The organism is Actinomadura sp. GTD37 (assembly GCF_041951365.1).
Classification (GTDB): Bacteria; Actinomycetota; Actinomycetes; order Streptosporangiales; family Streptosporangiaceae; genus Spirillospora.
Genome location: NZ_JBGNUS010000002.1, coordinates 531,444 through 930,719 on the forward strand (window position 1 = coordinate 531,444; position 399,276 = coordinate 930,719).

The window sequence follows — 399,276 nt, forward strand, 5'->3', positions numbered from 1 at the left end:
TTCTTTCATTGTCTTCCGTCCCTGCCGTCACGTCCGTCACCGTCCACCGCGCGCCGCACCAGCGCGGCGGGACGGACGGCGCCGCGGCCGAACCGGTGCGCGACCTGGTCCATGGCACGTTCGGCCTCACGCCAGCCGTGTTCCGGCTCGTCGAAGGCGAGCTGACGGGGGGCCTCGCCGGCGGGGCACAGGTTCTCGACCCGTACTCCGACCAGTCTGAGTCGTACCCGTTCCAGCCCGGCTGCCTCGTACAGCTCGCAGGCTGTGACATAGATCACACGGGCGAGGTCGGTCGGCTCGCTCAGCGTGCGCGCCCGGGTGATCGTCTTGAAGTTCGCCATCCGCAGTTTGACGCTCACCGTCCGACCGGCGTTCCCGCCGGCGCGCAGCCGCTCGCCGGTCTTCTCCGCCAGCCCCAGCAGGGACCGGCGGATGGCCTCCGGGTCGTCGACGTCGGTGTCGAACGTCTCCTCGGCGCCGATGCTCTTGTCGGGCGTGTGCGGGACGACCTCGCGCGGGTCGCGTCCCCAGGCCAGCTCGTGCAGGTGCGCGCCCATCGCGTTGCCCAGCTCGCGCTGGAGCGTGGCCAGCGGCACCTGGGCGAGCTGGCCGACCGTCCGGAGGCCGAGCCTGGTGAGATGCTCCTCCGTCCGCTCCCCGACGCCCCACAGGGACGCGACGGGGAGCGGGTGCAGGAAGTCGACGGCGCCGCCGGCGGGCACCACGAGCAGCCCGTCGGGCTTGCACAGGGTGGAGGCCAGCTTGGCGATGAACTTGGTGCTCGCGACGCCGACCGAGCAGGTGATGCCCTGCTGGTCGCGGACCTGCTCGCGGATCATCCGGGCGATTTCGGCGGGGCGGCCGAGCCGCCGCCGGGCGCCCGCCACGTCGAGGAACGCCTCGTCCAGGGAGAGGCCCTCCACCAGCGGGGTGACCGAGCGGAAGATCTCGAACACGGCGGCGGAGACGCGGGAGTACTTGCCGTGGCTGACCGGGAGCACGACCGCCTGCGGGCACAGCCGCCGCGCCCGCGTCATCGGCATCGCCGAGTGCACGCCGAACGTCCGGGCCTCGTAGGACGCCGCGGACACCACCCCGCGCGGCCCGGCGCCGCCCACGACGACGGGACGGCCCCGCAGCTCGGGGCGTTCGAGCAGTTCGACGCTGACGAAGAACGCGTCCATGTCGACGTGCAGGACGGCGCATCCGGTGTCGTCGGCGGGCGGCCCGGGCTGCGGCCCCGGCCGGTGCAGCTGCTGCTTGCGGCTCACGGGTGCTACTCGGCCGGCTTGTCGGCCACCAGGTGCAGCTGGGCGGCCAGGTCCCGCAGGACGGGGTGGACGGCGGCGACCGCCTCCAGCGCGATCAGCGCGTCGGCCGAGTCGGCGTCGCCGTCGAGCAGGCCGCTCGGCACCAGGTCGGCGAAGATGCGGACGCCGTGCAGCTCGGCGACCCGCAGGCCCGCGCCGCGGACCAGCGCCGACAGCGTCTCCCGGGTGAAGCGGCGGGGCATCCGGTCGCCCTCGCCCCAGCGTCCGGACGGGTCGGTCAGCACCCGCCGCGCGTCGTCGAAGTGCCCGGCCGCGGCGCGGTGCAGCGCGGCGGCGACCTGCCCGGCGGCCAGCACGCTGACCGATCCGCCCGGCCGGACCACGCCGGTCAGCGCGGCCATCGCCGCGCCGGGCTCGTCGACGAACTCCAGGACGTTGTGGCACAGCACGAGGTCGGCGGCGTCGCGGCCGAGCAGGTCGGGCAGGTCGACGGCGTCGCCCTGCACGGCCCGGACCCGCACGCCGGACTCGGCGGCGCGGCGCTCCAGCGCGGCGAGGGCGTCCGGATTGGCGTCGACCACGGTGACCCGGTGCCCCAGCTCGGCGAGCGGGACCGCGAACCCGCCGGTGCCGCCGCCGACGTCCACGACGTCGCGCGGGCCGGCCTCGGGGGTGATGCGGCCGAGCACGGTGCGCAGGGCGTCCCACAGGACGGCGCTGCGCACCCGGCCGCTGCCGCGCGCACGCTTCTGTCGCCGGCCGGTCACGGCCGCTCCCCTAACGTCGCTCATCCCGGCCCAGCCTAGCCGCCCCCCGCCCCGGGGAACGCCGGACACCGAACCCCGGCGCTCCGACCTTGGCCGCCGATCAAGGGCGGGCAGGCGAAGCAGCCCCGCACGCCCGCACAAAGCAATCCCCCCCCCCCCGCAGCCGCCGCGACACCCACCACCGCAGGCGACCCCGTTCAACCTTCACGAACCCAGCGAGCCCCGACAGCGACGCGCCGGCCCCCTATATCGCGGGACGGGTCGCAATGTCCTCTCTTGGACCAGGCGTGAACGTCGCACAGACCTGAGCGGCCCCACGGGCAGGCACGCGGAGCGAGCTCTGCGAGCGCAGCGGGCATGCCCGCCGAGCCGGGCGACCGCACGACACGAACCCGCACGGTCACAGCCCCCGAAAACCGTGGTGCGAGGATCGACCGGCTCGTGGCGGGGGTTCCAGGGGGGTCGCCCCCCAGGGGCTAGAGACTCAGCGACGGCTTCAGCTGCTGGAGGCGGGCGAGGAGGCCGTTGACGAAGCGGGGGGACTCGTCGGTGGACAGTTCGGTCGCCAGCCCGACGGCCTCGCTGACGGCGACGCCGTCCGGGACGTCGTCGACCCACAGCAGCTCGTAGGTGCCCATCCGGAGGATGTTGCGGTCGACGACCGGCATCCGCTCCAGCGTCCAGCCGGTCGCGTACGTGGAGAGCAGCTCGTCGATGCGCTCCCGGTGCGCCTGGACGCCCTCGATCAGCCGGACGGCGTGCGGGAACTCGGCCAGCTCGTCCTGGTTCGGGCGGCCCCGCGCCGCGAGCACCGCGGTCGGCTCCTCCTCCCGCAGTTCGGCGGCGAACAGGATGTCCAGCGCGAGTTTGCGTGCCTTGGTGCGCGCCGCCATCTCAGGCGCGGCCGAGGTACTCGCCGGAGCGGGTGTCGACCTTGATCTTCTCGCCGGTGGTGATGAACAGCGGCACCTGGACCTGCGCGCCGGTCTCGACGGTGGCGGGCTTGCTGCCGCCGGTGGAGCGGTCGCCCTGCAGGCCGGGCTCGGTCTCGGTGATCTCCAGCACGACGGCGGCGGGCAGCTCGACGTACAGCGGGTTCTCGTCGTTGAAGGCGATCACGGCGTTCTGCTCGGGGAGCAGGTAGTTCGAGGCGTCGCCGACCACGGTCGCCGGGATGTGCGGCTGGTCGTAGGTCTCGGTGTCCATGAAGACGAAGTCCTCGCCCTCGCGGTAGAGGTACTGCATCTCGCGCTTGTCGACGCTCGCCACCTCGACCTTGGTGCCGGCGTTGAAGGTCCTGTCGACGACCTTCCCCGACAGGATGTTCTTGAGCTTGGTGCGGACGAACGCGCCGCCCTTGCCTGGCTTGACGTGCTGGAACTCCAGGACGGTCCACAGCTGGCCGTCGATGTTCAGCGTCATGCCGTTCTTCAGGTCGTTCGTCGTCGCCACTGGCAGTTCTCCCGGTCGCGGACCCGCGCGTCTACAGGACGAGCAGGTCCTTGGTAGTCGTGGTGAGGAGCTCCGGGCCGTCCGCGCGGACCACGAACGTGTCCTCGATGCGGACGCCGCCCCGGCCGGTGAGGTAGACCCCAGGCTCCGCTGTGATCGGAACTCGAACCATGAGTTTACCGGTCTTGTCGTACCCCATGAGCGGCGCTTCGTGGATCTCCAGGCCGACGCCGTGCCCGAGGCCGTGCGGGAACGCCCCGCCGTGCCCGGCCGCGGCGATGATCTCGCGGGCGGCGGCGTCGACCTCCTTGGTCTCGGCGCCGGGGACGGCGGCGTCCAGTCCGGCGCGCTGCGCCAGGTGGACGAGGTCGTAGAGGTCGCGCTGCCAGCCGGCGGGCTCGCCGATGGCCACGGTGCGGGTCATGTCGGCGTGGTAGCCGCCGTACAGGGCGCCGAAGTCCATGGTGACGAGGTCGCCGCGCTCCAGTTCGCGGCCGCCGGGGTGGTGGTGCGGGACGGCGCCGTTCGGGCCGGACGCGATGATCGACTCGAAGGCGGGGCGTTCGGCGCCGGAGTCGACCATGGCCCGTTCGAGCGCGACCGCGACGGCCCGCTCGGTGACCCCGGCGCGGATCTCGGGGAGGACGGCCTCGAACGCGCGGTCGGTGATCGCGCACGCCTCGCGCAGGAGGGCGATCTCCTCCTCGTCCTTGACCATGCGGAGTTCTTCGACGAGGCGGCCGAGCGGCACCGGCTCGATCGCCGTGTCGAGCCTCTCCGCCTCGTCGAGGAGGGCGGCGTGGTGCTCGACGGTCAGGTCGTGGGCCTCGAAGCCGATCCGGGACCGGCCGTCCGCGGCGGCCCGCGCCAGCAGCGCCTCCGCGACCTGCCGGTCGACGACGACGGGCAGCTCCGGGCAGACCTCGGCGGCCATGCCGGCGTACCGGCCGTCGGTCGCGAGGACGGCCGGGCCGTCGGCCGGGACGAGCAGCGCCGCCCGGGAGCTGTCGAGGCCGGTCAGGTACCGGACGTTGACGAGCCGGGTCACCAGCAGGGCGCCGGCGTCCCGCTCGGCGACGAGCGCGGCCAGCCGGCGGCGTCGCGCGATGTGCGTCTCCCCCATGGTCAGGACTCTAGAGGATCGCCCGGGGGGCGCGGTGAGGGCCGTCTCGACGCGGTCACGAAACATGAAGAACCCTCGACTTTGCCGTGAGGGCTGGCCTAGCGTGACCGACCGTGTGAATCTTCCGTCCCCCCGCACGGTCTTCCCCCCAGGAGGGATTCCCCTTGACCCGAGTCAGCCGCCGCAGACTGCTCGGCACGGGCGCGCTCACCGCCGCCGGTGCGGTCGCCTCCGCCGCCGCGGCGCCGTCCGCCGCCGCCCGCACCGCCCCCCTCGGCGCCGACGTGGTGATCGTCGGGGCCGGCCTGTCCGGCCTCACCGCCGCCCGCGACCTCGTCGCGGCCGGCCGGTCCGTGATCGTGCTGGAGGCCCGGGAGCGGCCCGGCGGGCGCGTGTACGGGCTGCCGCTCGGCGACGGCACCACCAGCGAGGGCGGCGCCGAGTTCATCGGCCCGACGCAGGACCGCATCGCCGCGCTCGCCCGGGACATGGGCGTCGCGACGTTCAAGACCAACAACGAGGGCAAGAACGTCTACTACCGCAACGGCAAGCGGTCCCTGTACGCCACCGACGGCCTCCTCGGCGCGGTCCCGCCGGACTGGGGAGTGATCGACCTGGAGCTGGCGCTGCTCAAGCTCGGCGGCATGATCGCGGAGGTGCCGGTCGGCGAGCCGTGGAAGGCGGCGAAGGCCGAGGAGTGGGACGCCCAGACGTTCCACACCTGGTCGCGGTCCAACTCGCTGAGCAGCGGCGCGCGGTTCCTGATGGACGCGTTCGCCTCCTCGACGCTGTCGATGCGCTCGCAGGAGATCTCGCTGCTGTACCTGCTGCACTACGCGGCCGCGGCGGGCAACGAGAGCACCCCCGGGACGATCGACCGGCTGATCAACACCAAGGACGGCGCGCAGGAGTCCCGGTTCGTCGGCGGCTCGCAGGAGGTGCCCGTCCGGCTGGCGGCGCGGCTCGGCGACATCATCCGCTACAACGCGCCGGTGCGGTCCATCGCGGCCGGCGCGGGCGGCGTCACCGTCACCGCGGACGGGGTCACGGTGTCGGCGAAGCGGGTCGTCGTCGCGATGTCCCCGGCGATCGCCGGGCGGATCGACTACTCGCCGGGGCTGCCGGCGGGCCGGGCGCAGCTCATGCAGCGGTACCCGATGGGCTCGATCGCCAAGTTCGTCGGCGTCTACGACACGCCGTTCTGGCGGGCGGACGGGCTGACCGGGCAGGCGGTCGCCGACAGCGGCGCGATCGACGCGACGTTCGACAACAGCCCGCCGGACGGGTCGCGCGGCATCCTGATGGGCTTCATGAACCAGGCGAACATCCGCAGGCTGGACGGCGCGTCCGCGGACGACGTCCGGGCCGCGGGCCTCGACTCGTTCACCAAGCTGTTCGGCGACAAGGCCGCCGCCCCGAGGATCACGGCGTTCCAGCGGTGGGACAACGAGATGTGGAGCGGCGGCGGGCCGGTCGGCGTCGCCCCGCCCGGCGCGCTCACCGCGTTCGGCCCGGCGCTGCGCGCCCCCTGCGGGCCGATCCACTGGGCGGGCACCGAGACGTCCGACTACTGGACGGGCTACATGGACGGCGCGGTCCGCTCCGGCGAGCGCGTCGCCGGGGAAGTGCACGCGGCGCTCTGAGGCGCGCGACGGGCGGCGTGCCCGGCACGCCGCCCGTTCGCCCACCCGTCCTCGTGCGCACCGCTCACACGTGCGCACCGCTCACACTTCGGCGGCCATCTCCTTGACCTTCTCGATCAGGGCGAGCCGGCCCTTGTGGTCGCCCGCGATCGGGGACACGTTCAGCGTCGTGATCCCCGACTCCTTCATCGCGGCGAGCCGCTCGCGGACGTGGCCCTCGGCCCCGATCAGCGACATCTTCTCCAGCAGCTCCTGCGGGACCTTCGCGGCGGCCTCGTCCTTCTTGCCGTCCAGGTACAGGTCCTGGATCTCCTCGGCCTCCTTCTCGAAGCCGTAGCGGCGGGCGAGGTCGTTGTAGAAGTTCTTGCCCTTGGCGCCCATGCCGCCGATGTAGAGCGCGGCCATCGGGCGCCCGAACTCCAGGTAGCCCTGCACGTCGTCGCCGATGGCGAGCGCGGCCTGGCCGACGACGTCCAGCTCGCCGAGCGCCGGGTCGCGCTTGGCCTTGCCGGCGGCGAGGGAGGCGCCCCACACGTCCGCGGCCTTCTCCGGCATGTAGAAGATCGGCTCCCAGCCGTTGGCGATCTCGGCGGTCTGCTCGACGTTCTTCGGGCCGATCGCGGCGACCAGGATCGGGATGTCGGCGCGGACCGGGTGGTTGATGAGCTTCAGCGGCTTGCCGAGGCCGGTGCCCTGGCCCTCGGGCAGCGGCAGCTTGTAGTGCCTGCCGTCGTGCTGGAGCCGCTCCCGCCGCCACACCTTGCGGCAGATCTCGATGACCTCGCGGGTGCGGCCGAGGGGCGCCGTGTAGGGGACGCCGTGGAAGCCCTCGATGACCTGCGGGCCGGACGCGCCGATGCCGAGCGTGAACCGCCCGTCCGACACGTAGTCCAGGCCGGCGGCGGTCTGCGCCATCGCGGTGGGCGTGCGGGAGTAGATGTTCAGGATGCCGGAGGCGATCTCCAGCCGCCGGGTCTTGGCCGCGATGTAGCCCATCTGGCTCACCGCGTCGAAGCTGTAGGCCTCCGCGACGTAGACGATGTCGAGGCCGGCCTTCTCGTAGTCGGACAGCTCCTCGACGGTCTCCTTGAAACCGCCCGAGTAGCTGAGCGCCATCCCGATGCGCATCGAGCATCCTCTCCCTAACCGAATCCGATTCCAGTCGAACGTGACCCTACTCCGCCGCCGGGCCGTCAGCCCAGGGCGGGACCGTGCAGCGCGTCCAGCACCGGCCGGTACAGGTCGCCGCGGATCTTGGCGACGGTCGTGCCGTTCCTGCCCGCCGACGCCGCGGCGAGTCCGACGGCGGCCGGCAGGACCTCGTCCTCGGCGGCGAGATGCTGGACGATCCCGGCGTCCCGCGCCTGCTCGGCGGTGTACCGGCGGCCGGTGAGCATGGCCTCGTGCGCGGTCGCCCCCGGCAGCCGCCCCTTGATGAGCGCGTTCATGCCGGGGGTGAAGCTCATGCCGAGGTCGACCTCGGGCAGGCAGAAGTAGCCGCGGTCCGTCCGCATGACGGCGAAGTCGTGGCAGAGGGCGAGCATCCCGCCGCCGGCGAAGGCGTGCCCGTTCAGCGCCGCGACCGTGGGCATCGGCAGTTCCAGGACGCGCGCGTACAGCGCGTGGACGCGGCCCAGGTACTCCGCGAACTTGTCCTGGTTCGCGCCGAGCCAGTCCAGGTCGAGGCCGTTGGAGTAGAACTTGCCGGTGCCGACGGTGACCAGCGCGGCGGGCCCGTCGCTCTTCGCCACGGTGTCGAGCGCGCCCTCGACCGCACCGAGGAAGTCGGGGCCGAACCGGTTCTCGCCGGCGTCGAAGCGCAGGACGAACACGTCCCCGTCGCGCTGCAGGTCGATCATCGAGCTCTCCTTCATCCGTGCCCTGGGCGAACCCTACGCGCCGGTATCGGGCGGGAGGTCCTCCAGGTCCGGCGTACCGTGCGCCCCCTGCCAGTAGCCGCCGTCGGTAGGACGTCCGTCATAGGCAGAATTCTGTATGACGATCGTCATGGTCAATGCGAGCACCCTATGATGAATGTCATAATCGAGGCATGGGGACCGACAGCCGGGAACGCATGGTGCGCAGCGCCGCCTACCTCTTCCGCGAGCGCGGCTACAGCGGCACCGGGTTCCGCGACGTCATCGCGCACAGCGGCGCCCCGCGCGGGTCGATCTACCACCACTTCCCGGACGGCAAGGCGCAGCTCGCCGAGGAGGCCGTCCGCTACGCCGGGGAGTTCCTCAACGCGGGCATCCTCGCCGCCACCGAGGGCGGCGACGCGGCCTCCGCCGTGGACGCCTTCGTCGGCTGGTGGCGGCAGGTGCTGGTCAAGAGCGAGTTCCGGGCGGGCTGCCCCGTCGTCGCGGTCACCGTGGAGTCCCACGACGAGGCCCCGCGGCTCGCCGCGGCCGCCGCGGCCGTGTTCGGCCGCTGGCAGGACACCCTCGCCACCGGCCTCGGCAACGCCGGCGTCCCCGACGACCGCGCCGCGCGCCTCGCCCGCCTCATCGTCTCCGCCGTCGAGGGCGCCACCATCCTCTGCCGCGCCCACCGCGACGTGGCCCCCTTGGACGACGTGGTCGCCGAACTGAAGGACCTCACCCGGAACGCCGTCCAGGAAGGCTGACGGCGCGCGTGCCGGGCGGTGGGGGCCGCGCGGGCTAGGCGGTGGGGTTCTCGGCGAGCAGTTCGGCGACGGCCTGCAAGGCGAGGACGTAGGACATCGCGCCGAAACCCGCGATGGTGCCGGTCGCCACGCCGGCGACCACGGAGGTGTGGCGGAACTCCTCGCGGGCGGCCGGGTTGGTGATGTGGACCTCGATGAGCGGGGCGGTGCGCTGGGCGAGGGCGTCGCGCAGCGAGTAGGAGTAGTGCGTGAACGCGGCCGGGTTCAGCACGACCGGGATGCGCTCGTCGGCGGCCTGGTGGACCCAGTGGACCATCTCCGCCTCGTCGTCGGTCTGCCGGACCTCGACGCTCAGGTCGAGGCGGCGGCCGGTGTCGCGGCACAGGGCGACGAGCTCCTCGAAGCTGGTCGTGCCGTACTTGTCCGGCTCGCGGACGCCGAGCCGCCGCAGGTTGGGACCGTTCAGGACGAGCACGCGGCTCATGGGGTGATCTCCCGGTAGGCGGCGGCCAGCAGGGCCTCGTCGGGGCCTTCGAGGCGGCCCGGCTCGGCGATGCCGTCGAGGACGACGAAGCGGAGCGTCGCGCCGCGCGACTTCTTGTCGATGGCCATGGTGGCGCGCAGGCCGGCCCAGTCGGCGGCGTAGGAGACCGGCAGGCCGACCGAGGCGAGGACGTCGCGGTGCCGCCGGACGGTCCCGGCGGGCAGCCGCCCGGCGAGGCGGGCCAGCTCGGCGGCGTAGACCATGCCGATCGCGACGGCGTGGCCGTGCCGGAACCGGTAGTCCTCGGCCTTCTCGATCGCGTGGGCGAGGGTGTGGCCGTAGTTGAGGATCTCGCGGAGGCCGCTCTCCCTGAGGTCGGCGGAGACCACCTCCGCCTTGACCCGGATCGCGCGCTCGACCAGCTCGCGGGTGTGCGGGCCGTCCGGGGACGCGGCGCCCTTCGGGTCGTCCTCGACCAGCTCCAGGATCGCGGGGTCGGCGATGAAGCCGGCCTTGATGATCTCGGCGAGGCCGCTGATGTAGTCCTCGTGCGGCATCGTCATCAGCGTGGCCAGGTCGCACAGGACGCCGGCGGGCGGGTGGAAGGCGCCGACGAGGTTCTTGCCCTCGGGGACGTTGATGCCGGTCTTGCCGCCGACCGCCGCGTCCACCATGCCGAGCAGCGTGGTGGGGACGAGGACCGCCCGCACCCCGCGCAGCCACGACGCCGCCGCGAACCCGGCCAGGTCGGTGGTGGCGCCGCCGCCGACGCCGACGACGACGTCCGTGCGGGTCATCCCGGACCGGGCGAAGGACGACCAGAGCCCGGCGAGCACGCCGACCTCCTTGGCCGCCTCCCCGTCGGGGACGGGCAGCGCGTGCACCGCGTAGCCGGCCCGTTCGAGGGCCCCGGCGACGGGGCGCGCGATCTCCGGCAGGCCCTCGGCGTGGACGACGGCGACGGTGCGGGCGCGGTCGCCGACCATCGCGGGCAGCTCGCCGAGGACGCCCGTCCCGATGACGACGTCGTACGGGTCGGCCCCGCCGACGTGCACCCGCGCCCGCGTCACGCGTCCTCCCCGCGAGCCCCGGCGGGGGCCGCGGTCGCGCGCCCGCTCCGCCCGGTCATGCCGCCCCCAGGGCCTTGGCGATCTCCTCGACGATGTCGTCGGCGTCGCGGCCGTCGGTGTCGACGCTCACCGTGCCGAGCCGCTCGTAGACGGGGAGGCGCTCCTCCAGGAGCTTGCGCATCTGGCTGCGCGGGTTCAGCACGAGCAGCGGCCGCGCGGAGGCGAGCCCCACCCGCTTGATCGCCTCCGAGAGGCCGACCTTCAGGTAAACGACGGTGTGCCCGCCGAGGAGCTCCTGGGTCTCGGCGGCGAGCACGGCGCCGCCGCCGAGCGCGACGACGCCCTCGTGCCCGGCGAGCGCCGCGCGGACCGCGGCGCGCTCCAGCTCGCGGAAGCGCTCCTCGCCGTCGTCGATGAAGATCTCGCCGACCGGCTTGCCCGCGGCGGCCTCGACGTCGGCGTCGGTGTCGCGCAGCGCGACGCCGAGGCGCGCGGCGAGCGCGCCGCCGATCGTGGTCTTGCCCGAGCCGGGCGGCCCGATGATGACTGCCTTCGGTCGCATGGTCCCGCTCACTTGATCGTCAGGGAGGACAGGTATCCGCGCAGGTTGCGCGCGGTCTCCTCGGCGGAGTCGCCGCCGAACTTCTCCACCGCCGCGTCCGCGAGGACGAGCGCGGCCATCGCCTCGGCGACGACCCCGGCGGCGGGCACGGCGGTGACGTCGCTGCGCTGGTTGATCGCCTTGGCGGGCCCGCCGGTCTTCACGTCGATGGTGTCGAGCCGCCGCGGGACGGTCGAGATCGGCTTCATCGCGGCCCGCACCCGCAGCACCTCGCCGGTCGTCATGCCGCCCTCGACGCCGCCGGCCCGGTTCGTCCGGCGGCGGACGCCCTCGGGCGTCCCGTCGATCTCGTCGTGCGCCCGCGAGCCGGGCCGCCGGGCGGTGGCGAACCCGTCGCCGAGCTCCACGCCCTTGATCGCCTGGATGCCCATGAGGACGCCGGCAAGCCGCGAGTCGAGCCGCCGGTCCCAGTGGACGTGGCTGCCGAGGCCGGGCGGGAGCCCGTAGGCGAGGACCTCCACGACGCCGCCGAGCGTGTCGCCGGCCTTCTTCGTCTCGTCGATGTGCGCGACCATCGCGGCGGACGCGCCGGCGTCGAAGCAGCGCACCGGGCTCTCGTCCACCCGCGCGAGGTCGCCGGGGCCGGGCAGGACGCCGTCGGGCGCCTCGACCTCGCCGAGGGCGATCACGTGGCTGAGGACGTCCACGCCGAGGGCCTGCTTCAGGAACGCCCTGGCGACCGTGCCCAGCGCGACCCGCGCCGCGGTCTCCCGCGCGCTCGCCCGCTCCAGCACCGGCCGGGCGTCGTCGAAGCCGTACTTCTGCATGCCGACGAGGTCGGCGTGCCCGGGGCGCGGCTGCGACAGCGGCGCGTTGCGCGCCTGGGCGGCGAGGACGTCGGCGTCGACGGGGTCGGCCGACATGACCGTCTCCCACTTCGGCCACTCGGTGTTGCCGATCTCGATCGCGACCGGCCCGCCGAGCGTCACCCCGTGCCGGACGCCGCCGAGGATCGCCACCTCGTCCTGCTCGAACTTCATCCGGGCGCCCCGCCCGTGCCCGAGCCGCCGGCGGCGCAGATCCTCGGCGATGTCCCCCGAGGTCACGCGCACGCCGGCCGGCAGCCCCTCCACGATCGCGGTGAGGGCCGGGCCGTGGGACTCCCCAGCGGTCAACCAGCGCAGCATGCCCACGATCCTATTGACTCCGCGCCACCGCCCGTGACGGCGTCCACCATCTGAGAGGCTCGCCGCGGCTCCCCTGATGCGCGGCCCGCGTTCCGGGGCGTCCGGCCCGCCGCACGGCCTGCCGACGACGTGGTTCTAGCGCGGGTCCGTCCAGGTCTCGTGGTGGACGAGGTCGCCGAGGGGTTTCCGCATCGAGCGCAGGCGGGCGGTGTCGGACGGCGCCGCGGCGTCCTCGCGGGGACGGCCGATCGTGACGACGCCCACCACGGCGACGTCGCCGGGGATGCCGAGCAGGGCCTTGAGCTCGTCCTTGCGGCGGACGGTCGCGAACCCGGCCGCGAGGCCCGCGTCGATCGCGGCGAGCTGGATCAGCATGAGGAACGCCCCCGAGTCGACCCACCAGTAGGGGGCGGGCCAATCCAGCTCCTCGCCGTCGATGAGCTTGTCGGGCCGGGTGTAGCGGTCGTGGTAGTCGTCCTCGCGGACGCCGAGCACCATGAGCACGGGCGCGACCGACAGCCACTTCTCCGGGTAGCGGGACTCCTCGGCGAGCCCGGCGACGCGCTCGCGCGTCGCGCGGTCGGTGACGACGACGAGGCGGTGGCCCTGGCTGAACCCGGCGCTCGGCGCCCGGCGGATCGTCCCGGCGATCTTGTCGACGGTCTCGGCGGGGACGGGGTCGGGCCGGTAGCGGCGGACCATCCGCCGCGCGGCGAGCACGTCGTCGAACTCCACTGCGCCTCCTTCTCGGCGGCCCGCTCAGATGCCCTGGCTGAGGCCGCCGTCCACCAGCAGGGTCGTTCCGGTGATGAAGCCGGCCCGCTCGCTCGCGAGGAACGCGGCGGCCGCGCCGAAGTCGGCGGGCGAGCCGAGCCGGCCGAGCGGGATGCCCGCGGCGATCCCGGCGAGGCCGGCCTCGCGGTCGGGTCCGAGGAGCGCGTCCACGGCCGGGGTGCGGTGGTAGCCGGGCGCGAGGACGTTGACCGTGATCCCGGCGGGGCCCAGTTCGCGGACGAGCGACTTGGCGAACCCGGCGAGGGCGGGCCGCACGGTGCTGGACAGCGCGAGCTCCGGCGCCGGCTGCCGCATCGTCTCCGACGCGATCATGAGGATGCGGCCCCAGCCCGCGTCCCGCATGTGCGGCACGGCCGCCTGGACGAGCGCGATGTGCGAGAGCACGCACAGCTCGACCGCGTCGCGGTAGGCGTCGACGCCGAACCCGAGGGCGGGGCCGGACGGCGGGCCGCCCGCGTTCGTGACCAGGACGTGGAGCCCGCCGAGGGCGGCCGCGGTCTCGCGCGCCCAGGCGGCGGTGGCGGCGTGGTCGCGGACGTCGAGCCGAGCGGGGACGGCGTGTCCCGGCCCGGCCGCGTCGATCTCCTTGGCCGCGGCGTCCAGCCGCGCCCGGTCGCGGCCGCAGAACGCGACGTCCGCGCCGGCGGCGGCGAGCTCGCGGGCGGTGGCCAGGCCGAGGCCGCTGGTCGCGGCGGCGACCAGCGCGACCCGGCCGCGCAGTCCGAGATCCATCAGAGCTCCTCGGGGGTCCGGGCGGGGGCGGGACGCAGCGGGTAGCCGTAGCGGGCCAGCAGCGGCGCGGCGAGGACGGTGGCGACGGCGCGGGCGGACGCGGGCTGGGCGCGCACCCACGCGTCGTCGTCCCGGATCCGGACCGGGCCCCGCCGCAGCCGGTCGGGGTTGCCGGTCACGGTGTGGTTGACGCCGAGCCGGGCCGTGCCCGCGGCGTCGACGGGCGGGTCGCCGGCGAGGCCCGCGTGCCGCATGACCCGTGCCAGCTCGGCGCGGGGGCGGGCGGCGAAGTCCTCGTAGCGGAGCCGCAGGCACCGGCCGGGGAACGCGCGGGCGACGCGTTCGGACGCCGCGTTGAACCCCGTCCAGTAGGCGGTGCTGCGGGCGGGGCCCATCGCCGGGATGTACTCCTTCGCCCGCCGCCACGACTCGGCGGTGGCGCGCGGGTCCCGGACGACGTGCAGGACGCGGGCGTCCACGCCGGGCGCTCCGCACAGCGCGGCGGCCTCGGCGGGGAACTTGCCGGTGTCGACGATCAGCCCGGCGCCGGTCTCGTCCGCGATCGCCGCGTACAGGGCGGCGAGGTCGCGGACGGCCGGGTGCGGGGCGCGGAGGCGGCGGGCCTCGGCGAGCCGGCGGCCGGTGTGCCGGGTCCGCAGCGCGGCCCGCTGGCGCCGGACGGCGCGTTCGGCGTGCCAGGCCGGGTCGTCGCCGGCGAGCCGCCCGACGACGGCCTTCCACAGCGGGCACGACGGGATGTCCTGCCCGCATCCGCACAGCGTGTTGGTGCCCTCGCCGAGGACGCCGTTCGTCCACAGGTAGCGCAGCTCGCCGACGTGGACGGCGCCGGGCACCTCGCCGAGGAGGTTGCCGAGCAGGGTCGTCCCGCTGCGGCACCAGCCCGTCACGTACAGGACGCGGACCATCAGCGGCGCCCGGCGCCGGAGCCGACGACCTTGCGGACGGCCGCGACCACGTGGTCGCGGTCCCGCTCGGTGAGGTTCGCCGACAGCGGGATGTCGATCGCCTCGTCGAGCCGCGCGGCCGTGGCCGGGAACTCGGCGCGGGCGCGCGCCGCGTCCGGGAACAGGAACCGCCAGTTCCAGAAGGCGCGGACGTTGGTGTCGCCGGGGTCGCCGAGGGCGCGGGCGGCGATGCCCTCGGCGCGCAGCGCGGCGGCGGTCCACGCGGCGCCGCGGGCGCCGGCGCCGGGCAGCCGGAACACGAGCGCCTCGCCGAGGTAGGCGCCGTCGGCGACCGGCCGGCGCGGCGCGACGCCGGGCACGCCGGCGAGCCGGGCCGCGACGTCGTCGTGGTTGCGGCGGTGCGCGGCGAGCCGGTCGGGCAGGCGGCGCAGCATCGGGCGGGCGAGCGCGGCCCTGATCTCGTCCATCCGCATGCTGAAGATCGGCAGGGCCAGGTCGTCGACGGGCGGCGGCGGGCCGTCGAAGTGCCGCGCCATCCGGCCCTCGTAGGCGCCGGAGTAGACGACGGCGCGGGCGTGCACGGCCGGGTCGCGGGCCAGCAGGAACCCGCCCTCGCCGGTGTTGAGCGACTTGTCGGACTGGGTGCTGAACGCGCCCGCGTCGCCGAAGGTGCCGAGGAGGCGGCCGTTCAGCCGGGCGCCGAGCGCGGGCACCGCGTCCTCGACCACGGGGACGCCGTGCTCGCGGGCGAGCGCGCAGATCGCGTCCATGTCGGAGGCGAACCCGCGCATGTGCACGACGACGATCGCGCGGACGCCGGGGGTGAGCCGGCGGCGCAGGTCGGCCACGTCCATGTGCAGGTCGTCGTCGCACTCGACGAGGACGGGGCGGTGCCCGGCGAGCAGGATCGCGCTGGGCGTCGCGGCGAAGGTGAAGGCGGGGCAGGCGACGAGGGAGCCGGGCGGCAGGTCCAGGGCGAGCAGCGCGAGCGCGATCGCGGCGGTGCCGCTGGCGCAGGCCAGGGCGTGCGGGACGCCGAAGTACGCGCACAGGTCCCGCTCGAACCGGCCGGTCTGCGTCTCGGCGTGCGGGCGGTGGTCGTAGCGGAAGTAGAGCCGGTCCCGGATCGCGCCGAGCGCGTCGTCCAGGTCGTCCTCGCCGATGAAGACGTCGCCCTTGTCGTAGGTCGGCCAGGGTTCGGTGCGCACCGGCGCGGCGCCGTCGATGGCGAGCAGGCCGGGCTGAACGTCCACGGTCATGTCGTCTCCTCCGGGGGGAACGGGAGCATGGCTCAGGGGTGCGGGGGCGCCAGCGTGAGCACCGGGGGCACGTCGGCGGGGAACGCGCGGCGCAGCAGCCCGTAGCCGATCCCGGACAGGCCGGCGAGGAGTCCGGGCGCGGGCGCGGGCAGGGCGGTGCGCCGTTCGCCGGACGGGCGGGGGGCGGGTTCGCCGAGGGCCGCGCGCAGTTCCGCGAGCCCGGACGCGCCGTGGCAGAGCGCGTCGTCCGGCGCCGGGCCGGACTCGCGGACGGTCCGCGCGGCAGCGTCGAGGGACCGCTCCAGGCCGGGCACGGCGGCGGAGAGCTCCAGCAGGGCGAGGCCGGTGCCCGCGGCGCCCTGGCACCAGCCGGGCTCGGCCGCCGGGCCGGGGTCGGCGAGCTCCCGCGCGCGGGCCGCGTGGCGGGGGTCGCCGAGCAGGCCGTGCAGGCGGTCGAGGGCGACCGCCGCGCCGGGCGCGCCGTAGCCGAAGCCGGGGCCGGCGGGCTCCATGGCGAGGAGCCGGTCGCCGGCGGCCCGCGCCGCGTCCGCCACCGGTGCGCAGGGCAGGACGGCGTGCAGGGCGAGCGCGGACAGCAGCGCGCCGGCCTCGCCGTCCAGCACGCAGGGCCCGGACGGCGCGGACGGCGGCGCGTCCCGGGCGGCCTCGGCCAGGTCCGCGCGGCGGTGCACGGCGGCGGCGTGGGCGAGGTGATAGCGGGGGCCGAGGGCGGGCACGGACGCGGACGCGCGGCAGCGCAGCACGACCTCGTCGGCGACCCGCTCGGCCAGCCCCGCGACCCACCGCTCGCCGGTCACGGCGGACAGGTAGGACAGGAACAGGCCGATGCCCGGCAGGCCGCCGTAGAGGCCGAGACCGGCGGGCGCGACCCGGCGGGACGCGGCGTCGACGACCTCGACGGTGAGCCAGCCGATCCGGTCGCCGTCGCGGACGGCCGTCGCGTCGAGCCGCCGGGCGATGTCCAGGGCGTCCCGCACCGGATCGCCGCCGGACGGCCCGTGCGCGGGCAGGCGGGCGGGGTGGCCGGCGCGCGGCCGGGTGTCCAGCGCGGCCAGGCTCGCGTCGACGACCTCCAGCTGGGCGGCGAGGTCGTCCTCCCCCAGCGCGGCCAGGCGGGCGGCGGTCTCCTCCAGCGGCGCGGCCGGCAGGACGCCGGGCAGGCGCGTCCCGTCCTCCAGCCACACGTCGCGGTGCCCGGGGCGGATCTCGAAGACCGGCACCTCGCCGCGCCGCAGCGCGGCCTTCTCCGCCTCGATCAGGGCCGCCCGGTGCGGGACGCCGGGCCAGCCGGCGGCGAGCCGGTCGAGGCCGCGCTCGCGGACGGCGGGGTCGCGCACCGCCTCCGGCCGCCAGCCGTCCAGCAGCAGCCGGACGTAGAGGAACGTCGACAGCTGGATCAGCCGGACCGGGACGTCCGCGCAGCCGTGCAGCGGCCCGCCCGGCGCGAGGAGGCCGGTCCCGGCGGCGGCGAGCAGGCGGTGCGCGAAGGCGTGGCCCGCGGCGAGGGAGTCCCGGTGCGGGCGCGGGTCGGCGGCCGCCCCGTCCGGCAGGCGCAGCCGCCCCGCGGGCGCGGGGACGGTCCGGTAGCCGAGCCTGATCCGCATCCGGTCGGTGCCCGGGTGCTCGGTGATCGGCGTCGGGATGAGGGAGCGGCGGCCCGGGGCGATGCCGAGCGGGCTGATGTCGACGCCGAAGGGCAGTCCGGTGTCCGCGTCCGGCATGACGAGCGGGCCGGGCAGCAGGCCGGTGCGCAGCACGGACTCGGCCAGCCGCGCGGCGGCCGGGTCGCCGAGCCGCGCGCGGCGCGCCATCGGCTGCGTCCCCTCGGTGTGGAACAGGGCCTCCAGGTCGACCACCACGGGATCGGCGCCGGCGGCGATGACGTTGTCGGCGTGCAGGTCGTAGCCGTGCACCACGTGGGTCAGCGCGAGCAGCGCCCCCATCCGCCAGAAGAACGCGGGCAGCGCCTCCCGGTCGCACGGGGCGGGCTCGACGTACTCGCTCCACCCCCGGTCGCCGCGGTCGAGGAGGCGGGGGCGGCGCAGCGGGTGCGGCACGCCGTCCGCGGCGTTGAACCAGCCGAGGAGGCGGTCGAAGCACCGGTCGACGGCGAGGCTCCGCGGCTTGTAGACGACGGTCGCGCGCTCGAACCGGACGATCGCGACCGTCCGGCCGCCCCGGTGCGTCTCGGCGGCCCCGAAGGCGGCGCCGCGCAGGGCCCCGGGGTCGCCGAAGGCGCCGCGGAGCGCGGGCAGGTCGGCGGCGAGGTCGCGGGCGAAGGCGGCGCGGGCGGCGACCCAGGCGTCCAGGAGACCGGCGGCCTGCCCGGCGAGGACCGGGTACTCCGCCCGGATCCGCTCCGCCGTCCCGGGGTCGCGCAGGCTCCGCACGAACGCCTCGTAGCGCTCCCGGGACGTCGCCCCGTCCAGGCCCCGCCGCCGCGCCGCGCCGAGCTCCCGGGCCAGCGCCGGCCGGACGGCCATCGCGAGCCAGCCGAGCGGGGGCTCGCGGACGAGGAGGCCGGCCGCGCCGCCGGGCAGTCCGGGCACGGAGCGCAGCTCGGCGCACAGGGCGTCCCGCGCGCGGTCGATCAGCGGGCGGGCGATCTCCAGCAGGCCGAGGCCCGCGTCCCGCCGGGCGGCCGGCGCGCCGGCGCGGGCCGCCGTCGCGGCGCTCATCCGGCATCACCGGGATCGTCCGGATCCGCCGCCTCGGCGCCCTTCCCGCCGGCCGCGGATAGGGCGCGCAGGGGGCAGCCGGGGGCGGGCCTGGCGGCCGGACGCGGGCCCGTTCCGCGAATGGGGTCGATCACCGGGTCGGTGAATCCCGTGGCCTGCCCGGCCGCATTATCCGGCGTCGACATGTCACCGTCCCTTCCAATCCGCTACGAAGTTCTATCATGGCCGATTTTTCTGAACAAGATCGAAGGGGACCCTTTTCATTTCCCCGGTGCTGTGCTTACCCTCTGGGTCGGCACGGTGCAAGACCGGCGCCGTGCATTTGTCGGCCGGACCGAGATCCGGGCGGCCGGGCAAAGCACGTCTGACGGGAGTTCCGCGTGCTGGACTACCTCATCGATGACCCCGGGCTCCGCGAGCGCGGCCCCGGCGAGGAACTGGCGATCGCGGTCGCCAGGGCGGCCGGCGGCGACGCCGCGGTCCGGCTGCGGGCGCCGCTGACGACGCTGTTCCCGCTCGCCTCCACCCGGCCCCGGCCGACCGTCCGCGAGCAGACCAAGGGCGGCACGGTCACCGACCGGACCCTGCGCTATGTGCGCGAGCACCGGGACACCGGGCGCGACGGCGAGCGCGGCACGCGCTACGGCGCGACGCCCGAGGCGGTGTTCCGCCCGGCGGTCGCCAAGGCGGAGCTGACCGAGATCTCCGTCGCCGTGCCGGTGCCCGCCGAGCTGTGCCAGGACCCGGCGCTGCTCGCCCGCTTCGTCGACCACCGCGTGATCGTCCGGCTGTGCACGGTGGAGAACGAGGTGCTCCTGCGCGGCAGCGGCGACGGCGCGATCCCCGGCCTGCTGCGGCTGGACGGGCTGCGCCGCCTCGCCGCCCCGCCGGGGGGCGCGGTGCTGGACGCGCTGATGGGCGGCTGCGCCGAGGTGGAGGAGATGGGCGGCTCGTGCGACGGGCTCGTCATGCACCCGGCCCTGTACTGGCGGCTCGTGGGCGACGGCGCGCTGCCCGCGCTGGACGCGGCGGGGCTGCGCATCACCCGCACCCGCATGATCGAGCGGGACCGGGTCCTCCTCGGCGACTTCCGCGCCGGCGTCACCCTGCTGGACGGCGAGGAGTCGACGCTCGCGCTGCGCCGGCCGCCCGGCGACGGCGAGGCGACGATCACCGCCGCGATGCGCCTCGGCCTGGCCGTCCACCTGCCCCAGCACTTCGTCCTGCTGGACCGCTGACCCGCCCTCCGATCCGCCTGACGCTCCCCCGGGCCCGGAACAGCCGGGCCCGCGCACGCGAGAAATGGAGGTGAAGGACATGCGCACGCCCCCGTGGTGACCTTCCGCGCCGACGATCCGTGCCGATGAGCCGTCCGGCGAGTGCAGGAGGTGAATCGCATGCGCACGACTCCGTGGTGATTTCCGCCGACGCCCCGACGGTTCTCCGACCCCCGAGGGAGGGCAAATGCGCACGACTCCGTGGTAGACATTTCGACAATGGCCGCCTAATGGCGCGACCGATATTCCGAAACGATGGAATTCGGTCGCACTGAATGATGGCGGCGGGCGCCGGATCACCGATGACGGCGTTGCGGCGCCCGCGGCGCCCTCCGGGGCCGCGGGCGCCCCCGTCCCTCGGCGGGGCACGCCGGGCCGGGGGGCCGGGCGGCGACGGCCGCGAGCGCCGTCGCCAGCATCCCGGCCGCCAGCCCCGCCCACGCGACGGCGAACGCCGTCCCGTCCGGCTCGTGCAGCACGGCCGCGAGGCCGCCGATCCCGGCCGCCGCGCCGGCCGACCGGGCCAGCATGATCAGCGCGCTCCCGCTGCCGAACCGGGCGGGCGGGACGGCCGCCATCGCGATCGTCTCGATCGCCACGGCGGCCGCCGCCATCCCGGCCGTCCCGGCGACGAGCGCGGGCAGCAGCACCGCGGGGTAGCTCCGCCCGGCGCCGAGCGCGTCCGCCGCGAGGGGCCAGCACCAGCCCGCCGCGCCGAGCACGCCGCCGCCGACCGCGACCGCCCGCGGGCCGGCCCGGCGCACCAGCGGCCCGCTCCGCCAGGAGACGACGGCGGAGGTCAGCGGTCCGGGCGTGAGCGCGATCGCGGCGGCGAGCACCGAGTAGCCCCAGCGCTCGGTCAGGAACAGCGCCACGCACAGCGCGACCGCGAACTGGGTGACGCTCAGCAGCGCCATCGCCGCGTTGCCCGCCGCCGTGGACCGGGCGCGCAGCAGCGTGAAGTCGGCCGCCGGGCGGGGGTGGCGGAGCGAGCGGCGCACCCCGAGGCAGGCCAGCGCGGCGCCGGCGGCGAGCGCGACCGCCGTCCGGCCGGCCGTCCAGCCCCAGTCCGGGCCCTGCACGACGCCGAGCACCAGTGCCGCGACGCCGCCCGCGAGCAGCACCGTGCCGACCAGGTCGGGCAGCCCCCGCTGCTCCGCCGGCCCGTGCTCCGCCGCGCGCCGCGCGGGGACGCCGGCCGCCGCGCAGGCCAGCGCGAGCGCGCCGAGCGGCAGGTTGATCAGGAAGATCCAGCGCCAGCCGCCGAGGGCGAGCAGCGCCGCGCCGAGCGCGGGCCCGCTCGCGCCCGCGACGCCCGCCGCGGCGCCGAGCAGCCCGAACGCGTGCCCGGCCCGGCCGGGGAACTCGCTCAGCCCGACCGAGATCGACAGCGCGACGACCGCGCCGCCGCCGGTGGCCTGCAGCATCCGCGCCAGCACGAGCCCCAGCGGGCCGCTCGCGAGCGCGCAGGCGGCCGAGCCGAGGGTGAACACCGCGAGGCCGCCGAGGAAGATCCGCTTGGGCCCGAGCCGGTCCGCCATCCCGCCCGCGGGCAGCAGCACGGCGGCGAACACCACCGTGTAGGCGGTGATCGTCCAGGACAGCCCGGCGAGGGTGCTGCCCGGGAAGGCGCGGAGCAGCTGCGGGATCGCGATGCTGACGATGTTGTAGTCGACCACCGCCATGACGTTGGCGACGACGACCGAGGTGAGCGCCAGCGCCCGCCGCCGGGACGCGCTCGCGGGCGGCGCGAGCAGGCCCGCGAGCGGCCCCGCGCTCACTGCGCCGCGGCGGTGCGGGCCCTCCGGGCGAACTCCTCCTCGAGGACGCGTTTGCGGACCTTCCCCGTCGGGGTCTTCGGCAGCTCGGCGACGACCTCCAGCCGGTCGGGCGCGTAGCCGGGGGTCAGCTCCGCGTCCGCGACCCGCTGCCGCAGCTCCTCCAGCGTCGGCGGCTCCGCGCCCGGCGCCGGGACGACGACGGCGACGACGGTCTCGCCGAGCAGCGGCTCCGGCTCCCCGACGACCGCGACCTCCGCGACGCGCGGGTCGGCGCGCAGGACGCCCTCCACCGCGACGCCGGGCACGTGCAGCCCGCCCTTGTTGATCATGTCCTTGGTGCGGCCGATGACCTTGATGCCGCCGCGCCCGTCCGGCCGGGCCAGGTCGCCGGTGGCGAACCACCCGTCGTGCAGCGCGGCGGCGAACGCCTCGTCGGCTCCCTCGTAGCCCAGGCACATGTTCGCGCCGCGGACCTCCAGGCGCCCCGGCCCGTCCGCGACGACCGCGCCGTCCTCGTCCACGAGCCGCGCCGACATCCACTCGACGGGGCGGCCGTCGCTGCGGGACGCCCAGTCCGGCGGGTCGTCCGCGCGGCTGATCGTGACGCCGCCGTTCTCGGTCATCCCCCACAGCGACCGGACGGGGAACCCGAACGTGTCGCGGAAGCGTCCGGGCAGGTCCGGCGGGATCGGCGTGGACCCGGTGACCATGTGCCGCAGCGCGACCGGCCGCGGGCGCGCCCGCTGCTCCGCCACCAGCTCGTCCAGGATGAACGGGGTGAAGTACGCGGCGGTGATCCCGTACTCCGCAGCGAGGTCGAGGAAGTCGCCGGGCCGGAACGCGTCCGCCCACACGGCGGTCGCGCCGGCGACGAGCGGCGCCAGCATCCCGTAGAGCCAGCCGCCCTGCCCGCCGACGATGCACGGCGTGGACAGCACGTCGTCCTCGCCGAGGCCGAGCGGGACGGTGTAGGAGCGCGCCATCGCGTACAGCGTGTTGTGCGAGTGCCGGACGCCCTTCGGCCGCCCCGTCGTCCCCGATGTGTACATGATCTGCAGGACGTCGTCGCCGGACGGACGGTGCCGGGGTGCGGCGCCGGCCCCCGCGAGCAGGCCCGTCTCGAAGCCGATCGCGCCCCCGGGGACCTTCTCCCCCACCACGATCTGGTGCCGCAGCGCGGGCAGCCGGTCCCGCATGCCCGCGATGGCCGCCGCGACCTCCAGGCCGCGCACCTCGTCCAGCGACACGACGGCGCGGGCGCGGGACTCGCGCAGGATCCACTCGGTGTCGGCGGCGCCCGACGCGATGTAGTACGGCACGGCGACCGCGCCCGCGCGCCCGCAGCCGAGCGCGAGGACGGTGGCCTGCCACTGGTTGACGAGCTGCATCGCGACCCGGTCGCCGGGGCCTACGCCGAGGCCGGCGAGGCCCGCCGCGCACCGGTCCACCTGCTCGGCGAGCTGCGCGTAGGTGAGGACGACGTCGGGTCCGTCCCCGGTCTCCCAGACGTGCCCGACCACCGCCGGGCGGTCCGGGGCGGCGTCCGCCCACCGGTCGAGGTCGTCCAGGAACGTCCCGTCCCGCCACCAGCCGCGCCGCCGGAACTCCTGTGCGTCGTGAAGGTTCGCCATCGTCGGGCCCTTCCATGCGGGGTCACTTGATCATGACCGCGGCGCGGCGGCGGCGGCAACGGCCAGTGTTGACGAAGAGCGCCCGGCGGCCCGCGGGTCAGGCGATCTCGCGCCAGTCGAGGACGGGGGCGGCCAGGTCCCGGACGGCGGCGAGGAGGCCGAGCCGGTTGGCGCGGACGCCGGGGTCCTCGGCCATGACCAGCACGTCGTCGAAGTAGGCGTCGATGGGCGCGACGAGGGCGGACGCGGCCGCCGCGAACTCCGGCAGGGACGGCCGGGCGGTCAGCTCGGCCCTGACGCGGGTGAACGCCTCGTGCAGGTCCCGCTCGGCGGGCTCGGTGAACAGGGACGGGTCGTAGCGGGCGCCGGCCGTGTCGGGCACGATGCGCAGGACGCGCTGCAGCGCCGTCGTGAGCCGCTCGAACCGGGACGACCGGAGCAGCCGCGCCAGGTCGCCTGCGGTCCGGACGGCGTGCGCGGGGGCGCCCGCGAGGGGCAGCACGGCCCGGACGACGCGCACCGGGCGGCCCTCGTCCAGGAGGTTCTGCTCCAGGCGGCGCGCGACGAACCGCTCGGCGTCCGCGAGGGCGCCCGGGGAGACGGCGACGGGCTGGTGCCGGGCGGCGAGGGCGAGGCCGTCCCCGACGGTGACGGGCGCGAGGCGCGGGACGTCCCGCAGGACGGCGGTCAGCGCGAGCGCCGCGCGGCGCAGCCCGAACGGGTCGGAGCTGCCGGTCGGCGCGGACCCGACGGCGAACAGCCCGGCCAGGAGGTCGAGCCGGTCGGCGGCGGCGAGGACGGCCCCGGCGATCGTGGCGGGCGGCGCGTCCCCGGCCGAGCGGGGCAGCTCCATCTCGTAGAGGGCCGCCGCGACGGCGGGGTCCTCGCCGGCGCGGCGGGCGTACTCGCGGGCCATCGTCCCGGCGAGCCCCGGCAGCTCGATGACCATGGACGAGGCGAGGTCGAACTTCGCCAGCGCGGCGGCGCGGCCCAGCGCGGCCCGCTCCGCGCCGGTGAGGTCGAGGCGGCCGGCGAGGTCAGCGGCGAGCGCGGCGATGCGGGACGACCGGTCGGCCATCGACCCGAGCCGTTCGGTGAACGTGAGCCTGCCGAGCCCCTCCTTGATCTGCTCGGGCGTGCCGCGGAGGTCCTGCCGGAAGAAGAACGACGCGTCCTCGTAGCGCGCGCGGAGGACGGCCTCGTTCCCGGCCCGGACGGCGTCGCGGTCGCATTCGCCGTTGGCGACCGTCACGAAGTGCGGCAGGAGCCGGTTCGAGGGGCCGCGCACCGGCAGGTAGCGCTGGTGCTTGCGCATGACCGTGGTGAGGATCTCCTCGGGCAGCTCCAGGTACTTCCCGTCGAACGAGCCGAGGATGGCGACCGGCTCCTCCACCAGGTCGACGATCTCCTCGACGAGGGCGTGCTCGGCGGCGAGGTCGACCGTCCCGCCCCGGCCCCGCGCGAGGGCCGCGGCCTCCTCGGCGATGCGGGACCGGCGGCGGGGCGCGGCGGGCTCGATCCCGTGCGCGCGCAGGACGGCGAGCAGCGACGCGGCGTCCGGCACGTCGACGCGCGGCGTGCCGGACGTCCGGTGGACGCGGGTGGAGCGTCCGGCGGTGAGGCCCGCGACCGCGAACGGGACCTCCCGGTCGTCCAGCAGGGCGAGCAGCCAGCGGATCGGGCGGGCGAACGACAGGCCGGGCGCGTTCCACCGCATGTTCTTCCCGGCGCGGAGCCCGGTCACGATGTCCGGGAGCAGCCCGGCGAGGACCTCGGCGGCGGAGCGCCCCGCGACCTTCCGGACGTACCCGGCGTACTCCCCGCCGCCGACGGCGACCTTCCGGACGTCGGAGACGTCGATGCCGTGCCCGCGCGCGAAGCCGAGCAGCGCCCGCGTCGGCTCCCCGGCCGCGTCGTAGGCGGCGGCGAGCCGCGGCCCCTTCACGACCTGCTCGGTGTCGGGTTCGCGGGCCTCCAGGTCGCGGGCGAGCACGATGATCCGGCGGGGCGTCGCGCACGTGTCGTACGAGGACGCGTCCGTGGCCAGCCCGGCCTCCTCCAGCCCGTCCCGGAGCCGCTCCGCGACGTGGCCGGCCGTCCGGGCGACCTCGTGCGGCGGCAGCTCCTCGACCCCGATCTCCAGCGCGAACGTCCCGGCCGGGGCCGCGTCCGGCAGCGGTCCCGGCTCGGCGGCGGCGGGCCGGGCCGCGGCGTCGCCGAGCGGATGCCCCAGCTCCGCGCGGCGCTCCACCCACAGGGCGGCGACCTCGTGGGCGAGCCCGCGCATCCGGGCGAACGCGCGCGCCCGCTCGGTCGTGCCGACCGCCCCGCGCGCGTCGAGCACGTTGAACGCGTGCGAGCACTTCAGCACGTACGAGTGGGCCGGGACGGGCAGCCGCGCGTCCAGCATCCGCCGCGCCTCGGCCGCGTACGCCTCGAACAGCCCCCGGTTCGTCGCGATGTCGGCGTCGTCGAGGTAGTAGCGGCTCATCTCGTACTCGGCCTGCCCGAACACCTCGCCGTACGTGATGCCGACGGAGTCGGCCCCGGGGGCGTGGGGGGCCGTCCCCCCTCCGGCGGCGCCGATGCCGGACGCGTACCGGATGTCCTTGAAATGGGAGACGCCCTGGAGCGCCATCAGGATGCGTTCCATCCCGTAGGTGATCTCGACCGACACGGGGTCGAGGGTCAGCCCGCCCGACTGCTGGAAGTACGTGAACTGGGTGATCTCCAGGCCGTCCAGCCACACCTCCCAGCCGAGCCCCCACGCGCCGAGCGCGGGCGACGCCCAGTCGTCCTCGACGAACCGGACGTCGTGCGCGCGCAGGTCGACGCCGAGCGCGGCGAGGCTGCCGAGGTACTGCTCCTGCGCGTCGCCCGGCTCCGGCTTGAGGACCACCTGGAACTGGGTGTGGGTCTGCAGCCGGTTCGGGTTGTCGCCGTACCGCGCGTCGTCCGGGCGGACGCTCGGCTCGGTGTAGGCGACGCGCCACGGCTCCGGTCCGAGGACGCGCAGCGCGGTGGCCGGGTTGAGCGTGCCCGCCCCCACCTCGGTGTTCATCGGCTGCGCGACGAGGCAGCCGCGGCCCGCCCAGTAGCCGGTGAGCCGGATCAGGGCGTCCTGCATGGTCAGCACGGGAGTCTCCAAAGGGCGCGGAAGGGACAAGCCTAGAAGCGCCCGAGACCTCGCTCTATCGCGACGCGCACGGGAGACGTCTCCGGGAGGGGCCCGGAGGGGGCCAGCGGCGGCTGCGCCATGAACCGGGGGCGCGTCCCGCGGTGCTCCTGCGCGGCGTGGACGAGGAACGGGTGGCACAGGTACACGTCGCCGGCGCGGCCCGTCGCGTACGCGAGCGGCCGGTGCCCGGTCGCGGGCACGGCCCTGTCCGCGAGGTCCATGAACGCGAGGCCCGCGTCGCCGGCGGGCGCCAGGATCGGCGGGACGTCCAGGTGGGAGCCCACGCGGACGCGGGTGGGGCCGTCGTCCTCCGCGACGTCCGAGAACAGGAACAGCATGAGCAGCGCGCGGCCCTTCGACGCGGCGTTGACCCGGTACGACATGAAGTCGGCGGGGTCGTCGCCGGGGAAGGACGCGTCGATGTGCCAGCCGTCGTCGCCGGGCGGGTCGTCGCTGGGGAACCGCACCGGGAACGTTCCGAGGCTGCCGCGCGGCAGCCAGGCTCCCTCGCCCGCGACCGCGTCGAACGCGGCGTGCAGGCGGGGCGTGTTCGCGGCGGCCCGGAACGGCTCCTGGGCGTAGTCGCCGAGGCGGACCACCGGCCGGGTCCAGGTCGCGGGGTCGTCCGGGTCGCAGCCGGTGTCGCCCCACAGGATCGCCCGGCACTCGTCGGCCAGGTCGCGGGGGAACGCCTCCTCCACCCGCACGAACCCGTCGGCGACGAAGGCGTCAACGTCGATCATGACGCCATGCTCGCAGCGCGGCCGCGGGCGGCGCGAACGCTTTTACCGGCGCGCCGTCATCTGCGGAGGACGTTCAGTTCGACGCCGCCGACGATGCGGCCGCGCAGCACCTCGGCGAGCCGGTCGGACACCCGCTGGACGGTGCCGCGCTCGTCGTGGCCCGGCACGACGGCGAACCGCACCGCGACCTCGGCGGACGTCCCCTCGATCACCCGGACGCCGGTGACGGACGGGTCGGAGCCGAACGCGGCCTCGACGGCGGCGAGGACGTCCGGGTCCTCGTGCGGCGGCGGGACGGGGCGGCCCTCGGCGAGCAGGTGCAGGCGCAGGCCGTCGACCGCGAACGGGACGGGGCCCGCCACGTCCACGACCAGGGCGTCGGCGCCCTCGTCGAGGGCGGCGCGGCAGGCGTCGCCGCCGCGCACCGTCACCGGGCGGGCGTCGGCGCGCCACGCCTTCATCGTCTCGGTGCAGGTGAAGCCGAGGACGCCGCGCCGCCCGTCGTCGCCGATCAGCGTGGGCAGCGCCATGTCGCTCGACTTCTCCCGGCGCGGCTCGCCGGGGGCGACGTCCTCCTCCTCGGTGAGGACGGCGACGACCGGCACGAGCAGCCGGGCGCCCTGCAGCCGCCGCAGCACCACGTGCGCGCCGACGCGCCCGGCCGCGTACCCGGCGAGCGCTTCGCACAGCCGGGGGTCGGCGCTTCCGTCGTCCCCGGGGAACTGTGGTTCGGGAATGGTCAGTCCGGACACGGCAGGAAGGCTATAACCTCCGGCGACCGCCGTGCGCGCCTATTCGGATACTGTCCGCACCCGAACGGTCACTCGATCGCCGCGATGGCCGCGACGGTGCCGCCGCCGGACGGCCCCTGGTGGACGGCCGCGACCGACACGAACACCGCCGGGTCGCCGGTGACGGACGCGGCGACGCCGCCGACGCACGCCTTGATCTGCCGGTGCCAGTGCACGTCCGAGTCGTCCAGCATGATGTTGCGGCGGCCCCGGACCGAGCCGCCCGGGTCGGCCTCGCACTTGATGAACACGTTGACGAGCCGGTCGCCGAGGTCGGACGCGCGGGGCCGGTCGGGCAGGTCGAGGCCGGTCGCCGCGATCGCGTCCCAGATGCCGTCGGCGTCGAGTGCGTCCTTCATCACACCGTGCCCCGCCCGGTACCGGCCGCCGATGCCGCGCACGTTCCCGACGACGACGATCTGCGCCCGGTCGAGTTCCACGCCGGACGAGCACGACGCGACCGACGAGTACAGCGACAGGTCCCGGTGGATCCGCTCCGCGGCCGGCGGCTCGATCTCGCCGAGCGCGACGGCGATGCCGAGCGCGGTGGTCGAGTTGGAGACGTCCATCGACGCGAGCGTGTCCTCGGTGACGACGCCGCGGCCGCGCGACTTGGCGTCGTTGATGGTGTCGAGGGTGAGCAGCGGCGTCTTCGTCTGCACGTAGTGGACGTCGGCCGGGTCGTCGATCCCCGCGGTCTTCATCGCCTCGCGGACGCCGGCGGCGACGGTCTCGACCATCGCGGGCCGCCCGATGTCCTCGGGCAGGATGACGTCGCTCATCGCGACGCCGACCGACAGGCGCGGCTCGTCCGACGCGGGCGCCTTCGCCGGGTCGACGGTGGCGAACACGGTGGCGTGCGGGCTGAGGACGCCGTCGGTGCCGCCCGACCAGACGAGCGGGACGCGCGCGACCTCGTCCGCCGTCCGGTCGCCCCTGGCGAGGAGCACCTCGCGGAACGCCCGGTCGGCGAGCAGCCGCGTGTAGTCGTTCACGCCGCCGTTGCCCTCGGTCTTGCCGACGACGGCGAGCACCCGGTCGGCGTCCAGGACGCCGTCGTCGATCAGCCGGGCCAGCCCGGACGCGTCGGTCACGCTCTCGATGGGGATCTTGCGGACTTCGATCGGATCGGGCACGTCATCGCTCCTCGGCTGCTCTGGTCGATGTGATCCCTACCCCGGGCGCGGCCTCCACGACCGTCCCGGCGCGGCCGTGCGCGGCGTCGCCGAGCCGGGCCAGGGACGCGATCGCGGCGCGGCGCCCGCCGGAGGCGACGAACCGCCGCACCGCCTCCACCTTCGGGCCCATGCTGCCGCCGGCGAAGTGCCCGGCGGCGGCCAGCTCCGCGAGTTCGGCGGGGGTCGTGCGGTGCAGCGGACGGGCCCGGGGCGTCCCGAACCCGGTCATCGCGCCCGCCACGTCCGTGGCGATCACCAGGGTGGACGCGCCCAGCCGGCGGGCCAGCAGCTGCGCCGCCAGGTCCTTGTCGACGACGGCCTCGACGCCGCGGAGCGTCCCGCCCGCGCGGACGACGGGCGCTCCCCCGCCGCCCGCCGCGACGACGACGTGCCCGGCGTCCAGCAGCGCCGCCGCCGCGCCCGCGTCGAGGATCTCCAGCGGCTCCGGCGAGGCGACGACGCGCCGCCAGCCCCGCTCCCCGAACGGCCGCCACGTCTCGCCGAGCGCCATGGACCGGCGCGCCTGCTCCTCGGGGAAGTAGCGGCCGATCGGCTTGGCGGGCGCGCCGAACCCGGGGTCGGACGCGTCCACGAGCGTGCGCGTCACCACCGTGGACACCGGGCGGGCGGCGCCCCGCGCGGCCAGCGCCCGCTCCAGCGCGTTCATGATCATCACGCCGACGGTGGCCTGGGTCTGCGCGCCGCACCAGTCCAGCGGGACGGGCGGGACCACGCCCGCCGCCAGCCGGTTCTTGATCAGCAGGTTGCCGACCTGCGGCCCGTTGCCGTGCGTGAGCACGACCCGCGCGCCCGCCGCGACGAGGTCGGCCACGGGCGCCATCGCGGCCTCGATCGCCGCCGCCTGCGCGTCCGGCTCGGCGCTGCCGTCCGATGCGGTCATGGCGTTGCCGCCGAGCGCGATCAGGACCCGCTCGCCGTCGAGCGTCCCGCCGTCCGAGTTCACGGGACGGACGCTAGCCCGCGCGAAGGGCGGCGCTCACGGGCGAAATCCGCCCAACGAGCGCCGCTTCTTCGGCACTTTCTAGGGACGCGAGCCGAGCGAGCCGACCCAGCCCATCGCCTCGTAGGTGGTGGTGACCGTGCCCTCGCCGGCCTCGGCCGACCGGAATTCGAGCAGGGCGGCGGTCTGCTGCGAGATGACCAGCCGGGACTCGGCGGTCGCCGCGCCGCCGTCCGGCGCCGTCTTGAGAACCACGGCCACGCCGGTGCGGCCGGCCCGGTCCGTCACCTTCCCGGCGCTGCGGATGCCGGGCTCACCGGCGAGGATCTTGAACAGCGCCGCCTTGGTGCCCGGCGTGATCGGCCCGGCGAGCATGTCGTGGGCGATCTCCCACACGTAGGCGGTGAAGGCGCCCTTGAACGGGTCGCCGGTGTCCTTCAGGTCGCGCGCGTACCGTTCGCGGAGTTCGGCCCGCAGGCCGGCGGCGTCCGCCGGCAGGGCCGCGAGTTCCTTGACGGTCACCTGCCCGCTGCCGAGGGTGAGCCGCGTCGGCCCCTCCCAGGTCCGCTCCCCGATGGAGCCGGCGAGGAGGCGCGGCGAGCCGTCCTTCTTCCACTGGGCCTTGTCGCGGTCGCGCTCGGGCAGCGCGGCGACCGCCGCGAGCGCGGTCTCGCGCCCCACCACGTGCTCGGCCACGTCCCAGGCCGCGAGGTCGGCGGGCGTCGTCAGCGCCCGTATCCGGTCGGCGAGGGCGTGCCCGCGGCGGCGCCGGTCGCGCTGCTCGTGCAGCAGGTTGCGGGCGACGGCGAGCAGCCACGGCAGCGGCGGGTCGCCGACGTCGTCCAGCCGCCGCCAGGCGATCAGGAACGTCTCCCCGGCGATGTCCTCGGCAGTATGGGGCTCGGCGCGGGTGAGCGCGTAGGCGAGGACGCGCCGGTGGTTCTCGTCGTACAGGCGGGTGAACCGTGATTCGGGATCATCCACGAGTACCTCCCGTCGGGGTCGGTTGTCGTGGCGTAATCCCGGGCGGGCGGCCCCGTTTACAGGCGCGGCGCGGTTTTCTCAGCGGAGGCGGGCGAGGCGCTCCACGGCCTCGTCGATGACCTCGTCCTTCTTGCAGAACGCGAACCGGACGAAGTGAGCGCCGGCCTCGGCGTGGTCGTAGAACACCTGCGTCGGGATCGCGACGACGCCCGCCTTCTCCGGCAGGGCGCGGGCCAGCGCCATTCCGTCGGTGAACCCGAGCGGCCGGATGTCGGCCTGCACGAAGTACGTGCCCTGCGGCCGGTAGGTCGCGAACCCGGCGGCCTCAAGCCCGGTGATGAGGCGGTCGCGCTTGGCCTGGAGCGACTTGCGCAGCTCCTCGACCCACGGGATCTCGTTGCGCAGCGCGTACGCGGCGGCCCGCTGGTAGGGGGCGCTGACCGCGTAGGTGAGGAACTGCTTCACGGTCTGGACGGCCCGGACGTACGGGGCGGGCGCGGTCACCCAGCCGGTCTTCCACCCGGTGACGGAGAACGACTTGCCGGCCGACGACACCGACACCGTCCGCTCCCGCATCCCGTCGAGGGCGGCGAGGGGGATGTGCTCGGCGTCGTCGAACGTGAGGTACTCGTACACCTCGTCGGTGATGGCGGTGAGGTCGTGCTCGCGGCACACGCCGGCGATGGTCTCCAGCTCGTCCCGGGTGAACACGGTGCCCGCCGGGTTGTGCGGCGAGTTCACGAGGATCGCGCGCGTGCGTGGGCCGACGGCCGCCCGCAGCTCATCGGGGTCGAACGTGAAGCGCCCTTCCACCGGACGCAGCAGGACGGGCTTGCGGACGGCCCCGGCGAGCGCGATCACGGCCGCGTAGGAGTCGTAGTAGGGCTCGAAGACGATGACCTCGTCGCCGGGCCCCGCCAGCGCGAGCACGGACGCGGCGATGCCCTCGGTGGCGCCCACGGTCACGTACACCTCGGTCGCCGGGTCGTACTCCAGCCCGTACCGGCCGAGCCGCTGCGCCGCCACCGCCTCGCGCAGCTCCGGCACGCCCGGCCCCGGGGGATACTGGTTCCCGCCCGAACGGATGGCCTCGACCGCCGCGTCCAGGACGCCGGCGGGACCGTCCTCGTCCGGAAAGCCCTGCCCGAGATTGACGGCCCCGGTCCGGACCGCCAGAGCCGACATCTCGGCGAAGATCGTCTCGCCGAATCCCTGCATGCGCGCTACGAGAGGCTCACCCACGCCGACCAGGGTAACGGGGTCAGATCCAGCCCATCTCCTTCGCGGTGCGGGCGGCGGCGGCGCGCGTGGGCTCGTTGAGCTTGCTCATGGCGGTGGAGAGGTAGTTGCGGACGGTGCCCTCGGACAGGTGGAGGAGGGCGGCGATGCGGGCGGTCCCGGTGCCGGTGCCGGTGAGGCGGAGGATCTCGCGCTCGCGTTCGGTGAGCGGGTTGTCGCCGGCGGCCATGGCGCCTGCGGCGAGTTCGGCGTCCAGGTAGCGGCCGCCGCCGTGGATCTTGCGGATGGCGGCGGCGAGCTCCTGCGTCGGGGCGTCCTTGGCGACGAAGCCGCGGACCCCGGCGGCCATGGCGCGGCGCAGGTAGCCGGGGCGTCCGAAGCTCGTGAGGATGCACACCGCGCAGCGGGCGCCGGAGGCGTTCAGCTCCTCGGCGGCGGTGAGCCCGTCCAGGCCCGGCATCTCGATGTCGAGGACGGCCACGTCCGGGTCGTGCTCGGCGACGGCGGCGGTGACCTCGTCGCCGCGGCCGACCTCGGCGACGACGTCCAGGTCGGCCTCCAGGCCGAGCAGCGCGGCGACGGCGCCCCGGATGAGGTGCTCGTCGTCGGCCAGCAGGATCCGGATCACGCGCTGCTCCCCGCGGTCGCGGGGGCGCCGTCCTCCACCGCGCCGGGCAGCGGAACGGCGGCGCGCAGCAGGAATTCGTCGCGTCCGTGCCGCCCGGAGGTGATCTCCCCGCCGAGCACGCCGACGCGCTCGGCGAGCCCGGTCAGGCCCGCCCCCCGCGGCCCGCCGGCCGCGCGGACGCCGTCGTTGACCATCTCCAGCACCACGGACCCGCCGTAGGACGTGATCGAGATCGTGCAGCGGCGCGCCTCGCTGTGCTTGATCACGTTGGTGGCGCCCTCGCGGATCACCCAGGCGAGCACGGAGCGGACCTCGGGCGGCAGCCCGTCCCGCGGGGCGCCGGCCTCGCACCGGACCCCGGCGGCCTCCAGCACCGCCCGCACCCCGGCCAGCTCGGCGTCCATCTCGACCGCGCGGTAGCCGCTGACGGCGGCCCGCACCTCGCGCAGCGCGTCCCGGGCGGCGCGGCGGACGTCGGCCATCTCGGCGCCCGCCCGTCCGGGGTCGGTGCCGGCCATCCGCATCGCCAGCTCGCTCTTCACCGCGATGAGCGACAGGCTGTGACCGAGCAGGTCGTGCAGGTCGCGGGAGAAGCGGAGCCGCTCCTCGGTGACGGCGAGCCGGGCGAGGGCGTCGCGGGCCGCGTGGGTCTCCCGGTGCATGTCCCACATGCGGCGCTGGTAGAGATTGACGAACGCGACGATCCCGCAGACCGCGGTGTAGAGGGCGAACATCATCGGGAAGATCGCGTACCAGGGCAGATGCCCGGCCGTGTCGAGGCGGTCCGCGGCCGCCGTGGAGACCGCCGCGCAGTACGCGCCGGTGGCCGCGCACAGGGCGGCGACGCGTCCGCGGCGCAGGGGCGTCAGCACCACGGCGGAGAGCCAGAAGGCCGGGACGATGGCGAACCAGGGGCTGACGAGCAGCATGAGCGTCAGCGCCCCGGCGACGGCGGCGCTGACCGCGATGTCGCGGCGGGACGCGCCGCCCTCCAGGCCCTTCCGGACGAGCCGCTGGTAGTACCAGACGAGCAGGCCGAACCCGGTGAGCACGGCGGCGGCGACGGGCACGCCGACGTCGCCGTCGGCGTAGGCGGCGCCGAGCCCGGCGACGAGCGGCGCCGCGAAGCCGACGCCGGCGAACATGAACGAGCGGTAGGTGACCCGCCGGTACCGCTCCAGCCTGCGGGTGTCCTGTTCTTCGAGATCCGCCGTCGTGGCGACCGTCATGTGCCGTTCCTCCTCTCCACGCAGGGTAGTGCCGGTGGTCAGGCGCGCCGCGGCTCCCAGCGGAAACAGCGGGCGGCCATGGCGCGGCCGAGCGCGCCCCAGAAGGCGAGGAGGAGGAACGGCCGGACGCAGGCGAGCCACCCCTCGCCGATCCCGACGGACGGGTGCGGGGCGCCGTGGTGGACGAAGTCCTGGCCGAAGTAGGCGGTCCGGGCGATCTCCACGACCGGGGTGAGCGGGACGGCCCGGCACACCTGCTGGAGCCAGCCGGGCAGCTCGTCCAGCGGGAACATCACGCCGCCGCCGAGCATGCAGCCGAACATGATCGGCAGGACGGTGAGCTGCGCCAGCTCCGCGTTCGGGGTGATGCCGGAGACCGCGAACGCCAGGAGCGCGAAGACGGCGGCGCCGCCCGCCAGGCCGGCGAGCATCAGCACCGGGTCGGCGGGGAACCGTCCGCCGAGCGCGGCGCCGAGGACGATCAGCAGCGCCAGCGCCTGGACGGCGTACATCCCGGTCGCGGTGAGGACGCTGCCGCCGGTGATCTCGGCGTCCGACAGCGCGGTGCCGCGCAGCCGCTTGAGCGTGCGGTCCTCGCGGCGGGCGGTGAACACGTTGACGAGGTTCATGAACACGGCGAAGACCAGGAAGAAGCCGAGGTGGCCGGTGCCCTGGAGGAGCGCGCCGTCCACGCCGCCGATGTCCTGGCCCTTCATGGGGACGAGCATCCCCGCGAACAGGATCGGCAGGCCGAACACGGTGAACAGGGCCGTCCGGTTGCGCCACAGCAGGGCGAGGTCGAGCCGGGCGACGCGGAGCACGGCGGAGAGGTTCATCGGGCCGCTCCTTCGGCGGTGCGGAGGAAGACGTCTTCGAGGGACGCGCTGCGCGCCTGCAGTCCGTCCAGCCGGATCCGTTCCTCGTCGGCCCAGCGCAGCAGTTCGTAGAGGCCCTCCTGGAGGCCGGCGCCGTCGACGGTGTAGGACGCGACGGCCCGGCCGCCGTCCACGGCGATGCCGGCTCGGGCGCCGCGCAGGGCGGGCAGCTCGGTGATCTGGAGGTGCCCGGGCATCCGGAAGCTGATGCGGTCGCCGTGCCCGGCGACGACCTCGCCGACCGTCCCGGCCGTCTCGATCCGGCCGCGGTGCAGGATCGCGAGCCGGTCGGCGAGGTGCTCGGCCTCCTCCAGGTAGTGGGTGGTCAGCAGGACGGTCGTGCCGGCGGCCACCACGTCCCGGACGATCTTCCAGGTGGCGTGCCTGGCCTCGGGGTCCATGCCGCTGGTCGGCTCGTCCAGGAACAGGACGGCGGGCCGGCCGAGCAGCGCGAGCGCGAGGTCGAGGCGGCGCTTCTGCCCGCCGGACAGCTGCCGCACCCGGACGCCGGCCTTGTCGGTGAGGCCGGCGAGGGCGACCGCCTCGTCGCGGTCGCGCGCCGCCGGGGTGAAGCCGCGCCAGTGGTCGACGGTCTCGGCGACGGTGAGGTCGGCGAAGAAGCCGCCCTCCTGCAGCATGATGCCGATGCGCGGGCGGACCGCGCGGCGTTCCCGGTGCGGGTCGTGCCCGAGGACCCGGACCGTGCCGGCGTGGGCGGCCCGGTGCCCCTCCAGCGTTTCGAGCGTGGTCGTCTTCCCGGCCCCGTTGGTGCCGAGGAGCGCGAACAGCTCCCCCGCGCCGACGTCGAACGAGATGCCGGCGACGGCCTCGAAGTCCCCGTAGCGCTGGCGGAGGCCGTCGACGCGGATGGCTGGGTTTTCCATGCCTCCAGCGTCGCGATCACGCGTGCCCGCCGGTAGGGGCGCGTGTCACCGGTTCGGGCGGCGCCTGTCACGCGATCGGCGTGACAGGTGTCATGCCCTCAGCCCGAGACGCTGACGACGTGGCCGATGGAGGACGGGTCGGCCGCCTGGTCGAGGAGGGCGGCGGCGAGGTCGGCGCGGGCGATCGAGGCGCCGCCGAGGACGTTGCGGTCGACGGCCTTGCGGTAGCGGCCGTTGCCTGGCCCGCCGGTGAGGCGCGGCGGGCGGACGATCGTCCAGCCGAGCCCGGAGCGGCGGGTGATGTCCTCGGCGGCGAGCATGTCGGCGAACGCGTGCCGGAGGAGGCGCGCCAGGACGAGCGGCTTGACCACGAAGCGGGTGAGCGGGTCGTCGCCCGGCCCCGGGTGCGGGCCGGACGCGCTGACCAGGACGAACCGCTCGGTCCCGGCCGACGTCATGGCCTCGACGATGCTGCGCGTGCTGTCGGCGCAGACGGTCGTCGGCGCGCGGCCCTCGCGGGTGCCGACGGCGGTGAGGACGGCGTCGCGTCCCTTGACCGCCGCCTCGATCGCGGCCGGGTCCATGATGTCGGCCTGGACGACCTCGGCGCAGGCGCGCAGGTCGGACGGGAGGCGGGCCGGGTCGCGCACGACGGCGGTCACCTCGTGCCCGGCGTCCAGCGCCCGCCGGACGGTCGGCACGCCGGTCCCGCCGGTCGCCCCGAAGATCGTGAGCTTCATCGGATTCCCCCCTGGGTGAGTGAACACTAACCCCTATCCTGGTTAGTGTTCACTCACCTGTCAAGGAGGCCCCCTTTGAGCGCGCGGGAACGGATCCTGGACGCCGCGGCGGACATCATGCGGCGGCACGGGGTCGCCCGCGCCACCACCAAGGAGATCGCGAAGGCCGCGGGCTACTCCGAGGCGCTGCTCTACAAGCACTTCCGCGACAAGGAGGAGCTGATGCTGAACGTGCTGAAGGAGCGGATGCCGCCGTTCACCGCGATGTGCGTCCCGGGCGAGGGCACGGTGGAGTCCAACCTCGTCGCGGTCGTCCACGGCGGGCTGCGCTTCTACCGGCGGGCGTTCCCGATGATGGGCTCGATGCTGGCGCAGCGGCGGCTTCTGGAGGCGTCCCGCGAGTCGCTGCGCAAGTACGGCGCGGGCCCGCAGGAGCCGGTGCGGGCGCTCGCCCGCTACCTCGCCGCCGAGCGCGACCTCGGCCGGGTCGCCGCGGACGCCGGCACCGAGGCGGCGGCGGCGCTGCTGATGGGCGCCTGCTTCCAGCAGGCGTTCCTGCTGTACTTCGCGGAGGGCGACGAGGGCCCCGACCTGCCCGAGTCGTTCGCCCGCGACCTGGTCCGGCCCGTCCTGGCCGGCCTGCTCCCTGAGGCCGGCCCGCTCCCCTGAGGCCGGCCCGCTCCCCTACAGCTCGCCCAGGCGGGTCTTGACGACCTTGCCCATCGCGTTGCGCGGCAGCGCGCCGACCAGGTGCACGACGCGGGGCCGCTTGTGCGCCGAGAGGCGCTCGGCGACGAAGTCGATGAGCTGGCCCTCCGCGACGCCGTCGGCGACGACGTAGGCGGTGACCTGCTCGCCGAGGTCGTCGTGCGGGGTGCCGACCACGGCGGCCTCGCGGACGCCGGGATGCGCGAGCAGCGCGTTCTCGATCTCGCCGGCGCCGATCCGGTAGCCGCCGCTCTTGATCAGGTCGGTGGACGCGCGGCCGACGATGCGGTGCCAGCCGTCCGGGCCGATGACGGCGATGTCGCCGGTGCGGAACCAGCCGTCCGGCGCGAACGACTCCGCGGTGGCCTCGGGGCGGTTGAGGTAGCCCTTGAACAGCAGCGGGGCGCGGACGTGCAGCTCGCCGGGCGTCTCCCCGTCCGGCGGGACGGGCGCGCCGTCCTCGGCCGCCAGCCGGGTCTCGACGCCGGCCAGCGGGGTGCCGACGTAGCCGGGCCGCCTGTCGCCGTCGGCGCGCGCGCTGAGCGTGATGAGGGTCTCGGTCATGCCGTAGCGCTCGACGAGCCGGTGGCCGGTGAGCCCGGCCAGCCGCTCGAAGACGGGCACGGGCAGGGCGGCGCTGCCGGAGACGAGCAGGCGCGCGCCGCGGAGGGCCTGCGCCGCGGCGGGGTCCGCCGCCGTCCTCGACCAGACCGTGGGGACGCCGAAGAACAGGCTCCCGCCGTCGCTCCGCGCGGCCGCCGCGTACAGCTCGGGCTTGGGCCGTCCCGTGTGGACGAGCGGCGACCCGACCCGCAGGGCCCCGAGCACGCCGAGGACGAGCCCGTGCACGTGGAACAGGGGCAGCCCGTGGACGAGGACGTCCTCGGGCGTCCACGCCCACGCCTCGGCGAGCGCGTCGAGCCCGGCGGCGATCGCGCTCCGCGAGACGAGCACGCCCTTGGGCGCGCCGGTCGTCCCGCTCGTGTAGAGGACGAGCGCGGTCGCTTCGGCGGGCGCGCCGCCGGGGCCGGCCCCGCCGCCTCCGTCGCGGGGCAGCCGGTCGACCGGGAGGAGGGGCGGCTCCCGGTCCTGCACCCGTGTGCTCCCGGCGGCGAGGATCATGCTCGCGCCCGAGTCGCCGAGGATGTGGGCGCGCTCGGCCGGGCCCGAGTCGGGCGGCAGCGGCACCACGGGCACTCCCGCGAGGAGGCCGCCGACGACCGCCGCGACCGTCTCCGGCGACGCCGTGGCGTGGACGGCCACGGCGTCCGCGCCGCGGATCTCCGCGGCGACGGCGGACGCCCAGCCGAGCAGCTCGTCGCGCGGCAGCTCCCGGCCGGCGATCCGCACCGGGCCGCCGGTCTCGCCGAACAGGTCCATCACTCGCCCCTCTCCTTCTCGTCCAGCCAGGCCAGGACCGCGCCGGTGTGCTCGCCGAGCAGCGGCGGCGCGGTGTGCTCGCGCGGGGGCGCGCCGTCGAAGCGCAGCGGCGGCCCCGGCAGCTCGATCCGGCCGAGCCGCGGGTGGTCGACCTCGATCACGAGGCCCTGCGAGCGCGTCTGCTCCCACTCGTACACCTCGTCGATCGACCGGATCGCGCCGGCGGGGACGCCCGCCTCGTCCAGCCGCGCGAGCCAGGCGTCGCGCGTGCCGCCCGCGAGGACCCGCTCGATGTCGGCGGTCAGCTCCGGCCGCCGCGCCGCGCGATCGGGGATCGTCGCGTAGCGCGGGTCGGCGGGGTCGAGGCCGACGAGCGGCGCGAACCGGCGCCACAGGCCCTGGTTGGCGACGCCGATCTGGAGCTGCCCGTCCTTGCAGCGGAACGTCCCGTACGGGGCGATGGACGGGTGGTCGTTGCCGACCGACTCGGGGACGTCGCGGGCGACCGTCCAGCGCGTCCCCTGGAACATGTGGGCGCCGACGACCGACGCCAGCAGCGAGGTGCGGACGACCGTCCCGCGGCCGGTGCGGCTCCGCTCGTACAGCGCCGCGAGGACCCCGGCGACGCCGTTGCCCGCCGCGAGGATGTCGGCGATCGAGAGCCCGACCTTGCTCGGCGTGCCGGGCGGCCCGGTCACGCTCATGATCCCGCCCTCGCCCTGCACGATCGCGTCGTATCCCGGCCGCCCGCCCTCCGGCCCGTCGTGCCCGAACCCGGTGATGGACAGCACGACCAGCGCCGGGTTCAGCTCGTGCAGGCGCTCCACCGGGAAGCCGAGCCGGTCCAGGACGCCCGGCCGGAAGTTCTCCACGAGCACGTCGGCGTGCCGGACGAGCCGCGCCAGCGTCCCCGCGCCCTCGTCCGACTTCAGGTCGAGTGTGATCGACTCCTTGTTCCGGTTGATCGACAGGTAGTAGGTGCTGACCTGGTCGTCGCCCGCGAACGGCGGCCCCCAGCCGCGGGTCTCGTCCCCGCCGCCCGGGTGCTCGACCTTGATGACCCTGGCGCCGAGGTCGGCGAGGGTCATGGTCGCCTGCGGGCCCGCGACCACGCGGCTGAGGTCGACGATCACGACGTCTTCGAGCGGTCCGGGCAAGGACGTCCTCCTTCGCGGGCGGGGCACCTGGAAGTATGCCGTCCGTGCCGGAATCCGCCATGACCTACCCCGCGCTCGCCGCGCGCCTGCTCGCGCTGCCGCCGTCCTGCGGCCCCGCGCGCCTGGTGGCGGTGGACGGCCCGAGCGGCGCCGGCAAGTCGACGTTCGCCGACCGCCTCGCGGAGGTCCTGGTGGGCGCGCCCGTCGTCCGCTCGGACGACTTCCGGGTCCCCTGGGACGCCGACCCGCTCACCTGGTGGGAGCCGCTGCGCGCGTCCGTCCTCGATCCCCTCTGCGGCGGACGGCCGGCCGTCCTGCGCCGCTACGACTGGCGCCACGACCGGTACGGCCCCGAGGAGGAGATCCCGCCCCCGCCCGTCCTGGTCGTGGAGGGCGTCGGCTCGGCCTGGGCGGGGTCGCCCGCCGCCTTCCGCGTCTGGCTGGACGCCCCGTACGGCCTGCGCCGCGCCCGCGCCCTGGACCGCGACGGCCCGGAGTACGCGGACGCCTGGGAGCACTGGGCCGCGCGCGAGCGGGCCCACTTCGCCGCCGACGCCACCCGCGCCCGCTGCGACCTCCACGTGGACGGCGCCGGCCTCACCGGGGGCCGCTTCACGGCCGGCTGAGCCCGCGGGCTGTTCTACGCTCACGTCCATGACGGACGCCGACTACCTGACGACCAACAAGGCCCTCTGGGACGAGCGGGTCCCGATCCACCTCGCCAGCGACTTCTACGACGTCGCGGGGTTCAAGGCGGGCGGCCAGACGCTGCGGGAGTTCGAGACGGCCGAGGTCGGGGACGTCACCGGCCGCCGGCTCGTCCACCTGCAGTGCCATTTCGGCCTCGACACCCTCTCCTGGGCGCGGCGGGGCGCGCACGTGACCGGGCTCGACTTCTCCGAGAAGGCCGTCGAGGCCGCCCGCGCGGTGGCGGACGAGGCGGGGCTCCCGTCCAGCACACCCGGTCGATCGAGTTCAGTCACGGCCTGGGCGACGTGGTGACGGCCCTCAGCAGGGCGGGCCTGCGCATCGATTTCCTGCACGAGCACGACTACACGCTCTGGCAGCGCTTCTCCGTCCTGGAACGGCACGAGACCGCCTACCGCCTCCCGGAGGGCCGCCCCCGCGTCCCCCTGATGTACTCCCTACGCGCCACCCTCGCCTGATCGGACGGGCACCCGGAACACCGCCCCACTCCGGCCCTGCGGACCCCTGCGCGGTGGTCGGTAGCATCGGCGGAGGGAGGGGGAGGACGCGGGATGCCGATCGAGAGCGACCACCGTGCGTCCGATTCGCCGTACATCGCGCGGGTCTGGCACGGGCGGTCCAGCGGAGTGGAGAGCCTGACGTCGGTCGCGACGTCGAACTGGGAACTCGTCTTCTGGGAGTTCGAGGGCGCCATGCACGCCGCCGTCCGCGGCCCGGAGACGTCCGCGTCGACCGTGACCGCCGCAGGCGACTCGGAGTCGTTCGGCATCACGTTCGCGCACGGCGCGTCGATGCCGCATCTGCCGGTCCCCCGGCTCGTCGACGCCGAGCTGGAGAGCCCGTACGCCGACGAGAGCGTCTTCGTCCTGCGGGGCGAGAAATGGGCGATCCCCGGCCCCGACTGCGCGGAGGACTTCGTCCGCGGGCTCGTGCACGCGGGCGTGGTCACGCGCGACCCGCTCGTCGACGAGGTCGTGCGGGGAGGCGGCGCCGAGGTCGGGTCCCGGTCGGTGCAGCGGCGCGTCGCCGCCGCGACGGGCCTCACGCAGGGCGCGATCCGGCAGATCGACCGCGCCCGCCACGCCGCGGTGCTGCTCCGGGAGGGCGTGCCGTCCCTGGAGGTCGTGCACCGGCTCGGCTACTACGACCAGCCGCACATGGCGAGGTCGCTGCGGCGGTTCGTCGGCCGTACCGCGACGGGGCTGCGGCGGGACGCCGGGGAGCCGCTGTCGCTTCTGTACAAGATCGAGGACGACGAGCGTTTCTAGGGTTGGGTCGCCGCGACGGACGCGGCCCGACACTGGAAAGGTGCGACCTGATGTTCCAGGGCACTGCGACCTCGGCCGACGGCACCGTCCTCGCCTACAGCGCGTGGGGCGAGGGCGAGCCGATCATCATCATCGACGGCGCGACCGCCCATCGCGCCGCGACACCGGAGAACGCCGCGACGGCGGAGCTGCTCGCCGGCGAGTTCCACGTGGTCAACTACGACCGGCGCGGACGCGGGGAGAGCGGGGACACCGCCCCATACGCGGTCGAACGCGAGATCGAGGACCTCACCGCGGTCATCGAGCAGGCGGGCGGGGGCGGCCCGGCGACGGTGTTCGGCTGGTCGTCCGGAGGGCACCTGGCCCTCAACGCGGCGCAGGCCGGCGCGCCGGTCGCGCGCCTGGCGCTGTTCGAGCCGCCGGTCATCGCGGACGGCTCCCACCCCCCGCTCCCGCCCGACTACGTCGAGCGGCTCGACGCGGCCGTCGCCGCCGGCCGGCCCGGGGACGCCGTGGAGCTGTTCCTGACCGCCGTCGCCGGCCTGCCCGGGGACGCCGTCCGCGAGATGCGCGGCAGTGACTTCTGGCCCGCCCTCGAAGCCGTCGCCCCGACCATCGCCTACGACGGACGGAACGTCGGCGACACCATGTCCGGCAGGCCGCTCCGCGGCGACCTGTGGGACAAGGTCGGGGTGCCCGTCCTCGTCCTGCACGGACAGGACACCTGGCCGCACCTCGCCGCGGGCGCGAAGGCGCTGGCGGAGCATCTGCCGACCGCCGGGCTCAAGGCGGTCCCGGGCGAGAACCACAGCACCACCCCCGCCGTCCTCGCGCCCGTGCTGGGCGCCTTCGCCAAGGGAGCCTGACATGGGGAAGATCGTCGTGACCGAGTTCATCTCCCTGGACGGCGTCGTCGAGGCGCCCGGCGGCGAGGACTTCAAGTACCAGGACTGGAGCTTCCAGTTCGACCGCGGGCCGGACGGCGAGCAGTTCAAGACCGACGAGGCGCTCGGGTCCGCCGCGCTGCTGCTGGGCCGCACCACCTACGAGGGCTTCGCCTCCGCGTGGCCGGAGTACGAGGGCGAACTCGCCGACAAGTACAACAGCATGCCGAAGTACGTCGTCTCCAGCACGCTCGAAGACCCCGGCTGGAACAACACGTCGGTGCTCTCGGGCGACCTCGCCGAGGAGGTGGCGCGGCTCAGGCGGGACGTCGACGGCGAGATCTCCGTGCCGGGCAGCATCAGGCTCGCCCAGGGCCTGCTCGCGCACGACCTGGTCGACGAGATCCGGCTCATGTGGTTCCCGGTGATCCTCGGCCACGGCCGGACGCTCTGGACGGCGACGCCCGACAAGAGCGCGTGGACGCTGACCGAGGCGACGAGGTACGGCAAGGACTCCCTGGTCACCATCCACCAGCGCACCCGCTGACAGGCCGCCCGGCTCTCCCCGCCGCGTCACGGCCCCGCGGGACCGCCTTCGAGGGCGTCGACGTCGGCGGACGCGGCGCCGCCGGAGAGGCGGGGGTAGCCGGGGCCCCGGTCGAAGAAGGCGGCGGGGCCCCGCTCGGCGCGGAGGCGCGCGCGCAGGGCGCCGGTCGCGTCCTCGTCCACCGCGCCGTCCCGGAGGAGCACGCCGTAGTCGTCGCGGGCGCCGTCCGGGGAGACCTTGCCGTCGCGGACGTCGGCGGCCACGCGGGACGGGTCGCGGTTCAGCGGGTCGCCCCAGCCTCCGCCGCCGGTGGTGCGGATGCGGATCACCTGGCCTTCGCGGACGGGCTGGTCGTCCACCAGGCCGTCCATCTCCTCGCCGTCGATGTCGACGCGGAAGGGGCGGCCGGCGCGGCCCCCGTTGACGCCCCAGCACGACAGGATCGAGCGGTCGGCGACCGACATGTAGCAGGCGTCGCGGAGCATCCGGATGTGCTTGTCGTAGCCGAGGCCGCCCCGGTACTCCCCCGGGCCGCCGGAGTCGACGGCGAGGCCGAGGCGTTCCACGACGAACGGCCAGCGGGCCTCGGCGAACTCGGCGGGGATGTTGCGGGAGTCGGGGACGACGTGGACGGTGTCCTCGCCGTCGGCGTGGTAGCGGCCCCCCGAGCCGCCGCCGAGCACCTCGCGCATCAGGTACGGGCCCCGGTCGTCCTCGCCGTGGACGCCGGTGTAGCGGATCGTCTCCTGGTCGGCGGGCATCCGCCCGTTCGTGGCCTTGGCCAGGACGCCCGCGAGGACGCCCAGGAGCCGCAGGATGACGAACGTGCGGGCGTTGGTCGGCGCCGGGAAGACGGGCGTGAGGAGGGTGCCCTTCTCCGGGAAGCGCAGCTCCATGAGCGGGACGACGCCCTCGTTGACGTCGAGTTCGGCGGCCCGCTCGGGCGTGTCGGCCAGGTTCCGCAGGACGGGCGCGAGCCACTTCTTCAGGAAGACGCCGTCCGCGTAGTCGCCCGCGTGGTTGATGGGGCCCTTGGCCTGGGGCGACGTGCCGGTGAAGTCGATGACCAGGGGGACGGCCGCCGCCTTGTCGACGGTCAGCGTGATGCGCTGGGCGTGCAGGCGGGGCGGGTCCACGCCGTCGTGCTCGGCGTAGTCCTCCCAGGTGAAGACGCCGTCGGGGATCTTGGCGAGCAGTTCGCGGCGGAACGTCTCGGTGGTCCGGTCGATGATCGCGTCGAAGCACGCCGTCACGTCGGCGCGGCCGTAGCGGGCGAACAGCTCGCCGAGGCGGCGGGCGCCCATCAGGCACGCCGAGCATTCGGCGTCGAGGTCGCCGGCGAGGGAGTCGGGCATCCGCGAGTTGCGGGTCATGATGGCCAGCGCCGCCTCGTTCGGGACGCCCCGGTCCCGCAGTCTGATCGGCGGGACCATCAGGCCCTCCTCGAACGCGCTGCGGGCGCGGCTCGGCATCGAGCCGGGGACGGCGCCGCCGATGTCGTCGTGGTGGCCGAACGCCTGCACGAACGCGACGACCTCGCCGGAATGGAACACCGGGACGGTCACGCACAGGTCGGGCAGGTGTCCGATGCCGCCCTCCGACAGGTACACGTCGTTGTGGAAGAACACGTCGCCGGGGCGCATCGTCTCCACGGGGAAGTCGCGGACGATCGGCTGGACGAGCGCGGAGTACGAGCGCCCGGTCAGCTTGCGGAGCCGGCCGTCGTGGATGCCGGCGCGGAAGTCGTGCGCGTCCCTGATCATCGGGGACCGGGCCGTCCGGGCGATGGCCGTCTCGACCTCGCGCTCGACCGACGCCAGCGTCCCCTCGACGATCTCCAGCAGGATCGGGTCGGTCATCGGGTCGGTCATCGCGTCACCACCAGGTTCCCGTAGCCGTCGAGGGTCGCGGTGAAGCCGGGGTGGAGGGGCAGCGTGGAGCCGAACTCCTCGATGACGGCCGGGCCCGCGACCGTGTCGCCGGGGACGAGTCTCTCGCGCCGGTAGACCGCCGTCTCCGCCCAGGCGTCGAAGTACACGGGGCGCGTGCCCGTGCGTGCGCGGGACCCGTCGCCGTCGCCGTCGCCGGGCGGACGCTCGGCGAGGCGCGGGCGGTCGATCGGGCCGATGCCGGAGACGCGCAGGTTCACCCATTCGACCGGATGGCGCGGGTCGTCCCGGTAGCAGTAGCCGTAGAGGGCCTCGTGGGCGTCGTGGAACCGGCGGACGACCTCCGCGCGGAACGCCGCGTCCGGCCGACCGGCGGGCGCGGGCACCCGCACCTCGAACGCCTGCCCGCAGTAGCGGAGGTCGGCCGAGCGGGCGAAGCGGCGCCGGTCCGCCGGGAACCCCTCGCGGGCGAGGGCCGCCGCGGCCTCGCCCTCCAGATCGGCGTAGACCGCGCCGAGGAGCGCCGGGTCGAGTTCGGCGTCGCGGACGACCCGCGTCCGGACGCGGTCGCTCTTCACGTCCACCGTGAGCAGCCCGAACGCCGACAGGCTGCCGGGGTTCTCCGGGACGACGGCGGCGGGCAGGCCGAGGACGTCGAGCAGCCGGCACGCGAGCAGCGGCCCCGAGCCGCCGAACGCGACGAGCGGGTAGTCGCGGACGTCCAGGCCCCGCTTCACCGTGATCCGCCGGATCGCGTTGGCCTGGTTCCACGCCGAGATCTCCAGGATCCCGGCGGCGGCCCGCTCGACCGCCAGCCCGAGCTCCCCGGCCAGCGCCCGCAGGCCGCGCCGGGCGGCGTCCACGTCCAGCGGGACCTCGCCGCCGAGCAGGTGCGGCGGGATGCGGCCGAGGACGGCGTGCGCGTCGGTCACCGTGACGCCGGTACCGCCGCGCCCGTAGCAGAGCGGCCCCGGGTCGGCGCCCGCGCTGCGCGGCCCGACCTTCAGCGCGCCGTCGGGCGACCGCCAGGCGACCGAGCCGCCGCCCGCGCCGACCGTCACGATGTCGATCATCGGGATCTTCACGGGGTGCCGGCCGACCGAGCCCTCGGTCGTCAGGGTCGGCTCGCCGTCCAGGACGACGGCGACGTCGGTGGACGTCCCGCCGCCGTCCAGCGTCACGACGGAGCGGCGGCCGCTGCGCGAGACGACGAACGCCGCGCCGAGGGCCCCCGCCGCCGGGCCCGACAGCACCGTCGTGACGGGCTGCCGGGCGACCTCGTCCGCCGACAGGACGCCGCCGTTGCTCTGCATCACCAGCAGCCGGGCCGCGACGCGCCCGGCGATCCGGGCGAGGTAGCCGTTCACGGCGGGCTTGACGGCGGCGTCCACGAGCGTCGTCACCGACCGCTCGTACTCGCGGTACTCGCGCAGCACCTCGCACGACAGCGACACGACCGCGTCCGGGTGCTCGCGGCGCAGCACGTCCCGCATCGCCAGCTCGTGCGACGGGTCGGCGTAGGAGTGCAGGAGGCAGACCCCGATCGCGCGGACGCCCCGGTCGCGGAACCAGCGGGCCGCCGCGACCGCCGACGCCTCGTCGAACGGGCGGATCTCGGCGCCGGTGTGGTCGAGCCGCCCGCCGACCCCCCGCACCCGGTGCAGCGGGACGATCCGCGGCGGCTTCACCCAGAAGTAGCTGTTGCCGTAGCCGTCCGGGACGCTCTGCCGCGCGATCTCCAGGATCGGCTCGAACCCCTCGGTCGTGACGAACCCGAGGTCGTCGATCCGGTCCTCGAGGAGCCGGTTCGTCGCGACCGTGGTGCCGTGCGACAGCGCCGCGACGTCCCCCGGTTCGGCGCCGAGCAGGCCGAGCACCTTGCCGACGCCGTCCGCGAACCCCTCCGCCGGGTCGCCGGGCGTCGACGGCGTCTTGGTGGTGACGAGCCGCCCGTCCCCGTCCAGCGCCACGACGTCGGTGAACGTCCCGCCCGTGTCGATCCCGATCCGCAGCCGCCTCGCCATACGCAAGGGTCTACCGGACGGCGCCCACCTGCGGAACCGTCGCAATCTGCCAACGGGCGCGCCGTTCTTTCGTGGGAGCGGCTAGGACTAGGCTGAGCCCTTCCGTTGCACGACCCATCTCGACGACACCGCTGGAGCCCCTTCATGGCGCTTGAACGCCCCGAGGTCGACTTCCCCGAGGGACAGCCGCCCGAGTACCTCGACATCACCGACATCACCGAGGGCGACGGCCCGGAGGCCGCCAAGGGCTCGAACGTGTCGATGCACTACGTGGGCGTGTCGTGGTCCACGGGCGAGGAGTTCGACGCGTCCTGGAACCGGGGTTCGACGCTCGACTTCCAGCTCGGCGCGGGCCGCGTCATCAAGGGCTGGGACATGGGCATCGCCGGCATGAAGGTCGGCGGGCGGCGCAAGCTCGTCATCCCGCCGCACCTCGCCTACGGCGACCGCAGCCCGAGCCCGGCGATCAAGCCCGGCGAGACGCTCATCTTCATCGTCGACCTGGTGTCGGTCGGCTGACACCGCCGCGACGGCGGGCGTTCCGGGGGGAGAACCCCTTCCGGGCGCCCGCCGCTGCCGTTCCCGGGCCCGCGGGAGGCGCGGACGCGGGTCAGCGGCCGCGGGAGCGGCGGCCGAGCAGGTAGCCGAGGGCGACGCCGGCGAGGGCGACCGCGCCCCCGGAGGCGAACGCCGCGGCCATCGGCCACGCCGCCGCCGTGCGCTCCGGCGCCGCCCGTCCCGCGTAGACGGCCCCCGCGCCCGCTGCTGGAGCCCCGGCCGCCGGCGCGGCCCCGGACGGCGCCGCCGCGGCGGGCGCGGCCGCCGGGGCGGGCGCGCAGAGGTCGCGTTCGACGGCGGCGAAGAACTCGCCGGCGGTGCGCTTGGCGACGCTGCCCAGCATCCGCTGCCCGACCCCGCCGACCATCCCGCCGACGACCGCGTCCGCGTCGTAGTCGATGCGGGTCGCGCCGCCGCCGTCCGACAGCCGGACGCGGACGGTCGCGTCCACCGTGCCCGGCGCGCCCTGGCCGCGCGCCCGCAGCACGAACGAGCGCGGCGGGTCGGGCTCGGAGAGCTCCACCCGGCCCACGTAGGTGCCCTGGATGGAGGCGACGCCCGCGGTGACGGTCATGCGGTAGGCGCCCGGTCCCGTCTCCTCCAGGGAGCGGCACCCGGGGATCGTCCTGGCGAGGACGGCCGGGTCCTGGAGCGCGTCCCACACGCGGTCGAGCGGGGCGGCGACGCCGGCACTGCCGTTCAGCTGCATGACCCGACTGTAGAGAACGCGGCCGCCCCTCCGAACGGCAAAATCTGCCGAGTACACGCCGAGGTTTGGGCAGATGCGCCCCGGCGACCCTGGGAAATGGTCAGATATGTCCGGCAGGTTCCGGACGGACGCGAACCGCGGCCGCCACCGGCGCGTCAACCGATGCGAACCTCTGACAGATTCCACCCCCCAGTGAACGGAGTACGCGGCCGATGCGAGGGAAGACGCCCGTGATCGCCATGGTTGCCGCCGGAGTGCTCGGCGTGGCCGCGGGCGGCTGGCCCGTCGCGGCCGCCCAGGCCGGCGACTCGGGACCGTCCATGCGGACGCAGCTCGCCTCGGTGCTCGGCGACCAGACCTGGGCGACGCCCAAGCCCGGGTCCTGGACGATGCCGAAACCCGCCGCGAACGGCCTGCCGCTCGTCATCAGCCGCATCGAGACCCAGGAGCGCGTCGTCTTCCTCACCATCGACGACGGCTACACCTACGACTCGGAGTTCGTGAACCTCGTCCGCAAGGAGAAGGTTCCGCTCATGACGTTCCTGACCTCGACCTACATCAAGGGCCAGGGGCAGTACTTCTGGGCGATGCGCAACGCGGGGTCGCCGATGGAGAACCACACCATCAGCCACCCCAACATGGCGACGCTCAGCGCCGAGGCGCAGAAGAAGGAGATCTGCGGGGCGTCGGACGCCATCCAGGCGCAGTACGCCCGCAGGCCCCAGATCTTCCGCCCGCCGTTCGGCAGCTACAACCAGACGACCCTGCGGGTCGCCAAGGAATGCGGCGTCAAGTCGGTGCTGCTGTGGTCGGCGGAGTTCTACAACGGCACGTCCGGGCCCGGCGTCGGCTACAACGGCTTCGCGCGCGGCGACGGCGGCAAGGGGTTCAAGCCCGGCGACATCATCCTCATGCACTACCGCAAGGGCCTCGCGCAGGAACTCCAGATGATCCTCGGCTGGATCCGGCAGGCCGGGTTCCGGCCCGCCGCCGTGGAGAACTACCTGCCGCGATCGCTCGGCGGGACCGTCCCCGACACCCCCGCACACGGGTGATTTCCGACCTTCCCGGAGGAATCCCGGTTACTCCGAAGGCCACGGCGGTCCTTCACTAAGGTCAACACGCTGGCGGGACCGAGGTCCCCCGCTTCCCGAGCCGGTCCCGCCAGCATCAGCACAGCGGCGCCGGCAGGGGAGGGCGTCAGCCGGCCGGCACGCCCTCCCGGACGCGCAGCGACGGATCGGCCGCGGCCCGCAACCGGAGCGTGTAGAGGCCGTCCGGGGAGAGCGGCATCGCGTCCACGCGGACGCCCTCCGCGTCCTCGACCGCCGACGCGATCACGGCCGACACCGGGATGACGCCCGCCTCCCCCGCGCCCTTGATGCCGAGCGGGTTCAGCGGCGACGGCGTCTCCAGGTGGTCGGTCTCGATGTGCGGGATCTCCGTCGCGTACGGCATGAGGAAGTCCATGAAGGACGCGTTGAGCAGCTGCCCCGACTCGTCGTAGACCATCCGCTCGTACAGCGCGCCGCCGACGCCCTGCGCGACGCCGCCGTGGATCTGCCCCTCGACCACCATCGGGTTGATGAGCCGCCCGCAGTCGTGGACGACCGCGTACCGCAGGATCGCGATCTCGGCCGTGTCGGGGTCGACCTCCACGATCGCGGCGTGCGCCCCGGCCGCGAACGTGGACCGGACGGGCGAGTAGTAGTCGCGCCCCTCCAGGCCCGGCTCCTCCCCCGCCGCGACCGGCGGCTCGGTCACCGGCCGGCCCACCGCGAACTGCGTCGCCGCCGCGGCCTCCTCGTCGAACGCGTACCGCAGCGGGTTCGACAGCACCGCGACCGTCCGCAGCGGCACGGACGCCGACCGGTCGCCGCGCACGTGCACGACGCCGTCGGTGATGTCCAGGTCGTCCGGGTCGGCCTCCAGGGCCTCCCCCGCGATGCGCAGCGCCTTGCCGCGCGCCTTCCGGCACGCCAGCGCGATCGCGTTGCCGCTCATCACCGCCGCGCGGGACGCGAACGTCCCGACCGCGTACCCGAAGCGCCGCGTGTCGCCGGTCGTGACGTGCACGTCCCCGATCGGGACGCCCAGCTCGGCGGCGGCGATCTGCGCGAACACCGTCTCGTGGCCCTGGCCCTGCGAGGTCAGCCCGGTCGACACGTGCACCCGCCCGGCGGTGTCGATCTCGACGTGCCCGCCCTCGTACGGGCCGACGCCCGTCCCCTCCACGTACACGCCGAGGCCGACGCCGATGCGGCGGCCGCGGGCCGCGGCGGCGGCGCGCTCGGCCTCGAACCCGTCCCAGCCGATCAGCTCCCGCGCCCTGCGGAGCAGCTCCGGGTAGTCGCCCGAGTCGTAGATCAGCGGACGGCCGTCCTGGAACGTGAGGCCCTGGTCGTAGGGGAACTCGTCGGGCTGGATGAGGTTCGCGGCGCGCACCTCGGCGCGGTCGAGGCCGAGGTGGCGGGCGATGCGGTCCATCGTCCGCTCCATGCAGAACACGCCCTGCGGGCGGCCCGCGCCCCGGTACGGGGTGACGATGAGCGTGTTGGTGTAGAGGCTGACGACCTCCGCCCGGTACGCGCCGATCTTGTACGGGCCGAGGAGCTGGGTGGACGTGACGATCGGGATGATGATCCCGTACGGGGTGTAGGCGCCGTGGTCGTGCCGGATCCGCACGTCCAGGCCGAGGACGCGGCCCGCGCCGTCGAAGCCGACCCGCACGTCCTGGAGCTGCCCGCGCTCGTGGGCGGCGGACACGAAGTGCTCGCGGCGGTCCTCGGTCCACTTGATCTCGCGGTCCAGCAGCCGCGCCGCCCACGGGACGAGGACCTCCTCCGGCCACGGGTGGACGATCTTGACGCCGAACCCGCCGCCGACGTCCGGGGCGACCACCTCGACCTTGCCGTTCGGCAGCCCGAGCCGCGCGGCGATCGCGGCCCGCACGCTGGTGGACGCCTGCGTGGACGAGTACACGCGCAGCGACCCGTCGTCGGCGTCCCACCGCGCGTAGACGCCGCGCCCCTCCAGCGGCATGGACGCGCTGCGCTCGATGGACAGGCCGAACTCCAGCACGTGCGGCGCCGCGTCGATCGCCGCCGGCGCGTCCCCGTTCTCCTGGACGAGGACGGCCGCCACGTTGCCGGGCACGTCGTCGTGGACGAGGCGCTCCGCGCGCGTCGCCGCGTCGATGCCGACGACGGCGGGCAGCGGCTCGTACTCGACGCGGATGCGCTCGGCGGCGTCCTCGGCCAGGTAGCGGTCGCGGGCGACGACCATCGCGACGGGCTCGCCGACGTGCCGGACGACGTCGCGGGCGAGCGGGTGGCCGGTGCGGCCGTGCGTCAGCGCGGGGTGCGGGATGAGCAGCGGCAGCGGCTCCCCGACCCGGCCGGGCAGGTCCTCGCTGGTGTAGACGGCGACCAGGCCGTCGACGTCGAGCGCGCCGGACACGTCGATGTCGGCGATCCGGGCGTGCGCGTGCGGGGACCGGACGAACGCCGCCGCGAGCGCGTCCCGCCCGAGGTCGTCGAGGTAGCGGCCGCGGCCGGTGAGGAGCCGTCCGTCCTCGCGCCGCTCGACCCGCTCCCCGAACACGCGCGTGCCCATCGATCACTCCCCATCTTCGGCGGACGGTTCCGCCGCGGAGGGGGCGAGCAGCTCCGCGGCGCGGTGCACCGACTTGACGATGTTCTGGTAGCCGGTGCAGCGGCACAGGTTCCCGGAGATCCCTTCGAGGACCTCGTCCTCGGTCGGGCGCGGCGTCTCCCTCAGCAGCGCCGTGACCGTGCACAGGAATCCTGGCGTGCAGAAGCCGCACTGCAGGCCGTGGCATTCGCGGAACGCGCGCTGCACCGGCGACGGCGTCCCGTCCGGCTCCGCGAGGCCCTCCACGGTGGTGATGTCGCGGCCGGCGGCGGTGACGGCGAACATCAGGCACGACCGCACCGGCTCGCCGTCCAGCAGGACGGTGCAGCAGCCGCAGACGCCGTGCTCGCAGCCGACGTGCGTGCCGGTGAGCCCGAGGTCGTGCCGGAGCAGGTCCGACAGCAGCCGCCGGGCCGGGACGCGGGCCGTGCGGTGCGTCCCGTTGACGGTCAGCGCGACGTCGAAGCCCTCCTCCATCAGCCCTCCGCCTTCCGCAGTGCTGCGGCCGTGGCCGCGCGCAGGGCGCGCTCGGTGAGCACGCCGGTCAGGTGCCGCCGGTACTCGGCGCCTGCGTGGATGTCGGGTTCCGGGTCGATCCGCTCGCGGACGTGCGCGGCGGCGGCCGCCCAGTCGCCCGCCGGGCCCGCCGCGCCGGTCAGGTCGAGGACGAGCGGCGTCGCGGCGATGCCGAGGTATCCGGCGCGGGCCGCCGACACGCGCAGGTCCTCGCCGAGGGTGACGACGGCGGCGACCCCGGAGAGCGCGTAGTCGCCGTGCCGCCGCGCCGTCTCGGTGAACGCGGTGCCGGTGCGGGGCGGCGCCGCCGGGAAGAACGCGGAGACGGCCAGCTCGCCGGGCTCCAGCGCCGGCTCCAGCGGCCCCCGGAAGAACTCGGCGGCCGGGATGGTGCGGCGCCCCCGCGCCGACGCCGCCTCGACCGTCCCGCCGAGGACGGCCAGCACGGCGGGCAGTTCGGCGGCGGGGTCGGCGTGCGCGAGGCTGCCGACGACCGTCCCCCGGTTGCGGATGACGGGGTGCGCGACGTGCCGGAGCGCCTGCCGGAGCAGCGGCTGCACGGCGGCCGCCTCCGCCGAGCGCTCCACCCGCGCGTGCCGGGCGAGGGCGCCGACCCGCACGCCGCCCTCCCCGGCCTCCAGGGTGTCCAGTTCGCCGACCCGGTTGATGTCGACGAGGTCGGACGGCGCGGCGAGCCGCATGTTCAGCAGCGGGATGAGGCTCTGGCCGCCCGCGAGGACCTTGCCGCCCGGCGCGGCGGCGAGCGCGTCGAGCGCCTCGCCGACCGTGCCGGGCGCGTGGTAGCCGAACGGCGGCGGCTTCACCCGTCAGCCCGCATCGGTGTTCGGGGCGGGGCGGACGGGGCCGCCGATCTCCTTCTCCGACGGCGCGATGACGCCGCCGCCCGAGTCGTCCGGCCCGCGCAGCACGTTCAGGACGTGGTAGCCGAGCAGGACGGCGATGGTGCCGAGCGCGATGCCCTGCAGCGGGAAGTCGTCGGTGATCTGGAGCGTCACGTTCCCGATGGCGAGGATCACCGCCGCCGCCACCGGGACGAGGTTGACCGGGTCGGCGAAGTCCACCCGGTTCTCGATCCAGATCTTCGCGCCGAGCAGGCCGATCATCCCGTACAGCACGACGGTGATGCCGCCGAGCACGCCGCCCGGCGTCGCGGCGACGAGCGCGCCGAACTTCGGGCACAGCCCGAACAGGATCGCGACGACCGCGGCGACGTAGTAGGCGGCGGTCGAGTAGATCCGGGTCGCGGCCATGACGCCGATGTTCTCGGCGTAGGTGGTGGTGGGCGAGCCGCCGACCGCGCTGGCGAGGGTGGTGCCGATGCCGTCCGCGGTGATGGCGCGGCCGAGGACGGGGTCGAGGTCGTCGCCGGTCATCGCGGACACCGCCTTGACGTGCCCGGTGTTCTCCGCGATCAGCGCGATGACCGCCGGCAGCGCCAGCAGGATCGCCGAGGTCTTGAAGTCGGGCCCGTGCAGGCTCGGGAACCCGAACCAGTCGGCGCCCTGCACGCTCGCGAAGTCGACCCGGTCGTGCGGGAACGCGGTGGCGACGCAGTACGGGCCCTCCGCCGTGCACGCCCTGCCCGCGCCGTCCAGCAGGTTCTGGCCCGGCAGGACCGACGTGATCGCGCCCGCGGTCTTGTCCAGAATCCACGAGAGGGCGTATCCGAACACCAGCGCCAGCAGGATCGTGATGCGCCCCCAGAAGCCGCGCAGCAGCACCGCGCAGAGGACGGCGAACGCCAGCGTCGCGAGCGCCACCCACTGGTCCTGCGGCCAGTACACGGTGGCGACCACCGGCGCGAGGTTGAACCCGATGAGCATGACCACCGCGCCGGTCACCACGGGCGGGAACACCCGGTGGATGACCTCGCCGCCCGCGAAGTGGATGAGCACGCCGATCAGCGCGAGCACGGCGCCCGCCACGAGGATCGCGCCGGTCACGGTCGCGCTGTCGCCGCCCGCCGCGCGGATCGCCGCCACCGCGCCGACGAAGGACGCGCTGGTGCCGAGGTAGCTCGGCACCCGGCCGCCGACGATCAGCAGGAACAGGACCGTCGCGACCCCGGACATCATGATCGCGAGGTTGGGGTCGAGGCCCATCACCACGGGGAAGACGAACGTCGCCCCGAACATCGCCACCACGTGCTGGGCGCCGATGCCCGCGGTGCGCGGCCACGACAGCCGCTCGTCCGGCCGGACGACCTCGCCGGGCGGCGGCGTCCGGCCGTCGCCGTGCAGCTTCCAGCCGATCACCATCGGGGTTCTCCTCCTGCTCGGCCGACCGCGCTCGCGCGGGCTGCTTCTTGCGGGCTGTCTCAATGCGGGCTGCTTCAATGCGGGCAAGGTAGATCTACCCCGATGGCCGGGCATCGGCGACATCTGCCAAAGCCCGCACCACCGATTGGGAGCACCGGCCGGTGCGGGACCGGTTGCGCTACTCTCAGATACCACGCATGCGCAGTACGTGCAGAGCGAGGGTGAGGTTGAGTCGCAGATGCGCGTCCTCGGTGAACGCCCCGAGCATCCTTTCGAGCTTGCCGATGCGGTACCGCAGCGTGTTGTAGTGGAAGTGGAGCCGGCGGGCCGTCTCGGCGACGTTGAGGTTGGTCTCCAGCAGCACCTGGAGGGTGCGGCGCAGGTCGACCAGCTCCGGCTCGTCGTCGGCCGCGAGGTCGCCGAGCGTCTCGCGGACGAACGCGTGCAGTTCCTCCGGGTCCGACACCAGGCTGAGCAGCCGGTACACGCCGAGCTGGTCGAAGTGCGCCCGCGCGCCCGCGCCGTTGAGCTGGCGCCCGACCCGGACGGCCTTCACCGCCTGCTCGTACGCCTCGGGCAGCGCCGCCGGGGACGCCACCGTCCGGCTGATGCCGGTGGAGAACGTCCGCCGCACCGGCAGATGCTCGGCGAAGATCGACGACGCCTCCTTGACCATCGCCTGCACCGGCCCGGCCGCCCACTCGGCGGGGTCGTCCCCGTCCGCGCCGACGACCGCGACGACCTCGTGCGCGAAGCTCGCGACGGCCGCGCCCCTGTCGTGCCGGCGGACGGCGGTCGTCCACGCGGCGGCGAGCCGCTCCTGCGCCGACCGCTCCTCGGCGCCGCGGCCCTTCCCGTCGGCGTCGGCGCCCTTCGCGCGGCCCTTCCCCTCGGGGTCGGCGCCGCGCGGGCGGCCGTCCAGCTCGGCGACGAGCACCATCATCGGGCGGTCCAGGTCCCAGCCGAACCCGCCGCAGTGCGCGACGACGCGGCCGTCGTCGCCGGCCCGCCCGGCGAGGATGTCGCGCAGGAAGTCGGCGCGGTACTTGCTCTCCACCGCCGCGACGGCCTGCTGCTTGGTCACCACGAGCGCCGCGACGGTCGCGGCGCGCTCCAGGATGCCGAGGTCGGTGCCGCGCAGCGTCCCGGCGGGGCTGAACGCGACGATCCGGCCGTGGTCGAAGCCGCCCGCCAGCACGGGCACGACCAGGTGGTCGCCGGTGCCGTGCGCGCCGATGATGCCGCAGCCGCCGCGCCCGCACGCCGCGTGCCGGCCCGCGTCGAACGCGCGCATCGCCTGGACGTGCTCGTCCGGCCCGGCGCCGGCGAGCACGCGCTGCTCGCCGTCCAGCGCCACGACCGCGACGTCCAGCAAGGTCGCGACCTCGTCCACGACCTCCTGGAGGCCGCCGCCGCACAGCACGATCTGCACGAGCGCGCGGTGCACCTCCTCGGTGCGGGCGAGGACGGCGGCCTGCCGGTTCAGGATGTCGGTCAGGACCTGGTTCAGGATGTCGTCGAAGCCGACGTCGTTGGGGAGCAGGATCAGCGGGAAGCCGCGCCGGTCGGCCTGCGCGATCATCTCGGCGGGGAGGGAGTCCAGGTAGCGGCCCAGCTTGATGGCCAGTGCCGCGAGGCCGCGCTCGTCCAGGTCGGCGACCAGGTTGCCGAGCGACTGGGGGGTGTTGCGGAGGGGGTAGCCGGTGGTGAGGAGCAGCTCGTTCGGTTTGACCCACGACAGGATGTCGGGGACCTCCATCACGTTGAGCCGCTGGACGACGCGCTCGAGTCCGGCCCGGCCGGCGATGAGGCGGGCGCCGTTCAGGGTGCTGACGCCGAGGACCTCGCCGACCGACAGGCCGTAGGTCAGTGTTCCGGTACTCGCGAGCCGGAGGGCCGGTGGGCCCGGGTCCGCAGTGGTGTAGCTCATGCCAGGGGTCACCTCGCTCTTGGTGCGTACATCGTCCGTGACGGTGTGATCGCTACCGGTTCCTGATCAAAAATGACAACAAAGACGAACGATGACAACCATCCTTGGCAGCTTTCTCCATACGTCCGGTGCGGGGGCCGTTCTAACGTCGTCGCGGAGGCCGGGCCGCCCGCGTGCGGGGCGGCCGCCGACACCGGCTTCGGGAGGATCCGTGACTGCGCTCGTCCGCGACCCGATCCCGCTCCCGGCCAGGCCGCGGCGGCGGCCGCCCGTCGCCGGCGCGGCGAGCCTCGCGCTGCGGCCGCTGCTCGACCCGCCGTGCCGCGCGGCCCGGGTCATCGCCGTGTTCCCGTCGGCGGTGTACCTGGAGATGCGGGGCGGCCCCGAGCCGCGGGTGCTCGCCGTCGTCACCTCCGACGCGGGCCGGCTGCCGAACGCGGTGGTGGTCGTCGCGACGCGCCGTGAGCATCCGTTCCGGGCCGTCCGCGAGGGCGGGGACGCCCTCGTCGGCGAGGGCCGGGTGGAGGCGGAGGGGCTTGCCGTGCGCGTCCGCCGCTGGTGGGATCCGTCGCCCGCGCTCGGCGGGTCGCAGCCGGCCGCGCTCGCCCGCGGCGTCCGCGCCCTGGAGGACGAGCTGGCCGCGGCCGGCGCGCTCACCGCCGCGGGTCCGGCGGGCGGCGGCCTCGCCGGGCATCCCGATCCGGCGGCGCTCGCCGCCGCGTGCGCGGCCGGCGACCTCGCGGGCGCCGTGGAGGCGGCGGAGCGGATCGTGGGCCTCGGCCCGGGGCTGACGCCGTCCGGCGACGACATCCTGTGCGGCCTGCTGGTGTCGCTGCGGCTGCTCGGCGGCGCCGTCCGGCACGGCGAGGCGGCGGTGTGGCTGGCGGACTGGCTGGGCGCCGCCGTCACCGCCGACGCCGGCACCCGCACGACGGCGCTGGCGGCGACGCTGCTGCACTGCGCGGCGGCGGGCGGCGCGGGCGCCGAGGTCGCGGGCGTGCTGCGCTTCGCGGCGGGCCATGAACCTCCGGCCGGTGCGGGGCAGGGCGCCGTCCGGCGGCTGCTCTCGGTGGGGCACACCTCCGGCGCCGACCTGGCGCAGGGCGTCCTCGCCGGCTGCCGCGCCGCCCTGGCCCTGACCGCACCGGGTGTGCGCCGCGCTCCGAGGGCCACTGCATGAGCGCAGCGAACCGGGGGGCGTGGGGGGTCGCCCCCTCACAACAGACACGCATGAGCGCAGCGAACCGGGGAGCGTGGGGGGTCGCCCCCTCACAACAGACACGCATGAGCGCAGCGAACCGGGGAGCGTGGGGGGTCGCCCCTCGCAGGAGGCACGCATGAGGGATTGGGTCGAGGTCCGGCGGGGGGGATACCGCGATTCGGTCACGCTCATGCGGGTCAGCCGGCAGTTGTCGGAGCGGCCCGGCGTCGCGGCGGCGATGGTGGCGATGGGCACCGAGCCGAACCGCGGGTTGCTCGGGCGGATGGGGTTCGACGTGCCCGGCGAGGCGGGTCCGGACGACCTCGTGGTGGCGGTCCGCGTGGACGACGGCGGGCTCGGCGAGGTGCGCGACGAGCTGGAGCGGCTGCTGCGGGAGGCGTCCCGTCCGCCGGCCGGGGGCGGGGTGCTGGGCGAACCGGCGCCGCCGCGCACGACCCGGTCGGCGGCCGCGCGGGCGGACGCGACCGTGGCGCTGCTGTCGGTGCCGGGCCCGCACGTGTTCCCCGAGGCGATGGACGCGCTGGACGCCGGCCTCAACGTGATGATCTTCAGTGACAACGTGCCGCTGGCCCAGGAGATCGCGCTGAAGGAGGCGGCGGCGCGGCGCGGCCTGATCGTGATGGGCCCCGACTGCGGCACGGCGGTGGTCGGCGGCGCGGGCCTCGGGTTCGCGAACGCGGTGCGGCCGGGGCCGGTCGGCATCGTGGCGGCGTCCGGGACGGGCGCGCAGCAGCTCATGTGCCTGCTGGACGCGGCGGGCACGGGAGTGAGCCATGTGCTCGGCGTCGGCGGCCGGGACCTGTCGCCGGAGGTGAGCGGCCGGTCGGCGCTGTCCGCGCTGGCGGCGCTGGACGCCGACCCGGCCACGGAGCTGATCGTGCTGGTCTCCAAGCCGCCCGCGCCGCAGGTGCTGGACCTGATCCGGGAGGCGGCGCGGCGGCTGGACACGCCGGTCGTGTTCGCGCTGCCGATGCCCGGCGAGACCGATCTGACGGAGGCCGCGGAGAAGGCGCTGACGGCGCTCGGGCGCGACGTCCCGCGGTGGCGGCGGTGGACGGCGGCGCGGCGCGCGGCCCCCGCCGGCGACGGGGCCGGCGGGCGGGAGCTGCACGGCCTGTTCGTCGGCGGGACGCTGCGCGACGAGGCCGAGATGATCCTGCGGGACGCCCTGGGCTGGGACTTCGAGGCCCGCGGCCACCGGCTCACCGACTTCGGCGACGACGCCTGCACGCGGGGCCGCGCGCACCCGATGATCGACCCGGCGCTGCGGCTGGAGGCGCTGCGGGCCGCGGCCGCCGACCCCGGGTGCGGCGTCCTGCTCCTGGACGTGGTGCTCGGGCACGGCGCGGAGCCCGATCCGGCCGCCGCGCTCGCCCCGGCCGTCGCCGGCGCGGTGCGCGACCGTCCCGGCCTCGCGGTCGTCGTCTCGCTGTGCGGGACGCCGGCGGATCCGCAGGGCCGCGACCGGCAGGCGGCGGCGCTGTGCGAGGCGGGCGCCGACGTGTTCGCCTCCAACGCCCACGCGGCCCGGCACGCGCTGCGGCTGGTGGAAGGGGGGCCGGCATGACCGAGCAGCGGCTGGGCGGGCTGCTGTCCCGCGAGCCCCGGGTGGTCGCCGCGGGCGTCGAGGTGCTGGCCGAGGCCCTCGCCGAGCAGGCCGTCCCGGTGGAGGCGGTCGACTGGCGGCCCCCGCCGGCGGGGACGGAGGCGGCGCTCGCGGCGGTGCTCGGCGATCCCCGGCACGCGGACGCCAACGCCCGCGCGGTGCGGCGCATGGTGACGGCCCGCCCGCACCTGGTCGACGTGCGGCCCGCGCGGGACGTCCTCGGCCTGGAGCCGGGGACGTTCCTGCACGCGGGCCCGCCGCTGGAGTGGGAGCGCGCGTCCGGCCCGATGCGGGGCGCGCTCATCGGCGCGATGCTCCTCGAAGGGCTCGCCGAGACGCCGCTCGGCGCCCGGCACGCGCTGGAGCGCGGCGCGGCGGTGCTCGAACCGTGCCACCGGCACGCGGCCGTGGGGCCGATGGCGGGCGTCGTCAGCCCGTCGATGTGGATGTTCGTCGTGGAGGACGCCGAGCACGGCGGAACCGCGTACTGCTCCCTCAACGAGGGCCTCGGGAAGGTGCTGCGGTACGGGGCGTACGGGCCGGAGGTGATCGAGCGGCTGACGTGGATGGGCGAGGTCCTCGGCCCGGCGCTGCGGGCGGCCGTCCGGCGGCACGGGCCGCTCGACCTGATGTCGGTCATCGCGCAGGCGCTGCAGATGGGCGACGAGCTGCACAACCGGAACCGGGCCGCGACGTCGCTGCTGCTGCGGGAGCTGGCGCCCGACCTCGCCGCCGCCGAGGAGGTCCCCCGCGACCGGGCCGCGGCGGCGCTGCGGTTCGCGGCGGGCAACGACCACTTCTTCCTGAACGCGGGGATGGCGGCGGCGAAGGCGTGCGCGGACGCCGCCCGGGACGTCCCGGGGTCCAGCCTGGTCGTGGCGATGGCCCGCAACGGCACCGACTTCGGCATCCAGGTGTCGGGGACGGGCGACCGCTGGTTCACCGGCCCCGCCGGCGTCCCGGACGGCCTCTACCTCGGGGACTACGGCCCGGACGACGCCAACCCCGACATCGGCGACTCGGCGATCACCGAGACGGCGGGGACGGGCGGGTTCGCGCTCGCCGCGGCGCCCGCCATCGTCCGGTTCGTCGGCGGCGAGGTCCCGGACGCGGTCGCCGCCACGCAGCGGATGTACGAGATCACCCTCGCCGAGCACCCGGTGCTGCAGATCCCGCTGCTGTCGTTCCGCGGCACCCCGGTGGGCGTCGACGTCGCGCGCGTCGTCCGCACCGGGATCCTGCCCGTCATCGACACCGGGATCGCGGGCCGGGAGGCCGGCACGGGCCAGGTCGGCGCGGGGCTCGTCGAACCGCCGCCGAACGTGTTCGCGGACGCCCTGCACGCCCTCGCGGAGATCGCGTAGGCGCTCCGGCAGGGGGTAGCGTCCCGGACATGAGCGAGTCGATCACCGGGGAGCAGTACGCCCTCAGCGCCGGGCCGTACCAGGCCGTCATCACCGAGTCGGGCGCGAGCCTGCGCGAGCTGAGCCGCGAGGGGCGGCCGCTGGTGCTGTCGCACGGCGCGGACGAGCCGGCCCCGGCCGCGTTCGGGCACCTGCTGATCCCGTGGCCGAACCGCGTCGACCGCGGCCGCTACTCCTACGGCGGCGCCGAGCACCAGCTGGACGTGTCCGAGCCCGACCGCGACTGCGCGATCCACGGGCTCGTCCGCTGGGCGCCGTGGCGGGCCGCCGAGCACGAGCCCGACCGGGTGCGGCTGACCCACCGGCTCCTCGCGACCGGCGGCTACCCGTTCCGCCTCGACCTGGAGGCCGAGTACTCGCTCGACGCCGCCGACGGCCTCCGCGTGCGGATGAGCGTCCGCAACCCCGGGACGAGGACCGCCCCGTACGGGCACGGCGCGCACCCCTACCTGACGGTCGGGGAGCCCATCGACCGCTGCACCGTCCACCTGCTCGCCGACCGCTACCTCCCGGTGGACGACCGGATGATCCCGTCCGGGCCGTCCGAGGACGTCACGGGCACCAGGTACGACCTGCGCACGGGACCGCTGCTCGGCGACCGGCGGATCGACAACGCGTTCGCCGACCTGAACCGCGACGGCGACGGGCGCACGTGGGTAATCCTCTCCGGCGGCGGCCGGACGGTCCGCCTCTGGGCCGACGAGGCGCACCCGTGGATGGAGATCTACACCGCCGACAACGCGCCGAGGCCGCGCGAGGGCCTCGGCGTCGAGCCCATGACGTGCCCGCCGAACGCGCTGGCGTCCGGCGAGGGCCTCGTCCACCTCGACCCGGGCGCCGAGTTCCACGCGGCCTGGGGCATCGCGGCCGACTCCTGATCCGGCCCGTTGCGCGCCGACCGGTTCCCCATCGGGCGGCGGTGCGGGATCATGGCGGGGTGAACCTCAGCGTGTCCTCGTTCGACGACCTGTCCGCGCGCATCGCCGCCGCCCGTGACGCGCACGGCGAGCGCTTCCCCGGCGGCGCGGAGGGCCGGCAGCCGGTGCACACGGTGTACGTGCCGGCCGACCGGTTCTCCCGCTCGACGCCCGCCGACTTCGGCGCGGAGGCGCTGCGGCTGCTGAACACCCACACGCCGGGCGCCGGGTCGTTCGGCGCCGCGTTCGGCCTGGATCCGGAGCTTGCGGGGCCGGTGCGGGAGCGGGTCGCGGCGAAGCTCGCCGCCGAGCCGGTCGAGGACGTCCGGATCGACTTCGAGGACGGCTACGGCGTCCGCGGCGACGCCGAGGAGGACGCGCACGTCGAGCAGGTCGTCGAGGCCGTCGCCACCGCGTACCAGGTCAAGAGCCTCCCCCACTACTGGGGCGTGCGGGTGAAGTCGTTCGCCGACGGCGGGCACGAGCGGGCGATGCGGACCCTCGACGGGTTCCTGACGGCGCTGCGCGACCGGCTCGGCCGGCTGCCCGGCGGGTTCACGATCACCTTCCCGAAGGTGGTGACGGCCGAGCACGTCCGGCTGTTCACCGAGTTCCTGGACCGGCTGGAGACCTCGCTCGGGCTGCCGCAGGGCATCCTGCGGTTCGAGATCCAGGTCGAGACGCCGCAGTCGCTCATCGACCACGTGGAGGACCGGGTGGGGCTCGGCCCGCTCGTGGCCGCGGCCGAGGGCCGCATCACCGCCGCGCACTTCGGCGTGTTCGACTACACCGCCGCGCTCGGCCTGCCGCCGCACGAGCAGCGGCTCGACCATCCCGCGTGCGACTTCGCCCGGCACGTCATGCAGGTGTCGCTCGCGGGCACCGGCGTGCGGCTGTCGGACGGCTCCACCAACGTGATCCCCCGCAACGACGGCCCCGACGAGGTCAACGCGGCGTGGGCGACGCACGCGGCGCACGTCCGGCATTCGCTGGCGCACGGCTTCTACCAGGGCTGGGACCTGCACCCCGCGCATCTGCCGAGCCGGTACGCGGCCGTGTACGCGTTCCATCTGGACGGCGTCGACGACGTCATCGGACGGGTCCGCGCGTGGCACGAGCAGGCGGCGGGCGACGCGGGCGGCGTCCTGGACGAGCCCGCCACGATCCGGGCGCTCACGGCCCGGCTCCGCCGCGCGGTCGACTGCGGCGCCCTGGACGAGAGCGTCCTCCCGGCGTCCTAGCGCCCTACCCGACCCGCCTCCAGAGCGGGCGGGCCGTTCATCGACACGCCGCTCGCCTACGAGCGCGCGGTCACCGGGGCTCGCGGCGGTCGAAGGCGGCCAGGTCGCCCGGGGTGTCGATGTCGTCCGGCGCGGCGACGCCGTCGCACGGGACGGACGTGACCAGGCCGGGGTTGGCGCGCAGGTACCCGCGCGCCCCCTGGTCGCCGACCGCCGCCTCCGCGACGCCCGCGAAGTGCCCGGCCCGCAGCAGGACGGGGTTGCGCCGCGCTCCCCCGTAGGTGGCGACGGCGATCTCGGCGCCCGCCTCGTACGCCTCGATCAGCCGTCCGACGGCGGCCGGGGTGACGAGCGGCTGGTCGACGAGCGCGACCACGGCGGCGGGGCAGGCGGGCGGCAGCGCGGCCAGCCCGGCGCGCAGCGAGGAGCCCATGCCGTCCCGCCAGTCCGGGTTGGGGACGACGACGGCGCCGATCACCTCGATCTGCGCCGCGCCCGCCACCACCAGGACCGGGGAGCAGCCCCCGTCCCGCAGCGTCCGGACGCCGCGGTCGACGAGGCGCTCGCCGTCCAGCTCCAGGGTCGCCTTCGGCCGCCCGAGCCGGCTGCCCTCCCCCGCGGCGAGCAGCAGACCTGCCGGGGACACCGCACGGTGCAACGTCATCCAGCGAGGGTAGTGCCGTCAGGGCGCGTCGGCGTGGATCCGGCCGCTGGTGTCGGTGAGCGGCCGCCCCGAGCCGCCCCAGCGGAGCTGGACGAGTTCCGCCGCGATCGACACCGCCGTCTCCTCCGGCGTCCGGGCGCCGAGGTCGAGGCCGATCGGCGAGCGCAGGCGCCCCAGCTCGGCGTCGGACAGGCCCGCCTCGCGGAGCCGCGCGAGCCGGTCGTCGTGGGTGCGGCGCGAGCCCATCGCGCCGACGTAGCCGGCGTCCGTGCGGAGCGCCACCTCCAGGAGCGGGACGTCGAACTTGGGGTCGTGGGTCAGCACGCAGACGGCGGTGCGCTCGTCGATGCCGTCGCGCGCCTCCTCCAGGAACTTGTGCGGCCACTTCACCACGACCTGGTCGGCCTCGGGGAACCGCTTCGGCGTCGCGAACACCGGCCGGGCGTCGCACACCGTCACGTGGTAGCCGAGGAACTTGCCGACCCGGGCGACGGCCGCCGCGAAGTCGATCGCGCCGAACACCAGCAGCTTCGGCGGCGGGGCGAACGAGTGCACGAAGACGGACAGGTCGTCCAGCCGCCGCTCCCCCTCCGGCCCGTAGTGCCGCTGCCCGGTGATGCCCTGCGCGAGCATGCCGCGCGCGTCGTCGTCCACCGCCGCGTCGAGGCGGGCCGCGTGCGGCTCGCCCGGGGCGAGGGAGCCGGACGCGCGGTCCGCCCAGACCACCCGGCGGGCGCCGATCCGGCCCGGACCGGCGACGACGGTGGCGACCGCGACCGGCTCGTGCCCCTCGATCGCCGCCGCGACCTCGGCGAACTCCGGGAACGTCGCGGGGCCGACCGGCTCCACCAGCACGTCCAGGATCCCGCCGCAGGTCAGCCCGACGGCGAACGCGTCGTCGTCGGTCACCCCGTACCGCTGGACGACCGGCTCGCCCGTCGCCAGCACCGACTGCGCCAGCTCGTAGACGGCGCCCTCCACGCAGCCGCCGGACACGCTGCCCGCCACCTCCCCGCCGGGCGACACCGCCATCGCCGCGCCCGGCGGGCGCGGCGCGCTGCGGAAGGTGTGCACGACGGTCGCGAGCCCGAACGTCCGCCCGGCCGCGTACCAGGCGGTGATGTCGCCGAGGACGTCACGCATGAACCCTCCCCTTTCCGGTGGCGCCGGCGCCCGCGACGACGCGGGCCAGTTCCTCCAGCGCCGCGAGGCTGTGCCCCGAGGTGAAGTCGTCGACGTGCGGCAGCGCCGCCGCCATCCCCGCCGTCAGCGGCTCGTACCCGGGCCGCGCCTTGTGCGGGTTCGCCCACACGACGCGGTGCGCGAGCCGGCGCAGCCGCGCCATCTGCTCGCCGAGCAGCGTCGCGTCGCCGCGCTCCCAGCCGTCCGAGGCGATCACCACGATCGCGCCGCGGGCCAGGCCGCGCTGCCCGAACCGGTCGAGGAACTCCTTCAGCTCCTCGCCGAGCCGGGTGCCGCCGCTCCAGTCCGGGATGGCGGCCGACGCCGCGGCCATCGCCGCGTCCGGGTCGCGGTGCCGCAGCTCCCGGGTGAGCCGGGTGAGGCGCGTCCCGGCGCTGAAGACCTCCACGTCCCGGCCGCCGGAGCGGACGGCGGCGTGCGCGAACCGGAGCAGCGCGTCGGCGTACGGGTTCATCGACCCGCTGACGTCCACGATCAGGACGGCCCGGCGCGGGCGGGTGCGGTGCGCGCGGTGCCGCAGCAGGGACGTCTCGCCGCCGCGCCGCAGCGTCTCGCGGACCGTCCGGGCGGGGTCGAGCCGCCCCGCGGGCGCGGGCGCGAACCGGCGCGACCTGCGCCGCTCGGCCCCCGCGTCCAGCAGGGCGATGAGCCGGGCGACCTCGGCGCGCTCGGCGGCGCTCAGCCGCGCCAGGTCGCGGTCGCGGAGCACCTCCGCCTCGCTGGCGGTGGCCGTCTTCAGGTCCCCGGCCTCGTCGCCGCCGGACCGCGCGCCCGGGTCGGGCAGCGTCATCCGGCGGACGACGACGGGCGGGGGCCTGCGCCCCGGCCGCGCGGTAGCGCCGGAGAAGTACGCGGCGAAGCACCGGTCGTAGCGGGCGAGGTCGTCGGGGTCGGCGCACAGCGTCAGCCGCCCGGCCCAGTACACGTCGCCCGGGTCGAGGACGTCGAGGTGGTCGAGCGCCGCCAGCATCGCCTGGACGCGTTCGGGATCGGCGGCGCCGCCGGCCGCGCGGAGCGTCCGGGCGAACCCGACCATGGTCTCGGTGACGTCGCGCCGCACGGCTCATCCCCCGTTGAGCAGGGCTTCCAGCCCGCCGCCGAGCACGCGCTGCTGGTCTTCGCGGTACTTGAGCACGGCGCCGAGCGTCACCGCCGCCGTGCCGGGGTCCAGTTCGCGGACGCCGAGGGCGACCAGGGCCTCGGTCCAGTCGAGGCTCTCGGCGACGCCGGGCGGCTTCAGCAGGTCGGTCTCGCGCATCCGCTGCGCGGCGCGGGCGACCTGCCCGGCGAGCCGGCCGGCCGCGCCGGGCAGCCGCCGCCTGATGATCGCCACCTCGCGGTCGAACGACGGGTGCTCCAGCCAGTGGTAGAGGCAGCGCCGCTTCAGCGCGTCGTGGACCTCGCGGGTGCGGTTGGACGTGACCACGACGACCGGCGGGCGCTCCGCCCGGATCGTCCCGAGTTCCGGGACGGTGATGGTGAAGTCGCTGAGGACCTCCAGCAGGAACGCCTCGAACTCGTCGTCGGCGCGGTCGAGCTCGTCGACCAGCAGGACGCTCGGCGTGGTCTCCAGCGCCTGGAGCAGCGGCCTGGCCAGCAGGAACCGCCGGTCGTAGAGCTCTCCCTCCAGCCGCGAGACGTCGTGCACGCCCGCCGCCTCGGCGGCCCGCAGGTGCAGCAGCTGGCGGGGGAAGTCCCAGTCGTAGAGGGCCTGGGACGCGTCCAGCCCCTCGTAGCACTGCAGCCGGATCAGCGGCGCGCCGAGCGCGCGCGCGAGCGTCTTGGCCAGCTCGGTCTTGCCGACGCCGGCCTCGCCCTCCAGGAACAGCGGCCTGCCCATCCGCAGCGCGAGGAAGCACGCCGTCGCGAGCCCGTCGTCGCACAGGTAGGCGTGCCGGTCGAGCAGGCCCGCGAGTTCCGCGGGCGATCCGACCTGGTCCGCGGTCGTCGGCGCCGTCTCCCCCACGGGACCGAGGCTACTCGGCGGGAGACCCGAGTCACACGGCCGGGGGGCTTGCGTTTTCACGGGACCTTCCCCGCGCGGACAATTTATGTCAAACCGGTAGGGAAAGTTGACATTTAGCCGGTCACTGAGCAGCATCGGATCATGCGATCCGGTTACCGGAAGGACCCCGACCTGACCGACGAGGCGACCTACGAGGGCGTCCGCTCGCTCTCCCGGCGCGGCCTGCTGCGCCTGACGGCGGGCGCCGGCGCGGGCCTCGCCGCGGGAGCGGGCGGCGCGCTCGCCGCCGCCCCGGCCGAGGCCGCCGCGGGCATCGTGAAGCCCCTGCCGCCCGAGCTGTTCATCGAGCACGGCACGAACGCCGAGATGCGGTGGGAGGCCATGCGCGGGCAGGGCCTCCTCACCCCCGCGGACCGGTTCTTCGTCCGCAACCACGTCGCTACGCCGCTCATCGACGCGCGCACCTGGCGGCTCAAGCTCTGGGGCAGCGGGCTGCGCGGCGCCCCCACCGAGGAGCGTCCCGTCGAGTTCTCCTACGCGGACCTGCTCCGGCTGCGCGCCGAGACGATCACGGCGTTCATCGAATGCACCGGCAACGGGCGCGGCTTCTACACCGCCCAGCAGGGGCAGGCGGTCTCCGGCACCCCCTGGCGGCTGGGCGGGGTGGGCGTCGCGCGGTGGCGCGGGGTCCGGCTGTCGACCGTGCTGAGGCTCGCAGGTCTTACCCGCGAGGCCGTGGACATCCTGCCGCGCGGGCTGGACGCTGAGTACGTGGACAAGGGCGAGAACCTCGGCCGCGTGCGGCGTCCCCTCCCCGTCGCCAAGGCGATGAAGGACGTGCTGCTCGCCTACGAGATGAACGGCGCTCCCCTGCCGCCCGACCACGGCCATCCCGTCCGGCTGGTCGTGCCGTCGTGGACGGGCATCGCGTCCATCAAATGGCTCGGGGACGTCCAGGTCGCCGCCGAACCGCTGTTCTCGCCGTGGAACACGCGCTTCTACCGGCTCTTCGGCCCCGGCCACCCGGAGGAGGGGTCGGCGCCGCTGACCCGCACGAACGTCAAGTCCGCCTTCGAACTGCCCTGGGACGCGCCCCTGCCGGCCCGCGCGCACGTCCTGCGCGGACGGTCCTGGTCGGGCAGCGGCCGGATCCGGCGGACCGAGGTCAGCGTGGACGGCGGCGCGACCTGGCGTCCCGCCCGCATCCTGGACCGGCACCCGAACCCGCGCGGATGGGTCCGCTGGGAGTTCCCGTGGACGCCGCGCACGGCGGGCCGGTACGAGCTGCTGGCGCGGTCGACCGACGAGACCGGCGCGTCCCAGCCCGCCACCGCCCCCTACAACACCCTCGGCTACCTGTTCGGAGCCGTGGTGCGCCACCCCGTCACCATCGCCTGAGAGGACCCCCATGGCCCTGTGGAAGCCGGACCCGACCTTCTACGCCTCGCCCCGCGACGCGGCCGCCGCACCGCCGGAGAAGCTCGCGTACGTGGCCGCGTTCGACCGCGCCGCCGAGAAGCCGGACGCGATCGCGGTCCTCGACGTGGACCCGGGTTCCGGCTCCTACGGCTCCGTGGTCGGCTGGACCGAGCTGCCCTACCTCGGCGACGAGCTGCACCACTTCGGCTGGAACGCGTGCAGCAGCGCGCTGTGCCCCGGCTCGCCGCACCCGCACGTCGAGCGCCGGTACCTGATCGTCCCCGGGCTGCGGTCGTCGCGGGTGTACGTCATCGACACCAAGGACGACCCCGCCGCGCCCCGGATCGTGAAGATCCTGGAGCCGGACGAGCTGGCCAAGCGCGCCGGGTACTCGCGCCCGCACACCGTCCACTGCGGGCCCGAGGGGCTCTACCTGACGGCGCTCGGCGGCGCGAACGGCGAGGACGGGCCGGGCGGCATCGCGCTGCTCGACCACACCTCGTTCGACGTCCTCGGACGCTGGGAGGTCGACCGCGGTCCGCAGTACTTCGCCTACGACGCGTGGTGGCACATCGCCCACGACGTCCTCATCACGTCCGAGTGGGGCACGCCGTCCATGGTGGAGGACGGCGTCGTCGCCGAACTGCTGCTGGGCCGCAAGTACGGGCACTCGCTCAACTTCTTCGACCTGCGCAAACGCAAGCACGTCCAGACCGTGGACCTCGGCGACGAGCACCAGATGGTGCTGGAGCTGCGTCCCGCGCACGACCCGACCAGGCTGTACGGGTTCGCCGGCGTGGTCGTCAGCGTCGAGGACCTGTCGGCGTCCGTCTGGGTGTGGCACCGCGACGGCGACGCGTGGGCGGCGAAGAAGGTCATCACCATTCCCGCCGAACCGGCCGACGCCGACTCGCTCCCCCCGGTCATCCAGCCGTTCGGGGCGGTGCCGCCGCTCGTCACCGACATCGACCTGTCCGTGGACGACCAGTGGCTGTACGTCTCCTGCTGGGGCACCGGCGAGCTGAAGCGCTACGACGTCAGCGACCCGTTCCACCCGGTCGAGGCCGGCTCGGTGCGCATCGGCGGCATCGTCCGCCGCACGCCGCACCCCGCCGCGCCGGACCGCCCCCTCGCGGGCGGCCCGCAGATGGTCGAGGTCAGCCGCGACGGGAAGCGCGTCTACGTCACCAACTCGCTCTACGGCTCCTGGGACGACCAGTTCTTCCCGGACGGCGTCGGCGCCTGGATGGCCAAGCTCGACTCCACCCCCGGCGGCCTCGCCTTCGACGAGCGCTTCTTCCCGAACGGCGACGACTTCCGGGGCCGCCGCCCCCACCAGACCCGGCTGCAGGGCGGCGACGCCTCCTCGGACTCCTACTGCTACCCGTGAACGACGGCTCGCTCGCGGCGCTCGTGGCGCTCGGGGCGTTTCACGGCCTCAACCCCGCGATGGGGTGGCTGTTCGCGGTGGCCCGCGGCCTCCAGGAGCGCAGCAGGCAACTCGTGCTGCAGTCGCTCCCGGCGATCGCCGCGGGCCATGCCGCGTCCGTCGGCGCCGTCGCGGTCCTCATCGCGCTCACCCGCTCCGTCGTCGCGACCCAGGCGGTCGCGATCGGCGGCGGAGCCGTGCTCGTCGGGTTCGGGCTGTGGCGGCTGCTGTCCCGGCGGCACTTCCGCTGGGTCGGCATGCGGATCTCGCTGTGGCAGCTCGCCGGCTGGTCGTTCCTGATGTCGTCGATGCACGGGGCGGGCCTGATGCTGCTGCCCGTGCTCACCTCGTCCGGGACGGCCCCGGCGCACCACGACCACGGCCTGGCGTCGTCGTCCGGCAGCGCGCTGTCCACGGGGATCTTCGTCACCGCCGTGCACACCGTCGCGATGCTCGCCGTCGCGGGCGTCATCGCCGTGCTCGTCTACGAGGTCGTCGGCCTGTCGATCCTGCGCCGCGCCTGGTTCAACCTCGACCGCGTCTGGGCCGTCGCCCTCATCGGCGCCGGCACCGTCACCCTTTTCACCGCCCTCTGACCCTTTCCGCCTCCGCGGAGGCGGGAAGGGTCAGACGGGGTCGGGGGCCTCGCCCCGGGCGTGCAGGAGGGCCTGGAACTCGGCGAGCTGGCGGGCGGCGAGGGCCTTCTCCGCGCCGTTGACGCCCATCGCGCCGATGGAGGTGCCGTCGGCCAGGTCGAGGGTGGGCCAGGGGTCGCCGACGTTCATGGTGACGTCCAGGATCTGGGCCCATTCGAGGCGGCGCGTGGTGAAGGCGTTGACGACCGTGACGCCGGACTCGTCGGCGGCGACGCGGCAGCGGGCGAGCATGTGCAGGATCCAGGCGACGAGCGCACCGAAAGCGATCATCAGGACGCGGTCGAACAGCTTGTACTGCTCCGGCACCACCACGGCGAGCGCGATCAGGCCGAGCATGATCACGCCCGCCGTGGTGTAGGCCACGATCCGGGTGGTGCGGGGACGCCACACGGTCGGCAGGGCCGGTGCGTCAGTCAACGATCTTCGCGATGGGGATTTCGAGGATGTCGTGCGCGCCCGCCGCCTTCAGCGCCGGGATCAGCGTGTTGACGCCGCGCTTGGCGACCACCGACTCGACGGCGTTCGACTCCCCGCCGGCGAGCGAGGTGACCGTCGGCGACGCCATCGCGGGCATGATGTCGAGGACGTTCCGCAGGTCGGCCTGCGCGACGTTCAGCTTGAGCAGCACCTTGCCCCGGGCGCGGATCACGCCCTGCAGGAGGAGGGCGATGTCCTCCATGGCGGCGCGCTTCTCGGCGTCCTCGTAGGCGTCGCGGTTGGCGACCAGCTCGGTGTAGCTGGTGAGGAGCGTGTCGAGGATGCGCAGGCCGTTCTTGCGCAGCGACGAGCCCGTCTCTGTGAGGTCGACGATCGCGTCCACGATGTCGGGCACCTTCGCCTCGGTCGCGCCGTAGGACGGGACGACCGTGGCCTTCACTCCGTGCTGGTCGAGGAACCGCTTGGTCATCGCCGGGAACTCGGTGGAGATCCGGACGCCCTCCGGCAGGTCGGACACCGACTGCCACGGCGCGCCGTCCGGCACCGCCATGATCACGCGGACGGGGTTGGAGGTCGCCTTGGAGTACTTCAGCTCGCCGAGGCTGACCACGTCGGAGTCGGTCTCGGTGATCCAGTCGCGGCCGGTGATGCCGAGGTCGAACAGCCCCTGCTCCAGGTAGGTCGGGATCTCCTGCGGGCGCAGGACCCGGACCCGGTCGATGCGGGGGTCGTCGATGGACGCGCGGTAGTCGCGGTCCGACGTCCGCTGGACGGTGAGGTCGGCGGCGTCGAACAGCTGCATGGTCGCCTTCTCCAGCGACCCCTTGGGCAGGACGAGTGACAGCACGGAATTGCCTTTCGGTGAGGATGCGTACGGGATACCGGGTGGTTCAGGAGCTGCGGCGCTCCGTCCTAGGAGCCCAGATGCTCCGCGCCATGCCCGGCGTGACCGTGATGCCGCAGACCTCGCAGGGTCAGTGCCGTGTCGAGTGCGGCCACAGTCGCCTCCCATCCCTTGTCCTCGGGGCTGCCCGGCAGCCCGCTGCGCTCCAGTGCCTGCTCAATGGTGTCACATGTGAGGACCCCGTTGCCCACCGGAGTCGCCTCGTCGAGCGCGACGCGGGTCACACCCGCGGTCACCGAGTCGCAGACGTAGTCGAAGTGGGCGGTGGCGCCCCGGACGACCGCGCCGAGGCAGACGACGGCGTCGAGGTCGCGCGCCAGCTGCTGGGCGACGACCGGCAGTTCGAGCGCGCCCGCCACGCGGGCGACGACGGGCTCGTCGACGCCGCACGCCTTCGCCGCGGCGAGGGCGCGGTCCAGGAGCCGGTCGGTGATCTGCCCGTGCCAGCGGGTGCAGACGACGCCGAGCGTGAGCCCGGCCGCGTCGACGGTGCCGTCCTCGGGGCGTCCCGCGCCGCTCATCAGAGTCCCTCTATCTGGTGTCCGAGACGGTCGCGCTTGACCGTCAGGTAGCGCCGGTTGTGCTCGGTGACGACGACGGGCATGGACTCGCGTCCCCGCACGTCGACGCCGAAGCCGTCCAGGCCCTTGAGCTTGTCCGGGTTGTTGGTGAGCACCCGTACCGAGCGTACGCCCAGGTCGCGCAGCATATGCGCCGCGTTGGAGTACTCCCGCGCGTCGGCGGGCAGCCCCAGCTCCAGGTTCGCGTCGACGGTGTCGGACCCGTTGTCCTGGAGCGCGTACGCCTTCAGCTTGGCGAGCAGGCCGATGCCGCGTCCCTCGTGCCCGCGCAGGTAGAGGACGACGCCGCGGCCCTCCTGCGCGATGCGTTCCATGGCGGCGTCCAGCTGGGTCCCGCAGTCGCAGCGCTCGGAGTGCAGGACGTCGCCGGTGAGGCACTCCGAGTGCGCCCGGACCAGGACGTCGCCGCCGTCGCCGATGTCGCCGAGCACGAGGGCGATGTGCTCGCCGCCGTCGATGGCGCTGGAGAACCCGACGGCGCGCCACGTCCCGAACCGGTTGGGCAGCCGGGTCTCGACGACGCGGGTGACCATCGCCTCGGTGCGGCGGCGGTGCTCGGCGAGCTGTTCGATGGAGACGAGCCTGAGCCCGTGCTCCTTCGCGAAGACCTGGAGCTCGGGCAGCCGCGCCATGGTTCCGTCCTCGTTCACCACTTCGGCGAGGACGCCCGCCGGGGGGAGGCCGGCGAGCCGGGCGAGGTCGACGGCGGCCTCGGTGTGCCCGCGCCGCCGCAGGACGCCGCCCTCCCGGTAGCGGAGCGGGAAGATGTGGCCGGGGCGGACCAGGTCGCGGGCCTCGGCCGCCGGGTCGCACAGCGTGCGGATCGTCCTGGCCCGGTCGGCGGCGGAGATGCCGGTGCTGACGCCGACCCGGGCGTCCACGCTGACGGTGTACGCGGTGCGCATCCGCTCGGTGTTCTGCGCGGTCATCAGCGGGATCTGCAGCCGGTCGAGGTCCTCGCCCTCCATCGGGACGCAGATGACGCCGCTGGTGTAGCGGATCGTGAACGTCAGCAGCTCGGGCGTCGCCTTGGACGCCGCGAAGATGATGTCGCCCTCGTTCTCGCGGTCCTCGTCGTCGACGACCACGACGGGACGTCCCGCCGCGATGTCGCCGATCGCCGCCTCGATCGGGTCGAAGATCCCGCTGCCGCCGTTGATGTCGTCGCCGCTCATGCGGTCACCGCCTTACCTGCCGTGGGGGTTTGCACGCTCCGGGACTCCCGGAGCCAGTTCCTGAACCCGGCCATCACCATCACGAAGAAGATCCCGTAGACCGCGCCGGAGACGTACAGCCCGGACTTGAGCGCCAGCGGCACCCCGACCAGGTCGACGAGCACCCACACGATCCAGAAGTCGACCAGCGCGCGGCTCTGCGCGAACGTCGCGACGGCGCTGCCGACGAAGATGTAGGCGTTCGCCCACGGCGACCAGGCGATCTGCAGCCAGTCGAGGTGGACGAACAGTTCGGCGACCACGGCCGTGCCGACGAGGAGCGCGCCGATCAGGACGACACGTTCCTTGAGGGTCGCCTGCCGGACGACGAGGCCGCCCGCGCCCCGGCGCCCGCGCGTCCACATGACCCAGCCGAAGAGGGCGAGGCCGCAGAAGAGGATCTGCTTGAGGGCGTTGCCGGGGACGTTCGCGTGCAGGGACGCGGCGAGCAGCAGCAGCGCGCCGACGAGCTGCACCGGCCACGTCCAGAGGGTCTTGCGCATGGCGAGCCAGACGACGGCGAGCGAGAGCACGTTGCCGATGAGGTCGGTCCAGAGGACGTGCTCGCCGAAGACCTCGAAACTCGCGTTGAGCCAGTTCACGACCGGTCGCCCATCATGCGCTCGACGTACTTGGCGACGATGTCCACTTCGAGGTTCACGGGGTCGCCGGGCTTCTTGTGGCCGAGCGTGGTGAGGGCGAGCGTCGTCGGGATGAGGGCGACGCTGAACCAATGGGCGACGGAGTCGCCGCGGGGGGTGCGGGGGGTCGTCCCCCCTCGCAAAGCGAGGTCAGTGCCGGCCTCCACCACCGTGAGGCTGATGCCGTCGATGGTGATCGAGCCCTTGTTCACCAGGTAGCGGCTCAGGTCGGGGGGCAGGGACACCGTGACGACGTCCCACCGCTCCCCCGGTTCACGGGAGATGATCACGCCGACGCCGTCGACGTGGCCCTGCACCAGGTGCCCGCCGAGCCGGTCCGACAGCCGGACGGGACGTTCCAGGTTGACCTTGGAGCCCGGCTCAAGGGCGCCGAGGCTCGACTTGTCGAGGGTCTCCTTGATGACGTCGGCGGTGAAGACCCCGTCCTTGACGTCCACCACGGTGAGGCAGACGCCGTTGACGGCGATCGACGCGCCGTGCACGGCGTCCTCGGTGACGAGCGGGCCGCGGATCGCGAGGGCGACCGAGTCCCCCTGGGGGTCGATCGCCACGATCTCGCCGAGCTCCTCGACGATGCCGGTGAACATCTCCCGGGCCTCCTAGATCAGGGCTCCGGGGACGTCCATACATCGGCGCACGCCCCTGGCCAGGGGCGTGCCGCGCGCTGCCTCCCATCCGGACTTTCACCGTCGGTCCCGGAATCCCACCGGGTCAACCGGCCGATGGCTTCGGCCGGGTCGCGGACTGTCACCGCCGGTTCGGAATTTCACCGACCCCGGAGCACGCGTTTCATGCTTTGCCAACCAGTGTGCCATGCCTTCCATTCCGCGCCCCATGTGACCATCGCCACTGCCGGTCGCGGGTTGAACGTTCAACGATCTTGAAACGGGGGTAGATCCTGCGCCACAAGTGACGCATGACGACTTTTTCCCCCAGGAGGCAGTCATGGACGTCGTCGCCCTCATCGCCCGCATCGCCTTCACGGCGATCTTCATCGGCGCCGGCATCGGCCACCTCACCGCGACCGAGGCCATGGCCGGTTACGCGGCCGCGAAGAAGCTGCCCATGGCCAAGCTCGCCGTGCAGGTCTCGGGCGCCTACATCCTGCTCGCGTCGGCCCTGCTCGTCCTCGGCGTCTGGCCCGACCTCGCCGCCATCGCCCTCGTCCCGTTCCTGCTCGTCACCGCGTTCGTCTTCCACGACTTCTGGACGCAGGAGTCCCCGGAGGCGCGCCAGATGGAGCAGCAGCAGTTCCTCAAGGACATCTCCCTGGCCGGCGGCGCCCTCGCCCTGTTCGCCCTGTACGCCTCGGACCACCACCCCGGCCTGAACCTGGTAGGCCCCCTCTTCTCCTGACCCCGTCGATGGCCGCGCCGCCGACCACCCCGGCGGCGCCACATCACGGCGCCCTCACGGAACGGAGGAACGTCGGACCGTCCACGCACCCCTCTTGAAGAGCCGGCGGCGATCAGGCCGCCGCACGGTCGGGCAGGGCGCCGCCCTCGCGGAACGATGCACGTCCAGGACCTCGGCGAGCGCGACCACCGCACCGGCCTCGATCCGGCTCGGTTCGGCGGCCGAGCCGTCCCGCGCGAGGACGGCGAGGGCGGCGTCCCGCGCTTGCCGGACGAGCGACTCCACCCGGTCGTGGAGGTCACCGTGGGGACGGGCCGTCATCGGGCATCACCTCCAGGGACGAGGCTGCGCTCGTGGTGGCTGACGACCTCGTCGGCGACATCGTGGAGATCCGCGAACGGCCTGCGCGCGTAGGCGTCCCGCGTCCCCGGCCGGACGCGCCAGCGGAACAGGCCGGGAGGCTCGGACCACACGGTCAGGCCCCGCGTCGTGACGACGGAGCGGTCGGACCCGTGGTGGCAGCGCGCGCCGTCCAGCCCCCTGGCGAGCAGCAGCCGACGCAGCACCACGGCCGCCTCCCACGGGAGCGGGCGTGGCGGGGGCGCGCACGTCCGGGCGGCCGGGACGCAGAACCAGGTCGCCTTGCCCGGCACCGAGAGCGGCCCCAGCCGGGACCGCGTCCGGTGCCAGCCCCACCCCGCCGAGAGGGCGTCGACGACCGCGATCCCCCGGCCGTTCTCCGCCCACGCGCCGTCCGCCCTCCCGGGACGCGTCCACTCGGGCTTCGGGTCAAAGACCTTGAACACGAGCTGGCTCTCCGGCGTGACCCGGTGGTAGGCCCACAGTTCGAGGACGCGCCGCCCCGGAGCCGCCTCCGCGCGGCCCGACGCGCCGCCGATGCCGTGCCGGAGGCCGTTCGTCACCAGCTCCGAGGCCGCGAGCGTGACGTCCTCGACGAGTTCGCCCGGCACCTTGGCCGCCGTCAGCGCCACCCGCAGATGCGCGCGGGCGACACCGGCACACGTTTCGTCGGCGGGCAACGGCCAGGCCGAACACCCGCCGAGCACCAGATCAGGGAGATGGCCGTGAGCCATTGGGGGTCTCCTCTCCGCGAGGGATCTATGTCGAAGCAGCAAGATCGATTCCGTAATCGGCTGCGAACGCTGCGTTACGGGCTAGATAATGAACTCACTCGACCATAGATCGCAAGGCTAAGCGAGATAGATAATCCAGATTCTTGCGATCATGAATCTGAACAACCACAGACAGGAAATAATGGACATGACGGACATTCATGCCAGCGGATACAGCCCGACAATCAAGAAGCGCGCCCTCAGTAGGAAGCTGGTTGACCTGCGAAAACAGTGCGGCATGACGACAGCCCAGGTATGCAGGCAGCTCACCTGGAGTCACACGAAGCTCAACTACATCGAAAAGGCCAAATGGGTCGAACCGAACAGCGACGCTGTCGCCGACCTCTGTGAGCTGTACGGCGTCGAGGGCAGCGACCGTGAGGCTCTGATCACGCTCACCCGCGAGGCCCGCCAGCGCGGCTGGTGGCGCAAGTACAACGACGTTTTCGTGAGCGAGCTCCCCGGTTTCGAGGCCGGCGCATCTTCCATCCAGACGTTCCAGAACACCGTCGTGCCCGGTCTTCTCCAGGTCCCCAGCTACGTCGAGCTGATCACCAGGGCCAACGGCTACGAGGACGAGGCAGAGATCAAGCGCCGAGTGGACGCACGGCTGGAACGGCAGAAGATCCTCACGCGCGGTAGGGGCCCATGCCGCCTCCACGCGATCATCGATGAGAACGCCATCTTGCGCATCAACAACGCGGAAGTGCGCGCTGAACAGCTGCTACACCTCATCCACGCGACAGACCGCCGCAACATCGATCTTCAGATCCTCCGCATCGCGGACGGCGTCTATCGAGAAGCTGGAGAGGTGTTCACCTACCTCACTTTCCCGGACTCGGCCGAACGCGACATCGTCTACCTGGAGACCAGCATCGACAACCGGATGCTGGAGGAGACGGACGAGCTTGAGCGCTATATGGTCAGGTTTGACCGTTTGCGCGCTGCGGCACTCGATAGCGCGCAAACACGTGTCTACCTGGCGCAACAGCTTGAGTGAGGCGGAGATGGATGCATCGCGGATGACGTGGCACAAGAGCAGCCGTTCGCAAGTCGAAGTAACGCCGCGCTGGAGGAAGAGCAGCCGTTCGCTCGGCAATAACGAAGAGTGCGTCGAAGTTGCTGCGATCTGGCGCAAGAGCAGCAAGTCCAGCGGTGGCGGCCAGAACTGCGTTGAGGTGGCGGGCACCCCTGAGGCTGTACTGATCCGGGACAGCAAGGACACGGCCAGCCCCCCACATGTGATCGCTCCGGAGACGTTCCGTGACTTGGTCGGCCGGATCAAGAGCGGCGGTCTCGACCTGTAGGACGCGGCGCGTTGATCTGCGGCGTGTCGTTGTTATGGCTTGCCGGTTAACAACAACACGCCGCAGATCAACAAAGCGGGGGCGGCGTGTTGGAAGTATTTGGCCAGGTAGTAGCGGTACATCGCGCCGGTGGCGGGCGGCGTCTCGGATGTGATCGTCAGCCTTCCGATGGCCTGGTGTGGGCCTCCGTGGCGGCGGGCCGAGTACGGCTAATCAGCGGAGCGGACGAAGGGCGCCGCCGCCGAGTACCGCTCCCAGTACCCGGGCCTGCTGAGCGCCTTTCGATTGTGCGATCCCAACGATCTCGCAGAGGTCCTCTGGCGGTGCGGCCTCCCCGCCGGCCACGAGGTGCGGTATCTCAGCCTGGCGGCGGTCCCGCGGTTCCGCGTCCACGACATGTTCCGCGCCTCCTCGGTCCCACGGGCGCCTGGTTCCGCCAACGGACGGGCGGGTCACAGTGTGAGGCCGACGCCCTTGGGGGTCGCGGTCACGGATGTCAGGTCGGCGATGATGTGGTGGGCGGCGGTGAGGACGGAGGGGTCGTGGCTGGTGGTCACTGCCAGGACGGTGGTTCCGGCGGCGCGGGCCGCGGCTATGCCGGCGGGGGCGTCCTCGATGACCACGCACGCGGACGGGTCCACGCCCAGTTGCGCGGCCGCTTGCAGGTAGCCGGACGGGTCGGGTTTGCCGTCCTGGACGTCTTCGGCTGTGACGACCACCGGTGGGACGGGGACGCCCGCCACTGTCGTGCGGAGTTTCAGTTGCCGCCTGTCCATCGAGGTGACGAAGGCGTGGAGCAGGCCGTTCATGTCGGTCAGCAGGTCCACCGCGCCTGGCAGGGCCGTGATCCCGTCCGTGCCGGTTGATTCCAGGGCGTCCAGGCGTGCGGTGGCGTCATGGACCTGGTCGGGTGGGAGGAAGTCGGCCACACGGTCGCTCGTGCGGCGGCCGTGGGAGTCGGCCAGGAACTCCTCTGCGTCGATGCCGTATTCGGCGGCCCATTGGCGGGCCGCGCGCTCGACCAGCGGGGTCGAGTCGACGAGGGTGCCGTCCACGTCGAACAGGACGGCGGCGCAGGGCAGGATCACCAGTTCGCCTTGGCCGTGGCCTCCTCGGCCTGGGCGCGGAGGTTGCGGATCGCCTGGACCGGGTCGTCGGCGCCGTAGACGGCGTTGCCCGCGACGAAGACGTCCGCGCCGGCCTCGGCGCAGCGCTCGATGGTCTCGGCGCTGACGCCGCCGTCCACCTGGAGCCACACGGGGAGGTCGCGGCCCTTGATGAGCTCGCGGGCGCGGCGGACCTTCGGCAGGACGACGTCCAGGAACTTCTGGCCGCCGAAGCCGGGCTCGACCGTCATCAGCAGGAGCATGTCGATCTCGCCGAGGATGTCCTCGAAGCCGTCCACCGGCGTGGCCGGGTTGACGCCGAGGCCCGCGCGCGCGCCGGCGGAGCGTATGGCGCGCAGGGTGCGGACGGGGGCCTTCGCCGCCTCCGCGTGGATGGTGACGCTCTTCGCGCCCGCCTCGGCGTACTCCGGCGCCCAGCGGTCGGGGTCCTCGATCATCAGATGGCAGTCGAGCGGCAGCCTGCTGTGCTTCAGCAGCGCCTGGACGACCGGCAGCCCCAGGGTGAGGTTGGGGACGAAGTGGTTGTCCATGACGTCGACGTGGACCCAGTCGGCGGAGTCGGCGATGCGCTCGACGTCCTCGGCCAGGCGGGCGAAGTCGGCGGACAGGATGCTGGGTGAGATCTGAGGAGCCATGATGCCCCGATTCTATTGGCGCAGCCCGGCCCGTTCCTCACCCGGCCGGGTGACGCCGGGGGTGGGACGGCCCGCCAGGCGGAGGCGGACGAACGACTCGGGCGCCCCGGCGGTGACCCACAGGGCGAGGACCGCCTGGGCGGCGAACGCCTCGACCGGGTTCGCGCCCGCGAACAGCCGGTCGAGCGCGGCGATGGCGGCGGCGCCGGCGAACCCCAGGGGGAGGCGCGCCAGGCGCCGCCAGGGACTTCCGCCGGGGTCGAACCAGCCGCGCGACGCGAGCACGGACAGGCCCGCGAGGGCGCCGAAGAGCCCGCCGGACGCCCTGGCCGAATCGGTCAGCGACACGGGTTCGAGCCGGCCGCCGGCCGCCGTGACGGCGTCCGCCCAGGCTTGCGGCCACTGCCAGTCCTCCAGCGGCTGCAACGCACCCCAGGCCGCGGCCAGCAGCAGCAGGGAGACCGCCAGCGAGAGGACCGCCTGCACGGCCAGGTGGCAGCGGGCCCACCACGGGACGACGATCGGTTCCAGCCCGAGGACGGCCACCAGCAGGGCCAGGCCGATCGCCCAGCCCGCGAGGACCTGGCCGGTCGAGTGGACGCCCAGATAGACGCGGGACACCCCGATCAAGGCGATGACGACGGCGGCGCCCGCCCACAGGAGCCGCCGTCTGGTCTGAGCGGCGAAGAAGCCCCACGCCGCGATGCCGTTCTGCGCGTGGCCGGACGGCATCCCGAAGGACGACAGAGACTGCCTGCTCTTGACGGCGGGGTCCGTCCAGTAGGGGCGCGGATCGTGGAAGACCAGCTTGAGGAGCGTGTTGAGGAGCCCGCCGAACAGCAGGACGACGGAGGCCCGCGCCGCCAGGCGCGGCGCGACGCACCAGAACAGCGCGACGAGCAGCGGAACGTAGAAGGCCGCGCTGCCCAGGTACGACATGAAGAGCATGAAGCCGGTCAGCACGGATCCCCCCGGAGTGCTAAGTGCGGCGCAGGAGAGCCAGGAACATCGCGTCCGTGCCGTGGCGGTGCGGCCAGAACTGGGCGTACGGGCCGTCCCCCACGCCCGTGAGGTCCGGGGAGATCGACGTCAGGACGGCGGGGGCGTCGAGCCGTTCGACGTCGTCGCGCTTGCGCAGGACGTCGTCCACCACGACAAGGGTCTCCGCCAGGTGGGGCGAGCAGGTGACGTAGGCGACCACGCCGCCGGGGCGCACGGACTCCAGCGCCGTGGCGAGGAGCCCGCGCTGGAGGGCGCCGAGCCCGGCGACCGCTTCGGGGCCGCGGCGCCATCGGGCCTCCGGGCGGCGCCGGAGCGCCCCCAGGCCGGTGCAGGGCGCGTCCACCATGACCCGGTCGAAGGCCCCGGGACGCCATGCGGGGGCCAGGCCGTCGGCCGCGATCACGCCCGCGCGGCCGTCGACCGCGCGCCGGACGAGCGCGGCGCGGTGCGGCTGGACGTCGGCGGCGAGGAGCCGGGCGTCGCGCCGGGCGGCCAGCGCCGCCAAGAGCCCCGCCTTGCCCCCGGGGCCGGCGCAGAGGTCGGCCCAGCGGGCGTCCGGGCCGTCCAGAGGCGCTTCGGCCAGCGCCAGGGCGACCATCTGGCTGGCCTCGTCCTGGACGGCGGCGCGGCCGTCGCGCACGGCGGCGATACCGGCCGGGTCCCCTTCGGGCAGTACGGCCGCGTAGGGCGAGTACAGGGCGGGTTCGGCACCGGACTCGTAAAGCTCTTGCAGAGTGGCCCGGCCGGGGCGGGCGACGAGCGTCACCCTGGGGCGTGCGTTGTCGGCGGCGAGCAGTGCGTCGATCTCGTCCCTGCCGACGGCGTCGCGCAGGGCGGACACGATCCACTTGGGGTGGCTGTAAGCGATGGACAGGCGGGTCGTCGGGTCGGCGTCGGCGGGAGCGACGATTTCCAGCCAGGCGTCCATGTCGCGGGTGGCGACCTTGCGGAGCACCGCGTTGGCGAACTTCGCCTGGCCGGGGCCTGCGACGGACCGGGCCAGCTCCACGGTGGTCCCCACCGCGGCGTGCGGCGGGATGCGGGTGCCGAGGATCTGGTGCGCGCCGAGGCGCAGGACGTCCAGGAGCGGGGCGTCGACGCGGCGCAGCTCCCGGTCGCTGCACAGCGCGAGGACCGCGTCGTAGGTGCCGCGGCCGCGCAGGGTCCCGTAGGTGAGCTCGGTGGCGAGCGCGGCGTCGCGCCCGGTGAGGCCGCGGTCGTGCAGGCGCTTGGGCAGCAGGAGGTTCGCGTACGCGTCGCGGGTCTCGACCGCGCGGATCACGTCGAACGCCGTGCGGCGGACGAGGTCCTGGGGGCGGCCCGTCTTGCGGGGGCCTCCGGGCCTGCGGTTCTGGTCGTCTCGGCGGTTGCGGGTGGGCGGCATCAGTGCAGCGCGTCCTTGCCGATGAGGTTGACGCCGCGGACCCAGTCGGCGGCGGCCATGCGCCGCTTGCCCTGGGGCTGGACCTCGCCGAGCGCGACGGGATGCGTGGCCGTTCCCACCAGTACCTCGTTCTTTCCAGGAAGGATCTCGCCGGGCGACAGCTTGTCCGAGCCGGGCGCCGGACGAACCGGGCCCAGCTTGACGCGCGTGTCGCGGAAGTTCGTCCACGCGCCGGGGGCCGGGGTGCACGCGCGGACGAGGCGGTCGATGTGCAGGGCGGGGCTCTTCCAGTCGACGTGCCCGTCCTCGGGCGTCAGCTTCGCCGCGTGGGACACGCCCTCGCTCGGCTGCTGCCGGGGCTCCAGGACGCCGGCCTCGATGCCGTTCATCGTCTCCAGCAGGAGGCTCGCGCCGGCGACGGCGAGCCGTCCCAGGAGTTCGCCGGACGTGTCGGTCGGCTGGATCGGCTCGGTGAGGACGCCGTACACGGGGCCGGTGTCGAGGCCCTCCTCGATCTGGAACGTGGCCGCTCCGGTGACGTCGTCGCCGTGCAGGATGGCGCGCTGCACGGGCGCGGCGCCGCGCCAGGCGGGCAGCAGCGAGAAGTGGAGGTTCACCCAGCCGTGCCGGGGGATGCCGAGGGCCTCGGGGGGCAGCAGCGCACCGTAGGCGACGACGGGGCAGCAGTCGGGCGCGATGTCCCGGAGCCGGTCGAGGAACTCGGGGTCGCGGGCCTTGGCGGGCCTGAGCACCTCGACGCCGGCCTCGGCGGCGAGCGCGGCGACCGGCGAGGGGCTGAGACGGCGCCCACGGCCCGCGGGCCGGTCGGGGCGGGTCACGACCGCCGCCACCTCGTGCGAGGAGCCCAGCAGCGCCGTCAGCGCCGGGAGCGCGGTGTCCGGCGTCCCCGCGAAGACCAGCCTCACCTAGATCGCCTTCCCGAAGGTCCGGTGCGGCGACTCCCTGACGACGGGGGCCGGGTCGCCGAACCACTCGGCCTCCCGGATCGCCTTCATCGCGGCCTTGCGCTGCTCGGGGTCCATCCGGTCGATGAAGATGATCCCGTCGAGGTGGTCGGTCTCGTGCTGGACGCAGCGGGCCAGCAGATGGGTGCCCTCCAGCGCGATGGGCTCGCCGTGCATGTTGAAGCCCTTCGCCACCACGCCGACCGAGCGCGGCGTGGGGAAGGCGAGGCCGGGCAGGGACAGGCAGCCCTCGTCGTCGGTCTCCTGCTCCTCCGACAGGTCGAGCGTGGGGTTGACCACGTGCCCCAGCCGGTCGTCGACGTAGTAGGCGAACACCCGCAGGCCCACGCCGAGCTGCGGCGCGGCCAGGCCCGCGCCGGGAGCGTCGATCATCGTGTCGGTGAGGTCCTTGACGAGCTGGCGCAGCTCCTTGTCGAAGTCCTTCACCGGCTCCGCGGGCGTGCGCAGCACGGGGTCGCCGAAGAGGCGGATGGGCTTGACGGCCAACGGGGGCTCCGTTTCCTGCGAATTCCTGCGGCGTTCTCTGCGTGTCCAGTCTACGGAGACAACCCGTGGTGGTTCACACGCCGCGGCGCGCCCCTTCGTGCGCGGAGCGCGCCTTGTAGGCGGCGGTACGGGCCGCCTTGGCGGTCGCCTTGTCCGGGTGGTGGGCGCCCAGGGCCTCCAGGACGTCGGCCACGGCGGGATGGTCGGTGCGCCAGAGCTCGTCCACCATGACCTTCATCTCAGCCTCCGGCGGCGCGTCGATGAGGGCGGCCTCGACCGCCTCGTCCGGTTCGGCGGTCTCCAGCATCCCGGCGACGGTGTCGACGAACACCCAGAGGTACTCCTCGCGGGCCAGCTCCCGTCCGGACGGGTCGCCGACGGCGTTCAGCCAGAGCGCGGCGTAGGGCGACACCAGCGGATGCTCCTGCGCGGCGCGCACGACGCCCGCCGCCTCCGGGCCGATGCGGTGCAGGACGGCCGCGGCGAGGTTGCGGGCGCCGGGGCCGCCGGTGCGCATGACGTCGAGCAGGTCGGCGGCGCCGTCCTTGGGGTCGTGCGCGGCCAGCCAGCCGTCGATCTCCTCGTCGGCCGCCTCCGGCCGGTACCAGGTGAGCCCCTCGATGAGCTCGGAGGCGCGCGCGCCGGCCAGCTCCCCGATAAGGGGGGCGGTGAAGCCGTCGGCCAGCAGCAGCTCCCGGACGGCCCACACGCCGAGCGGAGTCAGGGCGCGTCCGTCGCCGGACCGCTCCGCGATCCCCCAGTCCTCCAGGGTCGCCAGTTCCAGATGGAGCGCGTCCGAGACCAGGGCGGCCATGGCCTCTGCGTCGGAGAGGTCGTACGCCTCCTCGACGTGGCCCAGCAGGGCCCCGGCCAGGATCTCCGGCTCGGTCGGCTCCTCCTGCTCGTACAGGTGGATGAGGACACCGGTCAGCTCGTTCTGCACGAGTTCGATCGCGTCCAGGCCGTCCGCGTAGTCGTGCCCTGGCACGACCACCGCTTCGAACAGGCGCAGCCAAGCGGCGAGCAAGGTCTCGTCGTCGTCGGACCGGAGGTCGTCGCCGGCCGGACCGGGGGCGGCGGCTCCGTGCTCCGCCGTGATGACGTTCGCCTCTACGGCGGCCCACCACAGGCGTTCCAGGGCGCCCTCGTCCTCCATCTCGCCGTGGCGGCGGGGGGCCTCCATGCCGAGGGCGGCAGCGGCGGCGCCCGCGTCCTCCTCGGTGAGCGTCTCGTGCTCGGTGAGGGTGCGCTCGCCCGTCCAGTCGGCCAGGGCCAGGACCGCCGCGGTCAGGCGGGAGCCGCGCGCCGCCGCGGCCACCGCGGCCCGGGGCGCCGGCCGGACCGGCGGGACGACGAGGTCCCCGGTCCGCCGCAGGTACTCCTCGGTGCGGGCGTACCGCTCGGTCTCGGGGAGCTCCTCGAAGTCGCGCACCCACGCGTCGACGGCCTCCTGGTCGTCGAGGGAGACGCCGTCGGCCTGCATGAGACCGCCGATCACCTCGGCGGCGGCCTGCCGCTCCTCGCTGTCGACCGCGGCCACGACCTCCGCGAAGCCGGGGGCGGCCCGGTCGACCTCGGCCGCCAGGGCGGCGGCCGCCGGGGCGGTCACGGCGCCGGTGTCGCCCAGATACGCGACGATCTTGCGGAGCGCGTCGAGGACGGTGGGGACGTCGTCGCTCGCGGCGACCACCGTCTCGGGAAAGACCTCCAGCAGCAGCGTGCGGAGCCCCTCCGGGGTCAGTTCCTCCGGGCCCGCGAGGCCCATCTCCTCCCGCGCGAGGCCGAGCAGGATCCGTACGCCCTGCCCGTCCAGCGCCTCGCCGCGTTCGTCCGCCCACCGCCGCAGGTCGCCGGCGGTGCTCTCCACCCAGTTGTCGGCCACCCGAGAACCCTATTGGTCAGATCAGCTCCAGGGGGTCGATCTGGACGCGTACGGTCTCCGTGGCCTTCCTCGCACTGCGCACGCCCTGGGCTTCCTTGAGCGCGCGCGCGAGGGCGTTCCCCGCCGCGCGGGGCACGCGTATCAGCGCGCGCTCCCTCTCCTGGACGTCCGCTCCCGCCTGCGGCACGGGCACCGGCACGGGCACGGGCCCGAGGACCTCCGCGCCCTCGGGGAGCCGGGCGTCGGCCAGAAGCTCCCGTATCGCGGCCGGGGAGCCGGTGAGCGAGGCCATGCGCGCGGCGGGCGGGAACCCCGCCTCCCTGCGTTCGGCGAGCTCGCGCTCCGCGTAGGTGACCGGGTCCCACCGGACGAGCGCCTGGACGGCGGGGAGCGCCCCGTCGGCGGCCACGACCACCGGCCCCTGCGGGCGCACGAGCGAGGCCGCGTTCATCCAGCGGCGCAGCGTCTCCTCGCCGGCGCGCAGATCGGGACGGCCCAGCAGGACCCAGCCGTCCAGCAGCAGCGCCGCCCTGTATCCGTCTTCGGCGGGTGGCTCCGCGCCCGGCGTGGACACGACGAGAGCGCGTTCAGGGCCGACCCGTTCGAGGATCGCGTCGCGCCCGGACGTCCGTACGGGCACGCCGGGGAACGCCCTGCCGAGCTCCTCCGCCGTGCGTTTCGCACCGACCACGACCGCGCGCACTTGGAAGAAGCCGCACTCGGGGCAGTGCCAGTCGCCCGCGATGCGTCCGCACCATCGGCAGTAGGGGGCGGCGTGCGACGACGCCAGCGACAGAGGCCCCTGGCACGCCTCGCACCGTGCGGGAGTACGGCAGCGCCCGCACGCGATGCCCGGCACGTATCCGCGCCTCGGCACCTGCACGAGGACGGGGCCGTCCTCCAGGGCGTGCCGGGCCGCCTCGAACGCGACGTTGGGCAGGCGTGCCGTCCGGGCGGCGGCGTCGCGGGCGAGCTGCGCGTCCTCCCCCACGTACCGGACGCGGGGCATCGCCGTCCTGATCCGCGCCCGGTCGGCCGCGAGCATGTGCGCCCAGCCGCTCTCCACCAACTGTGTGGCGTCGGTCGTCCTGGTGAAGCCGCCGATGAGCGCCCCCGCGCCCGCTCGGTGCGCACGCAGGGCGAGGACGTCGCGGGGATGCGGGTACGGCGCGTGGGGTTCGGCATGGACGTCGTCACCGTCGTCCCACAGCACGACGAGCCCGAGCTCGGCCACGGGTGCGAACATGGCGGCACGCGTGCCGACCACCGCACGGGCCTTGCCGCGCAGGACGGCGAGCCACCTCCGGTAGCGCTCGGCTGGGCCGAGTTCCGCCGTGAGGGCGACGTGCGAGCCCTCCCCCAGCTCGGCCGTGAGCGCGGAGTTCACGCGCTCCACGTCACGTCCGTCGGCCACGACGACGAGAGCGCCGCGCCCGCCGTTCAGCACGGCGGCGACGGCCCGCGCTATGGCGGACGTCCAGTCCGGACCCGGCAGCGCGGTCCAGACCGCGCGCGGGGCCCTCCCGTCGGCGAGGGCGCTCAGGAACGACGCGCCCGCGGGGTAGTCCTCCCAGACGCCCGCGTCGACCGTGCCGGGCGTCTCGGGCGTCTCGGGCGTCTCGGGGCCGCCGGGCTCCGCTTGCGGCTCCGCTTCTACGCGGGCGTGCCGGGGCGGGACGGCCAGCCGCAGCACGTCCGCGAAGGTGCCCGCGTACCGGTCGGCCACCTCCCGCACCAGCGCGGCCGTCTCCGGCGTCAGGACGACCTCGGACGACGTGACGCGCTCCAGGAACAGCAGCTTGCCGTCGTGCCCGCTCTCGGCGGCCCGCTCCAGCAGGAACCCGTCGACGAGCTGCCCGGCGAACCGCACCCGCACCCGGCAGCCCGGCACCGCCTCGGCGTCCAGCTCGGCGGGCACCAGGTAGTCGAAGGGCCGGTCCAGGTGGGGCAGGGACATGTCGACCGCGACCCGCGCCACGGGCAGCTCCCCGGCCGGACGGCGCGCCCCCTTCTTCCCGGACTTGCCCGCCTTTCCAGACTTGCCCGCCTTGCCGGGCTTGCCGGAAGGCGCCCGCGGGAGGTCGTCCAGCCCCGGGATCAGGTCCGTTCCCCCGACGTCCTTCGTCACGCCCCCCGTCCTACCAGATCGACCCGACACCCGGACTCGCGCGCTAGGGTTGGTCCGATTGAACGGGGGCGCGCATCCACTGGCCCATCGCCCGATGCCCTCCTCGCTCCCGCCGTCCGACGAGCCCGTGCAGGCGATGTGACCTCAGCGCATACTCAAGAGCGGGCGGACGCCCCGGTCCAGCACGGACCGCCGCGCCGTCCCGCAGGCCCCCCGTCCGCGTGGAAGAAGTGGAAGAAGCGGATCCGCCACCCGGTGGTGGCGGCCACCGCCGTCGCCGCCGTCCTGCACCTGGGGTGGGCGGTCTTCCTCGCGACCGAGGGCGGCGACCTCGCGGCACAGGCCGCGTGGACCGACTTCGTCTGGAAGCACCCCGACGCGGCCTACAGCTTCGCCTGGTACGGCGGGATGCACCCGGTGTCCTACAGCGTCATGTCGCCCTACCTGATGGCGCTCTTCGGCATCCGCACCGTCGCGGTGGTGACCGGCACCCTCTCGGCCGCCTTCACCGCGTACCTGCTCAAGCAGTTCCGGGCCCCCGTGGCGCTGCCCGCGTCGCTGTGGGCCGCGTTCGCGCTGTCGTGCAACTCCGCCTCGGGCCGCGTCACCTTCGGCCTGGGCCTGACCTTCGCGCTCATGGCGACGATCGTGGCGTTCACCCCGCGCGGCACGCCCGCCCTGCGCGCCGCCGGGATGGCCGTCCTCAGCCTGCTCGCCTCGCTCGCCAGCCCCGTCGCCGGCCTGTTCCTGCTGGTGCTGGCCGCCGCGCTGTTCCTCACCGGCCGCCGCCGCGCGGGCGTCTGCGTCGCCGTCGGCCTCCCCGCCGTGGTGGGGACCACGAGCCTGCTGTTCCCGTTCAGCGGCGTGCAGCCGATCTCGCTGACCGCCATCGTGCTGCCCGCCGTCGCCGGCGTCATCGCGATCCTGCTGTGCGCGCCGAAGGGCTGGACGTTCATCCGCGTCGGCGCGGGCGTCTACCTGGCCGGGATCACCCTCACCTGGCTGGTCCCCTCCCCCGTCGGCAGCAACGTCGAGCGGCTGTCGCTGCTGTTCGGCGGGATGTTCCTGCTGTCGGCGGTCGCCCGCGCGCAGGGCCGGCTCCGGATCGCCGTGCTGTCCCTGGCGTTCATCGTCACGGCGTCCTGGCAGGTCGTGAAGCCCGTCGACGACCTGATCCACACCGAGCCCGCGGCGTCCGCGGCCGAGCACGCCCGCGGCCTCGTCGCCGAGCTGGACGCCCTCGGCGCGGACCGGGCGCGCATCGAGGTCGTGCCGCTGCGCTCCCACTGGGAGGCGTCCGGCCTCAGCCGCCACTTCGTCCTCGCGCGCGGCTGGAACCGGCAGGTCGACGCCGAACGCCACCGGCTGTTCTACGAGGACGGAGCGCTGACGCCCGCCTCCTACCGCGACTGGCTGCACCAGTGGGCCGTGCAGTACGTCGTCCTGCCCGAGCAGGAGGTCGACTGGTCGGCGCGGGACGAGGCCGCTCTCGTCGAGGGCGGCCAGCCGTACCTCACGGAGGTCTGGCAGGACGAGCACTGGCGCCTGTTCCGCGTCGCGGGCCCGACGCCGCTCGTCGACCGCCCCGCGTCCGTCCGCAAGCTGACCTCCGGGGAACTCGTCGTCGACATGCCGTCCAGCGGATCGGCCCTGGTGCGGGTCTCCTGGTCCCCCTGGCTGAGCGCGACGGGCGGGGACGCCTGCCTCGCGCGCGCGGGCGACTTCGTCCGGCTGACGGCGCACCGGCCCGGCCGCTACACGATCGCCGCCCGCTACGGCCTGCACCGCGGCAACCACTGCCCTTCCTGACCCTGCCCTCTGGCACTGCCTGCCCCCGCAGGCGCCCTTCCTGACGGCACGAAAAGGGCCCCGGGACGCCCCGGGGCCCTTCTTCGCGCGGACGGGTCAGAGACCGGCGGCGGAGGCCAGCGCCTTGGCGCGGTCGGTCGACTCCCAGGAGAAGTCGGGCTCGGACCGGCCGAAGTGGCCGTAGGCGGCCGTCTGCGAGTAGATCGGCCGGAGCAGGTCGAGGTCGCGGACGATCGCGGCCGGCCGCAGGTCGAAGACGTCGTCGACGGCCTTCTCGATCTTCTCCGGGGCGACCTTCTCGGTGCCGAACGTCTCCACGAACACGCCGACCGGGTGCGCCTTGCCGATCGCGTACGCGACCTGGACCTCGGCGCGGTCGGCGAGCTGCGCGGCGACGATGTTCTTGGCGACCCAGCGCATCGCGTACGCGGCGGACCGGTCGACCTTGGACGGGTCCTTGCCGGAGAACGCGCCGCCGCCGTGCCGGGCCATGCCGCCGTAGGTGTCGACGATGATCTTGCGGCCGGTGAGGCCGGCGTCGCCCATCGGGCCGCCGATCTCGAAGCGGCCGGTCGGGTTGACCAGCAGCCGGTAGCCGTCGATGTCGAGGTCGAACTGGGCGAGCACCGGGTCGACCACGTGCTCCTTCACGTCCGGGGCGAGGAGCTCCTTCAGGTCGATGTCGGGAGCGTGCTGGCTGGACACCACGACGGTGTCGAGGCGGACGCCGCGGTCGCCGTCGTACTCGATGGTGACCTGGGTCTTGCCGTCCGGGCGGAGGTAGGGCACGTCGCCGCTCTTGCGGACCGCCGACAGGCGCTGCGCGAGCCGGTGCGCCAGCGTGATCGGCAGCGGCATCAGCTCGGGGGTCTCGCTGGTGGCGTAGCCGAACATCAGGCCCTGGTCGCCGGCGCCCTGCCGGTCCAGGTCGTCGACGCCCTCGCCCTCGCGGGTCTCGTAGGCGTCGTCGACGCCCTGCGCGATGTCGGGCGACTGCGCGCCGATGGACACCGACACGCCGCAGGAGTGCCCGTCGAAGCCCTTCTTGGACGAGTCGTAGCCGATCTCCAGGATCTTCTCCCGGATCACGCCCGGGATGTCCACATAGGTCTCGGTGGTGACCTCACCGGCCACATGCACCTGACCGGTCGTGATCATCGTCTCGACGGCGACCCGGCTCTTCGGGTCGTCCTTGAGCATCGAGTCGAGGATCGCGTCGCTGATCTGGTCCGCGATCTTGTCCGGGTGTCCTTCGGTCACGGACTCGGAGGTGAACAGGCGGCGAGACACGTACGTGCACTCCTTGCAGCGGCTGCTGACTGACGTCGCAGGTCGGATATGTCATCGGGTTCGGCGGGAGCGTCCCCCCGCGCGGTATCCAAGAGCGGTAAGCCCGCAGTCTAGCCCGATCGTCATCAGGTACTGGTAGAGGCACGGTCGAGGCCGGCCGGCTCCCGCTCAATCCGCGGGCGGCGGGTCGAGGCGGGCGGCGACGAGGTCCCAGACGATCTCGGCGAGGGCCTCCTTGGCGCCGCGCGGCACCTCGGTGTGCGAACCGTCCGCGCCGAGGATCACGGCCTCGTTGTCGGGACGGCCGAACGTGAGGTCCTCGCCGACCTGGTTGACCACGAGGAGGTCGCTGCCCTTGCGGGCGAGCTTGGCGCGGCCGTTCGCGAGGACGTCGTCGGTCTCTGCCGCGAAGCCGACGATCACCTGCCCGGGGCGGCGGTTCGCGCCGAGCTCGGCCAGGATGTCGGCGTTCTTGACGAGCCGGATCGGCTCCGGCTCCGCGCCCTCCGCCTTCTTGATCTTCGAGCCCCGGTAGCCGGCCGGCCGGAAGTCGGCGACGGCGGCGGCCATCACCACGGCGTCGGCGCCGGCGGCGGCCGCGACGACGGCCTTGTGCATCTCCTCGGCCGACCCTGCGGCGACGACCTCGGCGCCGGCCGGGTCGGGCAGGGCGACGTTGGCGGAGACGAGCGTGACCCGGGCGCCGCGGGCCACGGCCGTGCGGGCGAGGGCGTAGCCCTGGAGGCCGGACGAGCGGTTCCCGATGAAGCGGACGGGGTCGATGGCCTCGCGGGTGCCGCCCGCCGAGACGACGATGCGCCGTCCGGCGAGGTCGCGGCCGGCGGCGCCGCGGGCCAGGACGTGCCGCGCGACCTCGAACAGCTCCGCCGGGTCGGGCAGCCGGCCGGGGCCGGTGTCCTTGCCGGTGAGCCGCCCGGAGGCCGGCTCGACCACGAGCGCGCCCCGCGCCCGCAGCGTGGCGACGTTGGCCCGGGTCGCCGGGTGCTCCCACATCTCGGTGTGCATCGCGGGCGCGAACACGACCGGACATCGCGCGGTGAGCAGCGTGTTGGTGAGCAGGTCGTCGGCCAGCCCGTGCGCGGCCCTGGCGAGCAGGTCGGCGGTGGCGGGCGCGACGAACACCAGGTCGGCGCCCTGCCCGAGCCGGACGTGCGGGACCTGCGCCACCCCGTCCCAGACGGCGGTGGACACCGGGTTGCCCGACAGCGCCGCCCAGGTCGGCTCTCCGACGAAGCGCAGCGCGTCATCGGTGGGCACGACGGTGACGTCGTGGCCGGACTCGGTGAGCCGCCGCAGCAGCTCGCACACCTTGTACGCGGCGATTCCGGCGCTCACGCCCAGCACGACGCGCGGCTTACGGGAGGTCATGCGAACACTGTCCCACTAGGTCTCGGCGCCCGGTCGCACCGGGTCGCCCGCGACCCGGCCGGCTCAGCCCTCGATGGGCTCGGCGTTCAGGAGGCCCTCGCGCGTCTCGCGGAGCGCGATCGACAGGGGCTTCTCCTGCACCTGGGTCTCGACGAGCGGGCCGACGTACTCCAGCAGGCCCTCGCCCAGCTGGGCGTAGTAGGCGTTGATCTGCCGGGCGCGCTTCGCGGCGATGCTCACGAGGCCGTACTTGGTGTCGACGACCTCCAGGAGCTCGTCGATCGACGGGTTGGTGATGCCCTCATTGCTGGCTGCCACTCGGTGGCCTTCCACTGGTAGGACTCGACTAGTGAACAGCCATCAAGACTAGCAGCTCATCGCATACGCCCTGGACGGACGTGTTGACGAGCGTGACGTCGAACTCCTTCTCGGCGGCGAGCTCCACGCGGGCCGCGTCGAGGCGGCGTTCGATCACCTCGGGCGGCTCGGTGCCGCGGCCGGTGAGCCGCCGGACGAGCTCCTCCCAGCTCGGCGGCGCGAGGAAGACGAGCCGCGCCTCCGCCATGGACCGGCGGACCTGCCGGGCGCCCTGCAGGTCGATCTCCAGGAGCACCGGCTCGCCGCGGGCGAGGCGCTCCTCGACGGGCCGCCGCGGGGTGCCGTAGCGGTTCCCCGCGAACTCGGCCCATTCGAGGAGCTCCCCCTCGTCGACGAGCCGGTCGAAACCGGCGTCGTCGACGAAGAAGTACTGCACACCATCGGTCTCACCCGGGCGGGGGGCCCGGGTGGTCACCGAGACCGACAGCCACACCTGCGGGTGTGAGCGCCGGATCTCGGCGACGACCGTGCTCTTGCCGACGCCCGACGGCCCGGACAGGACCGTCAGCCGCCGCGCGAGCGGGCCAGGCGTTCTGGAGCCCTCCGGCGCAGCGATGGGTGCGCCGGAGCCGGACGGGATGGAGGCGGCTTCGGGTCGCCCCGAGCCGGCCGCGGCGGTCTGACCGCCGCGCCCGCCCGTGAGTCGCGCGTCAGCGGTTCGCACTTCCGCCGAACTCACGCTCCAGGGATGCGCGCTGGTTGGCGCCGAGGCCCCGCACACGGCGGGACTCGGCGATGCCCAGGCGCTCCATGATCTGCTTCGCACGGACCTTGCCCACACCGGGCAGTGATTCGAGGAGGGCCGACACCTTCATCTTTCCTACGACGTCGTCGGACTGACCCTCTTTGAGAACCTCGGCAAGCGAGGTTCCCCCGTGCTTGAGCCGGTTCTTAACCTCGGCCCGCTCCTTGCGAGCCTTGGCAGCCTTTTCCAGGGCTGCGGCGCGCTGTTCGGGGGTTAGGGGCGGAAGAGCCACGCCGGGTCACCTCAGGTTTCCACTCGACGGAGTCGGACGGGTTGGGAAACTAGCGAGTTCACCACCCATAAGGCAACGTGAAGTGCCGTTTAGCCCACCACAAATTCACGAATATCACTCCCCGGAGTGTCCTGAATACAGAGTGTACCCAATCCCGGGGGGTCGGCGGCGCATCCCCTTGCCTTGCTGGGACTTTCGCATGATCGTGAAAATCCCCCCTTTCCAACCCCAAATGCGGCACTCCATGCCCATCTGTCACTGCGGTTCGCGCCCCGCGGGGCCGTCCCGCCACGCCGTCGGGAGCCCGCGCGGGACGCTCCCCGCCCCCGCTTGTGAGGTCTCCCACAAACGATCCCGACCGAGTGACACTCGTCACGCCGCACCCTTCCGCACGTCGCGGCGGCACCGTTACTGTCATCCTCGACAACACCGACCCCGCCAAGATCGTCTCCCGCTCGGAGGGCCGCGCCACCGCACCAGCTCCCCCGCCCGCCGCCAGGGCACCGACACGGACGCGGAACACCCGGCCGACCGCCGCGGCCTCCGCCGCGGCGAATCGCCGCTCCGCGTGAACGAGTTCCTCGTTCGGCACGTACCAGCAATGCGAACACTCCATCCCCGGCATTCGCATGCGACTAAAACCACAATGTGCAATTACTCCCAGGGGGGCGACCCCCTGGAACCCCCGTTGCGACGCAGGCGATCCTCGCGCCGCCGTTGCGGTTCTTGTGCCCGTTGCGGTTCATGGGGCGTCGCTGCGGTCGCCTGCGTCGTCGGGCATGCCCGCTGCGCTCGCTTGCGCTCGCTCCGCGTGCCTGCCCGTGTTCCGCCCGTTGAGGTCACTACCGGCTGTGCTCGCACCGCGCGCCTGCCCATGCTCCGGCGGCTGAGGTCACTACCGGCTTCGCTCACTCCCCGTCCCTGCCGTGCTCCACCGGCCTTGGTCAGTACCGGCTGTGCTCGCTGCGCGTGCCTGCCCCTGCTCCGGTGACTGCGCGTGCTCCCTTGCCCGGCGGCGCCTCGCTCCAGGGTGCTCCTGTGGCTTCTGTGGCTGCGGGGCGGTGCCGGGCCGGGGGCTGCGGTCGGCGCGGCGGGTCAGGGGGCGGGGGTGCGGCGGAGGGCGGCGGCTATCGCGGCCGCGGCGGCGCCGGGGTCGGGGGCGCCGGTGATGGGGCGGCCGATGACCAGGAGGTCGGCGCCGGCCGCCAGGGCGGCCTCGGGGGTGGCGACGCGGGCCTGGTCCTGGTTGGCGGCGCCCGCGGGGCGGACGCCCGGCGTGATCAGCGTGATGCCGGGGCCGACCTCGGCGCGGACGGCGGCCGCCTCCCGCGGGGAGCAGACGAGGGCGTGCGCGCCCGCCTCGACGGCGAGGACGGCGAGGCGGCGGACGGCGTCCGAGGTCGGTCCCGCGACCCCGATGCCGGTGAGGTCGGCGTCGCCGAGGGACGTCAGGACGGTCACCGCGGCGATCTTCGTGGCGGGGGCGGCCTCGACGGCGGCGCGGATCATCGCGGGGCCGCCCGCGGCGTGCACGGTCAGGTAGGACGGCTTGAGCCGCGCCACGGCGCGGGCGGCGCCGCGCACGGTCGCGGGGATGTCGTGGAGCTTCAGGTCCAGGAAGACCTGCACGCGGCTGGCGCCGCGGACGCTCGCGACGACGTCGGGCCCGTACCGCAGGTACAGCTCCAGGCCCACCTTGACGGTGGAGACGTGCGGCGTGACCAGGGTGGCCCAGCGCGCGGCCGTCTCCAGGTCGGGCGCGTCCAGCGCGACGGCGATGGGGGCGGCGGTCACAGCTTCTCCTTCTCGGGCTCTTGCGGGCGCACCTGGGGCGGGACGTACCCGGCCGGCTTGTGCGCGAGGCCGACGGCGTCGGCGAGGCGGTCGATGCGGCGGGCCGCGAGGGCCTCCTCCAGCTCGCGGAGGATGCGGGGCCCCGCCGCGGGGTCGTGGAAGACGGCGGTGCCGGCGGCGACGGCGGACGCCCCGGCGAGGACGAACTCCAGCGCGTCCAGGCCGGTGGCGATGCCGCCGACGCCGATGATGGGCGTGCTCGGCAGCGCGGCGTGCACCTGGTAGACGCAGCGGACCGCGATCGGCCGGATCGCGGGCCCCGACAGGCCGCCCGACACGCCGGTGAGGGCGGGCCGGAGCGTCCGCGGGTCGATCGCCATCGCCTCCACGGTGTTGATCAGGGTGAGGCCGTCGGCGCCCGCGTCGACGCAGGCGAGCGCGATCGTGACGATGTCGGTCACGTCGGGGGCGAGCTTGGCGAAGATCGGGACGCCGGGCCGGGCGTGGGCGCGGACGGCGCGGACGACGGACGCCGCGGCGGCCGGGTGCCAGGCGAACGCGCGGCCGCGGTCCTCGACGTTGGGGCAGGCGACGTTGACCTCGATCCCCGCGATGCCGGGGACGCCGCGGAGGCGGCGGGCCACGTCGCCGAACTCCTCGACGCTGCCGCCGGCGATGGAGACGATGGTGCGGACGTCCTGCTCGACGAGCCAGGGGAGGTCGCGTTCCAGGAACGTCTCCACGCCGGGGCCCGGGAGCCCCGTGGCGGTGAGGAGACCGCTCGGGGTCTCGGTCACGCGTGGTGTGGGACGTCCCGCGCGCGCTTGCGTCATCACGGACGCGGTGACGAACGCCCCCAGGCGGGACAGGTCGAAGAACTGGGCGAGCTCCCGTCCCGTCCCGCCGCACCCGGAGGCGGTCAGGACGGGGTTGGGCAGCTCCAGCGGCCCGAGCGCGGTCCTGACGCGGTCGCCCGCCCGGTCGCTCATCGGGAGCCCCCCTCGGAGACGCTCAGGACGCGCGGCGCGCCCAGCGCGTCGAACGGGATCGTGTCGAGGTCGCCCCAGCGGACGCGGTCGCCGCGCAGGACGGGGCCGTCCGCGCAGGCGCGGACCATGCGGGTCACGCCGTCGTCGCCGTGGACGGGCAGCACGCACGTCATGCACACGCCGGTGCCGCACGCGCCCGTCCGCTGCAGGAACTCCTCGACCGACACCTGCGAGGGCAGGCCGAAGTCGCCGGCGACCTGGGTGACCGAGCGGAGCAGGCCGGTCGGTCCGCAGCCGTAGACGACGTCGGCGCCGGTCTCCTCGATGACGCGGGGCAGCACGTCGCGGACGGTGCCGCGCTCCCCCATCGAGCCGTCCTCGGTGGCGACGGTCGAGCTGTCGCCGATGCGCTGCGCCATCCGGGAGCCGAACACCTGCCGGGCGGACGGCCCGCCGAGCACGAAGTGCACCTGGCAGCCGCGCCGCAGCAGCGTGTCGGCGAGCGCGAACACCGCCGCGCCGCCGGGCCCGCCGCCGACGAGCAGGCAGGTCACCGGGTCGCGGGGCAGCCGGAACGGGCGGCCGAGCGGCCCGAGGAGGTCGATCTGGTCGCGGGAGCGGCGGCCGGCGAGCCAGCCGGTGCCGGGCTCGGTGTCGGCGAACACCAGCTCGACGGTGCCGCCGTAGTCGGACTTGACCTCGTGCACGCCGAGGCAGCGGCGGACCAGGCGGGACGTGTGCTCGCCGCCGACGGCGAGCGCCACGAACTGGCCGGGCCGGAAGCGCTCGGCGATGGCCGGGGCCACCAGCGTCATCGCGTGGTAGTCCTGCACCTGGCGGACCGTGAGGACCGTCGCCGACGTCTGCACCGGCGTGTCGGACACCCGTCTCCCTCTCCTCGTCGTGCGCCGCGCTCGGCCGGGCGGCGGCGGAGTCCGCCCGGCCGGGCGCGGCCTGTCGTCACCCGGGCGCCACCGTGCCGTCCGGCTCTCCCGCGCGCCCGCGGGCGCCGCCGATCCGCTCGGCGTGCTCCTGGAGGGAGCGGACGCCGACCTGGCCGCCGGCGACGGCCTCGATGCCCTGCACGGCCGCCGCGAGGCCCTGCACGGTCGTCACGCACGGTACGCCCCGCAGCACGGCCGCGGTGCGGATCTCGTAACCGTCGAGCCGCGGCCCGGACTGGCCGGGGCTGCCGAAGGGCGTGTTGACGATGAGGTCGACCTCGCCGTCGAGGACGCGCCGCACGATCGTGGGCTCGCCGGACGGGCCCGGACCCTCGCTGTGCTTGCGCACGATCTTGGCACGCACGCCGTTGCGGCGCAGGACCTCCGCGGTCCCTTCCGTGGCAAGAATCTCAAAGCCGAGGTCAGCGAGCCGCTTCACCGGGAACACCATGTGCCGTTTGTCGCGGTTCGCCACGGACACGAACGCGCGTCCCTTGGTGGGCAGCGACCCGTAGGCGGCCTGCTGCGACTTGGCGAACGCGGTGCCGAACACCTCGTCGATGCCCATGACCTCGCCGGTGGAGCGCATCTCGGGGCCGAGGACGATGTCGACGCCCTGCCCGCTCTCGTTGCGGAACCGGTCGAACGGGAGGACGGCCTCCTTCACCGCGATCGGCGCGTCCAGCGGGAGCGTCCCGCCGTCGCCCGTCTCCGGGAGCATGCCCTCGGCACGCAGTTCGGCGACGGTGGCGCCCATCATGACGCGCGCCGCCGCCTTGGCGAGGGGCACGGCCGTGGCCTTGGACACGAACGGCACCGTGCGGGACGCGCGCGGGTTCGCCTCCAGCACGTACAGGACGCCCGCGGAGAGCGCGTACTGGACGTTCATGAGGCCGCGCACGCCCACACCGCGCGCGAGCGCCTCGGTCGACTCCCGGATGCGGCGGATGTCGTCGTGCCCCAGGGTGATGGGCGGCAGCGCGCACGCCGAGTCGCCGGAGTGGATGCCGGCCTCCTCGATGTGCTCCATGACGCCGCCGAGGTAGAGCTCCTCGCCGTCGAAGAGGGCGTCGACGTCGATCTCGATGGCCTCGTCCAGGAAGCGGTCGACCAGGACGGGGTGCTCGGGGCTCGCCTCCGTGGCGCGGGCCATGTACGACTCCAGCGTGACGTCGTCGTACACGATCTCCATGCCGCGCCCGCCGAGCACGTACGAGGGGCGGACGAGCACGGGGTAGCCGATCTCGTCGGCGATCTCGCGCGCCTCCTCGTAGGACGTGGCGGTGCCGTGCTTGGGCGCGAGCAGGCCGGCCCGGTGCAGGACCCGCCCGAACGCGCCGCGCTCCTCGGCGAGGTGGATGCTCTCCGGGGACGTGCCCACGATCGGCACTCCGGCGTCCTTGAGCTTCTGGGCGAGCCCCAGGGGCGTCTGGCCGCCGAGCTGCACGATGACGCCCGCGACCTCACCGGACTGCTGCTCCGCGTAGACGACCTCCAGGACGTCCTCGAGCGTCAGGGGCTCGAAGTAGAGCCGGTCGGAGGTGTCGTAGTCGGTGGAGACCGTCTCGGGGTTGCAGTTGAGCATCACGGTCTCGTAGCCCGCCTCGGCCAGCGTGAACGACGCGTGGACGCACGAGTAGTCGAACTCGACGCCCTGGCCGATGCGGTTGGGGCCGCTGCCCAGGATGAGGACCTTGGGCTTGCTTCCCGGCGGGACCTCCGTCTCCTCGTCGTAGGCCGAGTACAGGTACGGCGTCTGCGCCTCGAACTCGGCGGCGCACGTGTCGACCGTCAGGTAGACGGGGCGGATGCCGAGCGCGTGCCGCACCTCGCGCACGACCTCCTCGGAGAGGTTGCGCAGCTCGCCGATCTGCGCGTCGGAGAAGCCGTGCCGCTTGGCGCGGAGCAGCTTGTCCCTGGTGAGGGCGTCGTCGGCGGTGCGGATCTCTTCGGCGACCTCGTTGACGGCCGCGATCTGGTCGAGGAACCAGGGGTCGATGCCGGTCGCGGTGTAGAGGTCCTCGATGCTCGCCCCGGCCCAGAGCGCGCGCTGGACGTCCCTGAGCCGCCCGTCGTGCGGCCGCGCGGCCGACTCGACGAGCGCTCCGGCGTCGGCCTCTCCGGCCCAGCTGAAGGACGAGCCCTTCTGCTCCAGCGACCGCAGGGCCTTCTGCAGGGCCTCGGTGAAGCAGCGCCCGATGGCCATGGCCTCGCCCACGGACTTCATGTGCGTGGTCAGCGTGCCGTCGGCGCCGGGGAACTTCTCGAACGCGAACCGGGGCACCTTCACCACGACGTAGTCGAGCGTGGGCTCGAACGACGCGGGCGTCTCGCGGGTGATGTCGTTCGGGATCTCGTCGAGGGTGTACCCGATCGCCAGCTTCGCCGCGATCTTGGCGATGGGGAAGCCGGTGGCCTTGGACGCGAGGGCCGACGACCGCGACACCCGCGGGTTCATCTCGATGACGATCATGCGGCCGGTGCCGGGGTGCACGGCGAACTGGATGTTGCAGCCGCCGGTGTCGACGCCGACCTCGCGGATCACCGCGATCGCGACGTCCCGCATGTTCTGGTACTCGCGGTCGGTGAGCGTCAGCGCGGGCGCGACCGTGATCGAGTCGCCGGTGTGCACGCCCATGGGGTCGAGGTTCTCGATGGAGCACACGATGACCACGTTGTCGGCGCGGTCGCGCATGACCTCCAGCTCGTACTCCTTCCAGCCGAGGATCGACTCCTCCAGGAGGACCTCGCCGGTCGGGGACGCGTCGAGGCCCGCGCCGGCGATGCGGCGCAGGTCGTCCTCGCCGTGGGCGAAGCCGGAGCCCCGGCCGCCCATGGTGAACGACGGCCGGACGACGAGCGGGTAGCCGAGCCCGCCGGCCGCCGCGAGGCAGTCGTCCATCGTGTGGCAGATGACCGACCGCGCGGACTCGGCGTTCAGGCCCTGCTCGCGCGCGACCTTGGCGACGACCTCCTTGAACCGCTCGCGGTTCTCGCCGGCCTGGATCGCGTCGACGTCGGCGCCGATCAGCTCGACCCCGTACTTCTCCAGGACGCCGCTCTCGTAGAGCGCGATGGAGGTGTTCAGGGCCGTCTGGCCGCCGAGGGTGGGCAGCAGCGCGTCCGGCCGCTCCTTGGCGATGATCTTCTCGACGACCTCGGGGGTGATCGGCTCGACGTAGGTCGCGTCGGCGAACTCGGGGTCGGTCATGATCGTGGCGGGGTTGCTGTTGACCAGCGTCACCCGCAGGCCCTCGGCCCTCAGCACCCGGCACGCCTGGGTGCCGGAGTAGTCGAACTCGCACGCCTGGCCGATGACGATCGGCCCGGAGCCGATGACCAGGACGGACTTCAGGTCTTCCCTGCGCGGCATTACTTCGACGCCTCCATCAGCTCGCAGAAACGGTCGAAGAGCCCGGACGCGTCGTGCGGGCCTGCGGCGGCCTCCGGGTGGTACTGGACGCTGAACGCGGGCCGCTCCAGGAGCCGCAGCCCTTCCACGCACCCGTCGTTGAGGTTGACGTGGCTGACCTCGGCGGGGCCGTAGGGGGTGTCGAACGGGCCGTCGGCGGGGGCGTCGACGGCGAACCCGTGGTTGTGGGCCGACACGTCGACCTTGCCGGTCGCCCGGTCCTGGACGGGCTGGTTGATGCCCCGGTGGCCGAACCTCAGCTTGTACGTGCCGAGGCCCAGCGCGCGGCCGAAGATCTGGTTGCCGAAGCAGATGCCGAAGAACGGCGTGCCGGTGTCGAGGACGCCCTTGAGCGCCTCCACGGCGTAGCCGGCGGCGGCGGGGTCGCCGGGGCCGTTGGAGAAGAACACGCCGTCGGGGGCGAGGGCGAGGATCTCCGCGGCCGTGCTGGACGCCGGGAGGACGTGCACTTCGCAGCCCCGCTCCGACATCCGGTAGGGCGTCATGGACTTGATGCCCAGGTCGACCGCGGCGACGGTGTAGCGCTTCTCGCCCCTGGCCTGGACGACGTAGGGCTCGGTGGTGGAGACGTCCCGCGCGAGGTCGGCGCCCTCCATCGAGGGGGTCTGCCGCACGCGCTCGACGAGCGCGTCCTCGCCGGGGGCGACCGCGTCGGCCCCGCTGAAGATGGCGGCGCGCATGGCGCCCTTGTCGCGCAGGTGCCGCGTCAGCGCGCGGGTGCCGGGCATGGCGATGCCCACCACGCCCTGGTCGCGCAGCGCGGAGCCCAGGGAGCCGGTGGCGCGCCAGTTGGACGCCACGCGGGCGGGCTCGCGCACCACGAAGCCGGCCACCTGGATGCGGCGCGACTCGGGGTCCTCGCCGTTGACACCGGTGTTGCCGATGTGGGGGGACGTCATGGCCACGATCTGGCGGGCGTACGAGGGGTCGGTGAGGGTCTCCTGGTAGCCGGTCATGCCGGTGTTGAAGACCATCTCGCCGAAGGTCTCGCCCTCGGCTCCGTACGCCGCCCCGTGGAACACCCTGCCGTCTTCCAGAACGAGCAGAGCAGGGTTCATTGGAGCTTCCCTTCCAGAACCGTCGGCCTGCCGCGCAGGAGCGTCGCGACGACCCGTCCGGGCAGCTCCAGCCCCGCGAACGGGGTGTTGCGGCTCTTGGACGTCATCGCGGACGGGTCCACCGCGCGGCGCGGCGACGGGTCGTACAGCGTGATGTTGGCGGGCGAACCTGCCTCGAGCGGACGACCCTGTCCGGAAAGGCGGCCGATGCGGGCGGGGCGGGCGGACATGCGGTCGGCGACCCCGGCCCAGTCGAGCAGGCCGGTGTCGACCATGGCCTCCTGGACGACCGGGAGCGCCGTCTCCAGGCCGATCATGCCCATCGCGGCCACGGCCCACTCGGTCTCCTTGGCCTCGACCGGGTGCGGGGCGTGGTCGGTGGCGACGCAGTCGATCGTGCCGTCGGCGAGCGCGTGCCGCAGCGCGGTGACGTCGTCGGCGGTGCGCAGCGGCGGGTTGACCTTGAAGATCGGGTCGTAGGTGCCGGCGCGGGCGTCGTTCAGCAGCAGGTGGTGCGGGGTGACCTCGGCGGTCACCGGGCAGCCCTTGCTCTTCGCCCAGCGGATGATCTCCACCGAGCCGGCCGTGGACACGTGGCACACGTGCAGCCGCGACCCGACGTGCTGGGCGAGCAGCACGTCCCTGGCGATGATCGCCTCCTCGGCGACGGCGGGCCAGCCGCGCAGGCCGAGCGCGGCGGACATCTCGCCCTCGTTCATCTGCGCGCCCTCGGTGAGGCGCGGCTCCTGCGCGTGCTGGGCGACGACGCCGTCGAACGCCTTCACGTACTCCAGCGCGCGGCGCATGATGACCGCGTCCGACACGCAGTGGCCGTCGTCGGAGAAGACCCGGACCCGGGCGGCGGAGTCGGCCATCGCGCCCAGTTCGGCGAGCTTCTCGCCGGCGATGCCGCGCGTGACCGCCCCGACGGGCTGGACGTCGCAGTACCCGGCCTCGCGGCCCAGGCGCCACACCTGCTCGACCACGCCGGCCGTGTCGGCGACGGGGTCGGTGTTGGCCATCGCGTGGACGGCGGTGTACCCGCCCATCGCGGCGGCCTTCGTCCCGGACTCGACGGTCTCGGCGTCCTCGCGGCCGGGCTCGCGCAGATGGGTGTGGAGGTCGACCAGGCCGGGGAGGGCCACGAGCCCGCCGGCGTCGATGACCTGCGCGCCCGCCTCGTCCAGGCCGGAGCCCACCTCGGCGATGGCGCCCTCGCGGACCAGGATGTCGGCGGGCTCGCCGCCGAGGATCCGGGCGCCCCTGATGATGTACGTCGTCACTGGGCGACCTCCTGGCCGATTGCGGGCTCGGAACCGCCGAGCAGCAGGTAGAGGACCGCCATGCGGGCGCTGACGCCGTTGGCGACCTGCTCGACGATCGTGGAGCGGACCGAGTCGGCGACCTCGGCGGCGATCTCGACGCCGCGGTTCATCGGGCCGGGGTGCATGACGATGGCGTGCTCGGGGAGCTGCGCCATGCGGTCGGTGTCCAGGCCGTAGCGGCGGCTGTACTCGCGCACGGTCGGGAAGTAGGCGGCGTTCATCCGCTCCTGCTGGACGCGCAGCATCATGATGACGTCGCTCTTGGGGAGGACGGCGTCGAGGTCGTACGACACCGAGCACGGCCACGTGTCGATGGCGACCGGCATCAGCGTGGGGGGCGCGACCACGGTGACGTCGGCGCCGAGGGTGTCCAGCAGCAGGACGTTGGACCGCGCCACGCGGCTGTGGAGGACGTCGCCCACGATCGTGACCCTGCGGCCGTCCAGGTCGCCGAGGCGCTTGCGCATCGTGAACGCGTCCAGGAGGGCCTGGGTGGGGTGCTCGTGCGTGCCGTCCCCGGCGTTGACCACGCTGCCCTGCACCCAGCCCGCGAGCCGGTGCGGGGCGCCCGACGCGCCGTGCCGGATGACGACGCCGTCCGCGCCCATCGCCTCCAGGGTGAGCGCCGTGTCCTTCAGGCTCTCGCCCTTGGACACGCTCGACCCCTTGGCGGAGAAGTTGATGACGTCCGCGGACAGCCGCTTGGCCGCCGCCTCGAACGAGATCCGGGTGCGGGTGGAGTCCTCGAAGAAGAGGTTGACGACCGTCCGGCCGCGCAGCGTCGGCAGCTTCTTGATGGAGCGGCCCGCGATCTGCGCCAGCTCCTCGGCCGTGTCGAGGACGAGCAGCGCGTCGTCCCGGGACAGGTCGGCGGCGGAGATCAGATGGCGGTTCATCCGGCGCCCCCCGCCGGGGCGGGCGGCACGGGTCCGCGCAGCGCGGGGCCGAGCAGCACCGCGTCGCGCCCGTCGTTCTCGTCCAGCAGCACCTTGACGGTCTCCCGCATGGAGGTGGGCAGGTTCTTGCCCACGTAGTCGGCACGGATCGGCAGCTCCCGGTGGCCGCGGTCGACCAGCACGGCCAGCTGGACGGCGCGGGGCCGGCCGAGGTCGTTCAGCGAGTCCAGCGCGGCGCGCACCGTCCGGCCGGAGAACAGCACGTCGTCGACCAGCACGACGACCCGGTCGTCGATGCCGCCGGGCGGCAGCTCGGTGCGGCCGAGGGCGCGGGCGGGCCGCATCCGCAGGTCGTCCCGGTACATGGTCACGTCGAGCGAGCCCCAGGGCACCGGGCGGCCCTCGACCTCGCGCAGCGCGCCCGCCAGCCGCTCGGCCAGCGTCACGCCGCGGGTCTGGATGCCGAGCAGCAGGACGTCGTGGCCGCCCTTGGTCCGCTCGAGGATCTCGTGTGCGATGCGGGTGAGCGCGCGTCTGATGTCGGGACCCTCCAGAACGGCCTTGGGCCGGGGATCACCGTCCGCCACGCGCTCCTCCGCCGGCCGTTGCGGCCTGGAGGCAGCATTCACCGCCGAAACCTCCTTCCCCGCCTCACGGGACGGGCCTTAAAGGACGTCATGTCTCCCCCACGTTAGCAGTCGTCCCGGACCGCCCCGCACCCGGACCGGTCCGCGTCTTCGCAGGTGAGAGGCGTCACATTCGATCATGCGCGGGGCGGCGCGGCGGGCGGCCGCGGGCCCGCCGCGGTGCGCCCGCGGCCGTTCCGGACGATCCGGACGGCCCGCATCGAGTCCTGCGGATTCGACCGCTTTTTCGCAATCAGCTTGACCTGGGGCCGTCCCCGTTTTACCGTCACTGTCCGTAACCATCCCTGGGGACAGAGTCTTGAGGCCTCCCGGTCTTGCGATTCTGTCTCCCCCCGGTGACCAGCCGGGGTCCGACGACGATGAAAGTGAGCCTGGGGGGCCGCAGAATGCCGTCTGAATACGCTAAGGCTCTCGGCGCGCGCCTGCGCGCGATCCGTACTCAGCAGGGCCTGTCCCTGCACGGTGTGGAGGAGAAGTCACGCGGCCGCTGGAAGGCCGTCGTCGTGGGTTCGTACGAGCGGGGCGACCGCGCCGTCACCGTTCAGAAGCTGGCCGAGCTCGCCGATTTCTACGGCGTGCCGGTTTCCGAGTTGCTGCCCGGCGGAGCCGCGCCGAGCCCGCTCGGGCCTACACCCAAGCTCGTGATCGATCTAGAGCGGTTGCAGCAGCTTCCGAAAGACAAGGCCGGTCCTCTCGCCCGCTACGCCGCGACGATCCAGAGCCAGCGGGGCGACTACAACGGAAAGGTCCTGTCCATCCGCCAGGAAGACCTGCGTTCACTCGCGGTCATCTACGACAAGTCCCCGACCGAGCTGACCGAAGAGCTGATCGGCTGGGGCGTCCTGGACCCGGAGGCGCGCCGCGCCGTCGAGTCCTTCTGATTCACCGCACCACGGGCTCCACCGTGACGGGGCCCGGCGCCACGCCGGGTCCCGTTCCGCTTCCCCGTGACCGGCGGCGGCGCGGGGCCAGCAGGGCCAGGGGCAGGACGGCGGCCATGGCGGCGGCGCTCAGCGCGAAGCCGGCCGCGTAGCCGGTCTCGCCCGGGACCACCACGATGACGACCGCGCTGACCTGCGTCCCGAGGGACGCGCCGACCGTCCGGATGAGGGTGTTGATGCCGGTCGCCACGCCCGTCTCCCTCGCCGGGACGGCGGCGACCACGAGGTTCGCGACGGCCGCGTAGGCGAACCCGAGGCCGATGCCCCGCGCCAGGCCGCCGGCGTAGAGCTGCCACATGGCGGCGTGCTGGAACGCCACGAACGCGTAGCCGAGGCCGGTCATCAGGGCGCCGCCCAACAGCACCGTCCGCGAGCCGATCCGCCGGTCGAGCAGGCCCGCCGTCATGCCCGCGACGGTCATGCCGATGCTCGCGGGGAGCTGCAGGAGGGCCGCCTGGGTGGCCGTCCCGCCGAACCCGTACCCGGTGCCCTCGGGGAGCTGGACGAGCAGCGGGAACAGCAGGCCGCCCGCCATGAGCGCGTAGCCGGACAGCAGCGACGCCGCGTTCGCCGTCCACACGCCGCGCATCCGCATCAGCTTCAGGTCGACCAGGGGCTCGGCGACGCGGCTCTCGACCCGCAGCCAGGCGGCGGCGGTCGCGGCCGAGAACGCGAGCAGGCCCAGCACGCCGGGCGACGTCCAGCCCCAGTCCATGCCCTCGGTCAGCGCGGTCAGCGCGGCCACCAGCCACACGGCGAAGAGCGCGGCGCCCCACCAGTCGACCCCGGCCGCCGCCCTGGGCGCCGGCCGCGGCACGACCCGCCAGGCGAGGACGATCCCGGGCACCAGCCCGAGGACGGGCACCCAGAGCAGCCACCGCCAGCCGAGCAGGTCGATGATCGGCCCCGCCACGCACCAGGAGACCGCCCCGCCGAGCCCCAGCATGGACGACATGAGGCCGACCGCGGACGCCGTCCGGGCGGGCGGGACGACGTCCCGGATGATCGTGTACGCCAGCGGGAAGACGCCGCCGCCGACGCCGGCGACGGCGCGCCCGGCCAGCATCACCGGAACGTTCCGGGCCAGGGCGGCGACGACCATGCCGGCGGTCGCGGTCACGAGGACGGCGAGCAGGACGCGCCGCGGGCCGTAGAGGTCGCCGAGCCGTCCCACCACCGGCGTCGCGACCGCGGCGGACAGCGTCATCGCGGTGAGCGCCCACGCGGCGCCCGCGGGCGTGGTGTCCAGCCCGTCCTGGATCTGCGGCAGCGCGGGCGTGACCACGGCCATGGACAGCGAGTAGGCCATCACGCCGAGGAACGCCAGCAGCGGAACCAGCCCGCGCCCCTCCCGCGCCGCCACTGCGTCCTCCCATGCTTCGCCGCCCTAACAATCTCACATCAGGACAAAGCGGCACCGGGGCGTCCCACCGCCGCGCTCGCGCTCCCCCGCCGGACGCGCGGCGCGGCGCGCACCGTCGCGTACCGGCCGCCGCCGCGGATCAGGGGGCGACGGCGCCGGCGCTCCGCAGCGCCTCGATGCGTTCGGGGGCCAGGTCCAGGACGTCCCGCAGCACCTCGGTCGTGTGCTCGCCCAGAGTGGGCGCCGGGGCCGGGGGCGGAGACGCGTCGCCGAGGCGCAGCGGGGAGCCCGGGGCGAGGTGGGGGCCGATGCCCGGCTGGTCGAGTTCGCCCATGAGGGGCTCGCGGTGCAGGTCCGCGGCCACCTCCGCGAAGTCGCGGTAGCGGGACCACAGGACCGACGTGCCCGTCAACGCGTCCTCGACCTGCTCGCACGTCCGGGACGCGAACCAGGGCGCGAGGACGCCGCCGAGCGCCTCCCGGCAGGCGAAGCGGTCGCCGGCGCGGCGGAAGTCGGCGCCGAGGGCGCGTTCGAGCGCGGCGCCCACCTCGCCGAGGCCGGTCGCCTCCACGAGGTCGCGCCAGTGGCGGGCGGTGAGGACCGCGACCATGACGCGTCCGTCGGCGGTGGCGAAGTCGCGCCCGAAGTCGCCGAACAGGTGGTTGCCCAGGCGCCGCCTGGGCTCGCCCAGTTGCGCCTCCGCGAGGTATCCCAGGTTCCCGGCGGTGGCCAGGGCGACGTCTTGCAGCGCCACGCGGAGGCTCTGCCCCTCGCCCGTGCGCAGCCGGTGCCGCTCGGCCGCCAGGAGGCCGACGGCCATGTAGAGCCCGCATGCCACGTCCCAGGCGGGCAGGGAGTGGTTGACCGGGACGTCCCCCCCGGACGGGCCCGTGACCGACGGGAAGCCCATGGCGGCGTTCACCGTGTAGTCGACGGCGTTGCCCCCGTCCCGCGTGCCCTGGAGCTGCACGTGGATCAGGTCGGGCCTGGCCGCCTTCAGCTCGTCGTAGGTGAGGCCCTGGCGCGGCGGCGCGTTGGTCAGGACGACGCCGCTCTCCGCGACGAGGCCGGCGACGACCTCGCGGCCCTCCCGCGAGCGCAGGTCGACGGCGACCGACCGCTTGCCCTTGTTCAGCCCGGCCCAGTACAGGCTCCGGCCGGACGGGGCGAGCGGCCACCGGTCGATGTCGGGGCCGCCGCCCACCTGGTCGACCCGGACGACGTCCGCGCCGAGCTGCGCGAGCGTCATCCCGCCCAGCGGCGTCGCGACGAAGCTGGACAGCTCCACCACGCGCATCCCGTCCAGCGGAAGGGTTCCCGTCATGCAGCGATGTCTATCAGGGACCGCGCCCGGCGGCTCGGGGCGGGGGCGGGCGCAGGCCGGGCGGGACGGGGCGGGACGGGACGGGACGTGGATCGCGCCGGCGGGGCCGGCTCGGGGGGGGATGCGGCCGCCGCCGGCGCGATCGTCGGGAGGTTCGCCGTCCCCGCGGGAGGGCGGGGACGGCCTCCGGGAACGGCTAACTGGCCTCCGGGACGGGCAGGGTGGGCTGCCCGTCGATGCCGAGGGTGTCCTCGACGAGGGTGACGAAGACCTCCGCGTCGTGCACGAGCTCCTCCGCCTCGCGCGGGGTGACGGCGCGCGGGAGGCCCGCCTCGGCGGCGGCGCGCTTGTCGGCGCCCGCGGCGAAGAACGCGGCCCACTCGCGCAGCGCGGGCTCGGCCTCCGGCAGCAGCACCCACACGCTGCGCGGACGGCCGCGGCGGTGGGTCTCCAGGGGTTCCTTGGACGCCAGCACCGCGGCGGCCGCGCGCAGCGCGGCCAGGTGGGCGCAGACGTAGCGGACGGCGGGCGAGGTGGCCTCGGCCGCCTCGGCGAGGCCCATGCGGGCGGCGTGCAGCTGGCCGACGGCCGTGTGCGCCGGACGCGGCGCGGGCAGCGGGCGGGGACGTGGGCGTGGGCTCGGCGGCGGGACGGACTGGGCGGCGGAGTGGACTCCGCGTGCGGTCATCGTTCCGGACATGTGTGCCTCCTTCCGGGCTCGGGCCGGCCGGGCGGAGAGCTTCCCCTCACTCCGCCCGGCCGTCCGTCCCGCCGAAACACCGCGATCGGCGGGGACGTCGCCCTGGCGCGGGCCGCGAGTCCCGCACCAGCGTCGAACATAAGTTCGACGCATTCCCCAGTAAACAGCTCTGACGGCGATTCGTCAACGTGTTCGAATGCGTGTCGTGCCCCGCAGGTCAGCGGGCATGGCGGCAGTACAGCGGCGGTACGGCGGCAGTACGGCCGGCGGGGCGCGGCGAGGGCGCGGGCGGGTGCCAGCGGGGCCTAGCGGGGCCGCCTGACGTGCACGGGGACGTCCGTCCCGAGGAGGTCCGGGAGGTACTCGGCGATGTGCATCGGCATCCGGACGCAGCCGTGGGAGGCCGGGTACGCGGGCACGTCCAGGGCGCCGTGGAAGGCGATGCCGCCGTTGAAGTAGACGGGGTTGTAGAGCCGCCCCAGGGGCGAGGTCTCCCAGCCGTCGAAGCGCCGCCCCGTCCGGAAGTCGCCCGTGCCGGTCGAGGCGTAGCGGCAGCGCGGGACGGTCGCGCCGCGGTCCTTGGCGCAGTAGTACTCCCCCGAGCCCGACGAGATGTGCGAGATGAGGCGCGGCTCGCCGTCCTTGTAGAGGACGAGGTACTGGCGCTTCAGGTCGACGTCGACGCGGTCCTTCTCGCGCTTCTTGGCCATCGGACGCGGCTTCTCGGGGGCGTCCAGGGCCTTCCAGAACGACGTGCCGAGGGTGCTCTTCTGCCTGAGGCCGTTCACCGCCTGGAAGGCCCACACGGCCATCTGCGTGGACGGCCCGTACTTCCCGTCCGGCTTGCCCGGGTCGTAGTCCAGTTCCTTGAGACGGCGCTGGAGGGCCTCGACGTCGGCCCCCTTCGCGCCCGGCTTCAGCTTGCGGTGCGTGGGCGCCGGCGTGGGCGTGGAGGGCGGCGTCGCCGTCGCGCTCGGCGAGCCCTCCTGCGCCCGGGGTTCCGCCTGCTCCGTCCCATCGCAGCCCGCCAGGACGACGGCCGCGATCAGCAGGACCGCGGCCTTCCGCACGTCGATCCGTATCCCGCGCATGAAGGCAGCTTAAAGTGCTCTCCATGCATCCGAATGCCGAAATCGTCGCGAAGGCCCTGCTCGACCAGGGCGCGACCGGGGTCATCGTGGAGCTCCCCGACTCAGCACGGACGGCGCAGGCCGCGGCCGACCAGCTGGGCTGCGCGGTGGGCGCCATCGCCAACAGCCTGCTGTTCGACGCCGACGGGGCGCCGCTGCTGGCGCTGACCAGCGGCGCGCACCGCGTGGACACCGCGAAGGTGGCGGCGCTGGTGGGCGCGGCGAAGGTGAGGCGGGCGACGCCGGAGTTCGTCCGGGAGGCGACCGGGCAGCCGATCGGGGGCGTGGCGCCGCTCGGCCACCCGGCTCCGATCCGTACGCTCGTGGACGTCTGGCTGGACGGGTACGACGAGGTCTGGGCGGCCGGCGGGCACCCGCACACCGTCTTCCCCACGTCGTACGGGGAACTGCTGAGGATCACCGGGGGAACCCCCGCGGAGGTGGAGTGATGGAGATCTGGCACAACCCGCGCTGCTCGAAGAGCCGCGCGGCGAAGGCGGCGCTGGACGAGGCGGGCGTGGAGTACACCGAGCGCCGCTACCTGGACGAGCCGCCCACGGCGGACGAGCTGGACGCCGTCCTCACCCGGATCGGCGCCGAGCCCTGGGACGTGGCGCGGCTGAACGAGCCGGTCGCCAAGGAGCTCGGGCTCAAGGACATGGAGCGCGACCGCGCCCGGTGGATCGAGGTCATGGCCGCGAACCCGGTGCTGATCCAGCGCCCGATCGTCCTGACCGGCGAGGGCGCGGTGGTGGCGCGGGACGCCGAATCGGTGCGCGAGGCCCTCGACAGCCGGTGACACGGATGTGATTCTGGGGAGTCAGGGCACGACGATCGGTGACCTCCGGAGGTGCGATGACCGCGCAGATGCGCACGGGCCCGGCGGCGCGCGACCCCGAGTTCCGGGGCATCGACCCGCCCGCGCTCAACCAGGTCGTCAGGCAGTTGCAGGACGCGCAGAACGCGATCCAGGGCTGGCTGAACGCGCATCGTCCCCCTCCGGGGGTGTCCGCGGCCGGGTACCGGCAGGCCGACCAGGTGGCGCGGTGGGCCGCCGACCAGCTCGGGATGCTGTCGCGCCGCTACAACTACGCGGTCACCCATCCCTCCCCCGGCGGCGGGGTCGACGCCCCGCCGCCGCCCGCCCCGTCCCCGGCCCCGGCGCCGGGCAGGCCGGGCCGGGCTCCGGACGGGACGCCCCGGCCCGTCGGGCCGCCGCCGCGCAGGACGCCGCCCGGGCCGACTCCGCGCGGCGCGGGCGACATCGGCGACTTCCCCACCCGGCAGGCCGCCGTCAGGGCCGCGAAGACCGACGCCCTGACCGTGGTGGCGGCCGTGCAGGACGGCAGGCACGTCCCCGACCCGGTCTGGAAGCACCTCAAGGCCAACGCAGACGACCCCGACTACACCGAGGAGCTGTACGAGCGGCTCGGTCCGGCCTCGGCGGCCGATCTGCTCAAGGCCGCGGGCGGGGACGAGGCGAGGGTGGACGAGGCGAGGGTGAAGGCCGTCCGGGAGTCGCTGGGCATGTCCAGCCACCACATGACGATGGACGCGAAGTGGCTGCGCGCCTTCCTGGCCGAGGCCGATCGCGCGGGGGTCCGCCCCCTCGCCGTCCAGGTGCTCACGGGGGCCGGCATGAGCGAGCGGACGCGCGCCGCCGTCGCCGAACTCGGCCTGCGCGAACCCGGAGCAGCCGCCCCGCGGACAACGACTGTCGCCTGAGAGGTCGCCATGGCCGCCCCACCGCCTCCCGGGAGCCTGCCCCTGCCGCTCACCGGCGCCGCCGCCGCGAAGCTGTCGCCGGCGGAGCGGCCCAATCCGGAGTACCAGCGGCTCTACCAGGCGTACGCGGACGCCTACGGCAGCATCGACCGGCTCCGGCAGGCCCTCGACGCGCCGGTGAAGACCCTGCGGGGGACGGACGCGTGGCTCGGTCCGGAGGCGCGCGTGTGGGGCGGGCAGCTCGACGCCAACCGCGGGGCGCTGCGGAAGGCCGCCGACCGCGTCCTCTGGGACATCTACGATCGGCTTTCGGCGACGCAGCGGACCGTCCCCCGGGTCTAGTCTCTGTCGGGTGAGGGACCCGAAGCTGCGCGAGATCGACGAACGCGCCTTCCTGCGCAGGCTCAACCCGATGCTGGACGTGTACGCGGCCGCGATGGAACCGCCGGGCGAGCAGCTTCCCGGCCGGCACGCCATCATGGAGCGGCACGCCACGTATCCGGGGTTCCGCGCGTTCGTGGTCGAGCGGCGCGGCGCGCTGCCCGTCCTGACGACCCCGGTGCAGGGGTTCGCGTACGGGTTCCACGGGACGCGCGGCCAGTGGTGGCACGACGTCGTCCACCAGGCGCTGTCCGACCTGGAGGGCCCCGAGCACGCCGAGGCGTGGCTGGACGACGCGTTCGAGGTCGCCGAGCTGCACGTCCATCCGCAGGCGCAGGGCAGGGGCCTCGGCCGCACCCTGCTCAACGCGCTGTGCGAGGGCAGGCCGGAGCGGACGGTCGTCCTGTCGACGCTGTACCGGCGGCCGGACACCCCGGCCCGCAACCTCTACCGCTCGGTCGGCATGGTCGACCTGCTGAGCGACTTCGAGTTCCCGGGCGGCGGGCCGCGCTACGCGGTCATGGGCGGGATGCTGCCGCTGGCGCCGTACTCCTCGGCGCCGAGGAGCGAGTAGACCTCGCGCGTCGCCGTGGACTTGTTGAACGTGATGAAGTGGATGCCGGGCGCGTCCTGTTCGAGCAGTTCGCGGCACAGTTCGGCGGCGTGCTCGACGCCGAGCCTGCGCACCGCCTCGGGGTCGTCGGCGACGGCGTCGAACCGGGCCCTGACCTCGGGCGGGAACGGCGCGCCCGACAGCTGCTCGGACCGCTCGATCGTGCTCAGCTGCGTGACCGGCATGATGCCCGGCAGGATCGGGACGTCGCAGCCGACGGCGGCGACGCGGTCGCGGAGCCGGAAGTAGTCCTCGGCGCGGAAGAACATCTGGGTGATCGCGTAGTCGGCCCCGGCCCGGCACTTCTCCACGAAGTAGCGGACGTCGCTGCCGACGTCGGGCGAGCGCGGGTGCTTGTAGGGGAACGCGGCGACGCCGACGCAGAAGTCGCCGTAGGAGCGGATCATCCGGACGAGCTCGGCGGCGTACGCGACGCCGTCGGGGTGCTTGACCCACTCCCCCATCGGGTCGCCCGGCGGGTCGCCGCGCAGGGCGAGGACGTTGCGGACGCCGGCCGCGGCGAACCGGCCGATCAGGTTGCGCAGCTCGGCCTGGGAGTGGTTCACGGCGGTGAAGTGCGCGACCGGGGTGAGCGTGGTGTCGGTCGCGATGCGCTCGACGATGTCGACGGTCGTGTCGCGGGTGCCGCCGCCCGCGCCGTAGGTCACCGACACGAACGTGGGGTGCAGGGACTCCAGCTCGCGGATCGCGCGCCACAGGTTCCGCGCGCCCTTCTCGGTCTTGGGCGGGAAGAACTCGAACGAGAAGGACCTGCCGCCCGAGGCCAGCAGCTCTCGGACGGTCGGGGGCCGGTCGGGGCGTGCGCGTCGCATCCCCCAAGCCTACAGAAGCCCCTCGAAGGGCTCTGGAGCCGTCGTCGCGGGTGATGCTCGCCACACCGGACGGCTGTTTTATCGATATTCCCAACAATCCACCGACTTCTCATGTTCTGTCGGCGAGGTTGAATCCCCCCAGGTGGATACGATCTCGGCATGTCGACCAGCCGTATTCGCAAGGAGGTCGACGAGGCCCTCCTCGGCTTCGTCGACCGGCAGCGCCCGGCGCTGCTGGCCATCAGCGACGACCTCGGCCCGCTGCTGTCCGCCCTCGACGCCCTGCTCGGCGGCGGAAAGCGGCTGCGGCCCGCGTTCTGCTACTGGGGTTGGCGCGCCGCGGGCGGCGAGAACGTCGCCGGCATCGTGGCCGCCGCCGCGTCCCTGGAGCTGCTGCAGGCGAGCGCGCTGATCCACGACGACGTGATGGACTCCAGCGACACCCGCCGCGGCCAGCCGTCCGCGCACCGCCGGTTCGAGGCGCTGCACCGGGCGCAGGCGTGGCCGGGCGACGCGGCGGCGTTCGGCGGCGGCGCCGCCATCCTGCTCGGCGACCTGTGCCTGGCCTGGTCGAGCGAGATGTTCGAGACGTGCGGGCTGGACGCCGAGCGCCGCCTGCGCGGCCGGGCCGTCTACGACCTGATGCGCACCGAGGTCATGTGCGGGCAGTACCTCGACATGCTGGAGGGCACCCGCGGCCTGGCGACCGTCGCGACGGCGCTGCGCGTGGTCGAGTACAAGAGCGCCAAGTACACGATCGAGCGCCCGCTGCACCTCGGCGCCGCGCTGGCCGGCGCCCGCCCGGACGTGACCGGCGCGCTCACCGGCTACGGGCTGCCGCTCGGCATCGCCTTCCAGCTCCGCGACGACGTCCTCGGCGTGTTCGGCGACCCCGCCGCGACAGGGAAGCCCGCCGGCGACGACCTCCGCGAGGGCAAGCGGACCGTGCTGATCGCGCTGACCCTGGAGCGCGCGTCCGCCGCGCAGGCCGCCGCGGTGCAGCGCCGCCTCGGCGACCCCGCCCTCGACCGCCCCGGCGTGGACGAGCTGCGCACGATCATCGAGGAGACCGGCGGCCTCGCCGCCTGCGAGGCCATGATCGACCGCTACCAGCGCGAGGCGGAGAAGATCCTCGGCTCCGCCCCGATCGCCGCCGAGGCCCGGGACGCCCTCGCCGAGCTGGCGGTGGCGGCCACCACCCGCAGCACATAAGTAACCAATGACACGATCTGGCCAAATTTTCCCAGCAGGCTAGAACTTTCCCACTGATCAGTGGCAGAAATGTCGCCATGTGCGCCGACACCCCGGGGAACCGCGTACCGCGATTCGACCCGCTGCCCGAAGACCAATGGGACGACGTCCTGAAGGCCGTGGCCGCCACGACAGGGCCGCTCAACGTCTTCACCACGCTCGGCCGCCACCCGGAGCTGTTCCGCGCGTGGATCGGGTTCGGCTCGATGCTCCTGATGAAGGGGACGCTGAGCGGCCGGGACCGGGAGCTCGCGATCCTGCGGACGGCGCACCACCGCTCCTGCGACTACGAGTGGGAGCACCACCGCGGGCTCGCGCTGGACGCGGGGCTCACCGAGGCGGAGATCGCGGCGATCGGGCGCGATCTCGGCGGCCACGACTGGGGCGACGACGACCACATGGTCCTCACCGCCGCGGACGAGCTCCACGCGTCCGGCACCCTGTCCGACGCGACGTGGACGGAGCTGGCCACCCGGTTCGGGGAGCACGAGCTGATCGAGCTGGTCATGCTGATCGGCCACTACCACATGGTCGCCTTCACCCTCAACGCCCTGCGCGTCCAGAACGAGGAGGGGCACTGATGCGGACGCGACGGTGGCTCCCGGCGGCGGGCGCGCTCGCCGCCGTGCTGGCGATGACGACGCTCTCCGGCCCCGGCTCGGCGCGCGCCGAGGCGGGACGCTGCGGCGACCCGGCGCAGCGTCCGTGGTGCGACACGGCGCTGACCCCCGACCAGCGGACGGCGCTGCTGCTGCCGAAGCTGACCGCCGACGAGAAGATCGCGCTGCTGGCGTCCGACGACCCGTTCGGCGGCCCGCTCGGCGGGTTCTTCGAGGACGCGCACGCCGACACCAACCGCGGGATCGACCGGCTCGGCATCCCGCCCGTCTACATGTCGGACGGCCCGGCCGGCGTCCGGCAGGGCAAGGCGACCGCGCTGCCCGCGCCGATCGCGCTGGCGGCGGGCTTCGACCCGGACACCGCGGGGCTGTACGGCGGGACGGTCGCGTGGGAGGCCAGGCACCGCGGCAACGACCTGATCTTCGGCCCGACCGTGGACGTGCTGCGCACCCCCCGCAACGGCCGGACGTTCGAGGGCTTCGGCGAGGACCCCTACCTGTCGGCGACCCTCGGGGTGCCGTGGATCAAGGGCGCGCAGGCCCAGGGCGTGATGACGTCGGTCAAGCACATGGCCGTCTACGCGCAGGAGACCGACCGGCTGTCGCTGGGCATGAAGGTGGACCCGCGCACGCTGCGGGAGATCTACCTGCCGCCGTTCGAGGCCGCGGTCAAGGAGGGCGGCGCGGCGACCGTGATGTGCGGGTTCGGGCGGCTGAACGGCAGGTGGGCGTGCCAGGACGACGCCCTCCTCACCAAGGTCCTGCGGGCGGAGTGGGGCTTCAAGGGGTTCGTGCCGTCCGACCACACCGCCGCGCAGGACACCGCGGCGGCCGCCAACGGCGGGCTCGACATGGAGCTGCCGCTCGGCATGAAGTACAACGCGTTCCTGCTGAAGGCGGCCGTCGCGCAGAACAAGGTCGCGCAGGCGACCATCGACGGGCACGTCCGCAACATCCTCCGGACGATGTTCGCCTTCGGCGTCTTCGACCGGCAGGCGTACCCGAACGACCTGTCGCGCGTCGACCGGACGGCGAGCCAGACCGCCGCGCGCCGGATCGAGGAGTCCGGGATCACGCTGCTGAAGAACGACGGCGTCCTGCCGCTGGCCGGACCGAAGTCGATCGCGCTGATCGGGCGGGCGGCGCGGGACGCGCCGAGCGGGTTCGGGTCGGCGAAGGTCGTGCCGTTCACGACGGTCAGCGCGCAGGACGGCATCGCGCGCCGCGCCGGGGCCGGGACCCAGATCACCTACACCGACGGCGACGATCGCGGCGGCGCGGCCGACGCCGCGCGGAAAGCCGACGTCGCGATCGTGTTCGCCACCGACAGCCAGGGCGAGTTCTTCGACAAGTCGTGCCTGACGCTCCAGTGCGGCGAACCGCTGCGCGGCGACCAGGACGGGCTCATCTCCGAGGTCGCCAAGGCCAACCCCAACACGATCGTCGTGCTCAACACGGGCGGCCCCGTGCTGACGCCTTGGGCCGGCCAGGTGAAGGGCATCGTCGAAGCCTGGTATCCGGGGCAGGAGGCAGGGAACGCCCTCGCGCGCATCCTGTACGGGGACGTGGACCCGGGCGGACGCCTCCCGGTGACGTTCCCCGTGAGCGAGAACGACGCGCCCGCGTCCGGGAACCCCGCGCAGTACCCCGGTGTCGACAAGACCGCCACGTTCTCCGAGGGCGTCATGGTCGGCTACCGGCACTACGACGCGAAGGGCATCGAGCCGCAGTTCCCGTTCGGGCACGGCCTGTCCTACACGACGTTCTCCTACAGCGGGCTCAAGGCGACCACCAAGGCGGTCCAGGTGACCGTCACCAACACCGGCGCCCGCGCCGGCGTGGCCGTCCCGCAGCTCTACATCGGCATGCCCGCGGCAGGTGTGGACGTCCCGCAGCCGCCCAAGCAGCTCAAGGGCTACACCAAGGTCGCCCTCGCCCCGGGCCAGAGCACCACGGTGACGTTCCCGCTGTCCTCGCGGTCGTTCGCCTACTGGAACGAAGAGGCGAAGGCGTGGAAGGTCGCGGACGGCTGCTACCGGGTCATGGTCGGCTCCTCATCCCGGCAGATCACTCAGAAGGGGACGCTGGGGACATGCGGGTGAAAACAAAGATCTCGGTTCCCCTGCCGTGTCCAGCCGTGACGCGGTACAAATGAGGAAATCTTCGTCCGTCCCCGCCGAGTCGGAGTTCTCCTGTGCCGCACGACACCTCCCACGGGAGGACGAACCCCCGTCCCGCGCGTACCGCCGCCGCCCGCTCCGGGCGTCCCGGGCACTCCGGGCACCCTGCCCGCACCGGTAAGCCCCGGTCCGGGCAGGGCCGCCCGAACGGCGCGCCCCGCCCGGCGCACGGCCGCGACCGGCGGCGCGAGACGCCGCTCGGCCCCGACGACCCGCGCGGCCTCGGCGGCTACACGCTGCTCGGCCGGCTCGGCGAGGGCGGCCAGGGCGTCGTCTACCTCGGCCGGGACGGCGACGGCGATCTCGTCACCGTCAAGCTGCTGCGCGGCGGCGCGACGGCCGGTCAGCGGGCGCGCAGCCGCTTCGTCAAGGAGGCGGACGCGGCGCTGCGGGTGTCCGGGCGGCACACGGCGCGCGTCCTGGACGCCGACATGACCGGCGACCGGCCCTACATCGTCAGCGAGTTCGTCGAGGGGCCCTCGCTCCAGCACGTCGTCGCCGACCGCGGCCCGCTGCCCGCCCCCCAGCTGCGCAAGGTCGCGCTGCGGACGGCGGCGGCGCTGGCCGCGATCCACCGCGCCGGGATCGTGCACCGCGACTTCAAGCCCGGCAACGTGCTGCTCGGCCCGGACGGCGCCAAGGTCATCGACTTCGGCATCGCCCGCACCGCCGACGCCCTCGGCCCGGACACGCCGCTGACCACCGGCCCGGTCGGCACGCCCGCCTACATGGCGCCCGAGCAGATCGAGGACGAGCCGGTCGGGCCGCCCGCCGACGTCTTCGCCTGGGGCGCCGCGATGGTGTTCGCCGCGACCGGGCGCCCGCCGTTCGGCACCGGGCCGAGCGCCGCCGTCATGCGGCGCGTCACCGCCCGGCCGCCGGAACTCGGCGACATGCAGGGCCCGCTGCGCGACCTCGCGGCCCGCTGCCTGGACAAGAACCCCGCCGCGCGGCCGACCGCGCCGCAGCTCGTCCGGGCGCTGCGGGACGGCCAGGGCCCCGCGCCGAAGCCGCGCCCGACCCGGATCCCGCGCTACCGGTGGCGGATGATGGTCGCGCTCGGCGCCGTCGTGGCCGCCGGGTTCGCGCTCGGCATGATGTTCTGACGGCCCGTCCTACCAGTGGGGCGGGCGGTCCTCCAGCAGGCGGGCGTCGTTGTCGTCGCCGCGGCGCCACTCGCCCCATCCGACGTCGGTGTCGTCGGACGTCTGGTCGGGCAGGATCTCCAGGTCGTCGTCGAGGTCGACCGTCCGGTCGTCGTCGGGTCCGAGGCTCATGACCCCCATTGTGGGCGATCGTTCCCGCGGCCCGCACCGTGCCCCGGGTCAAACCCCGACAAGTTCAGGTCGCCAGCCGGCGCGCGAACTCCGCCGCCGCGGCGCCGGGATCGTCCGCCTCGGTGATGGCGCGCACCACGACGATGCGGCTCGCGCCCGCCGCCAGCACCTCGCCGAGGTTCCCGAGGCCGATGCCGCCGATCGCGAACCACGGCCGCGCCACCCGCCGGTCCGCCACGTACTCCAGCAGCTCCGGGCCGGGCGCGGGACGGCCCGGCTTGGTCGGCGTGGGCCACACCGGGCCCGCGCAGAGGTAGTCGGCGCCGGGCTCCGCGGCCGCCGCCGCGGCCTGCTCGCCGGAGTGCGTGGACCGGCCGATCAGCATGTCGCCGCCGACGATCGCGCGGGCGGCGGGCACCGGCAGGTCGTCCTGGCCGAGGTGCAGCACGTCCGCGCCCGCAGCGTGCGCCACGTCGGCCCGGTCGTTGACCGCGAGCAGCGCGCCGTGCCGCGCGCAGGCCGCCCGGAAGACCTCCAGGTACGCCAGCTCCTGCCGGGCCTCCAGGCCCTTCTGGCGGAGCTGGACGATGTCGACGCCGCCCGCGAGGACGGCGTCCAGGAACCGGGGCAGGTCTCCCTGCCGTTCCCGCGCGTCGGTGCAGAGGTAGAGGCGGGCCCGGCCGAGCCGGGCGCGGAGCGCGACGGCGCGTTCGGAGGGGAGATGCCTGGACACGGCCGGTCGTCGTCCTTTCACAGCGGATCGCGGGGCCACGCGCGGCGCGATGCGCCGCCGCGTGACCCCGCGATCGTGTCACGTGCGTTGTCTTCCGTGGTCGCCGGGCCCTCCGCCGGCGGTCGGGCGGCTAGAAGGCGAGCGCCTGGGCGCGGCGGCGGACCTCGGTCCCCCGGTTCTCGGTGAGCGCGTCCACCGGTGTCCCCGGCAGCGTGTCGTCGGCGGTGAACAGCCAGCGGATCGTCTCCACGTCGTCGAACCCGGCGTCCGACAGGAGGGTCAGCGTGCCGGGCAGCCCCTTGATGACCTGGCCGTCCTTGATGAAGGCCGCGGGCACCATCGGCTCGCCGCCGCGGCGGACCGCGAGGACGCGGTGCTCGTGGATGAGCTGCTTGATCCGGTTGGGCTTGATCCCGAGCCGCTCGGCGGTCTCGCGGAGGGTGAGCCATTCGCCGGCGAGGGCGTCGGTCCGGGGGTCGAGTGCGCTGTCAACGGTTGCGTGCATCTGCGTCACGCCACCTTGCTACCACGCCTTCGGAGGCCTCAAACCCGCTGGACAGCCGTTGACGTCCATCCGCGATCGCCCTCAGCGAACGGCCTGCCGGACCGGGACGTCCGGGTCGGCGATCGCCACCGGGTCCACCGGCGTCCCCGCGGCGATCACCCGCCTCGCCTGCACCAGGTCACGGGGCCTGTCGACGGTGAGGATCGCGTCGAGGCGGTCGCCGGTCAGCCACACCGCCGCCCATTTGCGGCCGGCCGGGTCGCCGCGGCGGACGAGCCGCTCGGACGCCGCGTGGCTGCCCGCGTACTGCACCATGCGCCCGAACTGCTCGGACCAGAAGTACGGGGCGGCGTCGTAGCCGCCGTCCTGCCCGAGGAGGGCGGCGGCGGCGGTCTCGGGCGCGCTGAGCGCGGTGTCCCAGTGCTCGACGAGGAGCCGCCGCCCGTACCGCGCCGACCACCAGGCGGCGCAGTCGCCGACCGCCACGATGTCGGGGCGGAGGGAGCCGGGCTCCTCCTCGCCCTGGTAGACGCGGAAGGAGCCGTCGGTGACCACGCCGCGCTGCACGAGCAGCCCCGAGCCGTCCAGCCAGGACACCTCGGGCCGCACGCCGACGCCGACCACGACCTCGTCGGCGTCGATCCGCCCGCCGCCGGCGAGCGCGAGGCCCCCGCCGTCGACCGCGGCGACCTTCACGCCGGTGCGCAGGGCGACGCCCGCCTCCGCGTACCAGGGGGCGGTCAGCGCGCCGATCTCGGGCCCGACCGCGTTGGCGAGCGGGGTGTCCGCCGCCTCCACGACGGTGACGTCGCAGCCCTTCTTCGCGGCGGTGGTCGCGACCTCGGCGCCGATCCAGCCCGCGCCGACGATCACGATCCGGGCGCCGCCGGTCAGCCGGGCCCGCAGGTCGCGGGAGTCGTCGATGGTCCGCAGGACGTGCTGGCGGCCGTCCCCGGGCAGCGTGACCGGGGTGGCGCCGGTCGCGATCACCAGCCCGTCGAACGGCAGGTCGCCCGCCGTGGACGCGAGCACGCCGCCGCGTCCCGGGTCGGCCGGCCGCAGCGCGGTCGCGCGCTCGCCGAGCAGCAGGTCGCAGCGGAGCGCGGCCCAGTCGGCGTCGACGGTCGTGTCGTCGGACTCGCCCGCGAGGACGGCCTTCGACAGCGGCGGCCGGTCGTAGGGCCGGTGCCGCTCCGCCGACACGAGCGTCAGCGCGCCCTCGTACCCCTTGCTCCGCAGGGCCTCCACGGCGCGCACGCCGGCCAGCCCGCCACCCACGACGACGACGCTCTCCATGAAGGGCAGCCTAATGCGCCGCGATTTTCGCGTGGACACCTGTCCAGGAGTTGGCGGGCTTTACCGAGGTCGTAAGGTGGGAAGCGGAAAAATCGGCACAGAGCGCGGGAGTCCGGTGCGACCGGGCTGAGAGGGCGGCTGACCGGGCCGCCGACCGCCAGACCTGATCCGGATCATGCCGGCGAAGGGAGCGCGCGTGGAGATCGTGATCGTGGGTGCGGGGGTCATCGGCCTCGCCACCGCCTGGCGCGCCGCCGCGGGCGGCGCCTCGGTCGTCCTGGCCGACCCGTCCCCCGCGAGCGGCGCCTCGTCGGTGGCGGCGGGCATGCTCACCCCGGTCAGCGAGCTGACCTACGGCGAGGAGCCGCTGCTGCGGCTCGGCCTCGCCTCCCGCGACCGGTACGGCGCGTTCGTCGCCGAACTGGAGGAGCTGACCGGCCTGGAGACGGGCTACCGCACCGACGGGCTGCTCCAGGTCGCGTCCGGCGCGGACGACCTGGGGTACCTCGACGACCTGCGCCGCTTCCAGGAGAGCCTCGGCGTCCCCGTGCAGGCGCTGACCGCCCGGGAGTGCCGGCGGGCGGAGCCGATGCTCGCGCCCGGCGTGCGCGGCGGGCTGCTCGCCCCCGAGGACGGCTCCATCGACCCGCGCCGGCTCACCGCGGCGCTGCTGGCGGCGGCCGAGCGGCTCGGCGTCCGGCTCGTCCGGCGGCGGGCCGCGCGGATCGTCGTCGAGGGCGGCGCGGCGGCCGGGGTCGCGCTGGACGACGGCACGGTGCTGCGCGCCGACCGGGTGCTGCTCGCCGCCGGCCCGTGGTCGGGCGACCTCGAAGGGCTGCCGCCCGGGACCGTTCCACCCGTCCGGCCGGTGAAGGGCCAGGTGATCCGGCTCCGCACCCGCGTCCCGTTCCTGCGGCGCACCACGCGCGGCCTGGTGAAGGGCTCCTCGGTCTACCTGGTGCCGCGCGCGGACGGCGAGATCGTCCTCGGCGCCACGCAGGAGGAGCTGGGCTTCGACACGCGGGTCACCGCCGGCGGGCTGTGGGAGCTGCTGCGGGACGCCCGGGAGCTGCTGCCCGGCATCACCGAGCTGGAGTTCGCGGAGGTCACCGCCGGGCTGCGCCCCGGCTCCCCGGACAACGCGCCGGTCATGGGCCCGACCGCGCTGCCCGGCCTGTTCGCCGGGACCGGGCACTTCCGCAACGGCGTGCTGCTCGCCCCGGTGAGCGCCGACATCCTGTCCGCGATGCTGCTGGACGGGCCCGTCCCCGAGATCGCCGGGCCGTTCTCCCCGGCCCGATTCCGCGCCGAGGTGCAGGCATGAACGTGATCGTCAACGGTGCGCCGCGCGAGCTGCCCGAGGGGGCGAGCGTGGCCGAGGCCGTCGCGTCCGTCACCCCCGCCGGGACCGGCGTGGCGGCCGCGCTGAACGAGGAGGTCGTCCGCCGGTCCGCGTGGGAGACCACGGCGCTGCGCGACGGCGACCGCCTGGAAGTGCTGACCGCCGTACAAGGGGGCTGACCGCCGCGTGGAACGGAGCGCAGCGGAGTGCAACGCGGCGGACGGCGCCCGCCCGGGGGGCGTGGGGGGTCGTCCCCCCACAGGGACATCGTACAAGGGGGCTGACCGCCGCGGTGAACGGAGCGCAGCGGCGGGCGCGCAGCGGAGCGGATCGTACAGGGAGGGTGATGTGGACACCGACAAGCTGGTCATCGCCGGGGAGGAACTGGGCTCGCGGCTGATCATGGGGACGGGCGGCGCGCCCAGCATGCACGTGCTGCGGGAGGCGCTGGCCGCGTCCGGGACGGAGCTGACGACGGTCGCGATGCGGCGCGTGGACCCGTCCGCGCGCGGCTCGGTGCTGGACGTCCTGAAGGAGTGCGGCATCCGGGTGCTGCCGAACACGGCGGGCTGCTTCACCGCCGGCGAGGCCGTGCTGACCGCCAAGCTCGCCCGCGAGGCGCTCGGCACGAACTGGGTCAAGCTGGAGGTGATCGCGGACGAGCACACGCTGCTGCCCGATCCGATCGAGCTGGTCGAGGCGGCCGAGCAGCTCGTCGGCGACGGCTTCACCGTCCTGCCGTACACCAGCGACGACCCCGTCCTCGCGCACCGCCTGGAGCGGATCGGGTGCGCCGCGGTCATGCCGCTCGGCTCCCCGATCGGGTCGGGTCTCGGCATCCGGAACCCGCACAACATCGAGCTGATCGTCGAGCGGGCGGGCGTCCCGGTGATCCTGGACGCCGGGCTCGGCACCGCGTCCGACGCCGCGCTCGCCATGGAGCTCGGCTGCGACGCCGTGCTGCTGGCGACCGCCGTGACGCGCGCGCGGCACCCGGCGCGGATGGCCGCGGCGATGCGGCACGCGGTGGAGGCCGGGCGGCTCGCGCGGCTGGCCGGGCGCATCCCGAAGCGCCGCTACGCGCAGGCGTCCTCGCCCTTCGAAGGGCTGGCGACCTCGTAGCTTCGCTAAAGGTTGCCCTGTAGGAATATTCGCTGGACCTGAAACCTGCGCGTCACCAGACTGGGCGGGTCCGCCCCCGGGCATGCCGCAACCCGGCACGTCCCTTCGGTGTTCATGGAAACGACCCATACCTAAGGTGCGTGACATGCAGCACGAGAACACGGGCCGCGTCGACAGGCGCGCGGTCGCCGCCGCCACCGTCACGGTAGTGCTGTGGGCGTCCGCCTTCGTGTCGATCCGCAGCGCCGGCGCCGAGTACGGGCCCGGCGCCCTCGCCCTCGGCCGCCTCCTGTCCGGGACGGTCGTGCTCGGCGCCCTCTGGCTCGTCCGGCGCGAGGGCCTGCCGCCCAGGGCCGCCTGGCCCGGCATCGTGTCCGCCGGCGTCCTGTGGTTCGGCGCCTACATGGTCGCGCTGAACTGGGGCGAGCAGCTCGTGGACGCGGGCACCGCCGCGCTCGTGGTCAACATCGGCCCCATCCTGATCGCGCTGCTCGGCGGCTGGCTGCTCAAGGAGGGCGTCTCGCCCCGGCTGGTGATCGGCATGGCCGTGTCGTTCGCGGGCGCCGCCGTCGTCGGGCTGTCGATGTCGGGCGAGGGCCGCGCGTCCGTCGGCGGGGTGCTGCTCTGCCTGGTCGCCGCCGTCACCTACGCGGCGGGCGTGGTGAGCCAGAAGCCCGCGCTGCGGCACGCCTCCGCGCTCCAGTTCACCACGTTCGCGTGCGCGATCGGCGCGCTCGCCTGCCTGCCGTTCTCCGGGCAGCTGGTCTCCCAGGTCGCCGACGCCCCGGCCGGCGCCACCCTCAACATGGTCTACCTGGGCGTCTTCCCGACCGCGATCGCGTTCACCACCTGGGGGTACGCGCTGGCCCGCACGACCGCAGGGAAGATGGGCGCCACGACCTACGCCGTGCCCGCCCTCGTCGTCGGCATGTCGTGGCTGTTCCTCGGCGAGGTCCCCGGCCTGGTCACCCTCGCCGGCGGCCTGCTCTGCCTGGCCGGCGTGGCCGTCTCCCGGAGCACCCGGACGTCCCGCAGGCGCGTCCCCGCCGCCACTCCGGAACCGGGCGCCGCGGGGGACTCCGCCTCACGGCTCATGGATGCTCATACTCGGGACTGATGAGTTCCACCGGGAACCGCCCGTAAACTCGCAGCGATGGACACGGACCCTCTCGTCGGGCAGGTGCTCGACGGGCGCTACCGCATAGAGTCCCGCATCGCCCGCGGCGGCATGGCCACGGTCTACCTGGCGCGGGACCTGCGCCTCGACCGCGTGATCGCGATCAAGGTGATGCACGCCGGACTCGCCTCCGACGAGGACTTCGTCGCCCGCTTCATCGGCGAGGCCAAGGCGGCGGCGGCGCTCTCGCATCCGAACGTCGTCGCGGTCTACGACCAGCGCACCGACGGCGAGCACGTCTTCCTCGTGATGGAGTACGTCGCGGGCCGCACGCTGCGCGACGCGCTGACCTCGCTCGGGCGGTTCGGGCCGCGCGCCGCGCTGGAGATCATGCAGCCGGTGCTGGCCGCGCTCGGCGCCGCGCACCGCGCCGGTCTCGTGCACCGCGACGTCAAGCCCGAGAACGTCCTCATCACCGAGGACGGGCAGGTCAAGGTCGCCGACTTCGGGCTCGCCCGGGCCGAGACGGCGAGCAAGATGACCAAGACCGGCGTGATCATCGGGACGGTCGGCTACCTCGCGCCCGAGCAGGTGCTGTCGGGCAGCGCCGACGTCCGCTCCGACGTGTACGCGGCCGGGGTCATGCTGTTCGAGCTGCTCACCGGGCGCCTCCCCCACCAGGGCGACACGCCGCTCGCGGTCGCCTACAAGCACGTGAACGAGGCCGTCCCGCCGCCGTCCCACCTGGTCCCCGGCATCCCCCGGCGGGTGGACGACCTGGTCACGGACGCGACGAGCCACGACCCGGCGCGCCGCCCGCAGGACGCGAACCAGTACCACGCCGAGGTCGCCGAGGTGCTCGGCGGCCTCCCCCGCGACCTCGACGGGCGCGTCGAGGAGGGGTCCCGGGGCGCGACCAGCGTGCTGGAGCCGCCCCGGGGGCACACCGCCGTCCTGGACCAGGGCACCCTGCCCCCCGGTGAACCCGAGCACTTCCGGCGGCGCGGCAACACCGAGCGCGCCATCGACGCGCTGACCGGCCGCTACGTCCTCGTCGCGATCGGCGCGGTCGCGGCGCTCCTGCTCGGCTGGGCCGTCTGGTACCAGACGTCCGGCCAGTACGAGCACGTCCCGTCGTCGATCATCGGCATGAAGGTCGCCGACGCCCGCGACAAGCTGGAGTCCGGCGGCCTGGAGGTCCGGACGGCGAAGGCGGTCTACGACGACCGCGTCCACAAGGGCGGCGTCGCCAAGTCCGACCCGCCCGCGGGCGCCCGCGTCGCCAAGGGCCGGCCGGTCACGCTGACGCCGTCCAAGGGCATCACGCCCCGCGAGGTGCCGGACGTCTCGGGCAAGAGCCTCGGCGACGCCGAGCAGACCCTGGAGGACAAGGGCTTCGCCGTCGGCCGGACGAGCACCGCTCCGTCCCAGACCGTGGCCAAGGACAGGGTCATCGGCACTGACCCGGACGCCGGGGAGCGGCAGTCCCCCGACGAGCCCGTCGCCATCGTCGTGTCCAGCGGCATGTCCATGCCCGGCCTCGTCGGCCAGAACGGCGACGCCGCCGCCAACCAGCTGCGCTCCATGGGCCTGAACGTCAAGGTCCAGAAGAAGCAGGTGGACGGCAAGGAGCCGAACTCCGTCATCAGCCAGGACCCGGCCGAGGGCCAGGGCGTCTCCCGCGGCGACGAGGTCACCATCGTCGTCAACAAGCGCGACTGCATCGTCGACGCGGGCCCGATCCAGTTCGGCTGCGACGACGACGGCGGCAACCAGAACATCCCGGTGCCGGACATGACGAACCGCAGCGTGAACGACGCCCGCAAGGCCCTGCAGGAATCCGGGTTCAAGGTCAACGTGACGGGCTTCGGCGGCGACCGCGTCCGCTTCCAGTCCCCGTCCAGCGGGGAGGCCCCGCGCGGCTCGACCGTCACCCTCGTCCGGGGCCCGTGACCGGTAGGCTGAACACGCCATGACCTCATCGAACAACCCCGTAGGGGCGCACGTCCCCGTGGCCGGCGGCCTCGCCACCGGCGGACTGGAATACGCCGCGCGGATCGGCGCCGAGGCGATCCAGGTGTTCGTCGCGAACCCGCGCGGCTGGGCGCTTCCCGAAGGGAAGCCCGCCGAGGACGCGAAGCTCCGCGAGCACGGCGTCCCCGTCTACGTGCACGCCCCGTACCTCGTGAACTTCGGCTCCCCCACGCCGGAGACCCTCGCCAAGTCGATCGCGACCGTCCGCCACTCGCTCACCCGGGGCCGGGCCATCGGCGCCCGGGGCGTCGTCGTCCACACGGGCTCCGCCGTGAGCCAGACCTATGACGAGGCGATGGCGCAGGTCCACGAGCACGTCCTGCCCCTTCTGGAGGAGATCCCGGAAGACGGCCCCGACCTCCTCCTGGAACCCATGGCCGGCCAGAACAACATGCTCTGCGCCAAGGTCCAGGATCTCGGCCCGTTCTTCGAGAAACTGGAGCACCACCCGAAGCTGGGCGTCTGCTTCGACACGTGCCACGCCTTCGCCGCGGGCCACGACCTGGCCGCTCCCGGCGGCGTGAAGGACACGATCGACGCCCTGGTCGCCACCGTGGGCGAGGGCCGCCTGAAGCTGATCCACGCCAACGACTCGAAGGACCCCTGCGCCTCCGGCCGGGACCGCCACGAGAACATCGGCGCCGGCCTGATCGGCGAGCAGCCTTTCGCCGACCTCTTCACCCACCCGGCCGCGAGGAACGTCCCGTTCCTCATCGAGACCCCCGGCCGAGCCCCCGAACCCCACGCGAACGACATAGAGACCCTGAAACGCCTACGCGACACCTGACCACGGGCAGGCTTCGAGCGGAGCGAGAACCCAACGCCGAGCCGCGACACCCCAATCGCACCCCGCCCAGTCAACGCGCCCCACAACCCGCGACCACCCAGACAACGCGACCGCACCCCACGCGACCCGCACCCCGCCCACCCGCGACCCGCGACCCGCGACCCGCGACCCGCGACCCGCGACGACCCCAGCCACCCACCCCGGCCACGCATCGACCCGAACCGTTGCGATTGCGTCCGAAGGCAGGTTTCGAGCCTGCGAGAAACCTGATCGCGCAGCGAGCCCCTGGGCGAGCCGGAGCGATGCAGCAATCGCACGTTTTTCCGTGGAAGGGAGGGCCCCCAGGGCCCGACCGCCGAGGAAAAACAAACAAATACGACTCGGACGCCGCTGAACAACCCCCCGACTGTTCAACGGCGCCCGAGCCACAGGCCACCGGATCCCACCCCCCCGGTACGGGATCCGGCGACTCCGATCCGGCTTGCGCCGGATCTCCGGGATTTGCTGTTGTGGGAGGTTCCGCGGCCGGGGGCCGCCCGCCCCTCCGGTGGCGGTGTGGTTTGTGGTGCCACTGAGAACACTAGACGCGCGGTGCGGCCGGGCGGCACCAGGAAAACGCGGTACGCGCCGAACGGTACGTAGTCGGAGATGTGCGTAGCGTAGTCATGCGACGAGCGGTCGGTGCGGCGGGACGAGCGGCGGGCGGGGAACCCGTCCACGTGTCGCAGGCGCCGTTCGTGGGGAAATCACGGGCGTTCAGCGCGCGAGGGCGTCCTCGGGGAGGTGCAGGCGGCGCAGGGCGCGGTCGGTGTGGCGGGGGACGCGGCGGCGGGTCAGCAGGGACACCGCGATCATGGCGGCGAACGCGGCGGGCGCGATCACGAGGGTGGGGTGGTCGAGGACGGCCGCGGGCCAGCCGGGAGGGGCGTCGTGGAACAGGCCGGCGACGCCGGCGGTGACGGCGAGGCCGCCGCCGGCGAGGAGTCCGGTGGCGGCGCCGGCGGGGGTGAGGCCGCGCCACCAGATGCCGAGGACGAGCAGCGGGCACAGCGAGCAGGCGGACACGCCGAGGGCCGTCGCGACGAGGGCGGCGGCGCCCCGGGAGCCGATGCCGGGCAGCAGGGCCAGCGGCGCGGCCAGCGCGACCACGACGCCGGCGCGGAACGCGGCCGCGCCGCCGCGGCGCGGGCACTGCGAGATCGTCCCGCCGATGGCGACGGCGAGGCCGCAGGACGTGGAGATGAACGCGGCGAAGGCGCCGGCGGTGACGAGGCCGGTGAGCAGCAGGCCGGGCGGGCCGTCGATCATCCGGCGCGGGAGCAGCAGGAGGGTCGCGTCGGTGTCGCCGGTCATGAGCAGTTCGGGGGCGTACAGGCGTCCGAGCGTCCCGTAGAGGGTGGGGAACACGTAGAACAGGGCGAGGAGGACGGGCACGAAGGCGGCGGTGCGGCGTGCGGCGCTTCCGGACGGGTTGGTGTAGAAGCGCATCAGGATGTGGGGTAACCCCATCGTGCCCAGCAGGACGCCCAGCATCGCCGAGTAGGTGCGGAAGAGCCCGTGCTCCTCGCCGCGGCCGAACGGTGTCGCCCACGTGCCGCCGTCCTGGACGGGCAGGTGCTCGGCGTGCGGCGCCTCCGTGCCGGCGGGGAACACCACGTCGGTCCCGCGGCCGATGGTGTGCCGGCCCGCGGGCAGCGGTACCGTCTCGCCGCGGCGGGCGACGCCGTCGACGCGTCCCCGCGCGGTGACGGTGACGGACGCGGGGACGGTGACGGCGACGTCGGTCCGGACGTGCACCCGCGTGGTGTGCTCGAACCGGGGGACGCCGTCCCCCGGCGGGCGGGGGGCGCCGGACATGTGCCACATCCCGAGCAGCGCGACCGCGGGCACCGCCACGGCGGCGAGCTTCACCCAGAACTGGACGGCCTGCGCGGCGGTGATGCTGCGCATGCCGCCGGACAGGGCGAGCGCGAGCGTGACGGCGACCACGACGGCCCAGCCCGCCCAGACGGGGGCGCCGGTCAGCACGCGGAGCGTCAGGCCCGCGCCCTGGTACTGCGGCAGCAGGTAGAACCAGCCGATGAAGCAGACGCAGACGGTGACGACGCGGCGGACGCCGCGCGAGCCGAGCCGCCACTCGGCGAAGTCGGAGATGGTGTACGCGCCGGAGCGGCGCAGCGGCGCCGTGACGAACGCCAGCAGCAGGACGTGTCCGGCGGTCGCGGCGATGGGCAGCCACAGCATGTCGGCGCCGTAGGCGAGCACGAGCCCCGCGCTGCCGAGGAAGGCGGCGGCGGACAGGTACTCGCCGCCGATCGCGGACGCGTTCCACCAGGGGCTGACGCCGCGCGAGGCGACGAGCAGGTCGGACGTGGTGCGGGCGGGGCGCGTCACCGGCGGCCCATCGCGCGTTCGGCCCGTTCGGCGCGTCTCAGCTGCCGCCACGAGACCGCGACCCACACGGGCTGGACGCCGAGCACGAGGACGGCCCAGCACAGCGGCACGCCGTGGACGCGCGCGTGCGCGACCGCCGGGACGAGCGCGAGCAGCGGCAGGCCCGCCAGGACGGCCAGGACGAGCGCGCAGGTGCCGAGCGCGGTCCGCAACTGGGCGCGGATCAGGGCGCGCGCCTCGGCGGCCCCCGGAGCCGGGTCGGCGCCGGGGGCGGCGGAGCGGGGCGGCCCGGTATGGAGCGGCCCGGTATGGAGCGGGTCGGCGTCCGGCGGGTCGGCGTCCGGCGGGTCGGCCCGGGACGTCTCCGCGGCGGCGGCCCGGACGCCGGCCGCCGCGGACACCGCCACCCGGCCCTCAACGACCATCGCGGGTCTCCTGCGCCTCGTCCCCGTCCAGCTGGTGGAACCTGCGGACCAGGCGGTCCCGCACCTCGCGGGTGTGCCGGCGGCTGACCTGGAGCAGCTCGTCCCCGATGCGGACGGCCGCGCGGCCGCCGTCGAACCGCACCTCGGTGATGTGCGCGCACGCGACCAGGGTGCTGCGGTGGATCCGGATGAAGCCCGCGGCCTCCCACCGCTTGGTCAGCGCCGACAGCGGCATCCGGACCAGGTACCCGCCGTCGGCCGTGTGCAGCCGGACGTAGTCGCCCTGCGCCTCCACGTGCGTGACCGTCCGGCGGGAGACGAGCCTGGTCCGGCCGCCGAGCTCGACGGGGATCAGCTCGTCGTCGAGGGCGGGGCCGTCCGCGGCGGGCGGGTCCGACCGGTGCACGGCCTCGGCCACCCGGCGGACCGACTCGGCGAGCCGCTCCGGGCGGACGGGCTTCAGCAGGTAGTCGAGCGCGCCCAGTTCGTAGGCGGTGACGGCGCAGTCGTCGTGCGCGGTCACGAACACGACGCGCGGGGGGTCGGCGAACCCGGTGAGCAGCCGGGTGAAGTCGAGCCCGTCGAGCCCCGGCATCCGGATGTCCAGGAACACGGCGTCGAGGCGCTCGCCCTCCACGAGCATGCGGCTCAGGTCGCGGAGCGCGGACGAGGCGTCGCCCGCGCCGGTGACCTGCCCGATCCGCGGATCCTGGCGGAGGAGATAGGACAGCTCCTCCAGGGCGGGGCGTTCATCGTCGACGGCGAGGACGTGGAGCATGAGGGCGACTTTGCCGCGATTACCGTCCGTCCGCAATCGATTCCAAGAAGTGAGTTCGGTGTCGCCCGGTCAGGGGTCACTCCGGAAACACCCCTGGACGGTACTTCGGCACGCGTAAACTGACCTTGGTTCCGGCGCCGAGCGCTGTCTCGACGGTGAGCCCGTATTCGTCGCCGTAGACCTGGCGCATGCGCTCGTCGACGTTGGCGAGGCCGATGCCGGGGTCGCCGCGCCCGTCCGTCCGGGCCCGGGTGGTGACGCTGCCCCAGCCGGTCGGGCCGGGCCTGCCGAGCGGGGCGGACAGGATCTCCTGGAGCCGTTCGGGGTCCATGCCGACCCCGTCGTCCTCGACGCTGATCGCGGCCTCGGCGCCCGAGTCGCGCGCCACGATCGTGATGTGGAACGGCTCGCGTCCCCCCGCCATGCCGTGCCGGACCGCGTTCTCGACGAGCGGCTGCAGGGCCAGGAAGGGGACGGCGACCGGCAGCACCTCGGGCGCGACCTCGACGGCGCACCGCAACCGCTCGCCGAACCTGGCCCGTTCCAGCAGCAGGTACCGGTCGATGGAGCGCAGCTCGTCCGCGAGGGTGGTGAAGTCGCGGGGGTTGCGGAAGGAGTAGCGGGCGAAGTCGGCGAAGTCGAGCAGCAGGGCGCGGGCGCGGTCGGGTTCGGTGCGGACGAACGAGGCGATCGTGGTCAGCGAGTTGTAGACGAAGTGCGGGGAGATCTGGGCGCGCAGCGCCCGCGTCTCGGCCTCGCCGAGCCGGATGCGGGCGAGGTCGAGCTCGGCCAGCTCCAGCTGGCCGGCGACGATCCGGGCCGCCTCGCCGACCGCGCGGACCCGGGCGGCGGACGCGCTCCGCCAGTACGCGGTCAGCGTGCCCTCCACGCGTCCTTCGACGGTGAGCGGCGCGGTCATCGCCACCTGGACGGAGCAGGCCGGGTCGGCGCAGCCGACCGGTTCCGGCGCGCCGACCCGGGGACGGCCGGACGCGAGCACGGGCAGCGCGTGCCCGACGGCCTCCGCCGCGTGCGCGCCGCCGCCCGCGCCGTCCCAGGCCAGCAGGCGGGGCGCGGCCGGGACCCGGTCGGCGCCGTGCGGGCCGTCCGGACCGGCGGGGCCGTCCGGATCGTCCGGGGGGCGCAGCGCGACGAGCGCGACCGCCTCGGCGCCGAGCAGCGGCCGCAGCCACCGGGCCGCCTTGTGCGCCGTGTCGTCGGTGAGCCCGGCGCGCAGCGGCGGCGCCCCCCGCGCGATCAGGTGCAGGGTCGCGAACGCCGCCTGCTCGGCCGGGTCGGCGGGCGCGCGGCGCGGCAGGCGCAGCCACCGGCGCAGCCCCCAGACGCCGGGGGCGGCGCCGGCGGCCGCGGCGTGGACCACGGCATCGGCGACGGACGGTAGGACCATGACGACTTACGGTAACGTCTTCCGTCCCCGCTGGTCCGGTCGTTGCCCATTTACGAGGGTCTCGGATGGGAAACGCCCGGCCCGGCGCCGCCGGCCGGGCCCGCCGCACGCCTCACAGGGGCGGCGATTCGCGCCTCACAGGGGCGGCGATTCGCCCTCGTCCTCCTGGTAGGAGTAGCGCTGCTCCCGCCACGGGTCGGCGACGTTGTGGTAGCCGCGCTCCTCCCAGAAGCCGCGGCGGTCCCCCACCAGGTACTCGACGCCGCGGACCCACTTCACGCTCTTCCACGCGTACAGGTGCGGGACGACGATGCGGACGGGGAAGCCGTGGTCGGCGGTCAGCCGCTCGCCGCCGTGGTGGGTGGCGAACACCGTCCCGTCGGCGAGGAAGTCGGCGATCCGGATGTTGGCGCTGTAGCCGTACTCGGCCCAGACCATCACGTGCGTGACGTCCGGCGCGGGCGGCGCCAGCTCCACGACCGCCGTGCCGGGGACGCCCTCCCACTCGTTGCCGGGGATCGTGAACTTGGTGACGCAGTGGAAGTCCGACACCGACCCGGCCCTCGGCAGCGCGTCGAACTCGTCCCACGTCCAGCGGTGGGGCTGCCCCGACTCGGTGGCGCCGAAGACCCGGAAGTCCCAGGACGCGGGACGGAACTTCGGCACGGGGCCGTAGTGGAGGACGGGCCAGCCCCGGGGGACGTACTGGCCCGGCGGCAGGTCCCGCGGCTGCGGTGCGGAAGGCTCGGGGTGGGTCATGACGCGGCCATCCTGCCATCCGGCGTGAGCTGAGCCATATTCGGGGGCGGTGCGAATGCGCGCCCCGGACATCGGCTACGCTTGGGCCCGTGCGCAACGTCGTCTATTTCTTTTGGTACGACCAGCCCGGGCGGCTGGTCTGCCAGGCGTTGCGCTGACAGACCGCAGAACGAGAAGCCCCGGGCCGCAGTGGCCCGGGGCTTTCGTCGTTCCAGGGGTCGGCCGCGGGACCCACCGGGGTTCCGGGTTAAACAGGAGAGGCAGCACACGCATGGTCGTCGTCATGGCCCCGGAGGCCAACGAAGCGGATATCAAGGCCGTCGTCTCACTGGTCGAGACGGCGGGGGGTGACGCATTCGTCAGCCGCGGCGTGGAGCGCACCATCGTCGGGCTCATCGGCGACGTCCAGCAGTTCGGCTCGCTGAACCTGCGCGGGATGCGCGGCGTCAGCGACGTCGTCCGCATCTCGGCGCCCTACAAGCTGGTGAGCCGCGAGAACCACGCCGAGCGCTCGGTCGTCCGGGTCGGCGGCGTGCCGATCGGACCCGGCACCATGACGCTGATCGCCGGCCCGTGCGCCGTGGAGACCCCCGAGCAGACGCTCGGCGCCGCGCAGATGGCGCAGGCCGCGGGCGCGACGCTGCTGCGCGGCGGCGCGTTCAAGCCGCGCACCTCCCCGTACGCGTTCCAGGGCCTCGGCGAGGCCGGCCTGCGCATCCTCGCGGACGTGCGGGAGGAGACGGGCATGCCGATCGTCACCGAGGTGGTGGACGCCGCCGACGTCGACCTCGTCGCCTCGTACGCGGACATGCTGCAGATCGGCACCCGCAACGCGCAGAACTTCGCCCTGCTGCAGGCCGCGGGCGAGGCCGGGAAGCCGGTCATGCTGAAGCGCGGCATGAACGGGACGATCGAGGAGTGGCTGATGGCGGCCGAGTACGTCGCCCAGCGCGGCAACCTCGACATCGTGCTGTGCGAGCGCGGCATCCGCACGTTCGAGCGGGCCACCCGCAACACCCTCGACATCTCCGCGGTCCCGGTGGCGCAGCGCCTCTCCCACCTGCCGGTCATCGTGGACCCGTCGCACTCGGGCGGCAGCCGCGACCTCGTCCTGCCGCTGACCCGCGCCGCGATCGCGGTCGGCGCCGACGGCGTGATCATCGACGTGCACCCGCACCCGGAGACCGCGCTGTGCGACGGCCCGCAGGCCCTGGTGGACGGCGACCTCCGCGAGCTGGCCAAGCTGGTGCGCGACCTGCCCCCCATCGTCGGCCGCTCACTGGCCCAGGCCCAGGACCCGGACGCCGTCCCCGCCTGAACGGGTATCGTCCCTCCGTGGCCTACTGGACCTCCGACTGCGGGCCGCCGCGCTCCTGACGGGGCGCGGCGTCCGCACTCGCAGCGAACTGCGACCGGCCCGGCGCGGCACCGCGCCCGGCCGCGTCCTCCTGCGCCCCGAATCCGGATGACTCTCTTCCGATTCGAGGTCAGGAGCCTCACGTGCCACAGCACACCTTCGTCCGGCGCGCGTCCGCGGGCTGCGCCCGGGTCCGGTCCGGCGGCGGCGCCGACGTCCTGCTGGCGGCGTCCCTGTGGGGGACGACCGGGACGGTCCGCACGTTCGCCGGCGGCGCGTCGGCGTTCTCGATCGCCGCGAGCCGCATCGTCATCGGCGGCCTGGTGCTGCTCGCGCTCGCGGCGGGCACGCGCCGCGGCGCCGGGCTGCGCCGCCTGCTCGGCGACCGCCGCAACCTGCCGCTGATCGGGCTGGGCGCGGCCGCGATCGCCGTGTACCAGACCGCGTTCTTCGTCGCGGCGGGCCGCACCGGCGTGGCGGCGGGCACCGTCGTCACGATCGGCAGCGCGCCCGCGTTCGCCGGCCTGATCGGGCTGCTGGCCCGGCGGTCGCGGCCGACCGGGCGCTGGGCGGCGGCGACCGCCGGGGCCGTCGCGGGCTGCGCGCTGCTCGTCGGCGGCGGCCGGGACGCGGGCGTCGAGCCGCTCGGCATCGCCCTCGCGCTGCTGTCCGGGCTGTCGTACGCGGGGTACGCGACGGTCGCGTCCGTCCTCATCACGCGGGGCGAGGAGGACCGGGCCGTCGCGGGGGCGCTGTTCGCGGCGGCGGCCGTCCCGCTGCTCCCGGTCCTGTGCTCGGGTTCGGGCTGGCTGCTCACCGGTTCCGGCGCGGTGATCGCGCTCTACCTCGGCGTGGTCACCACGGGCGGCGGCTACCTGCTGTTCGCGCGGGGCCTGCGCACCACCCCGGCGACGACCGCGACGACGCTGACGCTGGCGGAACCGGCGGTGGCCGCGGCGCTCGGCGTGGTCCTGCTGGACGAGCGGCTGGGCCCCGTCGCGCTGGGCGGCCTCGCGCTGGTGGCGGCGGGCCTGGTCGCGGTGATCGCGCCGGGCGGCCGGGAACGCGGCGGTAACGAATTGGTCTGAACCATTGGCCGTACCGGGCTCGGCGAGGATGATGTCCGGCATGACTACGGGCGATGGTGACGCCGGGGGGCGGCTGTTCCCGGAGGATCTGGACGGCGTCGACCCGGTCGCCGCGGTGATGCTCGCGGACGCGTGCCGCGCCCTCACCGCCTACCCGGAGCTCGCGGCCGTGGGCACGCTGTTCACGGCCGCCGAGCACGTCCCGGGCGGCTGGCAGGTCGTGTGCCCGTCCGATCCGCTGCCGCAGGGCGCCCGCGAACTGCTCGCCGGGCGGCTGGAGGACATGGCCGCGCTCGCCGGCGGCGCGCGGGAGCACGAGCTGCTCGCCGCCGCGCGCACGCTGGCGGGCGAACCGGCCGACGAGGTGGCCGCGGGCGGGCGGCGGTTCCGGATCGTGCGGATCGAGCAGCTCGTCCGCACCGGCCCGGACGGTCCCGAGCCGCCCCGCCCGACCGACCTCGACCCGCTGCCGCCGGGCGGCGCCGCCCGGCCCGTCCGCCCCTACGAGCTGCTGCCCGAGGACGGCCCGGCGTCCGACTTCGCGACCGCCGAGCTGCTGTGCCAGGTGCTGGACGCGGCGGCGGCGACGGGCAGGGAGCCGACCGGCGCGTTCCTCACCCCGGTCGCGCTGGCGCCCGCGTTCACGGTGGCCGAGCGCAGCGAGCGGCGCTGGCGGCCGGTCGGCCGGCTGCACGAGGCCCCGCAGTTGGCCCGCGACGCGCTGATCACCTACTTCCGGCACGTGGTGCCGGCGGTGGAGAGCCCGGCCGCCGCGGACGTCGCCCGGTTCGCCGAGGCGGCGGAGCTGATGGAGGACGAGACCCGCCGCAACGGCATCGCGGTCGCCGGCCGCCGGTTCCGCATCGTCCGGATCGAGCGCATCACCCTGATGGGCCCGGACGGCCCCGAGCCCCCGCGCCCGACCGACTTCGACGCCCGCTGAGCTCCCCCTCCCGGGGTCGCCCGTGGAACGCCCGGCGTCCGCGGCCGCGCGTCAGGAGGCCGGGTCGCCGTAGGCGGGGCGGTGCTCCTGGACGGAGGCGGCCAGCTGGTCGGCCAGCTCGTCCACGTCGAGGCGCCGCTCGATCCGGCGCAGGTCGTCGATCTTGGCCTTGGTCTCGGCGCGGCGGGGCGCGAGCATGGTGCAGCAGTCCTCGTCGGGCAGCTCGGAGATCGACAGGGTGCGGATGCCGCGCGCCTGGTCCATGATCTCGCTCTTGTCCATGCCGACGAGGGGCCGCAGGATCGGCAGCTCGACGGCGTCGTCCAGCGCGGTGATGTTGGTGAGCGTCTGGCTGGACACCTGGCCGAGCGCGTCCCCGGTGATCAGCGCGCCGCCGCGCAGCCGGCGGGCGAGGACCTCGCCGGTGCGCAGCATCAGCCGGCGCTGCGCGATCACCGCGAGCCGGTCGGCGCCGGACGACTTGATCTGCTGCTGCGCCTTGCCGAACGGGACGACGAACAGCCGGGACCCGCCCTGGAACTTGTCCAGCTCGCGGACCAGCGCGTACGCCTTGTAGATCGACTCGGGGCCGGTGAACGGCATGCCGGAGAAGTGCAGGTAGTCGACGCGCAGGCCGCGGCGCATCATCCGGTACGCGGCGACGGGCGAGTCGATGCCGCCGGACATCAGCACGAGGGCGCGGCCGCTCATCCCGACGGGCAGGCCGCCCTGGCCGCGCAGCCCGCCGGAGTAGACGAACACCTCGTCGCGGTCGACCTCGATGGACAGGGTGTGCGCGGGGTCCTTGAGCTTGACGGGCTGCCCGTAGCGCTCGGCGACGAGCCCGCCGATGTGCCGGTCGAGTTCGGTGGAGGTCATCGGGAACCGCTTGTCGCGGCGCCGGGACCGGACGGCGAACGTGCCGGTGCGCCCGTCCATCAGTTCCAGGGCGGCGCGCTCGACGCTGGCGAGGTCCTTGCCGACCAGCCAGGCGCGGTGCGCCCACACGATGCCCATGACGTCGGAGATCCGCTGCGCGACCCGCTCCATGGTGGCGAGATCAGCACCTTGTCGGCGGACGATGAACACGCCGTGCCGCCGGATCACGTCCACCCTGGCGATGGGCCGGACGGCCAGCCGCACGTTGTCGGCCAAGCGGCGCTCGAACTGCTCGCGGTTCTTGCCCTTGAGGACGACCTCGCCCAGTTTGAGCAGCACGCACGGCTCGCCGTCGACCGGTGAATGCTCCCGGACGTCCGCCGGCACGGTGTCGAGCGTGGTCATGCGTGATCCTCCAGGCGGGAACAGGTCGCGGGACGGGACTCCAGTGTGGCCCAGAGAGGCCAACACCGCGACCCGGACGGCCTGTTCCCGCCGGGGGACGGTCAGCCGAAGAAGACCTCCGCCTCGGAGTAGCGCTCCAGCGGGACGGTCTTCAGCTCCTTGGTCGCCTCGTCCAGCCCGACGCGGACGATGTCGGTGCCCTGGAGGGCGACCATCTTGCCGTAGTCGCCGTCCCGGACGGCGTCGATGGCCTGGAGCCCGAAGCGGGTGGCGAGGACGCGGTCGAACGCGGTCGGGGTGCCGCCGCGCTGGATGTGCCCGAGCACGGTGGCGCGGGCCTCCTTGCCGGTGCGCTTCTCGATCTCGTCGGCGAGGGCCTGGCCGATGCCGCCGAGCCGGACGTGCCCGAACGAGTCGCGCTCGCCCGTCTGCAGCGCCATCTGCCCGTCGACCGGGTGGGCGCCCTCGGACACGACGATGATCGGCGCGTACCGGGTCTTGAACCGGCTCTCCACGTACTGGCAGACCTTGTCGATGTCGAAGGGCCGCTCGGGGATGAGGATGACGTTGGCGCCGGCGGCCATGCCGACGTGCAGCGCTATCCAGCCCGCGTGCCGCCCCATGACCTCGCAGATCAGCGCGCGGTGGTGGCTCTCGGCGGTGGTGTGCAGCCGGTCGACGGCCTCCATGCCGATGTTCACGGCGGTGTCGAACCCGAACGTGTAGTCGGTCGCGTTCAGGTCGTTGTCGATCGTCTTCGGGACGCCGACGACGTTGACGCCGTTGGCGTACAGCTCGCGCGCGACGCCGAGGGTGTCCTCGCCGCCGATGGCGATGAGGGCGTCCACGCCGAGGCCGGCGAGGTTGTCCTTGATCCGCTCGATGCCGCCCTCGACCTTGACCGGGTTGGTCCTGGACGAGCCGAGGATCGTCCCGCCGCGCGGCAGGATCCCGCGCACGGCCTGCACGTCGAGGGCCACGGTGTCGCCTTCGAGGGGTCCGCGCCAGCCGGCCCGGAAGCCCACGAACTCGTAGCCGAAGACCTGCACGCCCTTGCGGACGACCGCGCGGATCACCGCGTTCAGTCCGGGGCAGTCCCCGCCGCCGGTCAGCACTCCGACGCGCATGCCGTCTCCTTCTCCCGCCACCGGGCTCCTCCCTCGATTCACAGGCCCGAACATCCGGCCGCGCACGTCCGGCGCGGTCGCCGGGCGTCCCGGCCGGGCCGCCATTGGTCTAGACCATAGCCGGTGGCGCGGGCGGTGGCACATCGTTCCCGCAACCGGCGTCCGGCGCACGGCGACCGTGCGGGGACGCGGCGCGGACCCGCCGCCATACGACCATCCGGCCTCCGCGAGCGCCAGTTCCCGCGCCGCGCCACCGCCGAGATCGTCGCGGCGGACGCGCGCGAAGTCCCACCCGTCCCGGAATGGTCCGCGGGCCGGGCGGCGGCCCGCCCGCCGACCGCGTCCCCGGCCTCCCGGGCCGTGCGGCTAGTCCTCCTGGTCGAGGCCCTTCTCGATGGCGTAGCGGACGAGTTCGACGCGATTGTGGAGCTGGAGCTTGCCGAGGGTGTTCTGCACGTGGTTCTGCACCGTGCGGTGGGACAGCACCAGGCGCCCCGCGATCTGCTTGTACGTCAGGCCCTTCGCGACGAGCCGCAGCACCTCGGTCTCGCGGTCGGTGAGGCGCGGCGCGTCGTCGTCCTCGCGGGCGGGCGCGGCGGCGAGGCGGCGGTACTCGCCGAGGACGAGGCCGGCCAGCCCCGGGGTGAAGACGGCGTCGCCCTCCCCGGTGCGGCGGACGGCGTCCAGGAACTCCTCGCGGGCGGCGGACTTCAGCAGGTAGCCGGTCGCGCCCGCCTTCACCGCCTCCAGGACGTCCTGCTGCTCGCCGCTCGCCGACAGCACCAGCACCCGGACGGGCGGGTCGGCCGCCGCCAGGTGCCGGGTCACCTCGACGCCGCTCATGTCGGGCAGCTGGAGGTCGACGACCGCGACCTGCGGGCGCGCGGCGGCGGCGACGCGGACGGCGGCGCGGCCCTCCCCGAGGGTCGCGACCACGTCGTGGCCGGCCTCGGCGAGGTCGCGGGCGACGGCCTCGCGCCACATCGGATGGTCGTCCACGACCATGACTCGCAGGCTCACGCTCACACCCTAAGGCCGGGGGCCGGGGCGGGGGTCCGGGCGGTGGGGCACGGTCATCTCGATCTCGGTGCCCTCCCCCGGCGCGGAGGCGATCGCGACCGTGCCGCCGAGGTCGGCGACGCGGCCCCGGACGGACTGGGCGACGCCGAGCCGCCCGTCCGCCGCCGCCTCGTCCAGCCGGCCCGCGGGCATGCCGGGCCCGTCGTCGCGGACGCTGACGGTGACCCCGTCGGCGCCGTCCTCCAGCAGGATCCACGCGTGCGCCGCGTCGCCGCAGTGCCGCCGCACGTTGTCCAGCGCCGCCGCCACGGCCGCCGCGACCTCGCGGGCGGCGTGCGCGGGCAGCCGCACCTCCGTCGCCGGCGTCGAGACCGTGACCGACGTGGACGCGTGCGCGGTCAGCAGCGGGCGGAGATCGGCGTCGGCGCCCGCGGCCCGCGCCGGGGCCGCGGGGGCGGTGCCGATGAGGGCGCGCAGCGCGGCCTCCTGCTCCCCCGCCAGCCGGCCCAGCTCCGCCGCCTCGCCGCCGAGCTCGCCGCCGCGCCGCTGCACCATGGCGAGGACCTGCAGCACCGAGTCGTGGATGCCGCGCGCCAGCCGGTCCCGCTCCCGGTTGGCCGACTCCAGCTCCACCGCCCGCGCCAGCCGCGCCTCGGCCTCCCGCGCCAGCCGGACGACGTGCCCGACGACGAGCCCGGCGAGGAACAGCAGCACGATGCCGTTGAACGTGGTGCTCCCGATGCCGCCGCTCGTCTCGGCGATCGCGTGCACCAGCAGGTTCGCGGCGGCCAGCACCAGCGCCGCGGTCAGGCCGAGCCGCCGGCCGCCCGCGACCGCCCACGACAGCACCGCCGCCGCCACCCACGACACCGGCAGCGTGGGCCGCCCGGCGGCGATGTTCGCGGCCGTCTCCACCCACGCGGTCGCGAGCACGCAGCCCGCGGCGACGGCGAGGTCGGCGGCCAGCAGCGGCCACCCGCGCCGCCGCGGGTCGCTGAACGCGTGCACGGCGTAGGCCGTCCACGCGGACATGGCGGCGAGGACCGCCCACCCGCCGGCCGGATGCGCGTAGCCGCCGGAGTTCATGGCGATCACGACCGCGGCGTAGACCAGCGCGAGGCCGCGGTAGACCGCCACGGCCCGCCACAGCGCGACCTCCAGGCCCATCATCGGCGCCCCCGCGGACGGACGCCCCCCGGCGCCGCCGGATCCGCCCCGCTCATCCGTGGTCGCTCAACCCGCCGTCGTCGTCCTCGGCGGAGCGCACCGGCCGGCCGGCCAGCTCGGCCTTCACGTCGGCGGCGTACCGGTCGACGTACTCCTGCCCGGACAGCTCCCGGATCGCGTTCATGATCTCGTCGGTGATCTCCCGCAGCACCTCGCGGTCGTCCTCGCGGCCGTAGAACCGGGAGAAGTCCATCGGCCTCCCGAACCGGACGCCGGGCCGGACGCCGAGGCGCGGCAGCGCCCGGCCGGGCGGCATCAGCTCGAACGTGTTGATCATCGCCATCGGGATCACCGGGACGCGGGACTTCAGCGCGAGCCGCGCCACCCCCGTCTTGCCCCGGTACAGCCGGTTGTCGGGCGCCCGGGTGCCCTCCGGGTAGATGCCGAGCAGCTTGCCCTCGCCGAGGATCCGCAGGCCGGTCTGCAGCGCCGCCTCGGCCGCGTCCCCGCCGGTCCGGTCGACCGGCACGACCCCGACCCCCGTGAAGAACCCCTTGCTGATCAGCCCTTTGATCCCTTTGCCGGTGAAGTACTCGCCCTTGCCGATGAAGAAGATGGGGCGCAGCAGCGGCAGGGGCCCGAAGAAGTGGTCGGCGAACGACAGGTGGTTGCTCACCATCAGCGCCGGGCCCCGCATCGGGACGTTGCGCCGGCCCTTGTTCCGCGGCCACCATCCGAGGTACAGGATCGGCGACAGGACGATCCTGAGCAGGATCCAGAACCACAGCATGGGGGCACCTTCCTCGGACCGGCGCCCTCCGGGCGGGCACGGCCGGTCCCTGGCCGAGCGGAGATGATGGGACATCCTCCCACTCCGCGACGCACCGATCTACCGGCCGGTACCCCTCATCGGGACCGCCTACGCGCGGGCGGCGGGGGCGGCCGGGGCGGGAATGAACGTAGGCTCTGAGCGTTGAATCTCAATCGAGTGCGCCCGGGGGCTTGTCCCGCGCGGCGCAGCGAATACCGTGGGACACACGTTTCGGGGTGTCCGGGAGTGCCGCGGCGTGACGCGGGCGCGACCGGGCATCGCACTGTCGTCAGGGGAGCGGAGGCCGCCATGCCGGTGCTGTCGGTCACGCCGGAGTCGTCGAAGGAGCCGGCCCCGTGAATCGCCGTGGCAATGGACTGTCCGCCGACACCTACGCCCCGCTGGTCGACCTCGCCCCGCATCTGGCCGACGCGATGCTGGCGGCGCTCGGCGAGGCCGGGGTGGCCGCCTACGCGACCTCGCCGGCCGGGCTGCCGGAACTCGCCGAGCCGGCCGCCGCCGAGCCCGTGTCCGGCGACGTCCTCGACCGGCTCTACGTGGACGTCGCCATGAAGCCCGCCGCCGAGGGCATCCTGCGCGTCCACCTCGCCCGGCTCCGCGACGCCTCCGCCCGCGGCTCCGACGACGGGCGCGGCGAGCCCGCCGGGCGCGCCGAGACGGCCGAGCGCGCGGAGACCGACCTCGCCGACCCCGCCGCAACCGGCGCCGCCCCCGGCCCCGGTCCCGGTCCCGGCAAGGATGCGACCGGCCCCGCCGAGCGTGACGAGGACGCCATCTGGGCCGAGATCGTCGCCGGTTTCGACGCCGTCCCCGAAGGCGACGCCCCCTGGCCGGACGAGGAGAACATCCGGGAGCCCGCCGAGCCCCCGAAGGAGGGCGACGACCGCACCGGCCGCCTCCCCCGCGCCCGCGTGATCGAACCGGCCGAGCCGGCGGAGTTCCCGGACGGCGACACCGAGGAGGACCACTACGTCCCCCCGCCCCCGCCGCCGCTGCCGGCCGCCGACCCGCTCACCAAGGGCGCCTGGATCGCGCTGATCGGCGGCCCCGTCTACCTGCTCATCACCGTCATCCTCGACTGGGAGGTCCCCGGCTGGGCGGCCTTCCTCGCCGTCGCCGCCTTCATCGGCGGCTTCGTCACCCTCGTCCTCCGCATGGGCGACGAACCGAGAGACCCCGACGACGGGGCTGTCGTCTAAGGGGGGTTGTCTATTGGGGGGCGACCCCCCAATCCCCCCGTCACGACGCAGGCGATCCTCACGCCGCCGTTGCGGTCTGTCCTGCCCGTGGGCCGTGGCTGAGGTCCGGTCCGAGGGGGCGAGTTGTGACTCGTCCAAGAGGGGCGGGTGTGGCTCATCCAGGTGCGTGTGGGACGTCCAGGTCCGCCATTAGGGGGCGGTGATCTGTCGCCAGGGGGTAGTCCTGGGTCGGGGCTTCTTCTGTGGGGACGCCGCAGGCCGTCGGGCGGATCTGGGGGTCGGTGAAGACGGCGTCTATGCGGCGGGTCGGGTTCCGGGACGAGAAGGTGAGTCCCTCGCCGGTGGGGGCCGTTTCGTAGGCGTCCTCGAAATGGCCGGTGAGGCGGCTCCATGCTTCGCCGCCCGGTTCTTCGTTGAAGTCGCCGGCCAGGATCACCGGGGCGTCGTAGCGGGTGCGGGCGCGGGCCAGGTGGGCGAGGATCTCGCCGGTGTGGCGGAGGCGCGGCTCCGGCTCCAGGTCCAGGTGGGTGCTCGCGGCGATGAGGCGCGCGCCGCGAACGTCGAGGACGGCGATCGCCAGGGCGCGGCGGTGCAGGCCGGGGTCGGGGGTGAGGAGGTGGAACTCGCGCGCCTCGCGGCGGACGTGCGGGGCCGTGAGGACGGCGAGCCCGCAGGCCCGCCGTCCAGCCGCGATCCTCATGCCGCACGCGTCCGCCAGGCGGCGGCGCCGCAGGCGCCAGGCCCGGAAGCGCGGGACCTCCTGCAGGCACAGGACGTCCGGGGCGACCGCGCGGACGACGCGGGCCGCCGCCGCCGCGTCGTCGCGCAGCGACCGGACGTTGTAGCTCAGCAGGCGGACGGCGGCCACGCCTAGACGATCACGTCCCGGTGGGGGCGGACGCGGGCGAGGTCGGCGGCGCCGACGATGCCCGCCGCGGAGCCCAGCTCGGCGATGCGGATGTCGGGCAGCGGGCGGTGGCCGCGTCCGGTCAGGGCGTCCTCGAACGCGGCGCGGATCGGGTCGAGCAGCAGGTCGCCGGCGTCCGACAGGCCGCCGCCGATGATGAACGCGCCCGGGTCGAGGATCGCGCTGAGGTCGGCGAGGCCCTGGCCCGCCCAGTGCGCGATGGCGCGGAAGCACTCCAGGGCCGCCTTGTCGCCCTCGCGGGCCGCCTGCGACACCTCGGGGCCGCTGATGCCCTCCGGCCGGCCGCCGCCGAGCTCCAGCAGGCGCCCCGCCATCGCGGGCGCCACCCGGGCCAGGTCGCGGGCCTCGTGCACGAGGGCGTTGCCGCTGGCGTACTGCTCCCAGCAGCCCCGGTTGCCGCAGCCGCAGCGCCGGCCGTCCGGGACGACCCGGAAGTGGCCCATCTCGGCGCCGATGCCGAACCGCCCCCGGTACAGCTCGCCGTTGATGATGATGCCGCCGCCGATGCCGGTGCCGAGGGCCACCAGGACGAGGAAGTTCTCGCCGCGCCCGGCGCCGAACCTGGCCTCGCCCCACGCGGTCGCGTTGCCGTCGTTCTCGACGACGACCGGCAGCCCGACCAGGCTCTCGACCTTCTCCTTGATCGGCTCGTCGCGCCAGGCGAGGTTCGGCGCGAACAGCACCGTCGCGCGGGCCTCGTCGACGAAGCCCGCGGTGCCGAGACCGACCGCCGACACCTCGTCGTACTTGCCCTTCAGCAGCTCGACGACCTCGGCGATGGTCTCGGCGGTCTCCTTGGGGTTCGTCGAGGGAGTCGGCCGGCGGACCTTCTCCAGGATCGTCCCCCGGTCGTCGACGACCCCGGCGGCCACCTTCGTGCCGCCCACATCCACGCCGATGGTCAGGGCCATGTAACGCTTCCTCCTCCTCGCGCGCCCCGGCCGGAGCCGTACCGCACAACCCGTTGTCGAGGGACCGCCGCGGGCGGCGGCCCATCCCTCCATCATCCCCCCGCCAGGGGCCGCGCCGCGAACCGCCCGTGCGCCGCTCAGCGCTCCACGTGGCGTTTGAGGCCCTTGAGGGCGGAGTCGATGATCCGCTTCTCGCCCTTGCGCTTCACCATGCCGATCATCGGGATGCGGACGTCCACGGCGAGCTCGTAGGTCACCTCGGTGCCGCCGCCCTCCTCGGCCAGCGCGTAGGTGCCGTGCAGGCCGGTGACGACCGTGCCCGGCTCCACCAGCTCCCACGTCACCCGGTCGTCGCCCTCCCAGGTGTAGGCGAGCCCGACGGTGTCGCTGAACGGGCCGCCGTCGAAGGTCAGCCGGCCGCGCAGCGCGCGCCCGTCCGCGCCGGTCTCCTGCACGGTGAACTCGCGGATGCCGCTCGCCCACTCCGGGTAGGCCTCCAGGTCGGCGATCACCGCCATGATCTCGGCCTTCCCGGCCTTGACCGTGATGGAAGAACTCGTGCGGTCCGCCATCTGCGTCTCCCTCCGGCAGTCCTCGGGCCCGCGCCCGGACCCGCTCTCGTAGAGAAGGTATCCGTCACACCGTCAGGACGTACGGAACGCCGCGTGCGCGGAAGTGCCCGACGTTCACGCATTCGGTGCGGCCGATCCGGATCCGGCCCGCGAGCGGCTGGTGGACGTGCCCGAACAGCGCGTACCTCGGCTGCGTCCGGCGGATCGCGTCCAGGATCGCCTCGCTGCCCCGCTCGAACCGGCGCGCCACCGTGTCGTAGAGCAGGTCGGGGACGGCGGGCGGGATGTGGGAGCACAGCACGTCCACCTCGCCGACGGCGTCGACCTTGGCGGCGAAGGTCTCCTCGTCCAGCTCGTAGGGGGTGCGGTACTCGGTGCGGAGCCCGCCGCCGACGAACCCGAACCGCAGGCCGCCGATCTCGGCGGTGTCCCCGTCCAGGACGCGGTGGCCGTCGCGCAGGTGCCGGCCCCACATGCGCGGGACGTCGACGTTGCCGTAGGTCAGGTACGCCGGGGACGGCATGGCGGCGAACAGCTCGGCGTACTGCCGGTCGACGGCGCGCTCGATGTGCGGCCACGCGTCGCCCTCCAGCGACGCCCACAGGCTCCGGGAGAAGGCGCGCGCCTCGTCGAAGCGCTTCGCGGTCCGCAGCCCGATGAAGCGGTCGGCGTTCTCCTGGCCGAACAGGTCGGCGAAGATGCCCTGCGCGTGGTCCTCGTAGTCGATGAAGAGGATCAGGTCGCCCAGGCAGACGAGGACGTCCGCGCCGTCCGCGGCGCTCGCCAGCGCGTCCGCGCGGCCATGGACGTCGCTCACCACGTGGATCCTCATGAACCGACTCTAATGGGGCACTCCGCCCGGGAAAACGGGCGGGTCGGCCGGTCAGCCGGTCGCCGCGGACACCAGGGAGCGCCACTCCCGCACGAGGACCGGGTCGACGGGGTCGTCCCAGGCGCCGTCCGGGCGGACGGCGGTGCCCACGTGGAAGGCCGTGACGCCCGCGGCGGCGAGGGCCGCGACGTGCTTGCGGCGCAGCCCGCCCCCGGCCATGATCATCGCGGCCGCGTCCGGGTCCTCGGCGGCGCGCCGGACGAGGACGTCCACGCCGGCGTCCACGCCGCGCGCGGACCCGGCCGTGAGGACGGTGTCGAGCCCGCCGCCGAGATGGCGGACCGTCCGCCACGCCTGGACGGGGTCGGCGGCGTGGTCGAGCGCGCGGTGGAACGTCCAGGGCCGGGGGGCGGCGACGGCGGCGAGCTTGCCGGTGGCGGCCGCGTCGACGTGGCCGGCGGAGTCGAGGAAGCCGAGGACGAACCCGTCCGCGCCCGCGGCGGCGAGGTCGGCGGCGGCGCGGCGCAGCCGGTCGAGTTCGGCGCCGGTCGTGCGGAACCCCGCGTTGGCCCGCAGCATCACCCGCATCGGCAGGGCGGTGGCCGTCCGGATCGCGGCGACGAGGTCGGGATCGGGCGTGAGCCCGTCGGCGGCCATGTCGGCGACGACCTCGATGCGGTCGGCGCCGCCCTCCTCGGCCGCCGCCGCGTCCTCGGCGGTCAGCGCGATCACTTCGAGCAGTGACATGGCGATCCCCCGAACCGCGTGCGTGTGCGACCGGGGTCAAGCGTAGGCGACGGGACGGCCGCCGCCGCGTGCGACCGGCGGTCTTTGCCCTGCCGTTAACCCGGCACTGTTCCTACTCATGGGTATCATTCGGGTGCGGAGAAGCCTCCGGAGACTTCCCGCCGACCTGGAAGACCGACTACAGGAGTTGGGCCGTGCGCGAGTTCAGCGTCCCCGCGATGGTGGAGGTCCCCGACTCCGCCAATCTGACCGACGCGCCCTTCACCCGGGCCGCCGAGGCGCCCGGCACGATCGTGGCGCGCCGCAAGAGCGGCTCGGGGCCGGGACAGGCGTGGAGCGCCGTCACCGCGGCCGAGTTCGCGGCCGAGGCCGCGGCCGTCGCCAAGGGCCTGGCGGCCGCCGGGATCGAGCCCGGCGACCGGGTGTGCCTGCTGTCGCGGACCCGCTACGAGTGGACCGTCCTCGACTACGCGATCTGGACGGCCGGCGCCGTCTCCGTGCCGATCTACGAGACGTCGTCCGCCGAGCAGGTCGAGTGGATCGTCGGCGACTCCGCCGCGAAGGCCGTGTTCGCCGAGACCGCCGAGCACGCGGCGCGCGTCGCCGAGGTCCGCGGGGCGCTGCCGGGCCTCGCGCACGTGTGGGAGATCGACGCGGGCGGCGTCGACGAGGTGGTGGGGCTCGGCGCGGACGTCGGCGACGACGTGATCGAGGAGCGCCGACGGTCCCGCGCCGCCGCCGACGTCGCCACGCTCGTCTACACCTCGGGCACGACCGGCCGGCCCAAGGGCTGCGAGCTCACCCACGGCAACCTCGTGTCGACGGCCCGCAACGCCGTGCAGGGCGCCATCGCCGAGATCGCCGTCGAGGGCAGCTCCACGCTGCTGTTCCTGCCGCTGGCGCACGTGTTCGCGCGGCTGATCCAGGTGGCGACGATCGAGGGCGGCATCGTCCTCGGGCACAGCGACGTCCCGAACCTGCTGCCCGACCTCGCCACCTTCCAGCCGACGTTCCTGCTCGCCGTCCCGCGCGTGTTCGAGAAGGTCTACAACGGCGCCGAGCAGAAGGCCGCGGCGGACGGCAAGGGCAAGGTGTTCAAGGCGGCGGCCGAGACCGCGATCGCCTACAGCCGGGCGCTGGACTCGGGCGGCCCCGGCCTCGGGCTGAGGCTCAAGCACAAGGTCTTCGACGTCCTCGTGTACGGCAAGCTGCGCGCCGCGGTCGGCGGCAGGGTGGAGTACGCGGTGTCCGGCGGGGCCGCGCTGGGCGAGCGGCTCGGGCACTTCTTCCGCGGCGTCGGGATCACGATCCTGGAGGGCTACGGCCTCACCGAGACGACGGCGCCCGCCAGCGTCAACCGGCCCACCGCCATCAAGATCGGCACGGTGGGCCGGCCGATCCCGGGCGTGGACGTCCGCATCGCGGGCGACGGCGAGGTCCTCGTCCGCGGCGTCAACGTCCTGCGCGGCTACTGGAACAACGAGGCCGCCACCAAGGAGGCCCTGGAGGACGGCTGGTTCCACACCGGCGACCTCGGCTCCCTCGACGAGGACGGCTACCTGCGGATCACCGGCCGCAAGAAGGAGATCCTGGTCACCGCCGCGGGCAAGAACGTCGCGCCCGCCCCGCTGGAGGACCGGCTCCGCGCGCACCCGCTGATCAGCCAGTGCCTCGTCGTCGGCGACGGCCGCAAGTTCATCAGCGCGCTCGTCACGCTGGACGAGGAGGCCCTCGGCCCGTGGAAGGAGCGGCACGGCAAGCCCGCCGCGATGGGCGTGGACGACCTGCGCCGCGACCCCGACCTCATCGCCGAGGTCGAGGCCGCGGTCGCCGACGCGAACAAGTCCGTCAGCCAGGCCGAGGCGATCAAGAAGTACGTCATCCTCGGCGTCGACTTCACCGAGGAGGCCGGGCACATGACGCCGAGCCTGAAGGTGAAGCGCAACGTCGTGATGAAGGACTTCGCCGACGAGATCGACGCCCTCTACACCCCGTAGGGCGGCCGGTCAGCGGAGGGAGGCGACGGCGTCCTCGATCGGGGTGCCGCCGTTGAGGAGGTCGAGCGTGCGGCGGCGGACGGCGGGAGCGTCGAGCAGCGCCATGATCACCGCCGCCACGTCGTCGCGGGTGACCGCGTCGTGCCCGATCGGCGGCTCCTCCAGCCGCACCAGGCCGGTGCCCGGGTCGTCGGTGAGCCGGCCCGGCCGCAGGATCAGCCAGTCGAGGGCGTCGCGGTCCCGCAGGTCGTCCTCGGCCTCGCCCTTGGCCCGCATGTAGGCGTCCCAGACCTCGTCGCGTCCCGGCGCGGATCTCTCGCCGGCTCCCATCGCGGAGATCTGCACGAAGCCGCGCACGCCCGCGCGCTCCGCCGCGTCCGCCACCAGCACGGACGCGCCGCGGTCGACGGTGTCCTTGCGCGCGGCGCCGCTGCCGGGGCCCGCGCCGGCGGCGAACACGACGGCGTCCGCGCCGGCCAGGTGGCCGGCGACCTCCGCCGCGTCCGCGGACTCCAGGTCGCACACGACCGGGGCGGCGCCGGTGTCCCGGACGTCGCCCGCGTGCGCGGGATTGCGGATGATGCTCCGTACGGTGTCCCCCCGCGCGGCCAGCAGCCGGGACAGCCGCAGCGCGATCTGCCCGTGCCCGCCCGCGATCACAATCTCCATGCCGGTGATCGTAGGACGGCGGGCCGCCGGGCGCACGGGACGCGGCCGGTGAGGTCCGTCCTCACCGGCCGCGTCCGCGGAACCCCTCCCCCGGCCGTCCGGACGGCCCGGACGCCGGGACCCCTCAGCGGCGCTTGCCGGTGGTGCGCGCCCCCTTGTTGATCGCGGTGACGGCCTGCCGCATCAGCGCGTCGTCCATCACGTTGATGAGGTCGCCGTGGTCGGTGACCGGGTCGTGCCCGGACTCCGGGAAGCTGTCCAGCGCGAACGCCAGCGGCTTGGCGGGCAGCTTGTAGGAGATCGTCATCCGCAGCTGCGGGACGGCCTTGGTGCCCTGCGGGCAGGCGCCCGTCCGCGCGTCGGGGAAGACGATGTGGTCGCGGTGGTTGGCGCTGTCGGTGTTCTGCCCGTCCCAGCAGCTCGGGAAGTTCAGCACGCGCTGGACCTGGCTGCCCTGGGGGCACAGCGGGTACTTGTCGGTGAACGCCCGGTTCGTGAAGCCGCTGCACGTCCACGACGCGTGCGCGTTCTTCAGCCCGTTCGTCACGGCCTTGGCGTCGCCGGTGGCGACCCGGATGAAGCGCGGCATCGCGGTCACCTTGCTGCGCGGGTTGCCGAGGTACTGGAGCTTCACGCTCGCCGGGGTGACGATGCCGCCGACGTTGCCGTCCGCCGTGCTCTGCTCGGCCCGGTCGGAGGTGTCCTGGCCGTCGCGCAGCCGGACCACCGGCCAGAAGTAGGCCGACTTGTCGCCGTTCGTGCAGGTCGTCCCCGCCGCGGCGAACGTCTCGTCGGTGGAGAAGGCGTTCGTGTCGAGGTTGCCGACGTAGTCGTGGATGTGGTGCGCGCCGTTCACGACGCCGGGCGCCGCGAGCACGTTGTCGGGGTTGCTGTGCGCCTGGCCCTCGTTCACGCCGCAGCTGGACGCGAACACGCCGGTGGACGCCTGCCGGCTGCGGCGCGGCTGCCGGACGCGGGGCGCCTTGCGGATGTCGACGAACTGGTCGGCGCGCAGCTCGGGGTTGGGCGGGGGCTGCTCGCCCTGGTCGCCGTTCCCCTGGTCGCCGTTTCCTTGGTCGCCGTTCTGGCCGCCGTCGCCCATCTGGCCGCCGCCCGCGCCATCGGTCGGGTCGGCGGTCGGCTCGGCGGTCGGGTCCGCAGTCGGCTCGGCGGTCGGGTCGGCGGTCGGGTCCGCGGTCGGCTCGGCGGTCGGGTCGGCGGTCGGGTCCGCGGTGGGCTCGGCGGTCGGGTCGGCCGCGGGGTCTGCGGGGGGCTGGGCGGTCGGCCGGCCGTAGCCCTGGGCGCCGCCGTTCTGCTGGCCGCCGCCCTGCAGGTTGGGGATGCCGGAACCGGGCCCGCCGCCGGCCGGCTGCTGGGGGTAGGCGGCCTGGTTCGCGGCCCGGCCCGGCTGCGGCCCGTTCGGCTGCGCCGCCGCGCCGGGGGTCTCCTGGCAGGCCGTCGCGACAAGGGCGAGCGCCGGGATCAGCACCGCGAGCGCCTTCTTCTTTCGTCCCATGGAAAAGTGCTCCCTTTGCGGGGTGGGATGTTTATGTCAGTGCAGCGCGCGCCGAGGAACCAGCCCGGTGCTCTCCAGCAGCGAGATGTGCGTGTTCACGAATTTCATTCCGCTCTCGATGAACGATCGCATCACGGTGTTCTCGGTCTGCGCGCGGGCCTTGGCGAGAAGCTGGAAGACCTGCCCGTGCGCGGCGCGGAGCCGCAGCACGAAGGTCTTGTCGTAATCGGCGCCGAACTTGCCCGACATCTCTCTCAGCCAGCTCTTCTGCGACCCGTTGGGCTCAACGGGGAGGAGGACGCCCAACTGCTCCGCGACAGCGCGGGTGGCGGCGTCCAGCTGCATGTGCTGAGCCGAGATGATCCCGGCGACCTCCCGCACCCTGGGCGCCGCGGCGCGCTGCTGGGCCTGCTGGCCCGCGGGCATCTCCCACAGGTTGGCCTGCCGGACCTTGACGAGCACCGTCCTGTCCTGGGCGCTCAGCGGTCCCCACTTGGTGCGCACGGTGCCGCCGAGGCCGGCCGCGCCGCTGGCGGGGACGCCGACGGGATTCATGACGACCACGAACGCGGCCGCCCCGGCGGCGAGGACCGCCAGAATCAGGAGCAGCCGCCCTCTGCCTCGGCGCGGGAGTCCCCGCATTTCGGCTATTCCGTATGCCTTCCCCATGATCACCTTCCTCCTCTCGGAATCTCTTCGACGGATACGGCGCGGGTCCGGCTGTGAATACGCACCGCATCGGCGCCAGGTTCAACGGTGTCCACAATTCACCGGCGCGACGGCTCGCCCGGCAGGCCGCCGACGACGCGCAGCGCCAATGCGGGGCACATCGCGACGGCCTTCTGCACGTCCCTCTCCATCCATGCGGGGATTTCGGTGCCGAGCACCACGGGAAAGCCGTACCGGTCGAGCTGGATCAGCTCGGGGACGAGGTAGGCGCACAGGCCGTGCCCGTCGCACCGGCTCCAGTCGATCGCCACCCGCCCCTCCGAGCCGTCCGGCACCGGCAGCGGCAGCACGCCGTAGGTCGACAGGCCGCAGCCGGCGCCCCACCGGTGCGCGTCGATGTCGGCGCCGAACGCCTCCACCGCCGACAGCACGAACCTGGCCGTCCCGTCCGGATGGGTGCAGGCGCCGCGGCCCCGGCCCACGCCGGCGGCGCGGCGGACGTCCTCCACCGTCCCGGCGCCCTCGGTGAGCGCGTTCAGCGACCGGACGACATCGGGCAGCCCGAGCCGGCACGGCCCGCACTGCCCGGCCGACTGCGCCGCGAGGTAGGAGGCGATCCGGGTGACCTCGCCGAGCGGGCAGGTGCCCTGGGTGAGCGGCAGGACGATGCCGGCGCCGACCGTCCCGCCGACGCGCCGCATCCCGGCGCGCGACAGCACGGCCCGCGACACCCCGGCGGGGCCGAGCCACATGCCGTGGTAGCCGCCGACGAGGACGCCCGGCGAGGGCGGCACGTCGCAGTGGTCGAGGACGGCCTGCAGCGGCGTGCCGTAGGGCGCCTCCACGACCTGGGTGCCGCCGACCGTGAGCAGCGTGGTGCCGGGCTCCTCGTCCGTCCCGGCCGAGGCGTACAGGTCGGGGCCGAGCGAGACCAGCACCGCGAGTTGCGCGAACGTCTCGGTGTTGGACAGCAGCGTCGGGTAGCCGTCCACCCCCGAGTCGGACGCGCGGACCTTCACCCCCGGCGGGATCGGCGTCTCCCCGTTGATCGCGCGGACCACCGCGCCGCTCTCCCCGGAGATGAACCGCTCGGTCAGCCGGACGACGCGGGCCGGCATCCGCCGCTCGCTGATCGCGGCGCGGACGGAGCGGGCGGCCTCGTCGTCCTCGACGGCCACCACGATCCGCTGCGTGCCGAGCGCGGCCGCGGCGATCTGGGCGCCGTCGAGGACGAGGTGCGGGGCCCGGCAGAGCAGCACCTTGTCCTTGGCGCTGCCGGGCTCGCCCTCGGCGGCGTTCACCACCACGACGGCGTTCTCGCTGGGGCCGCGCCCGTCGGCGCGCTCGCCGGGCAGCAGCTCGGTCTGCTCGGCGGTGGGGTGCTTGATCCGCGCCGCGACCGCCATCAGCTTGCGGGCGAAGGGGAAGCCCGCCCCGCCGCGTCCGCGCATGTCGACCTGCTCGGCCATGCGGACCAGATCGTCCAGGCCCGGCGCGCGGAGCTTGCCGTGCACCGCCAGATGGCGGTCGATGTCCAGGCGGTCGAACCGGTCGAACCCGAGCGTCAGCCGCGGGCCGCCGATGCCCGAGACGGTGACGGTCGAGCTCATCGCAGGACCTCGGTGTCACGGCCCTGCCCGGTGACCGGCATGCCGCGCGGGTCGGAGACGGTGCGGCGCGGGTCGTCGTCGTAGCCCCGCCCGTCGAGGTCGCGCCCGTCGTAGCCGAGCCCGTCGTGGCCGCCCCCGTCGTGGCCGCGGCCGTCGAGGTCGCGGGCGGCCGCGGCGGCGCGGCCCTCCGCGTGCTCGCGCGCCGCCATCTCGCGCCGGTAGCGGGCGCGCCCGGCGCCGTCCGGCAGCGCGAAGGCGTCGACCTCGTCCCCGGCGCGGTGCACCTCCCGCGGCTTGATCACCACGACCATGCGGGTGACGAGGGCGAGCACGACGAGCACCACGCTCATCACGTAGCTGAGCACCACCCAGTTCGCGGCGGCCCGGCCGGTGATGAGGCCGTGCACGATCGCCATCGGCCAGGCGACGTAGGCGAGCACGTGCGCCGACCGCCACATCCAGGTCTTGCCCCGGACGGCGAACCGCGCCCGCACCATCCCGGTGACCATGACCAGGATCATCAGCTCGGCCGCCATCGTGCCGAGCCCCACCGCGCCGCCGTCCGGGACGACGATCTGGACCGGCAGCGCGATCCCGTTCATCACCTTCACCGAGACGTGCGCGACCAGCATCGCCGTCGCCACCACGGCGGCGGCGCGGTGCACCGCCTGCGCGAGCACCCGGTGCCGGATCTTCAGGATCAGCCGCTCGGTGGCGAGCAGCCCGCACATCACCGCGGTGGTGTAGGACACGAGGGCGAAGACGCCGGCGTAGAAGTTGAGGAAGTACTGCACGTTCGCGACCGCGACCGCTCCCGGCGGGGTCGCCGCGCCGACGAGCACCAGCACAGCGCCGGCGAGCACGACGCGCAGCACCCAGGTGGGCACCGCGGGATCATCACTGCTGCGAGTTCGCACCGTTCGGACTCCTCTTCCTAGGTGTCGGCCGGCGCCGGAGCGGCGGCCGTTCCTGCGCCGCCCGCCGGCGACGGACCGGGGGACGGGGACGACGGCGGAGGGTCGTCCGCCGCGGGGACCGGGCCGAGATTGGCCATCAGCCCCCCGGGAAGCACCTGCAGCGCGCCGCGCTCGGCGAACCCGAGGAGCGGCTTGGCCCGCTCGCGGAACGTCCAGCCGCCGATCTCCGCGCCGTCCAGCGGGACCGCCCCGCCGCCGCCGCGCAGCGCGAACCCGACCTCCGCGCGGGGCGCCTCGGCGCCGCCGCAGGGCCGGCCGGTGCCGGTGCCGCCGAGCACGTCGCCCTGCTCGACGACGCTGCCGTCGCGCAGCTCGGTCGCGTTCCGCAGCCCGTAGTAGGTGGTCGCGAGGCCGCTCGGGTGGATCAGCATCACCAGCGCGTTGCCGGACGCGTTGCCGCAGAACCGGTAGAGGCGGCCGTCGCCGGCGGCCACGACGCGGCCGTCGCCGCCGGAGAACGCGAGCGAGCCGAGCGGGCGCGGGGACGTGGAGCCGTCGGAGGTCGTCATCGCCCAGACCTGGCCGATCCGCCACGGCAGCATCAGCCGGTCGCCGGCCCGCGTCCCGTTGACGAGCGCGGCGGCCTGCGCGGCGCTCACCGACCCGTACCTGCTCAGCAGCCGCACCTCCGACGCCGACATGAGGGCCGGGGGCGCGTCGCCGAGCAGGGCGGCGAACGCCCGCCCGCCGGACAGCCCGACCTGCCACCGCTCGCCGGTCCAGTGGGCGGCGTAGAACGCGACCTCCGGGTTGGCGGTGCTCGTGGCGGGGACGGGGATCGCGCTCGTGCCGAACACCCACGCGCGGTCGGCGCTCGTCCGGGTGGCGCCCACGATCGGCTCCTGCGCCGGCGCGGCGCCGTAGGCCTGCCGGGCGGCGGCGCCGCGCTCGTCGATAGTCAGCTTGCGCACCTGCGCGGCGAGCACGCGCAGGCTCGGCCCGTCCTTCTCCGCGCCCGCGCCGCCGCCGGCCGCGGGCGCCTGCGAGGGCCGCCGCGGCTGCGCGGGCGTGCCCGCCCCCGGGTCCGGCGGCTGGATCGCGCGCTGCGAGCCGACGGGGCCGCCCGTGCCGCCGAGGGGGCCGCCGTCCAGCAGCGCCCGCTCGGCGATGCCGAGCAGGGACAGGCCGACGGCGGTGGACAGCACGATCGCGCCGATGCTCAGCCGGTCGGCCGGCCGCTTGCCGCGGCGCGGCCTCGCCTTCGGCCCGGGACGCTGCGGCGCCTGCCGCCGCGACGCCGCGCGGGCGGGCTGCCGGTGCTCCGCGCGCCGCTCGGCGCGCGGCTCGGGACGGCGCGGGCGCCTGCCCCGCGGCGCGAACTCGCGGGACCTGTCCCGTCCCTCCGTCCGGGCGTCGAACTGCTCCGCGGGGGCGTCGAAGGGCGCGGTGCGAGCGCCGGACCGCGCCGTGCGCGCGTCCCCGGACCGCGGCGCACGCGCGTCGCCCCGTCTCGGGCGGGCGTCCCGCCTCGGACGGGCGTCCGATCGCGGGGCGCGGGGCTCGGACCCGGTCGTGGGGACGTCGGTCCGGGTCGCGCGCGAGTCGGACTGCGGGGGGCGGGCGCCGGACGGCGCGGCGCCGCCGCGTCCGCCGGACCGCGCGGACCCCGCGCCGGGCTGCTCCGCCCGGGAGCCGGACCCGCCGCCCCGCGAGCCGGTCTCCCGGTTCCGGGCCTCGAAGGGGTCGTCGCGGCCGGAACCCCCGTTGCGCACGCCGAAGGGGTCGGTGCGCCCGCCGCGCCGCCGGGGAGGCGGTTCCGGCCGCTCCGGCCGGTCCTCCCGCTCCCGCCGCGCGCGGGACTTGCCCTCGTGCCGCTTCATCTCCCGCCGGCTGGGCGCGCGCCGGGACGGCTTGCGCCCCCGCTCGGACCAGTCCGGCTGCTCCGACCACCAGGACCCTTCGGGCCACTGGGGCTCCTCGGACCAGCGGGCCTGTCCGGACGCCGGTCTCGATGAGGGGCGCGCGGGCGTTTCCGCCCACGATGAAACATGCGTAGTGCTCCGGGACGCATGCCCGTTATCGCGTCGCGCCATGCCCTCTCCTGTGGAGGAGACGGAGGGCTCGGCGAACGCCGGTGGCTCCGCGCCGCCGGGCTCGTCGCCCGGCGGCGGTTCCGCTGAGACATTACGGGAGCGCGGCGCGGGAGCCCGCTCGCTCCCACCGCGTTCCCCGGACGGGTTCTCGCCGAACCCGCCCGATCACTCCGGGAGCATACGCCCCAAGAGCGGTTCTGACGCGAAATGGCGTCAAAAAACCGTCCAGGCCCTATCCCGCGGCCATTCCAGTCTCCGGACGAGTACGTACGAACGACGCATCAGGTTCATTTCTTCAGGAACGTCGCGGCGAGCGGAGCCGCCACCTTCGGGCCCGACCCGCCGGCCTCGACGAAGACCGCGAACGCGACGTCGTCCCGGTACCCGATGAACCAGGCGTGCGCCCCGCCCGCGAACTCGGCCGTGCCGGTCTTGCCCGCCGTCCCGCCCGGCAGGCCCGCCCCCGCCGCCGTGCCTTCGGTGACCACGGCCCGCATCATCGTCCGCAGCGCGGCCGCACCGGGCACCGCGCGCGGGCCGGGCGCCGCTCCCCCGCCCTCGCGGATCAGCTTCGGCGGCAGCAGCCGGGGCGGGCGCCACGCGCCGTCCGCCGCCGCCGCGGCGACCGACGCCATCAGCAGCGGGCTCGCCTGGACGCGGCCCTGCCCGATCGCGGCCTCGGCCAGTTCCGCGCCGCTCCGCGGGTCGGGGAAGCCGCCGCGGGCCGCCTCCACGCCCGGCGTGATCGGGGCGCCGAACCCGAAGCGGCGCGCGCTCGCCGCCAGCTTCGCCGCGCCGAGCCGCTCCACGCCGAGCCGCGCGAAGGTGGTGTTGCAGGACGCGGCGAACGCGCCGCGCAGCGTCGTCCGGCCGAGCGCGTGCTCCTCGTCGTTGCGGATCGTGCGCTGCGCGGTGACCACCGAGGCCGGGCAGTCGGCGCCGGTCCCCGCGCCCGCGCCGTCCGCGACCAGCCCGCCGGCCGTCACCACCTTGAACGTCGAGCCGGGCGGGTAGAGCCCGGCGAACGCGCCGAGGCCGCCCAGCCCGTCCGCCACCGCGAGGACCTCCCCGGTGGACGGCCGGACGGCGACGATCGCGGCCTGCCGGGACGCCGACGCGAGCGCCTTCTCCGCCGCCGCCTGCAGCCGCCGGTCGAGCGTCGTCCGGATCTTCCGGCCCTCCTCGGCGTCGAGCAGCTTCACCCGCTGCGGCGGGCCGCCGTCGTCGCGCATCTGGATCGTCCACACGGCCTGGTCGGCGTCCATGTCGAGCCACTCGACGATCCCGGCGAGGTAGGGCGCGAGCGGACCGTCGCCCGGCAGCGCCCTCCCGTCCCGCGCCACCAGCGTCACCGCCGGGACGCGGACCTGCCGCAGCGTCCACTCCCCCGAGCCCTTCAGCCCCGGGTACAGCGTCGCGGGCGTCCACCGCACCCGCCACCGCCCGCCGGCCCGGCCCAGCCGCAGCACCGACCGGAACGACCACGTGCCGTGATCGGCCAGCATGCGGCGGACGGTGAAGTCGGCGTGCGCCTCGCCCGCCCCCGACCGGACGACGGCGCGCGGCTCCAGCGTGATCCCGATGACCGTCAGCCCGCGCGACAGCGCCCGGTGCTGCCCCGCGAAGTCGGCGGGCGGGTCGGCGACGAACTCGCGCATCGCGTCGAGGTCGCCCTTCCGCCAGGCCGCGAAGTAGCCGGCCGCGACCTCCTCCGGGCTCGTGTCCCGCTCGCGCCGCAGCGCCCAGCCGGCGGTCAGCCCCGCCGCCAGCACGACCACCAGGACCCCGGCCAGCACCACGACACCGCGAGACCGCACGCCGCCTCCTCCGCCCACCCGCCCGCAAGGAGATTGATCATCCCAGTGTCCGGTTGCGTGGTACATGCGGAGGACGGCCGTCATCGTGGCCGAAACCGGAAGCCGGCTTAGCGACGAATGATCCGCCCCTTAAGCGCGCTTTAACGGCGCCGCCGCCGGGCGCGGGCGGCCCTACCTTCGGAAATGCCAGCGACCGCGGACGGCAGCGGCAGGGAGGAGGCCCCAATGAAACGATCACCGCGACACGGGATCGGCCCGGGGGCCGCCCCCCTTCCCGCGCGTCCGGGGCCGGGCGCCGCCGCGGGGGTCGAGCCGCGCGGCGCCGCAAGCCGGGGATCGTGCCCCGCGCTCCCGTCCACGCGGACCCGATCCGGCCCCGCGGCCGGACCACGCCCACCCCACCTCGGCAGGGGCGGTCCGCATGGGAACGGTCTCCGGGGCGGGTCACGATCCCCCACCACGTCGCCGCGCGCCGGCCCGTGCCCGAGGTCGGTGCGGCGGATCCGCTGAAGCCGGGGATTCCGCCGGCGGCGTGGCGGCGGAATCCCCTTCAGCGGGTCCAGGGGAGGCGGAGGGCCTCCAGGGTGGGGTCGGTCAGCACGGCCTCTATCAGGGACGTGGGGCCCACGATCTTCGTGCCCCACAGGTCCCAGTCGCAGTAGACGGCCCAGGAGCGGTCCTCCGGCCACAGGTCGGACGGGCAGCTGCCCAGGTCCGGGTGGTCGTAGAGGGCCGCCGCGTCCCCCAGGCGGCCCGCGAGGACGGTGTCCTCGTCCCAGTCGGCGGTGACCAGCGGGCAGTAGTACGCCAGGCAGCGGGTGCTCGCGCCGGACGGGCTGTGCCGCAGCAGGACGCCGATCAGCCGGTACCAGCTCTCCCGGTCGAGGCAGCCCTCCGCGGGCGGCCGGACCGCCGCCGACCAGCTGCCCGCCGGGTGCCCCTGGCGCAGGCAGCGGCTGCCGGGCAGCGCACCGTCCGGGACGACCGGCTCACCGAAGCCGCGGGCCAGTTCCCGCCAGCGCAGCCGCCGCCAGCCCTCGCCCGGGTCGCCGCTGCGGCCGAGGTCGACGCCGGTGACGATCGCGCCCTCCAGGAGGTCGCCGACGTCGGACTGCCCCGTCAGCCCCGCCGCCGTCATCGACTGGTGGACATCGTCGTGCGTCGTGGTGACCAGCCCCTCCTCCCACACGTACATCGCGTGCAGGAGCCAGGCGGCGTCGGGCCGGCTCGGCGGTTCGAACCCCGAGTGCCGGTGGCCGGGGTCGAGCTCGCGCAGCCACCGGGCGGCCTCCCCCGGAACGCGGGCCCATGCGTCCTCGATGTCCATAGGCGCATCCTGCCATCTCAGGGTGCCAGCAGGCTCCCCAGCCGGGCGGCCTGGACCTCCCAGCGCCATTCGCGCTCGACCCACGCGCGGCCCTGCTCGCCCATCGCGCGGGCGCGGGCCGGGTCGGCCAGCAGCGCGGCGACGGCGTCCGCGATCCCGGCGACCGATCGGCCGGGGACGACGACGCCCGTCTCACCGTCCAGGACGGCGTCGGGGGCGCCGCCGGAGTCGCCCGCGACGACGGGCAGGCCGGTCGCCGACGCCTCCAGGTAGACGATGCCGAGGCCCTCCACGTCCAGGCCGCGGCGGCGGGTCCGGCACGGCATCGCGAACACGTCGCCCGCGTCGTAGTGGGCGGGCAGTTCCTCCCAGTCCACGCCCCCGGTGAAGACCACGCTCCGCCGCACGCCGAGGGAGGACGCCAAGCCCTCCAGCTCTTTCCTGTACGGGCCGCCGCCCACGAGCAGGAGGGCGGCGTCCGGCTCCTTCCGGAGGACGCGCGGCCACGCGTGGATCAGCGCGTCCTGGCCCTTGCGCGGGACGAGGCGGGACACGCAGACCGCCACCGGCCTTCCGGTCAGCCCGTGCCGGGCGCGGACCTCCTCGCCGCCCGTGTCCCGGTGGAAGACCTTCTCGTCGACGCCGGGCGCGAGCCGCGACATCCGCGCCGCGCCCCGCGGGGACAGGGCCCGCGCCATCCGGGAGCGGGTGTACTCGCCCAGGTAGGTGAGGACGTCCAGGTCGTCGCCGATGCGGCGGAGCAGGCGCCGCGCCACCGGCAGCGCCGCCCAGCCCGCCTCATGGCCGTGCGTGATCCCGACGAGGCGGCCGGCGCCGCGGGCGCGCAGCGCCGGGGCCAGCAGGCCGAGCGGCGCCGCCGCGCCGAACACGACCGAGTCGCAGCCCTCGGCGCGCAGCACGTCCGCGGCGCGGCGCAGCACGCCCGGCTCCGGCAGCATCAGCGTGCCCGGATGCCGGACGACCGGGAACGGCTGCCGCGCGTCGAACCCGGCGGCGCCCCGCCACGCCGGCGCGTACACGACCACCGACCCGGCCGGGCGGCGGGCCGCGAGGCCGTGCACGAACGCCTGGATGCCGCCGGGACGGGGCGGGAAGTCGTTGGTGACGAACAGCGTCTTGGTCATCGTCCGGCCAGAATACGGAGGGGCCCGGCGCCGCCGATGCGGTGCCGGGCCCCTGCGCGCGCGATCAGTGCCTGATCTCCCGCGAGGTACCGCTCTCGATCTCCTCGTGCTCGCCGTGCCCGTGCTCCTCGACGGGGATGTCGTCGTAGGTCCACGCGCGGTTGAGCCGCGAGCGCAGGTGACCGAGCGGGCCCTTGGCGCCGGGCGCGGGGACGCCGCTGGCGTCCCGGTCCGGCGGCTGGACCCGCGTGTTCTCCTTGGACAGCAGGACGTGCCGCTCCTCGTCGCGGGCCGGCTCGTGCCGCTCGGAGAACCCGCCCTCCGGCGACATGAGGATGACGCCGCTCTCCACGCCGTGCCCGACGATGTCGGCGTCCTTGCGCTGCAGGCCGAGGCAGATCCGCTTCGTGATGACGAACGCGATCACCGGCCCGATGAAGAACGTCACCCGGAAGAACCACGTCGTGGCGAAGAGCGAGACGTGGAACTTGTCCGCCAGGACGTCGTTCGCACCGGCCAGCCACAGCAGCCCGTAGAAGGTGACGGCGGCGACGCCCGTCGCGGTGCGGACCGGGGCGTTGCGCGGCCGGGTGTTGACGTGGTGGTGCCGCTTGTCGCCGGTCACCCACGCCTCGACCCACGGCCAGACCGCCGCGCCCGTGAAGATGACGCCGAGCGGCAGCAGCGCCGGGATCAGCACGCTCAGGCTGAGCGTGTGGCCCCAGGCGTTGATCTCCCAACCCGGCATGATGCGCAGCGAGCCCTCGAGGATGCCCATGTACCAGTCGGGCTGGGAGGCCGAGGAGATGGCGCCGGGGTCGTACGGGCCGAACAGCCAGATCGGGTTGATCTGCGCGAACGCGCCGAACAGCGCCAGCACGCCGAAGGTGAACAGGAAGTAGGCGCCCGTCTTGGCCATGAACACCGGGTAGAACGGGTAGCCGTACACCTGCTTCTCGGTCTGGTTCTTGACCGGCATCGCGGTGTGCTTCTGCACCCACATGATCATCATGTGCGCGGTGACCAGGCCCAGCAGCAGCGCCGGGATCAGCAGGATGTGCACCATGTACAGCCTGGGCACGATGTCCTGGCCGGGGAACTCTCCGCCGAACAGGAACATGTAGATGTAGGTGCCGACGACCGGGATGCCCTCGGCGACGCCCTGCGTGATGCGCAGGCCGGTGCCGGAGAGCAGGTCGTCCGGCAGCGAGTACCCGGCCAGGCCCTCCAGCATGCCGAGCGTGAACATGCCGATGCCGATCAGCCAGTTCAGCTCGCGCGGCTTGCGGTAGGCGCCGGTGAAGAACACCCGCAGCATGTGCGCCAGGATCGACGCCATGAACAGCAGCGCCGCCCAGTGGTGGATCTGCCGCATCAGCAGGCCGCCGCGGATGTCGAAGCTGATGTGCAGCGTCGAGGCGTACGCCTCCGACATCGTCACGCCCTTGAGCGGGACGTACGAGCCGTCGTAGACGACCTCGACCATGCTCGGCTTGAACCAGAGCGTGAGGAACACGCCGGTCAGCAGCAGGATGATGAAGGAGTACAGGGCGATCTCGCCCAGCATGAAGGACCAGTGGTCCGGAAAGACCTTCTTCATGTTCCGCTTGAAGAAGGTGGTGGACCCGAGGCGGTCGTCGAGGAACGTCAGCGGAGCCTCGACCGCCTTCGGCGCTGTCGCCTCGCTCATCCGCGCTCCCAGAAGCTCGGGCCGACGGGCTCGTGGTAGTCGCTCGTCGCGATGATGTAACCGTCCTCGACCGACAGGGGCAGCTGCGGGAGCGGCCGGGCCGCCGGGCCGAAGACGACCTTCGCCGCGTCGGTGGCGTCGAAGGTGGACTGGTGGCACGGGCACAGGATGTGGTGCGTCGTCTGCTCGTACAGCGCCGCCGGGCAGCCGACGTGCGTGCAGACCTTCGAGTAGGCGACGATCCCGTTGACGTGCCAGTTGTCACGTCCCTTGGCGGGCTTGAACTGCTCCGCCGGGACGTTGATGAGGATCGTCACGGCCTTGGCGACCTGGGTGAGCACCTGGTCGTGCGGAAGGTGCTCCTCCATGCCCTCCGGCAGGACGGTGATCATCGAGCCGGGGGTGGCGAAGTCGCTGACCTTGAGCGGCCTGTTGGTGCCGTCCACCACCAGGCGGACGCCCTTCTTGCCCTCCGACCGCGCCCGCTTGACCGCGTCGCCCCAGAAGGTGTGCCGGAGCTTCGTCTCCGGCAGCGGGCCGAGGTCGCGCAGCAGCACCAGCGGCGCGAGGCCGAGCGGCGCGGCGGCCAGCAGCAGCGTGCGGCGCAGCAGCGGCCGCTTGGTGATGCCGCTGTCGTGCGCGCCCTCCATGAAGTCGCGGCTGAACGCGGCCTTGGTCTCCGCGTCGGCGGCCGGCTCGTGCCGCTCCTGGATGATCGGCTTGCTGGTCATCAGCCGGCGCACCCAGATGGTGACGCCGACCGCCATCGCCAGGAAGGCCAGCGCCATCGTCCCGCCGAGCCAGAAGTTGACCTCGCGGGCGTCCCAGATGCCGTGCATGCCGCCGTCGCGGCCGCTCCAGCCGATGAAATAGGCGATGAACACCACGCTGGACAGGAAAGCCAGCAGGAAGAACGCCGCCACGACCCGCTCGGCGCGCTTGGCCGACGCCTCGTCGAGCTGCTCTCCGACGCCCGCGGGCGCCGAGATGTCGTCCTCGGCGAGGAGCGCCTTCTCCCTCGCCGGGGACGGCGTGCCGATCACGCGTTCGCGCCGGCCGCCGTCCTCGCGCGGGCCCGTCGAGCCCGCGGTCTCCTTGTTGTCGTCGCTCATGACTTCTTCAGCTTCTTCGGCTTCTTCGCGGTGATCCACATGGCCGCCATGACCATCAGGCCGATGCCGACCACCCAGGCGACGAGACCCTCGCTCACCGGGCCGATGCGGCCGAGGCCGTTACCGCCCGGGTTGGGCTCCTCGCGGGTCTGCACCAGGTAGGCGATGATCGCCTGCTTGTCCTGGGGCGTGAGCGTGGTGTCGTTGAACACCGGCATCGCCTGCGGGCCGGTCAGCATGGCCTCGTACATCTGGGTGGGCGTGACGTCGTCGTTCGAGAGCGGGGGCGCGTACTTGCCGCCGGTCAGCGCACCGCCCTGGCCGGTGAAGTTGTGGCACTGCGCGCAGTTGGTGCGGAACAGCTTCCCGCCGAGCGCGGCGTCGCCCTCGGCCGGGTCGACCGCGGAGGCCGGCGGCACGGCGGGGCCGCCGCCCAGCGAGGCGATGTAGGCCCGCAGGTCGGCCAGGTTCTTCTCGGCCTGGGCCTTCTGCTTCTCGGCCGCCTCCCGCTTCTCCTTCTCCTCGTAGTCGGTCTTGATCGAGGTGTCGAAGGCGGGGACCGGCTCCTTGCGCGGCACCTGGGCGCCGGGGTTCATCGCGGGCATGCGGCCCGTGCTGACCTGGAAGTCGACGGATGCGGCGCCCACCCCGATGAGGCTGGGGGCGATCGAGTTGCCCTCGGCGTCCTTGGTGCCCTCGGCGTTCAGCCCGTGGCAGCTCGCGCAGTTCTTGTTGAACAGCTCCTGCCCGTGCTTCAAGTCCTCCGCGGCCTGCGCGGTGCCCTGCGCCTCGGCGCGGTCGGTCTGCGGCGAGAAGCCGGCGTAGATCACGCCGATCGCCGCCAGGGCCGCCAGCACGACGGCGTAGCCCGCCCACGGGCGCCGTCGCCATGCGGTGATCCTTTTCACGGAAATCCCCGTTCGGGTCATGTCGTCGGGATGGGTCAGAGGTCGAGCAGGTAAACGACCGAGAACAGGCCGATCCACACCACGTCGACGAAGTGCCAGTAGTAGGACACGACGATCGCGCTCGTCGCCTGCTCGTGCGTCCAGCGCTTGGCGGCGTAGGTGCGCCCGAGCAGGAACAGGAACGCGATCAGGCCGCCGATGACATGGAGGCCGTGGAAGCCGGTGGCCAGGTAGAAGACCGAGCCGTAGGCGGAGGACGAGAAGGTCAGGCCGTCGTGCGTGACCAGGTTGTAGTACTCGTACGCCTGGCCCGCGACGAAGTAGGCGCCCATGAGGAACGAGAGGACGTACCACTCGCGCAGTCCCCAGCGGCGGAAGTTCAGCAGGCCGCCGTCACGCCCGACCTTGCCCGCCTCGGCCCTGAACACGCCCATCTGGCACGTCACCGAGGACAGCACCAGAACGGTCGTGTTCACCGCCGACAGCGGCAGGTCCAGCGGGGCGCCCGGCCACGCGTCTTCACCGGACTGGCCGATCGTCACGGAGCGGATCGTGAAGAACATCGCGAACAGCGCCGCGAAGAACATCAGCTCGGACGACAGCCAAACGATCGTCCCCACGCTGACCAGATTGGGACGGTTCGCCCGTGCGTGAGGTGTTGTCTCTATCGCGGATGCTGTCACGGGCAGCATTATTGCGCCCCTATCCCGTGAGTGACGCATGACCCCCCTCCTACGGTTCCCCGCGCGTGTTGCCCGCGTCCCCGACCCGGTACCCTCACGTGCATGAGCACCGCCCCGGAGACCCCGATGAAGGTCCTCGTCTACAGCGACGACGCGAACACGCGCGCCCAGATCCGGATGGCGATCGGGCGCCGTCCCGCCGCCGACCTGCCGAAGACCGAGTTCGTCGAGATCGCGACCCAGCCCGCCGTCGTCGAGCGGCTGGACCGCGGCGACATCGACGTCCTGGTCGTGGACGGCGAGGCGCAGCCCGCGGGCGGGCTCGGCGTGTGCCGGCAGGCCAAGGACGAGGTCTACGACTGCCCGCCGGTCCTCGCCCTCATCGCCCGCCGCGACGACGGCTGGCTCGCCACCTGGTCGCGCGCCGACGCCGTCGCGAGCCTGCCGATCGACCCGATGGCCCTCGCGAACGAGCTCGCCGGCCTGATGCGGCACCGCCTCGCGAACCGCCTCACCGCCCTGTGAGCCCCACCGCCCCGTGAGAACGCGGGCCCGCCCGCGGGGCCGGCCCGCCCGGAGAACGTCGACCCGCCAAGAGACCCGGTAGGGGACATGGACGCGCGCACCACCTGGCCCGCACTGCTCAACGCCCTCCTGACGGGCTCCTCCCTGTCCAGCGAGGAGACCGCCTGGGCCATGAACAGCATCATGGCCGGGGAGGCCACCGACGTGCAGATCGCGGGCTTCGCGGTCGCGCTGCGCGCCAAGGGCGAGACGGTCGAGGAGGTCACCGGCCTCGCCGAGGGCATGATGGACAACGCCACCCGCATCGAGGTGCCGGGGCCCATCGCCGACCTCGTCGGGACGGGCGGCGACCGCGCCCACACCGTCAACATCTCCACGATGGCCGCCGTGGTGGCCGCCGCGTCCGGCGTCCGGGTCGTCAAGCACGGCAACCGCGCCGCGTCGTCCTCGTGCGGCGCCGCCGACCTGCTGGAGCATCTGGGCGTCGCCATCGACCTGCCGCCGGAGGCCGCCGCGCGCGTCGCCGCGGAGCTCGGCATCACCTTCTGCTTCGCGCCGCTCTACCACCCGGCGCTGAAGCACGCGTCGCGGACGCGCGCCGAGCTCGGCACGCCGACGGTGTTCAACTTCCTCGGCCCGCTGACGAACCCGGCGCGTCCCAAGGCCCAGGCGGTCGGGGTGTTCCACCCGCGCATGGCGGGCGTCATCGCCGGGGTGTTCGCCGCGCGGGGCTGCTCGTCCCTGGTGTTCCGCGGCGACGACGGGCTCGACGAGCTGACCACCACCGGCACGTCCACGGTGTGGGTCGTCCGCGACGGGACGGCGACGGAGACGACGTTCGACCCGTCCGACCTCGGCATCCCGCCCGCGCGCCCGGAGGACCTGCGCGGCGCCGACGCCGCGTTCAACGGCCGGGTGGCGCGCGAGACGTTCGCCGGCGCCGCCGGGCCGGTCCGCGACATGGTGCTGCTGAACGCCGCGGCGCTCATCACCGCCTACGAGGGCGCCCCGCCCGCCGCGAAGCTCACCGACGCGCTCCGCGACGCCTTCGAGCGCGCCGCGCAGGCGGTCGACTCCGGCGCCACGAGCACCCTCCTCGACCGCTGGATCGACACCACCCGGGCCCTGCGCGCCTAGCCCCTGGGCGGCTACGCGACGCCCCTCGCTCCACTCGAAACGCGCTGGGCGATGTAGATGGGGACGACCGAGAGGACGATCAGGGCGGCCGCGAGGACGTTCACGACCGGGGCCTGGTTGGGCCGGAACAGGTTGTTGAAGATCCAGATCGGCAGTGTGGTGGCGCCCGGCCCGGCGGTGAACGTGGTCACGATGATCTCGTCGAAGGACAGCGCGAACGACAGCAGCCCGCCGGCGAGGAACGCCGAGCGCAGCGTCGGCAGCGTCACGTAGCGGAACGTCTGGAAGGTGTCGGCGCCGAGGTCGGCGGACGCCTCCTCCAGGCTCGTGCCCGTGCGGCGCAGCCGGGCGAGGACGTTGTTGTAGATGGTGACGACGCAGAACGTGGCGTGCCCGACGATGACGGTGAACAGGCCGAGCCCGACCCCGAGCGGCTTCAGCACGACCTGGAAGGCGTTGCTGAGGGCGATGCCGGTCACGATGCCGGGCAGCGCGATCGGCAGGATGACGACGAGTGACACCGTCTCCCGTCCGAAGAACTTGTAGCGCGACACGGCGAACGCGGCCATCGTGCCGAGGACGAGCGCGATGGCCGTCGCGCCGAGCCCCGCCTTGACGCTGGTGAGGACGGCCTGCCGCGCGCCCTCGTTGTCCAGCGCCTGCGACCACCAGCGCCCGGTGGGGCCCGACGGCGGCCAGCCGAACGTCGTGTCGGCGTTGACGGAGTTGATCAGCACCACGAGCAGCGGCACGTAGATGACGGCGAGGCCGAGGGCCATGAGGACGCGCAGCGCGATCCGCGCGGCGGGCGAGAAGGTCATCACAGCTCCCTGAGGGCGCCGGTGCGGTGGGCGGCGGCGAGGTAGCCGAGCATCACCACCACCGGGATCGTGGCGACGGCCGCGGCGAACGGCAGGTTGTTGGCGGCGCCGATGTTGTCGTAGACGACGTTGCCGAGCAGCTGGCTCCGGCCGCCGACGATCTTCACGGTGATGTAGTCGCCGAGCGACAGCGAGAACGTGAAGACCGACCCGGCCACCAGGGACGGGAACGCCAGCGGCAGCAGCACCGTGCGGAACGTGCGCAGCGGCCGGGCGCCGAGGTCGCCGGACGCGTCCAGCAGCGAGTCGGGGAGCCGCTCCAGGCCCGTGTAGACGGGCAGGATCATGTACGGCAGCCACAGGTAGGACAGGACGAGCACGGTCGCGGGCAGGCCGTACCCGGGGCTGCCGAGCCCGATCGGGCGCAGCACCTCGTCGAGCAGGCCGCCCTGCTGCAGCATCACCCGCCACGCGTACGCCTTGACGAGGTAGGCGGCCCACAGCGGCGCCAGGATCGCGATCATCAGGTACGGCCGGTACCGGGGCTTCGCGACCTTGGCCATGTAGAGCGCCATCGGGAAGCCGATGGCGGTGTCGATGAGGGTGACGGCCGCCGCGACGCCGAGGCTGCGCAGCGCGACCGTCCGGTAGACGGGCTCGTCCAGCAGGGTCTGGAAGTTGGCGAGGGTGAACCGGCGGACGACCTCGCCGGTGAAGACGTCGGTCGTCCAGAACGCGGTGAGGAAGATCGCGGCGAGGGCGCCGAGGTAGACGACGACCAGCCAGGCGAGCGGCGCCGACAGCAGCAGCGACAGCCGCAGCCGGGGCCTGCGGTGCAGCAGGGCCGCCGCCCCGCGCCGGAGTCCCGGCGCCGGGCGGCCGTCCGCACCGCCGCTGCGGGCGGGGGCGGTCATCCCTTGATCGCGGTCCACGCCTGGGTCCACTTGGAGTAGTCGACGCACTTGACGTTCGTGCGCCCGTCGAGGCACTGCGCGATCGGCGTCGTCCAGAAGTGCACCTTGGAGAAGTAGTTCTCGTCGGTGGCGTGGAAGGTGTCGCAGAAGCCCTTGTCCGCGGTCTCCCCGCACGCCTTCGCGTTGGCCGGCGCCTCACCGAACCATTCGGCGACCTGCGCGTTCGCCTTCGGCGACACGATCCAGTCGAGCCACTTGTAGGCGCAGTTCGGGTGCTCGGCCTTGGCGGCGACCATCCAGGTGTCCGACCAGCCGGTGGCGCCCTCCTTGGGCAGCGTCACCTTCACCGGCGCCTTCTCCGCCTCGGCGAGGTTCGCGATGACCTGCCACGTCGTCCCGAGGACGGAGTCGCCGCTCTTGAACGCCTGGACCTCCTTCGTGTAGTCGGACCAGTACTCGCCGATGAGCCCGTGCTGCGTCTTCAGAAGTCCGACGGCCTCGTCGAACTGCTTCTGGTCGAGCGCGTACGGGTTCTTGATGCCGAGCTCCGGCTTGGCCGACATCAGGTAGAGCGCGGCGTCGGCGATGTAGATCGGCGAGTCGTAGGCGGTGATCTTGCCCTTGTGGGGCGAGTTCGCGTCGAACACCGCGCCCCACGAGTCGGGCGGGGTCGTGACCTTGTCGGTGCGCCACATCAGCAGGTTGGCGCCGCGGCCGTGCGGGATGCCGTAGGAGACGCCGTTCACCGAGTTCCACGGCTTCGTCTTCAGGCCGGCGAAGACGTCGGCGTAGTTCGGCACGAGCCCCGTGTTGACCGGCGCGACCGTCCCGGAGGCGATCAGCCGGAGCGAGGCGTCGCCGGAGGCGGAGACGGCGTCGTACTCGCCGGTCTTCATCAGCGTGACCATCTCGTCGGACGTCCCGGCGACCTTGGTGTTGACCTTGCAGCCGGTCTGCTTCTCGAACGGGGTGACCCAGTCGACCTTCGGGTCGTTGGAGCCGTCCTCGGCGTAGCCCGCCCAGGCGACCAGGTTGACCTCGCCCTCGCCCGCGCCGAGCGACTGGAGCATCGGGACCTTCGGGACGGGGAAGCCGCCCTGCCCTGCGCCGGACGCCTTGCCGTCGCCCGAGTCGCCGCAGGCCGCGGCCGTCAGTCCGATCGCCAGCGTCGCCGCGGCGGCGAGCGCCATGCGTGTGGACCACATGGGGGAACTCCTTATTTCGGGGGTTGGGGGTGAATCAGGAGGCGGGCGCCGGCGCGGAGCCCGCGCCGGCGTCCGGGACTTGGAACTCGTGCGCTTCGTGCCAGCCGATCCGGACGCGGGCTCCGCGCCGGCCCATCACGTCCATGGACGAGGTCCGCAGGTTCTGCTGCAGCGCCACGACCCGGTCCCCCGACTCCAGGTCGATGACGAAGCGGGTCACCGCGCCCGCGTAGACGACCTCGGCGACCGTGCCGAGTGCGTGCCGGTCCCCCGCGTCCGGCACGTCGTCGCCCTCCGCCGCGACGTGGATCTTCTCCGGCCGGACGCAGACGCCGCCGATCCGGTTGGAGGTCCCGACGAACCCCGCCACGAACTCCGTCGCGGGCCGCTCGTAGATCTCGGCGGGCGTGCCGACCTGCTCGATCCGGCCGGCCGCCATGACGGCGACCCGGTCGCTCAGGGTCAGCGCCTCCTCCTGGTCGTGGGTGACGAACACGAACGTGATGCCCGCCCGGCGCTGCAGGCTCTTCAGCTCGACCTGCATCTCCTCCCGCAGCTTCAGGTCGAGCGCGCCGAGCGGCTCGTCCAGCAGCAGCACCTTCGGCTCGTTCACCAGCGCGCGGGCGAGCGCGACCCGCTGGCGCTGGCCGCCCGAGAGCTCGCCGGGGCGGCGCGCCCCCATCCCGTCGAGCCGGACGCCGCGCAGGGCCTCCAGCGCCCGCTCACGGCGTTCGGCGCGCGGCACCCGCCGCGCCTTGAGGCCGTACTCGACGTTGCGGAGCACGTCCATGTGCGGGAAGAGGGCGTAGTCCTGGAAGACGGTGTTGACGTCGCGGTCGAACGGCGGGAGCGCCGTCACGTCCTCGCCGCCGAGTTCCACCGTCCCGGACGTCGGGCGCTCGAAGCCCGCGATGAGCCGCAGCACGGTCGTCTTCCCGGAACCGGACGGGCCGAGCATCGAGAAGAACTCGCCGTCCCCGATGTCGAGGTCGACGCCCGCCACCGCCTCGACGGAACCGAAGGTCTTGCGCAGATCGCGGATCCTCACCGCTGTCACCGGCATGACCGAAAACATATGGATTCATAGGTTTCAGTTCAAGTGATGTTCCGGTATCACTGTGTGCAACACCGGGAGGGGGCCCATGAACAGCGCGCACCTCGTCGTGTTCGCTCCCGTCGACAACACCGCGCGGGTGCACGCGGTCGTGCGGCGGCTCGGCGACGCGATCGCGCTCGGCCTCCTCGGCGACGGGGAGCAGTTGCCGAGCGAGACCGACCTGGCGGCACATCTCGGTATATCGACGGTCACACTACGCGAAGCGCTGATGGCCTTGCGTCAGCAAGGACTCATCGAGACCAGGCGCGGCCGGGGCGGCGGCAGCTTCGTCCGGGCCCCCGCCAGGCCGTTCGACCTCGACGAGCGGCTCCGTTCGCTGAGCGCGGAAGAGCTCCGCGATCTCGGCGACCACTACGCCGCCATCGCCGGGGCCGCCGCGCGCCTCGCCGCGCTGCGCTCGCTCCCCGGCGACGTCCGGCGGCTGCGCCGCTCGCTGGAGGAGATGTCCGGCACCGCCGCCGGGGCCGGGATGTCCAGGCTGGACGGCCGGCTCCACCTGGAGGTCGCCGCCGCGTCCCAGTCCGGCCGGCTCACCCGGGAGGAGATCCGGCTGCAGGCCGAGATCGGCCCGCTGGTCTGGGCCGTGCACGACCTGCCGGACCGGCGCGGCCGGGTCGACGCCGAGCACGCCGCGATCGTCGGCGCCATCGAGGGGGCCGACGACGCCCGAGCGCGCGATGTAGCTGAAAGTCACGTCTTGAATGCGGTAGAACGTCTGATTGAACGACGGCTCGCACTCTGACCCCGAGGGGGACCCATGCCCGCCGAGCCACCGGCCGTCGGCGCGGCGGCGGCACACGTCCGCGCGACCCTGGACGGCGTCTTCGAGACCGTGGCCCGGGTCCGCGACGCGACGGCGCGGTGCCTGGCGGACGTCCACCGCGCCGGCCGCGCCCCCGTCAGCGCCGACCTCGCCCCCCTGCGCCCGCTGCTGCTCGCCCGGCTCGGCCCGCTCGTCTGCGGCCTCGGGTTCATCGCCGCGCCGCGGCTGCTCGCCGACGCCGCCTGGCACCTGGAGTGGTGGCAGGCGGGCCCCGCCGGCCGCCCGTCCCGGCTGCTGCGCGACCTGGACCCCGAGCGCAGCGCCCTCTACGACTACACCCGCTGGGAGTGGTTCACCGGCCCGGAGAGCGGCGCCGAGCGGACCGTCTGCGGCCCCTACGTCGACTACCTGTGCAGCGACGAGTACGTGCTGACCCTGTCGGCGCCCGTGCGCGTCGGCGGGGCCTTCGCCGGCGTCGCGGCGGCGGACGTGTTCGCCCGGACGTTCGAGAACGAGGTCGTCCCGGCGCTGCGCGAGATCCCCGCGCCCGCGTTCGTCGTCAACGCCCCCGGCCGCGTCATGGCGTCCAACACCGCGAGCTGGCCCCCCGGCGCCGTCTACCGCGAGAACCCGGGCTACGCCGCCCGGCCCTGCGGGGACCTGTCCCTGTCCCTGGTCACCGCGGGCTGACCGCGGGACAACGGCCCCGCGCCCCCCGGAAGGCGCTCAGTCGGCGTCGGGGAGCCCCAGGGCGAACGCCTGCTCCAGGTCGTGCTGGGAGTAGGTGCGGAAGGCGATGTGGGTCTCGGTGCCGACCACGCCGTCGACCTTGTTGACGCGGCCGGGGATGACGTCGTTCAGCTCCTCGTGGCGGCGCACCCGGACCATCGCCATGAGGTCGTGGTCGCCGGTGACGGAGTAGACCTCGCTGACGCCGTCCAGCGCGGCGATCGTCTCGGCCACCTCGTGGATGCGCGCGACGTCGGCCTTGACGAACACGATCGCAGTGACCACTACACCCTCCCCCTCGGATTCGGACGCTCCGACCCTACCGGGAGGGTCAGCCGCGGCTGAGCGCGGCCAGGCGGTGGGCCGGGCCGGCGCGGCGGGCGAGCAGGGCGAACACCACCCCGGCCGCGAAGCCGTAGATGTGCGCCGTGTAGGCCACGTTGCTCGCCTCGTCGCCGAGCGACAGCCACTGCAGGACGAACCAGTACCCGAGCACCACCCACACCGGCAGCCTGACCACGATGACCGGCGGCACCCAGCTGACGATGCGGCCCCGCGGGTTGAGGATCACGTAGGCGCCCATCACCCCCGCGATGGCCCCGGACGCGCCGATGAGCGGGACGGTCGAGTCCGGCGACGTCCAGGCGAAGCCGTAGACGGCGACGAGCCCGAACAGCAGGTAGCTGAGGAGGTAGCGCCATCGGCCGAGCCGGTCCTCGACGCCCATGCCGACCACGAACAGCGCCACCAGGTTGCCCAGCAGGTGCAGCGCGCCGGAGTGCAGGAACATCGAGGTGAACGCGGCCGTCCAGGGCGCCTTGCCGAAGGTCGCCGGCCCGCACTCGCGCACGATGGCGGTCGGGACGGGCTGCTGGTCGCCGGTGGTCAGCTCCTTGGGCACCGCGCCGTACTCGTAGGTGAAGTGCGCGGCCCTGCACTCGCGGACCCGGTCCTCGCCGTACCAGGTGGCGAAGTTCGACATCGGCGTCAGCAGGAAGACCACGACGTTCGTCGCGACCAGCAGGTACGTCACCCACGGGATGCGGCGCGCCGGCTGGCTGTCGTAGAGGGGCAGTGCCACACGGTCACCTTAGTGGGCGGCCGGACCTCGGAGGCGACGCCTCGTGCCGCCCGTACGGCTTCTCGTAGGCCTTGTCGATCCATTCGCGCAGGCCCTCGGCGCCGTGGACGGGGCACGTCCACGGGCCGCCGACCTCGACCAGCCGGACGCCGGGCAGGTCGAGCCAGCGCAGCACGCACTCCATCTCCTCGGCGGTGGCGCCCGCCGACGGGGGCTCGCCGAGCGCGACGCCGCCGGGCGCCTCGCCCGCGGGCGGGAACACCGTCTCGGCGGTGGCGATGAGCGCGTCCACGTAGGGGCGGGGCTGGGCGTGCGGCGGGACGGTCCCGGCGGCGGCGAGCCGGCCGTAGCGCACGACCGACAGCTCCCAGCCGCCGTCGAACGCGGGCCGGGCGGCCACCAGCTCCGGGAGCCGGGCCAGCGCGGCGAGCCGCTGCCCGCGCGCGGCGGCGCGGACGAACGCGGCGAGCCGGTCGCGCTGGGCGGCGGCCTCCTCGTAGCGCAGCTCGGACGCGAGCCGGTCGATGCGCACCTGGGCGGCGGCCACCACCGGGCGGACGTCGCCCTCCATGACCGAGCGGGCCGTCGCGGCGTGCACGTTGTAGGCGTCGGCGGACTCGCGCCCGTCGCAGGGCGCGCCGCAGCGGCCGATCTCGGCGAGCGCGCACGCGCGGGCCTTGCCGCGCTCGATCAGCCGGAGCGTCAGCCGCTGGGTGCACTGGCGCAGCGGGACGGCCTCCTGCAGCGCGGCGCGGGCCTCCTCGGCCTGGCGGCGGGACGAGATCGGCCCGAGGTAGCGGGCGCCGTCGGCGCGGCACTCCCGCACGATCGACAGCCGCGGGAACGGCTCGACGGTCAGCTTCAGCCAGATCGCCCGCTCGGGGAACTTGGAGCGCCGGTTGTAGCGCGGCTTGTGCTCGGCGATCAGCCGCAGCTCGCGGACCTCGGCCTCCAGCCCGGTGGCGCACACGATCGTCCGGACGTTCTCGGCGAGGCCGACCATCTCCCGGACGCGCCACCGCGTCTCCGAGCCGGTGAAGTAGCTGCGGACGCGCGAGCGCAGGTCGCCGCTCTTGCCGACGTACAGCACCTCGCCCGCGTGGTCCTCGAACAGGTAGACGCCGGGGGTGGACGGCACGTCGTCGGCGAGGTGGCGCTTGCGGCGCTGCTCGGGCGTGGGCGCCTTGGCGAAGCCGCGCATCTCCTCCAGCGAGGTGACGCCGAACGAGCCGAGCCGCTCGATGAGGCCGTGCAGGACCTCCACGGTGGCGCGGGCGTCGGCGAGCGCGCGGTGCGTCGGCTCGTTGGACGTCCGGAAGAAGCGGGCCAGGGTGCCGAGCTTGCAGTTGGGCACCTCGTCCTTGGACAGGACGCGCCGCGCCAGGTCGACGGTGTCGACGACGGGGAACGCGGGCCAGGCGCGGCCGTTCTGGGCGCAGGCCGTCTTCAGGAAGCCGATGTCGAACGGGGCGTTGTGCGCGACGAGCACGCAGCCGCGCGCGAACTCCAGGAACGCCGGCAGCACCGACTCGATGCGCGGCGCCGCCGTGACCATCGCGGTGGTGATGCCGGTCAGCGCGGTGATGAACGGCGGGACGGGGCCGCCGGGGTCGACGAGCGTCCCCAGCTCGCCGAGCTCCTCTCCGCCGCGGACCTTCACCGCGCCGATCTCGGTGATGGCCGAGTCGGCGGCCGAGCCGCCCGTCGTCTCCAGGTCGACCACCACGAAGGTGACCTCGGAGAGCGGGGTGCCCAGGTCGTCCAGGGTGCCCTGGACGGCCTCGGCCCGAGTACCGGCGCCCTGGACACCGTGCGCAGCCGTCATGTGCGCGACCGTAGAGGACCCCACCGACAGAAGCTCGGGCCGCTAGGGTTGGACGCGCCGGCACGTCCCGCCGGGCGGGGGCCGCGGGGGACGGCTCGGGGGAGCCCGGCGCGATTCGTCCGATCGCACGTCCGCCCTTGTCGATCGCCGATTAGACCCGGGGCGGCAGGGAAGACACAGCCCACCGGCGGCGTAGCCCGGAAGGAGCGGGATCATCGACAGCGGCCCCGAAGCGACCCCCGGCTGCGCGGAGTCCGCGGAGAGTCTGGGCAGGCCCCTTCCCGAACCCGTGCGGCAGTCGGTGGTGGAGGCCGCCGCCGACCTGATCGGGTCGCTGCCCGCCGACGAGGTCCCCGCCCCGCTGCGCCGGTTCGCGCGGTTCGAGCGCCGCAAGCGCGCCAAGCTCGCCGGGCAGCACATCGCGGCGGTGCTGGAGAAGGACCCCGGTTTCCGGGCGCGGGTCGCCGGGCCGCTGCGCGAGACGCAGGCCGGCCTCGTGGAGGCGGTCGAGGACGGGCGGGTGCCGCCGGCCGCCGACCCGGTGCGCGTCGCGGTGCTGGCCTACCTGCTGCGCCCGGCGGGCTGGACCGGGCTCGTCGAGTCCGCGCGCGCCGAGTTGGAGCGCTCCGCGACCGCGTCGGAGGAGGAGGCCGCCGAGCGCCGCGTCGCCGCGCTGAAGGACGAGCTGGCCGCCGCCCGCGGCGCGCGCTCCGCCGAGCTGGACAAGCTGCGCGCCGAGCTGCGCGAGACCAAGGCCGAGGTCGCGGAGCTGCGCCGCAAGCTGCACGACGCCCGCACCCGGTTCCGCGCCGCGGAGGAGCGGGCGGGCGAGGTCGCCGCCGGCAGCGAGCTGGAGCTGGCCGCCGCCCGCGAGTCGACGGCGGCGGCCGAGAAGGAGCTGCGCAGGCTGCGCGCCCGCGCGGCGCAGGCGGAGGCGGCCGCGGAGACCGCCAAGCGCGCCGCGCGGGAGGGCCGCAACGTCGACGACGTCCGGCTGCGGATGCTGCTCGACACGCTCGTGGACGCGGCGCAGGGCGTCCGCCGCGAGCTGGCGCTGCCCTCCACGATCGGCCGTCCCGCCGACGTGGTCGGCGGGCAGCCGCACCGGGCGCTGCCGGGCCGGGCCGTGTCCGACGGCGACCCGCAGCTGCTCGACCGGCTGCTGACGCTGCCGCAGGTGCACCTGGTGGTCGACGGCTACAACGTCACGAAGACCGGCTACGGGGAATTGCCGCTGTCGGACCAGCGCAGCCGGCTGGTGTCCGGGCTCGGCGGGCTCGCGGCGCAGACCCGCGCCGAGGTGACGTGCGTGTTCGACGGCGCGGAACTGGACGCGCCGGTGGCGATCGTCGCGCCGCGCGGGGTCCGGGTGCGGTTCAGCGCGCCGGGCCAGACGGCGGACGAGATGATCGTCGAGCTGGTGCGGGCCGAGCCGCCGGGCCGTCCCGTGGTCGTGGTGTCCTCGGACCGGGAGGTCGCCGACGCGGCCCGCCGGGCCGACGCGCGGGCCTGCCCGTCCGCGCTGCTGCTGCGCCGGCTGGCCCGGTCATAAGGAGCCCATAAGGCTTTCATAAGGGACGCGTCGCGCTCTGTGATCATGTCATCACGAATGAGCGACAATGATCGCCGATATCAATCAAAGAGTGACGAATCGGTTGTGACGGTTGTTGCCCGTCGCTAGTGTCATCGGCTGACGTCGTGGACTGAGAGGGGCGAAACGGACCGTGGCCAAAGATCTCATCGGGGCACCAGCGCAGAGGCGTGACCGGAGGGGCGGCAAGGCGGGCAGAGGCGCCTCCCGTCGCCTGGCGGCCGTCGTCTGCCTGAGCCTGACGGCCTCCCTGGCGTCTGTCCCGGTGGTGGCGCACGCCGACCCCAAGCCGACCAGGGCGCAGGCCCAGAAGAAGCTCGACAAGCTCAACGAGCTGATGGACCAAGAGGTCGAGAAGTACAACCAGAACATGGAGAAGCTCAAGGTCGCCAAGAAGAAGTACACGGCGGCGACCAGGGCCAGCAAGCAGGAGCAGACCGCCTTCGAGCAGCAGCGCTCCCGGATCGCCCAGATGGCGGCCGACGCCTACAAGAACGGCGACTCCGCGGACGTGACGGGCTTCGTGGGCAGCAGGGACCCGCAGGCCATCCTCGACCAGGCGGCCGTCTTCTCCCACCTGTCGCACGAGCGCAGCTCCCAGCTCACCCAGTTCCTCGCGACCGCGCAGCGGCTCCGCCGCGAGCAGTCGCAGGCCAAGACGGCCTACGACGAGGTGAAGCAGAAGCAGGACGAGCTCAAGAAGAAGAAGAACGAGCTCGACAAGCAGGTCAAGAAGCAGAAGACGCTGCTGCGCAGCCTCGGCGGCGGCACGTCCTCCGGCGGCGGGGCCTCGGGCGGCGGCGGCACGGGCGGCACCTACAACGGCCCGGCCAGCGGCTCGGCGCGCACGGCGCTCGACTTCGCCTACGCCCAGCTCGGCAAGCCGTACCAGTACGGCGCGGAGGGTCCGGGCTCCTACGACTGCTCCGGCCTGACGATGAAGGCGTGGGCCGCGGCGGGCGTCAGCATCACCCGCACGACCAACTCGCAGTACGCCGCCACCAAGCGGGTGGCCAAGAGCAGCCTCCAGCCCGGTGACCTGGTCTTCTTCAACAGCCTCGGCCACGTCGGGATGTACGTGGGCGGCGGCAAGATGATCCACGCTCCGAGCACCGGCAAGAACGTGCAGATCGTGAGCATCACGTCGGGCTACTACCTCAACGGCTACTACGGCGCCGGGCGTCCCTGACGCCCCGCCGCCGCCCCCCGCGCGGGGCATGACGGAGCTCTCGTCGGCAACGGACCAGGCTTGACCTGGTCCGTTGTTGATTTTGGGGGGGTTTGCCTTCTGTTGGGGCTTTGGTACCTTGTCACCACCCCGGCGCCCTCCAGACGCCGCGGACCCGCGGCGCCCACCAGGCGCTTCGGCCCCACGCGGCGCATCCAGCCGCCGCGTGCCGGCGGCGCGAGCCACGCGCCGCTCCCCCCGGGCGGCACGACCCACGCGCCGCCCCGCGGCACCCGACGGTGCCGCACCGCCAGAGCACGCGGCCTGCACGCAGGCCGCGGCCGGCCCGGCCCACCGTGCGCACGCCCGCAGCGTGCATGGCGCTGAGAGCGCTGCCACGGCGGTTTCCTCCGGACCGGGCATCCGGACGCCCCCCGGCATGGGGCAGGCGTCCGTCCACAACATCAGCGCCGCTCTTTCGCACGCGGGAGACAGGTCCCGCGCCGGGCCCCATCTCGCCCCCAGGATCGCAGCGGCAGCGCCGAATCCGCCGCAGCGCGGAACCGGGGACCCACACCGCCGGAGTCCGGGACACCTCCCGGACGGGCATTCCGGCGACCGGGGTGAATCGGCGCGTCTCTCCCGTTCCGGTGAGAGCCGCCGTAGGGCCACTTCCACGCCCGAACCCGTCAGCTAACCCGGTAGGCGTCTTGGGAGAACGAAGGAGTGAGTTCCGCAGCGTCGCCCGGGCGCGGCCGCAGACGCGGCCGCGTCCCGAGCACCCCTGCGCTCCGCGGGCGGCCCCGCCCGCCGGAGCATCCACATCCGAACCGGCGTGCCCGCAACGGGGCACGCCACCGCCGAGTCCGCGTCCGCCGCGCGCACGCGCGCCGGACGCGGAGCCGGGGACCCATCGTGTCCTTCTCGTTTCGGGGTGAATCGGCCTGCCCGCAGGCCGTAGGGCGGCTTCCACGCCCGAACCCGTCAGCTAACCCGGTAGGCGGCATGGAAGTCGAGGAGACTCCCCCGTGCCAGGCGCGCACCGCAAGAAGACCCCGGGCAGGCCCGAGAAGTCCTCGGGCAGGCACCGCAAGCAGAACTCCCTGACCGTCACCTGGTGGACGACCGGCGGCATCCTCGTCGGCGCCGCCGTCCTCGGCACCGCCGCGGCCACCGCGCAGGCGTCCGTCCTGCCGTTCGGGTCCGCCCCGGCGGCCACGGCGGCCGGCGCCGCCACCGCCCAGAAGGCGGAGCGGAAACCGTCGAAGAGCACGTCCGAAGGCGGGTCCGGCGGCACGTCCAAGGCGGCGCCGGGGAAGGCGCCGGAGGGCGAGCCGAAGGCGGCCGCCCCCAGGAGGGCCGCCCCGCGGGCCTCCGCGTCGCGGCCCACCGCGGCCGAGGCCATCGAGATCGCCAAGTCCCAGGTGGGCGTGCAGGAGGACGGCGGCGGCGAGACCAAGTTCCAGAAGTGGTACATGGGCACCGCCCGCGCCAAGGAGACGGTCGCCCGCGACGGCGGCTCCGTCGGCGGCTACAGCGACGCCCAGTGGTGCGACATGTTCGTGTCCTGGGTCGGCGAGCAGGTCGGCCTCGCCGACCAGGTCGGCAGCGACGCCTGGACGGTCGAGCACGCCAGGTGGTTCCAGGAGCACGGCCGCTGGGGCACCGAGCCGAGGCCCGGCGCGATCGTCTTCTACGCCTGGAGCGGCAGCAAGGCGGTCAAGGACATCCGGCACGTCGGCCTGGTGGTCGAGAAGGTCGACGACGGCACCATCGAGGCCGTCGAGGGCAACACCGGCAACGCCGTCAAGGTCAAGGAGCGCTCGACCGACGACGTCGTCGGCTACGGATACCCCGACTACGGGTCGTGACGGCGCACCCGGCGGCGCGGGCTGCATAGGATCACGCGCATGGAGGACGGCCCCCCGGAGCACGGCGGCCCCGAGCCCGGCGCCCCGGAGCACGGCGGCCCCGTCTCGCGGCGCAGGGCCCTCGCCTTGGGCGCGGGCGGGGCCGCCGCGCTGCTCGCGGGCGGCGCCGGCGTGCTCGGCGCCCGGTCCGGCGGCGGCGCGCCGGACGGCCGCGCGTCCCGGGACGGCGCGTCCACGGCGGCCGGGACGTTCAGCCCCGGCGCCGCCGCCGCCGTCCTCGCCAACCGGACGCGAGCCGTCCGGAGCGGCGACCGCGTCGCCTTCCTCGCCACGGTGAGCGACGCGCCGAAGGCGTTCCAGGACGTCCAGTCCCGCATGTACGACAACCTCCGCAAGCTCCCGCTGGAGGGCTGGCAGGAGCGCCTCTCCGGCACGCAGGCCGTGCACGGGGACAGCGCGGTCGTCCGCGTGGAGATGCGCTACAAGCTGCGGGGGTTCGACAAGGGCCATGTGGCCCGCACCCGGTACCTCACCCTCGCCCCCGATTTCGGCACGTGGACGATCGTCGGAGACGGGACGTCCCGCGGCCTCACCGACGACGCCGACATCTGGGACGGCGGCCCGCTCACCGTGGTCAGAGGCCGCGCCACCCTCGCCATCGGCGACACCACCGGCCTCGAAGGCATCGCCGAGCGCCTGGACGCCGCCGTGCCCGTCGTCACCGGCGTCGTCGGCCGGGGCTGGGCGCAGCGGGTCGTCGCGCTCGTCCCCGCCGACCCGCGGCTCGCGTCCGCGCTCGCGGGCCCCGGCCAGAGCCTCGACGAGATCGCCGCCCTCGCCGCCGTCGCGCCCTCGGCCGGCGGACCGGGCGGAGCGGGCCGCGGCGAGGACCGCGTCATCGTCTCCCCCGGCACCTTCGGCCGGCTCAACGAACTGGGCCGCGACGTGGTCCTCACGCACGAGCTGACCCACGTCGCCACCGGCGGCGCCCGCGACCGGCGGACCCCGCTGTGGCTCATCGAGGGCTTCGCCGACTACGTCGGCTACCGGCGGGCCGGGATCGGCGTCCGGTCGGCGGCCGGCGAGCTGCGCCGCGAGGTCGCCGCGGGACGGCTCCCGGCCGCGCTGCCGGCGGCCGCCGACTTCGCGGGCGGCTCCCCGCGCCTCTCCCAGTCCTACCAGGAGGCCTGGCTCGCCTGCCGGATGGTCGCCGACCGGTACGGTGAGGCGACGCTCGTGCGGCTCTACCGGGCCGCCGGGCGCGCCCCCGAGGCCGCCGCGCTGCGCGACGCGCTCGGCCTCAACCGCGACCGCTTCACCACCCTGTGGCGCGACTATGTGAAGAAGGAGCTCGCATGAGCGCAGCGAACCGGGTGGAGCCGGGGGCCGTCCCCCCGCCGGAGGCGGACGCGAGCGGGACGCGGCGCCCCCGCGTCGCCGCCGGCACCGCCGCCGCCGTGCTGTTCGTCGCCGTGGGCGCGGTGCTCGCGCTGACCACCCCGTGGAACCCGCTGCCCGGCCGCGTCCCCGGCGGGCACGCCGCCGCCGACCCCGCGCTCGACTTCTCCCCCGCCGAGATCGCCCGCTCCAGGGCGTTCGACTCCGCCGTCAACCCGCCCGCCTACGCGGGGCTCCTGGCCGGCCTCGCGGTGGTCCTCGTCCTCGGCCTCACTCCGCTCGGCGCCCGCCTCATCGGCCGCGTCACGGCCCGCGTCCGCCGCCGTCCGCTCCGCGTCGTCCTCGCCGTCCTCGCGCTGACGACGGTGCTGCGCCTCGCCGGGCTCCCGTTCGACGTCTGGAGCGAGTCGGTCCTGCGCCGCTACGGGCTGTCCACGCAGAGCTGGCCCGCCTGGCTCGTCGACCAGCTCAAGTCGCTCGGCGTCACCTGGGTCGTCTACACGATCGCGCTGCTGCTCCTCTACGCGCTCGTCCGCCGCTTCCCCCGCTACTGGTGGACGGGCGCCGCCGCCGGCGGGTTCGTCCTCGTCGTCCTCGTGTCGTTCATCTACCCGGTCGCCGTCGAGCCGGTCTTCAACAAGTTCCACTCGCTGGAGCGGGGGCCGCTGCGCAGCGACCTCCTCGCCATGGCGGAACGGGACGGCGTGCCCGTGCGGGACGTCCTCGTCGCGGACGCCTCCCGCCGGACGACGGCGCTGAACGCCTACGTGTCCGGTTTCGGCTCCACGCGCCGCATCGTCCTCTACGACACGCTGCTGAAGTCGCCGCGCCCGCGGATCGAGTCGATCGTCGGGCACGAGCTGGGCCACGCCAAGCGCGACGACGTCCTGTGGGGGACGCTCGTGGGCGCGCTGGGCATCGCCGGGGCGCTGTGCCTGCTGTACCTGCTGATGACCTCTCCGCGCCTCCTGCGGCGCGCGGGAGTGGACCCCGGCGGCGCCCCGCCGGAGCCGCCCGGCGGGGGCGGGGCCGCGGACCCGCGCACCATCGCGCTGCTGCTCGCGCTCGTGGCCCTCGGGACGCAGCTCGCCGCCCCCGTGCAGAACCTCGTCAGCCGGCGCGTCGAGGCCCGCGCGGACGCGCACGCCCTGCACCTCACCCGCGACCCGTCGACGTTCGTGTCGATGCAGCACGAGCTGTCCGTGCGCAACATCTCCGATCTGAGCCCCGACGCCCTCGAGTACCTCCTGTGGATGTCGCATCCGTCGGGGCCCGACCGGATCGCGATGGCCCGCGACTGGGCCCGCATGAACGGCGCCGAGGTCCCGCCGCCGCTCCGCCGGTAGGCCGGGGCGTCAGTTCCCCTCGGCACCCTGCTTCTCCCCGTCCTTGGGCTTGGCGCCGTTCCCCTGCTGCGCGGACAGCGTCGCCGCGTCCAGGTGCGGCGCGGTCGTCACCGGCCGCTTCAGCGCGCCGCCCTTCACCCAGTCGTTCCAGCCGACCTGCCAGAAGCCCCAGCCGTTGTCGGGCTCCAGCTCCCGGCTGGTGCCCGTCACCGTCACGGGGTCGCCCCGGTAGCTGAGCTTGTAGAACCACTTCGCGTTGGACGGGCTGATGTTGATGCAGCCGTGGCTGACGTTCTCTTGCCCCTGGCTGCCGACGGACCACGGCGCGCTGTGGACGTACTCGCCGCTGTTGGAGATCCGCACGGACTTGTACACGGTCAGGCTGTACCCGCCGGGACTTCCGGGGGCGACCCCCATCCAGTCCGACGTCATGACGGTGGGGTCCTCCTTGGCCATCGTCAGGTGGACCCCGTTGGTGGTGGTGTACTTGCGGGAACCGCCGCGCCCCATGCTGGTCGGGATGGTCCGGACCTTCTTGCCGTTGACCGTCACGACCATCTTGTGGTTGTCCTCGCCCGCCGTGGACACGTGCGAGTCGCCGATCTTGAAGCCGACGGCGTAGTCCTTCCCGCCGTACTCGTCCCCGCCGGTGCGCACGCCGCTGAGGTGCGCCTGGAACCGCACGTTCGTGTGCGCGGGCCAGTACTGCCTCGTCCGGAAGACGACCTGCCGGTCCCCGAACCAGTGCCACGCGCCCTCCACGGTCTTGTCGGCGGTGACCTCCAGCGCCCGCTCGACCGCCGCCCGGTCCTTCACCGGGCGCTGGAAGTTCATGATGATCGGGACGCCGACGCCGACGGTCTCCTTGTCGTACGGCGCCTCGACCGTCGCGCCGTTCGTCTTCGCGACCTCGGCGGTGGCGAAGCGGCTGGAGACCGTCCGCGTCCCGCCGTCCTTCCCGAGCGCCGTCGCGGCGACGGTGTAGGTCTCCCCCGGCGTCAGCGACCAGCGCGACCGCCACCGCGTCCGGTCCGCGCTGAGATCCCCCTCGACCGCGCCGCCCCCCGCCGACACCGTGACGTTCTCGATCGTGCCGCCGTGGGCCCGGACGTCGATCGGGCTGTCCGGCCTGAGCTTCCCTCCGCTCGTCGGCGACACCGCGAGCCGCACGGCGTTCGCGCCGTCCGACTCACCGCCGCCCGAGCACGCCGCGGCGCCGGCCACGACGCTCGCTCCGACGAGCACGGCGGCGGTGCGCCGTCCCCGCTCCCCCGGTCCTGAGACGCCCACCCGCATGTGGTCCCCCCGGTCGTCCTCCTGGGCGATAGGTCCGCCTGCCCAGCCCGGTCGCTGGAACGGCGCCCAGTATGTGAAAGGGCCGGTACCCGCAAAAAAGCGGACACCGGCCCCCGATGGGGTTCTTTTACTGATCAGTGGGCGAAATGACCCCGGTAGTACTCGAAGACCAGACCGATGGTGGTCAGGACCGCGGCGCAGACGCCGAGGATGACCAGCCACCAGCCGAACACGACGCCGAGCGCCACGGCCGTCGCCGACAGCGCGACGAACAGCGGCCACCAGCTGTGCGGGCTGAAGAAGCCCAGCTCACCGGCCGCGTCGGCGACGTTGCCCTCGGGGTCGTCCTCGAACAGCGGGCCCGCGTTCGCCCGCTCGAGGCGGCGGACCGTGAAGTGGACGTAGAACCCGATCAGCCCGGCGAGGCCGACGGCCAGCCCGAGCGCCGTCGTGCCCGTCCAGTCCTTGGACCAGAGCCAGTACACGACGTCGGTCGCGAGGAAGAAGACCGCGCACCCGTAGAACATGAACGCCTGGACGCGCATCGGCTACTCCCCCTTCGTCCCGGCGAGTTCGCCCTTCGCACCCGCGTACGGGTGGTGCAGGTCGAACGCCGGCCGCTCGGAACGGATCTTCGGGATCGAGTTGAAGTTGTGCCGCGGCGGCGGGCACGACGTCGCCCACTCCAGCGAGTTGGCGTAGCCCCACGGGTCGTCCACCTCGACCCTCTTGCCCTTCTTCCACGTGATGTAGACGTTGTAGAAGAACGGCAGCATCGAGGCGCCGAGGATGAACGAGAAGATGGTGGAGATCTCGTTCAGGCCCTGGAACTCGGAGGCGTAGTCGGCGTACCGGCGGGGCATGCCCGCGGCGCCCAGCCAGTGCTGGACGAGGAACGTGCCGTGGAAGCCGATGAACAGCATCCAGAAGTGCACGTGGCCGAGCCGGTCGTTCAGCATCTTGCCGGTCCACTTCGGCCACCAGAAGTAGAAGCCCGCGAACATCGCGAACACCACCGTGCCGAAGACGACGTAGTGGAAGTGCGCCACCACGAAATAGGAGTCGGAGAGCTGGAAGTCCATCGGCGGGGAGGCCAGGATGACGCCGGTGAGACCGCCGAACAGGAACGTCACCAGGAAGCCCAGCGACCACAGCATCGGCGACTCGAACGTCAGTTGCCCTCGCCAGATGGTTCCCACCCAGTTGAAGAACTTCACCCCCGTGGGCACGGCGATGAGGAACGACATGAAGGAGAAGAACGGCAGCAGGACCTGGCCGGTCACGAACATGTGGTGCGCCCACACGGTGATGGACAGGCCGGTGATGCTGATGGTCGCGAACACCAGGCCGATGTAGCCGAAGACGGGCTTGCGGCTGAACACCGGGAGGATCTCCGTCACGATGCCGAAGAAGGGCAAGGCGATGATGTAGACCTCCGGATGCCCGAAGAACCAGAACAGGTGCTGCCAGAGCAGCGCGCCGCCGTGCGCGGCGTCGAAGATGTGCGCGCCCAGCTTGCGGTCGGCCTCCAGGGCCAGCAGCGCGGCGGCGAGGACCGGGAACGCCAGCAGGACCAGGATGGAGGTCAGCAGGACGTTCCAGGTGAAGATCGGCATCCGGAACATCGTCATGCCCGGCGCGCGCATGCACAGGATCGTGGTGATGAAGTTGACCGCGCCCATGATGGTGCCGAAGCCCGACATCGCGAGGCCCATCACCCACATGTCGCCGCCGACGCCCGGCGAGCGGACCGCGTCCGACAGCGGGGCGTAGGCGAACCAGCCGAAGCTGGCCGCGCCGCCCGGGGTCAGGAAGCCCGCGATGACGATGAGGCTGCCGAACAGGAAGAGCCAGTACGCCAGCATGTTCAGCCGCGGGAACGCCACGTCCGGCGCGCCGATCTGCAGCGGCATGATGACGTTGGTGAAGCCCGCGAACAGCGGCGTCGCGAACATCAGCAGCATGATCGTGCCGTGCATGGTGAACAGCTGGTTGTACTGCTCGTTGCTGACGACCTGCAGCCCCGGCTCGAACAGCTCCGCGCGGATCAGCAGGGCGAGCACGCCGCCGAACAGGAACATGATGAACGAGGTGATCAGGTAGAGGTAGCCGATCACCTTGTGGTCGGTGGACGACATCCAGGAGGCGATGATGCGCCCCTTGCTCGTCCGCGGCGCGGCGATCGGCGCGCTCGGGGCGTGACTCGTCGCGGTCACTTCCCACCTCCCGCGGCCAGTGCTTGCTTCGAATCTGCGATGAACTTGTCGTACTGCTCCGGCGTCACGACCCGCATCTGGAACAGCATCTTGCTGTGGTCGACGCCGCAGAGCTCGGCGCAGCGGCCCTCATAGGTGCCGAGCTTGGTCGCCGTGAACTCGAACTCGTTGGTGTACCCCGGCATGACGTCCTTCTTGTAGATCAGCGCGGGAACCCAGAACGAGTGGATCACGTCGTTGGAGTGCAGCTTCACCCGGACGGTCTTGCCGGCGGGGATCGTCATGACCGGCTTGCCCGGAGCGGGCCCGTTGGGGGCCACCGGCACGCCGGTGACGGTGGCGACGGTCTTGCCGCCCTCCTTGTAGTCGAACTGCCAGCTCCACTGGTACGCCGTCACGTCGACGACCACCGCGGGATTGTCGGTGGTCTTCTCGACGAAGTTCTCGTCGCGTGCGGTGAAGTAGAACAGGACCGCGATGATGACGAACGGGACCGCCGTGTAGAGGATCTCGATCGGCATGTTGTAGCGGACCTGAGGCGGCAGGTCGTCGGAGCGCTTGCGGTGGAAGAGCACCGCCCAGATGATCAGGCCCCAGACGACGGCCCCGACCGCGAACGCCGCGATCCAGGAGCCCTGCCACAGGTGGAGCATGCGCTCGCCTTGGACGCTGATCGGCTCGGGCAGGCCCAGCCGGGAACCACTGCAGCCAGTGGCGGCGAGCGCCAGCAGCCCTAGTGCACCGGCGCTTTTCAATGCGCGGCGACTGCGCACAGGCGTACGCCGCTCCCCAGAGCGGGTCGGACTCACGGAATGCCTTCCCCACGGATGAAGCCCGGTCGGCCGGGCGGTGAGATCACTGTTTACACGTGTGGTGGACACCCTAGCGCGAGGGTCGCCGGAACCCCCGATCGGGTGCCCGGTTAGTGTTTCCGCGTGGCCGATCCGAGCACGCCGGGCGCCCCTTCCCGGGCCGCCTACTTCGACGCCGCGTCCACCGAGCCGCCGCACCCGGCGGGACGGGCCGCGCTCCTCGCGGCGCTGGACGCGGGCTGGGCCGATCCCGCGCGGCTCTACGGGACGGCGCGCGGCGCGCGGCTCCTGCTGGACCGGGCCCGCGCACGCGTCGCGGGCGTCGTCGGCGCGCGCGCCGACGAGGTGTCGTTCACGTCCTCGGGCACCCAGGCGGTGCACCTGGCGGTCCTCGGGGGGCTCCAGGCGCGCCGGCGGGTCGGGCGGCACCTGGTGGTGAGCGCGGTGGAGCACTCCAGCGTGCTGCACGCCGCCGAGCGGCACGAGCGCGACGGCGGCGAGGTGACCGTCGTCGGCGTCGACCGCGCGGGCCGCGCCGACCCGGAGGAGTTCGCCGCGGCGCTGCGCCCGGACACCGCGCTCGCGTGCCTGCAGTCGGCCAACCACGAGGTCGGCACCGTCCAGCCCGTCGACGAGGCGGCGGCGGCCTGCCGCGCCGCCCGCGTCCCGCTGTTCGTGGACGCCGCCCAGTCCCTCGGGCGCGCCGGCGTCCCCGGCGGCTGGTCGTTCCTCGCCGGCAGCGCCCACAAGTGGGGCGGGCCCGCGGGCGTCGGCGTCCTCGCCGTGCGCAAGGGCGCCCGGTGGCGTTCGCCGCTGCCGGACGACGAGCGGGAGGGGCGCCGCGTCCCCGGGTTCGAGAACGTTCCCGCCATCGCGGCGGCGGCGGCCGCGCTGGAGGCGTACCGTGCGGATATGGCGGCGGACGCGCCGCGCGTCTCCGCGCTGGTGGACCGCATCCGCGCGGAGGTGCCGCGGACCGTGCCCGACGTCGAGGTGGTCGGCGACCCTGTCCGGCGGCTGCCGCACCTGGTGACGTTCTCGTGCCTGTACGTCGAGGGCGAGGCGCTGCTGACCGAACTCGACCGGCTGGGTTTCGCGGTTTCCTCCGGCAGCTCGTGCACGGCGGATACGCTGCGTCCCAGTCACGTGCTTGAGGCGATGGGAGTGATTACCCATGGGAACGTCCGGGTATCGCTGCCGCGTGGCGTCGACGCGGCGGACGTCGACCGGTTCCTCTCCGTGCTCCCGGGCGCCGTCGCCCGCCTCCGCGAGACGATGAGGACGGCCGGACGATGACCCCCCGGACGATGACCCGCCGGACGGCGAGCCCCCGGACGACCCGTCCGCGGACGTCGCGCACCTTCGAGACGTCGCGCACCTTCGAGACGTCGCAGACCTTCGAGACAGGGAGGCGGTCGCGCCCATGAGGTTCCGAGGCCGCGCCAGGAACGGGACGGCGCCCGCCGGCGCGGCGCCGCCGCCGGAGGCGCCCGCGGCCGGGCCGCCGCCCGTGCTCGTCATCGACGCGCTGGGCCGCAAGTGCCCCATCCCGATCATCATGCTGGCCGAGCGGATCCGCGAGGTGCCGGTCGGGCAGGTCGTCGCCGTCCTCGCCGACGACGCCGCCGCCCGCACCGACGTCCCCGCCTGGTGCCGCATGAAGTCGCAGGACTTCGTCCGCGAGGAGACCCTCCAGCAGGGCGGCTGGGGCTTCCACATCCGCCGGACGTACTGACGCCCGGCTGACGCCCGGCCCCCTGAACGCGAAAGGGCCGCGCCTCGCGGCGCGGCCCTTCCCCACCGCCCTTCCGGTTACGGGTTCGGGCAGCTGACGTGCTCGGCGATCTCGGCGGCGGCGGCCGCGCCGTACGCGGCGCCGAACCGGTCGAGGAACGCCTGCCGGGCGAGGGCGTACTCCTGCGGCCCGGCGGCCTCGAGGGCGTACGCGGCGATGGCGCAGCCGACCTGCGCGGCGCGCTCCAGCGGCAGGTTCCACGCGGTCGCCGACAGGAAGCCGGCGCGGAAGGCGTCGCCGACGCCGGTCGGGTCGGCGACGTCCTCGACGGGGACGCAGGGGACGTGCACGCCCTCCTCGCCCTCGCGGTCGATGACGACGCCCTTGGCGCCGAGGGTGGTGACCCGGACGCCGACGCGGGACAGGATCTCCGCGCCGCTCCAGCCGGTCTTCTCCTCGCAGAGCGCCTTCTCGTACTCGTTGGTGAACAGGTACGCGGCGCCGTCGATGAGGCGGCGGACGTCGGCGCCGTCCATGCGGGCGAGCTGCTGGGACGGGTCGGCGATGAACGGGATGCCGCGCGTCCGGCACTCGGCGGTGTGCCGGAGCATCGCGTCGGGGTCGTTGGGGCTGACGACGACGAGGTCGAGCCCGCCGACGCGGTCGGCGACCGGCTTCAGCTCGATGGAGCGGGCCTCGCTCATCGCGCCGGCGTAGAACGTGGCGATCTGGTTCTGGTCCTGGTCGGTGGTGCACAGGAACCGGGCCGTGTGGTGGACGTCCGACACGTGCACGGACGCGGTGTCGACCGCGTGCCGTTCGAGCCAGGACCGGTAGTCGGCGAAGTCGTCGCCGACGGAGCCGACGAGGACCGACTCCTTGCCGAGGCTGCCCATGCCGAAGCAGATGTTGGCGGCGATGCCGCCGCGGCGGATCTCCAGCTCGTCCACCAGGAAGGACAGCGACACCCGGTCCAGCTGGTCGGGCAGGAGCTGGTCGGTGAACCTGCCGGGGAAGGTCATCAGATGGTCGGTCGCAATGGAGCCAGTCACGGCGATGCGCACGGCGTCGCTCTCCTCGTCGTGGTCGTCCGGCTGTTCACCGGCTGTTTCGAACCCGGAAAGACTACTTCGTTCCCATCGCACCGCGGATCACGACCGGAGCGCGGCCGCGGAAGCGAAAAGGGCGGGCCGGACATATCGTCCGCCCGCCCCTTCGAACGCTCCTCGAACCCGGCTTGAGCGATCTCGCACGCCCCGCCGCGGGCCCGGACTGCCGGAGTCGCCGCGGAGTGCGCCTAGTTGAAGGAGTCGCCGCAGGCGCAGGAGCCCGACGCGTTGGGGTTGTCGATCGTGAAGCCCTGCTTCTCGATCGAGTCGACGAAGTCGATGGTGGCGCCGGTCAGGTACGGCGCGCTCATCCGGTCGACGCGCACGGCCAGGCCCTCGAAGTCCTGGATCTGGTCGCCGTCCATCTCCCGCTCGTCGAAGAAGAGCTGGTAGATCAGGCCGGAGCAGCCGCCCGGCTGCACGGCGACACGCAGCGCAAGGTCGTCGCGGCCCTCCTGCTCGAGCAGGCCCCTGGCCTTCTCGGCGGCGGCGTCGGTGAGGACGACGCCCTGCTGCGTGGTCTCCTGCGTGGTCTCGCCTGAAACCGTCATGTGTTCAGCTCCCGGGTCTCGCTGCGCCGCGATGCGGCGGACTGTCGCTTGTCCTGGAGGACGTCGTACGCCTCTTCTCGTAGGACAACGTACCTCGCTACATGGCCATTCCGCTTATCGGCCGTGTTTAACGCGCGGACGCGGTGCGTTCTACGTCACATCACCGGCGCCGCCGGGATGTGCCATCATTAGTCGTCAAAGCGACGATAAGCCTCCGTCGCGAAGGGAGACCGCCGTGACCACCCCGGTAAGCGACCTTCCGCTGCTGCTGCTCGGCAGCGGCGCCGACCCCGCGAGCGAGCGCGGCGTGGACTGCCCCGGCGAGCTGCCGGCCGCCTCCGACCCCGCGCTCGTCGAACGCGCCCGCGCCGCCAAGGAGTCCCTCGGCGACCGGGTGTTCGTCCTCGGCCACCACTACCAGCGGGACGAGGTCATCCAGTTCGCCGACGTCACCGGCGACTCGTTCAAACTGGCGCAGAAGGCCGCGGCCCGGCCGGAGGCGCCCTACATCGTGTTCTGCGGCGTGCACTTCATGGCGGAGTCGGCGGACGTCCTGACCGCCGCGCACCAGCGGGTGATCCTGCCCGACCTGGGCGCCGGCTGCTCGATGGCGGACATGGCGACCTTCGACCAGGTCGAGGACTGCTGGGACGTCCTGGAGGACGCCGGAGTCGCCGACGACGTCGTCCCGGTCACGTACATGAACTCCTCCGCCGACATCAAGGCGTTCGTGGGACGGCACGGCGGCGTGGTGTGCACCTCGTCCAACGCCAAGCGCGCCCTGGACTGGGCCTACGGCAAGGGCAAGAAGGTCCTGTTCCTGCCCGACCAGCACCTCGGCCGCAACACCGCCGTCCTGGACATGGGCTTCTCGCTGGACGACTGCGTCGTCTACAGCCCGCACCGCCGCGAGGGCGGCCTGGCCCCGCAGCAGCTGCGGGACGCGAAGATGATCCTCTGGCGCGGCCACTGCTCGGTGCACGGCCGGTTCACCGTGGAGTCGGTGGCCGAGGTCCGCGAGCGCGTGCCCGGCGTGAACGTCCTCGTGCACCCCGAGTGCCGCCACGAGGTCGTCACGGCCGCCGACCGGATCGGCTCGACCGAGTACATCATCAAGGCGATCGAGGCGGCCGAGCCCGGTTCGTCCTGGGCGATCGGCACGGAGCTGAACCTCGTCCGGCGGCTGGCCGACGCCCACCCGGACAAGAACGTCATGTTCCTCGACAAGGCCGTCTGCTACTGCTCGACGATGAACCGCATCGACCTCCCGCACCTGGTCCTGTCGCTGGAGTCGCTGGCGGCGGGCGTCGTCCAGAACGTCATCGCGGTGGAGGAGGAGACCGCGCACTACGCCCGCGTCGCCCTCGACCAGATGCTCGCCCTGCCCTGACCGGCCCCCCGTGCGCGGCGCCCCCGCCCTCACAGGCCGGGGGCGTCCCACACCGGGAACCAGCGGGCCGTGTCCGGCTCCATGGGGAGCACGTCCGCGAGCGCGTCCCTGGCGCGGGTCTCGACCAGGTTGTTGCGGCGGGGGGCGTCGCCGGGGCCGTCCGGCGGGCGCGGCGCGAACGGGTAGAACACGCCCCGGCCCGGCGCGTGCACCAGGAGGAGCCGCTGCCGCGCCCCGCCCCGGCGGAACGCGGCCACCGAGCACAGCAGGTAGCGCCCGTATCCGGCGGCCGCCAGGGTCGACTCGACGAGGTGCAGGTCGGCGGCCAGGCCCGCGAAGTCGTCCGGCGGGCGCGTGACGAGCGTCCAGCCCCAGCCGTGCGGGTCGGCGGTCGTCTCCGTGCGCCGGGGACCGCCGGCCAGCAGCCGGGCGGCCTCGCGCCGCGCCCGGTCGAACGCGCCGAACGCCCCGCCCTCCACCAGGCGGTGGCAGACGCCGCCCGCGCCGGACGGGACGAAGCCCGTCGCGGCCTCCAGCGCCGGCGCGGCCGCGGGCAGCGCGAGCAGCCGCCCGGCGTCCGGCGGGGCGGGCGCGGGCCGGCCGAGGAGGCCGTCCAGGACGCCCAACGTCAGCCTCCGCTCGCGAGCCGCCAGGACAGCGCGGCCAGCCGCTCCCGGCGCCGCCGCAGCGGCGGATGGGTGGACAGCAGGCCCGCCGCGCCGCCGCCGCGCGCCGCGACCACGCAGCGGGGGGCGGCCGCGCGCAGCGCCCGCAGGTCGTCCCGGGACGCGTCGCGCAGCTCGTCGGTGATCTTGTCGAGGGCGGCGGCGAGGTCGGCCGGCCGCCCGGTCAGCAGCGCCCCGGTGGCGTCGGCGCACAGCTCCCGGTGCCGGGAGAGCGCGAGCAGCACCAGCGTGCCGGCGGCGTTCAGGACCGCCGTCACCGCGCCGAGGGGCAGCAGGACGATCCCGCAGAGCAGCCCGAGGGCGTGCCCGGCGGCGCCCCGGCCGCGGCCGGTGAACAGGCCCGCCCACCAGGTGAGGAAGAGGCCGGAGACGAGGCTCGGGAACGAGGCGACCGCGGACACGAGCACGTCCCGGTTGGCGACGTGCGCGGTCTCGTGGGCCAGGACGGCGGCGAGTTCGGCCGGGTCGAGGCGGGCGCGCAGCCCCTCGGTGACGCACACGACCGCGGAGCCGGGGCCCGAGCCCGCGGCGAAGGCGTTGGGGGCGGCCAAGGCGGAGACCGCGAGGCGCGGCCTGGGCAGCCCGGACGACATGCACAGCCGGTCCAGGACCGCGTGCAGCTCCGGCTCCTCGGCGGCGTCCACCCGGCGGGCGTCCATCGCGCGCAGGACCAGCCCGTCCGCCGCGCGCGCCGACAGGACCGCGACGGTCGCGGCGGCCGCCACCGCGACCGCGCCCCAGACCGGCCCGGCCGGGAACGCGGGCAGCGCGGCGGCCGCGTAGACCAGCGCGACCAGGGCCATCGCGGCGAGCATCCGCCACGTCAGGCTCGGCTCGTCCATGTCGCGGGAGGGCGCCATGGCCCGACGCTAGCCCGCCGCGGGTGACGGTTCAGCGTCCTGCGACGCATAAGCGTGTGACGGGACGGCTACAGGCCGGGGGCGCCCCAGACGGGGAACCAGCGGCCGAGGTCCTCCTCGAAGGGGAGGTCGGCGCCGATCGCGCCGCGCACCTGGAGTTCGAGCGCGTTGTCGCGCTTGTCGCCGGGCAGCGGCGCGAACGGGTAGAAGGTGCCGCGCTTGTACAGGTAGACGAGCGCCAGGGGCCGCCCGTCCGGACCGCGGAAGCCCGCCAGGGAGCACAGCAGGTGCGGGCCGAACCCGCCGGACTCCAGCGTCGAGTTCACCGCGTGCAGGTCGGTGACGAGGTCGGGCAGCTCCTCGGGACGGTGCGTGGCGAGCAGCCACGTGTAGCCGTAGGCGTCGTTGCTCACCTCGACCTTCGGGCCCTCGTCGTCGTCCAGCAGCTGCTGGACGTCCGCCTGCAGCCGGGCGAACGCGCCGCCCTCGGCCGCCCGGAAGCAGACCGAGCCGCGCCCCGTCGGGGTGAACCCCGTCGCCGCCTCGAGCGTGATCGCCGCCGACGACAGCCCGAAGATCTGGTCGAGATCGGGCTTGGCCGGCTTGGAGCGGCCGAGGAGGGTGTCGAGGAAACCCACGGATCAGACTCCCCTGCTGAGCTGGTCGGAGATCTTCGAGAGCTGCGCGAGGCGCTTGTCCAGCGGCGGGTGGGTCGAGAACAGCGAGGAGACGCTGAAGCCCTTGCTCAGCGCCGGGGTGAAGAAGAACGCGTTGAACGCCTGCGCGGACCGCAGGTCGTTCGTCGGGATCCGCGCGATCTCGCCGCTGACCTTCGTCAGCGCGCTGGCGAGCGCCGAGGGGCGGCCGGTCAGCAGCGCGGCGGCGCGGTCGGCGGACAGCTCGCGGTACCGGGACAGGGCCCGGGTCAGCATGAAGCTCACCGCGTAGGCGAGCGCGCTGGCCGCGACGACGGCGAGCAGGATGAGCCCGGTGTTCTGGTCGTTGCTGCGGCGGCCGAACCCGCCCCACAGGCCCCACTGGAGGCCGAACCGGGTGATGAGGCCCGCGCAGATGCCGAGGAACGAGGCGATCGTCATGACCGCGACGTCCTTGTGCGCGACGTGCGCCATCTCGTGCGCGAGCACGCCCTCCAGCTCGACCGGGTCGAGCCGGCGCAGCAGCCCGGTGGTGACGCAGACGACCGCCTTCTTCTGGTTGCGGCCGGTGGCGAACGCGTTCGGCACGTCGGTGTCGGCGATCGCGACGCGCGGCTTCGGGGCGTCCGACATCGCGCAGATGCGGTCGATGACGCCGTGCAGCTCGGGCGCCTCCTCCGGCGTGACGACGCGGCCGTGCATCGCGAACAGCGTCATCCGGTCGGAGAAGAAGTACTGGGCGAGCAGGAACGCCACCGCGACGCCGAGCGCCACGAAGGCCCACTGCGGGACGAACACGAAGAACGCCCCGACGAAGACGACGTACACCAGCCCGAGCAGGAACATCGTCACGAGCATCCGCGATGTCAGCCCCCGGTCGGAGGCATAACGCGTACTGGCCATGCGGCCACCCCCAGTCCTTGCTCTTATTCATTTGTACCAACGCGCGAGACCCGGGTTTTGTGCCTGCCCGTCCGTGGCGGGCGGCACACCCGGGACCCCGCGTCGTCACGTACGGGACGCGGCCCCCGGCCCCGATGACCGGGGGGTCAGTCCGGGATGAGGCCCTCGTCCCCGAGCATGGAGCGGACCTCGTCGATGTGGGCGTCGGCCGGCGGGAGGATCAGCTCGGACGGCTCCAGGCTGTCGGCCGGAAGCGGCCTGCCGACCTTGCGGACGTTCTCCAGGAGGGCGTGCAGCGCGGCGCGGAACGCCGTCTCGTCGCCCGACTCGATCGCCGACTCCAGCTCGGAGTCGAGGGCGTTGAGGGAGGTGAGGTCCTCGTCGGCCACGTCCAGCTGGCCCTCGCCCATCAGCCGGACGATCACTGGGCACCCCCGGGGTTGTTCGGCCACGGGGCCTGCTGGGGGGTGTCCTGCTGCTGCTGTTGCGGCTGCGCGGTCGGCGTGCCCTGGTTCAGCTCCTTGGGCGCGGGACCCTGGCCCAATTCGGCCTTCAGGCGCTCCAGCTCGAGGTCGACGCCGGGGCCGGAGCCCATCCGGTCGAGCTCGGCCTGGATGTCGTCCTTGGGACCGGAGAAGTCCTCCAGGGCGCCGGAGGCCAGCAGCTCGTCGATGGCGCCGGCGCGCGCCTTCATCGTGTCGGTCTTCTCCTCGGCGCGCTGGATCGCCAGGCCGACGTCGCCCATCTCCTCGGAGATGCCGGAGAAAGCCTCGTTGATCTTGGTCTGCGCCTCGGCGGCCGTGTAGGTCGCCTTGATGGTCTCCTTGCGCGTGCGGAAGGAGTCGACCTTGGCCTGCAGCCGCTGGGAGGCGAGCGTGAGCTTCTCCTCCTCGCCCTGCAACTGCTGGTACTGGCCGCGCAGGTCGCTCAGCTGGCCCTCCAGGCCGGACCGGCGGGTCAGCGCCTCGCGGGCGAGGTCCTCGCGGCCCACCTGCAGCGCCTTCTTGCCCTGGTCGGTCAGCTTGCTCTGCTGCTGTTCCAGCTGGTTGATCTGCAACTCGAGACGCTTGCGCGAGGTGGCGACGTCGGCGACCCCGCGACGAACCTTCTGCAGCATCTCCAGCTGACGCTGGTAGGAGTAATCGAGGGTCTCCCGAGGATCTTCCATACGGTCCAGAGCCCTGTTGGCCTTGGACTTGAAGATCATCGACATTCGCTTCATCACGCTCATCGCGCGGCGCCGGTCCCTTCGTGCTGTCGCCTCAGAGTGAACTGGGCTCAATGACCACTGCTGGGGTTCTTATCACCCTACGCGTTAACGCGCGAGGCAGCCACGATGTTCGCAGCCGGTAGGCTGATCCCGTGTTCAAGCGTCGTACCCCGGAGGCCCCGGCGAATCCTCCTCAGGTAGTAAAGCCGGGAGGCAAGGGCCGCCCCACGCCCAAGCGCAGGGATGCCGAGAAGCTCCGCCGCCAGCCGATCACCGCGCCGGCCTCCGGCAAGGAGGCCTACAAGCGGCGCAGGGCCCAGCTCGCGGAGAACCGCGTCAAGACCCGCGAGGGGATGGCGAAGGGCGACGAGAAGCACCTGCTCAAGCGGGACAAGGGCCCCGTCCGCAGGCTCGCCCGCGACTACGTCGACGCGCGGCGCACCGTCGGCTCGTACCTCATGTACGCCATGTTCGCGATCGTGCTGCTGAGCATCCTGCCGGTCCCCGCCGCCAAGCTGCTGGTGCTGTTCGCGCCGCCGGTCCTGCTCGTCCTGGTGTTCGGCGAGGGCCTGCTGCTCAGCCGCGGCATCAAGCGGCTGGCCGCCGAGCGCTTCCCGGACGAGAACGCCAAGGGCGTCGGGATGTACGCCGCCATGCGCGCCATGCAGATCCGCCGGCTGCGGGTCCCGAACCCGCAGGTGCGGGTCGGCGAGCGGGAGAAGGTCTGACCGGACGCTCCCGCCGGGCGGCGGGGTCCGGGGCGGGTCTCCGCGTCGGTCCCGCGATCATCTCCGGGCTAGGGTCGCAGGCATGGAGTTCCGAAACCTGGGCCGGAGCGGTCTGAAGATCAGCGAGATCGCGTACGGCAACTGGCTCACCCACGGCTCCCAGGTCGAGGAGGACGCGGCGCGCGCGTGCGTGCGGGCGGCCCTCGACGAGGGGATCACCACCTTCGACACCGCCGACGTCTACGCGGGCACGCGCGCCGAGGAGGTCCTCGGGCGCGCGCTCAAGGGGCAGCGCCGCGAGGGCCTGGAGATCTTCACCAAGGTCTACTGGCCCACCGGCCCCGGCAGGAACGACTCGGGCCTGTCCCGCAAGCACATCCACGAGTCGATCAACGGCTCCCTGCGCCGCCTCGGCACGGACTACGTGGACCTGTACCAGGCCCACCGGTTCGACAACGAGACGCCGCTGGAGGAGACCATGCGGGCGTTCGACGACCTCGTCCGGCAGGGCAAGGTCCTGTACGTCGGGGTCTCGGAGTGGCGGGCCGAGCAGATCGAGCGCGCCCTCCGGATCGCCGACGAGATGGGCTTCGACCGGATCGTCTCCAGCCAGCCGCAGTACTCGATGCTGTGGCGGGTCATCGAGACGGAGGTCGTCCCGCTCTGCGAGCGCGAGGGCGTCGGGCAGATCGTCTGGTCGCCGATCGCGCAGGGCGTGCTGACCGGCAAGTACAGGCCGGGGCGGCCGCTGCCGGAGGGGTCGCGCGCCACCGACGACAAGGGCGGCGCCGACATGATCAAGCGCTACCTGAACAACGACCTGCTGACCCGCGTGCAGAACCTCGGGCCGATCGCGGACGAGCTCGGGCTGTCGATGGCGCAGCTCGCCATCGCCTGGACGCTGCAGAACCCGAACGTGTCGGCGGCGATCGTGGGCGCGTCCCGTCCCGAGCAGGTGGCCGACAACGTGAAGGCCGCCGGGGTGAAGCTGGACGCCGACGTGCTGAAGCGCATCGACGACGTCCTCGGCGAGGTCGTCATCCGCGACCCGGCCAAGACCGTGAGCCCGGCCCGGCGCCCCTGAGCGGGAGCGCCCCTGACGGGAGCACCCACACGGGAGCGCCCTGAGCCGGGCGCCCGTGCGAGGGCCGCGGAGCGGAAGCCCCGCGGCCCTCTCCGGGTCTCACTCCGGGTCTTGCAGGCTCATCTCGTACACGAGCGTCTCGCCGTCCAGCAGGACGACCTTGTCGACCTCGTCGGCGCGCAGCCCCCGCCAGTTCTCCCCCAGCCAGCTCTCCGCGTCCGCCTGGGTGGAGAAGGTCTCCTCCGACATGCCGACCGTCCGCCCGTCGGCCCTCTCCAAACGCCAGCTCCACGCCATCGGTGGTCCTCCCTCGTCGCGGTGAGACTAGCGCGTACGGCTCCGAGCACAGCTAGGACGCGGCCTCGATGGCGCGGCGCAGCGCGTCTGGGGTCTCGATGTCGGACGAGGCGAGGGCGGTCCCGTTCACCCGCACGCTGGGCGTGCCCTGGACCCCGGACGATATGTAGCCCTGGCTGACGGTCTTCACGCTCGCGGCGTGGCGCTGCTCCTCCACGCAGGATGTGAAGTCGCCGCCGGTCAGCCCGAGCGGCGCCGCCCAGGCGAGCAGCTCCCGCGTGGTGTAGCCCGTGGTGTTCTCGTTCGCGGGCTGGTGGGCGTAGAGGGCGTCCTGGTAGGAGAGCCAGTGCGCGCCGTCGCCGACGCAGCGGAGCGCGGCCGCCGCCCGCAGCGAGTTGTCGTGCGCCGGCTGGACGCTCTCGCCGAAGATCAGCATCGGGTGGAACACGACCTTGGCGCGTCCCTCGACCGCCATCTGCTTCAGCATCGGATCGTGCTTGCGGTCGAACGCGCCGCAGGGCGGGCAGGCGAAGTCCTCGTAGACGTCGACGACGGGCGCGGTGACGCCCGGCCGGGCCATGGCGAGGCTCCCGTCGGCGAGCGGCGTCGCCTCCGCCCCGCCGGCGATCTGGCCGACCCGCAGCGGGGCGGTGCCGCCGCCTCCGCCGCCCTCGTCGCCGCCCTGCAGGGCGAGCACGACCACGCCGACGACGATCAGCACCGCGACGAGGCCGCCGCCGACGAGCGCGAGCACCAGGCCGCCGCCGCCCTTGCGCCTGGGCGGGGGCGGTCCGGGGTGCCAGCCGGGCCCTGGGGGCGGGCCCGGCAGGGGTCCGCCGGGCGGACCGGGAGGGGGGCCGTAGGGCGGCTGCGGGCCGCCCTGGCCCGGCCATGGCGGGTTCGGGGGGTTGCCCACCGGGTCTCCTTCTGCTGTCGGGGGCAGGGTGATCGTTCCAGGTCAGCGTAACCGTAGAGTTTCCGACCAAGATGGACATCGAGCTTCGCGGCGCCGCCGCCGCACAAGGCTGGCCCGCACCGGCATGCCGGTGCGCGTCCTGCAACCGGCTGCGCGCGGCCGGCGTCCGGTACGAGCCGTTCGACGCGGCGATCGACGGCGTCGCGCTGGACGGCCTGCCCCGGACGGACGTCCCCGGCGGCTACGAGGTGCGCGGCCCCGGCGGAGGATTCGCGCTGGTGGCGTCCGGGCCCGGGGCCGAGCCGGAGCCGCCGCCGGGCACGGAGTACGAGGCCGTGCTGCTGGACCTGGCCGGCTCCCCGGAACACCTGGGCCGCCTCCGGAGCGCCGGGGCCGTGACGGACGGGACCCAGGTCGTCGCCGTCCACGTCGACCACCGGCTGCCCTCGCCGTCCGAACTGGAGCGGCGCCTGGCGTTCTGGACCCGGCCCCGTCCCGGCCCGTTCCGGACACTGCTCCTCGGCGGCGGCCGGTCGGGGAAGTCGGCCGAGGCGGAACTGCGGCTGGCCGCGTACCCGGACGTCCTCTACGTCGCGACCGGCCCCGCCCCCGGCGACGACCCCGAGTGGGCGGAGCGGGTCGCCGCGCACCGGCTCCGCCGCCCGGCGTGGTGGCGCACCGCCGAGACGACCGACCTGCCGGGCGTGCTGGGATCGGCGACGGGCGCGGTCCTCGTGGACGGCGTCGGCACCTGGCTGGCCGCCGCGATGGACGAGACCGGCGCGTGGGACGACCCGTCCCGGGTGCTCCCCCGCCTCGACGACCTCGTCTCGGCGTGGCGCGGCACGGCGGCGCGGGTCGTCGCGGTCAGCGACGAGGTCGGGCTCTCGCTCGTGCCCGCCACGCCGTCCGGGCGGGCGTTCCGCGACCTGCTCGGCCTGGCCAACCAGCGGCTCGCCGCCGAGTCGGAGGAGGCCGCGCTGGTCGTGGCCGGACGCGTCGCGGAGCTCGGATGACCGCGGGGCTGCGGCTGGCGGTCACACTGCTGACCGTCGTCCCGCTGGGCACGGCGCGGGTCGACCGGGGCACGGCGCGGACCGCGATGCTGCTCGCCCCGGCCGCCGGGCTGATCACCGGCGGCGCCGCCGCGCTGGTCCTGCTCGCGGCCGGCCCGCTGGGGCTGTCCGGTCCGCTCGCGGCGGTGCTCGCGGTGGCCGCGACCGCCGCGGCGACCCGCGCCCTGCACCTGGACGGGCTGGCGGACCTCGCGGACGGCCTCGGCAGCGGGCGCCCCGCCGCGGAGGCCCTCGCCGTCATGAAGCGGTCCGACATCGGCCCGTTCGGCGTCGTCACGCTGCTGCTGACGCTGCTGGCCCAGGTCGCCGCGCTCGCCTCGGCCCCGCATCCCGCCGTCGCGGTGCTCGTCGCGTCGGTCGCCGCCCGGCTCGCGCTGCCCTGGGCCTGCCGCGCCGCCGTCCCGGCGGCGCGCCCCGGCGGGCTGGGGGCGCTGGTCGCGGGGACCGTCGGCACGCGCGCCGCCCTGCTGGCCACGGCGGCGGTCCTGGCCGCCGCCGCGGGCGCCGGAGCGGCTGCCGGCGGTCCCGGCGGGGCGGTCCGGGCCGCCGTCGCGGTGCTCGCCGCGCTGGCCGCCGCCCTTCTGACGCTCCGGCACGCCGTCCGCCGGCTGGGCGGCGTCACCGGCGACGTCCTGGGCGCGCTCGTCGAGGTCGCCGCCACCGCCGCGCTGGTCGCGCTCGCCGCCGGTCCGCCGTGACCGCGCCCGCGCCGGGCCGCTCCCGGGACGGGCAATGCTTGATCCAAAAGGACGAAAGCGCTCACCGGGACGACTAACATCGTGCTACGTGACGAGCATCAGCCTTGACAGCGCAGACCTGGCCGGCCTCGACGCCGACGCGATCGTGATCGGCGTCTCCCCAGCGGGTGCGGGCGCCGCGCCCGCCGCCGGCGCGGACGCCCTCGACCGCGCGATGGACGGCCGGCTCGCGGAGGCGCTGACCGCGCTCGGCGCCACCGGCAAGGCCGGGGAGATCACCAGGCTGCCGTCGCTCGGCGCCGTCACCGCCAAGGTCATCGTCGCCGCCGGGCTCGGCGAGGACCCCTCCGCCGAGGACCTGCGCCGCGCCGCGGGCGCCGCCGTCCGCGCGCTCGCCGGCACCGCCCGGGTCGCCGTGGCGCTGCCCGCGCCGGCCGGGAGCGCCGGGGACGTCGCGCTGGGCGCGCTGCTCGGCGCCTACTCCTTCGACGCCTACCGCACCGGCGACGGCCGCAAGGGGCCCGTCGAGGAGATCCGGCTGATCGCGCCCGCCGCCGAGGAGGCCGCCGTCGAGCGCGCCCGGATCCTCGCCGCGTCGGTGAAGCTCGTCCGCGACCTGGTCAACACCCCGCCCTCGCACCTGTCGCCCGAGGACCTCGCCGACGAGGCCGCGCGGGTCGCCGCCGAGTCCGGCCTCGCGATCGAGGTGCTGGACGAGAAGGCCCTCGTGGACGGCGGCTACGGCGGCATCGCGGGCGTCGGGCAGGGCTCGGTCAACCCGCCGCGGCTCGTCCGGCTCGCCTACACCCACGCCGAGGCGTCCCGGACGCTCGCGCTGGTCGGCAAGGGCATCACGTTCGACTCCGGCGGCCTTTCCCTCAAGCCGACCGACGCGATGGACTGGATGAAGTCCGACATGGGCGGCGCCGCCGCGGTGCTCGGCGCGCTCGCCGCCATCGCGAAGCTCGGCCCGAAGGTCAACGTCGTCGGCTACCTCGCCATCGCCGAGAACATGCCGAGCGGCACAGCGCAGCGCCCGTCCGACGTGCTGCGCATCTACGGCGGCAAGACCGTCGAGGTCCTCAACACCGACGCCGAGGGCCGCCTCGTCATGGCCGACGCCCTCGTCCGCTCCGGCGAGGACTCCCCCGACCTCATCGTGGACGTCGCCACGCTGACCGGCGCGCAGCTCGTCGCGCTCGGCACCCGGACCACCGGAGTCATGGCCAACGACGACGGCGTCCGTGAGAAGGTGGTGGCGGCGGCCGACCGCGCGGGCGAACCGTCCTGGGGCATGCCCCTGCCGGCCGAGCTGCGCAAGGGCCTCGACTCGGCGGTCGCCGACATCGCCAACATCAGCGGCGAGCGCTGGGGCGGCATGCTGGTCGCCGGGACGTTCCTGAAGGAGTTCGTGCCGGACGGCGTCAAGTGGGCGCACCTCGACATCGCGGGCCCGTCCTTCAACAAGGGCGAGCCCTACGGGTACACGCCGAAGGGCGGCACCGGCGCCGCGGCCCGCACGCTGGTCCAGATCGCCGAGGACGTCGCCGCGGGAATTCTGTAGCGGTCCCGCCCGCTGTGACCTGGCGGAGAGCAGAATAGGTTTCTCATGGCGGCGGGGGCCCGCTACCGGTACGCGCCGCCCCGCCCTGACTACCGGCTAGGGGGCGCCGCGATCCACGCGGCGCCGCGACAGGGGAAAGGGAGCGTCCAGTGGCCAACAACGGCCCCTTCGACATCGTCGTCCTAGGTGCCGGCAGCGGCGGTTACGCGTGCGCGCTGCGCGCCGCCGAGCTCGGCAGGTCGGTCGCGCTCATCGAGCGGGACGAGTCCCTCGGCGGGACGTGCCTCAACCGCGGGTGCATCCCCACCAAGGCGCTGCTGCACGCGGCCGAGGTGGCGGACCACGCGCGCGACGCGGCGAAGTTCGGCGTCAAGACCACGTTCGAGGGCATCGACGTCGCCGGCGTGAACGCCTACAAGGACAAGGTCGTCTCCACGACCGTCAAGGGCCTCACCGGGCTGATCAAGTCCCGGGGCATCGAGGTCGTGCACGGCGCCGGGCGGCTGGCGGGCCCGACCTCGGTCGAGGTCACCGCGCCCGACGGGCGGACCACCGTGATCGAGGGCGGGCACATCGTCCTCGGCACCGGGTCGGAGCCGAAGACGCTGCCCGGCCTGGAGATCGACGGCGAGCGCGTCATCTCCAGCGACCACGCGCTGCGGCTGGAGCACGTCCCGGGCTCGGTCGTCATCCTCGGCGGCGGCGTCATCGGCGTCGAGTTCGCCAGCGTGTGGCGCTCGTTCGGCGCCGACGTCACGATCGTGGAGGCGCTGCCGCACCTGCTGCCGCTGGAGGAGGAGTCCAGCTCCAAGCGGCTGGAGCGCGCGTTCCGCAAGCGCGGCGTCAAGTTCGAGGTCGGCACCCGGTTCGAGAGCGCCAAGACGACGCAGGGCGGCATCTCCGTCACGCTCGAAGGCGGCAAGACCGTCGACGCCGAGCTGCTGCTCGTCGCGGTGGGCCGCGGCCCCGTCTCCGACGGCATCGGCCTGGCCGAGGCCGGCGTCGAGACCGAGCGCGGGTTCGTCAAGGTCGACGAGTACTGCCGGACGAGCGTCCCCACGATCTCGGCGGTCGGCGACCTGATCCAGACGCCGCAGCTGGCGCATGTCGGCTTCGCCGAGGGCATCCTCGTCGCCGAGCGGCTGAGCGGGCTCGCCCCGCCGCCGATCGACTACGACGGCGTGCCCCGGATCACCTACTCCGACCCGGAGGTGGCCTCGGTCGGCATCACGTCCGCGACGGCCCGCGAGCGCGGGCACCAGATCAAGGAGTTCACCTACGACCTGGCGGGCAACCCCAAGAGCAAGATCCTGGGGACGCAGGGCGAGGTCAAGGTGATCGCCTCCGTGGACGGCCCCGTCCTCGGCCTCCACATGGTCGGCGCGCGCGTCGGCGAGCTCATCGCGGAGGGCCAGCTCATCTACAACTGGGAGGCCCTGCCCGGCGAGGTCGCCCAGCTGATCCATCCCCACCCGACCCAGTCCGAGGCGGTCGGCGAGGCACTTCTCGCCCTCGCCGGCAAACCACTGCACGTGCACGGCTGAACGCCGCACAAGTAATACGAAGGAGTCGCTGAGACATGCCGGTCTCCGTCACCATGCCCCAGCTCGGCGAGAGCGTCACCGAGGGCACCGTCACCCGCTGGCTCAAGAAGGAGGGCGAGCGCGTCGAGACCGACGAGCCGCTCCTCGAAGTCTCCACCGACAAGGTGGACACCGAGATCCCCTCGCCCGCCTCGGGCATCCTGACCAGCATCACCGTCGCCGAGGACGAGACCGTCGAGGTCGGCGCCGAACTGGCCGTCATCGGCGACGAGGGCGAAGGGCCGTCCGGCGGCGGCGCCCCGGCCGCGCAGGACGCGCCCGCGCCGCAGGCCGAGCAGGCCCCGCCGCAGCCGGCGGCCCCCCAGCAGGAGGCCCCGCAGCAGGCGCCGCCGCCCGCCGCGTGGCCGCCGCCCGCGCAGCAGCAGCCCCCCGCGCCGCCGACCCCCGCCCCCGCCCCGCAGCAGCCGGCCCCGCAGGCGCCCGCACCGGCCCCCGCCGGGCAGGCGCAGCCCGAGGCCCCGTCCGGCGACGGCCCGTACGTCACGCCGCTGGTGCGCAAGCTCGCCGCCGAGCACGACGTCGACCTCGGCACGGTGAAGGGCACCGGCGTCGGCGGCCGCATCCGCAAGCAGGACGTCCTGGAGGCCGCCCGCGCGGCGCAGCAGGCCGCCCAGCAGCAGGCCCAGCAGGCCCAGGCCCCGGCGCCCGCCGCGCCGCAGGCCCCGGCCGGCCGGCACGCCGCCCCGGCGCCCGCGGGCGCCCCGGCCGAGCAGCTCGCGCTGCGCGGCCGCACCGAGAAGATGTCCCGGATGCGGCAGACGATCGCGCGCCGCATGGTCGAGTCGCTGCAGGTGTCGGCGCAGCTCACCACCGTGGTCGAGGTCGACATCACCAGGATCGCGCGGCTGCGCGAGCAGGCGAGGGCCGACTTCCAGTCCCGCGAGGGCGTCAAGCTGACGTTCCTGCCGTTCTTCGCGCAGGCGGCGGTCGAGGCGCTCAAGGCGCACCCGAAGCTGAACGCGGTCATCAACAGCGAGACCAACGAGGTCACCTACCACGACGTCGAGAACCTCGGCATCGCGGTGGACGTGCAGGAGCGCGGCCTGATGGTCCCGGTCGTGCACAACGCGGGCCAGCTGAACCTCGGCGGCCTCGCGCAGCGGATCGCCGACCTCGCCGAGCGCACCCGCGGCGGCAACGTCAGCCCGGACGAGCTGGCCGGCGGCACGTTCACGCTGACCAACACCGGCAGCCGCGGCGCGCTGTTCGACACCCCGATCCTCAACCAGCCGCAGGTCGGCATGCTCGGCACCGGCGCCGTGGTGAAGCGCCCCGCCGTCATCGACGACCCGCAGCTGGGCGAGGTCATCGCGGTCCGGTCGATGGTCTACCTGGCGCTGACCTACGACCACCGGCTGATCGACGGCGCGGACGCCGCCCGCTTCCTCGCCACGATCAAGCACCGCCTGGAGGAGGGCAACTTCGAGGCCGACCTCGGGCTCTGAGCGGGGGGAGCGGGGGGGTCGTCCCCCCTCGGGGAACACTGGCTCTGACCGGGGGGAGCGGGGGGTCGTCCCCCCTCGGGGAACACTGCCTCTGAGCGGGGGGGTCGCCCCCCTCGGGAAACACTGCCTCTGAGGCTCGTCCGCCGCCGGGACCCCGCCGTGCCGCAAGGCCGGCGGGGTCCCGCGCGTCCGGGGAAACCCGGGACCGCGCTGAGAATCTCAGCGTTCGGTGGAGCCGTCCGCCTAGGGTGGGGGCATGAGGGTCACCGTCACGGGCTCGTCGGGCCTCATCGGCTCGGCGCTGGTGCAGTCGCTGCGCGCGGACGGCCACGACGTCGTCCGGCTGGTCAGGCGGGAGCCGGCACGCGAGGACGAGGCGCGCTGGTCGCCATCCGACGGATGCGTCGACAAGGACTCCCTGGAGGGCGCGGACGCCGTCGTCCACCTGGCGGGCGCGGGGATCGGCGACCGGCCGTGGACGAAGGCGTACCAGCGCAAGATCAGGGACAGCCGGGTCGTCGGCACCCGGACCCTCTCCGAGGCGATCGCGGCGGCGCACCCGCGCCCCCGCGTCCTCGTCTGCGGGTCGGCGATCGGCTACTACGGCGACACCGGCGGCCGGGAGGTGGACGAGGCGTCCCCGGCCGGGCGGGGCTTCCTCGCGGCGCTCGTGCGCGACTGGGAGGCCGCGGCCGACCCGGCGCGGGAGGCGGGCGTCCGGGTCGTCCATCCGCGCGCCGGCATCGTCCTGGCGCGCGAGGGCGGCATGCTCGGGCGCACGCTGCCGCTGTTCCGGCTCGGCCTGGGCGGCCCGCTGGGCGACGGCCGGCAGTGGACGAGCTGGATCTCCCTCGCCGACCAGGTCGCCGCGCTGCGCTTCCTCATCGGCCACGAGCTCGACGGGCCGGTCAACCTGACCGCGCCGAACCCGGTGACGAACGAGGCGTACACGCGGGCGCTCGGCCGCGCCCTGCGCCGTCCGGCGCGGCTCGCGGTGCCGCGGTTCGCGCTGCGGGCGGCGCTGCGCGGGTTCGCCGACGAGGGCCCGCTGGTCAGCCAGCGGGTCCTGCCGCGCCGGCTCGGGGACGCGGGGTTCCGGTTCGCGCACGGGCGGGTCGAGGACGCCCTCTCCGCCGTCCTGTGAGTCCCAAGATTCGTCAAAGTCCCGGCCGACCCCATTCGGTAGCCATACGGTGACATTGGGACAGCTTGGCTCACGAGGAGGATGAATGAGCACCGATGGACAGCCGCACATCCTCGCGATAGGCGGGGGCACCTTCGTGCCGGACGGCCGGGGCGGGGTCGGCCCGAGCCCGCTGCTGCGCTACGCGTTCGACCTGACCGGGCAGGACCGGCCGCGGGTCTGCTTCCTGACGACGGCGGTCGGCGACGGCGCCGAGTACGTCTCCCGCTTCTACACCGCGTTCTCCTCGATGGACGCGGAGGTCAGCCACCTGGCGCTCTTCCCGATGCCGAACGTCGCGGACGTCCGGGCGCACCTGCTCACCCAGGACCTCGTCTACGTGTCGGGCGGCAGCGTCGCGAACCTGCTGGCGCTGTGGCGGCTGCACGGGCTCGACGAGATCATGCGGGAGGCGTGGCAGGAGGGCGTCGTGCTGTCCGGGCAGAGCGCGGGCGCGCTGTGCTGGCACGTCGGCGGCAACACCGACTCGTTCGGGCCGCAGCTCACGCCGATGACCGACGGCCTCGGCCTGCTGCCGTACTCGTGCGGCGTCCACTACGACAGCGAGCCGCAGCGGCGCCCGCTGCTGCAGCAGCTCGTCGGCGAGGGGACGCTGCCGGGCGGGTACGCGGCCGACGAGTCGGTCGCGCTGCACTACGTCGGCGCCGAGTTCGTCCAGGCCGTCTCCTACCGGCAGGACGCGGGCGCCTACCGCATCGAGCCGGACGGGCCGGGCACGGCGAAGGAGTCCCGGCTGGAGCCGCGCCTGCTCGCCGCCCTGTGACCCGCGCCGCCGGGCCCGCCGGGCGGGCCCGGCCTGCTTATGCCGCGGGCGCGTTCCGCCCGCCCGCGGCATAAGCTGGCCGGGTGAGCGATGTGGACGTACGCGAGCTGGTGGTGGTGCACGCGGGGTTCGGCACGGCGGCCGTCCCCTACGAGGCGGGGTGGGAGCTGCAGAAACGCACCCACGCGCTGCGGGTGGACGACGCGATCCCCGACACCGTCCTGCTGCTGGAGCACCGGCCGGTCTACACGGCGGGCAGGCGGACGGAGGCGCTCGACCGGCCGTTCGGCGACCCGGGCGCCCCGGTCGTCGACGTCGACCGCGGCGGCAAGATCACCTGGCACGGTCCGGGGCAGCTCACCGGCTACCCGATCGTCCGGCTGCCCGACCCCGTCGACGTCGTCGGCTACGTGCGGCTGCTGGAGCGGATGATGATGGACGTCTGCGCCGAGCTGGGCCTGAAGACCGCCACCGTGGAGGGGCGCAGCGGCCTGTGGGTGCCCGGCGTCCCGGACCGCAAGATCGGCTCCATCGGGATCCGGGTGGCGCGCGGCGTGGCGATGCACGGCTTCATGCTCAACTGCGACAACGACATGGGCTGGTTCGACAAGATCGTCCCGTGCGGCATCCGGGACGTCGGGTCGACCAGCCTCAGCCGCGAACTGGGCCGCGACGTCACGGTCGCCGAGGTCGTCCCGCTGGTCGAGCGGCACCTCGCCGCGGTGCTGGGCGCGGCGGAGACGTTCCACCGCACCGCGGCGCAGCTGGGCGTCTAGCACGCCGGGCCCGGCCGGCCGGCACGGTGCAGGCGGCCGTCAGGCCATCACCTTGTAGACGGCCTGGCCCTCGGCGGCGGCGGCCTTGAAGAACTCGGTCAGCCCCTCGTAGGCGGGCTTGAAGACCCGGTCGCGGGCGGCGCCGTCGAGCCTGCCCGCGTCCTGGACGCCGGCCCTGTCCATCGCCGCCGGGTCGTACCGCCCGGCGACCCGGCCGAACGGCGTCCCGGCGAGGTGGTCGGCGGTGGGCTTGACCCGGTCCGGCGCGAGGTAGATGACGTCCATGCCCAGCTCGTCGGCGCCGTCCTCGGTGAGGAGCCGGCCGCCGCACACGACGTCGGACTCGGGCTGCCGCCCTTCCCACGGGTCGCCGGTGACGAGGTAGTGCATCGCCTGCCACGCCCAGCCGAGCTCGAACAGTCCCGGCGCGCCGCGGCGGCGCCAGTCGGCGGTGCCGAAGATGTGGCGGGCGACGCGGCCGGGATCCGGCTCGCCCTCCAGCACCGGCGGCACCCTGAGGTACGACATTGCCAGACCCACTGCGGTCCTCCTGCTTACGCTTTTGCGTGACGACAGGGAGTCACCTTAGAGAGATCCGCTGTCGAGCACGTCCGAAACACGCGAATCGGCTGCGTGATCGGGGTACTGTCACGCGTTCGAGATCGCTCCGATACTGCATCGAGGCCCCGTCGGCCGGTGTACCGGCACCGTAGATCGCGACGTAGTCTGGGACGCGTGACGACGGTGACACCTGAGGGGCGCAAGCTCCTGCGCGTCGAGGCGCGCAACAGCCAGACCCCGATCGAGCGCAAGCCCGACTGGATCAAGACGCGGCTGAAGATGGGCCCGCAGTACCGCGAGCTGAGCGGCCTGGTGAAGTCCGAGGGTCTGCACACGGTGTGCCAGGAGGCGGGCTGCCCCAACATCTACGAATGCTGGGAGGACCGCGAGGCCACCTTCCTCATCGGCGGCGACCAGTGCACCCGGCGCTGCGACTTCTGCCAGATCGACACCGGCAAGCCGCAGGCGCTCGACCGGGACGAGCCGCGCCGCGTCGCCGAGTCCGTCGCCACGATGGGCCTGAAGTACGCGACCGTCACGGGCGTCGCCCGCGACGACCTGGCGGACGGCGGGGCCTGGCTGTACGCCGAGACCGTCCGGCAGATCCACGCGGCGATCCCCGGCTGCGGCGTCGAGCTCCTCATCCCCGACTTCAACAACGTGCCGGAGCAGCTCGCCGAGGTGTTCTCGTCCCGGCCCGAGGTGCTGGCGCACAACGTGGAGACCGTCCCGCGGATCTTCAAGCGGATCCGGCCCGGGTTCCGCTACGAGCGGTCCCTGGAGGTCCTCACCCGGGCCCGCGAGGACGGCCTCGTCACCAAGTCGAACCTGATCCTCGGCATGGGCGAGACCCGCGAGGAGGTCTCGCAGGCGCTGCGCGACCTGCACGCGGCGGGCTGCGAGCTGATCACGATCACCCAGTACCTGCGGCCGAGCCCCCGGCACCACCCGGTCGAGCGGTGGGTCAAGCCGGAGGAGTTCGTGGAGCTGTCGGCGGAGGCCGAGGAGATCGGCTTCGCGGGCGTGATGTCCGGGCCGCTCGTCCGGTCCAGCTACCGCGCCGGCCGCCTCTACAAGCAGGCGATCGAGGCGCGCGCCTAGCGGGGGTTGTCGGGTCGGGCGGCCGACCCGACTATCCTTGGATTCATGTCGAAAAAGCCCACGGACGGTGCCCAGGAGCGTCCGGGCCGTCTCAAGCAGATCCGCATGGTCGCCCAGGTGCTCCGCCAGGCCGACCCGAAGGCCCTGCCGATCGTGTTCGCCTCGGCGCTGGGCGCCCTGGTCGTCGTCATCGTCATCGGGCTGATCGCCGGCCAGCTGTGGTTCTTCGTCCCCCTCGCCGTCCTGGCGGCGCTCGCCGTCGGCATGATCGTCTTCGGCCAGCTGGCGCAGCGCGCGCAGTACAAGGTGATCGCGGGGCAGCCGGGCGCGGCGGCCGCGATCCTGAAGAACATGCGCGGCAACTGGACGGTCACCGAGGCGGTCAGCGGCAACCGCAACCTCGACATGGTGCACCGCGCGGTGGGGCGTCCCGGCGTGGTCCTGGTGTCGGAGGGCCCCCGCAACCGGGTCGGCCCGCTGCTCGGCGCCGAGAAGAAGCGCATCTCCCGCGCCGCCCAGCAGGTGCCGATCTACGACGTGCAGGTCGGGGACGACGAGGGCCAGATCCCGGTGGACAAGCTGCAGCGCCACCTGATGAAGCTGCCGCGCAACCTCAACAAGGGGCAGGTGTCGGAGCTGAACGACCGGCTCCAGGCGCTCCCCCGGTCGATGCAGATGCCGAAGGGCCCGATTCCGAAGGGCGCGAAGATGCCGAAGGGCCCGAAGCCGAAGATGCGCTGAGGGAAGCCGTCGCGAAAGGCGCCCCGCGGGGCGCCTTTCCCGTCTCCGCCCCGATGCCGACGACCGCCTGGATTGACGACGCCTAGATGTCGACGACGCCTAGATGTTGACGACGATCGTGTTGGCGGCGCGGTCGTGCAGGCCGCGGTAGTCGCGGTCCCAGAACAGCGCGGGCAGGACGAAGAGGATGAGCACCGCCCTGGCCAGGCCGCGGAGGAGACCGACCGGGCCCGGCCCGTCCAGCCGCATGACGCGGATGCCGCAGAGCCGCTTGCCGATCGTCACGCCCAGGAACCCGGTCAGCACCCACGCCTGGAGCCCGAAGATGAGCAGCGTCCACATGCTGCGTGCGGACGGGTCCCAGCCGAGAGCGCGCGCCAGCAGGCTCGCGACCAGCATCGACAGGGCCCAGTCGAGGAACAGCGCGACGAGCCGCCGCCCGTAGGACGCGACGGCGCCGCTGCCGCTCTCCGGGAGCCCGAGCCGCTCGCCGGGCCGGCCGAGATCGGCCCCCGCCGCCCCCGCCCCGCTCAGCCACGTCTGCGTCCAGCGGGGCCCGGCCGCGCGCCCCTTACCACTGCTCATGGCCCTACGCTATCCCGTCCCCCGACGGCTTCCGCCGCGCCTCCCCACCGGGCCGGAGTGACGCGTAACACAGCGGAAACATATGAGACACGGCCGGGAAACGGCGCCGCCGTAGCTTTTCGAGAAGCCGAGATGTGCCCTGAGGAGGCCGGATGTTCAGCAGCGCCGAAGAGGTCCTGAGCTACATCAGGAACGAAGGTGTGCGATTCGTCGACTGCCGTTTCGTGGACCTGCCCGGCAAGATGCAGCACTTCACGTTCCCGGTGGAGAGCTTCGGCGAGAGCGTCTTCACCGAGGGGCTGATGTTCGACGGCTCGTCCGTCCGCGGCTTCCAGGAGATCCACGAGTCGGACATGCTCCTGCTGCCGGACCCGTCCACCGCCGTCGTCGACCCGTTCCGGCAGCACAAGACCCTGAACCTGAACTTCTTCGTGCACGACCCGCTGACGGGCGAGCCGTACAGCCGCGACCCGCGCAACGTGGCGAAGAAGGCGCAGGACTACCTGCGCGGCACCGGCATCGCCGACACCTGCTACTTCGGCCCCGAGGCCGAGTTCTACATCTTCGACGACGTCCGCTTCGAGACGAAGCAGAACGCCGGCTACTACTACCTCGACTCGGTCGAGGGCGCCTGGAACACCGGCCGCGAAGAGCCCGGCGGCAACCTCGGCGCCAAGCCCCCCTACAAGGGCGGCTACTTCCCCGTCCCGCCGATGGACCACTACACCGACCTCCGCTCGGAGATGGTGTCCCAGCTGCTGGACGTCGGCATCCACGTCGAGATGCAGCACCACGAGGTCGGCACCGCCGGCCAGGCCGAGATCGACTTCCGCTTCGACACCCTCCTCAAGACCGCCGACCAGCTGCAGCTCTACAAGTACATCGTCAAGAACGTCGCGCGCGCCGCCGGCAAGACCGTCACGTTCATGCCGAAGCCGATCTTCGGCGACAACGGCTCGGGCATGCACTGCCACCAGTCCCTGTGGAAGGACGGCTCGCCCCTCTTCTACGACGAGGTCGGCTACGCGGGCCTGTCCGACAACGCCCGCTACTACATCGGCGGCCTGCTGAAGCACGCCCCGTCCCTGCTGGCGTTCACGAACCCGACCGTGAACAGCTACCACCGCCTCGTGCCCGGCTACGAGGCGCCGGTCAACCTGGTCTACTCCCAGCGCAACCGGTCGGCCTGCATCCGCATCCCGATCACCGGCTCGAACCCGAAGGCCAAGCGCGTCGAGTTCCGCGTCCCGGACCCGTCCTGCAACCCCTACCTGGCCTTCTCCGCCATGCTCATGGCCGGCCTGGACGGCATCCGCAACAAGATCGAGCCCGCCGAGCCGGTCGACAAGGACCTCTACGAGCTCCCGCCCGAGGAGGCCCGCGCGATCCCGCAGGTCCCCGGCTCCCTGCCCGAGGTCCTCGCGGCCCTGGAAGCCGACCACGACTACCTCCTTGAGGGCGGCGTCTTCACCCCCGACCTCATCGAGACCTGGATCACGATGAAGAACGAGTTCGAGATCGACCCGATCCGCCTCCGCCCCCACCCCCACGAATTCGAGCTCTACTACGACATCTGAGCCTTGAACCGAGGGCCCGGCGGCGCAGCCGCCGGGCCCTCGGCTTCGACCATGGCGCGCATCCCCTTGTACGAGCGGCGATGGCCCACCTCCACCTGGTGTCGATCCATCCCTGGGCGGACGGCAACGGCCGGATGTCCCGCTCCTTGCAGACGCTGATGATCGGACGGGAAGGCGTCCTCGCCCCGGTCGGACGCACCCGGGCCCGCTACTACACGGCCGGCTCCCGCTTCCCCGAAGATGCGCTGGAGATCGCGAACACGCCGATGACCCTGTCCGATCCCTACGCCGGGTGAGAGTGCCGGGGAGCGTGGCGGACGGCCCCGCGCGGATCGTCGAGGACGAGCGGCCCGCGGTCTCCTGACCGACCGCCGGTCCGGCGGCCCGAACGACCTCATTTCGTCCCGGGCCGCTGGCATTATGTCCGCGGAGGGGCGAGATGACGGATCGCGTCAGGCGCGTCCTGCGGGACATCGAGGCGCTGCGGCATGCCGCGCGCGCACTGCTGGACGAGTACCGGCGGGTGCGCGCCGAAGTGGCGGCGGCGGCCGCGCGGCTGGAACCGCCCGCGGACGGGCCGCCCGACCCGCGGGTCGGGATCCGCCTGCGGGACGAGGCGGCGGCGCCGCTGGTGGCCGCCCTCCACCGGCTGGTCGACGGGGACCCGGACGTGACGTCCGTCCACGAGTTCGCCGAACGGGTGGACGCCATCCCCGAGGCGCTGCTTCAGGACGTGCGCCGGGCGGCGCGGTGGCGGCCGTTCCCGCGCAGAGGCCGGCGGATGCGGGGACGGGAGGCGATCGGCCGGCTGAGGTGGATCCTGGACGATCGTCGCGCCGCGCTGCTGAGGTCCCCGGGCCTGCTGGCGGATCCGGTGCCGGCGGACGAGGCCCGGTGCGACTTCGAGCGGCGCCCGGCCCACTACCATGCCGTGCTGGCGCACGTGGCGGGGGTGACGCCAGAGGGGACGGCCGCGGAGGGCTTCCTGCCGGAGGAGCTGGCGCAATGGGCCTGGCTGGAGGACCTCGACGAAACCCACCTGAAGGTCTCGCTGCGGACCTACCAGTCGTTCGGGGCGCGGTTCGCGGTCATGCAGGGCCGGGTCATCCTGGGCGACGCGCCGGGGCTCGGCAAGACGGTCCAGGCGATCGCCGCCATCGCGCACCGGCGGGCGGAGGGGGCGACGCACTTCCTGGTCGCGTGCCCGGCGACCGTGCTGCTCAACTGGGTGCGCGACATCGAGGCGCACAGCTCGATCGCCGCTCATCCGCTGCGGGGCCCGGACCGCGACGCGGCGGTGCGGCGATGGATCGCCTCCGGCGGCGTCGCGGTGGCGCCCCTGTCCGCACTGCCCCGCCTGCGCGTCCCGCCCGGCCTCCTCGGGATGTTCGTGGTGGACGAGGCCGATCACACGAAGGACCGGGGGACGCGCCACGCGGCGGCCGTCACCGGCCTGTGCCACGGGACGGAGAACGTCATGCTCCTCACCGGGATCCCGCTGGAGGGCCGGGTGGAAGAGTTCCGCAGCCTGCTCGCGCACCTGCCTCCCGAGACGGCGGAGCGGGTCCGTCCGGTCGGGGGGCTGCCCGGCGCGCGGGCGTTCCGGGCGGCGGTCGCGCCCGTCTACCTGCGGCGCGAGCAGCGGGACGTGCTCGCGGAGCTGCCCGACATCGTGCGCGTGGACGAGCTGGTGGCGCCCGGCCGCGCGGACCGGGCGATGTACCGGGAGGCCGCGGGCGACGTCACGGCGCTGCGCCGCGCCGGGTACGCGGTCCCGGGGAGGTCGGCGAAGCTCAGGCGGTTGCGGGAGCTGGTCGGGGAGGCCGCGGCGAACGACGCGAAGGTGGCGGTCCTCTCCTGCTTCCGGGAGGTGCTGTACGCCGTCGCGGAGGCGCTCGGCCCCGGCGCGCTCGGCCCGGTGACCACCGAGGCGGCGGCCGGGGGGCGGGACGCGGTGGACGCGTTCACCGCCGCGACCGGGCACGCCGTCCTGCTGGCCGGCATCCGGGCGGACGGGCCGGACCTGGGCGCCGCCTCGGTGGTGATCATCTGTGAGCCGCAGGAGGACCCCCGCCTGGAGGCCCGCGCGATCGGACGCGCGCACGGAGCCGGGCGCCCGGGGGCCGTCCGGGTGCACCGGCTGGTGGCGCCCGGCGCCGCGGACGAGCGGATCGGCGGGGGAACGGGATGACGGACGAGGCCAAGGACGTCCTGCGGGGCGGGTACGCGCTGCTCGGCGCCGCGCGCGACCTGATCGCCGACCACCGGGCGGCGCTCGCGGAGGTGCACGCGGCGCTGGCGCCGCTGCGGTCGGAGGCGGCGCGCGAGCAGCTCGGGTCGATCCCGCTCGCCCGGCTGAAGGACGTCACGGACGGCCGCCTGCGGCTCGGCCCGCTGGAGGACGCCGGGTTCGGGAGCGTCGCGGACGTCCTGGAGGCGACCCCGTACCGGCTCCAGCTGCTGCCGGGCATCGGGCCGCAGACCGCGCGGCAGCTCCACGCGGCGGCGGCCAGCCTGGCGGAGGCGGCGGAGCGGTCGGCGACCGTGCGGATCGACGTGGAGCGGCGGGACGAGGCGATGACGCCCGTCGTCGTCGCGCTGCACCGGCTGGTGAACGCGGGGCCGGAGCTGCCGAAGGCCCGGGTCGCCGCCGAGGAGGCGGACGAGCGGTTCGCGCCGCTGGTGCACGACGCGCGGCCGGCCGGGTCGTGGTGGCGGCGGCTCGTCGCGCGGCCGGCGAAGCGGGAGCGGGCCCGGGCGGCGGTCGGCGAGCTGGCGGAGGCCCTGCGGGCCGAGGAGCGGCGCGGCACCAGGCTGCTGGTCTCGCAGGCGTCGGTCGACCTGCTGCGCCCCGGCGCCTCGCCCGACGAGGCGTGGATCGACTTCGAACTGCGCGCGTCCGACTACCAGACGCTGCTGGCCGAGCTGGCGGCGCTGGACCCGGAGCGGGGGGCCGCCGAGGGGTTCCTGCCGGGCGATCTGGCGGCGCGGGTCAAGGCGCAGCCGCTCGACGACGCGTTCCGGCGGGTGTCGCTGCGCGGGTACCAGTCGTTCGGGGCGCGGTTCGCGCTCGTCCAGCGGCGGGTGATCCTGGGCGACGAGATGGGGCTGGGCAAGACGATCCAGGCGATCGCCGCGATCGCCCATCTGCGGGCCGGGGGCGCGACGCATTTCCTGGTGGCGTGCCCGGCGAGCGTGCTGATCAACTGGGTGCGGGAGATCGAGACGCGCAGCACGGTGGCCGCGCATCCGCTGCACGGCCCGGGGCGCGCGGCGGCGCTGCGGAAGTGGGCCGGGGACGGCGGCATCGCCGTGACGACGCTGTCCACGCTCCACGCCCTGGACGTCCCGCCCGATCTGGAGGTCGGGATGTTCGTGGTGGACGAGGCCCATTACGCCAAGAACCACGAGACACGCCGCGCGCAGGCCGTCGCCCGGTGGTGCCGGCGGGCCGGGCACGTCCTGTTCCTCACCGGCACCCCGATGGAGAACCGGGTCGAGGAGTTCCGCAGCCTGGTCGCGCACCTGCGGCCCGACGTGGCCGAGCGGGTCCGGCCGAGCGACGCGGCGGTCGGGGCGCGGGCGTTCCGGTCGGCGGTCGCGCCGGTCTACCTGCGGCGCAACCAGCGGGACGTGCTCGTCGAGCTGCCCGAGGTCGTGCACGTGGACGAGCTGGAGGAGTTCAGCCGCGCCGACGCGGCGGCCTACCGGCGGGCGGTGGCGGACGGCAACTTCATGGCGATGCGCCGGGCCGCGTACGCCGTCCCGAAGAAGTCGGCCAAGCTCGGCCGGTTGGCGGAGCTGGTGGACGAGGCCGCGGAGAACGACCTGAAGGTGGTGGTGTTCTCCTACTTCCGGGACGTGCTGGCCGCCGTCCGGGACGCGGTGGGCCCCGAGGCGCGGGGGCCGATCGCGGGCGGCACCCCGGTCGCGCGGCGGCAGGAGATCGTGGACGCGTTCACCGCCGAACCCGGGCATGCCGTCCTGCTGGCGCAGATCCAGGCGGGCGGCGTCGGGCTCAACCTCCAGGCCGCGTCCGTGGTGATCCTCTGCGAGCCGCAGGTGAAGCCGACCATGGAGACGCAGGCGATCGCCCGCGCCCACCGGATGGGGCAGGTGCGGACGGTCCAGGTGCACCGGCTGCTGACGCCCGGCGGCGTGGACGAGCGGATGCTGGAGATCCTCCAGGTCAAGACCATGCTGTTCGACCGGTACGCGCGGCGCAGCGATCTCGCGGAGCGGACGCCGGACGCGGTGGACGTCTCCGAGCAGGCCCTCGCCCGGCAGATCGTCGCGGAGGAGCAGGAACGGCTCGGGACCTAGCGTCCGGCCGCGGGGCGGCGGGCCGCCGCACGACTCTGGACACGCCGCCCTTCCACGCGAAACGTCCCGGACCGGCCGGGGAAGAACGCGTGGAGGCGCCGTGTTCACGTCGGCGAGACCGGACGATCAAAGGGGATGTCATGGCCGAGGTCAGGGTGGAGCGCACCGAGGACGGCTTCCGGGCCGTCAACGCGCGGGGCGCGGAGGTCGCCGTCGGCGACGGCGACGCCGAAGGCGTCTTCACGCCGGTCGAGCTGCTGCTGGCGGCGCTCGGCGGCTGCGAACTGGTCACCGTCGAGCCGCTGACCGCGCAGCGCGGGCACCGGATGGCGCGGCTCGCCGCGACCGTCCGGGCGGACAAGGTCGCGACGAGCACGCTGGGCACGATCACGCTGACCTACGACGTGGAGCTCCCCGAGGGCGACGGCAAGGCCGAGGACGTGCTGAAGGCCGTGGCCAAGCGCGTCCACGAGCGGTACTGCACGGTCGGCGAGGCCCTGCGCGAGCCGAAGAAGGTCGAGCAGATCGTCTAGCCGCAGACCGCTCCGGCCGCGGGCAGCGTGCCGCGCAGGAGGTAGGCGTCCACGGCCTTGCGGACGCAGGGGTCGCCCGAGTCGTAGGCGCCGTGCCCGTCCCCCTTGCGGGTGAGGAGCACGGCCCGGCCGCCGAGCGCCCGCGTCAGCGCGGGCGCCCACGCGTACGGGGTGGCGGGGTCGCCGGTGCTGCCGACGACGAGGATCGGCGCGGCGGACGGGGCGGACACCTCGCGGGCCGCGTCGTCGCCCGGCACCGGCCAGCCGGTGCACTGGAGCAGGCCCCACGCCGTGGACTCCCCGAAGACCGGCGAGGCCGCGCGGAACCTCGGCAGCAGCCGGCGGACGTCGGCCGGGGTGTACCGGTCGGTGGTGTCCGCGCAGGTGATGGCGGCGTTGGCGGCGGGCAGGCTGCGGTACGTCCCGTCCTCGGCGCGGCCGTTGCGCGCGTCGGCGAGCATCAGCAGCAGCGACCCGTCGCGGCGCTCCACCGCGTCCTCCAGGCCCTGCGCGAGGTACGGCCAGGCGTCCCGGGAGTACAGCGCGGCGGCGACGCCGCTGGTGCCGAGGCTCTGCGTGAGCTTCCGGCCGGACGACGTGGCGAGCGGTCTCCGGTCGAGGCCGCCGAGGAACCGGCCGATGGACGCGGCGACGGACGGGCCGTCCGGGCCGAGGGGGCACGCCTCGCGCCCCAGCCGGGCGCAGGCCGCGGCGAAGCCGCCGAGGGCGCGCTGGAACGCGGCGGACTGCTGGAGCGCGAGGTCCGCGCCGCCGATCCGGGTGTCAACCGCGCCGTCAAGGACGGCCCGTCCCACGCTGCCGGGGAACTGGTGGGCGTAGCCGCCGCCGAGCCAGGTGCCGTAGGAGACGCCGAAGTAGCGCAGCTTCTCCTCGCCGAGCGCGACGCGGATCATCTCCATGTCGCGCGCGGCGTTCACCGTGCCGACGTGGGGCAGCGCCGCGCCGGAGCGCGCCGCGCATCCGCGCACGAAGGCGGCGCGGGCGTCGATGAAGGCGGTCTCCTCGGCGGCGGTGTCGGGGGTGTCGTCCATGGCGGCGAGCCCGTCCAGTTTCCGGTCGCTCACGCACCGCACCGGGGAGCTGCGCCCGACGCCGCGGGGGTCGAAGCCGACCAGGTCGTAGCGGGTGCGGAGGGCGGCGTAGTCGCCGGCGGTCCGGGCGAGGGCGGCGACGCCCTCGCCGCCGGGCCCGCCGAAGTTGAACAGCAGCGACCCGATGCGGTGCCGGCCGGTCGCCGGCACCTTGAGGAGGGCGAGGCCGATCGCCGCGCCGGACGGCCTGGTGTAGTCGAGCGGCACGCGGAGCGTCGCGCAGCGGACGCCGGCCGGGGGTCGCGCGCCGCCCGGCGGCGGGGCCGGCAGTCCGGTGCAGCGCTTCCACCGCGGGGGCGCGGACGGGGGCAGGGCCGGGGGCGTGCCGGTCGCCCCGCGGGGCGCGGCGGCGGCCGTGCGGGCCGCGCCGGCGGCCGTGCGCCGGGGTCCGCTCATTCCGTAGAGGGAGATCAGTCCGGAAACGGCCACCGCCGCGACCGAAACCAGCACCATGCCGGGTATGCCCCGGTATCCGACCATTCGTCCCCCTGTTCGTCTCGCGGGGGGCGACCGGGACCTACCCAGGGCCTTCTATGCTGACTCCTGATCAACTCCATAGGCTCCACGCGAGGGGCGAGCGCGGCGGGATCGGCCCGGCATCCCCGAGTCCCCTCCCCCGAAAGTCCGGATGCCGCATCAGGGTCGTACTACTCAAGGCTGAGATGAAGACCATTCATTGCGGTGATCTCATTCAGGGGGCCCTGAGGCAAAGATAGGTAGCATGGCTCAATCCGCCCCCCCAGCCGCCCGAAGAGGCCAGGCCGCCGCGACGATGCGGCGGCGGGTGCTCACCGCGCCACCGGTCTGGCGTGAGCTTCTGCTGGTCGTGCTGTTCTACACCGGATATACGCTGACGCGCATCGTTCTGGTTCAGGACGGCACCGGCCCGGCCTTCGCCCACGCGGACGACATCCTGCGCATCGAGCGCTACCTGGGGCTGGACGTCGAGCTGCACCTCAACCAGACGCTGCTGGCCGTCCCGTGGCTGGCCCGCACCGCCAACATCTTCTACGCCACGATGCACTTCATCGTGACGCTCGGCGTCGTCGTCTGGCTGTACCGCTACCGGCCGCAGCACTACCGGTGGCTCCGCGCGTCCATCATGATCGCCACCGGGGTGGCGCTGATCGGCTTCTGGCTGTACCCGCTCGCCCCGCCGCGGTTCCTGCACAGCGAGGGCTTCGTCGACCCGGTGACCGCGCTGCACTCGCTCGGCCTGTACGCCAGCGACGCGTCCGGCAGCCTCACCAACCAGTACGCCGCGATGCCGTCCATGCACGCCGGCTGGGCGCTGTGGTGCGGGATCATCCTGGTCAGGCTGGCGTCGCAGCCGTGGGCCAAGGTCCTCGGCGTGCTGTACCCCGCGACGACGGTGTTCGTGATCCTGTCCACCGCCAACCACTACGTCCTGGACGCGGTGGCCGGGATGGCGCTGATCAGCGGCGCGCTCTGGGTGTCCTGGCTGCTCTACATGCGCTGCCCCGCCACGGTCCTCATCGCACGGGCCCGCGTCGCGCACCGGCTCGCGCAGCGCGCGGGCCGCGACACCGGCCGCTCCGGGGCGGGGTCCCCCGCCGGCCCGTGCCGGGCCGGCAGATCCTGACCGGCGTACTACTCCGGTAGGAGGCACTCCCCCCGCAGTAGCCGCCCGCCCTCACTCCGCGCCGTAGAACACGCGGTCGACGACGGCGCGCGCGCGGCGGGTGTGCCGGCGGTAGTCCTCCAGCAGGTCGCCCGTCCCCGGATAGCCGAGGACGCGGGTGACGGCGCTGCGCTCCCGGTGGTGGTCGGTCGGCAGCAGATCCGACGCCCGCCCCCGCACCAGCATGATCGAGCCCCGGATGCGGGTCGCCAGGCACCACGCCTCCGCGAGGACCTCGGCGTCCCCCGCGTCCAGGAGCCGGGCCGCGACCGCCGCGTCCAGCGCGTCCAGCGTGCGCGTGGTGCGCAGCCCCGGGACGTCGTGGGCGTGCTTGAGCTGGAGGAGCTGCGCGACCCACTCCACGTCGGCGAGGCCGCCCGGCCCGAGCTTGGTGTGCAGCCGCCGCTCGACGCCGCGCGGCAGCCGCTCGGACTCCATCCGCGCCTTCAGCCGCCGGATCTGCCGGACGGCGTCCTCGCCGATGCCGTCCTCCGGCCAGCGGACCGGGTCGATCAGCGCGCGGAACCGGTCGCGCAGCCCCGCGTCGCCGATCAGCGGGTCGGCGCGCAGCAGCGCCTGCGCCTCCCACGGCTCCGACCAGCGGGCGTAGTAGGCGGCATAGGACGCGAGGGTCCGCACCAGCGGCCCCTGCCGGCCCTCCGGGCGCAGGTTCGGGTCGACCTCCAGCGGCGGGTCGGGGGCCGGGAGGGCGAGCAGGCGGCGCAGCTCCTCGGCGACGGCGTGCGCCGCCCGCCCGGCCGCCGCCTCGTCCGCGCCGGGCAGCGGGTCGTGCACGAACATCACGTCGGCGTCGCTGCCGTAGCCGAGCTCGTGCCCGCCGAACCGGCCCATCGCGACGACGGCCAGCCGCGTCGGCAGCGGCCCCCGCGCCTCCAGCTCGATCTTGTTGACGGCGATCCGGAGCGCGGCCTCGATCGTGACGGCGGCGATTCCGGTGAGGGCGTCCCCGACCGCCCGCACACCGGCCAGGCCCAGCAGGTCCGCGACCGAGACGCGGAACAGCTCCCTGCGGCGCAGCCCGCGCACCACCCCGACCGCCTCCTCGGCCGGCCGGCCCCCCTCGGCGTGCCGCCGGACCGCCGCCAGCGCCTCCGCGCGGAGCGCCTCGTCCGGACGCGGCGCGAGGTCGCCCTCGCCGCCGAGCAGCGCCACCGCCTCCGGAGCGCGCAGCAGCAGATCGGTCGCGTAGCGGCTGGAGCCGAGCACCCACGCCATCCGCTCGGCGACGGTCACCTCGTCCCGCAGCAGCCGCAGGTACCACGGCGTGGTGCCGAGCGCGTCGCTGACCTGCCGGAACCCGAGCAGGCCCGCGTCCGGGTCGGGCGCGTCGGCGAACCAGCCGAGCATCACCGGCAGCAGCGTCCGCTGGATCGCCGCGCGCCGGGACACGCCCGCGGTCAGCGCCTCGATATGGCGGAGCGCACCCGCCGGGTCGGCGTAACCGAGCGCCTCCAGCCGGGTCCGGGCGGCCTCGGGGGTGAGCCGGGCCTCCTCCCCCGGCAGCCGCGCCACGGCCCGCAGCAGCGGCCGGTAGAACAGCTTCTCGTGGATGCGGCGGACCTCCCGCGCGTGCCGCCGCCACAGCGCGCTGAACTCCCCGACCGGATCGGTGCGCAGGCCGAGGGCCCGGCCGAGGCGGCGCAGGCCGTCCTCGTCGTCCGGGACGAGATGGGTGCGGCGCAGCCGGTGCAGCTGGACGAGGTGCTCCACCCGCCGCAGGAACCGGTACGCCGACGTCAGCGCCGCCGCGTCGTCGCGCCCGACGTAACCGCCCCGGGACAGCTCGGCGAGCGCGTCGAGGGTGGCCCGGCCGCGCAGCGTCTCGTCGGCGCGGCCGTGCACGAGCTGGAGCAGCTGCACCGCGAACTCGACGTCGCGCAGCCCGCCAGGCCCCAGCTTGAGCTGCCGCTCCGAGTCGGCCGTGCGCCGCCCCAGGTCGGTCTCGACGCGGCGCCGCATGGCCTGGACGTCCTCGACGAAGCTCTCGCCCTCCGCCGCCTTCCACACGATCGGGGTGACCATGCCGAGGTAGCGGGCGCCGAGACCCGCGTCCCCCGCGACGGGACGGGCCTTCAGCAGCGCCTGGAACTCCCACGTCTTCGCCCACCGCTCGTAGTAGGCGCGGTGGCTGGCGAGGGTCCGCACCAGCGGCCCGGCCTTGCCCTCGGGACGCAGCGCCGCGTCCACCTCCCACAGCGCGCCCTCCTCGGTGCTCGCCGAGCACGCCCGCATCATCGCCGACGCCAGCCGCGTCGCCGTCCGCAGCGCCGCGACCTCGTCGACCCCCTCGGCCCCCTCGCCCGGCTCCGCCGCCCCACCCGTGCGCGGCTCCGCCGCCCCACCCGTGCGCGGCTCCGCCGCCCCACCCGTGCGCGGCTCCGCCATCCCACCCGTGCGCGGCTCCGCCGCCCCACCCATGCGCGGCTCCGCCACGAAGACAACGTCCACGTCGCTGACGTAGTTCAGCTCGCGGGCCCCGCACTTGCCCATGCCGATCACGGCGAGCCGGCACGTCGCGTGCTCGGGTACGGCGGCGCGGGCGATCGCGAGCCCCGCCTCCAGCGCGGCGGCGGCGAGGTCGGCCAGCTCGGCGGCGACCTCGGCGACGTCGGCCGCGCCGATCAGGTCGCGCCCGGCGAGCGCGAGCAGCCGCCGGCGGTAGGCGACGCGCAGCGCGACGAGGGCGTCGCCCGCGGCCGCCACGGGCTCCGCCGCGGACGGGTCGGCGCCCACCGCGGCCAGCAGCTCCTCGCGGGGACCGCCGGACTCCGGCGCCCCGCCGTCGCGGAGCACCCGCCAGTGCTCCGGGTGCCGGGCCAGGTGGTCGCCCAGCGCGGCGCTCACGCCGAGGACGGCGGTCAGCCGCTCGCGCGTGCCCGGCTCGGCGGTGAGGGCCGCGCGCAGCTCGCCGCCCAGGCCCCGCTCGTCGGCGGACGCGAGGAGGCGCAGCAGCCCGTCCAGCGCGAGGTCGGGGTCGGCGGTGCCGCCGAGGGCGTCGAGCAGCTCGTCGGCGGGCCGCGACCCGGCGACCCGCTCGGCGTCCCGCAGCAGCCACTCGGCCCGCGCGGCGTCGGTGAAGCCGAGCCGCGCGAGGCGCCCGGCGAGGGAGGGTCGGCGTTCGGGCGTCCGGGACTCGGTCACAGCGTCAACCGTATTCCGATCGGGCGGAGCCCGCCCGTCAAAGGCGGCGGCCGGAGGACGGTCAGAGCACCGCCAGAAGGCGCTTGCGCTCGAACTCGGTCACCTGGCGGCGGTACTCCTCCCACTCCTGCCGCTTGTTGCGCAGGAAGAAGTCGAACACGTGCTCGCCGAGGACGTCCGCCATCAGCTCGCTGCGCTCCATCGCGTGGATCGCCTCGTCCAGGTTCTGCGGCAGCGGCTCGATGCCGAGGGCGCGCCGCTCGGCGACCGTCAGCGCCCAGACGTCGTCCTCGGCGCCCGGCGGCAGCTCGTAGCCCTCCTCGATGCCCTTCAGCCCCGCGCCGAGGATCGCCGCGAACGCCAGGTACGGGTTCGCGGCCGTGTCCAGCGACCGGAACTCGATGCGGGTCGAGTGGCCCTTGTGCGGCTTGTACATCGGGACGCGGACGAGCGCGGACCGGTTGTTGTGCCCCCAGCAGATGTAGGACGGGGCCTCGCCCCCGGCGCCGGCCGCCGACCCGACGTTGCCCCACAGCCGCTTGTAGGAGTTGACCCACTGGTTGCAGACCGCGGTGATCTCCGCGGAGTGCCGCAGCAGGCCGGCGATGAACGCCCGCCCGACCTTGGACAGCTTGAACTCCGCGCCCGGCTCGTAGAAGGCGTTGCGGTCGCCCTCGAACAGCGACATGTGGGTGTGCATGCCGGAGCCGGGGTGCTCGGTGAACGGCTTCGGCATGAAGGACGCGTTGACGCCCTGCTCCAGCGCGACCTCCTTCATCACCAGCCGGAACGTCATGATGTTGTCGGCGGTGGTGAGCGCGTCGGCGTACCGGAGGTCGATCTCCTGCTGGCCGGGGGCGCCCTCGTGGTGGCTGTACTCCACCGAGATGCCCATCGCCTCCAGCATCATGATCGCGTTGCGGCGGAAGTCGTGCGCGGCGCTGTGCGGGGTGTGGTCGAAGTAGCCGCCGGAGTCGGCGGGCTCGGGCTCGCTGCCATCCTCGGGCTTGTCGTTGAGGAGGAAGAACTCGATCTCGGGATGGGTGTAGAAGGTGAACCCGAGGTCGGCGGCCCGCGACAGCGCCCGCTTCAGCACGTAGCGGGGGTCGGCGAAGCTGGGCGTCCCGTCCGGCATGAGGATGTCGCAGAACATCCGGCCCACGCCGGGGGACTCCGAGCGCCAGGGCAGCACCTGGAAGGTGGACGGGTCCGGCTTGGCGATCATGTCGGCCTCGTAGACCCGGGCGAAGCCCTCGATCGCCGACCCGTCGAACCCGATGCCCTCGCCGAAGGCCCCCTCCAGTTCGGCGGGGGCGACGGCCACGGACTTCAGGAAGCCGAGCACGTCGGTGAACCACAGCCGGATGAAGCGGATGTCGCGCTCCTCCAGCGTGCGGAGCACGAACTCCTGCTGACGGTCCAAAGCCTTCTCCCTCGGTACTGCCCTGCCGATGTTCCTGGGCGGGCGACGCATGCCGGCCGCGCGAGAGACGGTCCGGCTACCTCGCAGTATGCCCGGTCGCTGTTACCGCGACGTTACACGCGACCATTCCCGCTGACCGGAACATATCCGACTAGTCGCCGTCCCCGATCCGCGCGGCCGCCGGATCGAGGACGCGGGACAGGAACGCCCTGGTCCGCTCGTGCGTCGGGGCGGCGATCACCTGCTGCGGCGGACCCTCCTCGACGACCACGCCGTCGTCCATGAACACCACCCGGTCGGCGACCTCCTGCGCGAAGGTCATCTCGTGGGTGACCACGAGCATGGTCATCCCGGCCTCGGCGAGGCCGCGCATGACGCCGAGGACGTCCCCGACGAGTTCGGGGTCCAGCGCGGACGTCGGCTCGTCGAACAGCATGACCTCCGGGCCCATCGCCAGCGCGCGGGCGATCGCCACGCGCTGCTGCTGGCCGCCGGACAGCTGCGCCGGGTAGGAGTCGACCTTGTCGGCCAGCCCGACCCGCTCCAGGTTCTCCCGCGCGACCCTCTCCGCCTCCGCCCGGTCCCGCCGCAGCACCTTGCGCTGCGCGATCATGACGTTGCCGAGGGCCGTCAGGTGCGGGAACAGGTTGAACGACTGGAACACCATGCCGATGCGGCGGCGGACGGCGTCGATGTCCACCTCGGGGTCGGTGACCTCGGCGCCGACCACCCGGATCGTCCCCGCCGACGGCTCCTCCAGGAGGTTGACGCACCGCAGCAGGGTCGACTTGCCCGACCCGGACGGGCCGATCACGCACACGACCTCGCCCGGCTCGACGTGGAAGTCGATGCCGCGCAGCACCTCGTTCGTCCCGAACGACTTGCGCAGGCCGCCGATCTCGATGGCCCCGCCCGCCGCCTTCTTGCCGAGGCCCGTCATCGCTGCCCCCTGCGCTGCCGCGCCTCCAGCCGCCGCGCCAGCAGGCTCAGCGGGATCGTGATGATCAGATAGCAGATGCCGGCCACGATGATCGGCGTCGTGTTGCCCACCTGGCCCGCCAGGTCGCGGCCGAACTTCGTCAGCTCCCGCTGCTCCAGGGTGATGCCGAGGAAGAGCACCAGCGAGGAGTCCTTGCAGAGCAGGACGAGCTGGTTGGTGAGCGGCGGGATGATGATCCGGAACGCCTGCGGGATGACGATCGACCGCATCGCGCGGGCGTGCGACATGCCGAGCGAGCGCGCCGCCTCCGTCTGCCCCCGGGGCACGGCCTCGATCCCGGCCCGGATCGTCTCGGCCATGTAGGCGCCCGCGGCCAGGCCGAGGGCCAGGCCGGTCTGCCCGACCGCGCCGCCGGGGACGGTGGTGCCGAAGGCCAGCGGCACGCCGACGCTGATGAAGATGAAGATCAGCAGCAGCGGGAGCCCGCGGAAGACCTCGATGAAGGCGGCGGCGAACCACCGGTAGGGCGCGACCGACGACAGCCGCATCAGCGCGATGACGAGGCCGAGCGCCAGGCCGATCCCGAAGCCGGTGAGGGTGTAGACGGCGGTGTTGCGCAGCCCGACCGTGATGACGTCGGGGAACAGGTCCTTGGCGACGTCCCAGTTGGCGAAGTTGAGCCGCAGGGTCGGCCAGTCGGCCAGCAGGACGAGCAGCAGCACCACGAGGGCGAACAGCCCGTACTGGCCGCCGAGCGAGAGCTGCCGGCGGCGCCGTCGGGACAGCCCGCCCGGCGCCGCCGCGTCGATGGGCCCGGCGGTCACGAGCCGGCGCCCGCAGGCATTGGACCGATCCACTTCTCGTAGATCCGCTTGTAGGTGCCGTCCGCCTTCGCCTGCGCGATCGCCTCGTTGGTGATCTTGACCAGCTCGGGGTTGTGGTCCTTGCGCATCCACATGCCGTACTGCTCACCGGTGTTCAGGTTCGCGACGATCTCGTAGCCGGAGTTCGCCGGGTCCTTCAGCCAGCCCTTGACGACCGGGTCGTCCTGCACGATCACGTCGACCTGGCGGGTGCGCAGCCCGTCCAGCTCGGCGTTGGAGTTGTCGAACGAGCGCGGGTCGAAGCCCTTGCCCTTGACGTAGTCCTCACCGGTCGTCCCGGCCTGGGAGCCCAGCTTCGCCTTCTTCGCCTTGACGTCCTCCAGCGAGGCGATCCCGCTGCCCTTCTTCGCCATCAGCGACTGCGTGGCGTCGAAGTAGGGGGACGAGACGTCCATGAACTTCACCCGGTCGGGCTTGATCGTCATTCCGCCCATCTGGATGTCGCACTTGCCGGCGTTCAGCGCGGCCCCCGTCTTCATCGTCTCGAAGGGGGTGTCGACGACCTTCTGCGTGACGCCGAGCTTCTTGGCGACGAGGTCGATGATGTCGACGTCGAAGCCGACGACCTTGCCGGTCTTCTTGTCCTCCGACTGGAAGGGCGGGTACGGCAGGTGGGTGCACGAGGTCAGCGCGCCCTTCTCGATGAGCTTCACGCCCTGGACGGTGGCGCCCTCGTCGCCGCCGCACGCCGATGCCGTCAGCGCCAGGGCCGCCAGGCCGGCGCCCAGCGCCCATCGCACGGTCCCTCTGGACACGTTTCCTCCTGTTTGAGCGTGTTATCGATCAACGAACTATCGCACGTCGCGGGCCCGTCCGGCAGGGTCGGCCGGCGGGACGGGCATGACCGACCCGCATGAGTCCGTTTCCCGGAAATTGACGTGGCGATCATGGTCGCTCGACGAAGTGATCATTAGCGTGGGCAGGGCCGTGGACATCTCTCTTCTTCTCTCGATGAGCGACCGGGTGCCCGCGCTGGCGACCCCGTCGGCCATGCACCCGGAGTCGTGGCGGCTGTGCGCGCAGGTGGAGGCCTGGGCCCGCGGCCGCGGCCTGGTGCTCGGAGATCCGGACACCTCGCCGCTCGGCCGGGCCCGCTGCGAGCGGCTCGCCGCCCGCGTGCTGCCGGCCGCCGACCTCGCCGGGGTGGACCTGTTCGCCCGCTGGCTGACGTGGGCGCTCGCGCTGGACGACACGATGGACCACCCGCCGCTCGCCGACAGCGGCAGCGCCGTGCACGCGCTGTACGACGACCTGCTGCGCGCCATGCGGCGCGGCCACGCCCGGCCGGGCGCGCGGCCGCTGGAGGCGGCGCTGGTGGAGCTGTGGCAGGCGACGGCCAAGGACATGAGCCGCGACTGGCGGCGCAGGTTCATGCTGCAACTGGAGTCGCACCGGGACGGGTGCGCCAAGGAGGCGGTGAACCGGCGGATCCGGCACGTCCCGACGGAGGCGGAGTTCGCGCCGCTGCGCCGCCGGGCGTGCGGGCCGTTCATGTACGACCTCGTCGAGCCCGTCCTCGGCGTCGAGCTGCCGCCGCGGCTGCTGCGCACGCCCCGCTGGAAGACCCTCGCCGACGGCGTCGCCGACGTCGTGGCCTGGTCCAACGACCTCGCCTCGCACGACCTGGAGTCGGCGCGCGGCGACGTCCACGACCTGCCCGCCGTCCTGTCCCGCACGCGCGGGCTGGACGACGCCCAGGCCGCCGCCGCGGTCGCCGAGCGGATCGCCGACCGGCTGGACGAGGCGTGGACGGCGGCCCGCAGGCTGCCGGAGATGCTCGACCGGCTGGACCTGACCGTCGCGCAGCGCGCCGCCGCCGCGCAGGTCGTCAAGGTGCTCCTGGCCACGCCGCGCGCCCACCTGGACTGGCTCGCCGAGTCCGGCCGCTACGAGCCCGCCGCGGCGCCCGGCCCGCCGCGCCTGGACGCGCTCGCCTCGCTGCGCTGACCGCCCGCGAGAGCGTCGCCGGACGGGGTGCGGACGTACAGGACGCGGCGCCCCATGCGGTGCCCGGTGACGAGCCCGCACGCGCGCAGCACGCCGAGATGCTGGCTGACCGCGCCGGCCGTCACGCCCAGCCTGCGGGCCAGGTCGGTCGTCGACGCGGGCCGCGCCAGCGCGGCGAGCAGTTCGGCGCGGCGGCGGCCGACGAGCGCGGCGAGCGCGTCCGCCCGCGGCTGGTCCGGCCGCCCGGTCTCCCACAGCGTCGCGACGCCGCGCGGCGGGTAGCTGAGCATCGGCTGGTAGGGCGGCACCATCACCGACACGTCCGGCCACACGAACGCGCTGGGGACGAGCAGCATGCCGCGCCCGGCGAGCTCGCCGCGGAACGTCCAGCGCCGGTCGACGGCCAGCGTCCCGGCGCGCCACGACACCGCCTCGTGCAGGTCGCCGAACATCCCGGCGGCACCCTCGGCGGCGAGCGCGCCCGTGCGGCGCAGGACGTCCCCTTCGAGGAGGTCGCGGACGCGCGGCCAGTACGGCTCGACGGCGACCTCCCAGTACCGTTCGAGCAGGCCGGCGAGGCGCTCCAGGGTGCGTTCCGGCTCGGCGGCCATCGCCAGCCGCGCCGGGCCCGGCGCGATCGCCCGCTCGCTCCAGCGGAGCTCGGCGGCGACGACCCCGGGCGGCGTCGCCCGGACGATCTCCAGTTCGGCGGCGAGGTCGGGCAGCGGGGTCCCCGGCGGCGGGGTGAGGAAGTCCGGGATGTAGCCGGCCGGCCCGACGACCTCGTGCAGCGGGCCGAGGCCGAGCCCGCGCAGCCGCGGCCGGACGGTGCGCACCCACGGCAGGTGCAGCGCGTGGCCGGACGGGTCGGCGAGGACCCGCAGGCTGCGCACCATCTCCCACAGCGGCGAGAAGGCGAACCGGACGCGGGCCACGTCGTCCGGCGCGAACACGAACTCGATCATTCAGTCCAGGCTAAATCATTGTCGCGGGCCGGGGCGGACCGCTGACGATCGTGCAGTGACCACTCTCGAAGACCCTCCCGCCGGTCCCGCTCCGGGCAGGGTCGCGGCGTTCCTGCGCCCCCGGGTCGGGGGCTTCCCCCGCCCGTTCTGGGTGCTGTGGGCGGGGACGCTCCTCAACCGGCTCGGCACCATGGTCGAGCCGTTCCTCGGCCTCTACCTGACCACCGTGCGGGGCCTGTCGCTGGCGCAGGCCGGCGTCGTGATGGCGGTGCTCGGCGCGGGCTCGCTCGGCGGCCAGGTCGTCGGCGGCGCGCTCGCCGACCGGCTCGGCCGGCGGCCGACGCTGACGCTCGCGACCGTCGGCACCGGCGCCGCGATGCTCGCGCTCGGCTACGCCCAGGGCATCGCCGCGATCGTCGGGGCGGCGCTGCTGCTCGGCGTCCTGCTGGACATGTACCGGCCCGCCGCGCAGGCGATGGTGGCCGACATCGTCTCCCCCGCCGAGCGCCCGCGCGCGTTCGGGCTGCTGTTCTGGGCGATCAACCTGGGCTGGGCGGTCGCGATGGTGCTCGGCGGGACGCTCGCGCAGCAGGGCTTCCTGTGGCTGTTCTGGATCGACGCGATCACCTGCGCCGGGTTCGGGGTGCTGGTGTGGCGGGCCGTCCCGGAGACGCGGTCGCGGGACGCCCGCGCCGATCCCCGCGGCGGGTTCGGGCGCGCCCTGCGCGACCGGGTCATGGTCGGCTACGTGCTGGTCACGCTCGTCTACACGTTCGTCCTGATGCAGGGGATGACGACGATGCCGCTCGCCATGAAGGAGGACGGGCTCGGGCCGCAGTCCTACGGCCTCGCCATCGGCGCGAACGGCGTGCTGATCATCATCGTGCAGCCACTGGTGAACGCCTGGCTCGCCAGACGCGACCACAGCCTGGTGATGGTCGCCGGGTTCGTCCTCGTCGGCGTCGGCTACGGGCTCACCTCGCTGGCCTCGACGGTGGCCGCCTACACCGCGACGATCCTGGTGTGGACGCTCGGGGAGATCACGGCGGCGTCCGTCCTGCAGGCGGTCGTCGCCGACCTCGCGCCCGCGGACCTGCGCGGCCGGTACGGCGGCCTGTACGGGATGGCGTGGTCGGGCGGCTTCCTGCTGGCGCCGCTCGGCGGCACCCAGCTGCTCGGCGCCGGCGGGGCGGCCGCACTGTGGCTGACCTGCGCGGCCCTGGCCCTCGTCGCGGCGGCGGCGCAGCTCGCGCTGGCCCCCGCGATCAGGCGGCGGCGCGCCGCCGCGCTCGACACGCCCTTCTCGTCAAAGTGACGAAACTCTGTCCGGCGTTCTACTCTTGGAGCGTGGCACAGCTCAGGATCGCTCTCGCGCAGGTGAACCCGACCGTCGGCGACCTCGACGGCAACGCCGACCTGATCGTGGAATGGAGCCGGCGCGCCGCCGACGCGGGCGCGCACCTGGTCGCCTTCCCCGAGATGATGCTCACCGGCTACCCGGTGGAGGACCTCGCGCTCCGCGCGTCCTTCGTCGAGGCGTGCCGGCGGGCCCTCGACCGGCTCGCCCGCCGGCTCGCCGACGAGGGCCTCGGCGGCCTGCCCGTCGTCACCGGCTACCTCGACCGGCGCTCGGTCGGGCTCGTCCGGTCCGGGCAGCCCGCCGGGGCGCCGCTCGACGCCGCCGCGTGGCTGCACGGCGGCGAGGTGCTGGTCCGCTCGGCCAAGCACCACCTGCCGAACTACGGCGTCTTCGACGAGTACCGCGTCTTCGTCCGCGGCGACCGGCTGCCGGTCGTCCGCGTCAACGGCATCGACGTCGCCACCGTCATCTGCGAGGACCTCTGGCAGGACGGCGGCCCGGTCAGCGTCACGTCCACGTCCGGCGCGGGCCTGCTCCTGTCCATCAACGCCTCCCCCTACGAGCGCAACAAGGACGACGTCCGCCTCGGCCTGTGCGCCGAACGCGCCCGCGAGGCCGGCTGCGCGCTCGCCTACGTCAACATGGTCGGCGGCCAGGACGAGCTCGTCTTCGACGGCGACTCCGTCATCGTCGGCCCTGACGGCACCCCCCTCGCCCGCGCGCCGCAGTTCACCGAGCACCTCCTCGTCGCCGACCTCGCGCTGCCCGCCGCCGACCCGTCCGCCGGACCCGGCCGCACGCCCGTCGACGCCCTCGACGGCACCACGATCACCGTCGAGCGGCACATCCTCACCCCGGACCCGCCGCCCGCCTACCCGGTGCTGCCGCAGCCGGCGGCCGAGCCGATGGACGACCTCGCCGAGATCTACGCGGCGCTCGTCCTCGGCACCCGCGACTACGTCCGCAAGAACGGCTTCCGCTCGGTCGTCCTCGGCCTGTCCGGCGGCATCGACTCCGCGCTCGTCGCCACCATCGCCTCCGACGCGATCGGCCCGGAGAACGTGCACGCCGTCCTGCTCCCGAGCCGCCACTCCTCCGAGGGGTCCGTCGTGGACGCCGAGGAGCTCGTGAAGCGCCAGGGCGTCAACTCCCGCATCGTCCCCATCGCCGACATGGTGGACGCGTTCGAGAAGCACCTCGACCTGCACGGCCTCGCGGCCGAGAACCTCCAGGCCCGCGTCCGCGCCAACGTCTGGATGGGCCTCTCCAACGAGCACGGCCACCTAGTGCTGACCGGCGGCAACAAGAGCGAACTCGCCACCGGCTACTCCACCCTCTACGGCGACTCCGCCGGAGGCTTCGCCCCCATCAAGGACGTCTTCAAGCTCACCGTCTGGGACCTCGCCCGCTGGCGCAACGCCCAGGCGGCCCCCGGCGGCGGGACGGGCCCGGACCGGCCGTTCCTGCACCCGTTCGAGCAGGAGCCCATCCCCGAGGAGATCATCGACAAGGAGCCGTCCGCCGAGCTGCGCCCCGGCCAGCGCGACCGCGACTCGCTGCCCGAGTACACCGTCCTCGACCCGGTCCTCGCCGACTACGTCGAACGCGACATGGGCCGCGAGGCCCTCGTCGCCGCCGGCCACGACCCCGGGCTCGTCGACCGCGCCATCCGCCTCGTCGACATCGCCGAGTACAAGCGCCGCCAGTACCCGCCCGGCCCCAAGATCACCCCGAAGAACTTCGGCCGCGACCGCCGCCTCCCCATCACCAACGCCTGGCGCGAGAGGTAGACCCCCTCCGGGCCTGAGCTAGCCCCTGTGGTGGTTCTCCCCCGGCCAGGCCTCTTCGGGCCAGGCGGGGACCTGCTCGGAGGCGTCGGGGTCGATGCCGGGGACGATCTGCTCGCACCAGACGACCTTGCCGGCGGCGGTGCGGCGGGTGCCCCAGCGGTGGGCGAGCTGGCTGACGACGAGGAGGCCGCGGCCGTTCTCGTCGTCGTCCTCGGCGCGGCGGAGGCGGGGCAGCGCGGCGGACCGGTCCAGCACCTCGCAGACGAGGGTGCGCTCGAAGAGGAGGCGCAGCTCGATGGGGCCCGGCGCGTAGCGGAGCGCGTTGGTGATGAGCTCCGAGGCCAGGAGCTCGGTGGTGTAGTCGAGCTCGTCCAGGCCCCACTCCGCCAGGCGGGCGCGGACGAGGCCGCGGGCGCGGCGGACGGCGGCCGGGTCGGCGGGCAGCGTCCAGGAGGTGTGCCGGTCCTCGGGGAGGCGGCGCAGCCGGGCGATGAGGACGGCGATGTCGTCGCGGTGCTGGTCGGCGTAGACGCCGGCGAGGGTGGCCTTGGCGAGGTCCTCCATCGGGCGGTCGACGGAGTCGGGGCCGAAGATGCCGCGCAGGCGGGCGAGGCCGTCGTCGATGTCGCGGCCCCGGTTCTCGACGAGGCCGTCGGTGTAGATGACGAAGAGGCTGCCGTCCTCGACGGTGAACTCGCGGCTCTCGATGGCGGCGCCGCCCGCGACGCCGAGCGGCGGGGCGGGCGGGACCTGAAGGTACTCGTTGCCGCCGCTCGGGTCGGCGAGCAGCGGCGGCAGGTGGCCGGCGGAGGCGATCTCGATCGTGCCCGTCGTCGCGTCGTACACCGCGTACACGCAGGTGGCGAAGTGCGGCTCCTGCTCGCCGAGCTCGATCATCAGCTCGTGCATGACGTGCAGCGCCTCGGCGGGCGGCAGCTCCAGGTTGGCGAGCGTGTGCAGGGCGGTGCGGAGCCGGCCCATGGTGACGGCGGCGCGGACGCCGTGCCCGGCGACGTCGCCGACGATCAGGGCGACGCGGGCGCCGGGCAGCGCGATCGACTCGTACCAGTCGCCGCCGACCTCGACGAGCTTGCTGCCGGGCAGGTAGCGGTGCCGGACCTCGACCGAGGACGGCGCCGACAGCCGCATCGGCAGCAGGCTGCGCTGCAGCGCCAGCGCGGTCGCGCGCTCCCGGCTGAACCGCCGGGCGTTGTCGATGACGATCGCGGCGCGGGCGGCGAACTCCATGCCGATCTCGACGTCGTAGGCGTCGAACTTGCGGAAACCGGGGATGCGGGTGCAGGCGATGAAGCCGAGCAGGGTGTCGCGGGCGATCAGCGGCAGCAGCACCATCGACACGCCGGACAGCAGCTCGCCCGCCGGGCCGCGCCGCCACAGCCGGCCGATCTCGGACGCCTCGTCCACCGGGATGTGCGGCAGGTGGACGGGCCGCGCCGTCTCCATGACCTTCCGGTACGGGGTGCCCTCGGGGAAGACGAGGACCTCGCCGACGGGGAACGTGGACGTCCACGCCGGGTTGCCGTCGTCGGAGGTGACCGCGATGCGGCGCAGGACGGCCGCGCCGGACTCGCTGTGCACCTCGTCGGACGCGACGAGGCTCTCCAGCACCAGCACGGACGCGGCGTTGCAGTAGTGCGGGACGACGACGTCGACGAGGCCGCGGGCGGACTGGTCGAGGTCGAGGGACGCGCCGAACCGGGTGAGCTGGTCGTCCATCAGCGCGCGGCGCATGAGGGCCGGGTCCTGGTAGCGCTCGCTCGGCGGCAGCTCGACCCGGACGAACAGCAGCGCGGCGGGCGCCGCGTCCGGTGCGCCGCCGACCATCGGCTGGACGGTGACGAGGGCGGACGCCCCCTGGTCGCCGCGCAGCACGGTCATCACGCCGTTGCGCTCCTGGTCGCCGACCTCGAGGAGGGCCTCCAGCTCGGCCTTGGCCTCCTCCCCCACCAGGTCGGTGGCGGGGCGGCCGATCAGGTCCTCGGGGCCCCGGCCGAGGACGGCACGGGCGTTCGGCCCGCTCTGGACGATCCGCCTGGCCCCGTCGATGCCCAGGACCAGGGTCCGGGACGCCGAATCGGTGGCGGGCGCATCGCCTCGCGGCGCCATGACGGATCTCACCTGACGCGCTCCAGACAGCCGGTCGTCTCAGCACTACCCAGCGACAGTATGGGGCATGACACGGCCGCTGCGGGAGGAGATCACGCCTCCCGTCCCGAAATCGGTCCGCTTCCGTCGTCCGCACGCCATTCCGCACGTCAGTGCGCACGTCACTGCGCGGCGGTTTCGATGCCTCGCAGGAGGGTGTCGACGACGGCTTCGGCGTAGCCGTCCGGGAAGGTCTCCTGGGGCCTCCGCGGGACCAGCGAGCCGAGCAGCATCGACATCGCCACCTCCACGTCGAGGTCGGCGCGCAGCTCCCCGCCGCCCACCCCGCGCCGGAGCACCCGGCGGACGATGTCGCGGCGCGGCTCGATGATGTCGCGCTTGTACCGGGCGTACAGCTCGGGGTGCTTCTCGGCGCCGCCGGCGACGTTCCAGAAGCACCTGGCGTAGCGGCGCTTGCGCTCGTCGGTGAGCGCCCGCGCCAGCTCGGTGAGGTCCTCGCGGACGGACCCGCCGGACGGCTCGGGCAGCGGCGCCTTCGCCGCGCCGAGCGCGTCCAGGATCAGCGCGTCCTTGCTGGGCCAGCGCCGGTAGATGGTCGTCTTGCCGACGCCGGCGCGGGCGGCGACGGCCTCGATCGACACGCCGGCCACCCCCGGCTCGGCGGCGAGGAGGTCGAGGGTCGCCTCGATGATGGCCTTGTCGGCGCGCTCGCTGCGGGGCCGCCCGCCGTGGCGCCGCTCGGTCCCGGTCATGACGCGGTCACGCTCTCACACCGCGGTCCGCCGCGGCGGCCTTCCCGGGCGGGCTCGGCGCGCCGGTCTCCGCGGCGGGGGCGGCCGGGGCGCGTCCCGGCATCCACTTCAGGACGACCAGGGCGCCGAGCAGGGCGATGACGGCGGCGGCGGCCGACGCGGCGTGCATGGCGTTGACGAACGCGGCGTCCGCGTGGCCGGCGAGGCGGAGCCCGGCCTCGCCCATCCGGGCGGCGACGGCGTGCGCGCCCTCGATGGACTCGCCGGCCGCCTCCCGCGCGCCGGGGGGCAGCGCGGCGAGGTCGCCGTCCAGGTCGCGGCGGTAGACGGAGGCGACGACGGAGCCGAGCACGGCCACGCCCATCGCGACGGCGACCTGCCGGGCGGTGTTGTTGATGGCCGAGCCGGCGCCCGCCCGCTCGCGCGGCAGCGCCGACATGACCGACTCGGTGGCGGGCGGCATGACGTGGGCCATCCCCGCGCCCTGCACGAAGAAGATCGCGCCGAGGATCCACATCGGGGTGTCGGTCCCCACGAACCGGTAGCTCGCCAGCGCGGCGGCGACCAGCAGCAGACCGGACGTGCAGACGGCCTTCGCGCCGAAGCGGCGGACCGTCCCGGCGCTGCGGGGCGCGAACGCCAGCTGCGCGACCGCGAACGGCAGCACCATCGCGCCGGACTGCAGCGGACTCAGCCCGCGCACCGACTGCATGTAGAAGTTGGCGAAGAAGAACACGCCGCTCGCGGCGAAGAAGCACAGCGCGATGGACGCGACGGCGGCCGACATCCGCGCGTCCTTGAACAGCCGGACGTCGAACGCCGGGGACGCGGTGCGGGCCTCGTGCGCGACGAACAGCGCGATGACGGCGGCGCCCGCGAGGATCGGGCCGAGCACGGGGAGCGCCAGCCAGTCCCCCTTCTCGCCGCCCTGGATGATCCCGTACGACAGGACGACGAGGCCGATGACCGAGAGCACGACGCCGAGCGGGTCGAGCCGTCCGGGCTCGGGGTTGCGCGACTCGGGCACGAGGAACACCATGAGCGCGATGCCGACGGCGATGACCGGCACGTTGATGAGGAAGACCGAGCCCCACCAGAAGTGGGCGAGGAGCAGCCCGCCGGTGAGCGGGCCGATCGCGATGCCGAGCCCGACCGCGCCGGCCCAGATGCCGATCGCGCGGGCGCGCTCCTCCGGCTCGAACACGTTCGTGATGATCGACAGCGTCTGCGGCATGACCGCCGCGCCGCCGAGGCCCATCAGCGCGCGGGCGTAGATGAGCTGCTCCGGCGACCGCGCGTACGCCGACACCAGCGAGGCGACGGCGAACACCGCCAGGCCGCCGATCAGCACCCGCTTGCGCCCGATCCGGTCGCCGATCACGCCGAAGGTGAACAGCAGTCCGGCGAAGACCAGCGTGTAGGAGTTGATCGACCATTCGAGCTGGCTCTGCGTGGCGCCGAGGCCCTTCTCGGGGTCGGCGATGGTCTTGAGCGCCACGTTGAGGATGGTGTTGTCGAGCACCACCACCAGCAGGCTCAGGGTCAGCACGCCGAGGACGTACCACCTGCGGCGCCGGATCGTCTGGGGGTCCATGCCGATACGCAACGGTATCGTTTCGAAATCTGTTCCCGGGCCGCGCGAATTCGGGAATCTCCGGGGGTACCCGAATCGTTTTCGAAGTGGCACGATCGGTTCCGTCTGGGTACGCCACCGTGGCGCCTCAAGACCGGAGGTTCTCGCATGTCTTCTTCTGTCGCACCCCCAGCACAGCCGACCGCACTCTACGGCGGTACGGGCGGGCGAAGGGTGACCGTACGCGACATCGCCGCCGCCAAGGAGCGGCACGAGAAGTGGCCGATGCTCACCGCGTACGACGCGCTCACCGCGCGGGTCTTCGACGAGGCCGGCATCCCCGTGCTGCTCGTCGGCGACTCCGCCGCGATGGTCGTCTACGGCTACGACTCCACCATCCCCGTCACGGTGGACGAGCTGATCCCGCTGACCGCGGCCGTCGTGCGCGGCTCCAAGCGCGCCATGGTCGTCGCCGACCTGCCGTTCGGCTCGTACCAGACGGGCGTCGGCGAGGCGCTGAGGACCGCCACCCGCTTCATGAAGGAGGCGGGCGCGCACGCGATCAAGCTGGAGGGCGGCCACCGGGTCATCCCGCAGGCCGAGGCGCTGGTGTCGGCCGGCATCCCGGTCATGGGGCACCTCGGCCTCACCCCGCAGTCGGTGAACGTCTTCGGCGGCTACCGGGTGCAGGGCCGCGGCCAGGACGGCGACGAGCTGATGGCGGACGCGAAGGCCCTGGAGGCCGCGGGGGCGTTCGCCGTCGTCCTCGAATGCGTCCCCGCGGACCTCGCCGCCCGCGTCACCTCCTCGCTGTCCATCCCGACGATCGGCATCGGCGGCGGCAGCGGCACGGACGCGCAGGTGCTCGTCTGGCAGGACATGGCGGGCCTCACCCCGCACACGGCCAAGTTCGTGAAGAAGTTCGCCGACCTGAACACGCTGCTCGGCGAGGCCGCCCGCGGCTACGCCGAGGAGGTCGCCGGCGGCGTCTTCCCCGCCCCCGAGCACTCCTACCGGTAACCCGCCCCCCGCGGAGGCCCGGTCGCGCCCTAGCTGTCGGGGTTCGACCGGGCCGTCCGCGCGTGCGGCTCCCCGAGCCCGGCCCCGCCGCCGCGGGGCGGGGGGACGCGGGGCGCGTCCGGTTCCGGGGCCGCCTCGTCGGTCATGATCTCGGCGCGGAGCGTGTCCACGGCGGAGCGCAGGACGTCCGGGCCGGCGACGTTCATCAGCAGCAGGCCGAGGTTGAGCGCCATCTGCCCGTCGGTCATCTCGCTGCCGGCGAGCGCGTCCACGGCGGTGCGCAGGTCGGCCTGGTCCTCGGCGGACACGTTCTGCAGCAGCCCCAGGCAGTACGTCGGGAGCGCCAGCCGCGACCTGGCGAACGAGACGCCCCGCATGATCTCGCCCGCCTCGTGCGCGCGGGTCTTGGCCTGCATCCGGTCGACGCCCCGGTCGGCGGCGGCGAGCAGCGAGGTCAGCAGCGTGCTCGGGCCGACCGCGACGTCCTCGTCCCCGACCCGGACGGTGAACACCGCGCTGCGGAACACCATCATCGAGCCGAGGCTCGCGACCAGCACCTGCGTCGCCGCCGCCACGTCCGGCGCCCGGACGCCGAACCGCCAGTCGAAGGTGTGCAGGAGCAGCAGCGAGCCGGCGCCCGCGCCCCCGTTGATCAGCACGTACGCCCAGGTGCTCGGCACCCGGACCAGCGTGGTGGGCCGGTCCCGGTAGCGGCTGACCAGCTCGGCGACGCCGACGAGGCAGCTCAGCGAGACGGCGACGGCGTATCCGAGCACCCGCTCACTCCCCGGTCAGCCGGACGACCTCGTCGATCTCGCGTTCCACGGCGACCAGGCCGCGCTGGCGCAGCGCGTCCACGGCGTCCGCGACCTCCAGCAGCCCGAGCCGGGTCGCGTGGTGGAGCTGCTCCAGGGACTGCGGGCCGTTCACCGCCCGCAGCCGGGCCAGCACCCGCCGGCACGCGTCGGCGTCGGCGGGCGCGGCGGCGGGGGAACGGGTCTCGGCCGCGGGCGGGCCGGGCTCGCCGGCGGGCGCCGCGCCGGGCGGCCTGCGCGCCCCGGCGCTCCGCCCGGGAGGCGCGAGGAACGCGCTCCACGGATCTGCCGACCGGATCTCTCGCATGTCCACCTGCCTGTAGCCAACCCGATGGTACGTCACTGTTCGGACGCACCGGAGGCGCCGTCCGCTCCCTCGTTCCCGGCGGAGTCGGCGCGCGGGCGCGGACGCGGCGAGGAGCGCGCCACGATCAGCCGGTCGCCGGGTTCGAGCGTCGTGCACCGGGGGTGGTCGAACGGCAGCGTGCGGCCGTCCCGGACGACCGCGAGCGCCGGCTCCCGCACCGCCGACAGCGGCCCGCCGACCTCGTCCGGGCGCACCTCGCGCGACACCAGGTCGAGGCCGCTGCCCTGGTCGAGGAGGTCCTCGATGACCTCGCTGACGCTCGGCTGGCTGGTGGACATCCCGAGCAGCCGCCCCGCCGCCTCCGACGACGTCACCACGTGGTCGGCGCCCGACTGGCGCAGCAGCGGGACGTTCTCCGACTCGCGCACCGACGCCTGGATCCCGGCGCGCGGGTTCAGCTGCCGCGCGGTGAGGGTGATCAGCACCGCGGTGTCGTCGCGGGCGCTCGCCACCACGATCTCGCGGGCCCGCTGCACCGCCGCCTGCTTCAGCACCGAGCTGCGCGTCGCGTCGCCGACGATGCTGACGAACCCGGCCTCCGCGGCCTCGGCCACGACGCGCGGGTCCGGGTCCACGACGACGATGGACTCGCGGTCGACGCCCGTGCTCAGCAGGGTCTTGATGGCGCTGCGGCCCTTCGTGCCGTAGCCGGCCACCACGATGTGGTCGTGCACGCGTGCCCTCCAGCGTGACTTGCGCCAGTCCTCGCGGGTGCGTTCCGCCAGGACCTCGAGGGTCGTGCCCACGAGGACGATGAGGAACAGCACCCGCACGGGCGTGATGAAGACGATGTTGACGAGCCGGGCCGCGTCCCCGACCGGCGTGATGTCGCCGTAGCCGGTGGTGGAGACGGTCACCGTCGCGTAGTAGAAGGCGTCCAGCAGCGACAGCTCCCCGTCGCCGGTGTCGCGGTAGCCGTCGCGGTCGAGGTAGACGGCGGCCACCACGGCGAACAGGAGCGCCAGCGCGATCCCGACCCGCGTGGCCACCGCGCGCAGCGGCCCCGTCCTGGACGAGGGCAGCAGGACGAGCGGGCGGCGCACCGCCCCGGGGTCGTTCACGCTCGGCACCACACCGAGCTTAACGATCAGACGCCCGTTCCGGTGCCGGTCGCCCGCCCCGGTCAGACGTCGGTGATGCGCAGGCCGGCGTGGGCCTTGTAGCGGCGGTTCATGGAGATGAGGTTCGCGGTGAACGCCTCGATCTGGTGGGCGTTGTGCAGCCGGCCGCCGTAGACGCCGCGCATGCCGGGGATGCGGCCGGCGAGGGCCTGGACGAGGTCGGTGGCCTCGCGGTCGTCGCCGAGGACGAGGACGTCCAGCTCCATCTCGTCCACGCCGGGGTCGAGCAGCAGCTTGGCGGAGACGTGGTGGAACGCGGCGACGACGCGGCTGTCCGGCAGGACGGCGGCGGCCTGCTGGGCGGCGCTGCCCTCCTCGACCGGCAGCGCGAACGCGCCCTTGCCCTTCTCGAAGCCGAGCGGGTTCACGCAGTCCACGACGATCTTGCCGGCCAGCTCGGCGCGCAGCGACTCCAGCGTGGCCTTGTGGCCGTCCCACGGGACCGCGACGACCACCACGTCCGACTCCCCGGCGGCGACCGGGTTCTCCGCGCCGGAGACCGGCAGCCCGCCGCCCGGCCCCCCGGACAGCTCGTCGGCGGCGGCCTGGGCGCGCTCGGCCTTGCGCGACCCGATCGTCACCGTGTGCCCGGCGAGCGCGAACCGGCGCGCGAGCCCCTTGCCCTGGTCGCCGGTGCCGCCGAGGATGCCGATCGACAGGCCGCCTGCGTCGGGGAGGTCGTAGGGAGTCTTCCGCTGCTCAGTCATGCGGCCGAGTCTGCCAAACGCCCTCCCGGCCGCCGCGCCCCGGGCTCCCGCATCGCGAAAACCGCCTGACCAGGGCGCCCGGTGCGGCACCATGGTGCCCGTGGACGCCGAGCAGATCACGATGTTGCGCGAGGTCCTGTCGACGACGGGCTGGCTCGAGCGGACCCAGGAGTTCGGCCGCGCGCTGCGGGTCACGTCCCGCACCCCCGGCGGGCTGCTGCTGGTCGGCACGCCCGGCGGCGACCCCTGGCACCTGGCGGCGCACCTGGACGACGAGAGCCGCCTCGGCGGCGTCCCCGGCCTCGCGCCGACGCTGGTGCGCTGGACGCCGCCCGCGGACGCGCCCCCGCACCTGCGGATCGGGCTGGAGCGGCTGGAGGCGGCGCGGCGCGGCGAGACGCTGTTCGTCGTCGCCGAGGACGGCGCGCCCGTCCCGCTGCTGGAACGGGTGGACGACGCGCGCCGCACCGGCGCGACCGTCCTCGCGCTGGAGGGCGGCGACCGCGAGCTGCGGGGCCTCGCCCACGAGGCGCTGACCGTCCCGCCGGACGAGGCCCTCATGTCGTTCGACGGCGCGCAGCACCTCGTCAGCGCGGCGGCCGGGCACGAGCCGGCGCGGAGCCCGCGCGGGCTCCGGCACCGGCTCGCCAGGCTCCTCGACGCGGTCTCGGGCCCGGTCGTCGACTAGCCGTCCCGGTCCTAGTCCTCGTTGCGCTCGCGCCACGTCTCGTTGCGTTCGCGGGCGAGCGTGAGCGCGTTCGCCGCCTCGCTCTCGGACGCGTACGGGCCCATCCGCTCCCTGCCGGGGCAGCCGGGCCCGTGCTCGACCTTCATGTGCTTCAGGCAGAACCACCAGTCACCGTCGTCACCGGCCATCGGCGCTCCTCTCGATCGGCCCCGCACGGGATTCGTTGCCCCGATCCCGCTGGCTACACTCCATCACTATGACGACCCAGCTTCTCCGGCCCGGCAACGTTTCACCGATGCGGAAGGTGCCGTCGAGCATCCCGCGTCCGGAGTACGTGGGGAAGAAGCGGCCGAGGACGGGCGAGCCGGACGTCAAGACGCCCGAGGTCATCGAGCGGATGCGGGTCGCGGGGAGGATCGCGGCGCAGGCGCTCCAGGAGGTGGGCCGGCACGTCCGGCCCGGCGTCACCACCGACGAGCTGGACGTCGTCGGGCACGAGTTCATGCTCGACCACGGCGCGTACCCGTCCACGCTCGGGTACCGGGGGTTCCCCAAGTCGCTGTGCACCTCGGTCAACGAGGTGATCTGCCACGGCATCCCGGACGACACGGTCCTGCGCGACGGCGACATCGTCAACGTCGACATCACGGCGTTCATCGACGGCGTGCACGGCGACACCGACGCGACGTTCCTGTGCGGCGACGTCGACGAGGAGTCGCGACTGCTGGTGGAGCGCACCCATGAGGCGACCATGCGCGGCATCCGCGCGGTCAAGCCGGGACGGGCGCTGAACGTGATCGGGCGGGTCATCGAGTCGTACGCCAAGCGGTTCGGGTACGGGGTCGTCCGCGACTTCACCGGGCACGGGATCGGCACGACGTTCCACTCGGGGCTGGTCGTGCCGCACTACGACGACCCGGGCGCGACGACGGTCATCGAGCCGGGCATGACGTTCACGGTCGAGCCGATGCTGACGCTCGGCACCCACGACTACGACATGTGGGACGACGGCTGGACGGTCGTCACCAAGGACCGCAGGCGCACGGCCCAGTTCGAGCACACGCTGCTGGTGACCGACGACGGCCATGAAATCCTCACCCTGCCGTGACACTCCTGTTGATCTAGAGTCCGATTCGCCCCCATAACCGGCCGGGAGACTCTCTAGAGATGAACGCCCCAGCGCCGTACGAGCCGCGGGTTCCGTCCGACAGCATGCCGCCGGGGCGTGCCGCGCTGAGCGTGACGTGGGCGGCGCTGCCGTTCCTCACCCTCGGCTACGCCACGCCGTTCACGTTCGCGGCGGCGGCGCTGTGGCGGCGCAGCCTGCACCTGATGGTGTCCACGGCGGCCTACCTGGGCGTGTTCGCGCTCGCGATGTTCCTGCTCCCGGACATCGGCAAGGAGGACGGCGCCGAGCGGGCGGTCGGCGTGCTGCTGTTCGTCCTCGCGGTGGTGGGCTGCGCGCACGCGTTCCTGATCCGGCGCCGGGTGTTCGACCCGCACGGGCTGTCGGGGGTCGACAACGAGGCCGTGGTGGAGCGGGTGAAGCGGCGGCGGCTGCTGCGGGAGAAGGCGCGGGAGCTGGCCGCGGCCGACCCGGGCCTCGCCAGGGAGCTGCGGATCGGGCGCCCCGACCTGCCGCGCCAGTACAACGACGGCGGGCTGATCGACGTCAACCACGCCCCGGCGGAGGCGCTGACGCTGCTGCCCGGCGTCACCCCGGAGCTCGCGGCGAGGATCGAGCGCGTCAGGGGCGAGACGGGCGGGTTCATGTCGGCCGAGGAGCTGTCGGCCGTCGCGGGGCTGCCGCCGTCCCTGACGGGCGACGTGGCCGACTACGCCGTCTTCATCCGCTGATCCCGGGTATGCACCCGGCGTGACCCGCAAGAGGCGCGAGGACGGCGACCGGCTCGCCGAGTACCGGGGCAGGCGCGACCCGGGCAGGACGCCGGAGCCCGTCCCCGAGGAGAAGGCCCTGCCGCACGGCGACGACGACACGTTCGTCGTCCAGGAGCACCACGCGACCAGCCTGCACTGGGACCTGCGGCTCGAACGCGGCGGCGTGCTCGTGTCGTGGGCCGTCCCGAAGGGGCTGCCGTGGAGCCCGCGGACGAACCACCTCGCCGTCCGCACCGAGGACCACCCCCTGGAGTACGCCGGGTTCGAGGGCGAGATCCCGCACGGCGAGTACGGCGCGGGGACGACGACGATCTGGGACCGCGGGACGTACGAGACGGAGAAGTGGTCCGAGCGCGAGGTGAAGATCGTCGTCCACGGCTCGCGGGTGTCGGGCCGGTACGTGCTGTTCAGGACGCGCGGCGCGAACTGGATGATCCACCGGATGGACCCGCCGGCCGATCCGGACGCCGAGCCGCCGCCGGAGTCCCTGCGCCCGATGCGTCCCGTGGAGAAGGCGCGGCTCCCCCGCGACCAGGGCGCCTGGGGGTTCGAGTTCGCGTGGGGCGGCAGGCGCATGGCCGCCCGCGTCGACGGCGGACGCACCCGGTTCACCGACGGCCGGGGCCGCCCCGTGGACGGTCCCGGCGGGCTCGGCTCCCGGCTCGGCGCGGAGCTGGGCATCCGGCCGGCGCTGCTGGACGGGGAGCTGGCCGTCCTCGACGGCCGCGAGACCTACATGATCTACGACCTGCTGCACCTGGACGGGCATCCGCTGCTGGACGTCCCGTACCGGGAGCGGCGGGAGCGGCTCGACGGGCTGGGCCTGTCGGGGCCGCTGTGGCAGACGGCCCCCTGGTTCCCCGGCGACGGCGGCGCCGTGCGGGACGCGGCCCGCGCGCAGGGCCTGCCGGGCGTCGTCGCCAAGCGCCTGGACTCCCCGTACGAGCCGGGCGAGGAGTCCGGCGCCTGGCGGTTCGTCCCGTCCTGACCGGCGCCCCGCGGCGATCCGGGGCCGCCCGGAACCGGGACGCGGTATCCCGCATCAAAGGGACGTAGCACCCGCTTCGGCGCGTCGCCACTGAAAACGATCAGGCGCCGGTTAGAGTCCCGCCCTGAGTACGGGCGGTGGAGGCGCTGGAAGGCGGGGATCGGCATCATGATGGGCAAGACGCATGCCCTGAGCGGCGCGCTGGCATGGCTGGCGGCCGTCCCGGTGCTCGGCTACGAGCGGCTGCTCGGCGACCACGCCGTGTCGCTGTCGGTGGAGCAGGTCGCCGCGGGCGCCGTGGTGTGCGCGGGGGCGGCGATCCTGCCGGACATCGACCACCACAACGGCCGCATCGCCAACACGTTCGGCCCCATCACCCACCACATGTGCAAGTGGATCGGGAAGCTCTCCGGCGGGCACCGGCACGCGACCCACTCGATCCTGTTCGCGGTCGGCATCGGCTGGGCGATGGACACCCTCGCCACCCACTACGTCTACGCCTGGTGGGCCTGCCTGTTCATGATCGTCGGGCTCGGGCTGCGCGGCGTCGGGCTGGACTTCGAGGGCAAGGAGCCCCAGTCGGCGCTCGCCGACTGCGCGCTCGCCCTCGTCGCCGTCTGGCTCATGCACAAGATCGACATGAGCTTCGTCGGGTTCGCGGTCACGCTCGGCTGCCTCGCGCACGTCGTCGGCGACTGCCTGACGCCGCGGGGCTGCCCGGTGTTCTGGCCGCTGCCCTGGCGGATCGACGTCCCGATCGTCCCGAGGACGGACGGCAAGGTGGAGCGCTGGGTCGTGATGCCCGTCCTCACCCTCGGCATCGCCGTCCTCGCCGTCCGCTCGGTCCTCGGCGACTTCACCGCCCACTGGCTCACCCGGAACTGATCATTCGAGCAGGTCGGCGTACCGGTCGCAGGTCACCGTCGCCCACGCGGCCCCCCGCGCGTTCGGGGCTCCCCACAGGTTGACGCGCTCGATGCCCGGGACGGTCTGCGCGGTGCAGGCGATCTGCGCCGTCGCAATCCGCGACCAGACCTTCGACCGGTACCGGGCGCCGGGCGCCCGGACGACCATCTGCGGACGCCCGCCGGCCCCGCCGGACACGTCGACGACGGAGAACGCCTCCAGCGGCGCGTCCACCTCGGTGCGCAGCCCCATGGCGCGCTCCTGCGCCGTCGGCGGAACGCTGAGCCGTTCGAGGCCCACCTGCGGCCGGCCGGACAGGCCGGGCCGTGACACGGGCCGCAGCCGGCCGCCGTGGACCAGGTACACGGTGACCGTGGCGGGGTGCGCGCCGGCGGTCGGCATCCCGCCCGCCCGGATGATCCCGGTCGGCCGGATTCCGCAGCCGGCCAGGGCGGCGCAGGCCGCCAGCGCCAGGAGCGCTCGCGGCGCCCGGTGCGTCCGTCTCACGCGGGCTCCTCCCCCTCCCCGTCCGGCAGCCACAGCGTGAATACCGCGCCGCCGTCCGGCCCGTTCGCGGCGTCCAGCGTCCCGCCGTGCAGCGCGGCGTTCTCCTTGGCGATCGACAGGCCGAGGCCGCTGCCCTCACTGCGCGAGCGCGCCGCCTCGGCCTTGGCGAACCGGTCGAAGACCACGGCGGCCAGGTCGCCGGGGAGGCCGGGGCCGCGGTCGGCGACCACGACCCGCACGCCCCCGGCCGCGTCCTCCGGCGGGCCGAAGCGCAACGTGACGGGCGGGCGCCCGTGCTTGAGGGCGTTCCCGGCGAGGTTGGCGACGATGACGTCGAAGCGCCGCGGGTCCAGCCGGACGAACAGGTCCGCGGGGCCCTCGACCGCCACCGCCTCCCGCCAGCCGCGCGCCTCCAGCGCGGCGCCGACCGCGGCCGCCACGTGCACGTCGTCGAGGACGAGCGCGGCGGCGCCCGCGTCGAACCGGCTGATCTCGATCAGGTTCTCGACCAGCGTGCCGAGCCGCCGCGTCTCCGCCGCGACGAGCCGCGCCGCGCCGCCGCCGTCCGGCGCGTCCGCCGCCTCCTCGGCCAGTACCCCGGTCATCGCGACCATCGAGGTGAGCGGGGTGCGCAGCTCGTGCGAGACGTCCGCGACGAACCGGCGGGACGCGGCCTCCATCGCGCGCAGCTCGGTGACCGTCCGCTCCAGGGCCGCCGCGGTGCCGTTGAACGTGCGGGCGAGGTCGGCGAGCTCGTCCCGGCCGTCCACCCGGACCCGGGTGCCGAGCTCCCCCGCGCCGAGCGCGCGGGCGGCGGCGCCGAGGCGGCGCACCGGAACCAGCACGCCCCGGGTCGCCAGGAGCGCGAGCCCGAGGGCCGCCGCCAGCGCGGCGGCGTCCGCGATCAGCAGGGCACGGGTGAACAGCCGCAGGTCGGCGGCCTCCCGGCCCAGGCTCGCCGAGACGAACACCATGGGCGGCGTCGTCCGCCACGGCTCCTCCATCGTGGTCGCGTAGCCGGTGACGCGGGTGCCGACGAGCAGATAGGGGCGTCCGCCGGCCGCCCGGTCCTTGACGACGACGCGCTGGAAGACCATGCCGCCCAGCGACCGCCGGGCGAACTCCCGGGTCACCGGGACGTCCAGCGCGCCGGGCGGCGGAACGCCGAGCTCCCCGCCGGTCAGCGGCACCGCCACCGCCTTGCGGCCCGGGGCCGAGGCGGCGAGCGCCTCCGCCAGGGCCGCGCCGACCAGCGGCGCCGAGTCGGGCGGCAGGCTGACCGGGACCTGCTCGGCGAGGATGCTCCGCACGTCGGACAGCACCGCCTCCTGCGCGCGCTGCAGGATCATCCGGCGCATCAGCACGTAGGAGATGCCGGACGCGAGGACCGCGGCCAGCAGCGCGACCGCCGTGAAGGCCGCGACGAGCCGCACCCGCAGCCCGGTGAACCAGCGGCGCCGCATCACGGCGCGGTGAACCGGTAGCCGAAGCCCCGGACGGTCTCGATCAGCCGGGGTTCCGCGGGCTCGTCCTCGATCTTGGCGCGGACGCGCTGCACGCAGGCGTCCACGAGCCGGGAGTCGCCGGGATAGGTGTGCTCCCACACCTCGGCGAGGAGGTGCTGGCGGGTGAGCGCCTGCCCGGGGCGGCGGGCCAGCTCCAGCAGCAGCCGCAGCTCGGTCGGGGTGAGCCGCAGGTCGGCGCCGCCCTTGGTGACCTTCAGGGAGGTCCGGTCGATGACGAGGTCGCCGTAGACGGAGCGGTCGGTGCGGGTCTGGTCGGCGCGGCGCAGGACGGCGCGAATGCGGGCGTCCAGGACGCGCGGCTCGACGGGCTTCACCACGTAGTCGTCGGCGCCCGCCTCCAGGCCGAGGACGATGTCGAGGTCGTCGCCGCGCGCGGTCAGCAGGATCACGGGCAGCGAGTCCTCCCGGCGGATGCGGCGGCACACCTCGATTCCGTCGATGCCGGGCAGCATCACGTCCAGGAGCGCGATCTCGGGGCGCCGCGCCCGCAGCGCCGCCAGCCCGTCCTCGCCGGTCGCCCGCGACGTCACGCCGTGCCCCTGGCGGGTCAGCGCCAGCTCCAGCGCCGTCCGGGCGGACGGATCGTCCTCGATGAACAGAATGCTCGCCACCCGCACATTATCGGCTCGGGTCGATCTTCCCGCGGGTTGTGTCACAAGATCCGGACATCACCGGCACAAGATCATGACACCCCGCCGGAACGGTGGGGCGCATGACGCTCACGACCGCACCGGTCCGGCCGGCGGGCCCGGCCCGGCCCGCCCGCCGGCGTCCCCGCGCGCTGCCCTGGCTGCTCGCGGCGGGCGTGCTCGCGCAGGCCGCGGTGCGGCTCTGGTTCGCCCGCGCGCGGACCGGGCCGGTCGCGAACCCCGACGAGACCGGCTATCTCGTCGCGGCCCGGTGGCTGGCCGGCGGGCCCGGCGCCGACCTGTCCGGCAACACCTTCTACCAGGGCGGGTACCCGCTGCTGCTCACGCCCGCCTACTGGCTGTCGCACGACCCGGCGACGGTCTACACGGCGGTCATGGCGATCAACGCGGTGCTCGGCGCGGCGCTGTTCCCGCTCGGGTACGCGGCGGCGCGGCGGTTCGGGCTCGCGCGCCGCCCGGCGCTGCCGCTGGCGTTCGCGGCGGCGCTGCTGCCCGCCGGGGCGTTCTTCGGCGCCTTCGCGCTCGCGGACGCCGTCCTGCCCGCGCTCGTCCTGGCCTGGCTGCTGGCACTCGACCGCTTCGCCCGCGGCGGCGGCGCGGGCGACGCGGTGCTCGCGAGCCTGGCCGCGTCCGCCATGGCGGCCGTCCACTCGCGCGGGACGGTCGTCCTGGCCGTCCACGCCCTGGCGCTGGCCGTCATCGCGATCGGCGGGCGGCGGTGGCGCGGGGCCCTGGCCGGAGGCGGCGCGGCCGCCGCCGGCCACGCGCTCGGGGCGGCGCTGAACGCGCGGCTGGAGGCGGCGCTGTACCCCGGCGGCGTCCGGGACCTGGCCGGGAACATCGAGGCGCGGCTGACCACGGCCGACGGGCAGGCGTGGGCGCTGTCGGGGGCCGCCGGGCAGGTCTGGTACCTGGTCGTGTCCACCTGGGGGCTGGCCGGGGTGGGCCTGGCCGTCGTGGCGGCGGCGCTCGTGCGGCGGCGCACCCCGGCGGCCGACCGGATCATGGCGGGCGCGCTGCTCGCCGCCACCCTCGGGATCGCCTGCGCGTCGTCGGCCGCGCTGCCGGACGAGCACCGGGTCGGCAACTTCGCCTACGGCCGGTACCTGTCGTGCGCGGCCCTGGTCTACGCGCTGGCCGGGGCGGCGGCGCTGCTGCGGTCGGGCGCCCGCCGGGCCGTCGGGCTGGCGGCGTCGTCCGTCCTCGTCGTCGCGGCGGCGGGGGCCTGGGTCGGCGCCTACGCGGGCGAGCGGCTCCGCACCCACAAGTTCATCGCGTTCGACTTCCCCGAGACCACGTTCCTCACCGGCGACCGCACCGCGCTGCATCTCCAGGAGACGTCGCTCACCGCGATCGGGCTGCTCTGCGCGCTCGCCGTCCTGTCCCGGCTGGGCCGGACGCCGCTGATGGCCGCCGCCCTGGCCGGGACGAGCCTGGCCGCGCTGGCGTTCGCGATGGGCCCCTCGCCCGCGCGCACCCGCCCCGCCCCGGCGCTCCCCGGCCCGCAGGCGGGCGGCGTCGTCGCGGACGTGTCGCTCGACTGGGCCGTCCGGACCAGGCTCGTGCACCCGGTCTGGTGGACGCGCGTCGGCCGGATCGACGTCCGCGACGGCCGCCCGCCCGCGCCCGGCGTGTGCACGGTCCTGGTCGCCCTGCCGGACGGGACGGCGCCGGAGGCGTCATGGCCGGGGCATCCGGCGGGCTGGCGGCACCACGCCCGGCGGGACTGGTCGATCGGCTGGGTGATCTGGCGCGCCCCGTCCTGCGGGACGGGTCAGTAGCGCGTCACCAGGGCGATGCGGCCGTGGTCGACGAGGAAGCCGTCGGAGACGAAGGTGACCTCTCCGCCGTACTCCAGCGCCGTCTCGATGACGTCGTCCACGGCGTCGTCGACGACGTCCGCGCCCTTGAGGACGCCGGGCATGCCGTCCACCGGGACGAGTTCGCCGGCGGCCTTCACCGCGGGCGCGTAGTAGCCGCGCTCGACGACCAGGTGCTCGCCGCGGCCCTCCTCGACCAGCGGGGTGACCTCGCACAGCCCGCCCGCGTACCGCTGGATGCTGCGCGCGGCCTCCAGTTCGGACAGCACTCCGACCTCGCGGAGGTCCTCGTAGGCGGCGAGGGCCGGACGGGCGGCCTCGGCGAGCGCGCTCGGCGAGGCGCCCTCGAAGCTGCCGTCGACGCGTCCCGCCACGGTGATGTGCGGCCCGGCGACCTCGTCGAAGAACGCCTGGTGGCGGGTGACGCCGGCGACGATCAGCGGCCGCCGGTCGCGGGCGAGGACCCGGTCGAGGGCGGCCACCGCGTCCCGCATCTGCCGGCGCTGCCGCTCCCCGTCGCCGCCCTGTGCGGCGCGCCGGGCCTGCCGGCCGGAGCCGGCCTCGTCGAGCGGCTCCGGCTCGACCGGGAAGCCGCCGCCGGTGCGCTCGGTCAGCTCCTCGCCGCGGCCGTCCCACAGCCGGGTCCGCTGGTCCGACAGCGACAGCAGCCAGAAGCGCGGGGTGCGGGTGTAGGCGGCGACGAGGTCGCGGGTCGCGAAGCCGGTGTCCACGACCACCCGCTCGTCCACGGGCTGGTCGATCGTGAACGCGTGGTGCTCGCCGTCCGGCGCGGCGAACAGGACGAGCCCGTCGGAGGCGTGCCGGAGGTCGACCTCCTCCGCGGCCGCCTCCAGCCCGCGGACGACGTGGTCGGCGGCGTCGGGCGCCACCTTCACGTCGTCGTGCAGCCGCCGCCGCACCTCGGCGAGGAGGTTGCGCAGCCGGATCGGATCCTGGCGGTTGCCCGGCACGGACCGGTGCGTCGGCATCAGCACCGACACCGCCGGGTAGGCGCGCGGCTTGCGCAGTTCGGACAGCGTAACGGCGTCCATGATCCCCCGATCGTCAGCCTTTATTCCTTCTGTCTCTTTTGTAGCCACCGGTAGGTAAACCAGGTGTAAGCGCGGGTCGATGAGCGGGCCACCGGGCCCCGCGCGCCGGGTCAGACGCGCTCGATCACCGGGCCGAGGACGTCCAAGAACGGCGCGTGCACCGTGACGTAGGAGAACCCGAACCGCTCGCGCCGCTCCCGGATCTGCGCGGCGATCTGCGCCTCCGTGCCGAGCAGGACGAACGGTGTGTCGAGGATCTCCTCCGCGGTCATGTACGGCATGCGCTCGGCGCGGATCCGCTCGGCCTCGGCGCGCCGGTCCGGCGTCACCTGGACGTGCTGGACGAGCACGTTCCACTCGATGCCGTCCGCCCGGTCGCCGGCGTGCTCGCGGACGAACCGGACCCGCTCCGCCGCCTCCGCGGCCGTGCCCAGCCGGAACGTCCCCGGCGGCTCGCCCCGCACCTGGTACGCCCCGGCGATCCCGACGGTGTCGGCGTACCGGGCCGCCGCCCGCAGCACGGTGTCGCCGGTGCCGCCGACGAGCAGCGGCGGGCCCGCCCCGCCGAACCCGCTGCGCTGCACGGGCGCCAGCTCGGCCAGCCCGAAGTACTCGGCCACCGGCCGGTGCTCGGCGTAGCCGTCCCCGCCGAACAGCGCGCCCAGCTCCTCGATCGTCCGGGTCATCCGCTCCACGCGGGCGCCGAACGGCTCCCACGGGACGCCCGCCGCGTCGAACTCCCATTTCATGTGCCCGGCGCCGATGCCGAGCTCCACCCGCCCGCCGGTGAGCCGGTCGGCGGTGGCGGCCTCGCGGGCCAGCAGGTGCGCGTTCCAGAACCCGGCGTTCAGCACGAGCGTGCCGACGCGCAGCCGCTCGGTCGCGTCCGCGGCGGCGACCATCGTCGGGAACGGCGCCGGGGCGCCGAGGTGGTCGGGGACGAGCGCCACGTCGTAGCCGTACCGCTCGCCGCGCCGGCACCGTTCCGCGAAGTCGCCGCCGGAGGCGATGTCGAAGACGTTGAACCCGAAGCGGAAGTCCCTCATGCGCTCACCCTGCCACCTCAGCCGGGCGTGATGAAGGACGTCTCGTAGGCGAGGATCACGGCCTGGGTGCGGTCGCGGGCCTGGAGCTTGGCGAGGATGTTGCCGACGTGCGTCTTCACCGTCTGCGGGCTCACGAACAGGTCCCCGGCGATCTCGGCGTTCGAGCGGCCCTTGGCCATCAGCCGCAGCACGTCCCCCTCCCGCTCGGTCAGCCGCTCGTGCCAGCGCGCGCCGGCCGCGCCGCCGGACGGCTGCCCGTGCCGCGCGGCCAGCTCCCGGATCGCCGCCGGGAACAGCAGGCTGTCGCCGTGCGCGACCATCCGGATCGCCTGCAGGATCTCCTCCGGCCGCGTCCGCTTGAGCAGGAACCCGTGCGCGCCCGCCTTCAGCGCGTCGTAGACGTACTCGTCGTTCTCGAACGTGGTGACGACGATGATCCGCGGCGGCTCCGGCACGGTCTCCAGGATGCGGCGGGTGGCCTGGATGCCGTCCAGGCGCGGCATCCGCACGTCCATCAGGATCACGTCGGGGCGCAGCCGGCCCACCTCGCCCGGCACCTCGGCGCCGTCGGCCGCCTCGCCGACCACGGTCAGGTCGTCCTCGGCCCCGATGATGGCGGCGAGGCCCGCCCGGATCAGCCGCTCGTCGTCGACCAGCAGAACCTTGATCGTCATGTCCCGGACCTTAGCGGCAGCGAGACGCGGAACCGCCACGCGTCCGCGTCGGCGCCGGCGGCCATGTCGCCGCGCAGCACGGTGACGCGCTCCCGGACGCCGGCGAGGCCGCGGCCGCCGCCGTGGCCCGCGCCGTCCCCCCGGGGCGCGCCGAGCGGATTGCTCATCTCCACCTCCAGCCGGTCCCCGGCGATGCCGAGCCGCAGCCGCACCGGGACCTTCCCGGCGTGCCGCAGCGCGTTCGTCAGCCCCTCCTGGACGATCCGGTACGCCTCCCGCGACACCGCCGCCGGGACCTGCTCCACCTCGGGGTCCACGGCCGCGTCGAGCTCCACCCCGGCGATCCGGGTCTGCTCCAGCAGCCGGCCGAGATCCTTCAGCGTGGCCTGCGGGGCCGGCCGGGACGGGTCCTCGCGCAGCAGCCCCAGCACATGGTCGAGATCCTCCAGCGCGGCGCGGGCCGACTCCTCGATCGCGCCGAGCGCCTCCCGCGCGAACGCCGGGTCGTGGTCGAGGACCCGTCCGGCCGCCCCGGCCTGCAGGGTCACCACGCTGAGCGCGTGCCCCACCGAGTCGTGCAGCTCCCGCGCGAGCCGGTTCCGCTCGGCGAGCCGGACCGCCCTGGCCTCCGCGTCGGCGAGCCGCTCCGCGGCGGACGGCCCGAGGAACCACGGCGCCAGCCGGGACATCAGCGCGCCCGCGGCGACGATCAGCGCGAGCAGCGCGGCCAGCGACGCCAGCCCGGCCGGCGGCCCGGCCCACTGGTGCCAGGCCCCCTGCCATCCCCACGCCTCCAGGAGCCGGGTGTCCCAGGTCACCACCGGCGTGAGGATCAGCACGACCGCGAACGGCGGCACCGCCAGGCTGAGCCCGCTGACCACCACGCCCGCGCCGAGATGCAGCGCGAACCACGCCGCGGCCCTGGCCCGGCTCTCCCACGAGCGCGCCGACTCGGGGACGAGCACCGCGGCGGGCCCGCCGAGCAGCTCCTTGGCGAGCGAGCCCTCCAGCAGCCGGACGGTCGGCACGAGCCCGGTCACGAACGTCGCCGCCGCCGGCAGCACGAGCAGCATGAGCAGCAGCGTCACGACGGGGCCGCCGACGGGCAGCAGCGGGGTCAGGCTCATCGCGAGGAACCAGTACGGCATCAGCAGCGCGCCGCCCACCACGAGGTGGGACCAGCGCCGCCAGGTCGTCCCCTCGATCAGCGGGCGCAGCACACGAACCACACGACGATCCTGGCAGACGCGATCCCCGGGTCCCTCCCCCGCGAGAGGGAGAGGGAACCGGGCTCAGGTCTTGCCCTGCTCCTCGGCCGCGGCCTTGTCCCGTTCGGCGAGCCTGGCGAGGCGGGCGTTGTACACGGCCAGCTCGTCGTCCTCGGGGCGGCCGCCGGGCTTCGCGGCGCGGTCGGCCTTGCGGTCCATCCGGCGCGCCTGGCGCTGGTCGTCGGCGTACCACTGGAACGCCATCACGATGAGGACGATGAACGTCGGGATCTCCCCGAACGCCCAGGCGATGGCCCCGCCGGTGTGCTGGTCGTGCAGGGTGGTCGTGCCCCACGGCGGGTCGACGGCCCCGTACCAGCCGCGCGCGAGCGCCTGGCTCATGTTCATCAGCGCGATGCCGAAGAAGGCGTGGAACGGCATCGTGACGAACAGCAGGATGAGCCGGGCGGGGTAGGGCAGCTTCTTCGGCGCCGGGTCGACGCCGAGCAGCACCCAGAAGAACAGCGACCCGGCCGCGAGGAAGTGCACCATCATCGCGATGTGGCCGAGGTGGCTGCGCATCGCCGACTCGAACAGCGGCGTGAAGTACAGCGCGAACGTGCTCACCACGAAGATCAGTGTCGCGACCGCGGGATGCGCGACGACCGCCAGGTAGCGGCTGTGCAGCAGCGCGGTCAGCCACTCGCGCGGGCCGCGGTCGCCGCGCACCCGGGCGGGCTTCAGCGCCCGCAGCGCCAGCGTCGCCGGCGCGCCCACGACCAGGAAGATCGGGGTCAGCATGTTCAGCACCATGTGCTGCGCCATGTGCACGCTGAACAGGATCGGCGCGTACCTGGCGACGCCGGTCTGCGTGACGGCGACGATGGTGACGAGCCCGATGAGCCAGGCGGCGGTGCGGCCCATCGGCCAGGAGTCGCCGCGCCGCCGCAGCCGGACGACGGCGGCGAGGTAGAGGCCGCCGAGCACGACGGCGAGGGCGGCGAAGAACAGGTCGAACCGCCCCGGCGCCAGCAGCCGCAGCGGGGTGACCTCCGGCGGCATGTCGTAGCCGAGCAGCGACTTGACCGCGGACTCCGGCTCGGCCGGCGCGGGCGGCGCGGTGCGCGCCAGCGCGACCGCGAGGCCCATGGCGGCGGCCATCACGGCCGCCTCGACGGACGCGAACCGGGCGAACGCCCCCGGCCTGCCGTCGCCGAGGGCGGGCAGCGTCCGGATCCGGTGCCACCAGCCGAACCAGCCGAGCACCCCGAACGCGATGATCTTGCCGAGGGCGAGCCGCCCGTAGTTCGTGGTGGCCAGCTCGGCCGGGTCGGGCAGCCGGGCGATCACGTTCACCAGGCCGCTGACGCCGACGGTGAGGTAGCACCAGAGGGCCATCCGGCTGAACCGGTCGGCCATCAGCGGCAGCCGGTCGCGGCGCAGCAGCGCGTGCACGCCGACGACGGCGAGCCCGCCGACCCACGGCGCGACCGCGGCGACGTGCAGCGCGACGCCGGTCGTCGCGGTGGCGTGGTTGGCGGCCGAGGCCGAGTGCCCGGTGAGCGGCGCGGGCAGCAGCGCGATCGCGGCCATGGCGAGCAGCCCGAACGCGGCGGCGGGCGTCGTGGTGGTGCGGGCGAGCAGCGCCACGACCACGGCGAGCAGCACCACGATCATGAGGGCGGTGCCCTGCGGCAGCGAGCCGACGTAGCCGCTCAGCTCGCTGCCGGTGAGGACCTCCCCGACCGGCTGGCCGAGGACGTCCGCGACGGTGAACACGAGGGTGGCCGCCGCGGCGGCGGCCCAGCCCGCGGCGAGCCAGGACGCGGCGCGAAGGTAGCCGACCGCGTCCCCGGACAGCCGGGGGGCGCCGCGCCCGCCCTCGACGGGCAGGAACGCGGCGGCGGCCAGCAGGGCGCCCACGGTCAGCGCGGACAGCAGGTCCATCGCCGCCCGGGAGGCCGGCAGCCCCCACCGGGTGAGGGCGCCGGCGTCGCCGAGGCCGGGGATGACCTTCTCGGTGACCGAGCCGCCGAGGACGAGACCGGCCACCAGGGCGGCGGCGGCCGCGGCCGCGGCGACCGCCCCGGTCCGCCAGACGCCCAGGCTGCCCCTACTCACTTCCGGTTGCCGCCTGGTGCTTGCGCTTGGCACGGAAGACGATGGCGGCGCCGATGCCGACGCCGACGAGGAGGCCGGCGATGATCAGCACCCAGAGCACCATGCCGGAGCCCGAGTCCTCTTCCTCCGCGGCCTGCTGCTGGTCGAGCTTGAGGGGCTGCTCGTCGCCGGTGGCGGCGTCGCCCGTCTGCTGCTCGGCGCCGAACCCGCCGGCGGACGGCGCGGGCGGAACGGCCGGAGCGGCCCCGCCGCCCTCCGAGGTGAACGTGAGGTCGTCGCTCTCGATCGGGTGCCCGTCCTCGCCGACGACCCGGTAGGCCACCGTGTAGGGCCCGGCGGGCAGCGGCCCCGTCAGCCGCTGCGTCACCGTTTTCGTCCCGGCGCCTTCGGCCGCGCCCGCCTGGTACGTCTTGTCGTATTGGTCCTTGACGACCACCTTCGCCATGCTGATCTTGTCGCTGAAGACCAGCGAGACCTCGACGACCCCGGGCATCGAGTCGCCCTTGGTAGGGGTGCTGCTCAGCAGCCGGGCGTGCGCGAGGGCGGGGGTCGCGGTGACGGCGCCGAGGGCGAGGGCGAGGGCGGCGACGAGACCGAGGCGGCGCAGGGGCCGACGGGGCTTGCGGATGTTCATGGATGGCCGGGTTCTCTAGTGAGTTGAAGGGCTGCGTCCACCCTACTGAGCCCGCCACGATGGCACGCCCCGGGTTCCGCAGTGCTTCAAACCCGACAAATGCCGCTGGTCGCTCGCCTCAGCAGTCGCACCCGCAGCAGTCGCAGTCACAGTCACAATCGCAGCAGTTGCAGCAGTCGCAGCAGCTGCCGTCGCACCCGTCGCAGCCCCGGCTGCACCAGCAGCGGTCCCCGCACGACTCGCCGTGGTGGTCGCTCCACTCGGGCTGGAAGACGCCGCAGGTCCCGCAGACGAGCGCCCCGGTGAAGCACGGGATCGGCCAGCCGGGACGCGGCGGCCGGGGGCCGCGCCGCGACAGGTTCTCGGGGTCGGCGAAGACCCGCTCCACGGAGCGCCCGACCTCCCGGTCCAGCAGCGCCCGGACGAGCCGCGGCCGCTCCAGCTCCAGGTCGGCGAGGGCGAGGCGAAGCCCGTGCAGGGCGTCGTCGGCGTGCCGGCGGGCCTCGTCGAGGGTGGTCCCGGTGGCGAGGAGCGGGTTGTAGGCGCCCGCCGCCCGGTCGTCCGCGAGGTCCTCGACGGCGTCGATGAGGTGCGCGAGGCGGCCGAAGAAGCGGCCGGCCTCGGCGAGCGTCTCGGCGTTGGCGTCCCTGCCCGCGAGGACGGCCGTGTGCGCGAACACGGCGGCGACGGCGGTCTCGGTGGGCTCGGTGAGGTCGAGGAGCCCGAGGCCGGGCGCCGACTCCAGGACGGGCTGGCGCGCGACGGCGTCGCGCAGCACCGCCGGGTCGAAGCCGACCGCGGCGCCCGTCCGCGCGCCCGCGGCGTCCCAGCGGCCGGCCATCCGCCCCGCCGCGGCGGCGACCGCGCGGCGCCGGTACGGGCCGTCGCCGTCCGCGACATGGTCGCGGGTCTTGCCCGCCGCGAGCAGCAGCGACGCGGCGGCGGCCAGCTGCGCCCCCCGCGCCTTCGCCGTGACGACCTCGGCGGTCTTCAGCCCGCGCAGCGCGCACGGCCCGGCCTTGCGGCGCGGCGACAGCTCCGGCGCCTGCGCCTCGGCCAGCACCGACACCAGCAGGCCGTCGTAGTTGGTGACGAGCCGCGCGGCCTGGCCGTGCTCGGCCCGCAGCGTCAGGCAGAGCCCGCAGAGATGGGCCATCCAGTCCTTGAACAGCGACCCGCACAGGACGTGCCTGCATGGCCGAACAACACCGAACACCGGAAACTCCCCCAGATCAGGAAACTCGCAGCATTATGGACGCCGCGCGGCCCGGATCGGTTCGGTCACACGCCGACGCAGGTGAGCGCGCGCCGGTAGGCGGCCATCCGGGGCTCCTCGGCGTTCCCCGCCCCCGCCAGCACCTCGGCGAGGTCGAACCACGCCTGCGCGGCCTCCCGGGAGGACTCCATCTCCTCCAGGCAGGTCGCCGCCCGGGTCAGCACCTCGACGGCCCGGTCCCGGCGGCCGAGCCGCACCGACGCCTCGCCGAGCACGGTCAGCGCCCCGGCGGTGGCCCGGCGCGGGGCGTCCCCGAGCAGGTCGAGGGCCTCCTCGGCGAGCGCCACCGCCTCGGCGGGACGGCCGAGCGCGGTCTCCGCGCGGGCCAGCTCGGTCAGGCACCAGGCGACGTCGATCTCCCCGGACGAGCTGGCGCTGATCTCGCCGCGGACCCGGGCGAGCAGCTCGCGGGCGCGGACGGCCTGGTCGGGGCGGGCGCGCAGCAGCAGCCCGGCGTAGATCACGCGGAGCCGGTTGAGGTCGCGGGGGTCCTCGCCGTCGCCGGCCAGCAGCAGCGCCCGCTCGGCGAGCGCGACGCCGTCCTCGTAGTCGCCGCGGATCTCCGCGACGTAGGCGGCCTCCCAGTAGGCGACCATCCGCGCCCGGGGGCTGCCGATCCGCTCGGCCCGCTCGACGAGCTGGACGGCGAGGTGGCGGGCCCGGACGAGGTCGCCGCGCTCGATGAACGCGGCGAGCAGCGCCGCGCCGAGGTGCACGGCGGCGTCGGTGGAGTCGGCGCCGGTCGCGATGAGGTGCCGCAGCGCGCTCTCGGCCGCCTCGACCCCGGCGCTGACGTCGCCGCGCTCGCGCAGGCAGCGGCTCAGCGCGACGTGCACCTTCGCCCAGTGGTCGAGGTCGGCCTCGGCGGACGCCTGCTCGGTGAGCGCGGTCAGCCCGGCGATCGCCTCCTCCAGCCGGCCGGCGGCCTCCAGCGCGAGGGCGTGGCCCCAGCGCGCCTGGTGCAGCATCTCCGGCAGCGCGACCGCGTCGGCGCTCGCGAGGACCTCGGCGAACCGGGCCTGCGCCTCGGCCGCCGCGCCGTTGCTCAGCGCGATCTCGGCGTAGTCGAGCGTGACGCGCAGCTCGTCCACGACGTCCTCGCTGACGCCGCTGACGAGGTACGTCGCCGAGCAGCTCAGCTTGGCCGCGAGCAGTTCGACCACGCTCGGGGCGGGCACCCGCTTGTCGCTCTCGATCAGCGAGATGTAGCTGTCGGACAGCTCCGGGAAGGCGAGCTGCGCCTGGCTCACGCCCTGCCGGATCCGCAGGGCGCGGATGCGCTGCCCCAGTGTCTCCCGATCCATCGTGTGACCACCGCCTACCAGGTGCTCGCCGCGCGCGGGCGCGGCGAGGAAGCCGACTCGATCCTCAAGTGTGCCGAGATCCCGGCCGGTCGGGCCCGCGGTTCCCGCGGTTCGGTACCGAAGCGTGTTCGAATCCGCACCAGGGCAGGCTATAGCGGACGCCCCGCCCCCGTCACCGCCCCCGTTACGCCCCGAAGCGGCACCGGCTAATCTGTGCTCGCCAATTCCGGTCCACGCCGCCGGAACCACGCTGCGGAAAGCGGAGCGCCCGTCATGCCCAAGACCAGGACCGCCGAGACCGACGAATCACCGCCGGCCGGCGGGCGCGGGCCGCTGGAGCGGCTGTTCGACCTCACCGGACGCCGGACGACCGTCGCGCGCGAGCTGCGCGGCGGCGTCACCACGTTCTTCGCGATGGCCTACATCATCCTGCTGAACCCGATCATCCTCGGCGGGGCGAAGGACGTCACCGGCGCGACGCTGTCGATGCCGCAGCTCACCACGATGACCGCGCTGTCCGCCGCGATCACCACGGTGATCATGGGCCTGGTCGGGAACGCGCCGCTGGCGCTCGCCGCGGGCCTCGGCATCAACGCGGTGGTGGCGTTCCAGGCGGCGCCGGTGATGACCTGGCCGCAGGCGATGGGCCTGGTGGTGATCGAGGGCCTGGTCATCGTCCTCCTCGCGCTCACCGGCATCCGCGAGCGGATCATGAACTCGATCCCGCTGGCGCTCAAGCACGCGATCGCGGTCGGCATCGGCGCCTTCATCGCGCTCGTCGGCCTCTACGACTCGGGGTTCGTCACCTCCAGCGCCACGAGCCCGCCGCTGTCCCTCGGGACCGGCGGCCACCTGGCGACGTGGCCGACGCTGGTGTTCGCGCTCACCCTGCTGCTGATGATCGTGCTGTACGTGCGGCGGGTGCCCGGCGCCATCCTGATCAGCATCATCGCCGGGACGATCGGCGCGGTGGCGATCCAGGAGAACGCCTCCGTCAAGGAGGGCGGCTGGGGCGTCGTCACCCCGAACATGCCGGACAAGCTGTTCGCCGCGCCCGACTTCGGGCTCTTCGGGGAGATCGACCTCTTCGGCGGGTTCGGCAGGGCCGGGGTCATCACCGCGCTCGTCGTGCTGTTCACGCTGGTGCTGTCGGGCTTCTTCGACGCGATGGGCACGATCCTCGGCGTGAGCGACGAGGCGGGCCTGCTGGACGAGAAGGGCCAGGTGCCGCGGCTCGGCCGGATCCTGTCGGTGGACGGCCTGTCCGCCGCGTTCGGCGGCGTCACCAGCTCGTCCGCCAACACGGTGTTCGTGGAGTCGGCCGCCGGCGTCGGCGAGGGCGCCCGGACGGGCCTCGCCAACATCGCCACCGGCGCGCTGTTCGCGGTGACGCTGTTCCTCACCCCGCTCGCCGCGACCGTCCCCGCGCAGGCCGCCGCGCCCGCGCTGGTCGTCGTCGGCGCGCTGATGATGACGCAGGTCGCCAAGGTGGACTGGGACGACCTGGAGATCACCATCCCGGCGTTCCTCACCATCGTGCTGATGCCGTTCACGTTCTCGATCACCATCGGGATCGGCGGCGGGATGGTGAGCTACGCGCTGATCAAGCTCGCCCGGGGCCGGATCCGCGAGGTGTCGGTCTGGCTGTGGCCCGTGGTGGTGCTCTTCCTGATCTTCTTCGCGATCAACCCGATCGAGCAGTGGCTGGACGTGCGGTAGCCGCCGCCGAACCCCGGGAGAACACGGCTCTGCTGCCATTTGAGACTCTCGGACGCCCCTGCGGGTGTCAAATAGTGCCGTCATGGCGTAAGCAGAAGGTAGGGCCTTACCCCCCGGCGTGAAAGGCGTGGCTGTGGTGTCCGCGGACTCTCCCTCCCGTCCGTCCCCGCCGGGTCACGTCCTGCTGGCGCCTGACAGGTTCCCGGGAGCGCTGACCGCGGCGCGGGCGGCACGGCACCTCGCGGCCGGGCTGCGCCGTGCCCGGCCGGACGTCCCGCTGGTGGAGCTGCCCGTGGCCGACGGCGGCGAGGGCACCGTGGAGGCCGCGGTGGCGGCCGGGTGGCGGCCGGTCGAGGTCGAGGTGTGCGGGCCGACGGGCCGCCCGGTGACCGCGCGGCTGGCGCTGAACGGCCGCAGCGCGGTGGTGGAGCTGGCCGAGGCGTCCGGGCTGCGCCGGCTGCCCGGCGGCGAGCCGCGCCCGCTCACCGCCTCCAGCGTCGGGACGGGCCAGCTGATCGCGCACGCGATGCGGCTCGGCGCCCGCCGGATCGTGCTCGGCCTCGGCGGCGGCGCGTGCACCGACGGCGGCGCGGGCCTCGTCCAGGGGCTCGGCGGGCGGCTGCTGGACGCGCTCGGCAGGGACCTGCCGCCGGGCGGGGCGGCGCTGCGCTCGCTGCACGCCCTCGACCTGCGCGGCCTGCCCGACATGTCGGGCGTCCAGGTGGTGGTGGCGGGCGACTCCGCGGGACCGCTGCTCGGCCGCTCCGGCGCCGCCGCCGTGGACGGGCCGCGCCGCGGCGCCGGCCGCGAGGAGGTGCGGCTGCTGGACTCCGGGCTGCGCCGCTGGGCCGACCTGGCGGAGGCGGCGGCCCGCCGGGCGGCGCGCGACCTGCCCGGCGCCGGGACGTCCGGCGGCGTCGGGTTCGCCGCGCTCACCTTCCTCGGCGCGACGATCGAGCCCGGCCCGGCGCTGGTCCTGGACCTGCTGGGGTTCGCCGAGCGGGCGCGCGGCGCCCGGCTGGTGGTCACCGGCGAGGGCGTGCTCGACGCGCGGTCGCTGCGCGGCAGCGCGCCGATCGGGGTGGCCCGCACCGCCGCGCGCGCGGGCGCGCCGGTCATCGCGGTCGCCGGGCGCCGCGGGCTGACCGGCGAGCAGCTGCGCAAGGCGCGGATCCAGGCGGCGTACGCGCTGGCCGACATCGAGCCCGACGAGGAGCGCCGCGTCCGGCGGGCGGGGCCGCTGCTGGAGCAGCTGACGGTCGCGATCGCCGACGAGTGGCTCCCCGCGCGCCCGTAGCGTGCATCGTTCCAGTGAACATTCGCCGCTCGCGTGACGACCGCGTGGTCATCCGTTTACGATTCGACCGGCGGCGGACTTCGAGAACTCAACAGCGGCACGAGGCGGGCACGGCATGGCCGAAGAGCAGTACGACTGGGCGTCCCTCGGGATCGACACCACGAAGCCGAGCATCGCTCGGACCTACGACGTGGTGCTTCGGGGCAAGGACAACTTCGAGGTCGACCGGGCCTTCGTGGCGGAGATCGTGAAGATCATCCCGGAGATCTACGACGTCGCCACCTACAACCGGGAGATCCTCGGGCGCGGCGTGCGGTACCTCGCCGGGCAGGCGGGCATCGACCAGTTCCTCGACCTCGGCTCCGGGCTGCCGACGGTGCAGAACACCCACCAGGTGGCGCAGGCCACGGCGCCCGGCGCCCGGGTGGTGTACGTCGACAACGACCCGATCGTCCTCGCGCACGGGCGGGCGCTGCTGGCCGAGAACGCCGACACCACGGTCATCACCGCCGACGTGCGCGAACCGGAGAAGATCCTCGCGCACGAGGACGTCCGGCGGCTGATCGACTTCGACCGGCCGGTCGGCGTCATGCTGATCGGCATCCTGCACCACCTGCACGACGACGAGAACCCGCAGGGCATCGTCGAGACCCTGATGGACGCGGTGCCGTCCGGCAGCCACCTGTTCGTCACGAGCTTCTGCGCGTCCAGCCAGGAGGCGGTCGACGCCGAGGCGCAGTACCAGGGGCTGCTCGGCACCGGGCGGTTCCGCACGCCGGACGAGATCACCCGCTACTTCGCCGGCCTCGAACTCCTCGACCCCGGCGTCGTCCCGCTGCCGCTGTGGCGGCCCGACGGGGACCTCCCGGACGAGCTGACCGTCGGCCAGCGCCTCATGTACGGGGGCGTCGCCCGCAAGCCGTGAGCGCGCCGCCGGCGCCCCGTCCCGCGACCGGGCGCCCTTTACAGGGTGTCGCCGAAGCGGTCCATGCCTTGACACACTGAGCATGGCCGCGGGCGGGCCCCGCCGCGCACGCTGGAGACGCAGGTCCCTGGTCGGTGCTGACGGAGGAGCCCCGGTGAAGATCGGTGTGCCGCGAGAGATCAAGAACCACGAGTACCGGGTGGCCGGCACGCCGGCGGGCGTGCACGAGCTGACCCGGCACGGCCACGAGGTGTTCGTCGAGCGGGGCGCCGGGCTCGGCTCGGCGATCCCCGACGACGAGTACGCCGCCGCGGGCGCCAAGATCCTCGACGGCCCGGACGAGGTCTGGGCCGAGGGCGACCTGATCCTCAAGGTCAAGGAGCCGGTCGCGCCCGAGTACCACCGGATGCGCGACGGCCAGGTCCTGTTCGCCTACCTGCACCTCGCCGCGTCCCGCGCGTGCGCGGACGCGCTGCTGGCGGCCGGCGTCACCGCGATCGCCTACGAGACCGTCCAGCTGCCGGACCGCTCGCTGCCGCTGCTCGCCCCCATGTCCGAGGTCGCCGGGCGGCTCGCCCCGCAGGTCGGGGCCTACAACCTGATGGCGTCCAACGGCGGGCGCGGCGTGCTGCCGGGCGGCGTGCCCGGCGTCGCGCCGGCCAAGGTCGTCGTCATCGGCGGCGGCGTGTCCGGCCTCAACGCCGCGCAGATCGCCGCCGGGATGGGCGCGGACGTCACGGTCATGGACGTGGACCTCGACCGCCTCCGCCGCCTCGACGCCGTCTACCGCGGCCGCCTGCGGACCCTCGTGTCCAACGCCTACACGGTCGAGCAGCAGGCCCGCGCCGCCGACCTCGTCATCGGGGCCGTGCTGATCCCCGGCGCCCGCGCGCCCAAGCTGATCTCCAACGACCTCGTCTCCGCGATGAAGACCGGCTCCGTCCTGGTGGACATCGCCGTCGACCAGGGCGGCTGCTTCGAGGACTCCCGCCCGACCACGCACGCCGACCCGACCTACAAGGTGCACCGCTCGACGTTCTACTGCGTCGCGAACATGCCGGGGTCCGTCCCGAACACCTCCACCTACGCCCTCACCGGGGTCACGCTCCCCTACGCCGTCCAGCTCGCCGACAAGGGCTGGCACCGCGCCCTGCGGGAGAACGCCTCGCTGGCCCGCGGCCTCAACACCCACGCCGGCGAACTCGTGTACGACCACGTCGCCGAGGCCCACGGCCTCCCCTACACCCCGCTCGCCTCGATCCTGGACTGACGGGGCGCGAACTCCCCCGTCCCCTCACCCGTCCCGGGGGTTCCGGGAGGCGGCTCCGCCGGGTAGACAGTCCCCATGGGTGAGCTGATCTTGGCGCGGCACGGGGAGACCGAGTGGAGCCGGGTCCGCCGGCACACGGGGCTGACGGACGTGCCGCTGACCGCGCACGGCGAGGAGCAGGCGCGGGCGCTGCGCGGCGCGCTGAAGGGGCGGCACGTCGTGCGGACGCTGGTCAGCCCGGCCGAGCGGGCGCGGCGGACGGCCGAGCTGGCCGGGCTCTCCGCGGCGGAGACCGACCCCGGCCTGTGGGAGTGGGACTACGGCGGCTACGAGGGGATCACCAGCGCCGAGATCCGGAAGGAGCGGCCAGGCTGGTTCCTGTGGGACGACGGCGTGATCCCCGGCGGCGCCGGGCACCCGGGCGAGACCGTCGAGCAGGTCGGCGAGCGGGCGGACGCGGTGCTCGCGCGGGTGGGGCCGCCGCCCGCGGACGGCGACGTCGTGCTCGTCGCGCACGGGCACTTCCTGCGGGTGCTGACGGCGCGCTGGCTGGGCCTGGAGCCCGCGCTCGGACGGCTGTTCGCGCTCGGCACCGGGACGCTGTCGGCGCTCGGCACCGAGCACGACCGGCCGGTCGTCAGCGCCTGGAACGTCCCGGCGCCCTAGTCCGGCCAGCGCATAAGGTACCTGTTGGGGGATGTCCCCCAGGGGTACCCGGGCGTGCGCCCCCGGAAGGATTGCGGAGGACGGACATGGCGACCAGCGAGACCCCCACCCGCGGGTACACCGCCACGAAGGACCAGCTGCAGACCCGGCTGGCCCGGATCGAGGGCCAGGTGCGCGGCATCGACCGCATGGTCGAGGACGACCGCTACTGCATCGACATCCTGACCCAGATCAGCGCCGTCCAGGCCGCGCTGGACAAGGTGGCGCTCGGCCTGCTGGACGGGCACGTCCGGCACTGCGTGGCCGAGGGCGCCGAGGAGGGCAAGGGGGACGCGATGTCCACCGAGCTGATGGCCGCCGTCGGCCGGCTCATGCGGCGCGGCTGATCACTCGTCCGGCGGCGGGCACGGGCGGCCCGCTCCGCCGCCCGGCCCGCCGCGCTCCATGTTCTCGGCCAGCGTGCGCCAGCCGTGCAGGAAGTGCGCCCGCTCGGCCGGGGTGAGCGACTCCAGCGTCGTCCGCAGCGGGCGCAGCCGGCGCCAGGCGAACCGCTCGACGCTCTCGCGGTGCGCCTCGGCCAGGCTGACGATCATGCGGCGGCGGTCCCGCTCGTCCGGCCGGCGCTCGACGAAGCCGCCGCGCTGCAGCTCCCCGACCAGCTGGCTGACCGTGGCGGGGCTGAGCGCCATGTGCCGGGCGAGGACGCCCACCGGCGCCGGGCCGTGCAGGACGAGCTGCATCAGCGCGGGCACGTGCCGGGGCCCGAGCCCGGCCTCCTTCACCCGGTGGATGAGCTCTTCGGCCTCGGCCTGCCCGCCCTTCATCCGGCGCATCATCCTGCCCATGAGCTGGACCAGCGCCTCAAGGTCGGCGTCGATCGACGCGTCGGAACCGGCACGATCCTGGGACATACCTTGAAGTTCAACATATTCCGTGATGCACTGCAAAGCGTTGAACTTCAAGATGTTTCACGTCTTGAGCCGCGGGGACTCGGGGCTAGCGGAACACCAGGCAAGGGGGGCGACCATGGCCGAAAGCCCGTCCACCAAGACGGCGCCGCCGGGCGGGTCCGGCGGCGAACGGCTCGACCGGCAGACCATCGTGCTCGGCCTCGTGATCGTGGCGGGCACCGTGATGGCGATCCTCGACACCACGATCGTCAACGTGGCGCTGGAGACGCTCGGCCGCGACTTCTCGACCGACCTGGCCACGATCCAGTGGGTCATCACCGGCTACCTGCTGGCCATGGGGTCCGTCATCCCCGTCACCGGCTGGGCCGTCGACCGGTTCGGCGGGCGGCGCGTGTGGCTGACCTCGATCGTGCTGTTCGTGGCCGGGTCCGTGCTGTCCGGCTCGGCCTGGAACATCGAGTCCCTGATCGTCTTCCGGGTGCTGCAGGGGCTCGGCGGCGGCATGCTGATGCCGACCGGCATGGCCATCCTGACGATGGCGGCCGGGCCGCGGCGGCTCGGCCGGATCATGAGCATCGTCGGCGTCCCGATGCTGCTCGGGCCCGTCCTCGGCCCGGTGCTCGGCGGCTGGCTGGTCGAGGACGTCGACTGGCGGTGGATCTTCTTCGTGAACGTGCCGGTCGGCGCGCTGGCCCTCGCGCTGGCCTGGTGGAAGGTCCCGCGCGGCCGGGAGGCGCACGCGGCGTCGGCGCTCGACCTGCGCGGGCTGGCCCTGCTGCCGCCCGGGTTCGCGCTGCTGATCTACGGGCTGTCCACCGCGAGCCGCAACGGCGGCTTCGGCAACGCCGCGACGATCGGCTGGCTGGTCGCGGGCGCCGTCCTGGTGGGCCTGTTCGTCCTGCACAGCCTGCGCGTGCGCGAACGCTCCCTGATCGACGTGCGGCTGTTCGCCGACCGGACGTTCGCGACCGCGGCCGTCACGGTGACCCTCGTCGGCATGGCGCTCATGGGCTCGATGCTGCTGATCCCGCTCTTCTACCAGACCGCGCACGGCGAGGGCGCGTTCGCCGCGGGCCTGCTGCTGGCCCCGCAGGGCATCGGCGCGGCGATCGCGATGCCGGTGGCGGGCGTGATCACCGACCGGTTCGGGGCCGGCCGCATCGTCCCGGTCGGCATCGTGCTGCTGGTGATCGGCACCGTCCCGTTCGCCCTGGTGGACGCCGGCACGTCCTACTGGCTGCTCGGCGGCGCGCTGCTCGTGCGGGGGCTCGGGCTCGGCTGCACGATGATGCCGACCATGTCGGCCGCGCTCACGACGCTGAGCCGGGCGGCGGTGTCGCGGGCCAGCAGCACGCTGAACATCCTCGTCCAGTTCGGCGGGTCGGTCGGCACGGCGCTGCTCGCCGTGATCCTCTCCCAGGAGATCAGCGACCGGGTCCCCCGGGCCGCGGGCGGGGGCGGCGCGGGCGGCGTCGGCTCGATCCCGGAGCAGGTCAGGCAGCAGATCGCGCCGAAGCTCGCCGAGGCGTTCGGGAGCACGTTCTGGGTCGCGCTCGTCCTCACCGCGGTGATGATCGTCCCGGCGCTGATGCTGCCGCGGCACGGCGCCGAGCACCGCGAGGAGGCGGACGCGGCCGCGCCCCTGGCCTGAGCCCGGCCCGGCCGCGGATCAGGACGCGATCGACCAGGTGGCCAGGCCGTTCTCGTGCTCGCGCGTGAGGCGCCTGGCCCGCTGGGCGTCCGGCGAGTACCGGTACCGCTCCGGGACGACGAGCGAGGTGCGGTACAGGCCCTTCAGCGTGAGCGTGGCCGCCAGGTCGGACGTGGGCAGCCCCGGCAGCCCGTACATGCGGCGGGCCCAGCGCGGCAGCGTCGCGACGGTCAGCGTCCCGACGGCGGGCGCGGCGAGCTTCAGCGGCAGCAGGTGGCGCGGGACCGCCGGGCTGAACATGCGGCGCAGCCCCTCGCGCGCCTCCCGGCACGCCCAGATCCGCCGCCGCATCCCCGCGTAGTACTCCGCCATCTCCGCGACGGTCGCGGGCACGTCCGCCGGGTCGAGCCCGACGACCTCGGCGGCGCGGCGCTGCTCGTCCACGAAGGTGTCGGCGTCCTCGGCCGTCAGCGGTACGCCGGCGCGGCGCGCCACGTCGAGGTAGGAGTCGACCTCGCCCATGTGCACCCAGAGCAGGTTCTCCGGATCGTCGACCGGGAACGTGTCGCCGGTGCGCATGTCGAGGCCGGTGAGCCTGGAGTGCAGCCGGCGGACGCGGCGGCCCACCCGCTCGACGTCCTCCTCCGTCCCGTAGGTGCGGACGCGGACGAACTCGACCGTCCGGGTCAGCCGCGCCCACGCGGCCGCCGGGTCCATGAGTTCGGAGTTCTGCGCGGTCCCCCACATGGAGCGTGGATGGAGGGCCTGCAGCAGCAGCGCCCTGATCCCGCCGACCAGCAGCACGGGCTCGCCCATGACCCGCCAGGTCACCGAACCCGGCCCGAACAGGCCGTGGTCCGCGCCCGCCTCGCTCAGCTCGCGCACATCGACCGCCTCCCTCCGCCGCGACCGGGCGGAACACGTCCGGCCAGGGTAAACAAGAACTTACCCTGCCATGACGCGCGTCACACAGGCCAGTGCCCGGCCGTCCCGGGCGGCGGTCAGGCGTCGTCCTCCGGGTCCTCGACGGCCTCGTCGCGCTCGCCGGCCTCGGTCTGCTCGGTGATCCAGGCGAGGTAGTCCATGCTGCCCGCCACCACCGGCGTCGCGATGATCTCCGGGGTGTCGTAGGAGTGCCCGTCGGTGATGAGGGACGCCAGTTCGTCGAAGCGGTCGGCGGAGGTCTTGAACAGCACCATCCACTCCTCCGCCGACTCGATCTCGCCCTCCCACCAGTAGGTGCTGGCGATCGGCCCGACGAGCTGGGCGCAGGCCGCGAGCCGCTCGGCCACCGCGGACCGCGCCAGCTCCGCGGCCTCCGCACGGGAGTCGGTCGTGGTCGTCACCTGCACGAAAGAGTGGGCCATGGCACGATTCCTTCCCGTTCGCCGTCCGCGCACGCCATCGCGGCGCGCCCCCGGGGGAGGATCACCGGATCGGACGGACGACCAGCGCGCTGCCGCCGCCCCGCCGCGCCGGCTCCGCGACCGCCTGCACGAGCCCCGGGCGGAGGAACTCCAGCCCCGTCGCGGCGCCGATCACGCCCGCCGGCGGGCCGGGGAAGAGCTCCAGCCGGTGCCCCCGCGCGGCGAGGTCGCGGCCGTACCGGTCGATGAACGGCTGCTCGGCGTACACGTACGGGGTGTTGCGCTGCGTGGCGCGCGGCGCGGCCAGCGCGGCGGGCAGGCCCATGCCGAGGTCGATCCGGTTCATCAGGATCTGCAGCACGGTCGTGATGATCGTCGATCCGCCGGGCGTGCCGACCGCGAGCTTCGGCCGCCCGTCCTCGAGCACGAGCGTCGGGGACATGCTGCTGCGCGGGCGCTTGCGCGGGCCGGGCAGGTTCGGGTCGGGCGCCTGGCCGGGCGCGGGCGGCTGGAAGGAGAAGTCGGTCAGCTCGTTGTTCAGCAGGAAGCCGCGACCGGGGACGGTGATGGCGCTGCCGCCGAACTGCTCGATCGACAGCGTGTAGGAGACGACGTTCCCCCACTTGTCGGCGACGACGAGGTGGGTGGTCTGCGGGCCCTCCAACGCCAGCGCGCGGGTCTGCGTGCCGGGCGGGACGCACGGCGCGTAGCTCCCGTCCGGCGAGCCGGGGGCGACGGGGGCGGGCGCGGCCCGGTCGGGCTTGATCAGGCAGGCGCGCTCGCGGGCGAACCCGGCCGACAGCAGCTCGTCCAGCGGCACGTCCACCTTGTCGGCGTCGCCCACGTAGCGGCCGCGGTCGGCGTAGGCGAGCTTGGACGCCTCCAGGTAGTAGTGCAGGGCCGTGGCCGGGTCGCGGGCGTCGAGGCGGAAGTTGCCCAGGATGTTGAGCGCCTCCCCCACCGTGGAGCCGCCGGAGGACGACGGCGGCATGCCGTACACGTCCGTCCCCCGGTAGGGGACGTGCGTGGGCTCGCGCATGACCGCCCGGTAGGCGGCGAGGTCGCCGCGCTCCATCAGCCCCGGCCGGACGACGCGGGCCGCCGCCGGGTCCACCGGCGGCCTGGCGACCGTCCGGGCGATCTCCGCGCCGAGCCCGCCCCCGTAGAACCAGTCCGTCCCGCGCTCGGCCAGCCGCCGGTAGGTGTCGGCGAGGTCGGGGTTGCGGAAGACCGAGCCGACCTCGGGCGCCTTCCCGCCCGGGAGGAACAGCTCGCGGGTCGGGACGATGTCGCGGAAGCGCGCCTCGTTCACGGCGGTCTGGTCGTGGAACTCCTGGTCCACGACGAAGCCCCGGTCGGCGATCCGGATCGCGGGACGCAGCAGGGCGCCGAGGTCGCGGCTGCCGAAGCGGCGCAGCGCGAGGTCCCACTGGGCGAGGGTGCCGGGCACGCCGACGCCGAGCCCGCTGGTGACGGCCTGGTCGAACGGGAGCGGCTTCCCCGTCGCGGGGTCGGTGAAGGAGTCCTGCCTCATCCGCTCCGGCGCGAACTCGCGGCCGTCGAGGGCGTAGACGCGGCGCTTCTTCGCGTCGTAGTAGGTGATGTAGCCGCCGCCCCCGATCGCGGACACGTACGGCTCGGTGACGCCGAGCGTCGCGCCGGCGGCGACGGCGGCGTCCATCGCGTTGCCGCCGTGCTTCAGGACGTCGAGGGCCGTCCGGCTGGCGTCCAGGTCGACCGTCGAGACGGCGCCGCCGTAGCCGGTCGCGACCGGCTGCTTGACCGGCGCCGCCGGACGCCCCGGTGCGGGAACGGGTGCGGGGACGGGTGCGGGGACGGGCGCGGCGGACCCGGCGGACGCGGTCGCGGGCAGGGCGGCGGGGACGGCCAGCGACGCGGCGACGGTCGCCGCGGCGGCGAGCGCCGTGCGGCGGCGGACGCGCGCCGGGCCCCGGCGGGCGGGAATGGACGGCTTCGAGGGCGATGGGGAGCGGGACACCGGACCTCCAGTCGAAACGCGGCGTCCCCACGGTGCCACCGATCTTCATCCGATGCCACCGTCCGCACCGGCCGACCCCGGTCGCGGCGAAGAAAGATCGAAAGCGCTTCCCGCATTGGAAATTGACCATATTCGATCGGAACGGTCCATTAGAAATTGGTTCGGGAGTCGATGAGCCGAGCGTGAGTGGGCCGTTGCGGCACGTCGACGACCTGCGCTTTGGCAGGATGCGACAACGACAGGACGACATCCGGCCGGGGGAAACCGTTGCGATTATGGTCATACCTGGTGAATTCTTAGGGACTTCGACCAGCCGTCACCTCGCGAACAGCGGCGCGGGTGCATCATTCCCGGCCCCCGGCCAGGGGGACGACCTATGACCTGGGACATGCGCATGCGCAACAACATGTTTCGCCGCCTGCCGGTGGAACAGGCGACCGGCCGGCTGTACGGCGGGCGGCACCGGCTCCGCGTGGTCTACCGCACCCGCGACCTCGTCGTGCTCGGCCTCGGCGTCATGATCGGCTCCGGCATCTTCAAGATCGCCGGTGAGCAGGCCAGCTCGACCGCCGGGCCCGGCGTGCTCGTCTCCTTCCTCATCGCGGGCGGCGTGTGCGTGCTGGCGGCGCTCGCGTACGCCGAGCTCTCCTCGATCATCCCGGTGGCGGGCAGCGCCTACTCCTTCAGCTACGTCGCGTTCGGCGAGGTGTGGGCGTGGGTCGTCGGCTGGGCGCTGATCATGGAGCTGCTGCTCGCCGCGTCCGTGCTCGCGCGGGTGTGGTCGCTGTACTTCACGCAGGCGCTGGGCGACTTCGGGGCGCCGGTCCCCGGCTGGCTCGGCGACCTGATCGGCCAGGTGAAGGGCCCGGACGTGCTGGCCCTCGGCATCCTGCTGCTGGTCGTGCTGATGCTCGCCACCGGCAGCCGGATGAGCCTGAAGTCGCTGTGGTTCATGGTGATGGCCAAGGTCATCGTCATCGGCCTCGTCATCGCCACCGGCCTGAAGTTCTTCGACGCCGGGAACCTCACCCCGTTCGTGCCGCCCGCGCGGCCGGCCCCGGAGGGCGACCAGACGGTGCTGGACGCCGTGCTCGGCGCGCTCGGCGGCGGGACGCCGCACGCGTTCGGCGTCTGGGGGCTGTTCGCCGCCGCGCCCGCCATCGCGTTCGCCTACATCGGGTTCGACCTCATCGCGACCGCGTCGGAGGAGACCGACGACGCGCCGCGCAAGGTGCCGCGCGGCATCCTCACCGCCCTGCTCACCGCGATCGTGCTGTACGCGGCGGTCGCGATCGCGCTGGTCGGCATGGTCGGGATGGACGGCTTCGCCGAGCTCGACCCCGACAAGCTGCTGATCGCCGCCGCGTTCGACGAGGTCGGCGCGGGCGCGATGGGCAAGATCGTCGACGTGGGCGCGGTGCTCGCGCTCACCACCGTCATCCTGGTGGTGGTGATCAGCCTGACCCGGGTGGTGTTCTCGATGGCCCGGGACGGCCTGCTGCCGCGCCCGCTCGCCGCGATGAGCCGCTACAAGGTGCCGTCCCGGGCCACGCTGCTGGCCGGCGGCGCGGCGGCGGTCATGTCGCAGACGATCGACGTGCTGACGCTGGAGCAGCTCGTCGTGATCGGCACGCTGTTCGCGTTCCTGTTCGTCGCCGCCGCGGTGCTCGCGCTGCGCCACTCCCAGCCCGACCTGCACCGGCCGTTCCGGATGCCCGCGGCGCCGCTCGTCGTGCTCGTGACGATCTTCGCGGTCGGCTGGCTGATGCTGAACCTCAAGGTCCAGACGTGGGCGTACTTCGCGGTCTGGATGGCCGTCGGCCTCGTCCTGTACCTGGTCTACGGGCGCCGGAAGAGCCAGATGAAGCTGCTGCTGGACGCGCCGCCGCCGGACCGCGCGGTCGCCGCCGCGCTGGCCGCCGCGCCGCCGCCCGGCGCGCTGCCGCCGGGCGTCGTGCCCGTGCCGTACCCGCCCGGCGCGCGCGACGGCCGGCCGGTCCCGGGACCGTACGAGCCGTGGCCGGGCGACCCGCGGCCCGGCCCGCCCGAGAGCCCCTACCCGACCGGCCGGTACTCGACCGGCCGGTACGGACGGGACCCGTACCCGCCCGAGCACCGTCCCGCCGAACACGGGCCTGCCGACCACCGTCCCGCCGACCACCGGCCTGCCGACCACCGGCCTGCCGACCACGGGCCCGCCGAACCGCACGAGCGGGACGGCCGCGGGCGGCCGCCCGGCCCGAACTCCCCGGGGCCGTCCGGGGCCGGCGGGCCGACCGATCCGTACGCGGTCGACCCCGGCGTGCCGAACCCGTTCGCGTCCGGCCCCTACCGGTCCGGGCGGTACGGCGCCGGCGAGCAGGCGTATCCCGAGCGGGACTTCGGCGGGCAGGACTACGGCGAGGAGCACGAGGAGCCGCCGGGCGGCGGCCGGCATCGCCGCTGAGGCACGAAGCCGGTGACTTGGCTTTTGTGAACTTCCGCCGAACGCAGCGGGCGCCGCTCCCCTTCCGGGGGGCGGCGCCCGTTTTCGTCATCCGGCCCCGCCCTGGACAAGCGGCCCCGCTCGGGGTATGTTCTTCTCATACCGAGATGAACTCACTGTGAGACTTACTCAGTCGGAGACCGACGGGAGGCACGGAATGACCCCGGACCCGAGCGCCGAGGCCGAGTTCCTCGCGGGCTACGACCCGCGCGACTACGACCCGGTCGCCGTGACGGTGGACGTGGTCGCGCTGACCATCCGCGACGGCGCCCTGCACGTCCTGCTCGTCCGGCGCGGGCAGGCCCCGTACGCGGGCATGTGGGCGCTGCCGGGCGGGTTCGTCCAGGCCGGCGGCCCATTGCAGGGCGCCGGCGCCGAGGACCTCCCGGACGCGGCCGTCCGGGAACTGGCCGAGGAGACCGGGCTCGCCGCCAAGGGCGGCGACCCGGGCCGTTCCCCGCTGGAGCGCGTCCATCTGGAGCAGCTCGGCACCTACGGGTCGCCCGGCCGCGACCCGCGCATGCGCGTCATCTCCGTCGCCCACCTGGCGTTCGCGCCGGAGCTGCCCGCCCCGGCGGCGGGCGGCGACGCGGCCGACGCGGCGTGGGTCCCGGTCGACGCGCTGGGCCTGACCGAGTCCGGCGACCAGCGTCCGGGCACGACCCGGCGGCTGGCGTTCGACCACGCGCGGATCCTCGCGGACGGCCTGGAGCGGGCGCGCGGGAAGCTGGAGTACACCCCGCTCGCGACGGCGTTCTGCGGCGCCGAGTTCACGATCCCGGAGCTGCGCGCGGTCTACGAGGCGGTGTGGGGCGAGGAACTGCACGCCGGAAACTTCCACCGGAAGGTCCTGTCGGTGCCCGGGCTCGTGGAGGGCACGGGCGCGACGTCGGACCGGGGCGGCCGGCGCGGCGGCCCGCGGCCCCGGCTCTACCGCGCGGGCGACGCCCGGCTCCTGCACCCGGCACTGCTGCGGCCGAGCCGGGAGGAGGAGATCCGATGAGCGGGGCGGAGCGGGTGGCGGGGCCGGACGCGCTGGACGACGCGCTGGCGCGGCTGGACCGGGCGCGCGTCCCGGCCGACCTGTTCGGCGCGGACGGGGCGGAGGCGGCGCGGCGCTACCGGCGGCTGGCCCGGCTCGTCCACCCGGACGCGACCGGCGGCCGCACCCGCGACGCGTTCGTCCGGCTGAACGCGCTCTGGCGCGCCTACCACCGCGACGACCCGGCCGTGATCACCACCCGCCGGCACGCGTACCGGCTGGACGGCGACCCGGTCGGCGGCGACCTCGCCGAGCTGTACCCGGCGCGTCCCGGGACCGGCCCGGACGTCCTGCTGAAGATGCCGCGCGACCCGCGCGACGGCGACCTGGTCGAGCGCGAGGCGGCGGCGCTCCGCCGGCTCGCCGCGGACGGCGACGCGAGGCTCCCGGCCTACGTCCCGCGCCTGGTCGAGTCGTTCCGGCACCGGGACGCGGCGTCCGGCGCGCAGCGGCGGGTCAACGCGATCGCCGCGCTGGACGGGTTCCACACCCTCGCCGCGGTCAAGGAGGCGTTCCCCGGCGGCGTCGACCCGCGCGACGCGGCCTGGATGTGGCGGCGGCTGCTGGCCGGCCTCGGGTTCGCGCACCGCGCGGGCGTCGTGCACGGCGCGGTCCTGCCCGACCACGTGATGATCCACCCGGCGGAGCACGGCCTGGTCCTCGTCGACTGGTGCTACTCGGTGCCCATCGGCCACCCGCACGACGACCCGTCCGGGCGCGTCCCGGCGATGGTCGACCGGTACGCCGGCTGGTACCCGCCCGAGGTGCCGGGGCGGCGGCCGGCGGGCCCGGCGACCGACGTCTTCATGGCCACCCGGTGCATGACCGATCTGATGGGCGGCAAGGCGCCCCCGGCGATGCGCGCGTTCGCGCGCGGCTGCACGCTGCCCGCGCAGCACCGGCGCCCGTCCGACGCCTGGCGGCTGCTGGCCGAGCTGGACGAGCTGCTGGAGCGGCTCTACGGCCCGCGGCGCTTCCGCCCCTTCCACCTGCCCGTCCCGAACTGAAGGAGACCGCCATGGGAAGCGGACACTGGTCCACCGACGTCTACGCCGCCCGCGCGAGCTACCGCGCGTCCACCGGCGCCAGCGCGTTCGCCTACTCCGACGGCGGCGCCACCGCCGTCCACCCCGACCTGGACCCGCGCGGCGTGGCCGCCCGGGAGAGCCGCGACTCCAACGACCACCCGGAGTCGCTCGCGATCGGCGTCCTGTTCGACGTGACGGGGTCGATGGGGAACGTGCCGCGGACGCTGCAGACCAAGCTCCCCGACCTGCTCGGGCTGCTGCTGCGCAAGGGGTACGCCGCGGACCCGCACATCCTGTTCGGCGCGGTCGGCGACGCGACCTGCGACCGCGCGCCGCTGCAGATCGGCCAGTTCGAGGCCGACAACCGGATGGACGACGACCTCGGCAAGATCCTGCTGGAGGGCGGGGGCGGCGGCCAGATGCGCGAGTCGTACGAGCTGGCCATGTACTTCATGGCCCGGCACACCGCGATCGACTGCTTCGAGAAGCGCGGCAGGCGCGGCTACCTGTTCATGATCGGCGACGAGCTGGCCTACCCGAAGGCCAAGCGGCGCGAGATCGCGAAGGTGATCGGGGGCGAGCCGGACGAGGACGTCCCGATCGCCGCGCTCGTCCGCGAACTGCAGCGCATGTACGACGTGTACTTCATCATCCCCGAGGGGGCCTACCACTCCGGGAGCCGCGAGCTGACGGACTTCTGGCGCGGCCTCCTCGGGCAGAACGTCCTCTACCTGGACGACCTGGACGCGGTCTGCGAGACGATCGCGCTGACCATCGGGCTCGCCGAGGACGCCATCGACCTCGGCGAGGGGCTGGAGCACCTGGCGGAGAGCGGGTCGGACGCCGGCGCGTCGGTGTCGCGGGCCCTCGCCCCGCTCGACGCGTCCCGCGCGCCGGTCGCGGTGTCGCCCGCCCCGCCCGGACTGGACGCCTCGGGTCCGTCCGCGACGACCCGCCTCTGACCGTGGACCACGTGATCGTCGTCGACCTCGGCTTCGGGGACGCGGGCAAGGGCACGGTCGTCGACCACCTCTGCTCGGCGAACCCCGTCACGGCGGTCGTCCGGTTCAACGGCGGCGCGCAGGCGGCGCACAACGTCGTCGCGGCGGACGGGCGGCACCACACGTTCGCCCAGTTCGGCTCGGGGACGTTCACGCCGGGCGTCCGCACGCACCTGTCGCGGTTCATGCTGGTCGACCCGCTGGCCCTCGCCGCCGAGGCCGGGCACCTGCGGGCGCTCGGCGCCGGCGACGCGCTCGACCGGCTCACCGTGGACCGGGACGCGCTCCTCACGACGCCGTACCACCGGGCCGCCAACCGCGCGCGGGAGTCGGCGCGCGGCGCGGCCCGGCACGGGTCGTGCGGCATGGGCGTCGGCGAGACCGCGTCCTACGCGCTCGCGCACGGCGACGCGCCCCGCGCCGGCGACTGCCGGACGCCGGCGCGGCTGCGGCGGCGGCTGGCGGCCGTCCGCGACTGGTACCGCGAGACGTTCCCCGGCGGGGAGGACGTCCCGGACGCGGACGCCTGCGCCGACGCCTTCACCGCGTTCGGCGAGCGGGTCCGGATCGTCGGCGGCGACCACCTCCGCGGGCTGCTGCGCGCCGGGACCGTCGTGTTCGAGGGGGCCCAGGGCGTCCTGCTGGACGAGTGGCACGGCTTCCACCCGTACACGACCTGGTCGACGACGACGTTCGCCAACGCGGAGGCGCTGCTGGACGAGGCGGGCGCGTCCGCGGCGCGGCTCGGCGTGCTGCGCGCGTACGCGACCCGGCACGGGCCGGGCCCGTTCGTCACCGAGGACCCCGCGCTCACCGCCGGGCTGCCCGACCGGCACAACGGCGCGGGCCGCTGGCAGGGCGCGTTCCGGGTCGGCCACCTCGACACGGTCGCGCTCCGGTACGCGGTGGACGCGGCGGGCGGCGTCGACGGCCTGGCGGTCACGCATCTGGACGTCGCGGGGGCGCGCCCGGACCTGCGCGCCTGCCGGGCCTACGACGTGGACGGGGAGCGGGTCGAGCGGCTGGCGGCGGGGCCGCCCGACCTCGCCCGCCAGGCCGCCCTCACCCGCCGCCTGCTCCGCGCGCGGCCCGTGTACGCGCCGCTCGGCGACCCCGTCGAGACGATCGGGGACGCGCTGCGGGCGCCGGTCGTCCTGCGCTCCCACGGCCCCGCCTCGGCCGACAAGCGGGGTGGCCACCTTCGGACAGCCATTGACCTCGGGCTCCGCTGAGACCAAGATCCCGCTGAACGCCGCGGATCTTCCGGAGGTGGACGTTGCGTCTCCCCCAGCGCACCCTGTCGGCCCTGGCGGCGGTCGCCGCGGCCCTCGCCCTGCTGACCGTCCCGCCGGCGCCGGCCGCGTCGGCCGGGGCGGGCGGCGGCTGCGACCCGATCGACCCCGCCGCCTGCCTGCTGCCGTTCCCGAGCGACTGGTACACGGTCGCGGACGGGAGCACGCCGACGGGCCGCCGCGTCCGCATGCAGACGACGATCGAGAACGCGCTGGGCCTGCCCGTCGCGCCCGCCGAGTGGAACCGCGCGGACGGCTTCTCCCCCGGCTCGATGCTGCTCAGCCGCGTCCCGGGCGTCGACCTGGCCCGCACGGGCGCCGCGCCGGTCACCGACATCGGCGCCTCGCTGCGCGCCGACGCCCCGATCGTGATCGTGGACACCGCGACCGGCGAGCGCTGGCCGTACTGGGCGGAACTGGACGCCAACGCGCCCGACGACCGGAAGGCGCTGATCGTCCGTCCGGCGAGGAACTTCCGTGAGGGCCACCACTACGCGGTCGCGTTCCGCGACCTGCGCGACGCGTCCGGGAAGCTGATCGGGCCGAACGCCGCGTTCGCCAAGATCCTCGGGCCGGACCTGCCGTCCGGCGACCCGCTCGCCGCGCGGCAGCGGGACGAGCGGAAGGTGCTCGCCGCGCTCCAGGCGAACGGCGTGGGCCGCGACGGCCTGTACCTCGCGTGGGACTTCACCGTCGCCAGCCGGCAGAGCCTCGCCGGCCCGGTCCTGCACATGCGCGACGAGGCGCTCCGCAAGCTCGGCGACCGGTCGCCGTCGTTCCTCGTGACGCAGGTGACCGACGGCGTGGACGACCGGATCGCGCGCGAGGTCAAGGGCGTCGTCTGGGCGCCGAGCTACCTCGACCAGTACGGCGGGCTGCCCGGATCGTCCCTCCACCGGGGCCGGGACGGGCGGCCGGCGCAGCTGTTCGGCAACTCGCAGGCCGTCCCGTTCCAGTGCGAGATCCCGAAGTCGGCGTTCACCGACCCGGCCCGTCCGGCGCTCTACGGGCACGGACTCCTCGGCGGCGAGGGCGAGGTCGACGCGGGCAACGTCAAGGCGATGGCGGCCGAGCACGGCTTCATGTTCTGCGCGACGAAGTGGATCGGCATGTCCGAGGAGGACCTCCCGAACGTGGTCTCGGCGCTCGCCGACCTGACCCGCTTCCGGACGGTCGCGGACCGCCTCCAGCAGAGCCTGCTCAACTTCACCTTCCTCGGCCGCGCGATGACCCGCGGATTCGCCGGGCACACGGCGTTCCAGGACGGCGCGGGGAAGTCCCTGATCGACACCGGGGCCGAGCTGACCTACGACGGGAACAGCCAGGGCGGGATCATGGGCGGCGCGCTCACCGCCGTGTCCCCCGACATCCGGCGCGCCGTCCTCGGCGTCCCGGCGATGAACTACAGCACGCTGCTCAACCGCAGCGCCGACTTCCCCGAGTACGCGCAGGTCCTCGACCTGTTCTACCCGGACAAGCTCGACCAGCAGATCGGCCTCGCGCTGATCCAGATGCTGTGGGACCGCGGCGAGGCCGACGGCTACGCCTGGCACATGACCGACGACCCGCTGCCGGGCACTCCGGCGCACCGGGTGCTGATGCACGTGGCGTTCGGCGACCACCAGGTCGCGCCGGTGGCCGCCGAGGTCCAGGCCCGCACGATCGGGGCCCGCGTCCACGCCCCGGCCGTCCAGCCGGGCCGCAACCCCGACAAGGTGCCGTACTGGGGCATACCGACGTTCGGGTCGTCCTACGACGGCTCGGCCATGGTCGTGTGGGACAGCGGGTCCCCGGCGCCGCCGCTGACGAACACGCCGCCGACGGAGGGCCGCGACCCGCACTCGGACCCGCGCGGCAACGCCGACGCCCGCCGCCAGAAGGCCGCGTTCCTGAAGACCGGCGCCGTCGTGGACGTGTGCGGAGGGGGACCCTGCGTGATCGCCCCCTGACCCGTTTGAGACGATCGGACCATGCTCCAGGTCTGCCCGAACGGAACCCGGACCGAGGGCGTGCCGGTCTCGCCGGCGCAGATCGCCGCCGAGGTCCGCGCCGCCGCCGACGTCGGCGCCGAGGACGTCCACGTGCACCCGAAGGACGACACCGGCGCCGACGCCCTGGACGCGTTCCACGTCGCGGAGACCCTCACGGCCGTCCGCGCGCGGACGCCGTCCCTGCGCGTCGGCGTCACCACGGGCGCCTGGACGGCCCCGGACCCGGCCGAGCGCGCCGCGCTGATCCGGTCCTGGACCGTCCTGCCCGACCACGCCTCGGTGAACTTCCACGAGACCGGCGCTGAGACGGTCGCCGAGGCGCTGTTCGAGCGGGGCGTCGCGATCGAGGCGGGCATCTTCTCCGGCACCGACGCCGCCGAGCGGTTCCTGCGCTGGCCGCACGCCCACCACGTGCTGCGGATCCTCGCCGAGGTCACCGACACCGCGCCCGAGACCGCGACCGGCACCGCCAAGGCGCTCCTGCACGCGATCGGAACCCACCACTCCCGGCCCATCCTGCTGCACGGCGAGGACGGCGGCGCGTGGCCGGTGCTGCGGCTCGCCGTCCGGCACAACCTGGACGTCCGGATCGGCCTGGAGGACACCCTCACCCTCCCGGACGGCAGCCCCGCCGGGGACAACGCGACCCTGATCCAGACGGCCCGCGCCCTCCTCGCCCCCTGATCGCCCGGGAACCGGACGGTCAGGAGCGCGGATTGTGGCCGGGGGCGTCCATGCGGGCCCAGTCGGCCTCCCACATCGCGTCGCGGTGCCGGTCGCAGCGGCGGCGGACGAGGACGTAGGCGAGCAGCACGGGCATCGCGGAGCCCAGGACGGCCGCGGCGCCCGCGTAGACCGCGTCGGTCACCGTGCGGCTGTGCGGGCGGGGACGCGCCGTCGGATCGCCGGCGGCGTCGACCCAGATCGTCCGGTGCGCGCCGACCTTGACGTCCTTCCAGCTCGGCAGCGTCCCGACGCGCGGCTGCCCGTTCCCGCCCGGCCAGGTCGCCTGGACGGTCTCGTGGATGTAGCGGTCACCGGCGGAGCCGACGCCGCCGGTCGCGGTGACCGTGGCGACGACCTGGCGCCGGTTCGCGTTCTCCGCGTTCTCCGCGGCGGTCCCCGCGCTGTAGGACCAGTTCACGGCCAGCGCCGCCAGCGGCGGGGCCGTGCCGAGCAGCAGCAGGAGCAGCCCGAGCGCGATCAGCCGCTGGACGCGGTCCACCCGGCGGCGCAGCTCGCTGTGCTCCAGTCCGAGCCGGCGGCGCAGCCGGACGAGCGGCGTGCCGCCGCGGCGGATGCCGGACCTGCGCATCTGCGTTCACCTCCCCGGGGAGCGCTACTCCCGGCAAGAGGCCCGTCAACCTTCTTTACCGAGGATATTCCCGAGTTCGTTGATCGGCACATCGCCGCTGGCCGAATCATTTCCCGGATCGCGCCCGATATGCCCGGTTGATGACCGTTTTAGGTCATCGTCCGGACCCGCGGCGTCCCGCCGCGCCCCCACGGCCAGCGCCAGCAGCGCCCCCAGCGCGCACATCCCCGCGGTGATCCAGAAGATCTCCTGGTACTCCGTCCGCAGCGCGTCCTGCAACGCCGCGTCGTACACCTTCATCTGCCGCGCGAACTCGCCCTTCGACATCAGGAACGGCAGCGGCGGCTTCAAATCCGCCGTCAGCGCGTGGAACCGGTAGAAACCCCACCCCGACAGCGCCGACACGCCGAGCAGCATCCCCATCATCCGCGCCACCACCACCGCCGCCGACGCGACACCGTGCTGCGCCGCCGGAACGAAGGCCAGCACCGCCGACGACACCGGCGCGATCACCAGCCCCAAGCCCAGCCCCGTCACCACCAGATCGACGTCCATCCGCGGCAGCGGCCCGTACGACGCGCCCGCCAGATCCGCCGGCCAGCCCGCGATCAGCAGATAACCCGCCGCCGACACCGCCATGCCCGCCGCCATCGGCCACCGCTCCCCCACCCGCCGCGCGACCAGCCCCCCGGCCACCGCCGCGACCGGCAGCGCCACCAGGAACCGCGTCAGCAGCAGCGCACCCTCCGTCGTGTCCTTGTGCAGGACGGTCTGCGCCACCAGCACCACGTCCACCAGCGTCACCATCAGCGCCGCACCCGACAGCAGGCTCACGCCCAGCGTCGCCAGCAGCGGCCCCCGCCGCACCCCCGACAGGTCCAGCAGCCGCGTCCGCGACCTGACCTCCCACAGGACGAACACCGCCAGCACCACCGCGCCCGCCGCCAGCACCGGCAGCCCCCACGGCGGCAGCGCCGACTCCTGCGGCTCCGGGTTGTACACCGCCGCCACCAGCAGACCCAGCCCCAACGCCAGCAGCAGACCCCCGACCACGTCCACGCCGGGCCTCGGCCCCTCCCGGCGCCCGCCCGGCACGGCCGCCTGCACCGCCACCATCGCCACCGCCACCAGCGGCACATTGATCCAGAAGATCGCCCGCCAGTCCGCCGCCGCCGCGACCCCCGCCCCGTACAGCGGACCCAGCACACTCCCCAGCTCCTGCGCCGCCCCCACCGCGCCCAGCACCACCGGACGCTGCCGCTCCTCCCACAGATCCCCGGCGAGCGCCATCGTCACCGGCAGCAGCGCACCGCCCGCCACCCCCTGCACCACCCGGCCCGCCGTCAGCGCCGGCACACCCTGCGCCAGCGCCGTCACCACCGACCCCACCGCGAAGAACACCAGGCACGCCTGCAGCAGCGGCCGCCGCCCGAACCGGTCCGACAACTGCCCCAGCAACGGCATCGCCGCCACATACCCCAGCAGGAACCCCGTCAGAACCGGCGTCACCCGCTCCAGCCGGTTGATCGGAACCCCGACGTCCTTCACCATCGGCACCAGGACCGTCGTCACCACATACGCGTCCAGCGCCGCCAGCAGCACCACCGCGCCGCCCGCCCCGATCGCGACCCGGCGCCGCACCCTCACCGCCGCCGCCCTACTTCGGCGCGCTGATCTTGTACGGGGCGTCGAACTCGGTGAACGAGATCACCACCGCGCCCCCCTTCGGGAACTCCCCCCGCACCTTCACCAGCCGATGATCGGCCTTACTCACCCACAACTGGCCGTCCATGTCCGCGTTGATCCCCGGGATCAGGCCCGCGATCTGCGCCTTCGGCAACTTCGCACCCACCCGGTAGACGTCCTTTCCGTCCACCTTCTCCACCGCCTGCGGCTCCGGCGCCGCCGCCGACGACAGCAGCATCGGAATCCCCCGCTGCGGATCCAGCACCGCCGACGGGTCGTACACCGACGCCGCCAGCGCCTTCGGCAGCTTCCGCCAACCCCCCGTCCCCGCGTCCAGATAGATGCTGGCCCCCGCCGCGACGACCTTCATCTCGATGTTCTGGCCCTGCTGCTCGACCGTCAGCGTCCCCTCCGCGTCCCCGCTCCGCAGCAACTTCATGTCGCCGCCCTTCACGATCACCGGCGTCTTGCCGTCCGACTCCACCGAGAACCCGACACTCTTCAACGCCCCCATCGCCTGCGCCGACTGCCGGAGCGTCCCCGCGGCATCGAACTCCGCCTTCTTCCCCGGCTCATCCGACCCGCCGCCATCACACCCCCCGGAGAAGACCAGCGCCAGCAGAACAGGAACGAGCACGAACACGCGTCTGGACATACGCGGGACCCTACCGACGGGTCACCACAGCCGTCACTCGCCTCCGGGTATGACATCGCCCCATCCAAAGGAGGACATCACCACACGCGGCAACCCCCGCCGCCGCTAAGATTGCACGCGGCAAAACCCCCGCCGGCACCCCGGCGGAACGCCCACGGGGCGGTAGCTCAGCTGGTCAGAGCAGGAGACTCATAATCTCCCGGTCGCGGGTTCGAGTCCCGCCCGCCCTACGGCGATGGGCGTGCCGTGGTCGGAGCCTTTGGCTCCTTCACGGCACGCCTCCGCCTGCCTTCCCGGGGGGCGACCCCCCGGACCCCCGATGCGGGGGCTCCGCCCCCACGCCCCCTGGTGGCTCAGGTCCGTGCGGACCTTTCGGAGCGCGGGGTGGGGGTCAGGCGGGCCAGGTGGGGTGGCGTTTTTCCAGGAAGGCCGTCATGCCCTCCTGGGCCTCCGGGGTCTGGCTGGACGCGGCCATCACCTCTACCGCGTAGGCGTAGGCGTCCTGTTCTGGGCGGTCCAGCTGGGCGTACATGGCCTGTTTCCCCAGGGCCTTGCTGCGGGGGCTGCCCTGGGTGGCGCGCTGGAGGAGGTCGCGGGTCGCCTTGTCCAGGTCCTCGTCGGGGACCGCATAGTTGATCAGGCCCCACTCCGCTGCCGTCTCGGCGTCGAAGACCTCGCCCGTCAGGGCCATCTCGGCGGCGCGCTTGCGGCCGACGTTGTGGGAGATCGCGACCAGGGGCGTGTGGCAGAACCAGCCGCCCTTGCCGCCCGGCGCCGCGAAACCCGCGCTCTCGGCGGCCACGGCCAGGTCGCAGCTCGCGACGAGCTGGCAGCCCGCCGCGGTGGCCAGGCCGTGCACCCTGGCCACCACGACCTGCGGCACCGACTGGATCGTGCGCATCAGGTCCGCGCACACCTGGAGCAGGTCGCGGACATCGGCGTGCGACGCCCCCGCCATGTCGGCGAAGTCGTGGCCCGCCGAGAAGACCGGGCCGTTCGCGGCCAGGACGACGCCGCGCGCGTCCGTGGCGCCCACCTGGCGGAACGCGTGCGCCAGTTCTTCGAGGAATGCTCTGGAGAGCGCGTTGCGGCGGCGAGGGCGGTTCATCGTGATCGTCGTGAACGGGCCGTCGCGGTCCAGCAGGACGTCGTTGTCTTCGCTCATGCTCCCGACGTTATGTCAGACCTCCGTCGTACCGTTGTCGGGTCCGAGGACCGAGGGGGTCTGGCCTTGAAGCTGCTCACCGCCACCAACGCCGGCCAGGGATTGCGCGACAACGACTTCGACTGGTGCGTCGAAGGGGAGCTGGTGCACATCGGGATGGTGTGCGCCCGCGACCGGGGAGACCCCGACGGGGGCTGCGGCTGCGGCCGGTCCTTCGCCGGGCTCAACTCGCACCGCGCCACGACGACCGCGATGGTCCGGGACGTCCCCGGATTCACCGAGGGCGACTACGTCCTGGCGATCAGGTCCAGCCTTGAGCAGCAGGGCTGCGACCCCGCGTTCGCCGAGCACGACGCGGCGCTGCTGCGGTGCCTCGTGCGCGACTGGCCGGTGGGGGTGATCGTCGAGCGGCGGCTGGATGAGATCGTGGTGAGGCAGGTCGTCCAGCCCTAGGAGGTGCTCGATGCTCGTCGCGTTCTCGGTGACCCCGCTCGGCGTGGGCGAGGAGGTCGGCGAACTCGTCGCGGAAGCCGTCCGGGTGGTGCGCGACAGCGGGCTCCCCAACCGCACCGACGCCATGTTCACCACCATCGAAGGTGAATGGAACGAGGTGATGGCCGTGGTCAAGGACGCCACCGAGGCGGTGGCCGCGCGAGCGCCCAGGGTGGGGCTCGTGTTGAAGGCCGACATCCGCCCTGGTGTCACGGGCGCCTTGGACGCCAAGGTCGAATCGGTGGAGCGTCACCTCAGCCGGTGAGCCAGTCCCTGATCTCGTCGTCCGTGCGGGGGAAGAGGCACCACAGCGCCTCCTCCGTCGAGCGGCAGAGGGGAATCAGCTCGTCCAGGCCGAGGATCCGGAACAGCCTGGCCGTGAAAGGGCTCACGCCCACCAGGGCCAGGGCCGTGCCCTCGGCCTTGCAGCCGCGCGCGCACTCGTGGACCATGCGCAACCCGTCCACGTCGATGAAGGAGACCCCGGAGAAGTCGAGGAGGAGGGGGCGGTGCGGCAGCTCCCGCAACCGCCGCTGGACGGCAGGGCATGCCGCCCGGTCCATCTCGCCGGACAGCATGACGGTGGTGTGGCGGTCGCCCTCGACGACGACCATGTCGGCGGCCATGACTCCATGATGGCCAGCGGGGCCGTCCCGCGTCAGCTGAAGCAGGCCCGCACGCCGTTCTCGCCGCCGCGCGAGAAGCTGCGCAGGCGCTGAACGGCCGAGCCGTGGTCGCCGGGTTTCGTCCAGGGGGCCTTGTCTCCGATGACCTGGAAGGCGTCCACGAGTTCCTGCTCGTCGCCGTCCTCGAACCGCAGCGCGCCGTCGTCGGACGAGCCGTAGAGGACGGCCCCCGCCAGGCAGTCGGCCTGGAGTTCGGCGGCGGACGACACCAGGCCCCGCCGGAGCCTCGCCTGGATCGCGTGCCCCCACTCGTGCGCGATCACCAGGTACACCCACGCGTCGCCGCGCGCGTAGCCGGAGCGCATCAGGTGGGCGTCCCACGCCACGTAGTCGCCGGAGGGGCAGTACGCCGCGTTGTCGCGCTCCAGCCTGTCCTTGCCGCACAACGGCGCCGACCGCGGATCGCGCCCGTTGTACAGGCCCACAACGCGGGGTGAGTCGTAGGAGCCGGTGAACAGCCCGTCCCAGTGCCGGCGCCAGAAGTCGTCCGTCGTCGTCTCGGCCGCCCGCACGTCCTCCTGGAACCCGGTCTCGTCGAACCTGCTCGGCCGGGTGGGCGAACCCGTCCCGGCGGGTGCGCCCTGCGCGGCCGGACGGGCCTCCCCGGGCACCGCCGGCCGCGGTTCGAACTGGCACGCGCCCGTCAGCGCGAGCGCCGCCGCGACGGCCGCTCCGGCCCGCCACCGTCGCTGAAGATTCCGCGCGGTCTCCCTCATGACGGGACATACGCACGCACGCCCACCGAAGGCCGAACTTCGCGGCGACTGTGCTCGCCGCACAACCCGAACGACGTTCGATTGGACCCCCGCCACGTCTTGCCCGCGGGCTGTGGACGCAGGTCGGCGGCCCGTGCTGGGCTGCCCGCCACACGAACTTCTGGAGGGGCGAATGACGAACGGGACCCTCGTGGTCCGCGATCTGTCGGTGAGCTACGGGCGCGCGGTGCGGGCCCTGCGGGGCGTCTCGCTGGACGTCCCGGCGGGCTCGGTCACGGCCGTGCTCGGCGCGAACGGGGCGGGCAAGACGACGCTGCTCCGGGCGATCTCGGGCACGCTGCCGTTCCACCGCGGGGCGGTGGACACCGGCGCGGTCCGGCTCGGCGACCGGTCCCTCATCGGGCTGCATCCGGCCACCGTCGTGGCGGCCGGGGTGGTGCAGGTCCCGGAGGGGCGGCGGGTGTTCGGCCGGCTCAGCGTGGAGGAGAACCTGCGGGCGGGCGCGCTCGGGGCGCCCGCCCGCGGCGCGGCCGCCAAGGCGCGCGGGCGGGTGCTGGAGCTGTTCCCGGTGCTCGCCGAGCGGGCCCGGCAGCGGGCCGGGCTGCTGTCCGGCGGCGAGCAGCAGATGCTCGCCATCGGGCGGGCGCTGATGGCGTGCCCGTCGGTGCTGCTGCTCGACGAGCCGACGCTCGGCCTCGCGCCGCTGATGGCCGAGCGGATCGCCGAGACCGTCCGGGAGATCAACCTGCAGGGCACCGCGATCCTGCTGATCGAGCAGAACGCCGCGCTGGCGCTGGAGCTGTCGTCGTCCGCGCACGTGCTGGAGGTCGGCGCGGTGACGCTGCACGGGCCGTCGGCGGAGCTGGCCGCGAGCGACGAGGTCCGGCGGCGGTACCTCGGCGTCGGCGGCGGGGACGACGAGGGCGGGGACGACTCGGCGCCGCCGCCGTCGCTGGAGCGGTGGGCCGGATGAGCGAGGCGAAACGGGGGGCGTCGGAGGTCGCCCGCCCACAGGAGACGGGCGAGCTGGTGGTCGACGGGCTCACGGTGCGGTTCGCGGGGCTGACCGCGCTGGACGCGGTCGGGTTCACCGTCGCGGCGGGCAGCGTCCACGCGGTCATCGGGCCGAACGGGGCGGGCAAGTCGACGTGCTTCAACGTGCTGTCCGGGGTGTACCGGGCGAGCGCGGGCAGCGTCCGGTTCGGCGGCGCGGAGCTGACCTCGCTGCCGCCGCACCGGATCGCCGGCCTCGGCGTGGCCCGGACGTTCCAGAACATCGCGCTGTCGCGGCACCTGTCCGTCGAGGACAACCTGATGCTCGGGCGGCACCGGCTCACCCGGGCCGGGTTCGCGTCGGCGGGGCTGCGGCTGCCGCGGGCGCGCCGCGAGGACGCCCGGCACCGGGCGCGGGTCCGCGACATCGCCCGGTTCGTCGGCGTCGGCGAGCACCTGGACGCGCCCGTCGGGCTGCTGTCCTACGGCGTCCAGAAGCGGGTCGAGCTGGCCCGCGCCCTCGCGATGGAACCCCGGCTGCTGCTCCTGGACGAGCCCGTGGCCGGGATGAACGGCGCGGAGCGCAAGCGGATGGCGGAGGTCATCGGGCGCGTCCGCGCCGACCTCGGCGTCTCGGTCCTGCTCGTCGAGCACGACATGGGGATGGTCATGCGGCTGGCCGACGAGGTCACCGTCCTCGACTTCGGCCGGCGCATCGCGGGCGGCGAGCCGGAGCGGGTGCAGCGGGACCCGGCCGTGATCCGCGCCTACCTCGGCGCCGCGCACGAGCCGCGGCAGCCCGCGGATTCGGAGGGAAACCCTTGAGCACGTTCATCGAGCTGGTGGTCAACGGGGTCTCGGCGGGATCGGTGTACGCGCTGATCGCCCTCGGCTTCGTGATCATCTTCAAGGCCACCGAGGTGGTCAACTTCGCGCACGCGTCGCTGCTGCTCGCCGGCGGCTACGTGACGGCGGTCCTGCACGACGACATCGGCTTCCTGCCGGCGCTCGGCGCGGGCATCGCCGCCGCCGCGGCCGCGGGCGCGCTGGTCGAACTGCTGGTGCTGCGCCGCGCCCGCGTCGAGAACCACGCGGTGCTCGCGATCGTCACGATCGGCGTCGACATCGTGCTGACGACCGCGCTGACGCGGGAGATCGGCACGCAGGTCCTGTCCATGGGCGACCCCTGGCAGGACGAGATCGTCGACGTGGCGGGCGTCGGCATCGCGCAGACCCGCATCGCCGCGTTCGTCGTCGCGTCCCTGCTGATCACGGCGTTCCTGCTGGCGTTCCGCTACACCTCGTGGGGCGTGGCGATGCGGGCGGCCGCCGAGGACGGGGAGACGGCCGCGCTGATGGGCGTCCGGCTGACCCGCGTCTCGCTGGCCGCGTGGGCGGTCGCGGGCGCCCTCGCGGCGGTCGCGGCGCTGTTCCTGACCGTGTTCCCCACGCCGGGCCTGGACCGCAGCACGTCGTTCGCGGCGATGAAGGCGTTCCCGGCCGCGATCCTCGGCGGGCTCGACTCCACGACGGGCGCGCTCGTCGGCGGCCTCGTCGTCGGGCTCACCGAGTCGCTGGTGACCGGCTACCAGGGCGACCTCGCGTTCATGGGGCGCGGCATCGGCGAGGTGGCGCCGTTCCTGGTGATGCTCGCCGTGCTGCTGGTCCGCCCGGCCGGGCTGTTCGGGACGAGGGAGCTGTCGCGTGTCTGACCGTGCGCTCCGGCTGGCCGCCGCGACCGGGGGAACCCTGGTCCTGCTCGCCATGCCCTTCTACCTGGACGCGTTCTGGCTGCAGACGGGCCTGTTCGCGATGTCGGCGGCGATCGGCGCCATCGGCCTGAACCTGCTGACCGGCGCGACCGGGCAGCTGTCGATGGGGCACGCGTTCTTCCTCGCGGTCGGCGCCTACGGGTACGTGTACCTGGCGTCCGACCCGGGGCCGCACGCGGCGGGGCTCGGGCTGCCGACGCCGCTGGCGTTCCTCGGCGCGATCGTCCTCGCCGGGATCGCGGGCGGCCTGTTCAGCCCCATCGCCGGACGGCTGCGCGGCGTCTACCTCGGCATCGCCTCCCTCGCGCTGATCTTCATCGGGCAGCACGTGCTGTTCAACGCCGAGGGCGTCACCGGCGGGTTCAACGGCCGGGACGTCCCGCCGCTGGTGGTGGCCGGGTTCCGGTTCGACGACTCCCCCGAGCTGGTGCTGTTCAACGTGCCGCTCGGCGCGCTGGAGCGGCTGTGGTTCCTCGCCGTCCTGCTGCTGATCCCGGCGGCGTGGATCGCGCGCGGCATCCTGCGCGGCCGGCCGGGGCGGGCGATGAACACGATCCGCGACCACGAGACGGCGGCGGCGGTGATGGGCGTGCCGGTGGCGCGGTACCGGGCCGGGGTGTTCGTGCTGTCGTCGATGTACGCGGGGGCGGCCGGGGCGCTGCTCGCGCTGGCGTTCCGGCGGACCGTCCCGGACTACTTCGGCATGTTCCTGTCCCTGGACTACCTCGCCATGATCGTCATCGGCGGGCTCGGCACCGCCGCCGGCGCCGTCGCGGGCGCGGTGTTCGTCTCCGTCCTGCCGCAGCTCCTCACCCGCTTCGGCGACGACCTGCCGCTCGTCGCCGCGCCGGGCTCCGGCGGGGTCTCCCCCGCCGAGGCCGCCCGGATCCTGTACGGCGCCGCCGTCGTCGCCGTCGTCCTGTTCCTTCCCGGCGGCCTGGCCGGGATGTGGCCGCGGCTCCGCTCGGCCGCGGCCCGGCGCCGGGCCGCCCGTCCCCTCACCCGACTAGAACAAGAGGAGCAACCGACATGAACCGAACGGCACGCCTCACGGCGGTCGCCGCCCTGGCGCTCGCGCTGCCGCTGAGCATGGCGACCGGCTGCAGCGGCAAGGCGACCGGCGAGTCCGGCGGCACCGGCAAGGACGGCGTCAAGACCGGCCCCGGCGTCACCGACGACACGATCCGCGTCGGGGCCGCGACCGACCTCACCGGCGTGTACGCGCCGCTCGGCAAGAGCCTCACCCAGGCGCAGCAGCTGTACTTCGAGCAGGTCAACGCGGAGGGCGGGATCTGCGGCCGCAAGGTCGAGCTGGTCGTCCGCGACCACGGCTACGACGTGCAGAAGGCGGTCTCCGGGTACAGCGAGATGCAGTCGAGCGTCATCGGCCTCGCCCAGTTCGTCGGGTCGCCGATGGTGACGGCGCTCAAGCAGCGGATCACCTCCGACAAGATGTTCGTGATCCCGAACGCGTGGGCGACGACGCTGCTCGGCAACAAGTACATCCAGGTCACCGGCACGACCTACGACGTCGACATGATCAACGCCCTGGACTTCCTCACCAAGGAGAAGGGGATCGAGAAGGGCGACAAGGTCGGGCACGTGTACTTCGAGGGCGACTATGGCGAGAGCGCGCTCGCCGGGTCCGAGTACGCGGCGGGCAAGCTCGGCCTGACGATCGTCGAGCAGAAGATCAAGGCGACCGACAACGACATGACCGCGCAGGTCTCGGCGCTGAAGGACGCCGGCGTGAAGGCGATCCTGATGAGCGCCGGGCCGAAGCAGTCGGCGTCGCTCGCGGGCGTCGCGCGGGCCAAGGGGATCACGGCGCCGATCGTGGCGAGCAACTCCGGGTTCTCCCCGCAGCTGCTGCAGACCCCGGCGGCGCCCGCGCTGCTGAAGGGCTTCTACCTCGCCAGCGCCGGTGCGCCGATCTCCTCCGACCTGCCGCTGATCAAGAAGCTGGCGGACGACTACGGCAAGAAGTACCCGGGGCAGCCGCGCGACAGCGCGGTCGTCAACGGCTACACCGGCGCCGTGATCTTCGCGGACGCGCTGAAGAAGGCGTGCGACGCCAAGGACCTCACCCGGGAGGGCCTGATCGCCGCGCACCGGTCGACCACCGCGCACGACGGCGGCTACGGCACGCCGATGGACTTCTCGAAGGTGGCCGAGCCCGGCACCCGCAAGACCTACATCCTGCGGACGGACGCGAAGGCGCTGGGCGGCATGGTCGTCGAGCGGGCGCCGCAGGAGTCCGAGGCGGCCGAGACCTACAAGGTCCCGTCCGGCGCCTAGGACCCGGCGAGGAGGTGGGCGGCGATCCGGTCGAGGACGGCGAGGTCCTCGGCCGGGAGGTCGTACAGCGACGGCGGCGGGGTGGCGAGGATGCGCTCGGCCTCCGCCGCCGCGGCGCGGCCCGGCCCGGTCGCGGTCACGAGCTTGGCGCGCCGGTCGGCCGGGTTCGGGGTCCGCTCGACGAGGCCGCGGCCGACCAGGTCGTCCACCACGACGGTGGCGTAGGGGCGGTCGGTGAGCAGGAGTTCGGCGACGTCGCGCAGCGTGAGCGGCGTCGCGGCGGCCGCGATGCGGCGCAGCGCCTTGACCCGGAAGAAGCTCATGCCGAGCGCCTCGGTGACCTCGCGGCGCCGGTCGTTGCGCTCGTGGAACACGATCCCCAGGTTGCGCCAGGCGCGGCCCGCCACATCGGCGGGCGCGGACGGCTCGGCGGCCGGCTCGGTCATCGGGGGCTCGCTCCCTTCACAGGGCGGTCTGGGGCACGGTGGTCAGGGGCACGGTGGTCCGGGGCCGGCTCGCCGGCGTCGAACAGCCCGGACACGCGCGCGGTGGTGCGCGCGGCCCGCCGGCCGGTGGTGACCGTGCCGAGTACGAGGACGGCGGCGGCGCATCCGGTCAGGATCCAGTATGCCGGGCGGGCGGCGGCCACGAAGGCGTCCGCGCCCGGCGCGCCGGACGTCCCGGCGGCGAGCACCGCGCCGATCACCGCGACGCCGAGGGCCTGCCCGATCTGCCGGCTGGTGGAGGCGATCGCGGCGGCGACGCCGGCCTGGGCGCGCGGCATCCCGGACACGGCCGTGTTGGTGATCGGCGAGTTCACCATGCCGAAGCCGATGCCGAACAGCATGTAGGAGGCGAACAGCGTGGCGTTCCGCGTCTCGGCGTCGAACCCGGCGAGCAGCAGGCCGCTGGCCAGCATGGTCGCCCCGGAGATCTGCAGCGGCAGCCGCGGGCCGCGGCCGCCGACGAGCCGTCCCGACAGCGGGGACGTCACGGCGGTCATCGCGGCCATCGGCAGCAGGTACAGCCCGGCGTGCAGCGCGGACAGCCCCCGGATGTTCTGCAGGTAGAGCGTGGTGACGAACAGGAACCCGCCGAGCGCCGCGAAGCTGGCGACGGCGATGAGCGTCGCGCCCGAGAACGGGACGCTGCGGAAGAAGCGCAGGTCGACGAGCGGTTCGGGGGTGCGGAGCGCGTGCCGGACGAACCCGGCCAGGGACGCGGCGGCGAGCAGCGCGGCGCCGTAGACGGCCGGGTCGCCGGGGCCGCGGCCGGGCGCCTCGATGATCGCGTACGTCAGCGTCCCGAGCAGCACGATCATGAAGCCCTGGCCGAGCGGGTCCGGGCGGCGCGGGCGCGCGGCGCGCGACTCGGGCACGAACAGCGCGGTCAGCGCGAGCGCGGCGAGGCCGATCGGCACGTTCAGCCAGAAGATCGACCGCCAGCCGACGGAGTCGACGAGCAGCCCGCCGACGAGCGGCCCCATCGCCATGCTGAGCCCGACGACGGCGCCCCAGACGCCGATGGCGCGGGCCCGTTCGCGCGGCTCGGTGAACACGTTCGTGATGATCGACATGGCGACCGGGGTGAGCATCGACCCGCCGACCGCCTGCACGACGCGGGCGCCGACGAGCCAGCCGAGGGACGGCGCGAGGCTGCACAGCACCGACCCGGCGACGAACAGCACGAGCCCGGTCTGGAACACCCGGCGGCGGCCGATCCGGTCGGCGGTCGAGCCGGACAGGATCAGCAGCGACGCGAGGACGATCAGGTACGCGTCGATCGTCCACTGCAGGCCGGACAGCGAGCTGCGGAAGTCGTGCTGGAGCGTGGGCAGCGCGACGTTGAGGATCGTGTTGTCGAGGCTGACGATGAGGAGGCTCATGCAGCAGATCGCGAGCACGAGCATTCTGCGGCGGCGGCTCAGCTCGGGCACCGGGCTCCGATCGTTGTAGGCGTACAAACATTGTAAGCCTACAACGATTTTCCGGATCAGGTCAGGGCGGGGACGCGGGCGCGCGCCGCCGGGACGACGAGCGGCGTCCCGGTCTCCGGGCAGTCGATCACCCGGCACGGCAGCCGGAACACCTCCTCGACCAGTTCCGCCGTGACGACCTCGGCCGGGCCGCCCTCGGCGGCGATCCGGCCGTCCCGCATGGCGATCATGTGCGTGGCGTAGCGGGCGGCGTGGTTGAGGTCGTGCAGGACGGCGACGACCGTGCGGCCCTCCTCGTGCAGCCGCGCGCACAGGTCGAGGACCTCGATCTGGTGGGCGATGTCGAGGTAGGTCGTCGGCTCGTCCAGCAGCAGGATCGGGGTCTGCTGGGCGAGCGCCATCGCGATCCACACCCGCTGCCGCTGCCCGCCCGACAGCTCGTCCACGTGCCGGTCGGCGAGGTCCCCGACGCCGGTCGCGGCCATCGACTCGGCCACGACGCGCTCGTCCTCGCGCGACCACTGCCGCAGCAGGCTCTGGTGCGGGTACCGGCCGCGCGACACCAGGTCGGCGACCGTGATGCCCTCCGGCGCGATGGACGACTGCGGCAGCAGCCCGAGCGTCCGGGCGAGCCTCTTGGCGGGCCAGTCCGCGATGGGCCGGCCGTCGAGGACGACCGCCCCGTCCGCCGGCCTCAGGATCCGGGCGAGCGCCCGGAGCAGCGTCGACTTGCCGCACGCGTTCGGTCCCACGATGACCGTGAACGAGCCGTCCGGGACGGCCACGTCGAGGTCCTCGGCGACGGTGCGCTTGTCGTAGGCCAGCGTCAGCCGGGCGCCGGCGAGCCGCGCGCCCGTGCTCAGAGAATCCTTCATTCAGATCCGTCCCGTCTTGCGTTCGGTCACGAGGAGCCAGACCAGGTACCCGCCGCCGAGGAGGCCGGTCACGACGCCGACCGGGAGCTGGTGCCCGGGGAAGGCGCGCTGCGCGACCCAGTCGGCGGCGACCAGCAGCGCCGCCCCCATGCACATCGCGGGCAGCAGGTTGGGGCCGGTCGTGCGGGTGAGGCGCCGGGCGAGCTGCGGCGCGGTCAGCGCGACGAACGCGACCGGACCGGCCGCCGCCGCGGCGAGCGAGGTGAGCAGCACGGCCGCGGCCAGCATGACCAGCCGGACCCGCTCGATGGGGACGCCGAGGCCGTGCGCCGCGTCGTCGCCCATCTCCAGCATCCGCAGCGCCCGGCCGCAGCCCACCATGACCAGCGGCCCGAGGACGGCGAGTGCCGCCAGCACGGGCGCGGTGTCGGCCCAGTCGCGGCCGTCGAGGCTGCCGGTCAGCCACAGCACGGCGCGGGCCGCGTCCGTGATGTGCGCCTGGGTGAGCAGGTAGCCGTTCACGCCGGTGAGGATCGCCGCGACGCCGATGCCGACGAGGATGAGCCGCTGCCCGTGCGCGCCGTGCCGTCCCGCGACCGCCCACACGACCAGGCCGGTGAGCAGCCCGCCGCCCGCCGCGCCGGCCGCGACCGCGGCGGTGCCGCCGCCGGTCAGCACGATCACCGCGAGGACGCCGCTCGCCGCGCCCTGGCTGAACCCGAGGATGTCCGGGCTGCCGAGCGGGTTGCGGGTCAGCGACTGGAAGATCGCGCCCGCGAGGCCGAGCGCGGCGCCGACGGCGAGCGCCGCCGCCGCGCGCGGCAGCCGGATCTGGTTGACGATCAGCGAGTCGGCGGGCGCGCCCCGCCCGAGCAGGGTGCGGACGACCTCGGCGGGGCTCATCGGGAAGTCGCCGCTGCCGATGAGGAGGACGCCCGTCCCGAGCGCCACCGCCAGGCAGGCCGCCGCGACGGCGAGCGCGCGCGGGCGGAACCGGAAGGACGGGCCGGACGGCGTCCGGACGACGGCGAAGCGCGGCGCGCGGCTCACGAGGTCACCGCCCTGCTCAGCGGCCGCCGGACGAAGTACAGGAACAGCGGCCCGCCCGCGACGACCATCACGATGCCCACCTGGAGCTCGGACGGGCGGACGACGACGCGGCCGAGGACGTCCGCCGCCAGCATCAGCGCGGGCGACAGGACCGCGCAGTACGGCAGCAGCCGCCGCAGGTCGGGGCCGGTCAGCGCGCGGACGAGGTGCGGCACCATCAGCCCGACGAAGACGATCGGCCCGCAGGCGGCCGTCGCGGCGCCGCACAGCAGGGTGACCGCGGCGATCGCGGTGATCCGGGCGCGCCCGGGGGCGGCGCCGAGCGCGCGGGCCGCGTCCTCGCCCATCGCCATCGCGTTCAGCGGGCGGGCGAGCAGCAGCGCGAGCACCGCGCCGACGGCGACGAACGGCGCGACGCGGACGACGGTGTAGCCCTGCGCGGAGGCGAGGGAGCCGACCGTCCAGAAGCGCATCCGGTCGAGGGACGCGGTGTCCAGCAACTGCACGGCGCTCACGTACGAGAAGAGGGCGGCGTTCAGCGCGGCCCCGGCGAGCACGAGCCGCGCGGGGGTGGCGCCGCGCCCGCCGCCCACCGCGTAGAGCAGCACCGCGACGGCTCCGGCGCCCGCGAACGCGAACCACACGAAGCCGGTGAACGAGGTGACGCCGAGGAACGAGATCGCCGACACGACGGCGGCGGACGCGCCCGCGTTGATGCCGAGGAGCCCCGGGTCGGCGAGCGGGTTGCGGGTCAGCGCCTGCATCACCGCGCCGGCCAGCCCGAGCGACACCCCGGCGAGCAGCCCGAGCAGCGTGCGCGGCAGGCGCATGTCGTGGACGACGGTGTACGCGGCCGAGTCGGCGTGGAACAGGCCGTCCCACGCCTGCCCGAGCGACAGCGGCTTCGCGCCGACCGCGAGGCTGAGCGCGATGGCCGCGAGCAGGAACAGGACCCCGCCGAGGAGCCCGGCCGCCTGCCGCGGACCGCGGCGGGATCGCGCGGCCGGCCGCTCCGCGAGCGGCGGCGGCTTGGTCGACAGCACCTGGCGGGCCCCCTCTCGACAAGATCTTAGGTTAGGTTAACCTAAGTTCTCATCGGCCCACTAACCGGCCACCGTAGTTGATTTGGGAGAAAGTCCGCATGTCGAAGACCGGTGCTCGTCCCCTCACCCGCCGCGCCGTCCTGGGCGCCGGCGGCGCCTTCGCCCTCGGAGCGCTGATCAGCGCGTGCGGCGGCGACGACGGCGCGGGCGGCGCCGCCTCCCCCGCCGGCGGCGCCTGGACGTTCACCGACGACCGCGGCACGAAGATCGGTCTCCAGCGGCGGCCGCGGCGGATCGTCGGCTACTCCGCCACCGCCGCCGCCCTCCACGACTTCGGCATCGACGAGCAGATCGTCGGCGTGTTCGGCCCGACGAAGCTCAAGGACGGCGGGCCCGACCCGCAGGCGGGGAACCTGCCCGTCGGCCGGCTGGAGATCATCGGCAACGCGTTCGGCGAGTTCAACATCGAGAAGTACGCCGCGCTCCGCCCCGACCTGCTCGTCGACAACATGTTCCTGCCGGGCGAGCTGTTCTACGTCCCCGCGGAGAGCAAGGACAAGATCTACGCGCTGGCCCCGAGCGTCGCGATCTCCGCCGGCGCCGTCGCCCTGCCGAAGCCGATCGAGCGGACCGCCGCGCTCGCCGCCGCCCTCGGCGCCGACCTGAAGTCGGCGAAGGTCACCGCAGCCAAGGCCCGGTTCGAGAAGGCCGCCGAGGCCGTGCGCGCGGCGGCCAAGGCCAAGCCGGGCCTGAAGGTCCTCGCCGCGTCCGCGAGCCCCGACCTGTTCTACGCGTCCAGCCCGGACATGAACACCGACCTCATCTACTACAAGGAACTCGGCGTCGAGCTGATCGTCCCGGACAACCTCGACAAGAACGGCTACTTCGAGAACCTGAGCTGGGAGAACGCCGACAAGTACAAGGCCGACGTCATCATGCTCGACTCCCGCACGCAGGCGCTCCAGCCGAAGGACCTCGGCTCCAAGCCGTCCTGGAAGGACCTGCCCGCGGTGAAGGCCGGCCAGGTCGTCCCGTGGCAGCCGGAGCCCCGCTTCTCCTACGAGGGCTGCGCGCCGCTCCTCGAAGCGGTCGCCACGGCCCTGAACTCCGCGAAGAAGACCGGTTGAAAGGCGGCACGATGGCCACCCCCACCCACCCGTACGCGTTCTTCGACCTGCACGTCCTCCGGTCCGAACGGCTCGGGCCGTCCATGGTCCGCGTCACCTTCGGCGGGACGGCCCTGGACGGTTTCGCCACCGCCGGCCGCGACCAGCGCTTCAAGCTGTTCCTGCCGCACCCGCACCAGGACGCGCCCGTCATGCCGGAGAACAGCGACGGCGACACGTGGTTCGCCGACTGGCGCGCCCTGGACCCGGCCGAGCGCGGCATCATGCGGTCCTACACCGTCCGCGACCACCGGCCCGGCGAACTGGACGTCGACTTCGCGCTGCACGCCGACGGCTCGTCCGGACCGGCCGCCCGGTGGGCCGCGGCGGCCCGCGCGGGCGACCGCGTCACCATCCTCGGCCCGACCGGCCCCGACAACGGCGGCTACGACTTCCGGCCGCCGCCCGGCTCCCCCGTCGTCATCGCGGGCGACCTGACCGCGCTGCCCGCCATCGCCGGGAACCTCGCCTGGCTGCCCGCCGGGACGCCCGCCCAGGTCTGGATCGACGTCCCGCACGCCGAGGACCGGCAGGACCTGCCCACCGCCGCCGACACGGAGATCACCTGGGTCTCCCCCGGAACCGTGCTGGACGCCGTCCGCGACGCGGAGATCCCCGGCGGCGCGTACGCGTGGATCGCGGGCGAGTCCGCCGTGGTCAAGGCCCTGCGCCGGCACCTGGTGAAGGAGCGCGGCCTGGACCGCCGCGCCGTCTCCTTCACCGGCTACTGGCGCCGCGGCGCCACCGAAGAGGACCTACTCGCAGAGTTCGAGGCAGGCGAGACCCCCGCCACCGCGGAGTGAGCCGACGCGGGGTCAGGGGGTGGTGATGATGCCGTGCTGCATCGCGGCCATCACGGCCGCGGTGCGGTCGGAGACGCCTAGTTTGGCGAAGATGCGCAGCATGTGCGTCTTCACCGTCGCCTGGCCTATGTAGAGGCGCTCGCCGATCTGGGCGTTCGTGAGGCCCTCCGCGACGAGGACGAGGACCTCCGCCTCGCGCGCCGACAGGGCCGGCGGGGCGGGAGCCGCGGCCACCGCCGTCAGCCGCGCCGACACCTCGGGCGACAGGACGCGGCGGCCCGCCGCGACGTCCCGGACGGCCGCGGCGAGGTCGGCGCGCGACGCGTCCTTCAGCAGGTAGCCCGCCGCGCCCGCCTCGATCGCGCGGACGATGTCGGCGTCGTCCCGGAACGTCGTCAGCACGAGGATCCGGTGGCCGGGCAGGCGCTCGATCGCGCTCACGCCGTCCCCGGACGGCATCCGCAGGTCCATCAGGACGACGTCCGGGGCGACGCGGGGCACCAGCGCGACGGCCTCGTCCCCGGATGCGGCCTCCGCCGCCACCTCGATGTCCGGTTCGGCGGCGAGCATCCCGCGCAGCCCCTCCCGGACGATCGGGTGGTCGTCGACGATCATCACGCGGAGCACGGGATCTCCACCTCGACTCTGGTCCCGTCGCCGCCGGCGACGGTGAACGTCCCGCCGGCCTGCTCGACGCGGCTCCGCATGCCGCGCAGCCCGAACCCCCGCTCGACCTCCTCCGGCGCGAACCCGCGCCCGTCGTCGGCGACGCTCAGCCGCACGGGCTCCCCGTACTCCAGCCGCACCCGTACCCCCGTCGCGGCGGCGTGCTTGCGGACGTTGGCGAGGGCCTCCTGCGTCACCCGCAGCAGGACGACCTCCACGGCGTCCAGGGGCCGCGGCTCGCCCTCGACGGCCAGGTCGACCGGGAGGTCGAAGTCGCGGGCCATCCGCCGCAGCGCCTCCACCAGCGAGCTGCCGTCCAGCGCGGGCGGCGCCAGCGCGGCGACCAGGCCCCGCGTCTCGGCCAGGTTCTCGCGCGCCGCCCGCAGGGCCAGCTCCAGGTGCCGGTTCCGCCCGACCTCGGCCTCCGCCGCCTGCACCAGCATCGTGATGGACGTGAACCCCTGCGCGATCGTGTCGTGGATGTCGCGGGCGAGCCGCTCCCGCTCGGCGAGCACGCCCGCCTCGCGGCTGACCTCGGCCAGTTCGCCGCGCGTCCGGTCCAGCTCCTCGATGAGCCGCATCCGCTCGTGGTTCTGGTGGCCCATCCGCCCGATGAACACCGCGAGCAGCCCGCTGCACGCGATGCCCGCCGCGACGATCACGGCCGTCGCCGCGGTGCCCGCCCCGGACTGCGCCAGCCCCCGCCCGACCGGCCCGGCGAGCAGGACGAGCATCAGCGCGAACCCGCGCGCCGCCCCGAAGATCATGTAGACCTGCGGCGCCAGCGCGGCCAGGCCCGTCGCCGTCACCGGCGCGAGGAGCGTCGCGGGCACGAACATGCAGACCAGCGCGACGGCGTAGATCCTGCAGCCGGGCCGCGGCACCTCCGGCGAGCGCAGCGCCGGCCGCCCGATCGCCGCGTACGCCACGCTCAGCAGGACGAGCAGCGCGATCGCCGCCCCTCGCCGGCCGGGCGGCGCCGAGTCGGCGGCCGTCGCGGCGATGGTCCCGACCAGCACCATCGCGAAATAGGCGTCCCACAGCGGATACGAGCGCCGCCAGACGTTCTCCGCCCGCGCCACCGGCTCGGCCATGTCCCCCGTACCCCTCGTGTCCACCGACCGGTGGATACTACTGCCCCGCCGGTCACAGCAGGATTATGGCCATGAACAAGAACATCGCCCGGCAGGCCCTCTTCGCCTTCACCGTCCTCTACGGCCTCGTCATCGCCCTCCTGGCGGTACTGGACGTGGCGGCCCTCGGCGTGTTCGCCGCCATCGGCGCCGTGGCCATCGGCCTCGGCTGGGGCTGCTCCGGCATGTTCGCCCGCGGCGCCTCCCGGAACTGACCCGGTCAGGTCGTGCGGTCGGTCTCGTCCAGGGCGAGGGCGGCGGGGTCGACGACGCCGGCGCGGTAGGCGGCGCCGGCGATCGTCTGGGCGGTCACCGGCGCGGTGATCAGCTGGAAGACGGCGATGAGCAGCAGCGGCGTCGCCGACGACACCGACCCGGTCTGCGGCGCCAGCCCGGCGAGGACGAGCAGGAGCCCGATCGTCTGCGGCTTCGTCGCCGCGTGCAGCCGGGCGAGCAGGTCCGGGAAGCGGAGCATGCCGAGCGCGCCGACGGCGCAGAACCCGGATCCGGCGAGCAGCAGGACGGCGCTGACGGCGTCGGCGGCGCTCACGCCCGGTCCCGCCGCTCCGCCCGCGCCGCCGCCAGGTGCGCCGCGCCGACCGATCCCACGAAGCCCATCAGCGCGATGACCACGAGGACCGTGGTGTTGGCGGTCTCCCCGACGACGGCCGTGTGCACCGCGATGCCGCTCACCAGCAGGACGGCCAGGACGTCCAGCGCCATGATGCGGTCGAACGTGGACGGGCCGCGGACGAGCCGCGCCCCCGTCATCAGGAACGCGGCGCCCAGCAGCGCCAAGGCCGCGGCGTAGACGATGCTCATCGGTCCTCCCTGGTGGGTTCGTCCTGTCCGGGGGTGTCCTCGGCGGTCACGAGGGCGCGCATCAGCCTCTCCTCGGTGCGGAGCACGCCGTCGCGCGCGGCGTCCGCCTCCCGCTGGGAGCGGACGGGCATGGCGTGGATGCGCAGGATGTGCCGGTCCCAGTCGGGGTCGACCAGGAGGGTGCCGGGACGCAGCGAGATGCTCGTCGTGACGGCCAGCAGGATGAGCTCGGAGCGGGTCCGCGCGTCGACCTCGACGATCGCGCCGCGCACCCGGCCCGGCCGGTACAGGGCGTGCCGGCCGATGATCAGGCTGGAGACGAGCAGGTCCCAGGCGAACTCCAGCAGCGCCGCGGCGAACCACAGCGGCCGGACCCGGCGCAGCGCCGGGGCGGCCGGCGGCCGGCTCACCGCGAAGGCGGAGGCGACGACGGCGACGCCGCCGGCCGCGATGAGCGGGCCGACCCGTCCCCAGAGCATCAGCCACACCGCGAACAGCCAGGCGGCCATGACCAGCCGGGATCCGATGCGGCGCGCGGCGGTGTTCACGGGCTCCCCCCGTCCAGGACGGCGTGCCGGTAGGCGCTCCGGTCGATCAGGTCGCTCGCGGCCCGCCGGCTCCAGGCCGCGAGCGGGCCGGCGAACACGGCGATGAGCAGGCCCGCGACGACCAGGACGGCGGTCACGGACTGCATGAGCCGCACGCCGCCCGGCGTGTACGACTCGGCGGCGGGCGGCTCGCCGGCCTCCGCCGGGCGGGGGCGCCAGAACCCGAGCGTCCAGATGCGGCTCATCGCCATGAGGGTGAGGACGCTCCCCAGCACGGCCACCCCCGTCACCGCGTAGGCGAGCACGCTCCCCGCGCCGGCGCCGGCCTGGAACAGCGCGAGCTTGGCGACGAAACCCGAGGTCGGCGGCACGCCGCTGACGCTCATGGCGGGAACGAAGAACAGCACGGCGATGAACGCCGACAGGCCCGCGAGCCCGCCGAGCCGGTGCAGCGACGTCTCCCCCGTCCGCCCCTGGACGAGGTCGCTGACCAGGAAGAGCGTCGCCTGCACGACGATGTGGTGGACGAGGTAGAGGATCGCTCCGGTGAGGCCCGCCACGTCGAACAGGGCGAGGCCGAACAGCATGTAGCCGATGTGGCCGACGAGGATGAACGAGAACACCCGGTGGATGTCGTCGTGCGTCAGCGCGCCGAGGGTGCCGACGACGATCGTCCCGGCGGCGAGGACGAGCATGACCCGGGAGCCGTGCTCGCGCGGGAACACCAGCGTCTCGACCCGGATGAGCGAGTACACGGCGGCCTTCGTCAGCAGCGCCGCGAACACCGCGGTGATCTTGGTGAGCGCGGCGGGGTAGCTGTCGGGCAGCCACAGGTGCATGGGCACGATCGCGCCCTTGATCCCGAACACCGCCAGGAACAGCAGGCCGAGCGCCGTCCGGGTGGCGCCGGGCAGGTCCGCGGCGCGCATCGACAGGTCGGCGAGGTTCACCGTGCCCGCCGCCGCGTAGGTCAGGCCGAGCGAGGTGAGGAAGAGGATGGAGGACGTGAGGCTGACCACGGTGTAGGTCATCCCGGCCCGCACCCGCTCCCCGGTCGGCGTCAGCGTCATGAGGACGTAGCTCGACGCGAGCATGACCTCGAACGCGACGAAGAGGTTGAACAGGTCCCCGGCGAGGAAGACCAGGCCGACCCCGGCCGTCAGCGTGAGGTAGGCGGGGTAGAACACGCCGGGCTCGTGCCCGCCGAGCCCGCCGGCGCCCTCCCCCACCGCGTGCAGCATGATCGCCAGCAGCACCGCGCCGGACACCACCAGCAGCAGCGCCGACAGCCGGTCGACGACGAGCGTGATGCCGAGCGGGGCGGCCCAGCCGCCCATCTGGACGGCGAGCACGCCGTCCCGGGCCACGGCCGCGACGAGTCCCGCGCCGGCGGCGACGACCCCCGCGACGGTCAGCGGCCCGAGGACCCGCAGCCAGGTCCGCCGGCGGCGGGCGAGCAGCGCCAGCGCCGCGCCGAGCAGCGGCAGCGCGAACGGCAGCGGGACGAGGACGTTCACGGGCCGTCCTCCGGGCCGGGGTTGCGCTCCTCCAGCGGCGTGGCGTCCGGCTCCTCCTCGCGGCGGCGCCGCTCCGCGCAGATCCGGCGGTCCTCGACGTCGTCGGCGACCTCGTCGCCGCCGCGCAGCTGCCGGCTCCGGTAGGCAAGGGCCAGCAGGAACGCCGTGACGCCGAAGGTGATCACGATGGCGGTCAGCGCCATCGCCTGCGGGAACGGGTCGACCATGCGCCCGGGACCCTTCGCGCCGAGCAGCGGCGGCGTGCCGGGGCCGCCGCCCGCCAGCAGGAGGACGAGGTTGGCGCCGTGCCCGAGCAGCGTGAAGCCGACCACGATCCGGATGAGGGACCGCTGCATCAGCAGGTCGAACCCGGCGGCGAACAGCACGGCGACCACCACCACGAGGACGAGGCCGGGCCCGGTCACGCCGGCCCCTCCTCGGGGGTCTCCTGGTCGTCCGGCTCCTCCAGGCTCGCCCCGAGCGTGGTGAGGATCGTCAGCACCAGCCCGAGCACCAGGAGGTAGACGCCCGCGTCGAAGAGCAGGTTGGTGGGGATCTCGACGCGGCCCAGCACCGGCACCGCGCCGCCCAGGTGCTCCGAGCTCAGGAACTCGCCGCCGGACGCCCAGCCGCCCGCGCCCGTCGCGACCGCGATCCCCAGCCCGGCGCCGAGCAGCACGGCGGGACGCACGGGCAGCGCGGTGGCGAGCTCGCGGCGCCCGCCGGGCAGGTACCGCAGGACGAACGCCATCCCCGCCACGAGACCGCCCACGAAGCCGCCGCCGGGACGGCCGTGCCCGGCGAAGAACAGGTACGCCGAGAACACCAGGATCGTCGGCGTCAGCACCCGCGCCGCCGCGCCCAGCACCACCGCGGAGCCGCCCAGCGGAGGGCGGCCGGGTGCGGCGAGCCAGCGGCTGAGCGGCCCGTCCCCCGGCCCGCCCCCGCCGCCGGGCGGGCTCCGCCGCGTCCCCGGCCCGGTCAGCACCAGGCTCGCGACGCCCATCGCGGTCGCGGCCAGCACCGCGATCTCGCCCAGCGTGTCGAGCGCGCGCAGGTCCACCAGGATCAGGTTCACCACGTTCTTCGTGTGCTCCTGCGCGGCGAGACGGGTGTAGCCGGGCCCGGCCGGGGCGGTGGTCCGGCTCAGCGACGCCACCGTCAGGAAGAGCCCGACGAACGCGCCCATGCCGACGCCGACCGCCGCCGTGGCGACGCGGGTCCCGGTCTTGCGGAGGCGCGGCGGGAACCGCTCCGGCAGCCGCCGCAGCACCAGCACGAGCATGATCAGCGACAGCGTCTCCACGACCACGAGGGTGAGCGCGAGGTCGGGTGCGCCGTGCACGACGAACAGGCCCGCCGTCCCGTACCCCGTGCCGGACAGCAGCACCACCGCCGACAGCCTGTTGCGCACCCACATCGCCGCCAGCGCGCAGGCGACCACCACCGCGGACAGGACGAGCTGCATCGCGTCGTCCCAGGCCGGGAGCCCGCCCGCCGGCCACGCCGGCCCCGCGCCGCGGACCAGGCCGGCGACGAGGGCCGTCCCGGGCACGGCCAGCACCGTCAGCGCGATCACGCCGAGGTACACCGGCAGGGAGCCGGTCTGGAGCCGCCTCGTCACCGCGTGCGCGCCGGCCATCGTCCCCTCGATCACGGCGTCGTAGGCGCGCTGCGCGTCCGGGAGCCGCCACCGCGCGGGGCGGCCCGGGAACGTCCGGCCGAACGCGGCGTACAGCCCGGCGCCCGCCACGAGGGCGGCCGCCGACAGCCCGAGCGGCAGCCCGAGCCCGTGCCAGACCGCGAGCTCGTGGCCGGGCACATGGCCGGGTCCGCCCGCCGGAAGCGTCCCGGCGTAGGGCCCGATCAGCTTCTGCAGCGCCCCGGGGACGAGCCCCAGCCCGAATCCGGCGGCGGCCAGCAGCACGACGGGCACGACGAGCCCCCAGGGGTCGCCGGGGCCGTCGTCCGTCCCGCCGGAGAAGGCGCCGTGCAGGAAGCGCGCCCCGTACGCCACGGTCAGCGCCGCCCCCGCCACCACCCCGGCGAGGACGGCGATGTCCAGGCCGCCGTGCGCGAACGCCTCGAACGCCGCCTCCTTCGCCACGAACCCGAGGAACGGCGGAATGCCGATCATGGACGCGATCGCCGCCGTCGCCGCCGCCGCCAGCACGGGCAGCCGCCGTCCCGCGCCCGCCAGCCGGTCCGCGCGCCGCGTCCCCGTCTCGTGCTCGACGGCGCCGACCGTCAGGAACAGCGGCGCCTTGAACAGGCCGTGCGCCAGCAGGAGAGCCGCGCCGGCCAGCGCCGCCGTCCGCGTCCCGTTCCCCAGCAGGACGATCAGGAAGCCGAGCTGGCTGATCGTCCCGTAGGCGAGCAGCCGCTTGAGATCGTCCTGCCGCAGGGCGACGAGGCCGCCCGCCAGCAGGCTCAGCAGCCCGACCGCCAGCACCAGGGGCCGCCACGGGGCCGTCCCGGCGAAGCCGGGCGCGAGCCGCGCCACCAGGTAGACCCCGGCCTTCACCATCGCCGCCGCGTGCAGGTAGGCGCTGACCGGCGTCGGCGCGACCATCGCGGCGGGCAGCCACGCGTGCAGCGGCACCTGCGCCGACTTGGCGAACGCGCCCAGCAGCACCAGGACGACGCCGACGCGCGCCGCGGCGCCGCCCGGCGGGTCCGCGACCAGCGCCGAGATCCGGTACGTCCCCGCGGCCTGCCCGAGCACCACGAAGCCGACGAGCATGACGAGCCCGAACGCCGTCGTCGTCAGCAGCGCCTGCGTGGCCGCCCGCCGGTCCGCGGCCCGGTCCGGCCGCGTGTGCCCGATGAGGACGAACGAACTCAGCGTGGTCAGTTCCCAGAACACGTACAGGACGAGCAGGTTGTCGGCGAGCACCAGCCCCGTCATCGCCCCCGCGAACGCGACCAGCGTCCCGGTCATCAGCCGCTCGGACCGCTCGAAGTACCAGCCCGCGTAGCAGAGCACGACGGCCCCGACCCCGCCGACCAGCAGCAGCATCACCACGGTCAGCGCGTCCACCCGGAAGTCGAGCACGAGCCCCAGGTCGGACGCCCAGACGACGCTCGTGTCCAGCTCCCCCCGCCCGGCCCGGGTCGCGGCCCACGCGGCGGTGGCGGCGGGCACGGCGGCCGCGGCGCACGCCATGGCCCGCCGGTGCCGGCCCAGCGCCCAGGGCACGCAGACCGCCGCGACGGCATAGATCCCGACCAGCGCCAGCATGCCGCCCGCAGCCCCCTCCCCCAAGGCACGTCCGCAGGCGATCTACCCGGCCAGCGCTCCCGAAACGAGGCCCCGGCGCGTCAGGGGACCTTCCGGAGCCGCACCTTGTGGTCGTCGCGATGCGCGCCGGCCACGGTCCTGCCGTCCGGACTGAACGCGACCGCCTGCATGTCCTCGGTGTGGCCGCTCAGGGCGTCGCCGGTCGGCAGCGCGTACAGCACCGCGCCGATAAGGGTTCGATAACCGGGCTCTCTAGCGTGTTCCGCGTCCAACCACATGAACGGGGAGAAAGGGATGCACAAGAGACGCATCATCGTGGGCGCGCTCGCGGCGGCGTCCGTACTGGGGACGGTTCCGGCCGGCGCCACCGCCCAGGCCGACGGCCCGGACCCGAGCGCTCAGGCGGCCTGCTGGACGGACGCCACGGTCGACGGCAAGCAGTGGGTCCGGACGTTCGCCAAGGCGTTCGCCAACCCCAACTACCTCAAGTGCGGGGAACGCGTCGGCTACCTGTACCAGGGCTCGAACTACGTCTTCTGCAAGATGTGGGGCCAGAAGTACGAGGGCGAGTACGGCAGCAACCACTGGTGGCTCTACACCGACCTCGACCAGGGCGCCACGCGGGGCTGGGTGTCGGCCTACTTCCTGACCGGGCCCGGCAACGGCGACGACAAGGCCGTGGACGTCAACGGCAAGACCATCAAGACCTGCTCCGGGATCCACTGAGCAGGGGGACGGGGAGACAATGCACAAGATCCGAATCGGGCTGCTGGCCGGCGCCGTGACGGCGGGGGCCGTCACCGCGCTGGCGCCCTCGGCCGCGCTGGCCGCCTCCACCGACGGCGTCTGCCCGAAGGGCGACGTATGCGTGTGGAGCGGCAAGAACGCCACCGGCACCCGCTGCAACTGGACCGGCGACGACCCCGACTGGCAGGACGGCGCGATCCGCTGCCGGCCGTACGGGTTCAAGGTCAACAGCATCTGGAACAACGGCTACACCGGCGACCCGTACAACAAGGTCCGGTTCTTCAAGAACGCGAACTACGGGAGCCAGATCTCCGACCCGGTCATCGTCACGTCCAAGCCGATCAACGCGGGGAACGTGTCCATCCGCTCGCACCAGTGGTCGAAGTAGGGGGCGGCGTGCACAAGGTCCGGATCACCGTGGCGGGCATCGCCGTCGCGGGGCTCGCCGCCGTCCTGTCGCCCGCCGCCGCACAGGCCGAGGCGGCCGCGCCGGCCGGCGCCGCCGCCTGGCAGGGCTCCTGCGCCAAGGGCGACTTCTGCGTCTGGAGCGGCAAGAACGGCACGGGCACCAGGTGCGCCTGGGACGGGGACGACCCCGACTGGCGCGGCGGCGACGTCCAGTGCAACCCGAAATTCCTCGTCGCCTCGTACTGGAACAACGGCTACACGGGCTCGTACAGCAAGGTGAAGGTGTACCACTTCGCCGGTTACGACGGCTACTGGGGCACCATTCCCGCCGGGAAGCGGGAGAGTTTCTGGGAGGGGCAGCTCATGAACTCCCACAAGTGGGCCGACTAGCCTCCCCTGGAAGGCCGCCGGGCAGCGCGCCCGGCGGCCTTTCCCGTCAGCAGGACCTTCCCGTCAGCAGGACCGGACGCCCCGCGCCGACGTGCGCCGCCACCGCAGCGCACGGCCCCGCCGCCGCGGCACGCCGGGCGCGCCCGGACGCACCAGCGGATCGTCCCGCAGGATCCCCAGCTGGAGTTCCCGCAGTTCACGGCCCGGCTCCAGGCCCAGCTCCTCGTCCAGCCTGCGGCGCCCCTCCCGGTACACGTCGAGTGCCTCGCCCTGCCGGCCGGCCCGCGCCAGCGCCATCATCAGCAGGCCGCGTACCCGCTCCCGGTAGGGATGCTCCTCCACCGTCCCGATGAGCTCGCCGATCAGCTCCCGGTGGCGGCCGAGGCCGAGCTCCACGTGCGCGGCCTCCTCGATCGCGGTCAGCCGCAGCTCCTCCCAGCGCAACGCCCCCGCCTCGATCACCGGGCGGTCGAGGCCGGCGAGGACGGGACCGTTCCACAGCGCCAGCGCCGCCCGGAAGCGCCCGGCGGCCTGCTCCAGCCGTCCCGCCGCGACGTCCCGGCGCGCCTCGCCGATCCGCTCCGCCGCCTCCTCCGCGTCGAGCGCCGCCGCCTCGGCCGGTATCCGGTAGCCCGGCCGGACGGTCTCGATCACGTGCGGGCGTCCCGCGTCCCGGAACGCGCGCCGCAGCCCCGACACGGCGATCGCGATCTGCGTGCGGGCCGAGGACGGCGGCCGGTCCCCCCATACGGCGTCCACAAGGCGGTCCACCGGCACCGGCCGGTCCGCGTCGAGGAGGAGCGCCGCCAGCACCAGCCGGGCACGCCCCCCACCGAGATCGACCGGCTCCCCCTGGACCCCGGCCCGCAAGGGCCCCAGGATCCGAAAACTCACGCGCTCCGTCACCCGTCGCGTCTCCCTTTCCATGGCGGTTTCGTCGCGGGGTGCGGGGTGTCCCCGAAACGTTAGACAACCGGCCGCCCGGACGGTTCCGCGCACGCCGTTCTGAACGTTCAGAACAGCGAAAGGCCAGGTCAGCAGTGCCGCGTGATCGCCGGATCGGGCGCCTTGCCGACCCGCAGATCGGACGCGGGAACGTACCCCCACCCGTTCAGCTCGGGCCGTCCCGTCGCCCGGTCGCCCTGCGTGTAGTACCAGACGTCGTTGCCGCCCTGGTGCTCGGCGCCGCGCGTCCAGCAGATGAACCAGCTCGGATCGGTGTCCAGCACGGCGACCTCGGTGCCGAACGCCGCCTCCTCGTACACGCCGACGCGGGGCCGGTTCGGGCACTGGAACATGAACGGCCACGTCCGCTTCGCCCGCATGTCCTCGATGGTGCCGGTCAACCGCCGGCACCCCTCCCCGGACGCGCTCCCGGCGGCGAACCACACGACCGCCCCCGCCACCAGCAGGACGGAGACGCCGGCAGCCGCCCCCCACCGGCCCCGCCACCACGCCCGCCGCGCCGGCGCCGCCGGGAGGCCGGGGCCGTCGAGAACCCGCCACCGGGCCGCCCACCTGGCGGCCTCCTCCTCAGGCGACGCCCACTCCCCGTACCGCAGGCACGCCTCGACGAACCGGGCCGTGGCCGTCTCCGGCGGCCGGGTCAGCGGATTCTTGCCGATCAGCGTGGACACGGCCGCAGGCGAGAGCCCCTGACTGCGCCCGCACAGCGCGCGGTACTTGGGCCGTCCGCACCACTCATGCAGCGCGCGGAGCCTGGCGGTGAACTCCGTCCAGTCGGACGCGTCCTCGGGAGCGGGCGGGGGGTCGGGCAGAACAGCCAAGAAGCACTCCTGGGAGTCGAGCGGGGCGCACCCCTTGTGACTACCCGCCCGCGCCCGCGGTTCCTCCTCGATCAGCGAACCGGCGGCTTCGGGAGCCGGTGGAGCCGATCCGGGCGCTCGGCCGCGCCGGGCTCCGTCCCGCACTGCCCCCGGACGGCGGCTCCGAGTTCCCAGGCTCGCAGACCGCGGCCGGGGCGCTCCACCCACACGAGAGCCCCGGGACCTCAAGACGCCCGGGGCCGCTCAGTTCTGGTCGGGGGGTCAGCGCTTCAGGGACGCCACCAGGGCCGCGAACTCGTTCCGGCCCACCAGCAGCTTCGGGCCGTGCGGATCCTTGCTGTCCCGGATGCCGATGGCCCCGGCATTGTCGGCGACCTCTACGCACTCGCCGCCATTGCCTCCGCTGTGGCTGGACTTGCGCCACTGGATCTTCAGATCTTCCATCGTTCTTCCGCCGTTCTGCGAATCAGGTCTCTCGACATGCCTATGGGGAGCACCAACGAGCGGATCTCCCGGAGCGCCCTGCGCATCGCTGCCACATCCTCGCCGTCCTCCATCGTGAAGCCGCGAGCGAAGCACTCGATGTAAGCGACCTCCCGCAGGTCTTCGAGGGTCGCAATCGTGAACGAGCCGATGCTACCGAGGTGATCGCCCCGCATGGGGACGACCTGGATGGACACGTTCGAGTTGGACATCTCGGCAAGATGGTTCAGTTGGTTGTACATGATCTTCGGGTCGCCGACCTCTCGCTGAAGCACGGCTTCGTCTATGAGGAACGAGCAGCCTGGCGGGGCCGGTTCCACGCGCGTGAGAATGTCCTGCCGTCTCATCCGGGCCTCTACAGCCTCTTGGTCGCCGTACATCAGGACATTGGCGTACTCGGGGATCTGGAGCAGGCCGTGGACGAGGCCGAGGCTGTAGGAGACAAGCTCCACGGCGGTCTCCTCGATGCTCACCCAGTCGAACCACACCGGGAAGGCCGCGTCTTTCACCAGGTCGTCCCAGAGGGCGACCAGTTCTCCGTCCGCCTCAAGGATCGTGTCCATGGCTTCGGCGAATTCACGAGTACAGCGGGTCCGACCGGTCTCGATCGCCCCGATGTACTGCGGGGTGACGCCCTCCCCGTCGCGAGCCCTGCGCGCCAGGTTGTCCTGCGACCAACCCTTCGCCTCGCGAAGCCTACGGAACCTGCGGCCGAACGGGAGGAGGGCAGGGCTCACCTTGCCCTTGAGGCGACGTGGCGTCATAGCGTCATCGTCCCCCAACCGAGGGTCAAGTGGCCAGCAAGTCGAGAGAACTCGCGGCGAGCTACTTGTCTAGCGTGAGCTGCACTTCGTCGCGCTCCGGAATTGCTCGGTGACTAACTGAGAGCCGGTCCAACCACGGAGACGTTAGGTCACGCACCATGCCAGCAACAGCACTCGCCCCAGAGCTCCCGCCCACGCTCGTCCTCGACCCCGACGACCAGGCCCCATGCCTCGCCCGCGCGTTCCTCGCCGACCTGTTCGCCGCGTGGGGGATCAAGGACGACTACGTGGGCCGGCTCGTGGTCTGTGAGCTGGTCACCAACAGCTTCCGGCACGGGAAGGGCCAGATCGTCGTCCGGATCTTCCGCGACGAGCGCGACGGCCTCCCGGTGGTGGAGGTGTGGGACGCCGGGGAGGGGAGGCCGGAGATCCAGCCGGAGAACTACGCCGCCACGAGCGGCCGGGGGCTCATGCTCATGGCCGAACTCGTCCGCGACTGGGGCGTCCGTCCGCTCAACGAAGGCGGAAAGGCCGTCTGGGCGAAACTCAGCCACTCCTGACCTGCGAGAACGCCCGGCGCGGGTGAGCCGGGGGCCCCGTCCCCCGGCCGGGAGCTTGCAAGGCCCCCGGCCGGTGAGGGCCTTCCCCCTATGAGGAGATGATGAACGAGCCCGTCACGCTGCTGCTTCTCCAGCACCTTTTCCCGACGTGGACGATCACGCGGGACGAGCAGGGCGGCTGGAGGGCCTTCGGCCGCATCCTCGTATCGTCCGGTGACGTCGACGGCCTGATCGCCCTGATCAGCGTCGCGGACCCGGACGCCGCGTGCAGGGCCGTCTCACTCCTCACGGAGAGCTGACGCCCGCATCGGGAAGGAGCGTCGGCCCGGCAGGTTCCCAGGCGGTCAGCGCTTGGCCTCGTACCTGGTCAGGAGTACGCCGTCGGGGAACGTCCGGGTCTCCGCCAGGGTCAGGTTCACCCAGTTGTCCAGCGCCGTGAAGAACGGCTTGCCGCCGCCCACCAGGACCGGTGCGGTGACCAGCACGTACTCGTCGATCAGCCCGGCCCGCATCGCCGCCGCGGCGAGCGTGGCGCCGACGATGTCCATGGGGCCGCCGTCCTCGGCCTTGAGCCGGGTGATCTCGGTGACCGCGTCGCCGGTGACGAGGCGGGAGTTCCAGTCGACCTTGCTGATCGTGGAGGAGAACACCACCTTCGGCATGTCCCGCCAGCGGCGAGAGAACTCGATCTCGGCCGGTGTGGCGCCGGGCTGCTGGTCGGCGGTCGGCCAGTGGGAACTCATCCCCTCCCACACTCTGCGCCCGTACAGCGCCAGGTCCGTCGCCCCCACGCGATCGGACCACCACTGGAACAGCTCGTCGCTCGGCACGCTCCAGCCGAGGTCGTCGCCGGGCGCGGCGACGTAGCCGTCCAGGCTCAGGTTCATGGCAAAGGTCAGTTTCCGCATGGTCAGCCTCCTGTGAGCCGGTGTTCGGCGTACGGACCGGCACCGCGCGGAAAAATCATCGGTCAGGCCCCACACAGTTGTCACTCGGAGATGAGCAAAGCCCCCGTCCGCGCACGGACAGGGGCTGTGAAGAGGACTCACATGGAGTGGATCAAGCTCCCGCGATTGGACTCGAACCAATAACCTGCCGGTTAACAGCCGGCTGCTCTGCCGATTGAGCTACGCGGGATCGTGCGTCCGGTGGGGGCGTGGCCCCTGTCGGCGGGTCTAGATTAGCGCATGTGGGGGGCTGTTCGCGCACACGTTATGGATGGCGGCGGCGTTGACGGGTATGGGGGTGTCACGATTTCGCCGTCAGTGGGAGTTTGACATGAAGACGCGCATGATGTTCATGGCGGGCGCCGCGGTCGGGTACGTCCTCGGGACGAAGGCCGGGCGCGAGCGGTACGAGCAGATCAAGCGGCTGTCGCAGCAGGTGTCGGAGAACCCGAACGTGCAGCAGGCCGCGGGGACGCTGCGGGCCAAGGGCGAGGAGTTCGCCGGCGCCGCGCGCGGCAAGGCGAACCACCTGAAGGAGCGGGTGCCGGAGCAGGTGCCCGGGCGCAAGGCCGACAAGGAGCAGCCGGGGGTCTACCCCGGTTAGAGGCCGGTCTGGCGGCGCAGGTCTTCGAGGGCCTGTTCGGCCTGGGCCCGCAGGCCCGGGTCTGACGGGTCCATGCCTGCGTCGAAGACGAACGTCCAGCGGACGTCGCCGCCGGAGGCGGGCCGCCGGGCCGCGATGCGGACCTTGCCGCCGGGGAGCTGGGCCTGGTGGCTGACGGCGATGGTGGCGGTGACGCGTTCCCGGACGGTCTCGGGGACGGAGCCGGGGGCGGTGAGCCGGACGTGGTGCTCGGGCCCGCCGGAGGTCTCGTGGACGTGGAGCCACCCGTCCTTCCAGGTGGCGTGGTCGACGCGTTCCCAGGGGATGCGGGTGAAGCCGCCGGACGGGGTGGGCAGGTGCAGTGCGGTGGTGGTGGCGGCGACGTGGGAGCCGCCCCGGGTCGGGGCCGCGGCGAGGACGCGTTCGCCGCGTTCGAGGGCGAGCGCGGAGCGGACGTCGGCGGGCAGGGTCCCCCTGAGCAGGCGCATGTCCTCACGGTAAGCGATCAGGCGGCCTGGGGGGCACGGCGGGCCCCGAGGAGGTCGAGGACGAGCGCGGCGGACCAGGCGTAGTCGTGGCTGCCGCGTCCGGTGCCGTCGAACGGGTCGAAGAATTCGCGGAAGCCGGACTGGCGGACGAGCCGCATGGTGGAGCCGTAGAGGAGGTCGGCGACGACGGGGAGGCCGTGGCCGAGGGCGCCGTACCAGATGAGCCAGTTCGTGCTGATCCAGGTGGGGCCGCGCCAGTAGCCCGCGCGGTCGAAGGCGGGGGCCTGGATGTCGCAGGTGGGGACGGGGTAGCCGGCGGCGCCGGCGAAGCGGGCGGACAGGAGCAGGTCGACGAGGTTGCGGACGATGGGGGCGGGCAGTTCGGGGTCGAGGAGGGGGCCGAAGGTCCCGACGGTGATGACGGGGAGCAGCCGGTCGTCGCGGAGGTCGCGGGCGCGGAAGCAGCCGGTCTCGGAGTCCCAGAGGCGGTCGAGCATGGCGTGGTGGACGCGGTCGGCGCGCTCGCGGTGCGGGACGGGGTCGGCGCCGGTGATCTCGGCGATGGCGGCGAGGGCGTGGGTGGAGGCCAGGTAGACGGCGTTGACGAGGGGGTCCTCGACGGCGAAGGGGTGCGCGTCGCGGAGGTAGGCGGGCTGGTAGGCGGCGTCGCGCATGAGGGCGACGAGGCGGACGTAGCGGTCGTAGTCCTCGCCGGTGGGCAGGCCGTGGGGGCGCTGCGCGGGCGCGTAGGACGACGGGGGGAGCCGGAGGGCGCCGAGCGGACGGTCCCAGGCGGGGCTGTTGTCGAGCCCCGACTCCCAGGGGTGGCAGATCGCGACGAGGCCGCTCCCGGCGAGGTCGCGGGCGCGGGCGAGGTAGCGGTGCTGGGCGGTCAGCTTCGGGTAGAGGCGGGCGAGGAACGCGCGGCTGCGCTCGCCGTCGGTGGCGCATTCGTGCAGGCGGAGGGCGGTGAGGGCGTGCAGGGGCGGCTGGGTGAGGCCGGAGGTGTGGACGCCGTGCGGGGCGTCCGGCTGCCGTTCGCTGCACCAGAGTTCGGGGCCGGGGAAGAACGCGTGCCGGGCGAGGCTGGTGTTGAACACGATGTGCGGGAGCATGCCGTCGGCCCATTGGCCGCGGAACAGGGAGAGCAGTTCGGCTTCGGCGCGGTCGCGGCGGTGGCGGGCGAGGCCCATGCTGATGAACGCCGCGTCCCAGCTCCACTGGTGCGGGTAGAGGCCGGGCGACGCGGCGGTGGCCGTCCCGGTCCAGTTGGCGTCGAGGACGCGGGCCGCGGCCTTCCACAGCGCGGTCTCGTCGCCGGTCAGGCGGGAGCTCATGTGTTCCAGGTGACCTCCTCGGTGCGAGAGGGGCTCACCGTGAATTGTCACCTCAGAACGCGGCGACGGCGACCCCCCGGGGAGTGTCGATTCCCAACGCCGCCGGATGCCCGGCCGTGATTTTCTACGGCTCCGTGGCGTGCGCGAGGAGCCAGTCCGCGATCTCCTCACCTGCGGCGATGCCGCGGGCGGCGGTGACGGAGGCGGTGGGGGACGTCCAGCCGGTGTCGTGCAGTTCGCCGTGGGCGGGGCGGATGGACAGGTCGGCGGCTTCGAGCAGCTCGATGTCGAGGAGGGAGTCCCCGGCGGCCAGCGTCGTGGACGCGCCGGCGCGCCGGGCGACCTCCCCGGCGGCGGCGGCCTTGGTGAGGCAGGCGGGGAGGCAGTAGACCTTGCGGCCTTGCAGGGACGTCCGCCAGCCCCGTTCGGCGCACCAGCCGGTGAGGTCGTCGACCCATCCGGACGGCAGCGCGGCCCTGTCGACGACCGCGTAGGCGAACAGGTCGGACGCCGTGCGCAGCTTCAGGACGAAGTCACCGCTCGCCTGGACGAGGTGGTGCCGGACGTCCGCGAGCGGTGCGCACCCGTCCGCGACCCTGCTTCGGACGGTCTGCGCCCATGCCGGGTCTTCTTCGCCGTCCACGAGGATGTGGCCGCCGTTCGCGCAGATGGCGTAGGCGGGCGGCTTCTCCAGCAGGTGGATGCGCCGGTACTGCTCCGGTGTGCGCGTCGTCGTCGGGACGAACGCGGCGGCGGCCGAGAGGGCTTCGAGTGTCCGCGCGGAAGGCTCGGTCATGTAGGACAGCGGCGCGCCTTGGTAGAACTCCACGCACAGGAGGCGCGGCATGGTCTCGTCGGGCCCGTCCAAGGCGAAGGCGGCCGCGGAGTAGATGAGCGTGCGGTCGAGGTCCGAGCACACCAGGACGGTCACTGGACGGCTCCCTTGCCGTAGCGGGGGTGGATGAAGCCCATGCACGCATAGGGGAACCGGTCGGGTTCGACCTCGTGGACGGGCACACCGCGTTCACCGGCGAGCAGCCTGATGTGCGTCACCTCGGGGCCGGCGTCGGCCCGGACGAGGACCTTCCACGGGACGCGCCGCAGCAGCACCCGGGTCGTCTCGCCGATCCCCGGCTTGACGAGGTTGAGGTCGCCGATCCCCTCGGCCTCGGCGCAGCGCGCGACGGCCGCCCAGCCCGACCAGTCGGGCGCGCGGTCGGCGGCGCGGAGGTCCGGCAGGTCCTTCGCGACGCGTTCGGCCACGTCCGGGAACCGCGCGCACACGGCGTCGAGGAACACCGCCGACACGTCGTCGCCGGCCAGCTCCCGGTAGAACTTCGCGCCGTGGAAGTCCCCCGGCCGGATCAGCGAGGCGTTCAGGACCGTCCGGCTGACCAGGCCCGACACCGTCGAGTTGAGGCAGGCGGACGGGATCAGGAAGTCGTCGCGCGTGCCGTAGAGGGACGTGCAGCGCCCCGGATCGGCGAGGACGGCGAGGTCGGACGGGAACGGGAGCGGCGCCAGCGCGGCGGCCAGCTCCCGCGTGATCGCGCCCTTGCCCGTCCAGCCGTCCACGAACATCACGGACGCGGGGTCGTGGTGCTCGGCGAGGTAGCGCAGCGCCTCGGCGTCGACGCCCCGGTCGCGGACGATGCTGACCGCGTAGTGCGGGACGTCCAGGCCGCGGGCGTACCGGGCCCAGCGCCGCATCAGGATCCCGACGGGCGTCCCGGCCCGCGCCAGGGACACGAGGACGGCCTCCGGCCCCCGCTCGGCGAGGACCATCTCGGTGACCAGCCCCGTCGCGTACGCGAGCCGCTCCGCCGAGGCGTCCAGCGCCCGGTGGAACAGCCGCAGGTACTCCGCGCCCGGCTGGTACTCGACCGGCAGCGACTCGGCGTAGTGGGCGCGTCCCGCCTGGATCGCCGCCTCACGCTCCTCTGTCGGCGCCTCCAGCCGCACATGCGAGAGGTCCTTGAGCAGCCATGCGACGTCCTCCGCCGGGTAGCTGCCGAAGGACGGCCCGTACAGCGGCTTCACGAATCCCTCCCGTACGCGGGGACGGTGGCGACCAGCACCGGGGCGAGCGCGCGCAGCCGCTCCAAGAGCCCGCCGGCGAGCGCCGCCGTGTCCCCGACGTCGTCCACCGCGAACACGATCTGGTCGAACCCGCTCTGCCCCGCCCCGGGGGACACGTTGTAGGCGTACCGCTCCCCCGGCCCATCGGCCGGATCGTCATGTGCGGGGAACACCAGGCGCGTCCTTATCGCGTAGCCGGGGTCGTCCACGGCGAGGACGGGTGAGCGCGTGGTCGTCGAGTACCGGACGTCCACGCCGGGCAGCGCGTCCGCGAGCGCCTCCGCGAGGCGAAGCGGCGTGTACATCAGCTCCTCGAACCCCAGCACGAGCACGCGCGACACGTCGCCGAGCCCCGCGGCCAGAGTGTCGGCCATGCGGGCGAGGTCCTTCTCCAGCCGCGCACGGTGCTCGGGGAGGAACCCGTGGCGTCCTCCGTCCGGCACCCCGGTGGGCCACTCCAGCGGAGCCCGCGTCACAGCGAACGACCCCCCGCCCAGGCCCGGCGAACCACCGGAGAGACCGGCGACGAGTTCTTGGCCCGCCTCCAGGATCCCTTCGGGAAGCTCCACCTGCCCCCCGGCCAGCGCCACCGCGTCGATGCGGGTGCCCAGCCGGTCGGCGAGACCGTCCATTCGCGCCCGGTCGGCGGGGCCGCGCAGGTCGACCAGGGCCGCCAGGACGTAGCGGCTCCTCGGACGGACGGCGTGCAGGGCCTCGATGGTGTTCAGCACCGTCCGGCCGGTGGAGAGCTCGTCGTCCACCAGCACGACCGGGGCGTCCCGGTCGAGCATCGCCGGATCGGCGGGCAGCAGCAGATGGCTCGTGGCGTGGCTGTGCTCCTCCTCGAACCCGCCGTAGGCGTCGAACCCCGGCACGGGACGCCGTGTCGAATGCAGGTAGTAGGCGCCGCCCAGAGCGTCCGCCACGGAATGCCCCAAGGCGGTGGCGGTCTCGGCATAGCCCAGGACGATCGCGTCCACGGGCACCCGGGGTTCGCGCATGAGGTCGCGCAGCCCGGAGGCGGCCCCCGGCACACCGCCCAGAGCGTCGGACAGAAGGGAACCGGGATCGGACGGTCGCTCGCCCCGCAGGCGCGCGCGCACGAGCTCGCCCAGCAGCAGCCCGGACCCGTACACGAGCCGAGGATCCGTCGGAACGTGCTTGCCCAGCACCGCGGACACCAGCAGATGGGCCCGGCGCGGATTGCGCCGCACGGCGAGCCCCACCAAGGACGACAGCCCCGCCCCCACCGGGCGCGGACCGTCGGTGAGCCGCACCCCGAGGCGCGACGAAACCCAAGAGGACGTCACTGGCTGCCCGCCGCTTCCAGTAGCTCGACGAACGTGACGCCCTCGGCCGCGACCCCGAACACGCGCGCGCGCAGCAACAGCCGCTGCGCCCACGCGCGGTGCGGTTTCGCCTCGTTCATCTTGTTGGCGTAGGAACTGGCCATCGCCCCTCCCCCGGCGACGCCCAGGATGTCGGCGGCGTCGCAGTACTCCTCGTGGGTCACCACCGACAGGGCGTGGACGGCCGCGACATGGCTCGGATGGATCACGGTCTTGCCGGTGAGGCCGTTGGCCTTGTCGAGGTGCACCTCGCGGATCAGCCCGTCCAGGTCGGCGGTGATCAGCCGCTGCCGCAGCGGCGCGGCCTGCTGCGCGTCGAACGGCGACTGGCGCAGCTGCGGCTTGAACATCCGCTCCCCCGCCGAGAAGTACTCCCACACCGGGCCCGTCACCACGTACCCGGTGCCGTCGGCGCGGCCGAGGACGTTGACCACGTCGCAGATCACGCCCGCGACCGGCCGGATGTCGTAGATCGTGAGGTCCGGCGGACGGCGCAGCCCGTACGCGGCGGACATGTCCGTCGCGCCGAGCCGGACGGCGAGGATCCGCGACCGGTGCTTGGCCAGCAGCCGCGCCACGTCGTGCAGCATCTCCGCGCGGGTCTCGGCGTACACCGCCTCGGGGCTCTCGATCACCGGCATCGCCAGCAGCCGCAGCCCGGTGCGGACCGCGGCGTCCTCCAGCGCGTCGAGGAACACGCCGCCGCCCGCCGGGGTGAACTTCGGCAGCACGAACCCGCTGACCAGCCCGGCCGCGGCGCCGAGCCGGCCGAGCAGGTCGCCGATCTGCCGGGGGTCGCGGACCCGGACGAACAGCAGCGGCACGTCCGCGCCGCGCTCCGCCAGCGCCCGCAGCTGCGCCACCGCGTTCGCCTCGCCGGCCGCGACCTCGTCGTCGGCGATCGCGTCCTCCAGGCACACGACCATGCTCATCACGCCGCGCCGCGCCGCGCGCTCGATGTCGGCGGCGAGTTCCGGCCGGGTGGCGGGGCAGTACAGCGTCGCGCCGAGCGCCACCGCCAGGACCGCCGGGTCGTCGTGCCGGTCGAACGGCCGCGGGTGCCGGTAGAACAGGTGCTTGCGACGCGCGGCGTCGATGTGGTCGAAATGCCGCATGGACGCGCTCGTCGAGCTCAGAGGTGGGCCGACACGGCGGGCAGCAGATGCTGGAACGTGCGCCCCGTCGCGGTCGCGCCGATCGCCGTCATCGACCAGCCCTGCCCGTCCCGCGACACCTTCGCCATGATCTGCGCGTTGTGCTGGCCGGCGCCGCTCAGGTCGTAGCGGGCGATCTCCTGGCCGGTGGTGTCGTCGACGAGCCGGCAGAACGCGCCGGCGATCTGCGTGAAGTCCTGCCCGGTGAAGGAGTTCACCGTGAACACCAGCTGCACGACGTTGGCCGGGACCCCCTGGAGGTCGACGTTGATGACCTCGTCGTCGCCCTCGCCCTCGCCGGTCATGTTGTCGCCGGTGTGCTGGACGGACCCGTCCTTGCTGCGCAGCTGGCGGAACCACACCTGGTCGGCGAGGTTCCCGGCGGCGTCGAACAGCAGGCAGGACGCGTCCAGGTCGATCGACTGGGCCTTGGCCTTGCCGAACAGGCCCTTCTTGGCGACGGCGTCCCAGCCGAGCCCCATCCTGACCCGGGTGAGGGTGCCGCCGCCGGGTTTGGCGAGCGACACCTTCTGTCCCTTCTGCAACGAGATTGACATCGTTCGGCTCCTTTGATGAATCGATGCTGGGCGCGTGGCGGCGGTCCGCCGGTCAGACGTTGCTGGAGTGCAGCTGCTTGCCGCCGCCCGACGGCGGGCCGGGCTCGGCCTCGTCCTGGCCGCGGTTGCGCACGACGGAGCTGATGAACGCCGCGATGATCAGGCCGGCGCCGAGCCCGCCGGTGATCCACTCGGGGACGTGGTGCCCGACGCTGATCAGCATGCAGGTCGCGAGCGCGCCGATGGCCCAGTGCGCGCCGTGCTCCAGGTAGACGTACTCGTGGAGGGTGCCCTTGCGGACCAGGAAGACCGTCAGGGACCGGATGTACATGGCGCCGATGCCGAGGCCCAGCGCGATGACGATCGGGTCGGTGCTGATCGCGAACGCGCCGATGACGCCGTCGAAGCTGAACGAGGCGTCCAGGACCTCCAGGTAGAGGAACAGGAAGAACCCCGCCTTGCCGGTGGCCAGCGCCAGCGCGCTCGGACCGGACCGCGCCGCGGGGGCGCCGGCCCCCTCGGCCGCGTCCGCGCCGTCCTCGTCGTCGTCGCCGCTCGCCCCGGCGAACAGCTCGCCCAGCCCGTTGACCAGGATGTAGGTCACCATGCCGAGCACGCCCGCGATCATGACGTTGCCCGGGTCGTCGGCCGACAGCCACGCCACGAGCGCCAGCGAGCCGCCCGCGACGACCACCGAGAGCTGGTCCAGCTTGCCGATCTGGGCGAGCGGCCTCTCCAGCCACGGCAGCCACTTGTCGGCGCGCTCCTCGAACACGAAGTCCAGGAACAGCATCATCAGGAACATGCCGCCGAACGCCGCGATCATCGGATAGGCGTCGTTCATCAGCTCGTGGTAGCGGTGCGAGTCGTTCAGCGCCAGGTCGAAGGCCTCGACGGGCCCGAGCTTGGCCGTGACGCCCACGATCAGCAGCGGGAAGACCAGCCGCATGCCGAACACCGCGATCGCGATGCCGACGGTGAGGAAGATCTTCTGCCAGAACGGGCTCATCCGGTCGAGCACCTTGGCGTTGACCACGGCGTTGTCGAAGGACAGCGAGACCTCGAGGATGGCCAGCACGGCCACCAGGGCCAGCCCGGTCGGCCCGTCGTAGAAGAAGGCGGCGACCAGCCCGAGGGCCGTGACGCCGAAGGACCAACCGAAGGTGCGAAGAATCATGCGCGTATCTCTGCTAGTGAGGACGGCCGGGCGTGGCGGCCTGGTGCGGGGTGCGCCTGTCGTCAGCCGACGTTGACGCCGAAGTCCATCGCGATGCCGGCGAGACCGGAGGCATACCCCTGTCCGACGGCCCTGAACTTCCACTCGCCGCTGTGCCGGTAGAGCTCGCCGAAGACCATCGCCGTCTCGGTGGAGGCGTCCTCGGTGAGGTCGAAGCGGGCGAGCTCGTTGCCGTCGGTCCGGTTGACGATCCGGATGAAGGCGTTGCGGACCTGCCCGAAGCTCTGGTGCCGGTTGTCGGCGTCGTAGATCGACACCGGGAACACGATGCGGTCGCACTCGGGCGGCACCCCGGTGAGGTCCACGTTGATCGACTCGTCGTCGCCCTCGCCCTCACCGGTCAGGTTGTCGCCGGTGTGCTCCACCGAGCCCTCCGGGCTCCGCAGGTTGTTGAAGAAGACGAAGTGCTGGTCCGACATGACCTTGCCGGCGGAGGACAGCATCAGCGCGGACGCGTCCAGGTCGAAGTCGGCGCCGGTGGTGGCGCGGACGTCCCAGCCGAGGCCGACGGTGACCGCCGTGAGGTTGGGCGCGGCCTTCGTCAGCGAGACGTTGCCGCCCTTGGCGAGTGAGACTCCCATGTTGGGGCCGTTCCCTTCCTGGAGTTCCTGGTTCAGATGCTGACGCCGAAGTCGGCCGCGATGCCGGCCAGCCCGGACGCGTAGCCCTGGCCGACCGCGCGGAACTTCCATTCCGTCCCGTTGCGGTACAGCTCGCCGAAGACCATCGCGGTCTCCATCGAGGCGTCCTCGGACAGGTCGTAGCGCGCCATCTCGGCGCCGCCGGCCTGGTTCAGCACCCGGATGTAGGCGTTGCGGACCTGCCCGAAGCTCTGCCCGCGGCTTTCGGCGTCGTAGATCGACACCGCGAACGCGACCCGCTCGGCGGTGTCCGGCATCGCGGCGAAGTTGACCTTCACCTGCTCGTCGTCGCCCTCGCCGGCGCCGGTGGTGTTGTCGCCGGTGTGCTCGACGGCGCCGTCCGGCGTGCGGAGGTTGTTGAAGAACACGAAGTGCTGGTCGGTGATGATCTTGCCCGAGGTGTCCAGCACCATGGCGGACGCGTCGAGGTCGAAGTCGGTGCCCGTGGTGGTGCGCAGGTCCCAGCCGAGGCCGACGGTCACCGCCGTCAGTCCGGGAGCCTGCTTGGTGAGCGAGACATTGCCGCCTTTGCTCAGGCTGACGGGCACGATGAGCCTCCAAGATCGCATGCCGTAACGGACGCCGACCCGGCGCCTCAGCATTATCGACGTAGCAGCGGTGCGATCCGTTCCATCCGTTGTGAAGCCGTGATGCCGTCCGATATGCCCGGCGGCCGGTCGCGGACCCGGGGCGCGAAGCACCGGCGGTCTGGGCCAGACTGGGCAGGGACGAAGGAGGCAGCGTTGCGGGGACCGGGCGACCAGCGCCGCCGGGGCGGCGGCAGGGGTGCGCAGGCGGCCGACGCGGCCGTCGAGGCGAAGGCGGCGGCCGCCGCCGCCTTCTACGACATGGACCAGGCGCAGAAGTACATCGACGGCCGGGTGACCGTCTTCGAGGACCTGGACGCCTCGGCCGCCGCGCCCGTCCGGCGCGAGTTCGCCGGGCTGTCGGAGTCCGCGGACGCCGCGTCCGTCGCCTACATCTCCGTCCTGGACGCGCACGACGTCGACGACCGCGACCGTTCGCCGGCCGAGTACGACGCGGCCCGCCGCGCGTTCGTCGCGTCCACCGAGCGGCTCCAGCAGATCACCCGGAACCTGAACGGCTTCGCCGAGCGGCTCGCCCCGCGGATGGCCCGGCTGGAGGCCGCGCTCGACCAGCTCCCGCCCCGGCTGAGCGCCGCCCGCGAGGCCGTGGCCGCCGCCGACGCCGCCGTCACCGCCGCCAGGGACGCGGGGATGGACGCGTCCGACCCCGAGGCGGAGCTGGCCCGCGCACGGCAGGTCCTCGCGCAGCTCGGCTCCCGGGGGCTGGGCGGGCTCGGCCTGGACGGCGCCATCCGCGCGGCCGACGAGGTCCGCGAGATCGCCGAGGGGGCCCGGGAGGCCGCCGCCGAGCTGCCGCAGCTCGCGCAGAAGGTCCGCAACTCGCTCGCCTCCGTCCGGACGCGGGCGGACGCCGCGGCGAACCGCGTCGGGCCCGTCCAGGAGGCGATGCGGGTGCTGGTGCGCGGCTACTCGCAGGCGTGCTGGCAGGACCTCAAGGGCGCGCCGGAGTCCATCGAGGCGGCCGTCACCCGGGCCCGGGAGCGGCTGAACGAGGCGTCCGCGCACATCGCCCGCACCGAGTGGAAGCAGGCGCAGCAGGCGCTCACCGCCGCGCGCACCGAGCTGAACGCCGCCGACCGGCGCGCCGGCCAGGTCACCGGGCGGGTGGCGGACCTGAAGGCGGTCGCCGCCGATCCCGCGCGGCCCGCGGAGAGCGCCCAGTTCGCCGTGCGGGACGCGCAGCGCCTCGCCATGGCCCAGCCGGGCGGGGCCGCGCCGCGGCACGCCCGGGTGCTCGACGCGCTCGTCGGGCGGCTGGAGAACGCGCCGAAGCGGCTCACCGGCGCCCACCCCGACTACTGGGCCTACCTCCAGGAGCTGGAGGCCGTCAAGACCGCCGCCGGGGACGTCGTGGCCCGCATCCGCGCGGAACGGGCGCAGGGATGACGCTCTGGGCGAACGCAGGATGACGCTCTAGGCGAACAGGGTGTCGCCCCAGTAGCCGCCTCGCCGGACGCCGGGCGGGCACGCGTAGACGCCCGAGCCGACATGCTGGATGTACTCGTTCAGCGCGTCGGTCGCCAGCGACTGCTGGACCGGGATGAACCCCGTGCGCGGGTCGCGCTGGAACGCGATGAAGAACAGCCCCGCCTCCAGCCGGCCGAGGCCGTCGGACCCGTCGGTGAACGAGTAGCCGCGCCGCAGGATCCGCGCCCCGCGGTTGGAGTCGGGGTGGGCGAGCCGGACGTGCGCGTCCGGCTTCATCCGGGCCAGGACGGGCTTGTCGCGCTCCTTCTCCGCCCCCACGGGCGCGCCCGCGCCCTTGCTGCGGCCGAAGATGTCCTCCTGCTCGCGCAGGGACGTCCGGTCCCACGTCTCGATGTGCATCCGGATGCGGCGGGCGACGAGGTAGGAGCCGCCCGCCATCCAGTCGGCCCCGTCGCCCCCTCCGGCCCACACGTGCTCGTCGAGCAGCGCCTTGTCGTCCGCGCCGATGTTGTCGGTGCCGTCCTTGAACCCGAACAGGTTGCGCGGGGTCTGCGCGTCGGGCGTGGTCGAGGACGTCTTGCCGAACCCGAGCTGCGACCAGCGGACCGAGACCGTGCCGAACCCGATCCGCGCCAGGTTCCGGATCGCGTGCACCGCGACCTGCGGGTCGTCCGCGCACGCCTGGACCGCGATGTCGCCGCCGCTGCGGCCGGGGTCGAGCTTGTCGCCGGGGAAGTGCGGCAGGTCGACGAGGGCGGCCGGGCGGCGCGCCTTGAGGCCGAACCGGTCCTCGCCGTCCTTCTCGAACAGCGTCGGGCCGAACCCGATCGTGAGCGTGAGCCGGGACGGCGGCAGGCCGAGCGCCTCGCCGGTGTCGTCCGGCGGCGCCACCGGGGGCCCGGCGACGGCGCCGTTCCCGACCGCCTCGCCGGCGGTCATGGCGGCGGCCGCGTCCGTCCACTCCCTGAGCATCCGGACGAGCCGGTCCCGGTCGCCGGTCGTCACGTCGAACGCGGCGAAGTGCAGCCGGTCCTGGACGGGGGTGGCGATGCCCGCCTGGTGGGCGCCGCGGAACGCGACCGCCGCGCCGGCGTCGGAGTCCTCCTCGGCGAGCGCCATCCGGTCCAGGCCGGCGCCGGCGGCGGCGCCGGCGAGCAGGCTCGCGCCGGAGAAGCCCAGCATCCTGCGCCGGGACAGCCCCGGCCGTACCTCGGTCATCGCGCCACCGTCCTCCTCGTCCGCGCTACTCGGCCACGACGCCGGCGAGCTTCGACAGCGGCTCGCCCAGCGCGTTCACCGCGTCGGCCAGCTCCTTGCGGTCGCCCTTGCCGACCTTGTCGTAGGAGACGTAGCCGTCGCCCTTCTCGTGCTTCTCCAGCAGCTCCTCGACCTTGGCGAAGTTGTCGTCGAGGTCCTTGGCGAGCTGGGCGTCCCGCTCCTGGACGACCGGCTTGAGCAGCTCGTGGATCTTCTTGGCGCCGTCGACGTTGGCCTTGAAGTCGACGAGGTCGGTGTGGCTGAACGCCTCCTCCTCGCCGGTGACCTTGCCGGTGGCGACCTCGTCCAGCAGCTCCTTGGCGCCGCCCGCCATGTCGTTGACCGGGTCGAGGGTGAGGCCGGGCAGCCGCGACTTCAGCGTCTCCAGGTCCGCGATGAGCCGGTCGCCGACCTTGCCCTTGCCCTTCACGGAGCCGTCCTCCCAGAGCGCCTTCTCCAGCAGGTGCCAGCCGGACCAGTCCTTCTTCTCCTCCGGCTTCAGGTCGGCCTCGCGCGCGTCGACCTTCGGGTCGATGTCGCCGAACTTCTCCGCGACCGGCTCGATCGTCTCCCAGCCGACGCGGGACGGCGCGTACAGCTCCTTGGCCTTCGCGACGTCGTTCGCCTTGACCGCGCCGACGAACTCGCGGGTCTTGGCGATCGTGTCGTCCAGCCGGACGACGACGAACGCCTTGTAGTCGGCGGCGGCCTTGGCCAGCCGCGCGTCGTCGCCGCCCGCGGCCTCGCCGGTGACGGTCACGTTCTGGGACGGCCCCTTGCCGGTCTGCCCGGCGCTGCACAGCAGCTTGAACTGGCCGGCGGGCAGGTTGACGACGAAGTCGACGCTGGTGCCGGGGCCGATGTTCTCCCGCTCGGCGAGGATCTTGCCGTCGGCCTTGAGGACCTCGAACTCGTTGACCTTCGAGCCCTTGTTGCTGACCTTGAAGGTGGTCTTGCCCGCGGTGAGGTCGGTCTTGGCGACCTCGCACGTGTCGTCGGTCGCCGTCACCGGGATGGCGCCCGCGGCGCCCGCCTCGTCGTCACCGCCGCACGCCGAGAGCAGGGACAGCGACACGGCGGCGGCGCCGGCGAGGGCTAGGACGGAGGCAGGACGCATCGGGGGGCTCCATAAGCGGGCAGGTGGTTAGGCTTACCTAAATTAGCGAAGCCTGCCCTCAGTCCGTCAAGTGGCCCCCCGGCCAGTGCACCGGGCGCCGCCCGGCGGCCGCCGCCCGGCGTTCACCGGGGACGGTCGTGCAGTCCCATCGTGAGGTTGCGCGCGGCCATCGGGGGGCCTCCCGGCTGCGGGTCCCCGTACGGCTGGCCGTGGCCCGGCTGCGCGGGCGGCCGCTGCTGGTACTGCGGCGCCTGCTCGCGGTGCTGCCCCGCCGGCTCCGCCCAGACCGCCGTCCCGTACGCGCACACCTCGAACCCGCCGCCGACCGCGGCCGTGTCGAAGCGCATGCCGACGACCGTGTTGGCGCCCTTGCGGCGGGCCTCCTCGCCGAGCCGGTCGATCGCCTCCCGGCGCGCGGCCGCGAGACCGGCCGCCGGCCGCTCCCCGGTCACCCGGAACGTCGCGCTGCTCCCGCCGTGCCCGGGCTGCGGCGCCGGGCCCTGGTCGGCCTGGACGGCCGTCCCGAGGACCTCCCCGAGCACGCTCCTGATCTCGTACCCGGACACGCCGTCAGTCGTCACGATGAGCATGCCACCACGGTAGATGACCGCTCGGACGAAAAGCGACGAAATGACCAGGTGTCGCCCGGCCGGCGCCCGTCCTCCCCGCCGTGCCGGCGGGGAGGACGGGCGAACCGGCCGTCACTCCAGATACTCGCGGAGCATCTGAGCGCGGGACGGGTGGCGCAGTTTCGCCAGCGTCTTCGACTCGATCTGGCGGATCCGCTCCCTGGTCACGCCGAACTCCCGGCCGACCTCCTCCAGGGTGCGGGGGTGGCCGTCGGCCAGGCCGAAGCGCAGCTGGATGATGCGCTGCTCCCGGTCCGACAGGGTGCCGAGGATGTCCTCCAGCTGGTCCTGGAGGAGGATGAACGCCGCGGCCTCGATCGGCACGACGGCGTCCGCGTCCTCGATGAAGTCGCCGAGGTCGGAGTCCTCCTCGCCGATCGGCGACTGCAGCGAGACCGGTTCCTGGGCGATGCGCTGGATCTCCACCACCCGGACGGGCGACAGGCCCATCTCCAGGCCGATCTCCTCGGGGCTCGGCTCCCGGCCGAGGTCCTGGTGCATCTGCCGCTGCACCCGGACCAGCTTGTTGATCGTCTCCACCATGTGGACCGGGATCCGGATCGTCCGGGCCTGGTCGGCGATCGCCCGGGTGATCGCCTGCCGGATCCACCAGGTGGCGTAGGTCGAGAACTTGAACCCCTTGGTGTAGTCGAATTTCTCGACCGCACGGATCAGTCCGAGATTTCCCTCCTGGATCAGGTCGAGGAACAGCATTCCCCGGCCGACGTAGCGTTTCGCGATCGAGACCACGAGCCGCAGATTGGCCTCGATCAGGCGTTGCTTCGCCCGCATGCCTTCGCGGGAGAGCAGTTCGAGGTCGAGCAGCTCGCCGCGGGCGAGGACGGCGGTACGCGCCATCTTCTCCTCGGCGAACAGTCCCGCCTCGATCGATTTCGCGAGTTCTACTTCATCTTCTGCCGTGAGAAGCGGTACGCGACCGATCTCTCTCAGGTAGATCCGAACCAGGTCGCTCGTCGGCGCCCGCTTGCCGAGGTCTCCCTCATCCGCTCGCGCGACGTCCTCGGTCTCCTGCTGAGACTCGAGAACCTCCACCCCCTGCTCTGCGAGCATCCGGACGACCCTTTCCAGGGAGTCGTCCGGCAAGTCCGAGCGATCGAGTGCGGCAGCAACGTCCTCGACGGTCACACCGCCGCGTTCTCTGCCACGTGCGACGAGGTCCGCCACCTGATCAACCGATGGCGCCTCGCTTGGCAGCACCGAAGGGCCCACGCAGACAGTCTGCGTCAAAGGGGGCCTAGATCACAGGACCCATTTTGCGGTCTCTTGACTTACTGTGATCCAAGCCCTCGCTCCCGCAACACCCGTCTCTGCTGCTCAAGCGCGACAAGATCGCCGAAGAGCCGGTGGTACTCCTCCTGCGCCTCGACCGGATTCAGCCGCCCGAGTTTAGATTTCGCGTCCGCGATCATCAGGGTGAGCTGGCGTTCCTGTATTCGGGCCAGCAGTTCTACCGCATAACGGTCATCCGATTCATGGGCGGACCGGAGCGGCTCCACCCCGAGCTTGGTGATCAGGTCCCTGAGCTGGTCGTTCGGCGCGCTCTCCAGGAGCAGCGCGACCCACTGCGCGGCGCCGCCGGCCGCCGTCACGCCGCCCGCCTCTCCGATCACCGCGCGCACCGCGGCGTGCGGCGGCGCGATGAACGCCTCCGCCGGGACCTCGTCGAACACCGGCCCGAGCAGCGCCGGCCGCTGCACCGCCAGTTTCAGCAGCTCCCGCTCGCGCTGCACCTCGGGATCGGACGGGTCGAACGCGGGCCGCCGCTGCTCGCCGCGCCCGTTCCCGGCCCGCCCGTCGCCGTCCTGCCGGCCGGGGCGGCCGTTCCCGGCCGGGGCGCGCCCGTTGCCCGCCCGGTCGCGGGCGTGCCGCCGGTTCGCCAGCTCGCGGACGCGGCGCAGCACGAACTGCTCGTCCATGATGCCGAGCCAGCGGTCGAGGTTGACCGCGTACATGTGCCGGCGCGAGCGGTCCTTGATGGCGGCGACGACGGGGGCCGCGGCGTCCAGCGCGGCGAGCCGCCCCTCGACGGTGTCGAGGTCGTGCTGCTCGATCGCGCTGCGCACCGCGAACTCGAACAGCGGCAGCCGCGCGGCGACGAGGTCGCGCACCGCCGCGTCGCCGTGCCGGATGCGCAGGTCGCAGGGGTCGAGCCCGTCCGGCTGGACGGCGACGAACGTCTGCGAGACGAACTTCTGCTCGTCGTCGAACGCGCGCAGCGCCGCCTTGCGGCCGGCCGCGTCGCCGTCGAAGGTGAAGATCACCTCGCCGCGGAACTCGTCCTGGTCCATCAGGAGCCGGCGCAGCACCTTGATGTGGTCGTCGCCGAACGCCGTCCCGCAGGTGGCGATCGCCGTCGGGACGCCCGCGAGGTGGCAGGCCATCACGTCGGTGTAGCCCTCGACCACCACGGCCTGGCGGCGCCGCGCGATCTCCTTCTTCGCCAGGTCGGCGCCGTACAGCACCGAGCCCTTGTGGAAGAGCGGCGACTCGGGGGTGTTCAGGTACTTGGGGCCGTCGTCGTCCTCGTAGAGCCTGCGCGCGCCGAACCCGATGACGTCGCCGGACAGGTCGCGGATCGGCCACATCAGCCGGCCGCGGAACCGGTCCATCGGGCCGCGCCGGCCCTCCTTGGCGAGGCCGCCGGCGACGATGTCGCGGTCGGCGAACCCGCGCCCGCGCAGATGCCGGACGAGGCCCTCCCACTCGCGGGGCGCGAACCCCACCCCGAAGCGGGCCGCGTCGGCGGCCTCGAAGCCGCGCTCGGACAGGAACGTGCGCCCGATGGCGCCCTCGGCGGAGTCGAGCCGCTCGGTGTAGTACTCGGCGGCGGCCTTGTGCGCCTCGATCAGGCGCGCGCGCTGGCCGCCGTCCTGCCGGGGGCCGCGCCCGCCGCCCTCCTCGTAGCGCAGCTGGATGCCGGCCTGGGCCGCGAGCCGCTCCACCGACTCGGAGAACGACAGGTGCTCGATCTCCTGGACGAACTTGATGACGTCGCCGCCCGCCTCGCAGCCGAAGCAGAAGTACAGGCCGCGCGAGGGCGTCACGTTGAACGACGGCGACTTCTCGTCGTGGAACGGGCAGAGCCCCTTGAGATTCCCGCCGCCGGCGCTGCGCAGCTGCAGGTAGTCGCCGATCACGGCGTCGATGGACGCGCGCTCTCGGACGAGCGCGATGTCCTCATTTCGAATCCTGCCTGCCACGACGAAGGAGTCTACGGCCGCGGCACGACAACCGGCGCGTCCCCACCCGAACCGGCGCCGTTCCCGGCCGGGAACGGTGCCGGGGACCTCCGGCCACCGGCCGGAGGGCGGCCCGCGGCCCATGGCCGGACTCGGCCGGATCGACGCCACGTGACCGTTGTTTTACTCTGGACAACGCGGACCGTCGCGCGGTGTGATGACAGACCGAGATTTTGCTCACACCCAGGCGGACCCGATGACGGATGTTGTGCTCGACGGCGTCGACAAGGTGTATCCCGGCGGGCAGGTCGCCGTCCGCAAAATCCGGCTGCGCATCAACGACGGCGAGCTGTTCGTCCTGCTGGGGCCGTCCGGGTGCGGCAAGTCCACCATCCTGCGCATGATCGCCGGGCTGGAGGAGATCACCTCGGGCGACCTGTGGCTGAACGGGTCCGTGGCCAACGACCTGCCGCCGCGCGAGCGCAACGTCGCCATGGTGTTCCAGGAGGGCGCCCTCTACCCGCACCGCACGGTCAAGGGCAACATGATGTTCCCCCTCGAGGTGTCCGGGGACGACCGCGCCGAGGCCGGCGCGAAGGTCGTCGAGCTGGCCCGCGCGCTCGGGCTCAACACGATGATCGACCGGCTGCCGCGCACCCTGTCCGGCGGCCAGCGGCAGCGCGCCGCGATCGGGCGGGCGCTCATCCGCGAGCCGTCGCTGTTCCTGATGGACGAGCCCCTCTCCAGCCTGGACGCCGGGCTGCGCGCAGAGCTGCGCGTCGAGATCGCCGCGCTGGTCCGCTCCACCGGCACCACCACCGTCTACGTCACGCACGACCAGGTCGAGGCCATGACGATGGCCGACCGGATGGCGGTGCTGCGGGACGGCGTCCTGGAGGACGTCGGCACCCCGGAGCAGATCTACGAGGACCCGGCGACGGTGTTCGTGGCCGCGTTCCTCAGCTCCCCGCCGATCAACCTGCTGCAGGCCACCCTGTGGGCCATCGAGGGCGAGGGGCTGCTGCTCGACTTCGGGCCGCAGCGGCTCCTCGTCCCGTGGGACGACCCCCGGGCGTCCGCGCTGATCAGCCACCACGGCCGGTCGGTCATCGTCGGGATCCGCCCCGACACCCTGGTGCCGATCGCCCCGGGCTCCCCCGCGCCGCAGGGGTCCGTCCTGTCCGGGCAGGTGCGGGCGCTGGAGTTCCACGGGCACGAGTGGCTCGCCTACGCCGAGGCGGGCATCCCCACGATCGACGCGGCCGAGGTCGGGCGGCCGCCGGCGGCGCTGTCCCGCGAGGCGGAGCGGGCCCGCTGGCGCGACCGGATGCGGGAGATGCTCGGCAGGCCGTCCCCCGAGGAGGACGTCCCCGAGGAGCACGCCGGCCACCACCGCCGGTCCGACCTGGTGTTCCGGATCGCGCCCGGCGGACGTCCCGACCGCGGCGACCACGTGGCGCTCACCGTGGACTTCGGCCGCGTCCTGTTCTTCGGCGCCGACGGCCGCCGCGTCACCCCCGTCCAGCGCTAGTCACGGCAGGGCGCCGCCCAGCGCGCGCAGGCCCGCGTCGATCTCCGGCAGCGTCACGGCGCCGTAGCCGAAGACCAGGCCGGGGGCCGCCGGCCCGTCCACCGCGAACTCCGACAGCGCGAACAGCCCGGCGCCCGCACGCAGGGCCGCCGCGGCGACCGCGGCGTCGTCGGCGCCGGGCGGGAGGGCGGCGCTCAGGTGCAGCCCGGCCTCCGCCGGGACGAGCGCCAGCCGGTCGCCGTACAGCCCCTCGACCAGCTCGGCGACGCGCTCGTGCCGGGCCCGGTACTCCCGGCGCGACCTGCGGATGTGCCGGGCGAGGAGGCCCTCGTCGATGAACCGGGCGAGCGCCGCCTGCGCCGGCAGCTCCGCGTGCCAGGACGAGACGTACCGCGCCATCCGGAACGCGTGGTGCAGCGACGGCGGCGCCACCAGGAAGCCGAGCCGCAGCACCGGCCGCATGATCTTGGAGAAGGTGCCGGTGTACAGGACGCGGCCGTCCTCGTCGAGGCTCTGCAGCGGCTCGATCGGCCGCCCCCCGTACCGGTACTCGGTGTCGTAGTCGTCCTCGACGATCACCACGTCGCGCCGCCGGGCAGCGCGTCCACCCGCAGCCCCTCCGCGTCGACCGGGACGCCCCGGACCCGCATCCCGGCGGCGGCGAGCAGCATCCGCACGGGCGGGTACCCCGGATCCTCGACGGCCACCACGTCGCCCGGTTCCAGCAGGACCCGGACGATCAGGTCGAGCGCCTGCTGGACGCCCGAGGTGACCACGATGTCGCGGCCGTTCGCGCGGACCGACCGGGACACCCCGACGTGCCGGGCGACGGCCTCGCGCAGTCCGGGCAGGCCCGCCGGGTCGGCCGCCGCGCCGGGGTCGCCGAGCGCCGACCGCCGCAGCACGCCCGCCATGATCCGCCGCCACGCCTCGTACGGGAACAGCGTCGTGTCGGGCAGCCCGGCGCGGAAGTCCCACCTGATCCCGGGCATCGGCGCGGGCCAGAGCGACACTTCGCCCCAGCGGGCCCGGGGCCGCAGCGGCGAGGCCGCGGGGGCGCCCCGCGCGGCGGAACCGGTCTCCCGGACGAACGTCCCCGCGCCCACGCGGCTCGCCAGGAAGCCCTCGGCGGCGAGCCGGTCGTAGGCGACGCCGACCGTGTTGCGGGAGATCGCGAGCCGCCGCGCCAGCTCGCGCGTCGGGGGCAGCGCGTCGCCCGCGCGCAGCCGCCCGTCCAGGATCGCGGCCCGCAGTTGCGCGTAGATCTGCCCGACGAGGTCGCGGCGGCCCACCAGGCTCACATGGAGATCCACCGCCCCACCCTAATTCGGCTCAGTCAGTTAGCACGTTTTTGGCCCTATGCCTGGGCCACTCGGGTTCCTAGCGTGGGTCGCATGGACCTTCTGACCGAACTCACGACCACCGATCTCCGTCCCCTGCGCAGGCGGGCGTCGGATCTGTACCTGTCGGCCGTCGCGCGGGTGGAGCCGGACGCGCTCGCCCTGCCCACGCCGTGCCCCGACTGGACCCTGCACGGCCTGCTGCGCCACCAGGTCAGCCAGGACCAGGGCTTCGCCGCGGCGGCCAAGGGCGAGGGCGACCGGCTGTCCGCGTGGCACGGCGGCGACCTCGGCGAGTCGCCCTACGCCGCCGCGCGGGCGTCCGCCGACCTCGTCACGCGCGCCTTCGCGGACCTGTCCCTGGACGCCGAGCTCGCCCTGCCCGAACTCGGCGGGCGCTTCCCCGCCGCGTTGGCGGTCAGCTTCCACCTCGTCGACCTGGTCGTCCACGCGTGGGACGTGGCCGCCGCGATCGGCGTCCCGTGGGAGCCGGCGGACGACCTCGTCGCCGCCTCGCTCAAGGTGGCCGCCCTCGTCCCCGAAGCGGGCCGCGGGCCGGGCGCGTCGTTCGGCCCGCCCGTCCCCGCCGCGGACGGCGCGGCGGGGCGGGACGGCCTGCTCGCCCTGCTGGGCCGGGACCCGGCATGGCGCTGACGACGCCGTGGCGCGCCGGGGCGGTCCGGGCGTCCGGCCCGGTCCTCGTCAGCGTCACCGACTTCACCTGCGCCGACCCGCTGGACCTGCCGCGCATCTTCCGCGCGGGGATGGCGCTGCGCCGCTCCTGGCCGGACCTCGACGGCGCCGTCGGCCTGTGGCTGTGGGCCGAGCCCCTCCGGCGCAGGTGCGGCTCGGTGTCGGTCTGGACGGGCGACGCCGCGCTGCGCGGCTTCGTCGCCTGGCCGCCGCACGTCGAGATCATGCGCCGGTTCCGGGGGCGCGGGACGATCCGCGCCCACACCTGGGAGGCCGAGCGCTTCGACCCGGCCGCGACCCTGGCGCGCGCCGAACGGGTGCTGGGTCAGGCGGAGGCGGCGTCGCAGACGGTGTCCCGGTAGAGGCCGATCTTCCATTTGATGTGCTTCTGCTGCTCGCGCAGGGTGGCGATCTGCTCCTCCACCCGGCGGTCGTGGGCCTGCAGCAGTTCGAGCCGCTCCTGGACGGTGTCGCCGCGGCTGCGGGCCAGCTCGGAGTACCGCAGCATCTCCGCGATCGGCATCCCGGTCTCGCGCAGGCAGCGCAGCAGCCCGAGCCAGGCGAGGTCGTCGTCGCTGAACACGCGCCGTCCCGAGGCGTTCCGGGCGATCCCCGCCAGCAGGCCGATCTTCTCGTAGTAGCGCAGGGTGTCGATGCTGAAACCGCTTCTCTCGGCGGTCTCGGACGGAGAGTAGGAGCTCACGCCCCAAGGATTCCACCTGGAGCGCACTCCAGGTCAACGCCCGCCCGGCGCGGGCCGCTTGACCTGGAGCACGCTCCAGGACGCAGAGTGGAAGGGGCGGCGGAACGGGCGCCGCGGAACACCCGACCACGAGCAGCACCAGGGACGGCCACATGATGCGCATCGGACTTCAGGTTCCCAGCTTCACCTTCCCCGGCGGGCCGGAGCAGATCGGGCCGGTCTTCGGCCGGATGGCCCGCGAGGCCGACGAGGGCGGCCTGCACTCGCTCTGGGTGATGGACCACTTCTTCCAGATCCGCGGGGTCGGCGCCTCGGAGGAGCCCATGCTGGAGGGCTACTCGGCGCTCGCCTACGCGGCCGCGCTGACGCGGCGAATCACCCTCGGGACGATGGTCACCGGCGTCACCTACCGGCATCCCGGCATCCTGGTGAAGACCGTGACCACGCTGGACGTCCTGTCGGGCGGGCGCGCGTGGCTCGGCGTCGGCGCCGCGTGGAACGACGAGGAGTCGCGCGGCCTCGGCGTCCGGTTCCCGCCCGTCGCGGAGCGCTTCGAGCGGCTGGAGGAGACGCTGCGGATCGCCCACCGGATGTGGCGGGGCGACGAGTCGGCGTTCGAGGGCGAGCACTACACGCTGGAGCGGCCGCTGAACTCGCCGCCCGCGCTGCGCGCCCCGCACCCGCCGGTCCTGGTCGGCGGGGGCGGCGAGAAGAAGACGCTCCGGCTCGTCGCCGAGTACGCCGACGCGTGCAACCTCTTCGACGGCGACGAGCTGCCGCACAAGCTGGACGTCCTGCGGGAGCACTGCGAGCGCGCGGGACGCGACTACGCCGAGATCGAGAAGACGTCCCTGGGCCTGCTCCCCGGCGAGCCCTCCGTGGACGAGGCCGTGGACAGGATCGGGCGGCTGGCCGAGCGCGGCATCGACCACGCGATCTTCAGCCAGGGCACCGGGCAGGACCTCGCGGGCGTCCTGGCCGAGGCGCTGCCCCAGGTCGAGAAGATCGTCCCCGCCGGCCGCTGACGGGGCGCCCGGTCAGGCGGTGGCGGGAGTGAACACCCACTTCTTGTACGACCAGTAGCGGAACGCCGAGCCGAGCCCGACTCCGGCGAGGAGGCCCAGGTTGTAGGCGAGGCCGCCGTGCAGGCCGAGGGTGTAATAGGTGAAGCCGGTGCACAGCATTTGGATGAGCAGCCCCACCCCGTTCAGCGCGAAGAAGATCGCGACTTCCCGGCCGGAGCCGTCGCTGTCGCGGTGCCGGAACGTCCAGTGCCGGTTCAGCAGGTAGGACGACAGCGTCGACACCACGGTCGGCACGACGACGCTGGTCAGCGGGCTGCCGCCGAGCCACGCGCGCATCAGGTTCGCGCCGAAGATCATGATGAGCGTGCCGACGCACCCCACGAAGCCGAAACTCAGCAGTTCACGGAGGAATGTCCGGTACGCCGGGGCGGACGGGACCGAATCGACCGGTCTCGACCGCTGCACAGTACTCACTCGCCCAGACCTTACCTGAGTAGGACATATGCGAAAGTCATCACCCCACTAAAAAGAGCAATTCGTTCTTTCCGTCAGCCTTCGGCGGTGGCCGCGGCCGGTGCGAGCAGGACGATCAGCCCGACCAGCGCGACGGGCACCGCCAGCGCCCACCCGAGCCCCACCCCCTGCGCGACGAACCCGATGACCGGCGGGCCGCCGAGCAGGCCGGCGTAGCCGACCGCGGTGACCCGGGAGATCCCGGCCGCGGCCGGCACGCCGGGCAGGTTGCCGGCCGCGCTGAACGTGACGGGGGCCACGACCGCGGCGCCGAGGCCGAACAGCGTGAAGCCGGCCACGGCCGCCGCCGGGTGCCCGGCGGCGAGCCCGAGACCGAGGCCGAGCGCGGCCACCAGCGACCCGGCGCGCAGCACCGGGACCGGCCCGAACCGCGCGACGACCCGGTCCCCGCCGAGCCGCCCGGCGGTCATCGCCACCGCGCAGCCGGCGTAGCCGAGCCCGGCGGCGCCCGGCCCCGCCCCGAGGTCCTCCCGCAGGTAGACGGCGCTCCAGTCGGCCATGGCGCCCTCGCCGACGAACGAGCAGAGCCCGATGACGCCGAGCATCGTCAGCGGCCACCGCGACGAGGAGCGCGCGGGGCGCGCCCCCCCGCCGCCCGGCTCGGGCATGGCGTCGGCGGAGCGGTCCAGCAGCCCGCGGCACCCGCCCGCGACGAGGACGCTCAGCAGCACGGCCGCGGCCGCCAGATGCAGCGGGACGGGCACGCCCGCGTGCGCGGCCGCCGCCCCGGCCAGCGCGGACAGCAGCGTCCCGATGCTGTAGGCGCCGTGCAGGCCGGACATCAGCGGGCGGCCGTAGCCGCGCTCGACGGCCACGCCCTGCGCGTTCATCGCCACGTCCATCAGGCCGAGCGAGCCGCCCATCAGCAGCAGCGCGACGAGCAGCGCGGGCAGGTTCCAGGCGAGGCCGAGCGGGACCAGCGACAGCGCGGCGGCGACCCCGGCGGCCACCGTCGTCGCCCGGCTGCCCCACCGGGCGACGATCCGGCCCGCGAACCGGACGGCGGCCACGACGCCGACCGGGGCGCCGAGCAGCGCGACGCCCATCGCGCCCTCGCCGAGCCCGAGATGCTCCTTGATCTGCGGGATGCGGGCGACCCAGGCGGCCGCGACCAGCCCGTGCGCGGCGAACGCCGCCGTCACCGCGAAGCGGGCCCTGCCGAGCCGCGCGATCTCCTCCGTGGCCATCCGGCAGACTGTACGGGGCGCGCTCAGGCGAGGTCGGCCAGCGGCGTGCCCGGGTCGGCGAGGCGGGCGGCGTCCACCGGGCGCCCCGAGCGGATCAGCGCCTGGACGTCCCCGGTGACGTCCCACACGTTGACGTTCATCCCGGCGACGACCCGGCCGCCGGACAGCCAGAACGCGATGAACTCGCGGGACGCCCGGTCCCCCCGGTACACGACCTCGTCGTACTCCCCCGGCGCCGCGACGCCGGACATCTCCATGCCGAGGTCGTACTGGTCGCTGAAGAAGTACGGGATCCGGTCGTAGACGACGTCCTGGCCGAGCATGGCGCGGGCGGCGGCGGGCCCGCCGTTCAGCGCGTTCGCCCAGTGCTCCACCCGGATCCGCCGCCCGAGCAGCGGGTGGTAGGCGTTGGCGACGTCCCCGGCGGCGAAGATGTCGGGGTCGGACGTGCGCAGCGACTGGTCGACGAGGATCCCGTCGGAGACCTCCAGGCCCGCCTCCTCCGCCAGCGCGGTGTTGGGCCGCGCCCCGATGCCGACGATCACCACGTCCGCGGGCACCTCCGCGCCGCCCGAGGTGACGACGGCCGACACCTGCCCGGCGCCCCAGAACCCGGCCACGCCCTGGTCGAGCCGCAGGTCGACGCCGTGCTCGCGGTGCAGGTCGGCGAACATCCCGCCGAGCTCGGGACCCATGGCGGCGTGCAGCGGCGCCGGCTCCGGCTCGATGATCGTCACGTCGTTGCCGTAGGAGCGGGCGGCGGCGGCCGTCTCCAGCCCGATCCAGCCCGCGCCCGCGACCACGACGCGCCGCCCGCCGTGCGCGAGCGCCTGCTTCAGCGCCGCCGAGTCGGCCATCGTGCGCAGGTAGTGGATGCCCTGCAGCTTGGACCCCGGCACCTCCAGGGTGCGGACGGACGCGCCGGTCGCCAGCAGCAGCCTGCCGTAGCCGACCGGCTCCTTGGTCGACAGCCGCACCTCGTGCGCGTCCCGGTCGATCGAGGCGACGGAGGTGCCGAGCCGCAGCTCCACGTCGTGCTTGTCGTACCAGTCGGCCTCGTGGACGTGCGCCTTCTCGCGCGCCTCCTTGCCGAGCAGGAACCCCTTGGACAGCGGCGGCCGCTCGTACGGCCGTTCGATCTCGTCCCCGACCAGCAGGACCCTGCCCGCGAAACCCTCCTCGCGCAGGGTCTCCGCCGCCTTGGCTCCGGCCAGGCTCGCTCCGGCGATGACGAACGTCTCCTCGGGCATGGCGACCTCCTGTAGTTGACCTTTAGCCATCCCTACAGCGCCCCCTGTGACGAGACAAGGGCGTCGCCGGGCGCGTCCAGGCGTGTTCTCACGCCGCGCCCGGCCGGAGACGCCCGCCCATCAGCGCGGACGTCCGCCGAGCATCCGGTGCCGGGCCATCGCGGACAGGTCGGTCAGCGAGGCGATCTGGTCGATGACGGCGCGCAGCCGGGCGGCGTCGTCGGCGGCGTCGGTGAACGCCTCCCGGAACCCGGGGTCGAGCGTGCCGGGCGCGCCGGCCAGCATCATCTCGGCCAGCTCGGTGATCAGCGTCCGCTGGCGGGCCCTGACCTCCTCGTGGCTGATCCACACGTAGTGCGCGGTGATGCCCTTGAGCAGCGCGTTCTCCAGCCGCTGCACCCGCGGGACGATCAGCTCGGCGGCGTACCGGGTCAGCGGGCGGGGGCCGTAGGCGTCCCGCGTCGCGGCCTCGGCGGCCAGGCAGAACCGGCCGATCAGCGTGCTGGTCAGGTTCTTCAGGGCGGCGAGGCTGCGCGGCGTGCCGTCGTAGCGGTCCGGCCAGCACGGCTCGGCGAGCAGCGCGGCGAAACGCTCCTCCAGCTCGCCGAGATCGGCGTCGGCACAGTACAGCTTGGCGGCGGTGACGGCGACGAGGCGGCGCTCGGCGGGGTCGGCGAGGCGGGCGAAGTCGACGTGCCCGGCGACCAGCGCGTCCTCCAGGTCGTGGACGGAGTAGGCGACGTCGTCGCTCCAGTCCATGACCTGGGCCTCGAAGCACGTCCGGCCGTCCGGCGCGCCCTCCCGGACCCAGCCGGCGACGTCGCGGTCGTCGTCGTACACGCCGAACTTCCCGTTCACCGCGCCGGCCTGCGACCACGGGTACTTCATGGCGGCGTCCAGCGCCGCGCGCGTCAGGTTGAGGCCGACGCTGCGCCCGTACAGGGGCGGGCCGTCCGGCGCGAACGACTTCGGCTCCAGCCGGGTCAGCACGCGCAGGCTCTGCGCGTTGCCCTCGAAGCCGCCGCAGTCGCGCGCGACGACGTCCAGCGCGCTCTCGCCGTTGTGGCCGAACGGCGGGTGCCCGATGTCGTGCGACAGGCAGGCCGCCTCGACCAGGTCGGGGTCGCAGCCGAGGGACTTGCCCAGCTCGCGGCCGACCTGGGCGCACTCCAGCGAGTGCGTCAGCCGGGTGCGCAGGCTCTGCACGGTGTCGGCCACGGCGTCCGCGCCGGGCGAGGCGACCTGGGTCTTGGCGGCCAGCCGCCGCAGGGCGGCGCTGTGCAGGACGCGGGCGCGGTCGCGTTCGAAGGCCGTCCGGTCGCGGCGCTTGGCCGGCTCGGGCGCCCACCGCAGCCGGTCCCGCGCGGCGTAGTTCTCAATGATGTCGCTCGTCATGGCCCTATCCAGGGTAAGCGGGCACGATCAGGCTCAGCGCGTCGGCGACCCGGAGGGCGACGGCGGCGGGGACGGCGTGCCGGACGGGTCGATCCGGATGCGCTTGATGGTCTCGTCCGGCACCTGGACGCTCTTGCCCAGCAGCACGTACGACAGGTAGCCGCCGGTCTCCCGGACGATGTAGTTGAACTGCGTGTCGCGGGTCTGGACGCTGGGGCCGCTGCGGGTCGGCGAGACGGCGGCCTCGATGCCCTGGTCCCCGGCCATCTTCTTCGAGCGCAGCCCGTGCCACGGGTCGGTGACGATCACGGCGGACGACCAGTGGTGCCGGTCGAACTCCGCGCCGACGGCCTTCAGGCTCGCGAGCGTGTCCCGCCCGTCGGGCACCGCGAAGACCTTGGACGCCGGCACCCCGCCCTCCTTGATCAGCCAGGCGCGGCCGGTGCCCGCCTCGGTGTAGTCGTCGCCCGGCGCCTTGCCGCCGACGGTGACGATGGCGGGCGCGACGCCGTCGCGGTACAGCTTCAGGGCGTGCTGCAGCCGCCATTTCAGCGTCGGGGACGGCACCCCGTTGTACTGCGCGGCGCCCAGCACGATGATCGCGTCGGAGCGGGGCCGCTCGTCCTGCCGGGCCTGGTACCAGATCCGCGCGCCGACGGTCAGCGGGGTCAGCACGGCGATCGCGAGCAGCCCGAGGACGACGCTCAGCGGGACGGTGACCCAGAGCGGCCGCCGGCGCCGCTCGCGCGGGCGGTCGGCCCGCTCCTCGGCGGTCGTCTCTTCGTGCTCGGGCTCCGGCAAGTCCACTTCCAACGTCATCGCATCGGACACACTATTGAGATGGTCCGGGGCGCGTCCGAAGTTCACGGATACCGCGTGTCGCGGAGCCCACACCCGTTCCGGCGGCCGGATTCCCGCGTGCGGGGAACCGGCCGCCGGCGCCGGGCGTCGTCAGCGGGTGTCGCCGCCGCCCGGCGCGTCCGCCGCGGCGATCGCCGCGCGGCCGGCCTCCAGCCGGGCCACGGGGATGCGGAACGGCGAGCAGGACACGTAGTCCAGGCCGACCTCGTGGCAGAAGTGCACCGAGTCGGGGTCGCCGCCGTGCTCGCCGCAGATGCCGAGCTTGATGCCGGGCCGCGCCCTGCGGCCCTCCTCGGCGGCGATGCGGACGAGCCGCCCGACGCCCTCCCGGTCCAGCGTCTCGAACGGCGACACCCCGAAGATGCCGAGTTCCAGGTAGCGGGAGAAGAACGCCGCCTCGACGTCGTCGCGTGAGAAGCCCCACGTCGTCTGGGTGAGGTCGTTGGTGCCGAAGGAGAAGAACTCGGCGGCCTCGGCGATCTGCCCGGCGGTCAGCGCCGCCCGCGGCAGCTCGATCATGGTGCCGATCAGCGCCGGGACGTCGACCCCGGTGGCCCGCCTGACCTCGTCCAGGATGCCGCGGGCCTCGTCGCGGACGGCCTCCAGCTCCTGCACCGCGCCGACGAGCGGGATCATGATCTCCGGGCGCGGGTCGCCGCCCGCCCGCCGCCGCGCGGCCGCGGCCTCGGCGATCGCGCGGACCTGCATGCCGAACAGCCCGGGAATCACCAAACCGAGCCGCACGCCGCGGAGTCCGAGCATAGGGTTCTGCTCGTGCAGCCGGTTGACCGCCTCCAGGAGCCTCCGGTCCTTGGCGTCGGCGCCGTCGCCCGCGAGCGCGACCCTGACCGACAGCTCGGTGATGTCGGGAAGGAACTCGTGCAGCGGCGGGTCGATCAGCCGGATCGTGACGGGCAGCCCGTCCATCGCCTCGAAGATGCCCTCGAAGTCGCTCTTCTGCAGCGGCTCCAGGGCGTCCAGCGCGGCCTGCCGCGCGGCGCCGTCCCCGGCGAGGACGAGCTCCTCGATGAGCCGCCGCCGGTCGCCGAGGAACATGTGCTCGGTGCGGCACAGGCCGATGCCGGCGGCGCCGAACCGGCGGGCGCGCGCCGAGTCCTCCGGGTTGTCGGAGTTCGCGCGGACCTTCAGCGCCGCCCGCGCGTCGGCGTGCCGCATGACGCGGTCGACGGCCGTGACGAGGTCGTCGTCCTCGCCGGGGGACAGCTCGCCCTCGAAGTACCGGACGACGGGCGAGTCCTCGACGGGCACCTCGCCGAGGTAGACGTCGCCGGACGACCCGTCGATCGAGATGACGTCGCCCTCGGTCACCGTGACGCCGCCGGGCGCGGTGAACTGCCCGTTCTTGACGTCGACGTCCAGTTCCTCGGCGCCGCAGACGCAGGTCTTCCCCATGCCGCGCGCCACGACGGCGGCGTGCGAGGTCTTGCCTCCGCGCGAGGTGAGGACGCCCCTGGCCGCGACCATGCCGGCGAGGTCGTCGGGGTTGGTCTCGCGGCGGACGAGGATCACGTCCTCGCCCCGCCCGGCGAGTTCCACCGCGCGGCCGGAGGTGAACACGACCTTGCCTACGGCCGCGCCCGGCGAGGCGTTCATGCCCCTGGTGAGCTTGCGGACGCCGTCCACCCTGCTGGCGAACCGGGGGAACATGAGCTGCGCGAGCTGGTCGCCGGTGACGCGGCGGGCCGCCTCGTCCACGTCGATGAGCCCCTGGTCGAGCAGCTGGCAGGCGATGCGGAACGCCGCGGCGGCGGTCCGCTTGCCGACCCGGGTCTGCAGCATCCACAGCTTCCCGCGCTCGATCGTGAACTCGATGTCGCACATGTCGCGGTAGTGGTTCTCCAGCGTCTCCATGATGTCGAGAAGCCGGTCGTAGGACGCCTTGTCGATGCGCTCCAGGTCCTTGAGCGGCACCGTGTTGCGGATGCCGGCGACGACGTCCTCGCCCTGGGCGTTCTGCAGGTAGTCGCCGTAGATGCCCTGCTGGCCGGACGCGGGGTCGCGGGTGAACGCGACGCCCGTCCCGGAGTCGAGGCCCATGTTGCCGAAGACCATCGAGCAGATGTTGACGGCGGTGCCGAGGTCGACGGGGATGCGCTCCTGCCGCCGGTAGAGGATCGCGCGGGGCGCGTTCCAGGAGTCGAACACCGCCTTGACGGCGAGGTCCATCTGCTCGCGCGGGTCGGTCGGGAAGTCCCGCCCGGCCGACTCCCGGACGATGCCCTTGAACCGGCCGACCAGCTCCTTGAAGTCGTCGGCGACCAGGTCGGCGTCCTGGTCGCTGCCGCGGGCGCGCTTGACCTCGTCGATGGCGTCCTCGAACAGGTCGCCGTCGATGTCCAGCACGGTCTTGCCGAACATCTGGATCAGCCGCCGGTAGGAGTCCCACGCGAACCGCTCGTCGCCCGCCTGCGCGGCGAGCCCGTGCACGGACTCGTCGTTCAGGCCGACGTTGAGGACGGTCTCCATCATGCCCGGCATGCTGAACTTGGCGCCGGACCGTACGCTGACCAGGAGCGGGTCGTCGCTCTGGCCGAGCTTCTTCCCCATCGCGGACTCGAGGTCGGCGAGGTGGGCGTTCACCTCGTCCGGCAGGCCCTCGGGCAGGTTCCCGTGCTCGAGGTAATGCCGGCAGGCCTCGGTGGTGATCGTGAACCCGGGGGGCACGGGCAGTCCGAGGTTGGTCATCTCGGCCAGGTTGGCGCCCTTGCCGCCCAGCAGGTCCTTGAGGTCCTTGTTTCCCTCAGTGAAGTCGTACACGAACTTCGGCACGGGGAGCTCCTTCTCGCTCCGGTTCCACCCAGTGGCAGGTCCGGGCCCGTCTCGCCGGGGGCGCGCTCCGTCGCGTTCCCCCAGGCAGAAGCGGGTCCGCTGCCCTGTTTGCCGGGACTGTACCCGCGCCCGCGGGGACTGTTCGGCGCCCGGTGCTCCGGAGGGAGTTTTCCCAGCTCAGACCGCAGATAATGGTCTATTCCAATGAGGAGACCAACGCCACACGGCGCCCGGGGGCCGGTCGGGGCATCCGATCGGCCCGCCTGGCGCGGCCATGGACGGAAGAGGGAATGATGGATCAAGGAGGTGAGGCTTTGAGGCCGAAGGTCGCCGGTGGCCGGGCGGGAGATCCGTTCGCCCCCATAGCCGATTACGGGTTCCTGTCCGACTGCGAGACGACCGCCCTGGTCGCTCCGAGCGGGAACATCGAGTGGATGTGCCTGCCGAAGATGGACTCGCCGAGCGTGTTCGGGTCGATCCTGGACCGCGACGCCGGGTACTTCCGGGTCGGCCCGGCGGGCGTGGAGGTGCCCGCCGCGCAGCGCTACATCCCCGGGACCATGGTGATGGAGACCACCTGGTGGGTGCACGGCGGCTGGCTCGTGGTGACGGACGCCCTCCTCATGGGCCCGTGGCACCACGAGACGGAACGGTCCCACACGCACCGCAGGGCCCCGACGGACTACGACGCCGACCACGTCCTGCTGCGGATGGTGCGGTGCGTGAACGGCCAGGCGCAGGTCCGGCTCGACTGCATGCCGGTGTTCGACTACGGCCAGACGCCGGCGCGCTGGGAGCACACCGGCGCCGGCTATCACGAGGCCGTCGCGCGCGGCAACGGCATCGGGCTGCGGCTCACCACCGACATGAACGTCGGGTTCGAGGGGTCGCTCGCCACGTCCCGGACGCTGCTGAAGCAGGGCGAGTCCCGCTTCGTGGCGCTGTCGTGGAGCGAGCACGCGGCGCCCTCGTCGTGGGAGGAGGCGCAGGAGCGGCTCGTCTGGACCGTCCACCACTGGCAGCACTGGCTCGACCGGGGCCGCTTCCCCGACCACCCGTGGCGGAGCCACCTGCAGCGCAGCGCGCTGACGCTGAAGGGGCTGACGTTCGCGCCGTCGGGCGCGGTCGCGGCGGCGGCGACGACGTCGCTGCCGGAGGCGCCGGGCGGCGACCGCAACTGGGACTACCGCTACACCTGGATCCGCGACTCCACGATGGCGCTGTGGGCGTTCTACACGCTCGGCTACGACTGGGAGGCCAACGACTTCTTCTACTTCATCACCGACGTCGCCGAGGCCGCCGAGGGCAAGCTCCAGATCATGTACGGGCTGGACGGGCGGGAGGAGCTGCCCGAGTCCACGCTGGAGCACCTCACCGGCTACGGCAACGCCCGTCCCGTGCGCATCGGCAACGAGGCGTACATGCAGGCGCAGCACGACGTGTGGGGCGCGATCATCGGCTCCATCTACCTGTTCGTGCGCAAGCGGGACCGGCTGGACGACCGGCTCTGGAAGATCATCATCAAGCAGGTGGAGGACGCCCTCGCCAACTGGCGCACCCCCGACTGCGGCATGTGGGAGGTGCGCGGCGAGCCGCAGCACTTCACCTCCTCGAAGGTCTTCTGCTGGGTGGCGGCCGAGCGCGGCGCCCGGCTCGCCCGCGTCCGCGGCGACCAGGACCGGGCGCGCCGCTGGCAGGCCGCCGCCGACGAGATCCACGCGGACGTGCTCGCCAACGCGCTGGACGAGCGCGGCGTCTTCACCGCCCACTACGGGGCGACGACGCTGGACGCGTCGGCGCTGCTGATCCCGCTGCTCGGCTTCCTGCCCGCCGACGACAAGCGCGTCCGCGAGACCGTCCTCGCCATCGCGGACGAGCTGTCGGAGGACGACCTCGTCCTGCGCTACCGGGCCACGGAGACCGACGACGGGTTCGAGTCCGAGGAGGGCACCTTCACCATCTGCTCGTTCTGGCTGGTCAGCTCCCTGGTGATGATCGGCGAGCTGGAACGGGCGCGGGCGCTGTGCGAGAAGCTGCTGTCGTACGCGAGCCCGCTCCAGCTGTACGCCGAGGAGATCGACCCGCACACCGGCCGGCACCTCGGCAACTTCCCGCAGGCGTTCACCCACCTCGCGCTGATCAACGCGGTGATGCAGGTGATCAGGGCGGAGAACGACGAGCCGCAGCCGCCGCTCGCCTGACGGCCCGTGGCCGGGGCGGGCGCCCCGGCCACGGAACCGCTGGTCACAGATTGATCGACTTCTGTCGGAATTGCCCCTTTCGCTGGACGTTCCGGTTACCGTTCCGCCGTGACCACGCCACCCCCCACTGACGACGTCCCGGACGGCCCCGCCGAGCCCGCCGAGCCCGCGCAACCCACCAAGCCCGCCGAGCCCGCCGAGCCCGCCGAAGAGAGCGGCCCGGCCTCCGACTGGGCCGAGCCGGACGCGTCTCCGCCCGCCACGGCCCCGTCCCCCGCCGGACCGCCCGCGCCGCAGCCGCCCCCCGCGCTGCCGCCCCGCCCCGCGCGGACGAACCGGCTCGCGATCGCGGCCCTGGTCACCGGCCTCCTCGGGCTGCTCCCGCTCGCGGCCGGTTTCGGCATCGCCGCGCTCGTCCAGGCCGGCCGCAGGGGCGAGAAGGGCAAGGGCCTCGCCATCGGCGGCCTGGCGGCCTCGGCCGTCTGGGTCGTCGCGGGCGTGGTCGCGGCGACGGCGGTCGCCGGCTCCCTGCTCACCGTCGAACGGGACGAGTCGGGGCACGTCTCCCGGAGCGACAGGGTGCTCCCCGGCCTGCTGCGCGTCGGCGACTGCTTCACCGGTTTCAACGGGGACGCCCGGACCTCGCTCGTGACCGCGCTGCCCTGCACGCAGCCGCACGAGGGTGAGCTCGCCGCCAAGCTGCGCCTGCCAGACGGCCCCTACCCCGGCGAAAAGGAGGTCTTCGAGCTGGCGAACCAGGCGTGCTCCCAGCGGCTCATCGACCTGGAGAAGAGCAGGTACAGCGAGCACCTCCAGCCCTACGCCGCCGCACCGGGCCGGACGGCCTGGCGGAGCGGGGACCGGGAGGTGCTCTGCCTGATCCAGATCGAGGGCGCCGGGAAGATCACCCTGCCGCTCGCCCAGACCCTGGATCCGAACCTGAAGCTCTGGTACGAACTCGTCCGCGGCGACTGCCTCGGCAAGTGGGACGGGGAAGCGATGGCCCAGCGCACGCTCTCCTGCACCGAGGAGCACTGGAGTGAGGTCTACGCCGTCTTCGAACTGAAGGACGGGCCGTACCCGGGCACGGGGAAGGCCGACCGGCGGGCCGAGGACGGCTGCGACGACCGCTACGACCGGGCCTTCCGCGGGGGCCGCACCCCGGACCTGGTCATGCGTGTCCCCCCGGCCAAGGAGGACTGGACGGCCGGCGTCCGCACCGTCGTCTGCCTGGGCGAGAGCGAGGACCGCCCGCTGAAGAAGCCGCTGCTGCCATGACCTCGCCCCCGCCCGACGACGCCCCCGCCTGGGCCCCTCCGGACGCCCCCGCGCCCGACGCACCCGCCCCTGGCGCGCCGGCTCCCTACGCACCGGCCCCGCACGCCGAGCCGTCCGCCGCGCGGCGCCGGACGAACGGGTTAGCGGTCGCCTCGCTCGTCACGGGGCTGCTCGGCCTGGTCCTGCCGGCGGTCGGCTTCGGCATCGCCGCGCTCGTCCAGGCCGGGCGCCGCGGCGAGAAGGGCCGGGGCCTCGCCGCCGGCGGGCTGGTGGCGGCGGCCGTCTGGACCCTCGTCTTCAGCGTCGTGGCGGTCATGGCCGCCCACCGCGTGCAGGACACGGCCCGCCGGATCGACACGCACGGCAAGACGTGGGCGTCCGACCTGCGCGGCGGTGACTGCTTCAGCGCACTCGAAGAGCGGTCGACACGGATCCTCCTCGTGCCCTCGCCTTGCGACCGGCCTCACGAGGGGGAGATCGGCGCTGAGGTGACCCTGCCCGCCGCGGCGTTCCCCGGCGACCGGGCCGTCGCGGAGATGGCCCGGAAGGAGTGCGGCGAGCGCACCCGGTTCCTGAGGCAGAGCACCTACGGGAACCGGCTCGAACTGTACGCCGACCGTCCCGACGAGAAGGCGTGGAAGGACGGCGACCGCGACGTGCTGTGCCTCCTCCGCTACCCCGGCCCGGATCGGCTCACCGCACCGCTCCTCGCCACCAAGGAGACGGAGCTGGTGCCGCTGGCGCGCCTCGCCCCCGGCGACTGCCTCACCAAGTGGCAGATCAGCGGATTCCTGCCAGCCATCGACTGCCGCCTGGAGCACAAGTTCGAGGTGTACGCCGTGTTCACGCTGCGGGACGGCGAGTGGCCGGGCGACGAGGCGGTGGCACGCGACGCGGACGAGGGGTGCCGGAGCCGCTGGGAGGCGATGTTCGGCCCCGCCGGGCCGCGCGTGCCCGCCGACCAGGGAGCGGACCGGCACTACGAGGCGCCTGTCCTGGACAACTGGATGAAGGAGAACCGGCAGGTCACCTGCCTCATCACCGGAACCATCGGCCTGCTGAGGGGATCGGTGGTGCCGAAGTGAGCCCGCTGGAACGACCGCTCCGCACGAACTGCCCGCCCCCGCCTCCGGAGATCCCATGACCACCCCTGACGACGAATCGCCGAACGAGACCGCACCCGCCTGGGTGGCGCCGGACGCGCCCGCCGAGCCCCCGCCGGATGCTCCGCCGGCGATGGGGCCGCCGCTCACCGAGCCGCCCATCGCGGGCCCTCGGCGAACGAACCGGTTCGCGGTCGTCGCGCTCGTCGCGGGCCTGCTCGGCATGGTCGTCTTCGCGGTCGGGTTCGCGATCGCCGCCTTCGTCCAGGCCGGGCGCCGGGGCGAGCGGGGCAAGGGCCTCGCCGCCGGCGGTCTCGCCGCGTCGGTCGTCTGGGTCGCCGCCGTCGCCGCCGCCGTGACCGTCGGGCCGCTGCCCCCGGGCTCGGCAGAACCGGGCGCCCGCGAGGACGGCAAGGTGGCCGTGACCACGTTGCGGCCGGGCACCTGCTTCAGCGAGTTCGAGGAGACGCCCGACGGCATGTTCGTGCGGCCGCTGCCGTGCGCCACGCCCCACCGGGGCGAGATCAGCGGCGAGACGGAGCTTCCCGATGTGCCGTACCCGGGCGAGCGCGAGGCGAGCGACCGGGCGTGGACGGCGTGCCGCGACCTGACCGGCTTCCTGGAGCGCAGCCGCTACGGCAAGGACCTCGAACTGCGGGTCGCGCCCCCGGACGAGGACGCGTGGAAGGACGGGAAGCGCACGGCGCGGTGCCTGATGAGCTACACCGGGTCCGGCCGGCTGCAGGCGCCCCTCGACCAGACCATGGAGACGAAGACGCAGTACACCACCGAGCTCGCGCCGGGAGACTGCGTCGAGAAGTGGAGCGACAACGGCGACCAGCCCCTCATCCCGTGCACCAAGGAGCACGAGTACGAGGTGCTCGCCTCCTTCACGATGCACGGCGACGAATACCCGGGCGACAAGGGAATGGAGAAGAAGGTCCTCGCCAGGTGCGTCGGGTTCGCACGCAAGGCCTGGGGTGCGCGGCCCCCGTCCGAGATCGCCGACCTGGCGTACGCGGCACCGGACAAGGGCGGCTGGGAAGGCGGGAACCGGTTGGCCTTCTGCCTGGTCACGGGCGTCAACGGGCCGCTGAAGCGCTCCGTGGTCCCGCACTGACCGCGGAGGCGGCGCGCGAGCCCCGGAGCGGCGGGCCGCGACACCCGCCGGCGCCCGGGACGGGGCGCCGGCGGACGGGCGGGGCTAGACGACCGCGCCGGAGCTGTCGGCGGTGCGGCGGACGGGCTTCTTGCCCTTGCCCTGCGGCGGCGGGGCCTTCGCGAAGCGCTCCAGGACGACGGCGATGGGCGTCGCGGTGAAGACGCTGGAGTACGTCCCGACGACGATGCCGATCAGCAGGGCGATCGCGAAGTCGGTCAGCGAGTCGCCGCCGAGGACCGCGAGCGCCGCCAGGATGAACAGCGCGCCCATGCCGGTGTTGATCGTCCGCGGGACGGTCTGCAGCGTGCCCCGGTTCGCGATGTCGGCGAACCGGCCCTTGGGATTGTTCCCCCACAGCTCCCGGACGCGGTCGAACACGACGACGGAGTCGTTCACCGAGTACCCGATGATGGTGAGCAGCGCGGCGAGGAAGACCCCGTCGATCGGTTTGCCGAGCCAGGCGAACACGCCGGTGACGATCGTGATGTCGTGGAACATGGCGAGCACCGAGCCGGCCGCGAACGTCCAGCGGAACCGGATCGTCAGGTAGGCGAGCTGGACCAGCAGCGCGACGCCGAGGGCGATCAGCGCCTTGGTCCGCAGCTCGTCGCCGAGGCTCGGCCCGATCAGCTCGTCGCGCTGCTTGGCGGCGCCGCCGCCCTCCTTCGCGAGGGCCTCCTGGATCCGCTTCTCCTCGTCGTTCGTCAGCTCGGACGTGCGGACGGAGATGTCGTCCTCCCCGGACGTCTGCACGACGGCGCGCGGGAACCCGGCGTCGGCGACGGCGGCGCGGGCCTTGTCGATGTCGACGTGCTGGCTGGTGGAGTACTCGACGAGGCGTCCGCCGGTGAACTCCACGCCGAAGTTCAGCCCGCGGGTGAAGATCCCGGTCATGGCGATGACGACCGCGAGGACGGAGATCCCGATCCACATCCGGCTGCGCTTCATGATGTCGGGGCCGCTGGTCTCCAGCCAGTTGCGGATCCGTCCGGCGCCGCCGAGGCCGCCCATCCTGCCCTTGCTGAGCCGGGGCATCCGCGCGGCGGCGGCGTCGGTGAGGACGCGGCTCAGCAGCATCGCCGAGATCAGCGAGCCGAGCACGCCGATGGTCAGCGTGACGCCGAACCCCTTGACCGGCCCGGACGCGAGGAAGAACAGCAGGCCGCCGGCCAGCAGCGTGGTGACGGCCGAGTCCGCGATCGCCGACCACGCCTTGTTGAACCCGATGGACAGCGCCGCCCGCGCGCTGCGGCCCGGCGCCGCCGCCCGTTCCTCCCTGGCCCGTTCGAAGGCCAGCACGTTGGCGTCGATCGCCATGCCGACGGCCAGTACGAAACCGGCGAGGCCGGGCAGGGTCAGCGTCGCGCCGATCGCGACGAGGGCGCCGTAGGAGATCAGCGCGTAGCCGGCGAGCGCGACCGTGGCGAGCAGGCCCACGAGCCGGTAGACGAGGATGATGAACAGGCCGGTCAGGATGATGCCGATGACCGCGGCCTTGGCGCTGGCGTCGATGGCCTCGTCGCCGAGCGTCGGGCCGACCACCCGCTGCTCGATGATCTTCACGGGGACGGGCAGCGAACCGCCCTGGATGAGGGCCGCGAGGTCCTTGGCCTCGCTCGCGGTGAAGTCGCCGGTGATCTGGGTGGAGCCGCCGGTGATGCCGACGCCGCAGGGCACGCTCTCGGTCACCTGCGGGGAGGAGATGACCTTGCCGTCCAGGACGATCGCGACGCGCCGCTCGTCGCCGGCGGCGCAGGCGGCCTTGGCGGTCAGCTTCTCCCAGGTCTTGCCGCCGCTGCCCTTGAAGTCGACGTTGACGGCCCAGCCGCCGAGGTTCTGCGCGTCGTAGGAGGCGCTCGCCTCGCCGATGCCGGCGCCGGTGAGCGCGGCGGGGCCAATGAGGATCTGCTGCCCGCTCTCGTCCGGGATCAGCTGCTGGCCCTGCTCGGCCTTGCCGGTGTTGGGCAGCACGGGGTGCGCGGTGAGCTGCGCGGTCTTGCCGACGGCCTCGGTGGCGCGGGTCGGGTCCTGGACGTCCGGCAGCTCGACGATCAGCCGCCGGTCGCCGGACCGGGTGATGGACGACTCGGCGACGCCGAGCGCGTCGATGCGCCGGTGCAGCACCTCGCGGGCGCGGTCGGTGGCCTCGCGGTCGGCCTTGACGGTCGGCGAGTTCTGCGTCTCCAGGACGATCTGGGTGCCGCCGCGGAGGTCGAGGCCGAGGCGGGCTGGTTTTGACCAGGCGAAATAGAACGATGTGGCGAGCACGGCGAACGCCAGTACCGCCCGCACCACGTTGGCGCGCGTCAAGAGGGAACCTCCACACGGGGGCTTCGGCGCCGCGCCTCAGCGTGCGGCACCGCGGACAGGTGGCTCAGATCCGTGCGGGGGAGGGAGGTGCGCGCCCGCGCGGGACGGCGCGCGGCGCGAGGTCGGGCGAGAGGGGCGCGGCGGCGGGCGGGGCGAGGCGCCCGCCCGGCGGCGGGACGTCGGCGCCGGACGCGGGCAGCGCGGCGTGCGGGGGCTGCGCGCTCGGCGCGGCGGCCCCGGCGGCGTGCCGAGCGACGGCGACGACGGCGCGTTCCCGGACCTGCTGGACGTGCCGGGCCGTCCGCGGCTTGGTGGACGACCTGGAGCGGACGGGCGCCTTCGCCACCTGCGCGGGCCGGACTCCGGAGATCGCCCCGGTGGCGGACGCGCCGCCGTGGGCCCCGGCGCCGACCGGCCCGGCGACGAAGCCGAGCATGCCGAGCAGGAGGAGGAGCACCCGGGCGGCGGGGAGCCGCGACCAGGCGAGGGGGGAGCGCAGCGCGTCGCGCATTCCGCCCTCCCCGGTCATCGCGGCGAGCCGTCCGGTCCGCCCATCCCGCCAACCTAGCCCAGGTTCCCCAAAGCGGAGACGCCGTTCGCCCTCGTCCGCCCAAACACGGAAGCAAATCGCCGTCAAGGCGGCCCGGCGCGACATTGCCGTCACCCGTCCCGCCGTCCGCGCCCGACCAGCAGACACTCGCCGGTGTCCCAATGCGGCCAGGCCGCAATCGGCCGTCCGCCATTGCCCGGCCGCCCAACGCGAATTACTTTCGCGTATGCCCACCCCGAACCGGACAGAGGAGTTTCCGGTGGCACGTATCAGACAGACCGCGATCGTCGGGACCGCCGCGCTGGCCGTCCTCGCCGCGGGGGTCGCCCCCGCGTACGCCGCGGGTACCACCATCCGCAAGGGCTCGGCCTCGGCCGCGGCCTACTCCGGCAACGTCCAGGCGTCGCTGCTCGGCAACGCGACGGTCTCCACGTCGATCGGCAGCGGCTCCTGCAGCCAGTCGACGATGACCGGCCGGATCAACTCCGACGGCACCGGCCTCAGCATCGCCGCCGCCGACTTCAGCAGCTGCACCGGCACCGCCAACGTCACCATCACCCCGCAGGCCCTGCCGTGGAGCGGCGGCAGCGTCGCCTACGACTCCGGGCACACCGGCAACCGCGACGCGGCCGTCACGATCGCCAACTTCAAGGTCCAGGCCGTGGTGGACCTGTTCGGCGGGATCACCTGCGTGTTCGGCGGCTCCCTCACCGCCTCCGGCTACAACCCCGACAACGCCAACCGTCCCGTCACCGGCAACAACCAGGCGCAGGTCGGCGTGAACGGCGCCACGGTGAACAAGCAGTCGGGCAGCAACTTCCTGTGCCCGTCCACGGCGACCGTCACCGCCACCTACCAGCTGCGCGGCGAGACCACCGCCGGCTCCGGCGCCTACGACCAGACCCTGTACGTCACGGGCTGATCAGACCGCTCCCCCTGTTCGCTCCCATACGGACACGCTCCCAGAACGAAGCGGGCCGCCCCCGGCATACGGGGGCGGCCCGTGGCGGTCTCCCAGGAGCCCGCGGCGGTCTCCCGGCGGTCTCCCGGCCGGGGTCAGCAGCCGACGAGCTGCGCCGCGAGGAACGCCTCGACCTGGCCGATCGCGATGCGCTCCTGGCTCATCGAGTCGCGCTCCCGGACGGTCACCGCGTCGTCCTCCAGGGTGTCGAAGTCGACGGTGACGCAGAACGGGGTGCCGATCTCGTCCTGGCGGCGGTAGCGGCGGCCGATGGCCCCGGCGTCGTCGAAGTCGACGTTCCAGTTCCGGCGGAGCCGCGCGGCGAGGTCGCGGGCCTTCGGCGACAGGTCGGCGTTGCGCGACAGCGGCAGCACCGCGACCTTGACCGGGGCGAGCCGGCGGTCGAGCCGCATGACGGCGCGCTTCTCCAGCTTGCCCTTGGCGTTGGGCGCCTCGTCCTCGGCGTAGGCGTCCATCATGAACGTCAGCGTGCAGCGGTCGACGCCCGCCGCGGGCTCGATCACGTACGGGGTGAACCGGTCGCCGGACTCCTGGTCGAAGAACGACAGGTCGGCGCCGGACGCCTTCGAGTGCGTCGTCAGGTCGTAGTCGGTGCGGTTGGCGATGCCCTCAAGCTCGCCCCACTCGCTGCCGACGAAGTCGAACTTGTACTCCACGTCGACGGTGCGCTTGGAGTAGTGGGACAGCTTCTCCTGCGGGTGCTCGAACAGCCGCAGGTTCTCCTTGCGGATGCCGAGGTCGACGTACCACTGCATGCGCTCGTCGATCCAGTACTGGTGCCATTCCTCGTCGCTGCCGGGCTTGACGAAGAACTCCATCTCCATCTGCTCGAACTCGCGGGTCCGGAAGATGAAGTTGCCCGGCGTGATCTCGTTGCGGAACGACTTGCCGATCTGCCCGATGCCGAACGGCACCTTGCGGCGCGCGGACTGCTGGACGTTCAGGTAGTTGATGAAGATGCCCTGCGCGGTCTCGGGACGCAGGTAGGCCAGGCCCGACTCGTCCTCGACGGGGCCGAGGTAGGTCTTGAGCAGGCCGTTGAACATCTTCGGCTCGGTGAACGAGCCCTTGACGCCGCAGTTGGGGCAGGAGATGTCGGCGAGGCCGTTCGCGGGCGGGCGGCCGTGCTTCTCCGCGTAGGACTCCTCCAGGTGGTCGGCCCGGAAGCGCTTGTGGCAGGACTGGCACTCGGTGAGCGGGTCGACGAACGCCTGGACGTGGCCGCTGGCCTCCCAGACCTCGCGCGCCAGGATGACGCACGAGTCGAGGCCGACGACGTCGTCGCGGCCCTGCACCATGGACTTCCACCACTGGCGCTTGACGTTGTTCTTCAGCTCGACGCCGAGCGGGCCGTAGTCCCAGGACGCGCGGAGCCCGCCGTAGATCTCGCTCGACGGGTACACCAGGCCCCGCCGCTTGGCGAGGTTGACGATCGTGTCCAGCACATCGGAACGGCGTGCCATGAAATCTTCTCCATCCGGCTGGCGGTCGGCGGGACAGTGAGTGCGCCCCCGGCCCGCGCGGGAGCGGCGGGCGGCGGCGAGTGTGATCCCCGGTGATGAGCCCCGGCGCGGTCGTCGCCGGCGCCGGAGAGCATTTCCCAGCTTAGGGCACCCGGCCGGTTGGAAAGGCCCTAGTAGACGCGTCCGTCCACGATGTTGCGGTCGATGTTGAGCGTGACGCCGCCGTGCCTCTCCTTGTGGGCGCCCCGGTACTGCTTGATGCGGCGGTGCGGGGACCACCAGCCGTTCGGCAGGAACGGGTCGTCGTAGACCGAGGCGCGGCCGTTCCAGTTGGCGAACCAGACGGCGGCGGGCTTGCTGATCCCGTCCGCCCGGCCGACGTCGCGGATGCCGGACTTCGCGCTGCTGTAGAGGCACGGGACGTAGCCCTCGCCGGCGAGCCGCTCCACCCACTGGTCGACGAACCGCAGGACGGCCGCCCTGCACGCCTTCTTCTTGGTGTTGTACGCCTCCATGTCGAAGTAGATCGGCTTGCCCTCCGGGACGCCGAGCGCCCTCGCCCTGCGGGCCGCGTCCACGGCGGCCTTCGCGCCCTGCCCGGCGGCGTTCTTGGCGGTGAAGCGCTGCGGGCGGCTCCCGCACGGCGCCTGGAGGCCGACGTAGGTGGGCGTGAGGCGGTACCCCATCTTGCGGACCTTCCGCACCCAGGACGCGGTGAGGTTCGGCTGGGCGCAGCCGCGTGCCGCGCCGCCGATGTAGATGTTGGTGACCTTGAACGAGGGCCGCCACGCCTTCATGGTGGCGAGCGACGGCGCCGTGCAGGTGTCGAAGCCCTTGCCGCGCACCCACGGGCGGTCGAGGCCGGCGTCCGGCACCGTGCCGTCCCCCGCGCCGTCTCCCGTGTCGTCCCCTGGGGCCTCCCGGCGGACGTCGGGGCTGGACGGCGCGCCGGACGCGCGGGGCGCCGCGGTCCATCGCGCGGAGACCCGGGCGCCGCGCAGGACCCGCTGGAGCCGCGCCGGGTCCCGCCCGTACACGCCGGTGATCGTGACCCCGGCCTCGGGCAGGGTGAGGCGCGTCTCGTGGCCGGCGTCCGGCGCGACGGTGAGCGCGGCGAGCCTGTCGGCGTGCACGACCGTCCGCGAGCCGCGGCCGCCTGCGGCGGGTTCGATGTGGACGGCCTCGGTGCGCCCGACGACCCGCGCCGGGCAGTCGGGCTGCGGCCCGGGCCGCCCGAGGTAGACGGCGTGCCGGTCGTACCGGACGCACTGGGACGGGTCCGCGTCGAGCCGGTGGACGGCCCAGCCCGCGGGGACGGGGACGCGCAGCCCGCGGTACTCGACGACGCGCGCCCCGCCGCCCTCGGTCGGCCCGGCGGCCGGGCGGGCAGCGAGCCGCTCGGGAACCGTCCCGGCGAAGGCGAGGACGGGAGCGACCGCCGCCGCCCCGGAGAGCACGCTGAACAGGACGGCATGGCGCATCGCAACTCCCCCGAGGACCGCGGCATGATCGTGCAGGGGCAAAGATGACCATGCCCGGGGCGGCGAAACCGGGCCAGGGCGCTTCTTGCCCGGTGGTTTCCCCGCTCGTGAACCGGCGGGGCGCCGGGTCAGGCCGAACTGACGACCTCGTAGGCGCCGGGCTCGTCCACCGCCAGCACGGCGAGCGGCATGAACTGGAGCCGGATCTCGTACCCGCCGAGCGCGCGCCGGTAGTGGCCGGCGCCGTCCCACTCGGTGACGAGGGCCCACAGGCCGGGGTCGTCGACGGTCCGGGCGAGGCGGCCGGAGCGGAAGCCCGGGGCCGCGGACAGCGCGGCCAGCACCGCGGTCATCCGCTCGGCGAATCCGTCGGCCTCCTCGCCCGGCACCCGGTACCGGGTTATCGCGATCATCCGTCCATCCTGGCAGTACGTTGGTGCCTGTGGAGACGAAGGGTGAGCGCGGGGGCGGCCTGCGGGCGGCCGTCGAGCGGCGGAGCGCGGCGCCGGTGGTGTTCCTGCACCGGCTGCCGCGGTGGACGCTGCTCGTCGCGGTGTTCGCGCTGCTGGTGGTCGGCATGGCCGGCACGGGCTGGGTCGCGGCGGCCGGGCTGCTGGTCCTCGCCGTCGCGCTGGGCTGGTTCGCCTATCTCAACTGGCCCGTGCTGGACGGCTCGGGACGGCTGCTGCGGCTCGCCGCGCTGGCGGTCCTCGTCGGGTTCGCCCTGGGGCGCGGCATCGGCCGGTTTTGACAACCGTTTTCATCTTCGTCCATAATCGTCCCGTGCCCCGCCTCCGCGACCCCCTGCGCGCCCTCCCGGCGGCCGCCCTGGCCCTGGCCGGGCTCGCCGCGGGGCTGACGGGCTGCGCCGGCGCGGACGCGGACGTCCCGCCGGGCAAGACCGCCGTGGTCGCCTCGTTCTACCCGATGGCATGGCTGGCGGAGCGGGTCGGCGGAGACGACGTCTTCGTGCGGACGCTCACCAAGCCCGGGATGGAGCCCCACGACCTGGAGCTGACCGCCCGCCAGGTCGCCGGAGTCGAGGACGCCGACCTCGCCGTCTACGTCGCGGGCGTCCAGCCCGCCGTCGACGACGCCGTCCGCAAGCACGCGAAGGGCCGGTCGCTGGACGCCGCGTCCCTGGTGCGGACGCTGCCGCCGCCGGGCGAGACCGACGACGCGGAGGCGCACGACGGCGTCCGCCACCGCGAGGCGCCCTACGACCCGCACATCTGGCTCGACCCGAGCCGCATGGCGGCCGTCGCGACCGCGCTCGGCGAGCGGCTGGCCGCCGCCGACCCCGGCCGCGCGCCCGGCTACCGGCGGCGCGCCGAGGCGACGGCGGGCGAGCTGACCGGGCTCGACCGCGCCTTCCGGGACGGCCTGAAGACCTGCGCGCGCCGGGACGTCATCACCGCGCACGCCGCGTTCGGCTACCTCGCCGACCGCTACGGGCTGCGGCAGATCCCGGTCTCCGGGGTCGACCCGTCCGGCGGGCCCTCGCCGAAGCGGCTCGCCGGGCTGACCCGGCTGGTGTCCGCCACCGGCGCCACGACGGTCTTCAGCGAGACGCTGGTCAGCCCGAAGGCCGCGGAGGCGCTGGCCCGCGAGGCGGGCGTGCGGACCGCCGTGCTGGACCCGGTCGAGGGCATCGAGGACGGCTCGTCCGGCGACTACCTGACGATCATGCGAGAGAACCTGCGGACCCTGCGTCCCGCCCTGGAGTGCTCATGAACCGCCCGACCGAGGACGCGGCCCCGCCGCTCGCGATGACCGGCGGCGCCGTCCGGCGGGACGGCCGCGACATCCTCGCCGGCATCGGCCTGCGGGTCGAGGCGGGGGACGTGCTGGCGGTCCTCGGCCCGAACGGCGCCGGCAAGTCCACGCTGGTCAAGGCGCTGCTCGGGCTCGTCCCGCTGGCCGCGGGCCGCACCGAGATCTACGGCGAGCCGCCCGCCCGGTTCCGCGCCTGGAACCGGATCGGGTACGTCCCGCAGCGGCTCCCGATGGGCGGCGGCGTGCCGGCGACCGTCCGGGAGGTCGTGGCGTCCGGGCGGGTGGCCCGGCGGACCCGCGGCCTGCCCGCCCTGTTCACCGACCGGGCGGCCGACCGCGCCGCCGTCGACCGCGCGCTGCGGACGGTGGGGCTCGCCGAGCGGGCCCGCGACTCGGCGCACCTGCTGTCGGGCGGCCAGCAGCAGCGGGTGCTGATCGCCCGCGCCCTCGCCGGCGAGCCCGACGTGTTCGTGCTGGACGAGCCGACCGCCGGCGTGGACGCGCGCAGCCAGGCCGCGCTCGCCGCCGCCCTCCACGGGCTGGCGGGCGACGGGCGCACGGTGGTGCTGGTCGCGCACGAACTGGGCCCGCTGGAGCCGCTCGTCACCCGCACGGTCGAACTCGGCCACGGCCGCGTCGTCCACGAGACCACCGCCCACGCCGCGCCGGCCGGCCGGGCCGCGACCACGGGAGGGCCCGCGTGAGCGAGATGCTGCGGTACGACTTCATGCGCGTCGCCCTGGTGATGGCGGTGCTGATCGGGCTGACCGCCCCGGCCGTCGGCACGTTCATCGTGCAGCGCAGGCTGTCGCTGCTCGGCGACGGCATCGGCCACATCGCGCTGACCGGCATCGGGCTGGGGCTGCTCACCAGCACCTCGCCCGTCCTCGGCGCGCTGGTCGTGTCGGTGCTCGGCGCGGTGGCGATCGAGGTGGTGCGCGCCCGCAGCCGCAGCGGCGGGGACGTCGCGCTCGCGCTGCTGTTCTACGGCGGGCTCGCGGGCGGCGTGATCCTCACCAACGCCGCGGGCGACGGCTCGGCGAGCCTCCAGTCCTACCTGTTCGGCTCGATCAGCAGCGTGACGGTGGCCGACCTGTACGTGGTCGCGGGGCTCGCCGCCGCCGTCCTGGCGATCATCGCGGTGTTCGGCCGCGAGCTGTTCCTGCTGTGCCAGGACGAGGAGGTCGCGCGGGCGGCGGGCCTGCCCGTCCGGTTCCTCAGCGTGCTGATCGCCGCGACCGCCGCGGTCACGGTGGTGATCTCGATGCGCGCGATCGGGCTGCTGCTGGTCAGCGCGCTGATGGTGGTCCCGGTGGCGGCGGCGCAGCAGCTCACCCGGGGCTTCTGGGGGACGATGCTGGCCGCGATGGGGATCGGGGTCCTGTCCGCCGTTTCGGGTCTCGCCGGGTCCTTCCAGTACGATCTGCCTCCGGGCCCCTCGATCGTGCTGCTGGCCCTCGCGGCGTTCACGGTCGCGGTCGCCGGGGGCTCGGTGGTGCGCCGCAGGCGCGCCCGCGCGGTCGCGGGCGACGCCGTCCACGCCGGTCCCGGTGCGGAGGCGCGCGTCGATGCCGAGGCGGAGGTGCTCAGGGGATGACGACGGCCCGCCGCGACGCGGTACGGCAGGTGCTGGCCGGCTGCGAGGGTTTCCGCAGCGCGCAGGACATCTACGCCGACCTGCGCGCCGACGGCTCCAAGATCGGCCTCACCACCGTCTACCGGGCGCTCCAGGCGCTCAGCGACGCGGGCGAGGTCGACGTGCTGCGCACCGACGAGGGCGAGGCCGTCTACCGCGCCTGCCGGACCGAGCAGCACCACCACCACCTGGTCTGCCGCGACTGCGGCCGCACGGTCGAGGTCGAGGGCCCGGCCGTGGAGCGCTGGGCGGACGCGATCGCCGCCGAGCACGGGTTCACCGGCATCACGCACACCGTCGAGGTGTTCGGCACCTGCGGCGAGTGCGCCGCGAAACCGCGCTGACCCGGCGGCCTCCGTTTACTGATCGGTAGCAAGACGCGTACTTCACACGCTCTGTAGGCAATTCTTGGCGAATTGTCATATCTACAACCGTCCTGCCCTATGTCATAAATGTCCCCGTCGTCACCACAGGCCCGACGGCGGGCCTCTCGGGGGTGCGTGGCGCCCGCACGAGAGGGCGTACATGACAAGACGGGCGTTCACCAGCCGAAGGACCGTGCTCCTGGCCTCGGCGACCCTGCTCGCGACCGCCGGCACCGCGCTGCCGGCGTCCGCGCGGCAGGCGCCGTCCCCGCCGACACCCCAGCAGGCCGCGGAGCGCGCGCTCCACGCGCTCGCCGGACGCGGCGCGCAGGTGCGCGGCGGCGAAGGGCAGACGTTCAAGGTCGTCCGGGTCTCCCTGGACCGGGACGGCACCTCGCACACCCGGATGACGCGCACCTACGACGGCCTGCCCGTCCTGGGCGGCGACCTCGTCGTCCACCAGTCGGCGTCCGGCGCGTGGCACGGCAGCAGCGGCAGCCTCGCCGAGGCCCCGGCCGACTCCAGCCCCGAGGTCTCCGCCAAGACCGCCGGGAAGCGCGCCGTCACCGGGCACCGCAAGGCGGAGGGCTCCCCCGCGCTCGTCGTCGAGGCGCGCACCGCCGACCACCAGCCCCGCCTCGCCTGGCGCGTCCAGACCGCGGGCACGCGGGCCGACGGGACGCCGAGCCGCGTGTTCACCTCCGTGGACGCCGCGACCGGCAAGGTCCTGCTGCGCGAGGAGACCATCCGCACCGAGGCGGGCGACGGCAAGTCGCTCTACACCGGGACGGTCCCGCTGAACACCACCAAGTCCGGCAGCACCTACCAGCTGAAGGACCCGTCGCGCGGCAACACCTACACCGGCGACGCCGGGAACGAGACCGACCTCTGCTTCCTCTCCTGGTGCTTCAGGCGCGCCCCCGCCACGCTGTTCACCGACGCCGACAACCACTGGGGCAGCGGGACCACGTCCGACCGCGCCACCGTCGCCGTCGACGCCCAGTTCGGCACCGACATGACCTGGGACTTCTACAAGAACGTCTTCGGCCGCACCGGCATCGCCGGCGACGGCAAGGGGTCGTTCAACCGCGTCCACTACGGCGACGGCTACGCCAACGCGTTCTGGGACGACTCGTGCTTCTGCATGACCTACGGCGACGGCGACGGCTCCCAGCTCGGCCCGCTCACCTCGCTGGACGTCGCCGCGCACGAGATGAGCCACGGCGTCACCAGCAGCACCGCGAACCTCACCTACTCCGGGGAGTCCGGCGGGCTGAACGAGGCGACGTCCGACATCATGGCCGCCGCCGTCGAGTTCTACGCGAACAACGCCGGCGACGCCGGCGACTACCTGGTGGGCGAGGAGGTCGTCCTGCCCGGCCTCGGGCAGCCGGCGCTGCGGTTCATGGACAGGCCGAGCCGGGACGGCAACTCCGCCGACTCCTGGTCGTCCGGCACCAAGAACCTCGACGTGCACTACTCCTCGGGCGTCGCCAACCACTTCTACTACCTGCTGTCCGAGGGCAGCGGCGCGAAGACGATCAACGGCGTCTCCTACAACAGCCCCACGTCCAACGGCTCCGCGGTCACCGGCATCGGCCGGGACGCCGCCACGAAGATCTGGTACCGGGCGCTGACCACGTACATGACGTCCTCGACCGACTACAAGGGCGCGCGCACCGCGACCCTGAGCGCGGCCTCCGACCTCTACGGCGCGGGCAGCGTCCAGTACGGCACCGTGGCCGCCGCCTGGTCCGCGGTGAACGTGAACTAGGACCCGGCTCCCCGGGGAGGACGTCCCCGCGCCCGCGTCCGATGTGCCGCGCGGGCGCGGGGCTTTCCGGGGTTGATGATCCACGCGGTGCGGCCATGGTGAAGAATCGGGGGCATGGCTACGACACGCACCGCAAACGCGCATTGGGAAGGCTCTCTCATCGAGGGCCAGGGGACCGTCTCGCTGGACTCCTCGAAGCTCGGCACCTACGACGTGACCTGGGCGTCGCGGTCGCAGGAGCCGGACGGGCGGACGAGCCCGGAGGAGCTCATCGCCGCCGCGCACTCCACCTGCTACTCGATGGCGCTCTCGCACGCCCTCGCCGGGGCCGGCACGCCGCCGGCGAAGGTGGACACCAAGGCGGAGGTCACCTTCCAGCCGGGCGAGGGCATCACCGGCATCCACCTGACCGTCCGGGCGAGCGTGCCCGGCCTGTCCGCGGCCGACTTCGAGAAGGCCGCGCGGGACGCCAAGGAGAACTGCCCGGTCAGCAAGGCCCTCGCGGGCACCACGATCACCCTCGACGCCGCTCTCGGCTGAGGACGGCGTCAGCCGGCGGCGGCGGGCTCCACCGCGTTGGGGACCGCTCCGCCGTACCGGCGGTCGCGGGAGGCGTAGACCTGGCACGCGTGCCACAGGTGCCGGCGGTCGAAGTCCGGCCAGAGCGTGTCGAGGAACACCATCTCCGCGTACGCCGACTGCCAGAGCAGGAAGTTGGACGTGCGCTGCTCCCCCGACGAGCGCAGGAACAGGTCCACGTCCGGGATGCCGGGCTCGTCCAGGTAGCGGGCGAAGACCTTCTCGGTGATCTTGTCGGGGTTGAGCCTGCCGTCCCGGACGTCGCGGGCGATCGCCGCCGCCGCGTCCACGATCTCGGCGCGGCCGCCGTAGTTCACGCAGAACTGCAGGGTGAGGACGTCGTTGCCGCGCGTCATCTCCTCGGCCGTCTCCAGCTCGCTGATGACGCTGCGCCACAGCCGCGGCCGCCGGCCCGCCCACCGGACCCGGACGCCCATCGAGTGGAGCTGGTCGCGGCGGCGGCGGATCACGTCCCGGTTGAAGCCCATGAGGAAGCGCACCTCGTCCGGCGACCGCTTCCAGTTCTCGGTGGAGAACGCGTACGCCGACAGGTAGGGGACGCCCAGCTCGATCGCCCCCATGATCACGTCGAAGAGCGAGTCCTCGCCGCGCTTGTGCCCCTCGGTGCGCGGCAGCCCGCGCTCCTTCGCCCAGCGGCCGTTGCCGTCCATGACGAGGGCGATGTGCCGCGGCACGAGCTCCGCGGGGATCGCGGGCGGGGTGGCGCCGTCGCGGTGCGGCTCCGGCGGCGATACGGCCCTTCTCAAACTCGCTCCCTGTCGATGTCGTCGTGCGCTTCGGGGTGTGCGCCCGGGTGCGCCTCGCGCTCCACATGGCGCAGCGACCGGATCCCGTGTTCCAGGTGCCACTGGAGGTAGGCGGCCACCAGGCCGCTGGTCTCGGCCCGGTGGCGCTGCTCGCTGCCGTCGGCGTACGCCCAGTCGCCGCGCAGCAGCGCCACCATCAGCGCGAACGTCGGCGGCGCCGGGGTCGCGGCGCCCGGCTGCCGGCAGTTCGCGCAGACCGCGCCGCCCGCCGCGATGGCGAACCCGCGCAGCCCGCCGCGGGTGCCGCAGCGGCAGCACTCGTCCAGCGCGGGCGCCCAGCCGGCGACCGACAGCGAGCGCAGCAGGAAGGCGTCCAGGACGAGCCGGGGGTCGTGGCCGCGCTCGGCGAGCGTGCGCAGCCCGCCGAGCAGCAGCAGGAACTGCCGCAGCGCGGGCTCGCCCTCCTCGCTCGTCAGCTTCTCGGCCGTCTCCAGCATCGCCGTCCCCGCCGTGTAGCGGGGGTAGTCGGCGACCAGCGCCTCCCCGTACGGGCGCAGCGTCTCGGCCTGCGTGATGAGGTCGAGGGAGCGGCGCTCGTACAGCTGGAGGTCGACGTGGGTGAACGGCTCCAGCCGCGCCCCGAACCGTGACCGGGTCTTGCGGACCCCCTTCGCCGCGGCACGGATCCGGCCGGTGCGCCGGGTCAGCACCGTCACGATGCGATCGGCCTCGCCCAGCTTCTGGGTGCGCAGGACGATGCCTTCGTCGCGGTAGAGGGTCACCCGTTCATTCTGACGCACGCCGCGCGATGCCTCGGTGCGAGGTCCGGACATCTCCCCAGGATCTCCACAAGGCGCCCGGACGATGCCGCTGCGCTTAGTAACAATCACATACCGTGACCGGATTCGGCCGCGCCGGGAGGCCGAAAGCCATGGCCCGAACTCCGCGGAGCTGGCAGCGTTGTGGCATGAGATGCCACATCGTGCCACCGCACATGCTGGAGCGGATCGCCCGCGACGCCGATGATCCGGCCCTCCGCGACCGCGCCCGCCGTACGCTGGCGCTCACCTCCGCGCAGTTCGCCGAACGGAGGACGACCGCGGCCGGGGCTCCCGCCCCGTCCGAGGACTTCGTCCCCGACCGGACGATCGGCGACGCAGGGGGGCGCGAGGAGCTCCCCGGCCGCACCGTCCGCGCGGAGGGCGCGCCCGCCACCGGAGACAAAGCCGCCGACCAGGCCTACGACTGGCTCGGCGCGACGTTCGACTTCTTCGAGGCCGCGTACCGGCGCAACTCGATCGACGGCGCCGGGCTGCGGATGGTCTCGACCGTCCACTACGGCGACAAGTACGACAACGCGTTCTGGGACGGCAAGCAGATGGTGTACGGGGACGGCGACGGCGTCCTGTTCACCGGGTTCACCGGCCCCCTCGACGTCACCGGGCACGAGCTCACCCACGGCGTCACGCAGTACACCGCGAACCTGGAGTACCGCGGCCAGGCGGGCGCCCTCAACGAGTCCGTGTCGGACGTCTTCGGCTCCCTCGTCAAGCAGTGGCAGCGCGGGCAGACCGCCGACCGGGCCGACTGGCTCATCGGGCAGGGCCTCCTCGCGTCCGGCGTCGACGGCGTCGCGCTCCGCTCGATGAAGGAGCCCGGCACCGCCTACGACGACCCCCGCCTCGGCAAGGACCCGCAGCCCGCCCACATGGACCACTACGTCGAGACCCAGCGCGACAACGGCGGCGTCCACATCAACTCGGGCATCCCCAACCACGCCTTCTACCTCGCGGCCACCGCCATCGGCGGCAACGCCTGGGAGAGGGCCGGGCGCGTCTGGTACGACACGCTCACCGGCGGCACGCTGGCCGCCGACGTCGACTTCGCCGGGTTCGCCGCCGCGACCGCCGCGACCGCGATCCGGCTCTACGGCGCCGACGCGGCCGAGACCAAGGCGGTGAGCAAGGCCTGGGCGGACGTGGGCATCCCCGTGCGGGCGAACGGATAGCGCGTTGAAAGTGACAATCGTCCGCAGCGGAGGGTTCACGGGGATCGAACGGCACGCCGAGTCCGACAGCGCCAGCGACCCCATGCTGGCGAGGCTCGTCCACCGGGTGGACCTGAAGACGGTCCCGCCGCCGGGCCGGATCCCGGACCAGTTCCTCTACGAGATCGACATCGACGGCGACCGCACCACCGTCGGCGAGGCCCAGCTCCACGGGCCGCTCCGCGAGCTGGTCCACCACGTCCTCGGTCGCGCCCGCTGAACCGCGCGCGGGGACCGCGGGTGCCTCCCGGCGCCCGCGCTCCCCGCGCGTCCGGATCCAGCGCGCGGTCGCGGAAGGCGGGCGAAGCCCTCCCGGCCGGGCAGGCCGGCCGGCGTGTCATGCCGCAGCCGTGCGGCGTGACCGCGCAGGCCGCCTACGCCTCTCGCGTGCGGGACACCCGGTTCACCGCGGACAGGATCGCCTTGAGGGACGCGGTCACGATGTTGCCGTCGATTCCGGCGCCCCACACGGTCGCGCCGTCCCCCTCGCCGAACCGCACCTCGCACTCCACGTAGGCGGCGGCTCGCGCGTCGCCGCCCGCGCTCATCGCGTGCTCGGCGTAGTCCAGCACGCGCACGTCGATCCCGATCGTGGCGAGCGCGTCCTCGAACGCGGAGACGGGGCCGTTGCCGACGCCCTCGATCTCGCGGATCTCGCCGTCCACGCGGATGTCGCAGCTGAGCGCGTCCTTCTCGTCCACCCGGGAGGTGGCGCGGTGCGCCAGCAGGCCGGCGCGCGGCCCGTTGCCGAGGAACTCGGCCTGGAAGATCTCCCACATGCGCTCGGGCGTGACCTCGCCGCCCTCGCTGTCGGTGTGCTCCTGCACGACCCGCGAGAACTCGATCTGGAGCCGGCGCGGCAGCTCCAGGGAGTGCTCGGTCTTCATGATGTAGGCGACGCCGCCCTTGCCGGACTGGCTGTTGACGCGGATCACGGCCTCGTACGTGCGGCCGACGTCGTGCGGGTCGATCGGCAGGTACGGGACCTCCCAGCGGTACTCGTCCACCGGGGCCCCGGCGGCCTCGGCGTCCCGCTTCAGGTGGTCGAAGCCCTTGTTGATGGCGTCCTGGTGGGAGCCGGAGAACGCGGTGTAGACCAGGTCGCCGCCGTAGGGGTGGCGCTCGTGGACGGGCAGCTGGTTGCAGTACTCGACCGTCCGGCGGATCTCGTCGATGTCGGAGAAGTCGATCTGCGGGTCGACGCCCTGGGTGAACAGGTTCAGGCCCAGCGTGACCAGGCAGACGTTGCCGGTGCGCTCGCCGTTGCCGAACAGGCAGCCCTCGATGCGGTCGGCGCCCGCCAGGTAGCCCAGCTCGGCGGCGGCGACGGCCGTCCCCCGGTCGTTGTGCGGGTGCAGCGACAGGATGACCGAGTCGCGGTGGGCGAGGTTCCGGTTCATCCACTCGATCTGGTCGGCGTACACGTTCGGCGTCGCCATCTCGACCGTCGCCGGCAGGTTGACGATGACCTTCTTGTCCGGGGTCGGCTTCCACACGTCGTTGACGGCGTTGCAGATCTCGACGGCGTACTCCAGCTCGGTGCCCGTGAACGACTCCGGCGAGTACTGGAAGAAGATCTCGGTGTCGCCCATGTCCTCGGCGAGCTTGGCGCACAGCTTGGCGCCCTCGACGGCGATCGCGGTGATGCCGTCCTTGTCCTGGCCGAACACGACGCGGCGCTGCAGCGTGCTGGTCGAGTTGTACAGGTGGACGATCGCCCGCCGGGCTCCGCGCACCGACTCGAACGTCCGCTCGATCAGCTCGGGGCGGGCCTGCGTCAGGACCTGGATCACCACGTCGTCGGGGATGCGGTCCTCTTCGATGATCTGCCGGACGAAGTCGTAGTCGGTCTGGCTGGCCGCCGGGAACCCGACCTCGATCTCCTTGTAGCCCATGCGCACCAGCAGCTCGAACATCTTGAGCTTGCGGTGCGCGTCCATCGGGTCGATCAGCGCCTGGTTGCCGTCCCGCAGGTCGACCGCGCACCAGCGCGGGGCCTCGGCGATGACCCGGCCGGGCCAGGTGCGGTCGGTCAGCGCGATGGGCGCGAAAGTGCGGTAGCGCTGGAAGGGCATACCGGAAGACTGCTGTTGCGGATACATCCGTTGAGATCTCTCTGCTCGAACCTCGGCGGCCGACGTCCACGTCAAAGTCCCGCAGCGAGGGAGCCGACCTGTCCTACAGGCCCCCGCTGCGGCCGCTAAGGAGGAGCAGCTCACGCAACACGTTCGCCAAGTTAACAGATGCCATCCGGGTAACGGAAACCGGCGTCCGGATGCTGAGACGACCTGAGTCTCCCGCGTCTCACCGGAACACCCGCCGGAGCCCGCCGCATTCCCCGGCGGGTCAGGGGACGAGCACGGAGAGGCAGGTCACGCAGCCGTCGAGGGCCTCGAACTCGCTGATGTCGACGCTCGTCACGCGCAGCCCGTCCGCCGCCAGCCGCGCCGCCGTGCGCGGCGCGGACGCCGCCATCAGGACGTGGTCGGGCCCGAGCAGCACCACGTGGGCGCCCGACGGCTCGGGCGCGACGCGCAGGCACGGCAGCACCGACGTGTCCACCATGTCGGGCATGCCGATCAGCCCGCCGTCCGGCAGCGCGGTCAGCGCCGACTTCAGGTGCAGGCAGCCGCGGGTGTCCACCGGGACGACCCTCCGCCCGCCCAGCAGGTGCGCGAGCTGGCAGATGCCCTCCTCGTTCGTGCGCGCGCCGCGCCCCACGTAGACGGTGTCGCCGACGCTCAGCACGTCCCCGCCGTCCAGGGTGCCCGGTTCCTTGATGCGCTCGATCCGCAGGCCCAGCTCGCGCGCCGCCTGCTCCGCGCCCGGCCCCTCGCCCCTGCGGCGCTCCTCCCCCGACCGGCACACGATCGCGAGGTCGCCGGCGACGACCAGGGCGTCCTCGATGAACACGGCGTCGGGCTGCCCGTCGGCCGGCGGCGCCGCGCGGACCCGCCAGCCCGCCGACCGCAGCGCCGCGACGTACGCCTCGTGCTGGCGGGCCGCGAGCGCGGCGTCCACGGGACGGCGGGCGGCGTGCGTCACGATGCCCTCGGCGATCCGCGGGCCGGGGGCCCGGACGAGCGCCCTGCCCAGGTGCGCCGCGCCGCCGCCTATCGGCTCCATGTCAGCGTGACGCCCCCTCGGTGGTCACGATCACGCCGAGCGCGTACGCGCGGGACATGCCGAGCAGGTCCGCGATGCCGTGCAGGGCCTGCCGCTCGCCCTCGCCGAGCGAGCCGTCCGCCAGCCCGATCCGGACGGCCTGCGCGAGGAACCACTCCTTGGCCTCGACCGCCAGCTGCGCCCCGGCGAGGACGACCTCCCGCTCCAGGAAGGTGCGGCGCAGCGCGAGGTCGGCGTTGACGGCGTCCCCGTCGTAGTCGGGCTCGCCGTACCCGGTGACCGTCGCGATCGCGCGGGCGCGGGCCGCCGCGCCGGCCGGATCGCCCGCCCGCAGCACCAGGGCCGCGGCCGCCCGCATGCCCGCGGCCAGCGTCTCCGCCATCTGCTGCGCGGTCGGCGTCCGCAGCGCCGAGACGGGGAACCGGCCCCGGCACGTCCGGCACTCCACCGCGTGGCCGAGCCGCCACAGCGGGACCATCGGGACGAAGAAGACCGAGAACCAGCGGCGCCCGGCCCGCCTGCGGTAGGCGCGGTCACCTCCGCAGTGCGGGCAGTGGAACGTCCCCTCACTGACCGTACGGAACACCGCCGTGAGGCCGAAAACGAGCAACACCGGGGTTCTCCTCCCATAACGGACTTCGTCCAAAGTACCGACCCGAGAGCGCCGACGTGGCCGTCCCGGTCAATGCCGTTCCTGCCTTTACGCTGGGTTCATGACCGGTGACCTGGGTTCCGACGCGGGACGCGCGCACCCGCGCCCGTCCTTCCTGCCGCCCGTCGACGGCTACCCGCCGCCCGCCGGGGACCCGGCCGCGGCCGACCCGCAGCCGCCGCCGACGCGGCACGGCGCCCCGTGGATCCTCGCGATGATCGCCTCGGCGTCGGCGCTGCTGGTGTCGGCGTTCCTGCCGTGGGCGCGGGCGCAGGTCGTCGTCGACCTGTTCGGCCGCTCGCTCAGCCGCGACCTCGGCAGCGTGGCGGGCATCGACGCCGACGACATGGTCCTCGCCGTCCCCGTGCTGGCCGTCATCGCGATCGCGCTGGCCTTCTGGGACCTGATCGGCCGGGACGCGCGGATCGGCGGGCTCGCCGCCGTCCCGGGCACGCTCGCGCTGCTGGTCTGCGGCATCTTCGTGCTGCGGCTCGGCGACGTCCGCGACGACCTGCCCGACACCGGGCTCGACCTCGGCTACCAGATCACCGTCCGCTACGGCTGGTACCTCGGGGTCGTCGCGTCCCTGTTCGTCGTCGGCTTCAGCCTCGCCCGCCCCATCGGCGAGCGGGTGTCGCGGTCGCAGCGGGCGGACGCCTACCAGCCGCAGTACGCCTACCCCGACCAGCCGGGCGAACCGGGCGAGTCCGCCGTCTGGCCCGACGAGGACCAGGCGTGGAGCCGCCAGGAGGGCCCCCGGCCCGCCGAGGCCGATCCCGAGAGGGATCAGCGCCACTCAGGCGAGGGCCGGACCGACCGCCCCGGTCAGTCGTAGAACCCGAGCCGGCGCAGCTGCTTCGGGTCGCGCTGCCAGTCCTTGAGGACGCTGACGCGCAGGTCGAGGAAGACCTTGGTGCCGAGCAGCGCCTCGATCTGCCGCCGCGCCGCCGCGCCCACCTCGCGGAGCCGCGAGCCCTTGTGCCCGATGATGATGCCCTTCTGGCTGGACCGCTCGACGTACAGGTGCGCGTAGACGTCGACGAGGTCGGCGCGGCCCTCGCGCGGCGCCATCTCGTCCACCACCACGGCGATCGAGTGGGGCAGCTCGTCCCGGACGCCCTCCAGCGCCGCCTCCCGGATCAGCTCGCTGATCAGCACCTGCTCGGGCTCGTCGGTGAGGTCGCCCTCCGGGTAGAGCGGCATCCCCTCCGGCAGGTGGGAGATCAGCAGGTCGCCGACGAGGCCGACCTGGAACCCGTCCACGGCGGAGCACGGCACGATGTCGGCGAACTCCCCCAGCCGGCCGACGGCGAGGAGCTGCTCGGCGACCTGCTGGGGCGCGGCCAGGTCGGTCTTCGTCACGATCGCCACCACGGGCGTCTTCTTCACGCCGGCCAGCTCGCGCGCGATGTACTTGTCGCCGGGCCCGACCGGCTGGTCGGCGGGCACGCAGAACCCGATCGCGTCCACCTCGGTCAGCGTGGACCGGACGAGGCTGTCGAGCCGTTCCCCGAGCAGCGTCCGCGGCTTGTGCAGGCCGGGCGTGTCGACGACGACCAGCTGCGCGTCCGGCCGGTGCACGATCCCCCGGATGGCCCGCCGCGTCGTCTGCGGCCGGCTGCTGGTGATCGCCACCTTGGTGCCCACCAGTGCGTTCATCAGCGTCGACTTGCCCACGTTGGGCCGCCCGATGAAGCACGCGAACCCGGCCCTGTGCCCCTCGGGCGCCCCGTCTCCTGAACTCGTCACCGTCCAATTGTCGCCCACCCCGGCCGCCCTAACGCCCACCTCCTGAACCGCACCCCCATTCCCACCCCCTCAGGGGCCGCTCCTAAGCCGAAACACCACCCACAGTCACGCGCAACGGCCTACCCGCCGAGGGCGGTCCCAAGGGATCACCCGAGCCACCACACACGGGCATGCCCGCCGACGCAGGCGACCACAGCGACGCCGCACACACCAGAACAGGCAGGACAGACCGATCAGCGGCGCGAGGATCGCCTGCGTCGCCACGGGGGTTTCCAAGGGATCACCCCTCCCGAGCCCCGCACACGGGCAGGCACGCGGAGCGAGCGCCAGCGAGCGCAGCGGGCATGCCCGCCGACTCAGGCGACCACAGCGACGCCGCACACGCCAGAACAGGCAGGACAGACCGATCAGCGGCGCGAGGATCGCCTGCGTCGCAACGGGGGTTCCAGGGGGTCGCCCCCCTGGGCCAACACAGCCCTCTCGGTCCAGAAGGGGGCGCCGAGGCGGGCGGCCACGTCGGCGGCGGTGCGGTAGTGGGCGGCGGCCTCGGCGGGGCGTTCCAGGAAGCGGGCGAGGTCGCCGAGGACGTGTGCGACGGGGCCGAGCGTGGCGACGGCGGTCGCGCCGCCGGTGAAGCCGTCCTGGTAGGGCAGCAGCGCCGTGTATGCCTCTGCGGCCAGGGCGCGGTCGCCGAGGGCCATGGCGCGCAGGCCCCGGATCGGCATGGTGAGGTCGAAGAAGTAGTCGAGCCGGACGGGCCCGGCTCCGGCGACGATCCGGCGGGCCTCGGCGGTGCGGCCGGCGGCGGCCAGCGCGAGGGCGTGCACGTCCGCGGTGGCGGCGACATGGCCCCACTGCTCGTGCAGCCAGGCGGCCTCGTCCACCATTTCGCCGGCCCGCCCCTGGACGACCCGCAGGCAGAACGGGCCGAGGACCGCCATGCCGCGCTCGCTGAACCAGATCCGGGTCCGGCCGATGGTGCCGCCGACCTCCGCGAACGCGCGTTCGGCCTCGTCCGGCCAGGCCGTCAGGGCGCCCGCCAGCGAATCGTGCCAGCCGGAGATGCGGGCGAGCAGGGGGAGGCCGTACTGGTCGGCGAGCCGCCGCCCCTCCGCGAGGTGCCGGTGCGAGGCGGGGATGTCGAGCAGCGCGACGTTCGTCTGCTGCAACTGCAGGTGCGCGAGGACGCGGTAGGTGCCGAGGTCGTGCTCGGTGGCGAGGTCGAGGAGTTCGGACGCGATGCGGTGCCGGTCGGCGAGGCCCTCCACGGTGCGGAAGTGGTTGATGTAGGAGCCGTTGAGCGCGGCGGCGACCAGTTCGGGGTCGCCGAGGGCGCGGGCCGTGCGCAGCGCTTCGCCGGACGCGGTGAGGCCCCGGTCGTGCTGCTCGCCCTCCAGCTCCATCGCCAGCGTGGTCAGCAGCCGGACGCGCAGTTCGCGCTCGTCCGCGGGGAGCCGGGAGAGCGCCTCGCCGGTCGCGTCCACGACCGTCGCGTCGAGGCTCCCGTACTCGCGGCTCGTCCACAGCGTGGGGACGTCGAAGGCGGCGATGATCCGTGCGAGGAGCCGGACGTCGCCGAACGCGCGGGCGTCGGCGATGACGGCGAGGCGCCGGTCGCGTGCGTCGACGACCTGCCCGGACAGCGCGCTCGCCCGGATGGCGGCGACCTCCGCCTCCAGCCGCTCGCCGGTCGCCCCGGGGCCCTGCGCGCGCAGCGTCCCGGCGGCCCGCGCCCACAGGTCGGCCGCGACGCCGTGCGCGTAGCGGGACTCGGCGGCCGCGGCGGCGCGCCGCGCGTAGCGGACGGCCTTGGCGGGGTCCGTGCCCGCTTCGAGGTAGTGGTGCGCGATCGCGGCGGCCTCGTCGGGGACGTGCCGTTCGAGCGCGGCGGCGACGCGGCCGTGCACGCGGGTGCGGCGGGCCCGCGACAGGCCCGTGTAGAGCGTGTCGCGGACGAGGGCGTGCGCGAACCGCATCCGGCCGGGCGCGGGCTCGGTGACGAGGTTGACGGCCATGCCCGCCTCCACGGCGTCGATCACCGCGTCCTCGTCGCCGGCCAGGTCGGACAGGACGCGCAGGTCGGCGTCCCGGCCGATGACGGCGGCGTCCCGCAGGACGGTCTGGACCGGTCCCGGCAGCCGCGCGATGCGGCGGCGCAGCACGTCGCCGACGCCGGCGGGGACGCGGCGGGTGGCGGCGGGCAGTCCCTCGGCGTCCAGCAGCCGGGCGGTCTCCCGGGTGAAGAACGGGTTGCCGCCCGTCCGTTCGGCGATGACGGCGAGTTCCGCGTCGCCGAGGCCGGTGGCGCCGGTGCCGCGGACGAGGGCGGCGACCTCGGCCGCGGACAGCCCGCCCAGCTCGATCCGGACCGGCTCGTGCCGGGCGAGGGCGGCGAGGGCGGCGGCGAGGCCGTCGGGCGCCTCGGTCTGCCGGAACGTGGCCACCAGCAGGGCGGGACGGCCCCGCAGCCGCCCGGCGAGCCGGACCAGCAGGGCGAGCGTCTCCTCGTCGGCCCAGTGCAGGTCGTCCAGGACGAGCAGCAGCGGCGCCGTCTCCGCGATCCCGGCGAGGTAGTCGCCGACGGCCAGGTGGAGCCGGAACCGCCCGGTGTTGACGTCGGCGTCGCCGGTTCCGGTGGCCGAGTCGTCCAGCAGGGGGCCGAGCCGCGCGCCGAGGCCCGCGGCGGGCGGGACGGCGGCGGCCAGCTCGCGCAGCAGCTCGGCCCACGGCCACGCCGCGGGCGCTCCCCCGGTCTCCTGGGCCCTGCCCCAGGCGCACGTCCAGCCCCGTCCGGCGAGGTCGCGGGCGAAGCGCTCGGCGAGCGCGGTCTTCCCCATGCCGGCGTCGCCGCCGACGATGACGAGGCCGCTTCCGCCCGCCTCCGCGCTGCGGGCGGCGCCGGCGAGCCGGGCCAGTTCCTGGGCGCGTCCCACGAACGGAGACCGTTCGGCGGGCTCGGGCGCCGGCCGCGGAACGGCACGCACCGGGACCGGTTCGCCCAGGTCGTGCGCCTGGGCGAGGATGCCGGCCTCAAGGCGCCGCAGCGCCGGGCCGGGATCGACGCCGAGTTCCTCGGCCAGGGCGGCGCGGGCGCGGCGGAGCGCGGCCAGCGCGTCGCCCTGGCGCCCCGCGCGGTAGAGGGCGAGGGCGAGCAGCCGCCACGCCTCCTCGCGCAGCGGGTTCCCGGCGGCGTGGGACTCCAGGTCGGGGACGGCCTCGGCGGCGGCCCCGACGCGCAGCATCGCCTCGGCGCGGCGTTCCACGGCGAGGCGGCGGCGCTCGTCCAGGCGGGCGGCCTCGGCGGCGGCCCACGGCAGGTCGGCGAACTCGGCGTAGGCGGGGCCGCGCCATTCGGCGAGCGCGGCCTCCGCGCGGCGCCGGGCGAGCGCCGGGTCCGCCGCGAGCAGGCCGCCGGCCGCGTCGATCAGCGCGTCGAACCGCCACGCGTCGACGCCGCCGTCCGGCAGCCGGAGCGCGTAGCCGGGCGGCTCGGTGACCAGGACCCGCGCGGGCGTGCGCGGCGGACGGTCCGGTTCGAGCGCGCGGCGCAGGTGGGAGACGAACGACTGGAGCCCGGCGGCGGCGCGGGGCGGGGCGGCCTCCGGCCACAGGTCCTCGACGAGCCGCCCGGCGGGGACCATCCGGCCCCGCGCGGCGACGAGCCGCGCCAGCACCGAGCGCTGCCGGGGACCGCCGAGGTCGGCGGGCGCTCCCGCCACCTCCGCGCCGAAGGCCCCGAGCACGCGTACGGCAGGCGACATGTCCCGGTCAGCGTAACCGGGACATGTCCGACCTTCGCGATCACTCCCCCCGGATCAGGCGCGGCTCGGCTCGGGCTCCCGTTCCGCCGCCGCCGGCACGGCGCCGCCGTGCGGGCCGAGGTCCGGCAGGACGCGGGCGAGCGGCCCCGGCAGCCACCAGTTCGCCCGCCCGAGCAGCGCCATCGTGGCGGGCACCAGCACCAGCCGGACGACCGTCGCGTCCAGCGCCACCGCGACCGCGAGCCCCACCCCCATCTGCTTGATCACCAGGCCCGGGTCGGCGGCGAAGCCGAGGAACACCGCCACCATGATCAGCGCCGCGCTGGAGATGACCCGGCCGGTCGCGGCGAGGCCGGAGGTGACCGCGCCGCGCGCGTCGCCGTGCAGCAGCCACTCCTCCCTGACCCGCGACAGCAGGAAGACCTCGTAGTCCATCGACACGCCGAACAGGACCGCGAACAGCAGCAGCAGGATGAACGACGACACCGGGACGCTGTGCGGGAGCCCGAGGAGCCCCGCGCCCCAGCCCCACTGGAACACGGCCGTGAGCACCCCGTACGCGGCGCCGATCGACAGCAGGTTCATCGCGGCGGCCTTCAGCGGCGCCACCAGCGACCGGAAGACGATCATCAGCATGACGAAGGACGTGGCGACGACCACCCCGATCACCGGCCAGAGCCGGTCGGACAGCGTCCGGGACAGGTCCACGTAGGCGGCGGTCAGCCCGGTGATCTCCGCGCCGGGCGGCAGGACCTCCGCGCGGATCCGGTCGACGAGGCCGGTCGCCCGCGCGTCCTGCGGCCCGTAGTCCGGGGTCACCGCGATCACCGCCGCGTCCCGGCGCGGGGACAGCAGGGCCGGTGCGACGTCCGCGACGCCGGCGGTGCGCGCCAGCCGCTCCCCGAGGCCCGGCAGCAGGCCCGGACCGGTCCCGTCCAGGTCGACGGCGACGAGCAGCGGCCCGTTGGCGCCGGGGCCGTAGGCGTCCGCGACGATGTCGTAGGCCTGCCGGACGGTGTTGGACGTCGGCTCGCTGCTGGCGTCGCTCGGCCAGGTCCGCATGCCGAGCGCGGGCGCGGCCAGCGCGAGCATCAGCACCGACGCGGCGAGCAGCCACGGCCACGGGTGCCGCCCGACGTGCCCGGCCCACCGCCGCACCCGCGGCGACTCGACCGCGATCGCCGCGCCGGCGGCGCGGTCGCGGCGGCGCAGCACCCGCCGGCCGGCGAGCCCGAGCACCGCCGGCAGCAGGGTGATCGCGCTCAGCACGGTCGCCGCGACGACCAGACCGGTCGTGAAGCCCATGGTCATGAAGACCGGGATCCGGGAGAGCACCAGGCCGCACAGCGCCAGCAGGACCGTGAACCCGGCGAAGAGCACCGACAGGCCCGCCGTGGCGATGGCGCGTCCCGCCGCCTCGGGCACGTCCAGCCCCGCCGCGAGCCCCTCCCGGTGCCGGGTGAGGATGAACAGGGCGTAGTCGATGCCGACGCCGAGCCCGACCATCGTCGCCAGCGTCGGCGCGGTGGTCGCGACGTCGGTGACCGCGGCGGCCAGCGTGATCCCCGACACGCCCACGCCGAGCCCGGCGAGCGCCACCACCAGCGGCAGCCCCGCCGCCACCACCGACCCGAACGCCAGCAGGAGGATCGCCAGGGCCGCCACGATCCCGACGGCCTCGGCGACGCCGCCCGGCGCCGTCACGTTCTCCGGCACCTGGCCGCCGAACTCCACCCGGTACCCGGCCGCGTCCAGGTCCTTCGTCGCCGACCGCAGCAGGCCGAGCGTCTCGCCCGGCGCCAGATCGGTGACGGGGACCGAGTAGCGGACGGTCAGCAGCGCGGTACCGCCGTCCCGGCTCGGCTGCGCCGGGCCGACCTCGCTGACGTGCGGCAGCCCGCGCAGCTCGCCCGCCGCCGCGGCCAGCCTCGTCCGGTCCACCGTCCCGGACGGCGCCTGGACGACCACCCGCGCGTCCGCGCCCGCCAGCGCGGGGAACCGCTCCCGCAGCAGATCGGTGGCCTGCTGCGACCCCGTCCCGGCCAGCGTGTAGTCGTCGTGCAGCGCGCCCCCGGCCGCGCCCGCGGAACCGGCCGCCGCGGCGACGAGCACCAGCCACACGACGATGAACCGCCAGGGCCGCAGCGCCGCGGCCCTCCCCAGGCGGTAGAGCAGACGGGACATCGGTTTCTCCCCCAGAACGGCGTTTCTCCGACCGTCCGAGGATCGCGCGGCGGCCTTGCCGCCCACTTGGCGGTGACTTGCGGGCCACCCCGTACGCTGGGCGGCGTGAGCGAGCTGAACCCCGAGGACGCGAAGATCATCACCCTGGCCCGGTCGGCGCGGGCCCGCACGGGCGCCGCCGAGGGCGCCGCCGTGCGCGACGAGACGGGCCGCACCTACTCCGCCACCAGCGTGGACCTGCCGTCCCTGAAGCTGCCGGCCCTCGAGGTCGCCGTCGCGATGGCCGTGTCCAGCGGCGCCGAGGACCTGGAGGCCGCCGCCGTCGTCACCGCGGCCGGCGCCCCCGACCCGTCCGGCGTCACCGCCGTCCGCGACCTCGGGCCCAAGGCGCCCGTCCTCGTCGCGGGCCCCGACGGGACCCTCCGCACGACCCTGTGACCCGCCGCGCCGGCTAGCGCGACCGGTCGGGCTCCCCGTTCCCGGACGCGTCCGCGGCGGTCGCGCCGAGCCTGTGCACCAGCACGGTGCCGATGCGGTTGCGGCGGCCGGCGATCGTCTCGGCCTTCAGGGACAGGACGGGGCCGCCCTCGGCGGGGCCGACCTCGGCCGTGGAGCCCTCGATGGGGACGCGGCCGAGGGCGTGGGCCAGCAGCCCGCCGACCGTCTCGACGTCCTCGCCGTCGAGCTCCACGTCGAACAGCTCGGCGAGGTCCTCGACGGGGAGGCGGGCGGTGACGCGGGCGGCGCCGTCCTCCAGCCAGGTGACCGGCGGGATCTCCACGTCGTACTCGTCGGTGATCTCGCCGACGATCTCCTCCAGGATGTCCTCGATGGTGACGAGGCCGGCGGTGCCGCCGTACTCGTCGATCACGATCGCGACGTGGATCTGCCGGGCCTGCATCTCGCGCAGCAGCTCGTCGATCGGCTTGCTGTCGGGCACGTAGGTCGCCGACCGCATCACCGAGTCGACCGTCTCGACCGACTCGCCCTCGCGGTGCTCCTGGCTGCGGCGGACGACGTCCTTCAGGTAGGCGATGCCGACGACGTCGTCCTCGTTCTCACCGACGACGGGGATGCGGGAGAAGCCGCTGCGCAGCGCGAGGGACATCGCCTGCCGCAGCGTCTTGGTGCGCTCGACGAACACGATGTCGGTGCGCGGCACCATCACCTCGCGGACGAGGGTGTCGCCCAGCTCGAACACCGAGTGGATCATCTCGCGCTCGACCGGCTCGATGAGGCTGCGCTGCTCGGCGAGGTCGACGAGGTCGCGCAGCTCCGCCTCGGACGCGAACGGGCCCTCCCGGAACCCCTTGCCGGGCGTCAGCGCGTTGCCGAGCGCGATCAGCAGCGCGGGCAGCGGCCCGAGCACCCGCGTCACCGGGTGGATCACCGCGGCGCCCGCCAGCGCGATCCGGTCGGCGTGCTGGATGCCGAGCGTGCGCGGCCCGACCCCGATCACCACGTAGCTGACCAGGATCATGATCGCGGCGGCGGTGACGTAGGCGCGCCACGTCTCGTCCAGCCAGGAGATGCACAGGTCCGCCACGATCACGGTCGCGACCAGCTCGCAGCCGATGCGCAGCAGCAGCACCATGTTGACGTAGCGGGCGGGGTCGGCGACGACCTCGGCCAGCCGTTTCGCGCCGCGCCGCCCCTCGCGCACCACCTCGTCGACGGTGACGCGCGACACCCGGGCGAGCGCCGTCTCGGTGCCCGCGAGCAGGCCCGCCATGAAGACCAGGCCCACCGCCAGGGCGGACAACCACGCCTGCGTCGTGCTCATCAGCCGCCGCGTTTCTCCCGCCAGGAGGTGAGCAGCTCGGCCTGCAGGCCGAACATCTCCTTGTGCTCCTCCGGCTCGGCGTGGTCGTAGCCGAGGAGGTGCAGGATGCCGTGCGCGCACAGCAGCTCCAGCTCCGCCTCGGTGCCGTGCCCGGCCTCCCGCGCCTGCCGCTCCGCCACCGACGGGCAGAGGACGACGTCGCCGAGCAGCCCCGGGTCGGTCTCGCCGTCCTCGTCGGCGCCGCCGGACATGTGGCCGGGGCGCAGCTCGTCCATGGGGAAGGACAGCACGTCGGTGGGGCCCGGCTCGTCCATCCACTTCTCGTGCAGCTCGGTCATCGCGGCCTCGTCGACCAGCAGGACCGACAGTTCCGCCAGCGGGTGGACGCGCATGCCGTCGAGGACGTGCCGGGACAGCTCCGCGATGGCCTTCTCGTCGACGGGCACGCCCGACTCGTTCAGCACCTCGATGCTCACTGCTGCCGCCCCCGCTTGCGGGACCCGCCGCGCCCGCCCTGCTTGAGCTCCGGCACGCGCGCCTCGTCCCAGCGGCTGTAGGCGTCGACGATGTCGGTGACGAGCTTGTGCCGGACGACGTCGCGGCTGTTCAGCCGGCAGAAGTCGATGTCCTCGACGCCCTCCAGGATGTCCTGGACGACGCGCAGCCCGCTCGTCTGCCCGTTCGGCAGGTCGACCTGGGTGACGTCGCCGGTCACCACGACCTTCGACCCGAAGCCGAGCCGGGTGAGGAACATCTTCATCTGCTCGGCCGAGGTGTTCTGCGCCTCGTCCAGGATGATGAACGAGTCGTTCAGGGTGTTGTGGGTCAGGAGGAAGTCCTCGGTGACGTACAGGGAGTCGGCGGCCGCCACCTGGATGCACACGGCCTCCGCGGACCCTGCGGGTTCGATGCCGTCGATGAACCGCATCGGCCGCCCGCCACCGGACGACCGGTACTCGTCCACCTTCCGGCGGAGCCTGAACGGAACAACGCCGGGCGGCAGCCGCAGGTCGAGGACGAAGGCGTCAGGCCGGTAGGACACCGGACGCCCGCTGGCCCTCCCAGGAGCGCGGCCCCGCATCGGACGCGGACGGAGATGGGCGACACCACCGAGTGACCTGACCAGGAAGAGCACATCATCGCGCAGACGGCGCGAGGTGGTGGCGTACTGGACGCGGCAGGCCCGCCCGTCCTGTGTCACAGGCCGGCCGTCGGCGTCCAGCAGCCCTTGCAGGACTCCGAGCCGCACCTGCGCGGAGTTGTAGAGGTACTCCTCCGGCACGAACTTGCTCTCCGAGCTGGTACCGCACAAGCCCAGGCTGCGCATGACACCCGTGACCGGGTTCTCGATGGTGATGACCTGACCGGGCTCGGCGATCCGGTTGGACACATCGTCCGGCCCGCTCTTGTGCCGGACGGACGCACCGGGCAGGAGCCCGTCGAGCGCCTCCGCCAGTTCCGGATCTCCGGTGGCGAAGCTCGGAGTCGTGGAACCCGTCAGGCATCCGTCGCCCAGCAGCGACCCGAGAGCGTAGGGGTCCATGGGGACCTCCCGGGCGGGGAGGCTGACGGGCCGGCTCAGCAGCGGCAGCTCATACCTGCGGGCGCGCGCGGCCCCCAGGTTTCCGATCATCTCGCGGGTCTCCAGAACTCGCGGGGGCCTCCCTCTGTGCCGGTCGTCCCTGGTCGTGACGGACCAGAGATGGTCGGCCGTGCACAGGGTGGAGGCTCCATCCTGCGCCGTCAGCCGGAAGATCTCCTTCTCACCCTGCGGATAGACGCCCAGGACCGGCGTCGGCTCCCCGTTCGAGCCTATGACGAGGTCGCCGACCCGCAGGTCGCCGATCGGGCGGTATCCGTCCGGGGTCAGAACCTGGGTGAAGACGGGCTGCGCACGGCCGCGCATGTAGGCGAGCGGCGCGACCTCGATGGTGCCGGCGGCCATCAGGCGCGGGATCGAGTCGGGGTCGACCATGTCGTGCAGCGCGTCGTACAGCGGCCGCAGGTACGGGTCGATCTTCTCGTAGAGCGTGCCGGGGAGGAACCCGAGCCGCTCCCCCGCCTCGACCGCGGGACGCGTCAGGATGATGCGGTTGACCTGCTTGTCCTGCAGCGCGCGGACGGCCTTGGCCATCGCCAGGTACGTCTTGCCGGTGCCGGCGGGGCCGATCCCGAACACGATCGTGTGCTTGTCGATCGCGTCGACGTAGCGGCGCTGGTTCAGCGTCTTCGGGCGGATCGTCCGGCCCCGGCTGGACAGCACGTCCAGGGTGAGGACCTCCGCCGGGCGCGCGCCGCTCTCGCCGCGCAGCATCGCCAGGCTGCGCTCGACGGCGTCGGGGGTGAGCTGGGTGCCGCCCTTGAGCAGTTCGAGCATCTCGGTGAAGAGCCGGGACACCATGTCGGTGTCGGCCTCGGCGCCCGTCACGGTGATCTCGTTGCCGCGGACGTGGATGTCGAGGGCGCTGCCGAACGCCTGCTCGACCGCGTGGAGCAGCTCATCCCGGGAGCCGAGCAGGCTCACCATCGAATGGTCGTCCGGCACCACGATCTTGATCTGCGAGCGCGAGCCGTTCCGGTCGCCGCGCCCCGTGCGAGTTGCCCTCGGGTGAGTTGATTCGACCATCAGCCGGGCCTTGCGGCCTTCGGACCTGCCTTCTGTCTGCTCCGGGTGTCCAGGTACGTCGGTTCCATCGTACTGGGCACCCCTGACAGGACGCCGAGGGGTTTTTCGCGCGGCGGGACGCCCCGCGGCGTCCTCCGGCGCCCGGTCAGCCGGGCGGCCAGTTGAGGCCGCGGCCGCCGAGCACGTGCGCGTGCACGTGGAAGACGGTCTGCCCGGCCTGGGCGCCGGTGTTGAGCACGAGCCGGTAGCCGCCGTCGGCGACTCCCTCGTCGACGGCGACCTGGTGGGCCTCGCGGACGACCTCGGCGAGCAGCCCGGCGTCGGCCGCGGCGAGCTCGGCGGCGGTCGGGTGGTGCTCCCGCGGGATGACCAGCACGTGCGTGGGCGCCTGCGGGTTGATGTCCCGGAACGCCACCGTCCCCGCCGACTCGCGGACGATCTCGGCCGGCACGTCCCCGGAAACGATCTTGCAGAACAGGCAGTCGGTCATCGGTCTCCCCTCGCAGCGGCCCGGGAATCCTATCGACAAGCGCCCGGCCGCGGCCCGCCGCGCCCCGCGCCGGACGGGTTTTCGGCGCTCGTCCTTTCCGTTGCCGTCACCATGACCACCGGTCACTGGCTAAGGTTGTCAGCTCAAGGCGTACCCCCCGGTTCGCAAGGCGTTGCGGCATGTTCGGCGCCGGGCGGGAAGCCCGATGGCGCCGTCCCGAGGGCGCCCGTCCGAACGGACGGCCGGGGCCGGCGAAGGCGGCGGACAGGTGACCGAGGCAGACCAGGACATGCCCTTTCGTAAACCGGGCGACGAGGGCGCGCGTCGTACTGACGTGACCGAGACCCTCGTGGCCAGGGGCACGGCGGGGGCGGTGGCCGTCGCCTGGGACGCCGACCAAGCGGTGACCGCGCTCTACAGCGCCAACTACCGCTCGCTCGTACGCCTGGCAGCCATGCTCGTGCGGGACGCCGGGACGGCCGAAGAGGTCGTCCAGGACGCGTTCGTCGCGATGCACGGCGGCTGGCGCCGCCTGCGCGACCCCGACAAGGCCCTGTCGTACCTGCGCCAATCGGTGGTGAACCGGTCGCGATCGGTGCTCCGCCACCGCGCCGTCGTCGAGAAGTACGCCCCGAAGGGCCTGCCGGACGCGCCGAGCGCGGAGGCCGGGGCCATCGGGGAGCTGGAACGCTCGGCGGTCATCGACGCGCTGTCCCGGCTTCCCGCACGCCAGCGGGAGGCACTCGTCCTGCGCTACTACGCCGATCTCTCCGAAGCGGAGATCGCGGGCGCGATGGGCATCTCGCGCGGCGCCGTGAAAAGCCATACGGCGCGCGGAATGACCGCGCTACGCAACGTCCTGGAGCAATTCTCATGACCACCGACCCCCACGACGAGCACGGCGAGATCCTCCGCCGCGCCCTGCACGCGGAGGCGGACTCGGTCAACCCCGCGGGCGACGGGCTGCAGCGCATCCGGGCCCGGGTGGCCGACGGCCACGGCCGCCGGTTCGGTCTCGGACGGTTCGGCCCCGCCCGGTTCGGGTTGGACAGGTTCTCCGTCACCTGGGCGCGGCCCGTCCTCGCCGTGGCCGCCGCCGTGGTGGTCGCCGCGCTCGGCGTGACGGCGCCGCAGACCATCAACCTCATCCAGCAGACGGTCGGCAGCAACGGGCCGTCCGGCGGCGGGCAGAACAACTCCGACGGCGACCGCACCGACGCGCAGGGCAACCCCGTCTTCCCCGCCCCGCCCTCGCCGGGGAGCAGCGCGTCCGGCTCCCCGTCGACGTCCTCGACACCCGGCGCGAGCTCCTCGCCGGGGCTGTCGTCCTGCCGCATCCCGCAGCCGGGCGCGGCCTCCGCCTCCCCCAGCGCGACCGCCACGCCGGCCACCGCGGCCACGCCGTGCCCGAGCGAGACGCCGACGACGACGCCCACCACGCCGCCGGCGACGCCGCCGACCTCGCCGCCGACCTCCGACAAGCCGACCGACACGCCCACGCAGGCGCCGACGAGCGAGCCGGCGAACACGACCGAGCAGGGCGCCGCGACCACGCCCTGACGGCGGACCGCAGCGGGCCGGCCTACCAGCGCCCGGTGGCGGCCAGCAGCACGCTGGCCGCCGCGACCCCCGCCGTCGACGTGCGCAGCACGGTCGGGCCGAGCCTGGCCGGACGCCCACCGGACGCGGCGAACCGCTCCAGCTCCGCCTCCGTGATCCCGCCCTCGGGGCCCACCACGAGCACGATGTCGCCCTCCGCGGGCGGCTCCGCCGCGCTCAGCGGGGCCGCGGCCTCCTCGTGCAGGACCAGGGCCAGCGACGCGGCGGCGATCCGCGCGGCGACGTCCTCGGTGGACGCCAGATCCGGCACCTCGGGCAGCCGGCCGCGCCGCGCCTGCTTGCCCGCCTCCCGCGCGGTCGCGCGCCAGCGTCCGAGGGCCTTGTCGCGGCGCTCCGGACGCCACCGGGTGACGCAGCGGTCCGCCGCCCAGGGGACGATCACGTCCACGCCGACCTCGGTCATCACCTCGACGGCCAGCTCGCCCCGGTCGCCCTTCGGCAGCGCCTGGACGACCACGAGGCGCGGCGACGGCGGCGGCTCCCGGTGCCGGGCCCGCACGTCCAGCGTGAGGGACGCGCGGTCGGCGGCGGTGACGACGCACTCGGCCAGCAGCCCCGCGCCGTCGGTCAGGTCGACGCGCTCGCCGGACCGCAGCCGCCGCACGGCCGCCGCGTGCCGCCCCTCGGGCCCGTCGAGGACGACCGTGTCGCGCTCCAGCGCGTCCGTCGCGGCGAGGAACACCGGCGGGCTCATGCGCGCCCCCGACGGGGCGCGCCGCCCCGGGCCTCCCGGCTCGTTCGGCTCATGTGGGTGCCTCAGTGCTCGGAGTCGCCGCGGCGGCCTTCCCGGTAGGCCGCCGCCGCGGCGCTTCAGTGCTGGTTGAAGACGTCCTTGATGCGGGAGAACACGCCGTTGCGCTGCCCGGGGGCGAACTTGCCGGGCGGCCGCTCCTCCCCGCGCAGGACGGCGAGGCGGCGGAGCAGGTCCTCCTGCTCCTCGTCGAGCCGGTTCGGCGTCTCCACGTTCACGTGGATCATCAGGTCACCGCGGCCGCTCTCGTTGAGGTGCCGGACGCCCCGGTTGTAGAGCGTGATGACCTGCCCGGACTGCGTGCCGGGCTTGATGTCGACGCTCTCGGCCGCGTCCAGCGTCTCGATGGTGACGCTGGTGCCGAGCGCGGCGGCGGTCATCGGGATCTCGACCGTGCAGTGCAGGTCGTCGCCCTCCCGCTCGAAGATCGGGTGGGGCTTCTCGACGATCTCCAGGAACAGGTCGCCGGGCGGGCCGCCGCCGGGGCCGACCTCTCCCTCGCCGGCGAGCTGGATGTGGATGCCGTTCTCCACCCCGGCCGGGATCTTGACCTTGACGGTGCGCCGGGTGCGGACCCGGCCGTCGCCGGAGCACTCGGCGCACGGGTTGCGGATCACCGATCCGAACCCGCCGCACGCCGGGCACGGCCGGGCCGTCATGACCTGGCCGAGGAACGAGCGCTGCACCTGCTGCACCTCGCCGCGCCCGTGGCACGTCTCGCACGTGTCCGGGTGGGTGCCGGGCGCGCAGCCCGACCCCTCGCAGGCGGCGCAGGCGACCGCGGTGTCGATGGACAGCTCGCGGGTCGTGCCGAACGCGGTCTCGCCGAGGTCGAGCTCGACCCGCAGCGTCGCGTTCCGGCCGCGCCGCGCCCGCGACCGCGGGCCGCGCGTGGTCGCCGTCCCGAAGAAGGCGTCCATGATGTCGCTGAACGGGAACCCGGCGCCGCCGAACCCGCCGGCGCCCGCCCCGGCCCCGGACGCGAACGGGTCCGCGCCGAGGTCGTACATCTCGCGCTTCTTGGGGTCGGAGAGCACCTCGTACGCCTGGGTGATCTCCTTGAACTTCTCCTGGGTCTCCGGATCCGGGTTGACGTCCGGGTGAAGCTCCCGGGCGAGCCGGCGGTAGGCCTTCTTCACCTCGTCGGCGCTGGCGTCGCGCCGGACGCCCAGGGTCGCGTAGTAGTCGTTCGCCACTTTCACGACCCCGCCAGGATCTGTCCCACGTAGCGTGCCACTGCCCGTACCGCTCCCATCGTGCTGGGGTAATCCATGCGTGTAGGCCCGAGGACTCCGAGCCTGGCCAAGGTGAGGTCGCCGACCCCGTAGTCCGCGGCGACGACCGAGGTCGACCGGAGCCCCAGATCGGGGTTCTCCGTGCCGATCCGCACCGTAACTGTAGAGGAGTCTCCGGTCTCGCCGAGCAGCCGCATGAGGACGACCTGTTCCTCAAGGGCCACCAGCACCTCCCGCAGGCTCTGCGAGAAGTCCACGGCGGCGAGGTTGGCCGCGCCGGCGAAAACGATCTTCTCCTCGTGTTTCTCGACGAGCGTCTCCAGCAGGACGGACAGCACCGCCGCCGCGACCGGCCGCTCGTCCGGCCCCACCTTCTCGGGGAGGTCGGCGACGGCGGTCGGCACGTCGCCGAGGCCGAGCCCGTCCAGGCATGTGTTGAGCAACGCCCGCAGGTGCCCGATCGATTCCTCGGAGATGCTGGCGGGCGTCTCGATGACCCGCTGCTCCACCCGCCCGGTGTCGGTGATCAGGACCAGCAGCAGCCGCCCCTCGGCCACCGGGACCAGCTCGACGTGCCGCACCGACGAGCGGGTCAGCGACGGGTACTGCACGACGGCGACCTGCCGGGTGAGCTGCGCGAGCAGCCGCACCGTGCGGCCGACGACGTCGTCGAGGTCGTAGGCGCCGGACAGGAACGTCTCGATCGCGCGCCGCTCGGCCACCGACAGCGGCTTGATCGTGGACAGCCGGTCGACGAACAGCCGGTAGCCCTTGTCGGTGGGGACGCGCCCGGCGCTGGTGTGCGGCTGGGCGATGTAGCCCTGCTCCTCCAGCACCGCCATGTCGTTGCGGATGGTGGCCGGCGACACCCCGAGGTTGTGCCGGTCCGCCAGGGCCTTGGACCCCACCGGCTCGTTGGTGGAGACGAAGTCCTCGACGATGGCGCGCAGGACCGCGAGTTTCCGGTCGTCCAGCACGGCGTCACCTCCTTCCGGCCGGTCCGTGCCGCTGGCACTCCGTACTCTGGAGTGCCAATTGTACGGCCCCGGGCCCCCCGGTCGGAGTGCCCGCCCGTCACCCGCACGGCGGCGCGATCCTATCCGTATCGGACGCGGACGCCACGCCGAGGGACGAGGGGCGATGCCGCGCGGCCGTCCGGCCGGGTTAATGTGCGGACCCGTGAGCAGTAAGGACTACGGAAACGACGTGCTCGCCGGCGACTGGCGCAGGCCCCGCAAAGGGCAGATCCCCGAGGTTCCGGCCGAACCCGGGCTGGTGGCGGAGGATCCCGACAGCGGATTCTGCGGCGCCGTGGTCGGCTGCGACAAGTCCGGCGTCACCCTGGAGGACCGGTTCGGCAAGCGGCGCGTGTTCCCGCTCACCAGATCCGGCTTCCTGATCGACGGCAGGCCGGTGACGCTGGTCAGGCCGAGCGCCGCACCGCGGGGGGCGGCGCGTTCGGCGTCCGGCTCCATCGCCGTCCAGGGGCTGCGGGCCCAGGTCGCCAAGGAGAGCCGCATCTACGTGGAGGGCGTCCACGACGCCGAGCTCGTCGAGAAGATCTGGGGCCACGACCTGCGCGTCGAGGGCGTCGTCGTGGAGTACCTCGAAGGCGTCGACGACCTGCCCGCCATCGTCGAGGAGTTCGGCCCGGACGAGGACCGCCGCCTCGGCGTCCTCGTCGACCACCTGGTGGAGGGCTCCAAGGAGTCCCGGATCGCCGCGCGGGTCTCGTCCCCGCACGTCCTCATCACCGGGCACCCGTTCATCGACATCTGGGAGGCGGTCAAGCCGGCCGCCGTCGGCATCCGCGCCTGGCCCCGCATCCCGCGCGGCGTCCCGTGGAAGGACGGCATCGTCGCCGAACTCGGCTGGGGCGGCAACACCGGCGCCGCGTGGAAGCGGATCCTGAACTCGGTCGACTCCTACACCGACCTGGAGCCCGCCCTCCTGGGCCGCGTAGAGGAACTCATCGATTTCGTCACGGCGCCCTAGGTCAGGTCGCGGGTCAGGGCGTCGGCCAGGAGGCGGCCCCGGAGGGTCGGGACGGCTCTGCCCTGCTCGTAGGCGGCCCGTTCCAGGAGGCCCTCGTCGATCGCTCTGCGGACGGCCTTGTCGTCCAAGAGGCTCGTCGGGCAGCCCTGGGCCAGGCGTAGTTCGAGCATGACGCGCTCGATGCGGCGGTCGTCGTCGGCGAGGACCTCCCTGGCGTGGGCGGGCGTGGTGCCCTCCGCCAGGCGGGAGGCGTAGGCGGCGGGATGCTTGACGTTCCACCAGCGGGTCCCGCCGATGTGGCTGTGCGCGCCGGGGCCGACGCCCCACCAGTCGGCGCCCGTCCAATACAGCATGTTGTGGCGGCAGGCGGCGGAGGGGTCGGCGGCCCAGTTGGAGATCTCGTACCAGCGCAGGCCGTGGGCGCCGAGCATCTCGTCGGCGATGAGGTAGCGGTCGGCCATGGCGTCGTCGTCCGGGGGCGTGAGTTCGCCGCGTCTCACCTGGGCGGCCAGGCGGGTGCCCTCCTCGACGATGAGCGCATAGGCCGACACGTGGTCCGGCTCCGACGCGAGGGCCGCCTCCAGGGAGGCCCTCCAGTCGTCGTCGGTCTCGCCCGGTGTGCCGTAGATGAGGTCGAGGTTGATGTGCTCGAAGCCCGCCTTACGCGTCCACTCGACGACCTGCGGGACGCGCCCGGGGGTGTGCGTCCGCTCCAGGACGGCCAGGACGTGCTCGCGCGCGCTCTGCATGCCGTACGAGATCCGGGTGAATCCGGCCTCACGGAGCTCGGCCACGTACGCCTCGTCCACCGACTCGGGGTTCGCCTCCGTCGTGACCTCGGCGTTCTTGGCGAGCCCGAACTCGGCGTCGATGGCGTCCAGCACACGGCCCAGGTCGCCGGGCGGAAGGAGGGTCGGCGTGCCGCCGCCCACGAAGACCGTCTCGACGGGGAGGTCCGCGTCCCCGAGGACGCGCCGCGCCATCCGCACCTCGCGGACGGCGGTGTCGGCGTAGGAGTCGCGGCTCGCGCCAGGGCCCAGTTCCGTCGCCGTGTAGGTGTTGAAGTCGCAGTAGCCGCACCGCGTCACGCAGAACGGCACATGGACGTAGAAGGCGAAGGGGCGGTCTCCGAGGCCGTGCAGGGCGCTGCCGGGCAGCGCTCCGTCGGCCGGTACGGGATCACCGTCGGGAAGCGTGGATGGCACCCCTCAAGTCTGCCTCCCGCGCCCGGCTGCTCAGACCTCGTCGAGCTTCGCGCGGAGCCAGTCCGGGATGTGGGCCTCCGTGCGGGGGAAGCGGTCGAGGTCCAGGGCGTAGGCGGACGGGGTGAGGGGCGGGGTGAAGTCCGGCTCGCCGTCGTAGTCGAACTCGGCGCTGAACCGTCCCGAGCGCTCGATCTGCAGGCGCGCGGTGAACCAGGCGCCCTTGCCGCTCCGGTACATGACGCGGCGCAGCTCGTCCATCCTGCCGATGGCCTGCCCCGGGGGGATGGCGGTGCGGCGGCCGCCGCCCGCGTCCTCGACCTCGAAGGAGGCGCTGTCGATGCCGACGGTCGCGCGGAACTCGAAGTCGAGCCGTTCCCAGCCGTCCGGGGCCGCGGAGCGCAGCGCGCGGACGGCGCCGTTCACCGTTTCCCGCTCCTTCGCGGAACGCAGAACCTGCTCGGGGTGGGTCACGCTACCTCCGGGAGGTCGGGTCCGGACCGTCTGGCCGCTGCTCCGACCGTACCGACATACGCGCCCAGGTCGAGCAACCGCCGCCGTGTCGTGGCGAAACCACCCGCCGGGCGGCCGGAATGGAGCGTGCCGACCCTCTTGGGTGGATAGTGTCGTCGGGATGGTGGACGAGGGTGCGACCGAGCGGGGACGCGCGCCGGCGCGGGTGCTGCTGCTGGGCGAGCCGGACGGCTGGCACTGCGTGGTGGTCGACGGCGCGGGCGGCGAGCGGCGCAGCGACTTCGCCGGCGCCGGGACGCGCTGGTCGACGGGCGGGCGCGCCGATCCCGAGCCGCCGTGGTGGCGGCGCAGGCTCGCCGAGACCGCCGAGGGGCTGCGGGAGTCGGTCGCCGAGCGGCTCACCGACGCGACGTTCCGGGCCCTCGGCGTCGAGGCCGTGATCACCTGGTTCGCGGTGGACGAGCCGCTCGCGTGGGAGGGGCTCGTCACGCTCCGGGAGGCCGATCCGGCGCGGTTCCCCGGCCGGGTCGCGCCGTTCGTGATCACGCTGGAGCCGGGCCGCGGGGCGCTGCTGCCCGACGCGAACCTGCTGTTCAGCACGTACGCCCCCGACGCGTGGACGACGCTCGCCGCGATCGCCGAGCGCTGCGGCACCGCCGCGCCGAAGGCGTCGCTGCTGTGCGGCTGGGCCGACCACCGCAGCGTCCGGGTCGGCCGCGGGACGCTGGCCCTGTCCACGGACCGCGGCGAGGACGGCGTGGAGCGGCTCGCCGAGATCTGCGGGACGCGGTCGCCCGGCTGGAGCGGCAACCCGGAGATGCGGTTCCGGCTGGACGGCGTCGACCTGCTCGACGAGCCCGCCGGCGACGTGGTCGCGCTGCTGCGGGAGCTCGGGCACGAGATCGTCCGGCGGGGCCGGACGGTCCGGCTGGCCGCGTCCGGGCTCACCCTCCACGGGCCCGACCGGCCGGGCGAGGCGGAGCGGTTCACGGCCGTGTCGCTGCAGCGGCCGGCCGCGCTCGCGCCGCTCCGGGCCGCCGTGCCGCTCCTCCGGCCGCGCCTGAGCGCCACCGAGGGCTGCTGAGCGCCGCTGAGGCCGCTGGAACCTCACCAAGCCGACACCCGCGGGCGACCGCGCCGTCACCGGAACGCGACCCTGCCGCCCTAGTTTCCCTGATCATGAGAAGCCGTGCGCGTCATGCCGTGCTCGCCGTGACCGGCGCCGCCCTCGCCGGCGCTCCCCTCACCCTCGTCTCCCCGCCCGCCCAGGCCGCCTCCCCCGCCTCCTCCGCCGCCCGCACGATCACCGTCCAGCGCGGCGGGCCCGCCAGGTCGCTGTCGTTCACCGCCCGGCACGCCGGGGAGGCCGTGATCTCCTTCGCCGCGTCCGCCCCGGGCGTCTCGTGGGCGCGCGAGGGCGCCGAGTCCGCCGTGGTGTCGATCACGGTGGACGGACGCCATGCGACCGACCTCGTCGTCCCCTCGTCCGCCCCGATCCCGCGCAGCCTCGGCCTCGGACATGTCGGGAAGGGCCGCCACAAGGTGACGCTGCGCTTCGCGAAGGGCAGCGCGCCCGCGGCGCGCCGCGTCACCCTCCGCGGCGCCGGAGTCCGGATGTCGGACGCGCTCGCGCTCCGCCACGCGCCGGTCGTCGTCGGCCGGACGGGCTGGCCCTTCGGCGACCCCTACCAGAACGCCGCCACCGACACCCCGCTGATCGCCTGGCACGAGACGCGGGCCGCCGCCGCGCCGGGGCACCGCGTCATCGAGTACTCGGTGGTGTGGAGCAACGAGGACGGCGGCACCGACACGCCCGCGCTCATGGCCCGCTGGGGCCGGACGACCGACATCGAGTGGGTGTACCGGGTCGAGGTGGACGCGTCCGGGAACCGGGTGGACGGCACCGCCGTCTACCAGGCGCCCATGCACCTGACGCTGAAGTTCACCGGCCGCTACGAGGGCGACCACCCCGTGCTCCAGACCTGCACGTCGAACAACAACATGTGCGACGTGATCTCGCCGGAGCCGCCGCTGCGCTTCCTCCCCGACGCGTCCGGGACCCGCCCCGTCGGACGCGCCCGCGAGGTCGTCATGGACCGCGAGCCGTGGACGTACCAGATCGCGGCGCAGGAGATGGTCCGCGAAGGCAAGATCGAGAGCCCGTCGGACCCGGCGACGCGGGAGGTCGGCGACCAGCGCGCGTACCTGTTCGCCGAGTTCGCCAAGGCGACGGGCGCGGCGACCGGGACCGGGGCGGTGCCGGGCGTGGCGCTCGGGGTGCGGCTGAAGTCCGACGCGTCCCGGCTGTACCGGTCCGACCACGACGAGCCGACCTGGGCGATCGACCGCGACGGCGCCGTCGCCACCACCGTCGAACTGCCGGAGGGGACGCGGGTCTCCGACATCGCGAGCATCGAGGCGGTCCGCCGCCCGACCGGGTTCGGCGACAACGGCGCGCCCGCCACGGTCACGTCCGTCAACCGGGGGTTCTTCCTGGACGGGTCGTACCTGCCGCAGCCGTCGTCCATCGCGTGGACGGGCTCGGTCACGCTCACGCAGGCGAACCCGTCCGCCGTCGTCTGGCGTCCCTGACGGTGATACGGGCCGGGTCCGTGGCGAGAAACGGCCACGGGCCCGGCGGTCAGGGGGAACCCGTCCGAACTTCCGGCGCGTCCAAAGAGTCATACACTTCGCGCAATAGCTCGCATAGCGAACGCGCAGCGAACTAATGGAGAGGACGTCCGCCATGGCCTACGGGCCTCCCCCGTCGCCCGGCCAAGGACAGCAGCCCGGTCACGGCTGGCAGCAGCCGCAGCAGCCCCCCTGGCAGCAGCCCGGAAACGCCTGGCAGCAACCCCAGCAGCCGCAACAGGCTCAGCCGCAGCCCGGCGCGGCCTGGCAGCAGCCCCAGCCGGGCGGAGGCACCGCCCAGATGCCCGGTCACTACGGGCCCGTCAGCGACGACGACAAGACGTGGTCGCTCATGGCGTACGTGGGCCAGTTCCTCGTCGGCGCGATCGCCCCGGCCATCGTCTACTTCGGCAAGGCCGGTTCGCCGTTCGTCCGGCGGCACGCCGCGCAGGGCCTCAACATGGGCATCGCCGCCATCGCCGTGTGGTTCGTCTTCGGCCTGCTGTCGCTCGCCGTCGACGTCCTCATCTGGGTGCCGCTGCTGTTCACGGCCGCCGTGATGTTCTTCCTCGTCTACGCGGGCCGGGCCGCCAACCGCGGCGAGTTCCGCCGCGTCCCGGCCGCGGTGGCGTGGCCCATCCTGAAGTAGGCCCGGGCCCCGCCGGCGCGGGGCCCTACTTCTTGCTCTTGTCGGCGTCGCCGCCGCTGGTGGAGAGGGCGGCGACGAAGGCCTCCTGCGGGACGTCCACCCGCCCGATGGTCTTCATCCGCTTCTTGCCCTCCTTCTGCTTCTCCAGCAGCTTGCGCTTACGGGAGATGTCGCCGCCGTAGCACTTGGCGAGGACGTCCTTGCGGATGGCGCGGATGTTCTCGCGGGCGATGATCCGGGCGCCGATCGCCGCCTGGATGGGCACCTCGTACTGCTGCCTGGGGATGAGCTCCTTCAGCTTGGCCGTCATCATCAGCCCGTACTCGCGCGACTTCTCCTTGTGCACGATCTGGCTGAACGCGTCCACCGACTCGCCCTGCAGCAGGATGTCGACCTTCACGAGGTCGGACTCCTGCTCGCCGCTGGGCTCGTAGTCGAGCGAGGCGTACCCGCGGGTCTTCGACTTCAGCTGGTCGAAGAAGTCGAAGATGATCTCGGCGAGCGGCAGCGTGTAGCGGATCTCGATGCGGTCCTCGGAGAGGTAGTCCATGCCGAGCAGCACGCCGCGGCGGCCCTGGCACAGCTCCATGATCGCGCCGATGTGCTCGGACGGGGACAGCAGCGTCGCCCGCACCACCGGCTCGTACACCGTGCCGATCTTGCCCTCGGGGAACTCGCTGGGGTTGGTGACGGTGTGCTCCGACCCGTCCTCCATCACCACGCGGTAGACGACGTTCGGCGCGGTGGAGATCAGCGACAGGCCGAACTCGCGCTCCAGCCGCTCACGGACGATCTCCATGTGCAGCAGGCCGAGGAAGCCGCAGCGGAACCCGAACCCGAGCGCCGCCGACGTCTCCGGCTCGTAGACGAGCGCGGCGTCGTTCAGCCGCAGCTTGTCGAGCGCGTCCCGCAGTTCCGGGTACTGGTCGCCGTCCACCGGGTAGAGCCCGGAGAACACCATCGGCTTCGGGTCGCGGTAGCCGCCGAGCGCCTCGGGGGCCTGCCGCGACGCGCCGGTCACCGTGTCGCCGACCCGCGCCTGCCGGACGTCCTTCACACCGGTGATCAGGTACCCGACCTCGCCGACGCCGAGGCCCTGCACGGGCTTCGGCTCCGGGGAGATCACGCCGACCTCCAGGGTCTCGTGCGCGGACCCGGTCGACATCATCAGGCTCTTCTCGCGGCGCGACAGGCGGCCGTCGATGATCCGGACGTAGGTGACGACGCCGCGGTAGGTGTCGTACACCGAGTCGAAGATCAGCGCGCGGGCGGGGCCGTCCGGGTCGCCGACCGGCGCCGGCACCTCGTCGACGATCTTGTCGAGCAGCTCGCGGACGCCCTCGCCGGTCTTGCCGGACACGCGCAGCACGTCCGAGGCGTCGCAGCCGATGATCCCGGCCAGCTCCTCGGCGTACTTGTCCGGCTGCGCCGCCGGGAGGTCGATCTTGTTCAGCACCGGGATGAGGTGCAGGTCGGCCTCGAGCGCCAGGTACAGGTTCGCGAGCGTCTGCGCCTCGATGCCCTGCGCCGCGTCCACCAGCAGGACCGCGCCCTCGCACGCCGCCAGCGACCGCGACACCTCGTAGGAGAAGTCGACGTGCCCGGGGGTGTCGATCAGGTTGAGGACGTGGTCGACGCCGCGGGACGTCCACGGCAGCCGGACGGCCTGGCTCTTGATCGTGATGCCGCGCTCGCGCTCGATGTCCATGCGGTCGAGGTACTGGGCGCGCATCTGGCGCCCCTCGACCACACCCGTCAGCTGCAGCATCCGGTCCGCGAGGGTCGACTTGCCATGGTCGATGTGCGCGATGATGCAGAAGTTGCGGATGATCGCGGGATCGGTCGTGTCGGGCTGAGGCGCTGGCACCGGGGTCCGTTCGCAAAACTCGCTGGTGGGCATGGATATGTGCTTCCATAGTCCCATGCCGTGCGCGATGCTCCGTGCACGGCCCGGTTTGGGGCAGGCCCCGGTCATTGGTAGGCTGTGCGACTGCGTGTGGCGTAGCGTCGTGCCCCGGGGGCACCGTCCCGCCCCCGTTCAGACATCTGTTAGAGCCTGCCGGCGAGCAGGCGAGGATCGCTACCAAGCTGAGGCACTACGACGTGGCTAACATCAAGTCCCAGATCAAGCGCAACAAGCAGAACGAGAAGGCCCGGCTGCGCAACAAGGCCGTCAAGTCCGAGCTGAAGACGGCGATCCGCAAGTTCCGCGAAGCCGCCGACGCCGGAAATCTCGACGAGGCCGTCTCCGCGCAGCGCACCGCCGCCCGCAAGCTGGACAAGGCGGCCAGCAAGGGCGTCATCCACAAGAACCAGGCCGCCAACCGCAAGTCGGCGATCGCCAAGCGCGCCGCCGACCTGCAGGCGAAGTAGGCGCCGCACGCCCGGGGCCGGCCGCTGCGCGCGCCGGCCCCGACGCATGTCCATGACCATGGACCAGCGCCGCGTGGTGAAGATCTCCAAGTATCTCGCCAAGCATCTGCGGCACCGACCCGAGCGGATCGGCCTCACGCTCTCGCCCGAAGGCTGGGCGGACGTCACCGGACTGCTCGACGCCGCCGCGCGGCACGGCTTCGCGTTGACCCGTTCCGAACTGGAACACGTGGTGAACGTCAACGACAAGAAGCGCTACGAACTGGACGGCGACCGGATACGCGCCGTCCAGGGGCATTCGGTCCCGGTCGAGCTGAACCTTCCTCCGGCGTCCCCACCGGAATTCCTCTACCACGGCACCGTGCGCCGTTCCGCGGACGCGATCGCGCGCGACGGGCTGCTGCCGATGGGCCGGCACGCCGTCCATCTCTCCCCCGACCGCGAGACGGCCGCGCGCGTCGGCGCCCGCCGCGGCCGGCCGGTGGTCCTCACGGTCGAGGCCGGGCGGATGGCAGCCGACGGGTACAAGTTCCGGGTCAGCGCCAACGGCGTGTGGCTGGCCGATTCCGTTCCGCCGGAATATCTCCGCGAATGACCTCCGCGGCCGCCCAGTCGGGCAGATGCCGCACCCATTCCGGTCCCTTGTCCGGCCCGAACAGATACCGGTAGGGGACGATGTCGCGAATGGCCCGGTGCACGTCCAGCCGGTCATCGATCATGTGGGTGATGCCGAGTTCGGCGCAGTGCCCCGCCTTCTCCGCCCGCTTCCGGCAGAACCGGACGTTCTCCCTGGGCAGCCCCGTTCTGGTGTAGAAGTCGTGGTGGTCGAGCCATGCCAGCGTCCGTTTCCGTATCCGGTCGCCGCACTTGGAGATGATCCAGGCCCGCCCCCCGAAAGCCTCGATGAGCCCCGGCAGCACCTCGTAGACGCCGTCGGTCGCGGGCGACGCGAGGGCCTCTTCGAAGCCGCCGTCCAGGAACACGGTGTCGCCGTCGCCGGGAGCGAGCAGGCCCCCGTGGATGACCCGGCCGAAATCAACGCCGAGTCGAGGTTCGATGTCCATGTTCCAACTCTCGGGCCCATGGCGCTAGAGCAGAACTATTGATCGGCGTCGTCGCTATAGTTTGCGGCTATGGATCTGAGCCGCCTGTCCACGGACGCGCTCTCCTCGTTCGCCGTCTTCGCCGACCACCTCAACTTCACCCGCGCGGCCGACGAACTCCACGTGTCCCAGCCCGCCCTCCACGTCAAGGTGCGGAAACTCTCCGAGACCCTCGGCCGCCCCCTCTACACCCGCCACGGACGCCGCCTGGTCCTGACGCCCGCGGGCGAACGGGTCGCCCGTTTCGCCCGCGACCTCGACGCCCGCATGACGGCGTTCCTCGCGGAGCTCGACGGGGCCACCGCGTCCCGCGTCCCGGTCCTCGCCGCCGGAGAAGGGGCCTACCTTTACCTCCTCGGCGACGCCGTCCATCCCGGCGTCCGCCTGATCAACGGCGACCGCGGCCGCACTCTCACCGCCGTCCGCACCGGCCGCGCGGACGTCGGCGTCGCCGTCCTGGACGTGCTGCCGGGCGACGTCGAGGCCGAGCTGCTGGCGTCCTACCCCCAGACCCTGGTGATGCCGGACGACCACCCTCTGGCGGCGCGCCCCCACCTCACCCTCGCCGACCTCACCGGCGCCGCGCTGGTCGTCCCGCCGCCGAACGGCCCGCACCGCGTCCTCCTCGAACGCGCGCTGCGCGCCGCGGAGGTCCCCTGGTCCCTCGCGGTCGAGGCCGCGGGCTGGCCGCTCATGCTGCACTTCGCGTCCCTGCGCGTCGGCCTGGCCGTCGTGAACGGCTGCGTGCCGCCGCCGCCCGGCCTGACCGCCCGCGCGATCATCGACCTGCCCGCCGTCCCCTACTACGCTCTGCACCTGCCGGGCCGCGCTGACGACCCCGCGGTCACCGGCCTCCTGACCGCCATCCGCACCGCCGTGAGGAGCACACCGTGCGATTCGAGATCACCGTCGGCATCGACGCCTCCCCCGAGACCATCTGGAACCTCCTGAAGGACGTCGAGCGCTGGCCCGAGATGACGGACTCCATCGACCGCGTCGAACTGCTCGACAAGCCCATCGCCCTCTCCAGCCGGGCCCGCGTCCACCAGCCGAAGATCCCCGCCGCGACCTGGACGGTCACCGAGTTCGAAGAGAACCAGACCTTCACCTGGGAGTCCCGCTCCCCCGGCGTGACCACGACCGGCGCCCACACCATCGTCCCCAACCCGGACGGCACGGCCTCCGCCCACCTCACCCTCACCCAGACCGGCCCCCTGGCCCCCCTCGTCTCCCTCTTCACGGGCCGCCTGACCCGCCGCTACGTGACCATGGAAGCCAACGGCCTGAAGGCCAAGGCCGAGCAGTGAGGCCCCCGGCCGCGTGCGGCCGCACGAGAACCGGAGCGCGACCCCACCAAGATCCGCCCTCACCGCAGACACGGCAGCGCCACAGAACGCGACGGCCGCGAAGGCGCGGTGGCGGCGTAGGCGCGGTGGCGGCGTAGGCGCGGTGGCGGCGTAGGCGCGGTGGCGGCGTAGGCGCGGTGGCGGCGTAGGCGCGGTGGCGGCGTAGGCGCGGTGGCGGCGTAGGCGCGGTCAGCCGCGGGAGGCGACGATCTGGGCGACGGTCTTCTCCAAGGCGTACGCGGGGTCGGCCGCGCCGCCCTTGACCGCCTCGTCGGCCTCGGCGACCGCCGTCAGCGCTCGTGCGACGCCGTCTCCGGACCAGCCCCGCAACTGCCGCTGCACCCGTTCGATCTTCCACGGCGGCATGCCGAGGTCCTTCGCGAGCGCGGCGCCGCGCGCGCCGCGGGGCGCGCCGCCGACCTTCGCCAGCCCCCGCACTCCCTGGGCGAGCGCACTGACGATCAGCACCGGCGCCACGCCCGTTGCGAGCGCCCACCGGAGCTGCTCCAGGGCCTCGGCGAGCTGCCCCTCGATGGCCTTGTCCGCCACCGTGAACCCGCTGACCTCGGCGCGCCCCCGGTAGTACCGGGCGACGGCGGCATCGTCGATCTTCCCGCCGGTGTCCGCGACGAGCTGGCTGCAGGCCGCCGCGAGCTCGCGCAGATCGTTCCCCACCGCGTCGAGCAGCCCGCGTGCGCCGTCCGCCGAGATCTTCCCGCCCGCCCGGCGGATCTCGGCCCGGACGAAATCGATCCGCTCCCCCGCTTTGGTGATCTTCGGGCACGAGATCTTGCGCGGCTTGAGCTTGGCCAGTCCGTCGACCAGCGCCTTCCCCTTGGCCCCGCCGTGGTGGACGGCCACCAGCACCACATCGTCCGCCGGGTTCTTGGCGTACTGCAGCACCTCGGCCGACAGGTCCTTGCCCAGGTCCTGCACCGCCCGGACGACCAGCACCTTCCCGCCGCCGAACAGCGACGGCGACGTCAGTTCCGAGATGCGCCCGGGTTCCAACCCGCCCGGCGCCAGATCGATGACCTCCGCCTCCGGGTCCTCCCCCCGCACGGACGCGACGACCTCCCCGATCGCCCGCTCGACGAGCAGCTCTTCGTCCCCAACGACCAGCACGATGGACTCAACCGACACCCCAGCAGCATCCCACGCCCACACCCCGAGCCGCCCACCCGAAGCCACCCGAGCCCCAAATCCACCCACCCACCCGCCCCGAACC

At 73.9% G+C, this 399,276-nt stretch carries 383 protein-coding genes, 2 tRNA genes, 1 pseudogene and 4 riboswitches; of the genes and pseudogenes, 147 read left to right on the plus strand and 239 right to left on the minus strand.

Annotated elements, in window-relative coordinates; translation table 11 throughout:
- Positions 1-5: 5 nt before the first annotated feature.
- The 5 genes from ACA511_RS16570 to ACA511_RS16590 form a co-directional block, all read right to left on the minus strand.
- Complete coding sequence (locus ACA511_RS16570; protein ID WP_375025217.1) at positions 6-1,271, minus strand: DNA polymerase IV; 1,266 nt, start codon at positions 1,269-1,271, stop codon at positions 6-8.
- A gap of 5 nt (positions 1,272-1,276) precedes the next feature.
- A complete protein-coding gene (locus tag ACA511_RS16575) occupies positions 1,277-2,062 on the minus strand; it encodes a methyltransferase domain-containing protein (RefSeq protein ID WP_375025218.1) in 786 nt (261 codons plus the stop codon).
- 452 nt (positions 2,063-2,514) lie between these two features.
- Positions 2,515-2,931, minus strand: coding sequence for a transcription antitermination factor NusB (gene nusB / locus ACA511_RS16580; protein ID WP_375025219.1), 417 nt, complete (start codon positions 2,929-2,931; stop codon positions 2,515-2,517).
- A gap of 1 nt (position 2,932) precedes the next feature.
- The gene (gene efp / locus ACA511_RS16585; protein ID WP_375025220.1) at positions 2,933-3,490 is read right to left on the minus strand and encodes an elongation factor P; all 558 of its coding nucleotides are present in this window, start codon (positions 3,488-3,490) and stop codon (positions 2,933-2,935) included.
- 31 nt (positions 3,491-3,521) lie between these two features.
- Positions 3,522-4,613 carry a M24 family metallopeptidase gene (locus ACA511_RS16590; protein ID WP_375025221.1) on the minus strand — a complete coding sequence of 364 codons (1,092 nt, stop codon included), beginning with the start codon at positions 4,611-4,613 and terminating at the stop codon, positions 3,522-3,524.
- A 164-nt stretch (positions 4,614-4,777) separates the two neighbouring features.
- On the opposite strand from ACA511_RS16590, the gene ACA511_RS16595 reads away from it, so the two are divergent.
- Positions 4,778-6,256 (plus strand): flavin monoamine oxidase family protein, encoded by a 1,479-nt coding sequence (locus ACA511_RS16595; protein WP_375025222.1) that lies wholly within the window; start codon positions 4,778-4,780, stop codon positions 6,254-6,256.
- An 81-nt stretch (positions 6,257-6,337) separates the two neighbouring features.
- Here ACA511_RS16595 and ACA511_RS16600 read toward each other — a convergent pair whose 3' ends face one another.
- Both ACA511_RS16600 and ACA511_RS16605 read right to left on the minus strand, forming a co-directional pair.
- The gene (locus tag ACA511_RS16600) at positions 6,338-7,384 is read right to left on the minus strand and encodes an LLM class F420-dependent oxidoreductase (RefSeq protein ID WP_375025223.1); all 1,047 of its coding nucleotides are present in this window, start codon (positions 7,382-7,384) and stop codon (positions 6,338-6,340) included.
- A gap of 65 nt (positions 7,385-7,449) precedes the next feature.
- Positions 7,450-8,115 carry an enoyl-CoA hydratase-related protein gene (locus ACA511_RS16605; RefSeq protein ID WP_375025224.1) on the minus strand — a complete coding sequence of 222 codons (666 nt, stop codon included), beginning with the start codon at positions 8,113-8,115 and terminating at the stop codon, positions 7,450-7,452.
- A gap of 191 nt (positions 8,116-8,306) precedes the next feature.
- Between ACA511_RS16605 and ACA511_RS16610 the strand changes: the two genes are divergently transcribed.
- On the plus strand, positions 8,307-8,882 hold the full coding sequence (locus ACA511_RS16610; protein WP_375025225.1) for a TetR/AcrR family transcriptional regulator: 576 nt from the start codon (positions 8,307-8,309) through the stop codon (positions 8,880-8,882).
- A gap of 34 nt (positions 8,883-8,916) precedes the next feature.
- Here ACA511_RS16610 and aroQ read toward each other — a convergent pair whose 3' ends face one another.
- The 9 genes from aroQ to ACA511_RS16655 form a co-directional block, all read right to left on the minus strand.
- Positions 8,917-9,366, minus strand: coding sequence for a type II 3-dehydroquinate dehydratase (gene aroQ, locus ACA511_RS16615; RefSeq protein WP_375025226.1), 450 nt, complete (start codon positions 9,364-9,366; stop codon positions 8,917-8,919).
- Entirely contained in the window at positions 9,363-10,436 is a 1,074-nt protein-coding gene (aroB, locus tag ACA511_RS16620; protein ID WP_375025227.1) for a 3-dehydroquinate synthase, read from the minus strand. The genes aroQ and aroB overlap by 4 nt, the downstream gene beginning before the upstream one ends.
- 55 nt (positions 10,437-10,491) lie before the next feature.
- Entirely contained in the window at positions 10,492-10,998 is a 507-nt protein-coding gene (locus ACA511_RS16625) for a shikimate kinase (RefSeq protein ID WP_375025228.1), read from the minus strand.
- A gap of 8 nt (positions 10,999-11,006) precedes the next feature.
- A complete protein-coding gene (aroC, locus tag ACA511_RS16630; RefSeq protein WP_375025229.1) occupies positions 11,007-12,185 on the minus strand; it encodes a chorismate synthase in 1,179 nt (392 codons plus the stop codon).
- A 135-nt stretch (positions 12,186-12,320) separates the two neighbouring features.
- Positions 12,321-12,920 carry a nitroreductase family protein gene (locus ACA511_RS16635; protein WP_375025230.1) on the minus strand — a complete coding sequence of 200 codons (600 nt, stop codon included), beginning with the start codon at positions 12,918-12,920 and terminating at the stop codon, positions 12,321-12,323.
- A 24-nt stretch (positions 12,921-12,944) separates the two neighbouring features.
- Positions 12,945-13,712, minus strand: a complete 768-nt coding sequence (locus tag ACA511_RS16640; protein ID WP_375025231.1) for an SDR family oxidoreductase — start codon at positions 13,710-13,712, stop codon at positions 12,945-12,947.
- Positions 13,712-14,638 carry a sulfotransferase gene (locus ACA511_RS16645; RefSeq protein WP_375025232.1) on the minus strand — a complete coding sequence of 309 codons (927 nt, stop codon included), beginning with the start codon at positions 14,636-14,638 and terminating at the stop codon, positions 13,712-13,714. Before ACA511_RS16645 ends, ACA511_RS16640 begins: the two co-directional genes overlap by 1 nt.
- Positions 14,638-15,897, minus strand: coding sequence for a DegT/DnrJ/EryC1/StrS family aminotransferase (locus ACA511_RS16650; protein WP_375025233.1), 1,260 nt, complete (start codon positions 15,895-15,897; stop codon positions 14,638-14,640). The genes ACA511_RS16645 and ACA511_RS16650 overlap by 1 nt, the downstream gene beginning before the upstream one ends.
- A gap of 32 nt (positions 15,898-15,929) precedes the next feature.
- A complete protein-coding gene (locus ACA511_RS16655) occupies positions 15,930-18,596 on the minus strand; it encodes a type 2 lanthipeptide synthetase LanM family protein (protein WP_375025234.1) in 2,667 nt (888 codons plus the stop codon).
- 380 nt (positions 18,597-18,976) lie between these two features.
- Between ACA511_RS16655 and ACA511_RS16660 the strand changes: the two genes are divergently transcribed.
- Complete coding sequence (locus tag ACA511_RS16660; RefSeq protein ID WP_375025235.1) at positions 18,977-19,834, plus strand: family 3 encapsulin nanocompartment shell protein; 858 nt, start codon at positions 18,977-18,979, stop codon at positions 19,832-19,834.
- A gap of 335 nt (positions 19,835-20,169) precedes the next feature.
- Here the strand turns inward: ACA511_RS16660 and ACA511_RS16665 are convergent, their stop codons facing one another.
- From ACA511_RS16665 to ACA511_RS16730, 14 genes are all read right to left on the minus strand, one after another.
- Positions 20,170-21,654, minus strand: coding sequence for an MFS transporter (locus tag ACA511_RS16665; protein WP_375025236.1), 1,485 nt, complete (start codon positions 21,652-21,654; stop codon positions 20,170-20,172).
- Positions 21,651-23,285, minus strand: a complete 1,635-nt coding sequence (locus tag ACA511_RS16670; protein WP_375025237.1) for an AMP-binding protein — start codon at positions 23,283-23,285, stop codon at positions 21,651-21,653. Before ACA511_RS16670 ends, ACA511_RS16665 begins: the two co-directional genes overlap by 4 nt.
- Before the next feature lie 97 nt (positions 23,286-23,382).
- Positions 23,383-26,412 (minus strand): glycine--tRNA ligase, encoded by a 3,030-nt coding sequence (locus tag ACA511_RS16675; protein WP_375025608.1) that lies wholly within the window; start codon positions 26,410-26,412, stop codon positions 23,383-23,385.
- 41 nt (positions 26,413-26,453) lie between these two features.
- Positions 26,454-27,206, minus strand: coding sequence for a phytanoyl-CoA dioxygenase family protein (locus tag ACA511_RS16680; RefSeq protein WP_375025238.1), 753 nt, complete (start codon positions 27,204-27,206; stop codon positions 26,454-26,456).
- Between the two features lie 56 nt (positions 27,207-27,262).
- A complete protein-coding gene (locus ACA511_RS16685; protein ID WP_375025239.1) occupies positions 27,263-27,958 on the minus strand; it encodes an SseB family protein in 696 nt (231 codons plus the stop codon).
- 68 nt (positions 27,959-28,026) lie between these two features.
- Positions 28,027-29,133 carry a ring-opening amidohydrolase gene (locus ACA511_RS16690; RefSeq protein ID WP_375025240.1) on the minus strand — a complete coding sequence of 369 codons (1,107 nt, stop codon included), beginning with the start codon at positions 29,131-29,133 and terminating at the stop codon, positions 28,027-28,029.
- A gap of 1 nt (position 29,134) precedes the next feature.
- Positions 29,135-30,139 (minus strand): carbamate kinase, encoded by a 1,005-nt coding sequence (locus ACA511_RS16695; protein ID WP_375025241.1) that lies wholly within the window; start codon positions 30,137-30,139, stop codon positions 29,135-29,137.
- A 78-nt stretch (positions 30,140-30,217) separates the two neighbouring features.
- Entirely contained in the window at positions 30,218-31,120 is a 903-nt protein-coding gene (locus ACA511_RS16700) for a sigma factor (protein ID WP_375025242.1), read from the minus strand.
- 78 nt (positions 31,121-31,198) lie between these two features.
- Positions 31,199-32,362, minus strand: coding sequence for a pyridoxal phosphate-dependent aminotransferase (locus tag ACA511_RS16705; RefSeq protein ID WP_375025243.1), 1,164 nt, complete (start codon positions 32,360-32,362; stop codon positions 31,199-31,201).
- Between the two features lie 19 nt (positions 32,363-32,381).
- The gene (locus ACA511_RS16710) at positions 32,382-32,987 is read right to left on the minus strand and encodes a response regulator transcription factor (protein ID WP_375025244.1); all 606 of its coding nucleotides are present in this window, start codon (positions 32,985-32,987) and stop codon (positions 32,382-32,384) included.
- Complete coding sequence (locus ACA511_RS16715; protein WP_375025245.1) at positions 32,984-34,216, minus strand: sensor histidine kinase; 1,233 nt, start codon at positions 34,214-34,216, stop codon at positions 32,984-32,986. The genes ACA511_RS16710 and ACA511_RS16715 overlap by 4 nt, the downstream gene beginning before the upstream one ends.
- 38 nt (positions 34,217-34,254) lie before the next feature.
- Positions 34,255-35,052 carry an ABC transporter permease gene (locus ACA511_RS16720; protein ID WP_375025246.1) on the minus strand — a complete coding sequence of 266 codons (798 nt, stop codon included), beginning with the start codon at positions 35,050-35,052 and terminating at the stop codon, positions 34,255-34,257.
- Complete coding sequence (locus ACA511_RS16725) at positions 35,049-35,975, minus strand: ABC transporter ATP-binding protein (protein WP_375025247.1); 927 nt, start codon at positions 35,973-35,975, stop codon at positions 35,049-35,051. Before ACA511_RS16725 ends, ACA511_RS16720 begins: the two co-directional genes overlap by 4 nt.
- 98 nt (positions 35,976-36,073) lie before the next feature.
- A complete protein-coding gene (locus ACA511_RS16730; protein ID WP_375025248.1) occupies positions 36,074-36,715 on the minus strand; it encodes an NAD(P)-dependent oxidoreductase in 642 nt (213 codons plus the stop codon).
- A gap of 75 nt (positions 36,716-36,790) precedes the next feature.
- Between ACA511_RS16730 and ACA511_RS16735 the strand changes: the two genes are divergently transcribed.
- Entirely contained in the window at positions 36,791-37,384 is a 594-nt protein-coding gene (locus tag ACA511_RS16735) for a TetR/AcrR family transcriptional regulator (protein ID WP_375025249.1), read from the plus strand.
- A gap of 15 nt (positions 37,385-37,399) precedes the next feature.
- On the opposite strand, the gene ACA511_RS16740 is transcribed toward ACA511_RS16735, so the two are convergent.
- Together ACA511_RS16740 and ACA511_RS16745 are read right to left on the minus strand one after the other, a co-directional pair.
- On the minus strand, positions 37,400-38,803 hold the full coding sequence (locus tag ACA511_RS16740; protein WP_375025250.1) for an acyl-CoA synthetase: 1,404 nt from the start codon (positions 38,801-38,803) through the stop codon (positions 37,400-37,402).
- A complete protein-coding gene (locus ACA511_RS16745; RefSeq protein WP_375025251.1) occupies positions 38,803-39,960 on the minus strand; it encodes a CaiB/BaiF CoA transferase family protein in 1,158 nt (385 codons plus the stop codon). The genes ACA511_RS16740 and ACA511_RS16745 overlap by 1 nt, the downstream gene beginning before the upstream one ends.
- Positions 39,961-39,995: 35 nt before the next feature.
- On the opposite strand from ACA511_RS16745, the gene ACA511_RS16750 reads away from it, so the two are divergent.
- The 6 genes from ACA511_RS16750 (at position 39,996) to ACA511_RS16775 (ending at position 43,367) form a co-directional block, all read left to right on the plus strand.
- Positions 39,996-40,586 carry a uridine kinase gene (locus ACA511_RS16750; protein ID WP_375025252.1) on the plus strand — a complete coding sequence of 197 codons (591 nt, stop codon included), beginning with the start codon at positions 39,996-39,998 and terminating at the stop codon, positions 40,584-40,586.
- A 28-nt stretch (positions 40,587-40,614) separates the two neighbouring features.
- Positions 40,615-40,962 carry a class I SAM-dependent methyltransferase gene (locus tag ACA511_RS16755; RefSeq protein WP_375025253.1) on the plus strand — a complete coding sequence of 116 codons (348 nt, stop codon included), beginning with the start codon at positions 40,615-40,617 and terminating at the stop codon, positions 40,960-40,962.
- Positions 40,956-41,126 carry a hypothetical protein gene (locus ACA511_RS16760; protein ID WP_375025254.1) on the plus strand — a complete coding sequence of 57 codons (171 nt, stop codon included), beginning with the start codon at positions 40,956-40,958 and terminating at the stop codon, positions 41,124-41,126. The genes ACA511_RS16755 and ACA511_RS16760 overlap by 7 nt, the downstream gene beginning before the upstream one ends.
- A gap of 93 nt (positions 41,127-41,219) precedes the next feature.
- The gene (locus ACA511_RS16765) at positions 41,220-41,936 is read left to right on the plus strand and encodes a helix-turn-helix domain-containing protein (protein ID WP_375025255.1); all 717 of its coding nucleotides are present in this window, start codon (positions 41,220-41,222) and stop codon (positions 41,934-41,936) included.
- Positions 41,937-41,986: 50 nt separating this feature from the next.
- Positions 41,987-42,802, plus strand: a complete 816-nt coding sequence (locus ACA511_RS16770; RefSeq protein WP_375025256.1) for an alpha/beta fold hydrolase — start codon at positions 41,987-41,989, stop codon at positions 42,800-42,802.
- A 1-nt stretch (position 42,803) separates the two neighbouring features.
- Positions 42,804-43,367 carry a dihydrofolate reductase family protein gene (locus ACA511_RS16775; RefSeq protein WP_375025257.1) on the plus strand — a complete coding sequence of 188 codons (564 nt, stop codon included), beginning with the start codon at positions 42,804-42,806 and terminating at the stop codon, positions 43,365-43,367.
- A gap of 26 nt (positions 43,368-43,393) precedes the next feature.
- Here ACA511_RS16775 and ACA511_RS16780 read toward each other — a convergent pair whose 3' ends face one another.
- Entirely contained in the window at positions 43,394-45,238 is a 1,845-nt protein-coding gene (locus ACA511_RS16780; RefSeq protein ID WP_375025258.1) for a hydantoinase B/oxoprolinase family protein, read from the minus strand.
- Positions 45,235-47,280, minus strand: a complete 2,046-nt coding sequence (locus ACA511_RS16785; protein ID WP_375025259.1) for a hydantoinase/oxoprolinase family protein — start codon at positions 47,278-47,280, stop codon at positions 45,235-45,237. Before ACA511_RS16785 ends, ACA511_RS16780 begins: the two co-directional genes overlap by 4 nt.
- Positions 47,281-47,424: 144 nt before the next feature.
- Between ACA511_RS16785 and ACA511_RS16790 the strand changes: the two genes are divergently transcribed.
- Positions 47,425-47,799: an FKBP-type peptidyl-prolyl cis-trans isomerase gene (locus ACA511_RS16790; protein WP_375025260.1), complete on the plus strand. Its 375-nt coding sequence runs from the start codon at positions 47,425-47,427 to the stop codon at positions 47,797-47,799.
- Positions 47,800-47,890: 91 nt separating this feature from the next.
- Here ACA511_RS16790 and ACA511_RS16795 read toward each other — a convergent pair whose 3' ends face one another.
- Positions 47,891-48,547, minus strand: a complete 657-nt coding sequence (locus ACA511_RS16795; protein WP_375025261.1) for a carbon monoxide dehydrogenase subunit G — start codon at positions 48,545-48,547, stop codon at positions 47,891-47,893.
- Between the two features lie 239 nt (positions 48,548-48,786).
- Between ACA511_RS16795 and ACA511_RS16800 the strand changes: the two genes are divergently transcribed.
- A complete protein-coding gene (locus ACA511_RS16800; protein ID WP_375025609.1) occupies positions 48,787-49,602 on the plus strand; it encodes a polysaccharide deacetylase family protein in 816 nt (271 codons plus the stop codon).
- Positions 49,603-49,747: 145 nt separating this feature from the next.
- Here ACA511_RS16800 and cutA (ACA511_RS16805) read toward each other — a convergent pair whose 3' ends face one another.
- The 5 genes from cutA (ACA511_RS16805) to ACA511_RS16825 all read right to left on the minus strand — a co-directional run bounded on the left by cutA (ACA511_RS16805) (position 49,748) and on the right by ACA511_RS16825 (position 56,926).
- Positions 49,748-52,162, minus strand: a complete 2,415-nt coding sequence (cutA, locus tag ACA511_RS16805; RefSeq protein WP_375025262.1) for an aerobic carbon-monoxide dehydrogenase large subunit — start codon at positions 52,160-52,162, stop codon at positions 49,748-49,750.
- Between the two features lie 3 nt (positions 52,163-52,165).
- Positions 52,166-52,678, minus strand: coding sequence for a (2Fe-2S)-binding protein (locus ACA511_RS16810; RefSeq protein ID WP_375025263.1), 513 nt, complete (start codon positions 52,676-52,678; stop codon positions 52,166-52,168).
- On the minus strand, positions 52,678-53,541 hold the full coding sequence (locus ACA511_RS16815) for an FAD binding domain-containing protein (RefSeq protein ID WP_375025264.1): 864 nt from the start codon (positions 53,539-53,541) through the stop codon (positions 52,678-52,680). The genes ACA511_RS16810 and ACA511_RS16815 overlap by 1 nt, the downstream gene beginning before the upstream one ends.
- A gap of 3 nt (positions 53,542-53,544) precedes the next feature.
- Positions 53,545-54,996, minus strand: coding sequence for a uracil-xanthine permease family protein (locus ACA511_RS16820; RefSeq protein ID WP_375025265.1), 1,452 nt, complete (start codon positions 54,994-54,996; stop codon positions 53,545-53,547).
- 184 nt (positions 54,997-55,180) lie between these two features.
- The gene (locus tag ACA511_RS16825) at positions 55,181-56,926 is read right to left on the minus strand and encodes a PucR family transcriptional regulator (RefSeq protein WP_375025266.1); all 1,746 of its coding nucleotides are present in this window, start codon (positions 56,924-56,926) and stop codon (positions 55,181-55,183) included.
- Positions 56,927-57,137: 211 nt separating this feature from the next.
- On the opposite strand from ACA511_RS16825, the gene ACA511_RS16830 reads away from it, so the two are divergent.
- From ACA511_RS16830 to ACA511_RS16850, 5 genes are all read left to right on the plus strand, one after another.
- On the plus strand, positions 57,138-58,106 hold the full coding sequence (locus ACA511_RS16830) for a DUF2877 domain-containing protein (RefSeq protein WP_375025267.1): 969 nt from the start codon (positions 57,138-57,140) through the stop codon (positions 58,104-58,106).
- 157 nt (positions 58,107-58,263) lie between these two features.
- A complete protein-coding gene (locus ACA511_RS16835) occupies positions 58,264-59,715 on the plus strand; it encodes an FdrA family protein (protein WP_375025268.1) in 1,452 nt (483 codons plus the stop codon).
- Positions 59,712-61,118, plus strand: coding sequence for a DUF1116 domain-containing protein (locus tag ACA511_RS16840; RefSeq protein WP_375025269.1), 1,407 nt, complete (start codon positions 59,712-59,714; stop codon positions 61,116-61,118). Before ACA511_RS16835 ends, ACA511_RS16840 begins: the two co-directional genes overlap by 4 nt.
- 29 nt (positions 61,119-61,147) lie before the next feature.
- Positions 61,148-62,056 (plus strand): aldose 1-epimerase family protein, encoded by a 909-nt coding sequence (locus ACA511_RS16845; protein ID WP_375025270.1) that lies wholly within the window; start codon positions 61,148-61,150, stop codon positions 62,054-62,056.
- Between the two features lie 59 nt (positions 62,057-62,115).
- Positions 62,116-63,336, plus strand: a complete 1,221-nt coding sequence (locus tag ACA511_RS16850) for an aldolase (protein WP_375025271.1) — start codon at positions 62,116-62,118, stop codon at positions 63,334-63,336.
- 70 nt (positions 63,337-63,406) lie between these two features.
- On the opposite strand, the gene ACA511_RS16855 is transcribed toward ACA511_RS16850, so the two are convergent.
- From ACA511_RS16855 to ACA511_RS16870, 4 genes are read right to left on the minus strand one after another with little or no spacing between them, the layout of a single operon-like run.
- A complete protein-coding gene (locus ACA511_RS16855; RefSeq protein ID WP_375025272.1) occupies positions 63,407-64,000 on the minus strand; it encodes an NTP transferase domain-containing protein in 594 nt (197 codons plus the stop codon).
- 18 nt (positions 64,001-64,018) lie between these two features.
- Complete coding sequence (locus ACA511_RS16860; RefSeq protein ID WP_375025273.1) at positions 64,019-65,143, minus strand: XdhC family protein; 1,125 nt, start codon at positions 65,141-65,143, stop codon at positions 64,019-64,021.
- On the minus strand, positions 65,136-66,263 hold the full coding sequence (locus tag ACA511_RS16865; protein WP_375025274.1) for a VWA domain-containing protein: 1,128 nt from the start codon (positions 66,261-66,263) through the stop codon (positions 65,136-65,138). Before ACA511_RS16865 ends, ACA511_RS16860 begins: the two co-directional genes overlap by 8 nt.
- Positions 66,264-66,266: 3 nt before the next feature.
- Positions 66,267-67,169 carry an AAA family ATPase gene (locus ACA511_RS16870; RefSeq protein ID WP_375025275.1) on the minus strand — a complete coding sequence of 301 codons (903 nt, stop codon included), beginning with the start codon at positions 67,167-67,169 and terminating at the stop codon, positions 66,267-66,269.
- 141 nt (positions 67,170-67,310) lie between these two features.
- On the opposite strand from ACA511_RS16870, the gene ACA511_RS16875 reads away from it, so the two are divergent.
- The 3 genes from ACA511_RS16875 to ACA511_RS16885 are packed head-to-tail and all read left to right on the plus strand — an operon-like array spanning position 67,311 to position 70,613.
- Positions 67,311-68,567: a sulfite oxidase gene (locus ACA511_RS16875; protein ID WP_375025276.1), complete on the plus strand. Its 1,257-nt coding sequence runs from the start codon at positions 67,311-67,313 to the stop codon at positions 68,565-68,567.
- 10 nt (positions 68,568-68,577) lie between these two features.
- Positions 68,578-69,978, plus strand: a complete 1,401-nt coding sequence (locus ACA511_RS16880) for a selenium-binding family protein (protein ID WP_375025277.1) — start codon at positions 68,578-68,580, stop codon at positions 69,976-69,978.
- Positions 69,975-70,613 (plus strand): hypothetical protein, encoded by a 639-nt coding sequence (locus ACA511_RS16885; RefSeq protein ID WP_375025278.1) that lies wholly within the window; start codon positions 69,975-69,977, stop codon positions 70,611-70,613. The genes ACA511_RS16880 and ACA511_RS16885 overlap by 4 nt, the downstream gene beginning before the upstream one ends.
- Positions 70,614-70,643: 30 nt before the next feature.
- Here ACA511_RS16885 and ACA511_RS16890 read toward each other — a convergent pair whose 3' ends face one another.
- The 6 genes from ACA511_RS16890 to ACA511_RS16915 all read right to left on the minus strand — a co-directional run bounded on the left by ACA511_RS16890 (position 70,644) and on the right by ACA511_RS16915 (position 75,059).
- Positions 70,644-71,090: a PH domain-containing protein gene (locus ACA511_RS16890; RefSeq protein WP_375025279.1), complete on the minus strand. Its 447-nt coding sequence runs from the start codon at positions 71,088-71,090 to the stop codon at positions 70,644-70,646.
- Positions 71,083-71,958 (minus strand): ATP phosphoribosyltransferase, encoded by an 876-nt coding sequence (hisG, locus tag ACA511_RS16895; RefSeq protein WP_375025280.1) that lies wholly within the window; start codon positions 71,956-71,958, stop codon positions 71,083-71,085. The genes ACA511_RS16890 and hisG overlap by 8 nt, the downstream gene beginning before the upstream one ends.
- Before the next feature lie 65 nt (positions 71,959-72,023).
- Positions 72,024-72,536: a 6,7-dimethyl-8-ribityllumazine synthase gene (gene ribH, locus ACA511_RS16900; RefSeq protein WP_375025281.1), complete on the minus strand. Its 513-nt coding sequence runs from the start codon at positions 72,534-72,536 to the stop codon at positions 72,024-72,026.
- Positions 72,536-73,771, minus strand: coding sequence for a bifunctional 3,4-dihydroxy-2-butanone-4-phosphate synthase/GTP cyclohydrolase II (locus ACA511_RS16905; RefSeq protein WP_375025282.1), 1,236 nt, complete (start codon positions 73,769-73,771; stop codon positions 72,536-72,538). The genes ribH and ACA511_RS16905 overlap by 1 nt, the downstream gene beginning before the upstream one ends.
- Positions 73,768-74,412: a nicotinamide riboside transporter PnuC gene (gene pnuC, locus ACA511_RS16910; protein WP_375025283.1), complete on the minus strand. Its 645-nt coding sequence runs from the start codon at positions 74,410-74,412 to the stop codon at positions 73,768-73,770. Before pnuC ends, ACA511_RS16905 begins: the two co-directional genes overlap by 4 nt.
- The gene (locus tag ACA511_RS16915; protein WP_375025284.1) at positions 74,409-75,059 is read right to left on the minus strand and encodes a riboflavin synthase; all 651 of its coding nucleotides are present in this window, start codon (positions 75,057-75,059) and stop codon (positions 74,409-74,411) included. The genes pnuC and ACA511_RS16915 overlap by 4 nt, the downstream gene beginning before the upstream one ends.
- Positions 75,060-75,129: 70 nt before the next feature.
- Positions 75,130-75,260, minus strand: a riboswitch (FMN riboswitch).
- Between the two features lie 157 nt (positions 75,261-75,417).
- Here ACA511_RS16915 and ACA511_RS16920 point away from each other — a divergent pair.
- Positions 75,418-75,828 (plus strand): DoxX family protein, encoded by a 411-nt coding sequence (locus ACA511_RS16920; RefSeq protein ID WP_375025285.1) that lies wholly within the window; start codon positions 75,418-75,420, stop codon positions 75,826-75,828.
- A 54-nt stretch (positions 75,829-75,882) separates the two neighbouring features.
- On the opposite strand, the gene ACA511_RS16925 is transcribed toward ACA511_RS16920, so the two are convergent.
- Both ACA511_RS16925 and ACA511_RS16930 read right to left on the minus strand, forming a co-directional pair.
- On the minus strand, positions 75,883-76,149 hold the full coding sequence (locus tag ACA511_RS16925; RefSeq protein ID WP_375025286.1) for a hypothetical protein: 267 nt from the start codon (positions 76,147-76,149) through the stop codon (positions 75,883-75,885).
- Entirely contained in the window at positions 76,146-76,922 is a 777-nt protein-coding gene (locus tag ACA511_RS16930) for an ATP-binding protein (protein WP_375025287.1), read from the minus strand. Before ACA511_RS16930 ends, ACA511_RS16925 begins: the two co-directional genes overlap by 4 nt.
- A gap of 151 nt (positions 76,923-77,073) precedes the next feature.
- Between ACA511_RS16930 and ACA511_RS16935 the strand changes: the two genes are divergently transcribed.
- Together ACA511_RS16935 and ACA511_RS16940 are read left to right on the plus strand one after the other, a co-directional pair.
- A complete protein-coding gene (locus ACA511_RS16935; protein ID WP_375025288.1) occupies positions 77,074-77,961 on the plus strand; it encodes a helix-turn-helix domain-containing protein in 888 nt (295 codons plus the stop codon).
- Between the two features lie 22 nt (positions 77,962-77,983).
- Positions 77,984-78,268 (plus strand): DUF397 domain-containing protein, encoded by a 285-nt coding sequence (locus ACA511_RS16940; protein WP_375025289.1) that lies wholly within the window; start codon positions 77,984-77,986, stop codon positions 78,266-78,268.
- Positions 78,269-78,720: 452 nt separating this feature from the next.
- On the opposite strand, the gene ACA511_RS16945 is transcribed toward ACA511_RS16940, so the two are convergent.
- The 8 genes from ACA511_RS16945 to ACA511_RS16980 all read right to left on the minus strand — a co-directional run bounded on the left by ACA511_RS16945 (position 78,721) and on the right by ACA511_RS16980 (position 87,898).
- Positions 78,721-79,356: an HAD-IA family hydrolase gene (locus tag ACA511_RS16945; protein ID WP_375025290.1), complete on the minus strand. Its 636-nt coding sequence runs from the start codon at positions 79,354-79,356 to the stop codon at positions 78,721-78,723.
- The gene (rpe, locus tag ACA511_RS16950) at positions 79,353-80,030 is read right to left on the minus strand and encodes a ribulose-phosphate 3-epimerase (RefSeq protein ID WP_375025291.1); all 678 of its coding nucleotides are present in this window, start codon (positions 80,028-80,030) and stop codon (positions 79,353-79,355) included. Before rpe ends, ACA511_RS16945 begins: the two co-directional genes overlap by 4 nt.
- A gap of 12 nt (positions 80,031-80,042) precedes the next feature.
- Complete coding sequence (locus ACA511_RS16955) at positions 80,043-80,993, minus strand: phosphatase PAP2 family protein (protein ID WP_375025292.1); 951 nt, start codon at positions 80,991-80,993, stop codon at positions 80,043-80,045.
- A 16-nt stretch (positions 80,994-81,009) separates the two neighbouring features.
- On the minus strand, positions 81,010-82,416 hold the full coding sequence (locus ACA511_RS16960) for an RsmB/NOP family class I SAM-dependent RNA methyltransferase (protein ID WP_375025293.1): 1,407 nt from the start codon (positions 82,414-82,416) through the stop codon (positions 81,010-81,012).
- Positions 82,416-83,342, minus strand: coding sequence for a methionyl-tRNA formyltransferase (gene fmt, locus ACA511_RS16965; RefSeq protein ID WP_375025294.1), 927 nt, complete (start codon positions 83,340-83,342; stop codon positions 82,416-82,418). The genes ACA511_RS16960 and fmt overlap by 1 nt, the downstream gene beginning before the upstream one ends.
- Positions 83,343-83,888 carry a peptide deformylase gene (gene def, locus ACA511_RS16970; RefSeq protein WP_375025295.1) on the minus strand — a complete coding sequence of 182 codons (546 nt, stop codon included), beginning with the start codon at positions 83,886-83,888 and terminating at the stop codon, positions 83,343-83,345.
- Positions 83,889-83,961: 73 nt separating this feature from the next.
- Complete coding sequence (locus ACA511_RS16975; RefSeq protein ID WP_375025296.1) at positions 83,962-85,770, minus strand: hypothetical protein; 1,809 nt, start codon at positions 85,768-85,770, stop codon at positions 83,962-83,964.
- Between the two features lie 16 nt (positions 85,771-85,786).
- Entirely contained in the window at positions 85,787-87,898 is a 2,112-nt protein-coding gene (locus ACA511_RS16980; RefSeq protein WP_375025297.1) for a primosomal protein N', read from the minus strand.
- A gap of 138 nt (positions 87,899-88,036) precedes the next feature.
- On the opposite strand from ACA511_RS16980, the gene ACA511_RS16985 reads away from it, so the two are divergent.
- A complete protein-coding gene (locus ACA511_RS16985) occupies positions 88,037-89,707 on the plus strand; it encodes an MFS transporter (protein WP_375025298.1) in 1,671 nt (556 codons plus the stop codon).
- A gap of 96 nt (positions 89,708-89,803) precedes the next feature.
- On the opposite strand, the gene metK is transcribed toward ACA511_RS16985, so the two are convergent.
- The 13 genes from metK to pyrR all read right to left on the minus strand — a co-directional run bounded on the left by metK (position 89,804) and on the right by pyrR (position 104,767).
- Complete coding sequence (gene metK, locus ACA511_RS16990; RefSeq protein ID WP_375025299.1) at positions 89,804-90,997, minus strand: methionine adenosyltransferase; 1,194 nt, start codon at positions 90,995-90,997, stop codon at positions 89,804-89,806.
- Between the two features lie 168 nt (positions 90,998-91,165).
- The gene (coaBC, locus tag ACA511_RS16995) at positions 91,166-92,386 is read right to left on the minus strand and encodes a bifunctional phosphopantothenoylcysteine decarboxylase/phosphopantothenate--cysteine ligase CoaBC (RefSeq protein ID WP_375025300.1); all 1,221 of its coding nucleotides are present in this window, start codon (positions 92,384-92,386) and stop codon (positions 91,166-91,168) included.
- Between the two features lie 63 nt (positions 92,387-92,449).
- Positions 92,450-92,704 carry a DNA-directed RNA polymerase subunit omega gene (gene rpoZ, locus ACA511_RS17000; RefSeq protein ID WP_021597645.1) on the minus strand — a complete coding sequence of 85 codons (255 nt, stop codon included), beginning with the start codon at positions 92,702-92,704 and terminating at the stop codon, positions 92,450-92,452.
- A gap of 28 nt (positions 92,705-92,732) precedes the next feature.
- Entirely contained in the window at positions 92,733-93,320 is a 588-nt protein-coding gene (gmk, locus tag ACA511_RS17005) for a guanylate kinase (protein WP_375025610.1), read from the minus strand.
- A 94-nt stretch (positions 93,321-93,414) separates the two neighbouring features.
- On the minus strand, positions 93,415-93,741 hold the full coding sequence (mihF, locus tag ACA511_RS17010) for an integration host factor, actinobacterial type (RefSeq protein WP_371952267.1): 327 nt from the start codon (positions 93,739-93,741) through the stop codon (positions 93,415-93,417).
- A gap of 1,095 nt (positions 93,742-94,836) precedes the next feature.
- Positions 94,837-95,535 carry an orotidine-5'-phosphate decarboxylase gene (pyrF, locus tag ACA511_RS17015; protein WP_375025301.1) on the minus strand — a complete coding sequence of 233 codons (699 nt, stop codon included), beginning with the start codon at positions 95,533-95,535 and terminating at the stop codon, positions 94,837-94,839.
- A complete protein-coding gene (locus tag ACA511_RS17020) occupies positions 95,532-96,524 on the minus strand; it encodes a dihydroorotate dehydrogenase (RefSeq protein WP_375025302.1) in 993 nt (330 codons plus the stop codon). The genes pyrF and ACA511_RS17020 overlap by 4 nt, the downstream gene beginning before the upstream one ends.
- Positions 96,521-97,408, minus strand: a complete 888-nt coding sequence (locus ACA511_RS17025) for a dihydroorotate dehydrogenase electron transfer subunit (protein ID WP_375025303.1) — start codon at positions 97,406-97,408, stop codon at positions 96,521-96,523. The genes ACA511_RS17020 and ACA511_RS17025 overlap by 4 nt, the downstream gene beginning before the upstream one ends.
- A gap of 76 nt (positions 97,409-97,484) precedes the next feature.
- The gene (carB, locus tag ACA511_RS17030; protein WP_375025304.1) at positions 97,485-100,841 is read right to left on the minus strand and encodes a carbamoyl-phosphate synthase large subunit; all 3,357 of its coding nucleotides are present in this window, start codon (positions 100,839-100,841) and stop codon (positions 97,485-97,487) included.
- Positions 100,841-101,959, minus strand: a complete 1,119-nt coding sequence (carA, locus tag ACA511_RS17035; protein ID WP_375025305.1) for a glutamine-hydrolyzing carbamoyl-phosphate synthase small subunit — start codon at positions 101,957-101,959, stop codon at positions 100,841-100,843. The genes carB and carA overlap by 1 nt, the downstream gene beginning before the upstream one ends.
- A complete protein-coding gene (locus ACA511_RS17040; RefSeq protein WP_375025306.1) occupies positions 101,956-103,242 on the minus strand; it encodes a dihydroorotase in 1,287 nt (428 codons plus the stop codon). The genes carA and ACA511_RS17040 overlap by 4 nt, the downstream gene beginning before the upstream one ends.
- The gene (locus ACA511_RS17045) at positions 103,239-104,180 is read right to left on the minus strand and encodes an aspartate carbamoyltransferase catalytic subunit (protein ID WP_375025307.1); all 942 of its coding nucleotides are present in this window, start codon (positions 104,178-104,180) and stop codon (positions 103,239-103,241) included. Before ACA511_RS17045 ends, ACA511_RS17040 begins: the two co-directional genes overlap by 4 nt.
- On the minus strand, positions 104,177-104,767 hold the full coding sequence (pyrR, locus tag ACA511_RS17050) for a bifunctional pyr operon transcriptional regulator/uracil phosphoribosyltransferase PyrR (protein ID WP_375025308.1): 591 nt from the start codon (positions 104,765-104,767) through the stop codon (positions 104,177-104,179). The genes ACA511_RS17045 and pyrR overlap by 4 nt, the downstream gene beginning before the upstream one ends.
- A 446-nt stretch (positions 104,768-105,213) precedes the next feature.
- On the opposite strand from pyrR, the gene ACA511_RS17055 reads away from it, so the two are divergent.
- On the plus strand, positions 105,214-105,708 hold the full coding sequence (locus tag ACA511_RS17055; protein ID WP_021597992.1) for a transcriptional regulator: 495 nt from the start codon (positions 105,214-105,216) through the stop codon (positions 105,706-105,708).
- Between the two features lies 1 nt (position 105,709).
- Here the strand turns inward: ACA511_RS17055 and ACA511_RS17060 are convergent, their stop codons facing one another.
- From ACA511_RS17060 to ACA511_RS17075, 4 genes are all read right to left on the minus strand, one after another.
- Positions 105,710-107,131, minus strand: coding sequence for an MFS transporter (locus ACA511_RS17060; protein ID WP_375025309.1), 1,422 nt, complete (start codon positions 107,129-107,131; stop codon positions 105,710-105,712).
- A gap of 139 nt (positions 107,132-107,270) precedes the next feature.
- Positions 107,271-108,455: a CoA transferase gene (locus ACA511_RS17065; protein ID WP_375025310.1), complete on the minus strand. Its 1,185-nt coding sequence runs from the start codon at positions 108,453-108,455 to the stop codon at positions 107,271-107,273.
- A gap of 196 nt (positions 108,456-108,651) precedes the next feature.
- A complete protein-coding gene (locus ACA511_RS17070) occupies positions 108,652-109,155 on the minus strand; it encodes an SAV_6107 family HEPN domain-containing protein (protein WP_375025311.1) in 504 nt (167 codons plus the stop codon).
- Positions 109,156-109,460: 305 nt separating this feature from the next.
- Complete coding sequence (locus ACA511_RS17075) at positions 109,461-110,246, minus strand: peptidoglycan-binding protein (RefSeq protein WP_375025312.1); 786 nt, start codon at positions 110,244-110,246, stop codon at positions 109,461-109,463.
- Between the two features lie 23 nt (positions 110,247-110,269).
- On the opposite strand from ACA511_RS17075, the gene ACA511_RS17080 reads away from it, so the two are divergent.
- From ACA511_RS17080 to ACA511_RS17100, 5 genes are read left to right on the plus strand one after another with little or no spacing between them, the layout of a single operon-like run.
- Positions 110,270-110,734, plus strand: coding sequence for a YbaK/EbsC family protein (locus ACA511_RS17080; RefSeq protein WP_375025313.1), 465 nt, complete (start codon positions 110,270-110,272; stop codon positions 110,732-110,734).
- A complete protein-coding gene (locus tag ACA511_RS17085) occupies positions 110,734-111,084 on the plus strand; it encodes an arsenate reductase family protein (RefSeq protein ID WP_375025314.1) in 351 nt (116 codons plus the stop codon). The genes ACA511_RS17080 and ACA511_RS17085 overlap by 1 nt, the downstream gene beginning before the upstream one ends.
- A 56-nt stretch (positions 111,085-111,140) precedes the next feature.
- Positions 111,141-112,010 (plus strand): hypothetical protein, encoded by an 870-nt coding sequence (locus ACA511_RS17090; RefSeq protein ID WP_375025315.1) that lies wholly within the window; start codon positions 111,141-111,143, stop codon positions 112,008-112,010.
- A gap of 9 nt (positions 112,011-112,019) precedes the next feature.
- The gene (locus tag ACA511_RS17095; RefSeq protein WP_375025316.1) at positions 112,020-112,352 is read left to right on the plus strand and encodes a hypothetical protein; all 333 of its coding nucleotides are present in this window, start codon (positions 112,020-112,022) and stop codon (positions 112,350-112,352) included.
- A 10-nt stretch (positions 112,353-112,362) separates the two neighbouring features.
- Complete coding sequence (locus tag ACA511_RS17100) at positions 112,363-112,965, plus strand: GNAT family N-acetyltransferase (RefSeq protein WP_375025317.1); 603 nt, start codon at positions 112,363-112,365, stop codon at positions 112,963-112,965.
- On the opposite strand, the gene metF is transcribed toward ACA511_RS17100, so the two are convergent.
- Complete coding sequence (gene metF / locus ACA511_RS17105; RefSeq protein WP_375025318.1) at positions 112,902-113,837, minus strand: methylenetetrahydrofolate reductase [NAD(P)H]; 936 nt, start codon at positions 113,835-113,837, stop codon at positions 112,902-112,904. The two genes, ACA511_RS17100 and metF, sit on opposite strands and share 64 nt — an antisense overlap.
- 159 nt (positions 113,838-113,996) lie before the next feature.
- Here metF and ACA511_RS17110 point away from each other — a divergent pair, with 159 nt between their 5' ends.
- From ACA511_RS17110 to ACA511_RS17125, 4 genes are all read left to right on the plus strand, one after another.
- Positions 113,997-115,049, plus strand: coding sequence for a polyprenyl synthetase family protein (locus tag ACA511_RS17110; RefSeq protein ID WP_375025319.1), 1,053 nt, complete (start codon positions 113,997-113,999; stop codon positions 115,047-115,049).
- A gap of 77 nt (positions 115,050-115,126) precedes the next feature.
- Positions 115,127-115,669 (plus strand): carboxymuconolactone decarboxylase family protein, encoded by a 543-nt coding sequence (locus ACA511_RS17115; RefSeq protein WP_375025320.1) that lies wholly within the window; start codon positions 115,127-115,129, stop codon positions 115,667-115,669.
- A complete protein-coding gene (locus tag ACA511_RS17120) occupies positions 115,669-117,810 on the plus strand; it encodes a glycoside hydrolase family 3 C-terminal domain-containing protein (RefSeq protein ID WP_375025321.1) in 2,142 nt (713 codons plus the stop codon). Before ACA511_RS17115 ends, ACA511_RS17120 begins: the two co-directional genes overlap by 1 nt.
- Positions 117,811-117,902: 92 nt before the next feature.
- The gene (locus tag ACA511_RS17125) at positions 117,903-118,994 is read left to right on the plus strand and encodes a serine/threonine-protein kinase (RefSeq protein ID WP_375025322.1); all 1,092 of its coding nucleotides are present in this window, start codon (positions 117,903-117,905) and stop codon (positions 118,992-118,994) included.
- Positions 118,995-119,003: 9 nt separating this feature from the next.
- Here the strand turns inward: ACA511_RS17125 and ACA511_RS17130 are convergent, their stop codons facing one another.
- From ACA511_RS17130 to ACA511_RS17145, 4 genes are all read right to left on the minus strand, one after another.
- Positions 119,004-119,165, minus strand: a complete 162-nt coding sequence (locus tag ACA511_RS17130; protein WP_375025323.1) for a hypothetical protein — start codon at positions 119,163-119,165, stop codon at positions 119,004-119,006.
- A gap of 64 nt (positions 119,166-119,229) precedes the next feature.
- Entirely contained in the window at positions 119,230-119,898 is a 669-nt protein-coding gene (gene thiE, locus ACA511_RS17135) for a thiamine phosphate synthase (protein WP_375025324.1), read from the minus strand.
- A 130-nt stretch (positions 119,899-120,028) separates the two neighbouring features.
- Positions 120,029-120,403, minus strand: coding sequence for an Rv2175c family DNA-binding protein (locus ACA511_RS17140; RefSeq protein ID WP_375025325.1), 375 nt, complete (start codon positions 120,401-120,403; stop codon positions 120,029-120,031).
- An 81-nt stretch (positions 120,404-120,484) separates the two neighbouring features.
- Complete coding sequence (locus tag ACA511_RS17145) at positions 120,485-121,699, minus strand: NAD(P)/FAD-dependent oxidoreductase (RefSeq protein WP_375025326.1); 1,215 nt, start codon at positions 121,697-121,699, stop codon at positions 120,485-120,487.
- Between the two features lie 94 nt (positions 121,700-121,793).
- Positions 121,794-121,906, plus strand: a riboswitch (TPP riboswitch).
- Between ACA511_RS17145 and thiO the strand changes: the two genes are divergently transcribed.
- The 6 genes from thiO (at position 121,875) to ACA511_RS17175 (ending at position 128,101) form a co-directional block, all read left to right on the plus strand.
- Complete coding sequence (gene thiO, locus ACA511_RS17150; RefSeq protein ID WP_375025327.1) at positions 121,875-123,023, plus strand: glycine oxidase ThiO; 1,149 nt, start codon at positions 121,875-121,877, stop codon at positions 123,021-123,023. Its footprint overlaps the riboswitch before it by 32 nt.
- Positions 123,020-123,220 (plus strand): sulfur carrier protein ThiS, encoded by a 201-nt coding sequence (thiS, locus tag ACA511_RS17155; protein ID WP_375025328.1) that lies wholly within the window; start codon positions 123,020-123,022, stop codon positions 123,218-123,220. Before thiO ends, thiS begins: the two co-directional genes overlap by 4 nt.
- Before the next feature lie 169 nt (positions 123,221-123,389).
- On the plus strand, positions 123,390-124,163 hold the full coding sequence (locus ACA511_RS17160; RefSeq protein WP_375025329.1) for a thiazole synthase: 774 nt from the start codon (positions 123,390-123,392) through the stop codon (positions 124,161-124,163).
- Positions 124,164-124,308: 145 nt separating this feature from the next.
- Positions 124,309-125,280: a DMT family transporter gene (locus ACA511_RS17165; protein ID WP_375025330.1), complete on the plus strand. Its 972-nt coding sequence runs from the start codon at positions 124,309-124,311 to the stop codon at positions 125,278-125,280.
- Positions 125,281-125,316: 36 nt separating this feature from the next.
- The gene (pknB, locus tag ACA511_RS17170) at positions 125,317-127,233 is read left to right on the plus strand and encodes a Stk1 family PASTA domain-containing Ser/Thr kinase (protein WP_375025331.1); all 1,917 of its coding nucleotides are present in this window, start codon (positions 125,317-125,319) and stop codon (positions 127,231-127,233) included.
- A 19-nt stretch (positions 127,234-127,252) separates the two neighbouring features.
- Positions 127,253-128,101: a deoxyribonuclease IV gene (locus ACA511_RS17175; RefSeq protein ID WP_375025332.1), complete on the plus strand. Its 849-nt coding sequence runs from the start codon at positions 127,253-127,255 to the stop codon at positions 128,099-128,101.
- A gap of 756 nt (positions 128,102-128,857) precedes the next feature.
- Here ACA511_RS17175 and ACA511_RS17180 read toward each other — a convergent pair.
- The 5 genes from ACA511_RS17180 to ACA511_RS17200 form a co-directional block, all read right to left on the minus strand.
- Positions 128,858-130,495 carry a cation acetate symporter gene (locus tag ACA511_RS17180; protein WP_375025333.1) on the minus strand — a complete coding sequence of 546 codons (1,638 nt, stop codon included), beginning with the start codon at positions 130,493-130,495 and terminating at the stop codon, positions 128,858-128,860.
- Complete coding sequence (locus tag ACA511_RS17185) at positions 130,492-130,920, minus strand: hypothetical protein (RefSeq protein ID WP_375025334.1); 429 nt, start codon at positions 130,918-130,920, stop codon at positions 130,492-130,494. The genes ACA511_RS17180 and ACA511_RS17185 overlap by 4 nt, the downstream gene beginning before the upstream one ends.
- The gene (locus ACA511_RS17190; RefSeq protein WP_375025335.1) at positions 130,910-131,698 is read right to left on the minus strand and encodes a LytR/AlgR family response regulator transcription factor; all 789 of its coding nucleotides are present in this window, start codon (positions 131,696-131,698) and stop codon (positions 130,910-130,912) included. Before ACA511_RS17190 ends, ACA511_RS17185 begins: the two co-directional genes overlap by 11 nt.
- Before the next feature lie 76 nt (positions 131,699-131,774).
- Positions 131,775-133,106 (minus strand): sensor histidine kinase, encoded by a 1,332-nt coding sequence (locus tag ACA511_RS17195; protein ID WP_375025336.1) that lies wholly within the window; start codon positions 133,104-133,106, stop codon positions 131,775-131,777.
- 135 nt (positions 133,107-133,241) lie between these two features.
- Complete coding sequence (locus ACA511_RS17200) at positions 133,242-133,865, minus strand: sulfite oxidase-like oxidoreductase (RefSeq protein ID WP_375025337.1); 624 nt, start codon at positions 133,863-133,865, stop codon at positions 133,242-133,244.
- A 271-nt stretch (positions 133,866-134,136) separates the two neighbouring features.
- Here ACA511_RS17200 and aroF point away from each other — a divergent pair, with 271 nt between their 5' ends.
- The 3 genes from aroF (at position 134,137) to ACA511_RS17215 (ending at position 137,253) form a co-directional block, all read left to right on the plus strand.
- A complete protein-coding gene (aroF, locus tag ACA511_RS17205; RefSeq protein WP_375025338.1) occupies positions 134,137-135,183 on the plus strand; it encodes a 3-deoxy-7-phosphoheptulonate synthase in 1,047 nt (348 codons plus the stop codon).
- Positions 135,184-135,365: 182 nt separating this feature from the next.
- Positions 135,366-136,310 (plus strand): DMT family transporter, encoded by a 945-nt coding sequence (locus tag ACA511_RS17210; RefSeq protein ID WP_375025339.1) that lies wholly within the window; start codon positions 135,366-135,368, stop codon positions 136,308-136,310.
- A 40-nt stretch (positions 136,311-136,350) separates the two neighbouring features.
- Entirely contained in the window at positions 136,351-137,253 is a 903-nt protein-coding gene (locus ACA511_RS17215; protein ID WP_375025340.1) for a DUF5954 family protein, read from the plus strand.
- Between the two features lie 51 nt (positions 137,254-137,304).
- Here the strand turns inward: ACA511_RS17215 and thiI are convergent, their stop codons facing one another.
- The 5 genes from thiI to ACA511_RS17240 form a co-directional block, all read right to left on the minus strand.
- Positions 137,305-138,537, minus strand: coding sequence for a tRNA uracil 4-sulfurtransferase ThiI (thiI, locus tag ACA511_RS17220; protein WP_375025341.1), 1,233 nt, complete (start codon positions 138,535-138,537; stop codon positions 137,305-137,307).
- A 101-nt stretch (positions 138,538-138,638) separates the two neighbouring features.
- Entirely contained in the window at positions 138,639-139,664 is a 1,026-nt protein-coding gene (locus ACA511_RS17225) for a 6-phosphofructokinase (protein ID WP_375025342.1), read from the minus strand.
- A 366-nt stretch (positions 139,665-140,030) separates the two neighbouring features.
- Positions 140,031-140,669 (minus strand): response regulator, encoded by a 639-nt coding sequence (locus tag ACA511_RS17230; protein WP_375025612.1) that lies wholly within the window; start codon positions 140,667-140,669, stop codon positions 140,031-140,033.
- Positions 140,670-140,693: 24 nt separating this feature from the next.
- The gene (gene macS / locus ACA511_RS17235; RefSeq protein WP_375025343.1) at positions 140,694-141,854 is read right to left on the minus strand and encodes a MacS family sensor histidine kinase; all 1,161 of its coding nucleotides are present in this window, start codon (positions 141,852-141,854) and stop codon (positions 140,694-140,696) included.
- Between the two features lie 49 nt (positions 141,855-141,903).
- Positions 141,904-142,641, minus strand: coding sequence for a lysophospholipid acyltransferase family protein (locus tag ACA511_RS17240; RefSeq protein ID WP_375025344.1), 738 nt, complete (start codon positions 142,639-142,641; stop codon positions 141,904-141,906).
- A 377-nt stretch (positions 142,642-143,018) separates the two neighbouring features.
- On the opposite strand from ACA511_RS17240, the gene ACA511_RS17245 reads away from it, so the two are divergent.
- The gene (locus ACA511_RS17245; RefSeq protein ID WP_375025345.1) at positions 143,019-143,882 is read left to right on the plus strand and encodes a hypothetical protein; all 864 of its coding nucleotides are present in this window, start codon (positions 143,019-143,021) and stop codon (positions 143,880-143,882) included.
- A gap of 154 nt (positions 143,883-144,036) precedes the next feature.
- On the opposite strand, the gene ACA511_RS17250 is transcribed toward ACA511_RS17245, so the two are convergent.
- The 5 genes from ACA511_RS17250 to ACA511_RS17270 all read right to left on the minus strand — a co-directional run bounded on the left by ACA511_RS17250 (position 144,037) and on the right by ACA511_RS17270 (position 147,872).
- Entirely contained in the window at positions 144,037-144,750 is a 714-nt protein-coding gene (locus ACA511_RS17250; RefSeq protein ID WP_375025346.1) for an endonuclease/exonuclease/phosphatase family protein, read from the minus strand.
- Positions 144,751-144,752: 2 nt separating this feature from the next.
- Positions 144,753-145,721 (minus strand): ROK family glucokinase, encoded by a 969-nt coding sequence (locus tag ACA511_RS17255; protein WP_375025347.1) that lies wholly within the window; start codon positions 145,719-145,721, stop codon positions 144,753-144,755.
- A 137-nt stretch (positions 145,722-145,858) separates the two neighbouring features.
- Positions 145,859-146,293: an SRPBCC family protein gene (locus tag ACA511_RS17260; RefSeq protein ID WP_375025348.1), complete on the minus strand. Its 435-nt coding sequence runs from the start codon at positions 146,291-146,293 to the stop codon at positions 145,859-145,861.
- A 64-nt stretch (positions 146,294-146,357) separates the two neighbouring features.
- Positions 146,358-147,125, minus strand: a complete 768-nt coding sequence (locus tag ACA511_RS17265) for a metallophosphoesterase (RefSeq protein WP_375025349.1) — start codon at positions 147,123-147,125, stop codon at positions 146,358-146,360.
- A gap of 51 nt (positions 147,126-147,176) precedes the next feature.
- Positions 147,177-147,872 carry a copper homeostasis protein CutC gene (locus tag ACA511_RS17270; protein ID WP_375025350.1) on the minus strand — a complete coding sequence of 232 codons (696 nt, stop codon included), beginning with the start codon at positions 147,870-147,872 and terminating at the stop codon, positions 147,177-147,179.
- A 194-nt stretch (positions 147,873-148,066) separates the two neighbouring features.
- On the opposite strand from ACA511_RS17270, the gene ACA511_RS17275 reads away from it, so the two are divergent.
- Positions 148,067-149,869, plus strand: coding sequence for an AMP-dependent synthetase/ligase (locus ACA511_RS17275; protein WP_375025351.1), 1,803 nt, complete (start codon positions 148,067-148,069; stop codon positions 149,867-149,869).
- A gap of 9 nt (positions 149,870-149,878) precedes the next feature.
- Here ACA511_RS17275 and ACA511_RS17280 read toward each other — a convergent pair whose 3' ends face one another.
- From ACA511_RS17280 to ACA511_RS17340, 13 genes are all read right to left on the minus strand, one after another.
- Positions 149,879-150,538, minus strand: coding sequence for an NAD(P)H-binding protein (locus tag ACA511_RS17280; RefSeq protein ID WP_375025352.1), 660 nt, complete (start codon positions 150,536-150,538; stop codon positions 149,879-149,881).
- Positions 150,539-150,662: 124 nt separating this feature from the next.
- Positions 150,663-152,054, minus strand: coding sequence for a DUF1996 domain-containing protein (locus tag ACA511_RS17285; protein WP_375025353.1), 1,392 nt, complete (start codon positions 152,052-152,054; stop codon positions 150,663-150,665).
- Positions 152,055-152,090: 36 nt separating this feature from the next.
- Positions 152,091-152,696 carry a DUF4142 domain-containing protein gene (locus ACA511_RS17290; protein WP_375025354.1) on the minus strand — a complete coding sequence of 202 codons (606 nt, stop codon included), beginning with the start codon at positions 152,694-152,696 and terminating at the stop codon, positions 152,091-152,093.
- Between the two features lie 125 nt (positions 152,697-152,821).
- The gene (locus ACA511_RS17295) at positions 152,822-154,333 is read right to left on the minus strand and encodes a ferredoxin (protein ID WP_375025355.1); all 1,512 of its coding nucleotides are present in this window, start codon (positions 154,331-154,333) and stop codon (positions 152,822-152,824) included.
- On the minus strand, positions 154,330-155,220 hold the full coding sequence (locus tag ACA511_RS17300) for a hypothetical protein (RefSeq protein ID WP_375025356.1): 891 nt from the start codon (positions 155,218-155,220) through the stop codon (positions 154,330-154,332). Before ACA511_RS17300 ends, ACA511_RS17295 begins: the two co-directional genes overlap by 4 nt.
- A 47-nt stretch (positions 155,221-155,267) precedes the next feature.
- Positions 155,268-157,130 carry a M23 family metallopeptidase gene (locus ACA511_RS17305; protein ID WP_375025357.1) on the minus strand — a complete coding sequence of 621 codons (1,863 nt, stop codon included), beginning with the start codon at positions 157,128-157,130 and terminating at the stop codon, positions 155,268-155,270.
- 500 nt (positions 157,131-157,630) lie between these two features.
- A complete protein-coding gene (locus tag ACA511_RS17310) occupies positions 157,631-159,160 on the minus strand; it encodes a penicillin-binding transpeptidase domain-containing protein (protein ID WP_375025358.1) in 1,530 nt (509 codons plus the stop codon).
- 550 nt (positions 159,161-159,710) lie between these two features.
- A complete protein-coding gene (locus ACA511_RS17315) occupies positions 159,711-160,487 on the minus strand; it encodes a hypothetical protein (RefSeq protein WP_375025359.1) in 777 nt (258 codons plus the stop codon).
- Positions 160,488-160,504: 17 nt separating this feature from the next.
- Positions 160,505-161,632, minus strand: a complete 1,128-nt coding sequence (locus ACA511_RS17320; protein WP_375025360.1) for a glycosyltransferase family 4 protein — start codon at positions 161,630-161,632, stop codon at positions 160,505-160,507.
- Between the two features lie 64 nt (positions 161,633-161,696).
- The gene (locus ACA511_RS17325) at positions 161,697-163,322 is read right to left on the minus strand and encodes a cytochrome bc complex cytochrome b subunit (RefSeq protein ID WP_375025361.1); all 1,626 of its coding nucleotides are present in this window, start codon (positions 163,320-163,322) and stop codon (positions 161,697-161,699) included.
- Positions 163,319-164,434: a Rieske 2Fe-2S domain-containing protein gene (locus ACA511_RS17330; RefSeq protein WP_375025362.1), complete on the minus strand. Its 1,116-nt coding sequence runs from the start codon at positions 164,432-164,434 to the stop codon at positions 163,319-163,321. The genes ACA511_RS17325 and ACA511_RS17330 overlap by 4 nt, the downstream gene beginning before the upstream one ends.
- Positions 164,431-165,342: a c-type cytochrome gene (locus ACA511_RS17335; protein ID WP_375025363.1), complete on the minus strand. Its 912-nt coding sequence runs from the start codon at positions 165,340-165,342 to the stop codon at positions 164,431-164,433. Before ACA511_RS17335 ends, ACA511_RS17330 begins: the two co-directional genes overlap by 4 nt.
- Positions 165,343-165,377: 35 nt before the next feature.
- Positions 165,378-166,034, minus strand: coding sequence for a heme-copper oxidase subunit III (locus tag ACA511_RS17340; RefSeq protein WP_375025364.1), 657 nt, complete (start codon positions 166,032-166,034; stop codon positions 165,378-165,380).
- Positions 166,035-166,127: 93 nt separating this feature from the next.
- On the opposite strand from ACA511_RS17340, the gene ACA511_RS17345 reads away from it, so the two are divergent.
- On the plus strand, positions 166,128-166,550 hold the full coding sequence (locus ACA511_RS17345; protein WP_375025365.1) for a hypothetical protein: 423 nt from the start codon (positions 166,128-166,130) through the stop codon (positions 166,548-166,550).
- A gap of 87 nt (positions 166,551-166,637) precedes the next feature.
- Entirely contained in the window at positions 166,638-167,687 is a 1,050-nt protein-coding gene (gene trpD, locus ACA511_RS17350) for an anthranilate phosphoribosyltransferase (RefSeq protein WP_375025366.1), read from the plus strand.
- A gap of 11 nt (positions 167,688-167,698) precedes the next feature.
- Here the strand turns inward: trpD and ACA511_RS17355 are convergent, their stop codons facing one another.
- From ACA511_RS17355 to ACA511_RS17370, 4 genes are read right to left on the minus strand one after another with little or no spacing between them, the layout of a single operon-like run.
- A complete protein-coding gene (locus ACA511_RS17355; RefSeq protein ID WP_375025367.1) occupies positions 167,699-168,508 on the minus strand; it encodes an ABC transporter permease in 810 nt (269 codons plus the stop codon).
- Positions 168,508-169,440, minus strand: coding sequence for an ABC transporter permease (locus ACA511_RS17360; RefSeq protein WP_375025368.1), 933 nt, complete (start codon positions 169,438-169,440; stop codon positions 168,508-168,510). The genes ACA511_RS17355 and ACA511_RS17360 overlap by 1 nt, the downstream gene beginning before the upstream one ends.
- Complete coding sequence (locus ACA511_RS17365; protein WP_375025369.1) at positions 169,419-170,627, minus strand: ABC transporter substrate-binding protein; 1,209 nt, start codon at positions 170,625-170,627, stop codon at positions 169,419-169,421. Before ACA511_RS17365 ends, ACA511_RS17360 begins: the two co-directional genes overlap by 22 nt.
- Positions 170,628-170,661: 34 nt before the next feature.
- A complete protein-coding gene (locus ACA511_RS17370) occupies positions 170,662-171,690 on the minus strand; it encodes an ABC transporter ATP-binding protein (RefSeq protein ID WP_375025370.1) in 1,029 nt (342 codons plus the stop codon).
- A gap of 79 nt (positions 171,691-171,769) precedes the next feature.
- Here ACA511_RS17370 and ACA511_RS17375 point away from each other — a divergent pair, with 79 nt between their 5' ends.
- Together ACA511_RS17375 and ACA511_RS17380 are read left to right on the plus strand one after the other, a co-directional pair.
- Positions 171,770-172,486, plus strand: coding sequence for a FadR/GntR family transcriptional regulator (locus ACA511_RS17375; protein WP_375025371.1), 717 nt, complete (start codon positions 171,770-171,772; stop codon positions 172,484-172,486).
- A 15-nt stretch (positions 172,487-172,501) separates the two neighbouring features.
- On the plus strand, positions 172,502-173,197 hold the full coding sequence (locus ACA511_RS17380; protein WP_375025372.1) for a hypothetical protein: 696 nt from the start codon (positions 172,502-172,504) through the stop codon (positions 173,195-173,197).
- A gap of 36 nt (positions 173,198-173,233) precedes the next feature.
- Here the strand turns inward: ACA511_RS17380 and ACA511_RS17385 are convergent, their stop codons facing one another.
- Genes ACA511_RS17385 through ACA511_RS17395 form a run of 3 tightly spaced genes read right to left on the minus strand, consistent with a single transcriptional unit; the run spans position 173,234 to position 176,142 of the window.
- Positions 173,234-173,521 (minus strand): Lrp/AsnC family transcriptional regulator, encoded by a 288-nt coding sequence (locus ACA511_RS17385; RefSeq protein ID WP_375025373.1) that lies wholly within the window; start codon positions 173,519-173,521, stop codon positions 173,234-173,236.
- Positions 173,522-173,567: 46 nt separating this feature from the next.
- Entirely contained in the window at positions 173,568-174,317 is a 750-nt protein-coding gene (locus ACA511_RS17390; RefSeq protein ID WP_375025374.1) for a rhomboid family intramembrane serine protease, read from the minus strand.
- Between the two features lie 4 nt (positions 174,318-174,321).
- Positions 174,322-176,142, minus strand: coding sequence for a DEDD exonuclease domain-containing protein (locus ACA511_RS17395; RefSeq protein WP_375025375.1), 1,821 nt, complete (start codon positions 176,140-176,142; stop codon positions 174,322-174,324).
- 289 nt (positions 176,143-176,431) lie between these two features.
- On the opposite strand from ACA511_RS17395, the gene ACA511_RS17400 reads away from it, so the two are divergent.
- The 5 genes from ACA511_RS17400 (at position 176,432) to ACA511_RS17420 (ending at position 183,516) form a co-directional block, all read left to right on the plus strand.
- Positions 176,432-177,694 carry an NYN domain-containing protein gene (locus ACA511_RS17400; protein ID WP_375025376.1) on the plus strand — a complete coding sequence of 421 codons (1,263 nt, stop codon included), beginning with the start codon at positions 176,432-176,434 and terminating at the stop codon, positions 177,692-177,694.
- Positions 177,695-178,001: 307 nt separating this feature from the next.
- On the plus strand, positions 178,002-178,922 hold the full coding sequence (locus ACA511_RS17405) for an NlpC/P60 family protein (RefSeq protein WP_375025377.1): 921 nt from the start codon (positions 178,002-178,004) through the stop codon (positions 178,920-178,922).
- A 508-nt stretch (positions 178,923-179,430) separates the two neighbouring features.
- A riboswitch (cyclic di-AMP (ydaO/yuaA leader) is annotated at positions 179,431-179,623 on the plus strand.
- 156 nt (positions 179,624-179,779) lie between these two features.
- A riboswitch (cyclic di-AMP (ydaO/yuaA leader) is annotated at positions 179,780-179,920 on the plus strand.
- Positions 179,921-179,929: 9 nt separating this feature from the next.
- Positions 179,930-180,772: a CHAP domain-containing protein gene (locus ACA511_RS17410; protein WP_375025378.1), complete on the plus strand. Its 843-nt coding sequence runs from the start codon at positions 179,930-179,932 to the stop codon at positions 180,770-180,772.
- A gap of 39 nt (positions 180,773-180,811) precedes the next feature.
- Positions 180,812-182,131: a hypothetical protein gene (locus tag ACA511_RS17415; protein WP_375025379.1), complete on the plus strand. Its 1,320-nt coding sequence runs from the start codon at positions 180,812-180,814 to the stop codon at positions 182,129-182,131.
- On the plus strand, positions 182,128-183,516 hold the full coding sequence (locus ACA511_RS17420; protein ID WP_375025380.1) for a M48 family metallopeptidase: 1,389 nt from the start codon (positions 182,128-182,130) through the stop codon (positions 183,514-183,516). Before ACA511_RS17415 ends, ACA511_RS17420 begins: the two co-directional genes overlap by 4 nt.
- Before the next feature lie 9 nt (positions 183,517-183,525).
- On the opposite strand, the gene ACA511_RS17425 is transcribed toward ACA511_RS17420, so the two are convergent.
- The 4 genes from ACA511_RS17425 to coxB all read right to left on the minus strand — a co-directional run bounded on the left by ACA511_RS17425 (position 183,526) and on the right by coxB (position 187,783).
- The gene (locus ACA511_RS17425; RefSeq protein WP_375025381.1) at positions 183,526-184,806 is read right to left on the minus strand and encodes an Ig-like domain-containing protein; all 1,281 of its coding nucleotides are present in this window, start codon (positions 184,804-184,806) and stop codon (positions 183,526-183,528) included.
- A gap of 140 nt (positions 184,807-184,946) precedes the next feature.
- A complete protein-coding gene (locus tag ACA511_RS17430; RefSeq protein ID WP_375025382.1) occupies positions 184,947-185,357 on the minus strand; it encodes a cytochrome c oxidase subunit 4 in 411 nt (136 codons plus the stop codon).
- A gap of 3 nt (positions 185,358-185,360) precedes the next feature.
- The gene (ctaD, locus tag ACA511_RS17435) at positions 185,361-186,950 is read right to left on the minus strand and encodes a cytochrome c oxidase subunit I (RefSeq protein WP_375025613.1); all 1,590 of its coding nucleotides are present in this window, start codon (positions 186,948-186,950) and stop codon (positions 185,361-185,363) included.
- A 74-nt stretch (positions 186,951-187,024) separates the two neighbouring features.
- Entirely contained in the window at positions 187,025-187,783 is a 759-nt protein-coding gene (gene coxB, locus ACA511_RS17440) for a cytochrome c oxidase subunit II (protein WP_375025383.1), read from the minus strand.
- A 180-nt stretch (positions 187,784-187,963) separates the two neighbouring features.
- Between coxB and ACA511_RS17445 the strand changes: the two genes are divergently transcribed.
- Positions 187,964-189,136 (plus strand): cysteine desulfurase family protein, encoded by a 1,173-nt coding sequence (locus ACA511_RS17445; protein WP_375025384.1) that lies wholly within the window; start codon positions 187,964-187,966, stop codon positions 189,134-189,136.
- Positions 189,137-189,263: 127 nt separating this feature from the next.
- Positions 189,264-189,575, plus strand: coding sequence for a sulfurtransferase TusA family protein (locus tag ACA511_RS17450; RefSeq protein ID WP_375025385.1), 312 nt, complete (start codon positions 189,264-189,266; stop codon positions 189,573-189,575).
- A gap of 77 nt (positions 189,576-189,652) precedes the next feature.
- Here the strand turns inward: ACA511_RS17450 and ACA511_RS17455 are convergent, their stop codons facing one another.
- On the minus strand, positions 189,653-190,639 hold the full coding sequence (locus ACA511_RS17455; RefSeq protein WP_375025386.1) for a carbohydrate kinase family protein: 987 nt from the start codon (positions 190,637-190,639) through the stop codon (positions 189,653-189,655).
- A 233-nt stretch (positions 190,640-190,872) separates the two neighbouring features.
- Positions 190,873-191,235, minus strand: coding sequence for an iron-sulfur cluster assembly accessory protein (locus ACA511_RS17460; protein ID WP_176402738.1), 363 nt, complete (start codon positions 191,233-191,235; stop codon positions 190,873-190,875).
- Positions 191,236-191,470: 235 nt separating this feature from the next.
- On the opposite strand from ACA511_RS17460, the gene nadA reads away from it, so the two are divergent.
- On the plus strand, positions 191,471-192,625 hold the full coding sequence (nadA, locus tag ACA511_RS17465) for a quinolinate synthase NadA (RefSeq protein WP_375025387.1): 1,155 nt from the start codon (positions 191,471-191,473) through the stop codon (positions 192,623-192,625).
- A 29-nt stretch (positions 192,626-192,654) separates the two neighbouring features.
- On the opposite strand, the gene ACA511_RS17470 is transcribed toward nadA, so the two are convergent.
- From ACA511_RS17470 to ACA511_RS17495, 6 genes are all read right to left on the minus strand, one after another.
- Complete coding sequence (locus ACA511_RS17470) at positions 192,655-193,251, minus strand: hypothetical protein (RefSeq protein WP_375025388.1); 597 nt, start codon at positions 193,249-193,251, stop codon at positions 192,655-192,657.
- A gap of 2 nt (positions 193,252-193,253) precedes the next feature.
- Complete coding sequence (locus ACA511_RS17475) at positions 193,254-194,171, minus strand: M48 family metalloprotease (RefSeq protein WP_375025389.1); 918 nt, start codon at positions 194,169-194,171, stop codon at positions 193,254-193,256.
- A 68-nt stretch (positions 194,172-194,239) separates the two neighbouring features.
- Positions 194,240-194,809: a hypothetical protein gene (locus ACA511_RS17480; protein ID WP_375025390.1), complete on the minus strand. Its 570-nt coding sequence runs from the start codon at positions 194,807-194,809 to the stop codon at positions 194,240-194,242.
- Positions 194,810-194,812: 3 nt separating this feature from the next.
- Entirely contained in the window at positions 194,813-195,730 is a 918-nt protein-coding gene (gene htpX, locus ACA511_RS17485) for a zinc metalloprotease HtpX (RefSeq protein ID WP_375025391.1), read from the minus strand.
- Between the two features lie 146 nt (positions 195,731-195,876).
- Positions 195,877-196,155 (minus strand): hypothetical protein, encoded by a 279-nt coding sequence (locus tag ACA511_RS17490; RefSeq protein WP_375025392.1) that lies wholly within the window; start codon positions 196,153-196,155, stop codon positions 195,877-195,879.
- The gene (locus tag ACA511_RS17495) at positions 196,152-196,961 is read right to left on the minus strand and encodes a PspA/IM30 family protein (RefSeq protein WP_375025393.1); all 810 of its coding nucleotides are present in this window, start codon (positions 196,959-196,961) and stop codon (positions 196,152-196,154) included. Before ACA511_RS17495 ends, ACA511_RS17490 begins: the two co-directional genes overlap by 4 nt.
- A gap of 131 nt (positions 196,962-197,092) precedes the next feature.
- On the opposite strand from ACA511_RS17495, the gene ACA511_RS17500 reads away from it, so the two are divergent.
- Together ACA511_RS17500 and ACA511_RS17505 are read left to right on the plus strand one after the other, a co-directional pair.
- Positions 197,093-197,668: a DUF3043 domain-containing protein gene (locus ACA511_RS17500; RefSeq protein ID WP_375025394.1), complete on the plus strand. Its 576-nt coding sequence runs from the start codon at positions 197,093-197,095 to the stop codon at positions 197,666-197,668.
- A gap of 82 nt (positions 197,669-197,750) precedes the next feature.
- A complete protein-coding gene (locus tag ACA511_RS17505; RefSeq protein WP_375025395.1) occupies positions 197,751-198,752 on the plus strand; it encodes an aldo/keto reductase family protein in 1,002 nt (333 codons plus the stop codon).
- A 99-nt stretch (positions 198,753-198,851) separates the two neighbouring features.
- Here the strand turns inward: ACA511_RS17505 and ACA511_RS17510 are convergent, their stop codons facing one another.
- Together ACA511_RS17510 and ACA511_RS17515 are read right to left on the minus strand one after the other, a co-directional pair.
- The gene (locus tag ACA511_RS17510) at positions 198,852-199,049 is read right to left on the minus strand and encodes a hypothetical protein (RefSeq protein WP_176402731.1); all 198 of its coding nucleotides are present in this window, start codon (positions 199,047-199,049) and stop codon (positions 198,852-198,854) included.
- Positions 199,050-199,101: 52 nt separating this feature from the next.
- Positions 199,102-199,965 carry a DsbA family protein gene (locus tag ACA511_RS17515; protein WP_375025396.1) on the minus strand — a complete coding sequence of 288 codons (864 nt, stop codon included), beginning with the start codon at positions 199,963-199,965 and terminating at the stop codon, positions 199,102-199,104.
- Between the two features lie 71 nt (positions 199,966-200,036).
- On the opposite strand from ACA511_RS17515, the gene ACA511_RS17520 reads away from it, so the two are divergent.
- The 8 genes from ACA511_RS17520 to lipB all read left to right on the plus strand — a co-directional run bounded on the left by ACA511_RS17520 (position 200,037) and on the right by lipB (position 209,095).
- Positions 200,037-200,981: a bifunctional adenosylcobinamide kinase/adenosylcobinamide-phosphate guanylyltransferase gene (locus tag ACA511_RS17520; protein ID WP_375025397.1), complete on the plus strand. Its 945-nt coding sequence runs from the start codon at positions 200,037-200,039 to the stop codon at positions 200,979-200,981.
- Positions 200,978-201,739: an adenosylcobinamide-GDP ribazoletransferase gene (locus tag ACA511_RS17525; protein ID WP_375025398.1), complete on the plus strand. Its 762-nt coding sequence runs from the start codon at positions 200,978-200,980 to the stop codon at positions 201,737-201,739. The genes ACA511_RS17520 and ACA511_RS17525 overlap by 4 nt, the downstream gene beginning before the upstream one ends.
- 34 nt (positions 201,740-201,773) lie before the next feature.
- A complete protein-coding gene (locus ACA511_RS17530) occupies positions 201,774-203,303 on the plus strand; it encodes a leucyl aminopeptidase (RefSeq protein ID WP_375025399.1) in 1,530 nt (509 codons plus the stop codon).
- Between the two features lie 149 nt (positions 203,304-203,452).
- Complete coding sequence (gene lpdA, locus ACA511_RS17535; protein WP_375025400.1) at positions 203,453-204,847, plus strand: dihydrolipoyl dehydrogenase; 1,395 nt, start codon at positions 203,453-203,455, stop codon at positions 204,845-204,847.
- Between the two features lie 35 nt (positions 204,848-204,882).
- A complete protein-coding gene (gene sucB, locus ACA511_RS17540) occupies positions 204,883-206,352 on the plus strand; it encodes a 2-oxoglutarate dehydrogenase, E2 component, dihydrolipoamide succinyltransferase (RefSeq protein WP_375025401.1) in 1,470 nt (489 codons plus the stop codon).
- A 256-nt stretch (positions 206,353-206,608) separates the two neighbouring features.
- Entirely contained in the window at positions 206,609-207,496 is an 888-nt protein-coding gene (locus ACA511_RS17545; protein ID WP_375025402.1) for a TIGR01777 family oxidoreductase, read from the plus strand.
- A gap of 85 nt (positions 207,497-207,581) precedes the next feature.
- Entirely contained in the window at positions 207,582-208,319 is a 738-nt protein-coding gene (locus ACA511_RS17550; protein ID WP_375025403.1) for a Type 1 glutamine amidotransferase-like domain-containing protein, read from the plus strand.
- Positions 208,320-208,402: 83 nt separating this feature from the next.
- Positions 208,403-209,095 carry a lipoyl(octanoyl) transferase LipB gene (gene lipB / locus ACA511_RS17555; RefSeq protein ID WP_375025404.1) on the plus strand — a complete coding sequence of 231 codons (693 nt, stop codon included), beginning with the start codon at positions 208,403-208,405 and terminating at the stop codon, positions 209,093-209,095.
- A 39-nt stretch (positions 209,096-209,134) separates the two neighbouring features.
- Here lipB and ACA511_RS17560 read toward each other — a convergent pair whose 3' ends face one another.
- Positions 209,135-209,635 carry a DUF1877 family protein gene (locus tag ACA511_RS17560; protein WP_375025405.1) on the minus strand — a complete coding sequence of 167 codons (501 nt, stop codon included), beginning with the start codon at positions 209,633-209,635 and terminating at the stop codon, positions 209,135-209,137.
- 195 nt (positions 209,636-209,830) lie between these two features.
- Between ACA511_RS17560 and lipA the strand changes: the two genes are divergently transcribed.
- Together lipA and ACA511_RS17570 are read left to right on the plus strand one after the other, a co-directional pair.
- Positions 209,831-210,757, plus strand: coding sequence for a lipoyl synthase (gene lipA / locus ACA511_RS17565; protein WP_375025406.1), 927 nt, complete (start codon positions 209,831-209,833; stop codon positions 210,755-210,757).
- 45 nt (positions 210,758-210,802) lie between these two features.
- Positions 210,803-211,498 (plus strand): DUF4191 domain-containing protein, encoded by a 696-nt coding sequence (locus tag ACA511_RS17570; protein ID WP_375025407.1) that lies wholly within the window; start codon positions 210,803-210,805, stop codon positions 211,496-211,498.
- A gap of 99 nt (positions 211,499-211,597) precedes the next feature.
- On the opposite strand, the gene ACA511_RS17575 is transcribed toward ACA511_RS17570, so the two are convergent.
- Positions 211,598-212,083: an RDD family protein gene (locus tag ACA511_RS17575; protein WP_375025408.1), complete on the minus strand. Its 486-nt coding sequence runs from the start codon at positions 212,081-212,083 to the stop codon at positions 211,598-211,600.
- Positions 212,084-212,235: 152 nt separating this feature from the next.
- Between ACA511_RS17575 and glnA the strand changes: the two genes are divergently transcribed.
- The 5 genes from glnA (at position 212,236) to ACA511_RS17600 (ending at position 218,516) form a co-directional block, all read left to right on the plus strand.
- A complete protein-coding gene (gene glnA, locus ACA511_RS17580) occupies positions 212,236-213,660 on the plus strand; it encodes a type I glutamate--ammonia ligase (protein ID WP_375025409.1) in 1,425 nt (474 codons plus the stop codon).
- Positions 213,657-213,956 (plus strand): Fic family protein, encoded by a 300-nt coding sequence (locus ACA511_RS17585; protein WP_375025614.1) that lies wholly within the window; start codon positions 213,657-213,659, stop codon positions 213,954-213,956. The genes glnA and ACA511_RS17585 overlap by 4 nt, the downstream gene beginning before the upstream one ends.
- Positions 213,957-214,099: 143 nt before the next feature.
- Positions 214,100-215,851, plus strand: coding sequence for an SNF2-related protein (locus tag ACA511_RS17590; RefSeq protein ID WP_375025410.1), 1,752 nt, complete (start codon positions 214,100-214,102; stop codon positions 215,849-215,851).
- Positions 215,848-217,983, plus strand: a complete 2,136-nt coding sequence (locus ACA511_RS17595; RefSeq protein WP_375025411.1) for a DEAD/DEAH box helicase — start codon at positions 215,848-215,850, stop codon at positions 217,981-217,983. The genes ACA511_RS17590 and ACA511_RS17595 overlap by 4 nt, the downstream gene beginning before the upstream one ends.
- Positions 217,984-218,123: 140 nt before the next feature.
- The gene (locus tag ACA511_RS17600) at positions 218,124-218,516 is read left to right on the plus strand and encodes an OsmC family protein (protein WP_375025412.1); all 393 of its coding nucleotides are present in this window, start codon (positions 218,124-218,126) and stop codon (positions 218,514-218,516) included.
- Here ACA511_RS17600 and ACA511_RS17605 read toward each other — a convergent pair.
- On the minus strand, positions 218,513-220,081 hold the full coding sequence (locus ACA511_RS17605; protein ID WP_375025413.1) for an alpha/beta hydrolase: 1,569 nt from the start codon (positions 220,079-220,081) through the stop codon (positions 218,513-218,515). The two genes, ACA511_RS17600 and ACA511_RS17605, sit on opposite strands and share 4 nt — an antisense overlap.
- A gap of 268 nt (positions 220,082-220,349) precedes the next feature.
- Between ACA511_RS17605 and ACA511_RS17610 the strand changes: the two genes are divergently transcribed.
- Complete coding sequence (locus tag ACA511_RS17610) at positions 220,350-221,231, plus strand: phosphatase PAP2 family protein (protein ID WP_375025414.1); 882 nt, start codon at positions 220,350-220,352, stop codon at positions 221,229-221,231.
- 51 nt (positions 221,232-221,282) lie between these two features.
- Here ACA511_RS17610 and ACA511_RS17615 read toward each other — a convergent pair whose 3' ends face one another.
- From ACA511_RS17615 to ACA511_RS17635, 5 genes are all read right to left on the minus strand, one after another.
- Positions 221,283-224,432, minus strand: a complete 3,150-nt coding sequence (locus tag ACA511_RS17615; protein ID WP_375025415.1) for a bifunctional [glutamine synthetase] adenylyltransferase/[glutamine synthetase]-adenylyl-L-tyrosine phosphorylase — start codon at positions 224,430-224,432, stop codon at positions 221,283-221,285.
- 61 nt (positions 224,433-224,493) lie between these two features.
- Complete coding sequence (locus ACA511_RS17620) at positions 224,494-225,855, minus strand: glutamine synthetase family protein (protein ID WP_375025416.1); 1,362 nt, start codon at positions 225,853-225,855, stop codon at positions 224,494-224,496.
- Positions 225,856-226,006: 151 nt separating this feature from the next.
- Complete coding sequence (locus tag ACA511_RS17625; protein WP_375025417.1) at positions 226,007-226,795, minus strand: amino acid ABC transporter ATP-binding protein; 789 nt, start codon at positions 226,793-226,795, stop codon at positions 226,007-226,009.
- Positions 226,792-227,619 carry an amino acid ABC transporter permease gene (locus ACA511_RS17630; RefSeq protein ID WP_375025418.1) on the minus strand — a complete coding sequence of 276 codons (828 nt, stop codon included), beginning with the start codon at positions 227,617-227,619 and terminating at the stop codon, positions 226,792-226,794. Before ACA511_RS17630 ends, ACA511_RS17625 begins: the two co-directional genes overlap by 4 nt.
- Positions 227,616-228,434, minus strand: a complete 819-nt coding sequence (locus ACA511_RS17635) for a transporter substrate-binding domain-containing protein (protein WP_375025419.1) — start codon at positions 228,432-228,434, stop codon at positions 227,616-227,618. Before ACA511_RS17635 ends, ACA511_RS17630 begins: the two co-directional genes overlap by 4 nt.
- 196 nt (positions 228,435-228,630) lie before the next feature.
- Between ACA511_RS17635 and ACA511_RS17640 the strand changes: the two genes are divergently transcribed.
- Positions 228,631-229,626, plus strand: a complete 996-nt coding sequence (locus ACA511_RS17640) for a terpene synthase family protein (RefSeq protein WP_375025420.1) — start codon at positions 228,631-228,633, stop codon at positions 229,624-229,626.
- On the opposite strand, the gene ACA511_RS17645 is transcribed toward ACA511_RS17640, so the two are convergent.
- Complete coding sequence (locus tag ACA511_RS17645) at positions 229,566-230,591, minus strand: DUF5937 family protein (RefSeq protein WP_375025421.1); 1,026 nt, start codon at positions 230,589-230,591, stop codon at positions 229,566-229,568. The two genes, ACA511_RS17640 and ACA511_RS17645, sit on opposite strands and share 61 nt — an antisense overlap.
- Before the next feature lie 55 nt (positions 230,592-230,646).
- Between ACA511_RS17645 and ACA511_RS17650 the strand changes: the two genes are divergently transcribed.
- Both ACA511_RS17650 and ACA511_RS17655 read left to right on the plus strand, forming a co-directional pair.
- Positions 230,647-231,906, plus strand: coding sequence for an MDR family MFS transporter (locus ACA511_RS17650; protein ID WP_375025423.1), 1,260 nt, complete (start codon positions 230,647-230,649; stop codon positions 231,904-231,906).
- A 32-nt stretch (positions 231,907-231,938) separates the two neighbouring features.
- Positions 231,939-233,741, plus strand: coding sequence for an NAD+ synthase (locus ACA511_RS17655; RefSeq protein ID WP_375025424.1), 1,803 nt, complete (start codon positions 231,939-231,941; stop codon positions 233,739-233,741).
- A gap of 18 nt (positions 233,742-233,759) precedes the next feature.
- On the opposite strand, the gene ACA511_RS17660 is transcribed toward ACA511_RS17655, so the two are convergent.
- The 3 genes from ACA511_RS17660 to ACA511_RS17670 form a co-directional block, all read right to left on the minus strand.
- The gene (locus ACA511_RS17660) at positions 233,760-235,868 is read right to left on the minus strand and encodes a SpoIIE family protein phosphatase (protein WP_375025425.1); all 2,109 of its coding nucleotides are present in this window, start codon (positions 235,866-235,868) and stop codon (positions 233,760-233,762) included.
- Positions 235,869-236,029: 161 nt separating this feature from the next.
- The gene (locus ACA511_RS17665; RefSeq protein ID WP_375025426.1) at positions 236,030-236,620 is read right to left on the minus strand and encodes a TetR/AcrR family transcriptional regulator; all 591 of its coding nucleotides are present in this window, start codon (positions 236,618-236,620) and stop codon (positions 236,030-236,032) included.
- A 7-nt stretch (positions 236,621-236,627) separates the two neighbouring features.
- Positions 236,628-238,214 carry an MFS transporter gene (locus ACA511_RS17670; protein ID WP_375025427.1) on the minus strand — a complete coding sequence of 529 codons (1,587 nt, stop codon included), beginning with the start codon at positions 238,212-238,214 and terminating at the stop codon, positions 236,628-236,630.
- Positions 238,215-238,361: 147 nt separating this feature from the next.
- On the opposite strand from ACA511_RS17670, the gene panB reads away from it, so the two are divergent.
- Entirely contained in the window at positions 238,362-239,213 is an 852-nt protein-coding gene (gene panB / locus ACA511_RS17675; protein ID WP_375025428.1) for a 3-methyl-2-oxobutanoate hydroxymethyltransferase, read from the plus strand.
- 29 nt (positions 239,214-239,242) lie between these two features.
- Here the strand turns inward: panB and ACA511_RS17680 are convergent, their stop codons facing one another.
- The 4 genes from ACA511_RS17680 to npdG are packed head-to-tail and all read right to left on the minus strand — an operon-like array spanning position 239,243 to position 242,223.
- Positions 239,243-239,989 (minus strand): hypothetical protein, encoded by a 747-nt coding sequence (locus ACA511_RS17680; protein WP_375025429.1) that lies wholly within the window; start codon positions 239,987-239,989, stop codon positions 239,243-239,245.
- A 4-nt stretch (positions 239,990-239,993) separates the two neighbouring features.
- A complete protein-coding gene (locus ACA511_RS17685) occupies positions 239,994-240,335 on the minus strand; it encodes a hypothetical protein (RefSeq protein ID WP_375025430.1) in 342 nt (113 codons plus the stop codon).
- A 32-nt stretch (positions 240,336-240,367) separates the two neighbouring features.
- A complete protein-coding gene (locus ACA511_RS17690; protein WP_375025431.1) occupies positions 240,368-241,465 on the minus strand; it encodes a potassium channel family protein in 1,098 nt (365 codons plus the stop codon).
- 53 nt (positions 241,466-241,518) lie between these two features.
- Entirely contained in the window at positions 241,519-242,223 is a 705-nt protein-coding gene (gene npdG / locus ACA511_RS17695; protein ID WP_375025432.1) for an NADPH-dependent F420 reductase, read from the minus strand.
- Positions 242,224-242,314: 91 nt separating this feature from the next.
- Here npdG and ACA511_RS17700 point away from each other — a divergent pair, with 91 nt between their 5' ends.
- Positions 242,315-242,911, plus strand: coding sequence for a hypothetical protein (locus ACA511_RS17700; protein ID WP_375025433.1), 597 nt, complete (start codon positions 242,315-242,317; stop codon positions 242,909-242,911).
- A gap of 11 nt (positions 242,912-242,922) precedes the next feature.
- On the opposite strand, the gene ACA511_RS17705 is transcribed toward ACA511_RS17700, so the two are convergent.
- The gene (locus tag ACA511_RS17705; RefSeq protein ID WP_375025434.1) at positions 242,923-243,099 is read right to left on the minus strand and encodes a hypothetical protein; all 177 of its coding nucleotides are present in this window, start codon (positions 243,097-243,099) and stop codon (positions 242,923-242,925) included.
- A gap of 68 nt (positions 243,100-243,167) precedes the next feature.
- Here ACA511_RS17705 and map point away from each other — a divergent pair, with 68 nt between their 5' ends.
- The 4 genes from map (at position 243,168) to ACA511_RS17725 (ending at position 246,683) form a co-directional block, all read left to right on the plus strand.
- Positions 243,168-244,019: a type I methionyl aminopeptidase gene (gene map / locus ACA511_RS17710; protein WP_375025435.1), complete on the plus strand. Its 852-nt coding sequence runs from the start codon at positions 243,168-243,170 to the stop codon at positions 244,017-244,019.
- A 59-nt stretch (positions 244,020-244,078) separates the two neighbouring features.
- Positions 244,079-244,768 (plus strand): ComEA family DNA-binding protein, encoded by a 690-nt coding sequence (locus ACA511_RS17715; protein ID WP_375025436.1) that lies wholly within the window; start codon positions 244,079-244,081, stop codon positions 244,766-244,768.
- Between the two features lie 19 nt (positions 244,769-244,787).
- Positions 244,788-245,798 (plus strand): DNA polymerase ligase N-terminal domain-containing protein, encoded by a 1,011-nt coding sequence (locus ACA511_RS17720; RefSeq protein ID WP_375025437.1) that lies wholly within the window; start codon positions 244,788-244,790, stop codon positions 245,796-245,798.
- 168 nt (positions 245,799-245,966) lie between these two features.
- Entirely contained in the window at positions 245,967-246,683 is a 717-nt protein-coding gene (locus tag ACA511_RS17725) for a metal-dependent hydrolase (RefSeq protein WP_375025438.1), read from the plus strand.
- Here the strand turns inward: ACA511_RS17725 and ACA511_RS17730 are convergent, their stop codons facing one another.
- The 3 genes from ACA511_RS17730 to ACA511_RS17740 are packed head-to-tail and all read right to left on the minus strand — an operon-like array spanning position 246,684 to position 249,348.
- Positions 246,684-247,211, minus strand: coding sequence for a hypothetical protein (locus ACA511_RS17730; protein WP_375025439.1), 528 nt, complete (start codon positions 247,209-247,211; stop codon positions 246,684-246,686).
- Positions 247,208-248,674, minus strand: a complete 1,467-nt coding sequence (locus ACA511_RS17735; protein WP_375025440.1) for an ATP-binding protein — start codon at positions 248,672-248,674, stop codon at positions 247,208-247,210. Before ACA511_RS17735 ends, ACA511_RS17730 begins: the two co-directional genes overlap by 4 nt.
- Positions 248,674-249,348 (minus strand): response regulator, encoded by a 675-nt coding sequence (locus ACA511_RS17740; protein ID WP_375025441.1) that lies wholly within the window; start codon positions 249,346-249,348, stop codon positions 248,674-248,676. Before ACA511_RS17740 ends, ACA511_RS17735 begins: the two co-directional genes overlap by 1 nt.
- Before the next feature lie 101 nt (positions 249,349-249,449).
- On the opposite strand from ACA511_RS17740, the gene ACA511_RS17745 reads away from it, so the two are divergent.
- A complete protein-coding gene (locus ACA511_RS17745) occupies positions 249,450-251,168 on the plus strand; it encodes a hypothetical protein (protein ID WP_375025442.1) in 1,719 nt (572 codons plus the stop codon).
- Here the strand turns inward: ACA511_RS17745 and ACA511_RS17750 are convergent.
- The 8 genes from ACA511_RS17750 to ACA511_RS17785 form a co-directional block, all read right to left on the minus strand.
- A complete protein-coding gene (locus tag ACA511_RS17750) occupies positions 251,162-252,259 on the minus strand; it encodes a hypothetical protein (protein ID WP_375025444.1) in 1,098 nt (365 codons plus the stop codon). The two genes, ACA511_RS17745 and ACA511_RS17750, sit on opposite strands and share 7 nt — an antisense overlap.
- Before the next feature lie 110 nt (positions 252,260-252,369).
- A complete protein-coding gene (locus ACA511_RS17755) occupies positions 252,370-253,305 on the minus strand; it encodes a TIGR03621 family F420-dependent LLM class oxidoreductase (RefSeq protein ID WP_375025445.1) in 936 nt (311 codons plus the stop codon).
- Positions 253,306-253,322: 17 nt separating this feature from the next.
- The gene (locus ACA511_RS17760) at positions 253,323-253,979 is read right to left on the minus strand and encodes a response regulator (protein ID WP_375025446.1); all 657 of its coding nucleotides are present in this window, start codon (positions 253,977-253,979) and stop codon (positions 253,323-253,325) included.
- Positions 253,976-255,208: a sensor histidine kinase gene (locus ACA511_RS17765; protein WP_375025447.1), complete on the minus strand. Its 1,233-nt coding sequence runs from the start codon at positions 255,206-255,208 to the stop codon at positions 253,976-253,978. Before ACA511_RS17765 ends, ACA511_RS17760 begins: the two co-directional genes overlap by 4 nt.
- Positions 255,209-255,271: 63 nt before the next feature.
- Positions 255,272-257,308: a cytochrome c oxidase assembly protein gene (locus ACA511_RS17770; RefSeq protein ID WP_375025448.1), complete on the minus strand. Its 2,037-nt coding sequence runs from the start codon at positions 257,306-257,308 to the stop codon at positions 255,272-255,274.
- On the minus strand, positions 257,301-257,942 hold the full coding sequence (locus tag ACA511_RS17775; RefSeq protein WP_375025449.1) for a copper resistance protein CopC: 642 nt from the start codon (positions 257,940-257,942) through the stop codon (positions 257,301-257,303). The genes ACA511_RS17770 and ACA511_RS17775 overlap by 8 nt, the downstream gene beginning before the upstream one ends.
- A 118-nt stretch (positions 257,943-258,060) precedes the next feature.
- Entirely contained in the window at positions 258,061-259,158 is a 1,098-nt protein-coding gene (locus tag ACA511_RS17780; RefSeq protein WP_375025451.1) for a DUF5685 family protein, read from the minus strand.
- A gap of 65 nt (positions 259,159-259,223) precedes the next feature.
- On the minus strand, positions 259,224-260,522 hold the full coding sequence (locus ACA511_RS17785; RefSeq protein ID WP_375025452.1) for a helix-turn-helix domain-containing protein: 1,299 nt from the start codon (positions 260,520-260,522) through the stop codon (positions 259,224-259,226).
- A gap of 273 nt (positions 260,523-260,795) precedes the next feature.
- Here ACA511_RS17785 and ACA511_RS17790 point away from each other — a divergent pair, with 273 nt between their 5' ends.
- The 6 genes from ACA511_RS17790 (at position 260,796) to ACA511_RS17815 (ending at position 266,785) form a co-directional block, all read left to right on the plus strand.
- Complete coding sequence (locus ACA511_RS17790; protein ID WP_375025453.1) at positions 260,796-262,241, plus strand: NCS2 family permease; 1,446 nt, start codon at positions 260,796-260,798, stop codon at positions 262,239-262,241.
- Positions 262,242-262,374: 133 nt separating this feature from the next.
- Entirely contained in the window at positions 262,375-263,538 is a 1,164-nt protein-coding gene (locus tag ACA511_RS17795; RefSeq protein WP_375025454.1) for a glycerate kinase, read from the plus strand.
- Positions 263,539-263,653: 115 nt separating this feature from the next.
- Positions 263,654-264,463: an SAM-dependent methyltransferase gene (locus ACA511_RS17800; protein WP_375025455.1), complete on the plus strand. Its 810-nt coding sequence runs from the start codon at positions 263,654-263,656 to the stop codon at positions 264,461-264,463.
- Positions 264,464-264,617: 154 nt separating this feature from the next.
- Positions 264,618-265,733 carry an alanine dehydrogenase gene (gene ald, locus ACA511_RS17805; RefSeq protein WP_375025456.1) on the plus strand — a complete coding sequence of 372 codons (1,116 nt, stop codon included), beginning with the start codon at positions 264,618-264,620 and terminating at the stop codon, positions 265,731-265,733.
- A 75-nt stretch (positions 265,734-265,808) separates the two neighbouring features.
- Entirely contained in the window at positions 265,809-266,399 is a 591-nt protein-coding gene (locus ACA511_RS17810; protein WP_375025457.1) for a histidine phosphatase family protein, read from the plus strand.
- 86 nt (positions 266,400-266,485) lie between these two features.
- On the plus strand, positions 266,486-266,785 hold the full coding sequence (locus ACA511_RS17815; RefSeq protein ID WP_067631628.1) for a metal-sensitive transcriptional regulator: 300 nt from the start codon (positions 266,486-266,488) through the stop codon (positions 266,783-266,785).
- Here the strand turns inward: ACA511_RS17815 and ACA511_RS17820 are convergent, their stop codons facing one another.
- Positions 266,786-267,310: a MarR family winged helix-turn-helix transcriptional regulator gene (locus ACA511_RS17820; RefSeq protein ID WP_375025458.1), complete on the minus strand. Its 525-nt coding sequence runs from the start codon at positions 267,308-267,310 to the stop codon at positions 266,786-266,788. It abuts the gene before it with no gap.
- Positions 267,311-267,425: 115 nt separating this feature from the next.
- Here ACA511_RS17820 and ACA511_RS17825 point away from each other — a divergent pair, with 115 nt between their 5' ends.
- The gene (locus tag ACA511_RS17825) at positions 267,426-268,961 is read left to right on the plus strand and encodes a DHA2 family efflux MFS transporter permease subunit (RefSeq protein WP_375025459.1); all 1,536 of its coding nucleotides are present in this window, start codon (positions 267,426-267,428) and stop codon (positions 268,959-268,961) included.
- Between the two features lie 18 nt (positions 268,962-268,979).
- Here ACA511_RS17825 and ACA511_RS17830 read toward each other — a convergent pair whose 3' ends face one another.
- The 3 genes from ACA511_RS17830 to ggt form a co-directional block, all read right to left on the minus strand.
- Complete coding sequence (locus ACA511_RS17830) at positions 268,980-269,846, minus strand: oxygenase MpaB family protein (RefSeq protein WP_375025460.1); 867 nt, start codon at positions 269,844-269,846, stop codon at positions 268,980-268,982.
- Between the two features lie 116 nt (positions 269,847-269,962).
- The gene (gene cutA / locus ACA511_RS17835) at positions 269,963-270,328 is read right to left on the minus strand and encodes a divalent-cation tolerance protein CutA (protein ID WP_375025461.1); all 366 of its coding nucleotides are present in this window, start codon (positions 270,326-270,328) and stop codon (positions 269,963-269,965) included.
- Between the two features lie 61 nt (positions 270,329-270,389).
- Positions 270,390-272,327, minus strand: coding sequence for a gamma-glutamyltransferase (gene ggt / locus ACA511_RS17840; protein WP_375025462.1), 1,938 nt, complete (start codon positions 272,325-272,327; stop codon positions 270,390-270,392).
- Between the two features lie 376 nt (positions 272,328-272,703).
- Here ggt and ACA511_RS17845 point away from each other — a divergent pair, with 376 nt between their 5' ends.
- From ACA511_RS17845 to ACA511_RS17875, 7 genes are all read left to right on the plus strand, one after another.
- Positions 272,704-274,773: an amino acid permease gene (locus tag ACA511_RS17845; RefSeq protein WP_375025463.1), complete on the plus strand. Its 2,070-nt coding sequence runs from the start codon at positions 272,704-272,706 to the stop codon at positions 274,771-274,773.
- A gap of 196 nt (positions 274,774-274,969) precedes the next feature.
- On the plus strand, positions 274,970-275,815 hold the full coding sequence (locus ACA511_RS17850) for an NUDIX domain-containing protein (RefSeq protein ID WP_375025464.1): 846 nt from the start codon (positions 274,970-274,972) through the stop codon (positions 275,813-275,815).
- Positions 275,812-276,861, plus strand: coding sequence for a molecular chaperone DnaJ (locus tag ACA511_RS17855; RefSeq protein ID WP_375025465.1), 1,050 nt, complete (start codon positions 275,812-275,814; stop codon positions 276,859-276,861). The genes ACA511_RS17850 and ACA511_RS17855 overlap by 4 nt, the downstream gene beginning before the upstream one ends.
- 11 nt (positions 276,862-276,872) lie before the next feature.
- A complete protein-coding gene (locus ACA511_RS17860) occupies positions 276,873-277,844 on the plus strand; it encodes a hypothetical protein (RefSeq protein ID WP_375025466.1) in 972 nt (323 codons plus the stop codon).
- Positions 277,841-279,115 carry an adenylosuccinate synthetase gene (locus tag ACA511_RS17865; protein WP_375025615.1) on the plus strand — a complete coding sequence of 425 codons (1,275 nt, stop codon included), beginning with the start codon at positions 277,841-277,843 and terminating at the stop codon, positions 279,113-279,115. The genes ACA511_RS17860 and ACA511_RS17865 overlap by 4 nt, the downstream gene beginning before the upstream one ends.
- A gap of 44 nt (positions 279,116-279,159) precedes the next feature.
- Entirely contained in the window at positions 279,160-281,124 is a 1,965-nt protein-coding gene (locus tag ACA511_RS17870; RefSeq protein WP_375025467.1) for a hypothetical protein, read from the plus strand.
- A gap of 21 nt (positions 281,125-281,145) precedes the next feature.
- Complete coding sequence (locus ACA511_RS17875) at positions 281,146-281,850, plus strand: 3-keto-5-aminohexanoate cleavage protein (RefSeq protein WP_375025468.1); 705 nt, start codon at positions 281,146-281,148, stop codon at positions 281,848-281,850.
- 19 nt (positions 281,851-281,869) lie between these two features.
- Here ACA511_RS17875 and ACA511_RS17880 read toward each other — a convergent pair whose 3' ends face one another.
- From ACA511_RS17880 to ACA511_RS17890, 3 genes are read right to left on the minus strand one after another with little or no spacing between them, the layout of a single operon-like run.
- Positions 281,870-282,481 (minus strand): hypothetical protein, encoded by a 612-nt coding sequence (locus tag ACA511_RS17880; RefSeq protein WP_375025469.1) that lies wholly within the window; start codon positions 282,479-282,481, stop codon positions 281,870-281,872.
- Between the two features lie 45 nt (positions 282,482-282,526).
- Positions 282,527-284,128, minus strand: a complete 1,602-nt coding sequence (locus ACA511_RS17885) for an MFS transporter (RefSeq protein WP_375025470.1) — start codon at positions 284,126-284,128, stop codon at positions 282,527-282,529.
- 10 nt (positions 284,129-284,138) lie between these two features.
- Positions 284,139-284,822 carry an LppX_LprAFG lipoprotein gene (locus tag ACA511_RS17890; RefSeq protein WP_375025471.1) on the minus strand — a complete coding sequence of 228 codons (684 nt, stop codon included), beginning with the start codon at positions 284,820-284,822 and terminating at the stop codon, positions 284,139-284,141.
- 156 nt (positions 284,823-284,978) lie between these two features.
- Between ACA511_RS17890 and ACA511_RS17895 the strand changes: the two genes are divergently transcribed.
- Positions 284,979-285,052: transfer RNA gene (locus ACA511_RS17895), tRNA-Ile, on the plus strand.
- A gap of 161 nt (positions 285,053-285,213) precedes the next feature.
- Here the strand turns inward: ACA511_RS17895 and ACA511_RS17900 are convergent.
- Positions 285,214-285,987, minus strand: a complete 774-nt coding sequence (locus ACA511_RS17900) for an enoyl-CoA hydratase-related protein (protein WP_375025472.1) — start codon at positions 285,985-285,987, stop codon at positions 285,214-285,216.
- A gap of 66 nt (positions 285,988-286,053) precedes the next feature.
- Here ACA511_RS17900 and ACA511_RS17905 point away from each other — a divergent pair, with 66 nt between their 5' ends.
- Both ACA511_RS17905 and ACA511_RS17910 read left to right on the plus strand, forming a co-directional pair.
- Entirely contained in the window at positions 286,054-286,440 is a 387-nt protein-coding gene (locus ACA511_RS17905) for a hypothetical protein (protein ID WP_375025473.1), read from the plus strand.
- Between the two features lie 10 nt (positions 286,441-286,450).
- Positions 286,451-286,744: an MTH1187 family thiamine-binding protein gene (locus ACA511_RS17910; RefSeq protein WP_375025474.1), complete on the plus strand. Its 294-nt coding sequence runs from the start codon at positions 286,451-286,453 to the stop codon at positions 286,742-286,744.
- On the opposite strand, the gene ACA511_RS17915 is transcribed toward ACA511_RS17910, so the two are convergent.
- Both ACA511_RS17915 and ACA511_RS17920 read right to left on the minus strand, forming a co-directional pair.
- A complete protein-coding gene (locus ACA511_RS17915) occupies positions 286,734-287,105 on the minus strand; it encodes an STAS domain-containing protein (RefSeq protein ID WP_375025475.1) in 372 nt (123 codons plus the stop codon). The genes ACA511_RS17910 and ACA511_RS17915 overlap by 11 nt on opposite strands.
- Before the next feature lie 32 nt (positions 287,106-287,137).
- Positions 287,138-287,881, minus strand: a complete 744-nt coding sequence (locus tag ACA511_RS17920) for a hypothetical protein (protein ID WP_375025476.1) — start codon at positions 287,879-287,881, stop codon at positions 287,138-287,140.
- A 172-nt stretch (positions 287,882-288,053) separates the two neighbouring features.
- Between ACA511_RS17920 and ACA511_RS17925 the strand changes: the two genes are divergently transcribed.
- From ACA511_RS17925 to ACA511_RS17945, 5 genes are read left to right on the plus strand one after another with little or no spacing between them, the layout of a single operon-like run.
- Positions 288,054-288,854, plus strand: coding sequence for an ABC transporter ATP-binding protein (locus ACA511_RS17925; protein WP_375025477.1), 801 nt, complete (start codon positions 288,054-288,056; stop codon positions 288,852-288,854).
- Entirely contained in the window at positions 288,851-289,699 is an 849-nt protein-coding gene (locus tag ACA511_RS17930; protein WP_375025478.1) for an ABC transporter ATP-binding protein, read from the plus strand. Before ACA511_RS17925 ends, ACA511_RS17930 begins: the two co-directional genes overlap by 4 nt.
- Complete coding sequence (locus ACA511_RS17935; RefSeq protein ID WP_375025479.1) at positions 289,696-290,586, plus strand: branched-chain amino acid ABC transporter permease; 891 nt, start codon at positions 289,696-289,698, stop codon at positions 290,584-290,586. Before ACA511_RS17930 ends, ACA511_RS17935 begins: the two co-directional genes overlap by 4 nt.
- On the plus strand, positions 290,579-291,679 hold the full coding sequence (locus ACA511_RS17940) for a branched-chain amino acid ABC transporter permease (protein WP_375025480.1): 1,101 nt from the start codon (positions 290,579-290,581) through the stop codon (positions 291,677-291,679). Before ACA511_RS17935 ends, ACA511_RS17940 begins: the two co-directional genes overlap by 8 nt.
- Positions 291,676-292,944 carry an ABC transporter substrate-binding protein gene (locus tag ACA511_RS17945; RefSeq protein ID WP_375025481.1) on the plus strand — a complete coding sequence of 423 codons (1,269 nt, stop codon included), beginning with the start codon at positions 291,676-291,678 and terminating at the stop codon, positions 292,942-292,944. The genes ACA511_RS17940 and ACA511_RS17945 overlap by 4 nt, the downstream gene beginning before the upstream one ends.
- On the opposite strand, the gene ACA511_RS17950 is transcribed toward ACA511_RS17945, so the two are convergent.
- Genes ACA511_RS17950 through ACA511_RS17970 form a run of 5 tightly spaced genes read right to left on the minus strand, consistent with a single transcriptional unit; the run spans position 292,941 to position 297,848 of the window.
- Complete coding sequence (locus tag ACA511_RS17950; protein WP_375025482.1) at positions 292,941-293,390, minus strand: MarR family winged helix-turn-helix transcriptional regulator; 450 nt, start codon at positions 293,388-293,390, stop codon at positions 292,941-292,943. The genes ACA511_RS17945 and ACA511_RS17950 overlap by 4 nt on opposite strands.
- Positions 293,387-294,907 (minus strand): MFS transporter, encoded by a 1,521-nt coding sequence (locus ACA511_RS17955; RefSeq protein WP_375025483.1) that lies wholly within the window; start codon positions 294,905-294,907, stop codon positions 293,387-293,389. Before ACA511_RS17955 ends, ACA511_RS17950 begins: the two co-directional genes overlap by 4 nt.
- 29 nt (positions 294,908-294,936) lie before the next feature.
- Entirely contained in the window at positions 294,937-295,755 is an 819-nt protein-coding gene (locus ACA511_RS17960; protein WP_375025485.1) for an ABC transporter ATP-binding protein, read from the minus strand.
- Positions 295,756-296,805 (minus strand): FecCD family ABC transporter permease, encoded by a 1,050-nt coding sequence (locus tag ACA511_RS17965; protein ID WP_375025486.1) that lies wholly within the window; start codon positions 296,803-296,805, stop codon positions 295,756-295,758.
- The gene (locus ACA511_RS17970) at positions 296,802-297,848 is read right to left on the minus strand and encodes a FecCD family ABC transporter permease (protein ID WP_375025487.1); all 1,047 of its coding nucleotides are present in this window, start codon (positions 297,846-297,848) and stop codon (positions 296,802-296,804) included. The genes ACA511_RS17965 and ACA511_RS17970 overlap by 4 nt, the downstream gene beginning before the upstream one ends.
- Before the next feature lie 98 nt (positions 297,849-297,946).
- Between ACA511_RS17970 and ACA511_RS17975 the strand changes: the two genes are divergently transcribed.
- Together ACA511_RS17975 and ACA511_RS17980 are read left to right on the plus strand one after the other, a co-directional pair.
- Positions 297,947-298,975 (plus strand): ABC transporter substrate-binding protein, encoded by a 1,029-nt coding sequence (locus tag ACA511_RS17975; RefSeq protein ID WP_375025488.1) that lies wholly within the window; start codon positions 297,947-297,949, stop codon positions 298,973-298,975.
- Between the two features lie 11 nt (positions 298,976-298,986).
- Positions 298,987-299,817, plus strand: coding sequence for a siderophore-interacting protein (locus ACA511_RS17980; protein WP_375025489.1), 831 nt, complete (start codon positions 298,987-298,989; stop codon positions 299,815-299,817).
- 12 nt (positions 299,818-299,829) lie between these two features.
- Here the strand turns inward: ACA511_RS17980 and ACA511_RS17985 are convergent, their stop codons facing one another.
- Both ACA511_RS17985 and ACA511_RS17990 read right to left on the minus strand, forming a co-directional pair.
- Positions 299,830-300,444, minus strand: coding sequence for a response regulator (locus ACA511_RS17985; RefSeq protein ID WP_375025490.1), 615 nt, complete (start codon positions 300,442-300,444; stop codon positions 299,830-299,832).
- Positions 300,432-301,601 (minus strand): sensor histidine kinase, encoded by a 1,170-nt coding sequence (locus ACA511_RS17990; RefSeq protein WP_375025491.1) that lies wholly within the window; start codon positions 301,599-301,601, stop codon positions 300,432-300,434. The genes ACA511_RS17985 and ACA511_RS17990 overlap by 13 nt, the downstream gene beginning before the upstream one ends.
- A 47-nt stretch (positions 301,602-301,648) precedes the next feature.
- Here ACA511_RS17990 and ACA511_RS17995 point away from each other — a divergent pair, with 47 nt between their 5' ends.
- On the plus strand, positions 301,649-301,831 hold the full coding sequence (locus ACA511_RS17995) for a hypothetical protein (RefSeq protein ID WP_375025492.1): 183 nt from the start codon (positions 301,649-301,651) through the stop codon (positions 301,829-301,831).
- A 5-nt stretch (positions 301,832-301,836) separates the two neighbouring features.
- On the opposite strand, the gene mnhG is transcribed toward ACA511_RS17995, so the two are convergent.
- Genes mnhG through ACA511_RS18030 form a run of 7 tightly spaced genes read right to left on the minus strand, consistent with a single transcriptional unit; the run spans position 301,837 to position 307,965 of the window.
- Positions 301,837-302,166: a monovalent cation/H(+) antiporter subunit G gene (gene mnhG, locus ACA511_RS18000; RefSeq protein WP_375025493.1), complete on the minus strand. Its 330-nt coding sequence runs from the start codon at positions 302,164-302,166 to the stop codon at positions 301,837-301,839.
- Entirely contained in the window at positions 302,163-302,438 is a 276-nt protein-coding gene (locus tag ACA511_RS18005) for a monovalent cation/H+ antiporter complex subunit F (protein WP_375025494.1), read from the minus strand. The genes mnhG and ACA511_RS18005 overlap by 4 nt, the downstream gene beginning before the upstream one ends.
- Positions 302,435-302,986: a Na+/H+ antiporter subunit E gene (locus tag ACA511_RS18010; protein ID WP_375025495.1), complete on the minus strand. Its 552-nt coding sequence runs from the start codon at positions 302,984-302,986 to the stop codon at positions 302,435-302,437. Before ACA511_RS18010 ends, ACA511_RS18005 begins: the two co-directional genes overlap by 4 nt.
- On the minus strand, positions 302,983-304,503 hold the full coding sequence (locus ACA511_RS18015) for a Na+/H+ antiporter subunit D (RefSeq protein WP_375025496.1): 1,521 nt from the start codon (positions 304,501-304,503) through the stop codon (positions 302,983-302,985). The genes ACA511_RS18010 and ACA511_RS18015 overlap by 4 nt, the downstream gene beginning before the upstream one ends.
- On the minus strand, positions 304,500-304,928 hold the full coding sequence (locus ACA511_RS18020) for a Na(+)/H(+) antiporter subunit C (RefSeq protein WP_375025497.1): 429 nt from the start codon (positions 304,926-304,928) through the stop codon (positions 304,500-304,502). The genes ACA511_RS18015 and ACA511_RS18020 overlap by 4 nt, the downstream gene beginning before the upstream one ends.
- Positions 304,925-307,768 carry a hydrogen gas-evolving membrane-bound hydrogenase subunit E gene (mbhE, locus tag ACA511_RS18025; RefSeq protein ID WP_375025498.1) on the minus strand — a complete coding sequence of 948 codons (2,844 nt, stop codon included), beginning with the start codon at positions 307,766-307,768 and terminating at the stop codon, positions 304,925-304,927. Before mbhE ends, ACA511_RS18020 begins: the two co-directional genes overlap by 4 nt.
- A gap of 56 nt (positions 307,769-307,824) precedes the next feature.
- Positions 307,825-307,965, minus strand: a complete 141-nt coding sequence (locus tag ACA511_RS18030) for a hypothetical protein (protein WP_375025499.1) — start codon at positions 307,963-307,965, stop codon at positions 307,825-307,827.
- Positions 307,966-308,038: 73 nt separating this feature from the next.
- On the opposite strand from ACA511_RS18030, the gene ACA511_RS18035 reads away from it, so the two are divergent.
- The 3 genes from ACA511_RS18035 to ACA511_RS18045 are packed head-to-tail and all read left to right on the plus strand — an operon-like array spanning position 308,039 to position 309,289.
- Positions 308,039-308,470: a hypothetical protein gene (locus ACA511_RS18035; RefSeq protein ID WP_375025500.1), complete on the plus strand. Its 432-nt coding sequence runs from the start codon at positions 308,039-308,041 to the stop codon at positions 308,468-308,470.
- A gap of 19 nt (positions 308,471-308,489) precedes the next feature.
- Entirely contained in the window at positions 308,490-308,879 is a 390-nt protein-coding gene (locus ACA511_RS18040; protein ID WP_375025501.1) for a peptidase inhibitor family I36 protein, read from the plus strand.
- Positions 308,867-309,289 (plus strand): peptidase inhibitor family I36 protein, encoded by a 423-nt coding sequence (locus ACA511_RS18045; protein WP_375025502.1) that lies wholly within the window; start codon positions 308,867-308,869, stop codon positions 309,287-309,289. Before ACA511_RS18040 ends, ACA511_RS18045 begins: the two co-directional genes overlap by 13 nt.
- Before the next feature lie 63 nt (positions 309,290-309,352).
- On the opposite strand, the gene ACA511_RS18050 is transcribed toward ACA511_RS18045, so the two are convergent.
- The 4 genes from ACA511_RS18050 to ACA511_RS18065 form a co-directional block, all read right to left on the minus strand.
- On the minus strand, positions 309,353-310,195 hold the full coding sequence (locus ACA511_RS18050; RefSeq protein ID WP_375025503.1) for a BTAD domain-containing putative transcriptional regulator: 843 nt from the start codon (positions 310,193-310,195) through the stop codon (positions 309,353-309,355).
- A 128-nt stretch (positions 310,196-310,323) separates the two neighbouring features.
- On the minus strand, positions 310,324-311,076 hold the full coding sequence (locus ACA511_RS18055) for a hypothetical protein (protein WP_375025504.1): 753 nt from the start codon (positions 311,074-311,076) through the stop codon (positions 310,324-310,326).
- A gap of 261 nt (positions 311,077-311,337) precedes the next feature.
- Positions 311,338-311,520: a DUF397 domain-containing protein gene (locus ACA511_RS18060; protein ID WP_375025505.1), complete on the minus strand. Its 183-nt coding sequence runs from the start codon at positions 311,518-311,520 to the stop codon at positions 311,338-311,340.
- Positions 311,508-312,323: a helix-turn-helix domain-containing protein gene (locus ACA511_RS18065; protein ID WP_375025506.1), complete on the minus strand. Its 816-nt coding sequence runs from the start codon at positions 312,321-312,323 to the stop codon at positions 311,508-311,510. Before ACA511_RS18065 ends, ACA511_RS18060 begins: the two co-directional genes overlap by 13 nt.
- 158 nt (positions 312,324-312,481) lie before the next feature.
- On the opposite strand from ACA511_RS18065, the gene ACA511_RS18070 reads away from it, so the two are divergent.
- Both ACA511_RS18070 and ACA511_RS18075 read left to right on the plus strand, forming a co-directional pair.
- On the plus strand, positions 312,482-312,883 hold the full coding sequence (locus ACA511_RS18070) for an ATP-binding protein (protein ID WP_375025507.1): 402 nt from the start codon (positions 312,482-312,484) through the stop codon (positions 312,881-312,883).
- A 101-nt stretch (positions 312,884-312,984) separates the two neighbouring features.
- A complete protein-coding gene (locus ACA511_RS18075; RefSeq protein WP_375025508.1) occupies positions 312,985-313,182 on the plus strand; it encodes a hypothetical protein in 198 nt (65 codons plus the stop codon).
- 45 nt (positions 313,183-313,227) lie between these two features.
- Here the strand turns inward: ACA511_RS18075 and ACA511_RS18080 are convergent, their stop codons facing one another.
- A complete protein-coding gene (locus ACA511_RS18080) occupies positions 313,228-313,791 on the minus strand; it encodes a dihydrofolate reductase family protein (RefSeq protein ID WP_375025509.1) in 564 nt (187 codons plus the stop codon).
- A 156-nt stretch (positions 313,792-313,947) separates the two neighbouring features.
- Positions 313,948-314,020: transfer RNA gene (locus ACA511_RS18085), tRNA-Asn, on the minus strand.
- Between the two features lie 141 nt (positions 314,021-314,161).
- On the opposite strand from ACA511_RS18085, the gene ACA511_RS18090 reads away from it, so the two are divergent.
- Positions 314,162-314,434: a YtxH domain-containing protein gene (locus tag ACA511_RS18090; RefSeq protein ID WP_375025510.1), complete on the plus strand. Its 273-nt coding sequence runs from the start codon at positions 314,162-314,164 to the stop codon at positions 314,432-314,434.
- Here the strand turns inward: ACA511_RS18090 and ACA511_RS18095 are convergent.
- The 10 genes from ACA511_RS18095 to ACA511_RS18140 all read right to left on the minus strand — a co-directional run bounded on the left by ACA511_RS18095 (position 314,431) and on the right by ACA511_RS18140 (position 323,824).
- On the minus strand, positions 314,431-314,922 hold the full coding sequence (locus ACA511_RS18095) for a hypothetical protein (RefSeq protein ID WP_375025511.1): 492 nt from the start codon (positions 314,920-314,922) through the stop codon (positions 314,431-314,433). The two genes, ACA511_RS18090 and ACA511_RS18095, sit on opposite strands and share 4 nt — an antisense overlap.
- Before the next feature lie 17 nt (positions 314,923-314,939).
- Positions 314,940-316,259, minus strand: coding sequence for a hypothetical protein (locus tag ACA511_RS18100; protein WP_375025512.1), 1,320 nt, complete (start codon positions 316,257-316,259; stop codon positions 314,940-314,942).
- 124 nt (positions 316,260-316,383) lie between these two features.
- Positions 316,384-317,190 (minus strand): HAD family hydrolase, encoded by an 807-nt coding sequence (locus ACA511_RS18105; RefSeq protein ID WP_375025513.1) that lies wholly within the window; start codon positions 317,188-317,190, stop codon positions 316,384-316,386.
- Complete coding sequence (locus ACA511_RS18110; RefSeq protein WP_375025514.1) at positions 317,187-318,299, minus strand: cysteine protease StiP family protein; 1,113 nt, start codon at positions 318,297-318,299, stop codon at positions 317,187-317,189. The genes ACA511_RS18105 and ACA511_RS18110 overlap by 4 nt, the downstream gene beginning before the upstream one ends.
- Positions 318,296-319,615 carry a phosphoribosyltransferase family protein gene (locus tag ACA511_RS18115; protein WP_375025515.1) on the minus strand — a complete coding sequence of 440 codons (1,320 nt, stop codon included), beginning with the start codon at positions 319,613-319,615 and terminating at the stop codon, positions 318,296-318,298. The genes ACA511_RS18110 and ACA511_RS18115 overlap by 4 nt, the downstream gene beginning before the upstream one ends.
- 29 nt (positions 319,616-319,644) lie before the next feature.
- Entirely contained in the window at positions 319,645-320,802 is a 1,158-nt protein-coding gene (locus ACA511_RS18120) for an HpcH/HpaI aldolase/citrate lyase family protein (RefSeq protein ID WP_375025516.1), read from the minus strand.
- 17 nt (positions 320,803-320,819) lie between these two features.
- Positions 320,820-321,398 carry a TerD family protein gene (locus ACA511_RS18125; RefSeq protein ID WP_375025517.1) on the minus strand — a complete coding sequence of 193 codons (579 nt, stop codon included), beginning with the start codon at positions 321,396-321,398 and terminating at the stop codon, positions 320,820-320,822.
- 52 nt (positions 321,399-321,450) lie between these two features.
- A complete protein-coding gene (locus ACA511_RS18130) occupies positions 321,451-322,575 on the minus strand; it encodes a DUF475 domain-containing protein (RefSeq protein WP_375025518.1) in 1,125 nt (374 codons plus the stop codon).
- 62 nt (positions 322,576-322,637) lie between these two features.
- Positions 322,638-323,216: a TerD family protein gene (locus ACA511_RS18135; protein ID WP_375025519.1), complete on the minus strand. Its 579-nt coding sequence runs from the start codon at positions 323,214-323,216 to the stop codon at positions 322,638-322,640.
- Between the two features lie 32 nt (positions 323,217-323,248).
- Positions 323,249-323,824, minus strand: coding sequence for a TerD family protein (locus tag ACA511_RS18140; RefSeq protein WP_375025520.1), 576 nt, complete (start codon positions 323,822-323,824; stop codon positions 323,249-323,251).
- Between the two features lie 195 nt (positions 323,825-324,019).
- Here ACA511_RS18140 and ACA511_RS18145 point away from each other — a divergent pair, with 195 nt between their 5' ends.
- The gene (locus tag ACA511_RS18145; protein ID WP_375025521.1) at positions 324,020-325,270 is read left to right on the plus strand and encodes a molecular chaperone DnaJ; all 1,251 of its coding nucleotides are present in this window, start codon (positions 324,020-324,022) and stop codon (positions 325,268-325,270) included.
- Positions 325,271-325,297: 27 nt separating this feature from the next.
- On the opposite strand, the gene efeB is transcribed toward ACA511_RS18145, so the two are convergent.
- From efeB to dnaG, 5 genes are all read right to left on the minus strand, one after another.
- Positions 325,298-326,530, minus strand: a complete 1,233-nt coding sequence (gene efeB / locus ACA511_RS18150) for an iron uptake transporter deferrochelatase/peroxidase subunit (protein ID WP_375025522.1) — start codon at positions 326,528-326,530, stop codon at positions 325,298-325,300.
- A 25-nt stretch (positions 326,531-326,555) separates the two neighbouring features.
- Entirely contained in the window at positions 326,556-327,686 is a 1,131-nt protein-coding gene (efeO, locus tag ACA511_RS18155; RefSeq protein ID WP_375025523.1) for an iron uptake system protein EfeO, read from the minus strand.
- Positions 327,687-327,808: 122 nt separating this feature from the next.
- Positions 327,809-328,276 (minus strand): YbjQ family protein, encoded by a 468-nt coding sequence (locus tag ACA511_RS18160; protein ID WP_375025524.1) that lies wholly within the window; start codon positions 328,274-328,276, stop codon positions 327,809-327,811.
- Positions 328,277-328,387: 111 nt separating this feature from the next.
- Positions 328,388-329,533 (minus strand): RNA polymerase sigma factor RpoD, encoded by a 1,146-nt coding sequence (gene rpoD, locus ACA511_RS18165; protein ID WP_375025616.1) that lies wholly within the window; start codon positions 329,531-329,533, stop codon positions 328,388-328,390.
- 71 nt (positions 329,534-329,604) lie between these two features.
- Positions 329,605-331,536 carry a DNA primase gene (dnaG, locus tag ACA511_RS18170; protein ID WP_375025525.1) on the minus strand — a complete coding sequence of 644 codons (1,932 nt, stop codon included), beginning with the start codon at positions 331,534-331,536 and terminating at the stop codon, positions 329,605-329,607.
- 235 nt (positions 331,537-331,771) lie between these two features.
- Here dnaG and ACA511_RS18175 point away from each other — a divergent pair, with 235 nt between their 5' ends.
- Positions 331,772-333,046: an ABC transporter ATP-binding protein gene (locus ACA511_RS18175; RefSeq protein WP_375025526.1), complete on the plus strand. Its 1,275-nt coding sequence runs from the start codon at positions 331,772-331,774 to the stop codon at positions 333,044-333,046.
- On the opposite strand, the gene ACA511_RS18180 is transcribed toward ACA511_RS18175, so the two are convergent.
- On the minus strand, positions 333,047-333,628 hold the full coding sequence (locus ACA511_RS18180; protein ID WP_375025527.1) for a hypothetical protein: 582 nt from the start codon (positions 333,626-333,628) through the stop codon (positions 333,047-333,049).
- A complete protein-coding gene (locus ACA511_RS18185) occupies positions 333,622-334,359 on the minus strand; it encodes a PLP-dependent aminotransferase family protein (protein WP_375025528.1) in 738 nt (245 codons plus the stop codon). The genes ACA511_RS18180 and ACA511_RS18185 overlap by 7 nt, the downstream gene beginning before the upstream one ends.
- 81 nt (positions 334,360-334,440) lie before the next feature.
- Between ACA511_RS18185 and ACA511_RS18190 the strand changes: the two genes are divergently transcribed.
- The gene (locus tag ACA511_RS18190) at positions 334,441-335,040 is read left to right on the plus strand and encodes a TIGR03086 family metal-binding protein (protein ID WP_375025529.1); all 600 of its coding nucleotides are present in this window, start codon (positions 334,441-334,443) and stop codon (positions 335,038-335,040) included.
- Positions 335,031-335,441, plus strand: a complete 411-nt coding sequence (locus ACA511_RS18195; protein WP_375025530.1) for a hypothetical protein — start codon at positions 335,031-335,033, stop codon at positions 335,439-335,441. Before ACA511_RS18190 ends, ACA511_RS18195 begins: the two co-directional genes overlap by 10 nt.
- Here the strand turns inward: ACA511_RS18195 and ACA511_RS18200 are convergent.
- Positions 335,405-335,782 (minus strand): MerR family transcriptional regulator, encoded by a 378-nt coding sequence (locus ACA511_RS18200; RefSeq protein WP_375025531.1) that lies wholly within the window; start codon positions 335,780-335,782, stop codon positions 335,405-335,407. The two genes, ACA511_RS18195 and ACA511_RS18200, sit on opposite strands and share 37 nt — an antisense overlap.
- 152 nt (positions 335,783-335,934) lie before the next feature.
- On the opposite strand from ACA511_RS18200, the gene ACA511_RS18205 reads away from it, so the two are divergent.
- Positions 335,935-336,807, plus strand: coding sequence for an LLM class F420-dependent oxidoreductase (locus ACA511_RS18205; RefSeq protein ID WP_375025532.1), 873 nt, complete (start codon positions 335,935-335,937; stop codon positions 336,805-336,807).
- Between the two features lie 12 nt (positions 336,808-336,819).
- Here the strand turns inward: ACA511_RS18205 and ACA511_RS18210 are convergent, their stop codons facing one another.
- The 6 genes from ACA511_RS18210 to ppdK all read right to left on the minus strand — a co-directional run bounded on the left by ACA511_RS18210 (position 336,820) and on the right by ppdK (position 344,824).
- Complete coding sequence (locus ACA511_RS18210) at positions 336,820-337,281, minus strand: GtrA family protein (RefSeq protein WP_375025533.1); 462 nt, start codon at positions 337,279-337,281, stop codon at positions 336,820-336,822.
- Positions 337,282-337,355: 74 nt separating this feature from the next.
- A complete protein-coding gene (locus ACA511_RS18215; RefSeq protein ID WP_375025534.1) occupies positions 337,356-338,528 on the minus strand; it encodes an MFS transporter in 1,173 nt (390 codons plus the stop codon).
- Between the two features lie 23 nt (positions 338,529-338,551).
- Positions 338,552-339,778 (minus strand): NAD(P)/FAD-dependent oxidoreductase, encoded by a 1,227-nt coding sequence (locus ACA511_RS18220; RefSeq protein WP_375025535.1) that lies wholly within the window; start codon positions 339,776-339,778, stop codon positions 338,552-338,554.
- Positions 339,779-339,898: 120 nt separating this feature from the next.
- Positions 339,899-341,173 carry a deoxyguanosinetriphosphate triphosphohydrolase gene (locus ACA511_RS18225; RefSeq protein ID WP_375025536.1) on the minus strand — a complete coding sequence of 425 codons (1,275 nt, stop codon included), beginning with the start codon at positions 341,171-341,173 and terminating at the stop codon, positions 339,899-339,901.
- A 33-nt stretch (positions 341,174-341,206) separates the two neighbouring features.
- A complete protein-coding gene (locus tag ACA511_RS18230) occupies positions 341,207-341,992 on the minus strand; it encodes a YdcF family protein (protein WP_375025537.1) in 786 nt (261 codons plus the stop codon).
- Between the two features lie 132 nt (positions 341,993-342,124).
- Entirely contained in the window at positions 342,125-344,824 is a 2,700-nt protein-coding gene (gene ppdK, locus ACA511_RS18235; RefSeq protein ID WP_375025538.1) for a pyruvate, phosphate dikinase, read from the minus strand.
- A gap of 314 nt (positions 344,825-345,138) precedes the next feature.
- On the opposite strand from ppdK, the gene ACA511_RS18240 reads away from it, so the two are divergent.
- The 4 genes from ACA511_RS18240 to ACA511_RS18255 all read left to right on the plus strand — a co-directional run bounded on the left by ACA511_RS18240 (position 345,139) and on the right by ACA511_RS18255 (position 350,526).
- The gene (locus tag ACA511_RS18240; RefSeq protein ID WP_375025539.1) at positions 345,139-347,025 is read left to right on the plus strand and encodes a glycoside hydrolase family 15 protein; all 1,887 of its coding nucleotides are present in this window, start codon (positions 345,139-345,141) and stop codon (positions 347,023-347,025) included.
- 108 nt (positions 347,026-347,133) lie between these two features.
- Positions 347,134-348,303, plus strand: a complete 1,170-nt coding sequence (locus ACA511_RS18245) for a septum formation family protein (RefSeq protein ID WP_375025541.1) — start codon at positions 347,134-347,136, stop codon at positions 348,301-348,303.
- Positions 348,300-349,388 carry a septum formation family protein gene (locus tag ACA511_RS18250; protein ID WP_375025542.1) on the plus strand — a complete coding sequence of 363 codons (1,089 nt, stop codon included), beginning with the start codon at positions 348,300-348,302 and terminating at the stop codon, positions 349,386-349,388. The genes ACA511_RS18245 and ACA511_RS18250 overlap by 4 nt, the downstream gene beginning before the upstream one ends.
- Before the next feature lie 55 nt (positions 349,389-349,443).
- Positions 349,444-350,526, plus strand: coding sequence for a septum formation family protein (locus ACA511_RS18255; protein ID WP_375025543.1), 1,083 nt, complete (start codon positions 349,444-349,446; stop codon positions 350,524-350,526).
- Between the two features lie 84 nt (positions 350,527-350,610).
- Here the strand turns inward: ACA511_RS18255 and secD are convergent, their stop codons facing one another.
- Positions 350,611-352,878, minus strand: a complete 2,268-nt coding sequence (gene secD / locus ACA511_RS18260) for a protein translocase subunit SecD (RefSeq protein WP_375025544.1) — start codon at positions 352,876-352,878, stop codon at positions 350,611-350,613.
- A gap of 64 nt (positions 352,879-352,942) precedes the next feature.
- Positions 352,943-353,389, minus strand: a complete 447-nt coding sequence (locus tag ACA511_RS18265) for a hypothetical protein (protein WP_375025545.1) — start codon at positions 353,387-353,389, stop codon at positions 352,943-352,945.
- A gap of 298 nt (positions 353,390-353,687) precedes the next feature.
- Here ACA511_RS18265 and ACA511_RS18270 point away from each other — a divergent pair, with 298 nt between their 5' ends.
- Complete coding sequence (locus ACA511_RS18270) at positions 353,688-354,350, plus strand: hypothetical protein (protein WP_375025546.1); 663 nt, start codon at positions 353,688-353,690, stop codon at positions 354,348-354,350.
- Positions 354,351-354,484: 134 nt separating this feature from the next.
- On the opposite strand, the gene ACA511_RS18275 is transcribed toward ACA511_RS18270, so the two are convergent.
- The 3 genes from ACA511_RS18275 to ACA511_RS18285 form a co-directional block, all read right to left on the minus strand.
- Positions 354,485-355,873 (minus strand): glycine--tRNA ligase, encoded by a 1,389-nt coding sequence (locus tag ACA511_RS18275; RefSeq protein WP_375025547.1) that lies wholly within the window; start codon positions 355,871-355,873, stop codon positions 354,485-354,487.
- Positions 355,874-356,043: 170 nt separating this feature from the next.
- Positions 356,044-357,354: a glycoside hydrolase domain-containing protein gene (locus ACA511_RS18280; RefSeq protein WP_375025548.1), complete on the minus strand. Its 1,311-nt coding sequence runs from the start codon at positions 357,352-357,354 to the stop codon at positions 356,044-356,046.
- A gap of 128 nt (positions 357,355-357,482) precedes the next feature.
- Positions 357,483-357,767 (minus strand): antibiotic biosynthesis monooxygenase family protein, encoded by a 285-nt coding sequence (locus tag ACA511_RS18285; RefSeq protein ID WP_375025549.1) that lies wholly within the window; start codon positions 357,765-357,767, stop codon positions 357,483-357,485.
- Positions 357,768-357,796: 29 nt separating this feature from the next.
- On the opposite strand from ACA511_RS18285, the gene ACA511_RS18290 reads away from it, so the two are divergent.
- From ACA511_RS18290 to ACA511_RS18320, 7 genes are all read left to right on the plus strand, one after another.
- Positions 357,797-358,105: a DUF6703 family protein gene (locus ACA511_RS18290; protein ID WP_375025550.1), complete on the plus strand. Its 309-nt coding sequence runs from the start codon at positions 357,797-357,799 to the stop codon at positions 358,103-358,105.
- Positions 358,106-358,137: 32 nt separating this feature from the next.
- Positions 358,138-359,088, plus strand: coding sequence for a metal ABC transporter substrate-binding protein (locus ACA511_RS18295; RefSeq protein ID WP_375025551.1), 951 nt, complete (start codon positions 358,138-358,140; stop codon positions 359,086-359,088).
- Complete coding sequence (locus ACA511_RS18300; RefSeq protein ID WP_375025552.1) at positions 359,085-359,834, plus strand: metal ABC transporter ATP-binding protein; 750 nt, start codon at positions 359,085-359,087, stop codon at positions 359,832-359,834. The genes ACA511_RS18295 and ACA511_RS18300 overlap by 4 nt, the downstream gene beginning before the upstream one ends.
- A 5-nt stretch (positions 359,835-359,839) precedes the next feature.
- The gene (locus tag ACA511_RS18305) at positions 359,840-360,727 is read left to right on the plus strand and encodes a metal ABC transporter permease (RefSeq protein ID WP_375025617.1); all 888 of its coding nucleotides are present in this window, start codon (positions 359,840-359,842) and stop codon (positions 360,725-360,727) included.
- Entirely contained in the window at positions 360,724-361,110 is a 387-nt protein-coding gene (locus ACA511_RS18310) for a Fur family transcriptional regulator (protein ID WP_375025553.1), read from the plus strand. The genes ACA511_RS18305 and ACA511_RS18310 overlap by 4 nt, the downstream gene beginning before the upstream one ends.
- A gap of 181 nt (positions 361,111-361,291) precedes the next feature.
- Positions 361,292-362,905: a M4 family metallopeptidase gene (locus ACA511_RS18315; RefSeq protein ID WP_375025554.1), complete on the plus strand. Its 1,614-nt coding sequence runs from the start codon at positions 361,292-361,294 to the stop codon at positions 362,903-362,905.
- A gap of 114 nt (positions 362,906-363,019) precedes the next feature.
- Positions 363,020-363,445, plus strand: a complete 426-nt coding sequence (locus ACA511_RS18320; RefSeq protein WP_375025555.1) for an OsmC family protein — start codon at positions 363,020-363,022, stop codon at positions 363,443-363,445.
- An 8-nt stretch (positions 363,446-363,453) separates the two neighbouring features.
- Here ACA511_RS18320 and ACA511_RS18325 read toward each other — a convergent pair whose 3' ends face one another.
- Together ACA511_RS18325 and recO are read right to left on the minus strand one after the other, a co-directional pair.
- Positions 363,454-364,251, minus strand: coding sequence for an isoprenyl transferase (locus ACA511_RS18325; RefSeq protein ID WP_375025556.1), 798 nt, complete (start codon positions 364,249-364,251; stop codon positions 363,454-363,456).
- Positions 364,248-365,033: a DNA repair protein RecO gene (recO, locus tag ACA511_RS18330; RefSeq protein ID WP_375025557.1), complete on the minus strand. Its 786-nt coding sequence runs from the start codon at positions 365,031-365,033 to the stop codon at positions 364,248-364,250. The genes ACA511_RS18325 and recO overlap by 4 nt, the downstream gene beginning before the upstream one ends.
- Positions 365,034-365,233: 200 nt before the next feature.
- Here recO and ACA511_RS18335 point away from each other — a divergent pair, with 200 nt between their 5' ends.
- Positions 365,234-366,259: a M4 family metallopeptidase gene (locus ACA511_RS18335; protein WP_375025558.1), complete on the plus strand. Its 1,026-nt coding sequence runs from the start codon at positions 365,234-365,236 to the stop codon at positions 366,257-366,259.
- A gap of 10 nt (positions 366,260-366,269) precedes the next feature.
- A complete protein-coding gene (locus ACA511_RS18340; protein WP_375025618.1) occupies positions 366,270-366,518 on the plus strand; it encodes a protealysin inhibitor emfourin in 249 nt (82 codons plus the stop codon).
- A gap of 154 nt (positions 366,519-366,672) precedes the next feature.
- Here the strand turns inward: ACA511_RS18340 and leuA are convergent, their stop codons facing one another.
- The 3 genes from leuA to ACA511_RS18355 form a co-directional block, all read right to left on the minus strand.
- Positions 366,673-368,400: a 2-isopropylmalate synthase gene (gene leuA / locus ACA511_RS18345; protein WP_375025559.1), complete on the minus strand. Its 1,728-nt coding sequence runs from the start codon at positions 368,398-368,400 to the stop codon at positions 366,673-366,675.
- Positions 368,401-368,644: 244 nt separating this feature from the next.
- Entirely contained in the window at positions 368,645-369,424 is a 780-nt protein-coding gene (gene ddaH / locus ACA511_RS18350) for a dimethylargininase (RefSeq protein WP_375025560.1), read from the minus strand.
- Position 369,425: 1 nt separating this feature from the next.
- Positions 369,426-370,037, minus strand: a complete 612-nt coding sequence (locus ACA511_RS18355) for a hypothetical protein (protein ID WP_375025561.1) — start codon at positions 370,035-370,037, stop codon at positions 369,426-369,428.
- A gap of 100 nt (positions 370,038-370,137) precedes the next feature.
- On the opposite strand from ACA511_RS18355, the gene ACA511_RS18360 reads away from it, so the two are divergent.
- A complete protein-coding gene (locus ACA511_RS18360; RefSeq protein ID WP_375025562.1) occupies positions 370,138-370,911 on the plus strand; it encodes a hypothetical protein in 774 nt (257 codons plus the stop codon).
- Here ACA511_RS18360 and era read toward each other — a convergent pair.
- The 3 genes from era to ACA511_RS18375 form a co-directional block, all read right to left on the minus strand.
- On the minus strand, positions 370,902-371,825 hold the full coding sequence (era, locus tag ACA511_RS18365; RefSeq protein ID WP_375025563.1) for a GTPase Era: 924 nt from the start codon (positions 371,823-371,825) through the stop codon (positions 370,902-370,904). The genes ACA511_RS18360 and era overlap by 10 nt on opposite strands.
- A gap of 407 nt (positions 371,826-372,232) precedes the next feature.
- Positions 372,233-375,586, minus strand: a complete 3,354-nt coding sequence (locus ACA511_RS18370; RefSeq protein ID WP_375025564.1) for a BTAD domain-containing putative transcriptional regulator — start codon at positions 375,584-375,586, stop codon at positions 372,233-372,235.
- A gap of 54 nt (positions 375,587-375,640) precedes the next feature.
- Positions 375,641-377,770, minus strand: a complete 2,130-nt coding sequence (locus tag ACA511_RS18375) for an MMPL family transporter (RefSeq protein WP_375025565.1) — start codon at positions 377,768-377,770, stop codon at positions 375,641-375,643.
- Between the two features lie 105 nt (positions 377,771-377,875).
- Here ACA511_RS18375 and ACA511_RS18380 point away from each other — a divergent pair, with 105 nt between their 5' ends.
- The gene (locus ACA511_RS18380) at positions 377,876-378,208 is read left to right on the plus strand and encodes a cytidine deaminase (RefSeq protein ID WP_375025566.1); all 333 of its coding nucleotides are present in this window, start codon (positions 377,876-377,878) and stop codon (positions 378,206-378,208) included.
- Between the two features lie 13 nt (positions 378,209-378,221).
- Here ACA511_RS18380 and ACA511_RS18385 read toward each other — a convergent pair whose 3' ends face one another.
- The 5 genes and pseudogenes from ACA511_RS18385 to ACA511_RS18405 all read right to left on the minus strand — a co-directional run bounded on the left by ACA511_RS18385 (position 378,222) and on the right by ACA511_RS18405 (position 382,669).
- Positions 378,222-379,553 carry a hemolysin family protein gene (locus ACA511_RS18385; RefSeq protein WP_375025567.1) on the minus strand — a complete coding sequence of 444 codons (1,332 nt, stop codon included), beginning with the start codon at positions 379,551-379,553 and terminating at the stop codon, positions 378,222-378,224.
- Positions 379,553-380,029, minus strand: coding sequence for an rRNA maturation RNase YbeY (gene ybeY, locus ACA511_RS18390; RefSeq protein WP_375025568.1), 477 nt, complete (start codon positions 380,027-380,029; stop codon positions 379,553-379,555). Before ybeY ends, ACA511_RS18385 begins: the two co-directional genes overlap by 1 nt.
- The gene (locus ACA511_RS18395; protein WP_375025619.1) at positions 380,026-381,459 is read right to left on the minus strand and encodes a PhoH family protein; all 1,434 of its coding nucleotides are present in this window, start codon (positions 381,457-381,459) and stop codon (positions 380,026-380,028) included. Before ACA511_RS18395 ends, ybeY begins: the two co-directional genes overlap by 4 nt.
- A pseudogene (locus ACA511_RS18400) lies at positions 381,448-382,179 on the minus strand (PhoH family protein); the annotation flags it as partial. The pseudogene ACA511_RS18400 and the gene ACA511_RS18395, both read right to left, overlap by 12 nt.
- 145 nt (positions 382,180-382,324) lie before the next feature.
- Positions 382,325-382,669, minus strand: coding sequence for a histidine triad nucleotide-binding protein (locus ACA511_RS18405; protein WP_375025569.1), 345 nt, complete (start codon positions 382,667-382,669; stop codon positions 382,325-382,327).
- A 289-nt stretch (positions 382,670-382,958) separates the two neighbouring features.
- Here ACA511_RS18405 and ACA511_RS18410 point away from each other — a divergent pair, with 289 nt between their 5' ends.
- Positions 382,959-383,546 (plus strand): SigE family RNA polymerase sigma factor, encoded by a 588-nt coding sequence (locus tag ACA511_RS18410; protein ID WP_375025620.1) that lies wholly within the window; start codon positions 382,959-382,961, stop codon positions 383,544-383,546.
- On the plus strand, positions 383,543-384,229 hold the full coding sequence (locus ACA511_RS18415) for a hypothetical protein (protein ID WP_375025570.1): 687 nt from the start codon (positions 383,543-383,545) through the stop codon (positions 384,227-384,229). Before ACA511_RS18410 ends, ACA511_RS18415 begins: the two co-directional genes overlap by 4 nt.
- 22 nt (positions 384,230-384,251) lie before the next feature.
- Here the strand turns inward: ACA511_RS18415 and ACA511_RS18420 are convergent, their stop codons facing one another.
- The 3 genes from ACA511_RS18420 to hrcA form a co-directional block, all read right to left on the minus strand.
- Positions 384,252-384,983: a 16S rRNA (uracil(1498)-N(3))-methyltransferase gene (locus tag ACA511_RS18420; RefSeq protein WP_375025571.1), complete on the minus strand. Its 732-nt coding sequence runs from the start codon at positions 384,981-384,983 to the stop codon at positions 384,252-384,254.
- Between the two features lie 116 nt (positions 384,984-385,099).
- Positions 385,100-386,236: a molecular chaperone DnaJ gene (dnaJ, locus tag ACA511_RS18425; protein ID WP_375025621.1), complete on the minus strand. Its 1,137-nt coding sequence runs from the start codon at positions 386,234-386,236 to the stop codon at positions 385,100-385,102.
- Between the two features lie 2 nt (positions 386,237-386,238).
- Complete coding sequence (hrcA, locus tag ACA511_RS18430; RefSeq protein ID WP_375025572.1) at positions 386,239-387,252, minus strand: heat-inducible transcriptional repressor HrcA; 1,014 nt, start codon at positions 387,250-387,252, stop codon at positions 386,239-386,241.
- 202 nt (positions 387,253-387,454) lie between these two features.
- On the opposite strand from hrcA, the gene ACA511_RS18435 reads away from it, so the two are divergent.
- Entirely contained in the window at positions 387,455-388,270 is an 816-nt protein-coding gene (locus tag ACA511_RS18435) for a DUF3097 domain-containing protein (protein WP_375025573.1), read from the plus strand.
- Here the strand turns inward: ACA511_RS18435 and hemW are convergent.
- Entirely contained in the window at positions 388,267-389,475 is a 1,209-nt protein-coding gene (gene hemW, locus ACA511_RS18440) for a radical SAM family heme chaperone HemW (RefSeq protein WP_375025574.1), read from the minus strand. The two genes, ACA511_RS18435 and hemW, sit on opposite strands and share 4 nt — an antisense overlap.
- A gap of 30 nt (positions 389,476-389,505) precedes the next feature.
- Positions 389,506-389,946 (minus strand): hypothetical protein, encoded by a 441-nt coding sequence (locus ACA511_RS18445; protein WP_375025575.1) that lies wholly within the window; start codon positions 389,944-389,946, stop codon positions 389,506-389,508.
- A gap of 160 nt (positions 389,947-390,106) precedes the next feature.
- Here ACA511_RS18445 and ACA511_RS18450 point away from each other — a divergent pair, with 160 nt between their 5' ends.
- The 3 genes from ACA511_RS18450 to ACA511_RS18460 all read left to right on the plus strand — a co-directional run bounded on the left by ACA511_RS18450 (position 390,107) and on the right by ACA511_RS18460 (position 393,226).
- Positions 390,107-391,030, plus strand: a complete 924-nt coding sequence (locus ACA511_RS18450) for a hypothetical protein (protein ID WP_375025576.1) — start codon at positions 390,107-390,109, stop codon at positions 391,028-391,030.
- Between the two features lie 95 nt (positions 391,031-391,125).
- Positions 391,126-392,538, plus strand: coding sequence for a hypothetical protein (locus ACA511_RS18455; protein ID WP_375025577.1), 1,413 nt, complete (start codon positions 391,126-391,128; stop codon positions 392,536-392,538).
- Positions 392,539-392,692: 154 nt separating this feature from the next.
- Positions 392,693-393,226, plus strand: a complete 534-nt coding sequence (locus ACA511_RS18460; protein WP_375025578.1) for a DUF4870 domain-containing protein — start codon at positions 392,693-392,695, stop codon at positions 393,224-393,226.
- Positions 393,227-393,251: 25 nt separating this feature from the next.
- On the opposite strand, the gene lepA is transcribed toward ACA511_RS18460, so the two are convergent.
- Positions 393,252-395,126 carry a translation elongation factor 4 gene (gene lepA / locus ACA511_RS18465; protein WP_375025579.1) on the minus strand — a complete coding sequence of 625 codons (1,875 nt, stop codon included), beginning with the start codon at positions 395,124-395,126 and terminating at the stop codon, positions 393,252-393,254.
- Between the two features lie 203 nt (positions 395,127-395,329).
- On the opposite strand from lepA, the gene rpsT reads away from it, so the two are divergent.
- Together rpsT and ACA511_RS18475 are read left to right on the plus strand one after the other, a co-directional pair.
- Positions 395,330-395,599: a 30S ribosomal protein S20 gene (gene rpsT, locus ACA511_RS18470; RefSeq protein ID WP_375025580.1), complete on the plus strand. Its 270-nt coding sequence runs from the start codon at positions 395,330-395,332 to the stop codon at positions 395,597-395,599.
- A gap of 58 nt (positions 395,600-395,657) precedes the next feature.
- Positions 395,658-396,194 carry an RNA 2'-phosphotransferase gene (locus ACA511_RS18475; protein WP_375025622.1) on the plus strand — a complete coding sequence of 179 codons (537 nt, stop codon included), beginning with the start codon at positions 395,658-395,660 and terminating at the stop codon, positions 396,192-396,194.
- Here ACA511_RS18475 and ACA511_RS18480 read toward each other — a convergent pair.
- Entirely contained in the window at positions 396,136-396,663 is a 528-nt protein-coding gene (locus ACA511_RS18480; RefSeq protein ID WP_375025581.1) for a hypothetical protein, read from the minus strand. The genes ACA511_RS18475 and ACA511_RS18480 overlap by 59 nt on opposite strands.
- A 69-nt stretch (positions 396,664-396,732) precedes the next feature.
- On the opposite strand from ACA511_RS18480, the gene ACA511_RS18485 reads away from it, so the two are divergent.
- Complete coding sequence (locus tag ACA511_RS18485) at positions 396,733-397,653, plus strand: LysR substrate-binding domain-containing protein (protein WP_375025582.1); 921 nt, start codon at positions 396,733-396,735, stop codon at positions 397,651-397,653.
- Entirely contained in the window at positions 397,593-398,009 is a 417-nt protein-coding gene (locus ACA511_RS18490) for an SRPBCC family protein (protein ID WP_375025583.1), read from the plus strand. Before ACA511_RS18485 ends, ACA511_RS18490 begins: the two co-directional genes overlap by 61 nt.
- 228 nt (positions 398,010-398,237) lie before the next feature.
- Here ACA511_RS18490 and holA read toward each other — a convergent pair whose 3' ends face one another.
- Positions 398,238-399,191 carry a DNA polymerase III subunit delta gene (holA, locus tag ACA511_RS18495; RefSeq protein WP_375025584.1) on the minus strand — a complete coding sequence of 318 codons (954 nt, stop codon included), beginning with the start codon at positions 399,189-399,191 and terminating at the stop codon, positions 398,238-398,240.
- Positions 399,192-399,276: the final 85 nt, after the last annotated feature.

Coding starts and splice junctions, on each gene's coding strand:
- ACA511_RS16575 (WP_375025218.1), bottom strand. CDS start 2,062: ATGAGCGACGTTAGGGGAGCGGCCGTGACCGGCCGGCGACAGAAGCGT.
- nusB (WP_375025219.1), bottom strand. CDS start 2,931: ATGGCGGCGCGCACCAAGGCACGCAAACTCGCGCTGGACATCCTGTTC.
- ACA511_RS16590 (WP_375025221.1), bottom strand. CDS start 4,613: ATGGGGGAGACGCACATCGCGCGACGCCGCCGGCTGGCCGCGCTCGTC.
- ACA511_RS16600 (WP_375025223.1), bottom strand. CDS start 7,384: ATGCGCATCGGGATGGCGCTCAGCTACTCGGGCGGTTTCAAGGAGACC.
- ACA511_RS16605 (WP_375025224.1), bottom strand. CDS start 8,115: ATGATCGACCTGCAGCGCGACGGGGACGTGTTCGTCCTGCGCTTCGAC.
- ACA511_RS16610 (WP_375025225.1), top strand. CDS start 8,307: ATGGGGACCGACAGCCGGGAACGCATGGTGCGCAGCGCCGCCTACCTC.
- aroQ (WP_375025226.1), bottom strand. CDS start 9,366: ATGAGCCGCGTGCTCGTCCTGAACGGTCCCAACCTGCGGCGGCTCGGC.
- ACA511_RS16625 (WP_375025228.1), bottom strand. CDS start 10,998: ATGCGACCGAAGGCAGTCATCATCGGGCCGCCCGGCTCGGGCAAGACC.
- aroC (WP_375025229.1), bottom strand. CDS start 12,185: ATGCTGCGCTGGTTGACCGCTGGGGAGTCCCACGGCCCGGCCCTCACC.
- ACA511_RS16640 (WP_375025231.1), bottom strand. CDS start 13,712: ATGGATCTCGGACTGCGCGGCCGGGTCGCGCTGGTCGCCGCCGCGACC.
- ACA511_RS16645 (WP_375025232.1), bottom strand. CDS start 14,638: ATGGTCCGCGTCCTGTACGTGACGGGCTGGTGCCGCAGCGGGACGACC.
- ACA511_RS16650 (WP_375025233.1), bottom strand. CDS start 15,897: ATGACCGTGGACGTTCAGCCCGGCCTGCTCGCCATCGACGGCGCCGCG.
- ACA511_RS16655 (WP_375025234.1), bottom strand. CDS start 18,596: ATGAGCGCCGCGACGGCGGCCCGCGCCGGCGCGCCGGCCGCCCGGCGG.
- ACA511_RS16670 (WP_375025237.1), bottom strand. CDS start 23,285: ATGGCGAACCTTCACGACGCACAGGAGTTCCGGCGGCGCGGCTGGTGG.
- ACA511_RS16675 (WP_375025608.1), bottom strand. CDS start 26,412: ATGCAGGACGCCCTGATCCGGCTCACCGGCTACTGGGCGGGCCGCGGC.
- ACA511_RS16680 (WP_375025238.1), bottom strand. CDS start 27,206: ATGATCGACGTTGACGCCTTCGTCGCCGACGGGTTCGTGCGGGTGGAG.
- ACA511_RS16715 (WP_375025245.1), bottom strand. CDS start 34,216: ATGACGGTCGCCACGACGGCGGATCTCGAAGAACAGGACACCCGCAGG.
- ACA511_RS16720 (WP_375025246.1), bottom strand. CDS start 35,052: ATGAACCTCTCCGCCGTGCTCCGCGTCGCCCGGCTCGACCTCGCCCTG.
- ACA511_RS16725 (WP_375025247.1), bottom strand. CDS start 35,975: ATGGAAAACCCAGCCATCCGCGTCGACGGCCTCCGCCAGCGCTACGGG.
- ACA511_RS16730 (WP_375025248.1), bottom strand. CDS start 36,715: ATGAAGCTCACGATCTTCGGGGCGACCGGCGGGACCGGCGTGCCGACC.
- ACA511_RS16740 (WP_375025250.1), bottom strand. CDS start 38,803: ATGGACCTGTTCGGCGAGACCGGCGGCCCGGTGCGGATCGCCGGCCGG.
- ACA511_RS16750 (WP_375025252.1), top strand. CDS start 39,996: ATGCCGTCCGTGCCGGAATCCGCCATGACCTACCCCGCGCTCGCCGCG.
- ACA511_RS16755 (WP_375025253.1), top strand. CDS start 40,615: ATGACGGACGCCGACTACCTGACGACCAACAAGGCCCTCTGGGACGAG.
- ACA511_RS16765 (WP_375025255.1), top strand. CDS start 41,220: ATGCCGATCGAGAGCGACCACCGTGCGTCCGATTCGCCGTACATCGCG.
- ACA511_RS16770 (WP_375025256.1), top strand. CDS start 41,987: ATGTTCCAGGGCACTGCGACCTCGGCCGACGGCACCGTCCTCGCCTAC.
- ACA511_RS16775 (WP_375025257.1), top strand. CDS start 42,804: ATGGGGAAGATCGTCGTGACCGAGTTCATCTCCCTGGACGGCGTCGTC.
- ACA511_RS16780 (WP_375025258.1), bottom strand. CDS start 45,238: ATGACCGACCCGATGACCGACCCGATCCTGCTGGAGATCGTCGAGGGG.
- ACA511_RS16785 (WP_375025259.1), bottom strand. CDS start 47,280: ATGGCGAGGCGGCTGCGGATCGGGATCGACACGGGCGGGACGTTCACC.
- ACA511_RS16790 (WP_375025260.1), top strand. CDS start 47,425: ATGGCGCTTGAACGCCCCGAGGTCGACTTCCCCGAGGGACAGCCGCCC.
- ACA511_RS16795 (WP_375025261.1), bottom strand. CDS start 48,547: ATGCAGCTGAACGGCAGTGCCGGCGTCGCCGCCCCGCTCGACCGCGTG.
- ACA511_RS16800 (WP_375025609.1), top strand. CDS start 48,787: ATGGTTGCCGCCGGAGTGCTCGGCGTGGCCGCGGGCGGCTGGCCCGTC.
- cutA (WP_375025262.1), bottom strand. CDS start 52,162: ATGGGCACGCGCGTGTTCGGGGAGCGGGTCGAGCGGCGCGAGGACGGA.
- ACA511_RS16810 (WP_375025263.1), bottom strand. CDS start 52,678: ATGGAGGAGGGCTTCGACGTCGCGCTGACCGTCAACGGGACGCACCGC.
- ACA511_RS16820 (WP_375025265.1), bottom strand. CDS start 54,996: ATGGTGATCGGCTGGAAGCTGCACGGCGACGGCCGGACGCCGCCGCCC.
- ACA511_RS16825 (WP_375025266.1), bottom strand. CDS start 56,926: ATGAGCTACACCACTGCGGACCCGGGCCCACCGGCCCTCCGGCTCGCG.
- ACA511_RS16835 (WP_375025268.1), top strand. CDS start 58,264: ATGAGGGATTGGGTCGAGGTCCGGCGGGGGGGATACCGCGATTCGGTC.
- ACA511_RS16840 (WP_375025269.1), top strand. CDS start 59,712: ATGACCGAGCAGCGGCTGGGCGGGCTGCTGTCCCGCGAGCCCCGGGTG.
- ACA511_RS16845 (WP_375025270.1), top strand. CDS start 61,148: ATGAGCGAGTCGATCACCGGGGAGCAGTACGCCCTCAGCGCCGGGCCG.
- ACA511_RS16855 (WP_375025272.1), bottom strand. CDS start 64,000: ATGACGTTGCACCGTGCGGTGTCCCCGGCAGGTCTGCTGCTCGCCGCG.
- ACA511_RS16860 (WP_375025273.1), bottom strand. CDS start 65,143: ATGCGTGACGTCCTCGGCGACATCACCGCCTGGTACGCGGCCGGGCGG.
- ACA511_RS16875 (WP_375025276.1), top strand. CDS start 67,311: ATGCGATCCGGTTACCGGAAGGACCCCGACCTGACCGACGAGGCGACC.
- ACA511_RS16880 (WP_375025277.1), top strand. CDS start 68,578: ATGGCCCTGTGGAAGCCGGACCCGACCTTCTACGCCTCGCCCCGCGAC.
- ribH (WP_375025281.1), bottom strand. CDS start 72,536: ATGAGCGGCGCGGGACGCCCCGAGGACGGCACCGTCGACGCGGCCGGG.
- ACA511_RS16905 (WP_375025282.1), bottom strand. CDS start 73,771: ATGAGCGGCGACGACATCAACGGCGGCAGCGGGATCTTCGACCCGATC.
- ACA511_RS16915 (WP_375025284.1), bottom strand. CDS start 75,059: ATGTTCACCGGCATCGTCGAGGAGCTCGGCGAGATCGTGGCGATCGAC.
- ACA511_RS16920 (WP_375025285.1), top strand. CDS start 75,418: ATGGACGTCGTCGCCCTCATCGCCCGCATCGCCTTCACGGCGATCTTC.
- ACA511_RS16925 (WP_375025286.1), bottom strand. CDS start 76,149: ATGACGGCCCGTCCCCACGGTGACCTCCACGACCGGGTGGAGTCGCTC.
- ACA511_RS16930 (WP_375025287.1), bottom strand. CDS start 76,922: ATGGCTCACGGCCATCTCCCTGATCTGGTGCTCGGCGGGTGTTCGGCC.
- ACA511_RS16935 (WP_375025288.1), top strand. CDS start 77,074: ATGAATCTGAACAACCACAGACAGGAAATAATGGACATGACGGACATT.
- ACA511_RS16940 (WP_375025289.1), top strand. CDS start 77,984: ATGACGTGGCACAAGAGCAGCCGTTCGCAAGTCGAAGTAACGCCGCGC.
- rpe (WP_375025291.1), bottom strand. CDS start 80,030: ATGGCTCCTCAGATCTCACCCAGCATCCTGTCCGCCGACTTCGCCCGC.
- ACA511_RS16960 (WP_375025293.1), bottom strand. CDS start 82,416: ATGCCGCCCACCCGCAACCGCCGAGACGACCAGAACCGCAGGCCCGGA.
- coaBC (WP_375025300.1), bottom strand. CDS start 92,386: ATGACCTCCCGTAAGCCGCGCGTCGTGCTGGGCGTGAGCGCCGGAATC.
- ACA511_RS17020 (WP_375025302.1), bottom strand. CDS start 96,524: ATGAGCGACCGGGCGGGCGACCGCGTCAGGACCGCGCTCGGGCCGCTG.
- carB (WP_375025304.1), bottom strand. CDS start 100,841: ATGCCGCGCAGGGAAGACCTGAAGTCCGTCCTGGTCATCGGCTCCGGG.
- carA (WP_375025305.1), bottom strand. CDS start 101,959: ATGAACCCTGCTCTGCTCGTTCTGGAAGACGGCAGGGTGTTCCACGGG.
- ACA511_RS17045 (WP_375025307.1), bottom strand. CDS start 104,180: ATGAACCGCCATCTGATCTCCGCCGCCGACCTGTCCCGGGACGACGCG.
- ACA511_RS17055 (WP_021597992.1), top strand. CDS start 105,214: ATGCCGTCTGAATACGCTAAGGCTCTCGGCGCGCGCCTGCGCGCGATC.
- ACA511_RS17065 (WP_375025310.1), bottom strand. CDS start 108,455: ATGACGGGAACCCTTCCGCTGGACGGGATGCGCGTGGTGGAGCTGTCC.
- ACA511_RS17070 (WP_375025311.1), bottom strand. CDS start 109,155: ATGTCCGGAACGATGACCGCACGCGGAGTCCACTCCGCCGCCCAGTCC.
- ACA511_RS17075 (WP_375025312.1), bottom strand. CDS start 110,246: ATGCGCGGGATACGGATCGACGTGCGGAAGGCCGCGGTCCTGCTGATC.
- ACA511_RS17080 (WP_375025313.1), top strand. CDS start 110,270: ATGCATCCGAATGCCGAAATCGTCGCGAAGGCCCTGCTCGACCAGGGC.
- ACA511_RS17085 (WP_375025314.1), top strand. CDS start 110,734: ATGGAGATCTGGCACAACCCGCGCTGCTCGAAGAGCCGCGCGGCGAAG.
- ACA511_RS17090 (WP_375025315.1), top strand. CDS start 111,141: ATGACCGCGCAGATGCGCACGGGCCCGGCGGCGCGCGACCCCGAGTTC.
- ACA511_RS17095 (WP_375025316.1), top strand. CDS start 112,020: ATGGCCGCCCCACCGCCTCCCGGGAGCCTGCCCCTGCCGCTCACCGGC.
- metF (WP_375025318.1), bottom strand. CDS start 113,837: ATGCGACGCGCACGCCCCGACCGGCCCCCGACCGTCCGAGAGCTGCTG.
- ACA511_RS17110 (WP_375025319.1), top strand. CDS start 113,997: ATGTCGACCAGCCGTATTCGCAAGGAGGTCGACGAGGCCCTCCTCGGC.
- ACA511_RS17115 (WP_375025320.1), top strand. CDS start 115,127: ATGTGCGCCGACACCCCGGGGAACCGCGTACCGCGATTCGACCCGCTG.
- ACA511_RS17120 (WP_375025321.1), top strand. CDS start 115,669: ATGCGGACGCGACGGTGGCTCCCGGCGGCGGGCGCGCTCGCCGCCGTG.
- ACA511_RS17130 (WP_375025323.1), bottom strand. CDS start 119,165: ATGAGCCTCGGACCCGACGACGACCGGACGGTCGACCTCGACGACGAC.
- ACA511_RS17140 (WP_375025325.1), bottom strand. CDS start 120,403: ATGCACGCAACCGTTGACAGCGCACTCGACCCCCGGACCGACGCCCTC.
- ACA511_RS17145 (WP_375025326.1), bottom strand. CDS start 121,699: ATGGAGAGCGTCGTCGTCGTGGGTGGCGGGCTGGCCGGCGTGCGCGCC.
- thiO (WP_375025327.1), top strand. CDS start 121,875: ATGCCGGCGAAGGGAGCGCGCGTGGAGATCGTGATCGTGGGTGCGGGG.
- thiS (WP_375025328.1), top strand. CDS start 123,020: ATGAACGTGATCGTCAACGGTGCGCCGCGCGAGCTGCCCGAGGGGGCG.
- ACA511_RS17165 (WP_375025330.1), top strand. CDS start 124,309: ATGCAGCACGAGAACACGGGCCGCGTCGACAGGCGCGCGGTCGCCGCC.
- pknB (WP_375025331.1), top strand. CDS start 125,317: ATGGACACGGACCCTCTCGTCGGGCAGGTGCTCGACGGGCGCTACCGC.
- ACA511_RS17175 (WP_375025332.1), top strand. CDS start 127,253: ATGACCTCATCGAACAACCCCGTAGGGGCGCACGTCCCCGTGGCCGGC.
- ACA511_RS17185 (WP_375025334.1), bottom strand. CDS start 130,920: ATGGTCGTTGAGGGCCGGGTGGCGGTGTCCGCGGCGGCCGGCGTCCGG.
- ACA511_RS17190 (WP_375025335.1), bottom strand. CDS start 131,698: ATGCTCCACGTCCTCGCCGTCGACGATGAACGCCCCGCCCTGGAGGAG.
- ACA511_RS17195 (WP_375025336.1), bottom strand. CDS start 133,106: ATGGTCCTACCGTCCGTCGCCGATGCCGTGGTCCACGCCGCGGCCGCC.
- ACA511_RS17200 (WP_375025337.1), bottom strand. CDS start 133,865: ATGACCCACCCCGAGCCTTCCGCACCGCAGCCGCGGGACCTGCCGCCG.
- aroF (WP_375025338.1), top strand. CDS start 134,137: ATGGTCGTCGTCATGGCCCCGGAGGCCAACGAAGCGGATATCAAGGCC.
- ACA511_RS17215 (WP_375025340.1), top strand. CDS start 136,351: ATGACTACGGGCGATGGTGACGCCGGGGGGCGGCTGTTCCCGGAGGAT.
- thiI (WP_375025341.1), bottom strand. CDS start 138,537: ATGACCACGCTCGACACCGTGCCGGCGGACGTCCGGGAGCATTCACCG.
- ACA511_RS17225 (WP_375025342.1), bottom strand. CDS start 139,664: ATGCGCGTCGGAGTGCTGACCGGCGGCGGGGACTGCCCCGGACTGAAC.
- ACA511_RS17230 (WP_375025612.1), bottom strand. CDS start 140,669: ATGGTCGTGGACGACCATCCGATGTGGCGCGAGGCCGTCGCCCGCGAC.
- macS (WP_375025343.1), bottom strand. CDS start 141,854: ATGATGGGCCTGGAGGTCGCGCTGTGGCGGGCCGTGGCGGTCTACCGC.
- ACA511_RS17240 (WP_375025344.1), bottom strand. CDS start 142,641: ATGCTGTGGTTCTGGATCCTGCTCAGGATCGTCCTGTCGCCGATCCTG.
- ACA511_RS17255 (WP_375025347.1), bottom strand. CDS start 145,721: ATGGCCCTGACCATCGGCGTGGATGTGGGCGGCACGAAGGTGGCCGCC.
- ACA511_RS17260 (WP_375025348.1), bottom strand. CDS start 146,293: ATGGCGGACCGCACGAGTTCTTCCATCACGGTCAAGGCCGGGAAGGCC.
- ACA511_RS17265 (WP_375025349.1), bottom strand. CDS start 147,125: ATGAGGATCCACGTGGTGAGCGACGTCCATGGCCGCGCGGACGCGCTG.
- ACA511_RS17270 (WP_375025350.1), bottom strand. CDS start 147,872: ATGTCACTGCTCGAAGTGATCGCGCTGACCGCCGAGGACGCGGCGGCG.
- ACA511_RS17280 (WP_375025352.1), bottom strand. CDS start 150,538: ATGGAGATTGTGATCGCGGGCGGGCACGGGCAGATCGCGCTGCGGCTG.
- ACA511_RS17285 (WP_375025353.1), bottom strand. CDS start 152,054: ATGGGACGAAAGAAGAAGGCGCTCGCGGTGCTGATCCCGGCGCTCGCC.
- ACA511_RS17290 (WP_375025354.1), bottom strand. CDS start 152,696: ATGCGGGGACTCCCGCGCCGAGGCAGAGGGCGGCTGCTCCTGATTCTG.
- ACA511_RS17295 (WP_375025355.1), bottom strand. CDS start 154,333: ATGAGCTCGACCGTCACCGTCTCGGGCATCGGCGGCCCGCGGCTGACG.
- ACA511_RS17305 (WP_375025357.1), bottom strand. CDS start 157,130: ATGAAGCGGCACGAGGGCAAGTCCCGCGCGCGGCGGGAGCGGGAGGAC.
- ACA511_RS17315 (WP_375025359.1), bottom strand. CDS start 160,487: ATGGACATCGAGGACGCATGGGCCCGCGTTCCGGGGGAGGCCGCCCGG.
- ACA511_RS17320 (WP_375025360.1), bottom strand. CDS start 161,632: ATGACCAAGACGCTGTTCGTCACCAACGACTTCCCGCCCCGTCCCGGC.
- ACA511_RS17325 (WP_375025361.1), bottom strand. CDS start 163,322: ATGAGCGAGGCGACAGCGCCGAAGGCGGTCGAGGCTCCGCTGACGTTC.
- ACA511_RS17330 (WP_375025362.1), bottom strand. CDS start 164,434: ATGAGCGACGACAACAAGGAGACCGCGGGCTCGACGGGCCCGCGCGAG.
- ACA511_RS17340 (WP_375025364.1), bottom strand. CDS start 166,034: ATGCTGCCCGTGACAGCATCCGCGATAGAGACAACACCTCACGCACGG.
- ACA511_RS17345 (WP_375025365.1), top strand. CDS start 166,128: ATGAGCACCGCCCCGGAGACCCCGATGAAGGTCCTCGTCTACAGCGAC.
- trpD (WP_375025366.1), top strand. CDS start 166,638: ATGGACGCGCGCACCACCTGGCCCGCACTGCTCAACGCCCTCCTGACG.
- ACA511_RS17355 (WP_375025367.1), bottom strand. CDS start 168,508: ATGACCTTCTCGCCCGCCGCGCGGATCGCGCTGCGCGTCCTCATGGCC.
- ACA511_RS17365 (WP_375025369.1), bottom strand. CDS start 170,627: ATGTGGTCCACACGCATGGCGCTCGCCGCCGCGGCGACGCTGGCGATC.
- ACA511_RS17370 (WP_375025370.1), bottom strand. CDS start 171,690: ATGCCGGTGACAGCGGTGAGGATCCGCGATCTGCGCAAGACCTTCGGT.
- ACA511_RS17375 (WP_375025371.1), top strand. CDS start 171,770: ATGAACAGCGCGCACCTCGTCGTGTTCGCTCCCGTCGACAACACCGCG.
- ACA511_RS17380 (WP_375025372.1), top strand. CDS start 172,502: ATGCCCGCCGAGCCACCGGCCGTCGGCGCGGCGGCGGCACACGTCCGC.
- ACA511_RS17395 (WP_375025375.1), bottom strand. CDS start 176,142: ATGACGGCTGCGCACGGTGTCCAGGGCGCCGGTACTCGGGCCGAGGCC.
- ACA511_RS17415 (WP_375025379.1), top strand. CDS start 180,812: ATGGAGGACGGCCCCCCGGAGCACGGCGGCCCCGAGCCCGGCGCCCCG.
- ACA511_RS17420 (WP_375025380.1), top strand. CDS start 182,128: ATGAGCGCAGCGAACCGGGTGGAGCCGGGGGCCGTCCCCCCGCCGGAG.
- ACA511_RS17430 (WP_375025382.1), bottom strand. CDS start 185,357: ATGCGCGTCCAGGCGTTCATGTTCTACGGGTGCGCGGTCTTCTTCCTC.
- ctaD (WP_375025613.1), bottom strand. CDS start 186,950: ATGTCGTCCACCGACCACAAGGTGATCGGCTACCTCTACCTGATCACC.
- ACA511_RS17450 (WP_375025385.1), top strand. CDS start 189,264: ATGAGGTTCCGAGGCCGCGCCAGGAACGGGACGGCGCCCGCCGGCGCG.
- ACA511_RS17460 (WP_176402738.1), bottom strand. CDS start 191,235: ATGACGGTTTCAGGCGAGACCACGCAGGAGACCACGCAGCAGGGCGTC.
- ACA511_RS17475 (WP_375025389.1), bottom strand. CDS start 194,171: ATGGCGCCCTCCCGCGACATGGACGAGCCGAGCCTGACGTGGCGGATG.
- htpX (WP_375025391.1), bottom strand. CDS start 195,730: ATGGCCAGTACGCGTTATGCCTCCGACCGGGGGCTGACATCGCGGATG.
- ACA511_RS17495 (WP_375025393.1), bottom strand. CDS start 196,961: ATGAGCGTGATGAAGCGAATGTCGATGATCTTCAAGTCCAAGGCCAAC.
- ACA511_RS17505 (WP_375025395.1), top strand. CDS start 197,751: ATGGAGTTCCGAAACCTGGGCCGGAGCGGTCTGAAGATCAGCGAGATC.
- ACA511_RS17510 (WP_176402731.1), bottom strand. CDS start 199,049: ATGGCGTGGAGCTGGCGTTTGGAGAGGGCCGACGGGCGGACGGTCGGC.
- ACA511_RS17520 (WP_375025397.1), top strand. CDS start 200,037: ATGGACATCGAGCTTCGCGGCGCCGCCGCCGCACAAGGCTGGCCCGCA.
- ACA511_RS17525 (WP_375025398.1), top strand. CDS start 200,978: ATGACCGCGGGGCTGCGGCTGGCGGTCACACTGCTGACCGTCGTCCCG.
- ACA511_RS17530 (WP_375025399.1), top strand. CDS start 201,774: ATGCTTGATCCAAAAGGACGAAAGCGCTCACCGGGACGACTAACATCG.
- sucB (WP_375025401.1), top strand. CDS start 204,883: ATGCCGGTCTCCGTCACCATGCCCCAGCTCGGCGAGAGCGTCACCGAG.
- ACA511_RS17545 (WP_375025402.1), top strand. CDS start 206,609: ATGAGGGTCACCGTCACGGGCTCGTCGGGCCTCATCGGCTCGGCGCTG.
- ACA511_RS17550 (WP_375025403.1), top strand. CDS start 207,582: ATGAGCACCGATGGACAGCCGCACATCCTCGCGATAGGCGGGGGCACC.
- ACA511_RS17570 (WP_375025407.1), top strand. CDS start 210,803: ATGTCGAAAAAGCCCACGGACGGTGCCCAGGAGCGTCCGGGCCGTCTC.
- ACA511_RS17575 (WP_375025408.1), bottom strand. CDS start 212,083: ATGAGCAGTGGTAAGGGGCGCGCGGCCGGGCCCCGCTGGACGCAGACG.
- glnA (WP_375025409.1), top strand. CDS start 212,236: ATGTTCAGCAGCGCCGAAGAGGTCCTGAGCTACATCAGGAACGAAGGT.
- ACA511_RS17590 (WP_375025410.1), top strand. CDS start 214,100: ATGACGGATCGCGTCAGGCGCGTCCTGCGGGACATCGAGGCGCTGCGG.
- ACA511_RS17595 (WP_375025411.1), top strand. CDS start 215,848: ATGACGGACGAGGCCAAGGACGTCCTGCGGGGCGGGTACGCGCTGCTC.
- ACA511_RS17600 (WP_375025412.1), top strand. CDS start 218,124: ATGGCCGAGGTCAGGGTGGAGCGCACCGAGGACGGCTTCCGGGCCGTC.
- ACA511_RS17605 (WP_375025413.1), bottom strand. CDS start 220,081: ATGGTGCTGGTTTCGGTCGCGGCGGTGGCCGTTTCCGGACTGATCTCC.
- ACA511_RS17610 (WP_375025414.1), top strand. CDS start 220,350: ATGGCTCAATCCGCCCCCCCAGCCGCCCGAAGAGGCCAGGCCGCCGCG.
- ACA511_RS17625 (WP_375025417.1), bottom strand. CDS start 226,795: ATGACGGGCCTCGGCAAGAAGGCGGCGGGCGGGGCCATCGAGATCGGC.
- ACA511_RS17640 (WP_375025420.1), top strand. CDS start 228,631: ATGAGCGACCGGGTGCCCGCGCTGGCGACCCCGTCGGCCATGCACCCG.
- ACA511_RS17645 (WP_375025421.1), bottom strand. CDS start 230,591: ATGATCGAGTTCGTGTTCGCGCCGGACGACGTGGCCCGCGTCCGGTTC.
- ACA511_RS17660 (WP_375025425.1), bottom strand. CDS start 235,868: ATGGCGCCGCGAGGCGATGCGCCCGCCACCGATTCGGCGTCCCGGACC.
- ACA511_RS17665 (WP_375025426.1), bottom strand. CDS start 236,620: ATGACCGGGACCGAGCGGCGCCACGGCGGGCGGCCCCGCAGCGAGCGC.
- ACA511_RS17670 (WP_375025427.1), bottom strand. CDS start 238,214: ATGGACCCCCAGACGATCCGGCGCCGCAGGTGGTACGTCCTCGGCGTG.
- panB (WP_375025428.1), top strand. CDS start 238,362: ATGTCTTCTTCTGTCGCACCCCCAGCACAGCCGACCGCACTCTACGGC.
- ACA511_RS17685 (WP_375025430.1), bottom strand. CDS start 240,335: ATGCGAGAGATCCGGTCGGCAGATCCGTGGAGCGCGTTCCTCGCGCCT.
- npdG (WP_375025432.1), bottom strand. CDS start 242,223: ATGACTGAGCAGCGGAAGACTCCCTACGACCTCCCCGACGCAGGCGGC.
- ACA511_RS17700 (WP_375025433.1), top strand. CDS start 242,315: ATGGTGCCCGTGGACGCCGAGCAGATCACGATGTTGCGCGAGGTCCTG.
- ACA511_RS17705 (WP_375025434.1), bottom strand. CDS start 243,099: ATGGCCGGTGACGACGGTGACTGGTGGTTCTGCCTGAAGCACATGAAG.
- map (WP_375025435.1), top strand. CDS start 243,168: ATGACGACCCAGCTTCTCCGGCCCGGCAACGTTTCACCGATGCGGAAG.
- ACA511_RS17715 (WP_375025436.1), top strand. CDS start 244,079: ATGAACGCCCCAGCGCCGTACGAGCCGCGGGTTCCGTCCGACAGCATG.
- ACA511_RS17725 (WP_375025438.1), top strand. CDS start 245,967: ATGATGGGCAAGACGCATGCCCTGAGCGGCGCGCTGGCATGGCTGGCG.
- ACA511_RS17735 (WP_375025440.1), bottom strand. CDS start 248,674: ATGCGGCGCCGCTGGTTCACCGGGCTGCGGGTGCGGCTCGTCGCGGCC.
- ACA511_RS17745 (WP_375025442.1), top strand. CDS start 249,450: ATGACGCTCACGACCGCACCGGTCCGGCCGGCGGGCCCGGCCCGGCCC.
- ACA511_RS17750 (WP_375025444.1), bottom strand. CDS start 252,259: ATGGACGCCGTTACGCTGTCCGAACTGCGCAAGCCGCGCGCCTACCCG.
- ACA511_RS17755 (WP_375025445.1), bottom strand. CDS start 253,305: ATGAGGGACTTCCGCTTCGGGTTCAACGTCTTCGACATCGCCTCCGGC.
- ACA511_RS17760 (WP_375025446.1), bottom strand. CDS start 253,979: ATGACGATCAAGGTTCTGCTGGTCGACGACGAGCGGCTGATCCGGGCG.
- ACA511_RS17775 (WP_375025449.1), bottom strand. CDS start 257,942: ATGAACATCCGCAAGCCCCGTCGGCCCCTGCGCCGCCTCGGTCTCGTC.
- ACA511_RS17785 (WP_375025452.1), bottom strand. CDS start 260,522: ATGGATCGGGAGACACTGGGGCAGCGCATCCGCGCCCTGCGGATCCGG.
- ACA511_RS17790 (WP_375025453.1), top strand. CDS start 260,796: ATGCCCAAGACCAGGACCGCCGAGACCGACGAATCACCGCCGGCCGGC.
- ACA511_RS17800 (WP_375025455.1), top strand. CDS start 263,654: ATGGCCGAAGAGCAGTACGACTGGGCGTCCCTCGGGATCGACACCACG.
- ACA511_RS17810 (WP_375025457.1), top strand. CDS start 265,809: ATGGGTGAGCTGATCTTGGCGCGGCACGGGGAGACCGAGTGGAGCCGG.
- ACA511_RS17815 (WP_067631628.1), top strand. CDS start 266,486: ATGGCGACCAGCGAGACCCCCACCCGCGGGTACACCGCCACGAAGGAC.
- ACA511_RS17820 (WP_375025458.1), bottom strand. CDS start 267,310: ATGTCCCAGGATCGTGCCGGTTCCGACGCGTCGATCGACGCCGACCTT.
- ACA511_RS17825 (WP_375025459.1), top strand. CDS start 267,426: ATGGCCGAAAGCCCGTCCACCAAGACGGCGCCGCCGGGCGGGTCCGGC.
- cutA (WP_375025461.1), bottom strand. CDS start 270,328: ATGGCCCACTCTTTCGTGCAGGTGACGACCACGACCGACTCCCGTGCG.
- ACA511_RS17845 (WP_375025463.1), top strand. CDS start 272,704: ATGACCTGGGACATGCGCATGCGCAACAACATGTTTCGCCGCCTGCCG.
- ACA511_RS17850 (WP_375025464.1), top strand. CDS start 274,970: ATGACCCCGGACCCGAGCGCCGAGGCCGAGTTCCTCGCGGGCTACGAC.
- ACA511_RS17855 (WP_375025465.1), top strand. CDS start 275,812: ATGAGCGGGGCGGAGCGGGTGGCGGGGCCGGACGCGCTGGACGACGCG.
- ACA511_RS17860 (WP_375025466.1), top strand. CDS start 276,873: ATGGGAAGCGGACACTGGTCCACCGACGTCTACGCCGCCCGCGCGAGC.
- ACA511_RS17875 (WP_375025468.1), top strand. CDS start 281,146: ATGCTCCAGGTCTGCCCGAACGGAACCCGGACCGAGGGCGTGCCGGTC.
- ACA511_RS17880 (WP_375025469.1), bottom strand. CDS start 282,481: ATGCGCAGGTCCGGCATCCGCCGCGGCGGCACGCCGCTCGTCCGGCTG.
- ACA511_RS17890 (WP_375025471.1), bottom strand. CDS start 284,822: ATGTCCAGACGCGTGTTCGTGCTCGTTCCTGTTCTGCTGGCGCTGGTC.
- ACA511_RS17900 (WP_375025472.1), bottom strand. CDS start 285,987: ATGAGCGAAGACAACGACGTCCTGCTGGACCGCGACGGCCCGTTCACG.
- ACA511_RS17910 (WP_375025474.1), top strand. CDS start 286,451: ATGCTCGTCGCGTTCTCGGTGACCCCGCTCGGCGTGGGCGAGGAGGTC.
- ACA511_RS17915 (WP_375025475.1), bottom strand. CDS start 287,105: ATGGCCGCCGACATGGTCGTCGTCGAGGGCGACCGCCACACCACCGTC.
- ACA511_RS17920 (WP_375025476.1), bottom strand. CDS start 287,881: ATGAGGGAGACCGCGCGGAATCTTCAGCGACGGTGGCGGGCCGGAGCG.
- ACA511_RS17925 (WP_375025477.1), top strand. CDS start 288,054: ATGACGAACGGGACCCTCGTGGTCCGCGATCTGTCGGTGAGCTACGGG.
- ACA511_RS17930 (WP_375025478.1), top strand. CDS start 288,851: ATGAGCGAGGCGAAACGGGGGGCGTCGGAGGTCGCCCGCCCACAGGAG.
- ACA511_RS17945 (WP_375025481.1), top strand. CDS start 291,676: ATGAACCGAACGGCACGCCTCACGGCGGTCGCCGCCCTGGCGCTCGCG.
- ACA511_RS17950 (WP_375025482.1), bottom strand. CDS start 293,390: ATGACCGAGCCGGCCGCCGAGCCGTCCGCGCCCGCCGATGTGGCGGGC.
- ACA511_RS17960 (WP_375025485.1), bottom strand. CDS start 295,755: ATGAAGGATTCTCTGAGCACGGGCGCGCGGCTCGCCGGCGCCCGGCTG.
- ACA511_RS17975 (WP_375025488.1), top strand. CDS start 297,947: ATGTCGAAGACCGGTGCTCGTCCCCTCACCCGCCGCGCCGTCCTGGGC.
- ACA511_RS17980 (WP_375025489.1), top strand. CDS start 298,987: ATGGCCACCCCCACCCACCCGTACGCGTTCTTCGACCTGCACGTCCTC.
- ACA511_RS17995 (WP_375025492.1), top strand. CDS start 301,649: ATGAACAAGAACATCGCCCGGCAGGCCCTCTTCGCCTTCACCGTCCTC.
- ACA511_RS18005 (WP_375025494.1), bottom strand. CDS start 302,438: ATGAGCATCGTCTACGCCGCGGCCTTGGCGCTGCTGGGCGCCGCGTTC.
- ACA511_RS18035 (WP_375025500.1), top strand. CDS start 308,039: ATGCACAAGAGACGCATCATCGTGGGCGCGCTCGCGGCGGCGTCCGTA.
- ACA511_RS18040 (WP_375025501.1), top strand. CDS start 308,490: ATGCACAAGATCCGAATCGGGCTGCTGGCCGGCGCCGTGACGGCGGGG.
- ACA511_RS18060 (WP_375025505.1), bottom strand. CDS start 311,520: ATGGAAGATCTGAAGATCCAGTGGCGCAAGTCCAGCCACAGCGGAGGC.
- ACA511_RS18065 (WP_375025506.1), bottom strand. CDS start 312,323: ATGACGCCACGTCGCCTCAAGGGCAAGGTGAGCCCTGCCCTCCTCCCG.
- ACA511_RS18070 (WP_375025507.1), top strand. CDS start 312,482: ATGCCAGCAACAGCACTCGCCCCAGAGCTCCCGCCCACGCTCGTCCTC.
- ACA511_RS18075 (WP_375025508.1), top strand. CDS start 312,985: ATGAACGAGCCCGTCACGCTGCTGCTTCTCCAGCACCTTTTCCCGACG.
- ACA511_RS18080 (WP_375025509.1), bottom strand. CDS start 313,791: ATGCGGAAACTGACCTTTGCCATGAACCTGAGCCTGGACGGCTACGTC.
- ACA511_RS18090 (WP_375025510.1), top strand. CDS start 314,162: ATGAAGACGCGCATGATGTTCATGGCGGGCGCCGCGGTCGGGTACGTC.
- ACA511_RS18095 (WP_375025511.1), bottom strand. CDS start 314,922: ATGCGCCTGCTCAGGGGGACCCTGCCCGCCGACGTCCGCTCCGCGCTC.
- ACA511_RS18100 (WP_375025512.1), bottom strand. CDS start 316,259: ATGAGCTCCCGCCTGACCGGCGACGAGACCGCGCTGTGGAAGGCCGCG.
- ACA511_RS18120 (WP_375025516.1), bottom strand. CDS start 320,802: ATGCGGCATTTCGACCACATCGACGCCGCGCGTCGCAAGCACCTGTTC.
- ACA511_RS18125 (WP_375025517.1), bottom strand. CDS start 321,398: ATGTCAATCTCGTTGCAGAAGGGACAGAAGGTGTCGCTCGCCAAACCC.
- ACA511_RS18130 (WP_375025518.1), bottom strand. CDS start 322,575: ATGATTCTTCGCACCTTCGGTTGGTCCTTCGGCGTCACGGCCCTCGGG.
- ACA511_RS18135 (WP_375025519.1), bottom strand. CDS start 323,216: ATGGGAGTCTCACTCGCCAAGGGCGGCAACGTCTCGCTGACGAAGGCC.
- efeB (WP_375025522.1), bottom strand. CDS start 326,530: ATGACCGAGGTACGGCCGGGGCTGTCCCGGCGCAGGATGCTGGGCTTC.
- efeO (WP_375025523.1), bottom strand. CDS start 327,686: ATGCGTCCTGCCTCCGTCCTAGCCCTCGCCGGCGCCGCCGCCGTGTCG.
- ACA511_RS18160 (WP_375025524.1), bottom strand. CDS start 328,276: ATGCTCATCGTGACGACTGACGGCGTGTCCGGGTACGAGATCAGGAGC.
- ACA511_RS18175 (WP_375025526.1), top strand. CDS start 331,772: ATGACGGATGTTGTGCTCGACGGCGTCGACAAGGTGTATCCCGGCGGG.
- ACA511_RS18190 (WP_375025529.1), top strand. CDS start 334,441: ATGGACCTTCTGACCGAACTCACGACCACCGATCTCCGTCCCCTGCGC.
- ACA511_RS18195 (WP_375025530.1), top strand. CDS start 335,031: ATGGCGCTGACGACGCCGTGGCGCGCCGGGGCGGTCCGGGCGTCCGGC.
- ACA511_RS18205 (WP_375025532.1), top strand. CDS start 335,935: ATGATGCGCATCGGACTTCAGGTTCCCAGCTTCACCTTCCCCGGCGGG.
- ACA511_RS18215 (WP_375025534.1), bottom strand. CDS start 338,528: ATGGCCACGGAGGAGATCGCGCGGCTCGGCAGGGCCCGCTTCGCGGTG.
- ACA511_RS18220 (WP_375025535.1), bottom strand. CDS start 339,778: ATGCCCGAGGAGACGTTCGTCATCGCCGGAGCGAGCCTGGCCGGAGCC.
- ACA511_RS18225 (WP_375025536.1), bottom strand. CDS start 341,173: ATGACGAGCGACATCATTGAGAACTACGCCGCGCGGGACCGGCTGCGG.
- ACA511_RS18230 (WP_375025537.1), bottom strand. CDS start 341,992: ATGACGTTGGAAGTGGACTTGCCGGAGCCCGAGCACGAAGAGACGACC.
- ACA511_RS18250 (WP_375025542.1), top strand. CDS start 348,300: ATGACCTCGCCCCCGCCCGACGACGCCCCCGCCTGGGCCCCTCCGGAC.
- ACA511_RS18255 (WP_375025543.1), top strand. CDS start 349,444: ATGACCACCCCTGACGACGAATCGCCGAACGAGACCGCACCCGCCTGG.
- ACA511_RS18265 (WP_375025545.1), bottom strand. CDS start 353,389: ATGCGCGACGCGCTGCGCTCCCCCCTCGCCTGGTCGCGGCTCCCCGCC.
- ACA511_RS18275 (WP_375025547.1), bottom strand. CDS start 355,873: ATGGCACGCCGTTCCGATGTGCTGGACACGATCGTCAACCTCGCCAAG.
- ACA511_RS18280 (WP_375025548.1), bottom strand. CDS start 357,354: ATGCGCCATGCCGTCCTGTTCAGCGTGCTCTCCGGGGCGGCGGCGGTC.
- ACA511_RS18285 (WP_375025549.1), bottom strand. CDS start 357,767: ATGATCGCGATAACCCGGTACCGGGTGCCGGGCGAGGAGGCCGACGGA.
- ACA511_RS18300 (WP_375025552.1), top strand. CDS start 359,085: ATGAACCGCCCGACCGAGGACGCGGCCCCGCCGCTCGCGATGACCGGC.
- ACA511_RS18305 (WP_375025617.1), top strand. CDS start 359,840: ATGCTGCGGTACGACTTCATGCGCGTCGCCCTGGTGATGGCGGTGCTG.
- ACA511_RS18310 (WP_375025553.1), top strand. CDS start 360,724: ATGACGACGGCCCGCCGCGACGCGGTACGGCAGGTGCTGGCCGGCTGC.
- ACA511_RS18315 (WP_375025554.1), top strand. CDS start 361,292: ATGACAAGACGGGCGTTCACCAGCCGAAGGACCGTGCTCCTGGCCTCG.
- ACA511_RS18320 (WP_375025555.1), top strand. CDS start 363,020: ATGGCTACGACACGCACCGCAAACGCGCATTGGGAAGGCTCTCTCATC.
- leuA (WP_375025559.1), bottom strand. CDS start 368,400: ATGTATCCGCAACAGCAGTCTTCCGGTATGCCCTTCCAGCGCTACCGC.
- ddaH (WP_375025560.1), bottom strand. CDS start 369,424: ATGGAGCCGATAGGCGGCGGCGCGGCGCACCTGGGCAGGGCGCTCGTC.
- ACA511_RS18360 (WP_375025562.1), top strand. CDS start 370,138: ATGACCGGTGACCTGGGTTCCGACGCGGGACGCGCGCACCCGCGCCCG.
- ACA511_RS18370 (WP_375025564.1), bottom strand. CDS start 375,586: ATGTCGCCTGCCGTACGCGTGCTCGGGGCCTTCGGCGCGGAGGTGGCG.
- ACA511_RS18375 (WP_375025565.1), bottom strand. CDS start 377,770: ATGTCCCGTCTGCTCTACCGCCTGGGGAGGGCCGCGGCGCTGCGGCCC.
- ACA511_RS18385 (WP_375025567.1), bottom strand. CDS start 379,553: ATGAGCACGACGCAGGCGTGGTTGTCCGCCCTGGCGGTGGGCCTGGTC.
- ACA511_RS18395 (WP_375025619.1), bottom strand. CDS start 381,459: ATGCGCGGCCGTGCGCAGCCCGTCTTCACCCAGGTTCTGACCCCGGAC.
- ACA511_RS18405 (WP_375025569.1), bottom strand. CDS start 382,669: ATGACCGACTGCCTGTTCTGCAAGATCGTTTCCGGGGACGTGCCGGCC.
- ACA511_RS18410 (WP_375025620.1), top strand. CDS start 382,959: ATGCCCTTTCGTAAACCGGGCGACGAGGGCGCGCGTCGTACTGACGTG.
- ACA511_RS18415 (WP_375025570.1), top strand. CDS start 383,543: ATGACCACCGACCCCCACGACGAGCACGGCGAGATCCTCCGCCGCGCC.
- ACA511_RS18420 (WP_375025571.1), bottom strand. CDS start 384,983: ATGAGCCCGCCGGTGTTCCTCGCCGCGACGGACGCGCTGGAGCGCGAC.
- ACA511_RS18450 (WP_375025576.1), top strand. CDS start 390,107: ATGGTGGACGAGGGTGCGACCGAGCGGGGACGCGCGCCGGCGCGGGTG.
- ACA511_RS18455 (WP_375025577.1), top strand. CDS start 391,126: ATGAGAAGCCGTGCGCGTCATGCCGTGCTCGCCGTGACCGGCGCCGCC.
- ACA511_RS18460 (WP_375025578.1), top strand. CDS start 392,693: ATGGCCTACGGGCCTCCCCCGTCGCCCGGCCAAGGACAGCAGCCCGGT.
- lepA (WP_375025579.1), bottom strand. CDS start 395,126: ATGCCCACCAGCGAGTTTTGCGAACGGACCCCGGTGCCAGCGCCTCAG.
- ACA511_RS18475 (WP_375025622.1), top strand. CDS start 395,658: ATGGACCAGCGCCGCGTGGTGAAGATCTCCAAGTATCTCGCCAAGCAT.
- ACA511_RS18480 (WP_375025581.1), bottom strand. CDS start 396,663: ATGGACATCGAACCTCGACTCGGCGTTGATTTCGGCCGGGTCATCCAC.
- ACA511_RS18485 (WP_375025582.1), top strand. CDS start 396,733: ATGGATCTGAGCCGCCTGTCCACGGACGCGCTCTCCTCGTTCGCCGTC.